The following is a 451268-nucleotide window of genomic DNA, read 5'->3' on the forward strand; positions in this document are numbered from 1 at the left end:
GCCATGGCGAACGGCTACTACCACACGGGCGACATCGGCTCCCGCGACGCGGACGGCTACATCACCTACGTCGGCCGCACCGATGACGTGTTCAAGGCGTCGGACTACCGCATCTCGCCGTTCGAGCTGGAGAGTGTGCTGATCGAGCACGAGGCGGTCGTGGAGGCCGCCATCGTGCCGTCACCGGACGCACTGCGACTCAACGTGCCGAAGGCCTATGTGGTCCTGGCCGAGGGATGGCCGGCCAACGACGAGACCGCCCAGGCGATCTTCGCGCACTGCCGCGCGAACCTGTCGCCCTACCAGCGGGTGCGACGGATGGAGTTCACCGAGCTGCCGAAGACGATCTCCGGCAAGATCCGACGGGTCCAGCTCCGCGAGGCCGAACGCACCAAGCATGCGTCCGCAGACGCGACGCCCGACGGCGAATACCTGGACCGCGGCTGACTCTGTGGCCACGGACACAATGCGGGGGACGACGGGAAACGGAATGAAGTTCGAGTGGAGTCAAGCGTTGCGGATGCCGGCGGCGTCATGGAGGTCGAGGATCTCCACTGCCTGCTCTCGCATCTCCACCTTTCGCACTTTCCCGGTCACCGTCATGGGGAAGCCGTCCACCACATGCACATACCGCGGGACTTTGTAATGCGCGAGCTTTCCCTTGCAGAAGTCACGGACCGCTTCAGTGGTCAGCGGCGTCGCTCCCGGGCGCATCACCACCCAGGCCATCAGTTCCTCGCCGTACCTCTGGTCCGGGACGCCGATCACCTGGACGTCCGACACGTCCGGGTGGGAGTAGAGGAACTCCTCCACCTCCCTCGGGTACACGTTCTCGCCGCCACGGATCACCAGGTCCTTGATCCGGCCGACGATGTTCACGTAGCCGTGCTCGTCCATCGTGGCCAGGTCGCCCGTGTGCATCCAGCGGGCCTCGTCGATCGCTTCCGCGGTCGCCTCCGCCTGGTCCCAGTAGCCGAGCATCACCGAGTAGCCGCGAGTGCACAGCTCCCCCGCCTCGCCGCGTGGCATCGGCAGGCCCGTCGCCGGGTCGACCACCTTCGACTCCAGGTGCGGCATCACGCGGCCCACCGTTTCCGTACGGCGGTCCAAGCCATCGTCGCGGCGGGTCATCGTCGAGACCGGCGAGGTTTCCGTCATGCCGTAACAGATTGCCACCTCGGTCATGTGCATCTCGGCCACCACCCGCTTCATCACCTCCACGGGGCACGGCGAGCCCGCCATGATCCCGGTACGCAGCGACGACAGGTCGTACGCGGTGAAGTCGGGCAGGCCCAGTTCGGCGATGAACATGGTCGGTACGCCGTACAGGGAGGTGCATTTCTCCTGGGTGACCGCTCGCAGAGAGGCCGCGGGCTCGAAGCCCCGAGCCGGCAGCACCATGCACGCACCGTGCGAGGTCGCCGCCAGGTTGCCCATCACCATCCCGAAGCAGTGGTAGAGCGGCACCGGGATACAGATCCGGTCCTGCTCGGTGTAGCCGACCAGCTCGCCGACGAAGAAGCCGTTGTTGAGAATGTTGTGGTGCGACAGCGTCGCGCCCTTCGGAAAGCCCGTCGTGCCGGACGTGTACTGGATGTTGATCGGGTCGTCGAAGGCCAGCGACGCGGCGCGTTCCTCCAGCGAGCGGCCCTGGCCGGCGGCGATCAGGTCGTCCCAGTCCGGGGTGCCGATGAAGATCGTCTCGGTGAAGCCGATCTCGGCGATCATGCCGCGGTAGTCGCTCGTCTTGAACGCGACCGCGCTGACCAGCAGGCGCACGCCGGCCTGCCGGATCACATAGGCCAGTTCGTGCGTGCGGTACGCCGGGTTGATGTTCACCAGGATCGCGCCGATCTTCGCGGTCGCGTACTGCGTGATGACCCATTCCGCGCAGTTCGGCGCCCAGATCCCCACCCGGTCGCCCTTGTTGATGCCGCGGGCCAGCAGGCCACGGGCGACCTCGTTCACCGCGGCGTCGAACTCGGTATAGGTCCAGCGGCGGCCGGCGGCCACATCCACCAGCGCCTCGCGGTCGCCGTGGGTCGTGACCGTGCGTTCGAGGTTCGCGCCGATCGTCTCGCCGAGCAGCGGCACGTCGGAGGTCCCGGAAGCGTAGGAGAGCATTTCTGCAGCATGAGCCGGTCCACGTGGCGGCGCCACCCCCGTTCAGGGGTGGACCGGGAACCCGGTCCGCGACATGCTGGTGACGTGCTCGAAACAGCCGATCTGTCCGCCGCGCTGGGCCGGGTCCGGCGGGTGACCGGGCTGCCGGTCGCGTTCGGCGGGGCGGTGGCCGCCGACGGCCGGGGCATGCGGCTGACCGACTTCGCGGGCACGGTGACCGGCGCGCTGCACGGGCTGGTGGTCAGCGCCGGAAACGGTCTCGGCGGGCGGGTCGTCCGCACGGCACGGCCGGGCCGGGTAGAGGACTACGCCACCGACCCGCGGATCAGCCACGAGTACGACAAACCGGTCACCGCCGAGGGGTTGCGGGCGATCGCCGCGGTGCCGGTCGTGATGGGCGGTTCTGTCCTGGCGGTGCTGTATGCCGGCACGCGGGAGCCGCTGTCTGTGGGGACCCGCGCGCTCGACGCGATGAGCCAGGTGGCGGTGCGCATCGGCACCGAGGTGACCGTACGCCGGGAAGTGCAGCGCCGGATCGCCGAGCTGGAGACGACCGCGGCCCTGACCCGGGCGGCGCCGACGGCCCCGGAGTGGGAAGACGTCCGGCAGGCGCACGCGGACCTCCGCACGATCGCCCAAGAGGTCGACGACCCTGCGCTGCGGTCCCGGCTGCAGGACGTGTGCGCGCTGCTCGCCCAGTCCGGCGGCTCGGAGCGGTCGCCCAATCCGTTGTCGCCGCGGGAGCTCGACGTGCTGGCCATGGTTGCGGTGGGCTGCGGCAACGCGGAGGCTGCCCGGCGGCTCGGGCTCCTGCCGGAGACGGTCAAGAGCTATCTGCGCAACGCGATGCGCAAGCTGGGCACACACGGCCGGATGGAGACCGTCGTGACGGCCCGGCGGCTCGGCTTCCTGCCTTGAACGGCAGCAACAGGACGGCCATGGCGGCCACAGGACTGGCTGGGGAGGCCTAGGGTCAGGAGAGTGAAGAGACCGACGATCGCCGATATCGCCCGCGAGGCCGGGGTCTCCAAGGGCGCCGTCTCCTACGCGTTGAACGACCGGCCCGGCGTCTCCGAGGACACCCGCGCGCGCATCCTCGCGATCGCCGACCGTCTGGGTTTCCGGGCCAGCGCCGCCGCCCGGGCGCTCGCCGGGGCGCCCGCCAAGGTCGTCGGGCTCGCGCTGCGGCGGCCGGCCAGCACGCTGGGTGTCGAGCCGTTCTTCATGGAACTGGTCAGCGGGCTTGAGGCCGAGTTGTCCACCCGCTCGTACGCGTTGCTTCTGCAGATGGTCCCCGATGACGACCCGGCGGCCGAGATCGAGGTCTACCGGCAGTGGTGGATCGAGGGCCGGGTCGACGGGGTGCTGCTCTGTGACGTCCGCGCGGACGATCCACGGGTGCCGGCTGTGGCGGAGATGGGGCTGCCCGCCGTCGTCGTGGGGCCGCCTACCGAGGGTGAGCTGCTGCCGAGTCTCTGGTCCGACGACGCGGTCTCGGTGACCGAGGCGGTCGAGCACCTGGCCGGGCTCGGTCACCGCCGGATCGCCCGGGTCGCCGGGATCCCCGAGCTTGCCCACACCGGCGCCCGCAGCCGCGCCTTCGCCGAGAACTGCGAACGGCTGGGGATCAACGAGGCGCCCCCGGTCTGGACCGACTACACCGGCGAGGCCGGCGCCCAGGCCACCCGTGACCTGCTGCACACCCGGCCGCGGCCAACGGCGATCGTGTACGACAACGACATCATGGCGATCGCGGGGCTCGCCACCGCGCAGGAACTGGGGTTCGCCGTGCCGGCCGAGTTGTCCATCGTCGCCTGGGACGATTCGCCGGTCTGTGGGCTCGTGCATCCGCCGCTGACCGCGCTCACCCGCGACATCGTCGCCTACGGCGAGAACGCGGCCCGGCTGCTGCTGGCGGTCATCGCGGGCGACGAGGTCGCCAGCCGGCTCGACGAGCCCGCCCACCTGGTCGCCCGCGCCAGCACGGCACCGCCGCCACCGGTCACGGACAACAAAGACTAGACGAGTAAGTCCTAACTGAGTCAGTGGTCGTAAGCGATCAAGGACCTGGTCAAGGGTTGGCCGGTGGCGCGGTTGTGCCAGATCGCGGCGGTCATGGCGAGGAGGCGTTGCGCGATGCGGGCACCGACGCCTTCGATGCTGCGGCCGCCGTGCAGCTCCAGGTCGAGCTGGCCTTTCAACGTGTCGTTGACCGATTCGATCAACTGCCGGACGGGTTTGAGTAGGTGCTCGCCAGGGTGTGCAGTCCGGTTGCGGTAGGAAGGGCGCAGTAGCCGGGCTCCGCGATCAGCGAGCCAACGGTCAAGTTCGGCGGAGACATAGCCTTTGTCCGCGATGATCAGCTGTCCCGGCCGGGCCTCGAGCAGGCTGGGGTCGTCTTCCAGGGCAGCGGTTAAGACCTGGCGTTCGTCGGTCTTCGCGGTCGCCAGGGACCAGGCGATCGGCAGGCCCGAGGGTGTGCAGATCAGATGTAGGCGCAGCCCCCAGAAGAACCGGGAGTGTGAGGCGCAGTAGCCGTAGCCGGCCCAGCCGGCCAGCTCGGAGCGTTTCGCCGTGGGCCGGGACCGGCCGCACTCGACCGGGGTGGAGTCGGTGACCCATACGTCGTCGTGCCACAGGTCAGTGTCCGAAGCGACCAGCCGGATAGCCTTCTTGAGTAGCGGCAGCGCGGCCCGCAGGCGCTTGTTGTAGCCGGACTGACCGGGCAGATACGGGAACGCGCCGGGCAGATGCTTGGGCAAAAACCGCAGCCACCGGGCCTCGGAACGAATCCCGAGCAGGGCCTGAGCCACCGCGATGGTCAATAGTTCGGCGTCGGACAGCTTCGGAGGACGCCCGGTCCGACGACGCTTCCCGAGCCAGTCGTCGATCTTCACGTAGAGTGCGATGAGAAGGGTGTTGATGTCTGTCGTCACAAACAGATCATCGACACCCTTCACCTTTACGCGGGCCAAGCGTCCAACCGCTCAGTGCACGTGCTCAGTGCACGTGCTCAGTAGTCACGCGTACAGACCCCACCGCAGCTCACTTGCTCAACGAGTAAGGACTTACTCGTCTAGAGGAGTACGGCCGCCGCTGATTGAGTCTGGCGAAGCGGAAAGCGCAGGGCGGAACGCGGGAGGCCGGACGCGGAGGCGGAACGGGCAGCGCGGAAGGCGGGGCGCGAACGCGAGATGAGGAACGCGCAAGGCGCACGGCGCACGTGCAAGGCGTAGCGCGAAACCGCGCGGCGGGAAACGCGCAAGGCGCAGGACGAACGCGCAGCGCGGAGCACGCAAGGCAGAACCCGGAACGCGCAAAGGCGGAATGCGGGACACGCGCAAGGCGCAAGGCGAACGCGCCAGGTGTAAGGCCCAAGGTGACCGCGCCTACAGGTGAGGCAAGGCGCGAAACGCGCAAGGCGCAGCATGGAACGCGCAAGGCGGAACTTGGACGACCGAAGGCGCGAAGGCGCGAAGGCGCGAAGGCGCGAAGGCGCGAAGGCGCGAAGGCGCGAAGGCGGATCAAAGCCCCTCAAGCAGGCCCAGTACTCCGCCGCACCTCAAGACGCCCACCCTCAGCCTGCACCGGCGCCCGCACATCCCCATCCAACGCCGCAAACAGCTGAGCCACAGCCAACCCCCCATAAGCCGCAATATCCCGCCGAACAACAGTCAACGGCGGCCCCACCACCTGACAAAGCGGCGAATCCTCACAAGCCACAACCGACAGATCCCCCGGCACTGCCACCCCCAACTCCCCCGCAACCCCCAGCCCAGCCACCGCCATAACGTCGTTGTCGTAAACAATCGCCGTCGGCCGCTCCGACCCACTCAACAACAGCTCCCGGGTCCTTTCGGCCCCAGCCCGGCCCGTGTAATCAGCCCGCACGATCGTCAGCGCCATCCCCCGCTCAGCGCACGCCCGGGCCATCGCCTCGTCCCGGATCGCCGTGTGCACCATCCCCGCCGGCCCGCTCACCCGGGCCACCCGCACGTGGCCCAGCTCAGCCAGGTGCTGCACCAGCTCCAGCGTCCATCCCCGGTCGTCGCACCACGCCCCGGGCATGCCGTCGTCCGGTGTGCTCGCGATCAGCGCCGCCGGCAGGCCCAGCCGGCGGACCGCCGCCAACCTCGGATCGTCCACCCGGGGGTCGCAGATCAGCACGCCGTCGACCCGGCGTTCGGCGCTCCATCGGCGGTGGACCTGCGCTTCCTCCTCCAGGTCCGCCACCAGTTGCAACGCCAGACCGAAGCCGCGGACGGCCAGCTCTTCCTGGATGCCGGCGATCAGCTGGCGGCGGAAGACCTCCACGGTCAGCGCCGCCGACGAGCGCAGCAGCACCAGCCCGATCGCGTGGGCCGCCGCGCCGTGCAGTGCCAGCGCCGGGCCGTTCGCGCGGTAGCCGAGTTCGCGGGCGATGCCCAGGATGCGCTGGCGCAGGTCCGCGGAGACGCCGGGACGGCCGTTCAGCGCGTACGAGACGGCGATCCGGGACACGCCGGCACGCCGGGCGATGTCGGCCATCGTCGCTGCTCGCACGGCTTAGCGTAAACCCAGGTCCTATGCTCCAGCCATGATGCGTGTCGTGGTGCTGCCGGACGGGGTTCAGGTCGTCGAGGCGGCCGTTCCGGAACCGGGACCGGGTGAGGCACAGCTACGGATGGTGGTGGCGGGCGTCTGCGGCTCCGACACGCACGCCCTGCGGGGCCGGCATCCCAATGTTCATCCGCCGTACGCGCCCGGGCATGAGGTGGTCGGGGTGGTCACCGCGGTCGCCGCGGATGTGACCTCGGTCCGGGTCGGGCAGCGGGCCACCGTCGAGCCGGACCTGCCCTGCTGGGAGTGCAAGCAGTGCCGGGCCGGGCGGCAGAACCTGTGCGAGCGGCTCGGGTTCTTCGGCTGCGGGTCCGAGCAGGGCGGGATGGCCGACGTGTTCACCATCGACGCGCGGCGCCTGCATGGTGTGCCCGACGACTTCGACGATGCCACCGCGGCCCTGATCGAGCCGGTTTCCACTCCCGTGCACGCGATCCGGCTGGCCGGTGGGGTTCGCGATCGGGCGGTGGCGATTCTCGGGGTGGGAACCATCGGCCTGCTGACTTTGAAAGTGGCGCGGGCGCAGGGCGCCCGGCGGATCGTCGTGACGGCGCGCTCGGCTGCCAGCCGCAAGCGGGCGCTGGCTTTCGGTGCGGACGCCGCCGTGGACGCGACGGCTGCGGACGCTGCCGATCAGGTACGGGCAGCGCTCGGCGAGAGCGCCGACGTGGTGTTCGACTGCGTCGCCGAGCAGTCGACGGTGACGCAGTCGCTGGCGATCGCCGACAAGGGTGGCACTGTCGTGGTGGTCGGCGTGCCGGCCGGCGAAGTGACGATTCCGCTCGCGTTGCTGCAGGACAGCCAGCTGCGGATCCAGGGCAGTGCGACGTACCTGCCGGAGGACTACGCCGATGCGATGGTGCTGCTGCGCGACGGCGTGGTGACGGCGGCCGATTTCGTGACGGCGGTCCGGCCGTTGAGTCAGGCCGCGGCGGCCTTCGCCGATGCCGAGAGCGGGGAGCACATCAAGGTGCTCGTCAAGTCTGGTTCGATCGGCGTCGACGTGGTGAGCTGAGCGGCATGACGGACTACGACATCGTCGTCGTGGGCAGTGGGTTCGGCGGGAGTGTCACCGCGTTGCGGCTGACCGAGAAGGGTTACCGGGTCGGTGTGCTCGAGGCCGGCCGGCGCTTCACCCCCGAGACGCTGCCCAGGACGTCCTGGGATCTGCGGGCCTTCCTCTGGGCGCCCGCGCTGGGCCTGCGCGGCATCCAGCGGATCACCCTGCTCAAGGACATCGTCGTGCTCTCCGCGGCGGGCGTCGGCGGCGGATCGCTGGTCTACGCGAACACGCTCTACCAGCCGCCGGCCGCGTTCTTCGCCGATCCGCGCTGGGCCGGCATCACCGACTGGGCCCGCGAGCTGGAGCAGCACTACGCGCAGGCTTCCCGGATGCTCGGCGTCACCGTGCAGCCGTCGATGACACCCTCCGACGAGGTCATCCAGGCCGTCGCGCAGGACATGGGAGTCGGCGGCACTTTCCGGCGTACCCCGGTCGGGGTTTTCTTCGGTGAGCCCGGCAAAACCGTGCCGGATCCCTATTTCGGCGGGGCCGGGCCCGCCCGGACCGGGTGCACCGAGTGCGGTGACTGCATGATCGGGTGCCGGCTCGGGGCCAAGAACCGGCTCGACCTCAACTACCTCTATCTCGCCGAGCGGGCCGGTGCGGTCGTGCACCCGGACACCACCGTCTCGGCGTTGCGGCCCGTCGGCGACGGCTGGGAGCTGACCACCTCGCAGGGCACGTTCACCGCGCGGGAGGTGGTGCTGTCGGCCGGGGCGCTCGGCACGCAGCGGCTGCTGCACGCCATGCGGGACACCGGGGTGCTGCCCGCGCTCTCCGACCGGCTCGGTGCGTTGACCCGCACCAACTCCGAGGCGCTGCTCGGCGCGCAGTCTGTGTCCGTACCGGAAAAGCCGTTCTCCCGCGGGGTCGCGATCACCTCGAGCTTCCACCCGGACGCCGAGACCCACATCGAGCCGGTCCGCTACGGGCCCGGCAGCAACGCGATGGGCCTGCTCACCACCCTGCTGGTGGACGGCGGCGGCCGCGTGCCGCGGCCGGTCCGCTTCCTCGGCCAGGCGCTGCGGCACCCGGTCACGCTGCTGCGGTCGCTGTCGAAGCGACGTTGGAGCGACCGGACCATCATCGCGCTGGTCATGCAGACCGTGGACAACTCTTTGACGGTACGGCGCACCAAGCGCGGCCGGCTCACCACCGGGCCCGGCCACGGCCCGGTCAACCCGACCTGGATCCCGGTCGGTCATGAGGCGGTACGCCGGATGGCCGCCAAGATCGGTGGTCATCCCGGCGGCTCGGTGGGTGACGTCTTCGACATCCCGATGACCGCGCACATCCTCGGCGGCGTGACCATCGGCGACTCTCCCGCGACCGGCGTGGTCGACCCCTACCAGCGGGTGTACGGCTATCCCGGCCTGCACGTGGTGGACGGTTCGGTGATCCCGGCCAACCTCGGGGTGAACCCGTCGCTGACCATCACCGCACTGGCCGAGCGGGCCCTGTCCCTGTGGCCCAACAAGGGTGAGGCGGATCCGCGGCCCGCGCTCGGTGCACCCTACGAACGCGTCGAGCCGGTGGCACCCCGTTCTCCAGCGGTCCCGGCCCACGCCCCCGCGGCCTTGCGGATAACGCCGGCCGCCCCGCCGCCGGGTTGATCGGCGACGGGGCGGGGCTGCTGTGATGCTGGTGGAGGTCAGGCCCGGGTGCAGGCCGATCCGTTGAGGGTGAACGCGGACGGGCTGGCGAAGGTGCCGCTGTAGGTGCCCTGGAAGCCGAACGAGGTGCTGCCGCCGGCCGGGATGCTGCCGTTGTGGGCCGAGTTGCGGGCGGTCAGTGCGCCGCTGGTGCCCGACAGCGTGGCGTTCCACGAGTTGGTCACCGCCTGGCCGCTCGGGAGGGTGAAGCCGAGGGTCCAGCCGTTGAGCGCGCTGTTGCCGGTGTTGGCCACGGTCACGTTGGCGACGAAGCCGTTGCCCCACGAGTCGGCCGAGTAGGTGACCCGGCAGCCGGCGGTGCCGCCGGGCGGCGGGGTGGTGGGCTGCGTGGTCGGGGTCCCCGGGTTGCTGCCCCCGCCGTTGACCGCGGCCGAGAAGTTCGTGACGGCCAGGCCGGTGCCGCCGATCCACGGCTCGAAGCCCGCCTGGATGCTGGTCAGGTACCACGAGCTGGTGATCGCGCCGCGGTTCTTCACGTCGTTGATGAAGTCCAGGACGCTGAAGTTCCAGCTGGAGATCGCCGACGGGGCCACGTACGAGATGACGTTGTTGGAGCCGTTGCTGCCCTGCCAGACCTGCCAGGTGCGCCCGCCGATGGTGGTGGTGCCCACGACCGAGCCGATCGGCTGGATCGAGCCCTGGCGGTTGAACCAGATCATGATCTCCATGGCGTTGACACCGTCGCGCTTGGGCGTCGGGTCGAGCCAGATGTCGTACGCCGCGTCGTAGGTGGCGCCGGAGACGTAGTTGTAGCTGATGCTGCTGGTCGCGCTGCTGATCGAGCTGACCTGCATCGGCAGGTTGGTGCCGGGCGAGCAGTTCGTGTAGTGGCAGCCGACGAAGATGGCCGGGTAGGACACCGGCGCGCCGCTGGTGCTGCCGACGCCCTGCTGACTGGTGATGGCGAAGCCCGTGCTGGTGACGTTGATGCACTGCTGGGCGGAGGTGCCCCAGCGGTTGTTCATCACGACGTAGCGGCCGCCGATGGTGGTGGAACCGTACTGCTCGCAGATCTGCGTGTCGGCACTCGCGGGACCGGCGACCACGAATGTCGTGATCGCGCCCGCGGCGAGCAGAGCGGCGGCCGTGACGGCCCGGATGACACGTCTCATGACTGCTCCTGGTGGTGGGGATGCCCCGGGGAAGGGGCGGCGTGGGAGCGCTCCCACGCAACGTACAACACATTGACAGGCGTGAGAAGTGTTGCGGAGAAGTTTCGTAAAGTTCTCCGCCCCGGCGGCCTGCCCAACCCGGGTACGGCGGCCAATCGCCGGCGGCGTAGTGCGCCCGGACCGGGAGAATGGGACGGATGATCTGCGCGACATGCAGGGCGGACAATTTGCACACGTCGGCACGGCCGGACAGAATGAATACGCAGGAATTCTCATAGACAATGGCGCCGTCCCGGGAGCAACCACATCATGGCCAAGCAGGTAATTACCCTTCTGACCGATGACCTCGACGGCGGCGAGGCCGACCGCACCGTCGAGTTCGGACTCGACGGCGTGAACTACACGATCGACCTGTCGGAGAAGAACGCCGGCAAGCTGCGTAAGGCGTTGGACCCCTACCTCGCGGTGGCGACGCGGGTCGGCCGGTCCGGTGTCGAGTCTCGTTCCGCCCGCCGCGGTGGCGCCCCGGCGAGCACCGGCCGCGCCAGCCGCGACCAGAATCAGGCCATTCGGGAGTGGGCCGGCAAGAACGGCTACGAGGTCTCCGAGCGGGGCCGCATCCCGAGCTCGATCGTCGAGGCGTACCACAGCAAGCGATAGCTCCCGCACCGGCAAATCGGCGCCGCCCGGTGGGCGGCGCCGATTTGTGCTTAAGGATGGTTAAGGCGTTCTCAGCCCAGGTACGGCAACAGCTTGTCCAGCCGCACCGGCAGGTCCCGCACCCGGATGCCGGTGGCGTGCCGGACCGCGTTCACGATCGCCGCGGGCGAGCCCACGATGCCGATCTCGCCGATGCCCTTGCTGCCCATCGGGTTGACCGCCCGGTCGTCCTCGGAGAGCCAGGCCGCCTCGATGGACTCGATGTCCGCGTGCACCGGTACGTGGTATTCGGCCAGGTCGTGGTTGACCCAGTCGCCCATCGCCGGGTCGAGCACGCCCTCCTCGTGCAGCGCCATGCCCAGGCCCATCGTCATGCCACCGATGAACTGGCTGCGGGCGGTCCGCGGGTTCAGGACCCGGCCGACCGCGTACATGCCGAACAGGCGCGACACCCGGACCTCGCCGGTGTCCGCGTCCACCCGGACCTCCGCGAAGTGCGCGCCGTACGCGTGCTTGCCGTCCTTCTCCTGCCGCTGCACCTCCTCGGTGCTGTCGTAGACCGCCTCCTCGTTGCCGGAGCGGCGCAGCTCGCGGCAGGCTCCAGTCACCGCCCAGCCCCACGAGGCGCTGCCGGACGATCCGCCCGCCACCGACGCCTTGGGCAGCGTGCTGTCCCCGATCCGGACGCGGACCCGGTCGACCGGCACGCCGAGCTCGTCCGCCGCGATCTGGGTGAGGATCGTCCGGGCGCCGGTGCCGATGTCAGTGGCGGCCACCGCCACGTCGTAGCGGCCGTCGGGCAGGGCGCGGACCCGGGCGGTCGAGGGCTGCGCCATCGTCGGGTAGGTCGCGCCGGCGACGCCCAGGCCGACCCACCAGTTGCCCTCGCGGCGGCTGCGTGGCCGGGGATCACGGTCGGCCCAGCCGAAACGCTCGGCTCCCTCGCGCAGGCACTGAAGGTATTGCCGGCTGCTGAACGGGACGCCGGACTCGGGCTCCACCCGCGGCTCGTTGCGGACCCGCAGCTCGATCGGGTCCATGCCGAGCTCTTCGGCCAGCTCGTCCATCGCGCACTCGAGGCCGACCATGCCGGGCGCCTCACCGGGGGCCCGCATCCAGCGAGGGGTCGGCATGTCGAGGCGAACCAGGCGGTGGCCGGTGTGCCGGTTCGCGGCGGCGTACATGTGCCGGGTCGCGACCGTGGTCTGCTCGGCGAACTCGTACAGCCGGGAGGTGTGCTCGACGGCCTCGTGGTCGATGGCGGTCAGCGTGCCGTCGCGCTCGGCGGCCAGCCGGATCCGCTGGATGGTCGGCGTGCGGTGGCCGACCATGCTGAACAGGGCCTGACGGGGCAGGGCCAGCTTCACCGGCCGGCCCACCACCCGGGCACCCAGCGCGGCCAGCACGGCGTTGGGGCGGGCCGAGCCCTTGGAACCGAAGCCGCCGCCGACGTGCTCGGTGATCACATGGACCCGCTCGGCGGGCAGGCCGAAGACCGCGCCGACGGCACCGGCCACGCCCGGCGGGTGCTGGTTCGAGTCGTACAGGACCAAGTCGTCGCCCTGCCACAGGGCGATGGTGGCGTGCGGTTCCATCGGGTTGTTGTGCAGCGCCGGGGTCCGGTAGGTCACGTCCACCCGTACCGGTGCGGCGGCGAAGGCCTGCTCCACGTCGCCGGAGCGGGTGTCGGCCGGGAACGCCGGATTCACCTGCTCCGGGGAGTAGATCTCCGGGTGGTCGGCGGTCAGCAGCGTGTCGTGCGGCTCCTCGGTGATCTCCAGCCCGATGACCTGCGCGGCGCGCCGGGCGGCCTCCAGGGTGCGGGCGACGACCAGCGCGACCGCCTGACCGCGGTAGCTGATCCGCTCGGACTGCAGGACGGCCAGCTCCGGATCGTCGGGCTGCTCCAGCCGCGGGGCGTTGCCGTGCCAGAGGACGGCGAGCACGTCGTCGTCCTCGGTGGTCGGATCGACGATGACGGCGTCGAGGGTGCCGCGGGCCACGGGCGACTGGACCACCCAGGCGTGGGCGACGTCCTCCACCGGATACTCGGCGGCGTACCGGGCCGCGCCGGTGACCTTGGCCGGGCCCTCGATCCGGCCGAGCGGGCTGCCGACGGCGGGGGCGGTGGTGGCGGTCATCGGGCGGCTCCCGTCAGGCCGGTCAGCGTCGCGGCGACCAGGTTGCGGATCAGCGTGACCTTGAAGGCGTTGTCGCGCAGCGGTTCGGCGGCGGCGAGTTCGGCGTCCGCCGCGGCCAGGAAGGACTCGCGGGTGGCGGGGCGGCCGAGCAGGGCCTGCTCCGCCGCGTACGCCCGCCAGGGTTTGTGGGCCACGGCGCCGAAGGCCAGCCGTACGTCGTGCACCACGCCGTCCTCGGCGTGCACCGCCGCGGCCACCGACCCCACCGCGAAGGCGTAGGAGGCCCGGTCCCGGGCCTTGCGGTACGCGGACACCCGGGCCGCCTCCAGCACGGGCAGGTCCACCGCCGTGATCAGCTCCCCGTGCCGCAGCACGGTGTCGACGTGCGGGGTGTCGCCGGGCAGCCGGTGCAGTTCGTTGAGCGGGATGCCGCGCTCGCCGTCCGGTCCGGTCACCCGCACGGTCGCGTCCAGGGCGGCCAGCGCAACGGCCATGTCGGACGGATGGGTGGCGACGCAGTGCTCGGAGGCGCCGAGGATCGCCAGATTGCGGTGGTCACCGTCGCGGGCCGGGCAGCCGGTGCCCGGCGCGTGCTTGTTGCACGGCTTGGTGGCATCCATGAAATACCGGCAGCGGGTGCGCTGCAACAGGTTGCCGCCGGTGGTGGCCATGTTGCGCAGCTGCCCGGAGGCGCCGGCGAGCAGGGCCTGGCTCAGCACCGGGTACGACCGGCGGACCTCCGGGTGCGCGGCCAGGTCGCTGTTGCGGACTCCGGCGCCGATCCGCAGGCCGCCGTCGGGCAGTGTGGTCACCTCGTGCAGCGGCAGCCGGTTGATGTCGACCAGCACGTCCGGGGTGGCCACACCGAGCTTCATCAGGTCGACGAGATTGGTGCCACCGGCCAGGAAGGTGCCGCTGGGCGCGCCGGCCAGCAGGGCGACGGCCGAGGCGACGTCGTCGGCGGGTGCGTACTCGAATGTCCTCATCGGCCGGACGCCTGCGCGATGGCCGGGACGATGTTGGCGTACGCGCCGCAGCGGCACAGGTTGCCGCTCATCCGCTCGCGGATCTCGGCATCCTCGAGGCGCACGTCGTCGCCGCGGGTGACCGCGCTGGGCCAGCCGCGGGCAACCTCGTCGAGCATGCCCACCGCGGAGCAGATCTGCCCGGGCGTGCAGTAACCGCACTGGAAGCCGTCGTGGTCGAGGAAGCCCTGCTGCACCGGATGCGGCTCCTCCTCGGTGCCGAGGCCTTCCACGGTGGTGATCCGGGCGTCCTGCTGGCTGATCGCCAGGATCAGGCAGCTGTTCACCCGGCGGCCGTCGAGCAGCACTGTGCAGGCGCCGCACTGGCCGTGGTCACAGCCCTTCTTGGCCCCGGTGAGGTGCAGGTGCTCGCGCAGAGCGTCCAGCAGGGTGGTGCGCGGGTCGAGGTCGAGCGTGTGCTCGACGCCGTTCACGACGAGATCCATGGACGGCTCCTACCCGGGCCCCGGTGGTTCAACCGCGGCCCGCCGGGTACCAGCACACGATGCGAGTGGTGATCGTCGGAGCGACCGGGAACTCAGGCACGGCCCTGCTGCGCCGGCTGCGGAACGAGCCGGGCGTCGATCTCGCCGGGGTGGTCCGCCGGCTGCCGCCCCGGGTCGAGCCGTACGACGCGGTGGAGTGGCACTCCTGCGACATCGGGGCCCTGGGCGCCGCGCAGCAGCTGACCGAGATCTTCCGGGGCGCCGACGCGGTCGTGCACCTCGCCTGGCAGATCCAGCCCAGCCACGACCAGCGGCTGCTGTTCCGCACCAACGTGCTGGGCAGCCGGACGGTGGTCGAGGCCGTGCTACGCGCCGGGGTGCCGACGCTGGCGTACGCCTCCTCGGTCGGGACCTACGCGCCCGGCCCGAAGCACGCCTTCGTCACCGAGGCGTGGCCCCGCACAGGTGTGCTCGGTTCTTCCTACAGCCGGCACAAGGCGCTGGTCGAGGGTCTGCTGGACCGGGTGGAGTCGGATCACCCGATGCTGCGGATCGTCCGGCTGCGGCCGGGGCTGATCTTCCAGCGGGACATCGGTACGGAGATCGGCCGGTACTTCGCCGGTCCGCTGCTGCCCGCGCGGCTGTTGAAGTTCGGGCGCATCCCGGTGATCCCCTCGCATCCGGGACTGCGGGTGCAGGCGGTGCACGCGGACGATGTGGCTGATGCGTACGCCCGGGCTCTGCTGGCCGATGTGCGGGGCGCTTTCAACGTGGCCGCGGGTCCGGTGCTGGATCCCTCGGTCGCGGCGGCCGCGTTCCAGGGCCGGGAGGTGCCGGTGCCGGGCTTCGTTCTGCGCGGCGCGGCCGATCTGAGCTGGCGGTTGCGGTTGCAGCCGGTCGACGTGGGCTGGGTCCGGCTGGGGCTCAAGGCGCCGCTGATGTCGTGCGACCGGATCAAGGCGGAGCTGGGCTGGCGGCCGCTGGTGGACGCGGTGCACACCCTCAAGGAGCTGGTGGCCGGCCTGGCCGACCGGGCCCACACGGACAGCCCGCCGCTGTCCGGTGATCCCGCGCTACCGGGCCGTCTGGGCGGGGTGCTGCGGGGCCGGCTGCCCGGCTCCGGCAACCCTTACTGATCCACAGCGGCAGGCCCGGCTGCCGAAGCGTCCGGGCCTGCTCGAACACCGTATGGCGGGTCAGCGTCGGCCACCCCCGGTGCTGATGATGACCACGCCACCGCCACCGCTACCTCCGCGGTAGCGGTAGCAGTGCCGGCGGCGGTCGTCGCGGCTCGGGGTGCGAGCGCTCCAGTCGTCGCCGTCGCCCCAGTCGTCGTACCAGTCGTGGTGCCAGGGGAACCAATGGCCGTGCGATTGGTACCAGCAATGCCGCCGATGATCGGGGGCGGAGCCGGTGGCCGAGGCGGGGGCCGCGATAGCGAGACTGGAGCCGGTCGCCAGCAGCACACCGGCGAGGAGCAGGCCCGGACGTCGCATGGTTTGTCCTTTCAGGGTCGGTTGGTGAACACCCGAAAGTCTTTCGCGTTCGCCCGGGGCCCGAGGGCGCTTCCGGATAAAAATCAAATGCAGTGGAAAAGTCAGGCCACAGCGAGCGGCAGCGGGTTGCGCAGCCAGGCCAGCGCCTCGGTCGCGTCCAGCGGCGCCGAGTAGTAGTAGCCCTGCCCCAGCGGACAGCCCAGCTGGGCCAGGATGAGCCGGTGGGTGGCGTCCTCGATGCCCTCGGCGACCACGGTCAGATTGAGCGTGCGGGCCAGGCTCACGATGCCCGCCACCAGTGCGAGCTGCTGCTCGCTGCCGACCATGTCGTCGATGAAGGTCTTGTCGATCTTCAGCACGTCGATCGGGCGCTGCCGCAGGTAACCCAGCGACGAGTAGCCGGTGCCGAAGTCGTCGATCGCGATCCGCACGCCGAGCTCCTGCAGCACGGCCAGATCAGCCCAGATCTGCTCGTCGTCACCCATCAGCAGGGTCTCGGTGATCTCCAGCATCAGCGCCCGGGCCGGCACCCCGGCGTACTCCAGCGACGCCTTGACCTGCTCGACGAAGCCGGACTGGCGGAACTGGCGGACCGAGACGTTGACCGACACGTACGGCTGGCGGGCGCGCGGCAGGATGCGCCGCCACTGCGCGACCGTGTGCAGGGCCTGGTCGAGGACCCAGCGGCCCATCGGGACGATCAGCCCGCTCTCCTCGGCCACCTCGATGAACTCGTCCGGCGCGATGATCCCGCGCTGCGGATGGTGCCAGCGGACCAGCGCCTCGAAGCCGACCGCCTCGTCCGTGGCGAGGTCGACGATGGGCTGGAACTGGAGCAGGAAGTGGCCCTCGTTGACCGCGTGGTCCAGCGCCGAGCGCAGTTCCAGCCGCTCCACCATCGCGCTGTGCAGGTGGGACTGGTAACGCCGCCACTGGTTCTTGCCGGCGCCCTTCGCCACGTAGAGGGCCAGGTCGGCCTGGCGCAGCAGGGCGTCGGCGGTGTCCGCTTCCGGCGTGGTGGTGATGCCGATGCTGGCCACGGCCTGCAACGACCCGCCGTCGACGATGATCGGCTCGGACAGCGCGGCCAGGATCCGGGTCGCCGTCTCCTCGACCGCCCCCGGGTCCTGCACGTTCTCCACCAGCGCGGCGAACTCGTCGCCGCCGAGCCGGGCGGCCGTGTCGTCGGCCCGCAGCGCGCCGGCGATCCGCCCGGCCACCGCGATGAGCAGCTGGTCGCCGGTCGCGTGGCCCAGGGTGTCGTTGACGACCTTGAAATCGTCCAGGTCGATGAAGAGCACGCCGACCACCGAGCCGTCCCGGGCGCCGCGGGCCAGCGCGTGCTGGAGCCGGTCGGCGAAGAGCACCCGGTTGGCCAGCCCGGTCAGCGAGTCGTGGAACGCCTGGTGGGTGAGCTCGCGTTCGAGCTGGCGGCGCTCGGTGACGTCACGCAGGGTGACGACCAGGCCGGCGACGGTCTGGTCCGCGCGCAGGTCCCGGCAGTGCATCTCGAGCATCACTTCGGTACGGCGCCGCCCGACAGCCCGGAAGTCCAGCCCCTCCTGCGTCCCCTCGCCACCACGGACGGCGGCGAGCACGTCGGCCAGTCGCAGCCGGTCGCCGGGGTGGATCAGGTCGGGCAGGGACACGCCCACCGGGTCGGCGCCCAGCACGTGACCGGCGGACGGGCTCGCGTACCGGACCCGGTCCTCCTCGTCGATGATCAGGATGACGTCGGAGGTGTTCTGCACCAGCGTGCGGAAGTAGGCCTCGCTGTTGCGCCGGGTCACCTCGCGGCTCAGCGCGATCCGCTCCAGAGCCAGCGCGACCTGGGTGGCCAGCACCTCCAGCGCCCGCTGCAGGCCGAGCAGGGCCCAGGTGGGGCCGCCGACGTGCAGCACGCCGACGAGCGGGTCGCCGGTCGGGCGGTCCTGCAGCACCAGCGGGCAGCGCAGCACCATGTTGAACTGGGTGAGCCGGACCGCCACGGCCCAGTCGACGTCGCGGGTGGCGACCAGGCGGGCAGCCGTACCGGTGCTGCGGTCGTGGTCGGACTGGGCCGCGGCCTCGGGTGAGACGGGCTCCTCCGGCTCGGTGATGGCCATGGCCAGCACCACCCGGTGCGGCACGTCGGCCGGCAGCAGCTGGGCCACGGCCGTCCGGACCGCTTCGCCGACCTCGTCGGCGTCGGCCGCGGAGACCAGCGCCGCCGAGGCCTCGCGGAGCCCCCGCTCGCGGGCCAGGGCCAGCCGGTGGCTGGCCATGATGCCCGCCATCCGGGCCAGGACCAGCAGGAACGTGCAGGCGCTGAGGCCGGCGACCACGTCCAGGTCGGGCACCTCGCCGTCGACGCCCATCTGGAGGATCAGCACGGCCGGGGCGACCAGCGAGGCCAGGGCGAGCAGGGCGAGGCGGACCCGGCCCAGCTCGGCCAGCGGGGTGGCGACCGGCCGGGTCAGCGCGGCCATCGAGGGGCTCAGCGCGGCCAGGCCGACGGCGGCGTACAGCGGGACCCGGCCGAAGACGGCCAGGAAGGCGATGTCGTCGCGCAGGGTGACAAGATTGCCGCCGACATCGGCGAGCAGCAGGGCCAGGACACCGGCGGCGAGCCAGCCGCCCGCAGGCAGCCGCCGTCCGGAAGCGGTCAGCAGCCGGGTCAGCAGGGCCAGGCAGAGCAGGTCCCCGACCGGGAACGCGACCGCGATCCACTGCCCGACCGTCGACAGCTCGGTGTCACGCAGGTGCGGGCCGATCACGAAGGTCCAGGCCAGCAGGGCCACACCGGAGGTCAGGGTGAGGGCGTCGAGCAGTCCGCCCCGATCGCGGCGGCCACCCGTGCGGAGCCGGACGAACCAGTAGAGCACCAGGGCCAGCGCCGGGTAGGCGGCGAGCAGCATGCCCGTACCGATCGAATGCAGGCTGGGACCGGCCAGCAGGGCGTCCGGGCCGGCGCTGTAGGCGGCCGTGCCGAGCACCGAGAGCACGACGGAGACGGCCAGCAGGTGCCACGGCCCGCGCCGGACCGGGTCGTGCCGGCGCAGGCCGAAGACCACGGCCAGCACGGCGGAGACCCCGGCGACCAGGTGTACGGGCAGCTGCCAGGCCGGCTCCAGCGCGAAGACGGCGCCGAGCGCCACCATCCAGGTGGCGAAGAGGGCAGCCGTCACTCTGGTCGGCATGCTGCTCCTCTCCGCGTCGTCAAAGCTGGACGCTGCCCTGATCGGTCCCGCACCGGAGCAACTGAGCAGAATCAGTACGTGTCCACCGACTTCGTCCGCGCCAACACACGGCTCGCGCCCGTGCCCTTCCTCCCCGAACTGGTGCTGTACCAGGCCGAGGAGCCGATCGAGCTCTGGGAGCGCACCGAGGCGGCCGGCGCCGAGCAGCCGCCGCCGTTCTGGGCGTTCGCCTGGGCCGGTGGCCAGGCCCTGGCGCGGCACGTGCTCGACGAACCCGACCTGGTCAGCGGGCGGGCGGTGCTGGACCTGGCGACCGGCTCGGGCCTGGTCGCGGTGGCGGCGGCCCGCGCCGGGGCCCGCATCGTCACGGCCAACGACATCGACCCGCTCTCACTGGCCGCCGCCGAGGCCAACGCGGAGGCCAACGGTGTGCCGATCCGGCTGGTGGAGGGTGATCTGCTCGCGAGCGGGTATCCGGACGCCGATGTGATCCTGGCCGGGGACGTGTTCTACAGCCGGGAGATGGCCGGGCAGGTGCTGCCGTTCCTGCGGCGCGCGGCCGGGCGCGGCGCGTTGGTGCTGGTCGGGGATCCGGGGCGGGCCTACCTGCCGGTCGACGGGATGATCCGGCGGGCGACGTACGAGGTGCCGGTGCTGGAGGCGCTGGAGTCGGTGCCGGTACGGCGGACCAGCGTCTGGCAGGTGGATTTCACGAGCCGGTAACCGCGGATTGTTCAACAACTCTTGTGGGATCGTTGAACAATCCCTACCGTCAGGGGTGCCTCCATCGAACTACCCCGATCCGAGGAGCGCCCATGACCACGCAGACGCCCACTCCCGCCCGCACCCGCCGGACCGCCCTGATCGGCGCCATCTTCCTGATGGCGACCAGCGCGATCGGGCCCGGATTCATCACCCAGACCACCACTTTCACGGCGGCCCTGGGCGCCGCGTTCGCGTTCGGCATCCTGATGTCGATCCTGGTGGACTTCGTCGTCCAGATGAACATCTGGCGGATCATCTCGGTCAGCGGCAAGCGGGCGCACGAGCTCGCCAACGCCGTCGTGCCGGGCGCCGGCCATCTGCTCGCGGCGCTGGTCATCCTCGGCGGACTTGTCTTCAACATCGGCAACGTGGCCGGCTCGGGACTCGGCCTTAACGCCGCCCTGGGCCTGGACCCGAAGCTCGGCGGCCTGATCAGTGCGCTGATCGCGATCTCCATCTTCCTGGTCAAGCGGGCCGGGATGGCGATGGACCGGCTGCTCATCGGGCTCGGCGTCCTGATGATCGTGCTGACCGTGTACGTCGCGATCGTCTCGGACCCACCGGTCGGCGAGGCGTTGCGCCAGACGGTCCTGCCCGAGGAGATCGACTTCGCCGCGATCACCACGATCATCGGCGGTACGGTCGGCGGCTACATCACCTACTCCGGCGCGCACCGGCTGCTGGACAGCGGCACCACCGGCCCCGAGCACGCCCGCGAGGTCACCCGGGGCGCCCTGACCGGCATCGCCGTCACCGGCCTCATGCGCTTCGTGCTCTTCCTGGCAATCCTCGGCGTGGTCAGCAGTGGCGTCGTGCTCAACACCAAGGGCAACGCGACCGCGCAGGCCTTCGAGTCGGCGGCCGGCGAGTTCGGGCTGCGGGCGTTCGGCGTGATCCTCTGGGCGGCGGCCATCACCTCGGTGGTCGGCGCGGCGTTCACCTCGGTGTCGTTCTTCGACGCCTTCTCCAAGCGCTTCAGCGAGCCGCGCCCCCGGTCCTGGGCGACGGTCGCGTTCATCGCCGTCACCACGACCATCTTCCTGCTGATCGGTACGGCGCCGTCGGCCCTGCTGGTCTTCGCCGGCGGGTTCAACGGGCTGATCCTGCCGATCGGGTTCACCATCCTGCTGTACGCCGCCTGGCGCCGGCGCGAACTGCTGCGGGGGTACGCGTACCCGATGTGGCTGCTCGTCCTCGGCGCGGTGGTCGCGGCACTGACCTGGTACATGGGCATCACCTCGGCCCGCTCGATCTTCGAATACCTCGCCGGCTGACCTGGAGGAGAAACAATGGATCTCAACAGCGACCTCGGCGAGGGCTTCGGCACCTGGCAGCTCGGCGACGACAACGCCATGCTCGACGTGGTCAGCAGCGCCAACATCGCCTGCGGCTTCCACGCCGGCGACCCGCGGACCCTGATGGCCACCTGCGAACGGGCCGTCTCCAAGGGCGTCGTGATCGGCGCCCAGGTCGGCTACCGGGACCTCGCGGGCTTCGGCCGGCGCTTCATCGACTACGACAGCGCCGACCTGACCGCGGACGTGATCTACCAGCTCGGCGCGCTGGACGGGCTGGCCCGGGCGGCCGGCGACCGGGTGCTCTACGTCAAGCCGCACGGCGCGCTCTACAACTCGATCGTGCACCACGAGCAGCAGGCCGCCGCCGTGGTCGAGGCCGTCCGCCGGTACGACCCGGACCTGCCCGTGCTCGGCCTGCCCGGCTCGGTCTTCCTGCACCGGGCCGAGGAGGCCGGGCTGACCACCGTCCGCGAGGCCTTCGCCGACCGCGGGTACAACCCCGACGGAACGCTGGTCCCGCGGCGCGAGCCCGGCGCGTTGCTGCACGACCCGGCCGAGGTCGCCGAACGGATGCTGCGGCTGGTCACGGACCGGACCCTGGTCGCGGTGGACGGCTCGGTGGTCAAGGTGGAGGCCGACTCGATCTGCGTACACGGTGACTCCCCGGGCGCGGTGGCGATGGCCCGGGCGGTCCACGACGCCCTCTCCGACGCCGGAGTGACGATCACCGCGTTCGCCGGGACCGGCTCGTGAAGCCGGCCGCCGACCTGCGGGCCACGTTCCGGGCCGGGCTGATCCGCCCGACCGCCGGACTGGCCCCCGGCGTGGCCCAGGCCAACCTGATCGCCGTGCCCCGCGACTGGGCCTGGGACATGCTGCTGTACGCCCAGCGCAACCCCAAGCCGTGCCCGGTGCTGGACGTCAGCGACCCGGGCTCACCGGCCACCGTGCTGGCCGAGGGCGCCGACCTGCGCACCGACCTGCCGCTGTACCGGATCTGGCGGGACGGCCGGCTCGTCGAGGAGGTGCCGGACGCCACCGCCGCGTGGCGCGACGACCTGGTGGCGTTCCTGATCGGGTGCAGCTTCAGCTTCGAGGCGTCACTGATCGCCGCCGGCATCGACGTGCGGCACATCTCCACGGGCCGCAACGTGCCGATGTTCCGTACCTCCCGGAACTGCCGACCGGCCGGGCGGATGCGCGGTGAGCTCGTCGTCTCGATGCGGCCCATCCCCGCGGAGCGGGTGGCCGAGGCCGTCACGATCAGCGCGCGCTTCCCGGCCGTGCACGGCGCCCCGGTGCACATCGGTGACCCGGCCGGGCTCGGTATCACCGACCTGGACCGGCCCGACTTCGGCGAGCCGGTGGAGATCCGCCCGGGCGAGGTCCCGGTGTTCTGGGCCTGCGGCGTGACCCCGCAGGCAGCCGTGATGGCATCCCAGGTGCCGTACGCGATCACCCACGCGCCCGGCCACATGTTCGTGACCGACGTCCCCGACACGGAATATGAGCGATGACGAGTTTTCTCCGCTGCGGCCGCGAGGCGCTGCTGGCCGAGGTCGACGACCTCGACGCGGCCCTGGCCCTCTACGCCGCGCTGCGGTCGGCCGCCCTGCCCGGGGTGGTCGATCTGGTGCCCGCCGCCCGCACAGTGCTGATCAAGATCGATCCGGCGGTCACCTCGCCGGCGGCCGTGCAGGAGGCCACCGCCGGCCTGCGCATCGACGCCCAGCGCGAGGCCGGGAGCGGCACTGTGGAGATTCCGGTGCGCTACGACGGCCCCGACCTCGCCGAGGTGGCCGAACGCACCGGTCTCAGCCCCGACGAGGTGGTCGAGCTGCACACCGGTTCGCGGTGGACGGTGGCCTTCGCCGGCTTCGTCCCCGGCTTCGGCTACCTCACCGGCGGCGACCCCCGGCTCGACGTACCCCGGCGCGACTCGCCCCGCACCCGGATCCCGGCCGGCTCGGTCGGGCTGGCGGGCCGCTTCTCGGGCGTCTACCCCAGCGACAGCCCGGGCGGCTGGCAACTGATCGGCAGCACCACGGAACGCATGTGGGACCTGGACCGGCCCGAGCCGGCCCTGCTGGTCCCCGGCGTCGAAGTGATCTTCAAGGCGGTGGACCGATGACCATGACCATCCTGCGCACCGGACCGCTGACGGTGATCAAGGACGAGGGCCGGCCCGGGCACGCCGGGCAGGGGGTGGCGCCCTCCGGGGCGGTGGACCGCGGCGCGTACGCCCGGGCGAACGCGCTGGTCGGCAACCCGCGCGGGGCTGCGGTGCTGGAGTGCACTCTGGGCGGCCTGCGGGTCCGCTTCGACGAACCGGCGACGGTCGCGCTGACAGGTACGGACGCGGTGCTCACTGTGGACGGTACGCGGACGGCGGTCGAGGAGGTCGTCAGCGTCCCGGCCGGGGCCGAGGTGGCGGTGACCATGCCGCGGCGGGGGCTGCGTAGCTATCTTGCCGTTCGCGGTGGTCTGGCCGTGCCTGCGGTGCTGGGCTCGCGCTCCACCGACCGGCTCGCGGGGATCGGCCCCGCCAAACCGGCAGTCGGCGACACCCTGCCCATCGGCCCAGCTCCCACGGCACCGTCATCCGTCGACGTGCCACCCCAAGCGGGAGACCCGGACGCACCGCTTGAGGTTGACCTCGGGCCGCGGGACGACTGGTTCACCGCCGCGGCGATCGAGACTCTGCTCAGCGCGGAGTTCACCGTCTCCCCCAGCAGCGACTCCGTCGGCCTCCGCCTGGACGGACCCGTGCTGGCCCGCGCCCGCACCGACGAGCTACCCAGCGAAGGCGTGGTCCGCGGCTCGGTTCAGGTGCCACCGGACGGGCACCCGATCGTCTTCCAGGCCGACCACCCGGTGACCGGCGGCTATCCGGTCATCGCCGTGCTCACCCCGGCCGCCGCCGACCGCGCCGCGCAGGCCCGCCCGGGCGCCCGGCTGCGGTTCGTGGTCGCGCCCGCGTGACGGGCCGGCTCCGGCGGCTGGTTGACTGACCCGGTGACGACGGTGGAGAAGCCCGGCTCCGCGGCCAGGGCGGTGGAGCAGCTGCGCAGTTCGATGATCAACGGCGAGCTGGCGCCGGGCACCCGGCTCTCCGAGTCCTCGCTGACCGGTCCGCTGGGCGTCTCCCGCAACACGCTGCGGGAGGCTTTCTCGACGCTGGTCGAGGAGGGGCTGCTGGTCCGCCGGCCGCACCGGGGTGTCTTCGTGGCCACCCTGAGCTCGGCGCAGATCGCGGACATCTACCGGGTGCGGGTCCTGCTGGAATGCTCGGCGCTGGAGCAGGCCCCGACCGATCCGCCCCGCGCCGCCGGGATGCGGGCCGCGGTCGACGAGGCCCAGCGCGGGGTCGCGGCCGGTGACTGGCGCGCGGTCGGCACGGCGAACATGCACTTCCACGAGCAGATCGTGGCGCTGACCGGCAGCCCGCGGCTCGATGGCTGGATGCGCCAGCTGACCGCCGAGCTGCGGCTGGCCTTCGCCGCGGCGCCGAACATCGAGGCGCTGCACCGGCCGTTCGTCGCGATGAACGACGAGATCGCCGCCCGCTACGAGGCCGGCCAGGCCCGCGAGGCGGCGGCGATGCTCCGCGACTACCTGCTCACCTCGGAACGCGTGGTCCTGGGCCACTTGCCCTGAGCCGGCCGGCTGTCTCAGCGCACCGGCAGCAGGTCACGCAGGCCGAAGCCGTCCTCGACCACGGCGTCCGGCTCCGGGAAGGCAGCCGGGTCCTCACGGTCGGTGCGTGACGACCGCATCAGGATGGCCGCCGCGACGTCGGCCCGCCGGGCGCACACGACGTCACGCTGGCGGCTGTCCCCGACGAACCAGCACTTCTCCGCGCGTACCCCGAGGTCGCGCGCGGCGCGCCAGATCATCTCCGGGTTCGGCTTACGGACGCCGGCCTCGTCGCTGTAGATCTGCACGCCGAAGAGACCGCCGATGCCGGCCTTGGTGAGGAAGTCACGGTGCGCGGCCCCGCACAGTGTGTTGCTGACGACGGCCATCGGCAGCTCCGCGGCGCGGGCCGCCCGCAACGCCTCCGGGATGCCGGGGCGCAGGGCCCACGTCGAACGCCAGGCCCAGTCGTAGCTGAGCTTCGTGGCGTGCAGGCGTACGGCGTCCTGAGCCCGCCGCGGCCACTCCCCGGTGACAAAGCGCTGCCAGACCTCGGCGTGCCCGAGCTCATCGGGATGGTCCTCGTCCCGCCACCGCGCGTACGCGTGATGCCCGGCGGTCAGCGACCGGTTGATCTCCCCGGGTGTCAGCGTCCCGTCGGTCACGTTGTAGAGCCGCAGCACCAGCTCGGGTGGCGCCGGATCCTGTGGCGGGGCGTCGGCGAGCACACCACCGAAGTCGAGAAGCAGGGCGGCCGGGACGCTCAGCATGCCTCCAACCTATCGAGGCGAACCTATCGGCCGCCGTCCGCCCGCAGCGTCCACGCGCGGACCCCGCCGACGATGCCGGCGGTGTTGGGCACCACCACGACGTCGTCGCCCATCCGGGCCAGCTGGGTCGGCGTGATCAGCCGCGAGTTGCCGCCGCCCAGGTAGATGCGGTCCCAGAGGAAGACCGGGCGCAGCCCCTCGACCACGTTGCGGACCCGCCGCGACCAGAGCGCGTCACCGAGCCGGCGCCGCTCGTGTTCCCCGATGTATGTGTCGTAACTCATCCCCCACCGCACCGGCGCCTGCGACATCTCCAGGTGCGGGGCGAGCTGGCCGCCGTCGAACAGCGCGCAGCCCAGCCCGGTGCCCAGGGTCAGGATCAGCTCGCAGCCGGTGCCGGCGACCACCCCGGCGCCGTGCACCTCGGCGTCGTTGAGCACCAAGGTGGGCAGCCCGAACGCCTCGGCCAGCGCGGTCCGCGCGTCGAAGCCGTACCAGGCGTCGACCAGCTCCGGGTCCACCTTCGTCCGGGGGCCGCTGCGGGTCACGTAGTGCGGCGTCGCGACCACCACCCCGTGGCGCAGCATGCCCGGCATCCCGACGGTCACCCGGTCCGCGGTCGGCAGCCGTTCGCCGAGCTCGACCAGCGTCTTGACGAACAGGTCGGGGGGCAGCGGATACGGCGTCGGGACACGCAACGGCTGGGCGCGCATCGTGCCGGCCTCGTCGAGCACCGACCCCTTGATGCCACCGCCGCCGCAGTCGATCGTCAACGTGAAAGCCACGCCCCAGTGTGCAACGTGCGTCCGGCGGATGACAGTCAGAACCTCGCGAACGATCGGATGGGCATCCGCGGGCCGAATTTGGGGGCACTGATCCCGCCGGCGGCCAGCAGGTCGCACACCCGCCCGCGGTGCCCGGCGTACGGCTCCAGCAGCTCCAGCATCCGGGCGTCGGTGCCGCGGGCCTCGCCGGCCAGCGCCCAGGCGACCGTGTTGGGGATGTGGAAGTCGCCGACGCTCACCGCGTCCGCGTCGCCGTACGTGGTGCGGACCACCTCGGCGGCTGTCCACGGGCCGATGCCCGGGATCGCGGTGAGCCGGCGGGTGGCCTCGGCGCTGTCGGCGCACTGCTCCAGCCGGGCGGCGACCACGGCCGCCCGCTGCAGGGCCTGGGTGCGGCGCTGCTCGACGCCGAAGGGATGGAAGACCCAGTACGGCGTAGTGGCGACGGCCTGCGGGTCGGGCGGCAGCAGCAGGCCGGCCGGTCCCGGCGCCGGCTCGCCGAAGTGCTTCACGATCGCCCGGTACGCCCGGTGCGCCTCGATGCCGGTCACCTTCTGCTCCAGAATCGCCCGGAGCAGCCGGTGGAAGACCTGGCCGGTGGCGGGGAAGCGTACCCCGGAAAAGGTCTTGGCCAGCCGCGCGACCACCGGGTGCGCGACCGCCCGGGCCGCGAAGTCGCCGAGGTCGTCGCGCAGGCCGGCGATCGCGTCCGCGCGATCGACCAGCCAGGCCGCGCCGGGCCCGTGCCCGGTCGCGGTGAGCTCCGCGCCGGCGCGGGCGAGATGCAGAGAGCCAGGACCCTCGGGGGTACGCGCGGAGAGCCAGAAATCGCGGTCGTCGAACGTGCCGCACGGGTCGTAGCGGACGACGAGCAGGGATCGCACCGTACGGGTGAAGTGGTAGCCGTCCGGCAGCTGCAGCCGGCGCGTCGTCGTCACCCGGGACACTGTGCCACCATCTGGCCGCCCGGGCCACCTTCCGGGCACCGGGTCACTTCCTGCCGCCCGGCCGGCCCGTTCCCGGCTGCGGACATGCCGATGGCCCTGACCGCGCTCCTGGTCAGGGCCATCGGTGCGGGTTGGCGGACACCCGAGTCGGTCCGCGTCACCCGGTAGCGGAGCTGCGTAGCTCGGCTCGAGCGGTCCCGCGCCTCCTTTCGTCAGCCGATTCCTTACCCGAACCGCCTGCCGCAGGTCTTGCCGTCCTCAGGGGGGTGGACGGCGGCCGGTCCCGACGGGGGGTCCCTCGCGGGGCGGCGACACCTGAAGGTGGCGCGCCCCGCGGGGTTCGGTCCCGGTGCGGCAGGGCTCCGTACTCAGTTCTGGTTCTGGCCGTTCTGGTTCTGGTCGTTGTTGTTGCCACCCTGCTGGCCACCCTGGTCCTGCTGACCGCCCTGCTGACCGCCCTGCTGGCCACCCTGGTTCTGGTCGCCGCCCTGGTTCTGGTCACCCTGGCCCTGGTCGCCCTGGTCCTGGTTACCGCCGCCGCCGACCCGGATGCGCACCGCGTCGAAGGCGGGGGTCTGGTTGGCGCGCTGCATCATCGGGATGCGGTGCGAACCGTCACCGGCCCACGAGGCGCACTGTGCATCGCCCTCGGCAGGCAGCCCGGCGACCTGGATGGTCACGGTGTCGGGGGCGCGGCCACCCTGCTTGTCCTCGGTCGCCACGAAGAACGCGGGGACCGGCGCCGGGTCGGGAGCCTCGTTGGTGCTGGCCAGCATGCGGCAGGCGGTGTGGAAGTGACCCCGGACGATGCCGTCCTGCAGGACCGAGCTCTCCACGTAGTAACCACCCTGGCCGGCCGCGAGGAAGCGGTCCCGGATCAGGTTGCGGGTGCTCACCTTGAGGGTGAACGGCGTGTTCGGGGCGACCTCGGTGGGCGCCTCGGTGATCAGCAGCGACGGGTTGTTCTCCTGCGCGCCGACCTCACCGAACTCGGTGGAGACACAACGGTTGCCGTTCTGGAAGCCGTCGTGCGCGGTCAGCTGGCTGCCGTCGCAGCTGTTGGCCAGAATGCCCAGACCAGCGCCCGGAGGCGGGGTCGCGGCGCCGCCGCCGTTGTTGCCACCGTTGTTGTTGCCACCGTTGTTACCGCCGGTGTTGCCACCGTTGTTGCCGCCACCGGTGTTGCCGCCCTCGCCGGCGTTGGTGCCGTTGCTGGCCGAGGGGGCCGGGGACGCGGCGCCACCGTTGTTGTTGCCGCCGTTGTTGTTGCCGCCGCCGCTGTTGTTGCCGGCGTTCTGCATGACCCACTGCCGGCAGCGGGCGCGCATCTGCGCGGTCGTCGGCACGTCGCCGGCGCCGTCGTCCGCGTGCTGGGTCACCTTGCCACCGTTGGTGGTGTAGGTGCCCTTCTTGGTCTTGGTCGACAACTTCGACGACTTCGGGGCCTGGATGTTGTTACAGGCGGCCAGAGCACGCTGGGTGGAACGCTTCGTGCTCGCGTCCGAGACCTGCGTGACGGTGACAATGCCGCCGAAGGCAACCAGGGTGGCTACCGCGGCGATGATCCGGCGCCGACCGGTGAACCACTTTGATTTCGAGGATTCGCGCCGGTACTGCGACCTTCGCATGGTGACACCTTTCTCTGTCGCACACGTGGCGGGCGGTGGAGCAGCCGCCTGGGGGTGATGCCGTACGGCCTGGTCGGCTGGCCAGGTCGGACCGTCCGCGGGCTATCGCGTCCGGAAGATGCGCATGGTGGTGATCACACCGGCCACGAGGGCACCGGCGAGAACGAGGAGGATGACCGAGGTGTTCACGCCCGGTACACCGCCGGCGCCCGCCGCGGCGAGCATCTGGTTGTCGACCGGCACCGGGCCACCACCGGCCGCGGCCGGGGCCGGGGCGGTCGGCAGCGAGCCGTAATCGACGATGCCGCTGCTTTCCAGCAGGGTCATGTGGGTCATCACGAACTGGTTCGCCTGCTGCGCGAGCTTGCGCACCGAGTCGTTGCGGGTGCTGGCCCGGATCGTCGCGATGGCCGGGAAGATCTTGCCGTGCGCGGCCCGCAGCCGGTCGATGTAGATCTGGTCGAAGGTCGCGGCCGACGATGCGTTCTTCATCTCGTTCAGCCAGCCCTGCTGGTCACTGTTCGGCTGGTTCGGCAGCGCGATGCCCAGCTTCTTGGCGACCGCGATGTCGAGCTTGTCCAGCACCACGTGCTGCTGCGAGATCGACTTGCCGATGTTGACGACGCGGGGGTCCTCGGACTTCTCCACGGCCATGTTGCCGGCCGGGATCTCCCACAGGCCGGCGAGCCGGACCTTGATGACGAAGTCCCGATCGGCGGCAGTGACGGCGCCGGCGCCCTTGTCGGTCAGGCCGGTGTTCGGCGGGACCGGCACGGGGCCGGGTTCCGCGGCGCGGGCCATCCCGGCCGGCGCCAGCAGGACCGTCAGGACCATTGCCAGGACGCCCACCAGCCAGCGGTGCAGCCGGCGCGAGGAGCGGGCGGCAATCATCTTTCACACCTCCGACAACGATTCGGGTAAACAATTCCGGTGGCCTGTCGGCCGATCGAGCGAAACGCTACGAGAAGCGTTTCCTGACGGGCCCGTCAATGCGATGTATTTAGGCCCGATTTAACGAAGACTTATAGCGGTTCCGGTCTTTCGTGGTGGTAGCCGGCCGACGCCGTGGACGTCGACCGGCCGCCACCCGTACAGGTCGATCAGTAGCTGTAGTCGGAGCCTGACTCGGCGCTACCGGCGTCACCGGACGAGTCGCTGCCGCCCTCTTCCTCTTCGTCCGCGGGCGGTGCGACAGCCTTGGACGGGGCCGGGAGACAGGTCAGGTTCTTCTTGCCGTCGGGAGTGATGACGAACCACTTCTTGCCGACGTTCTGGCCCTTCCACTGACCGGCCTTCTTGTCACCGATGTAGGTGTACACCGGCCACTTCTCGATGGTCAGCTGGAGCGTGCCGTCCTCGCGGGTGACGGTGCCGACCTTGTCCGCGTCGACGCCCTTCAGCTTGGGCTTCTCACCCTTGTTGATGACCGCGGGCGGCCACACCTTGGCGCAGTCACCGTTGCACTCGGAGACGACCTCGGGCTTCACCTTGTCGTCGTCGAAGCGGTACAGCACGAAGCCGTCCTCGTTCTGGACCGTCTCGCCCATCCGCTTGACCTTGGCCGCGTTCAGCTCGGAGGTGACCTCGTCCTCGCTGAGCTCCGGGGCGTCGGCCTCGTCACCCTCGGGGGCGTCACCGTCCGGCTCCGCGGTGGGATTCGGGGTGGCGGTCGCGTCGACCGCGTTCGCCGCCGGCTCCGCGCCGTAGTCGCTGGCGTTGTCCAGTCCCGCCGGGGCGCAACCGGTCAGCACGAACGCCGCCGCGATAGAGGCGCCGACGACCTTCAACTTCCGCTTCTCCGGTACCACTGGTGCCCTCCAACTGGGATCGTCGATCTCCGTGTTCGGGCTGTAGTACGCGCCGGCGCCGCCGGCGGTTGAAGAATCGGGCCAATCAATTTCTCTGAATTTGGATTGAACCGAACGCCGGCGCGGTACGTGATTGAGTGGCCCATCTGCGCCTTTGTCGCACAGCGTGCCGGGCCGATTAGCAATCAGTAATTGCCCATTCATTTGCGCTGGGCCTTCGCCGGCGCAGAAACAGCGAAGCCCGGCCGCTGACGCGGCCGGGCTTCGTAGTTCTGTCTCAGATCAGGGAACGCGAACCAGCGTCTCGGTGCCGCCCTTGTCGTCCACCGACTGGATCTGCAGGAAGGCGATGTCCGCCCGCGGCAGCGCCGTGACGGCCTGCAGCAGCAGCGGCTCGGGCTGCGCGGCCGTGCCCCAGCCCTTGTCGCCGACCTTCCAGGACGACAGGACCTCCGAGGCGCCGTCCCGGCGGACCACGACGAGCCGGCAGGTCAGCGGACCCTTGATGTTGGAGACCGCGAACGACACCTGGGTGCCCCAGTCCTTGGCCTCCAGGCCCACGTCGGCGCTGACGCCGCTGCGCGGATCCGTGCCGCCGATCCGCTCGCCCACCAGGTCCGGCCCGCCGATACCGGTGCCGCCCTCGGCGGCCGGCAGCGGATCGAGCTGCTTGCTCGACCGGGCCTGCTGCGGGTTCTGCGGGTCGGAGTTGCCGAGCCACTGACCACCGGCGAAGAGCGCGCCGATGGAGAGCATCGCGAAGACCACGACCGCCGCGGCCAGCGAGTAGAGCCGCCGGCTGTTGGCCCGGCGACGTTCCCGCTTCACCTCACCGATCATCGTCTTGAGCATCAGGCCGTCCCGGCGCGACTGCTCGGTCGCCACCAGGGCGTCCGCGTCCACGTCCGAGAGGATGTCCACGACCGGCAGCAGCGACTCGAGCTCGATGGCGCAGGCCGGGCAGTCGATCAGGTGATCCTCGAAGCGGGAGGCGTCACGCTCGTCGAGCACGCCCAGCGCGTACGACGCGACGTCGAAGTGTTGTTCCTGTGTCATTCCGTCACCCCCCGCTGCTGCAAGGCCGTACGCAGGGCCCGCAGGGCGTAGTACACACGAGACTTGGCAGTGCCCAGCGGCAGGCCGAGAACCTCGGCCGCCTCCGGAACAGTCTTGCCGCGGAAGTACGTCTCGACCAGGATCTCACGGTGCGACTGGCTGAGCGTACGGAGCGCGTCGGTCACGGTCATGAGCTGCAACACGCGGTCGGTGTCGTCGGCGGTGCTGGGAAAACTCTCCAGCTCCCGGTCGTACGTCTCCGGTGGCCGGGCGCTCACGCTGCGGTGATCGTCGATGGCGATGCGCCGGGCGACGGTGACCAGCCACGGACGCAACGACTGCTGACCCTGGGCACCGAGCCGGTGCGCGTTGCGCCAGGCCCGCAGGAGCGTCTCCTGCACGATGTCCTCGGCCCGCTGCCGGTCGCCGCCGGTGAGCCGCAGCACGAACATCAGCAGGGGACCCGCGTGCTCCTCGTAGAGCATGCGGACAAGCGTGTCCTCGTGGCTCGCCGTCTCCGACGCAGCCCCGTGCCGGGCCTGTCGTGGAATCACGGCATCATCATTGTCCGCACCACGGCCTCCGTCGAGAGCCTGCCACCTACCACCGGACCGCTGCTGCGTCATCGCGCACACCCTGTCCGGCGTGAGCCGCTCCATGACCAACGCATGCATCGAATCCTCCAGCCGGTGCTTTCCCCGTCGCCTGTCATACGGCTCGGAACACCGGCCGGGATCAAAGCGAACGGGAAAATTTCCGGAAGCCCGAGGGGCCGGCCGGCAGCGAGGCGCAGTTGCAAGAGATTCCTCCGGGTCCAAGCCGCGAGGGGGCGCGACTTTCATGCATAGACACCGATATGTACTCGGGGGCACGCGAATAATACTCAGCAAGCCGGTGGGGACGACAGACGCGGAGTCCGCTATCGCCTTGCCGGGAGTGGTCTTGGTCGCGGCGGGTGCGGTTGCCCTCACCGACTGTTGGCATTTGGCCAAGAGGGTGGGCGGGGGTGGGGTCTGGTGCGGACGGCGCGGGGCCGCGTGGCCAGCGGAAACCGACCGGTCCGCCACGGTGGGGGCGCGAACGGTCAGCGGTCTATGCGTCCCGGAAAACTCACAAAGATTCCGAATCGCCCACCGGACTGGTCCGCGGCGTTCCCGAGCCTGGCCTACAGCCTGCCCGCAGCGGAGTGAGCGGCCTCGGCCATCCCGCCAGACCGGGCACTAACCGGCCCGCCGCCGGCCTGGGTAGCGAAGTGGGTGGTCCCGGCCATCCCGCCCGGTATGGCCCAACCGGCCCAGCGCCAGCCCCGGCAGCGAAGTGAGCGGTCCGGGCTGTCCCGCCCGGCCTGCCCCAGCCCCAGGCGACGGAAGTGGGCGGTTCTAACCATCCCGTCGGGCTCGGCCCCAACTGATCCACCGCCAGCCGGGCGGTCCGGCCATCCCGCCAGGCCCCGCCCAACCAGCCCAGCGCCAGCCCCGGGCAGCGGAGTGGGCGGCCTCGGCCATCCCGCCCGGCCGGGCCGGTGGGTCGGTGCCGCCGGCGTGCCGGGTGGCCAGGCTGAAGCGGTCCCCGACCACCTGGCCGTTCGGGTGGCTGTCGTTTCCGTCCAAGACGGCGGCCGTGGCCGCGTTCTAGCGTGGATCCGACCGCTCCCCCGAGCATGAGGAGACAGCACCATGCGTGACCTGGTCTACACCGGTTTCATGTCGCTGGACGGCGTCGTGGACTCGCCCGGCGGCGGGCCGGGCGAGGAGCATCGCAGCGGCGGCTGGGTGGTCAAGGACCTCGAGTTCGTCCCGGAGGCCTGGTCGCTGAAGGGTGAGGAACTCGCCGACACGACGGCGCTGATGTTCGGCCGCCGCAGCTATCAGGCGTTCGCGTCGATCTGGCCCGGTTCCGAGGACCACGCCGACTACAAGGACCTGCCCAAGTACGTCGTGTCGAGCACGCTGACCGACGACGCCCTGGTCGACGGGTGGGGTCCGACGACGATCCTGCGCTCGACCGAGGACGTCGTCGCGCTCAAGCAGGGTGAGGGCGGCGCGATCTTCATCCACGGGAGCGCCGAGCTGGCTCGGCGGTTGTCGGACGCGGGCCTGATCGACCGGTACCACCTGCTCGTCTTCCCCGTGCTGCTCGGTGCCGGGAAGAGCTTGTTCGACCGGGCCGACCGGGACAAGCACATGCTCACGCTGCGGGAGTCGGAGAGCTACTCGAACGGGATCCTGAAGCTGGTCTACGACGTCAAGCGCTGATCCAGATCGAGGGCGATCGCGCCGCCGTCGCCCTCGCGCAACTGCCTCGCGGTGCGCCCGACGTAGCAGCGCAGGGCCCGGGCCAGGTGCGGCTCGTCGAAGTAGTCGAGCTTGGCGACGACGTCGGCGGCCGGGTCGCCGCCCGCCAGCAGCTCCGCCGCTGCGCGGGCCCGCTCGATCTGCCGGACCGCGCCCCGGGTCATTCCGGTCGCGGCGCGGAACCGGCGTTCGACCGTACGCTCAGAGACGTCTGGGCGGTGACCCCGCAGCACGTCGGCGACAAGCGGGTCCCGGACCACGATCCCGCCCTGGACAAGACGTGCGACGAGGGCCTCCGCGTCATCTGGGCCGGGAGTCTCCCAGCGCGCACCGTCCAGCCGGAATGTCCGGCGCGTGGTGTCGGGAAGCCCGATACCGCCGTCGACCAGCGCCGGGGTGGGCACGGCTCGCAACGAGGTGCCCACGGCGAACTCGATGCCCATGAAGGTCGCGCCCTCCGGCACGGGCGCCGTTCCGGTCCGGGTCTCCGGACCGGTGACGCCCGCGTACGCCTGGCCGGCCTGCGTCCAGAACACCAGGCCCCAGCGCACCCCGGCGACGGACGTCATCGCGGTGACCTGCTCACTCACGCAGGTCCACACGGCGTCGACCCACGGCGAGTCGGACCGGCGCGTCTCGAACCGCAGTCCCACGGGCAGAAAGATACGCCGGAGGACGGCGCGGCGGAGGGCGGCGGGGTCAGCGGCTCCGGGCGGTGGCCAGGGTCAGGGCGCGGTGCAGCACCCGCGCGTCGCCCAGCATCCCGCGCAAGCGCCGCTCAAGACCCGCGATCGGCACGAGGTTCTGCGGCGCGCGGGGGTCCTTGTAGGACGACGAGGCGAACCTCGGCAAAGTCGCGGACGACAGATCCGCCAGCTCGATCGCCTCGGCCGGGGTCAGGTCCGGGGAGCACTCGATCCGGACGATGCCCGACCACGGCGCTCCCGAGGCGCCCGGCAACCTGAGATACCAGGACCAGCCGCCCCAGACCGTGCCCATCTGGAAGACCGGTGTGCGCTGGGTCGGCCGCAGTGAGGTCACCACGGCGGTCAGCGCCGCGGGCAGATACTGCTTCTGCTGCGTCTTCACATAGCCGATCGTGCGGGGCAGCTGCCTCCTGTTACGCAACGGGCCGTCCACCACCAGCAGGTCGGCGCCGTCCGAGCCGCCGTCGCGGGCCGCGCCTGAGATGTCGATCTCCAGGGCGGTCAGGGGCGCCTGGACCGCGGCCGGCAGCTTGCTTGCCTCGCCGGTGCCGCTGACCCGGTGCACCTCGTAGCGCACCGAGCCGGCCTGGAGGTCTTCCGCGCTCGGCGAGGCAGTGAACAGACCCCGGGCCACGCGCGCTCCGGCTAGCTCCGCGATGCCGTTGCGCAGGTCGCAGCGCACCACGCCGGCGGCGTACGAGGCGGCCAGGCCGGCGTACGACAGGCCGTCCTCCTCGGCTGTCCACAGGCCGGCGTCGTTGCGGCGGACGCCGTCGACCAGGAACACCACGTCGGGGCAGCGGACCCGGGACGAGACGTCGATCGGGGCCCACTGGTCGGCGGGCACCTCGACGTCCGTGTCGACCTGCGCGCTGCTGGGCGACGCCGGGCCGTCCGACGAGTCGCCCTCGAACGACGCCCCGTACGACGGATCCCAGGCGTCGACGAACATCCGCGTCACAGACCAACCCTTTCCACATAAGCCGTACGGGCGTCCTTGTGCACCTCGAACCGCACCGGTACGCGTTCCGCCAATGCGTTGACGTGGGTGACCACCCCGACCATCCGGTCCCCGCGGGCAGCCAGGTTTTCCAGGGTCGCCGCCACCACGTCCAGCGTCGCCGCGTCCAGGGTGCCGAAGCCCTCGTCGAGCACGATCGACTCCAGGCTGGCCGCTGTCGTCGACATGCCGGCCAGCTGCTCGGACAGGGCGAGCGCCAGCGCGAGGGACGCCTGGAAGGTCTCGCCACCGGACAGTGTGCGTACCCCGCGCCGCAGGCCCGCGTCGTGGTGGTCGATGACGAAGAACTCACCCTTGTCGTGCATCAGGTCGTACTGTCCCCCGGTCAGCTCGCGCAGGATCCGCGACGCGCCGTCGACGAGCAGATCCAGCGCCTCCTCGAGCAGCCAGCGCTCGAAGTTGTTGGCCCGCAGGTGACCGGCCAGGGCCTTGGCCACCCGGCCGTCGCGCAGCAGGGTGGCGCGCTGCTCGGCGAGCTCCCGGGCCTGCTCGCGGCGGTCGACCAGCCGCTGCCACGCCGCCTCGGCCCGTTCGGCGGCCACCGCGGCGGCCCGGATGAGGTCTGCGTCGGCGCCGCCGGACGGCGCATTGAGCCCGGCGTCGGTGAACAGGGTCAGCACGGCCGCGCGGGCCTGCTGGGTCTCCGCGTGCGCGGCCTCGACCGCCGCCGCGGCCTCGGCGCGGGCTGCCTCCCGCTCCCGGGCGGACGTCCGCGCCCACTCGACCAGCGTGGACCAGGCCGCGGCGAGGTCGTCACGGTCGGCCGGCGGGGGCGAGAACCGGGCCACCGCGTCGCGGACCGTGTCGAACGAACGCCAGGCCGTACGCTGCTGCTCGTCGGCCGCCGTGACCGCCGCGTGCGCCCGCCGCTGGGTGTCGCGGGCCTCGCGGACTGCCGCACCGGCGTGGTCGAGCTTCTTCTGCAGCTTGGTGAGCTCCTCCAGCTGCCGGCGCAGGGCGTCGACGCCGGGCGAGTCGGCCAGTGCGGCGCGCACCTCGGTGAGCCGGGACCGGTGCTGCTCCAGCTGGGCACGCTTGCGGTCGAGGCCGCGCTCGAGCTCCCGCGCCACGGCATCGCGCTGCTTGAACGCTGTCGACGCCACGTCCGCCGCCGCCCGGGCCGCCTTGCCCGTGCGCTCGGCTGCCTGGACCGCCGAGCCCTCCGGCATCGGTGGCACCTCGGTCACCGGCTGGGCGCACACCGGGCAGTCATGACCGGCCGTCAGGTGCGCCCGCAGGGCAGCCGCGCGGTCCAGGGTCTGGGCCTCGGCGTACTCCAGGCGGGCCTGCTCCAGCAGCTGCTCGGCACCGGTGTGCGCGGCCCGGGCCAGGTCGGCGGCCGCCACGGCGTCCTTGTATTCCACCTCGGCCACGGAGACCTCGCCCGCGAACCACTCCGCCTGGCCGGTCAGCCTGTCCAGTTCGAGGTGGCGGTCCAGCAGCAACCCGAGCGAACCCGCGTCACCGGCGGCGGCCAGCTCACCCCGTACCTTTTCCTCGCGCTCCTCGGCCGCGCGCACGCCCGCCGCCGCCTCCTCGGCACCGGCCCGGGCGGCGGCCGCGGCCTCGGCGACCTTGGCGCTGCCGGCCGGCATCTTGACCCGGGCGAGCACGGCCAGCTCGCCGGCGATCGCGTCGCGGGCTGCGGCCAGCTCCGTCTCGCGGACCCGGACCACGCTGAGCTGCGGCACCGCCTGCTCGACGGCCCGGGTCAGCTCGCGCATCGCGGTCAGGCGGGTCTCGGCGGCGTCGACCGCCTCGTCGTCGGCGTCGGTCAGCCCGGCCAGCAGCTGGTCGAGGGTGGCCAGCTGGGCCTCCGCCTTCGTCGCGCGGGTCGAGGCCTTGGCCTGGACCTCCTCGTAGACGTGCAGGCCGAGCAGGTTGACCAGGATCTGCTGGCGGGTGGCCGGCTTGGCGTGCAGGAAGTCGGCGAACTGGCCCTGCGGCAGGATCACGCAGCTGGTGAACTGCTCGTACGGCAGCCCGACCGCCTCGACGATCGCACTGTCCATCTCGGCCGGGGTCCCGGCGAGCACGTCACCGAGGTCCTCCAGGCTCATCCCGGTGTCGAGCCGGGTCACGTCGAAGCCCGGCGGCATGAGCTGCAGGCCCGCGCCGGCCGTCTTGACGTTGCCCCGGCCGTCGCGGCGCACCACCCGGGTCGCCACGTAGCGGGAGCCGGCGGACTCGAAGACGAGCCGCACCCGGGCCTCGGTGGCCGAGGGCGCCAGCGCGTTGCCGATGCCGCGGCTGCCGCCCCAGCGGGGCACACTGCCGTAGAGGGCGAAGCAGATGCCGTCGAGCACCGTCGACTTCCCCGAGCCGGTCGGCCCCACCAGCGCGAAATAGTCCGCGTCGGTGAAGTCGACCGTGGTCTCCTCCCGGAAGACCGTGAAACCGGCCATGTCGAGCCGTAGCGGCCTCATGAGTGGGTGCTCACCTCGTCGTAGAGCTCGTCGAAGAGTTCCCGGACGCCTTCCTCGGCGTTGCCGCGACTGTCCAGATAGTCGCCGAAGAGCTGGCGGGGGCTGCGCCCGGCGCGCTGCGCCATCCGCTCCCCGGCCCGGTCGGGGACCATGTCCGGATCGATGCGCACCTCCAGGGCGTTGGGCAGGAGCTCCTGGACGTCCTCGCGCAGCCCGACCCGTGGCGTCTCACGGACGAATACACGCAGCCAGGCATCCGGAAGGTTCACCGTGGCGAGCTGATCGAGCGAGCCGCGCACGGTGCGCAGCGTCTTGGCCGAGGTCACGGGCACATCGCGGACTTTCGCCGCCTTCTCGGCCGCGACGTCCACGATCGCGACGGAGCTGATGTTCTCCTCCTCGCCGAAGTCGACGGCGAGCGGGCTGCCGCTGTAACGCACCGGGCAGGGGCCGATGACCGCCTGCGAACGGTGCAGGTGGCCCAGGGCGACATAGTGCGTGCCGGGCGGGAAGACGGTTGCCGGGACCGCGTACCCCATGATGGTGTGGGCCTCGCGCTCGCCACCGCCGGCGCTGGCGCCGACCACGGTCAGGTGGGCGGTGAGCAGGTTGACCACGCCGGGCTCGCCGAAGTCCTCCGCGAGCCGGGCGATCAGCCGCGCGATGTGGTCGGCGTACGTCTGGCTGGCCTCGGCCGCGGTCAGCTCGTACATCTCCACGGCGCGGATCGCGTAGCGCTGGGAGAGGAAGGGCAGCGCGGCCAGCCGCCAGCGCTCACCGCCGGCGGTCGTCCCGGTCAGGATCAGGTCGTCGGGCTTGTCGCGCACGGACCCGCGCAGCGTGATCCCGGCCGCCTCGGCCCACGGGCGCAGCGCGTCCAGCGCCTGGCCGTTGTCGTGGTTGCCGCCGATCGCGATCACCGTGGCGCCGGTCTGCCGCAGGGCGGACAGCGCCCGGGTCACCACGCGGACGGCGTCCGGTGAGGGCGCGGCCGTGTCGTAGAGGTCACCGGCGATGATCACGAGGTCGGGCTGCTCGGCCCGGGCGATCTCCACGACCTGGCCGAGCACCTTGATGTGTTCCTCGTGCCGGTTCCGGCCCTTCAGAACCTTCCCGACGTGCCAGTCGGACGTGTGCAGGATGCGCATCGCTCTATCTTTCGCCGTTTGGTGTTGACGTGCGCCGGAGGCGCCCTGGAAGGCTAGAACGGGATGTCGTCGTCGGACGAACCGCCGCGGCCGCCGACCACCGCGAACGGGTCTACCCCCTGCACGATCGAGCGCATCGTGGCTGCCGGGGGCGGTCCCGACTCGGACTTGCGGGTGGCCCAGGCCGGGAACGGGAACTCGACACACAGTGGGACGGGGATGTCCGGCTGGTTGACGAACATCGTGCCGGGCCGGGCCAGCAGGGCCCGCTGACGCATCGCCGGGGGCAGGAAGCCGTATTCCGGGCGGGACGCCTCGGCCGGGTCGAGGCGGCCGACCACCCGGATCGCCGAGTTGGTGACGATCCGGCGCTCCACCTCGCTGGCCGTCTGCTGCGCGCCGATCAGGATCACGCCCAGTGAGCGGCCGCGCTCGGCGATGTCGAGCAGCACCTCCTTGATCGGGGACGAGCCCTCGCGGGGAGCGTATTTGTTGAGCTCGTCGAGCACGACGAACAGCAGCGGGCGGCCGGTGCCCGACTTCTCCTTGTCGTCGAACTCCGTCTTGAGGGTCACGCCGACCACGAAGCGCTGCGCGCGGTCCGGCAGGTTGTGCAGGTCGACGACGGTGACCTGGGCGCTCTCGGCGGTCTTGATCTGGTGCGGGCGGCGGGCGGCGAGGTCGCCGCGGATGAGCCGGGCCAGGTCGCGCTTGCTGCCGATCAGCCGGCGGGCGAACGCGTTGACGGTGCCCATGTTGACCGCGCTGCCGGCCCAGGTCGAGCGGGTCTCGTCGTCGGTGAGCTGGTCGACGACGTGGTCCACGAGGTCGCCGTACGAGGACAGCCGCCGGCCGTCGATGCTGATGCCACCCTCGGCGGGCACCGCGTGCCGGGCCAGGTGCGCGGTCACCGAGTGGACGACCATCGTGTACTGCTGGCGTTCGTCGTCGGCGTCGGCGAAGACGTACGGCAGCAGCCGCTTCTCGCAGAACTCCTCGAGCGTCCAGTAGAAGCTGTCGACCCCGGTGAGCCGGCTCTGCACGTCGGGCGCCCCGGAGGAGTCACCGGCCCGCGGCGGCGCGTAGACCCGCACGTCGGGGAACGGGGTGGCGGGCAGGCCGAGCCGCGCGTACGCCGCCTCGGTGGCCTCGTCGAGCTTGGTGTTGGGGTGGTCGAGGAAGAGCAGGTCCTCGCCCTTGACGTTGAAGATCAGGGCGCGGGCGTTGACCGCGTCGCCGCCGAGCTGCCCGGACCGGAACACCGAATAGAGCAGGAAGGTGGCGAAGCTGGTCTTGGTGGCCACGCCCGAGATGCCGGAGATGGACACGTGCGCGCCGCGGGTGCCGTCGAGGAAGTCGGCGTTGAGGAAGACCGGCACGCCGTCGCGGCCGGTGCCCATCGGGACCCGCCGCTCCATCCGGTCGAAGTGCAGGGCCGCGTCGCGCGCGGCGCCGGAGGCCCGGTGCACGACGGCGCCGGGTGCGGGCGGCACGTAGAGCTCCGGGTCGACCCGGGTGGTGGTGATCTCGGCCGCCTCCTGCACCAGGGCCGGCAGGGTGCCCTCGGCGATGGCGAAGACGTCGGAGTCGAACTGGGCGCCCTCGTGCCGGGCGCGGACCTGGGTCACCACGCCGGCGATCGTCACCGGCTCGCGGCCGGGCAGCTCGCGCTTGGTCACGACGACGTCGTCGAGCTGCAGGTAGCTGCCCGGCGTGACCGCCGTCCAGAACTGCAACGGGGTGGCGTCGGCAGTGCCGAGGACACGCCCGACCGGTTCGCTTACTTCGACCACTTCGTCAGACACGCCGATCATGTTGCACCAGACGTATGACAAACGACGGACGGCACGTCGGTTGGCACGCGTTGTCCACAACTTCTAGGGGTCATCCACAGGTTTGTCCACAACTTCTAGCGGCTGCGGGCGTACCGGAGAAAAAGCATGTCCCCGTCGGCCAGGATGCCGGCCAGCGACATCTCCCGCGGCGGGCCGTCGGGCCCGGCCGCGATCCGGCCGGCACCGCCGGCGACCAGCCGGGGCGAGATCGTCAGGCACAGCTCGTCGACCAGATCGGCGGCGATCATCGCGCCTAACAGGTGCGGGCCGCCCTCGCAGAGCAGCTGGGTCGCGCCCCGCGCGTGCAGCTCGCGGACCGCCGCGGCGAGGTCGACCGATTCCTCACCTACCGTGACGATCTCGGCCACTTCAGCCAGGGCCGCCCGGCGATCGACGGGCGCTCCGGCGTGGGTGACGATCAGCGGCCGGATCGGCGCGTCCGAGAAGACGAGCTGCTCGGGATCCAGATCAAGAGAGCCCGAGACGACCACCATCAGTGGGAACTCGCTCAGGCCGTGGGCCCGGCGCCACTCCCGCGCCGGCCCGGTCAGCCGTAACGCGTCGTAGTTCTCGGTGCGGACTGTGCCCGCCGCGACCACCAGCGCGTCGCAGAGCATCCGCAGTGTGTCGAAGATCATTTTGTCGCCCGGGCCACCGAGGCCGGCGGACTTGCCGTTCACCGTCACGGCGCCGTCGATGCTGGCCACGAAATTCACCCGCAGGGTGGGCTCCGGGCGACGCGGATAGCAGGCGACCAGGTCGGCATCCTGGACGTCGATCACGGTGAAGCCGGGCCCGTGACCGGCGGGGTCGGCTCGACGGGACGGTGCTGGCAGTCGCACCACGACCCGCCCCGGCAGTCCTCGTGACGGCGCTCGCGGCAAGCGTGACAGATCATTCCTGAACCCTAGGCGCCCGGCGTCGCCCGGGCAGCCCGGAACCAGGCAAGGTCAAATCTGACAGCGTACGGGCGAGACATCGGCGGTCCTGAGGGCGATAATGCCCGGATGACCAGGCAACCCGTCCGTGCACCGGGGCGACCGACGCTCGACGCCGTCGCGGCGCGCGCCGGCGTCGGCCGCGGCACCGCATCGCGCGTCCTGAACGGGTCGTCGCAGGTCAGCGCGCAGGCCAAGGCCGCCGTCGAGGCCGCCATCCAGGAGCTGGGCTACGTCCCCAACCGGGCGGCGCGCTCCCTGGTGACCCAGCGGACGGACTCGGTGGCGCTGGTCGTCTCCGAGTCGCAGGAGCGCGTCTTCGGCGAGCCGTTCTTCGCCGGCGTGTTGCGCGGCATCAATGCGGCCCTGCTCGAGACGCCGCTGCAGCTGTGGCTGGCGATGGCCGCGTCCCCTGAGCAGCGCGAGCGGGTCGAGCACCACCTGACCGGCCAGCACGTCGACGGGGTCCTGCTGCTCTCCCTGCACGACGACGATCCGCTGCCGGCCGTGCTGCGCGAGCGCGGCATGCCGTTCGTGTTCGGCGGCCGCTCCGCGCGCGCCGCCGAGAGCGACTTCCTGGTCGACGTCGACAATTCCGCGGGCGCCCGCAAAGCGGTCGAATACCTGATCGGCAACGGCGCCCGGCGGGTCGCCACGATCGCCGGACCGCAGGACATGGAGGTCGGCCGGGCCCGGCTGGCCGGCTACCGCGCGGCGGTGAGCGGGCCGGAGCTGGTGGCGTACGGCGACTTCAGCGAGGCCGGCGGGGCCAAGGCGATGCGCGCCCTGCTCAACCGGGAGCCCGACCTCGACGCCGTCTTCGTCGCCTCCGACCTGATGGCCAGCGGGGCGTTGCGCGCTCTGCGTGACGCGGGCCTGCGCGTGCCGCAGGACGTGGCGGTCATCGGCTTCGAGGACGCACCGGTGGCCCGCCAGTGCGAGCCCCCGCTGACCACGGTCCACCAGCCCGTCGAGGAGATGGGCCGGCGCATGGCCGAGCTGCTGGTGTGCCGGATCCGCCGCGAGCCGGTCGAGATTTCCCACGTTCTGCTCGACACCCATCTGGTCCGTCGCGCCTCCGCCTGACCCGTCCTACCCTGAAGTGTGATTCCGGGCATATCTCTGTCCCTTGACGGCCGGGACACGGCGCCGCAACGGGTGCGAAACGCCGGTTGGGCAATCTGGGCGCTTGGGACGGCACTGCCGTGCCGTTCTCCAGACGGGAGGAGTTGCATGTTGCTGCGGGTACGGGTCACTCTGCCGGACCGCCCTGGAGCCCTCGGTCAGGTCGCGCGCACGCTCGGCGTCGCCGGGGCCGACATCGTCCAGGTCGTCGTGCTGGAGCGGCTCGGCGGGCGGGCCGTGGACGACTTCACCGTCGTCTGGCCGGGTGCCTCCCGCGTCGAACGACTCCTCGCCGGCCTCGCCGCCATCCCCGGAGTGCAGGTCGACGGCGTCTGGCGGGCGATCGGCGCACCGGTCTCCGGCGGTCACGACGCCGAGCTGCTGGCCCAGGTCGCGGCCAATCCGGCGGACGGGCTGGCCACGCTGGTCGACGCCGTACCCGGGCTGCTGGCCGCCGACTGGGCCGCCGCCGCGATCGTGCCGGCCGACTGGGCCGCGCGCACTGCCGCGCCCCGGCCGGTCCCGGTCGACGAGCCGTCTCTGCGCCTGCCGACCGGCAGCGAGCCCACGGTGACGTACGCGAGCTGGCGCGCCCCGTCCCCGCTGCTCCTGCCCGAGGTGACCCCGCTGCGCGCCCGGCCGATGACCGGATCCGACGGCACCCGGTACGCGGTGGCCCCGTTCGGCCGCGCTGGTCTGGTCCTGGTGATCGCCCGGAGCGACGACGACGATCTGCCCGCCGCCGCCTTCCACATCACCGAGGTCGACCGGATCGCCCAGCTGGTCCGCGCGGCCGCCGTGATCCTCGGTGACCGCCTCGACCGGGCCGGTGTGCCGTCCGTCGCCACGGCTGTGACTGACCCCTCATAGCCGTTCCAGCGGAAGCAATGCGCAGGTAACACCGGCGAGGCACGCTTAGGTTCGGTTCAGTGAGTCGATCCGGGAGAGGGAGTGCCGAGCATGGCGCTGTGGCGCATCAGGGCAACCGTCGAGGACAAGCCGGGCTACCTCTCCGTGCTGACCGCCAGCCTCGCGCTGCGGTCCGTCAACATTCTCGCCGTCCAGGTGCACACCACCGAGGGCGGCGCGGTCGACGACTTCCTGGTCGACGCGCCCGACACCATGTCGGAGCAGGAGCTGCAGGCCGCGATCGCCCGTGGCCGGGGTCGCGACGCCTTCGTCACGCGGGCCGAGGCCCAGGGCCTGGCCGACCAGCCGACCCGGGCCCTCGCGCTGGCCGGCCGGCTGGTGCACGACCCCGACTCGCTGGGCGAGGCCCTGGTCACCCTGCTCGACGCGGCCGAGGTGCGCTGGCGGCCCGAGGGCACGGTGGTGCTGCACGGCTTCGACGAGGAGCGGATGACGCTCATCGACCCGGCCGGCGGCAGCTACGAGGTGCTGCGGCCGGCGCCGGCCTTCACCCCGGCCGAGTACGCCCGGGCCCAGGCGCTGGTCGAGGTCAGCGGCGCCCTGGTGCGCCGCACCACCGACCAGACCACGCTGCTGCTGCCGGACGGCGCCGAGCTGCTGATCCGCGCCGCGACCGGCGATGACGTCGAAGGCGTACGGCGTATGCACGCCCACAGCTCCATGCTGTCGCGCCGGCGCCGCTATCTCGGTGGCGGGCAGATGCCCTCGGAGGCCCGCCTGCGCCGGATGCTCGAGCCGGCGAACGGCCTGACGCTGCTCGCCCTGCACGTCGACCCGGCGAGCGGCGAGGAACGGGTCGTCGCGATGGCCAACCTGCTCACCGAGGGCGACCTCGGCGAGGTGGCCCTGCTGGTGCAGGACGCCTGGCAGCGCCGGGGCATCGGCACGGTGCTGCTGCGCCGGCTGACCGCCTGGGCGGCCCGGACGAACTTCTCGGCCCTGGTGGCGCACACCGGTGCCGACAACGTCGCGATGCTCCGCACGCTGCGCCGCTTCGGCGTCGCGGACGGCGACCGCGACGGGGCTCTGCTGACCCTGACCCTGCCTGTCGCGGGTCACCGGTCGGCGAGCGACGAGACTCCTGCCACCTCCGGGTGACGGGTGAGAGCGGCGACGGCGGGCCTCCCACGAGGTCCGTCGTCGCCGATGGGTCGCTCTAGGAGTGGCGCACGCCGTGCTCGACGCAGGTCGCCGTCCAGCCGGTCGGCACGACCTGCACCTTCATCCGGCGCCGGCAGTCCGGGCAGAAACGGGGCGGCTCCAGCTCCCGGGCCGCCGCGCACGCCGAGTGGTCACCCTCCGCGGCCGCCTGACCGCACCGGTCGCAATACACCAGGACCGTCACAGCGTCGCCGAGAGCGCCTTGACCGGCATCTTCAGCTCCTGCAGCAGCTCCAGGTCGGAGGTGGCCGGGCGACCCAGCGTTGTCAGATAGTTGCCGACGATCACCGCGTTGATGCCGCCGAGCAGGCCGTCGCGGGTGCCGAGGTCGCCCAGGGTGATCTCGCGGCCGCCCGCGTACCGCAGGATGGTCCTGGGCATCGCCAGCCGGAAGGCGGCGATCGCGCGCAGCGCGTCCTTGCCCTCCACCACCGGGCGGTCGCCCAGCGGGGTGCCCGGGCGCGGGTTGAGGAAGTTCAGCGGGACCTCGTGCGGGTCCAGCTCGGCGAGCTGCGCGGCGAACTCGGCCCGCTGCTCGACGGACTCGCCCAGGCCGAGGATGCCGCCGCAGCAGACCTCCATGCCGGAGTCGCGCACCATCTTGAGCGTGCCCCAGCGCTCCTCCCACGAGTGGGTGGTCACCACGTTCGGGAAGTAGGACTGGCAGGTCTCGAGATTGTGGTTGTAGCGGTGCACGCCCATCTCGACGAGCTCGTCGACCTGCTCCTGGGTGAGCATGCCCAGACTGGCCGCGACCTGGATGTCGACGGCCTCCTTGATCGCCTTGACGCCCTCGCGCATCTGCGCCATGAGCCGCTGGTCGGGCCCGCGCACGGCGGCCACGATGCAGAACTCCGTCGCCCCGGTCGCCGCGGTCTGCTTGGCCGCCTCGACCAGCGAGGGGATGTCGAGCCAGACCGCGCGCACCGGCGAGGTGAACAGGCCGGACTGCGAGCAGAAATGGCAGTCCTCGGGGCAGCCGCCGGTCTTGAGCGACACGATGCCCTCGACCTCGACCTCCGGGCCGCACCACTTCATCCGGACGTCGTGCGCCACCTGGAGCAGCTCCGGCAGATCCTCGTCGGGCAGCCGCAGCACCTCGAGGATCCCCGCCTCGTCGAGCCCGGCACCGTCGGCAAGAACCTGGGCCCGGGCCCGGTCGAGGATCTCTGGCATGCCCGTACCCTACAAGGCGTTCCGCCCGGCCGGGATGTCGGAGCCGGGTGATAGTTTGCCCGGCGGACGGGGTTCCGGCGATGAGGGTGAGGGTGCTTTGGCGGGCTGGCAGGAGGCGCTCGAGCGCCAGGCCCGCACGCGGGCCAAGGCCGGGCTGACCAGGACCTTGCGGCCGCGACCGGCCGACGACCGGGTGGTCGACCTGGCCGGCAACGACTACCTCGGCCTGGCCGTGCACCCCGAGGTGATCGCGGCGTCGGTCCGGGCCCTGCAGGAGTACGGCCTGGGCGCCACCGGTTCGCGTCTGGTCCGCGGCTCGACCCGGGCTCACGCCGCCCTGGAGACCGACCTGGCCGACTGGCTCGGCGCGGAGCAGGCGCTGGTGTACTCCTCGGGCTACCTGGCCAATCTGGGTGCGGTCCGCGCGCTGGCCGGCCCCGAGACCCTGCTCGTGTCGGACCGCTACAACCACGCGTCGCTGATCGACGGCTGCAAGAGCTCGGGCGCCGAGGTGGTCGTCGCCCCGCACGCCGACCCGGCCGCCCTCGCGGCGATCCTCGACGCCCACCCCGGCCGGCCCGCTGTGTTCGTCACCGAGTCGGTCTTCTCCGTGGACGGCGACCTCGCGCCGCTGGCCGAGCTGCACGCGGTGACCTCCGCCCGCGACGCTCTGCTGCTGGTCGACGACGCCCACGCGGTAGGTGTGCTCGGCGCCGAGGGCGCGGGCGGTGTCGCGGCGGCGGGCCTGGCCGGCCGGCCGGACGTCGTCGTGACGGCGACCCTGTCGAAGTCATTGGGCGGCGCGGGTGGCGTGGTCGCCGGTCCGGCCGCGCTGATCCGGCATTTGATCGACACGGGCCGCACGTTCATTTACGACACGGCGCCGCCGCCGGCTGTGGTGGCCGGTGTGCACGCGGCGTTGCGGGTGGCCCGGGCCGCGGACGACCTCCGGGCCGTGCTCGCCGCGCGGGGTGAGCTGACCGCGCGCCGGCTCGGTGCGGCCGGGTTCGAGGTGTCGCGGCCGGCGGCTGGGGTGTTGTCCGTGCCCGCGCCGGGTCCGGAGGCGGCGGTGGCCTGGGCGGCTGACTGCGCCGACCGGGGCATCGCGGTGGGCTGCTTCCGTCCCCCGTCGACGCCGGACGGCTCGTCCCGGCTGCGCCTGACCCTGAACGCCGGTGTCACGGCGGCGGACTTCGCCCGAGCCTTGGACGTGATCGTGGAGTGCGCACCGTGACGTGGGACCAGACCGCCCCGCCCCGCTCCCCGGAGGAAGATCCCCGCCCGGTCTCCCCCGCAGTGCCCGCGCCTGTCTCCCCGGCGATCCCAGGCCCCGGCTTCCCCGGCGCCCCGCGGCCAGGCCATCAGCCGGACGAACCCCGGCCGGGCGAACCCCGGCCAGGTCACCAGCCGGGCGAACCCCGGCCGGGTCACCAGCCGGGCGAACCCCGGCCAGGTCACCAGCCGGGCGAACCCCGGCCGGGCCATCAGCCGGGCGAACCCCGGCCAGGTCACCAGCCGGGCGAACCCCGGCCGGGCCATCAGCCGGGCGAACCCCGGCCAGGTCACCAGCCGGGCGAACCCCGGCCGGGCCATCAGCCGGAGAGCCCTCAGCCAGGCGAGCCCCAACCCGACCCCGAGCCGGACCGCCCGAACGAACCGGCCATGCCGGTGCCGGTCTCGCCCGGAGTAGGCCCCGCCTCCCCCGCGGACGCCGATCTCTCCCCCGAGACGATCCGGGCCACCGTCGCTGCCGAGCCCGAGCCGGCCACCCGCTCCGCCGCCCGCCCCGCCGAAGCCGGCGAGTGGCGCGGCATCGTCCTGGTCACCGGCACAGACACCGACGTGGGCAAGACCATCGTCACCTCGGCCATCGCGGCCGCCGCCCAGGCCGCCGGCCTGCGGGTGGCCGTGGTCAAGCCGGGCCAGACCGGCACCGCCGGCGGCGGCCCCACCGACATCGACCTGATCACCCGGCTCGCGCATCCGCACACCGCGCGCACCCTGGCGTCCTATCCCGAGCCGCTGGCTCCGCTCGCCGCCGCGAAGGTCGCCGGGATGGAGCCGCTGGAGCTCTACGAGGTCGTGGACGCGATCCGGGCCGAGGCGGACAAGCACGATCTGGTGCTCGTCGAGGGCGCCGGTGGCCTGCTGGTGCCGATGGGCGTCCGTCCTTCGGGTGAGGCCTGGACCGTCGCCGATCTCGCCACCACGCTCGGGGGCCGGACGATTGTGGTGTCCCGGGCCGGGCTGGGCACGCTCAACCACACCGCTCTGACGTTGGAGGCGCTGGATCGCCGGGGGGTGCCGGCCAAGGTGGTGCTGGGTGCGTGGCCGGCGGAGCCGGAGCTGGTGCACTGGGCCAACCTGACCGAGCTGGTTCCGCACCTGGTCGGCGCGTTGCCGGACGGTGCCGGCGGGATGGAGCCGGGTGTCTTCCAGCGGTCCGCTCCGGGCTGGTTGACGCCCGCGTTGTTCGGCGTGCTGGACGACTGGCGCGTCTGGGCCGACGAGGTCAGCTGATGGAGATCACCATCGCGGCGGCCGATCCGGCCGACGCCGGTGAGGTGCTCACCGTGCAGCGGGCCGCTTTCCTGGCCGAGGGCGCGCTGAACAACTCGTTCACGCTGCCGCCGCTGACCGAGACCCTGGACGAGGTGCGGGCCGTGCTGGCCGACCCGGACACGGTGGTGCTCGTGGCCCGGCTGGGGCACCGGCTGGTCGGCTCGGTACGCGCCCGGGTGGCCGGCCGCACCGGGCACATCGGCCGCCTCGCGGTGGCTCCCGACCTGCAGGGACAGGGGCTCGGACGGCGGCTGACGACTGCCGTCGAGGAGGCGCTGGCCGGCCGGGTCGACCGCTTCGAGCTGTTCACCGGCGCCACCAGTGCGGCCAACCTCCGGCTGTACCGCGGTCTCGGGTACGTCGAGTCCGGCTGGGGGCCGGGGGCGGCGCCGGTCGGGATCACGTACCTGGAAAAGCGGGTTTGAACTGTTTTTCCTGCCTGCCGCCGCGCGGCGGTAACCGAGTGTCTATAGCCTGTGGGGCTCGTGATCCGAACGCCTGAGGGGCTGAAACTGTCGTGGATGGCATAGGCGGGCAGGTCTTGCTCGTGCTGGTGCTGGTGCTGGTCAACGCGGCCTTCTCCGGTAGCGAGATGGCGCTGGTGTCGTTGCGTGACAGCCAGGTGCACAAGCTGGAACGAGCTTCCCGGCGCGGGCGGGTGCTGGGCCGGCTGACCCGGGATCCGAACAGGTTCCTGGCCACCATTCAGATCGGTATCACGCTGGCCGGCTTCCTGGCCTCGGCGGCCGCCGCGGTCTCGTTGTCCCGGCCGCTCGTCGAACCGCTGGGTTTTCTCGGTTCGGCCGCCGAGCCGGCCGCCATCGTGATCGTCACCATCGTGCTGACGTTCGTCACGCTGGTGATCGGTGAGCTGGCGCCGAAGCGGATCGCCATGCAGCGCACCGAGGGCTGGGCGTTGCTGGTGGCGCGCCCGCTGGACATCCTGTCGACCATCTCCCGGCCCGCGGTCTGGCTGCTCAGCGTCGCGACCAACCTGCTGGTCCGGCTGGCCGGCGGTGACCCGTCCGCACAGCGCGAGGAGGTCAGCACCGAGGAGATCCGCGACATGGTCGCGGCGCAGCAGGACTTCTCGATCGAGCAGCGGACCATCATCAGCGGTGCGTTCGAGATCGCCGACCGGATCCTGCGGGAGATCCTGGTGCCGCGCCGCGACGTGCTGACCCTCGCGACCGGGCTGGCCGCCCCGGAGGCGTTGAGCCAGCTCATCGCCGGCGGGCACTCCCGCGCGCCGGTCGTCGGGCCGGCCGGGCTGGACGACGTCTTCGGCGTCGTCCACCTGCGGGACCTGGTGGGCGCGCAGGGCCCGGTCGACGCGGTGGCCCGGCCGGGGCTGTTCCTGCCGGAGACGCTGCGGGTCTCCGACGCGCTGCGCCAGATGCGTCTGGAGCGTCAGCAGATCGCCCTCGTGGTCGACGAGCGCGGCGCCATCGACGGCATCATCACCATGGAGGACCTGGTCGAGGAGATCGTCGGGGAGATCTACGACGAGACCGACCGGGACGTGCAGTCGGTGGTCAAGGAGGCGGACGGCGCGCTGCTGATGCCGGGGTCGTTCCCGATCCACGACCTGCCCGACATCGGCTTCGACAACGCGGGCGACGAGGGCGACTACACGACCGTCGCCGGCATGGTGCTCGCGGTGCTCGGGCACATCCCGACCGAGCCGGGTGAGGTGGTGACCCTGCCGCAGTTCACCGCCGAGGTGGTCGAGGTGACCGGCCGGGCGATCACCCGGGTCCGGTTGCGCGCGCTGCCCCGCACCGAAGAGGACGACGAGGACTGACCGCGCCTGACAATTTGTGCGACATTCGCGCTCGCCGCGATCATCGTGGCCATTTTGGCGGCTGCGCCCATTGCGAATGACCTGCCTGCTTTCACTAGGCTCTCAGTGACCGCGAGCGATCATTGCGTGAGGTGGGTCCCATGACGAACAGCAGCCCCGTATCGGGCAACGCCTATGAATACCTGGACAGCGTCGACCCCGAGGAGCAGCGCCGGCTCGAGGCGGTGCGCCGCTATCGGCTGGTCGACCAGCCGGTGGAGGACGCGTACGACCGGATCGCCTTCGTGGCCGGCGCCATCTTCGACGCTCCGATCGCGACGGTGTCCCTGGTGGAGCAGGACCGGGTCTGGCTGGCCGCCTGCCAGGGCCTGACCGGCGTCCGGGAGGTCGGCAAGGAGCCGGGCCTGTGCGCCTCGGTCATCGCCCAGGACGACGTCTACGTGATCAACAATGCCGCGGTCGACCCGCGCACGCTGGAGCACCCGCTGGTACGCGGCGAGCTGGGTCTGCGCTTCTACGCCGCGGCCCCGATCCGCACCCACGACGGCTACCGGCTGGGCACCGTCAACGTGATCGACAACCGCCCCCGCGAGGTGACGCAGCGGCAGCTGACCGCCCTGGAGCACCTGGCGTCGATGGTGTCGGACGAGCTGGAGCTGCGGCTGATGGTGATCCGCAGCGCGGCCGCCGAGCAGCGCATGCGCGAGAGCGTGCACTGAGGATCCGCAGCGTGGGAGCAGGGGCGGCCACCGCGGCCGCCCCTCCCTCTTGAGGTGCCAGGTAGCAGGTTGCGAATTAGCTATCATCCATATGTCTTGTGCTGCCGCCCGCCATGCCTCATCCTGATATAGCGGCCAGACGTAGCTAAAAAGGGCATCGTCGTGCCGCTCGTTCGGGAGGGAGCGGCCCGATGACACGACGGAATCGACCCCGGCCCCGCAGCGTCGAGCACCGGCTCGCGCGCCGCGAGGCGCACCGCCTGACGCCCCATCGCCGAGGCGTCACCCGCACAATGATCGCGACGAAGCGGACCCGACCCGGGTCCGTTCTTCGTCTGCTCTCCGCCATCGGATCAGTCCTGGCATCGGTGGTGGCCATCGTCCACCACGTGATCCAGATGATCCGCGGGAGCTGAGGGCCAGTTCGGAGCCGCGCCCACCGCCATGGGCGTAGGAATGTGTGGCATCGGGTAAACGCCGGTGCCATGCGGAATCCCCGGAAAGTCGCCGTGGTCGCCCACCGGCGCAAGACTCTCGGCGGCGGGCTCGACGAGCTGCGCCGGCTCATCACCGACGAGGGTGTCGACGAGCTCGACTGGCACGAGGTGCCCAAGAGTCGCAAGGCGCCCAAGCAGGTCCGCAAGGCCCTCGCCCAGGAACCGGACCTGCTGCTGGTGTGGGGCGGGGACGGCATGGTGCAGCGCAGCCTGGACACCGTCGCCCGCACCAAGGGCGGCGCCAAGGTCCCGGTCGGCATCATCCCGGCCGGCACGGCGAACCTGCTGGCCACCAACCTCGGTGTGCCGCACGACCTGGCCGAGGCGGTCCGGATCGCGTTCCACGGCCGGCGGCACAAGCTGGACCTGGGCGTGCTCAACGGCGAGCACTTCGCGGTGATGGCCGGCATCGGCTTCGACGGCGCCATGATCCAGGACGCGGACGGCAAGCTGAAGGACCGGCTGGGCAAGCTCTCGTACGTCTACACCGGCCTGCGCCACCTCAACGGCGAGGCTCCCAAGGCGACGATCAAGGTGGACGGCACCCCGTGGTTCGCCGAAGACGCCAGCTGCGTACTGGTCGGCAACGTCAGCACGGTGACCGGCGGCATCAAGGCCTTCGACGACGCGAAGCCGGACGACGGCTGGCTGGACGTCGGCGTCGCGACGGCCCGCGGCGTGACGCAGTGGGCGCGCACAATGGGCCGGATGGCCGTGGGCCGTTCCGAGGACTCGCCGTTCGTGCACATGACCCGGGCCCGGCGCATCGACGTCAAGCTGAAGAAGCCGCTGATGTACGAGCTGGACGGTGGCGCCCGGGAAGCGGTCAAGAAGATCCGCGTGCAGGTCGCCCCGGCCGCCGTCAAGGTCTGCGTACCGGAACAAGGGATCGGATAAGCGACAGAAAACGTATGTCGCCCTCCGTACCGTTAATTCGGATTCATCGCTCTTAAGACCGATTAATCCTCTGGTCCGTGGCGGTGCCGCGACCCACACTGAGTGGCGTCGGGCACCGCTACGCATCTCCAGGGGGACGGCAATGCCTTACCACCAGAGTTCCGCAGTGAGCGTCGCAACGGTCATGACCGCCGCCACCGTCATCATCATCGGCTACCGCATCGGCCGGGCCCACGCCGCCTGGCGTGACGTCCGGTCGGTCAAGCGCGACCTGCCGGCCAAGCGCAAGATCGCCTGGGGACACACCAGGCCGCTGGTCTTCGGCGCACTCTTCCTGATCCTGACGTTCGCCGCCGCGGCCTACGACGCCGGCCATTGACAACGACGGACGCCCCGAGCCAGAGCGAAGATCAAGGCGATGTCGTGCCTGGTTGCATGGCACCAGCCGTCGCTCCCGCCGACACCGGGCGAGGGTGACCAATCGCCTGGCGGCTCATGAACGGCCACCCTCACCCTGCCAGGTCCGTGCGTGGGGAAAACCCGGGGCATGTCGGGTATGCGGATCTGTGGTCCGGTGCTGCCGGACCTGGCAGAGTGCCCCCATGATGTGGACCGGGCGGGCCGATGAGGCCGGCGCTCTCGGCTTGCTGCTGGATCGCACGTACGCCGACGTGGCTGCGGCGGCCGAGCGTCCCCGGTCGCTCGATCGGGAGTTCCTCATCGGTCAGTTCGACCTGTGGGACAACCATCTGCTGCCTGCCGTGGCCGCGGGGACCGCTCCCCCGTGGACCCGGCGTTCCGCGGCGCGCGCTGTATGGCGCCGGCTCGGGTTCGCGGCCGGGGACGAGCACCGGCAGTGGATGGCCGGTCATCTCGACGGGCTCGGGCACGATCCGGTCGCGTTGCTCGGTCCGGAGCGGGACCGCCGCCCGTCCCGGACTCAGGACGGCAGGCTCATCCCGGTGCCGCAGCCGTTGACGGCCGAGGCCGCCGAGCTGATCCGCGCGGATTACGACCTGACTGGCGGCACTCTCGCCGGCGCCCGGATCGACGTGCGCGGCGGCGATCCGCAGCGGATCAGCGGGGCATTCAAACTCACCGCGAGCAGCCGGCGATATCCCACGGACAGCCCGGTCCCACCCACGCTGTCCGCGGACAGCCGGCCACACACCGCGGACAGCCCGGCCCCGCCGGCCCTGTACTTCCACGTCGGCGAGCTGACGTCCGCGGTCTTCCCACACGCAGAGCACGGCTCGGTGCGGCTGAAGGGAGAGCCGACCGTCGTCGTGACCGCGCCGGACGAGGTCAGTCTCGAAAGCTCAGCACTGCGATTCGCGGGCCGGGATTTCCTCTGGTATCCCGACGACATGGACTGGTCCGGGTCGGCGGCGGCTCAAGCCTCAGAGGAAGGCATCCGCGAGAACGCCCCCGAACTGCCCGAGCTCGCCGCGCGCGGTGCCGACGTGCTGGGCGTCCTGCAGCTCACGATCATGTGGCAGTTACGCCGGATGCGCTACGCCGGCTTGCTGCGGCGCTGGGAGCTGGCCGCGGCCGCCACCCTCTGCGGCGGACTGAACGCCCAGCTCTTCCGCGTGACCCCCACAGCGCTGCGGGCCCGCTGGGCGGCGCGCCGGGTCCGCACGATGCTGGAGACCGAGGACAGCCAGGCCCGGGCCCTGCTGCGGATCGTCGGCCGGCATCTGCCGCTCGAGGTGCCCGAGCTGCCCGGCGCCGCCGTACCACCGGCCCCGAGCCGGATCACGGTCAGCACCGCCGGGCGGTTGCCGGCCGAGCTGGACTTCACCGGCGGCCGGCTGCGTTTCGTGGATGTCGCCGCCGGCGAGACCGTCATCCACCTGGACGCCCGGCGCGGTGACCGGGACACGATCGTCGTGATCCTGCTGAGCGAACCGCTGGGCTGCGCTCCCCTGACCGTCATTCCGGACGGCCTGACTCTCGCCGGCCGACCGGGCTTGGACGTCACCGCCGACGACGTGACCCTGACGGTTCCCCTGCCCGGCGGCGACTGGACGGTCCGGGCCGCCGCCGGTTCCTGGTACGCCGACTGAGACTCAGCCCTTCAGGCCCGTGTGGGCGAGTCCCTCGATGAACTGGCGCTGGGCGATCACGAAGACGATCAGCACCGGGATCGCCGTCATCGAGGCCGCCGACAGCTGCACGTTCCACAGTGGCCCCTGGTAGACGTCGGTGAACTGGGTCAGCGCCTGCGGCAGGGTGAACTTCTGCTTGCTGGAGAGGTACACGATCGGCTCCAGGTACAGGTTCCAGCTGTGCAGGAAGGTGAAGATGGCGACCGCGCCCAGGGCCGGTTTGGCCAGCGGCAGCGCGATGCGGCGGAAGATCGCCGGGCGGCCCAGGCCGTCCATCCGGGCCGCCTCCTCCAGCTCGGCCGGCAGCGTGATGAAGAACTGCCGCATGATGAACGTCGCCAGCACGCACGGCGCCCCGAAGATCGGTACGAGGATCAGCGGCCAGTGAGTGTCGATCATCCCGAGCCCGTTGAACATCCGGAACAGCGGGACGATCGTCACCTCGCTGGGGATGAGCAGGCCGGTCAGTACCACCAGGAACAGGGCGTTCTGGCCGGGGAAACGGATCCGGGCGAACGCGTAGCCGGCCATCGACGCGACCACCAGCGTGCCCACCGTGACCACGACCGCGATGTACGCGCTGTTCCAGTACTGCTGGGCGAACGGCTGCATGGTGAACACGTCGCCCCACGCCTTGAGGGACGGGTCACCGGGCCACAGCCGCGGCGGGAAGGCGAAGATCTCCGCGTTCGGCTTCAGCGACGACGTGACCATCCACCAGGTCGGGAACACGAACGGGACGCAGAGCACCAGCAGGACGGCGTACAGCGCGACCTTGGCCCTATTGCTCATGGAAGACCCACCTCTTGCGCAGGTGCCACTGCACGACGGTGAGCAGCAGGACGATGAGGAAGAGCAGCACCGACAGCGTCGCGCCGTAGCCGAAGGTGTGGAACTGGAACGCCTGCTGATACAGGTAGTAGACGAGCACCGTGGTGGACGTGCCCGGCCCGCCCTGGGTGAGCACGGCGATCTGGGCGAAGACCTGCAACGACCCGACCACCGTGATGATCGAGGTGAGCAGAATCGTGGGGCTGATCAGCGGCAGGGTGATCCGCCGGAACGCCGTCCACCGGCTGGCCCCGTCGACCCGGGCGGCCTCATAGAGGTCCTGCGGCACCCCTTGCAGCGCGGCCAGGAACAGCACCATGTTGAGGCCGACGTTCTTGAAGACCTGCACCACGACCACCGCCGCCATCGCCGTGCCGCCGGAACGCAGCCAGTTCGGGCCCTGGACGCCGATGGTGTCGAGCAGCCCGTTGATGCCGCCGTTGGACTGGAGCATGAAGTGCCACACGATGGTCCAGGCGACCAGCGACACCACCACCGGGGAGAAGAACAGCACCCGGAAGACAGTGGTGCCGCGCAGTTTCTGGTTCAGCAGGACCGCGAGCAGCAACGCCAGCGCGAGGTTGAGCAGCACCAGGCCGGCCGAGAAGAGCAGCGTGGCCCGCAGCACCGACGGCAGCTTCGGGTCGTCGAGCAGCCGCTGGTAGTTGTCCGTGCCGACGAAGTCGAAGGTGTCGGCCAGCACGTTCCACTCGTGCAGGCTGTACCAGCCGACCAGCACCAGCGGGACCAGCACGAAGACGACCGTGCCGAGCAGCTGCGGCGCGATGAACAGGTAGCCGGTGAGCCGGTCACGCCGCCGGGTCGTCCAGTACGCGGGCCTCGGCCGGGTCTCCTCGGCCGGGGACCGCACCGCGGTGAGGGTGCTCATTTCGCCAGGAGGGGCTGGATCGCCGCGCAGACCCCGTCCAGCACCGGCTTGACCTGGGCGTCGGCCTTCCACAGCGGGTCCAGCGCGGAGCGGACCGCCTGGCCGATCTCGGCGCTGTCGCGGTGGCTGGGCTTGACCACGCCGGTGGAGATGCCGTCGATGACGACGTCCTGGAGCTGTTCGGGCTTGAGCAGCGGGTTGGACTTGGCCAGGGTGGCCGCGGTGAGCTGCGAGCGGCGCGGCGGCGGGAAGAACTGGGCGAGTTTGGCCGAGTTGGCCTCGTTGGTGAAGAACGCCAGGAAGTCGGCGGCGGCGTCGGCGTTCTTGCCCTTCTTCAGCACTCCGAGCCCGCCCTGGCCGATGACGGCGTACTCGCCCTTGGGGCCGGCCGGCAGTGGCACCAGGGTCCACTTGAACTTCGCCTCCTTGAGCAAAGAGGCCCGGGAGATCTGGGTGATCGTCATCGCCGACTCACCGGCGAAGAAGTCCGCGGCGACGCCGGGGCCGGGCATCGCCTTGTCGGTGAAGATCGCCTTGTGGATGAAGGTCATCGCGTCGACCATCGGCTGCTGGTTGAAGCCGCAGGTCTTGCCGTCGGCGCTCCACGCCTCGGCGCCCCAGCCGTTGAAGATGCTGGCCAGGTTGTCCCAGGCCTTGTAGTCGAAGTCGCGGACGACGAGTCCCTGCTTGCCGCTGGCCTTCGCCGCGCCGGCGGCGGCCGCCATCGCGTTCTCCCACGTCCACTTGTCCCCGGCCGGCAGGTCCTTGACCAGGTCGGTGTTGACGAAGACCCCGAACGGCGAGGTCGAGAACGGGTACGCGGCGAGCTTGCCGTCCGCCTGCCACAGCTTGGTGGCCGCCGGGACCAGGTCGGACTCCTTCTCGACCTTTCCGTCCAGCGGCGCGAGGGCGCCCGAGGAGACGAAGTCGGGTGCCGACCCCTCCAGGATCCAGGCCAGGTCGGGCGCGTTGCCGCCGGCGATCTGGGTGGTCAGCGTGGTCGTGTAGTTCTCGAACGGCAACGCGTCGAACTGCACGGTGACGTCGGGATGGGTGGTCTTGTACTCCGCGGCGAAATCGGTGAAGAGCTTGACGTGTGCCTCGTTGGCGGACCAGGTGGTCATCCGCAGGGTGAGCGGGCCGTCCGAGGTGGAGTCGCTGCCACACGCCGCGAGTCCGCCGAGCAGAACCGTTGCCGCTATGAGTGCCCTTGCTTTCATCGGTGGGGTCCTTCCTCAGTAACCGCTGATGTCGGGCCAGCGCAGCTCGACGCCGTCGGCGGTCAGGCGTTGACGAAAGTCGGCCAGCAGGGCCGGGGTGTTGCGGACCGCGCGCGGGGTGACCGCGCGGGCCAGGCAGAAGTCGGCGAGGATGCCGGCGACCTCGCCGACGTTCCACTCGACGGGGTGCAGGCGGTGGGATCCGTTGGTGATGTGGGTGGTGCCGATGTTCTTGCCGGCGGGCAGCAGGTTCTCCACGCGCCGCGGGATGAGCGCGCCGAGCGGGATCTCGAACGGGCACGAGCCCACGTCGATGTACGTGTCACCGCCGGTGGACGGGTGCAGGTCGATGCGGTACATGCCGACGCCGATCGAGTCCGGGTGCGAGACCGCGCCCTTGTCGCCGCGTACAGCCAGCGACAGGTCCTGCTCGACGATCGTGTACTCGGCGCGGATACGACGGGACTCGCGGATGTACGGCGCCTGAGCCAGCCCGTCGGCGCTGCCGGTCACGTCGCCGCGCAGCCGCAGCCCGGGCCAGCCGGTGCCGCCGTCCGGGCGCGGCGCCTCGGTCTGCAGCCAGTAGAGGACGCTGTAGGACAGCTCCCGCGCCCGCTGCACGTGGTGGGCGGCGTCCGGCACGTCGATGATCGGCGCCTCGAAGTAGTCGATCATCGGCCAGTTCACCAGGCAGATGTCGCTGGGGTAGGAACCGTCGGTGAAGGTGCGCCGGGCGGCGATGCGCCGGAACGTCCACAGGTTGCCGTCGCCGGGGTTGACCCGCTGATCGGCCTGGACCAGCCACGGGTCGTCGTCCGGGTTCGGGGTGAACGACCGGGTGGAGGTGGCCAGCGTGCGCGGGTTCGGCGTCTGCCAGGAAAGCATCCTCGCGCCCCAGAACGGCGGCTGGTAGTCGCGCCAGAAGTCGTACGCCGCGGGCCGGTCGATGGTGTGGTCGCCGTCCACGTGGTCGATCGCGAAGCAGACCGAGAACGCCTGCATGTTGCCCGGGTCGGCGACGTCGGGCGCGTTCGGCTCCCCGGTCTCGGCCTGCGACTCGAACCCGGTGACGTACTCGGTGCCGGTCAGCGGCAGCAGCTCGCCGGTCTCGGTCGCGTCCAGAATGTACGGACCGCTGAGCATCAGCTCCTCGCCCGGCCCGCGGACCGTGACCGCGGTGACCCGATCACCGTCGGTCTCCGCCGCGACGGGCACAAAACCCATCAGAACCCGGAGCAGACCCGACCCACGGTACGGCGCCAGCATCGCCTCGATGACCGCGACGGCGACCCGCGGCTCGTGACACAGCCGGCTCACGTGCCCGGCGCCGGGATTGAGGTCCGGGATACGCCGCGCCCGCTCGGTCAGCGGGTAGTGCCGCCGGTAGTACTCCCGGATGCCGTCCCGCAGTGCCCGGTAACTCGCCGTCACACCGAACTGCTCGACCCAGCTGTGCTCGTCGGGCGGCACGGCCTGGCTGGTCAGCTGGCCGCCGAGCCACTCGTACTCCTCGGTCAGCAGCACCGACCGCCCGGCCCGCAGAGCGCCGAGCGCGGCCGCCACCCCGCCGAGCCCGCCGCCGATGACGACGACGTCCGCGCGCAGTTCACGCATGCGCCACCGCCGCCAGGGTCGCGCCGGCCACCGGCTCGCAGGGCAGGATCCGCTGGGTCACCGCGGTGGTCCCCTCGAGCATGGCGGCCAGCACCTCCACCGCCTGCCAGCCCATCTCCCGGCGCGGGATCCGGTAGCCGGTGAAGTCGATGTCGGTCGCCGCCGGCCGGGTCGGGTCGCCGAGAGCCACGAACGACAGCTCCTCGGGTACGCGCAGACCGCGCTCGGCGGCGAGTTGGGCGAGCACCACCCCGTCGGCGAACTCCTCGACGAACACACAGGTACGCCCGTCGGCGAGGATCGCGTCCAGCACCGCCGCGGCCGAGAACCCGGCGACGGCCTGACGCCGGCCGTCCGCGTCGGCCTGGGCGACCGCGGGCGGAGACCCGGCGATGGCCGGGTGCCGCCCGTCCACATCTGACTGGGCGACCGCGGGCGAGGACCCGGCGATGGCCAGGTGCCGCCCGTCCACATCGGCCTCCGCGACCGCGGCCGCGAAACCGCGCAGCCGGTCGGCGTGCGATTCCGGGCCGGCGCCCTCGCCCACGTAGGCGAGCCGCCGGTGCCCGAGCGCGACAGCAGCGCGCACCTGGGCCGCGGTGGCGCCCGGGTAATCCGCACCCACGTAGGGCACCGGACCACCGGCGTCGTCGCGGCGCCCGACGCTGACGAAGGGCTGCCCCTCGGCGAGCAGCCGGGCCAGCTCCGCCGGATCGAGCGAGCGACCCAGCAGCACGCACCCGTCCGCGAGCCGCAGCCGGTTGTCCTGGTGGAAGATCCGGCGCCGCCCGTCGATCACCGGCGCGCTGGTGAGCAGCAGCAGGTCGCAGCCGACCCGCTCCGCGCACTCCTCTATCCCGGCCAGGAACGGGTGGTAGAAGTCGCCGAGCCCGGCCGGGAACACCGACTCGTAGGTGAAGACGCCGAGGATCCGGTTGTGCCGCGCGGCGAGGCGGCGGGCGATCGGGTCGGCGACATAGCCGGTGCTGCGAATGGCCTGCAGCACCCGTTCCCGGGTCTCAGGGGCGATCCGGACGTCGGCGTCGTCCCGCCCGTTGAGTACCAGCGAGACGGTGGCCTGGCTGACCCCGGTCATCCTGGCGATGTCCTGCTGCGTCACGCGCCTCCGCGTCACAGTCACGATCTGTTCCCCTCGGTTACGAAGGTAATACGCATTAGTTGCGGCTGAGTGACATCGTCAGCCGGTCCGAGCCCGCCGGTCAAGACGCTAATACCTATTACCTAAGGCAAGGCGCCAAAAAGGAACCCGCCGCCCTCGAGGGCGGCGGGTTCTCACCATGCAATCAGTCGGCAATCGGCGGGAGCGACGGTCTGCACCACGCACGGACCTACGACATGAGGTTCAAGATCTTGATCTTGATCCTCAGGCGATAGCTTGCCACCAGCCGTCGACGGCCGGCGGGTTGTCGACGTCCACCCGCTCGCCCGGCCGCGGGACCGCCAGCCGCACGTCGCGCGCCTTGGCCTCGCGCCAGGTGCGGTCGGCCGGCTCCGGCCAGTCGTGCAGCGCCAGGTTGAACGTGCCCCAGTGCACCGGGATCATGAGACCGCCCTGCACGTCCACGTGGGTCGCGACGCCGTCCTCGGGCACCATGTGGATGTCCGGCCAGGCGTCGCCGTAAGCGCCGATCTGCACGAGCGTCACGTCGAACGGGCCGTGCTCCTCGCCGATCTGCGCGAAGCCCGGGAAGTAGCCGGTGTCGCCGGAGTAGAACGCCTTGCGGGTGGGCCCGGCGATCACCCAGGACGACCACAGGGTCTCGTCGCGGGTGAAGCCGCGGCCGGAGAAGTGCCGGGCGGCGGTCGCGACGAACTCGATGCCCGCCACGGTCGCCCGCTCGTCCCAGTCCAGCTCGATGATCCGGGTGGCCGGCACACCCCAGCGCTCCAGGTGCGCGCCGACGCCCAGCGGCACCAGGAACGGCGCCGCCTGCAGGTCCACCAGGTTGCGGATGGAGTCCATGTCGAGGTGGTCGTAGTGGTCGTGGGAGATCAGCACCGCGTCGATCGGCGGCAGCTCGCGCAGCGCCAGCGGGGGCTCGTGCAGCCGCTTCGGGCCGGTCAGCCGGGACGGGGAGCAGCGCTCGCTCCACACCGGGTCGAGCAGGACCCGGCGGCCCTCGATCTCGACCAGCGCCGACGAGTGGCCGAACCAGGTGACGTGCAGCCCGCCCGGGTCGCCGCCGAACTCGGGGCGCAGCACCGGGATCGGCTGGTTCGGGTGCCGGCGGTCGCGGTCGGTCAGCGTCGCGGCCAGGATCCGGGGCATCGAGCCCGCGGTCACCATTGTCGCCGGCACCGTGTTGCGGAACTTGCCGTCGGAGAACTGCGGGGAACGGGTGTACCGCTCGCCGCGCTCGCCGTCGGCGCGGGCCCCGATCTTGCGGCCGCCGATCTGCGCGGGGATGTCACGAGCGGCCCAGGCCGCAGCGGCCCCCAGTGCCAGGGCCACCAATGCCCCGGTGCGCCCTCGACGGCCGTCTGCCTGTTTCGCCATGCGAGATCCTCCGTGTCAGTTCTGTCCGGCTGCAAGTCTGACCGCCCACCGGCACCCGGCGCCACCGTCGTGCTGAGGATCTCCTCAGCAAAGCGCTGGTATGTCACACTGCCGCCGTGACTGTCGACACCCTTCAGACCCAGCAGCAGCTCATCGTGCGTCAGCGCGTCCGCTTGATGGTCAACCAGTACGAGGTCCACGCCGTCGCCCCGGACGGCTCGGAGGCCGGCGTGCTCGCGTTCGCCCAGCAGAAGCGGATGGCGTTCAAGGAGCAGGTGACTCTCTACACCGACGACACCAAGACCACTCCCGTCCTCGGTTTCAAGGCCCGTCAGGTCCTCGACCTCGGCGCGACCTACGACATCACGGACGCCTCCGGTAGTCCTATCGGCCTGTTCCGGAAGAACTTCAAGGAATCCCTGCTGCGCTCGACGTGGCACCTGGAGCAGCCCGGCTACGGCGAGATGATCGGCCGGGAGACGAACCTGACCGTCGCGATCCTGCGCCGCTTCGTCGACTCGCTGTCCTGGCTGCCGTACCACTTCGAGTTCCTGCTGAACGGCCGCCCGGCGTTCTCCGTGGTCAAGAAGTGGGGCCTGCGCGACAAGTATGTCGTGACGATCCACGACCCGCAGCTGGACCGCCGGCTGGTCGCCGCGATGTCGGTAGCCCTGGACGCGCTCCAGTCCCGGTAATCCGGTGCGTTAGCGTCGGGCGCATGGACGATCCACGCGCCCGGCGCCTCTTCGGCGACAGCCTCGTCGCCCCCGGCGACCTCGCCACCAGCCCCTTTCGCGTCGACCGGGACCGGATCGTCAGCTCGCCGTTCTTCGCCCGCCTCGGCGGCGTGACCCAGGTGATCAGCCCCGGCGGCGCCGGCCTGCTGGTGCACAACCGGCTCACGCACAGCCTGAAGGTGGCCCAGGTGGGCCGGGCGATCGCGGAACGCCTGGCCGCGAACCCCCGCTACGCCGACGTGCTGGACAAGCTCGGCGGCTGCGACCCCGACGTGGTCGAGGCCGCGGCGCTCGCGCACGACCTCGGGCACCCGCCGTTCGGCCACCTCGGCGAGCGGGTGCTGGACCAGCTCGCCCGGCAGCGGCTGGGGCTGCGCGACGGCTTCGAGGGCAACGCCCAGTCGTACCGGATCGTCACCAGCACCGAGATCCGGGGCCAGGCCACCATCGGGCTGAACCTCACGGCCGCCACCCGCGCGGCCATCCTGAAGTACCCGTGGACCCGCCGGACCCACCCGGCGCCGCATCCCCGGTTCATGGAACCGCCGCCGCGCGGTGCGGCGGCGCCACCGGACGACCCGGACGGCGGTTCGCTGAAGTTCGGCGCGTACACCACCGAGGTCGAGGACATGGTGCAGGCCCGGCTGCCGTTCGCCGGACGGGTCGCCGACTGGCAGCAGACCGCCGAGGCCTCGGTCATGGACACGGCCGACGACATCGCGTACGCGATCCACGACCTCGAGGACGTGCACCGGGTCGGGGTGCTGCAGCAGGGCTCGGTGGCGGCGGAGCTGATGGCGTGGCAGCGCTCGTCGTTCCGGGAGGTCCCGGACGAGGACCTGACCCTCGCCCAGCGCCGCCCGGGCAGCTCGATCGAGGCGCTGCGCCGCCAGCTGCACCGCAAGGACAGCTGGATCAGTGACGACGAGGCGTTCGCCGCAGCGGTGGAGCACGTCCGCGCCGAGCTGGTGGACGGCCTGCTGGCCGAGGCCTTCGACGGCTCGCTGGACGCGGAGGCGCAGGTGGCCGCGTTCTCGGCGAACTGGACCCGGCGCCTGGTCGAGTCGATCGAGGTGACCGACACGCCGGCGGTGCGCTCGGGGCACGTCCTGCTGGCTCCGGCCCAGTGGCACGAGGTGCAGGTGCTCAAGTTCGTGCAGAACAGGTTCGTGCTGGCCCGCCCGGATCTGGCGCTGCACCAGCGGGGCCAGGCGCGGCTGCTGGGCTCGCTGGTGGAGGCCCTGCTGGCCTGGCTGGCCGACCCGGACGAGACCGAGCGTCTCCCCCGGCGGATCCGGGACCTGGTGGAGCTGGCCGAGGCGGAGCTGCCGGAGGGGACCCCGGACCGGATCTACCGGGCGCGCGGCCGCGCGGTGATCGACTTCGTGGCCGCCCTGACCGACAGCCAGGCCGTGGCGCTGATGGACGCCCTGTCCGGGCGCTCTCGCCAGCTGTGGACCGATGCCTTTGTCCTCTGAGAGCTGAACGCGTTTCCTGGCGCAAGCGGAGCAACGGTGTAAGCATGTAATCATCGCTTCGCTTGGAGGTTCCCATGCGTTTCCGTCCACCCTCCGGGGCCCGCACCGAGCCACCCGCCGCCGATGACGCCGCCGCCTGGATCACCGGGGCGACGCCCGACGGCTGGTTCACCGAGCCACCCCAGGTCGTCGTCGACCGCGACGAGATCATCATCTGGGGCCGGGTGCCCACGCCCGACCTGGGCGCCGACGCCACCGACGCCGACCGTTCCGCCGCGCAGTCCGGGCGGATCCACCAGTTCCGCGAGGACACCCGCGACGGCCGGATCAAGGTCGCCCTCCAGGTCGAGCACCGCTACCAGCGCAAGGTGAGCTGGGGTGTGCGCTGCGGCGACACCGAGGAGCTGTTCACCCACCTCTCCGCCCCGGTGATGACCCGGCTGCGCCAGCCCGAGCGGCAGGTGCTCGACACCCTGGTCGACGCCGGCGTGGCCCGCAGCCGCTCCGAGGCGCTGGCCTGGTGCGTCAAGCTGGTCGGCGAGCACACCGAGGAGTGGCTCACCGAGCTGCGCGACGCCATGACCAAGGTCGAGGACCTGCGCCGCCGCGGCCCGGACGCCGCCTGACCCGAGGCCGGCACGCCGCCCGCTAGGGTGAGCGGCGTGCTGTCCGAGGTCATCGCCACCCGTTACGTCACCCCGCTGCGGGAGGGCGGCTCGCTGCCCGGCATCGTCGAGGCCGACAACCTCGGCACGTACGTGGTCAAGTTCCGCGGCGCCGGCCAGGGCCCCAAGGCGCTGGTCGCCGAGGTCATCTCCGGTGAGCTGGCCCGCCGGCTGGGCCTGCCCGTGCCGGAGCTCGTCGTCACCCAGCTCGACCCGGTCGTCGCGCGGGCCGAGCCCGACGAGGAGGTGCAGGAGCTGATCAAGGCCAGCGCCGGCGCCAACCTGGGGATGGACTACCTGCCGGGGGCGCTGGGCTACGACCCGGTGGCCCACCCGGTCGACGCCGAGCTGGCCTCGCGCACGCTGGCCTTCGACGCGTTCGTGGAGAACGTGGACCGCAGCTGGCGCAACCCCAACCTGCTGATCTGGCACGGCGGGCTTTGGCTCATCGACCACGGCGCGACGCTGTACTTCCACCACAACTGGCCGCGTGCGGCGAACGTGGTGCACCGGGCGTACAAGTGGGACGACCACGTGCTGAAGCCGTACGCGACCGCCCTGGCGACCGCCGGCCCGGAGCTGGCCGCCCAGCTCACGCCCGCGCTGCTGGCCGAGGTCATCGACCTGGTCCCGGACGAGTGGCTGGCCGAGTTCGACTTCGCCTCGTCCGGCGAGGCCCGCCACGCCTACCTCGACCACCTGGTGGCCCGGGCCGCCGAGCCCGCCGCCTGGCTGCCGGGGATCGCGGCATGAGGGTCCCCTACGAGTACGCGATCGTCCGCGCGGTCCCCCGGGTCGAGCGCGGCGAGTTCATCAACGTCGGCGTGGTCCTCTACTGCCAGCGCCTCGACTTCCTCGCTGCCCGCACCCACCTGCACGAGCCGCGGCTGCTCGCCCTGGATCCCAACGCCGACCTGGACGGCATCCGGGCGTCGCTGCAGTCCTGGGAGATCACCTGTGCCGGGGGCGCGGACGGCGGCGCGGCCCGCGAGATGAAGCTGGGCGAGCGCTTCCGCTGGATGGTCGCCCCGCGCAGCACGATCCTGCAGGCCGGTCCGGTGCACATGGGCCTGGCGGTGAACCCGTCGGCGGAGCTGGACCGGCTGGTCGAGCTACTCGTCCGGTAGGGCGCCGCGGTCAGGGACCCACGGGCTGGGCGACATGCACGAACGGGTCGGTGCCGGCGATCCTGTGCCAGTCGGCCAGGTAGATCTCGCGTACGGGCGCATTGAGGACCAGGCCCTCGGCGTCGACGTGCCGGGCCAGGGTGTCGTAGGCCTGCATGATCCGCGGATAGAAACAGTCGTCGCGGGCGACCGTGGTGTAGAGCTCGGTGTGCGCGGGCTCCAGCCGGATCACCATCGTGCCCGCCGGCTCGGCCGGCCCGGTGAACGGCACGCAGACCTCGACCGTGGCCTCGCTGTCCGGGGTCACGAAACCGTAGTAGATCACCCAGTGCTCGGCGGTGGTGGTGGCGCCGGCCAGCTGGTCGCGTACCCGCCACTGGAGCTCGTGGATCGTGCCGGCGAGTCCCTGCTGGTCGGTGGCCCGCCGGATGGACGCGACCTTGGTGTCCGGCACTGCCCGCCGGTGCACCTCGTACGTCATGGCGGGCTGGGTGGCCGCGGCGAGCTGGACGCGGAGCCAGCCGATGCTGCCCCGTTTCGCCGCCGTGGCCTGCTCCTGCGCCGCCCACCAGCGGTCGAGCCGTACCACCGCCTCCTCGTCGGTGCCGGCCAGCACCTCGGCGACGACGGCCAGCGGCATGTCGAGTCGGCGCAGCAGACTGATCCGGCGGGCCCGGTCGAGCTGGCTGACGGCGTACCGGCGGTAGCCGCTGACCGGGTCCACCTCGGCCGGTGGCAGCAGACCGGACAGGTCGTAGAGGCGCAACGCCTTGACGGACAGGCCGGACCGCCGGCCGAACTCGCCGATCGTCAGGCCCCGCAGCTCCCGCACGGTCATGCGTACGAGTGTGCACCCCGCCCCTGGGGACGACTCAAGCCCCGCGGCGCAGCCGGCGCACGCCGACCGCCACCGTGGTCGAGGCCAGCGCCGTCGCGGTGGCGGCGAGCGCCGCGACCGGCAGCCGGCCCCAGCGCGCCGGTCCACCCTCGACCCGGCCGGCGGCCCGGAAGACGTTGCCGGCGTCCGGCGCGACCCGGCGCCGGCTCAGGCCCAGCCGGCCCATCATCGGCCCGACCAGCGCGTCGTACACCGGCGGCATGGCCTTGAAACCCAGCTCGGTGAACCGGTTGGCCGCGCCGACCGACAGCTCCCGGCGAGGGCGGTCGGCGAGCCGCAGGATTCCCGCGCCCATCCGCTCGGCGGAGTCCACCGGCGGCGGCGGACGGCCCACGAAACCGGCGTAGTTGGCCGCGCTCGTGTAGATCGGCGTGTCCACGCTGCCCGGCACGAGCTGGCAGACGTTGATGTCCGGCGCGTCGCGGGTCTCCTGCCGCAGGGTCCGGGCCAGGCCGCGCAGACCCCACTTCGAGGTCACGTACGCCGACATGTACGGCGCGGTGATGTGCCCGAGCAGCGAGCCGCACAGGATCACCGTCCCGTGGCCCTGACTCCGGAACACCCGCAACGCCGCCCGGGCGACGTTCGCGGAACCGAGCAGATCCGTCCGGACCACCTGGTCGAAGACCTCCGCGGGCACGTCCTCGAACTTGCCGTACGCCATCACCGCCGCGCTGTCGGCCCACACGTCGATGCGGCCGAACCGGTCGACGGCGGCGTCCGCGAGCTCCTCCACCTGCGCCCGTACGCTGATGTCGGTCGGCACCACCAGCGGGCTCCCGCCGCAGCTCGCGGCCACCTTCTCCAGATCGGCCAGGCCCCGGGCGGCGAGCACCAGCCGGTCCCCTCGCGCGGCGAAGGCCAGCGCGGCGGCCCGGCCGATCCCGCTGGACGCACCGGTCAGTACCACCACACGTGAGCTCATGGCCCACCCATACCCGGCGATCGGCCCGGCGAACTTGACGGACCGGTGCGTCCGGGCTTCCTTTCCGGGCGCGAACGGGGAGACTGGGCCGATGGACCTGCCGATCAACCCGCCCGTGAAGCCGATGCTGGCCAAGCCCGTCGCGGACATCCCCGCCGGGCAGCTCTACGAGCCCAAGTGGGACGGCTTCCGGTCGATCATCTTCCGCGACGGCGACGAGGTGGAGATCGGCAGCCGCAACGAGAAGCCGATGACCCGCTACTTCCCCGAGGTGGTCGAGGCGGTGCTGGCCAACTTCCCGGCCCGGGCGGTGATCGACGGCGAGATCATCGTGGCCGACACCGAACGCAACACCCTCGACTTCGAGGCCCTCCAGCAGCGCATCCACCCGGCGGCGAGCCGGGTCAAGCTGCTCTCCGAGCAGACCCCGGCCGGCTTCGTGGCCTTCGACCTGCTGGCGCTGGGCGACGAGGACCTGACCACGCGGCCCTTCGCCGAGCGGCGGGCCCGGCTGGAGCAGTGCCTGGCCGAGGCGAAACCCCCGGTGTACGTGACCCCGGCGACCGACGACCTGGAGACCGCGCGACGGTGGTTCGGCGAGTTCGAGGGCGCCGGGCTCGACGGGCTGATCGCCAAGGGCAAGGACCTGGGCTACGAGCCGGACAAGCGGGTCATGACCAAGATCAAACACAAGCGTACGGCGGACTGCGTCGTGGCCGGTTACCGCGTGCACAAGTCCGGCGAGAACCGGATCGGCTCGCTGCTGCTCGGCCTCTACGACGAGCGCGACGTGCTGGTCTCGGTCGGGGTCATCGGCTCGTTCCCGATGGCCGTCCGCGAGGAGCTCTTCACCGAGATGCAGCACCTGGTCACCACCTTCGAGGGGCACCCGTGGAACTGGGCCGCCCACGAGCAGGGCGAGCGCACCCCGCGCAAGAACGAGGTCAGCCGCTGGAACAACGGCAAGGACCTGTCTTTCGTGCCGCTGCGCCCCGAACGGGTGGTCGAGGTCCGCTACGACTACATGGAGGGTCTGCGCTTCCGGCACACCGCCCAGTTCGAGCGCTGGCGCCCGGACCGCGAGCCCCGTACGTGCACCTACGAGCAGCTGGAGCGGCCGGTCCGGTTCCAGCTCGCCGATGTGCTGACGAGCCGCTGAGCGAGGTTGTCAGACTTCTCGGCTAGCCTCGTGCGAGCAAGAGCCGATCGAGAAAGGCCGCGCACTGTGCCGCGTACCCCCCGCCTGGTCCTGGCCGCACTGGTCGCCGCGGTCATCGCGACCGCCGGTTGCACGCTGCCGGTCTTCGCCCCCGACGACCCCGACGGCGCCGCGCCGGTGACCACCGGCAGCAAGGCGCCGCCCGCGGTGCCCGGCACCCAGGCCCAGTGGACGCCCTGCCCGGACGTGCCGGAGAAGCTGGTCGGCCGGGCCGCGTCCGGCATGACCTACGACTGCGCGTCGGTGGCCGTGCCCCGCAACTGGGCGGCCCCGCAGTCCGGTGAGACCTACAAGGTCGCGATGATCCGGATCCGCTCGGCCACGCAGCACGACCGGATCGGCTCGTTGCTGGTCAACCCCGGTGGCCCCGGCGGCTCGGGCATCGACTACTCGGTCTACGTCTCCTTCGGCCAGGCGCTGGGCGGGCTGCCCACCGAGGTGACCGACCGGTTCGACATCGTCGGTTTCGACCCGCGCGGCGTCGGGCGCTCCGACCCGATCAAGTGCATCAGCAACAAGGACCAGGACGCCACCTTCGCGGCGGCACCGGATCCCGAGACCGAGGCCGAGTTCCAGGAGGTCGTCGCGCTCAACAAGCGCGTGGCCGAGGGCTGCGGCCAGAAGTACGGCCCCCAGCTCCCGTTCTTCTCCACCGAGCAGGCCGCCCGCGACATGGACGCGATCCGCGCGGCTGTCGGCGACCAGAAGACGACCTACCTGGGCCTGTCCTACGGCACCCTGCTCGGCGCCACGTACGCCCAGCTCTTCCCGGACAAGGTGCGGGCGCTGGTGCTCGACGGCGCGATCAACCCGAAGCAGGACTTCATCGCCGGCTCCGAGTCGCAGGCCAAGGGCTTCGAGCGGGCGTTCACCAACTTCACCACCTGGTGCAAGGCCAACGCGGCCAAGTGCCCGATCGCCCCGGACGCCCGCGGCGCGGTCACCGACGCCCTGGCCAAGGCCGAGGCGTCCCCGGTCGAGGGGCCCGACGGCCGCGAGGCCACCCCCGGCTGGATCTTCGTGGCGGTGATCTCGTCGCTCTACACCGAGTCCGGCTGGCAGCAGCTCGCCAAGGCGGTCGACGGCCTGCAGACCGGCGACGCCAGCGACATCTTCGACCTCGCCGACCAGTACGCCGACCGCAAGCCGGACGGCAGCTACTCCAACCTGTTCGACGCCAACCTCGCGGTGAACTGCGCGGACACCGCCGGCGCCCCCACGGTGGAGAAGATCCGCCAGCTGCAGGGCGAGTGGCGCAAGAAGTACCCGCTGTTCGGTGCGGCGCTGGCGATGGGCATGCTGCCGTGCACCTTCTGGCCGGGCGCCCGGGACCCGTACCCGGCCGGTGCGGCCACCGGCGCGCCGCCGATCGTGGTCGTCGGCACCACCGGTGACCCCGCCACGCCGTACGAGAACACCGCCGAGCTGGCCAAGATGCTCGGCACCGGGCAGGTCCTCACCTGGGAGGGCGAGGGACACACGGCGTATCCCAGCACCAAGTGCATCGTCGAGGCGGTCGACGGCTACCTCATCGGTCTGGAGCTGCCGAAGGAGGGGCTGCGCTGTCCGGCGCGGTGATCCCCTCCCGGGCGGCCAGCTCTGAGAGCAGCTGACGCACCTCCCGCAGGTTGTTCTTCAGCTCCTCCTGCTCGTCGTGCTGGAACGCGTCGTGATCGACGATGAGCTTGCTGGCGAACTGGGCCGTGATCAGCGGGACGACGATCAGCACCATGAGCGAGATGAGCAGGCCGGCCATCACCCGGCCCACGCCCGTCTTGGGGGAGATGTCGCCGTAGCCGACCGTCGAGGCGGTGACCACGGCCCACCACAGGGCGTCGCCGTAGGTCACCTTCTCGACGAAGTGGTAGATCACGCTGCACATCGCGATGAGCAGCGAATAGGACAGGATCAACGTGGGCGGCGAGTTGGCGAGCCAGACCAGCCCGCGGTAGATCCCCCGCACCGGGACCAACAGCAGTCGCATGCGGTCATCGTGCCCGTCCGGGGCCAGTCGGCGGCTCAGCCCGTCGGGCGTGTCAGGATGGCCGCGTGGCCCCCGTGATCTTCCGCAGCGCGAACCGAGCCGATGTCCCGGCGATCCTCGAGCTGCTCACCGACGACGAAATCGCCCGGTCCCGCGAGGCCGGCGTCGCGCCGTCGCCGGCCGGCGGGGCCGGTGGGCTCACTCCCGAGGCGGTGGACGCGGCCGCCTGGGCGGCGTTCGAGGCTATAGACGCGGACCCTCGTAACGAGCTGATCGTGGCGGACGAGGACGGCACGGTGGTCGGCACCTGCCAGCTCACCTTCACCCCGTCGCTGAGCCGGCGCGGCGCCGAGCGGATGACCATCGAGGCGGTCCGGGTGCGCGGCGACCTGCGCGGCCGCGGCATCGGCCGGGCGATGATGGTCTGGTCGCTGGAGCGGGCCCGGGAACGCGGCTGCGGCCTGGCCCAGCTGACCACGGACAAGCGCCGTACGGACGCCCACCGCTTCTACGCGTCGCTCGGCTTCGAGCCCTCACACCTGGGCTTCAAGCTCGCGCTTTAGCGGATCACCAGTTGGCCTCGTTCTTGCGGCTGGGCTGCACCCGCGGCGGCTCGCCGGGCATCTTGGGGTGGTCCGGCGGATACGGCAGGTCGCCGAGCCCGGCCTGCTCGTCCCGCGCCGACCACTCCAGCAGCGGCGCGATGTCGTGGGCGACCTCGTCGATCCCGGCGTGCGGGTCACCGATCTTGGCGAACCGCTCGGGCACGGTCCGCAGGTCGAAGTCGTCCGGCTCGACGTCGGGCAGCTCGGCCCAGGTCACCGGCGCGGAGACGGTCGCCCGGCCGTTGGCGCGCAGCGAATACGCACAGGCGATCGTCCTGTCCCGGGCCGTCTGGTTGTAGTCCAGGAAGACCCGCTCGCCGCGCTCCTCCTTCCACCACGCCGTGGTGATCCGGTCCGGGCTGCGGCGTTCCACCTCGCGGGCCAGCGCGATCGCCGCCCGGCGCACGTCCACGAAGGAGTGGGTGGGAGCGATCCGCACGTACACGTGCACGCCGCGCCCGCCGGAGGTCTTCGGGTAGCCGGTCCAGCCCAGTTCGTCCAGGACCTCGTGCACCACCCCGGCGGTTGTGATCACGTCGCGGAAGTCCGTGCCCGGCTGCGGGTCGAGGTCGATGCGCAGCTCGTCCGGCTGGTCCGGGGACGCGGCCCGCACCGGCCAGGGGTGGAACACGATGGTGCCCATCTGCGCGGCCCAGGCGACGTGCGCGAGGTCGGCGGGGCAGAGCTCGTCGGCGGTACGCCCGCTCGGGAAGGTGATCGTGGCGCTCTCGACCCAGGCCGGCACGCCCCGGGTGGAGATCCGCTTCTGGAAGAACATCTCCCCCTCGATGCCGTCGGGGAAGCGTTGCAGCGTCGTCGGGCGGTGGTCGAGCGCGCGCATGATGCCGTCGCCGACCGCCAGGTAGTACTCGAAGACGTCCCGCTTGGTGTAACCCCGCTGCGGGAAGACGACCTTGTCGGGGCTGCTCAGCCGTACCGGCCGGCCGGCGACCTCGACCTCGACGGCGGGTGACTTCGACGATGCCATGCCAAGACCTTAAGCCCGCAACGGCGAAGGCCGCCCCCGGATGTTCCCGGGGACGGCCTTACGAGGCAGTTGCCGCTGCTCAGGCGCTACGACGACGCCGGCCGTAGTACACGGCGGCCGCGCCGCCCGCGACCATCAGGCCGCCGAGCGCGATGGTGAGACCCATCGGCGCGCCGGTCAGCGGAAGCGTGCCGCCCGCGCTGACGCCGCCCGGGGTGCTCTGGCTCGGCGCCGGCGAGGTGGCCGGGCTCTCGCCGCCCGGCGGGACGGTGTCGACGCTGGCGGTCGGCGTCGACGGGCTCGGCGACGGCGTCGGGCTCTCGCCACCGTAGCCACCGCTGCCACGGGTGGGTCCGGTGCCGTTGTCGTCCGGCGTCGCACCGTTGTCGCCCGGCTTGTTGTCGCCCGGCTTCTCATCGTCGGTGTAGCCGTAGTCGCACTTGTCGCCACGCTGCACCTCGGAACACGGCGTGGTCATCACGGCGGGCTGCTTGGCGCGAGCGGCGGACTCGTCGCCCGTCGCGGCGGCCGGGGCCCCGGTGAGGGCCAGAGCGGCGAGGACGGTGACGCCGGCCGCGGGCAGTCCAGCGGCCAACCGGCGCGTCAAACTCATGAAGGGAATCCGTTCTGTTGCGGTAAGTCCGTCTTGGTCCGGTGGGAGCTTAGCGGCTAATGCCGGATTTGGTGGCATTGCCCCTCCGGCGAGTCCCCACCGAATAGGTGAACGGGCTCAGCTCGGCAGGCCGCCGAAGCGGTGACTGCGCCACAGGTGGGACAGCGCGAAGACCTTGAGCTCGAACTGCGGATCGGCGGCGAACAGCTCACCGCTGTACGGCGCCTGCAACTGCACGCTCGCGCCCGACTCCAGGTAGACGGAGACGACCGTGCGGGCGCCGCGGCGCTCGGCCCGCAGGTCCACGACCCGGCTCCACGGCTGCACCCCCGCGCCGAACGGGGTCACGGTCCGGATGCCGCCGGCGTCGATCTCGGTGCCCAGCCGCGGCCGCAACAGCACCCCGGCCAGCGCACCGACCAGCGGCGGACCGAACGCCAGCACCGCCCACACCCAGGCCGGTGGCGCTGTGGCCGCCGCCCAGGAGATGGCCACCATGGTGGCGAGCAGACCGGCCGACACTCCCACCACCGCACCGAGAACGCCGAGGTACATGCCACGGGCGAGGGCCTGCTGCCAGGTGGGGCTGAAACGCGTCGCATCCATGACCGTTCAACGGCTGCGGCCCGGCCCGTCGGCGCACTGGCGGTGCGCCACAGCCGTGCCGACGTACCTTTGGAGCATGGCAACTGACAAGACCACCCTGCCCACCACCGAAGAAGAGTGGCGGGTCCGCCTGAGCCCCGACGAGTTCCGGGTGCTGCGCCAGGGCGCCACCGAGCCGGCCTGGCGCGGCGAGTACGTCGACACCAAGACCGAGGGCACCTACGAGTGCCGGGCCTGCGGCGCCGCCCTGTACCCGAGTGACACCAAGTTCGACTCGCACTGCGGCTGGCCGTCGTTCGACGACGCCATCCCGGGCGCGATCAAGGAGATCGAGGACCGCAGCCTCGGCATGGTCCGCACCGAGATCCAGTGCGCCCGTTGCGGCAGCCACCTGGGCCACGTGTTCAAGGGCGAGATGATGACGGCGAAGAACACCCGGCACTGCGTGAACAGCCTGTCCATCAAGCTCGACCCGAAGTGAGCTCCTCCACGGTGTAACGCACGCCGGTGTCCGACGTCCTGGTGTCGGCACCGGCGGTGAGCTGCCATTCCGGCCCGAGCCGAGGGGCGAAGGTGTCCCCCTCGACGGCGAGGTCGATGCGGGTCCGCACGATGTGCCCGGCGTACGGCAGCAGCGCGGTGTAGACCGCCGCCCCGCCCATCACCCAGAAGTCGTCGTGGACCCGCAGCAGCTCGCCGACCGAACCGAAGGTCTCGGCCCCGGCGGCGGCCCAGCCCGGTTGCCGGGTCAGCACCACGTTGCGCCGGCCGGGCAGTGGTCGGAAGCGCTCGGGCAGCGAATCCCAGGTCGTCCGGCCCATCACCACGGTCGCGCCCATCGTGCGCTCCCGGAAGATCTTCTGCTCGCCGGGCACGTGCCAGGGGATTGCCCCCTTGGCGCCGATGACACCACCACGCGCCTCGGCCCAGATCATATGGATCGTCATACTGCGACCGGCGCACGCAGAGCCGGGTGATGCTGATAGTCGACCACCGAGAAGTGCTCGTAGGTGTAGTCGAAGAGCGACTCCGCCGGCGCGATCTCCAGCTTGGGGAACGGGTACGCGGGCCGGCTGAGCTGCTCGCGCACCTGCTCGACGTGGTTGGCGTAGATGTGGCAGTCGCCGCCCACCCAGATGAAGTCGCCGGGGATCAGCCCGGTCTGCGCCGCGATCATCTGCGTCAGCAGCGCGTAGCTGGCGATGTTGAACGGCACGCCCAGGAACATGTCGGCGCTGCGCTGGTAGAGCTGGCAGGAGAGCCGGCCGTCGGCGACGTAGAACTGGAACAGCGCGTGGCACGGCGCGAGGGCCATCTCGGGCAGCTCGGAGACGTTCCAGGCCGAGACGATCATGCGGCGCGAGTCGGGGTCGCGGCGCAGCGTGGCGAGCAGCTCGCTGATCTGGTCGACGTGGCCGCCGTCCGGGGTCGGCCAGGACCGCCACTGCTTGCCGTAGACCGGGCCCAGCTCGCCGTTCTCGTCGGCCCACTCGTCCCAGATGGTCACGCCGCGCTCGCGCAGCCACCGGGTGTTGCTGTCGCCGCGCAGGAACCAGAGCAGCTCGACCGCGACCGACTTGAAATGCACCCGCTTGGTGGTGATCAGCGGGAAGCCCTGGGACAGGTCGTAGCGCAGTCGCTCACCGAAGAGGCTGACCGTGCCGGTGCCGGTGCGGTCCGCCTTCGGGATGCCGGTCTCGAGGACCCGGCGCAGCAGCTCTTCGTACTGGGTGTCGACCATGGCGCCACGCTAGCGCCTCCGCCGCCCCGGAGCCGAGAGGGACCCGGGCGGCGGAGGTCACATCGCCACCACTAGTGAGCCCAGGACTCACTCATGGCCGAGATCTGCTGGTTGAGCTGCTGGAGGTCACGGTTCGGCTCCTCGCGCTGCTTGGCCGGGTCGACCGCGGCGAAACCGAGCTGAGTGCCGAGCTGCTGCCAGCGGGCGAACAGGATGGACTCCATGAGCACGTCCTTGACGTCCTCGTGGGCTGCCTCGAGCTCATGCACGGCGGCCTCGTACCGCTCCACCTTTTTGAGCAGGTCAGAACTCTCGTGAATGGTCATACCGGCAGGTTACCCAGAAATGAACCTTTTTCAGGTTGATATCCGGATACCGAGGAATGTCCGCCCAGGCCACGCTACAGGTCGAACTCGCCGTCCTTGGCGCCGCCGACGAAAGCGTCCCATTCGTCCGGCGTGAAGAAGAGCACGTCGCCGTCGGGCTTGCGGGAGTCACGGACAGCGACCCCGCCGTCCAGCAGGGCGACCTCGACGGCGGCGGCACCCGGCTGCGCGGTACCGCCGCTGCGGCGCCATACGGCGTTGGTCAGATCAGCCTCGAACTTTTTCACGCCGCACAGTGTGCCAAGTCACGGCCGCGGACGTAAGGGCTGTAACCGGTACGAGTGTCGTCAGTCCTTGAGCTTGCCGGCGACCTTGACGATGCGCTGGGCCAGGTGGTCGAGCGCGGCGTTCTCCGTGTCACCCAACGGGTTGTCGTTGTTGCCGCCGGTGACGTGCGAGACGCCGTACGGGTTGCCGTCGGCGAACTTCAGCGGGTCGGTGTACCCGGGAGCGACGACCACGCCACCGAAGTGGTAGATCGTGTTGTACAGCGCGAGCAGCGTCGACTCCTGACCGCCGTGCGCGGTCATCGAGGCGGTGAAGCCGGCGTACGCCTTGTCGGCGAGCAGGCCCTGCCCCCACTGCGGGCCCAGCGTGTCCAGGAACTGCTTGAGCTGGCTGGCCACGTTGCCGTACCGGGTGGGGGTGCCGAAGAGCACGGCGTCCGCCCACACGATGTCGTCGGCGGTCGCCTTGGGCTCGTTCTTGGTGCGGTCGAAGTGCTGGCTCCATGCCGCGTTCGAGGCGATGGCCTCCTGCGGCGCGAGCTCCGCCACCTGACGGAGGCGCACCTCGGCGCCGGCCTTCTCCCCCGCCTGGGCGATCCGCTCCGCCATGGCGTGGATCGTGCCGGTCGAGGAGTAGTACACGACTGCGAGCTTCACGTTAGCCACAAGGGCCCCTTCCGTAGTTGCTTGTAGCGTCAACTATTCCGGAAAGGCTTTCCCGGGCGCAGCGGAACGAAACGTCAGAGCACAAGTTCACTGCCGTGCGGCCCGACCGCGTCGGCGTGCTCGTCGTCCAGCCACACGCCGTCGCTGGCGAGATACCGGAAGCGGTAGTGACCCGGCTCCAGCCGCACGGTGACCGTCCGGGTGCCGTCCCGCCGGTCCTTGAGCTCGTGCAGCCCCGGTTCCCAGTCGTTGAACGTGCCGACCACGCTCACCGGCCCGGCCGGGGCGTCCTTGGGCAGGCAGAACGTCACCCGGGTCTTGTCGCCGAAGAGCTTGCTTCGCTTGATCATTCTCGCCTCCAGAGTGCGCGGCTCCTCCTGCACCAACGGGCGAGGGTGCGTTTCGGTGACGCCTAAAATCCGACTCATGCATCCGGAGCCCCGAGACGAGATCCGGGTGGCGTCGTTCCGCGACCTCGACGCCACCACCCTGTACGCGATCCTGAAGCTGCGCGTCGACGTGTTCGTCGTGGAGCAGAAATGCCCGTACCCGGAGCTGGACGGACGCGACGACGAACCCGGCACCCGCCACGTGTGGCTGGCCCGGGGCGACGAGATCCTCGCCTATCTGCGGATCCTCGACGACGGCGGCACCGAGCGGATCGGCCGCGTGGTGACCGCCGCGAACGCGCGCCAGGGTGGCTTCGCGAGCAGGCTGATGACCCACGCGCTCGAGGTGATCGGCAACCGGCCGAGCAAGCTGGAGGCGCAGGCGTATCTCACCGGCTTCTACAGCCGCTTCGGCTTCGTGCCGACCGGACCCGAGTATCTGGAGGACGGCATCCCCCACGTACCCATGAAGAGGTCCTAGGGCAGGGCAGCCACGAGCTCGGTGACCGAACGGCGGCGACCGGTGTAGAACGGCACTTCCTCGCGGACGTGCCGGCGGGCGGTGGACGCGCGCAGGTCACGCATCAGGTCGACGATGCGGTGCAGCTCGTCGGCCTCGAACGCCAGCATCCACTCGTAGTCACCGAGCGCGAACGAGGCGACCGTGTTGGCCCGCACGTCCGGGTAGCCGCGGGCCATCTTGCCGTGCTCGGCCAGCATGAAACGCCGCTCCTCGTCGGGCAGCAGATACCACTCGTAGGACCGGACGAAGGGGTACACGCAGATGTACGGGCGGGCCTCCTCGCCGGCCAGGAACGCCGGCAGGTGGCTCTTGTTGAACTCGGCCGGGCGGTGCAGCGCCATCTGGGACCAGACCGGGGCCAGGTGGCGGCCCAGCGCCGTCCGGCGGAAGAGCCCGTACGCCTCCTGCAGCGCGTCCGGCGACTCCGAGTGCCACCACACCATGATGTCGGCGTCGGCGCGCAGGCCGGCCACGTCGTACGTGCCGCGCACCACCACGTCCTTGCCGAGCAGCTGCTCGAACAGCGCGTCGACCTCGCTCGCCAGGTCCTCGCGCAGGGCCGGCAGCGGCGACGCGACCTTGAAGACCGACCACATGGTGTAACGGATCGTCGCGTTCAGTTCCTTGACCCGCGCGGCGTTGGTCTGCGGCTGATCGGTCATCGCTCCTCCAGGTGTTTCAGGACGTCGTCCGCGGCGCTCTCGCCGCTGGCCACACAGGCCGGAATGCCCACCCCGTCGTACGCGGCGCCGGCCAGCACCAGGCCGGGCCGGTCGCTGAGCGCCGCCCGGGCCAGGGCCACCCGGTCGAGGTGCCCCGGGGCGTACTGCGGCAGGCCGCCACCCCAGCGTTGCACCCAGGTCTCCACCGGCGGCGGCAGCTCGCCGCCGAGCAGCCGGCCCAGCTCGGCGTGGGCGGTCGTGGCCAGCACGGGATCGGGCGGTTGCAGCCGCTGCTCCTCGCCGGCCCGGCCCAGCGAGGCCCGGATGATCACCGGACCACCCTCGCGACGCAGGTGCGCCCACTTGTGGGTGAAGAACGTGGCCGCCTTGACCAGGGTGCCCTCGGTCGGCGGCACGAGGAAGCCGGACAGGTCGGGCAGCGGAGTGCCGGGCGGCAGCGCCATGGCGATCAGCGCGACGCTGGCGTAGTCGAGCGCCTCGATCTCGGCGGCGGCGGACAGGTCCACCCCGGCGAGCATCCGGGCGGCGGGTCTGGCCGGCACGGCGAGCACGACAGCGTCGACATCGTCGGTCTGCGGCGCCGGGACCGGGCCCAGCAGCAGCCGCCAGCCGTGCGGGGTGCGGGCGATCTCGCGGACCGGCAGGCCCAGGCTGATCCGCGCGCCGGTGGCAGCCGCCGCAGCGGCAACCAGCTGGGTCATCCCACCGTCGACCGCGCCGAAGACCGGGCGGCCGGGCACGCGGGCGGCGGCGGCCTGAGCGGCGCGCACGGCGGCGGTCAGGGTGTGCTCGGTGCGGGCGGCGCGGGCCAGGGCGGGCATGGTGGTGGCCAGGGAGAGGCGGTCGGCGCGGCCCGCGTACACGCCGCCCAGCATCGGGTCGACCAGCCGGTCGGCGACCTCGTCACCGAAACGGGCCCGGACCAACGCACCCACGGCGACATCAGCGCCGGGATCAAGCAGCGGACGGCCTTCGTCGCGGTCCAGGCCGGCGGCCGGCCGCGCGACCGCGCCGAGCAAACTCAGATCCCCGGGTACGCCGACCAGCGTCCCCTTCGGCACCGGCTGCAACACGCCACCGATCGCCAGGGCAGCCGGAACGGCGGACGGGTGCACGATGCGGTCACCCAGCCCGAGCCGCCGCACGAACCGCACGGCCGCGGACTCGCCACCGTCGGGCCCACCGATCAGGAAGGACTCGGCCCCCCGCTCGACGGTGCTGCCGGCCAGCTCCCCGGTGCGCAACTTGCCACCGAGCCGCCCGGACTGCTCGTAAATGATGATCTCGGTGTCGGCGGGCGCCCGGTCCCGGATCCGCACGGCAGCAGCCAGCCCGGCGATCCCGCCGCCGACGACCGCAACCCGCTTCCGCACAGACCAACATTGTCAGGTCGCGATGCTCCACGGCCACCGGGGTACTTCGATGTGACAGGCACAGCACGCACCTTCGCCGAGGCTCAGTCCCTATGGATCAGCTCCACGAGGCGGGTGAGGACGTCGGGGTCGGTTTCCGGCATCACGCCGTGGCCGAGGTTGAAGATGTGGCCCGGCGCCGCCTTGCCCTCGGCCAGCACCCGGCGGGCCTCCCGCTCCACGACCTCCCACGGCGCGAACAGGATCGCCGGGTCCAGGTTGCCCTGGACCGCCTTGTCCGCCCCGATCAGCGTCGTCGCCTCGTCCAGCGGGGTCCGCCAGTCCACCCCGACCACGTCGGCGCCGGCCTCACCCATCGCCCGCAGCAGCACCGCCGTGCCCACCCCGAAGTGGATCCGCGGCACTCCGGCGTCGGCCAGCCCACCCAGCACCTTGGCCGAGTGCGGCAGCACGTACCGGCGGTAGTCGGCCTCGGACAGCGCGCCCGCCCACGAGTCGAAGAGCTGGACCGCGCTCACCCCGGCCCCGGCCTGGACCCGCAGGAACGCCAGCGTGATGTCGGCCAGCTTCCCCAGCAGGGCGTGCCAGAGGTCCGGCTCGCCGTACATCATCGCCTTGGTCTTCAGGTAGGTCCGGGACGGTCCGCCCTCGATCAGGTAGCTGGCCAGGGTGAACGGCGCCCCGGCGAAGCCGATCAGCGGGATCGGGCCGAGCTCGGGCACCAGCAGCCGCACGGCCTCGTCGACGTAGCCGACATCGGCCGGCTCCAGCGGGCGCAGCCGGGCCACGTCCGCGGCCGTACGGATCGGCTCGGCCACCACCGGGCCGGTACCGGCCACGATGTCCAGGTCGACGCCGGCCGCGGCCAGCGGCACCACGATGTCGCTGAACAGGATCGCGGCGTCGACGCCGTGCCGGCGTACCGGTTGCAGGGTGATCTCGGTGACCAGGTCCGGCCGGCGGCAGGATTCCAGCATCCCGACCCCCGCGCGGATCTTGCGGTATTCGGGCAGCGACCGGCCCGCTTGTCGCATGAACCAGACGGGCGTGTGCGGCACCGGCAGGCCGCGGCAGGCCCGGACGAACGCCGAATCTTCGAGGATCGTGGTCACCCGCGACATCGTGCCACGTGAGTGAACGGCGTCGTGCGGCGCGCCGCGCGGGCCGGTACCGCGGTGATCGGCATAGGCTTCGAGGCATGGGTCCCACGTCCGCCGCACCCGAGGCGTTCACCCGCGCCGTCACCGGGCTGCGGGCTGCCGCGCCCCGCGAGGAGATCCTGCTCGAGGAGATCGCGGCGCCGCAGCGGCTGGCCCCGTACGGCTTCGCGCTGAGCGCCACCGTCCTGCGCGACGGTGACGAGGTGGCCAGCGGCCGGCTGATCCTGCTGCACGACCCGGCCGGTCACGACGCCTGGCAGGGCAATTTGCGGCTGGTCACGCTGATCACGGCGGAGCTGGAGTCGGACATGGCCGGCGACCCGCTGCTGCCGGCAGTGGCGTGGACCTGGCTCACCGACGGCCTGGAGCAGCACGCGGCGGCCTACACGGCGATCGGCGGCACGATCACCCAGACGACGTCGACCCGCTTCGGCGAGCTGGCCGGCCCGGCCCCGACCGCCGACCTGGAAATCCGCGCCTCCTGGACCCCGACCTCGGACGACCTGGGCGCCCACCTCCAGGGCTGGTGCACCATGCTCGCCTCGACCGCCGGCCTGCCCCCACCCGGCGTAACCGCCCTCGGCAACCGCCAACGAGCCTCATCCCCCGGCTGACCCACCCGCCGGCTTCCCGGCCCTTCGCTCCTTCCGGCCGCAACCAGAGTCGCACTGCGCCCGTCGGTGTCGAGGACGCCGAAAATGACTAGGCGCCCTTTGCCGTGGTCATTTTCGGTGGCCTCGGCACCGACCTCGTGGGGCGCAGTGCCCGCCGAAGCGGAGCGAGGCCATTCAACTCAGCCTCGGCACCGACCTCGTGGGGCGCAGTGCCCGCCGAAGCGGAGCGGAGGCCATTTAACAGACTTTGAAGGTGTCGCAGGCGGTCTTGATCGGGACGGCCAGGCCGATGCCTTCCGCGTCCCGGGCCTTGGCCGTGGCCAGCCCGATCACCTCGTCCGCGCTGTTCACCACCGGCCCGCCGGAGTTGCCCGGGTTGATCGGGGCGTCGAACTGGATCGTCGGGCCTTCCGAGTCGTCCGGCCGGTACGCGCTCACCACCCCGGTCGTCACCGTGTCCTCCAGGCCCAGCGGTGCGCCGACCACCACCACCTGCTGACCCGGCTTGACCGTGGCCGGCGCGGTGTCCAGGCCGGCGATCTTGCGGTTGGCGCGCAGCAGGGCCAGGTCGTTGCCCTTGCTGACCTTGACGATGGTCGCGGTCACCTCGTCCTTGCCGCGTTCCAGGAAGACCTTGCGGGCGCCGGAGTTCCAGACCGACTCGACCACGTGGAAGTTCGTCAGCAGGTTGGCCTGGCCTTCCGCCGCCTTGTCGCCGACCGAGAACGCCGTACCGGTGAAGTTGCCGGCCCGGACCCGGAAGACGCTCGGCAGCACCGACGACGAGATCGCCTCGGGGTCGAAGACCGCCGCGAGCTTCTGCTCGAGCTTGTCCGCCCGCTCGGTGAGCTGGTCCTGACGTTGCAGCGCGCCGGCCAGCTGGTCCGCGCTGGCGCCGAGCCGGCTGTCCACCCGGTCGAGCCGCCAGGCCTGCCAGCCGGCCACCAGGAGCAGCACCAGGACCAGGAGCATCGTCATCAGCCGGCTGCGGCCGCGGCCGTTGAGCACGGCCGGCTCGGTCGCCGGGTCGGCCACCACGGGGTACGCGGCCGCGCCGTCCGGCGACGGCAGGTACGGCGCACCGAACCGGCTCGCCGGGCGCGGATGACCGAACCGGGGCTCGGGCCGGTGCGCGGTAGCCCATTCGCCCGAGGGGTGGTCGGGCAGGCTGAGCAGCGGATCCTGCGGTGGCCGGCGCGGGCCCGGCACCCCGAAGGGGTCGTAGGCGGTCGTCATGCGGCGCGGGCCTCCCGAGTATCGACGCTCCGGTGTCTAGTACGGACGGGAAGGGGTCCGCGGACGGGCGTGCGCGGGCTTTCTTGAAACAGGCCGGAGTGGATCGAGGCCCGACGCGCCGGGACCCGGCTGCGCACACCGGGGGCGGTACCCCCGTACGGTTACGGAGTGACCGACGAAGCACCCCTGCGCCGTCGGGACGCGCCGGACCAAGCAGGGGACGGACCGCACGCCGTGCCGCCCGACCCGATGTCTGGCGGTCCCGAGAGCGAACCTGCCCGCACCTCCGTTCCCCTCACCGCACCCCGCGACGGCACGCCCCGGCCGGTCGAGACCGCCGATGAGCTGGCCGAAGTGGTCGCGCGGATGACCGCGGGCTCCGGCCCGGTGGCGGTCGACGCCGAGCGCGCGTCCGGCTACCGCTACACCCAGAAGGCCTACCTGGTGCAGCTGCGCCGGGCCGGGGCCGGCACGGTGCTGATCGATCCGATGCCGCTGGACGACCTGCGCACCCTGGACGAGGCCCTGGCCGAGACCGAGTGGGTGCTGCACGCGGCCAGCCAGGATCTGGCCTGCCTGGCCGAGGTGGGGATGAAGCCGCGCCGGCTGTTCGACACCGAGCTGGCCGCCCGGCTGGCCGGTTTCGAGCGGGTCGGGCTGGCCGCGCTCACCGAGCAGCTGCTGGGCTACTCGCTGGAGAAGCACCATTCGGCGGCGGACTGGTCGACCCGGCCGCTGCCGGAGTCCTGGCTGACGTACGCCGCCCTGGACGTCGAGCTGCTCACCGACCTGCGCGATCTGCTGGCCGCCGAGCTGGAGCGGCAGGGCAAGTCGGCGTGGGCCGCCGAGGAGTTCGCGGCCCTGGTGGCCAGCGCCGACCGGCCGCCACGCAGCCGGCCGGACCCGTGGCGGCGCACCTCCGGCATCCACCGGGTCCGCGGCGCCCGCGCCCAGTCCCGGGTCCGCGCCCTCTGGTACGCCCGCGACGGTGTGGCGGCCCGCCGTGACTCGGCACCGGGCCGGGTGCTGCCCGACTCGGCGATCATCGCCGCGGCCGAGCTGGACCCGAAGGACGAACGCGCGCTGCTGGCCCTGCCGGGCTTCGGCGGCCGGTCGGTGCGCCGGTTGGCCCGGGTGTGGCTGGACGCCCTGGACGCGGCCCGCGCGCTGCCCGACGACGAGCTGCCGGTCAACGTGCCGGTCGACGGCCCGCCCCCGCCGCACCGCTGGGCCGAGCGGGACCCGGTCGCGGCGGCCCGGTTGCAGCGCTGCCGGCAGGTCGTGATCGGTACGGCCGAAGCACACACCCTGCCCCCGGAGAACCTGATCAGCCCGGACTTCATCCGCCGGCTGGCGTGGTCACCGCCGGAGGACGTGACACCGCAGACCGTGGCGGACACGCTGCGCGGCTTCGGCGCCCGGAACTGGCAGGTGGGCCTGATCGCCGACGGCATCGCCAAGGTTCTCCCGGAGCCGCCCCCGGTCGTTCCACCGCCGCCGGCCGACTGATCCGCACATCGCCTGCCGCGACCGCTTGCCGGTCGCGGCAGGCGCCTTTTGGCCATGCAACCAGCCGGCAATCGGCGGGAGCGACGGTCAGCGCCAGGCAACCAGGCACGACCGGAAATTGATCTTGCTCTTTGTTCCTGGTCCCGGGCGACCGCGTGAAATTGATTTGTCTCTCACATAGCTTCAAAGCAGGAGCCGGGTAGGCAACAATGTTACCGGCGAGTAGCATGGAGTCCCCGCCTGCAAGGAGGCTTGTTGTGCCCCGAGTAAGCCGTGAGGTCGTCTTCGTCGACGGCGTCCGCACCCCGTTCGGCAAAGCGGGCGGCATGTATGCCGAGACCCGCGCCGACGATCTGGTGATCCGCTGCATCCGCGAGCTGATGCGGCGCAATCCGCAACTGCCGCCCGAGCGGGTGGACGAGGTGGCCATCGCCGCCACCACGCAGATCGGCGACCAGGGCCTGACCATCGGCCGCACCGCCGCCCTGCTGTCCGGGCTGCCCAAGACCGTGCCCGGCTACGCCATCGACCGGATGTGCGCCGGCGCCATGACCGCGGTGACCAACGTCGCCGGCGGCATCGCCATGGGCGCCTACGACGTCGCCATCGCCGGCGGCGTCGAGCACATGGGCCGGCACCCGATGGGCGAGGGCGTCGACCCCAACCCGCGGATCCTGGCCGAGAAGCTGGTCGACCCGTCCGCCCTGGTCATGGGGGCCACGGCGGAAAACCTGCACGACCGGCTGCCGGGCATCACCAAGGAGCGGGCCGACGCGTTCGGCCTGGCCTCGCAGGAGAAGACCGCCAAGGCGTACGCGAACGGCAAGCTCCAGCCCGACCTGGTCCCGGTGGCCGTGCGCGACGCCGAGCAGGGCTGGGGCCTGGCCACCGCCGACGAGGCGCCGCGGGAGACCTCGATGGCCAAGCTCGCCGGCCTCAAGACCCCGTTCCGCCCGCACGGCAAGGTCACCGCGGGCAACGCGGCCGGCCTCAACGACGGCGCCACCGCGGCCCTGCTGGCCAGCGAGGACACCGCCCGCGAGCTGGGCCTGCCGGTCGCCATGCGGCTGGTCAGCTACGGCTTCGTCGGCGTCGAGCCCGAGGTCATGGGGTACGGCCCGATCCCGTCGACGGAGAAGGCGCTGCGCCTGGCCGGCCTGACCATCGACGACATCGGCCTGTTCGAGCTCAACGAGGCGTTCGCCGTGCAGGTCCTGGCGTTCCTCGACCACTTCGGCATCGCCGACGACGACCCGCGGGTCAACCCGTGGGGCGGCGCGATCGCCATCGGCCACCCGCTGGCCAGCTCCGGCGTGCGGCTGATGACCCAGCTGGCCCGGCACTTCGAGGAGCACCCCGAGGTGCGGTACGGCATCAACGCCATGTGCATCGGCATCGGCATGGGCGGCACTGTGATCTGGGAGAACCCGAACTGGGAGGGAAACAAGTGACGGCGCTTCCGGACTACCCGAACGAGGTCGTGACCAAGGCGCTGCTGCGTCTGGTGAAGGTGCCGGGGCTGGACAAGCCCGCCGCGCTGATCACCCTCGACAACGGCCTGGACTACAAGAAGCCGAACAGCTTCGGCCCGGCCGGGCTGCGCTCGCTCGACGAGGCGATCACCAAGGCCACCGAGGCCGAGCCGGCGTTCATCGCGCTGACCGGCAAGCCGTACATCTTCTGCGTCGGCGCCGACATCACCGGCATGCCGTTCATCACGCAGCGGGAGCAGGCTGTCGCCCTCGGCGAGCTGGGGCACGCGGTCTTCGCCCGGCTCAAGAACAGCAGCATCCCGACGTTCGCGTTCATCAACGGCGCGGCGCTCGGCGGTGGCCTCGAGGTCTCGCTGCACTGCCACTACCGCACGGTGTCGACCGGTGCCGCGGCGCTGGGCCTGCCCGAGGTCGCGATCGGCCTGATCCCCGGCTGGGGCGGCAGCCAGCTACTGCCCAACCTGATCGGCGTTCCGGGCGCGGCCCAGGTGATCCTGCAGAACCCGCTGACCCAGAAGGTGCTCCGGCCCAAGCAGGCCCGCGAGCTGGGCATCGCCGACGAGCTCTTCGAGGCGGCCGACTTCCTCGAGCGCTCGCTGGAGTGGGCCACCGGCGTCGTCAAGGGCGAGGTCACGGTGGAGCGCCCCGAGGTCGACAAGGACATGTGGGACGGCGTGCTCTTCTTCGCCAAGCAGCAGCTCGACGAGCGCCTGCACGGCGCGGTCCCGTCGGCCAACAAGGCCCTCGAGCTGCTCGCGCTGGCCAAGGACGCCTCCTTCGAAGACGGCACCGCCGCCGAGACCCAGGCGCTCGCCGACCTGATCATGGGCGACGAGTCCCGCGCCAGCCTGTACGCGTTCGACCTGGTGCAGCGCCGCGCGAAGCGCCCGGTGGGCGTGCCGGACAAGTCGCTGGCCCGCAAGGTCACCAAGGTCGGCATCGTCGGCGCCGGCCTGATGGCCTCGCAGCTGGCCCTGCTCTTCGCCCGCCGCCTGCAGGTGCCGGTGGTGATGACCGACCTGGACCAGACCCGGGTGGACAAGGGCGTCGACTACGTCCGCGGCCAGATCGACAAGATGGTCGGCAAGGGCCGGATGGACGAGGGCACCGCGGCCAAGCTGCGCGGCCTGGTCAGCGGCTCGGTCGACAAGTCGGTCTTCGCCGACGCCGACTTCGTGATCGAGGCCGTCTTCGAGAACCTCGACCTGAAGAAGCAGATCTGGGCCGAGCTGGAGAAGATCGTCACGCCCGAGGCGATCCTGGCCACCAACACGTCCTCGCTGTCGGTGACCGAGATGGCCGCCGACCTCGAGCACCCCGAGCGGGTCGTCGGCTTCCACTTCTTCAACCCGGTCGCGGTGCTGCCGCTGCTCGAGATCATCAAGGGCGAGCGCACCGACGACGCGACGCTGGCCACGGCGTTCGCGGTCGGCAAGGAGCTGCGCAAGTCGTCGGTGCTGGTCAAGGACGCCCCGGCGTTCGTGGTCAACCGGCTGCTGACCCGCTTCACCAGCGAGGTCTTCAGCGCGATCGACGCCGGCACCCCGCTGGACGTGGTCGACACGGCACTGGACCCGCTGGGCCTGCCGATGCGCCCGATCGCGCTGCTGCAGCTCGTCGGCCCGGCGGTCGGGCTGCACGTGGGCGAGACGCTGCACCGGGCGTTCCCGGACCGCTTCGGCGACAGCCCCAACCTCCGCAAGATCGTCGACGCCGGCCTGCCGCTGATGGTCGACGACGAGATCAACCCCGAGGTGGTCAAGCTGGTCGAGGGCGGTTCCGCCCCGCTGACCGGCGACGAGGTACGCCGCCAGGCGCTGGACGCGCTGGCGCAGGAGATCCGGCTGATGCTGGACGAGGGCGTCGTGGCCGAGGCACAGGACATCGACCTGTGCATGCTGCTGGGCGCCGGCTGGCCGTTCCACCTGGGCGGCGTCACGCCGTACCTGGACCGCAGCGGCACCTCGGAACGCGTGACCGGCAAGCGTTTCCTGCCGCCGGGCGTGGCAAGCGTGCCCGCCTGACGCGCTGTTTGTGAACGGACCGACGTCCCCGTGCCTGTCCCTTGGCCCGGGGACGTCTTCCGTACCAGCGGCAACCAGCCGGTACGCCGATGACCACCGCCCCCGGCCGACGACTAGGCTCCGACGTGCTGTAGCCCGATCGATGGAGCGTTGATGTCGCAGCCGCCGAACCAGCCCTACTCGGGCCAGCCCCACCCCGGCCAGTCCCAGCCCGGGCCGCCCTACCCGGGCCAGCCCCAGCCTGGGCAGGGTTATCCTGGCCAGCCGCAGTCCGGGCAGCCGTACTCCGGGCAGGCCTATCCCGGGCAGCCGCCGGGTGGTGAGCAGCCCTGGTCGAGTCCGCCGGGATCGGGTCAGCCGTACCCGGGCCAGCCGGGGTATCCCGGCCAGCCGTACCCGGGCCAGCCGAACCCCGACGTACCCGCCTCCGTGCCCCCGCAGCCGGGCTATCCCCCGCAGCCGGCCTACGGGCCGCCGTCGTACCCCCCGCCGGATTACACCCAGGTCGACTACAACCAGCCGGAGTACGCCCAGTCCGGCTACCAGCAGCCGGGTTACCCCCAGCCGGGCTACCCGCAGCCCGGGCCGATGCCGGGCTTCCCGCCGCCGAAGAAGAAGTCGCGGGCGCTGCCGATCACCCTGGTGTCGATCGCGCTGGTGCTGGTCCTCTGCGTCGGCGGCGGCACCGCCGTCTACCTGGCCGGCCGCAACACCGCCGAGGGCATCGCCGACGTCATCTCGTCGGCTGCTCCGACAACCCAGCCGCCCCGGCCGACCGAGCCGGCGACGCCCACGGCCACCATCAGCATCGTCGAGCCGAAGACGCTCGGTGGCCGGCCCAAGGTGACCGACCCGGCCTTCGCGGACCGGGTCGAGCAGCTCGAGAGCAGTCTCGCGCTGGTGCCCGGCGCCACCCAGACCGTCGGTGCGCTCTACGGCACGCCGGCGAAGCAGGACATCGTCGTGGTGGTGGCGGCCAAGACGCTGGTGCCCAACCCGAAGAAGGAGCTGGACAGCGCCTTCACCGGGCGGGGGGTTTCCGAGCTGAAACTGACCGGTGTGGCCAGCATCCCGGCCGGACCGCTCGGTGGCGTGGCGAAGTGCGCCAAGGGCAACGCCGGTGGGGCACCCCTGGCGATGTGCGGCTGGGCGGACGAGGGCAGCTCCGGCCTGGTGTTCTGGTACTTCACCTCGCTGAGCGACGCCAAGAAGGAGTTCATCAAGCTGCGGGGACAGGTCGAGAAGAAGTCAAACTGACACGCCGGTAGGCCGCGTCACACGTTCGCATCGCTCCTGACACGAACGTGACGCGGTCTATCGGGTTGCGCTCATCGATGCCGTACCGAAACATCGACGCGACAGGATGATCGGCCGGGTCCCGCACGGGTCCCGGTTTTTCGTTTCGAGATGGCAAGGAGCGTCCGGTGGTACTCCCGCAACTTCGCCGTGTCCGCTGGGCCGTGCGAGCGACCCTGGTCCTGGGCGTCGCGGCCTCCGTGGTCGCGAACGTTCTGCACGCCCTGGACAACCCGATCAGCCAGGCGATCGCCGCCTGGCCGCCGCTCGCCCTGCTGCTGACGGTCGAGCTGATCTCGCGGGTCCCGGTCCACCGCCGCTCCCTGGCCTTCGCCCGCCTGATCGCCACGGCAACCATCGCGGGCATCGCGGCCTGGGTCTCCTACTGGCACATGGCGGGCGTAGCAGCCCGCTACGGCGAAACAGGCGCCTCCCCCTACCTCCTCCCCCTGTCAGTAGACGGCCTGATCGTCGTAGCCAGCATCTGCCTCGTCGAACTAGCCGGCCGCATAACCACCCTGGAGACCGAGGCCCGAGCCACAACCACCAGGCCATCAACTCCCCCGGCCGACATCCAAGTGGCCGACACTCCCGTGGCCCCAAATGATGGCCGCGAGGACAGCCTGACCGTGCCCGGCCTCATCCCCATGCCCTCGGCCGCCAACACCCGCCGCGGCCCCACAACAACGGCAGCCCTGGCAGAAGTAGCCGCAGCACTGCCGCGAAAGACCCTGCCGAAACCCCGCGGCGCCGAAGTTTCCGCCTTCGCACCAACCCGCAAAAACAGAGTCACGGCATCAACTTCCGCGCCGGCCACCAAGGCCACGAACGCCGCAAAGCCGCCGGCCAAGTCCCGCCGAACCCCGGCCCAGACCCTGGAAGCAGCCGCGAAGATCAAGGCCGCCGATCCGGACATCACCGAGACCGACCTGGCGGCGCAACTGGGAATCAGCGCATCCCGCTGGCGCACAATCCGCCGCCAAGCAGACCAGGCCGACCTACGCCTCGCAGCCTGAAGCGAATCCCCCAGCAAGACCAGCACAGGTTTTGGGGGCGGGGATGGCCCACGCAGATATCAAGCCTGACGAGCTGCGTGGGCCATCCCCGCCCCCAAAACCTCACCCAGGCGCAACCCCAAGCCCCTTGGCCCGAGGAACGGTAGCGGAAGCGGCAACAACAGGAGTGGTGTCAGCAGCAGGCAACCGAACGGTGACCTCAAGCCCCCCACCAGCCTGAGCAACAGCCGAAACAGTCCCGCCATGAGCGTCACAAACCGCCCGGACAATCGACAACCCCAACCCGGAACCCCGGGACCCGGTCCGCTCCCATCCACCCCGGCGGAACGGCTCGAACAACCCAGGAACATCCCCCGGATCCACCTCATACCCGGTGTTCCCCACCACCAGCCGGGCGTGCCCGTCCGCGTTCTCGGTGCGCAGCCACAGCTTGCCCATCAGATGGTTGTAGCGGATCGCGTTCTCGATCAGATTGCCGGCGAGCCGGTCCAGCAGGCTCGGGTCGCCGACCACCGGCGCCGCCTGGAGGTCGGTCGTCACGTCGAGTTTCATCCGTTCCGCCTCGGCCTTGACCGCTGACAGCGCGTTGTAGACGCTGGTGGCCAGGTCGGCCGGCACCTTGCGGACCAGCCGCCGCCCGGACTGGGCCTCGCTGCGGGCCAGCACCAGCAGCGCGTCGACCAGGCCGTTCGCGCGTTCGGAGGCGTTGCGGACGACCTTGGCCATCCGGCGGTATTCGGCCACGTCGGCCTCGTCGTCGCTGAGCGTCACGTCGATCTCGGTGCGCATGACCGCCAGCGGGGTGCGCAGCTCGTGGGACGCGTTGGCGACGAAGCGTTTCTGGGATTCGAACGCTCCGGCCAGCCGGTCGAGCATGGCGTCGAAGGTGCGGGCCAGCTCGGCCACCTCGTCGTCCGCCCCGGAGTAGCGGATGCGCTGGTCCATCGTCTCCTCGCCGAGGCGTTGCGCGGTCGCCGTCACGAAGTGCAGTGGGCGCAGTGCGCGGCCGGCCACCGCGTACGCGCCCGCGATGCCGATGATGCCGATGGCGAAGAGCGCGATCAGGCCTTTGATCAGCAGTTCCTGGGACGCCCGGTCGACCAGCTGGGTCTGCCAGGTGAGCGCGTCGAGGCGGTTGCCGTTGTCGAGCACCACCTGCGTGCCGGGTTGCAGCTGGTCCGACGGGTGCAGGGCGTCGCCGACGAGCAGCCAGGCCAGCAGCACCAGGATGGCGCCGGCACCGACCAGCAGGATGCCGTTGAGCAGGGTGAGCCGCAGGCGCAAGGTGGGCCGCAGCCGCATCTTCTCGCGCCGGCTGGCGTAGACCGTCATACCGGGCCGCCGGCGGGCAGCACCACGACCGGTTCGGGCACTCGGTAGCCGGCGCCGACCACCGTCTCGATCAGCGGCGGGTCGCCGACCTTCTTGCGCAGGGTCATCACCGTGACGCGGACCGTCGTGGTGAACGGGTCGGTGTTGGCGTCCCAGACGCGTTCGAGCAACTCCTCGCTGGAGACCACCCCGCCGCGCGCCTTGAGCAGCTCCTCGAGGACGCCGAACTCCTTGTTGGTCAGGTCGATCGGGGCGCCGCCGCGGGTGACCACCCGGCGGGCCTGGTCGAGGATCAGGTCGCCGACGGTCAGCACCGGCGGCGCGGCCGGGGTGGCCCGCCGGCCGAGAGCCTGGACTCGGGCCACGAGCTCCTCGAACGCGAACGGCTTGGGCAGGTAGTCGTCGGCGCCGAGCTGCAGTCCCTCGACCCGGTCGGCCACGGTGACGCTGGCCGTGAGCATCAGCACCCGGGTCAGCGCCCCGGAGGCGACCAGGGCGGCGCAGATCTCGTCGCCGTGCATGCCGGGCAGGTCCCGGTCCAGCACGACGACGTCGTAGCGCGTCACGTACGCCATCTCGTGCCCGGTCAGTCCGTCGTACGCGACGTCGACCGCCATCCCCTTGCGGCGCAGCCCCCGGGCGATCGCGTCACAGAGGTTCCGCTCGTCTTCCACCACCAGCACGCGCACCCGGGGCCCTCCGCGTTCGAAAAATGTGGATCCACCGCACAGCCTTGCCGCCGGCCCGTAAAGAGGCCGTGAGTGCAGGCTACCGGGCAGTTACTACTCGGTCAGGGGCCAGATTGCGACGGCGGCGTCGATGCGGCGGCAGACGAGCACGTCGGTCGTGGCCTGGCAGTCGCCGGAGACGGTGGTGGCCGTGCCGAGCACCCGTACGGTGAGCCGCGCCGGGTCGAGCAGCGCGTAGAAGACGATGTCGTCGCCGATGCGCTGCCGCAGCCCCACCACGGTCCCGTCGGCCCGGGGTGGCCCGGCGGCCCGCCAGGCGCCGAAGTCGCCGTGCACGGCGCCGGTGCCCGGCTCGACCACCGCCAGCGGGTAGCTGCCTTCCAGCCCTTCGTTGCCGCTGACCAGCAGATACGTCCCGGCTTCGGCGGCGGTCGTCCAGCGCTTCTCGGTCCAGCGCAGCCGGCCGGTGCCGGGGTCGAGGGCCTGCACCCCGCCGCGGTATCCGAAGACGCAGATGGCGTCGAGGCAGTCCTGCACCCAGCGCCCGGACAGCTCGACGGTGCTGTGCCAACGCGGCACGAGCCCGGCCAGTGTGTACGCGGTGATCCCGCCGAGCCCGCCGATGAGGACCAGGTCGCCGGTGGGCCACACGGTGATGCCGCGCCGGGACCAGCCGGACGGCGCGTCGGCGTCGCCTTCGGTGACCAGGGTGCCGGTCGCGGTGTCGCGGACCTCGATGTGCCCGTCCGTGGTCGCCGTGATGAGCCGGTGCGGGAAGCCGTCGGTGAGGGCGGCCGGAGTCGTGTATCCCTGGGACGGCTGCTCGAAGGACCAGCGGGTGCGTCCGGTGGCCAGGTCGAGGCCGAACCAGTGCAGGTCGCCGTACTGGGGGCTGTTCTCCCGCAGCAGCACCAGGTCGTCCGGCACCGAGACGCTCAGCAGCCGGGCCGGGGCCCGCCAGAGCGCCCGATCCGTGCCGGCCGTCAGCGCCACCGTCGCCTCGGCGCCGACGGTGTCGACCTGGTACGACACCAGCACCGTCGACCCCACCGAGGTGACCTGGAAGATCGCCCCCGTGACGGCGACCGTGGTACGCGACTGCAACTCCCCGGCCGGCAGCGCGTACGTGCTGACGATCTTGTGCTGGATCGCGGGGTCGTTGGTCTCGGGGCCGGCGCTGACGACGTAGAGGCGGTCCTGCTCGACGAACATGTTGTCGCCGAGGCGGGCCGGCACGATGACCGGTCCGACGGGGGCCGCACGGGCCGCCGCGCCGCCCAGGACGACCAGCAGGACGGTGGACAGGGCGGCCAGCGCGGCCCGGAAGCGGTGCGGCCGGTTGCGGGACGCCACGGTCTCGCTCGGCAGCGTGCCGTGCTGCTCACCGAGGTCGATCAGGACGTCGCCCACGCCGTCATTGTGCGCCCGGCAACCGGTTTCCGCGTGGGTCAGGCGCGGAAGGCCCACACCTCGACACGGTCCCCCACCCGGCAGGCGACCACTCCGGGGACGGCCTGACACTGCACGGTCATGTCGGGCAGGCGGCCCAGCAGCTGGACCTCGGTCGCGCCCGGCCGGAGCAGACCGAAGACGGTGGTCCGGTCCTTGTTCAGGTGGCTCAGCAGGAAGGCGCCCCCGGCCTGCACCGGGAATTGGTACTGCCACGGGGAGAGGTCGATCAGCGGCCGGCCGGTGCCGGCGTCGGCGGTCCGCACCGGAGTGGTCATCCCCTGCAGTTCGAGCACCGCGTCGGGGCCGAACGCGATCAGGTCCGTGTCGGCGATCCGCCAGCGGTCGGCACCGGTACGCGGATCCAGCACGACCATTTCGTCGACCTTGCTGACGCAGAGCAGCCCGGAGCAGACGCTGGAGTTGCCGGCCGGGTCCGGCCTGTTCTGCCGCCAGAGCTCGCCCAGGGTGTCCAGCGCGTACGCGATCACCGGCCCGCCCGTGCCGAAGGAGCCGTAGTGCACCAGCACCGTGTTCCCGATGACCTCGCCCGCCTCGGCCCGTACGCCGTCGAGCAGGGGTATGGCCCGCTCCCGCAGCACCTCACCGGTCGCCGGGGAGATCAGGCTCAGCTTGTCGGAGGAGAGCACCACGACGCCGTTGCCCGGGTCGGCCGTCCAGGCGGTGAAGACCGAGCCGGGGAAACTGAGCGTCCACCGCCGGGCCCCGGTGCTGAGGTCGAGGCCGCGCAGCTCCGTACGCCGCGCCGGCTCGGTGTGCAGGGACCCGCTGTTGGTGCCGTAGAGCTGGCCGGGGTCGCCGGACGCCGGGTCGTACTCGGTGCCGGGGCGGAAGATCTCCTCCTCCACGTACGCGACCGTGTCGCTGACCGGCTGCACGGCCACCGGCGACGTCCACCGCACGGCTCCGGTGCGGGCGTCGAGCACGGTGACGCTGCGCTCGGCTCGCACCACGGTGATGTCGGGCGTCGCCTCGGCCACGAAGAACGGGTCCTCGTTCGTGCTGCTCCGGTAGCTCCAGAGCCGTCGCAAGGGCTGGGCCTGCCAGGCAGTGAGCGTCCGCGGCTGGGCGTCGAGATCCATCGCGTACAGGATGCCGCCGATCAGCTGGAAGTCGCCGCTGGCCGGGACCGGCACCGCGCCGACGCGCTGCCAGATCGTGGCGGCCGGCGGAGCCGCACCGCCGAGCGCGAGCAGGAGCAGGGCAGCCAGGGCGAGACCGGCCCGGCGGTAGAAGTACGCGGGCGGTGGCGTGGCCGGAGCGGGCGGAGCCGGGGTCTCGGGGCTCAGCTCGATCAGCGCCACGCTCATTCCTTCCGCCGGTAGGCCCACACCACCAGTTCACCGGTCGACTCCCGGCAGACCAGCCGGTCGGGCACGGACTGGCAGTCGCCGGTGCCGGCCGGCAGATCGGCCAGCAGCTCCGGTCGCGCGCCACCGGGGGCGGCGGCCGCGACCATGGTACGGCTTCCCGAGTCGACCAGCCTGGTCACGAGCAGGTGGTCGCCGCCGCCGGGGCCGGAGACCAGCCGCCAGCCGTGCAGGTCGACCAGCACCTGCCCGGTCGCCGGATCGATCATGCCGACCGGGTCCGTCTCCCCGGCCGGCGTCCCGTACGCGATGACCGTCGCGCCCCGCTGCTCGATGCTGCGCCAGCCGGGCTGGAACCAGCGCTGGAGGCCGCCGCCGGGTTCGACGGCGCGGACCCCGTCCGGCCCGGTGAGGCAGATGAGCGTTCCGCAGGGGCTGACCCCGAACGCGTACCCGGCGGGCCGGCTCCAGCGCTGCTGCAGCGTCACCGGGTCGAAGGCGGTGACCATCCGGCCGGTGGGTGTGGGGTGCCGCAGCACCAGCAGCCCGCCCGCGACGCTGGGGTTGTCGGGGCCGTAGTCGGCGGGCGGCAGCTCGGCGCTGGTGAGCAGGCGGCCGGTGTCGAGGTCGTGCACGGCGGCGGTGCGGTTGTCGTGCATGAGCAGCATCCGTGGTCCGCTGTCGTCCGGCCCCGGCACGCCCATCAGCACGGCTGTCGAGGGGACGGTCACCTGCCAGCGAGTGGTGCCGGTAGCGGGCCCGACCGCGTCGACCGGACCCTGCACCCGGCGCCCGGAGCCGGAGCTGCGTACGCCGGAGACCGCGAGCAGGGCGCTGGAGCCGGGGATGGTGACGACGTTGCCGGAGCGCCGCCACTGGGCAGCGCCGGTCCGCAGCGAGACTGCCGTGGTGCCCGGGTCACCTTGGTTGCCCGACCAGGGCCGCATCAGCACCAGATCGGCGCCGGTGCGCAGCCGGTACGTCGGCGACGCGGAGCCGGCCTGCCAGTTGAGCCGCCCGTCACCCAGGTCGTACGAGCTGAGCGTCCCGTAGGTCTGCGCGAGCAGGTCCCCCCGGTCGGTCAGTGTGTACGGGTCCGCCGGGCCGAACGGCAGCGTCAGCACGGCTGTCAACGCGGGTGGTGGCGGTGCCGCCGAGGCCGCTGACGACAGCAGCACGATGACCGCCAGCAGCACCGGGGCGAACCAGTCCGGCGTGGTGGAGCGAGCCGGCCGGGCGTACTCCTCCGGCTCGCCCCGGGCCAGGCCGAGATCGATGATTACCGTATTGCCGCCGAATGTCTCCGCCGCCATGCCCCAAAGGTAACGGGCAGATAACGAAACGGCTCGTTGACCTTCAGCGGCCGGGCGCTCAGCGCTGCGGCTGGTGCTCCGCGGCCGGGTCCTCCAGCTGCGAGACCCACTCGGTCACGTCGCGGGCGATGTCCTGCGCCGTGAGACCCAGTGAGGCGAGGATCTCGGCGCGGCTGCCGTGCGGGTGGAAGCCGGCCGGCACCCCGAGATCACGCAGCGGCACGTCGACGCCGGCGTCGCGCAGGGTGCTCGCGACAGCCTCGCCCACGCCACCGGCCCGGATGCCGTCCTCCAGGGTCACCACGAGGCGATGCCCCCGGCTCAGCCCGGCCAGCTCGATCGGCACCGGGCGGACCCAGCGCGGGTCGACGACCGTGACGCCGTACCCCTGCTCGGCGACCCGCTCGGCGACCTCCATGCCCAGCTTGGCGAACGCGCCCACCGCGACCAGCAGGATGTCCTTGCGCTCGTCCTCGCGCAGCACGTCGATCGGGCCGACCCGGCGCAGCGCCGGCAGGTCGGCGGCGACCGAGCCGCTCGGGAAGCGCACGATGGTCGGGCCGTCGTCGACGGCGACCGCCTCGCGCAGCTCTTCGCGGAGGGTGGCGGCGTCGCGCGGGGCGGCGATCCGCAGGCCCGGCACGGCGCCGAAGACGCTCATGTCCCAGATGCCGTAGTGGCTCGGGCCGTCCGGGCCGGTGATGCCGGCGCGGTCCAGGACGATGGTCACCGGCAGCTCGTGCATCGCCACGTCCAGCAGGACCTGGTCGAAAGCGCGGTTGAGGAACGTCGCGTAGACGGCGACCACCGGGTGCAGGCCGCCCATGGCGAGACCGGCCGCGGAGGTGACCGCGTGCTGCTCGGCGATGCCCACGTCGTAGGTGCGCTCGGGATACTTCTTCTGCAGGGCGGCGATGCCGGTCGGCTCGGCCATCGCGGCGGTGATGCCCACGATGTCGGGCCGCTCGTCGGCGATCGCGACCAGCTCGTCGGCGAAGACGTTGGTCCACTTCACCGAGGGCTTCGCGGTGAGCACGCCGGTCTGCGGGTCGAACGCGCCCGGGCCGTGCAGGCAGTCGGCCTCGTCGTCCTCGGCCGGGCGGTAGCCGTAGCCCTTGCGGGTCACCGCGTGCACGATGACCGGGGCGTTGAAACCCTTGGCCCGGCGCAGCGCCGACTCCATGGCCTGCACGTCGTGCCCGTCGACCGGCCCGATGTACTTGATGCCGAGGTCCTCGAACATCGGCTGCGGGCTGACCGCGTCCTTGATGCCCTTCTTGACCGCGTGCAGCACCTCGTAGACCGGCTTGCCGACCACCGGGGTCGAGCCCAGCGCGTCCTTGACCAGGTCGAGCACCCGCTCGTAGCCGGGGTTGAGGCGCAGCGTGGAGAGGTGGTCAGCGAACCCGCCGATGGTCGGCGCGTACGAGCGGCCGTTGTCGTTGACGATGATGACCACGCGGTTCTTGGCCGCGGCGATGTTGTTGAGCGCTTCCCAGCACATGCCACCGGTGAGCGCGCCGTCCCCGACCAGGGCCACCACGTGCCGGTCCTCGCCGCGCAGGGTGAAGGCCTTGGAGAGGCCGTCCGCGTACGACAGGGCGGTGGAGGCGTGCGAGTTCTCGATCATGTCGTGCTCGCTCTCGGCCCGGCTCGGGTAGCCGGAGAGGCCACCGCGCTGCTTCAGCCGGTCGAAGCCGTCCTGGCGGCCGGTCACCATCTTGTGCACGTAGGCCTGGTGGCCGGTGTCGAACAGCACCCGGTCGCGCGGGGAGTCGAAGACCCGGTGCAGGGCGAGCGTGGTCTCCACGACGCCGAGGTTGGGGCCGAGGTGGCCGCCGGTGCGGGAGACCTTGACGACCAGGAAGTCGCGGATCTCCGCGGCGAGCAGGGTCAGCTGATCGGGATCGAGGCGCTTGAGATCGCCGGGGGTCTTGATGCCCGGGAGGATGCCGGCCGTCGTCTGATCACTGCGCTCGCTCATGAGGAGTCAGTCTATCGGCGGATCGCCCGCGCGCATCCGGCGCAAACGGTCACAGAGACGTCCTCCACAAAACCTGCACAAGCGGCTCGTGGTGACTCAGATCACGATCTCCGGTAGGAAGGAGCCATGACCGTCGATGCAGCCAGCCCTCCGCGGCGTCGCGACCGCAGCCACATCCTCTACATCTCCGTGCTGGTGGCGATGGCCCTGGGCATCGCGGTCGGCTTCCTCTTCCCCGAGCTCGGCAAGGACCTGCGCCCGCTGGGCACCGGCTTCGTCGCGCTGATCCAGATGATGATCGCGCCGGTGATCTTCTGCACGATCGTGCTGGGGGTCGGCTCGATCCGCAAGGCGGCCCAGGTCGGCAAGGTCGGCGGGCTGGCCCTGGGGTACTTCCTGATCATGTCCACGGTGGCGCTGGCCATCGGCCTGGTGGTGGGCAACATCCTGCACCCCGGCGCCGGGCTGCACCTCAGTCAGGAGCTCGCCGAGACCGGTGCCGCCCAGGTCAGCGGCGAGGCCGAGTCCGGCGTCGAGTTCGTGCTCGGCATCATCCCGCCCTCGCTGCTGAACGCCATCGCCACCCGGGAGATCCTGCAGACGCTGCTGGTCGCCCTGCTGGTGGGCTTCGCCGTGCAGTCCATGGGCGCGCGCGGCGAGCCGGTCATCCGGGCCGTCTCGGTCTTCCAGCGGCTGGTCTTCAAGATCCTGGCCATGGTGATGTGGCTGGCCCCGATCGGGGCGTTCGGCGCGATGGCCGCCGTGGTCGGGGCGACCGGCGTCGACGCCCTCAAGAGCCTGGCCGGCATCATGATCGGCTTCTACGTGACCTGCGCGCTGTTCATCTTCGTGATCCTGGGACTGCTGCTCCGGCTGGTCGCCCACATGTCGATCTTCAAGTTGCTGCGCTACCTGGCCCGCGAGTTCCTGCTCATCCTGTCCACCTCGTCGTCGGAGTCGGCGCTGCCCCGGCTGATCGCCAAGATGGGCCACCTGGGCGTGAGCCGCCCGGTGGTCGGCATCGTGGTGCCGACCGGCTACTCGTTCAACCTGGACGGCACCGCGATCTACCTGACCATGGCCTCGCTGTTCATCGCCGACGCGCTGGACAACCCGCTGTCGGTCGGCGAGCAGATCTCCCTGCTGCTGTTCATGATCCTGGCCTCCAAAGGCGCCGCCGGGGTCACCGGCGCGGGCCTGGCCACCCTGGCCGGCGGCCTGCAGAGCCACCGCCCGGACCTGGTGCCCGGCGTGGGCCTGATCGTCGGCATCGACCGGCTGATGTCCGAGGCCCGCGCGCTGACCAACTTCGCCGGCAACGCGGTCGCCACCGTGCTGGTCGGCACCTGGACCAAGGAGATCGACCAGGAGCAGGCCCGGGCGGTGCTGTCCGGCGAGGCGCCGTTCGACGAGACCACCTACGACGACGATCCGCACGACACCCACGAGCCCCGCGACGACGAGCGCGCGGCCGAGCCGGCCGCGGAGCGGCCCTAGGACGCTGCGGGCACCAGCAGGGCGACACACTCGATGTGCTGGGTCATCGGGAAGCAGTCGTACGCCCGCAGCTCCGCCAACTGCCATCCCTCGGCGGCGAAGGTCTGCACGTCCCGGGACAGCGCGGCCGGGTCGCACGCCACATAGGCCACCGCGCGCGGGCCGGCTGCCGTGATCGCCCGGACCACCTTCGCACCTGCGCCGGTCCGGGGCGGGTCCAGCACCACAAGGTCGACCGGACCGGTGACCCGGCGCCGGGCCAGGGCCACGTCCACCTTGGCCGACACCACCTCGACGCCGGTGAGGTCGGCCAGGTTGGTGCGGGCCGCCGTCACTCCCACCGCGGCCGACTCGACGACCGTGGTGCGGGCCCGGGTGCGCTCGGCCAGTGCGGCGGCGAACAGGCCGGCACCGCCGTACAGATCCCAGGAGATCTCGCCCGCGGCCGGCTGGAGCATCTCCAGCACCGCGCCCACCAGGGTGTCCGCGGCCGCGGGATGCACCTGCCAGAAGCCCTCCGGCGGCACCCGCCACTCCCGGCCGGCGGCCAGCTCACGCACCTCGGCCGGGCCCTCGATCAGCACCGGGGCGCTGCCGATGTGTTCGTCGAGCAGTGAGTCGCCGACCGGCACGGGCTCCGGCGCGGCGACCGTGCCGTTGCCGCCCGGCGTGCGGGCGCCGGGCTGCACAGCCCCGGCGGCCTCGAGCAGCGGGGCGGCGGCCGGCCGGGCCAGCACGCTGACGTCCCCGCCGGTCGACGCGACCACCTCGACGGCGGCCGCCTCCGGCCACAGCCGGCCGGTCACGTCGAGCTTCTGCAGGTCGGGGTGGGCGATGAGGCAACGATCGATGGGTACGACCTCGTGCGACCGGTGCTGCAGCAGCCCGGGCCGGCCGGCGGCGTCCACCGCGTACCGGACCCGCGACCGCCAGCCCAGCGGGCCGCCCGGCAGCGGCCGGACCCGGACGTCCAGCTCGGTGATCCGTTCCCCGCTCAGGCCGCCCATCCGGCCGAGCAGCTCCTTGACGACGGCGGTCTTCCACTCAAGCTGCGCCTCGGGCGCCACGTGCTGCAGGTCGCAGCCACCGCAGCCACCGGGATGCGCGAACGCGCACGGCGGCGTCACCCGCTCCGGCGCGGCTTCGTGGATCTCCACCGCGTCCCCGCGCAGGTAGCCCTTGTGCAGCTCGGTCAGCTCGACCGTGACCCGCTCCCCCGGCAGCGCGTGCCGGACGAACACCACCCGGCCGTGCGGGCCGCCGATCCGGGCCACGCAGTGCCCGCCGTGCGCAGGCGCACCGACGGTGACCTCGACGCGGTCGCCCTCGAACAGTTCGTCGCTCACTTCGGCTCTTCCGGGGGGTCGGCGGGAGGCGTGGCGGCCACCCCGGCCGGCACGCCGCTGGGACGGGTACGCGGACCGCGGGCCGGCGCGCGGCTCAGGCCCCGGTCCAGCCGGTCGAGGTCGCGGTCCTGGCTCGACTGCAGCTGCCACGGGACGCTGGTCACCATCACCCCGGGCTCGAACAGCAGCCGGGTCTTGATCCGCAGCGCGCTCTGGTTGTGCAGCAGGTTCTCCCACCAGCGGCCGACCACGTACTCGGGGATGAAGACGGTGACCACGTCGCGCGGCGAGCCGCGGCGCACGCTCTTGACGAAGTCGATGATCGGCCGGGTGATCTCCCGGTACGGCGAGTCCACCACGGTCAGCGACACCGGGATCTGCCGGCGTTCCCACTCGGTCTGGATCGTCCGGGTGTCCTTGTCGTCCACGTTGACCGTGACCGCGGTCAGCGTGTCCGGCCGGGTCGCCTGGGCGTACGCCACCGCCCGCAGGGTGGGCTTGTGCACCTTGCTGACCAGCACGACGGCGTGGTTGCGCGACGGCAGCACCGGTCGCTCGTCGCTGGGCTCGAGCTCCTGCGCCACCCGTACGTAGTGCTTGCGGATGCCCAGCATGCCCAGATAGATGACGATCATGAAAACGATCGCGATCCAGGCGCCGAGCAGGAACTTGGTGATCAGCACGACGATCAGCACGGCGCCGGTGAGCGCCATGCCGAAGGAGTTGATCGCGCGCGAGCGCACCATCCGGCGTCGCACGCTCTGATCCCGCTGGGTGCGCAGCAGGCGGTTCCAGTGCCGGATCATGCCGCCCTGCGACAGCGTGAAGGACACGAAGACACCCACGATGTAGAGCTGGATCAGCCGGGTGACCTCGGCGTCGAAGGCCACGATCAGCAGCATGGCGGCGACGGCCAGGAAGAGGATGCCGTTGCTGAACGCCAGCCGGTCGCCCCGGGTGTGCAGCTGCCGGGGCAGGTAACGGTCCTGGGCCAGGATCGAACCGAGCACCGGGAAGCCGTTGAAGGCCGTGTTCGCGGCCAGGAAGAGGATCAGCGCGGTGACCGCACCGACCACGTACAGCAGGATCGAGCCGCTGCCGAACACCGTCTCGCCGAGCTGGGTGGTGACCGTCTTCTGCACGTAGTCGGCCGGTCCGCCGATGATCTGCGCCGGGTCCTCGACGAACTGCAGGTGGGTGGCCCGGGCCAGCATGATCATGCCGACCAGCATGGTGACCGCGATGCTGCCCAGCAGCATCAGCGTGGTCGCGGCGTTGCGGCTCTTCGGCGGCTTGAACGCGGGCACGCCGTTGGAGATGGCCTCGACCCCGGTCAGCGCGGCACAGCCGGAGGAGAACGTCCGCAACAGCAGGAAGACGAAAGCGAAGCTGGTGAGGTGATGCTCCTCGGCGTCGATGACGATGCCCGCGCTCGGCGCACGCAGGTCCTCACCGAGCAGATAGACGCGCACCAGGCCGGTGAGCAACATGCCGAGGATGACCACGATGAACGCGTAGGTCGGGATGGCGAAGGCGGTGCCCGACTCCCGCAGGCCGCGCAGGTTGAGCGCGGTGAGCACGGCGATGGCGGCCAGCGCGACACCGATCTTGTGCTCGGCCACGAAGGGCACCACCGAGCCCAGGTTCGCCAGCCCGGCGCTGATCGAGACCGCGACCGTGAGGATGTAGTCGACCAGCAGCGCGCTCGCCACCGCCACTCCGAAGCGCGGGCCCAGATTGACCGTCGCGACCTCGTAGTCCCCGCCGCCGGACGGGTACGCGTGCACGTTCTGGCGGTAACTCGCCACCACCGTGGCCATCACGACCGCGACCGCGAGCGTGATCCACGGTGAGTACATGAAGGCGCCGGCGCCGGCGATGGACAGCGTCAGCAGGATCTCGTCGGGCGCGTACGCGACGCTGGACAGTGCGTCCGAGGCGAAGACGGGCAGCGCGATCCGCTTGGGCAGCAACGTGTGCTGCAACCGGTCGGAACGGAACGGCCGGCCGAGCAGGAGCCGCTTCGCTAAGGACGTCGAACTTGCCACAAGCGCCAAGCGTACGGCTGTGCACGCCACGCCGTCGGCCGCCCCGGCCAACGGCCGTCGCCGCCGCATGGCACGCTCTGCCTAGGTACGCATCCAGCGGGAAGGCGCAAAACCTTGCACGTGGTGATCATGGGCTGTGGCCGGCTCGGCTCCACCCTGGCGAACAAGCTCGACGCGCGCGGCCACTCGGTCGCCGTGATCGACCAGAACGCCGACGCCTTCCGCAGGCTGGGGGCCGAGTTCGGCGGCATCACGGTGACCGGGATCGGCTTCGACCGCGAGGTGCTGCGCTCGGCCGGCATCGAGCGGGCCGACGCCTTCGCCGCGGTGTCCAGCGGCGACAACTCCAACATCATCTCGGCCCGGCTGGCCCGCGAGACGTTCGGCGTGTCGCGGGTCGTCGCCCGCATCTACGATGCCAAGCGGGCCCAGGTCTACGAGCGGCTGGGCATCCCGACCGTGGCGACCATCCGCTGGGCCGCCGACCGGATGGTGCGCCACCTGGTCCCGGAGGGCACCGTGGAGGTGTTCCGCGACCCGACGAGCTCGGTGTCGATCGTCGAGGCGCCGCTGCACCGCGACTGGGTCGGGCAGACGCTCGCCTCGCTGGAGGAGGCCACCGGTGCCCGGGTGGCGTACCTGATGCGGTTCGGGATCGGCTCGCTGGCCACCCCGTCCACCGTGCTGCAGGACGGTGACCAGGTCTTCATGCTGGTCACCGACGATATCGTCGCCGACGTGCTCGCGAGCGCCGCGGGCTCCGGGCTGGGGGGTCACTGACCATGCGGATCGCCATCGCGGGCGCGGGCAACGTGGGCCGCTCGATCGCCCAGGAACTCATCGGCAACGGCCACCAGGTGATGCTCATCGAGCGTCAGCCCCGCCAGCTGCGGCCCGAGCGGGTGCCCGAGGCCGAGTGGGTGCTGGCCGACGCGTGCGAGGTCAGCAGCCTGGAGGAGGCCGACGTGGCCAACTGCGACGTGGTCGTGGCCGCCACCGGCGACGACAAGGCCAACCTGGTCTGCTCGCTGCTGGCCAAGACCGAGTTCGCCGTCAACCGGGTGGTCGCCCGGGTCAACCGGGCCGAGAACGAGTGGCTGTTCACCGAGCAGTGGGGCGTCGACGTCGCGGTCAGCAAGCCGCGGCTGATGGCGGCGCTGGTCGAGGAGGCGGTCACCGTCGGCGACCTGGTCCGGATCATGACCTTCCGGCAGGGCGAGGCCAACCTGGTGGAGATCACCCTGCCGCCCACCGCCCCGTACGTCGGTGAGCCGGTGCGCTCGGTGCCGATGCCGCGCGACTCGGCCCTGGTGGCCATCCTGCGCGGCAAGCGCGTGCTGGTCCCCACGCCGGACGACCCGCTGGAGGCCGGCGACGAGCTGATCTTCGTCTGCACCTCGGAGGTCGAGGACGCGGTCCGCGCGGTGGTGCTCGGCAACACCCGCGAGCTGGGTTAGGAGGCCTCCGCCGCCTCGGCCTCCGCCGCCTGGGCGGAGGTCACCCGGTGCACCGCCCAGGCGGTGAAGGCGAAGGTGGCGGCGTAGATCGGCCAGCTGATCAGGATCCGGACCACGCCGATCGCGTTGGCCTGGTCGGCCAGGTAGAGCCAGCCCTGCACGCCCGCGCGGATGAACAGCGACGCCGCCCAGACCAGGGTCAGCCACTGGAAGGTGCGGAACAGGCGGGGGTTGTCGAACCAGTCGTGCTTGCCGCCGTTGGCCAGCACGCCCCAGACGTAGCCGATGATCGGCCGGCGGACCGCCACCGAGGCGATCAGGACGACCACCTGGCCCAGGGTCAGCAGGATGCCCGGCAGGTAGAAGTTCTTGGCGTCACCGGTGCGCCAGGCCAGGAAGGCACCGATCGCGATGCCGAACAGCCCGTTGACCGCGTGCCGGATCGGCTGCTTGCGGGTCAGCCGGTAGATCCCGATGGCCAGGGCCGAGCCGACGCTGCCGGCGATCGCCCAGTACAGCGCGGTCTTCTTGGCCAGATCCAGCCCGGCCTCGCCCAGCAGCACGTTGAGCACCACGAACGCGAGCACCGGCACGCTGGACTCGATGAGCCCGCGGACCCCGCCCAGCTGCTCGGAGATCTGCTCGCTCATCGACGGGAAGGGCTCCTCGGCCTCCTCCGGCCGGCCGGCCGACGGCAACACCGGCGGCGGATCGAGGTCGTCGGCGAACTCCCCGACGAGCTCCTCGACGACCTCCTCGGCGACCCGTTCCTCCACTGACTCGTGCGCGGCGTGACGGGGTTCGCTGCCGGGTGTCACCGGGGCGCCTCCAGCTCGTAGTACGGGTTGTAGATGACCTTGCGGTCGTCGCGCAGGGCGATCCGGCCGCGGGCGGTGAGCTGACGACCCGGTTCGATGCCGACGATGGAACGGCGGCCCAGGAAGACGAGCGTGACCACGTCGCTGCCGTCGTAGAGGTCGGCCTCGAGCGTCGGCAGGTTGGTGCGGGGAGTGTACGCCACCGTGCGCAGCCGGCCGGACACCGAGACGACCTGTCCCCGATGGCACTGACCGGCGGGCATGGCACCGCACTTGGCACTGTCGCGCTGCAACTCCTGCGCGTCCAGCTCCGCCTCGGACGCGGTCAGCCGTTCGAAGAACCGGCGCAGCCCGGTGCGCTCATCGGTCGACATGACCTCGTGCCACCCTCTCCTCGGCGAACCGTGGAAACGCGCCGGCGGGGGTACCGGCGGACGGCACACAGTGTGGGCAGGTGCCGCAAGCCCACGGTACGCCGGAAGCGGCCCCGGTGACGTACCTCACCGGGAGCCGTTCCGATCAATGCGCGTGGCGGCCGTTCGTGCCGGGGAACTGCTCGTTCACGGCCACGTCGGGCGGAGTCGGGTCCTCGCCGTCGGCGGCGTGCTCCTCCGCGTGCTCGGCCATCTCGCGCGGCAGCCGCAGCGGCAGCGCCTCACGCACCGGCCGCGCCTCGTCGTCGCGGACCACGACCAGGCCGCGCAGGCAATCGCCGAGCACGCCCTCCTGCCCCGGATCGGCGGCGGCCAGCCCCTGGAACAGCGCGCGGACCATCCAGCGCGGGCCGTCCACCCCGACGAACCGGACATCCGCCGGCCCCTCGGGCGTGTTGACCCGGGCGGCCAGCTCGACGCCGTACGGCCCGTCGAACTCCTGCGGCGCGGCGCCGTCGGACTTCATCGCCGCGGCGATCTCGGCGCGCACCTCGTCCCAGATGCCCTCGCTGCGCGGCGCGGCGAAGACGCCGAGCTGCAACGCGCTGTTGCCGTGCACGAGCACGATCTGCTCGACGCCGCCGTCCGGGTTGGCCTGCACCCGCACCTCGACGCCCTCGATCGCCGGGATGAGCAGGCTGCCGAGATCCAGCCGCTGCACACCCTCGGGCGCCTGCCTGCTGTCGTACGGGCCGAACTCGGGCGCCGGAGCGTCGCCCATGCTCTTGGCGAGCGCCGCCGACTGGGGAGCGTCGTCCGGGCGCACGTGCTTCGGACCGCCGCGCTTGCGGGAGAACATCTGCGTTGCCACCTTCTTCGTCCTAGAACTGCTGCTGCGCGGGCTTCATCGCCGGCCCGGCCCGGTCGGCAGAGCCACGTGCCCGCCGGTCGAGCCGTGCCCGCCCGCACCCCGGGAGGTGTCGGCGAGCTCGTCGACCACGTGGAACACTGCCCGTTCGACCCGCTGCACGACCAGCTGGGCGATCCGGTCGCCCCGGGAGATCTTCGCGGTCGCGGCCGGGTCATGGTTGACCAGGTTCACCAGAATCTCGCCCCGGTAACCGGCGTCGACCGTACCGGGCGCGTTGAGCACCGTCACGCCGAGGCGCACCGCGAGACCGGAGCGGGGATGCACCAGGCCCACGTAGCCCGCCGGGAGCGCGATCGCCAGCCCCGTCCGCACCAGCCGGCGCGCGCCGGGGGCGAGCTCCACGTCCTCGGCGGCGTACAGGTCGGCGCCCGCGTCGCCCGGGTGGGCGTAGGCCGGCAGCGGCAGGTCGGGGTCGAGCCGGCGGACCTGGATGTCCACGGGTTCGGTCACGGTAGCGGTCCTCACGATCGGCGTCGGTCCTGCGGGCGGGCGAGCGGCACCCACCCTGCCATCCTGCCGTCGCCGCGGACGGAGGCGCGCCGTACCCTCACCAGGGTGACATCCGAGGCCTCCGCACGCACGGCGGCGCCGCGTCCGGCGTACGCCGAGCGCCTGCACATCCCGTGGCTCGCGTGGCCGGGCTGGCTGCTGGTGGCGGCCCTGCTCGCCGCCGAGGTCTGGATGGGCAGCACCGGCCTGCGCGCCTGGGTGCCGTTCGCCGTGCTGCTGCCGCTGACCGTCCTCCTGCTGTGGCGCGCCGACCGGATCCGGGTCGCGGTCACCGCCACGGAGTTCCAGGTCGACGACGCCCGGCTGCCGCTGAGCGTGATCGCCGACGTGATCCCGCTGGACGCGGCCGGCAAGCGGGAGGTGCTCGGCGTGGGCTCGCACCCGCTGGCCTTCGTGGTGCAGCGGCCCTGGATCAAGGGCGCGGTGCAGGTGCTGCTGGACGACCCGGCCGACCCGACACCGTTCTGGGTGGTCAGCTCCCGGCACCCGGTCGAGCTGGCCACGGCACTGCTGCGCGCTAGGAGCTGATCTCCCGGCGTTCGCCCTCGATGACGGCGGGCCCCTGCCGGCGCAGGTCCTTGACCAGCTTGTCGCCGAGTGAACGGGTCGCCCGCCGGTTCAGGTAGCTCGCCACAGCCGCGCCGGTGAGCAGCGGGCCGAGCGTGGTCAGATTGCGCCCGAAGCGGCGCAGCAGGGTGCCCTGCAACTCCTTGCGGGCCGCGGTGCCGAGCACGGTGGCGACTCCGACGCCGGGCACCAGCGGGTTGACGCCGCGCTGGCCGGACCAGGCCTGGATCAGGGCGGTCGCGCGCTCGACGGCGCTGCCGGTGACCGGCCGGCCGTACACCTCGTGCAGCTCGCCGAGCAGCTTGAGCTCGATGGCCACGACGGCGACCGTCTCGGCGGCCAGCAGGACGGGGGCCGAGAGCAGGGTCGGTGTGGCAGCCCATTCGAGAGAAGCGACACCGCCACCGGCGGCGCCCACCCCGGCGGTCGCCCGGGCGGCGTTGCGGATCAGCCGTTCGGCGAGCTCGTCGCCGTCCAGCCCGTCATAGTGGCGGCGCAGAGTGGCCCGGTCGCGGACCGGCACGTGCGGCGCCACGTCGGCGACCACGTCGGCCATCCAGCGCAGGGCGGCCTGCGGCCGGAACAGCTGGCCGAGACCGCGCCGGCGGACATCGCCGACGAGCCGGCCGAGCAGGCGCCGGCGACCGGCCGGTTCCAGGTCGTCGGCGGTCAGAGCGGCCACGGTCGCGCCGATCCCGGCGTCCCCCGGGTCGGTTGGCCCGTGGCCGGCAGGCTCGGCGGGGTCGACCTTGATGAGCTCACGCCCCGGTTCCGCGGACTGTGCCGTGTTGTCGTCTGGGCGGCTCATCGTCGACCTCCCCGTGTCTGCCGTTGGCTTCGATACGGTCAGCCTGATACCCGGTGGAGCGGCCGGGGCAAACCGGCTACCGGGGCGTCAGGGGTCGGTACGTGACCCGGCCGTCGGACGACGACCGGGGATTGCCCTGCTCGCGGGCGCGCCGGTCAGGCGCACTCGCGGCAGATCAGTTCCCCGTTGCGTTCCACCGCGAGCTGGCTGCGGTGATGCACGAGGAAACAACGGGCGCAGCGGAACTCGTCGGTCTGCATCGGCAGCACCTTGACGGTCAGTTCCTCGTCGGCCAGGTCAGCACCGGGGAGCTCGAAGCTCTCCGCCACCTCGACCTCGTCGACGTCCACTGCGCCCGACTGCGAGTCGGCGCGGCGGGCCTTGAGCTCCTCGAGGCTGTCCTCGCCGAGGTCGACCTCGTCGCGACGCGGGGCGTCGTAGTCGGTGGCCATCGGTTTTCACTCTCCTGTATCGATGTGTCACTTGGCGTTAGTAACGCCAGCGACGGCGTTTCGGTTCCCGGGTGCGACGGACTTTTTTCCCCGATCTGAAACAGGGATCGCCCGTCCGCCGGGGCGCCCCCACCCCCTCGTGAAACTGCCCCGGCAAACGCGGCACCTTACCGCCCTCGCGCGTGGCTTGTACGCGCGCGGGCGGCCAATTGTTCCCGATGTGACCGAGGCGACATCAAGGTAGGGGTCGCAGCCCGTGGATCATCGTCGCCGCGCCGGGAACATTCCCTCTTTCCGCAGGCTTGGCGTGCAGACGCTAACCTCACCGCATACTCCGTCCGGCACCGGACGGTGGTCGATCGAGCTGACCCCGGGAGCCAGTTCCATGAGCTTTGCCCGCGTCCGAGCGCTCGTCGTGGTCGGCGTGCTCGCCGTGGCCGCGGTGGTCTTCGTCGTCGTGGCGTTGGTCCGCGACACGCAGGGCGACGCGGTCGCCGGCGGCTGCCCCGACGGCTCGGTGATGGCGAACCTGACCCTGCCCGACGACCCCGAGCAGGTCACCGTGCGGGTCTTCAACGGCACCAAGACCCCCGGGCTGGCCGACAGCGTGACCAGCGAGTTCAAGAACCGGCGCTTCAAGACCCAGAAGCCGGCGGAGAACAAGAAGAAGGTCGAGGACGTCGCGGTCATGCGGTACGGCCCCGAGGCGGTCGGCTCGGCCTGGCTGCTGCGGGCGTATTTCCTGAACCAGGCCGAGCCGCAGTACGACCCCAAGCGCAAGGGCGCGGTGGTCGACGTGGTCGTCGGCAAGGGCTTCCAGCAGCTCGCCACCACCACCGAGGTCAACCAGTCGCTGGTCGAGCTCGGCGAGCCCGAGCTGCCGCCGGGCGCCTGCGTGGCCCCCAAGAAGGACTCCTGACCCCAGCCTTTCCAGCCGGCTCAGGGACCACCCGCGGCGTCCAGCTCCACCAGGGCGTCGTGCAGCGCGCCGAAGATGGCCGGCGGGGCCGCGACGACCATGTCCGGCCCGGCCGGCGCTCCGTCGAGTCCGGACACCAGCAGGCCCGCCTCGGTGGCGACCAGGCCACCGGCGGCGTGGTCCCACGGGTTGAGCCCCTTCTCGAAGTAGGCGTCGACATTGCCCTCGGCGGCCAGGCACAGGTCGATCGAGGCGGCACCGAAGCGCCGGATGTCGCGCACCCGGGTCAGCAGCTCGGCCACCACCGCACCCTGGTGGGCCCGGCGCGCCCGGTCGTAGCCGAAACCGGTGGCGAGCAGGGTCTGGTCCAGGGTGGTCCGCAGCGAGCCGGTCAGCCGCCGCCCGCCGCGCCAGGCGCCCCCGCCGAGCGTCGCCGTCCACTCGTCGCCGGTGACCGGATTGAGCACCACGCCGGCCACCACGACGCCGTCGACCTCCGCGGCGAGCGAGACCGCGTACTGCGGGAGGCCGTAGAGGTAGTTCACGGTGCCGTCGATGGGGTCCAGGATCCACCGTACGGCTCCAGCGGACGTTTCCGCGGAATCCCCGTACTCCTCGCCCAGCACGCCGTCTGCGGGCCGCTCAGCGGCCAGCGCGGCGACCACCTGTCGCTCGACGGCCCGGTCGGCCGCCGTCACCACGTCGGTGTCGGTGCTCTTGGTCTGCACGTCGGTGATCGCCTCGGCCCGGGTCCGCCGGGCGGTCGCCGCGGCCTCCCGGGCGATCCGTACGGCAATCTCGAGTAAGGTGTCCGGCGTCGATGTCCCCGGTTCAACAGCCACTGGTGACCGTCCTTTCAGCCGTCGTCATTGTCCCGGCAAACGCCTCCCGAGGGCCCGGTACCCCCCTCGAGACCCCCCGCGGCGTGCCGGTGGCGTGCTGCGGCGGGAGGATCTAGCCGGACGGCGCTACAATTCACCCCTGCCCACGCTTCACGGACAGCCGCCAGCGGGCCCGTCCGCGTCCCGAGGGCTCCCACACCACACCGGCCAGCCTCGTTCCGCCGCGCGCTGCGCTGGGTTCATGGCCGTGTTACATCGCCCTCCGGAAGGTCATTCGTGACAGAAGCCCACCAGACCGGTGCCGACGTTCGCTCTCTCACCGAGGCCCTGATCGCCCATGCTCAGGGTGCGGGCGGGCAGATCACGTCAGCCGAGGTCGTGCAGACGGTCGAGTCGGCCGACGTCACACCGGCCCAGGCCAAGAAGATCCTCCGCGCCCTCGTGGACGCGGGAGTCACGGTCGTCGTCGACGGCTCGGCGAGCACCCGCCGCCGGGTCGCCGCCGCCCGCGCCGCCACCCCCGCCTCCAAGGCCACCACCGCCAAGGCGACCCGCGCCCCGGCGAAGAAGGCCGCACCCGAGCAGAAGCAGCCCGGCACGGAGGACGACGCAGCCGCGCCGTCACCCGCCGCCGTCGCCAAGAAGGCAGCTCCCGCCAAGAAGGCCGCCGCCGCGGCGCGCAAGGCCGCCCCGGGTGCCAAGGCGGCCCCCGGGAAGGCCGCCAAGCCCGGCGAGACCCCGGCCGAGGGCGAGGAGATCGATCCCGAGGAGCTCGCCGCCGCGATCGAGGACGTCGTCGTGGAGGAGCCGGCCGCCCTGGTCCAGGCCGCCGCCACCGACGCGGCCGCGACAGCGACCGACGGCGACTTCGAGTGGGACGACGAGGAGTCCGAGGCGCTCAAGCAGGCGCGCCGCGACGCCGAGCTGACCGCCTCGGCCGACTCCGTCCGGGCCTACCTGAAGCAGATCGGCAAGGTCCCCCTGCTGAACGCGGAGCAGGAGGTCGAGCTGGCCAAGCGCATCGAGGCGGGCCTGTACGCCGCCGAGCGGCTGCGTGCCTGCGACGAGGGCGAGGAGAAGCTCGAGCGCAACTTCGAGCGGGACCTGCGCTGGATCGGCCGCGACGGCGAGCGGGCCAAGAACCACCTGCTCGAGGCCAACCTGCGACTCGTGGTCTCGCTGGCCAAGCGCTACACCGGCCGTGGCATGGCGTTCCTGGACCTGATCCAGGAAGGCAACCTGGGCCTGATCCGCGCAGTCGAGAAGTTCGACTACACCAAGGGCTACAAGTTCTCCACGTACGCCACCTGGTGGATCCGCCAGGCCATCACCCGCGCCATGGCCGACCAGGCCCGCACCATCCGCATCCCGGTGCACATGGTGGAGGTCATCAACAAGCTCGGCCGCATACAGCGTGAGCTGCTCCAGGACCTGGGCCGCGAGCCCACGCCGGAGGAACTGGCCAAGGAAATGGACATCACCCCGGAGAAGGTGCTGGAGATCCAGCAGTACGCCCGGGAGCCGATCTCGCTCGACCAGACCATCGGCGACGAGGGCGACAGCCAGCTCGGCGACTTCATCGAGGACTCCGAGGCGGTCGTCGCGGTCGACGCGGTGTCGTTCTCGCTGCTCCAGGACCAGCTGCAGCAGGTGCTGCAGACGCTGTCCGAGCGCGAGGCGGGCGTGGTGCGGCTGCGGTTCGGCCTGACCGACGGCCAGCCGCGTACCCTGGACGAGATCGGCCAGGTCTACGGGGTCACCCGGGAGCGGATCCGGCAGATCGAGTCGAAGACGATGTCGAAGTTGCGACACCCGTCCCGCTCCCAGGTCCTGCGCGACTACCTGGACTGAGTCTGACCACGGCAGGCACGGACATCTTGATCAATACGGGATTACCCCCGTTCAGTCAACAGTCCGTGCCTGTTTGGTCACCACCCGTACATCGTTCGGTGGTGATCAGACCGTTGTGCAGAAGTGATCGTTGACGTGGCACCCTTGGAGCACGGCACACTAGCCGGACCACATGTGACTTGGGTCCCCCCGGGGCACAGTGGGAAGGCTGTTAGGGCCAAGGGTGTTGCACCATGGGTGAGCAGTAGCCGAGGAACATGTTCATCGGTGACGACCAGAGGAGGAAGGCGATGACCCCGACTCTCACGCCGCCGGCGGGAACGGTGGCCGGACCAGCAGCCGATGAACGGTGCGACCGCTGCAATGCAGCCGGAAAGCTCCGTTTGACCCTGGCTGGTGGCAGCGAGCTGGTGTTCTGCGGACACCACGCCAACAGGTACGCCGAGGACCTGGTGAAGATCACGGTCCAGTACAAGGCGGACCCGGAGTTCTCTTGGCGTGGCGCAGACATGATGTCTAACTCCAACTAACCCCCGACAGACGATCTGAGGGGCGCCCGGTGTGGGCGCCCCTTATTTTTTGTTTTTGCTGGGTGCGTGGTGGGGCTTGGGGGCGGGGATGACCCACGCAGCCCGTCAGGCTTGATGTCTGCGTGGGTCATCCCCGCCCCCAAGCCCGCTGTGGTCCAGCTGGGTGATCCTCCGCGGCCTTTCCTAACCCACTACGCTTTTCGTGCCTCGCGCAGTTGCCGGGCCGCCCTTTACCTGGACCCGGGGCAGTCGCCAGCCGTGCCATGCAGGGATTGGCAGCGCGCCGCGGATTCTTCTGGTTCCGGCTGGCCGGCCACCTCGGCCTGCACAGCGCCACGCAGTCACGCCGGGCCTGGGTCGCCCGGTCACGGCCTGACTCAGCTCCCAGCTCCCAGCTCCCAGCTCCCAGCTCCCAGCTCCCAGCTCCCAGCTCCCAGCTCCCAGCTCCCAGCTCCCAGCTCCCAGCTCCCAGCTCCCAGCTCCCAGCTCCCAGCTCCCAGCTCCCAGCTCCCAGCTCCCAGCTCCCAGCTCCCAGCTCCCAGCTCCCAGCTCCCAGCTCCCAGCTCCCAGCTCCCAGCTCCCAGCTCCCAGCTCCCAGCTCCCAGCTCCCAGCTCCCAGCTCCCAGCGAGTCTGAACCCCCGCCTTCCAGCGCGCGCAGCGTCGTGAGCGCGGCATTTTGCGCGGTTGTTGAGCTATTGCATGGGGCTGACAGCGGATGCCCTGGAGTTCAGGCAGACTCCTGCGGGCGAATCGCCAGCTGCGAGCGCGAAGGCCGGCAGCCCACGTTCCCGCTCGCCAAAGACCAGCGCGCCGGCCTGCTGCCGGCGACCCCATTCCGATCTCGATCGCGACCGTCTCGGCGCGGGCCCGGAGACCATGGCCGAAAGCCATGGCCGGATGGTTCGCCAACCACTGCGCCATGCCGATGCCGGCGGAGCCAACCGCGTCGGCAAAGCCTCTGGACGGGCCGCTCAGCCGTGCCCGGCCGCGTATCGCAGGGGAACAGAAACGGCTACATCGTTTGGATTGTGGCGATTCGTTCTTCTAGTTGTTCGATTGTTGCCTGGGCGCTCGGCGGGCCCCCGCACAGACGCCGGAGCTCAGCGTGGATCTTGCCGTGGGGCAGGTTTGTGCGGTGGTGGTGAGCCGCCACCAGAGTGTTCAGCTGGCGGCGCAGGCTGTTTCGGCGTTCGCCCGCGCTCAGCGTCACCACCGGCTCCCGCTGGGCCGGGACCGGCTCAGCCGCCTTCTGCCGCTTCTGGGCCGCCAGTTGCTCACTCTGCCGCCGTTCGAGCAGCACGCTCACCTGGTCGGGCGTCAGGAGGCCCGGCAGCCCCAGGTATTCCTCTTCCTCGGGCGTTCCCGTACGGGCCCCGGTGCCGAACGAGGCGCCGTCGTAGATCACCTGGTCGAGCTCGGCCGTCGCTGACAGGGCTTCGAAGCGCTTTTCCAGGTCGCCCTCGGCGTCTTCGGCTCGCTGGGCGCGTTCCAGCAGGGCGTCGTCCAGGCCGTCGGGGTCTTTCGGGGCGCCCAGGATGTGGTCGCGTTCGGCTTCCATCTCGCTGGCCAGGCCCAGCAGGTGCGGGACGCTCGGCAGGAAGACCGTCGCTGTCTCGCCGGTGCGGCGGGCCCGGACGAACCGGCCGATCGCCTGGGCGAAGTACAGCGGGGTCGAGGCGCTGGTCGCGTACACGCCGACGGCCAGGCGGGGGATGTCGACGCCTTCCGACACCATGCGGACCGCGACCATCCAGCGTTCGTCGGAGACCGCGAACGAGGCGATCCGGGCCGAGGCGCCCTGGTCGTCGGAGAGGACGACCACCGCCGGCTGGCCGGTGATCTCGCCGAGGAGCTTCGCGTACGCCCGGGCGGTCTGCTGGTCGCTGGCGATGACCAGGCCGCCCGCGTCCGTCATGCCGTGCTCGCGGAGCCGGGACAGCCGTGCGTCCGCCGCGCGCAGCACCTGGGGCATCCAGTCGCCGCGGTGGTCCAGGGCCGTGCGCCAGGCCTGGGCCACCAGGTCCTTGGTCATCGGCTCGCCCAGGCGGGCCGCCAGTTCGTCGCCGGCGCTGGTCCGCCACCGGGTCTCGCCGGAGTACGCCATGAACAGCACCGGCCGGACGACGCCGTCGCGCAGCGCGTCCGAGTAGCCGTAGACCGAGTCCGAGCGGGACCGCTGGAGGCCGTTCTCGCCGCGTTCGTAGACGACGAACGGGATCGGGTTGTCGTCCGAGCGGAACGGCGTGCCGGTGAGCATCAGCCGGCGTTCGGCTTCCTCGAAGGCCGACTTCACGCCGTCGCCCCAGGTGCGGGAGTCGCCGGCGTGGTGGATCTCGTCCAGGATGACCATCGTCGGGCGGGTCATCGTGCGCCGCCGGTGCACCGCCGGTGCCATGCCGACCTGCGCGTACGTCAGCACGGCCCCGTGGAAGTCGCGGGACGAGTGCACGTCGGCGTTGCGGAACGACGGGTCGAGCTGGATGCCGACGCGGGCCGCCGCGTTCGCCCACTGGGTCTTCAGGTGCTCGGTCGGGCAGACCACGGTGACCGCCTCGACGGTGCCGTCGGCGAGCAGCTCGGCGGCGATCCGCAGGGCGAAGGTGGTCTTGCCCGCGCCCGGGGTCGCGACGGCCATGAAGTCGGGGCTGCGCCTTCGCAGATACTCCACCAGGGCTTTGCGCTGCCAGGCGCGCAGCGGCGGGAAGGTCTCCAGATTCGGCAGGGGCGGACTCAAGCTCGACGATCCTCTCGACTCACACCACACAGCAAAATGCCCCCGCGCAACGGCCGCAGAGGCGAACCCAGCATAGCGGCGGCGGGCCGCCACCGTGGTCACGGCACAGCGACGGGTGCCGACCAGCGCCGGTACAGCGCCAGCAGCCGTACCCCGGTCATCGCGGCCGCAGCCGACGCCAGCGGGACCGGTCCGGCCAGGTCGAGCCTGTTCAGCAGCGTCACCGTCGCCGCGCCGCCCAGCGCGACCACCGCGTAGATGTCGCGTTGCAGCACCACCGGGATCTCCCCGGTGAGCAGGTCGCGGGCCAGGCCGCCGCCGATGCCGGTGAGCATGCCGATCAGGCAGGCGCCGACCGCCGGCAGGCCGGCATCCAGAGCTTTGATCGTGCCCAGGACGGTGAACAGGCCCAGGCCGGCGGCGTCCAGCAGCAGCACGGTACGCCGCAGCCGGTTGAGCTGCGGGTGCAGGTAGAACACCGCCACTGAGGCGCTCACCGCCGTGACGGCGTACCGCCAGTCGGAGAAGGCGAGCGGCGGCACCGCGCCGATCACGAGATCGCGCAGAATGCCGCCGCCGAGGGCTGCGACGAAGCCGACGAAGCCGACGCCGAACAGGTCGAGCCGCTTCGCGACGGCGGCACTGGCGCCGGAGGCCGCGAAGACGGCCACGCCGATCAGGTCCGCGACCAGCAGGCTGTAGCTGCCCGTCACGAGAACCGGCCGGGGGTCAGTGCTTCATCGACTCGTAGATCTCCTTGCACTGCGGGCACACCGGCGAGCCCGGCTTCGGTGACTTGGTGACCGGGAACTTCTCCCCACAGAGAGCCGTCACGAAGCTGCCCATCACGGCACTCTCCGCGATCTTCTCTTTGCGCACATAGTGGAACATCTCGGGACCGGTGTCGGCGTCCTTGGTCTCCGGACGCTCCAGGATCTGCGTGCTCACGGCATCTGCCCTTCATGAGTCTCATGACTGTGCGCTCAACGGCACAGCACCGGTGAATCGGCGCTGTTGCCGGGCCCGCGTGCCCCCCGGTCACCGCGGAAGAAGCTCCAACCCACAAGTCTGACACCTCACGCCTGGTCGGTCCAACAACAACGGAGCCGCAGGGCACCGTACCGTTGCCATCGTGACCGATTCCACGCGGCAGATGGGCCGCTATGCCATCCGTTACGGCGACCATGTGTCCCGGGCGCGCCGCGACGGCCGCCCGGTGGTGGCACTGGAGAGCACGATCGTCTCGCACGGCCTGCCCCGGCCCGACAACCTGCGGGTCGCCCGGGAGATCGAGCAGACCGTCCGTGACAACGGTGCCGTCCCCGCGACCATCGGGATGATCGGCGGTGAGCTCGTCGTCGGCCTCGAGGACCACCAGATCGAGCACCTGGCCGGCGCCGACGGGGTGGCCAAGCTCTCCGTCCGCGACCTGGCCGTCGCCGCCGCCACCGGTGCCGACGGGGCCACCACGGTCGCCGCGACCAGCGCGATCGCCGCGGCGGCCGAGATCGGCGTCTTCGCCACCGGCGGGCTCGGCGGCGTGCACCGCGAGGCCAACAGCACCTTCGACGAGTCCAACGACCTGACCACGCTGGCCCGTACGCCGATCGTCGTGGTCTGTGCCGGGGTCAAGTCGATCCTCGACGTCGGCGCCACCCTGGAGCGCCTGGAGACCCTCGGGGTCTCCGTCGCCGGGTACGGCACCCACCGCTTCCCCGGCTTCTTCGTCACCGACGGCGGTTTCGACGTCGACTGGCGGCTGGACTCCCCGAAGCAGGTCGCCGACGTCATCGCGGCCCGGGCTGACCAGGGCGTCGGAGCCGGCGCGCTGGTGCTGGGCAACCCGCTGCCGGCCGACGAGCAGCTCGACCCGGCCCTGCACGACCGCACCCTGGCCGAGGGGCTGGAGCTGCTGGCCCGGGACGAGGTCACCGGCAAGGCCGTGACGCCGTTCCTGCTGGCGCACTTCCACAGCAGCACCGAGGGCAAGAGCCTGGCGGTCAACGTGCGGATCATCCTGCGCAACGCGGCCCTGGCGGCCCAGATCGCGGCCGCGGCCACCCCGGCCCCGGCAACCCTCGGCTTCGCGCTGCCGTGAGCGTGCTGGTTGTCGGTGATCTGGTGACCGACGTGCTGGTCACGCACGCCGGGCCGCTCGCCGTGGGCTCCGACACCGAGGCGCGGATCCTGGTCGGCGGGGGCGGGCAGGCGGCCAACACGGCTGCCTGGCTGGCCTATGCCGGGGCGGGGGCCACCCTGATCGCCGCGGTCGGTGACGATCATGCCGGCCGGGAACGGATCGCCGAGCTGGTCGCGGCCGGGGTGCGGTGCACGGTGCGGGCCCATCCCGGGGTACCGACGGGCAGTGTGGTGGTGCTCAGTTCGGCTGACGAGCGCACGATGATCACCGACCGGGGGGCCGCGCTGCTGCTGGACCCGGCGGATGTCACAGCTGCCGTCAAGGCCGCGCAGGGCGTCACCCACCTGCATCTGTCCGGCTATCCGCTGCTGCACGCGGGGTCGCGGCCGGGTGGGCTGGCCGCGCTGGCGGCGGCCCGGGAGCGGGGGCTGACCACGAGTGTCGACGCGGCGTCGGCCGAGCCGCTGCGGCAGCTCGGTGCTGAGGCGTTCCTCGACCTGCTGCACGGCGTCGACCTGCTGCTGTGCAACGCCGACGAGGCCGCCGTGCTGGGCGGGACGGGCCCGGCGGAGGAACAGGCAGCCGCGTTGACCGCGGTGGCGGTCAACGTGGTGGTCAAACTTGGGGAAGATGGTGCCGTCTGGGCATCCCGGGACGGGGTGTTGCGGTCGGTTGCGGGTGTGCGCGTACCGGCGCTTGATCCGACCGGGGCGGGTGACGCTTTTGCCGCCGGCCTGCTCACCGCGTGGTGTGCCGGTGCGGAGCCGGCAGCTGCGCTCTCGGCCGGCGCCGCACTCGGCGCGGCGGCCGTGCAGACGGCCGGCGCGCGACCGCTGCCTTAGGGCCTGTCCTAGGGCTCGATGTCGATGGTGCGCTGCTTGATGACCTCGGCCGCCTCCGGCTCGAGGATCCGCTGCTGGTTGACCGCCGGGCTCGCCGCCGGGTTGGCCCGGCTCTTGGGCGGGCGGTCGTTGGCGATCAGCACCGCGGCCCACGGCAGGAAGACCATGCCGATGGCGCAGAGGACCAGCCAGACCGGCAGCAGGGGCGGGCGGACGCTGACCAGGACAGCGCCGATGATCAGGCAGGCGGCCCGGCCACCCATCATGGTCACGTAACGGATCTGGCGGCTGCGGAGCTGTTCGCTCGGGCTGCGAGCGGCGTTGGTGATCAACACCGGCTGCTTCTTCACCTTGGATCTCCGATCGACAACCCATCCTCGCACCGCGACCGGGCAGGTGCCCACAATCGACGCAGTCCTCCGCTCGCATCCGGGGCCGGTAGCGACCCGGAACCGTTCACAAAGCCCGCGGTCCTACCGATCAGGGAAGATGTGCGGTGGCTGCCCTGTGGGCTGAACCGGCGGCGCTGGTCGGGCGTCGCCCTCGTCGTCGTGGTCGCGCTGCTGGGCTGCACGACCTCCTGGTTCGCCGCGCGTAACGCGCGCACCGCCGAGCAGCGCTACGCCGCGCAGCTCATGGACCGCTACACCAGCGACCTCACGCGGGCGATCACCACCCAGATCCAGCGGTACGGCGACACCCTCGCCGACGTCGCCATCGCCCTGGGCTCGCAGACGGACCTGACCGCCGGCGACTTCACCTGGATCACCAACAAGATCAGTAACCGCCACCTGCCCGGCGCCACGTCGCTCGGCTTCGTGGTCTCCACCCCGCCCGGCGGCGTCGCGGCGACACAGTCCTACTGGCGTAGCCGTGGCGCCACCGACCTGACCCTGCGGCCGGCCGCGACCGAGGGCGAGCATGCGTTCGCGGTGTTCGCCCGCTCGTTCGACGACGTGCCCGCGCGGCCCGGCACCGACGTGTCCGCCTCGCCCGAGGCCGCCAAGGCGCTGAAGGACGCGTACACGGTCGGCGGTTTCGCCGTCAGCCGGGCGTACGTGCTGCTCAAGGACCAGGCAATCCCGGTGGCCGAGCGTCAGCTGTCGTTCCTGTTCGCGGTGCCGGTCGCCCGCATCGGCGGCGCCTTCCGCGGCTGGCTGACCATGGGGGTGCACGGGCGTGACCTGCTGGCGGAGACGCTGCGGACGCAGGCCCACGGCGCGGTGGCCGCCGACCTGGACGACCCGACCGACGCCGTCGAACGGGCCATCGCCACCGCGGGGATCGCCGCGCCGGACCACTCCCCCGCGCTCGACCGGGTCGCCACCGTCTCGGTCGGGCTGCGCACCTGGCAGCTGAAGGTGCATCCCACCGAGCAGCTGTTGCGGGAGACCGACCGCGGCATCGTGAAGACCACCTTCGCCGTGGCCCTGACCATCGCGTTCCTGCTCACCACGCTCGTCGCCATGCTCACCGGCGCCCGCAACCGGGCGATGGGCAAGGTCGACGCGGCCACGGCGGCGCTGCGCGGTGACATCGAACGCCGGCAGCAGGTCGAGAACCGGCTGCGCGAACGCGAGCTCGAACTCGAACAGATGGCCCTGCACGACCCGCTGACCGGGCTGGCCAACCGGGCCGGCCTGGACGCCCGGCTGGCCGAGGTGGTGGGCCGGCGTACCGACATCGCCCTGCTGCTCATCGATCTCGACGACTTCAAGCTGGTCAACGACGTGCACGGGCACGCCGCCGGCGACGCCATGCTGACCGAGTTCGCGCAGGTCCTGCTGGCCGGGGTGCGGACCGGCGACGTGGCCGCCCGGATCGGCGGCGACGAGTTCGTGGTGCTGGTCACCGGCGTGACCAGCCCGGACCAGGCGGTCGCGGCGGCGCAGCGGGTGCTGGCCATGGCGGCCGCGGCGCCGGTCCATCTGGGTGACGACCTGCTACCGGTACGGGCCAGCGTCGGCGTGGCGACCAGCCGGCCCGACGACACCCCGAAGGAACTGCTGCGCCGCGCCGACATCGCCATGTACCAGGCCAAGCACCTGGGCAACCACGGCGTCCAGCTGCACGACCCGTCGATGAGCGACCACCGCGCGGCCGACGCCCAGCTCGGCGAGGACCTGGCCGGCGCCCTGGAACGCGGCGAGCTGCACGTGCTCTACCAGCCGCTGGTCGACCTCGCCGACGCCCGTCCGGTCGGGGTCGAGGCGCTGCTCCGCTGGCATCATCCGCGGCTGGGCGTGGTGCCACCGACGCAGTTCATCCCGATCGCCGAGCGCAGCGGCACGATCGCCGACATCGGCCTGTGGGTGCTGGAGACGGCCTGCCGCCAGGTCGTCGAGTGGGGCGACCTCTACGTCAGCGTCAACCTGTCCCCGCGGCAGCTGCAGGAGGAGTCGCTGGTGGCGGACGTGCTGGGGGTGCTGACGCGTACCGGACTGGCGCCGGACCGGCTGTGCCTGGAGATCACCGAGTCGGCCCTGGTGGACGAGAGCGCCGGCATCGCCAAGCTGCGGGCGCTGCGCGACCACGGCATCCACGTGGCGATCGACGACTTCGGCACCGGCTACTCGTCGCTGCACTACCTGACCCGGCTCCCGGTCGACATCCTCAAGATCGACCGCAGCTTCGTGGCCCAGCTCGACGGCACCCCGGAGGGCTCGGGCATCACCGAGGCGATCCTGCGGCTGAGCCAGGTGCTGCACCTCAAGACGGTGGCCGAGGGCATCGAGAACGCGGAGCAGGCGGCGGAATTGCAGATGCTGGGCTGCGGCATCGGGCAGGGCTACCTCTTCGCCCGGCCGCTGCCGCCGGCGGACCTCTTCGAGCTGCTGGTCAGCCCTTCGCGGCAGCCTTCATCTCCTTTTTGAACGCCCGCACCTTGCCCAGCGACTCGGCGTCGACGATGTCGGCCACCGAGCGGTGCGAGCCCTCCTCGCCGTACGCGCCGGCGGCCTCGCGCCAGCCGGGCGGCTGAACGCCGTACTGCTTGCCGAGCAGGGCGGTGAAGATCTGCGACTTCTGCTGGCCGAAGCCGGGCAGGGCGGCGATCCGCTTGACCAGCTCCTTGCCGTCCGCGGCGTCGCGCCAGAGGTTGGCGGCGTCCCCGTCGTACGTGCCGACCAGGGCCCGGCACACCTCCTGTACGCGGGCGGCCATGGCCTTGGGGAAGCGGTGCAGGGCGGGCGGCGTGGCGAAGATCGTGACGAGCTGCTCGGGATCGAACTCGGCGAGCTCGGTGGCGGTGGGGGCATGACCGAGCCGCTGCGCGAGCACGTACGGCGAGCTGAACGCCTTCTCCAGCGGGATCTGCTGGTCCAGCACCATGCCGATGAGCAGGGCCAGCGGGTCGTTCGCCAGCAGCTCATTGGCCTCGGCGTCGATGGGCAGCGAAAGCGTCATGGCCCACATCCTATGGACTTCCCCCAGGCCAGGACCGCGGTGACCGCGGGTTCCGGCTGAGCCCGGTTTGCTGCGGTGCGGTTCGGGCAAAACCCTGACCATGAGTGACAACAGCGAGATCGGCAACGGCGACTACGCTCCCGAGGCAGTCGAGGAGCCGAGCACGTACCGCCCCGAGAAGGGTGACGACGACCCGGGCCTGTCGAGCACCATCGCCGCCGGCACCGACACCGAGCAGCTCGTCAACGGCGGTCCGCCGCCCGCGGGTGGCGGCATCATGACCACCACCGGCGGCACCGCGGGGCCCAACAGCTTCAAGACTCCCCCGCGTTCGGGCCCCGGCGTCGCGCCGACCACCACCGGTGACGCCACCACCGGCGCGATGACGACCCCGGTCGACAGCTACACCAGCGACGCGTCCAGCAACGCGGTCGACTGACCGGATATCTTCGGCGGGTGACGGGACCGTTGCTCGCCGCCGGCCGGGAGGCCGACGTGTACGCGCTGGACGACCAGCGCGTGTTGCGCCGCTACCGGCGGGACGCCGACGTGACCGGCGAGGCCGACGCCATGCGTCACCTCGCCGGTCTCGGCTATCCGGTCCCGGCCGTGTACGAGGCCACCGGCCGCGACATGGTCTTGGAACGCCTCGACGGCCCGACGATGGCCCACGCCCTGACGACCGGCGAGCTCGGTCTGGAGGAGGCCGCCACGCACCTGGCCGACCTGCTGCGCCGGCTGCACGAGCTGCTACCGTGGCCCGGCGCTCCGGCCGGCTCCTCTGTCGTCCACCTGGACCTGCACCCGGAGAACGTGCTGATGACCGCCCGGGGTCCGGTGGTGATCGACTGGTGCAACGCCCGCCCCGGCGAGCCGGATCTGGACACCGGCCTGACCGCGCTGATCGTGGCCCAGGTCGCCGTCGAGCACGGCCATGAGTGGTCCGCGGCCGCCGACCGGTTGCTGGTGGCGTTCCTGCGGGTGGCCCCCGGCGACCCGGTCCGGCTGCTCGACGAGGTCGTGCGCTTCCGCCGGTGGCAGCTCGACACGCTCACGCCGGCCGAGATCGCGCTGATCGACACGGCGGCGGAGAGGATGCGGGCATGCGTGCGTTGATCCAGACCGTCAGCCGGGCCAGTGTCACGGTGGACGACGAGGTCGTCGGCAAGATCGAGGACGGGCTGCTGGTGCTGGTCGGCGTCACCCACGACGACACCGCCGCGACCGCCGCCGCCCTGGCCCGCAAGGTGCACGAGCTGCGCATCCTCGACGGTGACGCCTCCGCCGCGGACACCGGCGCCCCGCTGCTGGTGGTCAGCCAGTTCACCCTCTACGGCGACGCCCGCAAGGGCCGCCGGCCCACCTGGTCCGCCGCCGCGCCCGCCGAGGTGGCCGAGCCGTTGGTCACCGCCTTCGTCGAGGCGCTGCGCGAGCGGGGCGCACCGGTGCAGACCGGCCGGTTCCGGGCCCACATGCTCGTGGAGAGCGTGAACGTGGGCCCGAGAACCGTCTGGCTCGAGCTCTAAAAGAAGCCGCGGCGCTGGGCCGACTGCTGCAGCCAGCCGTTGAGCTGCGCCGTCCAGTCGACCTGGTCCACCGAGCGGTAGTCGACGTCGAAGCGGCCGAACGCGTCGTGCCCCTCGGTGAACAGGCCGCCGCGCTTGTCGATCTCCAGCACCACCTGCAGGTTGTGCGGAGTCGGGATGAACGTGACCTCGAGCTGGGTGATCCGGCCCGCGTACTGCGACGGCGGGTAGAACTCGATCTCCTGGTAGAACGGCAGCGTCTGCTGCACGCCGTAGACCCGGCCGCGCTCCACGTCGGCGCGGCTGAACCGGAAGCCCAGCCGCAGGAAGGCGTCCAGGATGCGTTCCTGGGCCGGCAGCGGGTGCACAGCCACCGCGTCCAGGTCACCCTTGTCGACCGCCCGGGCCACTTCGAGCTCGGTACGCAGGCCCATCGTCATGCCGTGCAGGTGCTGGCCGTACACCTCGGTGATCGGGGTCTCCCACGGCACGTCGAAGCGGAACGGGATGTCGTGCCGGGCGCCGGCGTCCAGCTTGAACGAGCCGGTCAGCCGCTGCCGGTGGAACTCCTGGTCGGTGTTGTACTCGCTGTCGCCGCTCTCCACCTCGACCCGGGTCATCAGCCCGACCGCCACGTACTCGATGTCGACGGCGTGGTCGCCGCCCATGACGTGTACCTGCCCCTCGAGGAAGCCCCCGGGGCGGCAGTTGGGGTTGGCGAGCACCGTTTCCACTGACGGGCCCCCGACACCCATCGCCTGCATCATGCGCTTGAAGACCACGAATCCTCCTTGTAACGAACCGTGCCGCCGATTATGGAGCGCCCCCGCCCCGTACGGAATTGCGTCACTGTACGTACATGTCCCACCAAGCCGGGCAGGTTGTCGGGTAAGCGACCTCAGGGTTCTCCCCGATTCATGCCACCTGGACGCTTGCCTCACCTCCGCTTAACGCGCCTGCCGCCAAGCTAGTGATCACCGGCACGAATGCGGCTGGGAATGCACGACTCGGTGAACGCGGGGAGGGGACTGAAAGGTGGTCCTGCAGATGAAGGCGACGGAGTCCACGGCGGCGGTTGCTGCCGAGACCATCATGACTGACGGTGTCGAGCCCTTGGCGGACTTGGACGCGATCGACGAGCGCGGCGTCTCGGCCGACCTGGTCCGGGCGTACCTGAACGGCATCGGCCGCACCCGCCTGCTGACCGCGGTCGAGGAGGTGACGCTCTCCAAGCGGATCGAGGCCGGCCTCTACGCGGAGGAGAAGCTCCCCGCGGCGGGCGACGATCTGGCGCCGCTGCTGCGGATCATCATCACCGAGGGCCGGGCCGCCAAGAACCACCTGCTCGAGGCCAACCTGCGGCTCGTGGTGAGCATCGCGAAGCGCTACACCGGCCGCGGCATGGCGTTCCTGGACCTGATCCAGGAAGGCAACCTGGGCCTGATCCGCGCAGTCGAGAAGTTCGACTACACCAAGGGCTACAAGTTCTCCACGTACGCCACCTGGTGGATCCGCCAGGCCATCACCCGCGCCATGGCCGACCAGGCCCGCACCATCCGCATCCCGGTGCACATGGTCGAGCAGGTCAACCGCATGGTCCGGGCCCGCCGCGACCTCGCCACGACGCTGGGCCGCGAGCCCGTCGTCGCCGAGATCGCCAAGGCCATGGGCGTGCCGGAGTTCCAGGTCATCGAGCTCATCTCGTACGACCGGGAGCCGGTCAGCCTGGACCAGGCCGTCGGTGAGGACGGCGAGAGCGCCCTCGGTGACTTCGTCGCGGCGGTCGACCCGCGCGGCGAGCCCGGCGACAGCGTCGGCCGCAGCGAGCTCCGCGGCGAGGTCGAGATCGTGCTCTCCACGCTGTCCGAGCGGGAGTCCGCGGTGATCCGGCTGCGCTTCGGCCTGGACGACGGCCGGCAGCGCACCCTCGACGAGGTCGGCCGCGAGTTCGGGCTGAGCCGGGAGCGGATCCGCCAGATCGAGAAGGTGACGATGTCCAAGCTGCGCGACCCGCAGCGGGCGTCGCGCCTGGAGGCCTACGCCAGCTGACACCCGCACCAACTACGAGGCCGGTCGCGATGCGCGACCGGCCTCCGCCGTCTCCGGGAGCGGGTCGGGCGAATTCCCGACTGACGCGGCGGGCATCCTCGGCGACAATCAACGCGGGCGCCGCAACGATCGTCGTCGGGAGGTGGGGCCGGGTGCGAGGCTTCCAGCTGCTGCTGCGGTTCGTGCTGGAGTTGTGTGCGCTGGCGGCGCTGGCCTATGCGGGCTGGCAGACGTCGGCCGCCTTCTGGGTGCGGATGCTGATCGCCATCGCGTTGCCGCTGCTCGCGGCCGTCGTGTGGGGACAGTGGGTGGCACCGAAAGCGCGCCGGCCGCTTCCGGATCCGCTGCGGCTCGTGCCGGAATGGATCGTTTTCGGCGGCGCGACTATAGCTCTGGCCGTTACCGGCCATCCGATCCTCGCCGTAGCACTGGCCGTCCTCGCCGCCGCGAATCGCCTCGCCCTGCACCTGCTGCACGTCACCACCGGCGGCCGCACCGAGCAGCACCCCGACCCCCGGATCCCGCGCTGAGGTGACGGCCTGAGCGCGGCGCCGGGCTGAGAGTCAGGCGCTGTGCAGGCGGCGGGGGCCGGTGTCCGGGCGGGTGCCGGCCTCGCCGATCTCCACCGACGCGTGCAGCACCGTGATGCCGTCCGGGCGGGCCAGCACCGGGTTCAGGGACAGGGCGCGGACCCGGGGATGCTCGTCCGCCAGCCGGCCGACGCGCAGCAGCAGATCGACCAGCGCCTCCCGGTCGACCGGCGCCGAGCCGCGATAGCCGTGCAGCAGCGGCGCCGCGCGGGGCTCGTCGACCAGCGCGGCGGCGGCCCGGTCGGTCAGCGGCGCCGCCCGCCAGGCCAGGTCGCCCAGCAGCTCACTGGCCACCCCGCCGAGGCCGAAGCCGACCACCGGGCCGAACGCCGGATCCTCGACGACCTCGATCGTGCACGCCACCCCGGGCGGGACCATCGACTGCACCAGCACGTGCGGGCCGAACGCCGACTCCAGCTCGCGGTAGGCGGCACGGACGTCGTCCTCGTCGGCCAGGGCCAGCCGGACCGCGCCCAGGTCGATGCGGTGCCGCAGGGCGCCTCCGGCCGCCTTCAGCGCGACCGGGTAACCCAGCGCGTCCGCGGCGGCCAGGGCCTCGTCGATCGAGGTGGCGGAGGTGGACGGCTCGACGTTGATGCCGTACGCGGCGAGCAGCTCGGCGGGCGGGCCCTCGACCTCGGCGGCTGACGGGTCCACGCCGGACAGTGCCGGCAGCACGCCCGGTGCGAGGCGGAGCCAGTCGGCGTACCCGGCGACGCGGCCCAGGGCGCGGACGGCCTCCTCCACCGACGGGTACGCCGGCACCCGGTCGGGCATCGTGCCCAGCAGGAATGTCGCCACGGTCGGCTTCTCCCCCGCCATGGCCACGCTGCCCAGGGCCGCGGTGAAGTCGGCGTCCTCGTCGGGGAGCTGACCGGGCAGCGGCGGCGCGAAGACCACCACGAGGGCGTCCACCCGCTCGTCGACGGCGGCGTCGGCCAGCGCGTCGGCGAAGTCGTGCGCGCCCGCCTGCGGGCTGATGTCGCAGGGATAGCCCTCGGCCACCGTCAGGCCGTTGGCCCGGCACGCGGCCACGGCCAGGCTGGACAGCGCCGACGAGTTGCCCACGATCGCGACCCGGCGCCCGGCCGGCAGCGGCTGGTGGGCGAGCAGCAGGCCGACGTCGAACATCTCGGCGACGGTGTCCACCCGGATCACGCCGGAGCGGGCGAACAGGGCGGTGACCGCGCGGGTGTCCGGGCCGGGCAGGTCCCCGGCGAGCCCGGCCGGGCGGGTCGCCGACGCCACCGCGACGACCGGCTTGACCCGGCTCATCCGGCGGGCCAGCCGGGCGAACTTGCGCGGGTTGCCGAACGTCTCCAGATAGAGCAGGACGGCGTCGGTGCCAGGGTCGTCCTGCCAGTACTGCAGCAGGTCGTTGCCGGAGACGTCCGCGCGGTTGCCGGCCGACACGAAGCTGGACAGGCCCAGCCCGCGCCGGTCCGCCTCGGCCAGCAGCGCCACCCCGAGCGCGCCGGACTGGCTGAAGAAGCCGACCCGCCCGGCGGCCGGCAGTCGCGGCGCGAGCGTGGCGTTGAGGCGTACCGCGGGGTCGGTGTTGGCGATCCCCAGGCAGTTCGGGCCGACCACGCGCAGGCCCGCCGCGTGGGCCGCGTCGATCAGTGCGCGCTGCGCGAGCGCACCCTCCACCCCGGACTCGGCGAAGCCGGCGGAGACGACCACGAGACCACCCGCGCCGGCCGCGGCCGCGTCGGCCACGGCGTCCGCGACCCCTTCCGGCGGTACGGCGATCAGCGCCAGATCAACCTCAGCCCGGGCTTCCACCGCCGACCTGTACGCGGGCAGCCCGGCCACCCGTTCCGCGCTGCGATGCACGGGCACGATCGTTCCGGTGTAACCGCCGTCCCGGATGTGACCCAGGATCGCCGCGCCGATGCCCTGGCCGCTGGCGCTGGCGCCGTACACGGCAACGGCACGCGGATGCAGCAGCCGCGCGATCGAGCGCGACTCGGTGCGCTGCTCGCGGCTCTCCTGCACCTCGCGGGACTTCTCCGTGGGGGCGATCGGGAAGCCCAGGTGCACGACGCCGTCGGCGTACTTGCGCTGGACCTGGTAGCCGAAGTCGCTGAAGACCCGCAGCATGCCGCCGTTCTGTGGGAGGACCTCGGCGACGAAGCGGGTGATGCCGTTCTCCCGGGCCGCGTCGGCCAGATGCTCCAGCAGCACCGAGCCGATCCCCCGGCCCTGATGCGCGTCCTCGACGACGAAGGCCACCTCGGCCTCGGGCGACTCCGGGCCCAGCCGCTCGTAGCGGCCGACCGCCATGATCCGCGGGCCGCTGACGATGACGAAGGCCTCGCGGTCGTGATGGTCGACGTTGACGAACCGGGCCAGGTCGCGTTCCGGAATGCGCGGATAGGGAGAGAAGTAGCGCAGGTAGCGGGTGCGGTCGCTCATCCGGGAGTGGAACTCCACGATGGCCGGTGCATCCTCGGGGCTGATCGGGCGCAGATGAACGGCGCTGCCGTCGGAGAGCAGCACGTCCGCCTCTCTGGTCACCGCATTCCCCTCTCAGTCCCGGATGTCCTGCGGGTCCAGCCCGTGCAGCGGGAAGACCACCCGCCGGGTCGCCATGATGGCCTTGTCGACCGGGTCCGGCGTGGTGCCCGGCTCCCAGCGTTCGACCGGCGGGGTGGTGCCGTCGGTCAGCGTGACCGGCACTTCCTCACCGGGACGGCGGTCGGCGGCGAGCTTGCGCCAGGCCTGCGGGATGGCTGTGCCCGGATCCAGCGCCTCGCCGGTGGCCACCGCCAGCAGGTGGGTCCAGGCCCGCGGCACGACCTCGACCAGGGCGTACCCGCCGCCGCCGGTCGCCACCCAGCGGCCGTCGCAGAGCTCGTCGGCCAGGCCCCGCAGCGCGATGTAGGCGGCGCGCTGGCCGTCGACCGACAACCGCAGGTCGGCGAGGGGGTCGAGCCGGTGGGCGTCGGCGCCGCACTGGGTGACGAGGATCTGCGGCGCGAACGCACGCAGCACCGACGGTACGACGGCGTGGAAGGCCCGCAACCAGCCCGCGTCGCCGGTGCCGGGCGGCAGGGCCAGATTCACCGACATGCCCTCGGCGCCCGGGCCGCCCGATTCCTCCGGATAGCCGGTGGTGAAGGGGAACAGCGCCAGCGGCGTCTCGTGCAGGCTCACGGTGAGAACCCGGGGATCGTCGTAGAAGGCCGCCTGCACCCCGTCGCCGTGGTGCACGTCGACATCCACGTACGCGATGCGCTCCGCACCCAGGTCGAGCAGCCGCGCGATGGCGACCGCCGGGTCGTTGTAGACGCAGAAGCCGGCGGCCCGCGCCGCCATGGCGTGGTGCAGCCCGCCGGAGACGTTGACCGCCCGGGTGGCCGCGCCGCTCCACACGGCCTCGGCCGCGGCCAGGGTGGCGCCGCAGATCCGCGCGCTGGCCTCGTGCATGCCCTCGAAGACCGGATTGTCCGGGGTGTTGAGGCCCCAGCCGCGGAAGAAGGGATCGTGCGGGGCCATCCGCACCGCTTCCAGATAGTCCGGCCGGTGCACCCGGAGCAACGCCGCGTCGTCGGCCGGCTCCGGCACGACCAGGCGCACCCCGGGACGGTCGAGCACGCCCAGCTCCCGGGCGAGCGCCATGGTGAGCTCGACCCGCACCGGATTCATCGGGTGGTGCCCCATGTCGTACGCGAGCAGCGCCTCGTCCCAGACCACCGCCGTCGACTCCGCCATGAGCCTCATGCTGCCACGCCGGCGGGAACAATCGGGGGCTGCACCGACGCTGCAAGCATGGCGCCGGTTCGCGGGCGGCCCGGTTGGATAGAGTGCGGGCACTGATGTCGTTGCCGACCATCCGCCCGACCTCGATGCCCGGCCGCCCGACTCGCTGGCCGGCTCGTCGCCGGCGTCAGGCAGCCAGCCCGCTGGGTGCCGGCGCCGCGCTCCGCGCCCGGGAGATTCGGCAGGAGATCCCGGCTCGACTACCCTTGACAGGCACGCTTACTCCGGGAGGTCAGTACCGATGGCGCGGACTCACAACACGTCAACCAAGAAGTCCGACACGAAGGTACATCACGTAGACCTCGTCGACACCACGGAGATGTACCTGCGCACCATCCTCGAACTGGAGGAGGAGGGCGTACCGCCGCTGCGGGCCCGCATCGCCGAGCGCCTGCACCAGAGCGGCCCCACCGTCAGCCAGACCGTGGCCCGGATGGAGCGCGACGGGCTGCTGACCGTCGAGAACGACCGGCACCTGCTGCTCACCGAGGAGGGCCGGGTGGCTGCCGTGGCGGTCATGCGCAAGCACCGCCTCGCCGAGCTGCTGCTGGTCAACGTCATCGGGATGCCCTACGAGGAGGCCCACGAGGAGGCCTGCCGGTGGGAGCACGTGATGAGCGACTCCGTCGAGCGCAAGGTCTACGAGCTGCTCAACAAGCCGACCCGGTCGCCGTACGGCAACCCGATCCCCGGCCTCGAGGTGCTCGGTCTGCCGGCCGAGGAGCCGCTGGAGAGCAGCTCGACCGTGATCAATGCGGGCGAGCGCAACCTGGCGTTCCCGGGGCTGACCGGCAGTGTCGTGGTGCGCCGGATCTGCGAGAGCGTGCAGACCAACGCCGGGGTGCTGCGCCAGCTGCACGCGGCCGGCATCGACCCGGGTGCGACCGTGACGGTGGCGCAGGAGCGCGACGGTGTGACGATCGACCGCTCCGGGGACAAGATCCGGCTGCCGCGTGAGGTCGCGTCGCGGGTGTTCGTCGACGCCCGCTGAGCCGTCTCGCGTCAGCCGTCGGTGGTGTCCATCGCCTTGGCCAGGTCGAGCAGCTTGGGCGCGAGGTCGTCGACGGCGTCGCGCTGCGCGTCCTTCGGGAAGGTGAAGCGCAACGTCTGGAGCTGCTCGGCCTCGCTGAGCCAGCCGATCTCGACCGTGGGGCCGTGCCCGCCGGTGGCCTTGGTCACCAGCCGGTAGCCGGCCTTGCCGAGGCCCTTGAGCTTGGTCGCCTTGGCCGGCATGAGCTCCTCGGTGAACAGCTCGGCGTCGGCCTTGGTGCTCTCCACCACGGAGAGCGCGAGGTCCGGCCAGGCGGCGGTCTCGGTCTGCACCACGCAGGTGGACGTGTCGTCGATCTGGTCGGAGGCGGCGATGCTGAAGGCGACGCCCAGCTTCTGCTCGATGAAGGCGTAGTCCCAGAGGATGCAGGCGCCACCGGCCGAGGCGGCGGGCTGCTGCACGACCTGCACCGGAGGCATACCCGCGGTCTCGTCCTTCTTGTCCGTGCAGCCGGCAAGGGACAGCAGCGCGGCTGCCGCGCCGAGGGCGATGAGACGCGAACGCACGAGGGGTCCTCCCGACTTTCGGGGCACACCGTACTGTGCGCGAGGCTGGGGACGAAAGCCCCAACTCAGGAACGATCAGCGTACGGACAGTGACGACAGCCCCGGGTGCAGCAGGTGCCCCGCTTGGCCAGGAAGGCCGCGGTGAGCACGAAGAGCCCGGTGTCCGGATCGAGATAACCGGCCTGACCGGCGGCGACCGCGGCGGCGTGCGCGGCCTCGATCCGCGGATCCTTGTCCACCGCCCCACCCTAGCCAGCCGGCGATCACTTGACACCAGGTGTCAAGTAGCGATTGCATACCTGCATGCCGTCGAGGACCGCGCTGATCGAGCAGATCGTCCGGCTGCTCGACATCCGCCTGCTGGACCCGCTGGAGGTCCTGCTCGAAGGCGACGACGCGGTGGAAGCACTACGCCGGCTCGTATGGCGTCGCGCGGGGCAGTGGGCGACGCAGATGCTGGACGGCGACGACACCACCGCGGTGCGAGCGGCCGTACGGCTCATCGCGACGCTGTATCCGGGCGACGGTCCCTTCGACCCGCCGGTCGAGTGGTGGCGCACGCCGCTCGGCGGGGTGGTCGCCCGGCGGGTCGGGCATCCGGCCGCGGAGTCGGTCTCCTACGCCACGGCCGGAGCCATGCTCGGTATCACCCGCCAAGGAGTGCACGACCTGGTCCGGCGGGGACGGCTGCCGCGCCATCCGGATGGTGGACTCCCTTCCGCGGCCGTGCGGGACCGGCTGCAAAGCGAGTCTTGAGGAGAGATGTTGTGATCAACGATCGACTTGTCGATGCCGGTGAGCTGCCTGTCGCCGTCCGGGACTTCGGTGGGGAGCAGCCGCCGTTGCTGCTCCTGCACGGCGCCGGCGGCAACCTGGCCATGCTGACCACGCTCGCCCGGGCCCTGCGCCCCCGGCACCGGGTCATCACGCTGGACCTGCGCGGGCACGGGCGCTCCGGCGACGGTCCGTGGTCCTGGGACGCGGCCCTCGGTGACATCGCCGCGGTGACCGTGCAGCTGGAGCTCAACCGGCCCGCGGTGGTCGGGCACTCGCTCGGCGGGATGCTGGCCGTGCTGTGGGGGCAGCGGCACCCGGAGACGCCCGGCGTGGTGAGCCTGGACGGCAACCCGCCGCCCACCCGGCCCGGCCAGCTGCCCGGCCTCGACCCGGAGAAGGCGGCGGCAGAGCTGGCCCGGCTGACGACGATCTTCGACACCATGCACGCCGGGATGGGCCGGACGATCCCGTCGGAAGAGCTGCCGGACCTGGTGGAACGCCAGCAGATGGCGGCCCGGGACATGGGCGCCAACGAGAAGGTGTGGATCGAGGGCTTCCGGCGCAACCTGGTGCACAAGAACGGCGAGACGACCATGCGGCCGTCCGCCGAGACATCCGCGCAACTGCGGGCGCTGATGAACGGCCTGGAGCTCGGCCCGGTGTACGCGACCACGCCGGCTCCGACGCTGGCCGTGCTGGCCACGCGTGACCTGCCGGAGCAGGAGCCCTTCGCTGATCTGTACGCGGCGCACCGGCGGTATCTCGTGGAGCAGGCCGCGGCGGGTGCCCGGGCCAATCCGCGGATGCGGTACCTGCAGCTCGAGGACTCCTCGCACGCGATGATCATTGAGCAGCCGGAGGTGCTGGCTTCGCTGATCGGCGACTTCCTCAGCGGCGGCCACTGAGGCTTTTGTGGATCAGGGGTTGGGGGCGGTTTCGGGCGTCGGGACTTCGGCCGGTTTGAGGGGGCGGGCCGCGCCCGAGGCGGCCAGGCCCAGGCAGATGGCCGCCACGACCACCAGGAGGGCGCGCAGCACCCCGAAGTGTTCGGCCAGGAAGCCGATCAGCGGCGGTCCGGCCAGGAACGAGCCGTACCCGATCGAGCCCGCCACCGACACCCGGATCGCCGCCCGCACTGGGTCGTCGGCCGCCGCGCTCATGCCGATCGGGAAGCCCAAAGACGCACCCGCACCCCACAGCAGGGCTCCCAGCAGGACCAGCGGCACGCCGACGCCGGACACCACCAGCAGCAGGCCGATCAGGGCCGACAGGGCCGTGCCGCGCAGGACCCGCACCCGGCCCCAGCGTTCGATCGCGTTGCCGCCGAAGAGGCGGGCCAGGGTCATCGCCGAGACGAAGCAGCCGAAGCCGATCGCGCCGACCGTTTCCGTCGCGTGGTAGCCGTCGACCAGGCTGATCGCCAGCCAGTCGTTGGCCGCGCCCTCGGTGAAGCCGAAGCCCAGCATGATCAGGCCGATCAGCAGGGTGCGGGGCTCGCGCCAGGCGTCCCGGACCCGGCCGGCCGAGCGTTGCTCCGCCGTGGTCGCGATGTGCGGCAGGAAGCGGCGCACGGTCACGATCATCACGACCGTGCCGACGAGCGCAGTGCAGAGCAGCTGCGTGGTGACGCTGACGCCGGCCGCCGCCGCGGCCGCGCTGAGCCCGGCGCCGCCCACGGTGCCCAGGCTGAAGCCGGCGTGGAAGCGGGGCATCAGGGTGCGGCCGAGGCGGCGTTCGACGTCCGCGCCCTCGACGTTCATGGCCACGTCCCAGGTGCTGTTGCCGCCGCCGAGCAGCACGAGGCCGACGCCGGCCAGGGGCACCGAGCCGAGGTAGGTGCCCGCGGCCATGCCGACCAGGCCCAGCATCACGGCCATGCTGCCGAGCAGCACCGACCGGGCCGGACCGAAGCGCTGCACGAGCGGGCCGGCCAGCGGGATCGCGGCGATGGCCGCCCCGGAGAGGCAGAGCAGCAGCAGGCCCAATCCGGCGGAACTCAGGCCCAGGTCTTCCCGTACGGCGGGGGCGCGGGCCAGCCAGCCGGCGAAGGCCAGGCCGTTCGTGCCGAAGGTGACGCCGACTGCGACCTTCGCGGACTCGAGGCGGGGACGGTCGGGGGCGGCTGTGGTCACGCCCTCGAACTTAACCGTTAAAGTGGCGAACCGTAAGGCAGTTGATCAGTGATGACGGTCCCGTTGACTGTGCTGATCGTGCGGTCGTAGTCGGGGCCGGGCCGGCGCAGGCGGTAGTGCTCGGTCGAGGTGCCGGTGGCGTGGCGCTGGTCGCGGGGCACGTTCAGGGTCCACGACGCCTGGCCCGTCCACGTGTCCAGCAGCTCGCGGCCCGGCGTGGTGGCCGCGTCCTCCAGCTTCATGGTGGTGGTGAGGCGGTCCGCTTCGTCGATCGTGATCGCGCCCGTCAGGCCGTACCGGCGGCTCGTGGTCGTGATGGACGGCCGGGACCGGCCGCTGCGGACCGTGACCCGCGCCTTGTCGGTCCAGACAGCGCGCAGCGCGTCGTTGGTCTCGTCGGCGTTCCACCTGTGCGTGGAGGTGGTGGTCACCGTGCGGGCGACGGTCGTGGTGACGCGGCCGTGCGAGGTGTCGACGTAGCCGGTGACCGTGAGGCCGTGACCGCCGGTGGTCTTGAGAGTGGGAGCCGTGTACGTGGAGTTGTTGACCAGCGGCTGCTCGTCGGTCGTCACCAGACGCCCGGTGACCTGCCTGCTGCCGTGATCGCGCCAGGCCAGCAGGGTCGTCGGCACATCCCAGCCGCTCTGGCCGGCGGGTACGCCCAGCACATTCACCGTGATGGCATGCGCCTTACCGTCGGTGAGCAGGCCGGCGAACGGGGTCAGGTCGTACCGGATCGGCTGGATGTCAAAAGCGCGCGGCGCCGGCAGGACGTACCAGAGGTACGGGTTGGACCAGCCGCCCGTGTAGACGTGCGGGTAGGGCGCCGCTACGCCGGCCAGCGTGCCGTCGATGCGGACCTGAACCTCCCGGTACGGCCCGTTGTCAGCCGGGCAGGAGTACGGGACACCGGTGGGCGTGGTCAGATACCAGAACTCCTCGCAGCCACCGCCGGAGCCGGTGGCGTACACGTCCGCGAAGAGCCGCTCGGTGTTACGCGGCAGGGCCTGGTCGACCGCCAGCACTTCCGGTCGCGGCGCGGCCCGGCCGCGGTAGAACGTCAGCTTGACGGTCACGTCCAGGACGCCCGTGTAGGTGTCATCCACCACGTTGCCGATCAGCATCTCGACCGGCTGCGGGCGGGTGAGCAGCGCGGCGTACCCGGTGAGGTCCTTCTCCACCGACCAGCGGATGCCGGCCACCGACGGCTCCGGCGTCGAGGTCTTGAAAACCGTCACCCCGCCGATCCTGAGGTAGCCGAGCCGGTCGAACTGCCGGCCCGCAACCGCGCCTTCCAGGCGCAGCACGACCTTTTCCCACGGCCCGCGGCAGGACGGCGCATAGGTCGACGTGTACGGCGTGAAGTCCCGGAACTCGGTGTCCACAATGGTCTCGGCGCAGGCGGCACCGGCCGGCACCGCCACGGGTGGCGCGGCGGTCCGCGGATCGTCCCAGTCGGCGCCGAATTCGGCGGGCGGAACGGGCTGCCGCGCTCCGTGCAGCTCCGCCGCGACGGCCGGCGAGCCGGTCAGGATGGTCAGCACCGCTACCGCGGCCGCGAAGATCTTCACGACCCTATCCGACCGGAGACATCGGTGGCTGTCAACGCCTGCCTGGCCGGCGTCAGCGGGCCGGGGTCAGCGGCCCGGGTCAGCGGCCCGGGTCAGCGGCCCGGTCAGCGGGCCGGCGTCAGCGGGCCGTGGCCAGCGGCCGGGGTCAGCGGCCGGCGTCAGCGGCCGGGTAGCGCTCGGCGTAGCGGGTGGGCGGCTCGCCGACCATGGCCGTGAAATCCCGGACGAAGTGCGCCTGGTCGGCGTAGCCCAGTTCGACGGCGAGCCGCACCCAGTCGATGTCCACCCCGGACGCGAGCCGCTCCCCGACCTCGTGCAGCCGGTAGCGGCGGATCACCCACTTCGGGCCGAGGCCGACATACTCGGCGAACAGCCGCTGCAGCCGGCGCACCCCGATCCCGGCCCGGGCCGCGAGCGCGTCGACCCGGGTGAGCTGCGGCTCGGCCTGCACCAGGGCCACGATGGCCGCGGCCTGCTCGGCCAACGGATCCGGCGCCGGCAGCCGCGCCCGCAAGAACTCCTCGACCTCCTGCTGCAGGTCAGGGCCGGACACGGCCTCCGCGTGCCGGCCCGGCGGCAGGTCAGAGCCGAACACGGCCTCCTTCTGCTGGCCCAGCTGCAGGTCAGGGCCGGACACGGCCTCCGTCTGCCAGCCCCTCGGCAGGTCAGGGCCGAACACGGCCGCGGCCGGGAGTGTGCGGCCGGTGATCGTGGCGACACTCGCGCCCAGGAACGGGCGGAAGCAGCCCGGGCGGAAGGTCACCCCGAAGACCCGGCCGCGGCCTTCGAGCACCCGGACGACATGCCCGCGCTCCGGGCCGCGGACGACCGCGTCACCGTCGCGGAAGGTCAACTGCACGTTCGGGTACGGGACGATCTTCTGCTGGTACGGCTGCTGCCCGCACAGGTCCCACTCCGCGGCCCAGTAGCCGGCGACGAAAGGGGACAGATCCGCGGCCGGGACGCCGTACCAGTGGCGTTGGAAGGTGGCCCACGCGCCGCGCAGCTCGCGCGCATCCCGGACCATGACCGCAGCCTAGCGTCGCGTTTTTTCAAGACGGCGGCGCGCGCGGCGCCTATCGTCGGCGCTCATGCGGGAACACGAACTCATCGCCCTGGCGGCTCCCCCGACGGTGGCCGTCCTGCGGGGCATCCGGCCCGACCAGCTCACCGCCCCGACACCGTGTACGGAGTACGACGTCCGGGGCCTGATCGACCATTTGGTGCACTGGGGGCCGAGCCTGGCCCGGGCCAGCCGGCAATCCGACGGCGAGCCACGACCGGGCGGCGACCCGGTGGAACGGCAGCTCGAGATGCTCGTGGAGGCCTGGTCGGTGCCGGACGCGTGGCAGGGCATGACCACGATGGGCGGCCCGCACGAACTGCCGGCCCGGATGATCGGCGCGATGGCGATCGGCGAGGTCGTCGTGCACGGCTGGGACCTGGCCCGGGCCACCGGCCAGCCGGTCAGCTGGGACGAGACGCTGCTGGACTTCCTGTACGAGGAGGTGGCGAAGACGGCGGAGCTGGGGCGGGAGATGCAGGCGTACGGGGAGGAGGTGCCGGTGCCGCGGACGGCGCCGGTGCTGGACCGGATGCTGGGGCTGACCGGCCGCGACCCGCACTGGACACCCAGACAGTAGCTGCGCCACAGCGGAAGGGAGCCGGACCGCGAGGTCCGGCTCCCTTCTGCCTAACTCATTGCCTCGAGATCAGCTGCAGCCCGAGGTCGAGCCGCAGCCCTCGCAGACGTAGCAGCTGCCGGCCGGGCGCATCTTTGTGCCGCAGGTGAAGCACAGCGGTGCGTCGGCCGACGTGCCCAGGACCACCTCGAGCAGCTCCGTCGAGGAGCCCACCGGGGACGGCGCGCTCTTCTCGGCGTCGGCCGCGGGGACCGTCGCTGTCGGGGACGATGCGGCACCGACCGGGGCGGAGACCGGCGCGGACGCCGCCATGCCCGCCAGGTCGACGCCCGAGGCCTCGGCCGCGGCTTCGGCCTGGATCTGCGCCGCGCGCTCCTTGGCGGTGAAGATGCCCAGCTCGGCGCGGGCGTCGTAGGACAGGAAGTCCAGGGCCAGGCGACGGAAGATGTAGTCCATCACCGAGGCGGCCATGCGGACGTCCGGGTCGTCGGTCATGCCGGCCGGCTCGAAGCGCATATTCGTGAACTTGCTGACGAACGTCTCGAGCGGGACGCCGTACTGCAGCCCTATCGAGATCGCCACCGAGAAGGCGTCCATGACGCCGGCCAGGGTCGAGCCCTGCTTCGACATCTTCAGGAAGACCTCGCCGAGGCCGTCGTCCGGGTAGGACGACGCGGTGAGGTAGCCCTCGGCGCCGCCGACCGAGAAGGAGACCGTCTCCGACGGGCGCTTCTTCGGCAGGCGCTTGCGGACCGGGCGGTACTCGACGACCTTCTCCACGACCGGCTCCACCTCGGCGGCCGGCGTCTCGGCGGTCACCTTCGGCTTGGCCGCCGACAGCGGCTGGCCCACCTTGCAGTTGTCGCGGTAGATCGCCAGCGCCTTGAGGCCGAGCTTCCAGCCCTGGTAGTGGACGTTCTCGATGTCCTCGACGGTCGCCGACTCCGGCATGTTGATCGTCTTGGAGATCGCGCCGGAGATGAACGGCTGCACCGCGGCCATCATCCGCACGTGGCCCATCGGGGCGATGGACCGCTCGCCCATCGCGCAGTCGAAGACCGCGTAGTGCTCCGGCTTGAGGCCGGGGGCGTCGACCACGATGCCGTGGTCGGCGATGTGCTCGACGATCGCCTCGACCTGCTCCTCGGGGTAGCCGAGGCTGCGCAGCGCGCGCGGGACCGTCTGGTTGACGATCTGCATCGAGCCGCCGCCGACGAGCTTCTTGAACTTGACCAGGGCCAGGTCGGGCTCGACGCCGGTGGTGTCGCAGTCCATCATCAGGCCGATGGTGCCGGTCGGCGCGAGCACGGAGGCCTGGGCGTTGCGCCAGCCGTTCTTGTCACCGATCTTGTTGCCGGCCTGCCACTGCTTGGTGGCCTCCCGGACGATCGCGGTGGCGACGGTGCCCGAGGGACGGATCTCGTCGTTGGCCGCGGCGTGCTTGCGCATGACGCGCTTGTGGGCGTCGGCGTTGCGGGCGTACCCGTCGTACGCGCCGACGACGCCGGCGACCTCGGCCGAGCGGCGGTACGCCGTGCCGGTCATCAGCGAGGTGATGGCGGCGGCGACACTGCGGCCCGACTCCGAGTCGTACGGGTGGCCGGTCGCCATCAGCAGGGCGCCCAGGTTCGCGTACCCGATGCCGAGCTGGCGGTAGGCCCGCGTGGTCTCGCCGATCTTCTGGGTCGGGAAGTCTGCGAAGCAGATCGAGATGTCCATCGCGGTGATAACGAACTCGACGCTCTTGACGAACTTCTCGATCTCGAAGCCGCCGTCGGCCTTGAGGAACTTCATCAGGTTGAGCGAGGCCAGGTTGCAGGACGAGTCGTCCAGCGACATGTACTCCGAACACGGGTTGGACGCGGTGATGCGGCCGGTCTCCGGGTTGGTGTGCCAGTCGTTGATCGTGTCGTCGTACTGCAGGCCGGGGTCGGCGCACTCCCAGGCGGCCTTGGCGATCTCGGTGAACAGCTTCTTGGCGTCGATGCTCTCGATCGTCTCGCCGTTCATCCGCCCGCGGAGGTCGAAGGTCGTGCCCTCCTCGACCGCGCGCATGAACTCGTCGCTGACCCGGACCGAGTTGTTGGCGTTCTGGTACTGCACCGAGACGATGTCGCTGCCGCCGAGGTCCATGTCGAACCCGGCGTCGCGCAGGGCCCGGATCTTGTCCTCCTCGCGGGCCTTGGTGGTGACGAACTCCTCGATGTCGGGGTGGTCGACGTCCAGGATCACCATCTTGGCCGCGCGGCGGGTGGCGCCGCCGGACTTGATCGTGCCGGCGCTGGCGTCGGCGCCGCGCATGAAGCTGACCGGGCCGCTGGCCGTGCCGCCGGAGGAGAGCAGCTCCTTGGAGGAGCGGATGCGGGAGAGGTTGACGCCGGAGCCGGAGCCGCCCTTGAAGATCAGCCCCTCCTCCTTGTACCAGTCCAGGATCGAGTCCATCGAGTCGTCCACGGACAGGATGAAGCAGGCGCTGACCTGCTGCGGCGAGGCGGTGCCGACGTTGAACCAGACCGGCGAGTTGAAGCTGAACACCTGGTGCAGCAGCATCCAGGTCAGCTCGTGCTCGAAGATCTCCGCGTCGCCCGGGTCGGCGAAGTAGCCGTGGTCCTCGCCCGCCTTGCGGTAGGTCTTGACGACCCGGTCGATCAGCTGCTTGAGCGACCACTCGCGGGTTTCCGTGCCGACCGCACCCCGGAAGTACTTGGTGGTGACGATGTTGGCCGCGTTGACGCTCCAGGTGGTGGGGTACTCGACCCCGCGCTGCTCGAAGTTGATCGAGCCGTCCCGCCAGTTCGTCATGACGACGTCGCGGCGCTCCCACTCCACCTCGTCGTACGGGTGGACGCCCTCGGTCGTCCAGACGCGCTCGATCCGCAGCCCCCCGACCGCGGCGCCCCCGTTGCTCGCGCGACTGCGCTGCCTGCCTGCTGTCATACCGTCACCGGCCATTTCGTGCTCCCCCTCGATAGATCGCAGCTTCCCCACCGCGATCCGCTTGCCGACATTCGGGCACGGCTGTCGCCATGCCTTGGATAAAAGGCTTATTTGGTACGGGTTTCCGTCCATTTGGCCGGACGTCCACCACTGGGCCGGGCGGGCACCGTGTGCCGGGCTCCCGCCGCCGCCTCGCGCAGATCGGCGAGCTCACGTTCGAAGTCCTCGAGCGAGTCGAAGGACTTGTAGACGCTCGCGAAGCGCAGATAGGCGACCTGGTCGAGCTCCCGCAGCGGCGACAGGATCGCCAGACCCACGTCGTGGCTGGGCACCTCGGCCGCACCCTTGGCCCGGACGGTCTCCTCGACCTTCTGCGCGAGCAGCGCGATCGAGTCCTCATCGACGGGCCGGCCCTGACAGGCCTTGCGGACACCGCTCATGATCTTGGTCCGGCTGAAGGGCTCGGTGACGCCGTTGCGCTTCACGATCGCGAGCACGGCCTCCTCGACCGTGGTGAAGCGCTTGCCGCACTCCGGGCACGACCGGCGACGACGAATCAGCTGACCGTCGTCGGCCTCACGCGAGTCGACCACACGTGAGTCGGCGTGCCGGCAATACGGACACCGCACCGAGATCCCCCTGTCGCCGGGCGCTGCCACCCAGGTCGCCGGAGCCGTCGCGGAACCGTCGTCCAGGCACGCCGAATGACAGCCGCGAAAGCGGTGAGACCCGCTTCGTAGCTGTGGACGAACCTGTGGATGACGGGGTTGCCCGACCCCAACCTGTGGATGACTTACACCCTTGTAACTACTAGATGTTGGGGTTGACGTTATGCCGCTGCGGACGTCGATGCAAGTTCACCGGCGCGTCGGCGCGCCGCTTTTTCTACCTCAACACGAGGGGTGCCGCACCGGTCACGGCCAGCACCGGAACAACATGATCAACGCTGTGGATCAACGCGTCCGGGGAACCACCAGAGTGTCACCGGCGTGGATGGCGATCTCCTCGTCACCCAGACCGTTGAGCCGGCGGATCTCGGCCACCACGGCATGCGGGCTACGGACCGGGTCGGTGCGGGCGGCGATGTCCCACAGCGTGTCGTCGGACTGGACCACGACGGTGGGCGCCGGACCGGACGGGGGATTCTCGGCCCGGGAAGCTGTGGTCCACAACACGGCGCTCGCGAGAGACGCGAGAAGAATGAAGAAGGCCAGCACGACGACGCGACCCCGCCGGGTCAACCGCAACGGGGCCGGCTCATCGACCCGCCGCATACCAGTGACCACCACGGCATATTCCTTTCTCCGCATACGTCCCTCGGACAAGCGTTCGATCGAACGCCCGTACGACGGTCTATCAGAACAGACGTACGGAAGTCGAGCACTTCCGAGCGACACGCCGCGAGAAAGTCGTACAGATGTTTGAATATGTCGTACCCCGCAGTTACGGTTCTCGGTCAAGAGGGGTCAGCCGGGCACAAGTCCATCCCCACGGGCGAATGTCCGGCTCCGCGAGCGCACCACGTGCCGATGAGGCACTGGCCGACAGGGAGGGCCAACGTGTCGACCGACGACCGGACGAGCCGGCAACACCAGAACGACTCGAAGCCAGAGGCCGCCAATACGAAGGCGGCGATGCGCCGGCGCACGCCGTCCCGGGCCCGCAGCGGTGACGCGCCGCAGCTGCGCAGCGTGACGCCGGTGGTCAGCCAGTTCCCCGATCTGGTCACCGCGGACCTGACCGCACGCCAGCGCCGGATCCTCGAGTTCATCCGCGACTGGGTGGAACGCTACGGATACCCGCCGAGCGTCCGCGAGATCGGCGAGGCTGTGGGTCTGGTGTCGCCGTCGAGCGTGGCCTACCAGCTGAAGGAGCTGGAAAAGAAAGGCTTCCTGCGCCGCGACCCGAACAGGCCGCGCGCGGTGGACGTGCGCGCGCCCAGCGAGATGGTCGACGACGAGGCGCTGCGGTCCGCGCGGCCGACCCCGGCGTACGTGCCGCTGCTGGGCCGGATCGCGGCCGGTGGACCGATCCTGGCCGAGCAGGCGGTGGAGGAGTTCTTCCCGCTCCCCCGCGAACTGGTCGGCGAAGGCGACGTCTTCATGCTCGAGGTCAAGGGCGACTCGATGATCGACGCGGCCATCTGCAACGGGGACTGGGTGGTGGTCCGCCAGCAACCGACAGCGAACGTGGGTGACATCGTGGCGGCGATGATCGACGGCGAGGCGACGGTCAAGAGCTACCGGCAGCGGGACGGGCATGTGTGGTTGATGCCGGCTAATCCGGCGTTCGACCCGATTCCGGGGGATGACGCTACGGTGATGGGTCGCGTGGTCGCTGTTCTCCGGCGAGTCTGACGGTTCGCCGAGGGGCGGCCGGGTGCACCGGGCCGGCGCCGGGCGGGCCGGGCTGGGCGGGCCGGGGCCGGGCGGGCCGGGGCCGGGCGGGCCGGGGCCGGGCGGGCCGGGGCCGGGCGGGCCGGCCGGGCGGATTGGCGCCGGGCGAGCCGGCCGGGCGGATTGGCGCCGGGCGAGCCGGCCCTGCGGATTGGCGCCGGGCGAGCCGGCCGGGCGGATTGGCCAGAGTCGGCGGGCCCGCGAGTGGGCGGGCGTTTCGACAAGGCCGGCTGAGCCGCCGGGCCGGCTAAGGCCGCCGAATGCCCATGCGCGGCGTCAACGCCTACACCGCCGGCCCGGCGCTGGCGAGGAGAAATCAACGAAGCGGTGCGGCGGTCCGCTCGGCCGCAGTGTCTGCTGGGCCGTCGAATCGGCTGCGCCGTCGAATCGGCTGGGCCGCCGAATCGGCTGGGCAAACGGATTAAAGCCCAGCCGCTGCTGGCGCCAAGTCCTTCGCCGTGGAAAGCGACAGGCCGATGCCGCCCACCCGAAGGCGGCAACATCGGCCTGACAGAGCTGAGGGCGAACCGACCGCGACGTCAGTAGCCGCGCGGGCTGCGGCCGTACCCCGGATTGTCGAACCGGCCTTCCGGCCGCCGCTGGGTCCCGTTCAGGTTCGCGTAGTTGTTCATCCCGTTGGCCTGCCGACCGTCGTCCGGCCGACCCGGGCGCCGGCCACCCTGTGGGTTGCCGCCCTGTCCTTGAGACCCAGAAGGCCGCTGCGGTCCCCCACCCTGAGGCCGGCCACCGGTCGACGGCGGAGGCGGGGGTGGAGGCGGCGCGCCGTAGACCCCACCACCAGGTCTGCCACCCCCTTGGCCCGGGCGACCGCCGGGCTGCTGGGCCGGGCGTGCGGGCGGCTGACCGGGACGCACCGCCGGCTGACCACCCTGCCCCGGGCGAGGCCCGGGCTGGGCGGGCCGGGCACCGGGCTGAGCAGGCCGACCACCAGGCTGAGCCGGGCGACCACCGGGCTGAGCCGGGCGACCGCCAGGCTGAGCAGGCCGTGCACCAGGCTGAGCCGGGCGACCACCGGGCTGAGCGGGACGACCGCCAGGCTGAGCCGGCCGAGCACCAGGCTGCCCCGGACCAGCCGGCGGCACACCGGGACGACCAGCAGCAGGACGACCCCCGGGCTGACCGCCCTGACCGGGACGACCAGCAGGCTGACCACCCTGCGGCGGCCGACCGCCGCCATAAACGCCGTTGCTCTTCGCCGGGGCAGCCGCGGGAGGCTTGGCGCCGTATACGCCAGGACCCGACGGTGCTCCGGCCGGTGGGCGGTTTCCGCCGTACACGCCCGGGCGCTGGGCCGGACCGCCGACCGAGAGCAGTTCCGTTTTTGCGTCCAACGGATCGGGGTCGGCGTTCGGGTCCGGGTTTTTCATCGCCGGTTCGAGCTTGCGCTTCTTGCGGGATTGCATGATGCCGATGACGCCCGCGCCGACCAGGAGGGCGCCGAGGACGCCTACGCCGCCGATCAGGTAGGTGATGTCGGTCAGGCTGAGGTCGGCGAACCAGGATGCGCCGTCGTTCTTTTCTGCCGCTGCCGCGTCGGTTTTCGCTTCCACGATTTTTGTCGCGGGTGTGTAGCCCAGGATGTAGTTGGCCGCTTCCGGGTCGGCGCCCGAGCCCATGTCCGACACCGTGTAGAACGTTTTGCCGTCGGCGCTGTACGTAATCGCTTCGCCGAAGGGTTCGTTCGGTAGGGGCGTCTTGCGGGGCTTGTTCTTCAGCGATCCGAGCACGTCGCCGTCGGCGACATCCCACTCGTACGCGTCCAGGTAGGTCCGCAAGGTGACCTTGCCGCCGCCCGGCGCCACCGCACCACCCGTGACCGTGGTCTGGGCCAGCCGGGCGATCGGGATGCCGGGGGTGTCGCTGCTCGGCAGCTCGATCTCGCCCGCCTTCTTCAGCGGTACGCCCTCTTCGTTGTTCACCTTCAGTGCGGCCGTCGGCGTGTAGAGCTGCGTCTTGCCGGAGACTTCCTTGGTCACGATGATCGGCGTGCCGTCACCGTTGAACAGCAGGGCCTCGGCGTCGTGCTTGTCGCCGTTCGGGTAGGCCAGGCGGTGGATCTTCGGCTCTTTCTTGCCGCTCACCGGCATCGACCAGAGACCGATCGTGCGGCGGGTGTCGCCCTTGCCGTCGCGGGCGCTGTTGTCGCCGATGTCCGCGATCCACAGCGTGTCGCCGTCCGGGGACAGGGTCAGGTCCTCGGTGTCGAGCGGGCGTGACGGGAAGTCGACCCTGTCGGTGATCTTGCAGTCGTCGTCGAGGAAGAAGACCTTGCGCTTGGCGGCCTCGTCGACGCCGTCGTTTACCACGACGAAGCCGTTCTTGGTGGCCACGATCCCCGAGAGCTCCGACAAAGCGGGATCGGTGATCTTACAGATCTTCTTGCCGGCCGCTGCCTTGGCCGAGGTCACCGTCGGAGCGGGCTCGGCTGAGGCGGGCACGGCCCCCATCATCACCAGCCCCGAGGCGAGGATGGCCGGGAACACGAGACGCCGCATCCGATCAGTGTCGCATGCGGCGTCTCGTGCCGGTGTTACGCGTGGATCAACCCTGCTCAGCGGGGGTGCCGCTTAAGCCGGAGCTAAGGTGCGACGAAGTTCTCCAGCTCGGCGGCGAGCTGCTCGCCGACCCGTACCTTCAGCTCCGTGCCCTGCTCGGTGTGCCGGGTGTCGAGCACCTGCCCGCCGCGGTGGATCCGGGCGACCAGGTCACCCCGGTCGTACGGCAGCAGCACCCGCATGTCCTTCGCCGGGCGCGGCAGCCGCTGGGCGATCGCCGAGTGCAGCTCGTCGATGCCCAGCCCCGAGCGCGCCGACACGAACACGGCGTCCGGCCAGGCCCGCTTGAGCCGCAGGATCGTCTCCTCGTCGGCCGCGTCCATCTTGTTGACGACCAGCAGCTCGGGGATGCGGTCCGCACCCACCTCGCCGAGGACCTCGCGGACCGCCGACACCTGACCCTCGGGGTCCGGGTGCGCGCCGTCCACCACGTGCACGATCAGGTCCGAGTACGCCACTTCCTCCAGCGTCGAGCGGAACGCCTCGACGATGTGGTGCGGCAGGTGCCGGACGAAGCCGACCGTGTCGGAGATGGTGAACACGCGCCCGTCCTCGGCCGCGGTCCGGCGGGTGGTCGGGTCGAGCGTCGCGAACAGCGCGTCCTCGACCAGCACGCCCGCCGAGGTGAGGCGGTTGAGCAGGCTGGACTTGCCGGCGTTGGTGTAGCCGGCGATCGCCACCGCGGGCACGCCGCTGTTGGTGCGCTTGGCGCGCTTCGTCTGGCGTACCGTCCGCAGGCCCTTGATCTCGCGCTTGAGCTTCGAGATGCGGGTGTTGATCCGCCGCCGGTCCGTCTCGATCTTGGTTTCACCGGGACCACGGGTGCCGACGCCGCCGCCGGAACCACCGCCCGCGCCGCCGCCCTGACGGGACAGCGAGTCACCCCAGCCGCGCAGGCGGGGCAGCAGGTACTGCAGCTGGGCCAGCTCGACCTGCGCCTTGCCTTCCTTGCTCTTCGCGTGCTGGGCGAAGATGTCCAGGATCAGCATGGTGCGGTCGACGACCTTGACCTTGACCTGCTCCTCGAGCTTGCGCAGCTGCGAGGGCGAGAGCTCGCCGTCGCAGATGACCGTGTCCGCGCCGGTGGCGATGACCACGTCGCGCAGCTCGTCGACCTTGCCGCGGCCGATGAAGGTGGCCGAGTCGGGCTGGCTGCGGCGCTGGATCAGCCCCTCGAGCACCTCGGAGCCGGCCGTCTCGGCCAGCGCGGCGAGCTCGATGAGCGAGTTCTCCGCGTCGTCGCTGCTGCCGCCGGTCCAGACGCCGACCAGGACGACCCGTTCGAGTCGCAGCTGGCGGTACTCGACCTCGGTGATGTCGGTGAGTTCGGTGGAGAGACCGGCGACCCGGCGCAGCGAACGGCGCTCCTCGAGCTCCAGCTCACCGGTGGTGACGTCGGGTTCGAATACCTCAGTACGCAAAAGGTGACCTCCTCCGCCGATGGTGGCACGGCGGACGGGTCCGCGCATCCACTTAACCCGGCGGGGCGTTGTCGCAGGAGTGTCTGACTCTTCAGTAACCACCGGATTGGTGGCCGGTATTCCCGAAGCGCAAGAATGCGGGTACGCACCCGCCAACGACGGAGGGAACACCGTGGTGACCACCCGCCTGCCCAGCGCAGGATTCTCGATCACGATCCGAATCGCCGTGACCGCCGATGCCTCGTCCATCGGCCGGCTCACCACCTGCGTCGGCGAGGCCGGCGCGATCGTGACGGCCCTCGACGTGGTGGACTCCGACCCCACCCGGGTGCTCGTCGACCTCACCTGCGACACCGCCGACTCCAGCCACGCCGACCAGGTCGTCAAGAACCTCGAGGAGCAGGACGGCGTCGACGTCCGCAAGGTCTCCGACCGCACCTTCCTGCTGCATCTCGGCGGCAAGATCGAGGTCAACTCCAAGGTCGCGCTGCGCAACCGGGACGAGCTGTCGCGGGCGTACACGCCGGGTGTGGCGCGGGTGTGCATGGCCATCGCGGAGAACCCGGCCGACGCGCGCCGGCTCACCATCAAGCGCAACACGGTCGCCGTGGTCAGCGACGGCTCGGCGGTGCTGGGCCTGGGCAACATCGGCCCGGCCGCCGCGATGCCCGTGATGGAGGGCAAGGCCGCTCTGTTCAAGCGGTTCGGCGGCGTGGACGCGTGGCCGGTCGTGCTCGACACCCAGGACACCGACGAGATCGTGGCCATCGTCAAGGCGATCGCCCCGGCGTACGGCGGGATCAACCTGGAGGACATCGCGGCGCCGCGGTGCTTCGAGATCGAGACGCGGCTGCGCGAGCTGCTGGACATCCCGGTCTTCCACGACGATCAGCACGGCACCGCGATCTGCGTGCTGGCCGCGCTCACCAACGCGCTGCGGGTGGTCGGCAAGAACCTGGCCGACGTCAAGGTCGTCGTCTCCGGGGCCGGGGCGGCGGGCACGGCGATCATGAAGCTGCTGCTGCGCCAGGGCGTGGGCGACATCATCGCGTACGACCGCCGGGGCGCCCTGCACCGCGGCATGGACGACCTGAACCCGACCTGGCAGTGGCTGACCGAGCACACCAACAAGGACAACTACAGCGGGGACCTGAAGGGCGCGATCGTCGGCGCCGACGTGTTCATCGGGGTCAGCGCGCCGAACCTGCTGACCGGGGACGACATCGCCAAGATGGCGGAGAAATCGATCGTCTTCGCGCTGGCCAACCCGGATCCCGAGGTGGACCCGCGGGAGGCCCGCCAGCACGCCGCGGTGGTCGCGACCGGCCGCTCGGACCAGCCGAACCAGATCAACAACGTGCTGGCGTTCCCGGGCGTGTTCCGCGGCATGCTCGACGTCAGCGCCGAGGCGTTCACCGAGGAGATGGCGCTGGCCGCGGCGATGGCCATCGCCAACGTGGTCGGCGAGGACAAACTCAACCCGACGGTGATCGTGCCGAGCGTCTTCGACGCGCGGGTGACCCCGGCGGTGGCCGCGGCGATCCGCGCGGTGGTCAAGGGCTCCCCCGCCCCGGTCAACCCGGCGGCGGTGCCCGAGGTCGAGCTGGAGCAGGCCCCCGAAGAAACCTTCTGACAGCACCGGCGGACAGGCGCGGCCCGGAAGAAGCCGGGCCGCGCGGTCAGGCCAGGCCGCGGGCGACCATCCAGCCGGTCAGCTCGCCGGTGCGGTCGTTGATCAGGCCGGCGACCCCGGCCTCGATCAGGGCGGGCCAGAGCGACATGTCGTTCGGCGTCCAGGGCATGACCCCGACGCCCGCCTCGGCGAGCGCGGCGACCGTCGGCGGGGCGGCCAGCACCGCGCGCAGATTCGGGTTCACGTAACTGAGCCGGAGCTCTTGGGCGAACCGCACCTGCTCGTCGTCGAAGCCGTGCCGCAGCAGCCCGAGGCGTACGTCGGGGGCGACCTCGCCGGCCAGCCGGACGACATCCGGGTCGAAGCTCTGCACCACCGTGCGGTCCAGCAGGCCGGCCTCCGTGACCTGGCCCAGGATGACCTTCACCTGCTCCGGGGTGGCCGGCGGCTTGATCTCCAGCAGCAGCTCGATCGGCGGCGCGGCGTCCGGCGTGACACCCACTGCGTGCGGGCGCAGCAGGTCGATGACCTCACGCAGCAGCGGGATCCGGATCCCCGCGTACGCCGGGGAGAACCAGGATCCCGCGTCCAGCGCCGAGATCTCGTCGAGGGTCAACTCCCAGACGTGGCCGGTGCCGCCCGTGGTGCGGTCCACCGTACGGTCGTGGATCACCACGGGCACGCCGTCGGCCGTGGTCCGCACGTCGAACTCGATCAGCGTCGCGCCGGCCCGGACCCCGGCGGCCAGGGCGGGCAGGGTGTTCTCGGGCGCGACGGCCGAATAGCCCCGGTGCGCCACCCGGTGCAGCCCCGCCATCAGACGAGGGCCGCCGGGTCCACCTCGCCCGTGGCGACCAGCACGGCCGGACCCGCCAGCCACCAGGAGTCACCGCGACGGGTGACGGTCAGCCGGCCACCCGGCAGATCCACCGCAACGACGCCCTCGCTCAGCCCGGCGTCGCGCAGTGCCACCGCGCCGACCGCGAGGGCCCCGGAACCGCAGGACAGCGTCTCGGCCGAGCCGCGTTCGTAGACCCGCATGTGCACGTGCAGGTCGGCACCCTCCACCGGCGTGCCCGGGGTGGTGAACTCCACGTTCACCCCGGACGGGAAAAGCGCCGGGTCGAAGCCGGGCGGCACGTGCAGGTCCAGCGAGGAGAGCGGCAGGCTGTCGTGCAGGCCGCAGACCAGGTGCGGGTTGCCGCAGTTCACGGCGATACCGGGGAAGGTCAGCGGGCCGACGGTGGCCGTGCTGGCCGCGTACACCTTGGGGGCGCCCATGTGGACGGAGATGATGTCCGCCTCGACCGCCGCGCGCACGACGCCGGCCCGCGTCGCCACCGGCAGGCCCTCGGGGCCGGGGGTGGCCAGGCCGTTGGCCAGCAGGTAGCGGGAGAAGACGCGGACGCCGTTGCCGCACATCTCGGCCAGCGAGCCGTCGGCGTTCCAGTAGTCCATGAACCACTCGGCGTCGGCGGCGAAACCCGCGCCGTCCGGGTGCTTGGCGCTGCGCACGACGCGCAGCACGCCGTCGGCGCCGATGCCGCGGTGCCGGTCGCACAGCGCCGCGACCAGCGCAGGTGTCAGCTCCAGCGCCCCGTCCGGGTCGCCGAGGATGACGAAGTCGTTGCCGGTGCCATGGCCCTTGGTGAACAACACGCGGTCCATCATCGCGCAGCCGCCGCGCAGGCCGCCAACGCGTCCTCCGTCAGGGTCGGTGACGCGCCGTCGAGCCAGGTGATCCGCGGGTCGCGGCGGAACCACGAGCGCTGGCGGCGCACGAAGCGCCGGGTGGCCCGGACGGTCTCCTCGACCGCCTGCTCCTGGGTGAACTCGCCGTCGAGCTGGGCCAGCGCCTGCTGGTAGCCCAGGGCCCGGCTCGCCGTGCGGCCCTCGCGCAGCCCGTCGAGGCCGCGTACCTCGTCGAGCAGGCCGGCCGCCCACATCAGGTCGACCCGGTCGGCGATCCGCTGGTCGAGGACCTCGGCCTCGCGGTCGACACCGAGCTGCACCGACGGGTAGTGCGGCGTCGGCGCCGGCAGCGAGGCGGTGAAGGGTGCACCGGTCAGCTCGATCACTTCAAGGGCCCGGACGATGCGCCGCCCGTTGGACGGAAGGATCTTGGTGGCGGCCGGCTCGTCGAGCGTCCGCAGCCGCTCGTGCAGCGGCGCCGGTCCCACCGCGGCGAGCTCCCGCTCCAGCCGCTCCCGAATGGCGGGATCCGTGCCGGGAAATTCGAACTCTTCCAAAACAGCCCGGACATACAGCCCGGAGCCGCCCACAAGCAGCGGCACTCTGCCCCGGGCGAGGATGTCGTCGACGGCCGCGCGCGCCAGCTCCTGGTAGGCCGCGACACTCGCCGGCTCCCGCACGTCCCAGACGTCCAGCACGTGGTGCGGGACGCCTTCCCGCTCGTCAACGGTCAGTTTGGCGGTGCCGATGTCCATCCCGCGGTAGAGCTGCATCGAGTCGGCGTTGACCACCTCGCCGCCGAGGGCGTGGGCGAGCGCGATGCTGAGGGCGGATTTCCCGGCCGCGGTGGGCCCGACGACCGCGATCACCGGCGAACCTGGGAGCAATGGCACGGAGCCACCGTAACGGGCTGGTCACGGTCGTTCGCGGGCGCTTCCCCGGAACCGGGTTGGACCTGTGACAATGCGCGAGAAAGAATGCCGATGGAATGATGGCATTCGACTGCGCTATGGCGGCGGTCGCGGGCAGCGAGGCCCGTGCAGCCGGGAGAACGAGGGTGGGCTCATGAACGACTGGACGGCCTTCGGGCGCGTGGATGCCGACGGCACCGTGTATGTGAAGACGGCCGAGGGCGACCGCGTGGTCGGCTCGTGGCAGGCGGGCACACCCGAGGAGGGCCTGGCCCACTTCGCCCGGCGGTTCGCGGATCTGGTGACCGAGGTCGACCTCATCGAGGCCCGGCTCAAGTCCGGCGCCGCGGACGCCGCACACTCGCTGACCAGCGTGAAGCGGATCCGTGCGAGCCTCGGTGAGGCACACGTGGTCGGCGACATCGACGGGCTCGCCGCCCGCCTCGACCGGCTGACCGCGGTCGCCGAGGAGAAGGCCGGCGAGGCCAAGGCCGCCCGCGAGGTGGCCCGGGGCGAGGCCCTGGCGCGCAAGACCGCCCTGGTCGAGGAGGCGGAGACGATCGCCGCCGAGTCGACCGGGTGGAAGAGCGCGGGCGACCGGCTCAAGGAGATCCTCGACGAGTGGAAGACCATCCGCGGCGTCGACAAGAAGACCGACGGCGAGCTGTGGAAGCGCTTCGCGGCCGCCCGGGACGGCTTCACCCGCCGCCGCGGCGCGCACTTCGCCACCCTGGACGGTCAGCGCAAGCAGGCCCAGACAGCGAAGGAAGAGCTGGTCAAGGAGGCCGAGACCCTGGCCGACTCGACCGAGTGGTCGACCACGGCCAACCGGCTCAAGGACCTGATGAACGAGTGGAAGGCCGCTCCCCGCGCCGCCAAGGAGGCCGAGCAGCGCCTCTGGGAACGCTTCCGGGCCGCCCAGGACGCCTTCTTCACCCGGCGCAGCGAGGTCTTCTCGGCCCGCGACGCCGAATACCAGGGCAACCTGGAGAAGAAGCAGGCCATCCTGGCCGAGATCGAGGCGCTGGACGTCGACGCGGACCCGCGCGGCGCCCAGAACAAGCTCCGGGACGCCCAGGCGGCCTGGCACGACGCCGGCCGGGTGCCCCGCGAGTCGACCGCGTCGCTGGACCGCCGCTGGCGGACCGCCGAGGAGCGCATCCGGGTCGCGATGGACTCGGCGTGGCGCAAGACCACGCCGCAGGACAACCCGCTGCTCCAGCAGATGCGTGAGCAGGTCGCCGAGGCCGAGCAGCGGCTGGCCCGGGCCCAGGCCGCGGGCGACGCCAAGCGGATCAAGGAGGCCGAGCAGGCCCTGGCGTCCAAGCGCCAGTTCCTCTCCCTCGCCGAACAAGCCGGATAGAACCTTTCCGGTACGCGCACAGAGTCCCGCCGCCAGCAGATCACTGTGATCCGGGCTGACCGGCGGGACTCTTGCTGTGTGCTCTTGTTGCGCTCAGCCCAGCATCGCCAGCTCGGCCTCGTCGGCGTTGCCGCCGGTGCAGACGATTGCCACGCGGTTGCCGGCGAACAGCTCCGGGCGGCTCAGCAGGCCGGCCAGGGCAGCCGCGCCCGCGCCCTCGGCGACGGTGTCTGCCGTCGTGGCCAGCAGGCGCTGGGCTGCGGCGATCTCGTCGTCGGTGACCAGCAGGAAGTCGGCCAGGCCGGCCCGCATGACACTCTGCGGCAGGGCGTAGCCGCGACCCGTGGCCAGCCCGGCGACCCGGGTACGGTTCGGGCGCTTCTCCAGCTCACCGGACCGCCACGAGTCGTACGCGGCCCGCGACTCGGTTGACTGCACGCCGATGACGCGGCAGCCGGGGGCCAGTTCGCGGGCGACCACCGTGGCGGCGCTCGCACCCGTCCCGCTGCCGACCGGGACCAGGATCGCGTCCAGGTCCGGATGGGCCTCGAAGATCTCCAGGTAGAGCGTGCCCACCCCGGCGAGCAGCTCCGGCGTGTCGCCCGGGCTGACCAGCCGCGCGCCGGACTGACCGGCCAGCTTCTCGGCGTGGTGCTGCGCCGCCTCGAGGTCGTCGCCGTGCAGCACGACCTGCGCGTCCAGCTCCTCGATGGCCTTCGCCTTGGCCGGAGCGGCCGTCGCCGGCATCACCACGGTGCACGGCGCGCCGTAGGCCCGGCTGGCGTACGCCAGGGACCGCGCGTGGTTGCCGGTGGAGTAGCTGACCGTGCCGCGGGCCCGGTCCTGCTCCGACATGGCGGCGAGCAGCGTCAGGCCACCGCGTACCTTGAACGCCCCGACCGGTTGCAGATTCTCGTGCTTGACCAGGACGGAAGCACCGACCGCCGCGTCGAGCGCGGGATAGGAACGCGCCGGCGTGGGCGGCAGGTGCTGGTGGACCACGGACCGGGCTCTGGTGACATCGGCGAAGCTGAACACCCGACCATCATCGCGGCCGCGGCAACCGGATATCGCTCAGCCCGGCAGGTACGGCGGCGCCACTCCCCAGCCCCAGTGCGGCACCGGCGCCTGCTGCACGACGTCGGCCCCGGGCTGGGAATTCTGCTTGGCCAGCCGGGTCCCCCACTCCAGGTAGCCCAGGAACGCCGCCCGGAACTCCGGGTCGTCGGGCAGCCCGGCCTCGTCGGCGGCGTCCTGGATCAGCTCGATCCAGCGGCGCCGCTGCGGTTCGGTGATCGCCATGCCGAGGTGCTGACTCACCATGTGCGAGTAGCCGCCGTGCTCCTCGGTGTAGACGGCCGGCCCGCCGAAGACCTCGGCCAGCCACAGGGCGACGTACCGGAAGTGCTCGGGGTCCATCCGGGCGAAGAGCGGCCCGAGCAGTTCGTCGTCGGTGACCCGGGCGTAGAAAGCCGTGGTCAGCCGGACGAACGCGTCGGTGCCGCCGGCCCACTCGTAGAGCGTCGGTGTCTCAGCCATGGCGCCCAGCCCACCACGGGCCCGCAACCGGCCACAAGAACGCACATAATGGTGCGTGCCCAAGCGCTACTCCTGCCCGGTCGAGCTGACCGTCGACGTGATCGGCGGCCGCTGGCGCACGGTGCTGCTCTCCCATCTCAAGGAGGGTGTGCACCGCTACGGTGAGCTGCGCCGCCGCACGCCGGGCATCAGCGAGAAGATGCTCAGCCAGCGGCTGCGCGAGCTGGAGGCCGACGGCCTGATCACCCGGCGTGACCTGGGCACCGTGCCGCCGCACGTGGAATACGACCTGACCGACGAGGGCCGCACTCTCGCGCCGGTGCTGCAGGCGCTCTACGACTGGGGTGTGGACCGGGCCGGGCGCACCGGCGCGAAGGTGGACTCGCTCTGACGGTGCTTGGCGGCGATGTCGGCCGCCACCCGGACGAACGCGGCCAGCGACCGTGATGTGCTGCGCTCGGGCCAGGCCAGCATCGACACGATCGGGACGGCGTCGCTGACCGGCACGCAGACGAGCTCGCTGCGCAGCTCGTCACCGGCCGACTCGGGCAGCACGGCGATCGTCTGCCCGAGGGCGATGAGCTGGAGCAGCTGGGCGGCCTCGTGCACCACCGGGCCGGTCGCGGCGTCCGCGGGCATGCCGGGCCAGCGGGGCAGCACCTCCCCGGCCAGGTCGGCGAGCCGGATGCTGCCGCGCCCGGCCAGCCGGTGCCCGCGGGGCACGACCGCCACCTGACCCTCGACCCGCAGCTCCTCGACGTCGAAGCCGCTGGTGTCGTCGAACGGGTGATGCAGCAGCGCGGCGTCGGCCTGTCCCTCGCGCAGCAGCCGCGCCTGCTCGCCGATCCCGCACATCAGCACCTCGACACCGACCGATTCCGGCTCGGACGCGTAGGCAGCCAGGATGTCGCCCAGCAGACCGCCGTCGGTGTTCGGCTTCATCACCAGCACCAGCTTGCGGACCGGCTGACCGGCCCGCTGGGTGCGGCGCACCGAGGCCGCGACCGCGTCCAGCGCCTTGCGGCCCTCGTGCAGGAACACCGCGCCGGCCTCGGTGAGCGTCACCTGACGGCTGTCGCGCTCGAAGAGCACCACGCCCAGCCGGCGCTCGAGCTGCTTGATCGCCCGGGACAGCGGGGGCTGGGCGATGCCCAGGCGCTGCGCCGCCCGGCCGAAGTGCAGCTCCTCGGCCACCGCGACGAAATAGGACAGCTCACGCGTCTCCAGCCGCTCCATACCGCCACGGTATCGCCCGAGACCCCATCGGTCATTCCCGCGCACCGGGCCGCGATGGTGCGCTGGAGGCATGACGGAACAGACCATCGCCCTGGTGACCGGGGCGAACAAAGGCATCGGCTACGAGATCGTCGCGCAGCTCGCGGAGCGCGGCATGACGGTGTTCCTGGGCGCCCGCGACGAGCAGCGCCGGGAGCGAGCCGTCGCGGCGCTGCGGGACGCGGGCCATGTCGATGTGCACCCGATCGCTCTCGACGTGACCGACCCGGCGACGGCCCGGGCGGCGGCCGCGACCGTCGAGGAGCGGTTCGGCCGGCTCGACGTGCTGGTGAACAACGCGGGCATCAGCGGCGGCCTCACGCAGGCGCCGAGCAGCGTCGACCCGGCGGTGTTCCGCGCGGTGTTCGACGTCAACGTCATCGGCGTACTGACCGTGACGAACGCGATGCTGCCGCTGCTGCGCCGGTCCGGCGCTCCCCGCATCGTCAACATGTCCAGCGGCGTCGGCTCGCTGGCCGCGATGAGCGACCCGGACGGGTTCCTGGCGCAGATGCCGCCGAGTGCCGCGTACGTGCCGTCCAAGACCGCCCTCAACTCGCTGACCGTGCAGTACGCGAAGGAGCTGCGCAAGGAGGGGGTGCTGGTGAACGCGGCAGATCCCGGCTGGGTCGCCACCGACTTCACCGACCACCGGGCGCCCCGTACGCCGCAGCAGGGAGCGGCGATCGTGGTCCGGCTCGCGACGCTGGGCTCGGACGGACCGACCGGCGGCTTCTTCAACGACGAGGGGCCGGTGCCCTGGTGATCAGGCCAGCACGAGGCTGAGGGTGCCGATCGACTTGGACTGCTTGGCGGCGTACATGGCGAGGTCGGCCCGGCCGATCAGGTCGTCGGTGGTGGCGGCCGGGCCGGCGAAGGCCACGCCGACGCTGAGGCCGATCCGGACGGACTCGCCGCCCACGGTCAGCGGCTGCTCGACCATCTCGCGGATCCGGACGCAGATCGCGTCCACGGCGGCCCGGGGATCGGTGTCGCGGCACACCACCACGAACTCGTCCCCGCCGAACCGGCTGACCAGGTCGTGCTCGCGTACGCAGCCGCGCAGCCGGCCGGCCACCGCGATCAGCAGCTCGTCGCCGGCCGCGTGGCCGAGCCGGTCGTTGACCGGTTTGAAGCCGTCGAGGTCGGTGAAGAGCACGGCCAGCCCGGCCGGGTGGTCGGGGCGCGGGTCGGCCAGCTCGGTCTCGAGCCGTTCCAGGCAGGCCGCCCGGTTCGGCAGGCCGGTCAGGGCGTCGTGAGTGGCCATCCGGCGCAGCGCCTGCTCCGCGCGGCGGCGCTGACCGGCCAGCCGCGCGATCCGGATCATGACCAGCGGGATCACCGCGGCCGACCCGACCGCGATGAGCAGCCCGTCGCTCTCCAGGCCGAACACCACCCGGCCGCCCCCGACCACGGGGATCAGGGCCGTCATGACCCCCAGAAAGGCCAGCCGGGTCGCCGACAGGTCGTCGTCCGGCGGCCGGCCCGGCTGCAGGGTCAGCGCCGACGAGGGGTGCAGGGCCGCGCAGCCGAGCAGGGCGTACGCCACCAGGAACGGCATGTTGGTCCAGTCGGCCCGGACGCCGCTGACCGGATCGATGGTCATAGCCGCGGCGACGTTGCCGACCAGCCCCGCCGCCATACCCGCGGCCAGCATCCACAGGGCGGGCAGCCGGCCGCCGGCCACCAGTGAGACCCGTAGCAGCGCGCCGAGCGTGCCGGCCATCACCAGCACGTTGACGAACAGCGCGCCCTGCCGGCCCATCGGCACGTCGGTGGCGGTCAGCTGCGGCAGCAGTACGGTGTCCCAGAGCAGGCCGCCGAGGGCCAGCGCGGTGATGGCCGAGTCGATGACACCGCCGATGTCCCGCCGGCCGCGCCGCAACACCACGACCATCGCCCCGGCGAACATCAGCAGGTTGGCCAGGCTGAACAACACGTCCGCCAGGGAGCCGTCACCGCTGATCCGTCCCTGCGCGTAGACCACCCAGAGCCAGGCGCAGTTGCCGAGGTTGAACACCACCAGGCCGGCCAGCAGCAGCCACCAGGGCAGCCGGGCGGTGCGCGGGCTGCGCCGGACCCCGACCAGCACCGCCGGGATGGCCCCCAGGGTGACCAGCAGGAACGGGACCGTGCGGGCGTCGTACGACAGCACCGGATACCCCGCCACCAGGGCGAAGGAGATCACGGCGTACCAGCGCAGAACCACGGCTCCCGGATCGGCCGGAGGCGGTGCTTCTTGAGGCTTTAGAGCGCGCAGCCACCGGTGGTCGCCGGCAGCGGCGCCGGGATGCCCACGGTCGGCAGGCCCAGCGTCACCCCGGCGGTGCGCGGGGCCCGGCCGGCCTCGTGCGCGTCGCCGGCGCGGGTGCGGCGGTGACTCAGCGGCGCGCCGTCGGCGTTCAGGTGGTGCGGGGCCGCGTACGTGATCTCGGTGCTGACGATGTCGCCGGGCCGGATGCCGGTCAGCTCGCCGGTGGCGAAGTGCACCAGCCGGCCGTCCCGGGCCCGGCCGCTCATCCGGCCGGTGCGCTCGTCCTTGCGGCCCTCGCCGGTCGCGACCAGGACCTCGACCTCGCGACCGACCTGCTTCTTGTTCTCCGCCCAGGTGATGTCCTCGAGCGTGGTGATCAGCCGCTCGTAGCGCTGCTGGACGACCTGCTTGGGCAGCTGGTCGGCCATCGTCGCGGCCGGGGTGCCCGGGCGCTTCGAATACTGGAAGGTGAAGGCGCTGGAGAAGCGGGCCTGACAGACCACGTCGAGGGTGCGCTCGAAGTCGTCCTCGGTCTCGCCGGGGAAGCCGACGATGATGTCGGTGGTGATCGCGGCGTCCGGCATCGCGGCGCGGACCTTGTCGATGATGCCGAGGTACTTCTCCGAGCGGTAGCTGCGGCGCATCGCCTTGAGCACGTCGTCGGAGCCGGACTGCAGCGGCATGTGCAGCGAGTGGCAGACGTTCGGCGTCTCGGCCATCGCGGCGATCACGTCGTCGGTGAAGTCCTTCGGGTGCGGGCTGGTGAAGCGGACCCGCTCCAGGCCCTCGACCCCGCCGCAGGCGCGCAGCAGCTTGCCGAACGCGAGCCGGTCACCGAACTCCACCCCGTACGAGTTCACGTTCTGGCCCAGCAGGGTGACCTCGAGCACGCCCTCGGCGACCAGGGCCTCGACCTCGGCCAGCACGTCGCCGGGGCGGCGGTCCTTCTCCTTGCCGCGCAGCGACGGCACGATGCAGAAGGTGCAGGTGTTGTTGCAGCCCACCGAGATCGACACCCAGCCGGCGTAGGTCGACTCGCGGCGTGTCGGCAGCGTCGACGGGAAGACCTCGAGCGACTCGAGGATCTCGACCTCGGCGTCCTGGTTGTGCCGGGCGCGTTCCAGCAGCACCGGCAGCGAGCCGATGTTGTGCGTGCCGAAGACCACGTCCACCCAGGGCGCGCGCTTGACGATGTCGCCGCGGTCCTTCTGGGCCAGGCAGCCGCCGACGGCGATCTGCATGTCGGGGTTCTTCAGCTTGGTCGGGCGCAGGTGGCCGAGGTTGCCGTAGAGGCGGTTGTCGGCGTTCTCCCGTACCGCGCAGGTGTTGAAGACGACCACGTCAGCCGCGTCGGCGTCCGCGGCCCGCACGTAGCCGGCGCCCTCCAGCAGACCGGAGATGCGCTCGCTGTCGTGCACGTTCATCTGGCAGCCGTAGGTGCGCACGTCATAGGTGCGGGCGGCGGCGGGAGAAGTCTCGGTAGTCATGGCAATTGACCAGGGTAGTCCCTAGGCCGCCGCGGGTCGCTCCGGCGTCGGGACCGGCTTGTACCGCGAACGGCTGCACCCGGGGCCGCGGGCACAGGCCGGGTCGGAGCCCGTGCAGGGGCGGACGTGCCGGCGCTCCGTACCGTCGTCCGTCTCGACCTCGTCGACGTGCACGGCCCGTAGCGTGCCGTCCGGCTCGGCCAGCACGTACCTGGTGGGGTTGAGGGTGTCGTCGGGCAGCAGCAGGTCGGCGCCGAGCCGGACCGCGACGGCGCTGGCGATGGTCGCCTCGGTGAGCTCGCCCGGGGCCAGGAAGCACTCGATCGCCGTCGGGAAGTCGCCGCCGACGTGCCAGACGTCGCACAGCACCGCGCCGTCGACCGGAACGTCCAAGGTCGTCACCGGCCGTTGCAACGCCCCTGACAGAGCGTCCCGGACCAATGCCGCATCCAGGCGTTCCGCGACACACCAGCTCCACAGACCGTCTGTCGGATCGGCGTCAGCCATACCGCTCATCGTGGACATCCCTTCGGCCGTACACCTGCACAGTTACCGCTCCGTGACCAATCTCGGCGTGAACCGATACAACCGCGCCCATAGAGTGACCCCATCCGAGTGAACCCAACGACGGGACGGTGGTCCGACGGTGCCGACAAGCGAGCCTCTCATCGTTCTCGACGGCGTCAACAAGTACTTCGGCCCCTTGCACGTCCTGCAGGATGTCAGCCTGTCGGTCGACCGTGGCGAGGTGGTCGTCGTGATCGGACCGTCCGGGTCCGGTAAGTCGACGCTGTGCCGGGCGATCAACCGGCTCGAGCCGATCAACTCCGGCACGATCACCTTCGACGGGCAGACGCTGCCGGCCGAGGGCAAGGCGCTGGCCCGGCTGCGCAGCGAGGTCGGCATGGTCTTCCAGTCGTTCAACCTCTTCGCGCACAAGACCATCCTGCAGAACGTCATGCTGGGCCCGGTCAAGGTCCGCGGCGAGAAGCCGGCGGTGGTCCGCGAGCGCGCCATGGCCCTGCTCGACCGGGTCGGCATCGCCAGCCAGGCGGAGAAGTACCCGGCGCAGCTCTCCGGCGGTCAGCAGCAGCGCGTCGCCATCGCGCGGGCGCTGGCCATGCAGCCCAAGGCCCTGCTCTTCGACGAGCCGACCAGCGCGCTCGACCCCGAGATGGTCGGCGAGGTGCTCGACGTGATGACCTCGCTCGCCCGGGACGGCATGACGATGGTCGTGGTCACCCACGAGATGGGTTTCGCGCGACACGCCGCCAACCGGGTGGTCTTCATGGCCGACGGTCAGCTCGTCGAGTCGGCGCCCCCGGCCGAGTTCTTCGACAACCCGAAGAGCGAGCGCGCCCGGGACTTCCTCTCGAAGATCCTCACCCACTGAATGTCCACAGCGGATACCCCCTCTGCGTTGTGTGTGCAGGTTCGACAATGTTCTCCAGTTTCCAGCAATTCGCAGTTCTAAGTCAGAGGAGCGGGACGATGCGCATCACCCGAATGACGGCAGTGGTCGGGGCGTTCGCCCTGGCGATGGCCGCCGCGGCATGTGGCGGCGACGACAGCGGGTCGGGTTCCGACGCCAAGGCCAGCGGCATCATCGGCAAGGCGGCCGGCGGCAAGCTCGTGTTCGGCGTCAAGGCCGACCAGCCCGGCCTGGGCCTGCAGACCGGTGGCACGTACACCGGCTTCGACGTCGAGATCGCGAAGATCATCGCGAAGGGCCTCGGCGTGCCGGAGACCGGCATCGAGTACAAGACCACGGTGTCGTCCAACCGTGAGCCCTTCCTCCAGCAGGGCCAGGTCGACATGGTCGTGGCGACGTACACGATCAACGACGAGCGCAAGAAGGTCGTCAACTTCGGCGGCCCGTACTACATCGCCGGTCAGGACCTGCTCGTGCCGACCGCGTCGACGATCACCGGCCCGGAGTCGCTGGCCGGCAAGAAGGTCTGCTCCGTCTCCGGCTCCACGCCGGCCAAGCGGATCCAGACCGAGTACAAGGACGCCAAGCTCCAGCAGTTCGACGCGTACTCCAAGTGCGTGACGGCGCTGGCCGGCGGTCAGGTCGACGCGGTCACCACCGACGACATCATCCTGGCGGGCTACGCCTCCCAGGACCAGTACGCCGGCAAGTTCAAGGTCGTCGGCAAGAAGTTCAGCGAGGAGCCGTACGGCGTCGGCCTCAAGAAGGACGACACCGCGGGCTGTAACAAGATCAACGACATCCTGAAGGCGGCCGCGGCCGACGGCTCGTACAAGGCGGCGTGGGACAACACGCTGGGCAAGAGCGGCCAGGCGGCCCCGACTCTCGATGTCGCCAAGCTGACCAACTGCAGCTGATCTTCTGACGGACGGGCGGGGCCGGCGGCGCCGGCCCCGCCCGGTTGTTCCCTGCCGCGGCGTGAGGAAGTGAGGACGATGGACGTCTTCTCCGATCCGAGCAACTTCGACGTGTACGTCACGGGTTTCCTCTGGATCCTGAAACTGACCGCCGCCGGCACCGTGGGCGCGCTCGTGCTCGGCGTGGTGCTCGCCGCGATGCGCGTCTCGCCGGTGCCGGTCCTGCGCGGCTTCGGCACCCTGTGGGTCAACACGTTCCGGAACACGCCGCTGACGCTGATCGTGTTCTTCTGCTACTTCGGTCTGTTCTCGACCCTGGGCCTGTCCCTGGCCGACGACATCGACCTCAACAACTACTGGCTCGGCGTGATCGGGCTGTCGGTCTACACCGCCGCGTTCGTGTGCGAAGCGATCCGCTCCGGCATCAACACGGTCCCCGCCGGGCAGGCCGAGGCCGCCCGGGCGATCGGCATGTCGTTCTTCCAGACCCTGACGATGGTGATCCTGCCGCAGGCCGGCCGCGCGGTGGTCGCGCCGCTGGGCAGCATCTTCATCGCCCTGGCCAAGAACTCGACCATCGTCGGCACGATCGGCCTGGCCGAGTCCTCGAACGCGATGAAGGAACTGATCAACGCCAACGGCGACGCGGTCATCGCGATCTTCCTGGTCTTCGCCGGCACCTTCGCCCTGGTCCTGATCCCCACCGGCTACGCCTTCGGCTGGCTGGCCAACCGGCTGGCGGTGAAGCGATGAGTGCTGACGCTGTTCTCTACGACCACCCGGGGCCCAGGGCCAAGGTCCGTAACGCCGTCCTGACCGGGATCTTCGCTCTCGCCGGGCTGGCCCTGCTGTACTGGATCTACCGCAAGTTCGACGAGAAGGGCCAGTGGGCGGCGGCGCTGTGGGAGCCGTTCACCGAGTCGTCGACCTGGACCGACTACATTCTGCCGGGCCTGTGGGCGACGCTGAGCGCAGCCGCCGTGGCGATGGTGCTGTCCCTGATCTTCGGCATCGTCTTCTCGGTCGGGCGGCTCTCCGACCACTGGTGGCTCAGCGTGCCGTCCGGCGTGGTCGTGGAGTTCTTCCGCGCCGTACCGCTGCTGCTGCTGATGTTCTTCATCTTCTACGGCGTCCCGTTCATCACCGAGGCACCGATGGACCCGTTCTGGGCCGTGGTCATCGGCCTTACGCTCTACAACGGCTCGGTGCTGGCCGAGGCATTCCGCGCCGGCATCAAGTCGGTGCCCCGCGGGCAGAGCGAGGCCGGCTACGCGATCGGCATGCGCAAGAGCCAGGTGATGCGCGAGATCCTGGTGCCGCAGGCGGCCCGGGCGATGCTCCCGGTGATCGTCAGCCAGCTCGTGGTCCTGGTCAAGGACACGGCGCTGGGCTACATCATCGGCTACTCCGAGCTGCTGCAGGACGGCGTCAACACGCTGGCGGCCAACTTCGGCAACATCGTGGCGGCGGCGATCGTCGCGGCGATCATCTACATCGCGGTGAACGCGTCCCTGACCGCCTTCGCGGGCTGGCTGGAACGCCGGACCCGGCGCCAGGGCAAGGCCCCGAAGGTGACCATCGGGCCGGTGCCGGCCGCGGCGGTGCAGGCCGGCGACGCGGGCGGAGCCTGAGAGCGGTGATCCGGCGCCCGGGCAACCCCGGGCGCCGGCAACCGTTCAGCCGCCCTGCTGCAGCTTGGCCAGGGTGAGGACCTCACCCCGGATGCCCCAGCCGCCGTCGGCGACCTCGTCGACGAGCACCATGGTGTTGTCCCGTACGGCGTCGCCGAACGTCTCGGCGTACAGGTCGGTGACCCGGTGCACGAGGACCTCCTTCTGCTCGTTCGAGAGCAGCCCGGCGGGCACCTTCAGATTCGCGAACGGCATGTCGTCTCCGCATCGTGGTGATGATCGGGCCGGCGTCCGCTGACCCGGCACCAGCGTGGCGCCCGGCCGGGCGGTCAGCCAGGGGACGTCAACCCCTGGATGCGCCGGCCCGCACCGGCGACACTGGCCGGGTGAACCTCTCTGAGCTGGGCGTCTTCCTGCGATCACGGCGGGCCCGGATCACCCCCGCGGAGGCGGGCCTGCCGTCCGGGCCGCGCCGCCGGGTGCCGGGCCTGCGCCGCGACGAGGTCGCCCAGCTGGCCGGAGCGTCGGTGGAGTACTACACCGAGCTGGAACGCGGCCGCGGCGCCCAGCCGTCGGCGCAGATGCTGGCGGCTCTGGCCCGGGCGCTGCGCCTGGACGCCGACGAACGCGACCACCTGTTCCTGCTCGCCGGGCGTGCGCTCCCGGTGGCCCCCGGCACGGCCGCGCACGTGCCGCCGGCGCTGCTGACCCTGCTGGACCAGCTCGGCAGCACGCCCGCCCGGATCATGACCGACCTGCACGAGACGGTGGTGCAGAACAGGCCGGCCGAGGCACTGCTGGGTCCACCGGTGCGCGACTACCTGCACCGCTGGTTCGCCTCGCCGGCCAGCAGGTCGATCTATCCGGCGGCCGACCACCCGCATCACTCGAAGGTGCTGGTCAGCGACCTGCGCGCGGCAGTCGCCCGGCGCGGGCCTGACCCCGAGGCCCGGGACCTGGTCACCCGCCTGCACCGGACCGGCCCGGAGTTCGTCGCCCTCTGGGAGACAGGCGATGTCGCGGTACGGCGTGGCGAGCGCAAACGCATCAACCACGCGGAGCTGGGTGTGCTGGACATCAACTGCCAGAACCTGTTCAGCGAGGACGGGCGCCAACGCCTCCAGTTCTTCACCGCGCCACCGGGCAGTCCGGCCGTGGACCAGTTGCGGCTACTCGCTGTGATCGGCCAGCAGACCCTGAGCCCGTCGAGGTTCGGCCACGCAACCAGCCCTTGAGCCCATCGGGTTTCGGCCATGCAATCAGCTGGCAGGGTGAGGATGGCCGCTCATGAGCCGCCAGGCGAATGGTCAGCCTCGCCCGGACTCGGCGGGAGCGACGTCCAGTGCCATGCAACCAGGCACGACATGACCTTGATCTTGTTCTTGGACCTGGCCTTTAGCGGGCAAGCTCCGTAACCCTCGACTCGCGGACGACCGTCACCCGGATCTGGCCGGGGTAGGTGAGCTCTTCCTCGATCTGCTTGGCGACGTCGCGGGCCAGGACCGCCGCGCCGATGTCGTCCACGTCCTCGGGCCGGACCATGACGCGGATCTCGCGGCCCGCCTGCATCGCGAAGACCTTGTCGACGCCGACCTTGCCGGCCGCGATCTCCTCGATCCGCTCCAGCCGCTTGACGTAGGCCTCGAGGCTCTCCCGGCGCGCGCCCGGCCGGCCGCCGGAGCAGGCGTCCGCGGCCTGGGTCAGCACGGCCTCGATGGTCTGCGGCTGGACCTCGTTGTGGTGGGCCTCGATGGCGTGCACGACGTCCTCGGACTCGCCGTACTTGCGGGCCAGGTCCGCGCCGATCAGCGCGTGGCTGCCCTCCACCTCGTGGGTCAGGGCCTTGCCGATGTCGTGCAGGAACGCCGACCGTTTGATCGTGGGAACGTCCAGGCCCAGCTCGGCGGCCATGATGCCGGCGATGTGCGCGGTCTCGACCAAGTGCTTGAGCACATTCTGGCCGTAGCTGGTGCGGTAGCGCAGCCGGCCCAGCAGCGTCGCGAGCTCGGGGTGCAGGTCGGTGATGCCGACGTCGACCAGGGCTTCCTCGGCCGCGCGCTCGCAGAGCCGGTCGACCTCGTTCTTGGCGCTGTCGAAGACCTCCTCGATGCGGTGCGGGTGGATCCGCCCGTCGAGGACCAGCTTCTCCAGCGTGAGCCGGCCGACCTCGCGGCGCACCGGGTCGAAGCAGGAGAGCAGCACCGCCTCCGGGGTGTCGTCGATGATCAGGTTGACGCCCGTCGTCGACTCGAAGGCCCGGATGTTGCGGCCCTCGCGGCCGATGATCCGGCCCTTCATCTCGTCGCTGGGCAGGTGCAGGACGCTGACCACGCTCTCCGCGGTCTGCTCGCTGGCGATCCGCTGGATGGCGTCGACCACGATGTGCCGGGCCCGGGTGTCGGCGGTGTGCTTCGCCTCACTCTCGATGTCCCGGATCAGGATCGCGGCCTCGCGCTTGGCCTGGCCTTCGAGGGTGTCGATCAGTTCGGCGCGGGCGGCGTCGGCGGTCAGGCCCGCGACCCGCTCGAGCTCCTTGCGGCGGCCCTCCTCGGCGATGGTCAGCTCGGCCTCGCGGGCGGACAGCGCGGCCTCGCGGGCGGACAGGTCGGCGTCCATCGCGGCGAGCCGGCGCTCCCGCTCGACCAGGCGTTCCACCTCTTCGGCGTGCAGCCGCTCGCGCTCGTCGATCCGGGCCGCGCGGCGCTCGACCTCGGCGGCGTGCTCCTTGGCGGTCGCGTTGAGCAGGGCGACCTCGCGTTCGCCGCTGCGCCGGGCCGCCGTGCGGACCTGCTCCGCGTCGGACTCGGCCTGGCGGTGCGCGTGCTCGAGGATCGTGTCGGCTTCCTCGTGGGCGGCCTCGAGGACCCGGCGGGCCTCGGCCCGCGCGGAGGTGGCTTCGGCTTTGGCGGCGGCGGCTTCCGCCCGTACGGACGCAGCCTTGGCGTTCGCGTCGTCGACCTTGGCTTTGGCGGCGTCGAGGGTCTGCTCGCGGCTCTCCCGGTCGGCGGTCTTGCTCTCCTGCAGCTGACGCAGCGCCCTGGCGCCCAGGACCAGGCCGACCACCACGAAGGCGGCGAGAACGACGATCGCCACTACGAGTACCCACTCCAGGGCGGTCATCTCGCCGAGTCTCCCTTCGCCGCGCCGCATCACTGCGTCGGCTGCCTGAGGGAATGCCCGACCAAGGCGACTGACCGCAGGCGTGGCCAGCCGACGGCGCCACACGTTGGCGTCGAGGACCGACCGCGGGTATGACTGGCCCCCGCCCGCGCGGTCTGCGGGCGGCGGAGGCATCGACGGCGCCCTGCGCCTCAAGTGATGCCGTAATGTAATGCGATCTATGTTGTGCGCTTAGCCTGCGATGGTCGAGCAAACCTTGTGTAACGCGAGGCTAGGTCGCGAGTGCCGCTTCGGTCAAGGACTCATGATTCGGCAGCGGATGGGACGTACGGCACAGACCCGCTCACGCCCTGCTCAAGTACGTTGGGGGGCAATTCAGGCGTAGCGGGCCCAGACGTCGCGCATCGGCTCCCACTTCTCGCCGGTCCCTTCCTTCCAGTAAGCAAGCAGGTAGGCAGCCACCGGAGTGGCGGAGTCGTCCCACCAGATGCCGGCGACGGTCTTGCCCGAGGCCTGGTACGCGTACTCCACGTAGTTGCCGTTGCTACGACCGGACGGAGTGGCCCGCTCAACCGCGGCGCCGCCGGCACCGGGCGTGAGGGTTCGCGCATCGACGTTCTGCCCGAGGGTCTTGACCCGGGCCTTGTCCCGGTCGGCGATGGTGGCGTACTCCACGAAGATCACACTCATGGCGTCCATCTCGCAGCGGACCCGGGCCTTCTCCCCCTTGTTGAGCACGGGGCCGTCCTTCTCCCCGTTGCGCTGGCAGCCGGAGAGGTGAGGAAGCCAGCCCTGAGCGACGGGGGCGAGCGGGCCGGCGAACTTCGGCTGGTTGATCGTCACCTGGTTCTGCTCGTACGGCGGCAGGACTGCTGCGGGTCCGGTCTGAGCTGGTGTGGATTGGGTGGGAGCTGGGGTGGCGGGGTCGGCGGTGGACCGGCCCAGGAACCAGCCGCCGGTGCCGAAGATCACCAGGCCGGTCAGGAGGCCGGCCAGGGCTGGGAGGAGGAGGCGGCTTTTGGGTTGCTTGGGGGTTGGTTCGATGCGGGGGCCGGGGTTGTAAGAGGGAGAGACCGAGAAGCCGTACGGGTCCGGGGTGGGGCCAGAGGTGGGGTCGGTGGCGGACCAGCTTGGGGGGCTGGAGGTTGGGCCTGGGCCTGGGCCTCCGGAGGTTGGTGTCAGGCCGTAGGCCGGGGTTGGTCCTGCGCCTGATGTTGGGGTGGCGCCGTAGGGGTGGCTTGGGGCTGCGCCTGAGGTGGGGGCGGCGCCGTAGGCCGGGTCGGCGGCCGAGATTGGGACGGCACCTGAGATCGGCGCGGCGCCATAGGGCTGGTCCTGGCTCGACGTCGGGCCGGCTCCTGAGGTCGGCATCGCGCTGTAGGTCTGGCCCGGGACTGCGCCTGAGGTGGGGGCGGTGCCGTAGGCGGGGTCGGTGGCTGAGATCGGGCCGGCTCTTGAGATCGGCGCAGCGCCATAGGCGGGGTCGGCACCCGAGATTGGGGTGGCTCCTGAAATCGGCGCGGTGCCGTAGGTTTGGTCTTGGCCCGACGTTGGGCCGGCCCCTGAGGTCGGCATCGCGCTGTAGATCTGGCCCGGGGCAGCGCCTGAGGTGGGCGCGGCGCCGTAGGGCTGGTCTTCGCCTGGGGCGCTCGGTGTCGCGGCGAAGGGGGGCGTTCCCGCTACGAAGGCCGGGTTACTGACGGCGGCCGGATTGGCCCTCGGGTCCCCGTAGACAGGATCCGCTCCGAAACCCTGCTGGCCGTAGGCACCGCTCACCGGCTCGGTGCCGCCGTGAAATGGGCCATAGCCCCCCGCTCCGCCGCTCTGAATGGGCGATGCGCCGCTTGTGACCCCATTTGCAGGCGTGGGCATCGCGGCTCCACCGGTGGAGCTCGAAGCGACCGGGTGAGTGATCGGAGTCTGGTCTCCGCCGGGGTGGGCGCCTTGCGGAGAGGTCGGCGGCGTCGCGGACTGGTGAGCCTGCGCCGGACTGTGCTGGTGCACCGGGCCAGCGGGCTGAGCAGGGATTTCCGTGCCGGCGGGCGACCCGGGAACGAATGGCTTCGCGGAGTCGGCGGGGCCGGAGTGCTGGACGACCTGAGCCGTCGCGTCGGCGTCCTCGCGAAGCGGGCCGCCACCGCGCCGAGCAGGGTGGGAGTCGTCTGTCACGACGCAGCAGATTACCAGTCCGCGGCCATCGCCGACGCCCCGGAAGATCCATCTACAACGATGGACCCGCAGCCTGGCTGGGCTGCGGGTCCATCGTCTTACAGATGCTGGGTACCGCGGCGGTCCTGCGATCAGCGCGACACCTTCACGAAGCTGCCGCGAGTGCCGAGCCTCAATCGCCTGCGCGGCCCAAGCCTCTCCGATCAGTGCGACTCGTTGACGAAGGTCCGCCAGTGCCCGGCTTCTTATCGCCGGACCAACGCAGGCCTCTTCGATCAGCGCGACACGTTGACGGCGCGGCCACCACGACGATGCCGTTGGCCCCGCTGACCTCGGCGACTCCCACTGCCGGGCGTCGATCGAAGGTGGCGCGAGTGCCCGGCCGGTCAGGACCGGGCACTCGGATGCCGGCTGGATCAGGCGTCCGCGCCTTCGGGGCGCCGGCGCCGCGTCACGAGGACGAGGCCGACACCGCCGGCGGCGATCGCGGCGCCGAGGCCCGCGATGCCGATGACGTTGATACCGGTCACCGGGAGGCCACCGCCGCCGGAGTTGGAGCCGCCTCCGCCACCCGCGGTGTTGGAGTCGCCGTTGTTGCCACCGTTGCCGGAACCGCCGTTGCCGGAGCCGCCGTCGGATTCGTCGTCGTCGGAGCCTGAGCCGCCACCGGTGCCAGAGTCGGGCGGAGTGGTCGGGTCGGTAGGACCGGAGCCACCGCCACCAGGCTGCTCGCCACCGGGATCTTCACCGCCCGGGTCCTCGCCACCCGGGTCTTCACCGCCTGGATCTTCGCCACCTGGGTCCTCGCCACCCGGATCTTCACCGCCCGGGTCCTCGCCACCTGGGTCCTCGCCACCCGGATCTTCACCGCCCGGGTCCTCACCGCCGGGCTCGCCACCCGGGTCTTCGCCACCGGGCTCGCCACCCGGCTCCTCGCCGCCACCGCCGCCGCCCGGCGGGTCCTCTTCCGCCTTGGTGGCCTTGTCATCGTCCCCCGCGGCGGCCGGCTCGGTGAGCACGACGACGCCCCGCATGGAGTCCGTGATGGTCGAGGCATTGGCAGCGTTGGCGCCCGCGAGGGCGGCCACACCAACGGCGCCGATGATGACGCCCAGTCGAGCCGCAGCACGCACGCCGCGATGGCGTGCGAGTCGATTCGTCTTCATTTTCCTCCCCGTACTGTGGAGGACCACCATCCGCAATGGACACCGGTCCCCGTAGTCCGGGCTGTAACTTACCGGCGATCATGGCCCGACTTCTATCCACGGTTGACAATATGACAGAAGTCGGACACCTCGCCGATCGGGTATTCCCCTGAGCGCCGAGAGAGCTGCCCAATTCGCTGGCCACCGTGCGCATCAAGCAAGCACCACCAATGTGATCGGTCACCATACGAGTGCCCACCTGACCGGCACGGCGAATTGACGCGTCGATGCTGATCACGTGCTTGACGAGCCGAAATCCTGGCGCGCTCGACTCCTCCAGCGCCTAGCCCGCCTCGCCGCCGAAACCTGACAGGCACAGCAAGGTGGCGACTCCGACGAAGGATCGCGTGAACAGCACACGGTTACTACACGATTACTTTCGTGACTAGCGCGGCGACCCAGCCACCATTACTTGCGTTTAGCGCGACGCTTGGCCCACGGTTGACAAGTCCCGGGTGGTCTCATCGCGATAACAATTGAGCGTGCCTTTAGTAAGGACTCAGGACAGAGTGTCGGTGGCTTCGTCCGCGAGAGCGTCCGCGTCGATCTGGTCGGCGAATTCAGCGGCTTCCTCGTCACGCGCGGCAAGTGCTTCCTTGACCGCCTGGATGGCTACGCCGGCCGGATAACCTTTGCGGGCCAGCATGCCCACGAGCCGGCGGAACACCTGATCAGGCGTGCCCCTCGCCGAACGCAGCTTGCGGTCGACCAGGGCGCGCGCTGTGGTCGCCTCGGCCTCGTCGTCCAGCGTTTCAAGGGCTTCGGTGGCCACTTCGGACTCGACGCCGTGCTGGCGCAGTTCGTTGGCCAACGCCCGGCGGGCCAGGCCCCGACCCTGGTGCCGGGTCGACACCCACATCCGCGCGAACGCGGCGTCGTCGATGATCCCGACCTCGTCGTAACGGTCGAGGACCTCGGCGATCACCTCTTCGGAGATCTCCTTGCGGGCCAGCGTCTTCGCCAGCTCGGCCCGCGTGCGCGGCCGCACTGCGAGTTGCCGGAGACAGATGTCGCGGGCCACCTCGGACTCGCTCCGCGGAGGCTCAGGAGGACGCTCGGAAGCGTCCTTCCCGGCACGGCCACCGTCACCACTTCCGGAACGCCCGCCGCCGGCCCCGGAGCGATTACCGCTGCCGAACGCACGACTCCCGGAGGAACCGAAAGCGCCGGACGAAGAACCACCGGACGAGCCGCGGCGGCGCCGATTCCCGGCTGTGCCGCGTTCCGGATCCTCAGACCCGAGCTCGCCGCCGGACGAATCGTCCTGCGCGGGCCGCGGCGGGATCGCGTCCCAACCGCGCCCGGACCTCGCACCACGTCGACCGGCCATACCTCAGCTCCGCTCCGCCACAAACTTGGTATCCGGCTCGCGCGCAGACGACCACACGCGGCCAGGAACTCGCCCTGACATCGGACGCGGCATCCGTGAGGACATCGTCACGGACGTCGACCTGCTGCTCGCTTGGCATCGGCCGACGCACCAGCGCGAACGCTGGAAGCCAGACCAGCATCCATCTGTGGCGAGGTCATCATCGCGCGATGATCCGGGCTGTCCGCCCGGTCAGCCGCTGCTCTTCGGCCCGCTTGAGATTTACCGCCCACGAGCAACCCGCCGTCCTTGGCCAGGTCCGGCGTCAGGTCGGCCAGCCTCAAGTCGCCGGGCCGCACCCACGCCAGGTCCGCCAGCCTCAAGTCGCCGGGCCGCACCCACGCCAGGTCGGCCTGCATCGAGTCGACGGCCTACACCCCGCGTCAGGTCCGCCCGCGACAAGCCCACGGACCGCACCGGCATCCGATCCGCCAGCATCAGAAACCGGGCACCACCGGCCAGACCTGCGACCGCCTCAGCCTCAACGACCAGCCGACCGGCCATGCCTGCGCCGCGTCCGCCAGCGTCAAGTCGACCGCCTGCATCCGGTCCGCCGGCCCCACCTGCATTCGGTCCGCCGGCCGCGACTGCATCCGGTCCGCCGGCGTTCGGCCCACCGGCGGCGACTGCATCCAGCTCATCTGCCGCGGCGGTGTTCGGGTTGAGGGGTGAACCCGGCCCTCGCGGGCCGGGTTCGGCGAACTGTGGCGGCGTTCGCATCGGTCAGAAGTCGACCGGGGGCAGCTCCGGGCCGCCGGCGGCGTCGCCGGTGGTCTGGCCGACGCCGAGCTTCTCCAGAATCTTCTTCTCGATCTCGGCCGCGACGTCCGGGTTCTCCTTCAGGAACTCGCGCGCCTTCTCCTTGCCCTGGCCCAGCTGGTCACCGTCGTACGTGTACCAGGCGCCAGACTTTCGCACGATGCTCTGCTCGACGCCGACGTCGATCAGCGAGCCCTCGCGGGAGATGCCCTTGCCGTACATGATGTCGAACTCGGCCTGCTTGAACGGCGCGGCGACCTTGTTCTTCACGACCTTGACGCGGGTGCGGTTGCCCACCACGTCCGTGCCGTCCTTGAGGCTCTCGATGCGGCGCACGTCGAGGCGCACCGACGAGTAGAACTTCAGGGCCCGGCCACCGGTCGTGGTCTCGGGCGAGCCGAACATGACGCCGATCTTCTCGCGGAGCTGGTTGATGAAGATCGCGGTCGTGCCGGAGTTGTTGAGGATACCGGTGATCTTGCGGAGCGCCTGGCTCATCAGGCGGGCCTGCAGACCCACGTGGCTGTCGCCCATCTCGCCCTCGATCTCGGCGCGCGGCACGAGCGCGGCCACCGAGTCGATGACGATGATGTCGAGCGCGCCGGAGCGGATCAGCATGTCCGCGATCTCGAGCGCCTGCTCACCGGTGTCGGGCTGGGACACCAGCAGCGCGTCGGTGTCGACGCCGAGGTTGCGGGCGTATTCCGGGTCGAGCGCGTGCTCCGCGTCGATGAATGCCGCGATGCCGCCGCCGCGCTGGGCGTTGGCCACCGCGTGCAGAGCCACCGTCGTCTTACCGCTGGACTCCGGTCCGTAGACCTCGACGACGCGGCCGCGCGGCAGACCGCCGACGCCGAGCGCGATGTCGAGCGCGATGGAGCCGGTGGGGATGACGGCCATCTGGACGACCGGCCGCTCCCCGAGGCGCATCACCGAGCCCTTGCCGAACTGCTTGTCGATCTGCGCGAGAGCAAGATCGAGCGCCTTGTCCCGATCAGGTCCTGCCACCATGTCCGCCACCCCTGTATTCGACTTTCCGGGCGCCTTCGCCGAAGAGCTTCTGTTCATCACGCGGGTCACGCTAGACCTAGGGTCTGACAAAAACCGGTGCCCGGCCGTGTCCTGTGGATGACCACGCCGCTGAGGACAATAGCCGAACAGGTGTACGACTACGAGCGACACGCCAGAACAAGCGTACTAAAAAAGGGGTCAGCGCAGCCTGGCAGGCACCCGATCGGGGTACGCGGAAACCACCGCACGCCAGATAGTAACCGTCTCAACACCCTGAGCTATGGATTCGTTAATGGTGCGCCCGTCGAGCGCCGCAAAACTCTGATCCGCGGCGAGACTCCGCGCGTAAGCCGAGCCGAAGGCCTGTTCGAGGCGCCCCCAGAATTCTGTCAACCGCACGGGAAAAGCGTACCTGCGGGGTCTCGGCGGTCCCGCTCGACGGCACGCTGAGACACACATCACTATGTGCTGGTGACAGTGGACGTTCTCGACCGGCCGAGCTGGGCCGCACTCACCGGCCCGCACGCGCGGTTCGCCGGCATCGTCGGCCGGGCCGCTCGCTACCACCCCGACGTGGCGCCGTTCTTCGCTCTCGAGGACCCCGCCGATCCTCGATGCTGGAACGACCTGGCAGTGCTGGCCGGCCCCGGCACCGAGTTGTCGATCACAGCGAATCCGCCGCGCGACCTGGGCTGGGAGGTCCGAGGCACCAGCGCCACGCGGCAACTGGTAGATGCAACCGTGCGGGCCGTAACGGATCCGGAGGCCGTCGCGCTGACCGCGACCGACGTCCCCGAGATGATCGATCTTGTGCGCCGGACCGGACCGGGCCCGTTCCGGCCGCGCACGATTGAGCTGGGCACTTACCTCGGCATCCGACACGGCGGCGCGCTGTTGGCGATGGCCGGCGAGCGGATCCGGCCGCCGGGCTGGAGTGAGATCAGCGCGGTCTGCACCGATCCCGGCTATCGCGGTCGCGGCCTCGCGGCACGACTGGTGCTCGCCGTCGCAGCCGAAATCTATGAGCGGGGCGACCGACCGTTCCTGCACACCATGGCAGCCAACACTGCAGCGAACCACTTGTTCGCGGCGATCGGCTTCGTGCGGCGCAAGGAGAACGTGAACGTGTCGTTGCGCGTACCGGTCAGCCCAGGACTGTCGCCGCGACCTTGAGGTCGTCGACCAGGCCGTTGTAGGCGGCGTCCCGGTCGTCGGCCCGCAGCACCGCAGACGGGTGGATCGTGGCCAGGGCACGCGACTCGGCGACCGGGAAGTCCTGCGGGCGCTGCGCCGACGCCGGCCAGGGCAGCAGCTCGCCGCGTGACCTGGTGACCCGGAACGACGGTCCGAACAGGGCCTTGGCCGCGGTGGCCCCGAGCGCCACCACCAGATCCGGCTTCAGCTGCGAGAACTCGGCGACCAGCCACGGCCGGCAGGCCGTGATGTGCGCCGGGCCCGGAGTCTGGTGGATGCGCCGCTTGCCTCGCAGCTCGAAGCGGAAGTGCTTCACGGTGTTGGTCAGGTAGATGATCGACGGGTCGATGCCCGCGTCGCCCACCGCGTCGCGGAGGAGCCGGCCGGCCGGGCCCACGAAGGGCAGGCCCTGCTGGTCCTCGATGTCGCCAGGCTGCTCCCCCACCAGCACCAGCCGGGCATGTTCGGCGCCGCGGCCGAAGACCACCTGGGTGGCGTTCTCGTAGAGCTCGCATCCGCGGCAGCCGGGCGCCGCCGCTTTGAGTTCGTCGAGGCTCTTCGCGTCGGCGGGGATGAATTCCTGCGCACCGGGCGGGGCTTGCGTCGTAGCCATGCACACGTTCTACCCCGTCGCGTCCGGTCCACGCGCGCAGGCCCACCTGATCGGGCATGATCCGACACGCCGACACGACATATGGTGTTGTACATCGGCTGTCGCACCTAGATATGGTGTTGCCCGCAGCTGGTTCGCCCGTCCCTCCAGGACGGCGCGAGGCAAGAGGGAACCCGGTGGAAGACCGGGACTGCCCCCGCAGCGGTGAGCGGGAACGACCGCCGTCATCAAGCACTGGGCCCGGGCCCGGGAAGCGACGGCCATTAGGCGACCGGCAACGGTCAGGCCCGCGAGTCCGAAGACCTGCCAGCGCGCCGCACGCTTTCGCGTGCGGCGGTCCGAGGCCGCGTGGGACGGCCGACGCCACTTCAGGTGTACGCGCACAGCCGCGTCCACCGGCGTCCTCCTGCGCGCCCGAAGACCGTTCCGCCAACGGGCTCGCGAGGAGAGAGAGTTCATGACGGTCACGCAGGACAAGACTGCGTACGATCCGGCCGTGCCGGAGCAACGCCGGCACGCGATGCAGGTGCGCAAGCGCAATGGTGAGACCGAGTCGGTCGACGTCAACAAGATCGTGCGGGCGGTCGAGCGCTGGGTCGCCGACCTGGACGAAGTGGATCCGCTGCGGGTGGCGACCAAGACCATCAGCGGGCTCTACGACGGCGCGACCACCGCGGAACTGGACAAGCTGTCGATCCAGACGGCCGCAGAGCTGATCGGCGAGGAGCCGCAATACTCGCGACTGGCGGCCCGGCTGCTGGCGGCCTTCATCGACAAGGAGGTGCGCGGGCAGGGCATCGCGAGCTTCAGCCAGGCCATCGCGCACGGCCACGCGGAGGGGCTGATCGGCGACGCGACGGCTGCCTTCGTGGCCAAGAACGCCCGCAAGCTCGACGATGCCGTGGACCCGGCCGGCGATCTGCGCTTCGAGTACTTCGGGTTGCGGACCGTCGCCGACCGTTACCTGCTGCGTCATCCGCAGTCGCGGCTGGTCATGGAGACGCCGCAGTACTGGCTGCTGCGGGTCGCCTGCGGCCTGTCGACCAACGCCGGTGAGGCGATCGGGTTCTACCGGCTGATGTCGTCGCTGGCCTACCTGCCGAGCTCGCCGACGCTCTTCAACTCCGGCACCCGGCACACCCAGATGTCGTCGTGCTTCCTGGTCGACTCGCCGAAGGACGAGCTGGACTCGATCTACGAGCGGTATCAGCAGGTGGCGCGGCTCTCGAAGTTCGCCGGCGGCATCGGCATCTCCTGGTCGCGGATCCGCGGGCGCGGCGCGCTGATCCGCGGCACGAACGGACAGTCCAACGGCATCGTGCCGTTCCTGCGCACGCTCGACGCCAGCGTGGCCGCCGTCAATCAGGGCGGCCGGCGCAAGGGCGCAGCCTGTGTCTACCTCGAGCCGTGGCACCCGGACATCGAGGAATTCCTGGAGCTGCGCGACAACACCGGCGAGGACGCCCGCCGGACGCACAACCTGAACCTGGCCAACTGGATCCCCGACGAGTTCATGCGCCGGGTCGAGGCCGACGAGATGTGGTCGCTGATCGATCCGTCGGCCGTACCGTCGCTGCCTGATCTCTGGGGTGCCGACTTTGACGCGACCTATCGGGCCGCGGAGGCCGCCGGGTCCGTCGTGCGTCAGGTCAAGGCGCGCGATCTGTACGGCCGGATGATGCGCACCTTGGCGCAGACCGGCAACGGCTGGATGACCTTCAAGGATCCGTCGAACCGGCTGAGCAATCAGACCGGCGTCCCGGGCAACACGATTCACCTGTCGAATCTGTGCACGGAGATCCTGGAAGTCAGCTCGGACGACGAGACGGCCGTCTGCAATCTCGGCTCGATCAACCTCGCCGGGCATCTGAGCGGCGACGACGTGGACTGGGAGAAGCTGCGGGCGACGGTGCGGACGGCGGTCGTCTTCCTGGACCGCGTCATCGACATCAACTACTACCCGAGCGCCGAGGCCGCGGCCAGTAACCCTCGGTGGCGTCCGGTCGGGCTCGGGCTGATGGGCTTGCAGGACGCGTTCTTCGCGCTGAGGCTGCCCTTCGACTCTGCTGCGGCGCAGGAGCTGAGCACGCGGGTCGCCGAGGAGATCTACCTGACCGCGCTGGAGAGCTCGGCCGAACTTGCTGAACAGTCGGGCGCCCACCCCGCGTACCCGCAGACCAGAGCGGCCAAAGGTGACCTGCAGCCAGATCTCTGGGGTGTGACGCCGATGCAGACCGCCCGGTGGGCGGCGGTGCGGCAGCGGATCGCGGTCACCGGGCTGCGGAACTCGCTGCTGATCGCGATCGCGCCGACGGCGACGATCGCCTCCATTGCCGGCTGCTATGAGTGCATCGAGCCGCAGGTCAGCAACCTCTTCAAACGCGAGACGCTGAGCGGCGAGTTCCTGCAGATCAACACCTATCTGGTACGGGAGCTGAAGGCGCGCAACCTCTGGACCGCAGCCGTCCGCGAGCAGATCAAGCGCGCCGAGGGCTCGGTGCAGGGCATCTCCGCCCTGCCTGCCGACGTCCGGGAGCTCTTTCGCACGGCGTGGGAACTGCCGCAGAAGGCGCTCATCGATGTGGCCGCGGCCCGGGCGCCGTACGTGGACCAGTCGCAGTCGCTGAACCTCTTCTTGAGCGCGCCGACCATCGGCAAGGTGTCGTCGATGTACCTCTACGCGTGGAAGGCCGGCTTGAAGACCACGTACTACCTGCGTTCGCGGCCTGCGACGCGCATCCAGCAGGCGACCGTGGCCGTCGCGCCGACCACGCCGTCGCCGGTCGGCGATGACGAGGCCGTGGCCTGCTCCCTGGAGAACCCCGAGTCGTGTGAGGCGTGTCAGTAGATGTTGCTGGATCCCGGAATGGACCTGACCCTGCGGCCGATGAAGTACCCGCATTTCTTCGACCGTTTCAAGGACGCGATCAAGAACACCTGGACCGTCGAGGAGGTCGACCTGCACACCGACCTCGCCGACCTGGCCAAGCTGTCGCCCGCGGAGCAGCACCTGGTCAGCCGCCTGGTCGCCTTCTTCGCCACGGGCGACACGATCGTCGCGAACAACCTGGTGCTGAACCTCTACCAGCACGTCAACTCGCCGGAAGGACGGCTCTATCTGTCGCGGCAGCTCTTCGAGGAGGCCGTGCATGTGCAGTTCTATCTGAACCTGCTGGACACCTACGTGCCCGACGACGCGGAGCGGGCGGCGGCCTTCGACGCGGTGGAGAAGATCCCGTCGATCGCCCGCAAGGCCGAATTCTGCTTCCGGTGGATCGACTCGGTCTTCGAACTGCGGGAGCTGCGGACCAAGGACGACCGGCGGGCGTTCCTGCTCAACGTCATCTGCTTCGCCGCGTGCATCGAGGGCCTGTTCTTCTACGGCGCTTTCGCCTACGTCTACTACCTGCGGTCGCGCGGGCTGCTGCACGGCCTCGCTTCGGGTACGAACTGGGTCTTCCGCGACGAGTCGATGCACATGGCCTTCGCCTTCGACGTGGTCGAGCAGGTGCGCGCGGAGGAGCCGGATCTCTTCGACGAGAAGATGGAGCAACAGGTTCGCGACATGCTGGCGGAGGCCGTCGAGTGTGAGGTGCAGTTTGCGGCGGATCTGCTGGAACAGGGTGTCTCCGGCATGTCGCTTGCCGACATGCGCGAATACCTGCAGCACGTGGCGGACCGTCGGCTGGCGCAGCTCGGCATCGCCGCGGTCTACGGCTCGCAGAACCCGTTCGCCTTCATGGAACTGCAGGACGTGCAGGAGCTGTCGAACTTCTTCGAGCGCCGGGTGTCGGCTTATCAGGTCGGCATCAGCGGGTCCGTGAGCTTCGACGACGACTTCTGATCGCCGGCGCCGGGCACTGCCGTTCGCCGCATCGCGGACGGCAGTGCCGGCGCGTTCCAGCCGCTGTCCCGGCCGGCTACTCGCCGGTGGCCGCCTGCACTCGTCGACACCTGTCGGAGCCACCTCCGGCGAATCAGCTGAGTCGCCGATCCGATAGGCGCACCGATCAGTCGTGCGACCTTCGCAGATGGAGTTGGCAGTCATCGTGAAGGGGTGGGCACGGCGGCGGGATGGGCTGCGGCGGCGACCTTGTCGGCCAGGGCTTCGATGGCGTCGTCGTCGATGGGGCTGACCGTCATCCGGACGCCGGGCGGTGCCTCCATGCGGAAGAGGGAACCCGGGGCGACCGCATAGCCCGCATCGCGCAGGGTTGTCACCATGCGGGTCTCGTCGTCGACGTTGACCCAGATGTTGATGCCGGTGACACCTCGCGCCCGCACTCCGCGCACCGCCAGCGCCTCGCGCAGCGACCGGCGGCGGCGGTCGTAGTCCGCACCTGCTGCGGCGATCTGGGCCTCGGTTTCCTCGTCGTGCCACAGCCTCAGCAGCAGACGTTGCAGCACTGTGGACACCCAGCCGGCTCCGATACGCATGCGCCCGACCACGCGCGCGATGGTCGCCTCGTCCCCGGCCATGACGGCGATGCGCAGGTCGGGGCCGTAGGGCTTCGAGGCCGATCGGACGAATGCCCACGATTGCGTCGCGCCGCCGAGGCAGTGCAAGGGCACGCCGGCCAGCTCGGCGGCGTGGTCGTCCTCGATCAGGAGCACCTCGGGGTTGCTGCTCAGGACCGCACGCAGCTCTGTCGCGCGGCCGGCGGTGACCGCGGCGCCGGTGGGATTCTGCGCGCGAGCCGTGATCACGGCGGCGCGCGCCCCTCCTCTCAACGCGGCAGCGAGCCGGTCAGGCAGCGGGCCTTCGTCGTCCACCGCGACCGGCACGGCAGTCAGGCCCAGTGCGCCCAGGAGGTCGAGCAGATTGGCCCAGCCGGGATCCTCGACAGCCACCGAGTCGCCCGGGCGCAGATGTGCCGTCAGCAGTCGCTCGATGGCATCAAGGGTGCCGTTGGTGACAGTGATGGCGGCATCGTCAACGGGCACTCCGTCAGCGGCGAGGCGGGGCCGGGCTGCGTCGATGAGCTCGGGCATTGCGCCGGCTGCCGCGTACCCCATGGGTGGACCGACCTCATCGGACACTGAGCGAAGGTGCCGGCCCAGGGACGGCAGCAGCCGGGTGTCGGGGTCGCCGGCCGACAGGTCGAGCGCGCCCGCCGGCACCGGCAGCCGCAGCGCGGAGCGCGGGCTGGCCACAGCCGGCCGGGCCCGGATGCGGGTGCCCTGGCGGCCCACGGACTCGACGATGCCGCGCTGACGCAGCTCCTGGTAGGCCTTGGACACGGTGGCCGGGCTCACGTGCAGGCTGTCGGCGAGAACCCGGATGGGCGGGAGGCGATCACCCCAGGCCCAGTCGCCGAGGCGAACCCCCGCCTCGATGCTCGCGGAAATCGAGGCGGCGCTGGATCCGGTGACCTGATACTGTGCTGACACAAGACAGATTCTGTACTAGTACAGGCCCGTTGGCAAGGAGGGTTCCGTGACCGACCTCTATCAGCCCACCGCTCGGACCACGGCCACCCGCAATCGCGCCCGGATGCACTACGAACGCGAGAAGGCACACGCCATCCTGGACGAGGCGTATGACTGTTCCGTCGCCTTCGTGGTCGACGGTGAGCCACGGGTGCTGCCCACGCTGCACGTCCGCGTCGAGGACACGTTGTATCTGCACGCTTCCACGGGCGGCCGGCTGGGCATGCAGGCGCGAGGCGACGGCGTTCCGGTTGCCGTGTCGGTGACACTGCTCGACGGCATCGTCTATGCGCGCTCCCAGTTCCATCACAGCGCGAACTACCGATCGGTCGTGGTGCACGGCAATGCCAGGCCAGTCACTGATATGTCGGAGAAGCGCGCGGCGATGGACGCCCTGGTGGAGCGGATAGGCCACGGCCGCAGCGGGGCGAGCAGGCCGCCGACGGCACGTGAGCTGGCGACGACCACCGTCCTGGCGCTGCCTCTCGTCGAAGTGTCCGTGCGAGCGCGCACCGGCGGCGTCGTGGACGACCCGGAGGATCTGTCGCTGCCGCACTGGGCCGGCGTGCTGCCGCTGCGGCGGGTCGCCGGCCCGCCGGAGCCGGATGCCGGAGTCAGTGGTCCCCCGCCCGCCTATCTGCCGGGACCGACCTCGCCGTGGCACATCGCGGCGCCGATGCGCGGCCGACATGTCGCGTTGGAGCCGCTGGCCCCGGGTCACGCGGACGGCCTGCTGGCGGCGATCAGCGATGACGAGGTGTGGCAGCACCTGCCGAGCGAGCGGCCGCGGAGCAGCGCGGAGATGGCCGAGCTCATTGCTGTCGCCGCCCGCGAGCAGTGGGAAGGTAAGAGGGTGTCGTGGGCTCAGGTCGACCCGCAGACCGGCGAGGTGATGGGCATGACGAGCTATCACGACATCGACCCGGAACGGCAGGCAGTCGGCATCGGCCACACCGTCCTCGGCCGTCGGTGGTGGCGCACCGGGGTGAACACGGAGGCGAAGCTGCTGCTGATGGAACGGGCCTTCGAGGTGCTCGGCGCGGAGCGGGTGTTCTGGTACACCGACATTCGCAACGAGAGGTCGCAGCAGGCGATCGCTCGGCTGGGCGCGACGCGGGACGGGATGATCCGGCGGCACCGTCTGCGCCCGGACGGGACCTGGCGGGACACGGTGCTGTTCGCGATGACGGTGGAGGAATGGCCCGCGGCCGCGAAGCGCCTTCGTGCCCGCCCGGAGACCAGCGCCTCACCGGCTGAGCTTAATTAGGGTGTTGGGATGGCATGCCGCATAACCGAGCTCGTGCTGGACGCGCTCGATCCTGACCTGCTCGCCCGGTTCTGGTGTGAGGTGCTCGGCTATGTCGAGCTGGAGCGTGACGCCAACGGCGACATCGAGATCGGGCCGGCCGATGGTGGGTTCGGCGGGCCGCAACCGACCATCGTCTTCAACAGGACCACGGAGCCGAAGACGGGTCAGCTGCGCCTGCACATCGACGTCAATGCGACCGATCGCGACCAGGACGCGGAGTTGGAGCGGCTGCTCGCGATCGGTGCCCGGCCGGCCGACGTGGGCCAGACGGGGGACGAGAGCTGGCACGTGCTCGCCGATCCCGAGGGCAACGAGTTCTGCCTGCTGCGACGGCGGGTGGACCCGGTGTAGGGCTCTCGACCCAGGGCGCTCGACGGCGTGGGGAAAGCCACAAGGATCTGGCTCTACGGGTACTGCCGGCGCCTCGTCGGGGCGCTGAGGATGGAGGCGTGCTGGGGATCACTGACTTCTGGACGTACGTGCTGGGCACGGTCGCGATCGTGTTGCTGCCTGGGCCCAACTCCATCTTTGTGCTGACGGTTGGCGCGCAGCGCGGGGTGCGAGCGGGATATCGGGCTGCCGCCGGGGTGTTCGTCGGCGACACGGTGCTCATGGTGCTGGCTGCTGCCGGGGTCGCTTCGTTGCTGCGGACGTATCCGCCGGCCTTCATGGTTATCAAGTACGCGGGGGCGGCCTACCTTGCCTGGGTGGGCTTCGGCATCATCCGTGGCGCCTGGCAGAAGTGGCGTGGTCGCAGTGCTTCGGCGGCAGTCGCTCGGCCGAGTGCCGATGCGGGGGCGGCCGGGAACGCAGCGGTTGCCGTGGATCGGGCGAGGCCTACCGGGCTCAGTGCGGGGATGCAGCGGCCGTTCCGGCGGGCGCTGGTTGTCAGCCTGCTCAATCCGAAGGCGATCCTGTTCGTGGTTTCGTTCTTCATCCAGTTCGTCGAGCCGGGGTATGCCCATCCTGCGCTGTCGTTCCTGATCCTCGGGGCGGTGCTGCAGGTGTTCAGCGCGCTTTATCTCACCGGGCTGATCTTCGGCGGGCGGTTCCTGGCCGGCCAGTTCCGGCGTCGTCAGCGACTGTCCGCGGCCGTGGCGACCGGGGTCGGCGCTGTGTTCGTCGGCTTCGGGATCAAACTCGCCACCGCCACCACGGGTTGACCGCCGAACGGCAACGGCCGACGCGGCAAGCGACGGACACGGGCGGCGGCGAACGCCGGCCCGAACGGCCAGCGCCAACGGGAACGGCTGCGCGACAAAGGGCAATGCAGCAAACATGCAGACGGAACAAGGACTAACAAGAAGCCAGCCTCACCCCGGCAAAGACCCCTTACCAACCACCTCGTGCACCCACCCCTCCACCACCGAAACCCAATCCACCCCCGACACCTGGTCATGCGAGACCCGGTAGCGGGCGTAAGTATCCCGCCCCTCCCGCAACAACCCCCCACGCTTGTCGAACTCCAGGATCACCTCGATCCCCGCCGGGTCCGCCACGAAGGTCACTTCCACCTCGTCCATCGACTTCGCGTACTCCGCCGGCGCCGCGTACTCGATCTCCTGGTAGAACGGCAGCTCCTGCCGTATCCCATAGATCCCGCCTCTTTCCACGTCCGCGTGCCGCAGCCGGAAGCCCAGGCGGTCGAAGGCCGCCAAAATGCTTTCCTGGGCCGGCAGCGGATGGATCTCCACCCCGTCCAGGTCCCCCTGGTCCACCGATTTGGCCACCGACAGCTCGGTCCGCACGCCCATCGTCATCCCGGCCAGCGGCTTGCCCGCCAGGTGCGTCACCGGCGTCTCCCACGGCACTGTCAGCGTGAACGGGATGTCCTCGCGCACCCCCGCCCTCAGCGTGAAGTTCCCCGCCACCGAGGCGCGGTGGAATTCCAGCAGTGCTTCGCCGTCTTCCGCTTCCGCTCGGGTCACCAGGGCCAGCACGATGTTGTCGATCAGCACGTCGTATTCACCGCCGGCCACTCTGACCTCGCCGTGCAGGGTGCCGCCGGGGTGGGTGGCCGGGTCGGTCAGGACCGTGTCGACGCTCGGTCCGCCTACCCCGAACGCCCGCAGCACTCTCGCGAAGACCATCCGGCCATCCTCTCAGCGCATGCGCCGGCCCACCGGCACCGGGTCCGTCTCGTCGTCGAATTCGCCGATGACCTGCTCCAGCAGGTCCTCCAGGGCGACGAAGCCGACCCGGCCCTGGCCTCGGCGGGTCACCAGCGCGAACTGGGCCCGGGCCGCCCGCATCCGGGTCACCGCGTCCGTCACCGTGACCGCCGCTTCCAGCGTGAACGGCGGGTCCATCAGCTCGGCCGCCGTCGCCGTCCCGCCCGGGGTGGTGACCCGGATCGCGTCGCGGACGTGGACCACGCCCAGCGCCTCGCCCGTCGGGGAGACCACCACCAGCCGGGACCGGCCGCAGCGCAGCGACGACGCCTCGATGTCCAGGGCCGAGGCGTCCGGCGGGATTGTCACCAGTTGGGCGTCCGGGGTCATCACGTCGGCGACCTTGGTGTCCTGCAGCTTCAGCATGCTCGTCAGCAGCTCGGTCTGTTCCGCGCCGATCAGGCCTTCCGCGCGGGAGCGTTCCAGCAGGATGTGCATCTCCTGCGGGCCGTGCGCCTGGGCCAGCTGGTCCTGCGGGTGCACCCCGAACGGGCGCAGCGCCACGTTGGCCAGGGCGTTCAGCGCCACCAGGGCCGGGCGGACCATCCGGACGAAGCCGCGGAACGGCAGTGCCAGCAGGGTCGCTGAGCGTTCCGGGTCGGTGATCGCCCAGGACTTCGGCATCATCTCGCCGACCACCAGGTGCAGGAACGTGACGACGACCAGCGCCAGCAGGAACGCGATGATGCCGCTGGGCATGTCCGGCAGGCCGATGCCGTGCAGCAGCGGGTGGACCAGGTGCTCGATGGCCGGCTCGGCCAGCGCGCCCAGGCCCAGCGAGCACAGCGTGATGCCGAGCTGGGCGGCGGCCAGCATGAGGGACAGCTCGCGGCTGCCGTCGAGGGCGGCGCGGGCGGCCCGGCTGCCCCCCGCGGCGGCGTGCTCCAGGCGGTAGCGCTTGCTGGCCACCAGGGCGAACTCGGCGGCGACGAAGAACGCGTTCCCGGCGAGCAGCAGCACCGAACAAATCACGGCCCAGGTCGTGCTCATCGGGGATCCTCCTCGGCGTCGGGAGCGGTGGCGAGAGCGGTGGCGGAGACGGCGGCGGGCCCGGGCGGGGCCGACAGGCGTACGGCGTCAGGCACGTGCCGATCCACCGAGAGCACCGCGAGCGCTGTGCCGGAGGCGAGCGACACCGCGTCACCGACCTGTGGCACCCGGCCGAGCTCGGACATCACCAGGCCGGACACCGTGTCGTATTCGTCGCTCTCCGGCAGGTCCACGCCGGTCGCGTCGATGACCTCGTCGATGCGCCAGCGGGCCGGGACGATCCACGAGCCGTCCTGCTGGCGGGCCGGGGCCGGCTCGGGCAGGTCGTCCTCGTCGCGGATCGGGCCGACCAGTTCCTCGGCGATGTCCTCGAGGGTGATGATGCCGGCGAAGCCGCCGTACTCATCGACCACGCAGGCGAGCTGGCGGTGGTCGCCGCGCAGCCGGTCCAGCACCGCGGGCAGGCGCAACGAGGCCGGCACGAAGAGCGGTGGCACGGCCAGCGACTCGACCGGGACCGTGGCGCGGTCGGCCGCGGGCACGGTCAGGACGTCCGCGATGCCGACCACTCCGATGATCTCGTCGACGCCGGTGCCGGCGCGGACCGGGAAACGGGACCGGCCGGTGTCCAGCAGCTTCACCACCTGGGAGGCCGGGTCGCTGCCGCGAACCGTGTGCACGTCCACCCGGGGGATCATCACCTCGGACGCGACCCGGCGGCGGAAGTCGAGGCCGCGGTCGAGCAGCGCCGAGAGCTCCGGATCGAGGTGACCCTCGGCGCGGGACTCGGCGATGATGTGCTCGAGGTCCTCCTCCGTGGCGCCCTCGGGCAGCTCCTCGATCGGCTCGATGCCGACCCGGCGCAGCAGCCGGGCCGCGGCCTTGTCGAAGAGCTTGATGATCGGCCCGAAGACGGTCAGGTAGATCAGCGTCGAGCGGCTGAGCGCCTTGGCCAGGGTCTCGGCCCGGGCGATCGCGAAGTTCTTGGGAGCGAGCTCGCCCAGGACCATCTGCACGACGGTGGCGATGAGCAGGGCCAGCACGATCGAGATGGGCAGGCTCACCGCGGTGGGCACCCCGGCCACGCCGAGCAGGTCGGCGAAGCCCTCACCGAGGAACGGCTCGGCGACGTAGCCGACGATCAGGGCGGTGACGGTGATGCCGAGCTGCGCGCCGGACAGCACGAACGAGAGCCGTTCGGTGACCTTGAGCGCGCGTTCCGCGGCCTTGTCGCCCTGCTCGGCCTCCTGGCGCAGGCGGCTGCGGTCGACCGCGACATACCCGAACTCCTGGGCGACGAAGTAGCCCGTCACGGCCGTCACCAGGATGACTAGCAGAAAACCGACCAGGATCAACATGGCCGGGCCGGAGAGACGAGAAGCCGGGCCGAGCCCGGCTGCATACTGCCGATCATCCGAAAAAGATAGCAGCGGCGGCTGCAAGTCCGCTGTGAGAAACCCGAGCGGGGGTACGGCCGCAGCCGCACCCCCGCACACCCCCGTCCGTCAGGCGCGGGTGATGGTGACGTTGTCCACAGCCGCCTCCACCAGGCTCGCCGTGCCGGTGTCGGCCGCCTCCACCTGCAGCCGGATGGACTGCCCGGCGTACGCGGAGAGGTTGACCGTCGCGGCCTGCCACGCGGCGGCGCGGTTGCTGGCCGCCCCGGCCTGGGTGAAGAGCGTGGTCGTGGTGCTGCCGGAGATGACCCGGACCCGGAAGTAGTCGCCGCTGGTCGCGTTGTTCAGGTGCGCGAGGTACCAGGAGAACGACAGGGTCAGCGTGCCGGTGGGCAGCGTGATCGCCGGCGACCGGATCGTCGTGGTGCCGCCGTCCACGTCGTTGGCGCCGGCGCTGGCCCCGGCGGCCGCGCCGGTGACCAGGTCGTTGGTGCCGCTGACCGTGGTGCCGAGCTGGGTGGCCACGCCCGAGGTGGTGGCGGCGGGGTCACCGCGTTCGAAGGCGCCGGCGGTCGCGGTGTCGGTGGCCCCGGCGTTGGTGGTCCAGCCGGTGGCGGTCTCGAACGTGTCCGAGTAGACCGTCTCGCCGGGCGGAGGCTCCGTGCCGCCGCCGTCGGCCAGCGCCCAGACCGCGGAGGCGATCGCGTCGGAGTTGCGGTTCAGCGCCGTGTCGTTGATGTTCGCGGTGGTGTCACAGGAGGCGTGGTAGCAGGGGTCGAAGGCGCCGGTCGTACCGCCCCAGAGGGTCACCTGGGCCGCGGTCTTGCGGCCCTCCGCCCCGGTGAAGATGCCCCCGGCGGGGATCCCCGCCGCGATGAACGGGCCGTAGTCGCTGCGCCCGTCGAAGTCGGTGCCGCGGGTCGGCACACCGATCGACGCGTAGTACGCCTCCAGCGTGTCCTCGATCTCGGCGGAGCCCGCGGGGCCGGGGCCCGAGCCGGTGCCGTCGGAGTTGTCGCCGTCGTAGAGGAAGTAGCCGGGGTTCGGCGAGCCCACCATGTCGAAGTTCAGGTAACCGCCGATGGCCGCCTTCTGCGCCGAGCTCAGCGAGTTCACGTACGCGGTGGAGCCGCGCAGGCCCAGCTCCTCGGCGCCCCACCAGCCGAAGCGCAGGTGCCGGGCGGGCTGGAAGCCGGTCCGGGCGACGGCCAGCGCGACCTCGAGGTTGGCGGCCGAGCCGGAGCCGTTGTCGTTGATGCCGGGGCCGGCCGTGACGCTGTCCAGGTGCGCGCCGACCATGAGGGTGTCGGAGGTGTCGCCGCCGGGCCAGTCCGCGATGAGGTTGTAGCCGGTCGCGCCGTTGTAGGTGAACGACTGCTGCTGGGTGGTGAAGCCGGCCGCGTCGAGCAGACCCTTCACGTAGGTGACCGAGGCCAGGTAGCCGGGCCGGCCGTGCGCGCGGTTGCCGCCGTTCGCCGTGGCGATCGACTGGAGCTGGGTTAGGTGCGCCTTGACGTTCGCGACGGCGATGTCGGGCGGTGCCACAGCGGCCGCAGCGACGGGAGCGGCCTGGACGGGGGCGGCGAAGAGGGCGGCGAGCAAGGCCGACGCGCCGATCAATGGAACTGCTCTCACGGGGTGTCCTCCGCGGGGCTCGGGGGGTGCCGTCGCCCAGGGTGTGGCGGCGGCCACGCCGAGCATCGCAGAGACGCAGTTCTATGCACTCATATCGAATGAGCCATATCTCAGCTGTCCGTGAAGAAGGTGCTCTGGATCATGCCCCATTTCTCGAAGTTGCCGGGCCAGTCCAGATCCAGGGTCATCAGGCCGATCGCGTACGCCCGGCCGTCGTTGGCCGCGCGCCACCGGGTCATCGCGTGCATCCGGTCACCGTCGCGCCCGTCGTACGTGTATTCCCAGTCCGCCGCCCGGGCCAGACCGGGCACCCGGTCGATCCGCAGCTGGGTGTAGTTGCGCAGGTCACCGGCGGCCCGCAGCCGGGTCACTTCCTTGCGGCACGCCTGCACCGGGTCACCCTGCGGGCTGCGGTCGGGGTCGATGCTGAGGATCCTGAGGTTGCCCGGGTCGCGGAAACAGATCGTGGTGCCGATGGTCTGATAGGTCCAGCCGTCCGGGACCGCGATGTGGAAGCCGGCGTCACTGAAATAGGACCAGCCCGGATACAACGCCCAGCCGTCGCGCAGCTTCTCCGCCCCCGCGACCGGCGTGCGGGGCAGTCCGGGCGGTGCCGCACTGGCGCAGTTCACCGGGCTGAAGCCGCCGGAGCTGCCGCCGCTGCCCGAGGAGGTGACGACGCTGGGGGTGGCTCCGATCGCCGTGGGCTGGGCCCGGTCGTCGTCATCGCGCAGCGTCAGCCCGGCGGCGACGCCACCACCGGCGAGCACGGCCAGCACCACACCCGCGACGAGGAGCCGCCGGCGCGACCTCGGCGGCGCGACCTCGGCCGGGGCAGGGCGCTGGGCCGGGATGACCGGCTCACTCGGGCGCTCCCCCTGCTCAGCGGCCGGTCCAGGCGGATAGACGACACCGGGCAGGGCCGCGGCCAGGGCGGCACCGAGACCGCCACCGGCCGGCTCGGCTTTCGCCTCGACGGGCTCCGGCTGCGGCTGCGGGCGGGCGTCCCGACCGGGCTGATCGTCGGGGGCCTTTCTGGGGCCGGGTACGACCGCACGGCCGAACGTCGTCCCGGCCGTCCTCGACGGCGCCGGGAGCAGACCGGCCTCCGCCACGATCAGGCGCAGCCGTTCGGCCACCTCGGCGCCGGTGAGCCGTTCCACCGGCTCGCGGCGCAGCAGCCCGGTCAGCACGGGAGCCAGCGGCCCGGCCCGCACCGGCGGATCGGCCTCGTCCGTGGCCAGCGCCATCAGCGTCGCCATGGCACTGTCGCGGGCGAACGGGGAGCGCCCCTCGACGGCGGCGTACAGGGTCGCGCCGAAGGACCAGAGGTCGGACTCCACGGTGGACGCCCCGTCGCGGGCGCGCTCCGGGGAGACGTACTGCGGGGAGCCGACCACCATGCCAGGGCCGGTGACCGAGCCGTCGTCGACGAAGGTGGCCAGGCCGAAGTCGGTGAGCACGACCCGGCCGTCATGACCGATCAGCACGTTGTGCGGCTTGACATCGCGGTGCAGCACGCCGGCCCGGTGCGCGGCGGTGATCGCCTCGAGCACGTCCAGGCCGATCCGGGCCGCCTCGGCCGGCGCGAACGCGCCGTCCTCGCCGATGACCTGGTGCAGCGAGCGGGACGGGACGTACTCCATCACGATCCAGGGCAGATCGTCGGCGTGCACGACGTCGTAGATGCGCACCACGTGCGGGTGGTTGAGCCGGGCGGCGCTGCGCGCCTCGCGCAGGGTGCGGGTGCGCAGCCGGGCCTGCTCCTCGTCGGTCATCCACTCCGGCGGGACGAACTCCTTGACGGCGACGTCCCGGTCGAGCATCTCGTCACGGGCCAGCCAGACCCGGCCCATACCGCCGGAGCCGACCGGCTCCAGGAGCCTGTACCGACCGGCGATGAGCATGCGCCTGACCGCCATCAGCCCCCATCCGTAGCTTCTTCGACCAGGATAGTCACCGGCGGCTGACCTGCGGAATCCTGATCACCCGGCCACCGCGTAGATCACCAGGTTGTCCGTGTACGACCGCAAGGTCCGGTCGAAGACCCCACCACAGGTGATCAATCGCAGCTGCCGGTCCGGGGTCGGCCCGTAGACCTCTTCCGTCGGAAATGCCTTCTTCGGATACCAGGCCGTGGCGGTCACCGTGAATGTGACCGTACGGTCGCCGCGGGTCACTTCGATCTTGTCGCCCGTGGTGATCTCGCGCAGCCGGTAGAAGACCGCCGGACCCTGCTTCGAGTCGACGTGACCGGCCAGGACGGCCGGGCCCACGTCGCCCGGGGCGGTGCCGTCCGCGTACCAGCCGGCGTGCTCGTTGGTCTTCGGCGGCTGCAACTCACCGTCCGCGCCCAGCTTCAGCGTCTCCAGCGACGTGTCCACCCCGATGGCCTTGACCCGCAGGCGGGTCGGCGGGCCGCTGAGATCCGATGGCACGGTACGGAACGGGTTCGGCGCACCCTCCATGTCCTCGGACGGCTGGACGGGCACCGAGGCGGCGCTCGGGGTGCCGGCCCAGCGGCCGAGCTTGTCGGTGCCGGCCGGCTCGCGGAGCATCAGGTAGCCGGTGGCCACGGCGAACGCCACCAGCACCGACACCGCCACTGGCAGCAGGATGCGCGCTTTACGGCGTACCTCCGGCTTGTCCGGGGCCGCGGCCCGGCCGGCCCCGGCTGCGGGACCGGCCTCGGGCGTCGGCGTCACGACTTTCATCCGGTACGCCTTCAAGCAGAGCGGGAGCGGCGCCTGAGCCCGACGAGCAGACCACCTGTCGCCACCGCTGCCACCCCGGCCAGCAGCAGAGCCATCGGCATCGGGGACTGCGGCTGTGTGCCGCCCTCGCCCGTGGCCACCCCGCCTTGAGGCACGCCGCCCTGGCGGGCCGCGTCGATGTGCAGCTCCGGCTTCAGACCGCCCTTCTTGTCGTCGAGCACCAGCAGCGAGTACACGTTGCCGGCACCCAGCGTGCAGGGCAGGTCACTGGTCGCACCGCCGCCGGTCGGCTTCACCCGGACCGTCCACTTGCCCGGGTTGACCTGGCGATAGGCGGTCGTGGTGGCGAACTGGACGCCGTCGGCGATGGTCTTGCCGTTGGCCCCGCCGACGTCGAGCACCGGCGCGCGCACCGAGGCCTGGATGATCCGGATCTTGGACTCCCCGGCCCCCGGCAGCTTCAGGTCGTCCTTGAGCACGCGCAGGCCGAGGTCGGCGTAGCGACCCACCCCGGCCACCGTGTACGCCGCGCCGTCGTCCACCGTGACCTGCGTGGTCAGCACCGGCGGGGTGCTCGCGGCGGCACCGGCCTTGCGCATCGCCACGGAATACGTGCCGGTGGGCAGGCGCAGGTAGTCGGACATGGCGCCGTACGCGACGCCGTCGAACTTCTGGTCCTTGACCGTGCCCGAGTCGGACTTCAGATAGACGTCCACGGCCGGAGTGTCGGGCGAAAGGTGGGCGAGCCGGACGTAGCCGTCACCGGCCGCCCGGGCCGGGGTCGCGGAAAGGGTGATGGTCGCCAGCGCGGCAACGGCGGCCGCCGCGCTACCGAGGCGCCGTAAGGCGGATACGCGATGGGTCACGGTGCCTCCTGTTCGTGAAGCCTCTGCGGCATCGTCGGTGGCGGCCATCGATGCATACGCTCTGCGTTCATCAATGTGCCGCACGTCACCGGTCCGCACCATGGTCCTTCCGGTTGCGCGCGAGCGCTGGTCGAGTGCCCATCCTGTGCTCCAACGTCTGATTGATGCCCATCGGCTCGTAGCCCTGCACTCCTGGTTCGGAGCCGTCACCCGGATGGATGTTTTCGCCGGTCCCCGATTTCTGTCAGACCCCGGGGGCACCATGGACATGTGTCAGACGTCCTCGAGCAGTTCGGCCTCGCCACCAGGGAGTGGTTCCGGGCCGCGTTCGCCGCGCCCACGGCCGCCCAGGCCGGCGCCTGGCGATCCATCGGCGCCGGCCGCAACGCGCTGGTGGTCGCGCCGACCGGCTCGGGCAAGACGCTGGCCGCCTTCCTCTGGTCGCTCGACCGGCTGGCCCACGAGCCCGTCCCGGCCGAGCCCAAGCACCGCTGCCGGGTGCTCTACGTCAGCCCGCTCAAGGCGCTGGCCGTCGACGTCGAGCGCAACCTGCGGGCGCCGCTGACCGGCATCCGGCAGGCGTCCGGGCGGCTCGGGCTGCCACCACCGGACATCACCGTCGGCATGCGCACCGGGGACACCCCGGCTGACGAACGGCGGGCCTTCGCGCGTACGCCGCCGGACATCCTGATCACCACGCCGGAGTCGCTGTTCCTGCTGCTCACCTCGGCTGCCCGGGAGTCGCTCAAGGGCGTCGAGACGGTGATCATCGACGAGGTGCACGCGGTCGCGGCCACCAAGCGCGGCGCCCACCTCGCCCTCTCGCTCGAACGCCTCGACGCGATGCTGGGTCGCCCGGCGCAACGGGTCGGGCTGTCCGCGACCGTGCGCCCGATCGACGAGACAGCGCGGTTCCTGGGCGGCGCCGGCGCCGTCGAGATCGTCCAGCCGCGCAGCAGCAAGACCATCGAGGTCTCGGTGCAAGTCCCGGTGGAGGACATGACCCGCCTCGACGAGGTGCCCGAGGTCGACGCGGACGACCCGGGCACGTCCCGGCGCACGCCGTCCATCTGGCCCGCCGTCGAGGAACGCGTGCTGGAGCTGATCCAGCAGCACCGCTCCACGATCGTGTTCACCAATTCGCGGCGCGGCGCCGAGCGCCTGTGCGCCCGGATCAACGAGCTGGCCGCCGAGGCCGTGGTCGAGCAGGCCGACCGCGCGCCCGCCGCGCTGATGGCCCAGTCCCCGATAGCCACGGGAGCGGCACCGGTCGTCGCCCGCGCCCACCACGGCAGCGTCTCCCGCGAGGAGCGCAAGCAGATCGAGGAGGCGCTCAAGTCCGGGCAGCTCCCGGCCGTGGTTGCCACCTCCAGCCTGGAGCTGGGCATCGACATGGGCGCGGTCGATCTGGTGGTGCAGATCGAGGCGCCGCCGTCGGTCGCCGCCGGGCTCCAGCGCATCGGCCGGGCCGGGCACCAGGTCGGGGCCGTCTCGCGCGGTGTCGTCTTCCCCAAGCATCGCGGTGACCTGCTCAGCTGCGCGGTTGTCGCCGAGCGGATGGGTGAGGGCGCGATCGAGGAGCTGCGCTACCCCCGAAACCCGTTGGACGTGCTGGCCCAGCAGATCGTGGCGATGGTCGCCCTGGACGCGTGGCAGGTCGACGAGCTGGCCGCGCTGGTGCGCCGGGCCGCGCCGTACGCGGAGCTGCCCGACTCCGCCCTGCACGCCGTGCTCGACATGCTCTCCGGGCGCTATCCGTCGACCGCGTTCGCCGAGCTGCGGCCCCGCCTGGTCTGGGACCGCACCACCGACGAGCTCACCGGGCGTCCCGGTGCCCAGCGGCTCGCCGTCACCAGCGGCGGCACGATCCCCGACCGCGGCATGTTCGGCGTCTTCCTGGCCGGCTCGGAGAAGGCGTCCCGGGTGGGCGAGCTCGACGAGGAGATGGTCTACGAGTCCCGGGTGGGCGACGTCTTCCTGCTCGGCTCGACCTCCTGGCGCATCGAGGACATCACCCCCGACCGGGTGCTGGTCTCCCCCGCCCCGGGCGCGCCGGCCCGGATGCCGTTCTGGAAGGGCGACGCGCTCGGCCGCCCGATCGAGCTGGGCCGGGCCATCGGCGCCCGGCTGCGCACCCTGACCCGCGCGGAGGACAGCAAGGCGATCGCCTCGCTGCGCGATTCCGGGCTCGACGAGTGGGCGGCCGACAACCTGATGGCCTACCTGCGCGAGCAGCGCGAGTCCACCCGCAATCTGCCCGACGACCGGACCATCGTGGTCGAGCGCTTCCGCGACGAGCTGGGCGACTGGCGCATGACCGTGCACTGTGTCCTCGGTGCCCGGGTCAACGCACCCTGGGCGCTGGCCATCGCCCGCCGGCTCTCCGAGCGGTACGGCGTCGACGGCCAGGTCATGCCCTCCGACGACGGCATCGTCATCCGCCTGCCGGACACCGCCGAGGAGCCGCCCGGTGCCGACCTGGTCGCCTTCGACCCGGAGGAGATCTCCCAGCTGGTCGAGGAGTCGGTCGGCACGTCGGCGCTGTTCGCCTCCCGGTTCCGCGAGTGCGCCGCCCGCTCGCTGCTGCTGCCCCGCCGCGACCCGCGCCGCCGTCAGCCGCTCTGGCAGCAGCGCCAGCGCTCGGCCCAGCTGCTCGACGTGGCCCGCGAGTTCGCCGACTTCCCGGTCACCCTGGAAGCGGCCCGCGAGTGCCTGCAGGACGTCTTCGACGTGCCCGGGCTGGTCGGGCTGATGCGCGAGATCGCGGGACGCAAGGTCCGGCTGGTCGAGGCCGAGACCCCACGGCCGTCGCCGTTCGCCCGCTCCTTGCTCTTCGGGTACGTGGGCGCGTTCCTCTACGAGGGCGACGCACCGCTGGCCGAGCGTCGCGCCGCCGCCCTGGCTCTGGACTCCACCCTGCTGGGTGAGCTGCTCGGCCGCGTCGACCTGCGGGAGCTGCTCGACCCGACGGTGGTGACCGAGAGCGAAGCCCAGCTGCAGTGGCTCACCGCAGCTCGCAGCCCGCGCGACGCCGAGGACGCGGCCGAGCTGTTGCGCCTGCTCGGCGACCTGTCCGCCGCGGATCTCACCGCCCGCGGTGTCGAGCTCGACTGGCTGACGACCCTGCAGGCGAGCCGGCGCGCCATCCAGGTCCGGATTGCCAGCGAGGAACGCTGGATCGGCGTCGAGGACGCCGGCCGCTACCGCGACGCACTCGGCGTGGCCCTGCCGGTCGGCGTCGCGGAGGCCTACCTCGAGCCGGTGGCCGACCCGCTCGGCGACCTCGTCGCCCGGTACGCCCGCACCCACGGCCCGTTCGCGGCGGCCACCTGCGCAGCCAGGTTCGGCCTCGGCGTCTTCGTCGTCGAGCAGGCCCTCAAGCGGCTCAGCGCCACCGGCCGGGTCGTCTCCGGCGAGTTCTCCCCCGGCGGGGCCGGCACCGAGTGGTGCGACGCGGAGGTGCTGCGGCTGCTGCGACGCCGCTCCCTGGCCGCGCTGCGCCGCGAGATCGAGCCGGTGCCACCGCGGGTGCTGGCCGCGTTCCTGCCCCGCTGGCACCAGATCGGCGGCAACTCTCGCGGCGTCGATGCCCTGGCGGCCACCATCGAGCAGCTGCAAGGCGTGGCCGCACCGGCCTCGGCCTGGGAACGCCTGATCCTGCCGGCCCGGGTCGCCGACTACGCCCCGCCCCAGCTCGACGAGCTGTGCGCCAGCGGCGAGGTGCTGTGGGCCGGCTCGGGCTCCATCCCGGGCGGCGACGGCTGGGTGACCCTCGCGTACGCCGACAGTGCCCCGCTGCTGCTGCCACCGCCGGACGACGAGTTCGCGCTGACCCCGCAACACCAGTCGGTGCTGGACGCGCTGGCGGACGGCCAGGCGCTGTTCTTCCGCAGCCTGTCCGACAAGATCGGCGCCACCGACGACACCGCCCTGGCCGAAACGGTCTGGGACCTGGTCTGGGCCGGCCACCTGACCAACGACACGCTGGCGCCACTGCGCGCCCTGCTCGGCAGCAGCGGCGCCCACCGCGCGAAGGCAGCGCCCGCCCGCACCCGCTTCCGCCGTCCCGGCCGCCCGACAATGCCGGCCCGATCCGGACCGCTGATGATGGTGGGCCGCTGGTCCCGCCTGCCGGAACGCGACCTCGACCCGACCCGCCGCGCGGCCGCCCTGGCCGACCTCCTGCTCGAACGACACGGAGTGGTGACCCGCGGCGCGGTGATGGCCGAGGGCGTGACCGGCGGCTTCGCGGCGGTGTATCCGGTGCTGGCAGCGCTGGAGGAGCGGGGCGCGGCCCGCCGCGGCTACTTCGTGGAAGGCCTGGGGGCGGCACAGTTCGCGGTGCCGGGCGCGGTGGACCGGCTGCGCGCATTGGCCGAGCCCGCCGAGCTGGCCAAACGCACGGGCGCAACCGCGGTGGTGCTGGCGGCGACCGACCCGGCCAACCCGTACGGGGCGGCACTGCCATGGCCGGAACGAGTGGTGGACAGCGGCAACGGCGAGACAACGCCGGCGACGGGCCACCGGGCGGGCCGCAAGGCAGGAGCCCTGGTGGTCCTGGTCGGCGGCGACCTGATCCTGTACGTCGAACGCGGCGGCCGGACGCTGCTGTCCTACCTGGACGATACGGAGGCGTTGACGGCGGCTGGGCAGGCGCTGGCGGGATCGGTGCGGTCGGGGGCGCTGGGGCCGATGTCCGTGGAACGGGCGGATGGGGAGTCGGTGCATTCGTCGCCGTTGCGGGACGCGTTGACCGGGGCGGGGTTCCGGGCGACGCCTCGCGGGCTGCGCCTACGCGGCTGACCGGCGAAGCAGGCCGGCAGCGGGCTCGCGGCCGGCAGCGGGGTCAGCGCGGTCTGCGTCGGCAAGGCGGCAGCGGTCAGGGCGGGCTTTGGTCGTCTGCGGGCCAGCGGGTGACGAAGAGCCAGTCCAGGCCGTCCTCGCCCAGATCGTCCAGGTGTTCGGCGCGGGTGAGGCCCGCCCGCTGGGCCACCTTCTGCGACGCCACGTTGTCCGGGCGGACCCGAGCGAGGATCGGCCACTCCGGAAGGTGGCGGCCGGCCCACTGCACCACGGCTGTCGCTGCTTCCGTCGCCACGCCGTTGCCCCAGGCCGCCGGATCGAGGCGGTAGAAGAGGTTCAGGACTTCGATCTCGCGGAAGCGGACCACCTTGAGGCCCGCAAAGCCGAGGATCTTGCGGGACTCGCGTTCTTCGACAACCCAGTAGCCGAAGCTGTGCCGGCGCCAATGGTCGTCCCACCGGCTGTAGAGGTGTTCGGCTTGGGCCCGCGTTGCGAGCAGGTCCGAAGGGTTGTGCCGGCACGCCTCGGGGTCGCGGTGGATCGCGAAAATCGTTTCGAGGTCGGCAGGCCCGGGCCGACGCAAAGCCAGTCGCGCGGTGACAATCTCCACGCAACAGACTTTAGGCCCCGAGCCCGGACACCTCATTCCCGCCACCACCAAGACCGTCCCCACCAGGGCCAAACCACCGCAACGACCCCGCAGCCGCCCATCCCGGCCACCCACCGACTCCACCCGCGAGCCTTCATGGACTCACAAAATGGCCACGAGAAGGGCGCGCCGCAACGCCGGGCCTGAGCCGACCGGCCACACCGATCCGCCGCGTGGGACACCAGGCGGGCCGGAGTCCAAGCCGGCCATCGCACCGAGCCGCCGCGTAAGACGCCACGCGCCGGGCCCGGGCCGACCGCCACCATCGATCCTCTGCGCAATAGACCGGGCGGTGAACCCGGGCCGATCGCGCAGGAAACCAGGCGGTGCGTTGAACAGCACCGGGCCGGTGATCTCGGCGCCGAGAATCGCGACGTCGGGGATCACCGGCCCGGACAGACGTCAGGACAGCTGCGGCGCCACCGCTGCGGCGACCAGCTCGATGTGGTCGAGGTCGGTCAGGTCCAGCACTTGCAGGTACACCCGGGACGCTCCCGTCTCCGCGTACCGGCCGAGGATCTCCACCGCCTGGTCCGGCGTGCCCACCACCCCGCCGTTCCCGCGCATCTCTTCCACGTCGCGGCCGATTGCCGCCGCTCGGCGCTTCACCTCCGCCTCGTCGCGGCCCACGCACAGCACCGCCGCCGCCGACAGGGCCGGCGGCTGGGCCCGGCCGATCTCTTCGCTTGCCGCCCGGACCCGGTCGAACATCGCCGGCAGGTCCGTCACCTTCGCGAACGGGGCGTTGAACTCGTCGGCGTACCGGGCCGCCAGCGCCGGGGTGCGCTTCTTGCCCGCGCCGCCCACGATGATCGGCGGGCGGGGTGACTGGACCGGTTTCGGCAGGGCAGGCGAGTTCGTCACCTGGTAGTGCTTTCCCTCGAAGGTGTACTGCTCGCCCACCGGGGTCGTCCACAGGCCCTCGACGATCTCGAGTTGCTCCTCGAGGCGGTCGAAACGCTCGCCCACCGGCGGGAACGGGATGCCGTACGCGGTGTGTTCCTGCTCGAACCAGCCGCCGCCCAGGCCCAGTTCCACCCGGCCGCCGCTCATCGCGTCGACCTGGGCCACCCCGATCGCCAGCGGGCCCGGCAGCCGGAACGTCGCCGACGTGACCAGCGTGCCAAGCCGGATCCGGGAGGTCTGCACCGCCAGTGCGGCCAGGGTCAGCCAGGCGTCGGTCGGGCCGGGCAGGCCGTCCCCGCCCATCGCGACATAGTGGTCGGAGCGGAAGAAGCCGTCGTACCCGGTCTGCTCCGCGAGCTGGGCCACCCGCCGCAGGTCGTCGTACGACGCACCCTGCTGAGGTTCGGTGAAGATGACAAGACGCATAGATCAACAGTGCCAGAAGAACCGCGACGCGTCCGGCCAGCCGCCACGCACGGAGTGTGCCGGGGCAGTAACGTGAACCACCATGGGCGGCTATGGATGGATCAGCCTCACCACCGACTACGGCACGTTCGACGGTTTCGCCGCCGCGTGCCGCGGGGTGATCGCGCGCATCGCTCCCGATGTGCGAGTCAACGACATCACCCACCACGTGCCGCCCGCTGACGTGGCGCGCGGCGCCGCGGTGCTGGCACAGACGGCGCCGCACCTGCCGCCGTCGGTGCATGTCGCCGTGGTCGACCCCGGGGTCGGCTCCGAGCGGCGCGGCATCACGATCGGCACCCCCGGCGGCCTCCTGGTCGGTCCGGACAACGGGCTGCTGATCTGGGCGGCCGAGGCGCTGGGCGGCATCGACGACGTGTTCGAGCTCACCAACAAAGACTGGCTGCTCGGCGACGTCTCGCGCACGTTCCACGGCCGGGACGTGTTCTCCCCCGCCGCGGCGCGGCTCGCGCTCGGCGCGCCGCTGAGCGACGCGGGGCCGGCCGTCGCCCCGGAGACCCTGGTGCGGCTCCCCGATCCGGTCGTCGCGGTCGGCGACGGCTGGCTCGAGGCCGAGGTGCTCACCGTCGACCGCTTCGGCAACGTGCAGCTCGCCGCCGGCGGCGCGACGCTGTCCGGGCTGAGCCCGGACCTGGTCATCGGCGGGGTCAAGGCCCGGCGCGCCCAGACCTTCGCCGATGCCCAGCAGGGCGAGATGATCGTGTACGAGGACTCGGCCGGCCGCGTGGCGATAGCGGTGAACGGCGGCCGTGCAGTCGTCCTGCTCTCGGTCCGCCCCGGCGACATAGTCCGCGTCGCCGAACGCTGACCTCCGAGCAGCCGCGGGGCGGAGGCCGGTTCAGCCCCGCCGAATGCTGTCCCGGGACTTGGCATAAATGCGTGGCCCGAAGAGGCGCCAGAGCAGCCGGGCCGGCCCGGGCAGCTGGGCGAGAAACATCTTCCGCTCCCGCGGGCTCGCCTCCTCGAGGATCGCACCGACGAAGACCAGGGCCAGTTTGTTCTTCGGGATCGCCTCGCGGCCCCGCTCGTTGAGCGCGTTCCACTCGGCCGGGGTCACGTGCTCCGACACCAGCGGGAGCAGTTCGCGTTCCTCGTCGCCCAGGTGTTCGTCGAGGGCGCCGGATGCCTGGGCCAGCACGTCCGCGAGCTCGTCGCGGACGTCGGCGGCGGCGTGGGCGCGCCAGCGGGCGGTCAGGTCGTCGATGCGGGTGAGCAGGCCGGCCAGGCGTTCGTGCTGCGCCTCCATCCGGTGCACGAGGTCGGCGCGCAGCCCGACCCGGTCGAGCATGACCGGCCAGAGCAGTTCGTCCTCGGCCTCGTGGTGGTGGTGCAGCGCCCCGGCCACGTTGGCCAGGTGGGAACCGATGGTCTCGGCGCGGGCGGTGTCGCCGGGCGGCACTGCGCGGATCAGGGCGGGCAGGATGCGGAACTCGCGCCGGAACACCCGGTGCACCAGCACCATCTCCCAGGTGTCGACGCGTGCTGTTGTGGTCGTCATGGGCTCAGAGTGCTCGGGTCGGCTTGCAGACTGCCTGCAAGCGGCGTGCGTTTGTATGCTCCACCCGTGCTGAGCTGCCGCGTTCTCGGGCCGACCGAGCTCGGCGCGGGCCGCGGCGTCCTCGATCTGGGCGGTCCGTTGCCGCGCCGGCTCGTCACCGCGCTCATCGCGGCCGGCGGCCGGCCGGTCAGCGGGGACGCGCTGACGGCGGCGGTGTGGGGTGACGATCCGCCGGCCAGCCCGGAGGTGTCGCTGCAGGCGTACGTGTCGCGGTTGCGGCGAGCGCTGGGCGCCGAGCATCGGGAGGCGCTGCAGCGGGTCGGCGACGGATACCGGCTGACCGGCGCGGAGACGGACGTGGCGGCGTTCGAGGCGGGCGTCGCCCGCGGGCGGGAGCTGCTGGACGAGCAGCGGCCGGCCGAGGCCGTCCGCGCCTTCGACGCGGCGCTACGGCTGTGGCGCGGGGAGGCGTTCGCGGATCTGGACGGGGCCGTCGAGGTCGAGGCCGCCCGGGCCCGGCTGGGAGAGCTGCGCCTGGTCGCGGTCGAGGAGAGGCTGGCGGCGCGCCTGGCCGTGGGCGACGCACCCGGCGCGGTGGCCGAGCTGACCCCAGCCGTACGCGCAGAGCCCTATCGGGAACGCCGCTGGGAACTGCTCATCCTCGGTCTCTACCGCAGTGCTCGCCAGGCCGAGGCGCTGTCGGCTCTGCGCAGGATCCGCGCACTGCTCGCCGATGACCTCGGCGTCGATCCCGGTCCCGCCCTGCAGTCCCTGGAGCGGCGCCTGCTGGCCCAGGATCCCGGCCTGCTGTTGCCCGCCCGGGCCGGCCCGGCACCACGCCCGGTCACCAAGGCCCCGGCGGTGACCCGGCCGCTGTCCGCTTTCGTCGGCCGGGAGGCGGAGCTGGCCGCACTCGAAGCCACCATGCCGGCCACGCGCCTGCTCTCCCTCGTCGGTCCGGGCGGCGCGGGCAAGACCCGGCTGGCGGTGGAGTACGCGGCGACCCGCCCGGACGCTGACGGCCCGTGGCTGGCCCGGCTGGCCGACGTCACGGAACCGGACCTGCTCGTCTCCACGATCGCCGCGGCCGCCGGCGTGCACCAGCCGGCCGAGCCCGGCCCGGCCGGCCTGAGCTCAGCGTTGAGCGGCCGGGAAGCGCTGCTCATCCTCGACAACTGCGAGCATCTTGTCGCTGCCGTGGCCGACCTGGTCGTCGAGCTGCTGGCCCGCTGCCCGCAGCTGCGGATCCTGGCGACGAGCCGCGAGCCGCTCGGTGTCGACGGCGAACGGCTGCTGCCGGTCACGCCCCTGCCTTCGGGCGACGCCGTGGCGCTGCTGGTCGACCGGATCGGCGCGGTACGCCCGGGCTGGAGTCCGGACCCCGACGACGAGGCCCAGCTGGCGCGGCTGGCGGAGGTGCTGGACGGGATCCCGCTGGCGCTGGAGCTGGCCGCCGCCCGGGCCCGGGTGCTGGGTCTCGGCGAGCTGGTGTCGTTGCTCGGCGAACGGTTCCCCGCGCTGGGCCGGGTGCCGCGCGGCGCACTGGCCCCACACGCCACCCTGGAGGCGGCCGTGGCCTGGAGCGTCGACCTGCTGCCGGCCGCCGACCGGGCGCTGCTGCTGCGGCTGTGGCCGTTCGCGGGCGGCTTCACCGTGGAGGCCGCCGCGGCGGTCGGCTCCGATCTGGAAGCGCTGTCCTCGCTGGTCACCCGCTCGGTGGTCAGCGCCGACACGACCGTGACGCCGACCCGCTACCGGCTGCTGGGCATCATCCGGGCGTTTTGCCAGGAACACGACCCCGATCCGGCGGCGAGCCGGGCCGCGCAGGCCGCCTGGGTTCGCGCGCTGGTCGAACGGACCGCGCCCGAGCTGCGCGGGGAGCGCTCGGCGCACGCCATCCGGGTCCTCAACCGTGAAGTGCCCAACCTGCGCGCCGCGCTCGCCCACGACCTCGTCGCGGATCCGGGAGCGGCGCTGCGGACGGCGGGCCTGCTGGAGTGGTTCTGGTTCCGGGGCGGACACGTGGCCGAAGGGCTGCGGCTGCTGACCACGGCCCTGGCCGGGGCTCCGGACGCGCCCGCGGTCGACCGGGCGCTCGCGCTGGCCACCTGCGGGACCCTGCGGTTCATCGGCGGGGACGTCGACGGTGCCGCCGAGTGCCTGTGGCAGGCGAAGGCCCTGCTCGCGGAGCCGGACAGCCAGGACGGGTGGCGCCTGGTCAGTCAGCTCCGCTACTACGAGTCGCTGCTGTGGTCGGCGCGCGGCGACTACGACACCGCCGCGGTCCGGGCCCGGGAGTCGATCGCGGTGAGTGTGCGGATCGGCGAGCAGTGGGCCACGCCGGCCGGTGAGATGGCGCTCGGCGGGGCCCTGACCGGGCTCGGTGAGCTGCTGGAGAGCCGCCGGGTGCTCACGGGCGCGGCCAGGCACGCCGGCGAGCTGCGGCAGAACTGGATCGCCGCGATGAGTGAGCTGCTGCTGGCCCGGGCCTGGCTGGTCCCGGCCGACCCCGACCCGGCCGCGGCGCTGCGCGAGCTCGGTGCCGCCCTGGGCCGGTTCCGGGAGGAGGACGACGTCGGCAACGTGCTCTCCTGCCTGCACACCGGCGCGTACGCCCTCACGCTGAGCGGCCGGCCCGAGCTGGGTGCGACGCTGCTGGCCGCCGTACGCCACCAGGGCGCCCGCCGCGGACTACGGCCCGAAGCCACCGACCCGACGACCTCGGCCGCCCTGAACAACGCCCTCGACGAGGCCCTCGATCCGGTGACCCGGGCCGCCGCTGACGCCCGTGGCGCCACGCTGGAACCGGCCGCGATGATTGCGATGCTGTCGGCTGGGCAGGAGCAGAGCCATGCCCGAAGGTGACACCGTATGGAACACCGCGCGCGTCCTCGAACGCGCGCTGCAGGGCGACGTGCTCACCGGCTCGGACTTCCGGGTGCCGCAGCTCGCGACGACCGACCTGACCGGCTGGACGGTGGCCGAGTCGGCGAGCCGGGGTAAACACCTGCTGCTGCGGCTGACGAGCGGCGAACGGGCCATGACCCTGCACTCGCACCTGCGCATGGACGGCGCCTGGCGGGCGTACGCGCCGGGTGAGCGCTGGACCGGCCGCCCCGCGCACCTGATCCGGGTGGTGCTGCGGACGAAACGCTCGGTGGCGGTCGGCTACCACCTGCACGAGGTGGCGCTGCTGCCCACGGCCGAGGAGGAGAAGCTGCTTGGCCACCTGGGACCGGACCTGCTCGGCGCCGACTGGGACCCCGACGAGGCGGTCCGCCGGATCGCGGCCAAGCCGGACGTCCCGATCGGTGAGGCGCTGCTGGACCAGCGCAACCTCGCCGGGGTCGGCAACCTCTACAAGGCCGAGACGCTCTTCCTGCGCGGCCTGTGGCCGTGGACGCCGGTCTCCGCGGTGGCGGACCTGGCCGGCACGGTGAAGCTGGCGCAGAAGCTGGTGGCCTCCAACCGCGGACGCTGGACGCAGACCACCACCGGATCCCTGCGCCGGGGACAGACCAGCTATGTCTACGGGCGGCGGGCGCAGCCCTGCCGGCGCTGCGGCTCGGCGATCCAGAAAGAGGACCAGGAGGAGCGGATCACCTACTGGTGCCCGCGCTGCCAGCCGAAGCCGGGCTCTTCCTAGGCGGCGGGGGTGGCGGGCCGCCGCAGCTCGGACAGCCCCTCGGCGATGCCGCGCAGGCGGTCGGTCGCCTCGATCAGGCCACCGAGCGCCGGGTGCTGGGTGGAGGCCGGGTGGCCCTCCTCGGCGACATAGCTCGCCGCGGCCGCGACCAGCCGTTCGTACGCGGCCACGCCCTCGGTGAACTGCTTGGCCAGGCTCTCGTGCGCCTGCTCGATCCCGGCGCGCTGATCCGGCGGGCTGAGCGGGATCGCCCGTTCGACGCTGGCCACCCGCTGGCCGAGGTCCCGCAGCCACTGCTCGGCCACCGCGGCCTCCAGCATCGCGGCCTCGCCGGGCCCGGTCAGTCGGCCGGCCAGCCCGGTCAGCGTCATGGCCGCCCGGTCCAGCCTGTCCCAGGCCTGGGCGACGGCGGAACCGCGCAGCGCGTAACGCTCCTTGTGCCGGCGGACCTCCTGCAGCACCTGCCGGCCCGCCGGGAACCGCTCGACGGCCGCCACCAGCCGCTGGCCGGGGATGGCCGGCGGGGCGGGCGGCGGCGCCGGGATCGCGGCCAGCGCCCGGTGGTCACTCCAGCGCCACCAGGCCAGCGCCACGGACGCACCCGCCGACGCGGCCCAGGCCGCGTCGGCGAGCCCGATGCCCGCGTACGGGGTGAGCACGGCAGCGGCAGCGGTCAGCCCTCCGCCGACGACGCTCCAGCGCCGCGCGGACCCCCGCAGCTTCCTGAGCTGCCGGAAGTACCTGCTCCGCTCGTCCACCGTTCACTCCTCCCCGGGTTGGGGTGCTCAGCCAGTGGCCGAGGTGTCCCCACGCTTGGCGTTCATGCTTGCCCTGATCTCGTCGAGACGGGCCACGCTGGCCGGGTCGGCCGCCGGGGCGGCGTTGTTGCCCGCCTCCACAGCCGGCTTGGCCGCGGTGCCGCCGAGCTGCTCGCCGGCCATGCTGGCCCGGATCTGCTCCAGCCGCGAGGTGCCGGCCATGTCGAGGCTCGACTTCTGCACCTCGAGCATGCGGCCCTCGACGGAGTTCGACGCCAGTTCGGCGCGGCCCATCGCGTTCGCGTACCGCTGCTCGATCTTGTCGCGGACCTCGTCCAGGGACGGGGTGTTGCCCGGCGCGGAGAGCGACGACATCGACTCCAGCGACTTGGCCACCGTCTCCTGCATCTTGGCCTGCTCGAGCTGGCTGAGCAGACGGGAGCGCTCGGCGATGCGCTGCTGGAGCACCATCGCGTTGTTCTCCACCGCCTTGCGGGCCTGGCCGGCCGCCGACAGCGCCTGGTCGTGCAGCGTCTTCAGGTCTTCCATCGACTGCTCGCCGGAGACCAGCTGGGTGGCGAGCGTCGTGGCGGTGGACTCGTACTTCTGCGCCTCGGCCTCGTCGCCGCCAGCCCGGGCCCGGTCGGCCAGCACCAGGGCCTGGCGGGCCATGCCCTGCAGCTTCTCGACCTCGGACATCTGCCGGGACAGCTTCATCTCCAGCTGCCGCTGGTTGCCGATCACGGCGGCGGCCTGCTGCACGAGTGCCTGGTGCTGGCGCTGGGCATCCTCGATGGCCTGCTGGATCTGCACCTTGGGGTCGGCGTACTCATCGATCTTGGCGCCGAAGAGCGCCATCATGTAGCGCCAGCCCTTGACGAACGGGTTCGCCATATCCGCGGTATCCCCTCAATGTCGCTCAGTCGGACGCGCCACCGACGCGGGACCGAGGGGTCTTCACGATGGCGCGAAGTCCATCGTGTCAGCTCCACGCCACCGGCGTCACGTGACCTACGGGGGATCTCAGGGTCGGACGAGGGTTCCCCCGACATCGAGGCTACGCGCCGATACGCGTTCCGGCGACGCCGGAACGCGTAGGGGCGGTGCTGAGGATCAGGCTGCGTAGACGATGTCGCGCCCGCGCTTGCGGGTCGCGTGCAGAGTCGCCTTGAGCGGAGACTCACTCCGGACGGATACAGAGACCGTCCCGTCGGAGGTCACCTGGCGCACGGCCGGGGCCTCGCCCTTCTTGACCGGAGCCGCCTTGATCGGGGAGCCGGTGAGCGGAACGGGGTTGGCGCCCGCACCACTGGTCTCGACGGTAGTGGGCTCGAGCGGGGCGAGAACACCGTCCATCCCCTCGGCGAGCGCGAGCGTGCCGCTCACTTCACCCAGGACCTCGGACAGGCGCGCGCCCAGAGCCTCGCAGATCGCGGCGAGCAGCTCGCTGGACGCTTCCTTCTGGCCACGTTCGATCTCGGAGAGATACCCCAGGCTGACGTTGGCGGCGGTCGACACCTCACGCAGCGTGCGATGCTGACCCTGCCTGCGCGCCCGAAGTGCGTCACCGATAACCCGGCGTAGCAGGACCATGGCACCTCCTCCTGCGGCGGGCCCGCCGGCAACCGCCGGAGGCTTCCCGCAACCGTACCCGCTACGGGCTACACCGACATCCCGCCCCGCCGAAATGCGGGACGGGCGGGGACACGCGGGTGCCCGCGGGGCTGCTGAGACGGGCGGCGGGCAGGTTCCACCCACTCACCCGATCGAGACAACGCGGCAGGTCAGCCCGCGATTCCCGCGGTCGAGCCGCGCAGCTCGGCGACGAGCAGCGACAGGGCGGACGTCACACTCGCGATGCGGATGTCCTGCCGGGAACCCGGCAGGCTCAGCTCCTGAACGGTGGCTCCGCCCGGCCCGGCCGCCGCGACGAAGACCATCCCGACCGGCTTGCCGTCCTGCGGCTCCGGCCCGGCGACCCCGGTCGTGGCCAGGCCCCAATCGGAACCGCAACGCTCCCGCACCCCCTCGGCCAGGGCCAACGCGACGTCCGGATCGACCGGCCCGCGCTCGTCCAGCAGCTGCCGGGGCACGCCGGCCAGGGTGTGCTTCAGCTCGGTGGCGTAGACCACCATGCCGCCCTTGAACACCGCGCTGACCCCGGCGATCTCGACGATCGTGGCGGCGAGCAGGCCACCGGTCAGCGACTCCGCGACCGACAGCGTCTGGTGCCGGTCGACCAGGGCGTGCACCACCGCGGCGGCCGCCACCCCGGGATCATCGATCCTGCCTTCGCTCATGTCCCGATTCTGCCAAGTCCGGGCGGGGCGCGTCCTCAGACCCGCTGGGCCCGCCGGCGCAGGCGCAACGCCTGCAACACGTAATCCACACCCGTCACCACGGTCACAATCAGCGCCGCGACCATCAGCACCGTGCCGACCAGGTCGAACGGCTCCGGAACGGGCCACAGGAACCACGCGATCGCGGCGATCTGCAGCGCCGTCTTGAGCTTGCCGCCGCGGCTGGCCGGGATGACGCCGTACCGGATCACCCAGAAACGCAGCGCCGTGACGCCCCACTCCCGGACCAGGATCAGGCCCGTCACCCACCACGACAGCCGGTCGTACGCCGACAGCAGCACCAGCGCACTGCCGGTCAGCGCCTTGTCCGCGATCGGATCCGCCACCTTGCCGAAGGACGTCACCAGCTCGTAGCGCCGGGCGATCCAGCCGTCCGCGAAATCCGTGGCGGACGCCACACAGAAGGTCAGGCAGGCGGCGATCCGCCAGCCGGAGTCGACCATGCCGGAGACGACGACGAAGGCCACGAACACGGGGACGAGCACGATGCGGGCGGCCGTCAGGACGTTGGCCGGGTTGTAGAGCGAGACCGGCCGCGGCACGGCCACCGGCACCGGCTCGTCGGTCACGACGCTGCCGCTGCCGGTGCCGCGGAGATCATTTCGACGGGTACGGCCACCAGGTCGACGCCCTCGGTGCCGGTGACCCGGGCCCGGACGAAGTCGCCGGGGCGCAGCGCAGCCAGGTCGACCCCCTGCTCGCCGGCGACCAGCAGGGTGGAACCGTCGACCTCGGGCGCCTGGTGCTCGGCGCGACCCTCGATCTCGCCATCGGTGATCGTGTCGACCAGCACCTCGACGACCGAGCCGAGCCGGTCCTCGGCCCGCTGGGCGCACAGTTCGTCGGCCAGTTCGCTGATCTCGGCGTACCGGAGCTTGATCTCGTCCTCGTCCACCTTGCCGGACAGGCCGACGGCCTCGGTGCCGTCCTCGTCGCTGTAGTCGAAGACGCCGATGGCGTCCAGCCGGGCCTCGGTCAGGAACCGGACCAGTTCGTCCACGTCCTCCCGGGTCTCGCCGGGGAAGCCGACGATGAAATTGCTGCGCGCGCCGGCCTCGGGGGCCAGCGCGCGGGCCGAGGCGAGCAGGTCCAGGAACCGGTCGGTGGAGCCGAACCGGCGCATCCGGCGCAGCACCGGCTCGCTGGAGTGCTGGAAGGACAGGTCGTAGTACGCCGCGACGCCCGGCGTGGTGGCGATGGTCTCGACCAGGCCGGGACGGGTCTCGGCGGGCTGCAGGTAGCTGGCCCGGACCCGGACGATCCCCGGTACGGCGGCGAGCTGTGGCAGCAGCTTCTCCAGGGCGCGCGGGTCGCCGAGGTCCTTGCCGTACGAGGTGCTGTTCTCACTCACCAGGACCAGCTCGCGGACGCCGGTGCCGGCCAGCCACTCGGCCTCGGCCAGCAGCTCCTGCGGATCACGGGAGACGAACGCGCCCCGGAAGGCCGGGATGGCGCAGAAGGAGCACCGCCGGTCACAGCCGCTGGCCAGCTTGAGGCTCGCGACCGGGCCGTTGTCGAGGCGGCGGCGCAGCACCTGGCGCAGGTGGGCGGGGGTGTGCTCGTCGACGGTGGCGTGCCCGGGGACGACGACCTTGGCCGCCTGCCGGGCGACCGGGGTCAGCGGCAGCAGCTCCCGGCGGTCCCGCGGGGTGTGCGCGTCGAACCGCTCACCGGCGAGCACGCCGTCGAGCCGGGCGGCGATGTCGGTGTAGTCGTCGAAGCCGAGCACGGCCTGCGCCTCGGGGAGGCTCTCGGCGAGCTCCTTGCCGTACCGCTCGGCCATGCAGCCGGCGGCGACCACCTTGGCGCCGGTGTCGGCCGCCGCGAGCAGGGTCTCGATGGAGTCCTGCTTGGCCTTCTCGACGAAGCCGCAGGTGTTGACGAGGACCACGTCGGCGCCGTCGGCGTCCGTGCTGACCTGCCAGCCACCGGCGTCGAGACGGGCGGCCAACTCCTCGGAGTCGACCTCGTTACGGGCACAGCCCAGGGTGAGCAGGGCGACACGGCGGGGGGCAGGGGTTACCGACACTCCGACAAGGCTACCGGGCGCCGGTTGCGCTGCCTTCGCCCGTCTAGTCGACCCTGAGCGTGGCGAGGGTCTCTTCCAGCTCATCGGGCTTGATCAACACTTCCCGGGCCTTGGAGCCCTCGGACGGGCCCACGATGCCGCGGGTCTCCATCAGGTCCATCAGCCGGCCCGCCTTGGCGAAGCCGACCCGCAGCTTGCGCTGCAGCATCGAGGTCGAGCCGAACTGCGAGGTGACCACCAGCTCGATCGCCTGGATCAGCACCTCGAGGTCGTCGCCGACCTCCTCGTCGATCTGCTTCTTCTTGCTCTCCGGCGGCGCCGTCACGTCCGGGCGGAACTCCGGCTCGCGCTGGTCCTTGCAGAACTTGACGACGTCGGCGATTTCCTTCTCGTCGACCCAGGCACCCTGGAAGCGGGCCGGCTTGGACGCGCCCATCGGCAGGAACAGGCCGTCACCGCGGCCCAGCAGCTTCTCCGCGCCGGGCTGGTCGAGGATGACCCGGGAGTCGGCCAGCGAGCTGGTGGCGAAGGCCAGCCGGGACGGGACGTTGGCCTTGATCAGGCCGGTGACCACGTCGACCGAGGGGCGCTGGGTGGCCAGCACCAGGTGGATGCCGGCGGCCCGGGCCAGCTGGGTGATCCGGACCACCGAGTCCTCGACGTCGCGCGGCGCGACCATCATCAGGTCGGCCAGCTCGTCGACGATCACCAGCAGGTACGGATACGGCTTCATCACCCGGTCGACGCCCGGCGGGGCCGTGATCTCGCCGCTGCGCACCTTGCGGTTGAAGTCGTCGACGTGGCGTACCCCGTTGGCGGCGAGGTCGTCGTAGCGCATGTCCATCTCGCGGACGACCCATTCCAGGGCGTCGGCGGCCTTCTTGGCGTTGGTGACGATCGGCGTGACCAGGTGCGGGATGCCCTCGTACCCGGTCATCTCGACCCGCTTCGGGTCGATCAGCAGCAGCCGCACCTCGTCCGGGGTGGCCCGGGTCAGGATCGAGACCAGCAGCGAGTTGAGGCAGGAGCTCTTGCCGGCGCCGGTCGCGCCCGCGATCAGGATGTGCGGCATCTTGGCCAGGTTGGCCACCACGAAGCGGCCCTCGATGTCCTTGCCCAGCGCCACCAGCATCGGGTGGTGGTCGGCGGTGGCCGCGTGCGAGCGCAGCACGTCACCGAGCGAGACGTTCTCCGGGTCGGTGTTCGGGATCTCCACGCCGACCGCGCTCTTGCCCGGGATCGGGCTCAGGATGCGCACGTCGGGCGACTTGACCGCGTAGGCGATGTTGCGGGAGAGCTGAGTGATCCGCTCGACCTTGACGCCCGGGCCGACCTCGACCTCGTAGCGGGTGACCGTCGGGCCCCGGGTGAAGCCGGTGACCTGCGCGTCCAGGTTGAACTGGTCGAAGACCCCGGTCAGCGCGGTCATGATCTCGTCGTTGGCCTTGCTGCGGGACTTCGGCGCCGCACCCTTGCCCAGCAGGTTCGGCGGCGGCAGCCGGTAGTCGCCCTCGACGGCCGAGATGTCGAGCTGCTCGGCGCGGGTGGGCAGCGGCGAGTGCTCCGGCGGCTCGGGCGCCTTGCGGCTGGCCGGCACCTTCTTGCCGCGGGGCACCAGCACGGTGTCGTGCACGATCGGGTCGTCGTCCACGTCGAGGTCGTCGGGGTCCGGGGCGAGCCCGATGTCGGCCAGCGAGCCCTGCCGACGGCGGGCCGGGGCACGACGCTTGGGCTCCTCGTCGCCGGGCTCGTCGAGGTCCGGCAGGTCCGGGTCGGGCAGCGGCGCCCGGGCCGACGAGCGGCCCAGCAGCACGTCGGTGAGCAGCATCAGCCGCTCGGGGATCTTGTTGATCGGGGTCGCGGTGATGACCAGCAGACCGAAGATCAACAACAGCACGAGCAGGGGTACGGCCACCCAGGCCGTCACCGCGTTCTCCAGCAGGGAGCCGACGCCGTAGCCGATGAGCCCGCCGGAGCTGGTCATCTCGACGTCGTCGGCGGGGCGCTGGGACACGTGCAGCAGGCTGGCGGTGGAGACGACCAGGGCGCTCCAGCCGACGACGGACCGGCCGCGGTGCTCGGGGTCGGCGGGCTTGCGCATGAAGCGGACCGCGCCGTAGAGCAGCAGCAGTGGCAGGAGCACCGCCAGGCCGCCGAAGAACAGCCGCATGGCGTCGTTGAGCCGGGCGCCGACCGGGCCGGCGGAACCCGCCCAGACCGCCACCCCGACCAGGATGGCCAGGCCGAGCATGAGCAGGCCGGCACCGTCGCGGCGGTGCTCGGGATCGATCTCCTTGGCGGTCGCGGCCTGCCGGCCGACGCCACGGGCGACCCAGCCGACGCTGTGCGCGACGCCCATCCAGAGGGCGCCGACGCCGCGGCCGACGCCGGTCGCCAGCACCGATCCGACTCCGGGCCGGGCCCGGGTGGCGCTCCTCGCCCGGGCGCGCGGGACCGCCTTCTTGGCCGCGGCCTTGCGTGCGGGGGTCTTGCGAGCTGCTGGTTGCCGGGCGCGCGACGTCGCGGCACCGCGCGTGGTGGACGCGGCGCGGCCCCGGCTCGCCGGAGGAGTACGGCCCGCCATGGCCCTACCGTAACGGGATCACTCTCGCGAGTACGCGCGCCGCACCGTGACCGGGTTTCGCTTTTTCCCCCGTTTAGGATCAACAGCATGTCCGCGCCGCAACCGCTCAGCCACGACATGATCATCGACGCGCTGAACGCCCGCACGTTCGCCCACTTCGTCGACGACGACGGTGACATCGGCGGCAACTGGCAGGGTTGCCTGATCTACTTCTTCCGGCTCGGCAAGGACGAGGAGGTCCTGCAGGTGCGCACGCTGACCCGGACGGTCTTCAGCACCGACGACGTCCCCCGCCTGTACGCCTTCTGCAACGCCTGGAACCACGACCGGCTCTGGCCCAAGGCGTACGTGCACACAGCCGACGACGGCGCGGTGCGGGTGGTCGGTGAGGTCGTGGGCGACTGGGAGCGCGGCGTCACCCCGGAGCAGCTCGACCAGGTGATGATCTGCGGGATCGCGACCGGCTGCGAGCTAGCCGACGCGGTCGCGGAGCTTTGAGCGCACCGCGAAGCCGATCCACGAGGTGAGGATGAGCGCGGCGACCGTGATCCGCGCCGCCCACTCGTAGCCGTGCGGGTAGAAGACGCCCGCCACGTGGTTGTCCAGGAAGCCACCCTCGCGCAGCGGCAGTCCCGCGCCGGCCCGGCCGCGGTCCTCCAGCCAGGTCAGCGGGCAGGACAGCCCCGCGACCACGATGATCAGGAGCCAGGCGGCGCTGACGATCTGCAGCCAGATGAGCCGGCGCCAGCGCCAGGCGAGAAAGCCGCCGAAGATGCCGAAGGCCAAAAACGCGAAGTGCGCGCCCACGGCCGCGGCGATCAGGATCCGGTAGCCCATCCCGCCAACGGTAGGCGACGCAGCGCTGCCCGCGCAGGACGGAGGATGGCCTGCGCGGGCAGCACGTCTACGGGTGGTGCGTCAGTTGCGGTGACCCCGGCGGTGGTGACCGTTGCCGTTGCCGTTGTTACCGGCCGGCGCCTCGGTCGACTCGACCGGCGGAGCCGTGGTCCCCTCGGCGGCCGGAGCGCCCGCGTCCGTGCCGCCACCGGCGCCGCCGGTGGTGAGCAGGGTGAGGTTGTTCTCCTCGAGGATCTCGGTGATCGGCTGGAAGAACGTCTCGCCGCCGACCGTGCAGTCGCCCGAGCCGCCGGAGGTCACGCCCTGGGCCTGGTCACCCGAGAGCCACGGGCCGCCGGAGTCACCGCCCTCGGCGCAGACATCCGTCCGGGTCAGGCCGGTGACCGCGCCCTCCGGGTAGTTGACCGTCTGGTTCTTGGCCAGGATGGTGCCGCAGAACGTGCCGGTGGTGGAACCGGACCGGCAGACCGCGGCGCCGACCGGAGCCTCGGTGCTGCCGCCGACCGGCAGCGCGTTGCCGTCGAAGTCGTTGACGAACGGCTGCAGCGTCACGTCGGCGTTGGTCTGCACCACACCCATGTCCGCGGTGCCGGGGAAGACCGACGCCACGACGACGCCCTGGTCCAGGTTCTCCCGGTCGGTGGTCTGGGTGCCCTCGGCGCCGCAGTGCCCGGCGGTGACGAACCCGCCCTCGACCGCGAAGCCGATCGAGCAGCGGGCCTGGCCGCCGCCGATGTTGACGAAGTACGGCTCGGCGCCGATGACGTCGGCCAGCGGCTTCGGGGCGGCCTTGGTGACGACCACCTTCACCGCCTCGTCGGGGAGGCCGGCGTCCTCGGCCAGCTCCTCGGCGTGCTCGGTGTCACCGGGCAGCGCCTGGATCACGACCTGGTTCGCCGCGACGTCGACGTACCAGCCGGGCAGGTCCCGGTCGGCCTTGGTGGCCTCGGCGTCCAGCGCCTTCTTGGCCCCGTCCAGCTGGGCCACGCTGCGTTCGACGAGCTTCGGGGTGGCCCCGGCCGCGCGCACCTCGTCGGCCAGGCCGGCGTCGGTGATCGCGATGTTCAGCGTCGTGCCGTCCTTGCCGAGCCACGAGCCCGCGTACGAGTCACCGGAGGCACTGCGCAACTGCGCCGCCACCCCGCTGGCCCACGCGGCCCGCTTCACCCGGGCCGCGGCCTGGTCGGCGCTCACACCGAGGTCCCGTTGCATCGCGGCGAGCAGCTGTGGGGCCACTCCGCCGGTCGACTGAGACGCAGGGCGGCGGTTGGCGTTCGTGCCCGCCATGGACGGCAGCGTGAACGCCACCGCCGCTCCCGCTGCCGTCACCGTCGCCGCAAGCGCGACGACCGTTCTCCGCTGCATCCGTAACTCCCCTCGCATCGAGTGCCGTGGGGGCGGCACCGTGCCCTCAGATACGCAAGGGGGTCGCGGCCGGATCAATAAATCCGGTATTCACAGAAAACTATGGCTGTCGATCACACTTCCACGACGGTCGGCACGATCATCGGCCGGCGCCGGTAGGCGTCGTTCACCCAGCGTCCGACGGTGCGCCGGACCACCTGCTGGAGCTGGTGGGTGTCGGTGATGCCGTCCTCCGCCGAGCGGTGCAGGGCGGCGGTCAGCAGCGGGATGACCGGGTTGAAGGCCTGCGGGTCCTCGGAGAAGCCCTTGGCCGAGATGCTCGGCTCGCCGACCACCTTGCCGGTCACCGAGTCGATCACCACGGTGGCCGAGATGAAGCCGCCGTCACCGAGGATGCGCCGCTCGGTCAGCAGCGACTCACTGACGTCGCCCACGGCGAGGCCGTCGACGTACACGTAGCGGTTCTTGACCCGGCCCACGTGCCGGGCGTGCCCCTCGACCAGGTCGACCACGTCGCCGTCCTCGCAGAGCACGACCCGGTCCGGGGCGACCCCGGACTCGATGCCGAGCCGGGCGTGGGCACGCAGGTGCCGCCACTCGCCGTGCACGGGCATCAGGTTGCTCGGGCGTACGACGTTGAGCAGGTAGAGCAGCTCGCCGGCCGGGGCGTGCCCGGAGACGTGCACCTTGGCGGTGTCCTTGTGCACGACCGTGGCGCCGGCCCGGGCCAGCTGGTTGATCACCCGGTAGACCGAGGTCTCGTTGCCCGGCACCAGCGAGCTGGCCAGCACGACGGTGTCGCCGGACTCGATGGTGATGTGCCGGTGGTCGCCGGTGGACATCCGGCCCAGCGCGCTCATCGGCTCACCCTGCGAACCGGTGGACATGAACACGATCTCGTCGTGCGGCATCTGGGCCGCCTCGTCCAGGCTGACCAGCAGGCCGTCCGGGATGCGCAGCAGGCCCAGGTCCCGGGCGATGCCCATGTTGCGGACCATCGAGCGGCCGATCAGGGCGACCTTGCGCTCGTACTCGTAGGCGGCGTCCATCACCTGCTGGACGCGGTGCACGTGGGAGGCGAAGCTGGCCACGATGATCCGGCCGCGGGCCTTGGCGAAGATGGCGCCGAGCACCGGGCCGATGTCGCGTTCCGGGGTGACGAAGCCGGGGATCTCGGCGTTGGTCGAGTCGGACAGCAGCAGGTCGACACCCTCGGCGCCGAGCCGGGCGAACCCGGCCAGGTCGGTGATCCGCCCGTCCAGCGGGACCTGGTCCATCTTGAAGTCGCCGGTGTGCAGGACCAGGCCGGCCGGCGTGCGGACGGCCACCGCCAGCGCGTCCGGGATCGAGTGGTTGACCGCGAAGAACTCGCACTCGAACGGGCCCAGCCGCTCGGTCTGCCCCTCGCGCACGGTCAGCGTGTACGGGTCGAGCCGGCGCTCGGCCAGCTTGGCCTCGACCAGCGCCAGGGTGAACTCGGAGCCGACCAGCGGGATGTCCGGCTTGAGGGCCAGCAGGTACGGCACCGCCCCGATGTGGTCCTCGTGCCCGTGGGTCAGCACGATCGCCTGGACGTCCTCCAGCCGGTCCCGGATCGGGTCGAAGTCGGGCAGGATGAGGTCGACGCCGGGTTGCTCGACGTCCGGGAAGAGCACGCCGCAGTCGACGACCAGCAGCTTGCCGTCGAACTCGAAAATCGTCATGTTGCGGCCGATGGCCCCGAGACCTCCGAGCGGGATGACGCGCAATGCGCCCTCCGGCAGCGGGGGTGGTGGTTCCAGCTCGACGTGTGCCTGGCTCAAGTGCGAGGCCTCTCTAATTGGTGCCGAGGTGCAGTCCCGCCGCGGCGGCGTCCTCGAGCAGTTGGTTCGTTTCGGCCTCGGTGGCGTCGACCAGCGGTGAGCGCACGGGTCCGGCGGGCAGCCCGAGGGCGCGCAGGCCGGCCTTGACGAGGATGGTGCCCTGGGTCCGGAAGATGCCGGTGAACAGCGGCAGCAGCTGCCTGTGCAGCGCCAGCGCCCCGGCGGTGTCGCCACGCTCGTACGCCTCGATCATGGCCTTGGTCTGCGGGCCGATGAAGTGCGTGGAGGTGCCGACCACACCGACCGCGCCGATCGACAGCAACGGCAGGATGGCGGCGTCCTCGCCGGAGTAGTAGGCGAGGTCCGTGCGGCGCAGCACGTCGGCGCTGCCGGCGAGGTCGCCCTTGGCGTCCTTGACGGCCACGATGTTGGGGTGCTCGGCCAGCCGGACCAGCGTCTCGGTGGCGATCGGCACGCCGGAGCGGTGCGGGATGTCGTAGAGCATCACCGGCAGGCCGACGGCGTCGGCGACGGTGGTGAAATGCCTGATCAGACCGGCCTGCGGGGGCTTGTTGTAGTACGGCGTGACGACCAGCAGGCCGTGCGCGCCCGCCTTCTCGGCCGCCCGGGACAGCTCGACCGTGTGGGCCGTGTTGTTGGTGCCGACGCCCGCCACGATCCGGGCCCGGTCGCCCACCGCCTCGACGACGACGCGCAGCAGGGTCTCCTTCTCGGCGTCGGTGGTCGTCGGCGACTCACCGCCGGTGCCGCTGATCACCAGGGCGTCGTGTCCCTGGGAGTCCACCAGCCACGTGGCCAGCCTGGCCGCGCCGTCGACATCGAGCGAGCCGTCCGCCGTGAACGGGGTCACCATGGCCGAGAGCAGCCGGCCGAAGGGCCGCGGATGGTCGTGCGTCATACCGACAACTTATCGGACGGCCGGAGGGGTTTCCCCGTCGCCGGTGGGCCCGGGCCCCGGGCCCTAGACGTAGAAGGCGGTGAACGGCGCCCACGGCAGGTTGCGCAGGACGCTCCAGACACCCCAGACGGCGATGAAGCCACCGATCACGCCCGGGCTGAGGTTGAGCTGCGGGAGCTGCCAGCCGAAGAGCCGGCGGCCGGCCCAGGCGACGTACATGTAGAGCAGGAACGGGACGACGAAGACGAACAGCGCGTGGTGCCGGGCCGCCGCCGGGATGTCGCCGTGCAGCAGATACCAGGCCGCGCGGGTGCCGCCGCAGCCCGGGCAGATGAAGCCGGTCGTGTATTTGAGCAGGCAGCTCGGGGCCGCACCGGCGTTCGCCTCGGTGGGGTGGGTGGCCAGGGTGTAGCCCACCGCGCCGGCCATGCAGACCAGCATCGCGGCCGGGGCCACCCAGATCGGCGACTCGCGCCACTTGCGCTGCACGAACCGCGTGACCCGGTCGGGCTGGGCCGGCTCGAAGTACGGCGGCGGCGGGTACGGGCCGTGCACCGGCCCGTCGACCTGCGGCTGGACTGCGACGGGGTCGGTCGCACTGCTCATGGGCGTCACGGTACACCCGCGGAGGCAAGCTTCAGCGCGGCCGTGAGCGGGCCGGCCAGGTCTCCGCGCTGCGGTGCCGCGACCGTGTGCAGGCCCAGCCAGCCGGCCAGCCGGTGCAGCTCGGGCACCAGCGCGGCGGCGGTCTCCTCCTGGTCGGCGGCCGGCTCGATCCAGGCGGCCGGGATCTGCAGCACACCGCTCTTACGGTCGGCCTTGAGGTCGAGGCGGGCGGCGAACTCCTCGCCGAGCAGGAACGGCAGCACGTAGTAGCCGTACAGCCGCTGGGCGGCGGGGACGTAGATCTCGATGCGGTAGTTGAGGTCGAAGAGCCGCTCGGTGCGCCCGCGCTCCCAGATCAGCGGGTCGAACGGGCTGACCAGCGTCGCCGCCCGCACCCGGCGCGGCAGCCGGGCCTCGTGGTGCAGATAGGCCGGGCCTTTCCAGCCGCGCACGGAGACCGGGAGCAGCACCTTGTCCTCGATCAGCTCGGCCAGGGCCTGCTTGAAGCCGGCCACCGGCAGCCGGAAGTAGTCGCGCAGCTCCGGCTCGGCGGCCACGCCCATAGTGCGGGCGGACAGCTCGACCAGGGCCCGGAACGAATCCTCCGGCGACGGGGTCGGCGCCTCCAGCACGTGCCGGGGCAGGACCCGCTCGGGCAGGTCGTAACGCCGGGCGAACGAGGTGGTGCGCTCGGCGGCGGTCACCTCGCCGCTGTAGAACAGCCACTCCAGGGCCTGCTTGACGACCGACCAGTTCCAGCCCCAGTGGTCCTTGCTGCGCGGGGCGTCGTGCTCGATCTCGGCGGCGGTCAGCGGGCCGCGCTGCCGGACCTCGTCGAGCACCCAGGCGACCAGCTCGGGCTGCTCGGCCACGATGCGCCGCATGTTGCCCCAGGCGTAGTCCTGCGCGCGGGCCATCCGCCAGCGGAACAGCGGCTGGAGCTCGACGTCGATCAGCGACGCCTCATGCCCCCAGAACTCGAACAGCAGCCGGGGACTGCGGTAGGCGGCCCGGTCGAGCAGCGCCGTGGGGTAGGGCCCGAGGCGGCTGTAGAGCGGCATGAAGTGGGCCCGCTGCAGGACGTTGACCGAGTCCATCTGGATCAGGTGCAGGCGGCGCAGCACCCGGCGCAGGTGCCGCATGTCGGTGGCGCCGCCCGGCCGGGGGTCGGTGAAACCCTGCGCGGCCAGCGTGATGCGCCGGGCCTGGGCGACGGAGAGAGATTCGGGTACGGCCACAGACCAGGACGCTAGCCGAGGGGTACGACAAAGCCGTCTGTAGGCTGCCGGGCATGGCACTCGGCTTCGTCCGTCCCGCCCGTCCCACCGACGCCGGCGAGATCGCCCGCATCCAGCTGACGACCTGGCGGACCGCATACCGGCGGATGTTCCCGGCGCACGTCCTGGCCAACCTGGACGAGGCCTACCTGGCCCGGGGCTGGGCCGAGGCGATCGAGGCCCCGCCCTCGCCGCGGCACCGGGTGCTGATCGCGGTCGAGCAGGGCGAGGCGGCATCGCACGTGGTGGGCTTCGCGGCCTCCGGACCCGCCGACGAGCAGGCCCTCGTCCCCGAGGAGCCGCCGCTGCCGGACGACGTGGCGGCGATCACCGACCTGCTGGTCGAGCCCCGCTGGGGCCGCCGCGGGCACGGCAGCCGGCTGCTCGCGGCCACCGTCGACCTGTGGCGCGAGGACGCGTTCAAAGCGGCCGTGGCCTGGGCTTACGACGCGGACGAGGCGATGAAGAAGTTCCTCGTCTCCACCGGCTGGGAGCCCGACGGCGCCGGCCGCGCGCTGGACGTGGACGACATGCTGGTCCCCCAGCTGCGGCTGCACGTCGCCGTCGACCCGCAGCCGCCCGAGGCCTCCTGACCGGGCCATGCCGCGACTCCAGCCGCTCCTGCACGAGCTCGTCACCACCGTGGCGGCGCCGACCATGGCGCTGGCCGGGCCGGACGGGCAGATCCGCGCGGCCGGGGTGCAGGGTGTGTTCCACGCGGACGTCCGCGTGCTCTCCGCGGCCGTTCTGCTGCTCGACGACCACGAGCCCGAGCCGATCGGCCACGCCGAAGCGGGGGCCGGCACGGTCCACTTCGTCGCGCTGGCCCGCCGGCTCGACCCGCGGCTGCGCATCGACCGGACCCGCAGTGTCACCCCGGGGCGGGTCGACGAGCAGATCCGGTTGAGCTCGGCCGCGCCGGAGCCGGTCAGCACGGTGGTCACGGTCGAACTGGCGGCCGACCTCGCGCCGATCGAGGTCGTCAGGTCCGGCGGCCCGACCACCCCGGTGGCCGCCGGCCGGTCCGCCGGGGGCGGCCTGATCTGGGCCCAGGACGGCGTCACCGTCACGGTCGGCGCGCAGCGGGCCGAGATCGACGACCGCGGGCGGCTGCGCTGGGCGGTCACGCTCGCACCGGGCACGGACACGACCCTGACCTTCACCGTACGGGTGGACGACCCGTCCGCGGCGGTGCACGCCCCCACCCGCTCCCGCGACTGGAACCCGGCCCGGGTCCACTCCGGCGACCAGCGCCTGGGCCGGTTGGTGGCCCGCTCGCTCGACGACCTGCACGGCCTGCGGCTGGCCGACGGCGACGACGTCTACCTCGCGGCCGGGGTGCCGTGGTTCCTGACGCTGTTCGGCCGGGACAGCATCTGGGCGGCCCGGATGCTGCTCCCGGTGGGCACCGGCCCCGCCGCCGGAACGCTCCGCGTGCTGGCCCGCCGCCAGGGCACCCGGGTCGACGCAGCCGCGGCCGAGGCACCCGGCAAGATCCTGCACGAGCTGCGCCGGCAGGAGTTCGTGCTGGCGGACGGCCTGCGCCTGCCCGCCGCCTACTACGGGACCATCGACGCCACACCGCTGTGGATCAGCCTGCTGCACGACGCCTGGCGCTGGGGGCTGCCGGAGGCGCAGGTCGGCGAGCTGCTGCCGCACCTGGAGGCGGCGCTGGGCTGGCTGGCCGGGCACGGCGACGACTTCCTGGCGTACCGCGACACCACCGGGCACGGCCTGGCCAACCAGGGCTGGAAGGACTCCGGGGACGCGGTGCGCTTCCACGACGGGCGGCCGGCCGAACCACCCATCGCCTTGGCCGAGGTGCAGGGCTACGCCCACCGGGCCGCGCTGGACGGCGCGGCGCTGCTGGACGCGTTCGGCCGGCCCGGCGGCGACCGGTGGCGGCAGTACGCGGCCAAGCTGGCCGAGCGCTTCCGGGCGGCGCTCTGGCTCGACGCCGGCTACCCGGCGCTGGCCCTGGACCGCGACGGGCGCCCGGTCGACTCGCTGACCAGCAACATCGGCCACCTGCTGGGCACCGGCCTGCTCGACGCGGCCGAGGAACGGGCGGTCGCGACGGCCCTGGGCGGCGAGGCGATGTCCGGCGCGTACGGGCTGCGCACGATGTCCGCCCTCGACGGCGGGTACACGCCGTTGTCGTACCACTGCGGCTCGGTGTGGACGCACGACACCGCGATCGTGGCGGCCGGGCTGGCCCGGGCCGGGTTCGGGGCCGAGGCGGCCGTGCTGATCGACGGGTTGCTGACGGCGGCGGAGGCGTTCGGCTACCGGCTGCCCGAGCTGCACGCCGGGGACGCCCGCACGGCGTTGAGCCGGCCGATGCCGTACCCGGCGGCTTGCCGCCCGCAGGCCTGGTCAGCGGCCGCCGCAGTGCTGATGACGCAGGCCGTGATCGGGCTGGAGCCGGACGTGCCCGGCGGCCGGGTACGCCTCCGGCCACTCGCCGGCGCACCCTTCGGCCCGGTCGAGGTGCGCGGGCTGAGCATCGCCGGTGCGCCGGTCGACGTCCGGGTCGACGCCACCGGCTCGGCGACCGTCAGTGGCCTGCCGACCGGCCTTGCGCTCGGCTGACCCGGCGCCGCGCGAAGTCAGCCCTCGATGTGAGTCCTCGCCCGGCTGACCCCGGCATGACGGTGGTCAGTCGAGGAGAGCGTCGAGGCCGATCGTCAGGCCCGGGCGGGTCACGATCGAGCGGATCCCCAGCAGCACACCCGGCATGAAGGAGGCCCGGTCCAGGCTGTCGTGCCTGATCGTCAGCGTCTCGCCGTGCGTACCGAAAAGGACCTCCTGGTGGGCGACCAGGCCCGCCGCCCGCACCGCGTGCACCCGCACGCCGTCGATGTCCGCGCCGCGGGCGCCGGACACCTCCTCCTTGGTCGCGTCCGGCATCGCGCCCAGGCCGGCCTCGGCCCGGGCCGCCGCGATCAGCTTGGCCGTATGGGTGGCCGTGCCGCTCGGGGCGTCCAGCTTGCGCGGGTGGTGCTGCTCGATGATCTCGGCGGACTCGAAGTAGCGGGCCGCGCGGGCGGCGAACTGCATCATCAGCACCGCGCCGATGCCGAAGTTGGGCGCGATCAGCACGCCAACCTCGGGCTTGTGCGACAGCCAGGAACGCACCCGGTCCAGGCGCTGCTCGGTGAAGCCGGTCGTGCCGACGACCATGCTGATGCCCTGGTCGACGGCCCAGTGCAGGTTGTCCATGACCACGTCGGGGGTGGTGAAGTCGACGAGCACCTGGGCGCCGGCGTCCGAGGCGTTGAACAGCCAGTCGCCCTGGTCGACCATCGCCACCAGCTCGAGGTCGGCGGCGGCGTCGACCGCCTTGCACACTTCGAGGCCCATGCGGCCCCGGGCACCGAGGACGCCGACGCGGATCGGTTGCTGCTCGTCTGTCACCCGGTCAATTTAACGCCGGTCGCCGGCTGGTCCGGCGCCGGGTGCCGGTTGCGCCACCAGCGCTCGGCCAGCCCCACGACCAGGAACACGCCGGCGACGTAGGCCCAGCCGACCAGCACGTCGATGACGTAGTGCTCCCCGGTGTAGACCAGGGTGAACGTCATCGCCAGCGGGTACGCGAGCAGCAGCGGCCACCAGCGCCGGCGCACCACCGGCAGGAAGAAGGCGACGGCCATCATGGCCCAGGCGGTGTGCAGCGACGGCATCGCGGCCACCGGGTTGGACGCCTCCACCTGCAACGCGTTCAGAGTGTTGCCGGCACCGTGCAGGCCGATCGCATCCCACCCGTTCGTGGAGATCCGCTCGACGTGCTCGGGCAGGTAGCCCTCTTTGTAGGCCCACCAGGGCGGCGCCGCCGGATAGACGAAGTAGGTGATCAGGCCGAAGACGCAGAGGGTGAACCAGCGGCGGACGAAGCGGGCCCACTGCGCGCGGGACCGCACCCAGAGGATCACCGCGACCGTCGGCACGGTCAGGAAGTGCGAGACGTAGATCAGGGTGACCACGACCTCCCACCACTGCACCACGCCGGGCTGGTAGAGGTGCTGCTGCAGCCAGGTGGTCGGGACCTGGCCGCCGGTGAGCCAGCCGAACATCGCCTCGTCGGCGTCGATCAGCTCGGTGACGTGCGGCTGGAACAGGTCGTCGGCGTACCCGCGGGAGATGTTGTAGACCACCAGCAGCAGCGCGATGGGCAGCCAGTCCCGCAGGAACAGCAGATGCTGCCGCCACGGCAGGTCGCTGCGCCACGCGATGGTGGCCAGCCACAGCCAGCCGAAGGCGATCAGCGGGTCGCTGGTCGGCACGCCGATGAAGTACGTGCCGACCGCGAACAGGACCGCCCAGATCAGCATGCCGATGATCCGGCGTCGGCGCCGGTCCGGCGTCGCTTCTTCTTGTACGGGCGGAGGGCTGAGGATGGTCACGGCGTCCCAGGTTAGCGGGCGTTCGAAAACGCGTTCTCGTCGAAGGGCCCGACGACGGCCAGCGACATGGGCTTCGACAGCAGCTCGGCGGCCAGCCCGTTGACCTCGTCGAGGGTGACGGCGTCGACCCGGGCCAGCATCTCGTCGACGGCCATCAGGTCGCCGTGCAGCAGCTCCGACTTGGCCAGCCGGCTCATCCGCGAGCCGGTGTCCTCCAGGCCGAGCACGTACGAGCCCTTGACCATGCCCTTGCCGCGGGCCAGCTCGCCGGCGCTGATGCCGTCGGCCGCGACCGTGGCGAGCTCCGCGCGGATCAGCGAGAGCACCTCCTCGGCCTTGCCCGGGGCGCAGCCGGCGTAGACCGCGAAGAGGCCCGCGTCGGCGTACTGGCTGCCGTACGAGTAGACCGAGTAGGCCAGCCCGCGCTTCTCCCGGATCTCCTGGAAGAGCCGGCTGGACATGCCGCCACCGAGCACGTTGTTGAGCACGCCGAGCGCGAACCGGCGCTCGTCGGCCCGGTTGATGGCGGCGCAGCCGAGCACGATGTGCGCCTGCTCGGTGTCGCGGTGCCGGACCAGGGTGACCGGCTTGCGCGCGCGGGCGGCACCGGACGAGCCACGCTTGGGCGCGGGCTCCGCGGTGTCGCTGTCCAGCGGGCTGCCGGCCAGGGCGGCCCGGACCAGCTTGACCACCTTGGCGTGCTCGAGGTTGCCCGCCGCGGTGATCACTATCTGCGGCGCCTGGTAGCGGGCCCGGTAGAAGCGGTTGATCTGGGCCCGGGTCATCGGCGAGATGGTCTGCTCGGTGCCGGAGATCAGCCGGCCCAGCGGCGTGTCGGCGCCGAAGATCGCCTCGGTGAAGACGTCGTGCACCTCGTCGCCGGGCTCGTCGTCGTGCATGGCGATCTCCTCGAGGATCACGCCCCGCTCGGTCTCCACGTCCGCCGGGTCGAGGATCGAGCCCGCGACCGCGTCACAGAGCACGTCCACGGCGAGCGGCAGATCGGCGTCCAGCACCCGCGCGTAGTAGCAGGTGTACTCCTTCGTGGTGAAGGCGTTAGTCTCGCCGCCGACCGCCTCGATCTCCGCGGAGATCTCCAGCGCGGTGCGCTTCTCGGTGCCCTTGAACAGCAGGTGCTCGAGGAAGTGCGAGGCACCCGACATCGCCGGGGTCTCGTCACGGGAGCCGACCCCGACCCAGACGCCGAGAGCGGCGCTGCGGGTGGTGGGGATCGCCTCGGTGATGATGCGCAGACCAGAGGGCAGGACGGTGCGCTTGACGCCGTCCTGCAGGGTCCGGGTAGAAACGCGGGCCGGCCTTTCGGCCGGCCCGCGGTTGCTGTCTGTCATGCGTGGATCAGTTACGGTCGCCGCTGGGACGCTGACGACGGCGACGGGGCTCGCCGCCACCCTCGCCACGGGGACCGCGGTCCTCGCGCTCGCGCGGCGGGCGGCCGCCACCCTCGGAGCCCTCGCCACCGGCGGCGGCGGGCGCGTCCGCGGGCGCCTCGGCACCCTCGGGACGGACCTTGTCCAGGTAGATCTTGCCGCGGTTGTCGATGTCCGCGATCGAGACCTCGACCTTGTCGCCGACGTTGAGGAAGTCCTCGACCTTGTCGACCCGCTTGCCGTCGCCCACCTTGGAGATGTGCAGCAGGCCGTCGCGGCCGGGCAGCAGCGAGATGAACGCGCCGAACGCGGCCGTCTTCACCACCGTGCCGAGGAACTTGTCCCCCGCCTTGGGCATCGTCGGGTTGGCGATGGCGTTGATCCGCTCCACCGCGGCCTCGGCCGCCGGGCCGTTGGTCGCGCCGACGTAGATCGTGCCGTCGTCCTCGATCGAGATGTCCGCGCCGGTCTCGTCCTGGATCGCGTTGATCGTCTGGCCCTTCGGGCCGATGACCATGCCGATCTTGTCGACCGGGATCTTGACGCTGGTGACCCGCGGGGCGTACTCGCTCATCTCGGCCGGGCTGTTGATGGCCTGGTCCATGACGCCGAGGATCGTGGTGCGGGCGTCGTGGGCCTGCTGCAGAGCGGCGGCCAGCACGTCCGACGGGATGCCGTCGAGCTTGGTGTCGAGCTGCAGCGCGGTGACGAACTCCGGGGTGCCGGCGACCTTGAAGTCCATGTCGCCGAACGCGTCCTCGGCGCCCAGGATGTCGGTCAGCGTGACGTACTGCGTCTTGCCGTCGACCTCGTCGGAGATGAGGCCCATGGCGATGCCGGCGACCGGCGCCTTCAGCGGCACACCGGCGCTGAGCAGGGCCAGCGTCGAGGCGCAGACCGAACCCATCGAGGTGGAGCCGTTCGAGCCCAGGGCCTCGGAGACCTGGCGGATCGCGTACGGGAACTCCTCGCGCGTCGGCAGCACCGGCACCAGGGCCCGCTCGGCGAGCGCGCCGTGGCCGATCTCGCGCCGCTTCGGCGAGCCGACCCGGCCGGTCTCACCGGTCGAGTACGGCGGGAAGTTGTAGTTGTGCATGTAGCGCTTGGACTTGTCCGGGGACAGCGTGTCCAGGGACTGCTCCAGCCGCAGCATGTTCAGCGTGGTGACACCCAGGATCTGGGTCTCGCCCCGCTCGAAGAGCGCCGAGCCGTGCACGCGCGGCAGCACGCCGACCTCGGCGGTCAGCGGGCGGATGTCCCGCGGGCCGCGGCCGTCCATGCGGACCTGCTCGCGGAGCACGCGGTTGCGCACCTCGGACTTGGTGACCGAGCGGAACGCCGCGCTGATCTCCTTCTCGCGACCCTCGAACTGCGGGCCGACGAGCTCGACCGTCTTGGCCTTGACCCGGTCGAGGGCTTCCTCGCGGTCGGCCTTGCCGGCGATCTTCAGCGCCTCGGCGAGCTCGCCCTTGGCGGCGTCCGAGACGGCGGTGTACACGTCGTCCTGGTAGTCCAGGAAGACCGGGTATTCCAGCACCGGCTTGGCGGCGACGTCGGCCAGCTCGCTCTGCGCGCGGCACAGCTCGCGGATGGCCGGCTTGGCGGCCTCGAGGCCGCTGGCCACGACCTCCTCGGTCGGCTTCGGCGCGCCCGCGGCGATCAGGCTCAGCGCCTGCGGGGTGGCCTCGGCCTCGACCATCATGATCGCGACCTCACCGTCCGGCAGCGTCCGGCCGGCGACGATCATGTCGAAGGTGGCCCGGGCCAGCTCCTCCAGCGTGGGGAAGTTGACCCACTGGCCGTCGATGTGCGCGACCCGGGTGGAGCCGACCGGGCCGCTGAAGGGCAGGCCGGAGAGCTTGGTCGACATCGAGGCGCCGTTCATGGCGACGACGTCGTACGGGTGCTGCGGGTCGAGCGCGAGGACGGTCTCGACGACCTGGACCTCGTTGCGCAGGCCCTTGGTGAACGACGGGCGCAGCGGCCGGTCGATCAGGCGGCAGGTGAGGATGGCGTCCTCGCTGGGACGGCCCTCACGCCGGAAGAACGAGCCGGGGATGCGGCCCACGGCGTACATGCGCTCCTCGACGTCGACCGTCAGCGGGAAGAAGTCGAAGTGCTCCTTCGGCGTCTTGCCGGCCGTGGTCGCGGAGAGCACGGTGGTCTCGCCCAGCTGGACGATGACCGAACCGGCGGCCTGGCGGGCCAGCCGGCCGGTGGAGAAAGTGATCTCGCGGGTGCCGAACGACCCGTTGTCGATGACGGCGGTGCGAGTCTCGGTGCCGAGAGCTTTCTGCTCTGTCATGTGGTGCGGTACTCCTTCGTCGAGGACCCGGCGGTTCACACAGCGCGGAAGAGGCTGGCCGGTCTTCGATCGAAGTACCCGAGATTGACGTGCTCGGGAACCACTACCGAGGACCGGGGCCGGTGGCCTGGTGCCGCGCGGGTCCGTGGGTAGAGCTCGGGGGAAGCGGCCAGGTGGCCACTCCCCCCGTCGAATCAGCGGCGCAGGCCGAGGCGCTCGATGAGCACCCGGTAGCGCGCGACGTCCTTCTTCTGGACGTAGTTCAGCAGGCGGCGGCGACGGCCGACCAGCAGCAGCAGACCACGACGGCTGTGGTGGTCGTGCTTGTGCACCTTGAGGTGCTCGGTCAGGTCGGCGATCCGCTTGGTGAGCATCGCGACCTGCACCTCGGGCGACCCGGTGTCGCCCTCGAGGGTCGCGTACTCGGTCATGATCTTGGTCTTGGTCTCTTGGTCGAGCGCCATGTTCTCCGTGATTCTGTGTTGCCGATTCATACGGTGTCCCGCCCCTGCTGGGGCGGGCTCGCGGCCCGCGGCGTCGGGCAGGCAGGCGAGTCCGGTCGTCGGAATAGCCGACGTCACGGAAAGCTTATCAGCCGCTCAGATCTGCGGCCGGGCGAGCAGCCGCCGGGTCTCCTCGACATCCTCGCGGATCTGCGCGACGAGCGGCTCGATGCCGGTGTAGACCCGCTGTTCGCGCAGGTGGGCGACGAAGTCGAGGCTGACCCGCTCGCCGTACAGGTCGCCGGCGAAGTCCAGCACGTAGGCCTCGACCCGGCGCTCGCGGCCGGAGAAGGTGGGGTTGGTGCCGACCGAGACCGAGGCCGGCCGCGGACCGCCGTGTTTGCCGCCGCGGATGAGCCAGGCGGCGTAGACCCCGTCGGCCGGGATGGCCGCATAGCGGTGACACATCAGGTTGGCGGTCGGGAAGCCGAGCTCCCGGCCGCGCTGGTCACCGCGGACGACCACGCCGGCCAGGCGGTGCGGGCGGCCGAGCGCGGCGGCGGCGGCCGAGACGTCCCCGGCGTCGACACAACTACGGATGTACGTGGACGAGAAGACCAGATCCTGCTCCGCGACCAGCGGCGCCTCCTCGACCGTGAAGCCGAAGGTGCGCCCGAGCCGCGTGAGCATGGCCAGATCCCCGGCCGCCTTGTGGCCGAAGCGGAAGTTGTCCCCCTCCACCACGACCGCGGCGTGCAGCGCGTCGACCAGCACGTCGTGCACGAAGGCCTCGGCGCTGAGCTGGGAGAACGCCGGGGTGAAGGGCACCACGCAGAGGGCGTCGACGCCGAGCTGCTCGATCAGCTCGGCCTTGCGCACCGGCTCGGTGAGCACCGCCGGGTGCGAGCCGGGGCGGACCACCTCGGCGGGGTGCGGGTCGAACGTCACGACGACCGACTGGAGGCCGAGATCGCGGGCGCGCTTCACGGTGTGCCCGATGATCGCCTGATGGCCGCGGTGCACGCCGTCGAAGACGCCGATGGTCACCACCGATCGGCCGAACCCGCCCGGTACGGCCTCGTACCCGCGCCACCGCTGCATTTCCACTTACCTTCCTGGAGTGTCCGCGGGGGTAAGCGTATCGGTCTCCACGACTGCCTGAAACGCTACAGTTAGTCCTGATATGCGCGCTGACTGGAGTCCCCTCGTCCTGCTCGCGGCAGAGTTCACCTTCGCCGTGCTCTTCCTGCGCGCCCTGGTCGGCTATCTGCGCGGGCGCGACCCGTTGCAGCGCGACGTCACGCTGGTCTTCGCACCCTGCACGGTGCTGTTCTGCGTCGACATCGCCCGCCGGATCAACGGCGAGGCCCTGCCCGTGTGGGTCAACGCCGTCTCGCTGACCGCGCTGCTGGCCCAGCCGTACCTCACCGTCCGGCTCGCTGCCCGGCTGCGGTCGGTGCCGGTCTGGCTCCAGCGGACCGTTCTGATCGTGCAGGCCGGGGTCGCCGCCTGGCTGGCGTTCGCGCCGCGCCCGCTGCGCCCGGCCGAGTTGTTCGCCGCGGTCACGTCGTTTCTGGTCGCCGAGCTCATCGCGGCGGCGCTGCTGTTCGGCAAGGCCCGGACCCGGACCGGCGCGAACCGGGCCCGGCTGATGATCGCGGCCGGCGCGACCGCCGCCTTCGGGCTGATGATCGTGCTGATCGGCATCGCCGCGGTGCCCGGCACCAGCCCGGTGTTCGACACCGCCAACCGGGTCCTGGCGCTGGTCTGCGGCTTCGGCTACCTGATCGCCTTCGTGCCGCCGCACTGGCTGCGCCGGTCCTTCTCCGCCACGGCCGCCCAGTCGGTCACCGAGCAGCTGCTGCGGGCGCCCGCCGAGTCCGCCGAGCAGGTCTGGCAGATCTACGCCGACATCATGCGGGCGCAGACCGGCGCCGACGCGGTGGCCGTCCTGATGCCGCGCACCGACGGCATGCTGGTCCCGGCCGCATACGCCGGTCCCCAGACGGCCGCGCCGGCCGGCCTCGGCTTCGCCGACATCACCGCGCTGATCCGGGCCGGCCAGCCGGCCCGGCTGCGCGACAGCGACGCGGCCCTGGTCGCCCACTTCGGCGACGACCTCGGCGACGACTTCGTGACCGTGCTGAGCATGCCGGTGCCGCCGGACGCCGAGGGGGCGGTGCTGCTGTTCAACCGCCACCGCGGCCTGTTCAGCGACGACGACCTGCGGCTGCTCGCGGCGCTCGGCGGCCAGGCGGGCGTGCTGGCCGAACGCCAGGCGGTCACCGCGGCGCACCGCCGGCTGGCCGCCGAGCTCAGCACCTCCGTCGAGGCGCTGACCCGGGCCAGCCAGGCGAAGAGCTCGTTCCTGGCCAACATGAGCCACGAGCTGCGGACCCCGCTGAACGCGATCATCGGCTTCAGCGACCTGATGCGGCTCGAGGAGCCCGACGGCGACCGGCGCCGGGTGCCCGCCGACTGGGTGGACCACATCCACACCAGCGGGCGGCACCTGCTCGGCCTGATCAACGACATCCTGGACCTGGCCAAGGTCGAGGCCGGCCGGCTGGAGCTGCGGCTGGCCCCGCTGCGGGTCGACACGGCGGTGAGCGAGCTGCTGACCGGGCTGGCCCCGCTGCTGTCGGCCAAGAACCTCACCGTCACCACGACACTGCCGGAGGCCACCGCGCTGGTGGACCGGGTCCGGTTCCGGCAGATCGTGGAGAACCTGCTGTCCAACGCGATCAAGTTCACCCCGGACGACGGCGCGATCTCCGTCACGGTCGCGCAGTCCGGCGACCTGGTGGAGGTGACCGTCGCGGACACCGGGGTGGGCATCGCCGAGGACGACCGGGAACGGGTCTTCGAGGAGTTTCAGCAGGTCGGTGACCCGGACCGGCAGCGGGCGGGCACCGGCCTGGGGCTCGCGCTGACCAAGCGGCTGGTCGAGGCGCACGACGGCGAGATCAGCCTGATCTCCACGCCGGGGCAGGGCAGTGCGTTCACCGTACGGCTGCCGGCCGCGCCGGTCCTGCAGCTCGACCAGGGTCCGGACGCCGGCGCCCGGGTGCTCTTGATCGAGGACGACCCGCAGTCGGCGGAGCTGCTCAGCACCCAGCTCGTCAGCGCGGGCTACCACGTCGAGGTGGCCGGCACCGGCGAGGCGGGCCTGACCGCCGCCGGGGCCCACCCGCCCGACGCGATCGTGCTCGACGTCGCCCTGCCCGGCATCGACGGCTTCGAGGTCATCCGCCGGCTCAAGGCCGACCCGCGGCTCGCCGAGATCCCGGTCTTCTTCGCCACCATCATCGACGAACGGCAGGCCGGGCTGTCGCTGGGCGCCGACGACTACTTCGTCAAGCCGGTCGACCAGGCGGCCCTGCTCGGCGCGCTGGCCCGCAAGATCGCGCACCGGCCGGTGCCGCGGGTGCTGGTCGTCGACCACGACGACGAGATCCGCAAGGCGATCGAGGACGGCCTGCGCGCCGGCGGCGCCGACGTGGTGGCCTGCGCCGACGGGCGCGACGGCCTGGCGCTGAGCCGGGAGAGCCACTTCGACCTGATCGTCTGCGACATGCAGTCGCCGGAGGTGGACGGGTTCAGCATGCTGGCCGCGATCGAGCAGGACCCGGCCACCCGGCACACCCCGGTGCTGGGGCTCACCGCCGCGGCGGGCCAGCTGCGGGAGCCCGGCGACGCGGCCCCGCTGGTGGCCACGGCGATGGCCGGCGGCGTGGTGGCGACCGCGATGGCCGGGGGCGCCGGCTGGGAGGCCCTGGCCCCGCTGCTCGGCGGATCCGGAACCGCCACGAAGGCCGACACCGGTACCGGCACTGCCGCGAAGGACACGAAGGAGATTCCGTGACGGCCGAGAACCCCCGGATCCTGCTGGTCGAGGATGAAGAGCTGAACCGGACCCTGGTCAAGGCGGTGCTGGCCCGTGCCCAGATCACCGCCGTCCGCGACGCCGAGGTGCTGGACGCGTCGACGCTGGCGAGTGCGCGCACCTGGCTCGGCACCGAGGACATCGACCTGATCCTGCTCGACATGAACCTGCCCGACGGCAGCGGCCTCACCCTGGCGAGCGAACTGGCGGCGGGCACGGTCGCCGCGGGCCGCCCCCGGCCGACTGTCGTCGCGGTCACCGCGAGCGTGCTACCCCAGGACCGGGAGGCCGCACTGCAGGCGGGCTGCGACGGCTTCCTGGACAAGCCGTACGCGGCAGCGGACCTGGTCGCGACGGTGGCCGAGCACCTCTCCCGGCGGGGCAGCTAGTAGGGCTTTGTCATGGTCCGGGTCCCGCGCGTCGTAGGCGTTGCGGGAACTGGGTTCGGCAGGTCGGGCAGGTGCCGATGAGGCGGGCGAGTAATGCTTGGAGGCGTCGGAGTACGGCGTAGAGAGTCATTCCGGCGCACGGGTTTTTGGGTCCAGGCGTTGCAGGGTCAGGAACGCGTGGGCGGCGGAGACCAGGGTGGTGTGGTGGTGCCAGCCTTGCCAGGTGCGGCCTTCGTAGTGGTCCAGGCCGAGCCCGGTCTTGACCTCCCGGTAGTCATGCTCGATGCGCCAGCGTAGTTTTGCCAGCCGGATCAGGGTGCGTTTCGGTGTGGTCGCGGGCAGGTTCGACAGCCAGTACTTGACCGGTTCGGGCTCACCGGTCGGCCATTCAGCGATCAGCCAGGCCTCGGGCAGGTCTTGGCCAAGGTGCGCCGATCGGATGGCTGGGCCGGCCGGTCGGACGCGCTGGAACACGAACTTTGAGCTCATCGCCACCGGCTGGCCGGTCCGTCGGCGGGAGCTGTTGCGCCAGGTCACCCGCCTGGCCGCGCCTGGTCCTGCCGCTAAGAGCAAGTCGCGGACCGGGCGGGCGGGTTGCCGGTAGATCTTCTTCGGGTAGGGGCCGTCGCCGCAGTAGGGCACCCTCGTGCGACCGATGCTCAGCGGGTAGGCCGTGACTGTGTGCGCGACCTGCACCGCATAGTCGATGTCTCGCTCGGCGAGGGCTTGGCGGAATTTGCCGGCGTCGCCGTAACCGGCGTCGGCGACCAGGACACGGGGACGCAGGCCCCAGCCGAGCAGTTCGTCGATCATCGCCAGGGCGAGCCGCCACTTCGGGGTGTGTCCGACCTGATCGGGAATCTGCGCCCGCCGTCGCCGCGTCACCACGTCCGCGGTGGCCTTCGATGATGCCGGATCCCAGGCCTCGGGCAGGAACAGCCGCCAGTCGACCGGGCAGGACGCGGTGTCGGTCACCAGGCTCACCGACACCGCGACCTGACAGTTCGTAATCTTCCCGGCGGTGCCGGTGTACTGGCGGGCCACGCACGGCGATGCTGTGCCGTATTTGAGCAGGCCGGTGTCATCGATCGCCCACGCCGGGCCGTGCAACGCCTCGCTCATGCGTTCGGCGAGCCGCCGACGCACCGGTGTCACATCCCACGGGCTGTTCGTGACGAAGTGGTTCAACGCCTGCTCATGGGGTCCATGCAACCTCGCGGCCATCGGCTGGATCGACTTACGCCGCCCGTCGAGCATCAGACCACGCAGATATTGCCCGGCCCGGTCCTGCCAACCCGAATACCTCAGCGAGGCGAACACGTCTTCGACGTACTCGCTCAAATCATCGCTCAGCTGCCGCACCGCAACGGTATCCACCACTCAACGACACCAACATCACCGCGTACCTGTCACCGTCACCCACCCGAAGGGTGACAAAGCCCTACTAGGGCCTGTCCTGCCGGTCATGGCGACGCCGAGCCGAGGTCCAGGTTTCGCGTCGCAAGTGGGCCGGGCGGTCGAATACCGGTGTTGTATTCGGCCGTTCGGACCGCGCCGCGAGGCGGAAGCTGGGCCCGGCGCAGGCCGTCATGATCGGCGGGACAGGCCCTAAGCCGGGGCCAGCACGATCTCGGCGCGCGCTTTGCCGTCGCGCTCGGAGACGATGGCGAGCACGTCGCCGGCGGTGTTGAAGACCGCGTACGGGCCCTCGATGCCGACCGGCTGCAGCGGACCGCCGTGGCTGAGCACCCGGGTCTCCTCGGCGTCGGCCTCCCGCTGCGGGAAGGCCCGCCGGGCCGCCTCGGCCAGCGGCAGCGAGATCACGTCGGGCGCGCGTTCCTCCAGCTCGGCGAGGGTGGCGGCGGACGCGAGCGTGAGATCACCGACGGCCGTGCGGCGCAGCGCGGTCAGATGCCCGCCGACCTCGAGGGTACGGCCGAGGTCCCGCGCGATGGCCCGGATGTAGGTGCCGCTGGAACAGGTGACGTCGATGTCCACGTCGACGAAGTCACCCTCGTCCGGACGCCGTACGGCAAGCACCTCAAGCCGGGAGACAGTGACCTTACGGGCGGCCAGCTCGACCTCCTCCCCGTCACGAACCCGCTTGTACGCGCGTTGCCCGTTGACCTTGATGGCACTGACCGCGCTGGGCACCTGCTCGATCTCACCGGTCTGCGCGGCGAGGACGGCCCGGATCGCCGCCTCGGTGACCCCGGCGGTGGAGACGGTGGCGGTGACATCACCCTCGGCGTCGTCGGTGATCGTGGTCTGCCCGAGCCGGATGGTGGCGGTGTAGCTCTTGCCGGCGCCGATGACGTACGTGAGCAGCCGGGTGGCCCGGTTGACCCCGATGATCAGCACGCCGGTGGCCATCGGGTCGAGGGTGCCGCCGTGCCCCACCCGCCGGGTCCGAGCCAGCCTTCTGATCCGGGCGACCACGTCGTGGGAGGTCATCCCGGCCGGCTTGTCCACAACGATGAGCCCGTCCACGTTCACGGCTCCACCCAACCAGACCGCTACGGTCGCGGGTCAGGCCGGGGTGAGGTTGCCGGCGACGCGCTCGAGCAGGGTGACCAGGGTGGCGTACTCCTGCTCGGACAGGCCGTCGGTGACACGGGCCCGGAACGTGCGCACCCGCTCGGCGACCCGGTCGTGTGCTGCCCGCCCGGCGGCGGTCAAACGAAGGACCGGCCCGGTCTCCGCCTCGGTCGCCCAGCCGCGGCGGATCAGGTCGTCGACCTGCGCGCGCACGGTCGGGGCGAATGCTGCGAGGGCGGCGTCGAGCTCGGCCCGGGAGGTCTCGCCCTGCGCGAGGGTGGTCAGGATCTGCCAGTGCCGCCGGGTCAGCTCCTCGTCGGCCATCAGCCGGGCGAAGCCGGCCTCGATGCGGCGGTCGATCTCTTTGACCCAGTACCCCAGGGGACGCATGAATGTGATGTTACATGTACTTGTACGATGACATCCATGACGGATCTGGCGGCGATCGAGCGGGCGATGATCACGATCCGGCGGAGCCAGAGCCGGCGAGCACTGAGCCGGCTCGCTCCGGAGGGTGATCAGACGGTCTTCGGAGTGCTCGACGCACTGGAGGAGCTGGGCCGGCCGGCAACGGTCGGTGAGGTGGGCGCCGCGCTCGGCGTCGATCAGCCACGGGCCAGCCGGCTGGTGGCCCGGGCGGTGGAGCAGGGTCTCGTGATCCGCCAGGCCGATCAGCGGGACGGCCGGCGGACGTTGCTGGCCCTGACCGGGCCCGGACGGTCCCTGTTGGCGGATGCTCACCGGTCACGGCAGGAGATGTTCTCGCGGGCGATGAGCGACTGGCCGGAGGCGGACCGGGAGACGTTCGCCCGGCTGCTGACTTCGTTCACCGCAGCGCTCGGGGCCCTCACCGACCGGCCGCCGGCCAGGTGAGGTCAGCGGGTGGCGCCGAGCACGGCCCACCGCGCCCCACGCCAGCGGACCAGCAGGAACACCAGCCGGATCAGGGTGAACAGCGCCAGCCCGAACCACACCCCGGACAGCCCCCAGTCCAGCGCGTACGCCAGCCAGATCGCCGGCAGGAAGCCGACCAGGGCCGCCGCCAGCGTCATCGTGCGCAGGTAGCCGACGTCGCCCGCGCCGATCAGGACGCCGTCCAGGGCGTAGACCACGCCGGCGAAGGGCAGCATGCCCACGAACCACGGCCACACGATCGCCGCCTGCTCGTGAACCGCCTGGTCGCCGGTGAACCAGCCGGGCACCACCCCGGCGCCCGCCGCCGCCAGGGCCGCGAAGCCCACCCCGGCCACCGCACCCACCGCGGTGACCCGCCGGGCCACCTCCCGGGCCGCGCTTCCGTCGCCCGCGCCCAGCGCCGCGCCGACCAGGGACTGGGCGGCGATCGCCACCGCGTCCAGGGCCAGGGCGCAGAAGAACCAGAGTTGCAGGCCGATCTGGTGGGCGCCGACGGCCGCGACGCCGAACCGGGCCGCCACGGCGGTCGCTGACAACCAGCAGGCCTGGAACGCGGCGCCGCGGATCAGCAGGTCGCGGCCGAGCACCAGTTGCCGGACGATGACCGCCGGGCTGGGCCGCAGCGGCGCGCGTTCGCGGATGATCGCCCAGAGGAAGAGTCCGCCGGTCAGCGACTGGGCCACCACGTTGGCGACCGCTGAGCCGATCAGTCCCCAGCCGGCCGGGTAGACGAGCAGCGGGCAGAGCACCGCCGAGAGCACGTTGGCGCCGAGGACGAAGTAGAGCGGGCGGCGGGTGTCCTGCACCCCGCGCATCCAGCCGTTGCCGGCCGCCGCGAGCAGGAGGCCGGGGATGCCGAGGGCGGCGATGCGCAACCACTGCGCAGCAGCCTCGGCGGCGGCCGGGTCGGCGGCCAGGACCCGGGTGACCGGCGTGGCGAAGAGCTGGGCCAGCAGGACCAGCAGCGCGCCGGTGGCCAGGGCGAGCCAGGAGGCCTGGACGCCTTCGGCGACGGCGGCGGTGCGGTCACCCGCGCCGAAGCGGCGGGCGGCGCGGCCGGTCGTGCCGTACGCCATCAGCGTCCCGAACCAGACGGCCACCGACATCACGGTGCCGCCGACAGCGACCGCCGCGAGCGGGATCCGGCCCAGGTGGCCCACCACGGCGGTGTCCACCAGCACGTACAGCGGCTCGGCGGCCAGCACGACCAGGGCCGGCAGGGCCAGGGCGGCGATGCGCCGGTTGAGGGTGCCTCGGTCGACGGCGGCGGGCGGGCTCATGGACAGTCATGATGCCCGCCGAGCCGTAAGGGGCGCAATGCGCCGGACTGCTTACTGGCGGGTGTCCATCGACGTCTGCAGCGCGCGGCGGGCCTGCTCGCGGGCTTCGTCGGACTGGGGCTTGGGCTTCGGCATGGCAGCCATGATCGTGGTCCTTCCACGGCGGAACGGGTGCACGGCACCCACTGATCGATCGAGCGGCGCGTCGCGAGGGCCGGTCCGGGATCACCGGACGGGTGGCGGGGCGACACAGCCCGGGATGGTGGACCCGGGTGGCTCGAGGCTGCTGCGGCGGCCGGTGGTAGCGACCGTGCAGAAACCAAATCACCGTTAACTCAAACTATCGTTCAGTCTCGCGGGTTGCTCGTCGTGTCCCGCACTTCGGGAAACGGATCAACGACAAAAGGCCGGCCCGAAGGCCGGCCCTGGTCGAGCAGACGCTACGGAATGAGGTGCTTGCCGAGCTCGTCGCGGACCGCGGTGACGACGTCCCCCGGGGTGCCGTAACCGGTGAAACCCGCGGCCAGCCGGTGCCCGCCGCCGCCCAGCGCCACCGCGACGGCACTGACGTCGACCGCGCCCTTGCTGCGCAGCGACACCGCCCACTCGCGCTCGGCGAGCTGCTTGACCACCACGGACACGTCCACCTCGGCCACGCACCGGACCGGATCGATCAGCGCGTCCAGCACGTACGGCCGCTGCCCGTGCCGCTCGAGGTCCTCGAGGGTCGCGTACGTCCACACCATGCCGCGCCCGTCCGCCGCCGTGGGATCGAGCTGCGCGCGGCTGAGCACGTCGGCGGAGAGCTTCATCGCGCCGAACGGGCGGCTGTCGAACACCCGGCGGGAGATCTCGCCCGGGCGCAGGCCGGTGGCGATCAGCCGGGCGGCCATCTCGTGCACCCGCGGCGTGGTCATGTCGAAGCGGAACGAGCCGGTGTCGGTGGCCAGGGCCACGTACAGGCATTCGGCGATCTCCGCGTCCAGCGGCACGTCGAGGCGGCGCAGCAGCTCCTCGGCGACCACCGAGGTGGCGGCGGCACCCGCGTCGACCAGGTTGACCCCCGCGAAGCCCGTGTTGGACGCGTGGTGGTCCAGGGCCACGGTGGCGCGGGCGCGGGGCAGCCGGTCAGCCAGGGCCCCGAGCCGGGACACCGCGGCCACGTCGAAGACGATCACCAGATCCGGCTCCGGCTCCGCCTGCTCCTCGCTGACCAGCAGGTCCAGGCCGGGCAGCGCGGCGAACGGGTCCGGGATCTCGAACGTGCCGGGGAAGGTGGCCTGCAGCCGGGGCACGCCGAGCCGGCGCAGCCCCAGGCCGAAGCCGAGCATGCTGCCCAGCGCGTCGCCGTCCGGGTTGACGTGACAGATCAGCAGCACCCGGCCGGTCGGCGCCAGCTCACGGATCGCCGCCACCGCGGCCGAGAACTCGGCCGCGGTGGGCGCACCCTCCGAGACGGTGACCGCCTCGGTCACCCCTGGTCCTCGCGGGCACCGACCCGCTCGTCGGCGTCCTCGTCGTCCTCGTCCTCGTCGGCCTTGTACGGGTCCGGGTCGCCGGCGTACTGCTTGCCGGCGGCCAGCCGCTGCACCTCGGCGTCGCGGTGCCGGGCCGCGGCCAGCAGCTCGTCGATCTCCTTGACGTTGTCCTGGACGTTGTCCAGCACGAACGTGAGGCTCGGCGAGTGCCGCAGGCCCAGGGCGTGACCGACGCGGGTACGCAGCATGCCCTTGGCGCTGTCCAGCGCCGCCGCGGTCGCGGCCTGCTCGGTCTGGTCCCCGAGCACGGTGTAGTAGACGTGGGCGTCGCGGAGATCACCCGTGATCCGGGCGTCCGTGACCGTCACCATGCCGAGACGAGGGTCCTTGATCTCTCGCACCAGCGATGCCACCAGCTCGCGGATGCGCTCCGCGTGCCGACGCGTCTTGGCCGGGTCCGACATATCGCCCACCTCCGACAACCGTGCCTCCGGGACGAAACCGCCCCGCCCAACGCCTGAAGCCTACCCATGACCGCTGGGGCCCGAACGCCGCGTCGGTGCGTCGCTTGCGGGGGTCACCAGCGGGACCGCTCATGTAACGAACTTGCATGGGTTTTCCGCCGCGGGTGGGCTCAGTCGTCGTCAGTGTGCAGCCGACGCCGGACCGACAGCAGCTCGATCTCGGGCCGGCCGGCCATCTGGTGCTCGCACGTGTCGATCACCGCGCGCGCCTGGGACGGCTCGGCGGCGACCACGGCGACCCCGATCTGGGCCCGCCCGTGCACGTCGTGGTCGCCGACCTCCGCGACGCTGACCTCGTACTTGCGCAGCATCGCGATGATCGGGCGGACGTAGGAACGCTTCTGCTTGAGCGAACGGGAGTCGCCGGGCAGCAGCAGGTCGAAAAGTGCGGTCTCGATATACATCAGCGAGCGAGAGTACCCGGATACCCCGTGCCATTCAGCTGGATTTCCGGGCCACCACCACGTCACGCTCGATGCCCTGGTCGACCCGGTGGCTCAGCTCCTCGTACGGCACCAGCGCCAGCCCGTTGGCGACCAGGATGTCCTCGGCCAGCTCCCGCCGGGCCACCTTGGTGTTCCAGGACAGCCCGATGGCCCCGCCGGGACGCAGCAGGTGCACCCACTGCGGCACGGCCCGCTCCAGCAGGTCCAGCGGGCGCCGGGACATGCCGCCCTCGTCCTCGTAGCTGCCGTGCGCGACGCCGTACGGCAGATCGACGACCAGCACGTCCACGCAGTTGGCCCGGAGCAGGCCGTCGAGCTGGGTGGTGTCCGCGTTGAGCATGATCACCTTCTGCACCGCGCCGGCCTTGTGGTCCTCCTTGCTCGCCGCCATGGTGATCTCCATCCGGCGGGCGGCCTTGCGACCCTGCCGGCGGACCGGGTTGAGCTCGGCGGTGTGCTTGAGGCGCTTGCGCTTGAGCCAGGTCTGCAGGAACAACTTGTACGCCTCGACGTCCTTGCCGTCGAGCTCCACTCCGATGGCGTCGTAGCCGTACATGAGCGCCTGGTTGAGCGTGGTGCCGCGGCCGGCCAGGAAGTCACCGACGACCACGGGACCGTCGAGCATCCGGCGGGCCGAGGCGGAGGCCAGCAGGGTCAGGTTGAGCAGCAGCTTGGTGAACTGCTCGTTGGTCTTGCCGGCGTACTTGGGGATGGTGATCAGGTCGCTGTCGTAGCGGGCCAGCGGGGTCAGCTCCAGCGGCCGCAGCAGGTCGTCACCGGCCTGCTCGAACAGGGCGTAGGCCGCCGACATGTTCGACAGGTAGGCGATGTCACGGGGCTGCAGGTCCCCGGTGAACGTCAGGTACTCCACGCCGCCGATCCGGGTGGCGTCGACCTCCGCCACCTCCGAGGAGAGCACGGGCCGGAACGCGGCCAGCTCCGCCCGCGACAGTCGACCTGCCTGGTCGGCGTAGACGCGGTTGGCGGAGGGCGCGAGGAGGAGGGCGTAGCGAGACATTCCAGTAGTAAAGACAACGGCCCCCGGCGCTTTCGCGCCGGGGGCCGTCAACCGAGGGCCTTACGCCCGCGGCTTCTCACGCATCTCGAAGGTCTCGATCACGTCGCCGGTCTGCGGCGTGCCGAAACCGGACAGGGTCAGACCACACTCGAAGCCCTCGCGGACCTCGGTGGCGTCGTCCTTGAACCGCTTCAGCGAGCTGATCGTGACGTTGTCCGCCACCACGGTGCCGTCGCGCAGGATGCGCGCCTTGGCGTTGCGGCGGATGAGACCCGAGCGGACCATACAGCCGGCGATGAGACCGATCTTGGACGAGCGGAAGACCTCGCGGATCTCCGCCGTGCCCAGCTCGACCTCTTCGTACTCCGGCTTGAGCAGGCCCTTGAGCGCTGCTTCGATCTCCTCGATGGCCTGGTAGATGACGCTGTAGTAGCGGATCTCCACGCCGGCGCGGTCGGCCATCTCCTTGACCTTGTTCGAGGCCCGGACATTGAAGCCGATGATCGTGGCGATGGCCTCGGAGGAGGCGCTCGCCAGGTTGACGTCGCTCTCGGTGATCGCACCGACGCCGCGGTGGATGACCTTGAGCTGGATCTCGTCCGGGATCTCGATCTTGAACAGCGCGTCCTCGAGAGCCTCGACCGAGCCCGAGCCGTCGCCCTTGAGCACCAGGGTGAGCGAGGTCTTCTCGCCCTCCTTGAGCTGCTCCATGAGCGTCTCGAGCGTGGCCTTGCCCTTCGAGTTCGCGAAGCTCGCCGCACGACGGCGGGCCTGTCGCTGCTCGGCGATCTGCCGGACCGTGCGGTCGTCCTCGGCGGCGAGGAACGTGTCACCGGCGCCAGGCACCGACGTCAGACCCAGGACGAGGACCGGACGCGCCGGACCTGCCTCAGCCACCTGGTTGCCGTTCTCGTCGAGCATGGCGCGGACGCGACCGTGCGCGCCGCCCGCCACGATCGAGTCGCCGGCCCGCAGCGTGCCCTTCTGGACCAGGACGGTCGCGACAGCGCCGCGGCCCTTGTCGAGGTGAGCTTCCACCGCGACACCCTGTGCCGGCCCGTCGATCGGAGCGGTGAGCTCCAGCGACGCGTCGGCGGTCAGCAGGACGGCCTCGAGCAGGTCGTCGATGCCGAGACCCGGCTTGGCGGCCACGTTGACGAACATCGTGTCGCCGCCGTACTCCTCGGCGAGCAGGCCGTAGTCCGTCAGCTGCTGGCGGACCTTGTCCGGGTTGGCGTCCGGCTTGTCGACCTTGTTGACCGCGACCACGATCGGCACCTCGGCCGCCTTGGCGTGGTTCAACGCCTCGACCGTCTGCGGCATGACGCCGTCGTCGGCCGCGACCACCAGGATCACGATGTCGGTCACCTGGGCACCACGGGCACGCATGGCGGTGAACGCCTCGTGGCCCGGGGTGTCGATGAAGGTGATCGCGCGGTCTTCGCCCTGGTGCGGGACGACGACCTGGTAGGCACCGATGTGCTGGGTGATGCCACCCGCCTCACCGGCGACCACGTTGGTCTTGCGGATCGCGTCGAGCAGCTTCGTCTTACCGTGGTCGACGTGACCCATGACGGTCACGACCGGCGGCCGGGTGACGAGGCGGTCCTCGGCGATCTCGGCGTCGAGGTCGATGTTGAACCGCGACAGCAGCTCGCGGTCCTCGTCCTCGGGGCTGACGATCTGCACGTCGAAGCCCAGGTGCTCGCCCAGCAGCAGCAACGTGTCGTCGGAGCACGACTGCGTCGCCGTCACCATCTCGCCCAGGTTGAACATCTCCTGGACCAGCGAGCCCGGGTTGGCGTTGATCTTGTCGGCGAAGTCGGAGAGCGACGCACCACGCGAGAGCCGGACCTCCTGGCCCGAGCCGCGGGGCGCACCCGACGACATCTGCGGAGCCGACAGGTTGTCGAACTCCTGACGCCGCTGCTTCTTCGACTTGCGGCCACGCGTGGGCCGGCCACCGGGACGCCCGAAGGCACCCGCGGCACCGCCGCCACGACCGCGACCGCCACCACCGGGACGACCGGGGGCACCGCCGACGGGACCGCCGCCACCGGGGCGGAAACCGCCACCGGCACCAGCACCGCCGCCGCCACCGGGGCCACCGCGGTAGCCACCGCCGCCACCGGCACCGGCACCACCGCCGCGGTAACCGCCGCCACCGGCTCCGGCACCGCCACCGGGGCGGAAACCGCCACCGGCGCCGCCACCCGGGCCGCCACGACCGCCACCGGGACCGCCGGGACGGCCGGCGCCACCGCCGGGACCGCCACGACCGCCGCCGGGACCGGCGGGACGCTGCGAGGGCATGGACGCGGGACTGGGCCGCGGCGGCATCGAGGCCGGGCTCGGCCGCGGGGGCATGCCCGGCTGGTTGGGCCGGGGCATCGCCGACGGGGTCGGCCGCTGGCCGCCACCGGAGACGCCGAACGGGTTGTTACCGGGACCGCGGGCCGGCGGGCGCGGCGAGCCGCCCGGGCCGGGACGGCCGGTAGTGGGCGCGCCCGGGGCTCCGGGACGCGTTGCGGCGGGAGAGCCGGGACGCGGCGGCACCGTGCCGGGACCCGGGGGCCGCGGACGGGTGGTGCCGTCGGCCGGAGGCTGCTGCGCCCGGCGCTCGGCGTCCCGCGTGCGGGCCGCCTGGGCAGCCTTGACGGAGGCCTCCTGCTCGGCCTTCAGCGCCGAGGCGCGGGCCTCGGCGGCCGCCACCTCGATGTCGTGGGCACTCGCCGGCTTGGCGACCGGACCGGGCACCGGGCCCGGACGGCCGGGAGCCGGCGGCTTGGGCCGCACCATCGAGCCGGGCGACGGCGCCGAGGACGTGGGGGCGCCGGTGGGCGCTCCGGTCGTCGGCGCAGTGGGCCGGCGCGGCGGCTGCGGCCGCATGGCCGATGGGTTGGCCCGGGGGGCGCTGGGCGCACTCGTGGCGTCCGACGCGGCGGGCGCGGGCGCCGCCGGAGCAGCACCGCCCGGGGCGTCGAGGGCACCACGAAGTCGCCGGGCCACCGGGGCCTCGACCGTGCTGGATGCGGATTTGACGAACTCGCCCATCTCCTTGAGCTTGGCGAGAACGGTCTTGCTGTCGACCCCGAGCTCTTTGGCGAGCTCGTGAACGCGGGCCTTGCCTGGCACTGCACTCCTCATCTCGAGGTCGTACGAGCAGCGCCCGCCGACCTCACTCGTGCACTAGAAGCCTGGTCATTTCAGGGACTTCATCGTGTGCTCATCTGGGTCGTCCTACCTTGCTGGACATGGATGGGGCACCTACGCCACATCATCGGTGGTTCCGGACGGCACGGTGACCGCTCGGATGTGCTCGGCAAGCAATCCGGTGTCAGCAACACCGGTGAGTCGCAGCGCACGCCCGAAGGCGCGACGCCGCTCCGCCTGCGCGAAGCAGGCCGGATCAGGATGCACATGTGCTCCCCGGCCCGGCAGCCGGCGGCCCGGATCGGGCTGGAGCCGGAGGTGACCTCCTGCTCCGACCGCGACGAACCGCAGTAACTCGGAGGCCGGCACGCGTGAACGACAGCCAACACAGGTGCGTGTCGGACCGGCCACCCGCAAGTCTACCCCGTGTGCCTCGTGCTCGGGTATCCGGTCAGCTCCCGGTCTCGGCGGCATCGCGCTCGGAGGCCGGATCCGGCTGCTCGTTGTCCGGACGGATGTCGATGCGCCAGCCGGTCAGCCGGGCGGCCAGCCGGGCGTTCTGCCCCTCGCGACCGATCGCCAGCGACAGCTGGAAGTCGGGCACCGTGACCCGGGCGGTGCGGGTGGCCGCGTCGACCACCTCGACCCGCAGGGCCTTGGCCGGGGAGAGCGCGTTGCCGACGAACTGCGCCGGGTCGTCCGAGTAGTCGATGATGTCGATCTTCTCGCCGTGCAGCTCGCTCATCACCGCCCGGACCCGCTGACCCATCGGGCCGATGCAGGCGCCCTTGGCGTTGACCCCGGCCACCCGCGAGTGCACCGCGATCTTCGAACGGTGACCTGCCTCACGTGCGATGGCGGCGATCTCCACCGTGCCGTCGGCGATCTCCGGCACCTCGAGCGCGAACAGCTTCTTGACCAGCGCCGGATGGGTGCGCGACAGGGTGATCTGCGGGCCGCGGAAGCCCTTGGCCACGTGCACCACGACGCAGCGGATCCGCGAGCCGTGCTCGTACGTCTCCCCCGGCACCTGCTCGGCCTGCGGCAGGACCGCCTCGAGCTTGCCCAGGTCGACGATGACGATGCCCTTCTCGGCGCGCGCCGCGTCGGCCTGCACGATGCCGGTGACCAGGTCACCGTCGCGGCCGGCGTACTCGCCGAAGTGCACCTCGTCGGTGGCCTCGCGCAGCCGCTGCAGGATGACCTGCTTGGCGGTCATCGCGGCGATCCGGCCGAAGTCGTGCGGCGTGTCGTCCCACTCCCGGACCAGGGTGCCGTCGGCGTCCAGCTCCTGGGCGAAGACCTGGGCCGCGCCGTTCTTGCGGTCGATCTGCACCCGGGCGTGGCTCTCGGCCCCGTCGGTGTGCCGGTACGCGGTCAGCAGTGCCGTCTCGATCGCCGCGAGGATCGTGTCGAACGGGATCTCCCGCTCGCGCTCCAGGGCGCGCAGCGCCGCGAGGTCGATGTTCACTTGTCCTCGCCCTCCCCATCCTCGTCGTCATCTTCATCGTCCTCGTCCTCGTCGCCCTCGTCGGGCTCGTCGGGGAAGACGGCTTCGTCCAGCCGCTTGAACTCGATCTGGACCTTGCCCGGCCCCAGATCGGCGTACGGGATCTCCGTGCTCTTGCCGTCGACATCGAGCACGACGCCGGTCTCGTCGGCCGCCGTGATCCGGCCGGCCAGCGACCGGCCCGCGACGGTGACGGCGACCAGCCGGCTGACGTTGCGCCGCCAGTGCCGGGGCAGGGTCAGCGGCCGGTCCACGCCGGGCGAGCCGACCTCGAGCTGGTATTCACCCGCCAGGACCTCGCCCTGGGTCTCCTCGGCCGTGTCGAGTGCCTGGGAGATCTCCCGGGAGACGACCGCGACGTCGTCGAGGCTGATGCCCCCGTCGGCGTCGACCAGGACCCGGAGCACGTGCCGGCGGCCCGCGCGGGAGAGGTTGACGTCCTCGAGGTCGAACCCCGCGGCGACCACGACCGGCTCGATCACCGCGCGCACGCGGGCCTTCGCGGCCACCAGGTCGATGCGCGGAGCAGTGGGCTGACGCGTCTCCTCGGCTGCCTCTCGGCTCCGGCCCCCGCCGGAGCGGCGGCTCGCCGGCCGGGCACCGCCGCGACCACGCTGCGTCATCGGGCCCAACCCTTCTGCTCGAATGCGGCGCGCGGCAAACGCTCCGTGCGCCGTTCGCCGGCAACACCGGCATGCCACCGGGGCTGGAAATCCCCGGCGGCTGACGCAGAGCGTAACGCGCCGGCGGCGCGGGCCGGCCGCCGCCGCTCCGATTCGGCGCCCGGTGCAGGTCAGCGACGCCTGGTGCGGATGGTGTTGACTGACCGGGTGAAAAGACGTCACCTGATCGGCGTGGCTGCCGGTGGGGCGCTGAGCGCGACGGCACTGGGCGGCTGCGGGCTCTTCTCCGATGATCCAGAGCCCGCTCCGGCGCCGGACGCCCTGCAGCCCGTGCTCGACGAGGCCCTGGCCCTGGCGGCGGCTTACGACCGGGCCGTGCTGGCCGAGCCCGGCCTCGCGAAGAGGCTGACCCCGCTCGCCGCCGACCACCGCACGCACGCGGCCGAGCTGTCCCGCGTCATCGGCAGGGCGGTCCCGTCGGGGGCGCCCGCGTCCAGCGCTCCGAGTGGCGACGCGGCCGACTCGGTGGCGGCGTTGCGCAAGGCGGAGCAGGCCGCGCAGAAGACCGCGGTCGCCGCCTGCCGCACGGCCCCGGCCGACCGGGCCGGGCTGGCCGGCTCGATCGCCGCCGCCCGGGCCGCCCACGCGGAGGCCCTGCGATGAGCGCGCCGTCCACGCCGCGCCCGACGACGGTCGTCGCGGAGCCGAAGGTCGTCGCGGAGGCGACGGTCGTCGTGGCGGTAACGGCGTGAGCGCCCAGCTGGCGGCCGCGCTGGCCGCGGAGGAGGCGGCGATCTACGCGTACGGGGTCCTCGGGGTGAAGCTGACCGGTGAGGGTGACCGCACCGAGGCCCGCGCCGCCGAGGCGATCCACCGCGGTCGCCGGGACGTGCTGGTCAGCCGGTTGTCGGCGTTGCAGGCGAGCACCGCCCCGGCGCCGGCGGGCTACGACCTGCCGTTCGACGTCACCGACCGGGCCAGTGCGCTGAAGCTGGCCATCCAGGTCGAGGACGGGGTCGCGCAGGCCTGGCGGGCGGTGTTGCCGGTGACCACCGGGGCGGATCGGGCCACCGGGCTGAACGCGCTGGTCGACGCGGCGGTCCGGGCGACCCGCTGGCGCCGGCTGGGCGAGGTCACCCCGGTGACGATGGCCTGGCCCGGGCGCGCCTGAGGACCTTTCCCGGCGCGGGTCCATGCCCGACAATGACGCAGTGTCGCAGGACGAGTACGACCTGGCCAATCCGCGCTGGCACCTGGCCACCCGGCTCCGTGACGTGATCCTGCGGCGCTGGTCGGCCGAGGTGCGCGCGATCGGCGTGCACGGCTCCCTGGCGCACGGCGACGACACCGACAGCAGCGATCTCAACCTGCACGTGGTCACGTACCGTCCGAACGCCGGGCCCCGCGCCGCCCTGTGCCGGGTCGACGGCATCCTGGTCGATCTCGGTGTCGGCACCGCCGACGACGGGCTGCGCCGGGCCCGGGAGCTGACCCCGCGCTGGCCGCTGGAGGCCGACCGCTACCTGAGCACCCGGGATCTCTTCGATCCGGGCGGCTGGTTCGCCGGCCAGCGCGACGCCCACCTGGGCAAGCTCGCCGAGACCCGGCCGGGCGAGTTCAACGGGCTGGCCCGGCGTAACTGGTGTGTGGCCTCAGCAGCGCACGCCCGGGCGGTCCGGCTGGCCGAGTGGTACGAGACCGACGCGGCCCTGGTCCTGCTGTCCGAGGCGAGGCTGCACGCCGCGATGGTCACCGGCCTGCTCAGCCGCACCTACTTCCGCAACCGGGCCGACGCGGTGAAGCGCACCGGCCTGGCCGGGGCGGACATGACCGAGCTGGCCACGGTGCTGAAGACGCAGGCCGACGACCTCACCGCCCGGGGCCGCCCGGTCGACGGCCCGCTGAGCGCCCTCTTCGAGTGAGGCCGGTCAGGAGACGCCGACGCCGATCAGCGTGCCGATGAGGTAGGTCGCCCCGGCCGCCGCCGCGCCGAGCAGGAGCTGCCAGAGGCCGCTGCGCCACCACGGGCGGGCGGTGAAGCGGGCGATGACCGCGCCGGCCACGAACAGCCCGGCGCCGCCGACGACGAGCGCCGCGAGCAGGCTGTCGAAGCCCAGCAGATAGGTCAGCAGCGGCACGACCGCCCCGATCGCGAAGCACACGAACGAGGACACCGCCGCCGTCCACGGGCTGGGCAGCTCGTCCGGGACGACCCCCAGCTCCTCCTGGGCGTGCACCCGTAGCGCCTGCTCCGGGTGGGCCTTGAGCACGTCGGCCACCTGACGGGCGAGCGGGACGGGCAGGCCTCGCGCGGTCCACATGGCGACCAGCTCGTCGGCCTCCCCCTCGGGGTTGAGCTGCAGCTCGCGCAGCTCCTTGGCCAGTTCGGCGGCGACCTGGTCGTTCTGGGTGCGGACGCTGGTGAACTCGCCGAGGCCCATGGAGATGGCCCCGGCGACCAGGCCGGCCACCCCGGTGAGGATCAGGGTGTGCCGGCTGACCCCGCCACCGCCGACCCCGGCGATCAGGGCGATGTTGGTGACCAGGCCGTCCATCGCGCCGAAGGTGGCCGCGCGCAGCCAGCCGCCCGAGACGTCCGCGTGGTGCTCGGGGACCGTCACGGCAGCGTCAGGATCTCGTACCCGTCCTCGGTCACCACCAGCGTGTGCTCGAACTGGGCGGTCCACCTGCGGTCCTTGGTCACGACCGTCCAGCCGTCGTCCCACATCTCGTACTCGTGGGTGCCCAGGGTGATCATCGGCTCGATGGTGAAGGTCATGCCGGGCTCCATCACCGTGTCGAGCCGCGGGTTGTCGTAGTGCGGGATGTAGAGCCCGCTGTGGAACGTCTCGCCGATGCCGTGGCCGGTGAAGTCGCGCACCACGCCGTAGCCGAAGCGGCGGGCGTACGCCTCGATCACCCGGCCGATCGCGTTGATCGGCCGGCCCGGGGCGACGGCGCGGATGCCGCGCATCATCGCCTCGTGGGTGCGCTCGACCAGCAGCCGGGCCTCGTCGCTGACGTCGCCGACGCAGAACGTCGCGTCGGTGTCACCGTGCACACCGTCGAGGTACGCGGTCACGTCGACGTTGACGATGTCGCCGTCGGCCAGCACGGTCGTGTCCGGGATGCCGTGGCAGATGACCTCGTTGAGCGAGGTGCAGCAGGACTTCGGGAAGCCCTTGTAGCCCAGCGTCGACGGGTACGCCCCGTTGTCGATCAGGAACTCGTGCACCACCCGGTCGATCTCGTCGGTGCTGACGCCCGGCTTGCAGTGCTCCCCGGCGAGCTGGGTGGCCTGGGCCGCGATCCGCCCGGCGACCCGCATCCTGTCGATGGTCTCGGGGGTCTGCACGTGCGACCCGCGCCACTCTTTCGGGCGCTTCTTGCCGACGTATTCAGGACGGATGATCTGCGGCGGCACCGCCCGCCAGGGGGAGAGCTTTCCCGGAACGAGAGGGGCACGAACGCTCATCGACCCAGCTTATCGCCGAGCCCGGCGGCCGCCCCGCGGACCGTGACCGTAGATAACAGCTCGGTTGACCCTTACCGGCCCTTTGTTGCCGCCCCCGGGCGCCTGTGTAATCGTGTCAGCGTGGATCAAGACGGCGCCGGGACGGACTTCTCGGCCAGTTCCTCGGTGGCGGGCGACCGCGCCACCGTGGTGGTACGCGGCGAGGTGGACATGTCCACCGCCGACGCGATGTACCGGGCAGCCACCGGTGACGGTGCCCGTAGCGCGACCCTGGACCTGCGCGGCGTGACGTTCTTCGACTCAGCCGCCATCCATGCGCTGATCCGGCTCGCGGAGCGCTTCCCGGACGGCTTCGAGGTGATCCCGTCGGCCCCGGTCCGCCGGGTCCTCGACATCTCCGGCCTGAGCAGCCAGCCCTGGCTGGTCCAGGGCGAGCCCGGCTGAGCCTCGGCGGCAGCCTGGCCGCTCAGGACGAGCTGAGCGCCCGCCGCAGCGTCACGGCGGTGCCGGAGCCGGTCCTGGCCACCGACAGCTCCGACAGCGCACCGATCAGCGCCAGGCCCCGCCCGCGGAAGCCGGCGTCACCGGCCGGGCGCCAGTTCCCGGTGTCGCGGACGGTCGCCAGCACCGAGCCCTCGTCCACCGACACCTCGACGGTGATCACCGGCTCGGCCGGCTCGACGGGATGCTCGATCGCGTTCGCGGCGGCCTCGGAGATCGCCACGGTCAGGTCGAAGACGTCGTTGTCCGGCACGGCGTGGGCCGTCAGGAAGTCCTCGAGCCGCCGGCGCAGCACACTCAGCCGGGTCGGGTCGGCGGGCAGCCGCAGCTCGAACTTGCGCGGCTCGGTGGCCTGCAGCGCGAGCAGCGCGATGTCGTCGCGGCGGGTCTGCCGGGCCGCCTTGTCGAGCAGCCTGTCCAGCAGGTCCTCGACGTGCTCGGCCGGCTCGGCGAGCTCCGCGCTGACCTCTTCCAGACCGCGATCGATGCCCACCCGGCGGTCCTCGACCAGGCCGTCGGTGTAGAGCAGCAGCCGGTGGCCGGGCTCGAGGGCCGCGGTCAGCGTCGGGTACGTCACGTCCTTGAGCGCGCCGATCGGCGGCCCGAGCGCGCTGGAGTAGAGCAGTTCGCCCTTCTCCCCCGGCGCGGCGAGCATCGGGGACGGGTGCCCGGCCGACGAGTAGTGCAGCTCCCGGTTGCGGGTGTCGAAGCGGACGCAGACCACGGTGGCGAACTGGCGCCGGCCCAGGTTGTCGACCAGCCGGTTCAGCCGGGTCAGCGCCTCACCGCAGTCGAAGCCCTCCAGGATGTACGCCCGCAGCGCGTTACGCAGCTGCCCCATCCCCGCCGCGGCCTGCACCCCCTTGCCGACCACGTCCCCGATGACCAGGAAGAGCTGGTTGTCCGGGGCGAGGATGACGTCGTACCAGTCGCCGCCGACCTCGGCCTCGGTGCTGCCCGGCAGGTAGCGGCTCGCCACGATGGCACCGGGCACCCGGGGCAGCGACTGCGGCAGCAGGCTGTGCTGCAGCGTGCTGGCGATGCGGTGCTCGGCCTCGTAGAGCCGGGCGTTGCCCAGCCGCAGCCCGACCAGGCGGGCCAGCTGGGTGAGCAGCACCGGCTCGGGTGGACCGTCCGGTCCGGGCCAGACGCTCAGCTCACCGAGGGGCGCGCCGGAGGTGTCCGGCAGCGGCAGCACGACGTCCGGGACAGCCGAGCCGCCGGCGCCGCCGTCCACCTCGGCCCGGGCGCCGGGGGCGGTCAGCACGACCCGGCCGGCCGACGTCATCGCCTGGACGTGCCGGGCGGCGACAGCGAGCACCTCGGCGGTGGTGCTGACCGCGTTGACCGCCGCGGCCGCGTCGACCAGGCCACGCAGCCGGCTGATGATCTGCCGGCGGGTCTGCCCGAGCTCCAGGTTGGACCGGACCCGGGCGGTCAGGTCGCGGACCGAGAACGGCTTGACCAGGTAGTCGTCGGCGCCCGCGGCCAGGCCCTCGACCGAGGCCTCTTCACCGGCGCGGGCGGATAGGACCACGATCGGCACGTCCCGGGTGCGCTCGTCCGCGCGCAGCGCCCTGATCAGGCCGAAGCCGTCCATCCGGGGCATCATCATGTCGGTCAGGACGAGGTCGAACTGCTCGGTGCGGGCCAGCTCCAGCGCCTCCAGCCCGTCCGCCACGCTGGTGACGTCGAAGGACGGCCGCAGCAGCCGGGAGACGTGGTCGCGCAGGTCGGCGTTGTCGTCGGCGAGCAGCACCCGGCCCCGCCGGCCGTCCTGCACCTCGCCCGGCGCGATCGGGGCCGGCGCGGTGTCACCCATCCACCAGTGCGCTTCCTCGACGTAGAGCCGGGACTGCTCCTCGGGCAGGTCGGCCGGTCCTTCGTCGATGATCCGGTCGGCGGGCAGGTGGGCCGTGCCGAGCGGGACGGTCACCGAGAACGTGCTGCCCACGCCGAGCTCGCTGCGCGCGGTCGCCGTGCCGCCGTGCAGCTCGGCCAGCTCCCGGACCAGGGCCAGGCCGATGCCGGTGCCCTCGTGGCTGCGCGCCCAGGCGCCGGTGACCCGGTGGAAACGGTCGAAGAGCAGCTGCTGCTCCTCCTCCGACACACCGACGCCGGTGTCGGTGACCTCCAGCACAGCGGCCCGGTCGCGTTCCCGGATCCGCACGGTGATCCCGCCGGTGGGCGTGTACTTCACCGCGTTGGAGAGCAGGTTGAAGACGATCTTCTCCCACATCTCACGGTCCACGTGGACCGGCGCCGGCAGCGGCGGGCACTGGATGCCGAGCCCCAACCCGGCCCGTTCGGCCGCCGAGCGGAAGGTGCTGGCCAGCCGGGCGGTGTAGTCGGCCAGATCGGTCGGCCGGTAGGCGGCGCGCAGCCGGCCCGACTCCAGCCGGGAGAAGTCCAGCACCGTGTTGACCAGCTTCAGCAGCCGCACGCCGTTGCGCTGCATCGGCACGAGCCGCTCGCGCAGGTCGTCGCCGAGCCCGTCGTCGCCGAGCAGCTCCTCCAGCGGACCGAGGATCAAGGTCAACGGGGTACGGAACTCGTGGCTCACGTTCGAGAAGAAGTTGGTCTTGGCGGTGTCGAGCGCGGCCAGCTCGGCCGCCCGGCGTCGTTCCTGCTGGTAGGCCCGCACGTTCGCGACCGCCCGGGAGATCTGGGCCGTGGCGAGCTCGAGGAAGTCGCGGTAGCCGCGGTCCTGCGCGAGGAACCGGCTGACCCCCACCACCAGCGCCCCGGCGCTGCTGGTGCCGGCGCCGATGGGCAGCACCAGGGCCTGGTCGGCGGCCGACGAGGGCGGCGGATGGGCCACCTCCGTCGCGGCGATGGTCTGCTCGTGGTCGGACCGCATGACGGCCGCGACGACCTCGCGGACCCCCGGGTCGAGCGGCCGGCAGGCGGTCGGCTCGAGCCCGCACACCCCGGCCACGGCCGGCTCGCCACCGCCGGCCGGGTCGTCCAGGTAGAGGACGGCGAACGGCACGTCGGCGGCGTTCTCGCCGAGGACCTGCGCGACCTGGGTGCCGAGCACGGCCTGGTCCGGCGAGTCGGCCAGCCGGGAGCCGAGGGCGCTGAGGGTACGGACACGACGGTCGGCCAGCACGCGTCGGGTGGTGTCGCTGACGATGCAGAAGACCCCGCCGACGGCCCCTTCGGGCGAGCGGATCGGGTCGTACGAGATGTCGAAGTAGGTCTCCTCGAGGAAACCGAACCGCTCGATCATGAACAGGTAGTCGGCGGCCCAGAAGGACTCGTCCCGCTCCTTCACCCCGTCGAACAGCGTCTGGAGCACCGCCCAGGTCTCGGGCCACATCTCCCGGCCCGGCCGGCCCAGATGCCCGGGGTGCTTGCTGCCCATCGTCGGGATGTACGCGTCGTTGTAGAGCGCGCAGTAGTCGTCTCCCCAGAAGAGGACGATCTGGGCCTTGGAGGCGAGCATCGTGGCGACGACGTCGGCGAGTTCTGTGGGCCAGCCGGCCGGTGCGCCGAGCGGGGTGGCCGCCCAGTCGAGCTCGAGCATCCGCCGGCCCATCTCACCACCGCGCTCGAACGCCGTCCGCAACCGCTGCGGCAGAGCATCGTCCGCGCTGGCCCCCATGCGTCCTCCCGCGGATGTCTTCGCCCGACAGGGCTGCACCGTAACACCGACGGCGACGGCTTTCAGCCGTGGCTAACCTTGCCCGCGTGACGTCGGCTGCCTTGCATCGAGCGTTGACCGAATCGAGCCTGCGGCCGTTGCCCGGTCCGGCCGCTGAGCTGCTGCGGGCGCTGGACGCGCCGCCGCGGCTCGGTGCGCATCTGCGGGCCGTGCACGACGTCGCCTGGTCGCTGACCGACGTGCTGGGGCGACGCCGGCCGGATCTGGAGTTCGACACCACCGCGGTGCTCTTCGGCGCCGCGACCCACGACATCGGCAAGGTCCTGCACGTGGCCGAGCTCTCCGCGCCCGGTCACCTGCATGAGGAGGCCGGCCGGGACCTGCTGCTGCGCTACGGCGTGCCCGCGCACCTGGCCCGTTTCGCCGGCAACCACGGCAGCTGGGACGCGCCCGAGGTGACGCTGGACGACCTGCTGGTCAGCCTGGCGGACAAGGTGTGGAAGGGCGCCCGAGTCACCGGGCTGGAGGATCGGGTGGGCGCTCACCTGGGAGGCGCGCCCTGGGAGGCGTTCCTGGTGCTGGACGACGTGCTGCAGGGCCTGGCCGCCGGGGCGGACGAGCGGCTGGCGTTCCAGGCGGCGCATCCGGTCGCGGTCTGAGCCTCAGGCGGCCAGGGCCGTCCGGCCCAGCCCGGAGGCGCCCGCGGCGGCCTCCACCAGCGCGGCGAAGACCCGCAGGTCACCGGTGCGCTCGGGGTGCCACTGCACGCCCAGCGCGAACGGCCGGTCGGGGTCCTCGATGATCTCGATGACCCGGTCGTCGGGGCACCGGCCGACCACCGTGAAGCTGCCCGGGTCGTCGATCGCCTGGTGGTGGAACGAGTTGACGGTGAGCCGGGCGCCGAGCAGCGACCGCGCCGCCGAGCCGGAGGTGAGCACCACGTCGTGCCGGCCGAACGCCGACGAGTCCACCGCCAGCGGATCCGTGCCGGCCGCGGCCCGGTGCCGGTCGTGGCCGACCAGGTCGGGCAGGTGCTGGTGCAGGGAACCGCCGGTGGCCACGGCCATCACCTGCAGGCCCCGGCAGACGCCCAGCACGGGCAGGTCGGCGTCGAGGGCGGCGCGCATGAGGAGCAGCTCGGAGGCGTCGCGGACCGGGTCGGAGTCGGTGGCCGGATGCGGCTCGGCACCCCAGTTGGCCGGGTCGACGTCCCCGCCACCGGCGAAGACGATGCCGTCGAGCGACTCGAGCACGTCGGTGCCGGGATCGTCCGGGGTGATCAGGACCGCCCGTCCCCCGGTGGCGTGGACCGCCCGGACGTAGGACATCGGCAGCATGCCGACGACCTGTTCGTTGCTGCCGTACTGGACCTGTTGCGCGTACGCCGTCAGTCCGATCAAGGGTCTGCGCATGCTGGTGCGATCCTCCGTCCGTAGAACCTGCGTATCGGCGGGTGCGCCGGATGTCTTAGGCCGCCGCCGCGACCAGCGCCCCGAACAGCCGTTTGTCCCTGGTCACCTCGGGGTGCCACTGCACGCCCAGCACGAACCGGTGCGCCGGGTCCTCGACCGCCTCGACGGTCCCGTCCTCGGCCCGGCCCGTGACCGTCAGCGTGCCCGGGTCGTCGACGCCCTGGTGGTGGAAGCAGTGCACCCGGGTGTCCTCGCCCATCAGGCCGGCGATCCGGCTGCCGGGGGTGAAGCCGGCCTCGTGCTCGCCGTAGACGCCGGGGGCCGGGCGGTGCCGGTCGTGCCCGAGCACCTCGGGCAGGTGCTGGTGCAGGGTGCCGCCGGCGGCGACGGTGAGCAGCTGCATGCCCCGGCAGACCCCGAGCACCGGCAGGTCCCGGGTGAGGGCCGTGCGGGCGAGCAGCATCTCGGCGGCGTCGCGCTCGGGCCGGGTGACCGTCTGCGGGGCGGGCTCGGCGCCGTACAGCTCCGGGCCGAGGTCGGCGCCGCCGCTGAGCACCAGCCCGTCCAGGATGCGCAGCACGTCGGTGTCGAGATCGTCGGGCGGCAGCAGCACGGCCCGGCCACCGGCCCCGGTGACCGCGGCGACGTAGTCGTGCGGCACCAGCGTGGTGGGCAGGTTGTGCCAGACACCCCAGGTGGCGGGCTCCACATAGGTGGTGATGCCGATGACGGGTCGCATCTTGACCACGGTATCCACGTCCTGTTCGGATGACGTCGACCGAGTGGGTGATCCGCTCGCCGTACCGGACGAGCGCCGCGAATTAGTGAGCGGCGCCGACTCACTGAGTCGGCGCCGCGCCCGGGCCCTTCGAACCACCCGTGCAGCGATCGCAGCGTGCGCGGGCGGAGATTCGACCCCTGCGTCCGGCGTGAACTGGACGTACTTGTCTTCTCTCCGCTGCACAGCGGTGCTAAACCGCTACAGCGGAGTTACATACGCACCGGTGATGCCACCGTCGACGACGAACTGGGACGCGGTCATGAACGACGCGTCGTCGCTGGCCAGGAACGCGACCGCGGCGGCGATCTCGGCCGGCTCGGCGAAGCGGCCCATCGGGACGTGCACCAGCCGGCGCGCGGCCCGCTCCGGATCCTTGGCGAAAAGGTCCATGAGCAGCGGCGTCGCGACCGGTCCGGGGCACAGGGCGTTGATCCGGATGCCCTCGCGGGCGAACTGCACGCCCAGCTCGCGGGTCATCGCCAGCACCCCGCCCTTGCTCGCGGTGTACGCGATCTGCGAGGTCGCCGCGCCCAGCAGCGCCACGAACGACGCGGTGTTGATGATCGACCCCTTGCCCTGGCGCTGCATGTGCGGGATCGCGTACTTGCAGCAGAAGAACACGCTGGTGGTGTTCACCCGCAGCACCCGTTCCCAGGCGTCCAGGCCGGTGACCAGGATCGAGTCGTCGTCGGGGGGCGAGATCCCGGCGTTGTTGAACGCGATGTCGACCCGGCCGTACCGCTCGGCCACCCCGTCGAACAGCGCCTTGACCGCCTCCTCGTCGGTGACGTCACAAGCGACGAACTCGCCCCCGACCTCGTCGGCGGCAGCCTTGCCCGCATCCGTCGAGATGTCGACGCAGACGACCTTGGCCCCCTCGGCCGCGAACCGCCGGGCGGTGGCCAGCCCGATACCGCTGCCGGCACCGGTGATGACGGCGACCCGATCCTGCAAACGCTCCACAGCTGACCTCTCAGGCTTCCGTCGAGATGAACACGTTCTTGACGTCGGTGAACGACAGCAGCGCGTCGGGACCGAGCTCCCGGCCCAGGCCGGACTGCTTCATCCCGCCGAACGGCGTCCAGTAGCGCACCGACGAGTGCGAGTTGACACTCAGGTTGCCGGTCTCGACCCCGCGCGAGACCCGCAGCGCCCGGCCCAGGTCGCGGGTCCAGATCGAGCCGGAGAGGCCGTACTCGGTGTCGTTGGCCAGCCGGACCGCTTCCTCCTCGTCGCGGAAGGGCAGTACCGACAGGACCGGCCCGAAGACCTCCTCGCGCCAGTGCGGGTCGCCGGTCGAGTGGGCGAGCAGCACGGTCGGCGGGAACCACCAGCCGTCACCGGCGGGTGCCTCACCGGCGAACGCGACGTCGGCGTCCGCGGTGTACGACGCCACCTTGTCCCGGTGCCCGGCGGAGATCAGCGGGCCCATCTCGGCGGTCTCCAGGGCCGGGTCCTGGACCCGGAACGCCTTGACCGCCGGTTCCAGCAGGGCGAGGAACCGGTCGTACACCGACTCCTGGACCAGCAGCCGGGATCGGGAGCAGCAGTCCTGGCCGGCGTTGTCGAAGACCCCGCCGGGGGCCGCCGCGGCGGCGCGTTCCAGGTCGGCGTCGGCGAAGACGATGTTGGCGCTCTTGCCGCCGAGCTCGAGGGTCACCCGTTTCACCTGGTCGGCGCAGCCCGCCATGATCGACTTCCCGACCCCGGTGGAGCCGGTGAAGCAGACCTTGCGGACCGCCGGATGGGTGACGAAGCGCTGCCCGACCACGCTGCCCTTGCCCGGCAGCACGGTGAACACCCCCTCCGGCAGGCCGGCCTCCAGCGCCAGCTCACCGAGCCGGATGGCGGTCAGCGGGGTGAGCTCGGCCGGCTTGAGCACGACCGTGTTGCCGGCCGCGAGGGCCGGGGCGAAGCCCCAGCCGGCGATCGGCATCGGGAAGTTCCACGGCACGATGATGCCGACCACGCCGAGCGGCTCGTGGAACGTCACGTCGAGCCCGCCGGCCACCGGGATCTGCCGGCCGGACAGGCGCTCCGGCGCCCCCGCGTAGTAGTTGAGGACGTCCCGGACGTTGCCCGCCTCCCAGCGGGCGTTGCCGATCGTGTGCCCGGCGTTGCCGACCTCCAGCGCCGCGAGCTCCTCGAGGTGGTCGTCGACGAGCGCGGCGAAGCGCCGCAGCAGCCGCGCCCGGTCCCCGGGCGCCACCTCGCGCCAAGATCCAAAAGCCTGGTGGGCCCGCTCGATCGCGGCGTCGGTCTCGGCCAGACCAAGCGACGGTACGGAGGTGAGCACAGTCCCCGTAGCGGGGTTGATTACATCTGTCACAGGCGTTCGAACCCTCGCTTAAGCTCCCAGTCGGTGACCGCGGCGTCGAAGGCGGCCAGCTCAATCTTGCCCATGTTGGCGTAGTGGGCGACCACCTCGGGCCCGAATGCCTCCGCCGCCACCGGACTGAGCTCCCACAACTCCACCGCGTCACGCAGATGCCCGGGCACCCGCGGGGCGGTGGCGTCCTCGTACGCGTTGCCCCGGAACTCGTCCTCCAGCTCCAGCTCGTTCTCCAGCCCGTGCAGCGCGCCCGCGATCAGCGCCGCGATGGCCAGGTACGGGTTCACGTCCCCGCCCGGCACCCTGTTCTCCACGCGCATGCCCTGGCCGTGCCCCGCCATCCGCAGCGAGCAGGTGCGGTTGTCGACGCCCCAGCGCAGGGCGGTCGGCGCGAACGAGCCGGGCTGGTAGCGCTTGTAGGAGTTGATGTTCGGCGCGAAGAGCAGGCTGAACTCGCGCATGGTGGCGAGCAGGCCGGCCAGCACCCGCTGCCCGGTCACGCTCAGGTGGGCCGGGCCGTCGCCGAGCATCGCCGACCGGCCGTCCTCGCCGCGCAGCGAGAAGTGGATGTGGCAGGAGTTGCCCTCGCGCTCGTTCGGCTTGGCCATGAAGGTCAGCGCCAGGCCCTCCTGAGCGGCGATCTCCTTGGCCCCGTTCTTGTAGATCACGTGGTTGTCGGCGCAGGTCAACGCGTCGGCGTAGCGGAAGGCGATCTCGTGCTGGCCGAGGTTGCACTCGCCCTTGGCGCTCTCCGGGACCAAGCCGGCGCCGTACATCTCGTTGCGGATGCGGCGCAGCAGCGGCTCGACCCGGGCGGTGCCCAGCAGCGAATAGTCCACGTTGTACTGGTTCGCCGGGGTCAGGTCCCGGTAGCTCTTGCTGAACGCCTGCTCGTAGGTGTCCTTGTAGAGCACGAACTCCAGCTCGGTGCCGGCGAACGCGGTCAGGCCGTGCCCGGCGAGCCGGTCGAGCTGGCGGCGCAGGATCTGCCGGGGCGAGGCGTAGACCGGTCCGCCCTCGGTGGTCTCCAGGTCGGCGAGGACCATGGCCGTGCCGGGCAACCACGGTACGGGCCGCAGCGTGCTGAAGTCGGGACGCATGACGAAGTCGCCGTAGCCGCTGTTCCACGACGACATCTCGTACCCGTCGACGGTGTTCATGTCGACGTCGACCGCGAGCAGATAGTTGCAGCCCTCGCTCGCCCCGGAGGCGACCTCGTCCATGAAGAACCGGCCGTGCAGCCGTTTGCCCTGGAGCCGTCCCTGCATGTCGGTCAGCGCCAGCAGGACGGTGTCGATGCTGCCGTTCGCGACGGCGACGTCGAGGTCTTCGAGGTCCATCCGGTTCCCTTCGGAGGGTGTGGGGGCCGGGCGGGTGCCCGGCCCCGTATCTAGCAGATCACTCCCCGGCCGGCATCGTCTGCTCTCCGTGCGCGGCTTTCTCGATCAGATTCTGCTTCGGCCCGGTGAACCACTTGCGGGCGCTGGCGAACCACCACAGGGTGGCGCCGCCGACGACCACCACGACAGCGACGATCGTGTAGTTGAAGTTCGCCGCGGAGATCGGACCGGCCACCGGCAGCACGAACAGCACGCAGATGAGCACCACCCAGACGATCGCGATCCAGCCGACCGCCGCACTCCACCGGCCGAGATTCCACGGCCCTGGCTGGAAGTCCGGGTTGAGCCGGCGCAACAGCACCGGGCCGACGTAGGCGATGTAGAGCCCGATGACGGCGATCGAGGTCGCGGCCGCGTACGCGGTGGTGTTCCACAGCGACGGCAGTACCAGCAGGGTGGACAGGGTGACGCAGAGCCAGATGGAGTTGGTCGGCGTACCTGTGCGGGGGTTGACCTTCTTCCACAGCCGGGAGCCGGGCAGCGCGCCGTCCCGGGCGAAGGCGTAGGACATCCGGGAGTTGGCCGTCACCGACGCCATGCCGCAGAAGAACTGGGCGACCACGCAGATGAACAGCAGGAACGTGCCCAGGTTGTGCCCGACCGCGTCGATGAAGATCTGCGCGGGCGGCAGCGCCAGCTCGGTGGTCCGTTGCGCGTCGTAGTCCTGGATCGACCAGGTGATCGCCACCAGCAGGATGAAGCCGGCGATGACCGAGACCACGACCGAGAGCACGATGCCGCGCGGCGCGGCCCGGGCGGCATCGTGGGTCTCCTCGGCCACGTGGGCCGAGGCGTCATAACCGGTGTACGTGTACTGCGCCATCAGCAGACCGATCAGCACCGCATAGATCGCAGCACCCTGGAAGGTGAAGCCCGTCTCGTTCCTGACCTCGAAGAACACCTCGGAGATCGGCTTGTGCTGGTCCGGTACGACGGCCAGGACCACCACGATCACCGCGACGCCGACCAGGTGCCACCAGGCGCTGACGTCGGAGAGCAGCCGGACCAGGCTGACCCCGAAGGTGTTGAGCAGGCCGTGCGCGACGATCAGGATCAGGAAGATCAGGAACGTACGGCCCTTGGTGACCTCCATGTCGAAGGTCAGGCTGAGGAACGCCGACGTGGTGATGGCCGCGCCGAAGTCGATCGCCGCGGTGACGGCCACCTCACCGAGGAAGTTGAACCAGCCGATGAACCAGGCCCACGCGGCCTTGTTGCGTTTGGCGAGCGCGGCGGCCCACCAGTAGAGGGCACCGGCGGTCGGATAGGCCGAGCAGACCTCGGCCATCGCCAGCGCCACGAAGGTGACCATGATGCCGACGAAGAGCCAGCCGAGCGTGATGGCCAGCGGGCCACCGGCGTTCATGGCGATCCCGTACGAGGTGATCGCGCCGGCCAGGATGGAGATGATCGAGAAGGAGACCGCGAAGTTCGAGAAGCCGGACAGTCGGCGGTGTAGTTCTTGCTGGTAGCCGAGCTGGGCGAGGCGTTCTTCGTCGGTGCTGGGAGGCTCAACGCTCATAACGACTCCCTGGATCCGAGGGGCAGATGTGACCTGGGCCACCGCTGTTCGGTGATGATCTCGCCCCGGTGTTACGCCCGTCAATGAACGGCGTTAATTGCGTTGCCGGGCGCCGGAAGCAACCCGCACACTCGTAGACATGTCAGGGCAACTTCCCTGACGACGCCACTCGGCGCGCGAGCCCTCGGCAGGCTTCGCGGAAGACCCGGGGCTGCCTCCGGCTCCCCACCCGCGGCGGCGCGGGGCGTGGTCACCTCTCTCTCGACGCAGCATCGCGCTGTGCCACGCGCCCGTCCCGTGCCGCCGCCCCTTTCGCCCTAAAAATCTACAGCGGCGAGACTAGAAATCTGCCTGTGGCAGGCATAACATCACAGAGGTCGGCCACGCACAGCCGGCACGCAACTGGCAATGACTCTGAGTTGGTAAGGAGGACGAGATACCGCAGCAACGCGAACTCGCTAAGTCCCCGACCCGACAAGAGGTGATCGCAGCCGATGCCCATCACACAGGCCATCCGCTAGCGGCACGCAAGCAGATGAGCCTCGCCGACGACGGTCGGCCACAGAATTGAACAGCCAGGGCCCCGGTAACCCGCCGGGGCCTTGGACTGTGTCCAGCCCCGCACAGTCCAGGCCAGCACGGAAGGCACCATGAGCACCGCGTTCGACGACGCCGACTTCCCGGCGTACACCATGGGCCGGGCCGCCGACATGATCGGCGTGACGCCGGCCTTCCTGCGCAGCCTGGGCACCGCCGGCCTGATCGAGCCGGAACGCTCGCTGGGCGGGCACCGCCGCTACTCGCGGCACCAGTTGCAGCTCGCGGTCCGGGTCCGGCAGCTGCTGGACGAGGGCATGCTGCTCAGCGCGGCCTGCCGGATCGTGACGCTGGAGGACCGGCTCGCGGCGGCGCACCGGCGCATCGTCGAGCTGGGCGGCACGCTGACCGCCGACGACGATGCGGACCTGCCCACCCCGACCCGGCCGGACATCGCGACCACGCACTACTACGGCTCACCGCGCGGCGACCGCTCCCCCTCCTCGCCGTAGACGGCGGTCAGGCTGGCCTCCCAGAGCTGCCGCGCCCGGGCCGGATCGACGGAACGCCCGGTGGCGCCGAACGGCCGGCGCCACGCGAAGTAGCCGCCCGGCACCGCGGCGGCCGGATCGTCGGCCAGCCACAGCAGCGTGTCCGCGCCCTGCTCCGGGCTACGGAACACCAGCTTGCCGAGGGAGAAGAGCGGACTCTGCCGGCCGAAGCGGCTGCGGATCAGGCCGGGGAAGAAACAGGTCGGCACGATCCCGTACGGACCCCAGCGGCGGGCCGCCTCGATCGTGAAGAGCAGGTTGGCCTGTTTGCTGGCGCCGTACGCGGTCCACCGGCTCAGCTGACGCCGCCCGGGACGCCGCACGTCCAGCGTGCCCCACGCCTCGGCCGCGGAGCCGGTCGTGACGATCCGCGCGGGCGCCGCCGCCCGCAGCCGGTCCAGCAGCAGGTGGGCGAGCAGGAAACCGCCGAAGTGGTTGATCTGGGCGCACGGGTCGAACCCGTCGGCGGTCAGCCGCCGGGCCGGCGCGAGCTGCCCGGCGTTGTTGACCAGCACGTCGACCCGTTCGTGGGTCGCCGCCAACGCGGCCCCGGCCGAGCGCACCTCGTCCAGCACCGCGAAGTCGGCCCGGTACGCCGCCGGCGTGCGCCCGCCGGCCTCCCGCACCACCTCGACCGCGTGCCGCAGCCGGCCCGGATCGCGGCCCAGCAGCACCACCTCGTCGCCACCGCGGGCGAACGCGGCCGCCGCGGCCAGCCCGATGCCCGAGCTACCACCGGTGACCACGATCGTGCGCCGCTCTCCCACACCCACCATTGGATCAGTCCGGGCGCGCGGCCGGGCTACGGTGGAGATCATGGTTGCGCTCGGGTACCGCCACGACCGGGTCGCCGCCCTGGCCGGCGTGGCAGTCCTGGTGGGCGCGCTCACCATGCTCGCCGGGCTGGTCGCCGCGCCGGGCCCCTGGACCGAGGGCTACGTCAGCGAGGCCGGCACGACCGGCATGCCGCTGGCTGTCGCGTACCGCTGCGGGCTCGTCGGGCTGGCCGTGGGGGTGGCGCTGCTGGGCCGGGTTTTGGGACGCGACTCGCGGCCGGTGGCGACATTGCTCGGCATCGCGGCGCTGCTGGCCGGCACGTCGGGCGTGGTGCCGTGCACCAGCGGCTGCCCGCTCCCGCCGTACGAGCCGACGACCGTGGCCGACGTCAGCCACACCGCGGCCAGTGTCATCGGCATGGTGCTGCTGGCCGGGGCCATGGCGCTGGTGGCCCTGTCGGCACCCTTCGGGCCGGTGCTGCGCCGCCTGTCCACCGCCGCTGTCGCGATCATCGTGCCGCTCGGTGCCGTCCTCGGGCTGACCATGCTGCTGTCCGGGCGCGGGCCGGTGAGCGCCACTCTCGAACGGGCGGCGCTGGTGGTGGCGGTGAGCTGGCTGGTCGGCACGTCGATCGTGGCTGCCACGGTCCGCCGTACCCGCCCGGAGCCCCGACCCGGCAGCCGTGCGATCGTCGGTGGATGACGTCCCCGACCGTCGACGACGGGCCGCGGCCCGGACCGACACCCCGCCAGCGCCGCATCGACCTCGGCATCGCCCTGGCCATCGCCACGGTCGCGGTGCTCAACGTCTTCCTGGCCCGCAGTGTCGGTCTGTTCGCCTCCGGCTCGGCACCCTCGGTGGCCGAGCAGCTCGGCTGGTCGCTGGCGGTGACGCTGCCGCTGATCTGGCGACGCAGCCATCCGGATGTCGTCGCGGTGCTGGTCGCGATCTTCTTCATCGCGGCTCAGGTCCGCGGTTCGCAGGAGCAGCAGCTGGCCTCCGGGGCCCTCTTCGTCGCGATCTACACCCTCGGCGCCTGGGGCCGCAACCGGCGCCGGAGCCGCCGGCTGCGCCTGATGATCATCGCCGCGATGTTCAGCTGGCTGGCCGTCGCCTGGTTGCTGGCCCATGACGAGGTCTTCGCGGACGGACCGCCCGGCGCCTCCGGCGAGCTGCCGCCGCTGCTGGCGGCCCTGCTCAACAGCGCCATCATCAACGTGGCGTTCTTCGGCTTCGCGTACGCCCTGGGCGAGGCGGCCCGGCGGCAGTGGCAGCTCGAACGGCGGACGACCGAGCTGCGGGCGGCGCAGGCGGTGGCCGGTGAGCGGGCGGTCATCGGCGAGCGGGTCCGGATCGCCCGGGAGCTGCACGACGTGGTCGCCCACCACGTGTCGGTGATGGGTATCCAGGCCTCGGCCTGCCGCCGGATGCTGGACAAGGATCCCGAGCGGGCCCGTACGGCCCTGACGGCCGTCGAGGACAGCGCCCGGACCGCCGTGGACGAGCTGCGGCGGATGCTGGGCGCGCTGCGCGACACCGGCGGCGCCGGCGAGCAGCCGCCGGCCGAGGCCACCCTGGAACGGGTCGACGAGCTGGTGGCCCGCGCCCGGGAGGCGGGCCTCACCGCGACCTGCAATGTGTACGGCGACCCGGTGCCGCTGCCCGGTTCCGTGTCGCAGGCGGCGTACCGGATCATCCAGGAGGCCGTGACGAACACCCTGAAGCACGCCCACGCGTCCACGTTGGACATCCGGATCCGGTACCTGGCCGGCGAGCTGGAGGTCGACGTGGCCGACGACGGCCGCGGCGCCGTCCCCGCTCCGGCCGGCGGGCTCGGCCTGATCGGCATGCGGGAACGGGTCGCGGTGCACGACGGCGTGCTGGAGAACGGACCGCGCACCGGCGGCGGCTACCGCGTCCGCGCGCGGCTGCCCCTGTCCCGGGCCCTGACCACCGCCGGGGAGCAGCGATGATCCGGGTGCTGCTGGCCGACGACCACCAGCTGGTGCGGACCGGCTTCCGGGCCATCCTGGAGAGCGAGGACGACATCGAGGTGGTCGGTGAGGCCGCCGACGGCATCCAGGCGGTCGCCCTGGCCGGCCGGCTGCGACCCGACGTGATCCTGATGGACGTCGAGATGCCCGGCATGGACGGGCTGGAGGCCACCCGGCGGGTCACCGCCCACGACGGCCCGTCGGTGCTGATCCTCACCACCTTCGACCGCGACGACTACCTGTTCGCCGCACTCCAGGCCGGGGCCAGCGGCTTCCTGCTCAAGAACGGCACCCCGGAGGCGCTGACCGAGGCGATCCGGGTGCTGGCGGCCGGGGACGCGTTGCTGGCGCCCGCGATCACCCGCCGGGTCATCGAGACCTTCGCCAACCCGGCCCTGCGGCAGCCCGGCGCCGGGACCCGGCTGGCCGAGCTGACCCCGCGTGAGCACGAGGTGCTGGTGCTGATGGCCGGTGGGGCCACCAACGCCGAGATCGCCGGGCGGCTGCGGCTGGGCGAGACCACCGTCAAGACGCACGTGAGCCGGGTGCTCATGAAGATCGGGGCTCGGGACCGGACGCAGGCGGTCGTGCTCGCGTACGAGCTGGGCGTGGTGCGGCCCGGCTCCGGCTGAGCCGGGGTCCTCCTGGCGGAGGACCCCGGTGATCATCCTCGGGCCTGACTCGCGGGCGGCGGAAGCGCCCTAGCGTGGTCACCATGACCAACGTGCTGAAAGTCGAGGCCGTCAGTCGCAGCTTCGGGGACCGGCGGGTGCTCGAGGACGTCTCGTTCACCGTGGAGGCCGGGCGGATGACCGGCTTCGTCGGCGCGAACGGCGCCGGCAAGACCACGACGATGCGGATCATGCTCGGCGTGCTCGCGCCGGACGCCGGCGAGGTGACCTGGCAGGGCGTCCCGCTCACCCGGGAGCTGCGGCACCGCTTCGGCTACATGCCGGAGGAACGCGGCCTCTATCCCAAGATGACCATCAGTGACCAGATCGTCTATCTGGGCCGGCTGCACGGACTGAGCGCCGAGGCGGCCCGCCGCAACACCGCCGCCCTGCTGGAGCGCCTCGGGCTGAGCGACCGCGCCGGCGAGCAGGTGGAGAAGCTGTCGCTCGGCAACCAGCAGCGGGTGCAGATCGCCGCCGCGCTGGTGCACGACCCCGAGGTGCTGGTGCTGGACGAGCCGTTCTCCGGGCTCGACCCGCTGGCCGTCGACGTGGTCGTCGGCGTGCTGCGGGAGCGGGCGGCCGCGGGCGCCCCGGTGCTCTTCTCCAGCCACCAGCTCGACGTGGTCGAGCGGCTCTGCGACGACCTGGTGATCATCGCGGGCGGCCGGATCCGGGCCTCGGGCAGCCGGGCCGAGCTGCGGGCCGGCTATGCGCTCCCCCGCTTCGCCGTCGAGGTCGACACCGACGCCGGCTGGCTGCGCGACCACCCGGGAGTGACGCTGATCGACCTGGACGGCGCCCGCGCGGTCTTCGACCTCGCCCCCGGCGCCGACGACCAGGAGGTGCTGCGCGCCGCGCTGGCCCGGGGCCCGGTCCGTTCCTTCGGTCCCGTCACGCCGTCGCTCGCCGAGATCTTCCGAGAGGTGAACCAGTGACGACCCTTGCCGCCGCCCGGCTCGTCGCCGCCCGCGAGATCCGGGTCAAGCTCCGGGACAAGACCTTCCTGATCAGTACGGCCTTCTTCCTGCTGATCGCCATCGCCAGCACCGTGCTGCCGGGGCTGCTCGACGGCGGCCCGGCCAAGGTCGCCACGACCGACCGTACGGTGGCCACGGCGCTGCAGCGGGCCGGCCTGGAGGTGCGTACGGTCACCACCGACGCCGAGGCGGAACGGCTCGTGCGCGACGGCGACGTGGAGGCGGCCGTGGTCGCCGGCCCGACCGTGCTCGCCCTGGAGGAAGCGCCGGGCGAGGTGGTCGAGGCGCTCAGCACCGCGCCGCCGGTGCGGTTGCTCGACCCGGATGCCACCGACCCGTTCCTGGCCTTCGTCGTGCCGTTCGCCCTGGCCTTCCTGTTCTTCATGACCTCGTTCACCTTCGGGCTGCAGATCGCGATGAGCGTGACCGAGGAGAAGCAGACCCGGATCGTCGAGATCCTCGTGGCCAGCGTGCCGGTACGGGCGCTGCTGGCCGGCAAGGTGGCGGCGATGACGTTGCTGGCGTTCGGGCAGATCGCCCTGATCGCGGTGGTCGCGCTGGTCGGGATGCAGATCGCCGGGGTGGACGCGGACGTGACCGCCCTGGTCGGGCCGACGATCGCCTGGTTCCTGCCGTTCTTCCTGATCGGCTTCGTCATGCTGGCCACACTGTGGGCCGGGGTGGGTGCCCTCGCGGCGCGGCAGGAGGACATCAACGGCGCCTCGGCACCCTTGCAGCTCGCGGTCATGGGCCCGTTCTTCGCGGTGCTGTTCCTGCGGGAGAACGCCGCGGCGATGACGGCGCTGTCCTACATCCCGTTCTCCGCGCCGATCGCGATGCCGGTGCGGTTGTTCACCGGGGACGCGGCGGGCTGGGAGCCGGTGGTGTCTCTGCTCGTGCTGGCGGTCTCCACGGTGGTGTTCCTCGCCGTCGGCGCCCGCGTCTACGAGGGTTCGCTGCTGCGCACCAACGGGCGGACGTCCTTCGCGACCGCCTGGCGCAGCCGCTCCACGGTCGGCTGACGCCTCGGCCTGTGCCGCCGGGTCGCTCAGGCGACCCGGCGGACGATCGACAGCAGGGACTGCTCGACGTCCTCGATGGACCGTTCCGGCTGGAACACCAGCCAGTCGACCGCCACGACCAGGCCCACCCCGAACAGCGCCGACGAGGCCACCCGCACGTCCAGGTCCCCGGGCAGATCCCCGGAGTCGACCCCGGCCTGGACGGTCTCGGCGATCACGCCGATCGCCTGCTCCCGCAGCAGCACCAGCGTCTGCTGCCACTCCCGGTTGGTGCGCCACATCTCCGAGAGCAGCAGCTGGGCGAAGGCCCGGTACCGGCGGATGTACTCCAGCTGGGCCCGGATCAGAGCGTCGACCGCCTCCCGGGGTGGCAGGCCGGCGACCGCCGCCCGGAACTCGTCGGTGAGCAGGCCGATCCCGTGCCGCAGCAGCTCCTCGAAGAGAGCCGTCTTGGAGGCGAAGTTGTAGTAGACGGTGCCCTTGGCGACCTTGGCCCGCAGCGCGATGTCGTCGACCGTGGTCGCCGAGAAGCCCTGCTCGGCGATGAGCTCCACCGCCGCCTCGAACAGGCGCTGCCGGGTGTCCTCGCGCCTGCGGGTCCGTCCGTCCACGATTGTCAGATCACCAGCTCCGGATGCAGGTCGGACGGGGTCAGCCGCCGCGACCGGTGGGCCACCGCCACGGTCAGGGCCAGCGCCGTGAGCCCGTAGCCGAGCAGCGCCAGTGCGCCGGTGACCACCGTACCGGCCGGGCCGCCGTCGATCGCGTGGCGCAGGGCGTCCACGACGTAGGTCATCGGCAGCAGCGGGTGCACGGCCTGGAAGAAGTCCGGCGAGGTCTGCACCGGGTAGGTGCCACCCGACGACGTCAGCTGGAGCATCAGCAGGGCCAGCGCGGCGATCCGGCCGGCCGGGCCGAGCGCGGCCCCCAGCAACTGCATGATCGCCGCGAAGGTGGTGGCCGTGAGCATCAGCAGGCCCAGGGTGAGCAGCGGGTTCACCGGATTGAGGCCGAGGCCGAAGACCACCACCGCGAACAGCAGCGACGCCTGGGTCAGCCCGATCGCCACCGCCGGCAACAGCCCGGCCAGCGCCACCCGGTACGCGGGCGCCCCGGACACCACATACCGGCGGTTCAGCGGGCGCAGCACCATGTAAGTGATCATGGCACCCACCCAGAGCGCCAGGGCCAGGAAGTACGGGGCGAAACCCACGCCGTACGTGGCGGCCGGGTGGCGCACCGTACGGTTCAGGGCGACCGGGTCGCTGAGCACGTCCGCGCGCTGGGACGGGTCGTCGCCGTACCCCGGCAGTTGCTCCGCCCCGTCGGCCAGCCCGAACGCCAGCTTGGCGGTACCGCTGCGCAGGTCACCGAGGCCGGAGGCGAGCTGATGGCCGCCGACCGTCAGGGAGTCGAGGCCACCGTCCAGCTCGCGCGCGCCGGACGCCAGCCGGAAGATCCCCCCGCGCAGGTCGTCGGCACCGGCCGCGGCATCGGCGGCACCGCTGTTGAGCCGCTGGGCACCGGTGGCGAGCTCGCCGAGGCCGGCGGCGAGCCGGTCGACGCTGCTGCGGGCGGCGGCGACATCGTCGGCCAGGTGCGGCGCGGCCTCGGCGACCTGACGGGCGGTCGCGGCGACCTCGTGCAGCCGGGCGCTCAGCGCGTCCAGGTCGGCGGAATGGACCGTGGACTGCACCCGCTCGGCCGCGGCGACCAGCTGCCGCGCGAGGTCCTTCATCTCGGCCAGCTGCGGGGTGTCCTCGGGCAGCGCGTTGATGTACTTCTGCAACTCCCGGGCCCGCTGCACGGCGTCCCCGGCCGCGTCGTCCAGCTTGTCGACGTTGCGGGCGAGCAGTTCGGCGCCGTCGGCCACCTGGTCGGCGGCGTCGGCGATCAGCTTGGCGTTCTGCCGCAGCAACGGCTCGACCTTGTCGGCAGCGGTGTCGACCGCGGTCGCGAGCTGCCGGCCGCCGGCCGCCGCCTGCTGCGTACCGGTGGCGAGCTGGGCCGCCCCGGCCTGCAACGTGGCCAGGCCGTCGGCGAGGTCGTCGGCGCCCTGCGCGGCACTGCCGAGACCGTTCGAGAGCTGCCCGGCGCCGCGGTCGGCGTCGGTAAGGCCGCCGGCCAGCCGGTCGGCGCCGCTGCTCGCGTCGCTCACCCCGTCCTCCAGCTTCGCGGCGCCGTCGGCGGCCCGCTCCGATTCCTTCTTGGCGTCGGTGAAACCGATCAGCATCTTGTCGAAGTAGCCGGCCTGGGCCCGCTGCGCGGCGGCGGCCTGCACCTCCTGGAACGCGGTACGGGAGAAGACCCCGGAGAGGTAGTTGGTGGCGTCGTCGTTGATGACCACGAGCCGGGAGGACGTCGGGGTGGCGTCCGGGTCCGGGCCGGTGGTCAGGTCCTGGGAGAAGTCCCGCGGGATGCGCAGGGCGAGCTGGTAGCTGCCGTCGGCGAGCCCGGCCTCGGCGCCGCGCTCGTCGGTGACGTGCCAGTCGAAGACCTCACGCTTGATCAGCTCGTCGGCGAGATCCTGGCCGGCGTGGACCTTGGTGCCGTCACTGGCGGTGGCGGTGACGTCCTCGACGACGAGGGCGGCGGGGATGTGGTTGAGCCGGCCGTAGGGGTCCCAGAAGGCGTAGAGGTAGAGAGCGCCGTAGAGGAGGGGGACCACGCAGAGGACTACGAGGGCGGCTGCGGGGAGACGGCCACGCAGGAAGCGGCGCAGCTCGAACCCGGCGAGCCGGACGCTGGACAAACCGGTCATGACTTCTCCTCCTGCGCGTCGCCGTCGGGCTGGGGGTCGCTCTCCCCCGCCACCGGGTCACCGGCGGCCCGCGTCTCCGCCTGGGCCTCCACCTCGGTCTCGGCCGCTTGCTCGGCCGCCGCCTCCGAATCGGGCCCAGCCGCCTCGGCGGGCTCAGCAGCCTCCGCGGTTCCGGCCGCCGGATCGGCCAGGGCCTTCGAATCGGCTTCGGCTGCAACGCCGTGATCAAGTTCTGCTTCGTGCTCCTCGGCCGGCGCCTGCACCGCACCCAGCCGTACCACTGTGGACACCCGTCCCGGGTCGACCTCGCGCGCCGTCACCAGCACGGCCACGCCGTCCTCCGCGATCGACTCCAGCTGCGTCCACAACTCCCGCGTCTCGCCCGCGTCCAGCCCCTCGTCCACCGCATCCAGCGCGATCACCCGAGGCCGTTCCAGCCGAGCCAGTACGAGCCCGAGCAACTGCCGCTGGAACGGGCTCAGCTCGTACCCCTTCATCTGCGGGTCAAGGCCGAGCAGTGGCACCTGCCCGGCCTCCCGCGGGTTTCGACCGGTCAGCAGCAACCGCTCCCGGACGTGTTCGATCACCGTGAGCACCGGTTCGGGTGACGTCACGTCAGGCACCCAGCCCAGCGCGGCCGACCCGGCGACCCGGCCGGCCGTGAGCTTGAAGCGGTGCGACAACGCGAGCAGCACCGTCGTGCGCCCGCTGCCGGGCGGGCCGACGATCGCCACGATCTCTCCCGGCTCGACGCTCACGTCGAGGTCTTGGAAGTGCCACCGGCGGCGGTGGCGTACGCCCGCCCCGGTAGCGGTCAGAACCGGCATCTCGACACCCACTTTTCAAACTGACTGGTCAGTTCAAATAGTTGCTCGTGATGCCCGTCGATGGAAGTGACAGTGGTGGACCTCACCTCGCTCACAGGGCAGGATCGGGACATGCCGACGCGATGGGGAATGACCGTACCGCTGGGCGGGATGCCGCTGGCCGAGCACGCCGCGGTGTTCGCGGCCCTGGCCGACGCGGGTTTCACCGACTTCTGGTCGTCCGAGGTGGCCGGCACCGACGCCTTCACCCCGCTGACGCTGGCCGCCGCCTGGCAGCCGCAGGCCCGGCTCGGCACGGCGATCACCCCGGTCTTCACCCGCGGCCCGGCCCTGCTCGCGATGACGGCCGCCGCGCTGGCCGAGGCCGCGCCGGGCCGGTTCCAGCTCGGCATCGGCGCCTCGTCCCCCGTTGTCGTCGGCGACTGGAACGCGGCCGACTTCACCAAGCCGTTCGCCCGCAGCCGGGACATGCTGGAGTTCCTGCGCGCGGCGCTGGCCGGCGAGGTGGTCGACCGCGAGTTCGAGACCTTCCGGGTACGCCGTTTCAAGCTCGAGCGCCCGCCCGCGACCCCGCCGGCGGTGCTGCTCGCCGCCCTGCGTCCCGGCATGCTCCGGCTGGCCGCGTCCGCCGCCGACGGCGTGATCCTCAACTGGCTGGCGGCCACCGACGTGCCGCGGGCGCTGGCCGAGGCCAAGTCCGACCGGCCGGACTTCGACGTGGTGGCGCGCATCTTCGTGTGTCCGACCGAGGACGCGACCTACGCCCGTACGGTCGGCCGCCGGATGATCGCGGCCTACCTGACCGTCCCGGCGTACGCGGAGTTCCACCGCTGGCTCGGCCGCGAGCCCGCCCTGGCTCCGATGTGGACGGCGTGGGCGGCGGGCGACCGCAAGGGCGCGCTGGCAGCGATCCCGGACGAGGTGGTGGACGAGCTGATCGTGCACGGCTCACCGGCGCAGTGCCGCGAGCACGTGGCGCGTTACGCGGCGGCCGGCGTCGACGTCCCGGTGATGGCCCTGGTGCCCACGCCGGAGCTGCAGCAGGGCGGCGCGGCGGCCCTGGGCGAGCTCATCGCGGGGCTGGGCCGGCCTTAGAAACGGGGCTGGGCCGGCCTTAGAAGAGGACGGTGGCGAAGCTGCCGTTCGGCACGAAGCCGCAGCGCGCGTAGACCCGGCGGGCGGGCGCGTTGTAGTCGTTGACATACAGGCTCACGGTGGGCGCCACCCGGCGCAGCGCGTCGCGTAGCACCGCCGCCATGGCTCCCGCGGCCATGCCGTGCCCCCGGAACTCCGGGTCGACCCAGACTCCCTGCACCTGTGTGGTGCGCCGGGTGACGATGGCCAGCTCGGCCTTGAACACGACCCGGTCGCCGACGAACCGCGCGTAGGCCCGCTTCGAGCGCACCAGCTCGGAGATCCGCCGCTTGTAGCCGCGCCCGCCGTCGTCGACCAGCGGCGAGACACCGACCTCCTCGGTGTACATCGCCACCGCGGCCGGGAAGAGCTGGTCCACTTCGCCGGGCTGCACCAGGCGCACCTCGGGGTCGGGTGCGATCGGCGCCTCCCGGTCGGCGACCAGCAGCGGCTGGTGCGGCCGCACGTCGCGGGCCGGACCCCAGTGCCCGCCGAGGCGTTCCCAGAGGTCGAGCACGGCGTCGGCCCGCCCGATGATCGACGAGCAGATGCGCGGCTCGGCGCCGAGCAGGTCGGCGTAGGCGGCCACGGCGGCCGGCGTCGTGCACACCGGCACGAGGTGGGCCCCGGACCAGCAGAGCGATTCGATGCGGCGGCCCGTGCCGTACCCGTAGACCCGGCCGTCGGAGCGCCACCAGTTGAGCCCATGCGCCGCCACACGCTCGGCGATCTGGGCGCCGGCGTACGGGTCTTGGTCGAGGATCCGCTCGACCGTCGCCCGCTCGGACTCGCCGAGCTGGCGGATGGGCACCGTCAACACAGCTACCAGATTGCCAGATGGCCGGCCGGATACACCCGCGCCGCCCCCTCCGATCGGAGAAACCCTTGCGTCTGACATGTTGCCGATATATCGTCTAACTATCGACAACAGATCGGAGAAGGTCATGCGACACCACCACATGCACGAGGGACACGGCCACCCCGGCAGCCTGCGCGAGGGCCTCATGCGCGGCTTCGGCTTCCCGCCCGGATTCCCGTTCGGCCAGGGCGGCCCGGGCTTCGGCGGCCCCGGCGGCGGCTTCGGCCCCGGCGGACCAGGCGGACGCGGCCATCGCCGCGGCGGCCGCGGCAGCCGGCCCAACGTGCGACCGGCCCTGCTGGCGCTGCTGCTCGAACGGCCCATGCACGGCTACGAGATGATCCAGGAGCTGGAGAGCCGCACCGGCGGCATCTGGCGCCCGAGCCCCGGCTCGGTCTACCCGACCCTGCAGCTGCTCGAGGACGAAGGCCTCATCGAGGCCGAGGCAGCCGGCGGCCGCAAGCGCTTCACCCTGACGGATGCGGGCCGCGAAGAGGCCACCGTCGCGGCGGAGAACCCGCCGTGGGCCCAGTTCAGCAACGACACCATGTCGCAGGTCCAGGACTTCCGCGACGCGGCGATCGGCATCATGGACGCGCTGCGCCAGGTGGGCTTCAACGGCACCCCGGAACAGCGCGACAAGGCCCTGGAAGTCCTGAACGAAACCAAGCGCAAGCTCTACGCGATCCTCGCCGACGAGTGAGCAGCCGGGGCGCATCCACTTTGGTGGGTGCGCCCCGTTCACTTTTTCCGCTACGGCCACTTCTTTTCCGCTACGGCGCGTAGCAGCCCACAACCGCAACACCGTCGTCCACCCGCACACAAGGGAGCCAGGGAAATCTCCGGCTGATCACCCGCCGCCGGGCTGAGAGCGGTGGTCATCCCGGCGCCGGCCCGGGCGCGATGGGTCGACGCCGGCTGTGACTGACGGCCCTCGCGGCTGCAAGCCCTCGAGACTGCCGGCCGTCACGGCTGCCAAGCCGGGACTGCCGGGCGGGACTGCCAGCCGTCGCGGCTGCCAAGCCGGGACTGCCGGGCGGCTGGCTCCCGTCTGCTGGCCGGCCGGACGACCGGTCGGCTGCCGTTCTATTTTTCGGCGCGGTAGAAGGCGTAGGCGCCGAAGCGGGCTTTGTCCCGGCCGTTCTCCGTGACACCCGTCAGGCCTGCCTCTTCCATTGCGGCCAGCACGCGTTCGGGAACGCTCGTCGCTACCAGTGGGTGGCGGTGGGTTCTTCCGCTGCGGCCCGTCCGCCCTGTTGGTGTGCCGTCGATGTCGATCACGTGGAACTCGCCGCCCGGGCGCAGGACGCGCCGAACTTCGCCCAGTGCCCGCCCGCGTTCCTCGTCGTCGAGGTGGTGCAGCATGAACGAGGACAGGACGCGGTCGAAGCTCGCGTCGGGCAGGGGCAGATTGCCGGCGAACGCTTGCTCGTACCGGATCGGCAGTTTGCGCCGCGCTGCCTTGCGCCGGGCCCGGCGCAGTGCGGCCGGGTCCGGGTCGATGCCCACGGCCTCGATGTCGGGCGCCCGCCGCCCGAGGGCCGTCAGCAGGTTGCCCGTGCCGCAGCCGATCTCCAGCACCCGCTGGCCGGGCCGGAGGTCCGCGCGGTCGAGCAGCTGTCCGTGGATGCGGCCGACCCGGGCCAGCCGGGTGAACGGGTCGTAGAGGGGCAGCAGCCAGTGTTTGCCCATGGCGGGCAGATAGTGCTGGTCGGTCATGTCGCGCTCCTGTCGAGTCCGACGAAGTTAGGTCGTACTCTCAGCCTCATGCGGGGTACAGAAAGGGACAACGGCCGATCCGTGGCCGCGATGCGACGATCTTCGGTGCCGCTGCGGGGGCGGGCCCGGCGGGTGGGCGCGACCGGGCAGGGTGTTCCGGTCATCGCCTTCGGCCACGTTCCCGGGGTCGCCCCGATCGCGATCACCCGTCTCCCCGAGGATCCGGCGGCCGGCAACCCACCCGCGGGCGCGCACACCCACGACTTCCTGGTGCTCTTCTACGCGCACCGGGCCGCCGGGACGATCGTGATCGACGAACGGGCGTGGCCGGTGACCGACGGCGACCTGTTCTTCGTCGCTCCCGGGCAGGTCGTTTCCTTCACCGGCCCGCACGAGGAGGTCGCCAGCGACGGCTGGGTGGTCTGGTTTCCCGCCGACGTGATCCGTCCCGGTACGCCCGGCGCCTACTCATCGTGGCGGTCGCACCCACTGCTGTTCCCGTTCGCCCGCGGGATCGACCGCGCGCAGCGCCTCCAGGTTGCCGCCGCCGACCGGGACGGCTGGATGTCCCGTTTCGCCGTGCTCGAAGTCGAGCTGCGGGCCCGGCGCGACGGCTACCAGGAAGCCGCGCTCGCCCACCTGACGTTGATGCTGGTCGCCGCGTCCCGGTTGTCCACCGACGTCGCCGGACAGCTGCGTTCGTCCGACGAGCCACTGCTCGCGGCCGTCTTCGAGGTCATCGAGCGGCGTTTCCACGAGCCCATCTCGCTGACCGATGTCGCCGCCGAACTGGCCCTGACCACCGGTCATCTCACCACGGTGGTACGCCGCAAGACCGGCCGTACGGTGCAGCAGTGGATCGCGCAGCGGCGGATGCAGCAAGCCCGCGTATTGCTGAGCGGGACCGATCTGACGGTGGCGGCGATCAGCCACCGGGTCGGGTATCCCGATGTCAGTTACTTCATCAAGCGGTTCCGCGCCGAGCACCAGGTGACGCCGGCGCAGTGGCGGCACGCCGACCGGCCCGGCCCACGCTGAGGTGGCCCGGGCCGGACGACGGAATGCTCAGTGGACGGTGACGGTGGGGCCGGGCAGCAGCTCGCGGAGCTCGTCCGGGAGCTCGGCGCCCATCTGGTCGGCCAGCCGCAGGGCCTCCTCGACCAGCGTCTCCACGATGATCGACTCGGGCACCGTCTTGACGACCTGGCCCTTGACGAAGATCTGGCCCTTGCCGTTGCCCGACGCGACCCCGAGGTCGGCCTCGCGGGCCTCACCGGGACCGTTCACGACGCAGCCCATGACCGCCACCCGCAGCGGCACCGGGAAGCCCTCGAGCGCCGCGGTCACCTGCTCGGCCAGCGTGTAGACGTCCACCTGGGCGCGGCCGCAGGACGGGCAGGAGACGATCTCCAGGCCGCGCTCGCGCAGGCCCAGCGCCTCCAGGATGCCCTGGCCGACCTTGATCTCCTCGACCGGCGGGGCCGACAGCGACACCCGGATGGTGTCGCCGATGCCCTCGGCCAGCAGTGCGCCGAACGCCACGGCGCTCTTGATCGTGCCCTGGAACGCCGGGCCGGCCTCGGTGACACCGAGGTGCAGCGGGTAGTCGCACTGCTCCGCGAGCTGGCGGTACGCGCGGATCATCACCACCGGGTCGTTGTGCTTGACCGAGATCTTGATGTCGCGGAAGCCGTGCTCCTCGAACAACGAGCATTCCCACAGCGCCGACTCGACCAGCGCCTCGGCGGTGGCCTTGCCGTACTTCTGCATGATCCGCTTGTCCAGCGAGCCCGCGTTCACGCCGATCCGGATCGGCACCCGGGCGTCGCCCGCGGCCTTGGCGATCTCCTTGACCTTGTCGTCGAACTGGCGGATGTTGCCGGGGTTGACCCGGACCGCGGCGCAGCCGGCGTCGATCGCGGCGAAGACGTACCGCGGCTGGAAGTGGATGTCGGCGATGACCGGGATCTGCGACTTCTTGGCGATGGCCGGCAGCGCCTCGACGTCGTCCTGCGACGGCACGGCGACCCGGACGATCTGGCAGCCCGAGGCGGTGAGCTCGGCGATCTGCTGCAGGGTCGCGTTGACGTCGGCGGTCAGCGTGGTCGTCATCGACTGCACGCTCACCGGCGCGCCCCCGCCGACCGGCACGTTGCCGACCATGATCTGGCGGCTCTGCCGGCGGGGGGCCAGCGGCGGCGGCGGTACGGCCGGCATACCGAGACTGACAGCGGTCATGTGCGCACTCTCACTTAGAGAAGATGGTAATCGGGTTGATCACGTCGGCCGTGGCGGTGAGCAGCGTGAACGCCCCACCGATCAGGATGACGGCATAGGTCAGCGGCATCAGCTTGAAGTAGTCGACGCGGCCTGGGTCGGGCTTGTGCAGCTTGCCGTAGACCCATGAGCGGGCCCGCTCGTACCAGGCGATGGCGATGTGGCCACCGTCGAGGGGCAGCAGTGGCAGCAGGTTGAAGATGCCGATGAAGACGTTCAGCGAGATGAAGATCAGCAGGAAGATCTCGGGCACGCCGCGCTCGATCGCCTCGCCGCCCAGCCGGCTGGCGCCGATGACGCTGATCGGGGTGTTCGGGTCCCGTTCGTCGCCGGTGATCGAGTTCCACAGCGCCGGGATCTTCTCGGGGATCCGCTTCATCGCCACGAACGAGCCCTCGACCAGGCTCCAGTCGTAACGCAGGCTGGCCGGGACGGCGTCGAGCGGGCCGTAGGTGATCGTGCCGGGGATGTTGATGCTCTGGCCGATGCCGACCACCGAGACCTCGGTGACCTTGCCCTCCGGGTCGTCCAGCGGCGGGCGCTGCGCGGCGATCATGGTGACCGTGGCCGTGCCGGGCCGGCCGTCGCGGGTGTATTCGAAGACCGTGGGGCCGGGCTTGCTGCTGCGGATGGCGTCCGTGAGCTGGCCGTAGCTGGTGATCGGGGTGTTGCCGACCTTGGTGATGACGTCGCCCGTCTTGAGCCCGGCAGCGGCGGCCGGGCCGGCAACATCAGTGCCCGCGCCGACCTTGCACTCGTTCGCGCTGAGCACGATCGGCACGCAGTCGGCCACCGTGATCTGGGCCGGCAGGGCGACCTGCTGCTGGACGGTCTGCGGCACGTCGGGGTTGGGCAGGCCGACGAAGACGGCGGCGCACCAGGCGGCGACGATCGCGAGGGCGAAATGGGTGAGGGAGCCGGCCGACATGACGACCGTGCGCTTCCACACCGGGAAGCGCCACATGGCCCGCGGCTGGTCCTGCTCCGAGACGTCGTCGTCCTGCGGCGTCATCCCGACGATCTTGCAGAAGCCGCCGAGCGGGATGGCCTTGAGGCCGTACTCCGTCTCGCCGCGGCGGAACGAGAAGATGGTCGGGCCGAAGCCGACGAAGTACTGGGTGACCTTCATCCCGTAGCGCTTCGCCGTGATCATGTGGCCCAGCTCGTGCAGGCTCACCGAGATCAAAATAGCCAGCGCGAAGGCCGCCGTCCCCAACCAGTACAGCATCAGGCTCCTTCAGCCGCCGTAGCGATCATCCGCTGGGCCTGGGCACGCGCCCAGGCCTCCGCGGTCAGCACGTCCTCGACGGTACCCGGCTCGTCGAAATCGGGTGCCGCCGCGAGCACCGCCTCGAGGGTGTCGACGATGCCCAGAAAAGGTAGCCGACCGGACACGAACGCGGCCACACACTCCTCGTTCGCAGCGTTGTAGATGGCCGGCCGGCACCGGCCCGCCGTACCGGCGGCCTTGGCCAGCCGGACGGCCGGGAACGCCTCGTCGTCCAGCGGGCGCAGCTCCCAGTTGTGCGCCAGCGTCCAGTCGACGGCCGCCGCGGCGTCCGGCACCCGTTCCGGCCAGGCCAGCGCGAGCGCGATCGGCAGCCGCATGTCCGGCGGGCTGGCCTGGGCCAGCGTGGAGCCGTCGCCGAACTCCACCAGCGAGTGCAGCACCGACTGCGGGTGCACCATCACCTCGATGGCGTCGTACGGCACGTCGAACAGCTCGTGCGCCTCGATCACCTCGAGGCCCTTGTTGACCATGGTCGCGGAGTTGATCGTCACGACCGGGCCCATGTCCCACGTCGGATGCTTGAGCGCTTCCTCGGGTGTGACATTCGTCAGCTCCGCACGCCGTCGGTCCCGGAACGCGCCCCCGCTGGCGGTCAGGATCAGCCGCCGGACCTCGGCGGCCGATCCGCCGCGCAGGCACTGGGCCAGCGCGGAGTGCTCCGAGTCGACCGGCACGATCTGCCCCGGCCGCGTCACCGCGGCCTTGACCAGCGGGCCGCCGGCGACGAGCGACTCCTTGTTGGCGAGCGCGAGGGTACGGCCACAGCGCAGCGCGGCCAGCGTCGGCGGCAGCCCGAGACTGCCCACGACCCCGTTGAGCACCACGTCACAGGGCCACTGGGCCAGCTCGGCCATCGCGTCCGGCCCGGCGACGATCTTCGGCAGTTTGAAGTCGCCGGTGGCCCAGCCGCGCTTCTGAGCCTCGGCGTAGAAGGCGAGCTGGAGGTCCTGCACGACGCTGGAGCGGGCCACGCCCACCACGTCGACGGCGAGCTCCAGGGCCTGCGCGGCCAGCACCTCGACGTTGCCACCGCCGGCGCCGAGCGCGACCACCCGGAACCGGTCCGGGTTGCGCCGGACGATGTCGATGGCCTGAGTGCCGATGGATCCGGTCGAGCCGAGCAGTACCAACTCACGCATGAGGTTCATCTTCCCCTGCCGGGTCCAGGCGCCGGCGGGTGGATCGTAGCGCCGCACTGGGTATGGGTGAGCCATGAGATCCCGGGTGGCGGACGTGCGCCGAAAACTGTCGGCGCCGTTCCGGCTGCTCCGTGGGCGTGACCTCGCCCTGTACTCGGCTGCGGTGACTTTCTACGCCGGGATCGCCGTGGTGCCGGTGGCGCTGCTGGCGATCTGGATCACCGGTCTGATCGCCGGCGCCGACCGGGTCCGCCGGCTCACCGGGCACACGATCGAAGCGCTGCCCGATGCCATCGGGGCGCCCCGCGCGCTCGCCGCGCTGATCGAGGCCGGTCTGCACCTGACACCGATGCTCGCCGTGGCCAGCCTGCTGCCCGCCACCCTGTACGGCGAGGGCCTGCGCCGCGCCTTCGTGTCCCTGCGCGAGCCGGGCGAGGCCCTGGTCGGCTGGCGCGGCCGGATCCTGTGGCTGCCGCTGCTGGCCGCCTCCCCCGCCCTGCTGCTGGCGCTGTTCCTGGCCCTGCCGGTGACCAGCGGTCTCTGGGTCCGCGGCGGCTGGTACGCGGTCGCCGGCGTGGTCCTGTCTTTCTTCGCCGCCTGGCTGGTCCTGACCCCGGTGGTGATCTGGGTCTACCGCGGGGTGGCCCCGGGCCGCCCGGAGTGGCTGGCCACGACGCTGGTCGGCTCCTTCACCGCGGCCAACCTGTCCGGCTTCCTGCACGGCTTCGTGCTCTTCTGCTCGCTGCCGCTGGACCTGGGGGTGCCGTTCGGCGGCTTCACCGAGATCGGTGGCGTGGTCGCCGTCGGGCTCTGGCTCTACCTCTTCCACGTCATCCTGCTGGCCGGCTTCGCCGCGACCCAGAGCGCCAGCGCCTTCCAGCGGGCTAGACGGGTGCGGGCCGGCGATCCGGCTCCGGCGCAGCCGGCGGGTTCGGCGGAGCCGGGGTCTCGTGGATCCCGTAGCGGCCGTAGAAGCGGCTCAGCGGACCCGGTGCCCACCAGTTCCAGCGGCCCAGCAGCCGCATCGTCGCCGGGACCAGCAGCGCCCGGACCAGTGTCGCGTCCACGATGATGGCCACGATCATGCCGATGCCGATGGTCTTGATGACGGTCACCCCGCCGGTGGCGAAGCCGGCCACCACGGTGATCAGCAGCACCGCGGCGGCCGTGATGATGCCGCCGGTGTGCTGGAGCCCGGAGGCGACGGCCGTGGTGTTGTCGCCGCTCGCGTCCCACTCCTCGCGCACCCGGGAGAGCAGGAACACCTCGTAGTCGGTGGCCAGGCCGAAGAGCACGGCGAGCACCAGGATCATGTTGCTGGGCTCGATGAAGCCGGTGGACTCGAAGCGCAGCAGCCCCTCGAGGTGCCCGTCCTGGAAGATCCAGACGACCACGCCGAAGGACGCGCCGATCGAGACCAGGTTCATCAGCACCGCCTTGATCGGCAGCAGCACCGAGCCGAAGGCCAGGAAGAGCAGCAGCATCGTGGCCACCGCCATGATCAGGGCCATCCACGGCAGCCCGGCGGCGAGGCTCTCCAGCAGGTCGAGGTCGATCGCGGGCCGGCCGCCGACGAGCACCTCGGCGCCGGCGGGCGCGGGCAGCTCCCGGATCCCCGAGACGATCTCGCGGGACCCGGCGCGGGGCAGCTCACCCCGGTAGGTCACTGTGATCAGGGACGAGGCGCCGCGCTCGGCGGTGACGGTGGCGGCGGTGACGTCGGGCAGCGCGGCGATCCGCTCGGCCAGCTCGGTGGCGGGTGCTCCGCTCACCAGTACGGTGATCGGATCCTCGCCGCCGCCCGGGAAGCCACTGTCGAGCCGTTCGCCGACGATCCGGGCCGAGGTGCCAGGAGGCAGCACGCGCTCGTCGAAGCCGCCGAACTCCACCCGCAGGAACGGTGCCGCGAAGGCGGTCAGCACGACCAGGACGCCGACGACGTACAGCACCGGGCGGCGCATCACGCTGTGCGCGATGCGGGCCCAGCCGGCACCCGGGTGGGCGCTGCGCGGCAGCGGGATGCGCAACTTGTCGATGCGGTGGCCGAGCAGGGCCAGCGCCGCGGGCAGCACGGTCAGCGCGGCGAGCATCGCGATCAGCACGGCGGCCATGCCGCCGATGGCCAGGCCGCCCAGGAAGGGCTGCGGGAAGATCAGCAAGCTGGACAGCGCCAGCACGATCGTGAGGCCCGAGACCGCGACGGTACGGCCGGCAGTCGCCACAGTCGTCCGGATGGCGGCACTGACGTCCTGCCCGTTCGCCAGCTCCTCGCGGAAGCGGCTCACCACGAACAGCGAGTAGTCCACGGCCATGCCCAGCCCGAGCAGCGTGATGACGTTGATCGCGAAGACCGAGATGTCGGTCAGGTAGGTCAGCAGCCGCACCGCGACGAACGCCCCGAGAATCGCGATACCCCCGATGACCAGCGGTGACAGCGCCGCGATCAACCCTCGGAAGATCAGGACGAGCAGGATGAACAGGATCGGCAGCGAGAAGATCTCGGCCCGGGTGATGTCCTCCTTGGTCTGCGTGTTGGCCTGGTCGGTGAAGGCGACCACCCCGCCCACCTGCGTGGTCAGGCCGGGCGCGGCGAAGGCCGGCTCGATCCGGTGGTACGCGTCAGCCTGGCCGTCCTCGTCGGTGGCCCGCAGGTAGACCGCCGCGTAGGTGGATCGCCGGTCGGTGCTGACCAGAGCCGGTGGCGCGTTCTCGTCGGTGTACGCAGCCACCTGGGCGACGTCCGCTTCGGCCCGGATCCTCCCGACCGCCTCGCTCACCGCCGTCCGGAAGGCCGGGTCGCTGACGGTGCCGGTGGGGCTGGACCAGAGCACGAGCAGGTCGGGATCACGCTGCCCGAGCTGCTCGGCGATGCCCGCGGCTGCCCTGTTCGACTGACTGTTCGGGTCGTCGTAGCCACCGCCGGTGAGCGACCCGAAGACGCCGGCACCCCAGGTCGCACCCACCACGACCAGCGCGAACGCGGCGGCGATGACCCACCAGCGCAGCCGGACGACCGCCCTGCCCCACCAGCCGAACATGTGTCTGCCTCCCGCACGGCCCGTTAGAGTCGCTTCAGATCTTGGCCATTCCAGTGAACGCCGTTTACCCTCGCAAACACCGTTCAGCCTCGTCAACGGAGCACCCTATGACGACCACCACGCCCGGCCGCCGCGAACGGCTGCGCGCGGAAACCGTCACCGAGATCAAGCACGCCGCCCGCCGACTGCTCGTCGCCGGTGGCCCGTCCGCCATCTCGCTGCGCGCCATCGCCCGCGACCTCGGCATGACCGCCCCCGCCCTGTACCGGTACTTCGCCAGCCTTGATGCCCTGATTCTGGCCATCGTCACCGATCTGTTCGAGGACCTCCGAGCCGCGGTCGCCGACGCCGCCCTGGCCCACAGCGACGAGGAGCCACTGGTCCGCGTCGGGCACATGGCCCGGGCCTTCCGCCGCTGGTCCCTCGACCGGCCGGCCGAGTTCGCGCTGATGTTCGGCAGCCCGATCAACGACGCCGGGGCCCGGTTCGGGGAGACGTTCTTCACGGTGCTGGGTGAGCACTACGCCCGGCACCCGTTCGGCGGCGAGGCGCCCGACCTGCCCGACCCGGCGTTGCGCGAGCTGTTCAAGCCGTACCTGGACACCTTCGGTGACCGTTTCCCGCTGCCCGTGATCTACCTCTTCGTGGCCGCCTGGACCCGGTTGTACGGCATCGTCGCGATGGAGGTTTTCGGCCATCTCAGGTGGGCCATGACGGACGTGGAGCCACTTTTCGAGGTCGAGTTGGCCCGGACCGTCAGCCGATTGGCGCGCTAGGCTCCGCTGCCATGAGCTCTCTGCCCGAACGCGCGGACGTGGTGATCATCGGGGCCGGCCACAACGGCCTGGTCTCCGCCGTGCTGCTGGCCCGCGCCGGACTGGACGTCGTGGTGCTCGAGGCCGCCGACGTGCTCGGCGGGGCCACCCGCACCGAACGGCCGTTCCCGCGGGTGCCCGGCCTGGGCCAGTCCACCGGCTCGTACCTGCTCGGGCTGATGCCGCCGGAGCTGCTGCGCACGCTCGACGTGGACATCCCGGTGCTGCGCCGCGACCCGCACTACTTCCTGCCCACCCCGGGCGGCCCCGGCTCGCCGTACCTGTTGTTCGGCACGGACCGCGAGGCGACCCGGGCGCAGATGCAACGGTTCTTCTCGCCCCGCGACGTGGCCGCCGACGAGGCGATGCAGGTGGAGATCGCCGCCCTGCGGGCCGACCTGGCGCCGGCCTGGCTGCGCGAGCCCGGCACCGTCGAGGAGGTCGCCGACCGGCACATCCGCCCCCAGCTGCAGAGCACGTTCATCGACCTGGTCCGCGGCTCGGTCGTCGACTACCTGTCCCGGTTCGGCTTCAAGAGCGAACTGCTGATGAGCATGTACGCGGTGACCGACGGCCTGTCCGGGCTGAACGCCGGCCCCGACGACCCGGGCACCGGCCACAACTTCCTGGTGCACAACATGTGCCGGCTGCCGGGCTCGGACGGCACGTGGATGATCGCGGCGGGCGGGATGGGCACGGTCTCGCGCACGTTCGCCGACGCCGCCCGCGCCGCCGGTGCGTCGATCTTCACGAGCACCCCGGTCGCCGAGGTGACGGTCTCCCAGGGCGCCGCCGCGGGCGTGGTCCTGGCCGACGGTCGGGCGATCTCGTCCCGGGTGGTGCTGGGCTCCTGTGACCCGTACAGGTTGATGAGCCTGGTCCCGGAGGGTGCGCTGCCCACCGCCCTGACCGACCGGATGGCGGCGGTCCGCCGCCCCGGCACGACCCTGAAGGTCAACCTCGCGCTCAGCGGGCTGCCGCGCTTCTCCTGCCTGCCCGAGGACGCGGCGTCGCCGTTCGGCTCGACGATCCACCTGCTGCCGGGCTCGGCGGGCCTGGCCGGCCTGGCCGAGACGGACTCGCCGATGGCCGCGCTGCGCGCGATGTGGGCGGACGTGCAGGCCGGCCGGCTGCCGGCGGAACCGACCATCGAGTGGTACCTGCACACGACCGTCGACCCGTCGCTGCAGGACGAGGCGGGCCACCACTCGTCGGCCCTGTTCGTCCAGTCGGTGCCGTACGAGCTGGCGTCGTCCTCGTGGGACGCGGAGCTGCCCGGCTACGTCGAGCGCCTGCTGGCCATCGTCGACCGCTACGCACCGGGCACGTCGGAACTGGTGGCGGACACGATGCCGCTGACCCCGCCGGGCATCGAGAAGCACTTCGGCATCACCGGCGGGCACATCCACCACGTCGACAACACGGTGGCCTTCGACGAGCGCATGCCGTACGCCACCGGGCTGGACGGCCTCTACGCCGGCTCAGCGGGCGCGCACCCGGCCGGCAGTGTGATCGGCGCCGCCGGTCACAACGCCGCCCGGCGCATCCTCACTGACCTGGGTCGCTGACCGCCGCACCGCCGCCGGGGGCGAGCAGCGGCATGAGCCCGGTCATCTCCAGCACCTTCAGCGGCGTCTGGTGGGCCCGGACGAGATGGAGCTCCCGGCCGGCCTCGCGGGCGGCGTTGAAGACCCGGACCAGGACGTTGATCGCGGACGAGTCCAGGAACTCCACCGCGTCGAGATCGATCTGCACGCACGAGATGCCGGGACGCGCCACTTCGGCCAGCAGGATCTCGGCCAGCTCGTCCTCCGCGCTCATGTCGACTTCGCCGGACAGGGTGACGAGGGACATTTCGCCCTGCCGGCTGACACGGTAAGCCCAGATGTCGTCCATGGGTCCCTCCCGGAGCGCTCTGACGATCAATGCCAGAGATAAGAGCGCTCCGGGACGGCCCGGCGTTACTCCGCTCGCGCGGCCGGCTCGGCAGCCGTCTTCTCAGCGCGGATCTTGTGGCCGACGCTGGTGAGGCACTTGCCCGTCGGCAGGTCGAACTTCCAGCCGTGCAACTGGCAGGTCAGCACGTTGCCGTCGACGATGCCGAAGCGGCTCAGGTCCGCCTTCAGGTGCGGGCAACGGCGCTGCACCGTCCAGCCGCCCAGCTCGGTGTCCTCGGCGTCGACCGACTTCTCGTGCTCGTCGTACCAGCCCTCGGCGTACTGCAGGCGCTCCTCGGACAGGCACTTGAAGAACGCGTAGACGAACTCGTTGTACTGGCCGATCCGGGCCGCCGAGAAGCGGCAGGACAGGAACAGCGAGTTCACCCAGTCGCCCTCGTCGATGAAGATCAGGTGCTCGATCAGCTCGCGCTGGGTCTTGAACCGGTAGCGGACCTTCTCGTCGGCGTACGGCCGGACCTGCTTGCCCGGGAAGTCGACCACGATCGACTCGATCGACTCGCCGTCGTAGTCGAGCAGGTCGAAGCGGACCGGGCCGCCGACGCCCTTGGCCAGGTAGATCGACTCCTCGAGCAGCGGCTCGATGCGCTTCTTGAGCTCGCCCAGCACGTCGATCTCGGGGTGCCGCCAGGACGCCTTCTCCGCGGCGATGATCGGCGCCTTACGCTCGCGCATCTCCTCGAGGTGGGCCTTCTTGTTGGCGAAGAACTCGTCCACGTCGGTGGGGTGCGTGGTCTCGATCGAGCTGGTGGTGAGCTCGGACACGCTGCCCGGCAGCAGCACGACGCCGTTGGTGCCGCCGACCTTGGCGTACTCGCTCATGAAGACCGACTGGTCCGGGAAGATGTTGCCTTCGTCACCGTGGATGTCGTTGAACTGCCACAGCTCGTCGTCCAGGAAGCACGGCGGGCCGGCGATCGGGAAGACGTGGTCGGCCTTCAGGTCGTCGATGTAGCGCCAGGTGCGGTCGAACTGCCGGTCACGCTTCTGCTTGCCGAACGCCGTCTTGGCCGCCTGCGGCAGCTCGTAGACCATCGGATACCAGATCGCGCCGGAGAACTGCAGCATGTGCGCGTGCACGTGGCCCAGCTCGGCGAAGGTGGACAGGTCCGTCGGGCGGGCGTCGTTCTGGTTGAGCACCCGGACGCCGTCGTGCTCGAGCCACAGCGACGAGTCGCCGATCGGGCCGTCGGTGGGGCTGATCAGCGCCTGGATCATGACCTTGAGGCCGCCGTCGAGCTCGTGCACCTCGTTGCTCTTGGTCTTGAAGAAGCTGGTGAAGCCGAGCGCACGCAGCTCGTCCTCGAGCTGGCTGGTCGGATACTCCGGCAGCAGCACCGTGGCCTTCTTGCTGATGAAGCGCTTCAGGTGCTCGGCGTCGAAGTGGTCGCGGTGCAGGTGCGAGACGTACAGGTAGTCGACGTCGCCGAGGCTCTCCCAGTCGAGCTGGGAGTTGTCCGGGAACGGGAACCACGACGCGAAATACGCCGGGTTGACCCACGGGTCGCACAGAATGCTGCCCGCGGCCGTGTCGATCCGCATGCTCGCGTGGCCAGTGCCCGTGATCCGCACCGTTCAGCTCCCTCGGTTCACCCATGTCCGACGGCATCGAAGGTACCGCCGGGTTGCCCGGATGCCCGCATCGGCCCCGTGTCAGACTGGACGGCAGATGTGTCCGTGCCTGAGGAGGAACCGAAAGTGGCAGCCGAGAACGAGCCGGTTTACGCGCCCGACCAGCTCAAGCCGGGCAATCGCAAGGGCGCTCAGCGCGGCGCGATCGGCGCGGCCGCCGTCCTGCTGCTCTACCTGTGGGGCAACCACGAGGGCAACACCGAGAACATCTGGATCATCGGCACCGCGGTCGGGCTGATCGCCATCGTGGTCATCGACATCGTGCTGCGCCGCAACGGCCTGCGGCCGAACGACCAGTAACCCCCCGCAAACAGCAAGGCCCGCGTCCCCGGCCGGGGAGCGGGCCTTTGCCGTACGTGCTCAGCGGTGGCGCAGCAGGATGTCCTTGACCTCGCGCAGGGCCGCGTCGACCTCGGCCTCGAAGTAGCCACCCGGAACCAGCCCGAACTGCAGCGTGTCGAGCTCGTTCTCGGGGACAGGCATCGGGCCGCGGCCGGTCATGGCCTGCAGGATGCTCTCGAACAGCCGGTCCACCTGCACCGGGTCGTAACCGCTGCCGAACCGGCGCGGCTGGAACGTGCGGCGCAGCTGGTCCACCCGGTAGAGCTCGGGGCTGCCACCGGGGCCGCCGCCCGTCGGCGGGCCACCCATCGGCGGGCCACCCATGGGCGGGCCGCTCATCGGGGGCGCGCTCATCGGCGACGGGCCGCCGAAGCCGCCACGGTCCCGGTCGGGCATGCGGATCTCGGCCGTCATGTCGGTCTTGCCGTGCCGGCCCGGCTCGAAGCCGTCGTAGCTGCCCGTGTCGTAGCCGGCCGGAGCCGGGGGGCGCTGCTGTTGCTGCGGCTGACCGTACCCGGGCTCCTCGTAGCGGCCGTACGGGTCCGGAGCGGGCATCTGGGGGCGCTGCGGGAGCTGCTGCGGCTGCATCCGGTCCTCGCGGCCGTACGGGTCCTCGCGGGCGTACTGGTTCTCGCGGGCGTACTGGTCGTCGCGGCTGAACTGGTCCTCGCGCGCGTACTGGCGGTCGTCGCGTACCGGTGCGGGCAGCCGCTCGGTCGGCGGGGCCGACCGGCCCAGCGCCTGGCTCATCCGGTCGCCCGGCATGCCGCCGCGCATCGGCTCCGGCTGCATCCGGTCCGGGGTCATCCGGGGGTCGGCGGAACGCCCGCCGCGGTCCTCGAACTCGGCGAGCTGCCGCTCCACCCGGTCCAGGTGCAGGTCCACCTGCCACTCGTCGTAGCCGCCGAAGCGCACGCGGAAGACGACGTCGTGCACCTCCTGGGCACCGACGGGCGCGCCGGACTGCTCACCGGCCAGGGTCGCCTCGACCCGGTCCAGGAAAGCGTCGACCTCGTCGACCTTGTAACCGCGGCGCAGAGCGCGCCGCCGGAAACGCTGTCCCTGACTCGTCACAACGTCTCCCAAATCAGCGTCCGCAGGGAACTGAGCCCCGTCATCGTGCCACCTCCGCGTCGGCGACGGCGCCCCCAGCGTCCACCACCGTCAGCTCACTTGCGGCCAATTGGCCGCATGCACCGTCGATCTCCCGCCCCCGGGTGTCTCGGACCGTGGTCGCCACGCCCGCGTCGCGCAGCCGGCGGACGAACTCCCGCTCGACCGGCTTGGGGCTGGCGTCCCACTTGCTGCCCGGCGTCGGGTTGAGCGGGATGAGATTCACATGCGCCAGCTTGCCGTGCAGCAGCCGGCCAAGCAGGTCGGCACGCCAGGGTTGATCGTTTACGTCCCTGATCAGGGCGTATTCGATGGAGATCCGACGACCGGTCTGCGCCGCGTAGTCGAACGCGGCATCGAGCACCTCGGCCACCTTCCAACGCTGGTTGACGGGCACAAGCTCATCGCGCAGATCATCATCGGGGGCGTGCAGGGACAGCGCAAGAGTCACGGACAACCCTTCGGCGATGAATCGCCGCATTGCGGGCACGAGGCCCACGGTGGAGACGGTGATGTGCCGTTGTGAGAGACCCAGGCCCTCCGGGGCCGGAGCCACCAGCCGGCGCACGGCCTCGATCACCCGCGGGTAGTTGGCCAGCGGCTCACCCATGCCCATGAACACGACCCGGGACAGCCGCGGCGGCGACCCGGTGACCGCGCCGGAGGCGGCGACGCCGGCGAGATAGACGACCTGGTCGACGATCTCCGCGACGGAGAGGTTGCGGGTCAAGCCGGCCTGGCCGGTGGCGCAGAACGGGCAGGCCATGCCGCAACCGGCCTGGCTGGACACGCACGCGGTGATCCGGTCGGGATAGCCCATCAGGACGCTCTCGACCATCGCGTTGTCGTGCAGCTTCCACAGCGTCTTGCGAGTGGCGCCGTCGTCGCAGGCCAGCTCGCGCTGCGGGGTGAGCAGCATCGGCAGCAGGTCTTCGGTGAGCTTGGCGCGCGACGCGGCGGGCAGGTCGGTCATCGCGGCGGGGTCACGCACCAGCCGCCCGAAGTAGTGGGTGGAGAGCTGCTGGGCACGGAACGCGGGCTCGCCGAGCTCGGTGACGGCGGCGCGACGGCCGGCCAGGTCAAGGTCGGCGAGGTGGCGCGGCGGCATCGCGGGGCGACGGCGGGTGACCACCGCGTCGGGGGTGTCGGGGCTGGTCGGGATGACCGGAAGAATCGTCATGGCGTATCCAGTCTCCCACGTCGGGCGCACATGCCTACCCCGGCGGCGCGATGAGCCAGAGCAGCAGGAAAGCCGTCGGCACCGCGAAGAGGATCGAGTCGAGCCGGTCCATCAGGCCGCCGTGACCCGGCAGCAGGTTGCTCATGTCCTTGATGCCGATGTCGCGCTTGAGCATCGACTCCGCCAGATCGCCCAGCACGGCGACCACCGAGAGCACGGCACCGAACAGCAGACCCCAGTAGAAGGGGACATCGAGCAGGAAGTACGCCAGCGCGGAGCTGCCGACAGCCGACGCGACGACCGAGCCGGCGAAGCCCTCCCAGGACTTCTTGGGGCTGATCGTGGGGGCCATCGGGCGCTTGCCGAAGAAGACGCCGGCCGCGTAACCGCCGGTGTCCGACAGCACCACCGCGAGCAGGGTGATGAGCACCCGGTAGTCGCCGTCGTCGGGCTTGGCGAGCAGCACGCCGAAGCTGAGCAGGAACGGCACGTAGACGGCGATCAGCGCGGTGGCGGCGAAATCCTTGCCGAGACCCTTGGGGCCGTCGGCCAGCCGCCACAGCAGTGTGGCCAGGACGGTGACCACCAGGCCGAGGATCAGCGCGTCCGTGCTGCCGTACCAGGCCAGGCCGGTCATCAGCACGCCACCGGTGACCAGCGGGATCAGCGGCGGCCGGGCGCCGGTGACCTTGAGCGCCCGGACCATCTCCCAGATGCCCAGGCCGGCGGCCAGCGCGATGACCCCGAGGAAGGCCTGCTTCCAGACGAACAGGGAGGCCAGGACGACCAGGATCATGCTGATCCCGACCGCTATGGCGGCGGGCAGGTTGCGGCCCGCGCGGCCGGCCGGCTTCACCGGTGGCTTGCCGGCACGCCCGGCCCGGCGCCGGCCCGGTCCACGGGATCCCTCCGCTTCGGTCGCGGTCAGCTCCCACTCGGCCTGGGACGTCGAGGTGGCGGCCACCGGCGGATCCCAGTGCGGGGCGACCGGCTCGGGGCCGGGCGTGAAGGCGTTCCACACCGGGCCGGTCTCGGCCGCCTCCTGGGCGGCCTGGCGGCGATGCGCGGCGTACGGGTCGGGCTCCTCCGCGGGCACGTCGAGGCCGTACGGGGCCGGGACGTCGGGTTGCCCGGACGCCCGGCCACCGGAAGGGGTCTGCCCACCGCGGGGCTCGAGGTACGACATCAGACCTCGAGCAGCTCTGCTTCCTTGTTCTTGACCAGCTCGTCGACCACCGCGACATAGCGGTGCGTGACGTCGTCGAGCTCCTTCTCGGCGCGGCGGCCGTCGTCCTCGCCGGCCTCGCCGTCCTTGACCAGGCGGTCGAGCTGCTCCTTGGCCTTGCGGCGCACGTTGCGGATCGCCACGCGCCCCTCCTCGGCCTTGGTGCGCGCCACCTTGATCATCTCGCGGCGGCGTTCCTCGGTCATCTGCGGCAGGTTGATCCGCAGCTGCGTACCCTCGTTGTTGGGGTTGACCCCCAGGTCCGAGTCGCGGATCGCGCGCTCGATCGGGCCCAGCTGGGACGCGTCGTACGGCTTGACGATCACCATGCGCGGCTCCGGCACACCGACCGACGCCATCTGGGTGATCGGGGTGAGGGCGCCGTAGTAGTCGACGACGATCTTGGAGAACATCGCCGGCGTGGCACGGCCCGTACGGATCGCGGCGAACTCCTCCTTGGCGTGCTCGACCGCGCTCTCCATCTTCTCTTCGGCCTCGAAGAGGGTCTCGTCGATCACCGCTCCGTCGCCTCCTTGTTCCTCGTGGTCGTTCCTCGTGGTCGTTGCGAAAGTGTGCGGTACGCGCGGATCACGTGGTGATCAGGGTGCCGATCTTCTCGCCGCTCACAGCCCGGACGATAGTGTCGTCGCCCTGGGCGCCGAAGACGAGCATCGGCAGGCCGTTCTCCTCGCACAGGCTGAACGCGGCCTGGTCGGCGACGCGCAGGCCCTGCTGGAGCACGCTGGCGAAGGTGATGTGGTCGATCTTGCGGGCGTCCGGGTCGGTCCGCGGGTCGGCGGTGTAGACCCCGTCGACGCCGTTCTTGCTCATCAGCACGAGGTCGGCGTGGATCTCCAGCGCGCGCTGGGCGGTGACCGTGTCCGTGGAGAAGTACGGCATGCCGGCGCCGGCGCCGAAGATGACGACGCGGCCCTTCTCGAGGTGCCGGATGGCGCGCAGCGGGATGTACGGCTCCGCGACCTGGGCCATCGTGATCGCGGTCTGCACCCGCGTCTCGATGCCCTCCTTCTCGAGGAAGTCCTGCAGGGCCAGGCAGTTCATGACCGTGCCGAGCATGCCCATGTAGTCGGCCCGGTTGCGGTCCATGCCGCGCTTCTGCAGCTCGGCGCCGCGGAAGAAGTTGCCGCCACCGACGACGACCGCGATCTGCACGCCGCGGCGGGTGGCCGTGGCGATCTGCCGGGCGATGCCCTGCACGACGTCGGGGTCGACACCCACCGCGCCGCCGCCGAAGACCTCACCGGAGAGCTTCAGCACGACCCGCCGGGGCCGCTCGGCCCGGGGCGCCGTGACCTCGTCCATCACGACAGCCTGCTCGGTCACCATCGTCATGCCGGTCCGCCCTTTCCTTCGCTGACTCCGAGACCCTATGTGACGGGGAGGCCGGGCGCTTGTCTCGCGTCCCGGCCTCCCGCGCAGTGCGCTGGTGCCTGGATTACTCCTGGCCGACCTCGAACCGGACGAAGCGGGTGACTTCGATCCCGGAATCGGCGGTGACCTGCTTGACGGTCTTCTTGTTGTCGGTGACCGACGGCTGCTCCAGCAGGACGAAGTCCTTGAAGAACGAGTTCACCCGGCCCTCGACGATCTTGGGCAGCGCCTGCTCGGGCTTGCCCTCCTCGCGCGCGGTCTGCTCGGCGATGCGACGCTCCGACTCGACGGTCTCGGCGGGCACCTCCTCGCGGGTGAGGAACTTCGGCCGCATGGCGGCGATCTGCATGCCGACCGCGCGGGCGTCGTCGACGCCGGCCTCGTCGGACTTGCCGGTGTACTCCACCAGCACGCCGACCTGCGGCGGCAGGTCCTGCGCCTTGCGGTGCAGGTAGACCGCGACGTTGCCGTCGAGGACGGCGAAGCGGTTGAGCACGATCTTCTCGCCGATCTTGGCGGAGAAGTCCTGGATCACGTCGGCCACGGCGCGGCCGTCGGCCAGCGTGGAGGCCAGCAGCGCGGCGGCGTCGGCCAGCTTGGCCTGCTCGCCGTGCTCGACCAGGGTCTGACCCAGCGCGACGAAGTCGGCGGTCTTGGCGACGAAGTCGGTCTCGCAGTTGAGCTCGAGCAGCGCCTTGCCGGAGTGCGCCACGATGCCGTTGGCGGCGGTCCGGCCGGCCCGCTTGCCGACGTCCTTGGCACCCTTGATGCGCAGGAACTCGACGGCCTGGTCGAAGTCACCGTCCGACTCGTCGAGCGCCTTCTTGCAGTCCATCATGCCGGCGCCGGTGAGGTCGCGGAGCTTCTTCACGTCCGCGGCGGTGTAGTTGGCCATGACTCTCTCTCGATGCTTGAGGTCCGGGATCTTCCGGGGGCCGGCCGCCGCGGGGCGGCGGCCGGCTTCCTTGAAGTTTGTTACTCCGCGGTGGCGGCGACCTTCTGAGGGGCGTCCGGTACGGCGTCGACGGCCGGGGTGGCGTCGTTGCCCGCAACGGCGGGGGCAGCCTCGCCGGCGGCCGGCGCAGCTTCTCCGGTGACCGGCGCAGCTTCTCCGGTGACCGGGGCGGCTTCTCCGGCGGCCGGCGCAGCGGCGGTCTCGGTGTCAGCGGCCTTCTTGTCGGCGCCCTCGTAGAGGTCACGCTCCCACTCGGGCAGCGGCTCACCGGCGGCGACGGTGCCCGGCTCGGGCTTGTCGTCGGCGTTGCCGCGGTTGCGGCCGGAGCGCTTGATCAGACCGTCCGCGACGGCGGCGGCGATGACCTTGGTCAGCAGCTCGGCCGAGCGGATCGCGTCGTCGTTGCCCGGGATCGGGAAGTCGACCTCGTCCGGGTCGCAGTTGGTGTCCAGCACCGCGATGACCGGGATGCCCAGCTTGCGGGCCTCGTCGACGGCGATGTGCTCCTTCTTGGTGTCGACGACCCAGATCGCCGACGGCACCTTCGTCATGTCCCGCAGACCACCGAGGGTCTTGGTGAGCTTGGTCTGCTCACGGAACAGCTGAAGGGTCTCCTTCTTGGTGTAGCCGGCGGCGGTACCGGTGAGGTCGCCGATCGCCTCGAGCTCCTTCATGCGCTGGAGCCGCTTGTACACCGTCTGGAAGTTGGTCAGCATGCCACCGAGCCAGCGGTGGTTGACGTACGGCTGGCCCACGCGGGTCGCGTGCTCCGCGATCGCCTCCTGGGCCTGCTTCTTGGTGCCGACGAAGAGGATGTGGCCACCCTCGGCAACGGTGTCCCGGACGTACGCGTAGGCCTTCTCGATGTAGTCGAGGGTCTGGCGCAGGTCGATGATGTAGATGCCGTTGCGCTCCGTCATGATGAATCGCTTCATCTTCGGATTCCAGCGCCGGGTCTGGTGCCCGAAGTGGACACCGCTCTCCAGCAGCTGACGCATGGTCACGACGGCCATGGTGAATTGCTCCCTGCTATTCCCTGGTTGTCACGCTCACCGGCGGTGTGCGTCCTGGCGCCCGGTCGCCGGCCCAGGCGGGCCCGAAAGGAATCGGGACCAGGGAGGACCGTCGCTGACGGCTCATGACCCCTCGCCGGAAGGTGCAGCCGGTGAGTGATCAATCGTGGCTCGTGCAGAAGGCGCGCGAAGTCGACCGCACGGGGCGGTCGCCGTGGACAAGCATACGCCGTGGGCGACGCGGCCCGCTTCCGGGCGGACACCGCCCGAGTTCCAGACCTTTTGTCGGATTAAGCGACGGCGAGCGCGGCGGCCAGCAGCAGGACCAGACCGATGGGGAGGTACGCGAGCGGCGGCCGCAGCCAGGCGTCCCGGGCACTCGTCCGGCCGCCACCGGCCAGCGAGTACAACCCGAAGCCGGTCAGCGGGAGCCCGAGGGTCAGCAGGACCGCGGGCACGACGCCCCGGGCGGTGGCGTCGTCGACGAACGCGGCCCGGATCAGCAGCAGGAGCGCCGGGATCAACAGGACGACGGTGACGCCGGCGAACACGATGGCCGAAACCGGACGGCGGGAGCGGTACACCGGGTCGGGGGCACCGGCTCGGACACCGCCGCCCGTCATCGGGACCATGCTGGTCGGCTCGTTGTAGGGGGACGCCGCCGGCGGCGGGGGCTCCGGCGCGGCGCCGTACGTGGTGGTCGTGGTGACCGTGGAGACGGCCGGGGCGTCGGCGAGCGACGTGGCACCGCTGCTCGGCCGGACCGCCGGATACTCGGGCCCGCGCACCGGGATCCGGATCGAGCCGGAATCGGCGGACGACAACGCGTGGCTGCCGGAGGTCGTCACCGGATCAGGTGACGCATAACCGGCCGGTGGCGCCGAGTACGGGTCGGCGGAGCGCTGGTCCGGCAACCGGAACGCGCCGCTGGGACGCTCGTGCACAGCCGAGTCGTAAGGGTTCGTCTCGGGCGCCTGAGCTGCGTACGGGCTCGGGACCTCGGTTGCCCGCTGCCCGGTGTACCAGCTGGGTTCCGGCTCTTCGGCGTACCGGCGATGTCCTTCCACGATTTCGCACCGTAGGTGACGCGGGGTCCCGATGCCACCGCTGGGGACCTATCAGATGCCGACGATGACGCTGCGGTTATCCACAATCGCACTCTGTCCACAACTGGTCCCGCGCGAGGACCCCCGGATGCGCGACGGTCGCCGCCATGACAACGGAGAGAAGGGCGGTCGGCGCGTACGGCGAGCGACTGGCCGAACGGCACCTGCGCGAACAGGGCCTGGTGGTGCTCGCCCGCAACTGGCGCTGCGCCGAGGGCGAGGTCGACCTGATCCTGCGCGACGGCGACGACGTCGTCTTCTGCGAGGTCAAGACCCGCCGCGGCGCCACCTTCGGCACGCCGGCCGAAGCGATCCGCCCGGTCAAGGTCCGCCGCCTGCGCCGGCTGGCGGCCCGCTGGCTCGAGCAGGCGGGGGTGCATCCCCGAGAGGTCCGCTTCGACGTCGTGGCGGTGCTTCCCCAGCCGCGCGGAGCGACCGTGGTCGAGCACGTCCGAGCGGCGTTCTAGGTGAGCTACGCCCGGGTGCTGTGCGTCGGTCTCGTCGGCGTCGAGGGGCACCTCGTCGAGGTGGAGGCGGACCTGTCGCCCGGCCTGCCGGCGGTGGTCCTCACCGGCCTGCCGGACACAGCACTGCACGAGGCCCGCGACCGGGTGCGGGCCGCAGTGGTGAACTCGGGTCAGAGTTGGCCCAACAGGCGCATCACGGTGAACCTGCTGCCGGCCACAGTGCCCAAGCACGGCAGCGCGTTCGACGTGGCGATCGCGTGCGCGCTGCTAGCCGGGGCGGGCGAGCTGCCGCCGGCGCCGCTGGAGGGCGTGGTGGTGCTGGGCGAGCTCGGCCTGGATGGGGCGGTACGGCCGATCCGCGGGGTGCTGCCGATGGTGGCGGCGGCCGCGCGAGCAGGGATCAGCCGGGTGATCGTGCCACTGGGCAACGCCCGCGAGGCGACGGTGGTGCCCGGGATGACGGTCCGTGGGGTCGACTCGCTGCACCGGCTGGTCGCGTACGTCCGAGGCGAGGACCGCCTGCTGGAGCCGCCGCCCGCGCAGCCACCGCAGGCAGCCGGCGGACCGGACCTGGCCGACGTGGCCGGTCAGGAGCTGGGTCGATACGCGCTCGAGGTGGCGGCCGCCGGCGGGCACCACCTCGCGTTGATCGGCCCGCCCGGCGCGGGAAAGACGATGCTGGCCGAGCGCCTGCCGTCTCTGCTGCCCGAGCTGGACGACACGTCGGCCCTGGAAGTGACGGCTCTGCAGTCGATCGCAGGCGTGCTCCCACCGGACGGCGGCCTCGTACGCCGCCCGCCGTTCCAGGCACCCCACCACAGCGCGAGCCTGGCGGCACTGGTCGGCGGAGGTTCGGGCCTGGCCCGGCCGGGCGCGCTGTCGCTGGCGCACCGCGGCGTCCTGTTCCTGGACGAAGCACCGGAGTTCGCCAACGCGACCCTGCAGGCGCTGCGGCAGCCGCTGGAGAGCGGGCGGGTGCGGCTGGCCCGGGCCCGGGGCAGCACCGAATATCCGGCCCGGGTGCAGGTGGTGCTGGCGGCGAACCCGTGCCCGTGCGCGAACCCGGCGGGAGACCAGTTCTGCGTGTGCTCGGCGACGGCCCGGCGCCGGTACATGGCCAAGCTGTCCGGTCCCCTGCTGGACCGGATCGACATCCAGATCCGGATCCAGCCGCTGAGCGCCGCCCAGCTGATGACGACCGCCGGGCCCGCCGAGTCGTCCGCCGTGGTGGCTGCGCGGGTGGCTGAGGCGCGGGCGGCGGCAGGTGAGCGGTGGTCGGAGGCGGGGTGGCGGGTGAACGCGGACGTGCCGGGGTCGCACCTGCGGCGGCCGCCGTGGCGACTGGCGGCTCGGGACACGGCGGCGTTGCGGGCCGGGCTGGACCGGGGGTCGCTGTCGGCGCGGGGGTTCGACCGGATCTTGCGGTTGGCGTGGTCGATAGCGGATCTGGACGGGCGGGAGCGGCCGACGGGCTCGGATGTCCATGAGGCGGCACAACTTCGAATGGGAGAGGCCCATGACCAAAGAGACCAGACCTGACCAGCAGCTGTCGCTGCAGGTTGCCCCGTCCCCGCCACGGGATGCCCTGCGATCCGCGGCGCTGGCCTCGCCACGGGTTGTTGTGGAGTCTTTTGCGGCGCCGGATTCGGCTGCGGTGGGCGCGGAGCTGGCGAAGGTTGTCCCGCTGAGGCCGGATGGCGGCTCGGAGGCCGTGATCAGATGGCCGCTCGGCGGGCGGCATCGCCGCAGACGCCGGCCCTGGCTGACTCTCATCTCGCCGATCCCGTCCGGGGACGACGACGACGGCGGGAGGGCGGCATGAGCGGGTCGCGGCCCGGTGACGACGCCGACCGGATGGCGCGGGTCGCCCTCACCTGGCTGGCCGAGCCCGGCAACCGGGCCGTGTGGCAGCTCGTACAGGCGGGAGGCGCCGAGGCCACCCTCAACCGGCTGCTCGACGGGGACGTCCCGGAGTCGACATTGCGCGCCGCGGTCATCTCCCGGTCGAGCGTCGGCGACCCGCGCAGGCTGGCCGAAGCGGCGCTGCGCCGGGCCGACCGGCTGGGCGCTCGCGTGGTGGTCCCCGCCGATCCGGAGTGGCCGGCTGGAGTGGACACGCTCAGCACCCTCGAACTCGACGGCGGTGATCGGATCAACCGTGACGTCCGCCCGCCGCTGTGCCTGTGGGTCCGGGGTGCGCGGCGGCTCGATGAGGCGTTCGCTCGATCGGTCGCGGTGGTGGGCGCCCGGGCGGCGACCAGCTACGGCATCCACGTGACGAACGAGCTCGCGTACGGGCTGGCGGAACACGGATGGACGGTGGTGTCCGGCGGCGCGTTCGGCATCGACGCGGCGGCGCACCGGGCGGCGCTGACGGCGGACGGGCTGACCGTTGCTGTGCTGGCGTGCGGGGTCGACCGGCCGTACCCGGTGGGGAACTCCGCCATGTTCGAGCAGATAGCGGAAAGCGGTCTGCTGATGAGCGAGTGGCCGCCGGGCTCGGACCCGCTGCGGCACCGGTTCCTGATCCGCAACCGGGTCATCGCGGCGGCGACAGCGGGAACGGTCATCGTCGAGGCGGCCGCCCGCAGCGGCGCGGTGCAGACGTTGAGCAGGACGGTTGCGCTGGGGCGGCGGGCCATGGTCGTACCGGGCCCGGTGACGTCAGCGATGTCGGTGGGCTGTCATGAGCTGCTGCGCCGGCATCCGGAGACGGTCGTCGTGACCGGGACGGCCCAGGTGCTCGAAGAGGTCGGCCGGATCGGTGAATATCTGGCTGAGATACCGCGGGGCCGGGATCACGCCCGGGACGACCTGGACGAGGATTCCGCGCTGGTGCTGGAGGCGATCCCCCGCCGCGGAACGGTCGGCCCGGAGGAACTGGCGGCAAGGGCAGGGCTGGGCGTACGCACGGTGCTGCGCCGGCTCTCGCTGCTGGAGATGGCCGGCCTGGTGGTACGCCGGAGCGACGGCGTGGCACTGGCCCGCCCGACCAGGCGAGCGCCGCCGGGTCCGGTGTAGACGGCGGCGTCAGGCCTCGACGTCGTCGACGTCCCGCCGGTGCGCCTTCATCCAGGCCTCGACGTCCTCGGTCGCCCACACCTTGCCCTGGGCCAGATCGGCGACAGGCGCGGGAAAGTCCGCCCTGCTGGTGATCTGGTACGCGCGCTGACGACTGACCCCACCCAGGCGAAGGCGGATCTCGTGCGCGCCCATCAATCGAATCGGCTTGCTTCCCACATGATCGACCGTAGACGTATGACTATTAGTCATGGGTCAAGTTCGCAAACGACAGCTAGTCGCTGGTCAACTACGGTGGCCGCATGACTCCCCACGCCGACCGGTCACCGGGTGCCCGGCCGCACGACTCCCCGGCCCCGCCCGAGTTCCCGGCCTCGCACGACTACCCGGCCCCGCGCGACTTTCCGGCCCCGCGCGGGTTCCCGGACTGGCGCGGAATCCCGGCCCTGCGCGGCATCCCGGCCCTGCGCGGCATCCCGGCCCTGCGCGGCATCCCGGCCATTTCGCACGGGCGCAGCCTCGAGGGCCAGTAGCCGGATGACCATTCCTGACAAGCGGTCCTCGGAAAGGCGGCCGGATGAGTATTCGTCGCAGGCGGCGTCTTGACCCGGTCCCGCACGAGCCGTCCCACAGACGCCTCTGGCAGTCGTGGTGGCGACGGTGCTCGTGCGGACTCCGAGCCCCGTGCGTGGACCGCCTGGTCCCCGCACCGCGACTACCGTTCCCTCCGGCCCGGATCGGCCAAAGTGCACCGGTCACCGACCCGCAGCCGGGCGGCGACACCGGAGACATCGGCACGCCGAACGTCGCAAGTTCCCGCCGCCATCAGGCGAGCCGGCCAGCAGGCGTATCGACCGCGCACGACATCGCTCGCAAGTTCATCCGCCGCGCGCTGGCGCACCAGGACGCCAGGCACAAGATCGCCCAGGCGGCGCGCCTGGGGCACCAGGACGCCAGGCACGAGATCGCCGAGGCGGCGCGCGGGACGAATGTCAACGCGCCCGCCCCCGGCAGTTACACGGCCCTCCCGCATGTCAGCGGTGACAGCCGACCAGAAGCAATCGGCGACGTCGCCGCGGATTCCGCAGGCCTGGGTGCCACCACGCCGCTGTTTCCCCACCCCGCCGCGCAGATCGGCGGGTTGTTCGACGGGCTGGTGCTGGTCGACCCCGGGCCGGTGTCCCCGACGTGGTGGCGACCAGAACCGGACCTCGACCCCGGCGTGGACACCCGGCGGATGTGCGCCGGCGTCGCCCGCTGAGCACTCGGCCCGGCGCCGGCGCAGCCGGCACCGGTCACGACTCCGCTACCGCGAACACCTCACGGAGGAAGGAACATCGTCATGCCGTCAGCGGAGCCGACGCGGCTCACCGACGACCTGTGGCTCGCCGCGCACGACGGCGTCAAAGGCGCTCGTTTGATCGGTGACTGGCCGCTCGGGGTCGGGCTGGCCACCGGGCTGCTCGCCGAGCTGATCCACGGCGGGTTTCTGGAGCTGCGCGAGGGCGAACTGTTCCGCGCCCAGGACACGGCGGCCGCCCTGCCGAGTGATCCTGCGCTGCGCCCGGTGCTGGTCACGATGCAGGCCGAAGAGCAGACCTGGCCTGCCCCGCCGGCCCCGGTGCAGGTACGGGCGACAGTGCACGAGGAGCAGTGGGGGCCACGAGCCTGGGAGCGCGGCGCCTGGCCACCGCCGGTGCAGCAGGAGACCCGGCACCGCCGGCCCGGCCACCCGCTCAACGCGTGGATCTCGTACCTGGCTTACGACAGCCGCGCGGAGGCTCGAGTTCTCGACCGGCTGTCCCGCACCGGCCTGGTTCAGCGCGAGGAGCACCGCCGGCTGTTCGGCGGCACCACGGTGCGATACGTGCCCTTTGACTCCTACGCCTCCGGGACACCGGCGAACACCATCACCCACGCCGTGCAGACCGGCCGAGCCCTGCCCTGGGCCGACGTCATTCTCGCGGGTCTGTTCCTGGCCACCGGGCTGCATCACCACGCGCTGGCCACGCTGTCGCCGTACGAGCGGTCCTTGCTCACCCAGCAGATCAAGACCGGCCTGACCGACCCGGTCGGGTCCGGCATCAAGGCGATGTTGCGAGAACTGCTGCACGCGGCGGACGCCGCGATCGGCGAGGCCGCCATGCGCTGACCAACCCCATGCCTTCCCTACCCCTCAACCCCTTTTGCAGGAGGAACCCCCGGTGTCCGCACCTCCCTCTGTCGTCCAGACCGGCATCTCGTACGCACTCGCGCGTAACCGGCTCGGCCCGTTCGCGATCGGCTCGGCCATCGCCTCCAGCGTGGCGCCGCTGACCGTCATCACCCTGGTCGTGCCCCTCGCGTTGGCGGCGACCGGCCTGCTCGGTTTCCCGATCGCGATCATCGCCGTCGCCGCCATCCTGATGATCTACGCCGTCGGCTACCTGGCGATGGCCCGGCACATCCCCAACGCCGGCGCGTTCTACGCCTACGTCGCCCACGGCATCGGCCGCCCGTTCGGCGTCGGCACCTCCTGGTTCGCCCTGGCCACCTACACCAGCTTCCAACTGTGCTGCTACGGCGCGTTCGGCGCCGCGATCGGCGCCCCCCTGCTCAGCGACTGGCTCGGCTTCGACGTGCACTGGTTCATCCCCGCCGTCCTCGCCTGGGCCCTGGTCGCCCTGCTCGGCGCCAACGAGGTCAAACTCTCCGGCTACGTCCTCGTGTTTTTGGTCGTCGCCGAAACCGTCCTGGTCGTGCTCTACAGCCTGGCCATCATGCTCACCTCCGGCTTCGCGTTCTCCGGCGCCGCGATGAACATCAGCGACCTGTCCGGACCCAGCCTCGGCGTGCTGATCGTGCTCGGCGCCACCTCCTTCGCCGGCGTCGAACAATCGGTGGTCTACATCGAGGAAAGCAAAGACCCCCGACGCACCATCCCGACCGCCACCTACGTCACCATCGCCGTCATCGGCGCCGCCTACGCCCTCGCATCCTGGGTCCAGATCTCCGCCGCCGGACCCAAGCCCATCGACCGCGCCACCGCCGAAGGCGCCGATCTGTTCTTCAACGAAGCCACCGTCATGCTCGGCCACGCCGCCGTCACCGTCGGGAAAATCCTGCTCGGCACCGGCCTGATCGCCGCACTACTGGCCTTCCACAACGCCATCGCCCGCTACACCTTCGCCCTCGGCCGCGAAGGCGTCCTCCCCCGGCTGTTCGGCCGCACCACCATCAAAGGCGCACCCCGCAACGCCTCCCTCGCCCAGACCACCCTCGCCCTGGCCGTGCTGATCCTCTACGCCATCGCCGGCTGGGACCCGCTGGTCCAGTTGTTCTACTGGGGCTCCACCACCGGTGGCCTGGGCATCCTGCTGCTCTACACGCTGACCAGCATCGCCGTCATCGGCTTCTTCACCGGCAACACCCACGGCGAAAACCTGTGGCAACGCCGCATCGCACCCCTGCTCGCCACCGCCATCCTGCTGGCCGTCGCCTACCTCGCGATCGACAACCTCGCCGGCCTCTACGGTGTCACCCCCGGCACCGGCCCCGCCCGCATCGTGCCCATCGCCCTGCTGCTGATCTTCGCCGCCGGCACCGCCTGGGGACTGATCCTGCGACGCACCCGACCCGACGTCTACGAAGGCATCGGTCGCGGTGCCCGCAGCGCCACCGCCTCCACCTCCGGCCTGTCCGCCATCCTCTGACCGAAAGGGCCCACCCGCATGACCAGCACCGACACCACCCCGACGCTGCGCCTCGCCGGCCCCGACGACACAGACACCGTGGCCGACATCGTCGCCGACTCGTTCGATCACCTGAAGGTCATCCACTACCTCGTCCCCGACCCGTCCCGCCGCCGGACGATCACCCGCGACTGGTACCGGCTCTACATCGCCCACGCCATCAGCGGCGCGGGACAGGTCGTCGTGACCACAGACGCCGGCGCCGCCGCCGTCTGGTTCGACCGCACCCACGAGGCGCGCGAGCCCGAGGCGTACGAGAAACACCTCGCAGATCTCGCCGGTGAGCACCTACCCCGGTTCCAGCACCTCGATCTGCAGATGGAAGCCCACCACCCCACCGACCCGCACTGGCACCTGCTGTTCCTCGCCGTACGCCCCGACCGGTGGAACCAAGGACTGGGCAGCCGACTGATGGACCACACCCACAGCCGGCTCGACGCCGACGGCACCCCCGCCTACCTGGAAGCCACCGGCCTGCAGAACCGGGCCCTGTACCGGCGGCACGGCTACCAGGACATGAACCCGCCCACCATCACGGTCACCGGCGACACGGTGCTGTACCGCATGTGGAGGCCTGCGCAGAACGGCTGACGACCCCGGCCCCAGACCCGCAACCCACGTTCGATCAAGGACCCCTATCGCCATGACAAAACCCTCACCCGACTCACGCGACCCCGACGCCCTGATGGCGGAGCGGCGACGTGACCTCGAACGCCACGTCGCCACTTACGGCGAGAATCCGATCGACGTATCCCGCCCGGCACCGTCCCGCCGCTACAACGACCTGCAGGGCGGCAAGGACAACTTCCAGGCCGACCGTGACTCCGCCGCGAAGTTGCAGAAAGCCCTGCCCAGCATCCGCCTGGCCGCCAAGGAACTTCGCCGTTGCCTGGAGCGTCAGGTCGCCTACCTCGCCGAGCGAGGCGTGCGGCAGTTCCTCGACATCGGATGCGGGTTGCCGCACGAGCCGAACGTGCACGAGATCGCCCAGGCCGTCGACCCCAGCAGCCGCATCCTGTACGTCGACTGCGACGAGCTGGTCGGCTCCCACTGCCGCGCGCTGCTCATCGGCACGCCGGAAGGCACGATCCAGTTCCTGGACGGCGACCTGACCGACATCGGTACGGTCCTGAGCCACGAGACCACCCGCGAGGTGCTCGACTTCAAGCAGCCGATCGCGGTGCTGCTCCTGGCCGTGCTGCACTTCATCGTTGATGACGAGCAGGCGTACGCGGCCGTCGACCAGATCAGAGCCGCCCTGGCCCCCGGCTCGTACGTGGCCCTGACTCATGTCACTTACGACCCGCTCGACCCCGGGACAGCCACGCATCTCGCCGAGCTGGCGGCGAGCATGGAGCACGGACCGTTCAAGGCACGTACTCGCCCGGAGGTCGCAGCGTTCCTCAGCGGATTGGAGCTCGTCGAGCCGGGCCTGGTGTCGACCGTCGAATGGCTCCCGGAACGCGATCCGCAGCCTGAGGCGGCCCCGAACCAGGCCGTCGCGTATGCCGGAATCGGCCGCCTGCCGTCATCATCACCCCGCACCGCCGATACCGGCCCCGCGGCGGCATAGCCTGCAACGCAGCCAAGATTTGACCAGCCCTCAAGCCACATAGTCGCTCAAAGCGGGCCAAGACGCCGCCCCCGGCATGTTGCTTGCATTTGCACGTGCATGCACGCGTGCAGATGGCATTGCATGGATGCCTTGGGGGCGGCACGATATCCGGCGTGGTCATGCCAGAAAACCGTTGTCGTCACCAGCCGGAGCGCCGACGCCGACTCATCACAAGGCGTCGCTCCGGCCGGAGCCTTGCCGTTCCGCTGCTCGTCAACCTTCTGCTGCTGGGCTTCTCGATCGTCGCCGCACTCCTCGGAGAGTCCGCGCTCGCGCTGGTCGCCGGAACCGGCGGCGTCGGCCTGTCCCGCGAGATCGCCCGGCGCATCCTGTCCACATAGGCCTGCGGGCGTCCACGAAGTCACTCGTCCAGGTGACAAGAGCTGTGCCGGTCATGCCCGGCTCCGGCCACCAACCGGCCGGCCCATCACCTCGAACCCGGAGAATCGAATGTCCACGATCCTGACGTCGCAACCCAGCGCCAAAGGACGTCCCGACGATGCACGCGAGGTGCTGGGCCGCCGGTTGCGGTCCCTGCGCGAGGCCAAGTGCCTGACCCCGATCGAGGCGGGCCGGCACATCGGCGGCTCAGGATCGAAGATCAGCCGTATCGAATGGGGCCGGATCAAGGCCAAAGCCGACGACGTCTACCAACTGCTGATCCTGTACGGCGTCACCGACCCCCACGAACGCAAGGCCCTCCTCGAACTCGCCCGCCGGCTGGAGACCCGCCAGTGGTGGGACGCCTACGGCGATCTCCTCGACGGGTGGTTCTGCTCCTACCTCGTGCTGGAGTCCATCGCCCAGCACATCCGCACCTACGAAGTGCGCTTCATCCCCGGTCTCCTGCAAACACCCGCGTACGCGGAAGCGGTCATCCGCCTCCACCACACCGACCCGGACCAGGTCCGCCGACGCGTCGACGTCCGCATGCAACGACAGCACGCCCTGCTCAACAACAAGACCCCGCAGCTGTGGGCGGTGATCGACCAAGCCGCCCTGGACGAAGCGGCCCTGCCGGACGGCATCGCCGGCCCGGAGGTCATGCGCGACCAGATCGCCTTTCTGCAAAAAGCGATCCAGCACCGCAACGTGAACATCCAGATCCTGCGGCCCGGCGCCGGAGGACGCGTCGGCGTGGCGACCTCGTTCTCCCTGCTACGGAACAAGGGCCTACCGGACGTCGCCTATCTGGAGCACATCGGCAGCGCCTTCTTCCTCGACGACCCGACCGTTTCCGAACCCTACGAGATCACCATGAGCAGACTGGCCGTCGCGGCCAGCCGCCCTGAGGACACCCCGCAAATCCTCACCGAGGCGCTGAAGGCCATCGGCGGAGACTGACGCAGCGACATCACCGCGCGACCGCGGTGCGCAGGTGGCACTTCACATCTACCGGTGCAGTCCGGCCTGCGCGACGAGCGTCTTGGCCGAGCATCTGTCATCCGCTCGTCTCAGGCCGCCCGCCGTCCCGCGCCGAACCCGCTCCCTGATCACGTCGATAGTTGTAAACGATGAATCCGCTGTAGTCCGCCACGGTGTCGTACAACGCCCGTCCGTCACCATTGTCCAACGTGGTGTTCCAGTACAACCGGGGCGCGTCGTGCTCTTGCGCGTCTCGCGCAACCCAGTGCAGCATGGCCGTCGCGACGCCCCGCCGCCGAGCCTCCGGAGCCACGAACAGGTCGGCCAGATAACACCGGCCAGCTCCCCAAAGGCTGGTGTGAAAGTAGTAGTGCGCCAGCCCCACCATCGCCCCGTCAAGCCGGGCAGCAGCCCCGCGGATCTCCTCCCGGGCGACCAGCCGGCGCCAGGTCCGGTCGTAGAGCGCAGCACTGATCTCAGTGCCGAAGTGCTCGTTGTAGCGCCGGGTCAGAGCCTCCCACTCACTGTGATCCTCTTCGCCCAAGAGGCTGATCTCCACCATCCCGCCCGTCCTCACCGCAGCCCACCGTCTGAACGTAAATACAATGACGTACCGTGAATGTCATGATCGACCCCTCGGCCGACCGCGCGGTTTTCCGCCAGCTCGCCGATCTCCTGCGCGACCAGATCCAGTCGGGCGCGCTCGCACCCGGCGAGCCGCTGCCCAGCGAGCTCCGGCTGGCCCAGGAGTACGGCATCAGCCGCACCACCGTGCGCCAGGCGATCGGCCAGCTCCGCACCGAGGGCCTGGTCACCGTCGACCGGCCACGAGGGACATTCGTCCGCGTCCCGGAGCCGACCGAGCTCATCACCTTGCGCCGCGGTGAGAAGGCCGGCGCCCGCATGCCGACCGATGCGGAGCGCCGCACCTACCGCCTCGCCGAAGGCGTCCCGGTCCTGGTGATCACGGCACCCGACGGCACCACAACCGTGCACCCGGCAGACCGGGTCCAGCTGACCCGTCCCTGAGCCCGGCGCAGCCCTACTTCCGGGTCCGGCGGCGATATCCGTGGGCCGTGTCCCACGACTCGATGACCAGGTGATCCGCGGGCACCCCGAGATACATGAGGGACACCTCCGTCACGTCGATGCGGAAGTAGCCCGCCCCCGGCACCGGCTCCTCCCCCGGCGCCGGTATCTCCACCGCCTTACCGGCCAACTTCGCGTCGCCGGGCCACTGATCCGGTGCGTCCGCCGGCGGCTCCAGGGTCGGGCTGTGCACCGCTATCCGTGGATCGCGCCGGACGTCGAGCAGCTTCATCGAGCCGCCCATCATCCCGAACGTCACTTCGCCGTCGAACTTCAGCTCTGTCGCACTGATCCGCGGCGCACCGTCCCGGCGCAACGTCGCGATCGTCTTGTTGGTCCCCGCGTCGAAGCGGGCCCGCACCTTCGCCGCGAACTCGGCGAACTCGTCTTCGATCTCCTGCCACCTCGCCATGCACCGACCCTATGAGCCGGGTCTGACAAAACTCAGAACAGGTTGTACTGCTCGATCGCCACCGTGAAACCGTGACCGGACTCGGTGTTCTCGCAGCGCATCGCCTTGCTGTCGCTGCTGCACAGGAAGTCCCCGGCCCGCAGCGACTTGCCGTAGGCGAGCATCTCTTTCCCGCCCAGCACAGTGTCACCAGCACACGTGAATGTCGCCTCTTCCGTCTGGTGCACGGCGATGCCCGACCCCCAGTCGAGGTCGCAGTCGGCCGGCGCCGGCGGGGGCTGCCAGTTCTTGCGGACGATGTCGCAGCGGGCCCCCGACTTGTCCAGGTAGCAGCCGATGTTCCCGGACGGCGACACGAAGTTCGCCTCGCTGACCTTCTCCGGCGGCTCCGGGGACGGCGACGCGGCTCCGGGCGGCGGCGCGTCACCCAGTCCCGCGTTCGTGGCCAACGCCTGCGTGGTCGGCCGCGGCTCCACCGGATCCGGCGACGCCGAACATGCCGTCAGGGCCACCACCAGCGTGATCACCCCGCCCAGCCCGGCCCATCCGCGCGCTGCTGACACGTCACCTCCCAAAGGCGGAATGATAAGGGCGTGGAGCAAGAACAGTGAGCACCCGCGACGTACACGAATCGCTGCCGCCCGCGATGCGTTCCGCGGTCGACGACTTCGCCGTGCACCTGGCCCGCGTCGACAACCGCTCCGCGCACACTGTGCGGGCTTATGTCGGAGATGTCGTCTCGTTGCTCGACCATGCGGCGGCTGCCGGCTGTGCCGCCCCGGCCGATCTACACATCACGGTGCTGCGGGGCTGGCTCGCGCAGCGAATGACCGACGGCGCCGCGCGTACCTCTCAGGCTCGTCGGGCCGCCGCCGCCCGGACCTTCACCGCCTGGGCGCACCGGTCCGGGCTCTGCCCGGCCGACGCCGGCGCGCAGCTGGCCAGCCCGAGGGCCCACCGCGACCTGCCGTCGGTGTTGCGCGCCGACCAGGCGGCGGACCTGGTCGTCACCACGGCCGACCCCCATGCGGTACGCGACCGAGCGGTCCTGGAACTGCTCTACGCAACCGGCGTACGGGTCAGCGAGCTCTGCGGCCTCGACACAGCTGACATCGACGAGGGGCGCCGGGTGATCCGGGTCTTCGGCAAGGGCGCCAAGGAACGCATGGTCCCGTACGGCATCCCGGCCGAGAAGGCCCTCGACGACTGGCTGCGTCACGGCCGCCCGACCCTGGTCCGTCCCGGCAGCGGCGACGCCCTCTTCCTGGGCGCACGCGGCGGCCGACTCCAGCAGACAGTGGTCCGCCGGATCGTGGCCGCAGCGGCTCAGGCTGCGGGCCTGCCCCACACCAGCCCGCACGACCTGCGGCACTCAGCGGCCACCCACCTGCTGGACGGAGGCGCAGACCTACGCGCGGTCCAGGACCTCCTCGGCCACTCCTCACTGTCGAGCACCCAGATCTACACCCACGTCTCCACCGAACGCCTCCGCGCCGCCTTCAAACAAGCCCACCCCCGAGCCTGACCACGACCGCCGCCACGACCGGGCGTCGGCCGTCTGAGGAACGGCCGCGACGGACCCGCCGGCACCACGTACGATCAGGGCGTGAGCGTCGGAGATCCGCCCCCGCCCATCCCGGGAGCGCGGCTCCTCTTCTCGCTCGACCCGGCCACCGCCTACCTCAACCACGGTTCCTTCGGTGCCGTCCCGATCGGCGTGCAGCGCGCCCAGCAGCGGTTGCGGGACGAGGTCGAGCGCAATCCGATGTCGTTCTTCGCTTCGCCGGGGCTGACCGACCGGATCGTCCATACCCGACGGCATCTGGCCGATTTCCTCGGCGCCGACCCGGACGGCAGCGCTCTGGTGCCGAACGCCACCGCCGCCGTTTCGCTGGTGCTGCAGTCGATCCGGCTGACCTCCGGTGACGAGGTGCTGCTCACCGACCACGGCTACGGCGCCAACGCGATCGCTGTGCGGCGGCAGTGCCGGCGGGACGGGGCCAGTGCGCGGACCGTCGCGCTGCCGCTGGATGCTTCCGACGCCGAGGTGGTGTCGCGGATCCGGGGGGCGTTGCGGCCCGGCAAGACCAAGCTGCTGATCATCGACCAGCTCACCTCGCCGACCGCCAAGGTGCTGCCGGTGCGCGCGATCGCCGCTGCCGCCCGCGAGCATGAGATCCCGGTGCTGGTCGACGCCGCGCACGTGCCCGGCATGCTGCCCGTCCGGGTTGACCGGCTCGGCGCCGACTTCTGGGTCGGCAACCTGCACAAGTGGGCCTTCGCCCCGCGGGGCACCGCCCTGCTCGCCGTGGCCCCGGGCTGGCGCCGGCGGGTCGAGCCGCTGGTCGTGTCCTGGGAGCATGACTCCGGCTTCCCGCTGTCGGTGGAGTCGCAGGGCACCATGGACTACTCGCCCTGGCTGGCCGCGCCGGCCGGGCTCTTCACCCTGCGCACCCTGGGCGTCGAGGCCGTGCGGCGGCACAACGCGGCGCTCGCGGCGTACGGTCAGCGGCTTGTCGGGGCGAGTCTCGGCCTGGCGCCCTCCGACCTGCCGGAACCCGGCGCGGCCGAGGCGGCCATGCGGATCCTGCCGCTGCCGTCGGGGGTCGCCACGACGCAGCCGGAGGCGCATGCCCTGCGCCAGCAGATCGCCGACAAGCTGGCGACCGAGGTCGCGGTGAACGCGTGGGGCGGCCGCGGCTGGCTGCGGCTGAGCGCCCAGATCTACAACCGCCCGGAGGAGTACGAGAACCTGGCGGAACGCCTGCCACCCCTGCTGGCGTCCCTGCGCTGAAATCACAGCGGCAGCAGCCGGACGCGCCCGAGACCGAGCAGTGTCAGCGGGTCCAGGTAGTCCGCGCCGCGGCGCAACCCCCAGTGCAGACAGGCCGCCGACGGGCAGCCGGGATGACCAGCCGCCAGCGTGCCGAGCGCATCCCCGGCCGCGACGGCGTCACCGGGCCGGCGCGTCTGGACGTCCACCGGCTCATAGGTGGTCCGCAGGCCGCCGGGATGCGCCACGCTGACGACCCCGCGCCCCGCGACCTGCCCGGCGAACACGATCGTGCCCGCTCCTGCGGCCCGCACCACGGAGCCGGGAGCGGCAGCCAGATCCGTTCCGCGATGGCCGGGCAGCCAGGGGCGCGGCGGCGGATCAAAACGCCGCACGACCCGGGCTCCGTCGACCGGCCAGCCGGCCCGCTCAGGAGCAGCAACCGGGAGACCGGCCAGGACCATGAGGGCCGAAAGCAAGAGCACCATGCCAGGCATGGTGCTCTTTTCCGAGATGGGCCGCGACCTGCCCTGTGGACAACCGCGGCCGCCCGGTCAGCTCCCGCCGAAACCGGCCTCGTCCGGCAGTGAGATGTCCGGCTTCTCCAGCTCTTCCACGTTGACGTCCTTGAACGTCATCACGCGGACGTTCTTGACGAAGCGGGCCGGCCGGTACATGTCCCAGACCCACGCGTCGTGCATCTCGACCTCGAAGTAGACCTCGCCGTCGGAGTTGCGGACGTGCAGGTCCACCTGGTTCGCCAGGTAGAACCGGCGTTCCGTCTCCACCACGTACGAGAACTGTCGGACGATGTCGCGGTACTCCCGGTAGAGCTGCAGCTCCATCTCGGTCTCGTACTTCTCGAGATCCTCTGCGCTCATCGCTTCTCGCCCTCCATGGCCTCATCTTCCCCCACCGGCACCGGCGGCCGAGGCTGCTCGCCCGACGCCACGCCGACGGTACCCTCCACTGCTGGCCAGAGCATCAGCGGCTCGGCGTTGACCGGGGGCAGAACCGCGGGGCGGCGGGCCCGGGGAGGCCGGTTGCCGCGCCCGGAGACGGCCGCCACGTTCACGTACGAGAAGCGGTGCTCCGCGCAGGGACCGTGCCTGGTCAGCGCCGCGCTGTGCTCGTCGGTGATGTAGCCCTTGTGCACCGCGAAACCGTAGTCCGGGAACCTGCCGTCCAGCTCCACCATCAGCCGGTCCCGGGTGACCTTGGCGAGCACGCTGGCCGCCGCCACACAGGCCGCCACCCGGTCGCCTTTCCACACCGCGAGGCCCGGTGCGCCCAGCCCGTCGACCGGGAAACCGTCGGTCAGGACGTACTCGGGGCGGGTCGTGAGCGACGCGAGCGCGCGGCGCATCGCGGCCAGGTTGCAGACGTGCAGGCCGCGGCCGTCCACCTCGGCCGGCGGGACGATCACCACCGACCAGGCCAGCGCCCGCGTGACCACCTCGGCGTAGACGCGTTCGCGGGCGGCCGCGGTGAGCAGCTTGGAGTCGGCCAGCTCGTCGATCTCGCCGCGCTTGCCCTCGGGCAGGATCGCCGCGGCGGCGACCAGCGGGCCCGCACAGGCGCCGCGGCCGGCCTCGTCGGCCCCGGCGACGTGCCGGAAGCCACGGCGCTGCAGCGCCCGCTCAAGGGCGTAGAGGCCGCCTTCGCGGCGCACCACCGTCCGGGGCGGACTCAGCATCAGAGGACCTTACGCAGCAGGTCGGCGAGCCCGATCGGGAAGATCTGCTCGGTCGAGGTGTCGAGCTCGGCCACGGACCACCAGCGGTGCGCGGTGATCGTGCGCTGCTCCTCGAGGTCGAAGCCGGTGGTGTCGACCTGCCACGAGTCGATCCGCAGCAGAAAGAAGTCCTGGTCCTGGCGGTACTGGCGGTTGTCGTAGCTGAACTCGGTGGTCTCGTGGTGCACCGGCTCGCCCAGCTCGGCGGGATCGACCCGCAGGCCGGTCTCCTCCAGCAGCTCGCGGGCCGCGCCCAGGACGGGCGTCTCGCCCTCGTTCAGCCCACCGCCGGGTGTGAACCACCAGTGCTGGTCCGCGCGTGCCGGGTCACCGCCGTGCAGCAGCAGAACGCGCTCCGCGGCATCGATGAGAAGCACCCGGGCGGCCCGGCGGTCGATGAACGTCACGCCCCCAGCCTATTGCGCCGATGGTCGATCTTGACGCCGGGTCAGTCGCCCGGCGCCGCGTCAGTTGGCCGGTGCCGCGTTCGGGACGTCGTCGAACTCCTTGGGCACGGAGAGCAAGGTCGCCCGGGACACCGGCCAGAAGATCGTGAACGCCCGGCCGACGATCGAGTCGGTCCGGATCGTGGCGGCCTGGATGTCCTTGGTCTGCTCCCAGTGCTCCAGGGAGTCGCCGGACGCGGAACGGTGGTCACCCATGACCCACAGCCGGCCGGCCGGCACGGTGATGTCGAACTTCTCGTCCGCCGCCGGGTCCTGCTGGCCGTCCGCGTCGGTGTAGATGAACGGCTCGTCCAGCGAGTGACCGTTGATCATCAGGCGTTCCTGGTCGTCGCAGCAGACCACGTGGTCGCCACTGACGCCGATGATGCGCTTGATGAAGTCCTCGCCCTCGGTGCCGCTCTGCCAGTCGGTCGGGGCCTTGAAGACCACGATCTCGCCCCGGCGCGGCTCGCGGAAGTCGTACACGAGCTTGTTGACCAGCACCCTGTCCCAGACGTTGAGCGTGTGCTCCATCGACGGCGACGGGATGTAGAAGGTCTGCAGCACGAAGAAGCGCACCAGGACGGCGACGAGGATCGCCACTCCCAGCAAGATCGGTAGCTCGCGCCAGAACGAACCGCTGCGCTTCGAGGACTCGGTGTGCTCGTCAATCACGATCGGAGCCTACGTCCCCGGAGCCGCAACCACAGTCCGGAACGCGCGGATACGCCGACACTTAAGAGGAACGGCAGCATAACGGCAGCGGTGGCGGGATCGGGGGCATGCCGGGGAGATTCACCGGTCGGAGCGGCCGCGATCGGATGCGCCGCCGCGTACGACTTCCAGTTGTCCGGCACGGAAAGGCTGGTGAAGTGGCTGGTGGGCCACACCACCACGAAGGCCCGGCCGATGATGTTGTCGATGGGTACCGGCCCCTGGCAGCGCGCGTCCTGCGACACCAGGCGGTGGTCGCCCATGACGAACATCTCACCCGCGGGGACGGTCACCTCGGCGAACCGGCGGCTGGTGCACTGCCGCGGATTCGGCGGCGCGTCCAGCGGCGAGTTCTCGAAGATGTACGGCTCGTCGATCGGCTCGCCGTTGACGGTGATCCGGCCCTGGTCGTCACAGCAGGCGATCTTGTCGCCGGGCAGGCCGATCACCCGTTTGATGAAGTCGCGTTCGCCCGGACGGCTGACCCCGACGAGGTCGCCGACGGTGCGGCCGAGCTTGGCGCCGAAGGTGTTGCTGATCGGCTCGGCCGGCTGCTCGGGCGCCCAGTTGTCGGTGCCGCGGAAGACCACGATCTCGCCGCGCAGCGGGTCCCGCATGTCGTAGACGACCTTGTTGACCAGGACGCGGTCCTTGATCGCGAGGGTGTTCTCCATCGAGCCGGACGGGATGTAGAACGCCTGCACCAGGAAGGTGCGGATCAGCACGGCCAGGCAGAAGGCCACCACCAGCAGCAGCGGCAACTCCTGCCAGAGGGGCATCTCCTTGCGCCGGATCACCCGCCCGCGGCGACGTCCGGAGGAGGAGGGTCGATACCCCTGCATCGGTTCCACGCTACGCATCTCCCGCCGCCGTCCGGTCGAACCGCCCCGGATACAGCACTACCGCCCGAGTTCCCCCGGTGGGGACATGACGGGCGGTAGTGCGAATGGTCCTGCTGAGTTCCCATCCGTCACTGACGCAAGCGTAGTGCGCCCGCGCAGTAAACGTCAGTCCGAGTGAATACGGCCCGGACCGGTGGGGGGTTCAGCTGACCGTCTGCTTCTCGCGCAGCTCCTTGATCTTGGCCTTCTTGCCCCGGAGCTCACGCAGGTAGTAGAGCTTGGCGCGACGCACGTCACCGCGGGTCACGACCTCGATGCGGTCGAGCTGCGGGCTGTTGACCGGGTAGGTCCGCTCGACGCCGACGCCGAAGCTGATCTTCCGGACCTTGAAGGTCTCGCGGAGCCCGCCGCCCTGGCGGCTGATCACGACGCCCTGGAAGATCTGGACGCGGGAACGGTTGCCCTCGACGACCCGGACGTGCACCTTGACGGTGTCACCGGCCCGGAAGTCGGGGATGTCGGTGCGCCGCGACTGGGCGTCGAGCTGGTCCAGCGTGTTCATCGCTGCATCCTCGTCGTACTCAAAGCGCACCGGGAGTTCGATGCGCGATTGGGTGATTCTGACCCGCTGACATCGGTGCAGGGGGTCCTCGTCCGGCCGGCCACGGCGTGGGGCGCGAACGGCAACCTCACTACTTTGCCACACCCGGGGGCGGGATCTGAAATCCGGCCTCGTCCAGGGCGGCCCGGTCCTTCTTGTCCAGAAGATCAACCGGATACGCGGCCAGCATGTCCGGCCGCCGGGCCGCGGTGCGCAGCAACGATTCGGTACGCCGCCAGCGCGCGATCCGGCCATGATCACCGGACCGGAGCACCTCGGGCACCGCCCTGTCCCGCCAGACGGCCGGCTTCGTGTAGACCGGCGCCTCCAGCAGGCCGGCCGCGTGCGACTCCTCGGTCAGCGACTCCGCGTTGCCCAGCACCCCGGGCAACAGCCGGGTGATCGCCTCCATGATCACAATGACCGCGACCTCACCACCGAAGAGCACATAGTCGCCGAGCGAGACCTCACGAACCGGCATCCGCGCAGCCGCGTCGTCGAGGACCCGCTGGTCGATGCCCTCGTACCGGCCGCAGGCGAAAATCAGGTGGTCCAGAGCGGCGAGCTCGTGCGCGTCCGCCTGGGTGAACGGCGTACCCACCGGCGACGGCACCACGAGAACGGACGAAGGACCGGCGACCGCATCCAACGCGGCCGCCCACGGCTCCGGCCGCATGACCATGCCAGGGCCACCGCCGTACGGGGAGTCGTCCACCGTGCGATGCACATCCGAGGTCCAGGTGCGCAGATCATGCACAGCCAGCTCGAGGATGCCGGCGCCGCGGGCCTTACCGATCAGCGACAGCTCCAGCGGAGCGAAATACTCGGGGAAGATGGAAACGACATCAACGCGCATCAGAGGTCGAGCAGACCCTCGGGCAGGTCGACGACGATCCGACCGCCGGCCAGATCGACCGTCGGCACCATCTGGCTGACGAACGGGATGAGCGCCGTGCCCCCGGCCGCCCTCTTCAAGACGATGAGATCCGAAGCAGGCGCGTGATCGATCCGGTCGACCGTGCCCAGCACAGTGCCATCGACCGACTCCACGGACAGGCCGGCGAGCTGATGATCGTTGAACTCGTCCGGATCGTCCGGCTCGGTGACCTCCGAGCTGTCGACCTGCAACAACACGCCACGCAAAGCCTCAGCGGTGTTGCGGTCGAGGACGCCCTCGAACTGGGCGATGCCCTTGCCCTGATGCCAGCGGATCGCCTCGAGGACAAGCTTCGCGGGCACCTGATAAGGCACCCCCGGGACGGCGGCAGCCGCCGGGCCGGCACTCACCCGGCGGTCCCGAGGGACCTCCGTGGTGAACGCCGACCCGGCGGCGAATCTCGCCTCTGGATCATCGGTCCGCACCGTCACCAGCACTTCCCCACGGATCCCATGGGGCTTCCCGATCTGACCGACGACCAGCAACATCAGGCAGCAGCTCAGTACGCGTCGACGATGTCGACGCGGATGCCGCGCCCACCGATCGAACCGATGACCTGACGCAGCGCCTTGGCCGTACGCCCGCCGCGCCCGATGACCGTACCCAGGTCCTCAGGGTGCACGCGCACCTCGAGCCGCTTACCGCGGCGCGAGTCGACCAGCCGGACCCGGACATCGTCCGGGTTGTCGACGATGCCCTTGACGAGGTGCTCCAGCGCAGGCCGGAGCGCCCCGTCAGTTGCCGTCGGCGCCGGCACCGGCCGGGTCCTTCGCGTCCGCGGCAACAGCCTCACGGTTCGGCTCGGCCGGGTCGACAGCCTTGGTGTCACTCGGCCGCGTCTCGGCAACCTCCGGCGCAGCCGGGGTCTTGTCGACAGCCTTGTCAGCGGGCTTGTCGGCAGCCTTGTCAGCGGGCTTGTCGGCCGCCTTCTCGGTCGCGCGAGCCTTCTTGGCCGGCTTGGCAGCCGGAGCCTCGGCGACACCGGCGGCAGCCTTCGCCTCAGCCTCGTAGGTCGCCAGGCGGCTGACCTTCTCGGCCTTCATCAGCAGCGGCGGCGGGGCCGGCAGGCCCTTGAACTGCTGCCAGTCGCCGGTCTTCTCGAGCAGACGCTGCACGGCCTCGCTCGGCTGCGCGCCGACCGAGAGCCAGTACTGCACCCGCTCCGACTTGACCTCGATGATCGAGGGGTCTTCCTTGGGCTGGTAGATACCGACGTACTCGATGGCGCGGCCGTCACGCTTGGTGCGCGAGTCGGCGACGACGATGCGGTACTGCGGGTTGCGGATCTTGCCCATCCGCAGGAGCCGGATCTTTACGGCCACGGTCTTGTTCGCTCCTGTTGCGATGACGACCGGCCCGCCTGGGAGCCGGTACGTGGGTGAGAGAACGGAACCCACGTGGGGATATGGGACCGATGCCTCGAGGACTGGCGGTGCGTGGAGGAGTTAGAGGGCACCTCTGCGCACGCCGGACCCGTCCATTCTGCCAGAGCTCCTCGGCTCGTCCCAATCGGGTCCGGTATCCCTTGTTCTTGGAGATCTTTCCTGTCGTGCCTGGTTGCATGGCACTGACCGTCGCTCCCGCCGATTGCCGGGTGGTTGCATGGTTTTGTTCGGCTTCTTGTGGGTGCATGGTGGGTCTTTGGGGGCGGGGATGGCCCACGCAGCCCGTCAAGCTTGATATCTGCGTGGACCATCCCCGCCCCCAAAGCCCGTTGTGGTTCCGCTGAGGGATGTTCCGCATGCTCCTGCCGAGCTCGGTCGTCCCTGGCGATCCCGGTAAGCCCCCGGACGGCGGGCCCTTCGGAGAAGCCGGGCGGGGCCGCTGCCCGCGATCCGCTCGCCCAGCAGAATCAGCCCGTATCGCACCTCGTGCGTCATTCGCCCCACCCTCGGACCGCTGCGGGAAACGTCGAGGCACCGATCTGAAGCGGCTCCACAGTTGCGTCACACGGGCAAAGCCACCGACGACCTGGGACGGCCACGCAGCTCGGCGGCCCGGCCGGGCTCGCGGCTCAACTACTTGGCGGCCCAGCACCGTCGCCGACTCACGCCTCTGCAAGCAAACAGCTTGGCGGCTCGCCGGCTCAACAGCTTGGCGACCCGGACCAGGCCCCCAGCTTCGTGGGCCGGCAGCTCAGCGGACTAGCAGCTCAACGAACTAGCAGCTCGATGGCTCGGCGCCGGCTCGCAAGCTTCGCGGACCAACAGCTCGGCGAGCCAACAAACTTGGCCACTCAGTGCCGGCTCAGCACCTTCGCGGGCCAGGAGCTCGGCGGCCTCACGACTTGGCGGCCAGCAGCTTCACGGGCCAGCAGCTCGGCGGGCGTGCAGCTTGACCGGGTTCGGCTGGCCGAGGGTTACCGAGTTCGCCAACCCGCGAGTCGCGGATGGGCGCGGGCGCGGATTCGCGAGGCCGCGGGGCGCAGGCCGCCGACTGGCGAGGTCGCGGGCCGCCGACTCGCGCGGCCGCAGGGCGCGGGCCGCCGACTCGCGCGGTCGCGGGCGCGGGGCGCCGATTCGTGAGGTTGCGGATCACGGATTCGGGGTCGTGGGTTTGGTGGGTGGGAGGTGGCGGGGTGGCAGGTGGGTGAGTTGCACGGGCTTGGGGGCGGGGATGGTCCACGCAGATATCAAGCTTGACGGGCTGCGTGGGCCATCCCCGCCCCCAAGCCCCACCACGCAACCAGCGAAACCCAGCCGACCGAGGCGGGCCAGAAGGGCTCAGGGCCGAGGAGCAGCGGCCCGATCCCAACCGGAAGGCAAGGAGGTGGGGACGGGCCAGGACGGATCGGGCTGGTAGGTGGTCCAGGTGCCGTCGAAGGGAAAGTCCCCAGCTTCGATGGACTTGATCACGCGGAGGCCTTCGGCGCGGACCGCCGCGGAGTCGTGGACCCAGTAGTGGTCCGGGAAGGCGAGACGCTCGGAGAACTCGTCTTCGTCTTTCCACTGCCACGTCCGGTCCGGGGCTACCACGATGTCCAGGTCCTGGTCGATCACGTCCACGCCCGCCACGTCGCCGTCGTCCCAGCGGATTGCTCGTTCTTCCAGGTTCACGTACCAGCCGGTGAAGGTGCCGGCGTCGTCGCGGAAGAACCAGATCGAGTGGTCGGCGTCCGGGGGGATGAATTTGAGCAGGCCTGGGCCCTGCCAGGTGTCGGGGACCAGCCGGGTGCGCAGGCCGGTCCATTCGGCGAACGGCATGTCGCGGATGCCTCGGCCGTCCTCCGCCACCTCGATCACCACCGCCGAGCCGCGGGCCAGCCAGAGCAGCAGCCCGCGGTCGTCGTCGGAGACCACGCGGCACGGGCGTACGGAGGCCAGCCGCGGCCCGTCGATGTTGCGGTAGAGGACCTCGCGGCCGGGTGTGAAACGGGCGGGCGTGAAACGGGCGGGCACGGTCAGTACGACCGGGCCAGGATCGCGATCAGGTCGGGCTCGTCGTCGGAGTCGGGCATCGAGCCGTCCTCGCGGAACAGGCAGCGCACGGTCACCGCCTTGCCGTTCGCTTCGGCCTCGCCCTCGGTGCCGACCGCCGACCACGGCACCCGCGCCCAGCCGGTCTGCGCTGCTTCGATCGCGTCGCCCAGCGTCTTCACGTCGACCGTGTTGGTCTCGCGGAACGCCAGCGCGTCGTCGTACATCCGCTGCTGGTCCGCCTTGAGCGCGGCCGTCACGGTCGCGGCCACCTCGGCCAGGGCCACCGGCGTCTTGGTGCCGTCGATGCGGCGGGCCACCACGGCGTTGCCCGCGCCCAGGTCGCGGGGGCCGACCTCGATGCGTACCGGAATGCCCTGGAGCTCGGCGTCGACGGCCCGGCGGCCGAACGGGATGTCGGCCCGGGCGTCGAGCTTGACGCGTACGCCGGCCGCCTTGAGCTCGTCGGTCAGCTTGGTGGCCGCTTCCAGGACGCCTTCGCCCGCCTTGACCACCATGACCTGGGCCTGGATCGGCGCGATCCGCGGCGGCAGGCGCAGGCCGTTGTCGTCGCCGTGCACCATGATCAGGCCGCCCATCATCCGGGTGGAGGTGCCCCAGGACGTGGTCCAGGCGTGCTCGACCTTGCCGGCCGCCGACGAGTAGGTGATGTCGAAGGCCTTGGCGAAGTTCTGCCCGAGCTCGTGCGACGTGCCCATCTGCAGGGCCTTCATGTCGCCCATCATGGCCTCGACGGTCATCGTGTTGGTCGCGCCGGCGAACCGCTCGCCCTTGGTCTTGCGGCCGGGTACGACCGGGATGGCCAGCATGGTGACCATGAAGTCCTCGTACACGTTCTTGTGGATCTCCCGCGCGTGCTCGCGGGCGTCCTCCTCGGTCGCGTGCGCGGTGTGGCCCTCCTGCCAGAGGAACTCGGTGGTGCGCAGGAACGTGCGCGGGCGCAGCTCCCAGCGCACGACGTTGGCCCACTGGTTGAGCAGCAGCGGCAGGTCCCGGTAGGAGTCGACCCACTTGGCCATGAACTCGCCGATGACGGTCTCGCTGGTCGGCCGGACGACCAGCGGCTCGGCGAGCTCCTTGCCGCCGGCGTGGGTGACCACGGCCAGTTCGGGCGAGAAGCCCTCGACGTGGTTGGCCTCGCGGCGCAGGTAGCTCTCCGGGATGAACAGCGGGAAGTACGCGTTCTGCACGCCCGCTTCCTTGATCCGGCGGTCCATGTCCGCCTGCATGTGCTCCCAGATGGCGTAGCCGGCCGGCCGGATCACCATCGTCCCGCGCACCGGGCCGTTGTCGGCGAGTTGCGCCTTGGCGATGAGGTCCTGGTACCAGCGGGGGAAGTCCTCCGCACGGGGAGTGAGCACGCGAGCCATGAGGCAGCATCCTAGCGAGACCCGTGCGCAACCGACCGGGCGGCCGTCCCGTGTCCTTCTGCGAGGGGCGGTGGAGATGACCGACGACTTCGACGCGTTCTACCGGGACACGTCCCGCAGGCTGGTCCGCTACGCCTACGGGCTCACCGGCGACCCGGTCGAGGCGCAGGACCTGGTGCAGGAGGCGTACGCCCGGGCGTGGCAGCGGTGGAGGCGGTTGTCCGGCTACGAGGAGCCCGAAGCGTGGTTGCGCCTGGTGGTCAGCCGGCTCTCCGCGGACCGCTGGCGCCGTCTGGGCGTACGCCGGTCCCGGGCAGCGGCCGATCCCCCGCCCGCACCTGCGGCACCTCCGTCGGAGGACACGGTCCTGCTGGTCCGCGCGATGCGGACGCTGCCGGCGGCGCATCGCCGGGCGCTGACCCTGTACTACCTGCTCGACCGGTCCGTCGGCGAGATCGCCGCCGAGACCGGGGCGTCCACCGGCACGGTGAAGTCCTGGCTGTCGCGGGGCCGGGCCGGTCTGGCCGCCACGCTCGGCACCCTGGAGGCCGCCGCCGACCCGGCGTCGGCCGCGGGAGCCCGGAAAGGAGCCGGCCATGCCCACTGATCTCGACGACCTGTTCACCTCGCTGGGCCGGCACGCGGACAGCATTCCGCTGGCCCCGGCGGAGCAGGCCCGGCACCGCGGGCGGCAGCGCACCCAGAACCGGGCCATGGTCGCCGCGGCTGCCGCGGTGTGCCTGATCGCCGCCGGCCTGGGCGTTGTCCTGGTGCGGCACGACCGGCAGTCCGCGCCGGTGACGTCGAAGCGCACGCTGCCCACGGTGGGCGCGCCGGTCGAGTTCGGAGACCAGGCCCGGGCCGCGACCGTGGCGGGCACCGACGGCCGGCTCTACACCGTCTGGCAGACCCTCAACGGCCAGATCAGCATGAACGCGGTGGAGCTGCGCACCGGCGCGGTCGCCTGGCCGGCCCGGCCGCTGGGCAGCCGCACCGATGAACTGCTCGCCGTCGACGTGCTGCCGCGGGCGCTGGTGGTAACCCTGCGCCACGGATCCGCCAACACGATGCACATCTTCGATCCGGCCGACGGCCGACCGCGGTGGGCATTGCCCTTCGAGGCCGGGGATGAGGTCGTCCGGCACGAGTCCGTGCTGGTCCGGGCGTCGGCGAACGGCCGTACGGAGGCGTTCGACTGGGTGAGCGGGGCGCGCCGCTGGCAGCAGCCGGCCCCGGCCGACCGGCCGGTGTACACGATGGGCACCTATCTGGACCGCAACGAGGAGCTGTGGCTGGGCCGGCCGTTCTTCTTCACCGACGACCGGCTGGTGCAGGTCACCCGGGCGGGCAAGGTCCAGGTGCGTGACATCACGACCGGCGAGCTGCAGCGTACGGTCACAGCCGCGCCGCCGGACACCGATCCCCGCACGTATTTCGCGTACGACGGGTGGCTCTACAACGACGAGCACGAGTGCTGCGAGCAGAACGGCTTCCGGGTGCGCGCGACGGACTTGCGCTCCGCTCAGGGCAGTTCCAAGGTGGTGTTCACCCGGGGTCCCGGACACCAGCTCGACATGCTGCAGATGTGCGGTGAGCTGCGGGTCTGTGTGAGCGACCAGGACCGGAACGCCACGGGTACGGTCTCGGTGCTGGACGGGGCGACCGGCCGACAGCTGTGGCAGGTGCCCGGGGCGAAGAACGGCACTTCGGTCTCCACCGTGCACGGCCACACGCTGGTCGGCGGGCCCGGCGGTGAGCAGCTGGTCTACGACCGGGACGGCAAGCGGGTCTTGTCGACGCCGGAAGGCTCGGTGTCCTGGCTCGACACGGACACACTGCTGCTGCTGCCGAGTCTCGTCGCCGGTCCGGCCAGCAAGGTCACGCTGCCGGACGGGAAGGTGACGGTGCTGGGCGAGGTGCCGCCGGCGTCCGACGCGTGCGCCTGGACACCGGAGCGGCTGGCCTGCCCGGTCGGCACCAGCCTGCGGATCTGGAACCTCAGCGGATGACCGCCCCGCGCAGCACGATCCGGCTCGGGGCGCGGACCACCCGCAGGTCCCGGCGGGGGTCGGCCTCGTAGACGACCAGGTCGGCCAGGCCACCCTCGACCAGCCCAGGGAAGCCGAGCCAGGCGCGGGCCCGCCAGGAGGCGGCGGCCAGCACATCGGCGGCGGGGATGCCGGCCTCGTGCAGCAACAGCATCTCCTCGGCGGCGAGGCCGTGCCGGATGCTGCCGCCAGCGTCGGTGCCCACATAGATCGGCACGCCGGCCTCGTGCGCGGACGCCACCACCTCGGGGAAGCCGTCCCGCAGGGCGAGCATGTGGTCGGCGTACCCGGGGAACTTGGCCCGGGCCTGGTCGGCGATGCCACCGAAAGTCCGAATGTTGATCATCGTGGGGACCAGGGCGGTGCCGCGCCGGGCCATCTCGTCGATCAGCTCCAGCGACAGGCCGGTGCCGTGCTCGACCGAGTCGACGCCGGCCCGGACCATCTGCGCGACGCCCTCCTCGGAGAACGTGTGCACGGCGGCCCGGACGCCGGCGGCGTGGGCGGCCTCGACGGCGGCGGCCATGGTGGCGGGATCCCAGGAGGGGGCGAGGTCGCCGACGGACCGGTCGATCCAGTCGCCGACCAGCTTCACCCAGCCGGTGCCGGCCTTGGCCTGGGCGGTGACGGTCGCGACCACGTCGGCCGCGTCGACCTCGACGCCGATGTCGCGCAGATAGCGCCGGGTGGGCGCGACATGCCGGCCGGCGCGGACCAGGCGGGGAATGCCGGGCTCGTCGTCGAGCTCGGGATACGGGTACGGCGATCCGGCGTCCCGCAACGCGAGCACGCCGGCGTCACGGTCGGTGTGGGCGAGCTCGCGGGCCTGGTCGAGGCTCTCGATGGGCTTGGCGCCGTACTGGATGCCGAGATGACAGTGCGCGTCGACCAGCCCGGGAACGACGTAGCCACCGTCACTGATGGTCTCGGCGTCGGCGACGGGCTCGAGGGTGATGCGGTCCCCCACCAGCCAGAGATCGCGGACCTCGTCATCGGGCAGCAGAACCCCACGCACATGCAACGCCATGCGTATGTCCTACCCGATCAACACCTCACCTGTCCGGCCGGGCGGTCTCGCGGAGCCGGTCCCGGCGCCGGGTCCAGCCTGGCAGGTCCAAGGTGACCTCCCAGGGATGCTCGATAGTGACCAGCCCGTCGGTCACCATCTGCTGGTTATAGGCCCCGCCGGAACTCAAGCGGAACTGAGTGAAGGTGATGCGCTCGCCGAGCGGGTCGATGATCCAGTAGGCCGGGATACCCGTATAGGCATAGAGCTTCATCTTGTCCTCGCGGTCGCTGACCTTGGAAGACGGCGAGATGATCTCAGCGACCAACAGCACATCGGCCGCAAGCACCGGGGTTCGATCCGCGCCTTCCTGACGGATCAGGACAACGTCGGGACGCGGCTCGTTCCGGCTGTCGACCAGGACGGATTGATCGACGCTGACAAACACGTCATCGGGGCACCGGGCCTCCAACGCAGTCGCGATCCGGATGCCGATCGATTGATGAATGGGCAGAGGGGCCGGCGTCAAGACGAGCCTTCCGTTGATCAACTCATAGTGAAGATCCTCGGGAAGGCTTGCCACGTCGTCGACGGTCCAGTCTCGCTTGTCCGACAGATGCACGGCAGCGGTCATCGGCTCCTCCTCAAGGGGATCACCGATGACCATACTAGCTCCATGCCTAGTTGTCGTATGCCAATATCAGCGCTTGTCGTCGCCGGGCTTCTTGGGGTTGTTCAGCTTGTTGAAGTCGATCTTCGGGAGCTTGAAACCCGGGGGCAGGCCCTGCGCCCCACCCAGGGCGTTCGGGTCCAGGCCCGGGGGCAGCTGCGGCATTCCGCCCGGGAAGCCGCCCGGCATCCCGCCGCCCACGCGCGGCCGGTTGCCGCCCTTGGTGCCCTTGCGCTTGTTCTTCGGGCTCTTGGTGGCCTTGCGGCGCCCGCCGCCCGGCAGGCCCATCATGCCGCCCATCTGCTTCATCATCTTCTGCGCGTCGGTGAAGCGGTTGAGCAGCTGGTTGACGTCCATCACCGTCACGCCGGAGCCGTTGGCGATGCGGACGCGGCGGGAGCCGTTGATGATCTTCGGGTTGGTGCGCTCGCCCGGGGTCATCGAGCGGATGATCGCCGCGACCCGGTCGAAGTGGCTGTCGTCGAGCTCGGCGATCTGGTCCTTCATCTGGCCCATGCCGGGCATCATGGCCAGCACGTTGGCGATCGGGCCCATCCGGCGCACCGCGATCAGCTGGTCGAGGAAGTCCTCCAGGGTGAACTGCTCGCCACCGAGCAGCTTGGAGGTCATCTTCTCCTTCTGATCCTCGTCGAAGGCCTGCTCGGCCTGCTCGATGAGGGTCAGCACGTCGCCCATGCCGAGGATGCGGCTGGCCATCCGGTCGGGGTGGAAGACGTCGAAGTCCTCGAGCTTCTCGCCCGTGGACGCGAACAGGATCGGCTCGCCGGTGACGTGCCGCACCGACAGCGCGGCGCCGCCGCGGGCGTCGCCGTCGAGCTTGGAGAGGACCACGCCGGTGATGCCCACGCCGTCGCGGAAGGCCTCGGCCGTGGTGACCGCGTCCTGGCCGACCATCGCGTCGATGACGAAGATGACCTCGTCCGGGTCGACGGCGTCGCGGATGTCGCGGGCCTGCTGCATCATCTCGGTGTCGATGCCGAGGCGGCCGGCGGTGTCGACGATGACGATGTCCTTCGCCGTCCGCTTGGCGTGCTCGATCGAGTCCTTGGCCACCTGGACCGGGTTGCCGACGCCGTTGCCGGGCTCGGGGGCGTACACGTCGACGCCGGCCCGGCCGCCGAGGACCTGGAGCTGGTTGACCGCGTTGGGGCGCTGCAGGTCACACGCCACCAGCAGGACCTGGTGGTTCTGCCCCTTGAGCCAGCGGGACAGCTTGCCGGCCAGCGTGGTCTTACCGGAGCCCTGCAGACCGGCCAGCATGATCACCGTGGGCGGCTGCTTGGCGAACTGCAGGCGCCGGCCCTCGCCGCCGAGGACGGTGATGAGCTCCTCGTGGACGATCTTGATGATCTGCTGGGCCGGGTTGAGCGCCTGGGACACCTCGGCGCCGCGGGCCCGTTCCTTCAGATTGGCGATGAACGACTTGACCACCGGCAGCGCGACGTCCGCCTCGAGCAGCGCGAGACGGATCTCGCGCGCGGTGGCGTCGATGTCGGCGTCGGTGAGCTTGCCCTTGCCGCGGAGCTTGGTGAAGATCCCGGAGAGGCGGTCGCTCAAGGTGTCAAACACGGCGCAACTTCCCGTTGGTCAGAGGTGAGGAGATGACCGCAAGCCTAGCCGCCCGCTCGCACGCTCACCGGTTGCGCATCCGGTACGTCTTCGCCGCCGCCTCGATCCGCCGCTGGTTGCGGGTGCCCGGGGCCAGCGAGCGCTTCGCCCGGCCGTACAGGTAGACCCCGCCGCCGACCACGACCGCGCCGACGATCAGGTAGGCCAGCGCACCGACCAGCACCTGCAGCAGCTGGATCGCGATCCAGCCCACCACGATCACGCCGGCGATCGTCGCCACCAGGTACGCGATTGCTTTGCCCATCTCAGCCTCCCGAAGTGATACCCACCCGTTGTCCACCATGCCTCGCCCACGCAAGCGGGCGCATCGGGGCGGACCCGTAGGGGTGGCCGGGCGGCGTTCGGCCCCGCCACCTGCATAAATCACGTATACCGCAGGTAACAGGCGCAACTTCTGACATAGCACAGATGTCCGAAAAGCCGACATCGACCGCAACCTTCTGATGAATCGGGCCGTTGAGGCACGAGGAACCGGGCGGCTGATCGATCGGCCCCGACGAACATCCGGCGGAAGGACTACGGCGTGCCCCTGCGGCGGATCCTGCGACTGGCGCCCTGGGGAGTCCGGGCGCGCATCCTCAGCACGGTCCAGCACCGGGTCCTGCCCCACGTCGCGCCCGAGCAGCGCCTCGGGATGGCCCGCCGGATCGTGCACCTGTCCGCGCCGCCCCGGCTGCCGCTGATGCGGACCGCGACGGACGCCCCGACGATGCGGGTCCGGGCCGGCCGCGGCTGGGTCACCGCACGCCGGGACCCGGCGGCCAGCCCGGCCGAGGTACGGCGGCAGAACCTGGACCGCGTCATCGCCGCCCTGGAAGCGGCCGGCGTCGACTGGTTCCGGGTGCCCACCCGCGCGCTGCTGCACACCGCTGTGGCCGTACCGGTGCAGCACCGGGCCCTGGTGGTCCGGACGCTGGAGGAACTCACCGGGGCCGGCACCGGGATCCTGCAGGTCGTGCGGCCGCGCGGGCACCGGGGCCGCCGGGCCCGGCGCACCGCGGAGATCCTGCGGGTGTGCTGGCCGGTCACCGATCCGGGCGGCAGCCTGCTGCTCGGCCTCGACGTGGGCTGCGACATCGAGTTCTGGCGCCAGCAGGACGGCGTGCTGTCCGGGCCGCGGGCGAACCCGATCGCCGACGTCATCCCGGCCGACGAGCCGGTGGTCCGCGCCGGCGAGCCCGCGTTCGGCGCGTTCAGCGCACCCGACGATCCCGCCCGCTACCGGACCCGGGAGATCTTCACGACGCCGAGCCTGGACCGGATCAGCTTCCCGATCGACGCCGTCTACACCTGGGTCGACGGCGGCGACCCGGCCTGGCAGTCCCGCAAGGCCGCCGCGCTGGCCACCAACACCTGGCTGAAGGACGCCAGCAAGCTTGCCAACAACGACTCCCGGTACGCCTCCCGCGACGAGCTGCGCTACTCGCTGCGCGCGCTGCACTGCTTCGCCCCCTGGATCCGGCACGTCTTCCTGGTCACCGACGACCAGGTGCCGGCCTGGCTGGACACCACCCATCCGCGGATCACCGTGGTCAGCCACAAGGAGATCTTCGGCGAGACCGGCACCCTGCCGACGTTCAACTCGCAGGCCATCGAATCCCGGCTGCACCGCATCCCCGGGCTCAGCGAGCACTTCCTCTACCTCAACGACGACGTGTTCCTGGGCCGGCCGGTCGGGCCCGAGCTGTTCTTCACCCCCGGCGGGCTGACCCGCTTCTTCCCGTCCACCGCGCTGGTCGACGCGGCGCCGCGCAGCCCGACCGACCCGCCGGCCGACTCGGCCGGCAAGAACAACCGGGAGCTGATCCGGGCCGCCTTCGGCCGGGTGCTGACCCGCAAGATGAAGCACACCCCGCACCCGTCGCGGCGCAGCGTCATCGCCGAGATCGAGGAACGCTTCGCCGAGTACGTCGAGGCCACCGCCAACCACCAGTTCCGGCACCCGGACGACATCTCCCTGCTGTCGTCGCTGCAGCAGTACTACGCCTACCTCACCGGGCGGGCGGTGCCGGGCACGATCCGGTTCCGCTACACCGACCTGGCCGCGCCGGTGACCCCGTTCAAGCTCGCCGACCTGCTGCGGCACCGCAACCTGGACGCGTTCTGCCTCAACGACATCGACTCCGACCCGGCCGTGGCGGCCGACCAGGAGGCGATGCTGGCCGACTTCCTGCCCGCGTACCTGCCGTTCGTCTCGCCGTACGAGCTGAGCTCACCGCGGCCCGCCACCACCGCGCCGCCGGCCCCGCCCGCACTGCCGGGCCGCCAGGTCGGCCGCGCCACCACGGCGGTCCCCGGTCCCCTGCCCGCGCAGCACGACCGCAACCGCGGCACCGGAGAACAGAGCTCCACCAACACGCCCGTCGCCTGACCGGCGCTCGATCAAGGAGATGCATCCCGTGAGGTACGACGCCGTCATCCTCGGTCTCGGTTACGTCGGCCTGCCGCTGGCGCAGCAGGCCATCCGGTCCGGCCTGTCCGTGCTCGGCTTCGACGTCAACGCGGCGGTGGTCGACGCGCTCGGCGCGGGCCGCTCGCACGTCGACGACCTGTCCGAGGCGGACGTGGCCGAGATGCTCGCCGGCGGCTTCAGGACCACTGTGGACGAGGGCCTGATCGCCACCGCGGACGTCGCCGTGATCTGCGTGCCGACGCCGCTGTCCGACGGCGACGGGCCGGACCTGCGCGCGGTCACCGGCGCGACCGAGGCCATCGGGCGCAACCTGCGCCCGGGCATGCTGGTGGTGCTGGAGTCCACGACCTACCCCGGCACCACCGACGACGTGGTCCGACCACTGCTGGAACGGCTCTCCGGCCTGGTCGCCGGGCGCGACTTCCACCTGGCGTTCTCGCCCGAGCGGATCGACCCGGGCAACGAGCAGTTCGGCCCGCGCAACACCCCGAAGGTGGTCGGTGGCTACACCGCCGGCTGCACCGAGCGGGTGGCGCAGTTCTACGGGCGGTTCATCGACACGGTGGTGCGCACCCGGGGCACCCGTGAGGCCGAGACGGCGAAGCTGCTGGAGAACACGTACCGGCACGTCAACATCGCGCTGGTCAACGAGATGGCGCGGTTCTGCCACGAGCTGGACATCGACCTGTGGGACGTCATCCACGCCGCGTCGACCAAGCCGTTCGGCTTCCAGGCGTTCTACCCCGGGCCGGGCGTCGGCGGGCACTGCATCCCGATCGACCCGAACTACCTGAGCCACAACGTGCGCAGCAAGCTGGGTTATCCGTTCCGGTTCGTGGAGCTGGCCCAGGAGATCAACGCGACGATGCCGGCGTACGTGGCCCGGCGGGCGCAGAACCTGCTCAACGCCGACGGGCAGGCGGTGCACGGGGCGCGGGTGCTGCTGCTCGGGGTCACGTACAAGGCGAACATCGCCGACCAGCGCGAGTCGCCCGCCACCCCGCTGGCCCGGCAGCTCGGCGCGCTCGGCGCGAAGCTCAGCTACCACGACCCGCACGTGCTGCGGTGGAGCGTCGGCGACGTGGAGGTGCCCCGCACGGACGACCTCGAGGGCGCCGCAGCGGCCGCCGACCTGGTGATCCTCGTGCAGCACCACCGCGAGTACGACGCCGATCACCTGGCCGGCATCGCCAAGCGCTTCTTCGACACCCGGGGCGTGACCCACGGCGCGGAGGCGCACCGACTGTGACCGAGATGAGCACCGCGCCGGTCACGCCCGCGCCCCGGCGGCCCCGGCCCACCGGCTCCGGACCGGGCGTCACGCCGGCCCCGGAACCGGCCCGGCACCGGCGGGACATCGAGGGACTGCGGGCGGTCGCGGTGCTGCTCGTGGTCGCGTACCACTGCGGGCTGCCGTTCATCGGCGGCGGTTACGTCGGCGTCGACGTCTTCTTCGTCATCTCCGGCTTCCTGATCACCGGATTGTTGCTACGCGAGGCGCAGCGCACCGGCCGGGTCTCGATCCCGCGGTTCTACGCCCGGCGGGCGCTGCGGCTGCTGCCGGCCTCGACCGTGGTGGTCGTCGCGACGGTGGCCGCGTCGGCGCTGTGGCTGCCGCCGCTGCGGTTGTCGGAGATCGTCTCGGACGCGCTGCACACCTCGATCTACGCGATGAACTGGCGGCTGGCCGCGATCGGCACCGACTACCTGAGCGCGGAGTCGGCCCCGTCGCCGTTGCAGCACTTCTGGTCGCTCGCCGTGGAGGAGCAGTTCTACCTGGTCTGGCCGTTGCTGCTGCTGCTCGTGGTGCGGCGCGGCGGACGCGGGCTGACCACGGTGCTGGCCGTGCTGACCGCCGGTTCGCTGGCGGTGTCGGTCTGGCAGACGCAGCACAACGCCGGGTGGGCGTACTTCGGGGCGCACACCCGGGCCTGGGAGCTCGGCGCCGGTGCGCTGCTCGCGGTCGGGGCCGACCGGCTGCGGCGGCTTCCGCCGCTGCCCGCGAAGCTGCTGATCGGCAGCGGGCTGGGCGCGGTGGTGGTCGCGGCCCTGAGCTTCACCGCCGCGACCCCGTTCCCCGGGTACGCCGCCCTGCTGCCCGTGCTCGGCACCGCGGCCGTCATCGCCGGTGGTTGCGCCCGCCCGGCCGGCCCGCTCGGCGCACCGGTGCTCCAGGTCATCGGCCGGCTCTCCTACTCGTGGTACCTGTGGCACTGGCCGGTGCTACTCATCGCCCCGTTCGCCCTCGGCCGCCAGCTCACCGCCGCGGAGAACGTGCTGGTCGCCCTCGGCGCCCTGGTGCTGGCCGCGCTGACGTACGCGCTGGTGGAGAACCCGGTGCGGCACCTCGCCGCCCTGCGCGACCGGCCGTGGCGTGGCCTGACCGCCGGCGCGGTCGTCTCGCTGCTCGCCGCGGGGCTGTGTGTGCTGATCACCGTGCTGGTGGGCGGCACCGGCGGCACGGGTTACCGCGCGCCGGCCCTGACCGGCGTGGCCAAGCTCCAGCAGAACCTCGCGCTGGCCGCCGGGATGCCGGCTGTGCCGGCCAACCTCACCCCGGCGCTGGCCGCCGCGGCCAAGGACAAGCCCCGCCTGTACGCGGACAAGTGCTCCCCGGCGTTCGCGGACCCCGAGGTGAAGACCCCGTGCGCCTACGGTGACCTGTCCTCGCCCACCACGGTCGTGCTGTTCGGCGACTCGCACGCCGGCCACTGGTTCCCGGCGCTGGAGGCGATCGCCCGGCAGCGGCACTGGAAGCTCGTCGTGGTCACCAAGAGCGCCTGCTCGGCCGCGGACGTGGTCATCTACGAGGACGCACTCAAGCGGCGCTTCACCGAGTGCGTGCAGTGGCGCCGGGCGGCCTGGCGCCACATCCGGTCGCTGCGCCCGGCGAAGGTCATCATGGCCTCGACCCTGCCCAACGCCCCGCTGCTGGACGTGACCGGCTCGCTGGACGACGCCTGGTCGGCGGCGTGGCGGCGCTCGTTCGACGCGGTCAAGGGCCCGGGCACCGAGGTGTACTACGTCAACGACACCCCGTGGCAGGCCCGCAACGTGCCCGACTGCCTGTCGGCGCATCTGGACAATCCCGCGGCGTGCGCCCGCAGCCGGGCCGACGCGGTCCAGTTCCGCAAGCGCCGGGCGCTGGTGGCCGGAGTGGCCCGGGCCGAGGGCGCGACTGTCATCGACCCGCTGCCGTGGTTCTGCACCGCGACGACGTGTCCGGTCATCGTGGGCAACCTGCTGGTCTACAAGGACCAGCACCACATCACCACGGCGTACAGCCGGTTGCTCGTACCGCTGCTCGCGGAGGCATTGCGCCGATAAGGCTCCCGTTCCGCAACCGGCCGGCGCCGCGCGCGCAACCGCGGTACGGCAGGCAACTCGGCGGCAACTGAGCACTCACACCAAGGCACCTGAAGAGGCATCAGCGAACCCTGCGGGACATCCGAAGGGAATGGCGTACCTGGCGAACAAGACGTCCAGGCGGTGTTCCTCGAAAGGTTGACCCGTGCAGAAGACCCTGGTCCGTCGCCTCGCCACCCTCGCGATGATCCCCGCCGCACTGCTCGGCATGGTCGCGATCGCCACCCCGGCCGAGGCCGCCACCGTCTCCTTCACCACGCTGCAGACCCAGGTCGTCAGCCTGTCGAACAAGGAGCGGGTAAAGGCCGGCTGCAAGGGCCTGCGGGTCAACGCGGAGCTGCTCTGGGCGGCCCGCGGCCACAGCAAGTACATGGCCACGACCGGCAAGTTCAGCCACACCGGCTCGGCGAGCTCCACGTTCGTCGCCCGGGCCAAGGCCGCCGGCTACACCGCCGCCCGCAGCGAGAACATCGCGTGGGGCTACCGCAGCGCCGCCGAGGTCGTCAACGCGTGGATGAAGAGCCCGGGCCACCGCCGCAACCTGCTGGACTGTGGCGCCAAGACGTTCGCCGTCGGCGTCGTGTACTCCGCCAACGGCACGCCGTACTACACCCAGGACTTCGGCAGCCGCTGACCGCGGCGCCGCCCAAGGCTTCACCCACCCCCCGAAAAGACCGGCCGGCATGCCCCCGCATGCCGGCCGGTCCCATCTTCAGACAGTGACGGGTGCCCCGGTACGCGAGTACGCCAGCACCGCGTGCCGTCCGAGCAGCACCCGCTCCTCGGTCAGCCCCGGCACTTCCTCGGTCCAGCGCCGTACGGCGTCCCGCTCGTCCTCGCGGTTGGCGTCGTCCAGCACCACGGTGGCCGTACCCGCGAGCCGCCCGGCGAGCACCGACAGCGCCGGGTAGCGCGCGTCCGGGCCGGTGGCCGCTGGCGGGCCGTCGACCAGCAACAGGTCGATGCCGGTGAGGTCGGTCAGCTTGTCCGCGTCGTACCACTGGTAGGTCTTGCCGTTGACCGTGAGCTCGCGCAGCGGGGCGTCGCGGACCTCGGCGACGGCGTTGAGGCCGTGGGCGGCGAGCATCGTGCGGGTCTGCCGAGCGTAGTCGGGGTCGTGGTCGAGGGAGACGAGCTTGCCGCCGTACTCTTCCAGGGCGTAGGCCAGCCACACCGACGAGGTGCCGCTGCCCAGCTCGACCACCAGCCGGGGCTGGCGCAGCCGGACCAGGTGCAGCAGTTCCAGCAGGTCGGTCGGGTTGAGCGCGAAGTCACCCGAGGACGGCATCGGCGCCCGCGGGGTGAACTGCTGGAACAGCTGGACCAGCGCCTCGATCTCCCGGCTCTGCGCGCGCAGCAGCAGGTCGGTGCCGTGCCCGCTCTGCCGCAGGCCGCGGGTGACGGTCCGGGTCAGCTCCTGGTGGCGGTCGCCGGCGGTGAGCCGTTCCTTTTCCACCGTCGCGACGACCCGGCGCTGCAACTGCTCCACGACCGTGCGCAGCTCGCGGTGCGCGTTCTGGTTGGCCCGGTAGACCCCGCCGATCCAGCGGGACAGGTGCAGGATCCCGAGCAGGACGGCCAGCAGCAGACCGGCCACCAGCGACAGCGCGAGACCCTGATTGCCCGACCCGGCCGACCACCAGACCCCGGCGCAGAGCGCCAGGATCACCATGAGGACCACTGCCTGGGGGCGTGTCAGGCTGCGCAGCCGCACCGCCAGCCGACCGCCGAACCGGACCAGGCTGCTCATCGAAGGACCTCCAGAGTCATGCGCGCCGGGCCCGGCGCGGGTCAACACGATCGCCTAACGCCCGCGGCGACACCGCCGTTACGGTCGGGCCATCAACGCGCCGCGTTGGGCCGGGGCGACCGGGTGCGGCGCGGTGACGATTCCAGCGATGCGGTCGACGAAGAGCTGCGGGTCGTGCGCCTTGGCGACGACGGCCCGGGCCCGGCGGCTCTGCTCGGCGTAGAGCTCACGGTCCGCGTGGTACCGCTGGATCATCGCCTCGGCCTCGCCCGGTCCGCAGTAGACAGCGGCGTCGCCGAACACCGCCGCGTGCCGCTCGGGCATCACCACGACGCAGCCCAGGGCCGCTGCTTCCAGGGCCGGGCGGGAGAACGTCTCGATCCGGTCCGCGCTCGGGAAGTGCAGGTAGAAGTCGAGCTGATGGACGAAGGTCCGCAGATCCAGATCACCGGCGTCGTAGACCAGCCGGGACCGCGGGCCGCCGGGGTGATATCCGGTACGCGGCCAGTCCGGCAGCCGCAACCGCACGTCCCACTCGCCGACCTCGTCGTAGACGGTCAGCGCCGCCCGCACGTCCCCGGGCCAGACCCCCTCGTCGCTGAGGTCGGTGCCGACCACGGCCGGCCACTTGCCGGCCCCGTCCCGCCCGGCCGACCACCGCTCCCCGTCCACCACAGCCGGCAGGTCGTACGGCGTCAGCTCGACGGTCTCACTGCGCAGCACGGCCCGTACCTGTGGGTCCTGCGGGCACCAGAGCGGCTCGGTGCCGAACATCCGCAGCGCGGCCCGGGAGCAGTCGGCGGGCACGTACCGGCGGTCGGCGTCGGCCAGCCGTCCGGGTGCCTCGTCGGCGACGATCAGCACCTGCCGGCCGCGCAGCAGGCACGGGTCGTCGGGCGGGAACTGCAGCACCGCGGCGTGCCGCACGATGATCAGCTCGGCGCGGTTCTCGTCACCGGGCAGCAGCTGGTCCACCCGGCCGTCGTTGACCAGCTGCTGCAGCGGCGCGCAGAGCGGCCAGCGGCGCCGGGCCGGCGGGCGCAGCGACTCGATCTGCATCACGGCGACCCGCAGGCCGCGCGCGATCAGCGCCCGGATCTCCTGGAGTCCCGACTGCTGCGCGCCCTGCAGGAAACGCCAGTCGGCGACCAGCACGACGTCGTACTCGGGCCGCCCGGCCGCCTCACCGCGGGCCAGCCGCAGATGGTCGGGGGCGGCGAAGGGCCGGCGGCTGCCGTCGCGCGGGCGCAGCGGATCGGCGGCCCGGGCAGCGATCCGCGAGTGCCAGCGCTGGTACGCCGACATGTACGCGGTCCGCGCCGGGTGCATCCAGTACGGCCGGATCTCCGCCCGCGACAGCGAACCCAGCGCCAGCCGGATCAACGCGAGCGGCCGCGAGTCGAGGTGCCGTACGGCGGCCGCACCGAAGACCGCCACCATCCGCCCGATGTACTCGGAGTCGGCGGCCTTGCGCACCGGATCGAAGTAGCCCAGCCGGTCCGTCACCTGGCCGCGGCGGAACAGCAACGACGACGGGTTGAACCGGCTGCGGCGCACCCCGGGCCGGGTGACCAGCAGCTCCTCGGAGACGCCGAGGCCGTCGGAGGTGGTGGCGACCAGCCGGCGGTCCTCCAGCAGCGGCCTGACCTGCAACTCCAGCCGGCGCGGATGGGACCAGTCGTCGGAGTCCTGGAACGCCACGAACTCGCCCTCGGCGGCGTCCAGGCCGGCGTTGCGGGCCGCGTAGGTGCCCCTGTTCTCCGGCTGCTTGACGAGCCGGATCCGCCCGCCCAGCGCAACCGCCCGGGCCAGCACGGCGTCGTACTCCGGCGGCGAGGCGTCATCGACGATGATCACCTCGACGTTGCGCCAGGACTGGTCCAGGATCGAGCGTACGGCGGTGATCAGGCCCTCGTCGGGGTGGAACGCGGTGACGATGACCGAGATCCGCTGCGGCTCGTCGATGCCGGCGACCGAGGTGGCCACGGTCAGCCGGTCGAACGGCGGCACCCCGGCCTTGTGCTCCAGCGCCAGCGGCGGCTCCGGCAGCAGCTTGCGGAAGGCGGTCAGCCAGCCGATCACCGGTCCGGTGCCGGCGAACGGATTGGCCAGGTCGAGTTCGAGATCCGCGCGCACGCTGTCGGTGATCCGCCGGTACGCCGCGAGCAACGGCCGGGCCCGGTTCGCCCCCTGCCAGGCCAGGGCGAGCTGGACGTGCAGGCCCTGGTGCGCGGCGGGCAGCGCGTCGGCACCCAGCGCGGTGCGGATCAGCTCGTACAGGGCCAGTGCGTCGGTGCGGTCCTCCGGCAGCATGTCCTGCTGGGCCAAAGTCTGCGCCAGTCCGGCCAGGACGGCCGGCTTGACCGCGCGCCGGCGCTGCTTGAGCCAGCGGGTGTCCCCGGTGCGGGCCGCGGCGAGCAGGTCGGCGTAGGACGCGTCGGACTCACCGAGCCCGGAGCGGGCGAGCAGCTGCCGCGCCCCGAGCGAACGGATCCGGACCGCGGTCGGCGGGACAGCCATCCGGACGTGGTAGCGGGCGACTCGCAGGTAGTCGTCGAGCAGACCGGGTGTCTCCCCCATGCGGCAACAGACCTCTTCACGTACGCCCTGGATGTCGCTAGGCGCAACGTCGGCAAGCCGATCGAGGTGACGGCCTCAGACCGCGGCGGCACATACGCCCTGGATGCCAGGCGCAACGTCAGCAAGCCGATCGAGGTGACGGGTTGGTCAGACCGCCGCGAGGACGGCGGCTTCCACGCGTTCCCGCTCGGATGCCTCGGCCCAGGCGCCGACCAGGTAGAACGCGTCCACCACGTCGCTGCCCAGGGTGGAGATGCGGGCCGCGCGCACCTCGGCGCCGGCGTCGTCGAGTGCGCTGGCGACTCGGAAGAGCAGACCCGCGGAGTCAGCTGCGCGCAGCTCCAGCACGACCGCGTCGGTGGCCGCCGCGCGGTGCCAGACCACCCGGGGAGCCGCACCGCCGCGGGCCGACATCGCCCGGGCCCGCAGCCGCTGGGTCACCGACACGTCCCCGGCGGCGACCCGGCGCAGGTCGGCGGCGAGCGCCACCGGATCCGCCGGGGAGCCGTAACGCGGCTGGGTGCGGAACTCGACGATCGCCCGGCCGTCCACCGTGCTGGCGTCGGCCCCGATCACGTCGAGGCGGTGCATGGCCAGGCACGCGGCCACCGAGCCGAGCAGGCCCCGGCGGTCGGCCGTGGCCACCGCGACCACATCCCCGTCCAGGTGTACGGCGGGCAGCTCGCCCACGAGCAACTCCGGGTCCGGCTCGGGCGGCCCGGGTAGCGCCCCCGTGTCCAGCGCGGTGTGCACCCGGCGGACCAGCTCGGCGATCAGCCGGCCCTTCCAGTCCGACCAGGCGGCCGGTCCGGTGGCGTGCGAGTCGGCCCGGGCCAGGGCGTGCAGCAGGTCCAGGGTGGCCGGGTCGCCGACCGCCTCCGCGACGGTGGTGATGGTGACCGGGTCGCTGAGATCCCGGCGGGTGGCCACGTCGGGCAGCAGCAGGTGCAGCCGGACCAGCTTCTCCACCGTGGCGACATCCGCCGGCGGCAGCCCGATCCGGGTGGCGATCTCGGCGGCGATCGGGGCCCCGACGACACTGTGGTCGCCCGGCAGGCCCTTGCCGACGTCGTGCAGGAAGGCGCCGATCAGCAGCAGGTCGGGGCGGTCCACCTCGCGGGTGTAGGCGCTGGCCTCGTACGCCGCCTGGACGAGGTGCCGGTCCAGGGTGAAGCGGTGGATCGGGTGGTGCTGCGGGAGGCTGCGCAGCCGGGCCCACTCCGGCAGCCAGGCGTCGATCAGGCCGTACCGGTCGCAGGCCTCCCAGGTCGGCAGCAGCCCCGGGCCGGAACCGAGCAGCGAGACCAGCGCGGCGCGGGCCGCGGGCGGCCACGGCGTCGGCAGCGGCGGGCAGAAGGCGGCGAGCCATTCGCAGGTCGCGCGGGCGATGGGCAGCCGCACGGTCGCGGCCGCGGCGGCGACCCGCAACGACAGGCTGGGATCGGGCACCGGGCCGATCGCCGTACGGGCCAGCACCAGCTCGCCGTCCTGCTCCACCACGTCCCGGGCCACCGGGCGGCGGACGGCCGCACCGGCCGGGGCGCCGCGGCGGCGGCCGTTGCGCAGCCGGTCGGCGGCGCGCCAGGCGTCGTCCAGAGCGTGCGCGATGGTCCGGGCGTCGCCGGCCACCCGGCGCAGCAGGGCATCCCCGTCGTCGACCTCCAGCAGCTCGGCGACCGCGGCCCGTTCCTGGGCGACCAGCCGGTCCACGCGGCGGCCGACGGCGAGGTGCAGGGCGTCGCGGGTGTCGAGCAGCCGCAGGTTGGCGGCGCGGACGGCGGGACGCATGGTGTCGGCGACCCCGGCCCGGCCGATGCCGCGCAGGATGGTCAGGTCACGCAGGCCGCCGGCGGCCTCCTTGAGGTCACCCTCGAGCAGGAAGGCCAGCTCACCGTGGGTGGCCCAGCGGCTCGCGGTGAGCTCTTTGAGCTGGGGCAGCAGCCGTACGGCGGTGCGCCGCCACTGGTCCGAGGTGGCGGCGATCAGCTCGGCGGAGAGGGCGGCGTCACCGGCGATGTGCCGGGCGTCCAGCAGGCCGAGCGAGACTTTGACGTCGTCATGGGCGACGGAGAGCGCCTCGGGCAGGGTGCGCACGGAGTGGTCCAGGCCCAGCCGCGCGTCCCAGATGGGATACCAGAGGGCCGAGGCGATCCGGTCGATGCCGGCCGTCCCGTTGTGCAGCAGCACCAGGTCGAGGTCGCTGTAGGGGGCGCAGTCCCGGCGGCCCAGGCCACCCACGGCGACCAGGCTGACGCCGGGCAGGTGGGCGGGGAACATCGAGGCCAGCCACGCATCGAGCGCCGCGGCCCGGTCGGCCCGGGCGGCAGCGCCGATGTGTTCACGAAGGGTGTCCAGCGAGCCGCCGGACGGCACCTGAGGTGGCGCCGACGGCTCGCTGACCACGTAAGACATGTAGTTGTCGATGGTCAGAGCGCGTCGAGGCCGCGCTCGCCGGTGCGGACCCGGACGACGTCCTCGACGGACGTCACCCAGACCTTGCCGTCACCGATCTTGCCGGTCCGGGCCGAGGTGACCACCGCGTCGACGACCTTCTCGACGTCGATCTCGTCGGTCAGCACCTCAACCTTGATCTTGGGCAGGAACTCCACCGTGTACTCGGCACCCCGGTACACCTCGGTGTGGCCCTTCTGCCGTCCGTACCCCTGTACCTCGCTCACGGTCAGACCCGCCACGCCGAGCGCGTGCAGAGCCTCCTTCACCGCGTCGAGCTGGTACGGCTTGATGACCGCGGTCACCAGCTTCATGCTCAGTCCCTCCATCGCAGCCATGGGGTGAAATTAACCGGCAACCTTTTCGCTGACGGAAGACTTCCCGTCAGTGCTACCCGCCGGCGGCGTGATCCCGGCCATCGCGAAGGCGCCGCCCGAGCCCGTGGTGGGCGAGAAGTCGTACGCGCTCTCCGCGTGCTCGCCGACGTCGATACCGGACACCTCGGTGTCGCTGTCGACCCGGAGCAGCTTGACGGCCTTGAGGATCAGGGCGATCACGACCGCGATCACGAGCGAGTAGACCGTGACGGCGAGGCTGCCGACGAACTGGCGCCACAGCTGGTCGACGCCGCCGCCGTAGAACAGGCTCTCCCGGGCAGCCACGGCGTTGACCTGGCTGGTGGCGAAGAAGCCGATACCCAGCGAACCGATCCAGCCACCGACGAAGTGCACGCCGACCACGTCGAGCGAGTCGTCGTAGCCGAGCTTGTACTTCAGGCCGACCGCCAGCGCGCAGACGGCACCGGCGATGATGCCGAGCACGGCCGCGGGCAGCGGGGCGATGAAGCCACAGGCGGGGGTGATGGCGACCAGGCCGGCCACCGCGCCGGAGGAGGCACCGACCAGCGTCGGCTTGCCGTCGCGGAGCCACTCCACGACGATCCAGCCGAGCAGGGCGGCCGCCGTGGCGACCTGGGTGTTGACGAAGGCGACCGCGGTGATGCTGTCGACGGTCAGCTCCGAGCCGGCGTTGAAGCCGAACCAGCCGAACCAGAGCAGGCCGGCGCCGAGCGCGACGAACGGCACGTTGTGCGGCTTCATGACCTCGCGGGGCCAGCCGACGCGCTTGCCGAGGACCAGGATCAGGCCGAGCGCCGCGGCGCCGGCGTTGATGTGCACCGCGGTGCCACCGGCGAAGTCGAGGGCGCCGAGGTTGACGCCGATCCAGCCGCCGCCCCAGACCCAGTGCGCGACCGGGACGTAGACCAGGGTGAACCAGCCGAGGGCGAACAGCACCCAGCCGCCGAACTTGAGGCGGTCCGAGACCGCGCCGCTGATCAGGGCGACGGTGATGATGGCGAACATCATCTGGAAGACCATGAAGACGTAGGTCGGGATGCCGGTGCCGGCCCCCGCGACCATCCACTCCTCGCCGATCCAGCTGGTGCCGGTGCCGAAGTACTGGCTGAAGCTGCCGATGACGTGGTTGGTGCCGGAACTGTCGTTGGTGCCGAAAGCCAGGGTGAAGCCGTAAAGGACCCACAGGATGGAGATGAGCCCGATGCTCGAGAAGCTCATCATCATCATGTTCAGGGCGCCCTTGGACCGGTTGAGGCCACCGTAGAACAGCGCCAGGCCCGGAGTCATAAGCAGAACGAGCGCAGACGACAGGAGCAACCAGGCGGTATTGCCGGTGTTGATCTCCACGCTGCCTCCTCTCGGATAAAGGTGTCCTCCCACACGGCCCAGAGAGCAACGTCGCCCTGCTGGCCGGTTCGGGCGGAAGCCTTTCGCTCCGCTGTTTCGCGCATGGTGTACGCGCGGTTTCCGACGAGTGACGGCTTGTTTCGTACGTGTGAAGAAACTCTCACAGCACCGGGTCAGCGGAGGGCGTACTCCAGGGTGTGCCGCTCGTAGTCGAGCAGCCGGAGGTCACGCATCGGGCGGCGCAGGTGGCCCTTGTGCACGATCCGGACAAACGCCGGGTCACCGGCGGCGGCCATCCGGCGGATGCCCTCCACGTGGTCCACGATCCGCTTGCGGATGGTGCGGACCAGGCGGTGCCGGTCGCGCGGGATCAACCCGTACGCGTCCGCGAACAACCGCAGCCGGCGCGGCCTGTTCGGCCTCTTCCAGCCCAGCGTGTACGAGTCCCGGTCGCTGAACAGGGGCACCCAGGTCCAGGCCGCGTAGGCGACGTCGTAGATCCGGGCGCCGGGCGAGGCCAGATCGAAGTCGATCAGGGCCAGCGTGCCGTCCGGGCGCCAGACCACGTTGTGCGGGGCGGCGTCGTGGTGGCAGATCACCTCGGTGTCCGGCGGCGGCGGGCCGAACGAGCGCCAGACCGCCCCGGGCGGGGGCTGGAAGCCGTACTGCGCGTCGTGGAACATGCGCAGCATCGTGGCCACCGTGACCAGCGCTTCCTCGGTCGTCCAGTGCGGGGCCAGCGGATACTCGCCGCACTCGCCGTCGAGGTACGACAGGACCTCACGGCCGCGGTCGTCCATCCCCAGGGCGTGCGGCGAGCCGGTGAAGCCCACCCGCTGGAGATGGTTGAGCAGCGAGTGCACGGCCGGGGTCCACGGGCCGGCGTTGCGGCGGACCGTGTCGCCCACCTTCGACACCGTGCTGACGTTGCCGCCGTGGAGCGGGATCTCGCGAAGGTCGCGTTCCTGCGTCACCCACGACCTCCCCTAGAAGTGCCCCGCGGTGCGGGCCTGCCGCCCCCGAGACTACGCGTCGGTGCCAAGCAGGGCCTCGACGAAGGCAGCGGGCTCGAACGGCGCCAGATCGTCCGGGCCCTCGCCCAGACCGACCAGCTTGACGGGAATTCCCAGCTTGTTCTGCACGGCGATGACGATGCCGCCCTTGGCCGTGCCGTCCAGCTTGGTGAGCACCACGCCCGTGACGTCCACCACGTCGGTGAACACCCGGGCCTGCTCGAGACCGTTCTGACCGGTGGTGGCGTCCAGGATGAGCAGCGTCTCGTCGACCGGCCCGTGCTTCTCCACGACCCGCTTGACCTTGCCCAGCTCGTCCATCAGGCCGACCTTGTTCTGCAGGCGGCCGGCGGTGTCGATCAGCACGGTGTCGATGCCGGTGTCGATGCCGCGCTTGACCGCGTCGAACGCCACGCTGGCCGGGTCGCCGCCCTCGGGACCGCGGACGGTCTCGGCGCCGACCCGCTCACCCCAGGTGGCGAGCTGCTCGGCGGCCGCGGCGCGGAAGGTGTCGGCCGCGCCGAGCAGCACCGTACGGCCGTCGGCGATCAGCACCCGGGCCACCTTGCCGCAGGTGGTGGTCTTGCCGGCGCCGTTGACCCCGACGACCAGCACGACCGCGGGCCGGCCGTCGTGCGGGGCGGTGCGCAGACTGCGGTCCATGCCCGGCTCGAGAGCGGCGGTGAGCTCCTCGGCGAGCTGCTCGCGTACCTCGGCGACGGTCCGGGTGCCCAGCACCCGGACCCGCTCCCGCAGCCGCTCGACCAGCGCCTGGGTGGCCTCGACGCCGACGTCGGCGGAGATCAGGCTGTCCTCGATCTCCTCCCAGGCGTCCTCGTCGAGATGATCGCGGGAGAGCACGCTGAGCAGGCTCTTGCCGAAGACGTTCTGCGACCGGCTGAGCCGGGCCCGCAGCCGCACCAGGCGGCCGGCGGTCGGCTCCGGCTTCTCGATCGTCGGTGCCTGCACCAGCGGCGGCAGCTCGTCCGGCAGCGGCGGGAGCGTCGGCTCCTCGACCGGGGCTGTCGGCGGGCGCTCGAGCGTGGTGGTGGCGGAGCCACCGGTCGGCGGCAACTCGCGCCTGCGGCGCCGGGGCACGACCAGACCGATGGCCCCGACCACCAGCACCGCCAGCAGGATGAGGGAGGCGACCACGTATTCCATTCCGAAATCCTGACAGATGTCCGCGGGGCCCGTGGCGCCACCCGTCCGTGTCCCCCGCCACGCCCTGTGACCTCCCGCTGTCCGAACGCACGCTGGCGGAAGCCGGGACCACTCGGGGAGGATGGCTGCATGTCGCGCCACCCGGTGAACCGTTGACCGCCCACCTGCTGATCGGGCCCGTGCTGCGCCGCGTGGTCGGCGACCAGGCGACGATCTGGGTCGAGACCACCGCCCCGGCCGAGGTCCGCGTCGAGGTCGCGACCGGCGGCGCCGGCACCGCGCCGACCTTCTCCTGTTACGGCCACCACTACGCGATCGTGATCGTGGAAGGGCTGGTCCCGGGCACCGCCGGCGAATACCAGGTGTGGCTGGGTGACCGGCAGGTGTGGCCGCAGCCGGAGTCGCCGTACCCGCCGAGCGTGATCGTCACCCGCGAGGCCGAGGACGCGGGTCAGCCGGTCAGCATGATCTTCGGCTCCTGCCGCGAGGCCACCCCGCACGCCACCGGGCGCAAGCTGCCACCGGACGCCCTGGACGCGTACGCCCGGCGGTTGATGACCGACCCCCGCTCGCCGGAGCTGCGGGCCGACCTGATCGTGCTGCTCGGTGACCAGGTCTACGCCGACAAGACCTCGGCCAAGGTGCGCCGCTTCCTGCGTCGCCGCCGTTCGGCCGGCCACCACGGCCCGGCCGACGAAGTGGTCTCCTTCGACGAGTACACGAAGCTCTACCTGGAGTCCTGGCGTGATCCGGAGGTGCGCTGGCTGCTGGCCACCGTGCCCTGCGTGATGATCTTCGACGACCACGAGATCATCGACGACTGGAACACCTCGGCGTCCTGGCGGGCGGACATGTCGTCGCAGCAGTGGTGGTCCGAGCGGATCGCCGGCGGGCTGGCCTCGTACTGGGTCTACCAGCATTTGGGCAACATGAGCCCGGACGAGCTGCGCGCCGACCCGCTGCTGGCCAAGATCACCGCGGCCGAGGACGCCACGTCGCTGCTGCACGACTTCGGCATCTCGGTCGACAAGCCGTCCTCGGCGGAGAACACCGACCGGCCGTACCAGTGGAGTTTCGCCCTGGATGTGGGCCGGACCCGGCTGATCATGCTGGACAACCGCTGCAACCGGGTGCTCACCCCGGGCCGCCGGGAGATACTGCCCGCGGCCGAGTGGGGCTGGTTCGTCGACCAGGCCCACGGCGACTACGACCACCTGGTGGTCGGCTCCTCCCTGCCGTGGCTGATGCCCCCGGCGATCCACCACCTGGAAGCCTGGAACGAACGGCTCGCGGACTCGTCCGGGGCCCGGCGCGCGGCCCTGGCCGAACGCGTCCGCCGGGCCTTCGACCTGGAGCACTGGGCGGCGTTCACCCGCTCGTTCGACGCGCTGACCGAGTTGTTCCGCCGCCTCGGTGAAGGCGGCCCGGACGCCCCGGGGCACCGCGTCGGCGCCGGCGGGGCGTACGCGGCACCGGCCTCGATCAGCGTGCTGTCCGGCGACGTGCACCACTCGTACGTCGCCCGCGCCGACCTCGGACCGGCCGTGACGACGCCCGTGCACCAGCTCACGTGCTCCCCGATCCACAACCAGGTGCCGACGGTCATGCGGCCGTTGATGCGCTTCAGCTGGTCACGGCTGGCGGCCAAGGGCGTCCGTGGGGTGGCCCGCAGCGCCGGGGTACGCCGCCCGTCGGTGCGCTGGCGGCGGCTGGCCGGGCCGTACTTCGGCAACGCGGTGAGCACATTGCGGCACTCCGGCGCCCGGGCCGACGTACGGGTCGAGGGAACGACCAGGGACGGCCACCTTTATGCGGTGGCGGATGTCCACCTGCACGGTCCAGGATGACCTTGTGACTTCCTGGACCGCGCCCCCGGCGCACCGTGTCAAAGAGCCCTTCACCGGCGACGAGCGAGCCATGCTCGAGGGCTGGCTCAACCTGCACCGGCAGACCCTGCTCACCAAATGCGCCGGGCTGACCGCCGAGCAGCTCAAGCTGCGCTCGGTCGAGCCCTCGAAGCTGTCGCTGCTCGGCCTGCTCCGCCACCTGGCCGAGGTCGAACGCGGCTGGTTCCGGATCAACGCGGCCGGCGAGAAGGTCTCGGACATCTACTGCTCGGACACCAACGAGGACGGCGACTTCGACGACATCGAGCAGGCGGACGCGGCGGCCGACCACGCCACGCTCCTCGCCGAGATCGAGGCGGCCGATGCGGCGGTCGCCGACCTTCCGCTGGAGCACGAGTTCTCGACCGAGCGGCGGCCGGTGGTGAGTCTCCGCTGGGTCTACCTGCACATGATCGAGGAGTACGCCCGCCACAACGGCCACGCGGACCTGCTCCGCGAACGCATCGACGGCGTCACCGGCGACTGAGCGGGCTCAGTTGCCCTTCGGCAACGCGGCGGCGCCCTGGTCCTGCAGGGAGAAGGTCGTCTCCATCTGGCTGTCGTCGACCTTCTCGGCGACCAGCCCGGCCGCGCCCAGCGGATGCCACTGCAGGAAGGCGTCCCGGTTGCGCACCGCGTAGGTGGTGCGGCCCTCGTCGTCCTGGCCGGCCGGCTCGAAGGTGAAGAGCTGCTTCGGCTCGCCGGCGTCGCACGCCGCCGTGACGACGGTGAGCGGGCCGGACCCGCTGCCTTGCACCTGCAGGCAGAAGGGCTCGCCGCCGGCCCGCAGTGTGCCAGTCTTGATCAGGCGTTCCTTGGCTCCGCGGGCTTTGGGCACCGGCACGAAGAGCGCCCGGTCGGCGTAGTCGTCGGTCACCTGGATGCGGCCGGCGGCGGTCACGGCCAGCACCGAGTCCGGCAGTTCGTTGTCGTCGAGCCGGGGCAGGAAGAAGACCTGCCGCTTGCCGTCCAGCGCGCCGGCCGGTGGGGGCGCGCTGCCGATGCCCGAGCTGGCGCTCGGCTGAGCGGAAGGAGCGGCGCTTGACGGGGCCGGCGCCGCCGGGGTGCCGCCGTCCGCGGAGCAGCCCGGCAGGGCGAGCACGAGAACAACCGCCCCGAGCAGCGTCTTACGCATCGACATCCTCTCAGCCGCGGCCAGCCTACGTCGCCACGGAAAGATCAGACTGGCGCGGCGGTCAGGCGGGCAGACCGAGCGCCTTACGTAGATAAGGAAGGTCCTGCGGCCCGGTCCAGCGCAACGCGGGCATCTTCGCCGCGCGGGCACCGCGTACCGCCCGGTCGTCGTCGTCCACGAACAGCACCCACGGCGGTTCGACGTTCAGGGCCGCGCAGGCCTGGGTGAAGAACTCCGGCGCCGGCTTGTGCACCTTCAGCTCCCACGAGCTGATCACCGTGTCGAATTCCTCGGCCAGGCCGAGCTCGGCCAGGTCGCCCCGGAGCAGGTCGGTCGCGTTCGTCGCCAGACCCACCGGGCGTCCCGCCGCCCGCACCGAGCGGACGAAGTCGAGCACTTCCTGGTCGATCGTGCCCCGGTGCTCCTGCCACTGCGCGACCGCCGCCTTGGCGTCGGCCTCCGGCAACGGCAGGCGCGTCGCCACGAGGCGCATCCACTCGGCGTCCGTGATCTCGCCGGCCACCGCGGGACGCAGCAGTTCCCAGCTCATCGCCGTCTCGATCAGGGTGCCCGGCGCGAGCCCGTACGACTTCTCCACCGCCGCCGGCACCGCGGGGTCCCAGCGGCGCAGTACGCCGTCCAGGTCGATGAGCATGGCCTGGGCCGGTTGGCGGAGCATGAAGGGTTAATCCTCCGGTTCTCGGTTCAGCCGCTGGCTGATGACCTGGGTGACGCCGGCACGCATCGTGACGCCGTAGAGGGCGTCGGCGACCTCCATCGTGCGCTTCTGATGCGTGATGATGAGCAGCTGGCTCTTTTCCCGCAGCTGCGCGAAGAGCGTAATCAACCGGCCCAGGTTGACGTCGTCGAGGGCGGCCTCGACCTCGTCCATGATGTAGAACGGGCTGGGCCGGGCCCGGAAGATCGCGACGAGCATGGCGACCGAGGTCAGCGAGCGCTCGCCGCCGGACAGCAGCGACAGCCGCTTGATCTTCTTGCCCGGCGGGCGGGCCTCGACCTCGACGCCGGTGGTCAGCATGTCCTCGGGGTCGGTGAGCACCAGCCGGCCCTCGCCGCCCGGGAAGAGCACCTGGAACACCGACTGGAACTCGCGCGCGGTGTCCTCAAAGGCCGAGGTGAAGACCTCCAGGATCCGGTCGTCGACGTCCTTGACCACGGTGAGCAGGTCCTTGCGGGTGGCCTTCAGGTCCTCGAGCTGGTCGGAGAGGAACTTGAAGCGTTCCTCCAGCGCGGCGAACTCCTCCAGGGCCAGCGGGTTGACCTTGCCCAGCAGGGCCAGGTCGCGTTCGGCCTTGTTGGCCCGCTTCTCCTGGGTCGGCCGGTGGAACGGCACCGGCTCGGGGAGCTCCTTGCCGTCCTTCTCCGCCTGCGCGGCCTCGGCCTGGGTGGGCGGGACGAGCTGGTCGGGGCCGTACTCGGCGACCAGGGTGTCGACGTCGAGGGAGAAGTCCTCGGCCGCCTTGGCTTCGAGCTGCTCGATGCGCAGCCGCTGCTCGGCCCGGGCCACCTCGTCGCGGTGCACCTCGTTGGTGAGCCGTTCCAGCTCGGCGACCAGACGCTTGGCGCTGGCGCGTACCTCTTGGAGCTCGGCCTCGCGGGCGGTCCGCGCGCGGGCCAGCTCGTCACGCGCCTCCACCGCGGTGGCCAGCGAGACCGCGACCCGCGACATCGCCGCAGCCGCGCCCAGGGCGACGGCCTTGGCGATCTCCGCCCCGCGGGCCCGGGCGGCCCGGCGGGCGGCCGCGCGCTCGCGGGCCTGGCGTTCCTGCGTGGCCTGGCGCAGCAGGGAGTCGGCCCGGCCGGCGATCGAGGAGACCCGCTCCTCGGCGGTCCGGACGGCCAGCCGGACCTCCATCTCGTTCTGCCGGGCCTGCGGCACCAGCGCCGAGAGGGTGTCGCGTTCCTCGGTGGACGGTTCCTCGTCGATCGGGGTGGCCTCGGCCAGCCGCAGCCGCTCCTCCAGCTCGGCCAGCCCGGCCAGGTCGCGGTCGCGGTTGGCCTCGGCCTTCTGCCGGGAGGCGCCCAGGCGCTCCGACTCGGCCTTGGCGGACCGGGCGGCGGCGCCGAGCTCGGCGAGGCGGCGGGCGGCGGCGTTGCGTTCGCCCTCCGCGGCGCGCTTGGCGGCGGCCGCGACGGCCACGGCCTCCTTGAGCTCGGCGACCTCGGCGCGGGCGTCGGCGAGCTGGCCCTTCAGGACGCCGATGGACTCCTCGGCGGTCTCCCGGTTGGCCCGGGCCTCGTCGACCGCGGCCTGGACTTCGATGTAGCTGGTGGCCTTGCCGGAACCGCCGGCGGCCGCGTGGGCTCCCAGCACGTCGCCGTCGGGGGTGACCGCGCGCAGCTCGGCGTTCTGCGCGACCAGGCGGGTCGCGGCGGCCAGGTCGGGGACCAGCACGACGTCGCGCAGCGCCTTGTTCAGAGCCGGGCGGATGGTGTCGGGGCAGTCGATGACGTCGGGCGCCCACACGGCGCCTTCCGGCAGAGCCGGGCGCAGGCTGTCGAGCGAACCCTGCATGCCCGGCGCGGCCGGGGCGGCGACCACGAGCGCGGCCCGGCCGGCGTCCGCGATCTTCAGGGTGCGCATGGCCTCGACGGCCTCGTCGATGCCGGTCAGCGCGACCGCGTCGGCCAGCACGCCCAGGGCCGCGGCCAGCGCGGCCTCGTGACCGGGCCGGACGGTGAGCATCGAGGCGAGGCTGCCGAGCAGGCCGGGGATCTGGTCGGCCTTGCCGAGCAGCGCGCCGGCGCCGTCCTTGCGGCGCAGGCCGAGGGCGAGCGCCTCCTCGCGGGCCTTCCAGCTGGCGGCGTCCTTCTCGGCCGCCCGCTCGGCGTCGGAGAGCTCCTTGACGACCGCGGCCGCGCGGTCGTGCGCGGCGACGGCCTCGGCGTGCCGCTCGTCGAGCTCGGCGTTGTCGCGATCGGCCTCGGTGGACTCCGCGGACACCGCGTCGACCTCGGCCTGGGCGGCCTCGACCCGCATGAGCGCGTCGTTGTGGGCGACCGCGAGCCGCTCGATCTCCTCGGCGGCACTTCCGGTACGGGCCCGGGCCGCGTTCACGTTGCCGGTGAGCTTGGCCAGTCCCTCGCGGCGGTCGGCGATCGCCTTCGCGGCGGCCCGCAGCGCACCCTCGGCCTGCAGCAGTTGCCGTTCCAGCTCCTGGCGGTGCTCGACCGCCTCGGCCAGGCGCATCTGGTCGTCGGTGAGGGCCTCGCGCAGCTCCTCCTCCTGCTCCCGGACCCGTTCCGCCTCGGCCTCGAGCTGATCCGGGTCGCGGCCCGTACGCTCGTCGTCCGGCGCCGCGGCGAGGTGCCGCAACCGCTCGGAGGCGAGCTGCTCGGTGGAGCGGAAGCGTTCCTGCAGGGCGGAGAGCTTGTACCAGGTGTCCTGGGCGGCGGCCAGCAGCGGCGCGTCCTCGGCGTGCGCGGCCTCGAGGTCGGCGAGCCAGCGCTGGATCTCGCGGTTCTCCTCCTCGACCTGCTGGCGGCGGTCGCGCATCGCCGACTCGTCGGCGATCTCCTTGTCCAGCGTGGTGCGCAGGGTGTGCAGGTCGTCGGCGAGCAGCCGCAGCCGGGCGTCACGCAGGTCGGCCTGGATGCCGGCCGCGCGGCGGGCCACCTCGGCCTGCTTGCCCAGCGGCTTGAGCTGGCGGCGCAGCTCGGCGGTGAGGTCGTTGAGCCGGTTGAGGTTGGTCTGCATCGCATCGAGCTTGCGGATCGCCTTCTCTTTGCGCTTGCGATGCTTGAGGACGCCGGCCGCCTCCTCGATGAAGGAGCGGCGGTCCTCGGGCTTGGCGTGCAGCATCGCGTCGAGCCGGCCCTGGCCGACGATGATGTGCATCTCGCGGCCGATGCCGGAGTCGCTGAGCAGCTCCTGGATGTCGAGCAGGCGGCAGGAGCTGCCGTTGATCTCGTACTCACTCTCGCCGGAGCGGAACATCCGGCGGGTGATGGAGACCTCGGTGTAGTCGATGGGCAGGGCGCCGTCGCCGTTGTCGATGGTCAGGGTCACCTCGGCGCGGCCGAGCGGGGCCCGCCCGGCGGTGCCCGCGAAGATGACGTCCTCCATCTTGCCGCCGCGCAGCGCCTTGGCGCCCTGCTCACCCAGGACCCACGCGATGGCGTCGACGACGTTGGACTTGCCGGAGCCGTTGGGGCCCACCACACAGGTGATGCCCGGCTCCAGCCGCAGCGTCGTAGCGGAGGCGAAGGATTTGAAACCCTTCACCGTCAGGCTCTTGAGGTGCACGGATCTCCGGGGGTCGGCGGTGGTCTGCTGGTCAGCAGGTTACCCGCAGGCGCACGCCATGTCCGTGCACGCCGCGCGTCCCGGATCGTGCCGGTCTCGACCCGACCCGGCACGTTTGTCGGAATTGGCGCTACGGGCGCGGCGCAGAAGGAGCAAAAAGATGCGCGCCGCCACTTGGTGCTGTGGAGGCGCGCTTTGCGGGGTGCGTCACGTGGTGCGAGGGGATGTGGGCGCCGGGTCACGGCGCCCGGTGAAGCTCAGGTCAGCGCCGGCTCGGTCAGCCGCAGAAGATCGTCTGCCTCCGCGGCGGCGGCCGCGAGACGATCGTTCTCCGCCCGGAGGCGGGTGATCTCGAACTCCAGAGCCTGCACCCTGGAACGCAGTCGGGTGACCTCGTCGAGCAGGCGCCGGTCGGGCGCCGCACCTACGTGGCCGTAGAGGGCCTTCGCCATTTCGTCTCCTTGTAAAGCGCTGCCGGAAAGGCCGGCCAAACGCGCGCCCAGTGGTACCGCACACAGTTATGCCCACGGACACGCGTGAGCACAAACTCCTGCACCCGGGGACGTGCTGTGGATGCAGATTTTCCATGTCCAGGACTCGACTGGACACAGATGGGCGCGACTGGCGACACCTCCATGGTGCGCTGATACCCACAGTCCGTCAAGCCGTGTGAACCGCGTGGCACCCGCCTGACCAGTGAATCACGCCACCCCGCGGGCCTTATCCAGGACTTATTTCTTTCTTAGCCGGTTTGCCCGGGCCGCGCGCGGCTGCTTACCGTTCCCCGGGTCGAAACCTCTCGATCCCTCGAGGACCACGGAGGCACGACGTGCAGGGGCCAGCCGACCAGAGACCGACCGGGCGACACCGCGACCGGCAGGCGATGCCGTCGCCCGTGACCTTCGGCCTCTCCGTGACCGCCCTGCTCGCCGTGGTCGGCGCCGGCGCCGCGCTGCTGCCCTCGAGTTTCACCGGCTCGGGCACCGCGGCCGAGCACCCCGAAGCTGCCGTCGCCGCCCTGGTGCCGGGTGCCGGTGGCGGGGCACCCGGCACCGGGGTGGCACGGCCGTCGGCCCCACCACCCTCGTCGCCGGCGGCGAGCCCGTCCACCGCGGCGCCCAGGCCGAGCAGGACCGCCACGAAGAAGCCCGCCACCAAGAAGCCGGTGGTCAAGAAGACGCCGACGCGCAGGCCGACCACCAGCGCCCCGAAGGTCGGTGCCGGGCTGGCCGCCCAGGAGTCCGAGGTCATCCGGCTGGTCAACGTCGAGCGGGACCAGGCCGGCTGCAGCTCGGTGCAGCTCAACACCAAGCTCCGGGCGGCCATCCGGTTGCACGTCCAGGAGCTCGGCACCCACGGTGACCTGTACATCAGCCACGTCAGCGACGACGGCCGGGACTTCGTCACCCGGGCCAAGGAGCAGGGCTACAACGACCCCGGCGGCGAGAACGTGGCCCGGGGCCAGCGCGACGCCGCCGACGTCATGACGAGCTGGATGAACAGCGACGGGCACCGTGCCAACATCCTGAACTGCGACTTCAAGGCGCTTGGGGTGGGTGCGGTCAAGGGCGTGGACGGCACGATCGTCTGGGGCCAGCTTTTCGGACGTTCCTGAGCAAATAACTCCGAAAAACAGACAAATAGTGCGACCGACTGTCGCCTAGGTGACACGCTCCCGTTACTTTTCGCTGCTGCGTCGTTGCAGCCATCGTGATAACACCCCCGTCGCGCCCGTGGTGCTGACCGCATGCGCATCTGTCTGCTCACCGGGGGCGGCTACCCGTTCCGCCGGGACGCCCTCGGCGGCTGGTGCCGCACGCTCGTCGACGGCCTCGGCCGGTACACCTTCGACCTGCTGACCGTCACCGACCGCGAACCACCCGGCGGGCCGGCGTACCCGCTGCCCCGCCATGTCGCGTCCGCCCGGGCCGTGCCGCTGAGCCGCGAGATCCGGCGGCCGGCGGGCAGCGACGACAACGCCACCGCCGCGGCCGTCCTGCTGTGCCGGGGACTGCTCAGTGAGGCCGAGCCCCAGGCGGCGGACGACCTGTTCGCCAAGGGGCTGCTCGGGCTCTCGGTGCTGGCCGAGTCGGCCGACCACCCGCTGAACTCGGTGCCGCTGACCGACGTGCTGCTCGACACGTGGCGTACCGGGCGGACGTCGGCGGGTGAGGACCGGCTGCCGCGGCTCAGCCTGCGTGACGCCCGGACCGCCGCCACGCTGCTGCGCCACGCGGCCCGGGCGTTGTCCGTACCGGTGCCTGCCGTTGACCTGGTGCACTGCGTCGGCGGCACGACGCCGCTGCTGGCCGCCCTGGCCGGGCGCTGGCGGACCGGGATGCCGCTGCTGCTGACCGAGGCGCGGGCCCCGGTGGCCCGGCCGCGGGCCGGTGAGGAACGGCTCTCCCCCGCGGTGCGCACGGTGCTGCGCCGGTTCCGCCGGTCGGTCGCCCGCACCGGGTACGCCGAAGCCGGCCTCATCGCCCCGTTGAGCGCCTACCACCACTCGTGGGCGCTGGGGCATGGTGCCGAACCCAGCCGGCTCGTCCCGGTGCCCGCCGGGGTGGACCCGGTCGACTTCCCGTCCGCGCCCGAGGCGAGGACCCAGCCGGCCATCGTCTGGGCCGGTAACGGCGGCCCGGACAGCGGTCTGCACGGGCTGCTGGAGGCGTTCGCGATCGTGGCCACCGCGGTGCCCGGGACCGTCCTGCACCTCGTCGGCGTCACCGCTGCGCACGAGGACCACTGCGCCGAGCAGGTCGAACGTACCGGGCTGGGGCGGGCGATCCGGCTGCACCCGCTGCCCGCCGACCCGCGCGACCGGTACGCCACCGGCCATCTCGTCGTGCACGTCCCGGGACCGGCCGACCCGCCGTACCGGTTGATCGAGGCCATGATGTCCGGCCGCGCCGTGATCGGGATCGACGTGGGCCCGGTCGCCGAGACCCTCGGCGACGCGGGCACGCTCGTCCCCGAGAACGATCCCGCGGCCCTCGCCGACGCCTGCATCAGCCTGCTGCGGGCCCCGGCCCGCCGCCGGGCGCTGGGTGACGCCGCCCGCCGCCGGGCGCTCGCCTGCTTCACCGCCGACCGGGTGGTCCGCGTCTACGGCGCCCTCTACACCGATCTGGCCGGACCGCCGCCGGCCCCTTCCTACGAGCTCGCGCTGGCCGTGCCCGCCCCGCGTGAAGCCCGGCCGGCCACCGTGCGCTGGCTCGCCGAGGCCGGTGAGGACCGATGACCGGCCTGGCGCTGGAACCCGGCCTGCGGCGGGCGCCCGCCCTGGGCGTCACGCTGCTGCTGCGTTGCGCCCTCTACCTCGGGCCACTCAGCGTCGCCATCGCCGCGGCCGGCCTGCTCGGCAGCCTGCCCTGGCCGGTGCCCGCCGGCACGCTGGTGCTCGGCTGGAGCGTCACGCAGATCCTCACCGGCACGGGCGCTGTCGTCGCCCGGCGCGGCGGTTCGGGCGCCGGGGCGCGCTTCGTCGGGCTCGGCTTCCTGACGGCCGCCGCGCTGTGGTGCGCGTTCGTGCTGCTCGCGCCGGCCTCCGTGGCCGGCGCCGAGCCCGGCCGGGCGATCGCCGTCGGCGTCTGCGGACTCGCGAGCCTGGCCTCGGTCACCGCGGCCCTGGTGAGCCGCAACGAGGCGGCGGTCGTGCGCTGGAGCCTGCCGTGCTGGCTGCTCGCCGCGGTCGCCGTCGCCGGGGCGATCGGTGACACCTGGGCCGCCCGGGTGCCGGTCACGCTGCTGCTGCCGATCGCCGTCGCCGTCGCTGCCCTGCGTGCTTTCCGGCCCGCGTTCCGGCGTACGGCCACGCTCGTGTTACGGGGTGACGACCTGCGCGGCGCGGTCGGGCGGGCGGTGCTCGGGGCGGGTCAGGCGGCTTCGGCCGTGCTGCTCTGGCGGGCCGGGCCACCTGCGGCGACGTCGCCGGCCGTACTGCCGTTGCTGGCCGCCGGGCCCGTCCTGGAAGCGCTGATCGGCTGGCACCGGCGGCAGGTCGAGAGCAGCCTCGACGTGGCGGAGAGCGACGAGGAGCACCGCGAGCACGTCGGTGGCGTGACCGTGGTGACCGTCGCCGCGCTGCTGCCACCGCTGGCCGCCGGGATCGCTCTCGCGCTGGCCGCGTACCGGTTGCCGGGCGAGGTGGTGGGGGCGCGGGAGGGAGTGCTCGCGGTGGCCAGCGGGATCCTGCTCAGCGGCGTACTGGCCATCACCCTGCTGCTCGCCGCCCAGGGCCGGACCTTCGTCGCCGCCCTGCTCGCCGTCGCGCCGCCGCTCGCGGCGGTCGCGGCACCGCTGGTCCCGGCGCTGCCGCCGGACCCGCTCCGCACCGTCGTCGCCATCCTGGCGGCGACCCACCTCGTCGGACTGCTGACCGTCGCACACACCGCCGCAGACCCCCGGAGGACGTCGTGAAGACCCTTTTCCCCCCGTACGCCCAGCCCTCGCCCGACCTGGCACCCGACCAGGACACCTGGGTCGTGCAGGAACGGCCCGGCGCCCGCCGCTCGGCGCACCGGATCCTCGGCCGCATCGACCTGGACTGGGGCGGACGCTCGCTGGCCGACGTGCTCGCCGACGTGGACGAGTGGCGCGCGGACGGCGCGGAGGGGCTCTTCCTGGACCGGGCACCGGCCGGCTCGGGCGGCGTCGGGCCGGTGGCGCTGACCGTACGGCTCGCCGCCCGGCGCGGGCTGCACCGGATCGTGCTCAACCCGGGCGTGCCCACCCACCCGCTCTACCGCGACCTAGGCGTCCGGATCTGCACCTTCGACGGGCCCTGGTCGGCCTACCAGGGCTGGGCCGGCGACGGCGTGCTGCCCGGCGACGGTCACCTGGTGCACGGGGTGCCGACGCCGCTGCTGACCGCCGCCCGCCGGCTGATGGGCCGCCGTGGCGCGGGCTTCGGGCTGGCCACCGACACCAGCCCCTACGTCAGCGCAGCGGCAGGCGGGGGCGCGGCTGGCAACGCGGACAGCTGTAGGACGAGCGGTTCATGAACTGCTCGCGGCGCATGATCGAGCCGCACCGGTGGCAGGGCTGCCCCTCCCGCCCGTACGCGTTCAGCGACCGGTCGAAGTAGCCGCTCTCCCCGTTGACGTTGACGTACAGCGCGTCGAAGGTGGTGCCGCCCGCGACGATCGCTTCGCTGAGCACGTCGCGGACGTGGGCGAGCAGCCGGCGTACGGCGGGACGGGTGAGCGCGTCGGTGGGGCGGGCGCCGTGCAGCTGAGCCCGCCACAGCGCCTCGTCGGCGTAGATGTTGCCGACGCCGGAGATCAGCGTCTGGTCCAGCAGGGCCCGCTTGATCTCGGTGTGCTTGCCACGCAGCCGCGCCACGAACAGCTCGTCCTGGAACAGCGGGTCCAGCGGGTCGCGGGCGATGTGCGCGATCTCGTCGGGCAGCTCGGCGCCGCCCTCGGAGACCGACAGGCCGCCGAACGTGCGCTGGTCGACGAAGCGCAGCTGCGGGCCGTCGTCGGCGAAGGTCACCCGGACCCGCAGGTGCACCTCGTCCTCGGCCCCGGCCGGCTGCATCAGCAGCTGCCCGCTCATGCCCAGGTGCGCGATGATCGCGTCGCCCGAGTCCAGCGGGAGCCACAGGTATTTACCGCGCCGGGCGACGTCGGTGACGGTCCGCCCCTTGAGGACGGCGGCGAAGTGCACGTCGCCGGGCACGTGGCGGCGGATCGCCCGGGGGTGGCGCACCTCGACGGTGTCGATGCGCCGGCCGGTCACCCACTTGGCCAGTCCCTGGCGGACGGTCTCGACCTCGGGAAGCTCAGGCACGGGGGTCCTTCGGGGGTGGGGTCAGATCGTGTAGGGCCAGACGGCGACCAGGTAGGCGCCGTACCAGAGGCCGAACGCCGCCCAGGCGGCGATCGCGAGGACCGCGACCCGGGGGCGGGCGCGGGCGGCGGCGACGACCGAAGGCAGCAACGTCAAGAGTACGGGCAGCAGCAGGCGCGGCTTGGAGTGGTAGAAACCCGCCTGCCCGTAGGCCAGCACCATCGCGACGAGCCCGTAGACGGTCAGCGGCAGCCAGGGCCGGCCGGCCAGCGCGACCCCGGCCGCGGCCAGGGCGGCGAGCAGGATCAGGGCGACGCTCATCGGCACCCAGCCCTCGCCGACGGTCAGCGTGCTGCCCAGGAAGTCGATCGTGCTGGCCCCGAAGTCGAACGACGTGCCCCAGCCCGCGGTCTGGATCTTGAACCAGGCGTCCAGGTCACCGACCCGCCACGCGACCCAGCCGAGATAGGCGGGCACCCCGGCGAGGGCGACTGCGGCCGCGGCCAGCGGTGGCCACTTGCGGTCGGGATCACGGCGCACCGCGATGACCGCGGCGACGGCTAGGGCGACCGCGGCGGCCGCGCCGGTCGGCCGGGTCAGGGCGGCGCCGAGGCCGAGCAGCCCGGCGGCCCACCAGACGCGGCGGTGCGCGGCGACGAACATGCTGGCCACCAGGGCCAGGAACAAACTCTCCGAGTACGCCATCGACAGCACCACCGACATAGGGGCGCTGCAGCAGATGGCGACCAGGGCCCAGCCGGCCCGGCGACCGTAGAGCGAGGTGCCGAGCAGGTGCAGGGCGACCGCCGCGCCGATCGAGGCGAGCCAGCTCACCGTGAGCGCCGCGGAGCCGGAGTCGAGACCGAGCCCGGACAGCAACCGGATCAGCATCGGGTAGAGCGGGAAGAACGCCAGCTCGTTGCCCTGCAGCGCGCCGTCGGCGCCGTACGTGTAGCCGCTCGGATAGCCCTCGGCGACCCGCTGGAACCAGCCGCCGTCCCAGATCAGCAGGTTGCTGCGCAGCCCGGCCGGCTCGGCGGTGGCGTGGTCGAGCACGACCAGGAACAGCAGCTGCACCAGCCGGGTCAGGGCCAGGATGCCGACCGCGATCCCGGCGCCACGCCACCGGCCGGCCTTGTCCCAGAGCCGCTCCGCGACGCCGGCCACCTCCGGGCCGGACTCCCGCACCGTCACGCTCACCGCTAGGAGGCCTCGGGCAGCTCGGTGTGCCCGCCGCTCTCCGCCTCGGGCAGCTCGGTGTGGCCGCCAGTCTCCGCCTCAGGCAGCTCAGTGTGGCCGCCGCCGGCCACGGCGGGGGGCGGGGTCTGGGCCTCGGTCCGCTCGGTCAGGGTGCGCCAGGCGGCCGCTGCGGCGCGCTGCTCGGCCTGCTTCTTGCTGCGGCCGTCCGAGCCGCCGTAGCGCTCGCCGGCCACCACGACCCAGGCCGTGAACGTCTTCGCGTGGTCCGGGCCGGCGTCGTCGATCACGTAGTCCGGCACGCCCAGGCCCAGCGCCGCCGTCAGCTCCTGCAGGCTGGTCTTCCAGTCCAGCGCCGCGCCCCGCCCGGCCGACTCGGCCATCAGCGGGTCGAACAGCCGGTGGATCACGTCGCCGGCCACGCTCAAGCCGTGCTCCAGGTAGATCGCGCCGAGCAGCGCCTCCAGCGTGTCGGCCAGGATGCTGGCCTTGTCGCGGCCACCGGTGGTCTCCTCGCCCTTGCCGAGCAGCAGGTGCGGGCCGAGACCCTGCGGGCCGAGGGTACGGGCCACGTCGGCGAGCGCGTGCATGTTGACCACGCTGGCGCGCAGCTTGGCCAGCTGACCCTCGGGCAGGTCCGGGTGGTTGTGGAAGAGCGCCGAGGTGATCACCACCCCCAGCACCGAGTCGCCGAGGAACTCCAGGCGCTCGTTGGTCGGCAGACCGCCGTTCTCGTACGCGTACGAGCGGTGGGTCAGCGCGCGTTCGAGCAGGCCCGGCTCGATGGGGATGCCGAACGCCTCCTCCAGTGGCTCGGTGGAGGGCCGCCGGCGCTTGTCGTTACTGCTCATGAACCACCTCTGGAGTCTTCGTGCGCCGCGGGGCTCGGATGCCCCGCCGGGAACTGGATCAGGTCGGCGATGACCGGCACCGCGGCCCGCCGGTGCAGGTCGGCGGCGAGGGCGATGCCCGCGGCGATGTCGTCGGCGCTCGCGGCGCCGTGACAGACGACGACTGTGCCGCCGACGCCGAGCAGGATGGCCGCCCGGGGCGGAACGTCGTCGGTGCCGGGGGGCCGGATCAGCGCGTACGCCGTCTCGAGGCCCTTGAGCAGCACGTTGCCGGTGAAGCCGTCGGTCACCACCACGTCGGCGGCGGTCCCGGTCACCACGTCGTTGCCCTCGACCAGCCCGGTGTAGTGCCCGCCGGCGGGCAGATCGAGCGCGGCCAGCACGGCGGGGGCGGCCCGGCGCAGACGATCGCCCTTGCCGCGCTCGGTGCCGATAGTGAGCAGCCCGACCCGGGGGGCGGCGACGCCGTGCACGACGGCGGCGTACGCGGCGCCGAGCCGGGCGTGCATGGCGAGAGTGTGTTCGTCCGGGTCGACGGAGGAACCCACGTCGAGCAGGACCAGCCGGCCGGCGACCGTGGGCAGCACGGCGGCCAGGGCGGGACGGCGCACGCCGGGCCAGCGGCCGAGACCGAGGGCGGCGGAGGTGACGGTGGCACCGGTGTTGCCGGCGGAGACGACCGCGTCGGCGTGACCTTGGGCGACGGCCAGTATGGCGGTGCGGACGCCCGATTCGACCCGGCTGAGTGCCTGGTCGGGGGCGGCGGCACGAATCATGGCCCGGTCCGGCCTGATGGGCGGGCCGGCGTCGCGGTCTGAACCGGCCGGCGGCCGGGGTTCGCGGTCTGGGCCGGCGGAGCGGCCGGCGGCTTCGTGGTCGGCCGGGCCGGCGCGGCCGACGGCAGCTTCGTGGTCGGCCGGGCCGGCGGGGTGGCCGGCCCGGCGGCCGGCAGCTTCGTGGTCGGCCGGGCCGGCGCGGCGTGCGGCGGCTTCCTGGTCGGCTGGGCCAGCGGGGGCGGTGATGCTGGTCACCCGGTCGCGGTCGGCCGGTGCCAGGGCACGCCGAAGGGCGTCGGCAGCCTCAGGGGGGCCGACGAGAAGCAGCTGGAGGGACGGATCGGCCTGGCAGGCGCGCAGAGCGCCGTCAACCACGACGGCGGGAGCATGGTCCCCGCCGAGGAGGTCGACGGCGATCCGCGCGGTGCCCGGCTCCGGTGCAGTCGTGGCCGAGATGACTCGGCCCGACTGTCCCGGAGCCTGAGCACCGGACGTTCGCCGCTCAGGTGCGACCCGCCCGGAAGTCGGGCTAGTCACTCCGTGGTGCTCAGACCTCGAGGACCTGACGGCCGTTGTAGGTGCCGCAGACCCCGCACGCAGTGTGCGGCAGGTGCGGCGACTTGCACTGGGGGCACGCCACGGTCTGGACCGCGGTCGCTTTCCAGTTCGCCCGGCGGGACCGGGTGTTGCTGCGCGACATCTTGCGCTTGGGGACGGCCACGGTACCTACTCCTCGATCAGATCTTCGGGGTCTTGCTCAGTTCAGGTTCTTCAGTTCTTCGGGTCTTGCGGTGACGTCACCGTCGGCAGGGCGCGCAGGGCGGCCCAGCGGGGATCGACCTCGTCATGGCTGTGGTCAGCCGGGACGTCGTCGAGATGCACCCCGCACTCCGGGCACAACCCCGGGCAGTCCGGCCGGCAGACCGGGTTGGTCGGCAGCGTGAGCACCACCGCGTCCCGTACCGCCGGCTCCAGGTCGAGCAGGTCGCCGTGCATCCGGCCCACCTCGTCCTCGTCCGTCGTCTCCTCCGTGGTGCTGTCCGCGTAGGCGTACAGCTCCGCGATGTGGACGTCGAACGGCTCCGAGATGTCGTTGAGGCAGCGACCGCACTCGCCGGAGAGCGAGCCACGGACGTTGCCGCTGACGTAGACGCCCTCGGAGACCGACGTCATGCTCAGATCGAGCTCGAGGTCGGAACCCGTGGGCACCGAGATCAGTTCCACACCGAGGTCCGGCGGTGCCGCCACCACCCGTTTCAGGGCGCGCGTCGCCCCGGGCTGGCGCGGGAGCTTCGTCGTGTCGACGACCAGCGGCTGCCTGGGATCGAGGTGGTTCTGCGTGTGCTTGGGCATCATGATTCCTCAGCCTGTGGGTAGGCCGACAGGAAAGGTTACCTGAGCAGCGGGCCCATCGTCGAATCGGGTCGGCGGGCCCGGGCCGGCTCAGAACGGCAGCGGCCGCTCGTTCTCCTCGCCCTGGAAGGTGCCGATCTCGCGGAGCGCGTGCATCTTGTCGCGGCCCCGCTCTATCGACGACAACGCCCTGGTCAGGAACTGTTCGAAGTTAGCCAGCGCGGTGTCGACGTAGTCGTCGACCTCCTCGCGCAGCCGCTGCGCCTCGGACCGGGCCTCCGCGACGATCCGGGCACCCTCGTGCTCGGCCGACACGGTGATCTCGTTGACCGAGACCAGCCGGGCGTGCTCGGTCTCACCCTCACCGATGATCCGGTCCGCTTCCCGCTTGCCCGCGTCGATGATCTTGTCGCGTTCCTCGAGCAGCGCCACCGCCCGGCGCAGGTCGCTCGGCAGCTCAGCGCGCAGCTCTTCCAGCAGCGCGATCATCTCGCCGCGGTCGAACATGAAGTTGGTCCGGGACATCGGCACCGAGCGTGCCGCCTCCACCATGGAGATGATCTCGTCGATGCGGTCGAGCGGATCCACCGGGCCTCACTCCTGTCATCTCACACTCACGCTGAGTGGGTGCGATCACGTTACTGCCGTACCCGATGATGCATCCGCGAAGGGCACGCCGTCAGTTTTGCCGCAGTCTGGTCACGAGCCGCTCGCCGACGAAGTCCGGGACGTAGGACGAGGCGTCCCCACCCCACTTGACCACGTCCTTGACCAGACTGGAGGACAGGAACGAGTACAGCGGATTGGTCGGCATGAACAACGTCTCCACGCCGGAGAGACCGATGTTCATCTGCGCCATCTGCAACTCGTAGTCGAAGTCGCTGACCGCGCGCAGGCCCTTGATGACCACCGCCGCGCCCTGGGCCTTGCAGAAGTCGACCAGCAGACCGTGGAAGGACTCGACCCGTACGTTGTCGTACGCGGCCGTGGCCTGCCGCAGCATGCCGATGCGTTCCTCGACGGCGAACAGCCCGGTCTTCGAGTGGTTGATCAGGACGCCCACGATGACCTCGTCGAAGAGCCGGCTGGCCCGTCCGATGATGTCGAGGTGGCCGTTGGTGACCGGATCGAAGGACCCGGGACAGACCGCGCGTCTCATGATCGGCGACCGTACCAAAGAGTGGTCTCGCCGTAGCGCCGGCTGCGCTCCTCGGTGATGCCGTCCACCCAGCTCAACGGCTCGCCCCGGACCGCCGTACGGCTGGAGCGCTCGAAGGTCACCACGGCGTCGTCCGCGAGCCAGCCGTGCTCGACCAGCGCCTGCTGCACCTCGGCCACCTCGTCGTCGCTCACCGCGTACGGGGGATCGGCGAAGACGACGTCGAACGGACCGCCCTCGGGCGGGCCGGCGAGCACCTGGCCGACCTTGCCGGTGATCAGCCGGGCGGCGCTGCCGACGCGGAGCGTGACGATGTTGTCGCGGATGGCCCGCGACGCCTTGGCGTCGGCCTCCACTAGCAGGGCGTAGGCGGCGCCCCGGGACAGGGCCTCCAGGCCGACAGCTCCCGAACCGGCGTAAAGGTCCGCGAACCGGGCTCCCGCCAGGTCCGTCATGGTGCCGAGGGCGCTGAAGTAGGCCTCCCGCACCCGATCGGCGGTGGGCCGGGTCTGCGCGCCGACCGGCGCGGCCAGCCGGCGGCCGCCGTGTGCACCGGCGATGATCCTGGTCATACGGCCTCGCGAGGGTCTGCAGATAGCACGATGTGACGCTACGCCACCACCGGTGACCGGCCACTCCGGAGTGAACTTTTACCCATCGGTACCGGTCCCGCGATCACGTACCGCATCGATGCGACAGCTGACGGTTCAACGAAGATCTCGAATAGATATCAACCCGGTTAGCGGAGCTTTCGGTGTTACTCAGATTCGCCGACTTGGCTATGGTCGGTCGGCCGCCGACGAAACGCTGTCGGCTCGACGATGCGGGGAGGCGTCGTCGCTGGCTCTCGCCGCACCCATTGCCTGGCGATTGCCGCCCTTGCTTTCCCGCGCCGTACCCCTCGATCTCTGTACAGGAGTAGGCGTGAATCTGAAGTCCCCCCTGCGCCGCACCGCGGTTCTGGCCGCCGGCGCGCTCATCGGCCTGAGCGGTGCGTTCGCGCTCGCCGGCCCGGCCAGCGCCCACCACAACATCGTCAAGGGCGAGTCCAGCTGCGACAAGGTCGCCGGCGAGTGGGTCGTGGACTGGAAGGTCCAGGCCGTCGGCAACGCTCCGACCTACAAGTGGACCGAGGTCACGCTCACGCCCGCGGGCACCACGATCAGCAACCCCGACCTCAAGGTCAACGGCAAGGACCTGGACAACAACAAGCCGCTGACCGGCGAGCAGCGCGTGCCGGGCAGCGAGAGCAGCTCCTCGCTGACCGTCAAGGCCGAGTGGACCACCGGCAAGGCGTCGGAGACCGGCACGGTCACCTTCGAGGGCAAGTGCGAGAAGACCCCGTCCGAGGAGCCGTCGACCCCCACCGAGGAGCCGTCGACCCCGACCGAGGAGCCCTCGACCCCGCCGGTCATCCCGTCGGACCTGCCGGGCGAGCCCGAGCCGATCTTCGAGGCCGACTGCGACACGATGACGATCGGCCTGGACAACCCGGCCGACGGCATCGAGTTCACGCTCAAGTTCAAGACCAGCAAGGGCGAGACCCGCACGCTGGTCATCAAGCCGGGCGAGAAGAAGACCGAGACCTTCAGCGCCACGACGGGCTTCAAGATCGACCTGACCATCTCGGCCACGGTCGACGGCAAGGCCTTCTCGGAGACCATCCCGGTCGAGTACGAGCAGCCCGAGGACTGTGACAACAGCGGCAGCGGTGGTGGCCTGCCGCTGACCGGTGCCGCCGCGGGCAGCATCGCGGGTGGCGCGGGTGCCCTCCTGGCCGTCGGTGCCGGCCTGTTCTTCATGGCCCGCCGTCGCAAGGTGAAGTTCACCGCCTGATCCACCGCTAGCAGCTCCACGCGAGGGGCGCGTCGACCGTCACGGTCGGCGCGCCCTTTCGCTGTCCACTTGCGACAGAAAGTCCCCATTGATCAACACTTACCGCATTGATGAAGTGCCGCTCTGTAGATCGTTTGTCTCGGCTGGGCGTCAACAGTCTTAAGCCGTCCTGAGCTGTTTCCCAGGAACCGTCCAGTGGCTATCGTCAGGCCGCATCACCGACGAAACGCTGTCGGTTCGACGGCGCGGGGAGGCGCTGTCGCAAGCCCCGCTGTCCCCCGGCGGTGGCGCGCTGTCTCCCTGTGTCGTGCCCCTCGTTCCGCCGTCACATGGAGTACGCGTGAAGTTGAACTCCCCGCTCCGGCGCGCCGCGACCGTCCTCGCCGGTGCCGTCCTCGGCCTGACCGGACTCACGGTCGCCGCGTCCCCCGCCAGCGCCCACGACACCGGCATCAACGGTGTCGCGAAGTGCGACACCGCTACCGGCACCCGGATCGTCACCTGGACCCTCACCAACGACTGGCCCGCCAACGCCACGGTCGGCGAGCTCACCACGACGCCCACCGCTGTCGAGGGGCTGCAGAACGGCACGGTCATCCCGGCCAAGAGCCACGGCAAAGACGGCGAACTGGTCGTGACCCAGCAGGTGACCGGCGACGCGGTCAAGGAGGCCACCGTCTCCTTCAAGTCGCGCTGGTCCGACGACGGCTACGAGAACGAGGTCAAGAAGGGCTCGGTCAAGCTGACCGAGCCGTGCGTGAAGGACGAGGCCCCCTGCGTCACCGCGGACAAGGCCAGCTTCCACCACACCTTCGGCGTCAAGGAGGACGGCTCGACCGCGACCGTCTCCCTCGACGACGGCATCACCCTCTGCGAGGGCGAGCCGGTCACGCTGGTCTCCTACTTCGCGCCGAAGCCGCAGTTCTCGGTGCCGCAGTACAAGTTCGACTCCGACACGGGCACGATCACCAACGAGAAGCGCTCGATCGACCTGAACGTCGACGTGCCGAAGTGCAACACCCAGGTCGACCTGTTCTTCGGCGGCGAGGACGACATCATCGGTGAGATCACCGAGGGTGGGAAGCGCTACGACAACCTCAAGCTGGGCAGCAGCAACGGCCTCGGCGGCCGCTCGAAGGGCCCGCAGGGCTGGTTCAACGGCGGCTCCAAGGGCTGCCAGACCCCCGCGGTCGAGCCGCTGTCGCAGTGTGACGGCACCGTGGCGATCAACCTGAGCAACGACGGCCTGACCGACAAGTACCCGATCGAGTTCACGGTCAAGGCGGGCGAGTTCACCAAGAAGGTCACCGTGACCAAGGGCAAGGGCGAGACCGTCGTGGTCCCGGCCGGCTCCGGCTCGATCACGGTCTCGGCACCGGACATGAAGGACGTCGTCTACGACTGGACGCCGCCGGCCGACTGCGAGCTGCCGAGCGTCGTCGTCGAGAACGACTGCAAGACCGTCACGATCACCGTCGAGAACCCCAAGGGCGTCCAGCCGGCGACCGCGCGGGTCACCTACGGCAACGACGTCAAGGACGTCACCGTGGCGGCCGGCAAGACCGAGAAGATCACCTTCAAGCGCGGCGACGACACGTACGCCACGGTCGAGTTCCCCGACCTGGGCGTGGAGCCGATCAAGGCCACGCTCGGCGAGGTCGACTGTGAGAACGGCGGCGGTGCCGGCGGCGGCAACGGTGGCGGCGACGACACCGACGAGCCCGGCCTGCCCGTCACCGGCCCGGTGGCCGGCGGCATCGCGGGTGTCGCGGTCCTGCTGCTCGTCGCGGGCGGCGTGTTCTTCTTCATCGCCCGGCGGCGCAAGGTGACCTTCACCGCCTGATCCACCAGCAAGGCATCACAGGGGGTGCGCCGGCCGGAAAGGGCCGGCGCACCCCGCTTCTCTCTCCCGAAGTGAGCGGACGTGCTGAAGAACCTGCTCCCCCGCGCCGCGGCGATCACCGCCGGCGCGCTCCTCGGCCTCACCACCCTGATGGCCGCCACCCCGACCCAGGCCGCCCCGACCCAGGCCGTCTCCGCCGCGGCCCGCGCTCAGGCCTCGGCCCGCACCCAGGCCGCAGCGCGCATCCAGGCCGTGGCTCCCGCCCGGGCGGCGGCCGCCCAGGCCGGGGCTCCCGTCCAGGCGCCCGTCCCGCCTCGGACCGATGGGCCTACGACTCAGACCGACATCACGGGGACCGCCAAGTGCGACACCGCCGCCGGCGAGTGGACCGTCACCTGGACGATCACCAACAACTGGACCGAAATTGCCAAGGTGGACAAACTGACCACCGCGCCGGCTCCGGTCCCCGGCCTGGCCGACGGCGGTTTCCTCAACCGCCGCCAGGAGAGCGGCACCATCGGCAAGACGATCTTCACCCAGGTGCTGCGGAACAGCCCCGCCGAAGCCTCGGTCTCGTTCGTGGCCGTCTGGGCGAAGACCAAGGACGCCGACAACAAGGCCACCGTCCAGCTCGGTGCGTGCGAGAAGCCCGAGCCGCCGTGCGTGGAGCAGGCCCAGGCGCGCTTCCACCACGAGTTCGCCATCAAGGACGGCCAGGCCACGGCGTCGGTGACGCTGGACGACGACGTCGAGCTCTGCACCGCTGAGCCGGTGACGCTGGTGACCTACTTCGCGCCGAAGCCGCAGTTCTCGGTGCCGCAGTACGTCTTCGCACACCAGACCGCGACGATCAGCAACGAGCAGCGCACGGTCACCCTGGCCGCGCAGCTGCCGGCCTGCAACACCCAGGCCGACCTGTTCTTCGGCGGCGAGGACGATATCATCGGTGAGATCACCGAGGGTGGTAAGCGCTACGACAACCTCAAGCTGGGCAGCAGCAACGGCCTCGGCGGCCGCTCGAAGGGCCCGCAGGGCTGGTACAACGGCGGCACGAAGGGCTGCCACCAGCCGGCCGTGCAGCCAGTGTCCCAGTGCGACGGCACGGTCGACGTGAACCTGAGCAACACGGGCGAGCAGACGAAGTACCCGGTCGACTTCACGGTCCGGGCCGGCGACTTCACCACGACGGTGACCGTCGCACCCGGCAAGGGCGAGACGGTACGGGTGCCGGCCGGCAGCGGCCCGATCACGGTGACCGCGGACGGCATGCAGGACGTCGTCTACGAATGGAAGCGCCCGGAGAACTGCCCGCCCCCGGGTGACGGCGGCGGCGACGGCGGCAACCCGGGCGGCGGCGGCCCGGGCGACGGATCCGGTAACGGCGACGGATCCGGTAGTGGAGGCGGCGACGGCGAGGACGACGGTGGCCTCCCGGTAACCGGTGCGGCGGCCGGCACGATCGCGGCCGGCGCGGCAGTCCTGCTGATCGGCGGCGGAGTGCTCTTCGTGGTGGCCCGGCGTCGCCGCGTCACCTTCACTCCGTGATCTGAGCCGCGACGCGATGGGGCGCGCCGACCACCCGGTCGGTGCGCCCTTGCTGTGTTCGCCCGAGCCCGACCCCAGCGGCCGGCGGGCCGCAGGAAAGGCCGGGCGGGCTAGAGGTTCACGGGCCCCCGGAGGCCCAACAGGCTAAAAGCCGGCGGGCCGCCGAAAGGTGCCGTCCGCCTCGGGCAGGTACTCATGCACCCCGACAACCGCCGCAACCGGGATCGGCTCGTACACGTGCGGAAAGAGCATTCCCCCCGGATCCGGCGGATCACCCTGCTCCCAGACCACCGGCCGGCCCAGCCTGCTCTCGTCGATCTCCAGCAGCACGATGTCCTGCCGCCCCCGGGCCAGCGCCGTCGCCGGCACCGCCACCTGCTCCGGCGTCGAGCAGTGGATGAAGCCCTGGCTTTCCAGCGTGTCCGCCGCATACCTGCCGGCCGGCACCGCCGCTTCCCACTCTGCGCGGGGACAGAAGTGCAGGATCATCCCTTCTCCAAATACTCGGCGCGTTCCTCGTCCACCAGGGCTGCGACCGAGGCCAGCAGCGCCGGGTGCTTGGCCAGGGTGGGGTCTTCGGCCACGAGTTGCTGGGCCTCCGCCCGGGCGTCGGTGATCAGCTTGCTGTCCCGCAGCAGGGAGAGCAGCCGCAGGTGGCTGTGCTTGCCGGACTGCGACGCGCCCAGCACGTCCCCTTCGCGGCGTTGTTCCAGGTCCAGCTCCGCCAGCCGGAATCCGTCCGTTGTGGACGCGACCGCGTCGAGGCGTTCGCGGGCCGGGGTGCCCTCTGCCGCCTCGGTCACCAGCAGGCAGATGCCCGGTGCCGAGCCTCGGCCGACCCGGCCCCGGAGCTGGTGCAGCTGGGAGACGCCGAAGCGGTCGGCGTCCATGATGATCATGACCGTCGAGTTGGGCACGTCGACGCCCACCTCGATCACCGTGGTGGCGATCAGCACGTCCAGGTCACCGGCCGCGAACCGGCGCATGACCGCGTCCTTCTCCTCCGCCGGCAGCTTGCCGTGCAGGATGCCGAGGCGCAGCCCGTGCAGCGGACCTTCCTCGAGGATCGGCGCGACCTCCATCACAGCCAGGGGCGGCCGGCGGGCGGGTTCGTTGTCGCTGGGCGGTTCCTCGTCCTCCTCGGCTTCCGACGAGCCGATCCGCGGGCACACCACGTACGCCTGGTGGCCGGCCTGGACCTCCTCGCGCACCCGCCGCCAGGCCCGGTCCAGGAAGGCCGGACGCTCCGGCGGCACGACGTGCGACGCGATCGGGGAACGGCCCCGCGGCAACTGCGACAAAGTGGACGTTTCCAGGTCGCCGTACACGGTCATCGCGACCGTTCGCGGGATCGGCGTCGCCGTCATCACCAGCACGTGCGGCGGCTGCGCGGCCTTGGCCCGCAGCGCGTCGCGTTGCTCCACGCCGAAGCGGTGCTGCTCGTCCACGACCACCAGGCCGAGATCGTGGAAGTCGACCCCTTCGTACAGCAGGGCATGGGTGCCCACGACGATGCCGGCGGTCCCGTCGGCGACCTTGGCCAGCGCGGCCCGCCGGGCCGCCGCGCCGAGCGAACCGGTGACCAGGGTGAGCTGCGTGCCGTTCGGATCACCGTCGAGCTCCCCGGCCCGGCCGAGCGCGCCCAGCTGCGCGCCGATGCTGCGGTGATGCTGGGTGGCGAGCACCTCCGTCGGCGCGAGCAGCGCGGCCTGCCCGCCCGCGTCGACGACCTGCAGCATCGCCCGGACCGCGACCAGCGTCTTGCCGGAACCGACCTCACCCTGCAACAACCGGTGCATCGGATGGGCGCGGGCCAGATCCGCCGCGATCTCCTCACCGACCCGGGCCTGCCCCTCCGTCAGCTCGTAGGGCAGCGCCGCGTCGAAAGCGGCGAGCAACCCGGCCTCGGTGCGCGGCCGCGACCTGCCGGGTGCGGCGGCCGCCCGCGCCTTGCGCTGCACAAGCGTCAGCTGTACGGCGAAAGCCTCGTCCCACTTCAACCTGTACCGGGCCAGTTGCAGATCCTTGTCGGAGCTGGGCCGGTGGATCTCCCGCAGGGCCTTGCCGATACCGATCAGGTTGCGGCTGGCGCGGACCGTGCCCGGCAACGGATCATCTGGCGGCTGGAAGGTCTCCAGCACCTCCCGCACGTACCGGGCGATGGTCCATGTCGGCACGGCGGCCGCGGCGGGATAGACCGGGATCAGCGCCCCGGCGAACTCCTCGATCTCCTCGGCCGCCTCGTCCTGCGTCGCATCGGCCTTGAGCAGCTGGTACGCCGGCCCGTTGAGCTGGCGTTTGCCGCGGAAGTCGGTCACCTTGCCGGCGAACAGCCCCCACCGGCCGGTGCGCAACTCCCGCTCCCGCCACGCCTGATTGAAGAACGTGCACGTCAGCGTGGCCCCGGAACCGTCCCCGATGGTGATCTCCAGCATGTTGCCGCGGCGCTGGCGCATCGGCCGTACCGTCGTGCTCTTGACCTGGGCCAGCAGGGTGACCTGCTCGCCGACCTCGAGCTTGCGCATGTCGGTGTGCTCCCCCCGCTCGTCGTAACGACGCGGGAAGTGATAGATCAGGTCACCGGCGGTGTGCAGGTCAAGATGGGTCGCGAGCGCCTTGGCCTTGGCGGCCCCCAGCACCTTCTCCAACGGGGTGTCGGTGGTGGTGACGATCTTGGTGTCGGTCATTCCACTCCTACCAACAGGTGGTAGCGGGGCTGGCCGCCCGCGTAGCTGTTCAGCTCGACGAAGCGCCACTCGCTGGTGACGTGGGCCCGCAACCGCTCCTCGAGCTCGGGCGGGGCGTCCGCGCCGAGCACCAGGGTGACGAGCTCGCCGCCGCCGCCGAGCAGCCGGTCGAGCAGGCGCAGGCAGACCTGTTCGAGATCGTCCCCGATGACGTGCACCTCGCCGTCGACGAGCCCGAGCAGGTCGCCGGGATGACAGCGGCCGGCGACGGTCAGGGCTTCGCGGCTGGCGGTGCAGACCTCGCCGTACCGGCAGGCACCGGCGGCCTCGGCCATCGCGATGACATCGTCATCGAACGGCCGCCCCGGATCACGGACGGCGAGGGCGGCGAGGGCCTGCACCGGCGAGCGGGTGGGGACGACACTTACCCGTACGCCGTCAGCGGCGGCTTCCTGCGCGGCGGAGCGGGCGACGGCGTGGGTGTTGGCGTCGTTGGGCAGGAGCACGATGTGGCCGGCGCCGGTGGAAGCGATGGCGGCGAGCATCTCGGCGGTGGAGGGATTGCGGCCGACGACGGTGGCCCCCTCGGCGGCGAAGATGGCGGTGAGCCCGTCCCCGGCCGCGACGACAACTGTGGCCCGGGCGTCGGGATCCGACGCATCGGGCCCGAGCGGCTGCTCCTTAGACGAGTCCTCTGGCCGGCCGATCGTGAGCCAGTTGCTCTCGTGCCGGTCTTGAGCACGTCGATCTTCGTTGCGCCGGTTGTGGTCGGGTCCGGCGTTTCCGTGCTGGCTGATCTTGGACCGGTCGCTGGTCGCCTGGTCGCTCGCGGGCCGGCCGCCCTCGGGCCGGGTGTGCGAGGGCTGGGTGTGCGGGGACTGGGCGTTCGGGGGGTGGGTGCTCTCGTGCCGGTGGTCTTCGAGGTGGGTGACGGTGATGCGGTAAGGCCGGCCAGCGACGACGCCGGCTTCGATCGCGGCGCCGACGTCGGCGACCGCTACGTGGACGTGGACGTTCCAGGTGGGCGGGTCACCGTCGCCGGTCCCGACGATCACCAGCGAGTCGCCCATCTCCCCCAGCGCCCCGCGCAGCGACTCGACACTCTCGGGCGCCGCGTCCAGCAGGTACTGCACCTCATATCCGAGGTCTTCATGGCCGCCGGGGTCCGAATCGGATGAACCGATCTCGTCGAGGCCGACCACGGCGCCGTCGGTGCGCAGTGGGGGATCCTTCGGAGCCGGAAGGCCGGCAATCGATCCCGCAGGCATTGGAGAAGGCGAAGGGCCGGTGTTGTTCAGGGCTTCGACGAGTGCTTCCAGGAGGAGGACCAGCCCGCGACCCCCGGCGTCGACCACGCCGGCGCGGGCCAGGATCGGGAGTTGCTGGGGCGTCCGCGCCAAGGCTTCTGCCGCCGCTCGGGCCGCCGCCCGGGCCACCGCCACCAGATCGTCCGACGCGGTCTTGCGCGCTCCCTCGGCCGCCGCTGCCACCACTGACAGCACCGTGCCCTCGACCGGCTTGGCCACCGCCGCGTAGGCCGCCTCGCTCGCCGTGCGCAGCGCCCGGGTGAGCTCGCCGCCTCGCACAGCCACCGCCGTGGCGAAGGTGTCGGCCATGCCGCGCAGGATCTGCGACACGATCACGCCGGAGTTGCCCCGGGCGCCCAGCAGCGCGCCCCGGGCCATCAGGCGCATCGTGCCGCCCAGCGCGGTCGAACCCGCAGTGGGCTGCTGGTCGGGGGCGTCGTCCAGGGCCTGCTGGGCCGATGTGAGAGTGAGCACCAGGTTGGTGCCGGTGTCGCCGTCCGGCACCGGGTAGACGTTCAGCTCGTCGATCTCGTGCTGATGCGCCCGGAGCGCGGCCAGCCCACCACCGCACCAGCGGCGGACCGCGGCGGCGTCCAGGGAGTCCAGCACGCGAAAAGCGTACTAACCAGCACCGACAATTGCCGGGTGCCGGGCTTCACCGCGGGTACGGCCAGGGGCGATTGGCTGTCCCGGCCGACCATCGGGTAATCTGGCCAGGTTGCCCGGATGTCCGCTGTCCGGGGCACCCTCAGTTGCTTTCAATCCCAGGAGTACCCCGTGGCTAGCGTGTGCGACGTCTGTGGCAAGGGACCGGGCTTCGGCCACAACGTGTCCCACTCGCACCGGCGGACCAACCGCCGCTGGAACCCGAACATCCAGTCGGTGCGCACCCCTGCCGGTGGTGGCAACACCAAGAAGCTCAAGGTCTGCACCTCGTGCATCAAGGCCGGCAAGGTCGTCCGCGCCTGACCTCAGCAGTGCGACAGCCCGCCAGGTCCTCACGACCGGGCGGGCTTTTCGCGTGGCCGCAGGTCAGAGGACCCGGGCGAAGGACAGCACGCCCTCCTCGCCCGCGTAGTAGCCGAAGTCCTCGATGCGCTCGTAGCCGCACTTCAGGTACAACGCGATCGCTTCGGGCTGCTTGTCGCCGGTCTCCAGGATGACCCTCTTGCAGCCTCGGTCGCGGGCTGATTCCTCGATCGCCGTCAGGACCCGGCGGGCCACTCCGCGTCCTCGGGCCGCCGGCACCGTGAACATCCGCTTGAGTTCCGCGTCCTCGCCGTGCGCCCGCCAGCCGGCACACCCGAGCAGCACTTCGGCGGCCTGCGAGCCGGCCGCCGATTCGGCGCCCGAGCCAGCACCCGGGGCGGCAGCGGAGCCGGAACCGTCGGTGTAGGCGACGAAGAACGCCCCCGTCGGCGGCGCGAAGTCCATCGCTGCCACGGGCGTGTCGTCGCCCGTTCCGCCGTACCGCCGGCTCAGCTCGGCCATTGCCTCGGCTATCAGTCGCTGCACCGCGGGCTCGTCGAATCGGGCCTCGCGGATCTTGATCTCGTCCACGCCGACCAACATTAACCATCGTCAGCGGAAGTGGTCCCAGCCCGTGCCGCCCTGCCACGGCCGGCGGTCGACCGTGACGCCGGTGCCTTCGTGCACGCTGCCGACCGCGCGCCAGCCCGGCGGCAGCTGCGTCCCGGCCGGGAAGGTCGCCGCCAGGGCGTGGTCGTCGCCGCCGGCGAGCAGCCACACGTACGGGTCCACGCCGAGCGCCGAGGCCGCGTCGCGCATCTGGTCGGGCACTTCGAAGGCCGCCCGGTCGATGTCGATGCCGACCACGCTGGCCGCCGCCACGTGACCGAGGTCCTGCAGCAAGCCGTCGGAGATGTCGATCATCGAGGTGGCTCCCAGCCGGGCCGCGGTCGGACCGGCGGCGTACTCGACCTCGGGGCGCCGGTAGGCCTCGACCAGCAGTTTCGGTGTCCGGAAGCCGCGGGAGAGCACGGTGTAGCCGGCCGCCGCGTGCCCGGTGCGGCCGGCGAGCGCGACCACATCCCCCGGCTGGGCTCCGCTTCTCAGGACCGGCTCGCGGCCTTCCAGGTCGCCCAGCGCGGTGACGGCGATGGTCAGGGTGGGGCTGGACGACATGTCGCCGCCGACCACCGCCGCACCGACCCGGGCCGCCTCGGTGGAGAGGCCGCCGGCCAGTTCCTCGGCCCATTCCACCGGCAGGTCCGTCGGCACGCAGAGGGCCACCAGCAGGGCCGTCGGGTTCGCGCCCATGGCCGCGATGTCGGCCAGGTTCGCCGCTGCCGCGCGGTGCCCGACGTCGGCCGCGCTGGACCAGTCGCGCCGGAAGTGCCGGCCCTCGACCAGGACGTCCGTGCTGGCCACGACCCGCCTGTCCGGTGCCGCGACGACCGCGGCGTCGTCGCCCGGACCGAGCAGACTCGCGGCGCCGGTCTCGAGCCGCGCGACGATCCGGGTGATGAGCCCGAACTCCCCCGTCTCCGCGATGCTCAACGTCCCACCGTTCCTCTCGAGTTCGGTCTGCCCCGCAAGTGCGCTGCCGACCGGTTTCGTACTGTAGTTTCACGTTCGGGTCGCCGGCGGCGGCGGATAGGAGTCTGATCGTGGTCCAGGCGTACATCCTCATCCAGACGGAGGTCGGAAAGGCCCGTGACGTGGCCGCCGCGATCGACAAAATCAATGGAGTGGTACGTGTCGACGCGGTCACGGGGCCCTACGACGTCGTGGTACTGGGCGAGGCGCACAGTGTCGACGAGCTCGGCCGGATGATTGTGAGCAAAATCCAGTACGTGCCGGGCATCACCCGGACCGTGACGTGCTCCGTGGTAAATCTCTGACCATGGTCGACGTGCGCACCCGCCCCGAATCCCAGCCCCCCGCACCGGACCGCACAATGCGCAGCGCCGCCCTGTGGGCGACCGTGATCGCCGTGCCGGTCGCGGTGCTGGCCGGCCTGCTGATCTTCACCAAGATCGTCCCGGATACCGGCAGCGCGGCGCCCAACCCGTCGGCCACCCAGCCGGCGGTCGTCCCGGCGACCCCCGTGCAGATGGCTGCGCCCAAGCTGGCAGCCCGCCCGGCCGAGGTCTGCCTCGCGGTGACGTCGCAGTTGCCCGTCAAGGTGCGTGACCTGGCCGCCCGCAAGGTCAGCGCCGGCCCGGAGCAGAACGCGGCCTACGGCGAGCCGCCGCTGACGGTGGCCTGCGGGGTGACCCAGCCGAAGATGTGCGCGTCGCTGGACGACACCGGCACGGGTTGTGTGCCGCTCGACACCGAACTGCTCAACATGAACAAGGTCTGCTGGTACGCCTCCCAGCAGGGCGACTCGGCCGTCTTCACGACCATGGACCGCGAGGTTCCCGTCCAGGTCACCGTCCCGAAGCCGTACGCGCAGCCGGCCCAGTGGGCCAACGAGTTCTCCGACATCGTGGTGAAGACCGACAAGTCGATCACCGCCGGGGTCCCCAGCGGCTGCGTTTAGCACTCGGCCGCGGAGACCGCGCCGAGGGAAGTCGAGCGCCGAGGAAACTAGCGGACGCTCAGTGCAGGCCGGTGCCGCGGCGTAGCGCGGTGCGGATCAGGCGGTCGACGACCTTGGGGTATTCCAGGCCGGTGGCCGCCCACATCAGCGGGAACATCGACGTCGGGGTGAAGCCCGGCATCGTGTTGATCTCGTTGAGGAAGATCTCGTTGTCGGCGGTCACGAAGAAGTCGACCCGGCCCAGGCCGGCGCAGTCCAGCGCGGTGAAGGTGCGGCAGGCGTACTCCTGGACCTGGCGGGCGACCTCCGGCTCCAGACCCGCGGGGATCTGGTACGGCGTGCCGTCGCCCAGATACTTGGCGTCGAAGTCGTAGAAGTCGCCGCCCTCGGTGGAGACGAGGATCTCGGCCAGCAGCGACGCCTCGGGCACCCCGCCGGCCTCACCCTCGAGCACGCCGCACTCGATCTCGCGGCCCACGATCCCGGCCTCGACAAGGACCTTGGGGTCGATCTGACGGGCCTTGGCGACGGCCGCGTCCAGCTGCGCCCAGTCGGTGACCTTGCTGATGCCGTGCGACGAGCCGGCCCGTGACGGCTTGACGAAGACTGGCAGGCCCAGACGCTCCTTGTCGGCCTCCGACAGGGAGCTGCCGGCGCGCAGGACCGCGTACGGCCCGACCGGGATGCCCTCGGCGGCGGCGAGCTTCTTGGTGAACTCCTTGTCCATGCCGGCCGCGGAGGCGAAGACGTTGGCGCCCACGTAAGGGATGCCGGCCATCTCGAGCATGCCCTGGATGGTGCCGTCCTCGCCGTACGCGCCGTGCAGGGCCGGGAAGACGACGTCGACGTTCGCGAGCACGGCCACGCCGTCCGCCGGGTCGAGCACCATCAGGCCGGACGAGGTCGGGTCGGCCGGCAGCACCACGGCCTGGCCCGAGTCGGCGGTGATCTCCGGCAGGGTCTGGCCGCTGATGGCCAGCGCTGCGGGGTCGCCGCTGCTGAGCACCCAGGCGCCCTCGCGGGTGATCCCGACCGGGACGACCTCGTACTCGTCGGGGTCCAGGGCGCCGAGGATGCTGCCCGCGCTGACGCAGGAGATGGCGTGCTCGGTGCTGCGCCCGCCGAACACTATCGCCACGCGGGTTTTGCGAGGGGTCGTCATGGAAATGGCCTCTCGTTGCCGGACATAGCTAGGCTGCCTGCGCGCGGGAGGATGGCGGCGGGCACGCCGGGGGTGACCCTACTCTGCGTACACCACTTTCTGATGACGGCGGGCGCTGGCACGGCAGACGGGGACGGGGAGTCGATGAGACCAGCACTGCACGTGATCGCCTGGCACGGTCCGGGGCGGTTGGCGACGATGGCGCATCCGCGCGGCGGCGACTGGCTGGCCGATGAGATGGCCGGTCTGGCCAGGGCCGGCGTCGATGTCTTCGTCTCCGCGCTGACCTGGGAGGAGGACCGCCGGCTGGGCCTGACCGAGGCAGCCGCGGCCGCCGCTGCGGTGGGCATCGACTTCCTCTCCTTTCCGATCGCGGACCGGGGCATCCCCCGCGCGCGGGACATGGCCGACAGTGACGTGGTGGCTCTCGGCGTACGACTGGCCGCGCACGTGCGGGCCGGCCGTTTCGTGGTGACACAGTGTTTCGCCGGCATCGGCCGTTCGACGCTGCTGGCCTGCGCGACGCTGGTGATGCTGGGTGTCGGCCCGGAGCGGGCGCTGGAAATGGTGGCGCAGGCCCGGGGTCTGCCGGTGCCCGACACCGAGGCCCAGCGCGACTGGCTCTACGAGTTCGCGCTGAACCACGGCGGTTGAGCGGACGGCCGCGCCCCCGTGACCGGCCGGCCGCTCGTCCGGGGCCCGCTCAGCCGGCGGGCCGGATGGTGACGTCGCGCAGCACCCGCTGGTAGAGCAGAACGCCGAGAGCCGTCACCGCCAGGGTGATGAGCACCGCCGCCGCGTACGGCACGAACCGCACAGCGAAGCCGAGGCTCGCGTCGAGGCCGAACAAGGTCTCGGCCGCCGCCAGCGGGAGCACCGCTGCCGGCAGCAGGGCCAGTCCACCCCAGGCACCGAACCGGTAGAAGCCCGCGGTGACCGCGGCTCCGGCGACCAGGAAGGCCAGCGCGGACGGCAGGATCTGACCGAACTCGCGCAGCGCCGTCCCGGGCGTCATCGTCGGATAGCCCGCGGGCAGCGGCCCGTCGAGGCCCAGCAGCAGTTGCTCGACGCCGTGCCCGGCCACCACGGCGACGGCGAAGACCACTGTGGCCGACAGCCCGAAGATCGCCGCACCGGCCAGGAACTCGCGCCGGGTGATGCCGTTGGCGACGAACTGCCGCAGGTTGAGGCTGACCAGCGTGGCGCCGACGACGCCGAGCCAGTATTTCGCGGCCGAACCGGCCATCAGCAGCCAGAGACTGAACGTCGGCTCGCCGGACAGGGCGATCGCCGTCATCCCGACCACCGCGCAGACGGTCATCGTGGTCCAGAACCACAGCACGACGGGACGGTAGATGCCGAGCAGGGTCGCGGCCACAAGCCGGCTGGTGGTCATCGCAGGGCCTCCGTTCGGTGGGTGCCGTCGGCGGCGCCCGAAGTCAGGTGGACGAACAGGTCCTGGACCCCGACCGGGGCCAGGGACAGCCCTTCCGCGCCGGCCCGCTCGACGTCGCGGGGGTCCAGCTCGCCGTAGAGGGTGGCCTGCCGGACGCCGCCCAGGCTCCGCTCGCTGAGCACCGTGCGCCCGGAGACGAACGCGTCGACCGCCGCGGCCGGGCCGGTGACGGCGACGCCGCGGGCCTTGAAGGTGTCGGTGTCCTCGTGCACGAGCAGCCGGCCCCGGTCGATGACGATCACCTGCTCGAACAGGTCGGCGACCTCCTCGATGAGGTGCGTGGACAGGATGATCGTGCGCGGGTGGGCCAGGTAGTCGGCGAGCAGCTCGCGGTAGAACGCCGTCCGGGCGGCGGCGTCCATGCCGAGGTAGACCTCGTCGAGGATGGTCAGCGGGGCGCGGGCGGCCAGGCCGAGCACGACGCCGAGGCTCGAACGCTGCCCCCGCGACAGTGCCGAGACGCGCTTGCGCCGGTCGAGCTCGAAGACGTCGGTCAGGTGCTCGGCGTAACCGGCGTCCCAGGTCGGGCGCAGCCGGCCGGCGAACTCCAGGACCCGGTCGACCCGGTCCTGCGTGGTGACGTCCAGCTGGTCGCGGATGAACGCGGTGCCGCGCATGAGGGCCGGGTTCTCGAAGGGGTCGACCCCGTCCACGGTGACCGTGCCGGCCGAGGCCCGCCGGTACGACGCGAGCACGCTGAGCAGGCTCGTCTTGCCCGAACCGTTGCGCCCGAGCAGCCCGTAGATCTTGTCCGGGGCCAGGTCGAGGGTGATGCCGTCGACGGCGACCGTGGCGCCGTACCGGACGGTGAGCTCGCGCAGGGAGATCATCGCGGACCCTCCTTGAGGTAGGCCACGATCTCGTCGACGTCGACGCCGAGCATCCTGGCCTCGGCGAGCATCGGGTCGACGACGTCGGTGAAGAACCGCTCGCGGCGCTGACCGCGGAGCCGGGCCCGGGCGTCCGGGCTGACGAACATGCCGATGCCGCGTTTCTTGTAGAGCACGCCCTCGTCGACCAGCTGGGCGAAGCCCTTGGCCGCCGTGGCCGGGTTGATCTGGTAGAACGCCGCGTACTGGTTGGTGGACATGACCTGTTCGTCCTCCTTGAGGGTCCCGCTCAGGACGTCGTCCTTGATGCCGTTGGCGATCTGCTGATAGATGGGGCTGCGGTCGTCGAACACGACAGCCTCCCTACTTCTGCGGTTCATTACTCATGCAACGAACCATAGAGCCAGATCGGCCGGGACGCAACGTCGGATCGGCGTCAGGCCGTGGTGAAGGTCTGCGGCAACGTCCCGGCGTCCCACAGCTCGTCGAGGTGCGCGAGGAAGCCGACCAGGCTGCGCTCCAGCTCACGCCGCTCGGCGGGCGACAGCGTGGCCAGCGGGTCGGAGAAGACCAGGCCCTCCGGGTGCTTCGCCCGGGTGCCGACGAACTTGCGGCAGGCGGTGCACCAGACGTAGCTGACCAGGGTCGGGCGCCGGACGTTCTCGGGCGCGTTCACGTACGCCCGGACGCTGCGCCGGCCACAGGCCGGACACTCCCGCTCACCCGGCTGGGCGAACAAGCTCTCGCCCTGCGCCAGCGCCGCCACCTGATCGCCGGTGAAGCTGCTCCACGACATGGGACTCAGGCGGCGTCGAGCGCGGCCGTCAGATCCCTGACGAGATCCGGCGCGTCCTCGATGCCGCAGGAGAGCCGGACGAAGCCGGGCGCGGTGTCGTCGCCCCACTGCGCCCGCCGGTCGGCGGTCGTGTGCAGACCGCCGAACGAGGTGGCCGCGAAGACCAGCTCCGAGGCGGCCAGGAACCGCGCCACCCGCTCGGCGCTGCCCAGATCGAACGAGATGATGCCCGGGATGCGGCGCATCTGCGCCTGGGCGATCTCGTACGACGGGTCGCCGGCGAGCCCCGGGAAACGCACTCCCCGCACGTCGTCCCGGCCGGCCAGGAACTCGGCCAGCACCACGGCGTTCTCGCTCTGCCGGGCCAGCCGCAGGTCCAGGGTGGCCAGCGACCGGTGGGCCAGCCAGGCGTCGAACGCGCCCGGCACCGCGCCGGTCTGCGCCCGCCAGACGGTCACCTTGGCCAGCAGCTCCTCGTTGTTGGTGGCCACGTAGCCCAGCAGCACGTCGGAGTGCCCGGTCAGGGCCTTCGTGCCGGACGCGACCACCAGGTCGGCGCCGAGCTCCAGGGGGCGCTGGCCGAGCGGCGTCGGCGTGGTGTTGTCCACTGCCACGAGCGCGCCCGCGGCGTGCGCGGCGGCGGCGACCGTACGGATGTCACAGACGTCCAGGCCGGGATTGGCCGGCGTCTCCAGCAGCACCAGCCGGACGCCCTCGAACGACGGGTACGGCCCCGCGGTCGGCACCTGCACCGTCTGCACGCCGAGGTCGCACAGGGTCCCCTCGGCGAACGCCCGCACGGTGAAGTAGCCGTCCGAGGGCAGCGCCACCGTGTCGCCACTGCGCAGGGTCGAGAGCAGCAGCGCGGTGATCGCCGCCTGCCCGCTCGCGAAGGCCAGCACGGCACCACCCTCGAGCTCACCGATCGCGCCCTCGAGCGCCCGGCGGGTCGGGTTGTCCGGGCGCCCGTACCCGTTGGCGCCGGGACCCTCGACCGGGTCCAGGTGGTACGGCGCCGCGAACACCGGGCCCGGCAGGAAAGGCTGTCCCGGCACCGGCTCGGGCAGCCCGGCGTGCACGACCCGGGTGCCATCTCCCTCGAAGCTCATTCCGGCTTCATCTCCCGTCCCATGAGCAGCTTGACGGCCACCCGCGGGTCCACACCCTCGTGGCACACCCGCTCGACCTGCTCGGTGATCGGCATCTCGACGTGGTGGGCGCGGGCCAGGTCCCGGATGGCCAGGCAGCTCTTGACCCCCTCGGCGGTCTGCCGGGCGGCCCGCTGGGCCTCCTCCAGCGACTCGCCCCGGCCCAGGTGCTCGCCGAAGGTGCGGTTGCGCGACAGCGGCGACGAGCAGGTGGCGACCAGGTCACCGAGCCCGGCCAGCCCGGCGAAGGTCATCGGGTCGGCGCCCAGCGCCACCCCGAGCCGGGCCGTCTCGGCCAGCCCGCGGGTGATCAGCGAGGCCTTGGTGTTGTCACCCATGCCCATGGCGGAGGCCATCCCGTACGCGAGCGCGATGACGTTCTTCACCGCCCCGCCCAGCTCGCACCCGATCACGTCGTCACTCGTGTACGGCCGCAGGTACGGCAGCGCGATGGCCTGCTGCACGAGCTGCGCGCGAGCGGGGTCCGTCCCGGCCACCACGGTCGCGGCCGGTTGCTCGGCGGCGATCTCGGGGGCCAGGTTGGGCCCGGAGACCACCACCACCCGGTCCATGTCGACCCGGGCCGTCTCGACGATGACCTGGCTCATCCGCTTGGTCGTGCCGAGCTCGATGCCCTTCATCAGCGAGACCAGCGTCGAGTCGGCCGGCAGGTGCCCGGCCCAGTCGGCGAGGTTGCCGCGCAGCGTCTGGGACGGGACCGCCAGGAAGACCAGGCCGGCACCGGACAGGGCGGCGGCGAGGTCGCTGGTGGCGGTGACCCGCTCGGGCAGCTTGACGCCGGGCAGGGAGGCCTCGTTGACCCGGTCCGCCCGGATGGCCGCGGCCACCGACTCGCGGCGGGCCCACATGGTCACCTCCGACCCCGCCTCGGCGAGGATCTTCGCGAACGCCGTACCCCAGGCGCCTGCGCCCAGCACCGCCGCTCGCCTCATGCTCCACCGCCCCGCATGTCGTCCTGCCCCTCGCTCTGGTTGCCCTGCTCGCCCGCGTCGTCGGCGCCGGGCCGCCAGGCCCGCCGCGACACCTCATAGAGCGGGGGTGGTGCTTCGTCGCGCAGCTCGGCCAGCAGGTCCCGGGTGGCCAGCTGGATCGACTCGGTCATCTGCTCCAGCACCGCACGGGTGGGCGCTTCGCCCTGCCAGCGGCTCAGGTCCACCGGCTTGCCGACGGTCACCTGCACCGGCACCCGCCGGCCCACCCGGACCCGGCCGGTCCGCACGTCGTGCACCGCCTGGGCGCCCCACGTCGCCATCGGCACCACCGGGGCGCCGGTGACCAGCGCCAGCCGGGCCGCGCCGGTCTTGCCCCGCATCGGCCACAGGTCCGGCTCGCGGGTGGTTGTGCCCTCGGGATAGATCACCACGACACCGCCCTCGTGCAGGGCCTCGATGAGCGAGTCGAGGGACTTCACCGCCTCCACACTGCCGCGTTCGACCGGGATCTGCTGGGTCTTGCGCAGCATGAAGCCGACGAACGGGACCCGCCAGATGCTGGCCTTGGCCAGGAACCGCGGCCACCGCCCCGACTCGTAGATGTAGTGCGCGACCACCAGCGGGTCGAACTGCGACATGTGGTTGGGCGTGATGATGAAGCCCCCGCCGGGCGGCAGGTTCTCCATGCCGGTCCAGGTGCGCTTCGTCCAGAGGCTCATCGCGGGCAGGACGAGCAGGACCGCCAACCGTCGCCAGAATCCGAGCTTGCGCCCCGCCACGGTGCCTCCCTGCTCCCCGCGGCGGGCCCCCGCGCCGCCGTCGCCCACACCTGGGACGAAATCATGCCTGCTCCTGCTCGGCGTAGCCAGGCCGGGGGCCAGCGGTGGGACGGTGGCAGGATTGGCGGCGTGTCAGGAGCGGACTGGACGGTGGTCATCCCCGTCAAGAGCCTCAGCGCGGCCAAGAGCCGGCTGCGCGGAGCTGTCGCCGATTCCCGGCACGAGGAGCTGGCGCTCGCGATGGTCCGGGACACGGTCGCCGCGGTCCGGGCCTGCGCGGCGGTGGACGATGTGCTGATCGTCACCGACGACCCGGCCGCGGTCGCCGCGGTGACGGCCCTGGGTGCCCGGGCGGTGCCGGACCCACCCGCGGCAGGCCTGAACGCGGCCATGCGCTTCGGCGCCGACGTGGTGGCCGGCCTCGGGCACCACCGGGCCGTGCTCACCGGCGACCTGCCTGCGCTGCGTCCCGCCGAGCTGGGCGAGGCCCTCGCCGCCGCCGGGCCCGGGCGCAGCTTCGTGGCCGACGCCGCCGGCACCGGCACGGTCCTGCTGGCCGCGGCGGCCGGCACTGCGCTCGATCCGCACTTCGGGTTGGGTTCGGCCGCGGCGCACGCCGCCACGCTGGCTCAGCCGCTGCTCGGGGCGTGGCCCGGACTGCGGCAGGACGTGGACACCGCCGACGACCTGCGGACGGTCCTGGCCCTCGGCGCAGGCGAGCACACCTGCGCGCTGCTGCGTGATCTCGGACTCATCGCCGAGTGCGGCACCTCTGGTGTGGCCGGGCGCTCACACCGGTAGCGTCTGGGGCATGCAGGGGACCGTTGCGACGTTCGACGCTCAGAGCCGGAGCGGCACGCTGCTGCTGGACGACGGCAGTGAGCTGTCCTTCCCGGCCGCGGCGTTCGAGGCCTCGGGGTTGCGGCTGCTGCGCCTCGGGCAGCGCCTGACGATCTCCGCCGGGCCGGACGGCACCGTCACCAAGGTCGAACTTCCCGGAATCAGGTGAGCTTCGTTCATTTCCCGTTCACCCTGGACGGGCAATGATGGAGCCATGACCACCCCGCCCCGGACACCCGACACGACCGTGCCCCTCGCGGCTCGCCGCCGCGGCTCCGACGGGCGGTTCCTCCCCCGCGCCGAGCAGACCGACGCCGGACAGACCGACGCCGAGCAGACCGACATCGAGCCGACGGAGCCCGCTGTGACCACCGCCGACACCGCGCCGGACCCCACCGAGACCGATCCCGGCCTCCCCGAGCTGCCGGAGGACCGCTTCCTCAACCGGGAGCTGTCCTGGCTCGACTTCAACGCCCGGGTGCTGGCCCTGGCCGAGGATCCCGGCACCCCGTTGCTCGAACGCGCGAAGTTCCTGGCCATCTTCGCCGGCAATCTGGACGAGTTCTACATGGTCCGGGTGGCCGGGCTCAAGCGCCGGCTCAAGGCCGGGTTGCCGATGCGCGGCGGCGACCGTTCATCCCTGCGCCACCAGCTCGAAATGATCACCGAGCGGGCCGCCGACCTGGTCACCCGGCACGCCGCCTGCTTCGGCGAGGAGGTCCGCCCCAAGCTGTCGGCCGAGGGCATCGAGCTGGTCAGCTGGAGCGAGCTGGACGCGCCGGAACGCGAGCGGCTGCGGACCTACTTCCGTGAGCAGGTCTTCCCGGTGCTGACCCCGCTCGCGGTCGACCCGGCGCACCCGTTCCCGTACATCTCCAGCCGTTCGCTCAATCTCGCCGTCGCCCTGCGCGACCCGGCCGGCAGCGGCAACGAGCTGTTCGCCCGGATCAAGGTGCCCAACAACGTGCCGCGCTTCGTCACGGTGCAGAACGACAGCCGCGGGGCGCGCTTCCTGCCCGTCGAGGAGCTCATCGCCGCGCACCTGGACCAGCTCTTCTCCGGCATGCGGATCCTGGAGTGGCACCTGTTCCGGGTCACCCGCAACGCCGAGCTGGAGGTCGACGAGGACCGCGACGAGGACCTGTTGCAGGCCCTCGAGCGCGAGCTGGCCCAGCGCCGCTTCGGCCCGCCGGTGCGCCTCGAGGTGGCCGCCTCCATCAGCGACCACGTGCTCGACCTGCTCACCCGCGAGATGGAGATGGACAGCCAGGACGTGCTGCGGGTGCCCGGCCTGCTCGACCTGTCCGGGCTGTGGCAGGTCTTCGGCGAGTGCGACCGCGACGACCTCAAGGACCGGCCGTTCGTCCCGTCGACCCATCCGCAGCTGGCCGACGGCGAGGTGCCGCGCAGCGTCTTCAACCGGCTGCGCGAGTGCGACATCCTGGTGCACCACCCGTACCACTCGTTCTCGACCAGCGTGCAGCGCTTCATCGAGCAGGCCGCCGCCGATCCCAACGTGCTGGCCATCAAGCAGACGCTGTACCGCACCAGCGGTGACTCGCCGATAGTGGACGCCCTGGTCGACGCCGCGGCCGCCGGCAAGCAGGTGGTGGTGCTGGTCGAGGTGAAGGCCCGCTTCGACGAGGTGGCCAACATCGCCTGGGCGCGCACCCTGGAGCGGGCCGGTTGCCACGTGGTCTACGGCCTGGTCGGTCTCAAGACGCACTGCAAGACCTCCCTGGTGGTACGCCAGGAGGGCAACCAGATCCGCCGCTACTGCCACATCGGCACCGGCAACTACCACCCGAAGACGGCCCGGCTCTACGAGGACTTCGGCATGCTCACCGCCGACCCGGAGATCGGCGCGGACGTCACGGACCTGTTCAACGTGCTCACCGGCTACAGCCGGCAGACCGCGTTCCGGCGGCTGCTGGTGGCCCCGCACGGGGTCCGGGCCGGCCTCATCGAGCGGATCGAGCAGCAGGCCGAGATTGCCCGCGCGGGCGGCGACGCCCTGGTCCAGTTCAAGGTGAACTCACTGGTCGACGAGGAGACCTGCGACGCGCTCTACCGTGCCTCGCAGGCCGGCGTCCGCATCGACCTGGTCATCCGGGGCATGTGCGCGCTGCGCCCGGGTGTGGCGGGGCTGTCGGACAACATCCGGGTCCGCTCGATCGTCGGCCGGTTCCTGGAGCACTCCCGGGTCTTCCGGTTCGGCGTGGGCGACGACGCGGAGTACTGGATCGGCTCGGCCGACCTCATGCACCGCAACCTGGACCGCCGGGTCGAGGCGCTGGTCCGGGTGACCCTGCCCTCCGCGCAGGAGGATCTGCGCAATGTGCTGGAGTTGTCCATGAGCGACGAGAGCGAGGGCTGGGACCTGGCCGGTGACGGCACCTGGCACCGCCGCACGTTCTCGCCGTCGGAGCACCACATCCACCTGCAGGAGGCGTTGTTGCGCCGGGTCATCGGCAAGGCGGGCTGAATTGACGACCGAACCGGTCCGGGCCGCCGGCGGCGTCCTCTGGCGACCGGCCGGGGACGGCATCGAGATCTGTGTCGTGCACCGGCCGTACCGCGCCGACTGGAGCCTGCCCAAGGGCAAGCTCGACGGCGACGAGCACCCGCTGGCGGCGGCGGTGCGCGAGGTGCAGGAGGAGACCGGCGTGCACGGGGAGCCGCAGCTGCGGTTGCCCGAGGTGAGCTACACGCTGCCCGACGGCGGGCCCAAGACGGTCGAGTTCTGGCTGATGCGCGCCGCGGAGGGCCCGGCCGACGACCCGATGGACCCCACCGAGGTGGACACCGTGGTGTGGCTGTCGCCGGCCGACGCGCTGGCCAAGCTGACCTATCCGGACGACCGCCGGCTGGTCGAGCACGTCGCCGCGCTGCCACCGGTCACCGCCGTGACGGCGCTGGTCCGGCACGCGCACGCCGGAAAGCGCAGCGAGTTCGACGGCAACGACGCGTTGCGGCCGATCGACGAGCAGGGCCGGGGTGAGGCGCGGACGCTGGGTCTGGTGGTGTCGCTGGTCGCCCCGCGCCGGCTCTTCGCGGCCACCCCGTTGCGCTGCAAGCAGACCCTCGAGCCGCTGGCCGAACGGCTGGGCCTGCCGATCGTGGTGGACGCGTCGTTCGCCGAGCCCGCCGACGTACAGGACGTGCCGGCCCGGGCCAAGGTGGCCGCGGCCCGGCTGACCGAGCTGCGCGACGGCCCCCGGGTGGCGGTGTGCAGCCAGGGCAAGGTGATCCCGTCGATCCTGGCGTTGCTGGACGGTGCCGAGGACCGCGAGCCCTACAAGACGCCGAAGGGCACCGGCTGGATCCTCACCTGGTCCGGCGAGCGGCTCCTGGCACTGAGCCGGATCTAGGCCGGCCGGGTTCGGGCCGGTCTGATTCAGGCCGGCCGGTGGCGCGCGGGCGGCGTCCGGTGTCGTCCGGCAGCGGGTCCGTGCGCCAGTAGCCGACCTGGTCGCCGGTGAGCCAGCGGGCCCGCCACAGTTCGTCGGCGCGGGGCTCCCAGTCGCGCAGCGGCAGCAACGCGACCCGCCAGGACAGGACGCTGGCGACGTACCAGCCGTAGAGCGGCAGGATCCCGAGCAGCACGTCGCGGCGGCGGTAGGAGCCGTACGGGCCGAGCACGAAGACGGCCAGGCCGCACCAGCCACAGGTGATGAGCCAGTCCAGCAGCCCCCAGCCGGTCCAGTGCTCAGCCAGGTCGCCGAGGGTCCAGCCGGGAACGACAGCGCCGGCGAAGACGGTCGCGGCGATCAGTGACCTGCTCACGAGTCCACGGGGGCTGACAAGTCTGCGCTCCATGGAGCGGACCGTAGGCCGCGAGGCCGCTGTGGCGCCGGAACACGCGAAGGGCGTCCACCGTACGGGTGGACGCCCTTCGTACCTCAGCGTGCCGCTGAGCGGGCCGGAACGGCCCGTTGGATCAGCGGGTCTTACGAGCCGAGCTGGTGCGCGCGGTCGTGGCCTTGCTGGCCGGGGTGGCCTGGACGGCTGCCGTCGTCTTCTTGGCGGCGGTCGTCTTCTTGGCCGCCGTCGACTTGGTGGCCGCGGCCTTGGTCGGCGCCGTCTTGGTCGCCGCCTTCTTGGCCGGTGCCGCCTTGGCGGTGGTGGCGGCCGACTTCGTGGCCGTCGCCGCCTTGGTGGCGGTCGACTTGGTGGCCGACTTGGCCGGAGCCGACTTGGTGGCGGTCGCCGACTTGGTGGCGGCCGTCTTGCGGGCTGGCGTGGCCTTCGCCGTGGTCGCCGACTTGGTCGCCGCCGACTTGGCCGGCGTGGTCTTGGCCGGGGTGCTCTTGGCGGCGGCCGACTTGGTCGCCGTTGCCTTGGTGGCCGTCGCCTTGCTGGCGGTCGACTTCGCTGCCGTCGCCTTGGTGGCGGTGGCCTTCGTGGCCGTGGCCGCCTTGGTGGCGGTCTTGGCCGGGGTGGCCTTGGAGGCGGTCGTCTTCTTGGCGGCCGCCGTCTTGGTTGCCGCCGCCGTCTTCGTGGCGGTCGACTTGGCCGGAGCGGCCTTGGTGGCGGTGGACTTCACTGCCGCCGTGGTCTTCTTCGCGGTGGTCGCCTTGGCCACCTTGCCGCTCGCGACCATCTCCCGGAATCCCGTTCCGGGCTTGAAAGCGGGGACGGACGTCTTCTTCACCTTCACCGGTTCACCGGTGCGCGGATTGCGCGCGGTACGGGCATTGCGCGCCCGCTTCTCGAAGACTCCGAAACCGGTAATGGCAACGCGATCGCCCTTGGTAACGGCGTTCTGCACCTCGCTGATGACCGCATCCAGCGCCGCTGTCGCCGTCTTCCGGTCCCCCAGTCGGGCGGCGAGCGCCTCGACGAGCTCTGCCTTGTTCACTGGTTTCCTCCCGAACGTGAGAACTGGCCCAATGCGAGCCATTCTGCGCGCACCGTATGCCCTCTGACCAGCAGACACAAACATCTGCATAAAAAAAAACCGTTGTGTCGCAACGATTTTGCCCCCGCCGGGAACCCGGCGGGGGCAAAAAAGCCTGCAAGAGCAAGGAAATCGGCCTCAGACGACCACCGGCTTGAAGCCGGGGCGATCCTTCTCGTACGAGGTAATCATCTGCTCGTGGCGCAGCGTCAGTCCGATGTCGTCGAGGCCCTCCATGAGCCGCCACCGGCTGAAATCGTCGATCGGGAAGGTCCAGACGGCGTCGTCCACGCGCACCTGGCGCTCGGCGAGGTCCACGGTGATCCGCTTGTCCGGTTCACTGTCGGCCATGTCCCAGAGCGCCTCGACGGCTTTCTGGTCGAGCTGGACCGGCAGCAGACCCTCCTTGAGGGCGTTGCCGCGGAAGATGTCGCCGAAGCGGGCCGCGATGACGACCTTGAAGCCGAAGTCGCGCAGCGCCCAGACGGCGTGCTGGCGGGAGGAGCCGGTGCCGAAGTTGGGTCCGGCGACCAGGATCGTCGCGCCCGCGTGCGCGGGGTTGTTGAGCACGAAGGCCGGGTCGTCGCGCCAGGCGCTGAACAGCCCGTCCTCGAAGCCGGTCCGGGTGACCCGCTTGAGGTAGACGGCCGGGATGATCTGGTCGGTGTCCACATCGGAGCGGCGCAGCGGCATCACGGTGCCGGCGTGGGTGGTGAACTTGTCCATGGTTGCTGCTCCCCCTCAGAGGTCGGCCGGGGCGGCCAGCTTGCCGACCACGGCGGTGGCGGCGGCGACCTGCGGCGAGACCAGATGGGTACGCCCACCGCGGCCCTGCCGGCCCTCGAAGTTGCGGTTGGACGTGGAGGCGGCGCGCTCACCGGGGCTCAGGGTGTCCGGGTTCATGCCCAGGCACATCGAGCACCCGGCGAAGCGCCACTCGGCGCCCGCGTCGGTGAAGACCTTGTCCAGCCCCTCGGCCTCGGCGGCGGCGCGCACCTGGAAGGAACCGGGCACGATCATCATCCGTACGCCGTCGGCCACCCGGTGCCCGCGCAGCACGTCGGCGGCGGCCCGCAGGTCCTCCAGGCGCCCGTTGGTACAGGAACCCACGAAGACCACGTCCACCGCGACGTCCTTGAGCGGGGTGCCGGCGGCCAGGTCCATGTATTCCAGGGCGCGGCGGGCGGCGTTGCGGTCGGACTCCTCGACGAACTCCTCGGGATCCGGCACGACGCCGTCGAGCGCGGCGCCCTGGCCCGGGTTGGTGCCCCAGGTGACGAACGGGCTGATCGTGGAGGCGTCGATGTGGATCTCGGTGTCGTACTCGGCGCCCTCGTCGCTGGGCAGGGTCCTCCAGTACTCGACCGCGGCGTCCCAGTCGGCGCCCTGCGGCGCGTGCTCGCGCCCCTTCAGGTACGCGAACGTGGTCTCGTCCGGCGCGATCATGCCGGCCTTGGCGCCCCACTCGATACTCATGTTGCAGATGGTCATCCGGCCCTCCATGGAGAGCTTGCGGATGGCCTCGCCGCGGTACTCCACGATGTGGCCGTTGCCGCCGCCGGTGCCGGTCTGCGTGATCAGCGCGAGGATCAGGTCCTTGGCCGAGACGCCGGGACGCAGCTCGCCGCTGACCACGACCGCCATCGTCTTGGGCTTGGCCTGCGGCAGCGTCTGGGTGGCCAGCACGTGCTCGACCTCGCTGGTGCCGATGCCGAAGGCCAGCGCGCCGAACGCGCCGTGGGTCGCGGTGTGCGAGTCACCGCAGACGATCGTGGTGCCCGGCTGGGTGAGCCCCAGCTGTGGGCCGATCACGTGCACGATGCCCTGGTCCTGGTCGCCGAGCGAGCGGATCTGCACGCCGAACTCGGCGCAGTTCTTGCGCAGCGTCTCGATCTGGGTGCGCGAGACGGTGTCGAGGATGGTCATCAGGTCGCCGCGGCGGGTGTTGAAGGCCGGATCGGCATAGCCCGTCGGGGTGTTGTGGTCCTCGGTCGCCAGCGTGAGATCGGTGCGGCGGACCTTGCGCCCGGCCAGGCGCAGGCCGTCGAAGGCCTGCGGGCTGGTCACCTCGTGCAGCAGGTGCAGGTCGATGTAGAGCAGATCAGGCTCACCGTCGGCGGACCGCACCACATGGTCGTCCCAGACCTTTTCGGCCAGGGTCCTGGGTTTCCCCTGTTCGGGAGTGACTCCCACCATCTGGACATCCTAAATTCTGGGAGGTATGTTTCGGCTTGTGGGACACAGTATGAGCGGTGTCGGCGTTCTCGACAAGGCGGTGGTCATCCTCGCCGCCTGTGTCGACGGCGCCAGCCTGGCTGAATTAGTCGACCGGACCAAGCTGCCCCGGGCGACCGCGCACCGGCTGGCCCAGGCCCTGGAGATCCACCGGATGCTGGTCCGGGACACCCAGGGCCGGTGGCGGCCCGGGCCGCGCCTCGGCGAGCTGGCCAACGCGGCCCCGGACGTGCTGCTGACCGCGGCCGAGCCGCTGCTGTCGGCGTTGCGCGACGCGACCGGGGAGAGCGCCCAACTCTACTTGCGCCGGGCGGACGAGCGGATCTGCGTCGCCGCCGCCGAACGCGCGAGCGGGTTGCGCGACACGGTGCCGGTCGGGTCGGTGCTGCCGATGGTGGCCGGATCCGCGGCCCAGATCCTGCTCGCCTGGGAGCCGCCCGAGGCGGTCATGCCGCTGCTGCCGCGATGCAAGTTCACCGGGCGCACGCTGGCCGAGGTGCGCCGGCGCGGCTGGGCGCAGAGCGTCGCGGAACGCGAGCCCGGTGTGGCCAGCGTCTCCGCGCCGATCCGGGACCGGACGGGCCGGGTCATCGCGTCCATCTCAATAAGCGGTCCGATCGAACGACTCGGCCGCCGCCCCGGCGAACGCCACGCGATGGCGGTCGTCCGCGCGGGACAACGCCTCAGCGGTCTCTGACCCCCCACCAGATCCGCGGCCTGATGGCCGGCGGTAAGGCGGCCGGCGGTAAGGCGGCCGGCGCCTCAACGGCCGCCAGCCCGGCCACGACGGTTCGGCCAAGGCGCGATCCGGGGCGGGGCAACGATCAGCCGGCCGAGAGCACCGCGTGCCAGACCGGCCCAGCGACCACCCCGCACCGGATCAGGGCGTCCACACGGCGTTGTCGTGGGCGAAGACCACGCGGGCCGGGTCGAAGCTCAGCAGCCGTTCGATCCAGGCCGGCGGGAACGGCAGCGGCGCCTCGGCACCGTCCTGTCCGGCCCGCCGGGCGAGCACGTCCGCGGTGAAGCCGACCGCGTGGTCGTGGCTCTGCCCCGCCACGATGACCGTGCCGTCGCCGCGGCGGACAACCAGGGACTGGTGGCCGGCGGTGTGCCCGGGCGTGGGCACGATCACCACCCCGGGCAGAATCTCGGCTTCGCCGTCGAGCTCGACGTAGACCGCGCCCGGGTGGTCGATGAGCCAGGGCAGCGTGTGGTCCTCGACGGTACGGGCGATGTCGAGCTCGAGCCGCTGGGTGTAGACGGGCCGGCCGGGCAGCGCCGGGTTGCCGCCGCTGTGGTCGAAGTGCAGGTGGCAGTTGACGATGTGCCGGATGTCCTCGGGCCGGGCATCGACGGCGGCGAGCGCCTCGGGCAGGGGCACGCGGTGGGGCCGGTAGTGCGCGTCCACGTCCGGATCCCCGCCCATGCCGGTGTCGACCAGCAGCAGGCCGTCGGGATGCTCGACGAGGTAACCGAGGCACGGCTCGACCCGGGGTGAGCCCGTGCCCGTCTCCTCGGCGGGCCGGATGAAGTAGCCGAAGTCGACGCGTCGCACGTTGATGTCCGTCACAGAAGCAGTCTGCCGTCTCAGCCGCCCCGAAAACGGCCCGTGGAGTACGCCCAGAGCAGACAAAAGCGGCTCGTGTCGAAAGACACGAGCCGCTCGCTGCTTGTAGCCCCGAAGGGATTCGAACCCTCGCTACCGCCTTGAGAGGGCGGCGTCCTAGGCCGCTAGACGACGGGGCCAGAACACGCTGTACTGCAGAAACGCTGCACTTCTGTGGTGCCTTACCTGCTGCTTCCGGCTCTTTGGCGTGAGCAACGGTGCGGAACTCTATCAGAAGTCCAGCACCACCGCCCTTGCGGGAGTCGGTCGCGCTGGGGTACCAGGACTCGAACCTAGACTAACTGAACCAGAATCAGTCGGGCTGCCAATTACCCCATACCCCATTGGTACGGCTTGCCGTACCGAGTGGAAACTCTACCCGAGCCCATGGTGGCGAACAAATCGGGTTACCACCCGGCGTTTCCGTGACCGCGTGACTACTGGAACATGTCCGTGTTGTCCCGCGCCCACGCGGCGAAGGTGATCCCCGGACGGCCGGTCAGTTCGGCCACCGTCTGCACCGCCACCTGCGGATGTCCGACCATCTGGCGCAGGCCGTCGGCGTACCAGCCGCCGTACTCGCCCATGACCGCCGTCAGCTGCTCGACCAGTTCGTCGTGCGGGAGCTCGACGTAGGTGAGCTCGCGGCCCAGCGCCGCGCCGATCTGAAGGACCCGTTCGCGGCGGGTCAGGGACTGCGGACCGGTCAGCTCGTACGAGTGGCCCTCGTGACCCTCCTCCAGCAGGCACCGGGCCGCGACGGCAGCGATGTCCTCCAGGGCGATGGGCGCATTGGCGACGTCGCCGTAGCCGTCGCGGACCACGTCACCCGCGGCGATCTGGGCCGACCAGATCCCCGAGTTGGTCATGAACTCCCCCGGCTCCAGGTGCACGAACGGCACCCCGCACGCCTCGACGCCGTCCTCGATGACCTGCCAGTGGTCACCCTTGGCGCCGGCCATGTCGACGATCCGGCGTACCCCCGCGGCCGCGGCCAGCCGGCACACCTGCTCGTTGGTCTCCACCAGCGGGGCCAGATACATCCGGTCGACGCCCGCCAGGGCGGCCGGCAGCGTCTCGGGCCGGCCCAGATAGCCCCGGACGGCCTCGACCTGCGGCGGCAGGCCGGCCCTGGCCGGGTTGACGGTCAGCGCCCGCACGTCGGTCGCGCCCAGCGCCAGCAGCTCGTCCACCACGAGCCGGCCCACGCCGCCCGTCGCACCGGTTACGAGGATCTTCATGTGCCCTCCTCAGTTCTCGTAGACCCTACGGAAACTCTTCTCGTAGGGTATACGAGATGACCGAGTACAGCGGGGCCACCGATCCCGACCGGATCCTGCCGCTGCTGTGGCGGCACAAGAACGTGCGCAAAGCGACCACCGGGCGCCCGCCCCGGCTCACCGTGGACCAGGTGGTGGCGGCCGGCATCACCGTGGCCGACGAGGACGGCCTGGCCGCGGCCTCGATGGCCCAGGTGGCCACCCGGCTCGGGGTGGCGACGATGACGCTCTACACCTACGTGCCGTCGCGGGCCGAGCTGGTGGAGCTGATGGTCGACGAGGTCCTCGGCAGCCGCCGGCTGCCGGGACCCGGGGAGGAAAGGCCGGCGCACTGGCGCGAGCAGATCCACCTGTACGCCGACCGCACGATCGCGATGTACCGGGAGCATCCGTGGCTCTGCCAGGTCTCCCGGATCCGCCCGCCGCTGGGCCCCGGAACGCTGCGCGAGAGCGAGTACGTGCTGTCCACGCTGGGTGGCCTGCCGGTGTCGAGCCGCAACACGGCCGCCGTGACGATCACCATGTTCGTGACCGCCGCGGCCCGGCAGGAGGGCGAGAACGCCCAGCTGCGCCGGACCAGCGGCGAGTCGAACGACAGCTGGTGGAGCCGGCGGGGCCGGCTGTGGGAGGACTGGTTCGACGTCGAGCAGCATCCCGCGATGACGGACCTGTGGAACGCCGGCGGCTTCGACAAGGGGCCCGACGAGCAGGCCGTGGACGCCTTCGCCTACGGCCTGGGGCTGCTGCTCGACGGGATCGAGCGGCAGGCTCAGTCCAGCGAGACGACCGGGTTGCGCAGCTCGCCGATGCCCTGAACGCTGACCATCACGGTCTCGCCGGAGACGATCTGGCTCACCCCGGCCGGGGTGCCGGTCAGGATGATGTCGCCGGGCAGCAGGGTCATGACGTGCGAGACGTAGGACACCAGGGTCGGCACGTCGAAGACCATGTCCTTGGTCCGGCCGAGCTGGCGCACCTCCATCTCGTCCGGGTTGCGGCCCACCTCGCAGCGCACCTCGAGGTCGCTGACGTCGAGGTCGGTCTCGATCCAGGGCCCGATCGGGCAGAACGAGTCGAAGCCCTTGGCCCGGGTCCACTGCGGGTCGGTGCGCTGCAGGTCGCGGGCGGTCACGTCGTTGCCGACCGTGTAACCGAAGATGGCCCGCTGGGCACCGGCCCGGTCCACCCGGCGGGCGCCGGTCGCGCCGATCACCACGGCCAGCTCGGCCTCGTGCTCGACCTGCTGGGACTGCGGCGGGATCCGGATCGCGTCGTTCGGGCCGATCACCGAGGTGGACGGCTTGATGAAGATCAGCGGCTCCTTGGGCACCTCGTTGCCGAGCTCGGCCGCGTGGTCGGCGTAGTTACGGCCGACCCCGATCACCTTGCTGGAGAAGATCGGCGCGAGCAGCCGGACGTCGGCCAGGGCCCAGCGCTGCCCGGTGAAGCGCACCTGCTCGAACGGGAGGCTGCCGATCTCGGCGATCGTCAGGCCCTTGGCCCCGGCCCCGGACTCACCCTCGACAACCCCGAAGGACACGCCACCGGCATGAACAAAACGAGCGAAACGCACGGATAACCCCATCCATTGAGCGATGAAAACGCAGGATCGAGGCTACGCCGTACGCGGCACCGGCTCGGTGCCCAGCCTCGGGAACGGGCTGAGCGAGAAGACCACCTCGACGGGCACCTCGAAGTAGTCGCAGATCCGCAGGGCCAGGTGCAGGGACGGGCTGAACTCACCCCGTTCGAGATAGCCCACGGTCTGGTAGTGCACGCCGAGGGCGTCGGCGAGCTGGCGCCGCGAGATGCCGCGTTCGGCGCGCAGCATCGCGATGCGGTTGTACGTGATCTCACTGCTCATGCGTCGTCCGTCACCCGATCCGCGTCATGGCCTTCTCGCGCCGGGCGGCGACAGCCGAGCCCGACTCCCGGCGGGCCATCCGGCGCAGCACGACCGGCGCGAGCATCAGGCCGAGAACCGTCCACAGACCCAGCACGCCGAACGTCTCAGCGTGCCGCCAGGAATGACCCAGCTCGACCGAGGCCAGCGCGTCGGGCAGGAACACGGAGCGCATGCCCAACCCTAGCCAGTAGACCGGGAAGGCCTGCGCGACCCCGTGCAGCCAGCCCGGCATGGCGCTGATCGGATAGAAGATGCCGGAGATGGTCACCAGGCCACCCAGCGGCAGCAGGAGCAGGCCGATGTTGCGAGGGTTCTCCAGCAATGAGCCGAAGACCGCGCCCAGCGGGATGGTGGCGGCGAAGCCGAGCGGCAGCAGCCAGCACAGGGTGAGCCACCCGTTCGCGTCGATCTCCAGCCCGTCGACGATGAACAGGCTCGGCACGATCTGCAGCACGAGGCTGATCGCCGCCATGCCGCCGACCAGGACCAGCTTGCCGACCAGGTAGCCGGCCATCCCGTTCGGCGTGGCCTTGGCCCGCAGCAGGGTGCCGTCCTCGCGGTCGGTCACCAGCAGCGTGGCCACCGTGAGCAGTCCCGCGAAGGCCAGGCCCATGCCCAGCGTGCTCGGCAGCGTGCGGGCGCCCAGCGACAGGTCGGTGCCCGGCACGGTGGCGTTGCGCATGAAGTAGACGGTGCCGACGAGCAGGGCCGCCGGGAAGAAGTAGGTCCACAGGTCCAGCACGTTGGTCAGGGTCTGCCGCAGCTCGATGCCGCCGCGGGCCAGCCCGGTGCGGGCGGCGGTGGAGACGGCACTCATCGGACCACCTCGAAGGCGGAAGCGGCGGCGGTGTCCCGGCCGGCCTCGGAGTCGCGGACCAGCGTCATGTAGGTGTCCTCCAGACTGGCGCGGCGCACTTCCAGGTCGGCGATGTCGTCGCCGTACTGCCGGAAGAGCTCCCGGACGAAGCGGGTGGCGTCGGCGGCACTGTGCACGTAGCGAGAGCCGGCGCGGGTCCAGCGGACCTCGGACTCCCCCGCGACCCGGCGGGAGAGCTGGTCGGCCGAGCCGTCCGCGATGATCCGGCCGCCGGCCAGGATGACGATCCGGTCGGCCAGCTTCTCCGCCTCGTCCAGGTCGTGGGTGGTGAGCAGGACGGTGGTGTCGTCCACATCGGTCAGCCGGTGCACCAGGTCGTGGAACTCGCGGCGGGCCGCGGGGTCGAAGCCGACCGTCGGCTCGTCGAGGAAGAGCACCTCCGGCCGGCCCACGATGCCGATCGCCACGTCCAGCCGGCGGCGCTGGCCACCGGAGAGCCGGTTGATCCGGGTGCCGCCCTGCGCGCCCAGGCCGACGAGCTCGATCAGCTCGTCGGCCGGCCACGGGCGGCTGACGGCGGGCGTGGAGTAGTCGGCGTAGTAGCTGCCGAGGTGGTGCAGCAGCTCGCGGACGCGCCACTTGCCGTGGTCGCGCCAGGACTGGAGCACCACGCCGAGGCGGGCCCGCCACTGCTCACCGCCGGTGGCCGGGTCGACGCCGAGCACCCGGACCGTGCCGGCCGAGCGCATCCGGAAACCCTCGAGGATCTCGATGGTGGTGGTCTTGCCGGCGCCGTTCGGCCCGAGCAAGGCGAGCACCTCGCCGCGCCGGGCGGTGAACGACACCCCGTGCAGGACGTCCGTGCTGCCGTATCGCATGCGCAGGTCGCGGACGTCGAGCACGGTCTCGTCCGGCACCGTGTCCACTCCCGTCACCTCCGCCCCCGTCATGGTCTTCATGTCGAGCACACTATCAAGGATGTAGTAGATGTACTACATTCGTTCGCATGCCAACTATTACCAGTGCCGATGGCACCCGGCTCGACGTGACCAGCACCGGATCGGGCCCCGGCCTGGTCGTCATCCCCGGTGGTCTGCGCCGCTCGCACCACTACCGCCGGCTGGCCGAGTCCCTCGCGGACTCCCGCACCGTGCACGTCATCGAACGTCGCGGCCGCGGCGACAGCGGGCCACCGGGGCCGGGCTACTCGATCGAGCGGGAGGTCGAGGACGCGCTCGCGGTGCTGACCGCCACCGGCTCCGGCGAGTTGTTCGGGCACAGCTACGGCGGCCTGGCCGCGCTGCACGTCGCGCTCCGCCGCGACTTGACCAGGCTGGTGGTCTACGAGCCCGCGGTCAGCCTCAACGGCTCGATCGACACGACGTTCCTGCCCGAGTTCGAGCGCCGGCTGGCGCGCGGGCGGTCCGCCGGGGCGATGGCCACCTTCCTCACCGGGCTGGGCTTCGCCCCGGTCGGCGTCGTGCCGATGCCCGTCTACACCGCCTTCGCCTGGTTCCTGTTGCAGACGCCCGAGGGCCGGGAGAACCGTGAGCTGCTGCCGACGCTGCCGGCCGAGTGCCGGGTCACCGCCGGCCTGGACTCCGACGGCAGCCGGTACGCCGCCATCGGCTCACCGACCCTGATCATCGCGGGCGGCCGCAGCCCGGAATGGCTGCGCCGGGTCCAGCCACGGCTCGCGGAGCTCGTCCCGCACGCCCGCTACGCCCTGCTGCCGGAACTCGATCACAACGCTCCCGACCAGAGCGCACCCGCGGCGGTGGCGGACCTCGTTCGGGCGTTCCTCACCACAGACGACGCCGAGGCTCGATAGGAGTGGACTTGCTGGATACGCTGGTGCGATGCGGATCAGCGAAACCCACGCGCTGACCACTGTGCTGCCCTCGGTCAGCTGGATCCCGCTGGCCCGCGCCCACGCCGAGCGGGCCGACGAGATGACGGCCGGGCACCGCGCGCGCAAGGCGGCGGGCGAGAAGCACGCCATAGAGGATTTCCTGTACGACTACTACGGCACCCGCCCGGCCCAGCTCCGCCGCTGGCACCCCGGGGTGGGCACCGGGCTGGCCGCGGCACCGACCGGGCTGGCCGAGCACGCCGCCTGGAAGTGGTACAAGGCGCATCCGGACGGCGTCGTGACCCTCGACACAGAGGCGTACATGCACGCCCGCGGCGAGAGCGTCCGCTACATCCACGGCCTGCTCACGGCCACGGCATCGCGACCCGCGTTCTCCGGCTGCTTCGGCCTGCACGAGTGGGCGATGGTCTACCGCCAGCCGGAGCACCGGCACTCCCTGCCGCTGCGGCTGGGCCAGGCCGAGACGGACAAGGTGGTCGAGGAGCACCCGATCCGCTGCACCCACTTCGACGCCTTCCGCTTCTTCACCCCCGAGGCGGTGGGGCTCAACCGCCTCCAGCCGACCCGGGCCACCCAGGTCGACCTGGACCAGCCGGGCTGCCTGCACGCGGCGATGGACTGCCACAAGTGGGCCGGCAAGCTCGGCCCCGCGGTGCCCGGCGCGCTGGCGCTGGACTGCTTCGCCCTGGCCGGCGACATCCGCCTGCTGGACATGCAGGCCAGCCCGTACGACCTGACGTCGTACGGGCAGGAGCCGGTGAAGATCGAGACAGCCGAGGGCAAGGCGGAGTACGTGACCCGGCAGCGCGAGTTCGCCCGCCGCGCGTCGGCGTTGCGGGCCCGGCTGATCCGGGTCTGCGAGGAGCTGCTGGGGCCGGCGCTGGCGGCGGAGAACCGCGAAGCCGTGGCCCCGCACAACAGCTGAGCCGTCAGTCGGTGTCGGCCCGCCGGTTGCGCTTGGTCTGACTGCGCCGCTTCTTCTCGCCGATGCGGCGCTCGACCGAGCCGCGGGTCGGTTTGGTGGCCCGCCGGGCCCGCGGCGGCGGCGCGATGGCCCCGGCGACGAGGGCGGCCAGCCGGGCGGCGGCGGCCTCGCGGTTACGCAGCTGCGAGCGGTGCTCCGAGGCGGTGATCGTCAGCACGCCGTTGACCAGACGGCCGCCGAGCTGCTCGAGGGCGCGCTCACGCAACGTGGGCGGCAGCAGCTCGGAGCCGGCCAGATCCCAGGACAGCTCCACCCGGGAGTCGGTGGTGTTGACGCCCTGGCCGCCGGGCCCGCTGGAGCGGGAGAACCGCCAGGAGAGCTCAGCGGCCGGGATCGTCAACCGGTCACTGACCCGTACGTCGTCCGCCACGCGCCCAGCATGGCACCGCGCGCACCCGGCCCGCCATCGCGGGTCTCACTTGCCGGCGAGGGTGAATTCCCGGGTCACGTTGTAGACGTGCAGAGCATCACTGGCCTTGTACACGCGGTAGCGGTACGTGCCCTTGCCGGGCGGCTGCACGGCCAGGGTGAACCGTCCCGAGCTGCGGATCTTCGCGCTGCTCACGATCTTCCAGGCGCCGCCGCTGTAGCGCTGGAGGTACGCGTTCTGCCCGGCGTGCGTGGCCGGGACGACGTTGCCCTCGACGTAGCCGACGGTTCCGGCGGGCAGGCTCGACGGTTTGGACCTGATGCCGAGGCCCACCTTGACGTCGACCCGCCCCGTCCAGGAGATGCCGTCCATGTACCGGAAGCCGTCGGTGGTCGTGCCCTGGTCGATCACCAGGTACAGCCGGAAGGCCTTGCGATCCGGCTTGACGGTGACGGCGAGCGTCCCGTCCGCCGCGGTGGTCACGGTGGTCAGCAACCGCTCGTCACCGTCGATGACCGGCTCGGTCTGGTCCTCCTGCATGATCCGGACCTGCCGGTTGCCGATCGGGTGCCGCTTGACGAGCTCGTCGATCCAGTACGCGCGGGAGCGCAGGGTCACGGTGCCGCCGTACGTGATGGTGGTGTTCTCGTTGCTCAGCGGCGACTGGCGGTCGAAGAACGTGCCGAAGCGGCCGATCGTGTGGAAGGTCCGGTTGACCGGCAACGGCCTCAGGTCGATCCGCTGGCGGGTGCCGTCGAGCCGCAGGACCTGCAGGGCCCAGACCTCCCAGCCGCCGTGGGCCCGCTGCCCGCGGAACGGGTCGAAGTCCCATTCCCCGTCCTGGGCGGTGCCGCTGATCCGGCGGCCCTGGATGACGCCACAGCTGTTGTATTTCGGGGGGTTCGCCTCCGTGGAGCAGAGGTACGTGGCGGCGTCGTAATCATCGCTGTCGCCGCCGGCGATCACCCCGACCGAGTCGACGATGTGGGCCCGGATGATCACACCGGGCGAGGCTTCCAGGTCGACCGGTTCGGACGGCACGGTCAAGGAGGTGATGGTCGTGGTTGCCGCAGCCAGGCCGGCGGAAGGACTTACGGTACCGGCGAGGAGCAGACCCGCTGAGCAGGCAGCGAGCACCTTCCAAGTACGCATGGTCGTGAGTATGCGCGGCGCTCGGCGTACAGCAGGCGGTTACGGCCAGGGACTGACCGCGGGCGGTGCTTCGTTGTCCGTTCGGTCGGCCGCCGGCAGCCACAGCACGAAGGTGCTGCCCTGGCCGAGCTCGGAGAACGCCGCGACCTGACCGCCGTGCGACTCCACGATCTGCCGGACGATCGCCAGGCCCAGCCCGGTGCGGCGCTGCCGGGAGCGTTCCGCGCCGGATTCCGGTCTCCCGCGCCAGAAGCGGTCGAAGACCCGGGGCAGATCATCCGGGGCGATCCCCGGACCCTCGTCGGCCACGGCCAGCCACAACCATGATCCGGTACGGCCGGTCGCGACCGTCACGGTGGAGGACCCCGGGGCCAGCCGTACGGCGTTGGACAGCAGGTTGCCGACGGCCCGGCGCAGCCCGTCGGCGTCCCCGATCAGGTGCAGCTCCCCGGGCAGGTGGTAGCGCAGTCGCAGGCCGCGGTCGGTGATGAAGGACTCCTCGCCGGCCTCCCGGGCGATCGTGGTGAGCTCCACGTCGGCGTCCGACAGCCCGTGCGCGTCCCGGCGGGCGGTGGCCAGCAGGTCCTCCACCAGCCGCGACATCCGCGTCGTGGCCCGGTCGACCACGGCCACCGCCCGTTCGCGTTCCTCCGGGGTCGCTTCCGCCGGGGTGAGCGAGGCGTCGAGGTTCGTCCGGATGATGGCCAGCGGGCTGCGCAGTTCGTGCGAGGCGTCGTCGATCAGCTGGCGTTGCGACTGGAAGGCCTCGTCCAGTCTGTCCAACATGGAGTCGATGGTGTCGGCGAGGTCCCGCAGTTCGTCGCGGGGACCGCCGAGCTTGATGCGCCGGGACAGGTCGGTGGCCTGGATCTCGCGCGCCGTACGCGCCATCGCTCCCACCGGGCGCAGCACCCGGCCGGAGAGCACCCAGCCGATGCCGAGGCTGGCGACGAAGAGCACGCCCAGCGCGATCAGCGAGTAGGTGCGCAGGTTCTGCAGAGTGTTGTAATTGACCGCGGCCTCGATATCCGCGATGTCCGCGTAGGGAACCTGCCCCTGATACACCCGGTTCTCGAACAGCTTCGCCTGAGTGGTGGTCAGCGGGGCCGCGTCCGTGGTCATCGCCACCGCGGAGTAGGTGATCGCCAGGGCCGCCCCGGCCAGCGCGAAGAGCAGCGTGGAGTAGATCACCGTGAGCCGGAACCGGATGGACCGGAACAGCTCCGGGCGCTTCACGCCGCCCCGTCCCGCAGCCGGTAGCCCCGCCCGACCACCGTCTCGATCGAGCCCTCGCCGAGCTTGCGCCGCAACGTGCCCACCGTGACCCGTACGGTCTGGGTGAACGGGTCGGCGTTGGCGTCCCACACGTGCTCAAGCAGCTCCTCGCTCGACACCACGTGCCCGGGCCGGGTCATCAGATATTCCAGGACGCCGAACTCCTTGGGGGTCAACGTCAGCCGCTCACCGCGCAGCGTCGCGACGTGCCGGGCCACGTCCAGCACCACGTCCCCGACGGTCAGCACCGCCGACGTGCCGGCCGTGTCCCGGCGCAGCAGGGCGCGGACCCGGGCCAGCAGCTCGGCCAGGGCGAACGGCTTCACCAGGTAGTCGTCCGCGCCCTCGTCCAGCCCGCGGACCCGGTCCTCGAGGCCGCCGCGGGCGGTGAGCATGAGCACCCGCAGGTCGGTTTCGCCCGGGGTGTCCACCTCGCCGTTGCGCAGCGAGCGGCACAGGGTGAACCCGTCACCGTCGGGCAGGTTCACGTCGAGCAGCATCAGGTCGTACTCGTTCACGGTCAGCCGGTCGTACGCCTCGGCCGCGTCGAGCGCGACGTCGACCGCGTACCCCGTCCGGGCGAGACCGACCCGCAGGCCCTCCGCCAGGTCTTCCTCGTCCTCCACCACCAGCAGCCGCATCTGTCGACTATCCACGGCCGATGAGGGTCGTGGCCACCTGAGCGGCCCGGTCGATCGGCACGGCGAAGCCGATCCCGATGGAACCGCCGCCCTCCAGGGTGGCGATCGCGGTGTTCACGCCGACCACCTCGCCGCGCGCGTTAACCAGCGGCCCACCCGAATTGCCGGGGTTGATGGACGCGTCGGTCTGCACCGCGGTCTGCCGCACGGTCCCGCCCAGCCGCACCGGCCGGTCCAGCGCGCTGATGATGCCGGCGGTGACCGTGCCGGAGAGACCGAGCGGTGAGCCGACCGCCAGCACCGGCTCGCCGACCCGGGTGGCCCTGAGGTCGGCGCGGTCCAGCGGGCGCAGCGCGGCCGACGGGGTGACCCGTAGCACCGCGATGTCGCTGCTCGGGTCGGTGCCGACGACCTCGGCGGTGAGCCGGCGCCCGTCCGAGCCGACCACGCTGACCGCTCCCCCGCCCCGGGCCGCGACCACGTGGTTGTTGGTGACGATGTGACCGCGGTCGTCGAAGACGAACCCGGAGCCGGACGCGCCGCCCGAGCCGGTGCGCACCTGCACGGACACCACGCCCGGCAGGGCCCGGGCGGCAGCGCCGACGAGATCGGACGGCACGCCGGGAGCGGCCGGCGGCGGCGCGGCGGCCGGGTCGGTGGGAGTGGCTTCCGGCGCGGCCAGGTAGCCGGCCGCTCCGCCGGTGCCGGCGGAGATCGCCACCACGGTCAGCCCGGCCGCGGCGACCAGCGGCCAGCGTCGGGCAGCGCGCGCCGGTGCCCCACCAGCTGTGGCCGGCGGTACGCCCGCAGCCCGCTCGTCGATGCCGGGTGACAGGAACTCGGGTCCCCGGGGCGACCCGCCCAGCCCAGTGGTCATTGTCATCAGAGAACTCCTCTACGGGAGGCGGGCGAACCAGAACATGGAGGCCAGTGCGGCCAGCGCCGCGAACAGCAGGCCGATACCGATGAAGCGCGCCGACACGTCCTGCGTCTCGGTCTCGTAGCCGACCGAGCTGCCGATGTCGGCGTACGCGGACCGCAGCTCCTCGGCGCTGCCGGCCTCGAAGTAGTTGCCGCCGGTGGCGTCCGCGACCGCCTGCAACGTCTGCCCGTCGACCGGCACGGGCTGGTTGCCGCCACCGCCACCACCGCCGAGGGCGCTGCCGCCGATGGTCCCGTTCTCGGTGCCGAAGGAGATGGCGTCGACCGGCACGCCGAGCTCGGTGGCCTGCGTCGCCGCCTCGGCCGGGTCCTGCCCGGCGGTGTTGGCGCCGTCGGAGAGCACGACGACCCGGGCCGGCGGCACGTCCTCACCGGCGGTGGCGTCCAGCGTGCGGATCGCCTCCAGCGAGGTGGCGATGGCGTCACCGATGGCGGTCCCGGCCCGGCCGGCCGTGCCCTCGGCGAGCCGGTCGATGCCAACGTCGACGGCGGCCCGGTCGGTCACCGGCGGCACGAACACCGAGGCGGTGCCGGCGAAACCGACCAGGCCGACGTTGAACTGCTCGGGCAGGTCGGCCACGAACTCGCGGGCCGCGGCCTTGGCCGCGGTGAGCCGGTCCGGGTCCACGTCGGTGGCCAGCATCGATCGGGACACGTCCACCGCGACCAGAACGGTGGCCCGCTCCCGGGGCACCTGCACCTCGGACTGCGGCCGGGCGAACCCGACCACGAGCAGGGCCAGCATCGCCAGGAACAGCCCGGCGGGGACGTGCCGGCGCCACTGTGGCCGGGCCGGTGCGACCCGGTCGAGCAGCTTGAGATTGGTGAAGCGGACGGCGTACCGGCTGCGGCGGCGTTGCAGCACGACGTACGCGACGGCCAGCGCCGCGACGGCGGCCAGCAGCCACAGCCGTTCCGGGGAAAGCCACGTCATGGTCTTGCTCCTGTTCGCGAGGCTCGGCCCAGGCGGCGCTGGGCGTACACGTGCCGGACGATGTCCGCGACCCAGTCGCGGTCGGTGCGCAGGCCGAGGTGGGCCGCACCGGCCCGTTTCAGGCCGTTCTCGATGGACGCCTGCTGCCGGCGGGCCGCTTCGGCGTACCGCTCGCGCAGCTTGCGGCTGGCGGTGGGCACCTCGCGCCGGCGACCGGTTTCCGGGTCCACCAGGGTCAGCAGTCCCACGTCCGGCAGTTCCTGCTCGCGCGGATCACGGATCTGCACCGCGAGGACCTGGTGCCGGGCGGCGAGCCGGCGCAGCGGCAGTTCCCAGGCGGGTGCGCCGGGCCCGAGGCCGTCCTCGTCGAGACCGTCGAGGAAGTCCGAGACCACCACGGCCAGCCCGCGGCGGTTGACCGCGCGGTGCATGCCGTCAATGGCCTCCGCCAGCGGCACGTGCTCGGTTGTCGGCGCGGAACGGGGCACGGCCAGCAAGGTGCGCAACATGCCGAGCAGGTGGGTGCGGCCGCCCCGGGCCGGGAACCGGCGTACCCCGTCGGGGCCGAGCAGGTGAGCACCCAGCCGGTTGCCGGCGCCGGTGGTGAGGAAGCCGACCGCGGCGACGGATGCGACAGCCAGCTCCCGCTTCTCGAACTCGGCGGTGCCGAAGTCCATGCTCGCGGTGGCGTCGACCAGCACCCAGGTGGCCAGCTCCCGGTCCGCGTCGACCTGGCGGACGTGGGCGACCGCGGTCCGCGCGGTGACCGCCCAGTCCATCCGGCGGACCTCGTCCTCGCCGGGCCGGTACTCCCGGCTGCCGGCCGGCTCGCTGCCGATGCCGGGCAGCAACCCGAGGTACGAGCCGTGCAGCATCCCGTCGAGCCGGCGCGTGACCATGAGCTCGAGCCGCCGCAGCCGCCGTTCCGGTGCCAGTTCGTTGCTCGAAGCGCCCTCGTTCACGCCGCCACACCCAGCCCCGGACCGTGTTGCTCCTGCGCGGGAGCGATCACCGGCAGCGGTACGGACTCCACGATGCGCTGGACGATCGACTCAGGTGCGACACCGTCGGCGACCGCGTCGAAGGAGAGCACCAGCCGGTGGGCGAGCACGTCGGGCGCGATGTCGAGCAGGTCGCCCGGCAGCACGTAGTCGCGTCCACGCAACAGCGCCAGCGCCCGCCCGGCGGCAACGAGGCCCAAAGTGGCGCGCGGGCTGGCCCCGTACGCGAGCTGCCCGGCCACCTCCGGCAGGCCGAACCGGGCCGGGTCGCGGGTGGCGAGCACCAGCCGGACCACGTACTCGGCCAGGGCGTGGTGCACGAACACCTCGCGGGCCCGGGCCTGCAACGCCAGCAGCTTGCCGGTGTCCAGCACCGGCCGGGCGACCGGGCGCACGCCGCCCATCCGGTAGAGGATGCCGAGCTCGTCCTGGTCGCTGGGGTAGCCGACGACCACCCGCATCAGGAACCGGTCCCGCTGCGCCTCGGGGAGCTGGTAGACGCCCTCGCTCTCGATCGGGTTCTGGGTCGCCAGCACCAGGAACGGCCGCGGCATCGGATGGGTCCGGCCGCCGATCGACACGTGTCCCTCGGCCATCACCTCCAGCAGCGCCGACTGCACCTTGGCGGGCGCCCGGTTGATCTCGTCGGCCAGCACCAGGTTCGCCATCACCGGGCCCAGCTCGACGTCGAAGTCCTCCCGCGACGCCCGGTAGATGCGGGTGCCGATGATGTCGGAGGGCACCAGGTCCGGCGTGAACTGGATGCGGTGGAAGCTGCCACCGACCGCCACGGCGAGCGTCTCCGCGGCCAGCGTCTTGGCCACCCCCGGCACGCCTTCGAGCAGGCAGTGCCCACCGGCCAGCAGCGCGGTCAGCAGCCGCTCGATGAGCCGGTCCTGCCCCACGATCACCTTCTTGACCTCGAACAGCGTCTGCTCCAGCAGCCGCGCGTCGGTGTCGGATGCGATGTCTGTCATAGGTCCCCTTCTCGGCAACGGTGCGGGGGGCGGGCGCCGCGGACCTGGGGGTTACGCCGGACGCCCGCCCTTGGTATCGATGACACCAAGCGGGGCCGAAAGCGAAGCGAAGGAGCGCGCCGGCCTGCTCAGCCGGGATACTGGTGACGGCGCCGACGGAAGCCGGCCGCCGCTACAGGGAGGTTGCGTGTCTGCTCAGCCCGCGCCGGTCGCCCAGACCGGCTATCCGTGGCCCATCGAAACCGCGCGCCTGGACAACGGGTTGCGCGTGGTCGTCAGCGAGGATCACACCGCGCCGGTGGTGTGCGTGAACCTCTGGTACGACGTCGGCTCGAGGCATGAGCCGGCCGGCCAGACCGGCTTCGCGCATCTCTTCGAGCACCTGATGTTCGAGGGGTCGGTGCACGTCGCCAAGACCGAGCACATGCGCCTGATCCAGGGCTCCGGTGGCTCGCTCAACGCGACCACCAACCCGGACCGGACCAACTACTTCGAGACGCTGCCGGTCGAGCATCTGGAGCTGGGGCTCTGGCTGGAGGCGGACCGGATGGGCGGTCTGGTCCCGGCCCTGACCCAGGAGACGCTCGACAACCAGCGCGAGGTCGTCAAGAACGAACGGCGCCAGCGGTACGACAACGTCCCGTACGGCGACGCGTGGTTGCGCCTGTTGCCGCTGCTGTATCCGCCGGGGCACCCGTACCACCACGCGACGATCGGGTCGATGGAGGACCTGAACGCCGCCGGTCTGGACACGTTCAAGGCGTTCCACCAGCAGTACTACGCGCCGAACAACGCGGTGCTGACCGTCGCCGGTGACGTCACCCCGGCCGAGGTCTTCGCCCTGGCGGAGAAGTACTTCGGCGCGCTGGAGTCGGTCTCCGACATCCCGCCGGCGCCGCGCGGGCACATCACCGGCGCGGCCTCCGAGCCGGTCCGCGAGACGGTGACCGGCAAGGTCCCGGCTCCCCGGGTCTATCTGTCGCACCGGACCCATCCGTTCGGCACGGCCGGCTACGACGCCATCACCGTCCTGGCGACAGTGCTGGGCAGCGGCCGGGGCAGCCGGCTCTACCAGCGGCTCGCCGACGGCGCCCGGATCGCCCAGCCGGACTACATCGGCGCGTACGGCGTCGACCTGGCCCACGCCCCGGCCCCGCTGATCGTCACGGCCACGGCCAAGGACGGCGTCGACGCGGAACGGCTGGCCGCCGGTGTCGCCGAGGTGCTGGACAGCATGGCCACCGAGCCGGTGACCGAGGCCGAGCTGGAACGGGCCAAGGCCCTGCTGACCACCTCGTGGTGGCGGCAGATGTCCACAGTCGGCGGTCGCGCCGACACCCTGAGCCGGTACGCGACCCAGTTCGGCGACGCCACCAGCGCGGCCTACCGGTTGCCGCAGTGGCAGTCGGTCACGGCCGGCGACATCCTCGACGCCGCCCGCACGCTGAACCCGGAGTCCCGCGTCACCCTCACCTACCTGCCCGACGAAGGGACCGACCAGTGAGTCTCGTTGCCACCCGGCCCGGCCCCGGCGACTCCCGGCCGTACACGTTCCCGGACATCCAGCGGGTCTCGGTGGCCGGTGGTGAGGTCGTCGCCGCCCACATGCCGGGTCAGCTACTGGCCACCGCCGCGCTGCTGCTCGACGCCGGTGGCGCGCGGGAGTCCGCGGGCCGAGAGGGCACGGCCACCGTGCTCGCCAAGTGCTTGGAGGAGGGCACCACGACCCGGGACTCCGCGGCGTACGCGCTGGCGCTGGAGGGTCTCGGGGCCGAGTTGTCCACCTCGGTGGACTGGGACTCGTTCCGGGTCGGTGTGTCCGTACCGGTGGCGCTGCTGCCCCGGGCCGTGACCCTGCTCGCCGAGGCCGCCCGCACCCCGCGCCTGGATCCGGCCGATGTCGCGCGGGTGCGCGACGACGAGGTGACCGCGCTGCGGATGGACTGGGCGCAGCCCGGCCCGCGGGCGGACGCGGCCCTGCGGATGGATCTCTTCGGGGCGGCCGAGCGGTACGGCCGGCCGCTGCACGGTGATCCCACGTCGGTCGCGGCTGTCACCGTCGAGGACGTGACCGCGTTCCATGAGTCCTGGCTGAAGCGGCCGGGCGTGCTGCTCGTCGCCGGTGATCTGGACCAGCTGGATCTGGCCGAGCTCGGGGCCGCCGCATTCGCGGGGGCGACCGGGGAGCCGATCGCACCGGCCGGGCCGCTGGGGGTGCCGATCGCCGCCGGCCGCCGGGTGCTGCTGGTGGACCGGCCGGGCTCGGTGCAGTCGACGCTGCGGCTCGGGCACCGCGCGCCGGAACGCGCCAACCCGGACTACGTGGCGATGACGCTGGTAGCGACGGTGCTGGGCGGGGCGTTCACGTCCCGGCTCAACCACCTGATCCGCGAGGTGAAGGGCTACACGTACGGCATCCGCTCCGATTTCGCGATGACCCGCCGGTTCGGCCGCTTCGGCATCAGCACCTCGGTGCAGACCGCGGTGACCGCGCCGGCGCTGACCGACACCATCGGCGAGGTGACCCGCACCCGGCTGGACGGCGTCACCGAGGAGGAGCTGGAGGTGGCCCGCACGTGGCGGGCCGGCCAGCTCACGGTCGACATGCAGACGTCGGGTTCGATCGCCGGCGCGCTGGCCACGCTGGTGGTGCACGGGCTGCCCGACGACTACTACGCGACCCTGCGGCGCAGCCTGCTCGACGCGACGGTGGCCGAGGTGTCCGCCGCCGCGGCGAAGCATCTGCACCCCGACGGGCTGACCGTCGTCGTCGAGGGTGACGCCGCGGTGATCCGCGACGAGCTGGTGGCCGGCGGGCTGGGCGAGGTCGTCGACGCCGAGGTCTGAGGTGTTCCGCGGGCCGCCGGCGACCTTGCCGGCGGCCCGCGGCTTGCCAGGCGGGGCGCGACAGGTTTCAATGGCGCCCAGCGCTCGTCGTGAGAGCGCTCTCACACCTGTTGGAGTTCCGCGACATGCCCACCAACCTCAGCTCCACCTCGGGAGCGTTCTCCCGCCGGCGCCTGCTCACCCTGCCCGCCGCGGCGGCCGCCGCCACCGTGGCCGCCCCGCTGCTCGCCCCGGACTCCGCCGCCGCCGGCACCTGCGCGCCGCGGCACCTGGTGGACCGGACGCTGGCTGAGCCGGTGAGCCGCGCCTACCACTACCTCGACGTGGTGCAGGACGCCTACGTCAAGGGCGGCGAGCCGCGGCTGCTGCAGAGCTACAACAACGAGAGCGAGCTGATGACGACCGCGTTCGTCTACGACAACGCGCTCGCGGCGCTGGCCTACCTGGCCAACCCGACTGTGGCCAACGTGCGGCGGGCCCGGCTCATCGGCGACGCCCTGCTGTGGATCCAGGCCAACGACGAGAAGTACACCGACGGGCGGGTCCGGCAGGCGTACGCGGCCGGGCCGATGCTCTTCTACGGCGGCGGCCCGTACTTCCCCGGACTCAAGCGCGAGGACGGCAAGGCGGCGTTCCTGTGGCCGTACGGCTTCGGTGGCTCCTCGACCGGCGACATGGCCTGGGTGGCGCTCGCCCTGGCCCAGCTCTACGTCGACACCCGGATCACCAAGTACCTCGACGGCGCGGTGGCGCTGGGCCAGTGGATCGCGGACAAAGAGTCGCCGTACCGTTTCGGCGGCTACCACGGCGGTCTGCAGGGCGACGGTGAGACGCCGCAGCCGTGGGCCTCGACCGAGCACAACATCGACGCGTACGGGCTGTTCACGCTGCTGGCCAAGTTGACCAGGGATCGGCGCTGGACGGCCCGCGCCGACGTGGCCGAGGACTTCGTACGGGCCATGTGGAACCGCTCCGAGCGCTTCCTGTGGACCGGCACGCTCGGCGGCGTACCGGGTGAGGACCCGAACCAGATCAACATCGGCAACATCCCCGAGGACGTGCAGACCTGGGCGCTGCTGAGCCTCGACAACCGGCGCTACGACGACGCCATCGACTGGGTCACCGAGAACCTGGAGAACACCGACGGTGCGATCTCCGGCGTGACGTACAGCAGCCAGGCCAAGATCCGTACCGGGCCGGTCTCCGGCAGCACCGTGGAGAACAACCGCGACGCCGTCTGGCTGGAGGGCAACGGGCACACGGCCCTGGCCCTGCTCAAGCGCGACGACCGCGGCGACACGGCCCTGGCCAAGCGGCTGCTGCGGCAGACCGTCGTGGCCCAGCGGACCCTCGGCGCCGGGCAGACCGTGGGCCTGACCGCCGACGCGGACCACGGCAAGCTGTCCAACCCCGGCGAGGGCGGCACGTGGACCGGCACCCCACTGCCCGCCGCGGCCGGCATCGTGGCCGCCACCAGCGCGTTCGACACCGGCTTCGCGTTCGGCTACTTCCCGCGCCAGCACGTCGGCGCGACCGCCTGGTTCCTGATGGCGGGGCAGAACTTCAACCCCTACCGATGATGTGACGTGCCCCGGCATCGCTCGGTGATGGTGGCCCCGGCCGGATACCGTCGCCGCCATGACGATCACCAGCTCGGCGCCCGTGGCGAAACCGGTCCGGGTCCGGCGGGTGGTCTGGCACGTCCTGTTGTGGCTGCTCGTGCTGCCGGGCGCGGCCTGGGCGCTGCTCCGGCTCAGCGGCTGGGAGCGGGGCGCGCTGGTGCAGTTCCTCGCCTTCACCCCGTACGTCGCGGCGTGGTCGGTGGTGCCGCTGATCGCGGCGCTGGCGACCCGGCGCTGGCTGGCCGCGACGGTCGCGACGGTCACCTTCGCGCTGTTCGCGGTGGCGGTGCTGCCGCGCGCTTTCGCCGACAGTGACCGGGGTCCGCAGGGTGGCGTGGCGCTGCACGTGATGACGTCGAACATGCTCTTCGGCAACGCCGACGCGGCCACGATCGTCAAGCTGGTCCGGGACAACGACGTGGCGGTGCTGGCCGTGCAGGAGTTCAGCCCGAACGGCCAGCGCAATCTCGCCGCGGCCGGGCTGGCTGGGCTGCTGCCGTACTCGTCGCTGGGCGGGGAGTTCGGGGCGAGCGGCTCGGGGCTCTACTCCCGCTACCCGATCACCGACCCGGGCGTACGGCGCAACGGCGGCGGCTTCAACCAGGCGTACGGGACGGTCCAGCCCCCGGGCGCGGTCGCCGTCACGGTCGAGTCGGCCCATCCGCTCGCGCCGGCCGCGCTGGAGATGCTCGACGGCTGGCGCGACGACCTGGACGCCGAGCCGCGCCCGGACCCGAACGGCGCGCCCCGGATCCTGCTCGGCGACTTCAACGCGACGCTGGACCACAAGGCGATGCGGGACCTGATCAGCGATGGCTACCGGGACGCCGCCGACGCCGCGGGACAGGGGCTGGTCGGCACGTGGGGCCCGTACGACGGCGACCCGCTGCCGCCGGTGACCATCGACCACGTGCTGGCCGACCGCCGCCTGGGGGTGGGCGCGGTCAGCGTGCACGGCATCCCGGACAGCGACCACCGCGCGATCATCGCGACTCTGCGTCTCCCGGCGGCCTGAGCTCCCGGCCGAAGACGGCCCGCAGCCCGGCCCGGTAGGTGTCCGCCGGCACCGCCTCCGGGTCCAGCCAGTGCTGCAGCCCGACCCCGATGTCCAGGGCGAGCACCAGGGCGGCCAGCTGGTCGGCGGGCATCGGCAGATCGTCACCGGCGAGCTCGGCGAGCTCTTCCGCGCTCGATGCGCGCACCGTCCGCAGCCACTGGCCGACCGGCTCCCGGCCGGACTCCTCGCGCATGCCGTAGAGCCACAGCTCGACGAAGGCCATCGCGAAACGCTGGATCTCCGGGCGGCCGACGTTCCGCTCGTAACTGGCGCCGAGCACGTCCGCCCACGCCGGCAGCGTCTCCCCGGGCGGCCGGTCGCCGGCGCCGTCGTCGGCGGCCAGCTTGCGCTCCAGGATCGCGGTGATCAGGTCCTTCTTGCTGCCGAAGTTGGCGTAGATGGCGCCCTTGGTCAGACCGGCGGCCCGGGCGATCTCGTCCAGCGAGGTCTGGTGGATGCCGCGGTCGCCGAAGAGCGTCTCGGCCGCGTCGAGCAGCCGCGCACGGGTCACCTCCTGCTGCTGGGCCCGGGTCAGTCGCTGCGTCATGGTCGCCAAGCTACCCGATTGACATTCCGACCGGTATCCAGATACTGAGTGGTATCCGAATACCGATTGGTATGTGAGGCGACCGTGCTGCACATCGACACCCTGACCAAGGTCTACCGCCGCGGCGTACGGGCCAACGACGGCATCAGCCTCGACGTGGCCCCGGGCGAGGTGCTCGGCCTGCTCGGGCACAACGGCGCCGGCAAGACCACCCTGCTCAGCCAGATCGTCGGGCTGGTCCGGCCGACCTCCGGCCGGATCACCCTGCTCGGCCGCGACCCGGTCGCCGAGCCGGCCTGGGCCCGCACAGCCTGCTCGTTCCAGCCGCAGGCGCAGGCGCCACTCACCGGCGTCACCACCCGGCAGGCGATCGAGATCGTCGGCCGGCTCCGCGGCGGCGGCCGCCGGGCGGTCCGCCGGCGCACCGATGAGCTACTGGCCGCGCTGGACCTCGGCGAATGGGCCGACCAGGCCGGCGAACGGTTGTCGGGCGGCGTGCGCCGGCTCACCGCGTTCTGCATGGCGGTCGTCGAGCCCGGCCGCCTGGTGATGCTCGACGAGCCGACCAACGACGTCGACCCGGTGCGCCGCCGGCTGCTCTGGGAACAGGTGCGCGCGCTGGCCGCCGACGGGCACGGCGTCGTGCTGGTCACCCACAACATCACCGAGGCGGAACGCGCGATCGACCGCGTCGTGGTGCTGGACCACGGCCGGGTCGCCGCCGCGGGCACCCCGGCCACCCTCGCCGCCGGCCGCGAGATGCGGCTGGAGCTCACCGGCGCGGACGACCACCCCGCACCGAGCTGGTCACTGGCCGAGCACCGGGAGGGCGGCCGGCGCACGTTCACGGTCGCCGCGGCGGACGCGCACCTCGCCGTCGCCTGGGCGCAGAGCCGGACGACACGCTTCTCCCTCAACCCCGTCAGCCTCGAGGACGTCTACGTCCGCCTGACCGAGGAGGTCACCGGCGATGCGGCACTGGCTGCGTAGTTACCTGCTCCTGCTGCGCTGGTCGGCGATCCGGCTGCGCTACCTGCTGCCGATGATCCTGGTCATCCAGACCATGATGTCGATCGGCATCGTCATCGGCTTCGCGTTCCTGCTGCCGTCGGTCGACCCGGCGACCGCGCTGCACCTCACCACCGGTGCACCCACGCTGGCCCTCATCACCATCGGCATGGTGCTGGCACCGCAGCTGGTGGCCGAGGCCAAGACCGCGGGCACGTTCGCCTACAACCGCACACTTCCGGTGCCGCGCACCGCGGTGCTCGGCGCCGACATCACCACCTGGCTGGTGGCCGGCACTCCGGGACTGCTGCTGGGACTGCTGGTCGCGGTGCTGCGCTTCGACCTCACCCTGCGGGTGAGCTGGCTGGTCGTCCCGGCGGTGCTGCTGGTCGCGCTCACCGCGACCACGGTGGGCTTCGCGATCGCGTACGCGGCCGCGCCGCCGGTGACCAACATGGTCAGCCAGCTCATCGTCTTCATCGCGCTGATGTTCTCGCCGATCAACTTCCCGGCCGACCGGCTCCCGCAGTGGCTGCAGGACGTCCACCGGGTGCTGCCGTTCGAGTCCATGGCCCGGGCCATCCGGGAAACGCTCGCCACGCCACCGGAAGGCGTGTCGATGCTGCCGTTCCTGGTGCTGGCGGCGTGGGGCGCGGCCGGCCTGGCCATCACGTTGCGGGTGATGGCCAGGCGCGACTGAGCCGGATCAGGCCGCGGTGCTGGTGCTCGTGCTGGCCGCGGCGGCCCGGGCCAGACCGAAGGTGAGCGCGTCGGTGAGGGCCTTCCAGCTCGCCTCGACCACGTTCTCGTGCACGCCCACCGTGGTCCAGTCGCGGGCGCCGTCGCTGGTCTCCACCAGGACCCGGGTGATCGCGTTCGAGCCGTGCGAGCCCTCCAGGATGCGGACCTTGAAGTCGGCCAGCTCGAAGGACTTCAGCTCCGGGTAGTGCTTGGACAGTGCCACGCGCAGCGCCTCGTCGAGGGCGTTGACCGGGCCGTTGCCCTCGGCGGTGGCGATGACGCGCTCACCGCGTACGCGGACCTTGACGGTGGCCTCGGAGACCACCGAGCCGTCCTCGCGGTGCTCGACCTGCACCCGGTACGACTCCAGCGCGAACGGCCGCACGAAGTCCGCACCGGGCAGCTCACCGCGTACGAGAAGCTCGAAGGACGCGTCCGCGGCCTCGAAGGACCAGCCACCCGCCTCCAGTTCCTTGACCTTGCGGGTGACCGCCGTGAGGGTGTCGGGGTGGCCGGCCAGGTCCAGCCCGAGCTCGCGACTCTTGAGCTCGATGCTGGCCCGGCCGGCCATCTCGGTCACCAGGATCCGCATGTCGTTGCCCACCACCGACGGGTCGACGTGGTTGTAGAGCAGCGGATCCACCTTGATCGCGCTCGCGTGCAGCCCCGCCTTGTGAGCGAATGCCGCGGCCCCGACGTAGGCCTGGTGGGTGTCGGGGGCGATGTTGGCGATCTCGGCGAGCGCGGTGGACACCCGCGTCGCCTTCTCGAGGCATCCGTCCGGTAGGACCTTCAGCCCGAGCTTGAGTTGCAGGTTGCTGACGACGGCGAACAGGTCGGCGTTGCCGGGCCGCTCGCCGTAGCCGTTGGCCGTGCACTGGAAGTGTTCGACGCCCGCCTCGACGGCGGCGACGGTGTTGGCGACCGCGCAGGACGTGTCGTTCTGGCAGTGGATGCCGAGCTGGTCCGGGGCGACCCCGGTGCGCGCCACCACGTCGTTGATCGCGGCGGTGATCATCGACGGGAGCATGCCGCCGTTGGTGTCACACATGACGACGCGCTCGGCGCCGGCCTCGAACGCGGCCTGGACCACGGAGGCGGTGTAATCGGGGTCGTAGCGGAAGCCGTCGAAGAAGTGCTCGCAGTCCACGAACGCGCGGCGGCCGTTGGCGACCAGGTGCGCGACGGTGTCGCGGACCATCGCCAGGTTCTCCTCGCCGGTGGTACGCAGGGCCCGCTCGACGTGCCGGATGTCCGACTTGGCGACCACGCACACGACCGGCGTCTCGGCGTCCAGCAGCGCCTGCACCTGCGGATCCTGCGCCACGTCGACGTTGGCCTTGCGGGTCGCCCCGAACGCGACGAGCACCGCGTTCTTCAGCTGGAGCTCGGTGCGCGCCCGGGCGAAGAACTCGGTGTCCTTGGGCATGGCACCGGGCCAGCCGCCCTCGATGAAGCCGACGCCGAACTCGTCCAGCAACCGCGCGACTGCGAGTTTGTCGACGACCGAGTAGCTGATGCCCTCGCGCTGCCCGCCGTCGCGCAGCGTCGTGTCGAACACCTGGTAGGTCATGGGGGTTCCTTTCCGAGACTGACGACCCAACAAAAAGACCCCCCGCGGATGCGGGAGGTCTGCACGTCGGCGGAGATTCAGCCGGCGCGCTAGGTGCGAATAATCAGCACGGAGTGGGTCACGCCCCGAAGCATGCCACGCGCCGCCACGATGAGACCCCAGAATCCACAAGCTGAGACACCCGATCCCGTACGGGTGAGTAATTCGACACGGCTGCAACGTGACGGTGGCGGTTAGGTTGGACGGGTGGCCGTCGACAATCATCCCCGCAGCCTGACCTTCTCCACCAGCTACAACTTCCGCGACGTCGGCGGCTATCCCGGCCTCGACGGGCGCACGGTGAGCTGGCGGCGGTTGTTCCGCGCCGACTCCCTGCACCGGCTCAAGGGCACCGACCTCGAGACCTTCCAGGCGCTGGGCGTGCGCACCGTCATCGACCTGCGCCGGCCGTTCGAGGTGGAGCAGCACGGGCGGGTGCCGCACTCCGAAGGGCTGGACTACCGCAACCTGGTGCTGGAACACGTCGACTGGGAGTCGGTCGAGCACTCCGGAGACATCCCGCACGAGCGCTGGCTGGCCGACCGCTACCTCAACTTCGCCGAGGACGGGCAGGCCGGACTGGCCGCGGCGCTGGGCGTTATCGCGGATCCGGCGGCGGCCCCGGTGGTCGTGCACTGCATGGCCGGCAAGGACCGCACCGGCGTGGTGTGCGCGCTGACGCTGTCCCTGCTCGGAGTGTCCGATACGGACATCGCGCAGGACTATGCGCTGACCGAGGCCGCGATGGAGTCGCTGACGGCGTACCTGTTGCGGACCAAGCCGGAGCTGGTGCACGACAAGTACCACATGTTCGACTGCCCGCAGGACGCCATGCTGCTGTTCCTGCGGGACCTGCGCGAACGCCACGGCTCGGTGGAGAAGTACGTCCGCGACATCGGCCTCAGCACCGCGCAGCTGGCGAGCATGCGCGAGCACCTGCTGACGCCCGCCTGACAGACACGGCGGCGCGGCGGGTGTCTACTTGCCGTCCATGCGAGTCCTCGTCAGCACCTGGCCGGCCCATGGGCATCTACTCCCCCTGCTCCCGCTGATCCGGGCGGCCCAGCAGGCGGGCCACGACGTCGTCGTCGCCTCCGGCGCCGAGGGCGTCACCGAGGCGCGCCGGCGCGGGCTGACGACCTGGGACATCGGCCCGAGCCGTACGGAATCCGACGCGGCCTTCCGCTCCCGGGTACCGGACCTGGGCGCGGTCCCGCCGGAACGCCGGATGGCCACGGTGATCGGCGGCATGTTCGGCGCGGCGGCGTTCGAACGGGCCGCCAGTCTGGTGCCCCGCGCCGAGGAGTGGAAGCCCGACCTGGTGGTGCACCCGATCACCGAACTCGCCGGCGCGGTGGCCGCGGCCCGCACCGGCGCCCGGCACGCGGTGCACGGCCTCGGTCCGCTGCCGGCCGAGGCCTGGGACTGGTTCGGGGCCCGGCTCGGCGACCTGAGCAGCCAATGGGAGGTGCCGGACCTGCCGGTGACCATCCTCGACATTCCGTACCTGGACAACTGCCCGCCGGCCCTGCAGGCGGACGCCGTCCGCGCCTTCCGCAACCGCCGGCCGCTACGCCCGACCTCGGGCGAAGTCCTGCCCGGCGAACGCCTGCCGTGGAACGTGGACGAACTGCCCTACGACCGCAGCCTGCACCTGACCCTGGGCACACTGTTCTTCGGCGCGACCGACGTCTTCCAGACGGCGCTGGCCGGCCTCCGCGACCTGCCGGTCAACGTGCTGGTCACGGCCGGCCCCGGCAGCGACCCGGACCGCTTCGGCCCGCAGCCGTCGAACGTCCGCATCGCCGACTTCGCACCGCACGCCCTGCTGCTGCCGCAATGCGCGGGCCTGGTCACCCAGGGCGGCGCGAGCACAATCGTCGCCGCGCTCTGCCATGGCCTGCCACACCTGATCCTGCCGCAGGGGGCGGACCAGTTCGCCAACAGCGCGACAGCGGTGGAGGCCGGCGTGGCCCTGGTGGTGCCGCCGGCGGACCTGTCGGTGGAAACGGTTGCGCACACCGCGACCGAGCTGCTGGAGGACACGGCCCTGACCCGGCGGGCCCGGGTCGTTCAGGCCGAGATCAACGGCATGCCGGCTGCAGAGGACGTCCTCCAGACGCTCCTGGACACGCCACGCTGAGCGCGGCCGTCGCCCCGCTGAGCGCGGCCGTCGCCCCGCTGAGCGCGGCCGTCACCCCGCTGAGCGCGGCCGTCGCCCCGCTGAGCGCGGCCGTCACCCCGCGCTGAGCGCGGCCGTCACCCCGCGATGTGTGCTGCCGCGGCGTGTACGACGGGGGCGAGATCGGCGCCGTCGATCGCCGCGTCGGGGCGGAACGGAAGCCGGGCGAGCCGTTCGACCCCGCCGGCCCAGATGGTGCGCTCATCAGGCGCCGGCGTGTGCAGCTGCGTCTCCTCACCGCAGCAGGGGCACCGGAAGTACGCCATGTTCTCCACTCCGCCCAGCACCGGCGTCCGTACCTCGCGCAGTGTCGCGAGAGTCCGGCCGGTGTCCAGATGGGAGACCTCGGCCGGCGTGACCACCAGGATCGTCGCCACCCGGCCGGCCCCGGAAAGCACGCCCTGCTGGGTGAAGCTGATGCCGGGCGGCAGATCAACCAGGAGAACCTCGACGTCACCCCAGGCCGTTTCCCCGATGAGCCGGCCGAGCATGAGGTCGGCCAGGTCGGAACCGAGCGCGAGACCCTGGCCGCCGGCCATCAGGAACCCCGCCGACGCGACCTTGAGGCCGTCGACCTCCATCGCTTCCAGCCCGGAACCGCCGCCGGTCCACCGCGCGAGGGTGACCGACCGGGCCGGCACGTCACGGCGCAGGCCGAGCATCCGCGGCACGTCGGGACCGGCGATGTCGGCGTCGACCAGCCCCGTCCGATAACCGGCCCGGACCAGCTCACGCCCGAGCTCGACGGCGATGCTCGACTTGCCCACTCCACCTTTGCCACTGGCGACGGCAATGATCGGCAGCTGCGTCCGGCCCGGTATGTCCATGCGGCAACGGTACTGACGCCCGGGCGGGGACCGCCTCGCGATCCCCGCCACCAGCAACTCAGAGAACTCGGTGCACCCAGCCGAACGGATCCTCGGCCCGGCCCCGCTGGATGTCCACGAGCTGCTGACGCAGCCCCATGGTGACCTCACCCGAGCCGCCGTCGGCCACGGTGAACTCGTCCTCCGGCGACCGCACAGTGCCGATCGGGGTGATGACAGCCGCGGTGCCACACGCGAAAGCCTCGCGGATCCGGCCCGAGGCCGCCCCGGAGCGCCATTCCTCGAAGCTGACCGGCCGCTCCTCGACCCGGCGCCCGTCCCGCTCCGCCAGCTTGATGACCGAGTCGCGGGTGATGCCGGGCAGGATCGTGCCGGTCAGCGGCGGCGTCGCCAGCGAGCCGTCGTCCAGCACGAAGAAGACGTTCATGCCGCCGAGCTCGTCGACGTACTTGCGCTCGACGGCGTCCAGGTAGACCACCTGGTCGCAGCCGTGCTCGATCGCCTCGGCCTGGGCGGACAGGCCGGCCGCATAATTACCGCCGCACTTCGCCGCGCCCGTGCCGCCGGGCGCCGCCCGGGTGTAGTCGGGCGTGATCCAGACCGTCACCGGCTTGACCCCGCCGCTGAAGTAGGCGCCCACCGGCGAGGCGATCACCAGGTAGAGGTATTCCATCGACGGGCGCACACCGAGGAAGACCTCGCTGGCGTACGCGAACGGGCGCAGGTAGAGGCTGCCCTCGTCGCTCTCCGGGATCCAGCCCCGGTCGATCCTGATCAGCTGGCGCAGGGACTCCAGGAACATCGACTGCGGCAGCACCGGCATGGCCATCCGCTGGGCGGACTGCCCGAAGCGGGCGGCGTTGGCGTCCGGGCGGAACATCGTCACGCCGCCGTCCGCAGTCGTGTAGGCCTTCAGGCCCTCGAAGATCTCCTGTGCGTAGTGCAGCACCGCTGACGCGGGGTCCATCGGGATGGGGGCGCGGGCTTCGACCCGGGGCTCGTACCAGCCTTTGCCCTCCGCATACCGGACGGTGACCATGTGATCGGTGAAGATCCGGCCGAAGCCCGGGTTGGCCAGCAGTGTGGTCCTGTCCGCGTCGCTTACGGGCGCCGGGTTCGGACGGATCTCGAAGTCGAGGTTGTCACCACCACTCATGGCAGTTGACCTGCTTTCTGTCACAAAGAATGAAGAGGTAGCACCCGTAGTGCTCCATGAACTTACCCCGAACGGTCGTTCAAAGCCGACAGCCGGGCATGCGTCATCGACCGCCGGCAGACCGGCGGGATGACGGGGAGAGGGTGAGGTCAGGCGGCCGCGGTGGCGGCGACCCGGTCTCCTACTTCGGCGGTACGCAGCGGCGCGCCCGGTGTGCGGGACGCGACCTCGGCGGCGACCGCCTCGGATACTCGGCGGGCCTCGTCGGGGTGCCCGAGATGCTCGAGCAGCAGCGACGCGGAGAGGATGGCGGCCGCCGGGTCGGCGATGCCCTGGCCGGCGATGTCCGGCGCGGAGCCGTGCACCGGCTCGAAGGTCGAGGGGTACTTGCGCTCCGGGTTGACGGAGCCGCTGGCTGCCATGCCGATGCCGCCGGTCACGGCAGCGGCGATGTCGGTGAGGATGTCACCGAAGAGGTTGTCGGTCACCACCACGTCGTAGCGCTGCGGGTTGCTCACCATGAACATGCTCGCGGCGTCGATGTGCTGGTATTCCGTGGTGACGTCGGGGAACTCGGCGGCGACGGCGGCGAAGGTGCGCGCCCAGAGCCCGCCCGCGTGGGTGAGCACGTTCGTCTTGTGCACGAGGGTCAGGTGGCGCCGCTCGCGGCGCTGCGCCCGGCCGAACGCGTCGCGTACGACCCGCTCGACGCCGTGCCGGGTGTTCAGGCTCTCCTCGGTGGCGATCTCGGCGGGGGTGTCCTTGTGCAGGACGCCGCCGGCGCCGACGTAGAGACCCTCGGTGCCCTCGCGGACCACGACCATGTCGATCTCGCCGGGCTTGAGGCCGGCGAGCGGGCTGACCGTGCCGGGCCAGAGCCGGGACGGGCGCAGGTTGACGTACTGGTCGAAGTCGAAGCGGAGCTTGAGCAGCAGGCCACGCTCGAGGACGCCGGGCGGGACGCTGGGGTCACCGATGGCGCCGAGCAGGATGGCGTCGTGCGCGGCCAGCTCGTCCTGGATGGCCTGCGGCAGAACCTCTTTGGTGCGGTTGTAGAAGCGCGCGCCCAGGTCGTAGTCGTCGAACTCCGCATCCGGGAGGACGGCCTCGATCACCTTGCGCGCCTGCGCGGTCACCTCGGTCCCGATGCCGTCGCCGGCCACCACCGCGATCCGCGCCACCGTCACGTCCACTCCCTCAGTCGGTCCGACCGCTCGACCTTAGTCCGCTGTCCCGATCACTGACACGGCGGTCCCAGAGTATGGGTGAAGATTCGTTAAGGACCCGGACGCGAACAACCCCCGTCGATCGCGGCAACGATCGCGGGGGCTGTCACGACAGGTACGCGTGGCTCGCGCCCGCCGGGGGTGCATCCTCCACGCGGAGCGACCACGACAGCATCACCCGAAGACACGGCCATGGAGCCCGCGCGGCAGGACCAACGCTAGCGATGCGGACTAATGTCGCGCAAGACGCATCCCCCGCGTGTCGGGGCGACAACCGACTTCACCGCCCGGCGGTATGGCACCATGCGCCGGTGAGTTTCGACCTCGTGGTGTGGGCCATGGACAACTCGGCCATGCCGGATGACGTGCGTGCCGCGAACGCCCGGTGCGCCCGCGGCGAGCACCCACAGCGCCCCGCCGATCCGCGCGTCGTCGCCTTCTATGACGCCCTGACCAGCAACTACCCCGACCGCGGGCCGCGCGCGACGCTGCCCGGCACGCCCTGGGCGAGCGCCCCGCTGCACGCCGCGGCGGACCACATCCAGATGCGGCTGGACGAGCAGTGCCCCGATGCGGTGCTCGAGACGATCGAGAAACTGGCCGGCGAGCTCAATCTCGACCTGCTCGACCTGCAGGACGGCACGGTTTATCCGCCCCCGGTAAAAACTCGTTGATCCGCGTGGCCCGGCCAACCCGCATGGCCCGGCCAACCCGCATGGCCCGGCCAACCCGCATGGCCCGGCCAACCCGCATGGCCCGGCCAACCCGCATGGCCCGGCCAACCCACGTGGCCCGGCCAACCCGCGCCGGCTTCGGGCAGTCCGCGTCGGACCTCGCCGGTCCGGTCAGTCCTCGTCGCGCAGGTCGACGATGCTGCCCTTGGCGGAGCCGATCGAGGCCGCGACCGCGGAGAGCAGCTCGGCATCCACCGAGGAGTCGACGGTCAGCGCCATCAGCGCTTCGCCACCCAGCTGACGCCGGGCCACCTGCATCGCCGCGATGTTGACGCCGGCCTCGCCGAGGATCGAGCCGATTGCGCCGACCACGCCGGGGCGGTCCGCGTATCGGAAGAACAGCAGCACGCCGCCCGCGCCGAGCTCCAGGTCGAACTCGTCGACCTGGGTGAGCTTGCGAGCCTCGCGGGTGCCCGTACCGGTGACTGTCCCGGCCACGCTCACCGTGCGCCCGTCCGGCAGCGCGCCGCGTACCGTGACCAGGTTCTGGTGGTCGGAGACCTCGCGGTCGACGACCAGCTCGACCTCGACGCCGCGGTCCGCCGCGAGCTGCGGGGCATTGACGTAGGTGACCTGCTCCTCGACCACCGAGGCGAAGAGGCCCTTGGTCGCGGCCAGCTTGAGCACCGCCACGTCGTGCGACACGATCTCGCCGCGGACCTCCACGGTCACGCTGGCCGCGATGCCGCCCGCGACCGCGGTGAAGACCTTGCCGAGCCGCTCGGCGAGCCCGAGCAGCGGGCGGACGTCCTCGTCGACCACGCCGCCGGCCTGCACGTTCACCGCGTCCGGCACGAACTCGCCCTGCAACGCCAGCTTGACGCTGCGGGCCACCGACAGCCCGGCCTTGTCCTGCGCCTCGGCGGTGGACGCGCCCAGGTGCGGGGTGACCACGACGTTGTCGAAGGCGAACAGCGGGGAATCGGTGGTCGGCTCGGTGACGAAGACGTCGATGCCGGCGCCGCCGACGCGGCCTTCGGCGAGCGCGTCGGCCAGCGCGCGCTCGTCGACCAGGCCGCCGCGGGCGGCATTGATGATGCGCACCCCCGGCTTGACCGTGGCCAGCTCCTTCTCACCGATCAGGCCCAACGTCTCCGGGGTACGCGGCAAGTGGATCGAGATGAAGTCGCTCTCCCGCAGCAACTCGTCCAACCCGACCAGGCGCACGCCCAGCTGCGCGGCCCGGGCCGGCTGGATGTACGGGTCATACGCGATCAGCCGCGTTCCGAACGCGGCCATGCGCTGCGCGAACAGCACCCCGATGCGCCCGAGCCCGACCACCCCGACGGTCTTGCCCTGCACCTCGACACCGGTGTACTTCGCGCGCTTCCACTCGCCCCGTTTGAGCGCGGCGCTGGCAGCGGCGGTGTTCCGGGCCACGGACAGCAGCAGGGCGATCGCCTGCTCGGCGGCGGAGACGATGTTGGAGGTCGGGGCGTTGACCACCATGACGCCCCGCGCGGTGGCGGCGGGCACGTCGACGTTGTCGAGACCCACACCGGCCCGGGCGACGACCTTGAGCCGCGGCGCGGCGGCGACCGCCTCCGCGTCGACCTTGGTGGCACTGCGCACAATGATCGCGTCGGCCTCGGCCAGCGCGGCGAGCAGGGCGACCCGGTCGGTGCCGTCCACGTGGCGGACGTCGAAGTCGTAGGCCAGCACGTCGATGGCGGCGGGGGCCAGTTCCTCAGCGATCAGTACCACGGGAGTCATACGTCTCCACCTGTTTGTCTCGCAGGCGGCCGGCCGCCGACCTTTCCGCGATCGTAGGGTGTGCCGGGACCATTACGGCATGTCATCTCATGGTGACCGGCCTCACACGTACGAAATACCCGGAGCACTTTCTGTCGCACCGGACCGCTAGCCTCCTCGGCATGTCCCAAGCACCGGCCGACGCCGAGGAAATCGACGAGGATCACGGCTCCGCGATCCCCGAGCCGCCCCGGCGGGTGCCGTTCGCGGTGACTGTCACCGCAGCGCTGCTCGGCCTGCTGTCACTGCTGCTGCTGGTCACGGCCGTGGTGGCGTTGTCAGCCGGCTCGTTCCGGCAGAGTGTCGGCGAGGCCACCGCCCAAGGGCTGGCTGCCGCGCTCGTCGCCGTCTGCGCAGCGCTCGTGGCCGCGGTCGCGTGGTCCTTCGTCCGCGACGGCATCACTGTCGGCCCGATGATCGTCGGCGGCCTGACGCTGGTGGCCGGACTGATCATGCTGGTCGCCGGGGTGGCCGGGAGCGACCCCGAGACCGAGGTGCTGCGGCTGGGCGTGGTGGCCCTGGTGATCGGCCTGGGGGTGCTGCTGGTGCCGCTGCTCGGTCAGGCCCCGGCCTACCTGGCGGCCCGCCGGGTGTGGTCGCGCGCTGAGCGGGACTGGCTGCACGAGCTGACGACGCCGGAAGCCCCGCCGCAGCCGCAGTGGGGGCCCGGGCACTACCCGCCGCCTCAGCAGCCGCAGTGGGGCGGGGTGCCGCAGCCGCACTATGTTCCGCCGCCCGGCTATCCGGGGCAGGCCGGGTTCGCGGCACAGCCGGGTTACCCGCCGCAGTACCAATATCCGCCGCAGCAGGCGCAGGGCTGGGGCGCGCAGCAGCATCAAGCTTGGCCGGAGGCAGTGGTGCCGCCGTGGTCCGGTCAGCAGCAGCCGGTGCAGCCCGCCTCGGGCCCACCGGCGCCGGGTGTGACGGCGCAGCCTGAGACCGGCAGCGTTTCTGGGCAGACGGCTTCAGGGGACACGGGCCAGCCGCAGCCGCAGCCGATACCGCTGGCCGCGGCTCAGCAGGCGCCGACTGAGCAGATCAGGCCAGCCGATCCGACCGCACCGCAGCACCCGGCTGCGCCGCAGCAGTAGGCCGCACCGCAGCGGCAGGCCCGGCCCGCGGCCCGGCGGCGCGGCCACTCCGGCCCACAGCCCGGCCCCCAGCGGGACCGGCAGGCCGAGCATGGCTCAGACCGTAGGGCGCGGAATGCAGTGCCGCTCAATCGGCGGAGCCGCCGCATATCCCGCCGACGCCCGCCCATCAAACTGCCGGAAGGTCAACGCCTCCGCATCCAGCCCGTCATACAACAGCTCCAGATCCAAACTCCCCACCGGCGGATAAACCCGCTCCCGCGGCGGCTCCTGACCCACCTCGAGAGCCCCCTGCGCCACCATGAAGTCGATGATCGCCTGGCGGACCGACGGCAGCGTCACCGGCGAGTGGTAGACCACGTTCAGGGCCTGCATCCGCATCCCCTGCACGTGCTCCTCGCCCTTGTTGTCGTGGAAGTGCGGGTTGCGGGTCTCGATCTGCAGCACCGGCACCGAGCTCGCCATCACGTCCGGGCTGGCGCTCTCCAGGATTCCGCCGAACTGCTCGAACAGGTCCATGTACTCGTACGGTTCGACGGCGAAGCCGCCCGCCAGCCGCAGCTTCAGGCCGAGGTCCAGGGTCATCGCGTGCTCGCCCGCGTTGCCGGTGGCGATCACCTCGGTGCCGAAGCCCGAGTATTCGGCGAGGAAGCGGTTGAGCCACTCGTTGGTGATCTCGGAGCTGCGGCCGCGCCGGCTGAAGAACAGTCTTCCCTCGCGCAGCTTCGGCTTTGAATGCCAGGAAATGCGGACCATCGAGTACGGGCTGTCGGCCAGGTGCAGTCCGGCCGCGTAGGCCTTGCAGTATTCGTGGACCGCGCCGGGGACGTAGTTGTCGGCGTCGACGTAGCCGAGGTAGCGGCGGCCCGTCATCGCGGCCAGCGCCATCCCGATCAGCATGGCCTCGCCCTTGCCGGCCCGGACCAGACCGTCCTCGCCGATCAGTTGCTCCATCCCGGCCGCCTTGAATGCGGCGGCCAGTCCGGGGTCTTTCTGGTGCACGCTGATCGCCGAGCGGCCGGCCAGCCGGCAGAACTGCTCGAGGGTCTGCGCCTCGATCTCGTATCGGTCCACCGGCAGCTTGTCGCTGTTGGAGACCAGCACAATGAGGCAGTCATGCGGAATTCCGGACAGCACGCCCTCGATGACGCTTCGTGATTCGTTCATGCAGGGCACGACGATTACCATTTGCGACTCGACCGCGCGTAAAGCTTCGAAGGACACGACTCGGCTGCCCGCCGAAAAGGCATCATCCAGGGCGCCCGAGTCCAGCTCGATGACCCTCTGAAGCTCGTGGATCCGGACTGCGCCGAAGCGCTCGCTCCGAAAAGAATCAGCCAGTCGCATGCGGCGAATCTACCCGCTGCTGTCTAGTCCGCCGCGCCCGAACAGTACACAATTCGATGACGACGCCGCTTTGGTAAGCGGGACGTAACGCCCATGTTTCAGGTAGTCGAATGGTTACGCAAAAACGCCGGATCGCGGCCCTTGCGGCGCTGCGATCCGGCGTTTGCCGGGCGTGAAAGGTCAGGCTGTTTCGGTGATCGGCCGGTCGACCCAGCTCATCATGTCGCGCAGCTTCTTGCCGGTGACCTCGATCGGGTGCTCGGCGCCTTCCTTGCGGTACTGCTGCAGGCGGGTGCCGCCGGCCTCGTCGTCGGCGATGAGCGCCTTGGTGAACTCGCCGGACTGGATCTCGGCGAGGATCTTCTTCATCTCCTGCTTCACCCCGGCGTTGATGACGCGCGGGCCGCTGACGTAGTCACCGAACTCGGCGGTGTCCGAGACGCTGTAGCGCATCCGGGAGATGCCGCCCTCGTACATGAGGTCGACGATCAGCTTGAGCTCGTGCAGGCACTCGAAGTAGGCGATCTCCGGGGCGTAGCCGGCCTCGGTGAGCACCTCGAAGCCCGTCTGCACGAGCGCGGCCGTACCGCCGCAAAGGACCGCCTGCTCGCCGAAGAGGTCGGTCTCCGTCTCCTCCTTGAAGGTGGTCTTGATGACGCCGGCCCGGGTGCCGCCGATCGCCTTCGCGTACGACAGGGCGAGCGCCTGGGCGCCACCGCTGGCGTCCTGCTCCACCGCGATGAGCGCGGGCACGCCCTTGCCGTCCACGTACTGGCGGCGGACCAGGTGGCCGGGGCCCTTGGGGGCGACCATCGCCACGTCCACGTTGGCCGGCGGCTTGATCAGCTCGAACCGGATGTTGAGGCCGTGGCCGAAGAAGAGCGCCTTGCCGGCGGTCAGGTTCGGCTCGATCGACTCGGCGTAGATCTTCCGCTGGGCGGTGTCCGGCGCCAGCACCATGATCACGTCGGCCCAGGCGGACGCCTCGGCCGGCGTGAGCACCTTGAGGCCCTGCTCCTCGGCCTTGGCGCGGCTCTTCGAGCCCTCCTTCAGGCCGACCACCACGTCGACGCCCGAGTCGCGCAGCGACAGCGAGTGCGCGTGGCCCTGGCTGCCGTACCCGATAACGGCGACCTTGCGTCCCTGGATGATGGACAGGTCGGCGTCGTCGTCGTAGAACACTTCCGCGGTCATTGATAAATCCTCTGTCGAATCAGGCGGCGCGGAGCGCCGGGCCGGTGGTGATGGAACGGGATCCGCGGCCGATCGCGACCAGGCCGGACTGGACCATTTCCTTGATGCCGTACGGCTCGAGGTCGCGCAGCAACGCATCGAGTTTGTCGGGGTTGCCGGTCGCCTCGATCGTGAGGGTGTCCGGTGCGACGTCGATCACCTTTGCCCTAAACAGCTCGACCGTCTCGAGCACCTGGCCGCGCACGGTGCGGTCGGCCCGCACCTTGACCAGCAGGAGCTCGCGCTGGACCGACTGCTGCGGGTCCAGCTCGACGATCTTCAGGACGTTCACCAGCTTGTTGAGCTGCTTGGTCACCTGCTCCAGGGGTGAGGAGTCGGCGTTGACCACGATCGTGATGCGGGAGACGTCCGGGTTCTCCGTCTCGCCCACCGCCAGCGAATCGATGTTGAAGCTGCGCCGCGAGAACAGTCCGGACACCCGGGCCAGCACACCGGGCTTGTTCTCCACGAGCACGGACAGGGTGTGCTTGTTCATACTGGTCACAGGTCGTCCTCGTCGAAGGCCGGGCGCACGTCCCGGGCGAACATGATCTCGTCGTTGCTGGTGCCGGCCGCGACCATCGGCCAGACCATGGCGTCCTTGCCGACGGTGAAGTCGATGACCACCGGGCGGTCGTTGATCTCCATGGCCGCCTTGATGGTGGCGTCCACGTCGGCCTTCGACTCGCAGCGCAGGCCCACGCAGCCCAGCGCCTCGGCCAGCTTCACGAAGTCGGGGATGCGGTGCTTGTGGGTGCCCAGCTCGGTGTTGGAGTAGCGGCCCTCGTAGAACAGGGTCTGCCACTGCCGGACCATGCCCAGGTTGCCGTTGTTGATGACGGCGATCTTGACCGGGATGCCCTCCAGGGCGCAGGTGGCCAGCTCCTGATTGGTCATCTGGAAGCAGCCGTCGCCGTCGATCGCCCACACCGCGGTGTCGGGGCGGCCGACCTTGGCGCCCATCGCGGCCGGCACCGCGTAGCCCATCGTGCCGGCGCCGCCCGAGTTGAGCCAGGTGCCCGGCTTCTCGTAGCTGATGAACTGCGAGGCCCACATCTGGTGCTGGCCGACCCCGGCCACGTAGATCGCCTCCGGGCCGACCAGCTCGCCGATCCGCTGGATCACGTACTGCGGGGCCAGGGTGCCGTCGGTGGGCTCGTCGTAGCCCAGCGGGTAACGCTCGCGCAGGTCGTTGAGCTGCGCCCACCACGGCTCGTACGCCGCGGTGCCGCCCGCCGTGGCGGAGACCGCCGCGATCAGCTCATCGATGACGTGCCGGGCGTCGCCCACGATCGGGACGTCGGCATGCCGGTTCTTGCCGATCTCGGCCGGGTCGATGTCGGCGTGCACGACCTTGGCGTCCGGGGCGAACGAGTCCAGCTTGCCGGTGACCCGGTCGTCGAAGCGGGCGCCGAGGGTGACCAGCAGGTCGGCCTTCTGCAGCGCGTACACCGCCGGGACCGTGCCGTGCATGCCGGGCATGCCCAGGTGCTGCGGGTGCGAGTCGGGGAACGCGCCCAGGGCCATCAGCGTGGTGACCACCGGGATGCCGGTCAGCTCGGCGAGCTTGCGCAGCCCGTCGGTGGCGCCGGCCTTGAGCACGCCGCCGCCGACGTACAGGACCGGGCGCTTGGCCTGGGCGATCAGCCGGGCCGCCTCGCGGATCTGCTTGCCGTGCGGGTGCAGTGTGGGCCGGTAGCCGGGCAGGTCCAGGGTGGGCGGCCAGGCGAAGGTGGTCGCCGCCTGCAGCACGTCCTTGGGCACGTCGACGAGCACCGGGCCCGGGCGGCCGGTCAGGGCGAGGTGGAACGCCTCGGCCATGATCCGCGGGATCTCCTCGGGCGTCTGGATCAGGAAGTTGTGCTTCGTGATCGGCAGCGTGATGCCCTGGATGTCCGCCTCCTGGAAGGCGTCCGTGCCGATCGCGGGCCGGGCCACCTGGCCGGTGATCGCGACGATCGGCACCGAGTCCATGTAGGCGTCGGCGATCGGGGTGACCAGGTTGGTCGCGCCCGGGCCGGAGGTGGCGATGCAGACGCCGACCTTGCCGGTGGCCTGCGCGTAGCCGGTCGCGGCGTGACCCGCGCCCTGCTCGTGGCGGACCAGGATGTGCCGGACCTTGGAGTCGTACAGCGGGTCGTAGGCGGGCAGGATCGCCCCGCCGGGGATCCCGAACGCCACCTCGACGCCGAGCGCCTCGAGCGACCGCACGAGCGAGCCGGCCCCGCTGACGGGGGTCGGGGACACCGTGACTACGGCCGGGGTGCCGGCTGCCGCGGCGACGGTGGCCGGGGTGGCGCGGTGGGCGAGGGTCTCGGGTGTGGGTCTTGTCATGGCGATTCAGACCTTCGTTCGGGATGGGTGAGCCTGGACGGTCCCGGAGCAACAAAAAAGGTCCTCGTGCCGAAGCACGGGACCTAGCGCACTGTCATTCCTCTTGCGGGAGGGACAGTGCGCTCACATAAGTACTCGGGACGACAAGCACATGCGGCTAAGACTGCCCCATCTCACGGGGTGCGTCAACTGATCTCACATCTTGGTCACCCGTTCGCGAGCCGTCCTCCGTCACGAAGGCCGGGTCGGTGGGCAGGAGCGCCCTGACCTGCCGCATTCCCGGGCCCAGCATGATCACCTGACTGCGTGCGGGTGCGCTGGGCGGCACCGGCGGACGCGCCCGCTGGACCGGGACCGGGCGGGCACCGGAGGACCGTACGGTCTCGAGCTGGGCCTCCAGGTGCTCGGCGGGCACGCCCCAGCCGAACAGCGACCCCTGGCCCAGCCGGCAGCCGGCCTCCTCGACGATCGCCCGCTGCGCCGGGGTGCCGATGCCCTCGGCCAGCACTTCCAGGCCGAGCCGGTGGCCCAGCCGGACGACCACGTCGACCAGCGGCGCCGCCGTGCCGGTGCGCGACTCCGGCTCGGCGACCAGCGCGTGGTCGATCTTCAGGATGTCCACCGGGAGGTTGCGCAGCTGCCCGAGAGAGGAGTAGCCCGCGCCGAAGTCGTCGAGCGCGATCCGTACGCCGGTGGACCGCAGCTCGCACAGCCGGCGGATCAGCTCGTCCATGTCGGTGGCCACCGCGTGCTCGGTCACCTCGAGGACCAGGCGCTGCGGTGGCACGTGGTAGCGCTCCAGCACCTCGGCGACCTGCGCGGCGTAGTCGGCGGCGTGCAGCTCCTTGGGTGACATGTTGACCGACACCCAGACGTCGTGGCCGCCGGCCAGCCACTGGGCGAGCTGCCGGCAGGCCTGGTCCAGCACCCAGGAGCCGATCATGCTGATCAGCCCGGACTCCTCGGCCACCGGGATGAATTCGTCGGGCCGTACCGCGCCCAGCTCCGGGTGGTGCCAGCGGAGCAGGGCCTCGGCGCCGACCGGCCGCATCGACGGCAGCGCGACGACCGGCTGGAAGACCAGGCGCAGCTGCTCGCGTTCGATGGCGTGACGTAGTTCGTTCTCCAGGACGCTGTGCCGGCGCAGCAGTTCGTCGTAGCGCTTCTGGTAGCGCTCGACGCGGTTCTTGCCGCGCTGTTTCGCGTACCGCAGGGCCAGGTCGGCGTCGCGCATCAGCTCGCCGGTGTCGCCCGGCGCGGGCGAGTCGGCGACGCCGACGCTCGCGGAGAGGAAGACCGAACCGTCCTCGGTCTCGTAGGGCTCGCTGAGCACCGCCAGCAGCCGCTTGCCGGCGACCATCGCCTCCTCGGGCCTGGCCCACATCAGCACCGCGAACTCGTCGCCGCCGAGGCGGGCGGCGACGTCGCCGTCGCGCAGGTTGGCCCCGAGCCGCCGGCCCACCTCGGTGAGCACGGCGTCACCGATGTCGTGCCCGCGCATGTCGTTGACGTTCTTGAAGCCGTCCAGGTCGAGGCCGACCAGGACCCGGGCGCGCTCGGGGACCGGCGGCTCGCGCAGCGCCCGGACCAGGCCGCGCCGGTTGGCCAGCCCGGTCAGCGGGTCGGTGTGGGCGAGCTCGCGGAAGTGCGTCTCCCGCTGGCGCAGCCGCAGGGTGTGCCGCTTGACGTCGGCCAGGGCCAGATACTGGCGGGCGACCAGCGCGAAGCCCTCGATGCTCACGCCGAGGAAGCCGAAGACGTCGAGGCGGCCGCCGACGGCCAGGTGGTAGCCGAACGCGGCGACCAGGGCGGACATCGGCACGAAGGCGTACCCGGTGTTGCGCTGGGTGACGTCGCCGACCACCTCGACCGGCCGGTCGGCGATCTTGACGGCGCGGGCCACCACGACCAGCCCGCCGGGCAGCAGCACGGCGCCGAGCAGCACGACCCCGGCCCAGCTGCGGCAGATGCCCGCGGACAGCGCGGTGGCGGCCAGGGCCACCAGGCTGACTCCGGCGGCCACCCGGACCGTGACGTGCCGCGGCCGGTGGGCGTGCATGGCGAGCACCGCGGTCAGACCGAGAGCGATCACCGCAACGCCCGCGGGCAGCAGCATCGACAGGCACCGCGCGGGGGTCTGATCGCCGAGCAGCCGGGTGGGCTGGGAGACCAGCACCCAGCCAACGAACCACAGCGCGGCCGCGACGACGAAGCCGTCGAGCAGGTGCCGGACCGCCGCGCCCGGGCTCTCCGCCGCGCCCGGCAACATCAGCGTGCCGACCAGCAGGGTCAGGGTGCCCAGGGCCATCGCCACGGCGACGGCCGAGGCGAGCCGTACCGGGGCATGCACCAGGAACAGGCTGCTGAGCAACCCGGCGAGCGCGGCGGCGGTGGCTATCGCGGCACCCGCGGCGAGCAGCAGATGGGCCCGGCGGGCAGCACCGGTGTGCTTACGGCCGGAGTTGGCCAGGAGGGCGACAGCCGGGACCGCGACCACGAGGCTCGCCAGCCCGGCCAGCTCCACGCCGGACGGTGAGTGCACGGGAACACTCTGCCGTACCGGAGCACATTTCGGGAGCCGACCGATCGACCGGTTTCGAACCGCAACACATGATCGCGTCCCGCGCAGTGGACTGGGTGTCGCCCGGCACAGGCGCGGTCCTTACCCGCGGTGGCAGTATGTAGTAATGCCTGAGCTGCGCTCCCGGACCTCGACCCACGGTCGGACGATGGCCGGCGCGCGCGCCCTGTGGCGCGCCACCGGCATGACCGACGACGATTTCGGCAAGCCGATCGTCGCCATTGCCAACAGCTTCACCCAGTTCGTGCCCGGTCACGTCCATCTCAAGGACATGGGCGGTCTGGTCGCCGACGCGGTGTTCGAGGCCGGCGGTATCGGGCGCGAGTTCAACACCATCGCGGTGGACGACGGCATCGCCATGGGCCACGGCGGCATGCTCTACTCGCTGCCCAGCCGCGAGCTGATCGCCGACGCGGTGGAGTACATGGTGAACGCGCACTGCGCCGACGCCCTGGTCTGCATCTCGAACTGCGACAAGATCACCCCGGGCATGCTGATCGCCGCCCTGCGGCTCAACATCCCGACGGTCTTCGTCTCCGGTGGCCCGATGGAGGCCGGCAAGACCGTCGCCATCGAGGGCGTGGTGCACGAGAAGCTCGACCTGGTCGACGCGATGAGCGCCAGCGCCAACGAGAACGTCACCGACGCCCAGCTCGACACCATCGAGCGCTCGGCCTGCCCGACCTGCGGCTCCTGTTCCGGCATGTTCACCGCCAACTCGATGAACTGCCTGACCGAGGCGATCGGCCTGGCCCTGCCGGGCAACGGCTCGACGCTGGCCACGCACGCCGCCCGCAAGGCCCTGTTCGAGCGGGCCGGTTCGCTGATCGTCGACATCGCGAAGCAGTACTACGAGAACGACGACGAGAGCGTGCTGCCGCGGGCCATCGCCAGCCGTGACGCCTTCGAGAACGCGGTCGCCCTGGACGTGGCGATGGGCGGCTCGACCAACACGGTGCTGCACCTGCTGGCCGCGGCCCGCGAGGCCGAGCTGGACTTCAGCGTGGCCGACATCGACGCGGTGTCGCGCCGGGTGCCATGCCTGTCCAAGGTCGCGCCGAACAGCCCGAAGTACCACATGGAGGACGTGCACCGCGCCGGTGGCATTCCGGCCCTGCTCGGCGAGCTGAACCGCGGCGGCGCCCTGCGGCAGAACGTCCGCTCGGTGCACTCCCCCGACCTGACCAGCTGGCTGGAGTCCTGGGACATCCGCAGCGGCAAGGCGAGCGAGGAGGCGCTGGAGCTCTTCCACGCCGCGCCGGGCGGGGTCCGCACCACCCAGCCGTTCTCGACGACGAACCGCTGGGCGACGCTCGACACGGACGCGGCCGGGGGCTGCATCCGCTCGGTCGAGCACGCGTACACGGTCGACGGCGGCCTGGCGATCCTCTTCGGCAACCTGGCGCCCGACGGCTGCGTCGTCAAGACCGCCGGCGTGGCCGAGGAGCTGTGGAAGTTCAGCGGCCCGGCGCGCGTCTTCGAGAGCCAGGACACGGCGGTCGACGGCATCCTCGCCAAGCAGGTCCTGGCCGGCGACGTCGTGGTGATCCGCTACGAGGGACCCCGCGGCGGGCCGGGCATGCAGGAGATGCTCTACCCGACCTCGTTCCTGAAGGGCCGCGGCCTGGGCAAGGCGTGCGCACTGATCACGGACGGCCGGTTCTCCGGCGGCACCTCGGGCCTGTCCATCGGGCACGTCTCCCCGGAGGCGGCGTCCGGCGGCCTGATCGCCCTGGTCGAGACCGGCGACGAGATCACCATCGACATCCCCGGCCGCACGATCACCCTCAACGTCTCGGACGAGGAGCTGGCCCAGCGCCGGCACGCCCAGGAACGCCGGCCGAAGCCGTACACCCCGGCCGACCGGCAGCGCCCGGTCTCGGCGGCGCTGCGCGCCTACGCCTCGATGGCGACCAGCGCGAGCGACGGCGCCTACCGCAAGGTCCCCGAATAATCCCGTACGGGGTCAGCAAAGAGCAGAAGCAGCACCGGCCGACCGGCCGCCACACACGGAGCTTCGTGTGGCGGCCGGTCGACCGGCTTCCGGGCTGAACGTCATTGCAGGGTGCCGATCGAGGCGACGACGTCCTCGTCACCGGCGTAGTCCCAGAAGACCGGCCCGTCGTTGTAGGCCAGCCGGGCCTCGGCCCACTGCGGTACGCCTGAGACCACGAACCAGTCGTGCTGCTCGGACAACAGATACACGCCTGCGTCGTCGGCCAGCTCCAGCCCGTGCGCCGCGCCGAGGCGTTCCTGCTCGGCGGCCGTCGCCGCTCGCAGCGTGAGCCCCCGGATGACGAACGGCAGGCAGACGTACTGCACCGAGTCGAAGTGCACTTCGATGCGCAGCGGGATGCCCGAGGACGGCGACGCATCGGACTGCAGCCAGAGCTGCGTGCGCGTCCGCGACGTGCGCATGACTTGGAACAGCCGGTCCGGCGCCGCGAACACCGCCGCCGCGTACCGGTCGATCATTCCGACTGAGCCGGCTTGATACCGAGAGCCGCGAGCAGCTCGTAGAAGGTTTCTTCGGCGAAGACGTTCGCGGCGTCCAGAGCCGTCCGCACCGCCTCGCCGTCCGCGGTGAGACCGGCCTCGGCGGCCCAGGCCAGCGCCAGTTCCGTCACCTCGGCCGCCGTCTGCCCGAGCTCAGGAGCGCCGTAATCGGCGGCCTTCTCCGGATGCAGGTAGACGTGCCAGTAGCCGCCGGCCGGCGTCGCCGCTTCGACATCGGCGACGTCGCTGTCGAGGATGAAGGCCGTGATCGCCGGTGCTCCGGTCTCCGCCACGAGCATCCGCAGGGCGTCGCGCAGATCGCCGTCCAGCTGCGCGGCGCGCCACCCGCCCGCATAGGACGACTCGTTGAGCACATCGGCGCCGGCCAGCGCGGTGAGCGGCTCCGCCGATCGCACGATCACGATCCGGCCGGTGTAGCCCATCAGTAGGAGCCGGTGCTCTCGGAGCGGGACCAGGCGCCGCACGGCGTCTTGTACCGGCCCTTGATGTAGCCGAGACCCCACTTGATCTGCGTAGCCGGGTTGTTCTGCCAGTCCGAGCCGGCCGAGCTCATCTTGTTGCCCGGGTAGGCCTGCGGGATGCCGTACGCACCGGAGCTGGGATTCTTCGCCCGGTGGTTCCAGCCGCTCTCCTTGTTCCACAGCTTGTTGAGGCAGCCGAACTGGCTGATCGGGAAGCCGGCGTCGATCATCAACGCGCACCCGATGGCCCGGTTGCCCTTGAACTCGTTGCACGACGAGGGAATCGGCCCGTCGAAGCCCACGGTCCCGTTCTTCTTGGCCTCGGCCCGGCGCTTCTCGTCGGCCTTCTTCTCGATGGCCCGGCGGTCCAGCATGCGCGCCTTGCCGGCAGCAGCCTTGGCCGCCGTGCCGGCTTTGGCCGCGGCCTCCTCCTCGGCCTGCCGCCGCTGCGCCCGAGCCGCCGCGTGCTCACCGTGCCGCTCCTTGAGCAGCCGCAGATCCGCGGCGTCGGCCTGCACGACGAGCCCGGCCTGAGCGCCGGCGAGCTGGTCGGTCTGATGCTCTCCGAGATACACACCGCCGACGAGGCCGCCCACGAGCAGACCCACCGAGCCCACCCGGATGCCGATCCGGCTCCAGAGCCGATCCACCTGAATCCTCCGTCGCTTCGATGACGCGACGACCACCTTGGCCCAACCAACGACGGAAGGGAATAGCGATCACCGGCGATGACCGGAATCACATACGTTGTCGCCCGATCGCCGCCTCCGTCACGATGCTCACCGTGAGGAATTGGTGGCCCTGAGTCCTACGACGCCGCGCTGGTCGCCGGTAAACCGTTGGCTGCGGGCGTGGCGCGCTGCCAGCATGAATTCATGCAGCTGCCACGTCCGTCGATGATGCGCCCCCTCGCGGGGCCGTTCGGCGTGCGGTAGTCAGCACCGGACAAGTCCTCGCCTCCGGCGGGGACTGCATGCTCGGGGCGGGGCGGAAGAGGGAGCATGACCTTCTACATCACCACCGCCATCCCGTACGTGAATGCGCCGCCGCATCTCGGGCACGCGCTTGAGCTTGTGCAGGCCGATGCGCTGGCCCGGCATCGCCGGCAGCGCGGTGAGCGCGTCCGGTTCCTCACCGGGACCGACGACAATGCGCTCAAGAACGTCGCCGCCGCCCGGGCTGCCGGGGTCGAGGTCGGCGCGTTCGTCCGCACCAACGCCGACCGGTTCGCCGCCTTGCGGGAGCCGCTGGAGTTGTCGTTCGACGACTTCATCCGGACCGGGTCCGACCCACGGCATGCGCCCGGCGTGGCCGCGCTGTGGCGGCGGTCCGCAGCCGACTTCTACCGGCACAGCTACACCGGTCTGTACTGCGCCGGTTGTGAGCAGTTCCTGGACGACTCCGGCTGTGCGGAGCATCCGGCCGTCCCGGAACGGGTCGAGGAGACGAACTGGTTCTTCCGGTTGTCCCGCTATCAGAAGCAGATCCTGGAGTTGCTGGAGTCCGGGCAGGTGCGCGTCGAGCCCACGGCCCGGCGTAACGAGGCGTTGGCGTTCGTCCGGGCCGGGCTACGCGACATCAGCGTCTCGCGGCCCGCCGCGCGCGCCGGCGGCTGGGGCATCCCGGTGCCCGACGATCCCGGCCAGACCGTCTACGTCTGGTGGGACGCGCTGGCGAACTACGTCACCGCCCTCGGCGACGGGGATGAGTTGCGCACCTGGTGGCTTGGTTCGGATGAACGCGTCCACGTCATCGGCAAGGGCATCGTGCGCTTCCACGCCGTGTACTGGCTGGCGTTGCTGCTGTCGGCCGGATTGCCTTTGCCCACCACGATCCTGGTGCACGACTACCTGACCGTGGACGGCGCGAAGCTGGCCAAGAGCGCCGGCAACGCCGTGGATCCGGTCGCGCTGGTCGGCCGCTTCGGTGTGGATGCGGTGCGGTGGTGGCTGCTCAGCGAGGTCACGCCGGTCGGGGACACGGACTTCACCGTCGAGCGGCTGGTCGCGCGGGCCGATCGGGATCTCGCCAACGGCCTCGGGAATCTGGTCAACCGGACGCTGACCCTGGCTCGCCGGCACGGGCGGATTCGGCCGGCCGCCGTGGAATCGGAACTGCCGGGACGCGTTGATGCCGCACTGCGCGTCGGTGACTTCCGGGCGGCCACCTGTGCGCTGTGGTCCGAGGTCGACCGCGGCAACCGGCTCATCGAGGCCACGCAGCCCTGGAAGCTGGCCGATCCCGGGCCGGTGCTGGCCGAGGTGCTCGGCCTCTGCCAGCTGCTGACCGGCGAGCTACAGCCGTTCCTGCCCTCCGGCGCCGATCGGCTGGCCGGACAACTGCGCTGCGACGGGCCGCCGCGCCCGGTGTTTCCGAGGCTGGGCGCGGCGGCGCCGACGGTCAGGCCAGATCGTTGACGCAGCGCAGCACCGGGCGGGTGGACAGGGCCGTCGGTTCCAGCCCCGCACCGCCGCGGATGATGAACGTCGCCGACTCGCCCGGCAGCAACGTCACGCCCGCCTCGTCCACCTCGGCCGCCGGGTCGAGTCGGTCCGGCGACAGGGTCAGGTCCCGCAGGATGTGATGCGCGGTGATCTTGACGCGCGCATCCGGGCCCACCGCCTCGAAAACGGCGTCGAACTTCGCCGGTGGCCAGGCGATGTCCTTGTCCTCGGCGAAGAACCACCAGGCCCGGTGCTCCTCGGCCACGGCGACCAGCACCTCACCCCTGGCGTCGGCGGCTGCGCCGACCTCCGCGGGCAACGGCAACGTCGTGGCCGCGCCGGGTGCGACGGTCACGTCGATCGTCACCTCGGCCAGCACGAGCCCATCGAGGGTACGGCGGGAGACAACCGCCGACACCGTCCACGGCTCGACCGAGTCGTTGACCGCCACCAGGGCTAGACCACCGTCGCGAGGCTGCACGGTCAGCAGACGCGGGGCGAAGGAGCGGCGCAGGGCGTACCAGAGGGGCTTCTTGCGGCCGTCGCCGTCCACGGCCGCCCAGGAGGTGACCGGCCAGCAGTCGTTGAGCTGCCACATGATCGTGCCCATGCAGTGCGGGCGCAACGACCGGAAGTGCTCGATCCCCAGCGACAGTGCCCGGGCCTGGTTCAGCTGGGTCAGGTAGTGCCAGTCGTCGAAATCCCGGGGCACGGGCAGGTGGGCGTCGAGGCCGCGCTGCAGTTTGGCGTCGCCGTCCGCTGCCTTCTGGTGCGCCCGCATGCCCGGTGAGTCGTGGGTCAGCGGCTCGTCGGCGATGGCCCGGCGCAGGGTCGCGTACGCCGGGGGTGCCTGGTAACCGAACTCGGCGACGAACCGCGGCCGGTACTCGCGGTACTTGGTGTAGTCGTCGGTGTTCCACACGTCCCAGATGTGCATGGTGCCGTACGCGGGATCGTTGGGGTGCTTGTCGTCGCGGCCCGAGTACGGGCTGCCCGGCCAGTACGGCCGGCTCGGGTCCTCGGCGGCGACGACGCCCGGGAGCACGTCGAAGTAGTAGCCGGCACCCCACGTCTTGTCGCCCAGCGCCGGCTTCCAGTCCCAGTCCTCGTGGCCCCAGATGTTCTCGTTGTTGCCGGTCCACATCATCAGGCTGGGATGCGACGCCAGCCGCACCACCTGCTCGCGGGCCTCCGCCGCCAGCTCCGAGGCGAAAGGCTCCTCCTCCGGGTACGCCGCGCAGGCGAACAGGAAGTCCTGCCCCACCATCAGCCCGAACTCGTCGGCGAGGTCGTAGAAGTCCTCGGACTCGTACCGGCCGCCGCCCCAGATCCGCAGGTAGTTGACGTTCGCGTCGATCGCCTGGGTGAAGCGGGCGGCGAGGCGCTCGCGGGTGACCCGGTTGGCGAAGACGTCGTCGGGGATCCAGTTGACGCCGCGTACGAAAACGGGGACGTCGTTGACGATCAGGGTGAACGCGCTGCCGTCGGCGTCCGGTGCGGTGTCGATGCGCACGTCACGGAAGCCGACCTTGCGGGACCAGCTGTCCAGGTCGCCGTCCGGCCCCGACGCCGTCACCTCGAGGTCGTAACGCGGCTGGTCCCCGTACCCGATGGGCCACCAGAGCTCGGGATCGCGCACGGTGAGCGAAAGGACGGCCTCGTCGCCCTCGGTCGTGGTCTCCACGCGCTCGCCGGCGACGGTCGCGGTGAGCGTGACCGGTCCGGGGGTCTCCCGTTCGAGGCGCACGCGCACCTCGACCGTGCCCACCCCGCCGGCCACGGTGACCTGCGGGCGGACCTCGGCCAGCCGGGCCCGCGACCAGCTCTGCAGGCCGATCTCCTGCCAGATGCCGGCGGTGACCAGCGTCGGACCCCAGTCCCAGCCGAAGTTGCAGGCCGTCTTGCGGATGAAGTTGAACGGCTCGGGATAGGCGTTGGGCCGGTCGCCGAGCCGGTCCCGCTGCGCCTCGGCATAGCTGTACGCCGAGGTGAAGTGGATCCGCAGCTGGTTCTCACCGTCGCGCAGCGCGTCCCGGACGTCGAAGCGGTAGCCGCGGTGCTGGTTGGCGGTGCGGCCCAGCTCGACGCCGTTGAGCACGACGGTGGCGACGGTGTCGAGCCCGGCACAGACCAGGTCCGTGCGGCCGGGGCCGGGCTCGTGCTGGAACACGGTGTCGTAGACCCAGTCGGTGCGCCCGATCCAGGCGAGCTTCTTCTCGTTCTCGTCCAGGTACGGGTCGTCGATCAGGCCCGCGGCGAGCAGGTCGGTGTGCACACAGCCGGGCACGGTGGCGGCGACGCTGTCCACGTCGCCGCCGCTGAGCGCCCAACCCTCGTGCAGAGGTCGGTACGAGGTCACGCTTCTCCTTATACGTCCTGTGGTCAGGACTTGACGGCGCCTTCCATGATCCCTCGCACGATCTGCCGCCCACCCAGTACCAGCAGCACGAGCAGCGGAACCGTGGCCGCGAACGCGCCCGCGAGCACCCGGCGGTAGATGACGTAGTTACCGCTGGCGAGGTCGGACAGGGCCACCATCGAGGTGGGGAACTCGGTGCCGTTGAGCTGGATCAGCGGCCACTGGAACTCGTTCCAGGTGGCCACGAAGGTCAGCAGGCCGAGCACCGCCAGCGCGGGCCGGATGGCCGGCAGCACGATGCTCCAGTACACCCGCATGGTCAGCGCGCCGTCCATGCGCGCCGACTCAATCAGCTCGTCCGGCACCGCGTGCATGATGAACTGCCGCATGTAGAACACGCCGAACGCGCTGACCAGGAACGGCGCGATGACCGACAGCAGGGTCCCGTTCCAGCCGAGCTTGCCCATCAGGATGTACAGCGCCACGATGCCGAGCTGGTTGGGCACGGTCAGGGTCAGGATCACCACGATCATGAGCCTGTCCCGGCCCGGGAACCGCAGCTTGGCGAACGCGAAGCCGGCCAGCGAGCAGAAGAACAGCGTGGACGCCGTCACCACGAAGGCGACGATGAAGCTGTTGATCAGCGAGGCGGCGAAGTACACCTGCTGCAGGGTGAAGACCTCGCGCAGGTTGTTGACGAACTCGCCGCCGGGGACCACCGACGGCGGGATCTGCGCGACCGCCTCGTCGGTGCTGGTGGCGATGACGAACATCCAGTACAGCGGGAACGCCGACAGCGCGAGCACCGCCACCAGGGCGATGTACGTGCGCCAGTTCCCGCCGGTGTCCTGCGGTGCGCGGCCGATCTCGGCCCGGCGGCGTGGCTTCAACCGCGGTGCGGTGGCGGTCATCGGCGTCCTCCTCCGAGGCGGTTCGTCGCCAGGGCGTTCAGGGCGGCGACGATGAGGATGATCACGAACAGCGCCCACGACATGGCGGCCGCGTATCCGAGGTTGAGGTCCTTCCAGCCGACCTTGTAGATCAGCTGGGCGATGGTCTGCCACTGTCCGTTCGAGCCGCCGGACGCGGCCGCGGGGTTCTCCTCGAAGAGCATGGGCTCGTTGAAGAGCTGCAGGCCGCCGATGGTCGACAGGACCACCGTGAAGATCAGCACCGGCTGGATCATCGGCACGGTGATGCGCCACAACTGCCGCCACGGCCCGGCGCCGTCGACGGCCGCCGCCTCGTAGACGTCCTTCGGGATGGACTGCATCGCCGACAGGTACAGCAGGGCGTTGTAACCGATCCACTTCCAGTTGACCATCGTGGCGATGGCGATCCAGGAGCTCCACTTGTACGCCCGCCAGTCCAGCGGCGTGTCCTGGCCGAAGCCGACGAGCGACAGCAGCCAGTTGGCCATGCCGTTGTCACGGGAGAAGAACACGGCGAAGACCAGCGTCGAGGCGGCCACCGGGGTCACGTACGGCAGCAGCACGCCGACCCGCCACCAGGTGTTGCCGCGCAGCTTGCGGTTGAGCAGGTTGGCCACCATCAGCGCGATCAGCAGCTGCGGCACGGTGGCCAGGATGAAGATGCCGAACGTGTTGCCCAGCGCGTTCCAGAAGGCCTCGTCGTGGATGAGCTTCTCGAAGTTGGCCAGGCCGGCCCAGCCGGTCAGGGTCGGGTCGTCGAGCCGCCAGTTGCGCAGCGCGACGATGCCGTTGAAGACGATCGGGAACAACCCGAAAATCGCGAAGAGCAGGAAGAACGGCGAGATCAACAGGTACGGGACGCGCTTGTTGTCGAAGCGGTGGAGCCAGTTGCGTTGCTTGGGCGCGGACTCGGAGGCGCGGCGGTGCGCCGGTTCGGGATTCGCGGTCGGCGGCGCGCTACGGGTGAGGGACACGGCCACTCCTTCCAGGGAGCAGCGGGGCGGCCACCCGGGCCGCCCCGCCGTCGTTTCGCTTTAAGAAGTGGCTGCCTTCTGGGCCGCCTTGACCGCCTCGGGCCAGGCCGCGTTCGACTTGAGCGAGCCCTGCTGGACGCGGGTGATCACGTTCTCCACCGCGACCCGGGTCGGGCCGTTCTTCTTGCCCAGGTACTGCGGCTTCAGGCCCTCCGCGGTGGACGCGAAGATCTGCCCGGTGGGCGCGTTGCTCATGAACTCCTTCTTGTAGTCCAGCACCGCGGGGTCCTTGTAGAGCGCGGGCTGCGACGGCAGGTTGCCGACGGTCTTGAAGACCTCGATCTGCTGCGCCGGCTGGACCATCCACTCGACGAACTTGTAGGCCTCGTCGGCGTTCTTGCCCTGCTTCGGGATGGTCCACCAGGAACCGCCCCAGTTACCGCCGCCGCCGGGGATCGTGGCGATGTCCCACTTGCCCTTCTGGTCGGGCGCGGTGTCCTGGATGTGGCCGAGCATCCACGCCGGGCAGGCCAGCACGGCGAACTGGTCCTTCTTGAAACCCTGGTCCCAGTTGGGCTGGAAGCTGGCGAGGTTGGCCGAGAGCCCGGCGTCGATCGTCTTCATGGCGACGTCGAACGCGACCTTGGGGCCGCCCTCCATCTGCAGCTGCTCGGACTCGTCGTAGAAGCCCTGGGGCTGCTGCGCGAGCACCGGGTTGAACATGTTGGTGCCGGAGTCCACGAACTTCTTGCCGGTGGCCTTGGTGTACTTCTGGCCGGTGGCGATGAAGTCGTCCCAGGTCGCCCACAGCTTCGAGACCGACTCGCGGTCGGTCGGCAGGCCGGCCTTCTTGAACAGGTCGGAGCGGTAGCACATGGCCAGGCCGCCGACGTCGGTGCCGAGACCGATCTGGGTCTTCTTGTCGGTGGACATCGACTGCTGCCACTTCCACGGCAGGTACTTCGACTCGTAGCTCGCCGCACCCTTGTCGAGCAGGTTGACGAACTTGTCGCTCTGTCCGCGGAACTGGACGATGAAGCCCTCGTCGACCGCGGAGATGTCCGGCGCGCCGCTACCGGCGACCAGCTTCTTCTGCAGGTCCTCGTGCTGGGCGTTGTACTCGCCCGAGTTCAGCACGATCTTGACGTTCGGGTGGTCCTTCTCGTACGCGGCCTTGAGCTTGTCAAGACCCATGTCACCCCAGAAGTTGACCTTCAGGGTGACCTGCCCTTCGGCGGCCTTGTCGCTGCCGCCCTCCAGGTCCTGGCCACTGCAGCCCGCAAGAACCAGGCTTCCGGCAAGGCCGGCGGCGATCAGCGCCACGCCCCGCTTGGCGAACCGTTCCATTACTCCTCCACCCAGGGAAAGTGCTGTGAGAATTTACTGAACCGGATAAGTGACGCGACCGTATGACGCGGCTCACGTGGTGTCAAGAGCGTGTTTCATATTGATGTCTCCGCCCGTTACCAACCGCTGTAAGCACCCGTAAAGTTGGTCAAAACCACCACTATGCTTCCGCGGGGTTACGCGATCGGTTGTGGTCTGCAACACTTAACCGATCAAGTTCCCAGCCCCCACCAGGGGCATGGTGGAGCGAGGTAGCGTGAGAGCGCTCCACTGGCGATGTTCCTGGAAGAGAGAGGCGACCCGAGTGAAGCGGCCGACGATCGCCGACATCGCGCGCCGAGCCGGCGTGTCCAAAGGGGCGGTGTCGTACGCGCTGAACGGGCAACCGGGCGTCTCCGACGCGACCCGGCAGCGGATCGTGGCCATCGCCCAGGAGATCGGCTTCAACCCCAACAGCGCGGCCCGCGCCCTCTCCGGGGCCAGCGCCCGCGCGGTCGGCCTCACCCTGTGCCGGCCCGCCCGCATACTGAGCATCGAGCCGTTCTTCATGGGCCTGATCAGCGGTTTCGAGCAGGAGCTGGCCGCCCGGTCGTACGCGCTGACGCTGCAGGTGGTGGCCACCCCGCAGACCGAGACCGAGGTCTACCGCCGCTGGTGGGGTGAACGCCGGGTCGACGGCGTGTTCGTGACCGACCTGCGGGAGAACGACATCCGCATCCCGGTGCTGAACGAACTCCAGCTACCGGCGGTGGTGATCGGCGGCCCCGGCGACACGGGGAAGCTGGCCCAGCTCTGGTCCGACGACGCCGGCGCGATCACCGAGGCGGTCGGCTACCTGATGGCGCTCGGCCACCGGCGCATCGCCCGGGTCGGCGGCCTGCCGGACCTGCTGCACACGCAGACCCGTACGCGCGCGTTCACCGAGGTCTGCGCAAAACTGGGCCTGAGCGAGGCGATCACGGTCCCGTCGGACTACACCGGTGAGGAGGGCGGCCGGGCGACCCGCCGCCTGCTGATCAACGCGGAACGCCCGACGGCGATCATCTACGACAACGACGTGATGGCCGTGGCGGGCCTGTCGGTGGCGCAGGAGATGGGCCTGTCTGTGCCGGGCGACCTGTCGATCGTGGCCTGGGACGACTCCCCGCTGTGTTCCCTGGTCCACCCACCGCTGACCGCCCTGAGCCGGGACATCGCGGCGTACGGGGCGCACGCGGCCCGCCAGCTCCTGGCCGCGATAGCCGGCGAACCGGTGGGCGACGTGGAAGAGGGAACGGCCCACCTGACTCCCCGCGGCAGCACCGCCCCGCCCCGGGAGAATTGATTTCAGGACGCTCGGTGCGTGTCCAGATACGCTTCCATGCGCTCCGCCGGTGCCGGCCTGGCCAGCGCGAATCCCTGCCCGTAGAGGCAACCCGCACGCCGGGCCCGCTCGATCTGCTCCGGCGTCTCCAGGCCCTTGGCCACCGTCTCCAGGCCCAGCCGGCGACCCAGGCTGACCACCACGTCGATCACCGCCGGGCCGACCGCCGGCTCCGGCGGGGTGTTCACCAGGACCTGGTCCAGTTTGAGCATGTCGACCGGCAGCCTGCGCAGGTGTGACAGCGCCGCCTGGCCCGCGCCGAAGTCGTCCAGCGCCGCCCGGACGCCCAGCTTGCGCAGGCTGGTCAGCGACGCCACCACCGCCGGCAGGTCCTCCGCGACCCAGGTCTCCTGAACCTCCACAACCAGGCGTTCCGGTTCCAGGTCGTGGCGGTCGAGGATCTCCGCCACCCGTTCCGGGAAGCGGGCCGTCAGCAGTTCGCGGGGTGACACGTTCACCGACAGCCAGAAGTCGCTGCCGCCGGCGCTCCAGCCGGCCAGGTGGCGGCAGGCCGCGTCGAGGACCCACTCGTCCATTTCGGCGGCGCAGCCGACCGCACGAGCGATCGGCAGCAGCTCGGCCGGCATGATCGTGCCCAGCTTCGGATGCCGCCAGCGCAGCAGCGCCTCGACGCCGACCGGCTGCTCGTCCCGCAGCGAGACGACCGGCTGGAAGACCAGGTCGAGCTCGCCGCGCTCGACCGCGCCGAGCAGCTCACGTTCCAGGTCCATCCGGCGGTGCAGCTGCATCTCGATGTCGGTGTCGTACCACTCGACGCGGTCGTGGCCGAGCTGCCGGGCCCGGCTGCGGGCCAGGTCGGCGTGGCGCAGCACCTCCTCGGAGTCGCTGCCGCCGGTCAGCTCGGCCAGACCGACGCTGGTGTGCAGCTCGACGATCGTGCCGGGCAGCTGATACGGCTCCATCAGCAGCGTCACGATGCGGGTGGCCAGCGCGTAGGCGAGCACCGCACCATCGGTGGTCAGCACCGCGAACTCGTCACCGCCGAGGCGGGCCGCCACGTCGTCCTCGGCGAGCAGACTGCGGATCCGCCGGCCCACCTGGATCAGGACGCCGTCGCCGATCTCACGGCCCTTGCTGTCGTTGATCTCCGCGAGCCCGTGCAGGTCGATCACCAGCAGGGTGCCGTGCTGCCCGGCGCGGCGCCGGTGCTCGAGCACGTCCCGCATCAGCGCCCGCCGGTTGGCCAGGCCGGTGAGCTGGTCGGTGTACGACAGCTTGTGCAGGGTGCGTTCCAGGTGCCGGCGCTCGCCGACGTCACGGACGTGCACGACCAGGGCGGCGACCTCGGGCACCGACCGCTGGTCGGCCACGGTGGACTCGGTGTCGCGCCACATCCCGTGCCCGTCCCGGATCCGGGCGTTCAGCAGCGCGGGCGGGCCGTCGTCGTGCTCGCCGGAAAGCAGCGTCTCCAGGCCGGCCTGCGCGCCGGGAACGTCCTCCGGGTGGATGAGCTGCAGGAACGTGCGGCCGATGACCTCGGAATCGGAGAGACCGAAGAGCCGCGCCGCGGCCGGTGACTGCCAGCGGACGGTCAGCTTGTCGTCGAGCACCAGCGTCAGATCGGTGGCGCCGGCGACCAGCGAACGGAAGTGCGCCTCCTTGGTGCGCAGCTGCCCGGTGTAGCGGCGGATGTCGCTGACGACCAGCAGCTCCCGCATGGTCAGCACGGCGACCATCGAGATGCCGAGCAGCACGGCGGTCTTGTCGAACGGCCCGAGGAAAGCGAGGTGGTACAGCGCGGCGACGACCCCGATGCCGGCGGGCACCGCGAGCAGCGGATAACCGGAGAGGTACTGGTCCTGCTCACGGGGCGCGGTGGCTTCGGGCAGGTTGCGCCGCGAGCCGCCCTCGGCGGTGAGACCCAGGCCGGCCACGATGGGCAGGCCGAAGATCGTCACGACCCATCCGGCGCGGTCCGAAAGAATCAGGTTGGCCGCGGCACAGAGCGAGAGCAGCACGAGGATGGCGCCGCCGCCGCATCGCAGGGCGGCCGGTCGATGCAACCGGGCCCGCAGCACTATCACGGTGACAATCGAGATCCCCGCCGCGGCGAGCAGCACACAGATCAGCGCCGCGGCTGGAGTGTCCTTCATCGGCGTGACCAGGTACGCCGCGAAGCCCAGGGCGACACCGAGCCCCAGCCCGTCGAACGCGCGCCGCAGCCGGACCGCGACCGTCGAGGCCGCGCCGGGCAGCAGCATGGTGCCGAGAATGTAGAGAACCGCGGTCGCGCCCACCCCGGCGGCGGCGTAGATGCCCCGGCCGGGCGGGTCAGCGACGAGCACGGCGGTGGTCGCACCGGTGGCCAGGGCGCCCATCCCGATGTAGCCGGCGCCGCGACAGGCCGCGAACGTGCCGTCCCGGTGGTGGATCGCCAGGGCGGTGTGCACGAGGACCACGGTGGCCCAGATGGCGACGCCACCGACGCCGACGGCCAGCGCGGCCGGGTCGGAGATCAGGCCGATCAGGCCCGCGACCAGCACAAGGGCGCCCGCCACCGGGGCGGCCAGGAAGGCCACCCGGTGGCGCCAGGTGCCTATACGCGCGGTGGGCTGCACTGCCACGTGGGGGGTGATCCTCTGCGGACGGTGAGGGCTGGGCGGAACAGGCGGCGGCGACCAGGGGAAGTCACTGCACCCACACCGGGTAACGAGTGTCCCCCGGACAGGTTACGTGCGCGCGGTATCGCTTCGCACGTCGAGATCGTCGGGTATGGACAGCCGCAAGGCAATCCAGCCGAAAGATTCCGCGAGCGTTTCCGCCGGCCGTGCCTTTCCTGTCAGCCGCCCGGCCGCGCGGATCACCTGCGCGCGCGGCCGACCCCGTGCCGTCAGCCGCCGGCGACCGACGGAAGCACCTGGATCTCCGCGCCGGCCGGCACCGGGGTATCCAGGCCGCCGGAGCGGCGGCAGTCCTCCCCGTCCACATAGACGTTCACATACCGCCGCAGCACACCGCTCTCGTCGCGGATCCTCCGTTCCAAACGAGGCCACCGCTCCTGGATCTCGTCCAGGATCGCGCCCAGCGTCCCGCCGTCTCCAACCTCAAGACGCGCCGCGCCGCCGGCCTCGGCACGCAGCACTCCCGGGACCAGCACTGTCGGCATCAGAGGCTCGCCGCCCGCACGCACAGCACGTCAGGCAGGTGCGCCGCCACCGACGTCCAGCTCTCGCCCTCGTCCCGGCTCGCGAACACCTCGCCCGAGCGGGTGCCGAAGTAGACACCGGCCGGCTCCGCGTCGTCCGCACACATCGCGTCGCGCAGCACCACCTGGTAGAACGGCTCCTCAGGCAGACCAGCCTGCTGCGGCTCCCAGTGCTCGCCCGCGTCAGTGGACCGGAACACCCGGCAGCGCAGATCAACCGGCTCCCGCTGCCCGTCGCTGACCAGCGGGAAGCTCCAGATCGTGCCGCCGCGCCGGGGATGCGCGACGATCGGGAAGCCGAAGTCGGCCGGCAGCGTCCCGGCGATGGACTGCCAGGTGTCGCCCCCGTCCACCGTGCGGTAGACGCCGTGGTGATTCTGCGCGTAGTAGCGCTCCGGGTCGGCGCCGTCGCGGGCCACCTTGTGCACGCATTGGCCGAACTCGGGCCACGGGTCAGGCAGGAAGTAGGCCTTGATGCCGGTGTTGGCCGGCGCCCAGGACGCGCCGCCGTCGGTGGTGCGATAGACGCCGCCGGTGGACATCGCGACCAGCACGCGGTCGGGGTCGTCGGGGTGCGGCAGCACCGTGTGCACCGCCTGCCCGCCGAAGCCGGCGCCCCACTCGGGCCGGTGCGGGTGGTCCCACAGGGCGCGGACCAGCTCGTACGTCCGGCCGCCGTCCTCGGAGCGGAACAGCGCCGACGGCTGGACCCCGGCGTAGACGACGCCGGAGGCGGCCGGCGTGATCTGCCAGACCCGCTCGACCGCCACGCCGGCGTCGGCCGGGAAGGCCAGCGGGGCGACGTCGGGCTCCTCCCAGGTGGCACCCAGGTCGTCGCTGATGGCGACGCTGGGGCCGAAGTGGGAGCTGTCCACGCCGGCCAGCAGGCGGGGCTGCGGTCCGCGGTTGTCGATGGCGACGGCATAGATGGACATGCCGGGGAAGTGCGCGGAACTCAGCTGCCAGCTCCGCCGGTCGTCCTCACTCGTGGCCAGGAAGAGGCCTTTCTTGGTGCCGATGGCTATCAGCTCGGTCATGGCCAGCAGTATCCCCGCCCGGTCCGACAAAAACGCCGCATCCGGCGGGTGCGAGGATGAGAACGTGAGTCGACCCGCCCTGCGCGTCCGCAAGTCCGGCGCCCTCGTCGTCGCCGCGCTGATCGCGTTCGTGGGCACCGCCCCGTTCGCCGGAGCGGCCTGGCAGCTGGCCCCGTTGCTGCTGATCCCGCTGGCCGTGCTGATCTGGGCGGTGCGGGCCGGCACCGACGTGGGTCCCGCCGGCCTGCGGGTGCGGGCGCTCTTCGGCAGCGTCGACATCCCGTGGTCCCGGGTCGACCAGCTCGGGCCGGACGACCGCGGCCGGGTGTCCGCCCTGCTCACCGACGGCACGGTGATCCGGCTGACCGGGGTCACCACCGCCAATCTGCCCGCGGTCATCGCGGCCGGCGGGCAGGAGCTACGGGACGACTCAGTAGCCGTCGACGACCCGGTTGACGAGCGGCTCCCCGGCGGCGAACCGACGTAGCTGCTCCCCCGCCAGGCGGTAGGCCCGGGGCAGCAGACCCACGACGGCCCCGCCGACGTGCGGGGTGATGAAGACGTTGGGCAGCTCCCACAGCGGGTGCCCCACGGGCAGGGGCTCCGGATCGGTCACGTCGAGCGCCGCGCCGATCCGCCCGGAGGCCGCCTCGGTGAGCAGCGCCGCCGTGTCGACGACCGGCCCGCGTGCCGCGTTGACCAGCAGTGCCCCGTCGGGCAGCGCCGCCAGGAAGGAACCGTCGACCAGCCCGCGGGTCTGCTCGGTCAGCGGCACGAGCAGGACCACGACCTCGGCCTGCGGCAGCAGGCCGGGCAACTCGTCAACCCCGTGCACGTCCTGCTCCGGACGCGCGGTGCGGGCCACCCGGGTCACGGTGACCTCGAACGGGGCCAGCCGCTGCTCGACGGCCCGGCCGATCGAACCGGCTCCCACGATGAGCACCCGCTTGCCGGTCAGCTCCTCGGTGGGCGTGAACGCCCCCGGGGCCCACTCGCGCCGCTGCTGGGCGCGGGCGAAGGCGGGGAACTGCCGCAGCGAGCCGATCGTGGCACCCAGGACCCATTCCGCGACCGCCGCGTCGTGCACGCCGGCCGCGTCGCACAGCTGCACGCCGGCGGGCACGTGACCGACCCAGTTGTCCGCGCCGGCCGAGAGCAGCTGCACGACCCGCAGACCGGTGAGCTTCGGCAGCAGGTCGGAGGCGCGCACGGTGGAGCTGAACGGCGGCACCCAGAACCGGATGTCTGCGGGGTCCGACGGCAGCGTGGCCGCGTCGGCGCAGACCTCGACCTCGACGCCGGCCGGCACGCCGCCGAGCAGCTCGCGGCCCTTCTCATGGGCGATCCAGACCTTCACGGTGCCAACCTAGCCGCGCCGGGCGCCGGCTGCCCGGCCGGAGATCCAGGTGTGCCGGACGTCCCAGCCGGCCCCGCTACCCTGGACCGGGGAAACGAGGAGGTCGTGTGATCGAGCGCAGTCGCCGGTTCCGAGCGGGCGCCGTGACACTTGGTGCCGTGCTGGCTCTGACCACCGCGTGCAGCTTCGGCCCGCCGGAGCCCGACGTGGCCGGGGAACCGCCGAACCTGCCGGCTCCGTCCGTCTCCGCCGACCCGGACAGCAGCAGTGCCGGCGAGGCCACGGCAGCGGCCACGGTCCTGGCCAAGGACCTCGAGGTGCCGTGGGGCCTGGCCTTTTTGCCCGACGGCGCTGCCCTGGTGACGGAGCGTGACACCGCCCGCATCCTGCAGGTCGGCCCGGAGTCGGACGCCGAGGGGCTCAAGGTGACCGAGGTGCAGCGGCTCACCGAGCCGGAGCCGGGCGGCGACGGCGGCCTGCTGGGCATCGCCGTCTCCCCGAAATACGAGACCGACGCGACCGTCTTCGTCTACTACTCGACGGCGAAGGACAACCGCGTCGCCAAGCTCAAGCTCAAGGGCAAGCCGGAGCCGATCCTCACCGGCATCCCGCACTCGGCGAACGACAACGGCGGTCAGCTCGCGTTCGGCCCGGACGGCATGCTTTACGTCACCACGGGCGACGGCTCGTCGACCGGCAACCAGGCGCCGAACCCGAAGAGCCTCGGCGGCAAGATCCTGCGGATCACCACCGCCGGCAGACCCGCACCGGGGAATCCGGTCAAGAACTCGCCGGTCTGGTCGTCCGGTCACCGTAACGTGCAGGGCATAGCCTGGGACTCGGCCAAGAAGATGTACGCCAGTGAGTCGGATCAGAAGAAATCCGGCGAGCTGAACGTGATCGAGAAGGGCAAGAACTACGGGTGGCCGAAGGCGGACGGCGCCAGCTCGGACGCCAAGCTCACCGCTCCGGTGGTGAGCTGGCCGATCGGCGACTCGTCCTGCGCGGGTGTGGCGGTGCTGGAGCGCATGGTCGCGACGGCCTGCCTGCTGGGGCAGCGGGTGTGGATGGTCGACATGACCGAGAACGGCACCTTGCTGGGTCAGCCCAAGTCGGTGCTGGCCGGTGAGTACGGCCGGCTGCGCGGACTGGTAGCCGCCCCCGACGGCTCGTTCTGGGTCACCACGTCCAACCGGGAGAAAGGCGCCGAGCCGGGACCGGACGACGACCAGATCATCCGGCTGGTGTTCTCCGACGGCGGAGCCGGCCGGAGCTGACCGTCGTCACTGTTTGACGACCAGCGCACGGGGGCAGGTGAGCCGGCGACCATGAACGAGAAGATCTTGCGGGCCCGCGACGCGGTGAAACGTACCTGGCAGCGGCCGTGGGCCCGGCGCCTGAGCGTCTGGGCGGCGGTCGTGGCCGTCAGCCTGACCGGCGTCGTCGTCGGCACGATGCTGTTCGCCCAGGCGGAGATCGCGGTGGGCCCGTTCCGGGCCGACATGTCGATCAGCCCGTCGGTCGAGGGCGGCACCGAGGTGCAGATCCCGCCGCTGGGTTCGCTGCACCTGGACAGCCACGACGGCCCGATCCATCTGAAGGTGAACCTGGGCTCGCTGGACCAGGGACGCACCGAGGCGCTGATCGATGACCCGACGGCGATCAGCGCGGCCGGGCAGTCGGCGGTGGACGACGTGACCAAGGGCGTGCTGCAGCTGGGCCTGCGGGCGCTGGGCGCGGCGATCGTGTGCGCGCTGATCCTGTCGGCGCTGATCTTCCGCAACGTCCGGCGGGTGGCGGCGGCCGGGGTGCTGGCGCTGGTGGTGACCGGCGGCAGCCTGGGGCTGGCCGCGGGCACGATCCGGCCGGACTCGATCAGCGAGCCGAGGTACGAGGGCCTGCTGGTCAACGCGCCCGCGGTGGTCGGTGACGCACGGCGCATCGCGGACAACTACGGCCGGTACGCCGACCAGCTCCAGCAGCTGGTCAGCAACGTCAGCCGGATCTACACGACGGTGTCGACGTTGCCGGTGTTCGAGCCGTCCGGCAACAGCACCCGCATCCTGCACGTGTCCGACCTGCACCTGAACCCGACGTCGTGGGGCGTGATCCGGACGGTCGTGAAGCAGTGGGACATCGACGCCGTGGTCGACACCGGCGACATCGTGGACTGGGGCAGCAACGCCGAGACCTCGTACGTGAGCAACATCGGCCAGCTCGGGGTGCCGTACGTGTACGTGCGCGGCAACCACGACTCGCTGGCGATCCAGGAGGCCGTGGCCCGGCAGAAGAACGCGGTCGTGCTCGACGACACCACGGTGACGATCGACGGCCTGACGTTCGCGGGCATCGGCGACCCGGAGTTCACACCGGACAAGAGCGAAACCCCGCCGGCCGACGCGGACGAGCCGGTCACGTCGCCGCTGCTGACCAGCGGCGAACGCCTGGCGACAACGATCCGCGCGGCGCAGACGAAGGTGGACGTGGCGCTGGTGCACGACCCGGCGATGGCGCCGCCACTGTCCGGGCTGGTCCCGGTCGTGCTGGCCGGCCACACCCACAAGCGCGAGGTGAGCGTGCTGGCGGCGCCGTCCCCGGCACCCTCGTCGTCGGTGGCCCCGAGTGTGCCGGCGCCGAGCGCTTCGGCCGGGGTGACGGCGCCGCCGCAGGAGACACGGCTGCTGGTGGAGGGTTCGAGCGGCGGCGCGGGCCTCCGCGGGCTGGAGAAGGAGGAGCCGACGCCGCTGATGATGTCGGTGCTGTACTTCGACGAGACGCACGCGCTGAAGGCCTACGACGACATCCAGCTGGGCGGCACGGGCGAGCAGAACGTGACGATGCAGCGCAAGGTCGTCGGCAAGGACGAACCGGAACCGACCACGGACCCGTCGGTGATCAGCGGCGTGACCCCGGAGATCCGCCCCAACGGCAGCGTGCCCCCCGGCCGCTGACCCGCCCGGCGCAGGGCCAAGCGGAGCTCAACCACCGCTCTCAGCCCGGATGGCGGCGTCACCAGGCCGGGACGGCAGCGCCCGGCCCTGTGTGTCACAGGACCGGGCGCCGGCCGTAAGAAATATCGCGAGGCTCAGGAAAGCCGGGAGAGGATCAGCTCCCGGACGGTCTTGGCGTCCGCCTGGCCGCGGGTCGTCTTCATGACCGCGCCGACCAGCGCGCCCGCCGCTGCCACCTTGCCGTCGCGGATCTTGGCCGCGATGTCCGGGTTGGCGGCGATGGCCTCGTCGACCGCCGCCGTGAGCGCGCCCGTGTCGGAGACGACGCCCAGGCCGCGGGCCTCGATCACCGCTGCCGGGTCGCCCTCGCCGGCCACGACGCCCTCGAGCACCTGGCGGGCCAGCTTGTCGTTGAGCTTGCCCTCGTCGACCAGGCCCTGCAGCTGCGCAACCTGGGCCGGCGTCACGCCGACCGCGGCGAGCTCGACGCCCGTCTCGTTGGCGCGGCGGGCCAGCTCGCCCATCCACCACTTGCGGGCGCCGGCCGGGGTGGTGCCCGCGGCGATGGTCTCCTCGATCAGCTCGATCGCGCCGGCGTTGGCCGCCGACTGCATGTCGAGCGTGGAGATGCCCCACTCCTCGGCGAGCCGGGCGCGCTTGACGCTGGGCAGCTCGGGCAGGGCCGCCTTGAGCTCAGCCACCCACGCCGTGTCGGGCGCGATCGGCACGAGGTCGGGCTCGGGGAAGTAGCGGTAGTCGGTCGCGGTCTCCTTGGAGCGGCCCGGCCGGGTGTCGCCGGTGGTCTCCTGGAAGTGCCGGGTCTCCTGGAAGATCCGGGTGCCCTGGCTGAGCAGGCTCGCCTGGCGGATGATCTCGGAGCGGACCGCCCGCTCGACCGAACGCAGCGAGTTGACGTTCTTCGTCTCCGTCCGGGTGCCCCACTCCTCGCCCGGCAGGTTCAGCGAGGTGTTCACGTCGCAGCGCATCGAGCCCTGCTCCATGCGCACGTCGGAGACGTTGAGCGAGCGGATGATGTCGCGCAGCTCCGTCACGTACGCCTTGGCGACCTCGGGGGCCCGGGCGCCGATGCCGGGGACGGGCTTGGTGACGATCTCGACCAGCGGGATGCCGGCCCGGTTGTAGTCCACCAGCGACTCGGTCGCGCCGTGGATGCGCCCGGTGGCCCCGCCGACGTGCAGCGACTTGCCGGTGTCCTCCTCGAGGTGGACCCGCTCGATCTCGATGCGCACGGTCTCGCCGTCGACCAGCACGTCGACGTAGCCGTCCACGCAGAGTGGCTCGTCGTACTGGCTGGTCTGGAAGTTCTTCGGCATGTCCGGGTAGAAGTAGTTCTTCCGGGCCATCCGGCACCACGACGCGATGTCGCAGTTGAGGGCGAGCCCGATCCGGATGGTGGCCTCGATCGCGGCGCGGTTGGCCACCGGCAGCGCGCCGGGCAGGCCGAGGCAGACCGGGCAGACCTGGGTGTTGGGCTCCGCGCCGAACTCGGTCGGGCAGCCGCAGAACATCTTGGTGTTCGTGCCCAGCTCGACGTGCGTCTCCAGGCCGATGACCGGCTCGTAGCGGGCGATCGCGTCCTCGTAGGAGGGCAACGCGGTGGTGGTCATGCTCACGCCTCCAGCGTCGGTGGGGTCAGGGTGCCGACCGCGGACTCGAGAGCGGCGGCGACCCTGTACATCCGGTCGTCGGCCATCGTCGGCGCCATCACCTGGAAACCGACCGGCAGTCCCTCGGAGAGCCCGCACGGCACCGAGATCGCCGGGCCGCCGTAGAGGTTGGTCGGGATGGTGTAGAGGTCGGCCAGATACATCTGGTAGGGATCGCTGGTGCGCGAGCCGAACGGGAACGCCACGAACGGCGTGGTCGGCGAGA

The 451268-nt window shown here is 71.5% G+C and carries 424 protein-coding genes, 2 tRNA genes, 3 pseudogenes and 1 riboswitch (2 of these 430 only partly in view); of the genes and pseudogenes, 162 read left to right on the forward strand and 267 right to left on the reverse strand.

Annotated features, from left to right (window positions below):
* On the forward strand, positions 1-447 hold the final stretch of the coding sequence (locus ACQP2Y_RS38320) for an AMP-binding protein (RefSeq protein ID WP_433721215.1). 1242 nt of this gene lie to the left of the window's left edge; only the last 447 of its 1689 coding nucleotides appear in the window; its start codon lies beyond the left edge, outside the window; its stop codon occupies positions 445-447.
* A 60-nt stretch (positions 448-507) separates the two neighbouring features.
* On the opposite strand, the gene ACQP2Y_RS38325 is transcribed toward ACQP2Y_RS38320, so the two are convergent.
* The gene (locus ACQP2Y_RS38325; RefSeq protein ID WP_433721216.1) at positions 508-2124 is read right to left on the reverse strand and encodes an AMP-binding protein; all 1617 of its coding nucleotides are present in this window, start codon (positions 2122-2124) and stop codon (positions 508-510) included.
* A gap of 84 nt (positions 2125-2208) precedes the next feature.
* Here ACQP2Y_RS38325 and ACQP2Y_RS38330 point away from each other — a divergent pair, with 84 nt between their 5' ends.
* Together ACQP2Y_RS38330 and ACQP2Y_RS38335 are read left to right on the forward strand one after the other, a co-directional pair.
* Positions 2209-3042, forward strand: coding sequence for a LuxR C-terminal-related transcriptional regulator (locus ACQP2Y_RS38330; RefSeq protein WP_433721217.1), 834 nt, complete (start codon positions 2209-2211; stop codon positions 3040-3042).
* Between the two features lie 63 nt (positions 3043-3105).
* Positions 3106-4146: a LacI family DNA-binding transcriptional regulator gene (locus ACQP2Y_RS38335; RefSeq protein ID WP_433721219.1), complete on the forward strand. Its 1041-nt coding sequence runs from the start codon at positions 3106-3108 to the stop codon at positions 4144-4146.
* 20 nt (positions 4147-4166) lie between these two features.
* Here ACQP2Y_RS38335 and ACQP2Y_RS38340 read toward each other — a convergent pair whose 3' ends face one another.
* The gene (locus tag ACQP2Y_RS38340; protein WP_433721220.1) at positions 4167-5060 is read right to left on the reverse strand and encodes an IS982 family transposase; all 894 of its coding nucleotides are present in this window, start codon (positions 5058-5060) and stop codon (positions 4167-4169) included.
* Between the two features lie 598 nt (positions 5061-5658).
* Positions 5659-6651, reverse strand: coding sequence for a LacI family DNA-binding transcriptional regulator (locus ACQP2Y_RS38345; RefSeq protein WP_433721222.1), 993 nt, complete (start codon positions 6649-6651; stop codon positions 5659-5661).
* 49 nt (positions 6652-6700) lie between these two features.
* Here ACQP2Y_RS38345 and ACQP2Y_RS38350 point away from each other — a divergent pair, with 49 nt between their 5' ends.
* Entirely contained in the window at positions 6701-7738 is a 1038-nt protein-coding gene (locus tag ACQP2Y_RS38350; protein WP_433721223.1) for a zinc-dependent alcohol dehydrogenase, read from the forward strand.
* 5 nt (positions 7739-7743) lie between these two features.
* Positions 7744-9399, forward strand: a complete 1656-nt coding sequence (locus ACQP2Y_RS38355) for a GMC oxidoreductase (protein ID WP_433721225.1) — start codon at positions 7744-7746, stop codon at positions 9397-9399.
* A 38-nt stretch (positions 9400-9437) separates the two neighbouring features.
* On the opposite strand, the gene ACQP2Y_RS38360 is transcribed toward ACQP2Y_RS38355, so the two are convergent.
* A complete protein-coding gene (locus tag ACQP2Y_RS38360) occupies positions 9438-10571 on the reverse strand; it encodes a GH12 family glycosyl hydrolase domain-containing protein (RefSeq protein WP_433721227.1) in 1134 nt (377 codons plus the stop codon).
* Positions 10572-10880: 309 nt separating this feature from the next.
* Here ACQP2Y_RS38360 and ACQP2Y_RS38365 point away from each other — a divergent pair, with 309 nt between their 5' ends.
* Entirely contained in the window at positions 10881-11231 is a 351-nt protein-coding gene (locus tag ACQP2Y_RS38365) for a histone-like nucleoid-structuring protein Lsr2 (RefSeq protein ID WP_360549429.1), read from the forward strand.
* A 71-nt stretch (positions 11232-11302) separates the two neighbouring features.
* On the opposite strand, the gene ACQP2Y_RS38370 is transcribed toward ACQP2Y_RS38365, so the two are convergent.
* From ACQP2Y_RS38370 to ACQP2Y_RS38380, 3 genes are read right to left on the reverse strand one after another with little or no spacing between them, the layout of a single operon-like run.
* Positions 11303-13372 carry a molybdopterin cofactor-binding domain-containing protein gene (locus ACQP2Y_RS38370; protein ID WP_433721228.1) on the reverse strand — a complete coding sequence of 690 codons (2070 nt, stop codon included), beginning with the start codon at positions 13370-13372 and terminating at the stop codon, positions 11303-11305.
* Positions 13369-14358, reverse strand: a complete 990-nt coding sequence (locus ACQP2Y_RS38375) for an FAD binding domain-containing protein (RefSeq protein ID WP_433721230.1) — start codon at positions 14356-14358, stop codon at positions 13369-13371. The genes ACQP2Y_RS38370 and ACQP2Y_RS38375 overlap by 4 nt, the downstream gene beginning before the upstream one ends.
* Positions 14355-14843 carry a 2Fe-2S iron-sulfur cluster-binding protein gene (locus tag ACQP2Y_RS38380; protein WP_360549435.1) on the reverse strand — a complete coding sequence of 163 codons (489 nt, stop codon included), beginning with the start codon at positions 14841-14843 and terminating at the stop codon, positions 14355-14357. Before ACQP2Y_RS38380 ends, ACQP2Y_RS38375 begins: the two co-directional genes overlap by 4 nt.
* Positions 14844-14902: 59 nt before the next feature.
* Between ACQP2Y_RS38380 and ACQP2Y_RS38385 the strand changes: the two genes are divergently transcribed.
* On the forward strand, positions 14903-15979 hold the full coding sequence (locus ACQP2Y_RS38385) for an NAD-dependent epimerase/dehydratase family protein (protein ID WP_433721231.1): 1077 nt from the start codon (positions 14903-14905) through the stop codon (positions 15977-15979).
* 60 nt (positions 15980-16039) lie between these two features.
* Here ACQP2Y_RS38385 and ACQP2Y_RS38390 read toward each other — a convergent pair whose 3' ends face one another.
* Positions 16040-16339, reverse strand: a complete 300-nt coding sequence (locus tag ACQP2Y_RS38390; protein ID WP_433721233.1) for a hypothetical protein — start codon at positions 16337-16339, stop codon at positions 16040-16042.
* 101 nt (positions 16340-16440) lie between these two features.
* Entirely contained in the window at positions 16441-19518 is a 3078-nt protein-coding gene (locus ACQP2Y_RS38395; protein WP_433721235.1) for a putative bifunctional diguanylate cyclase/phosphodiesterase, read from the reverse strand.
* Positions 19519-19596: 78 nt separating this feature from the next.
* Between ACQP2Y_RS38395 and ACQP2Y_RS38400 the strand changes: the two genes are divergently transcribed.
* The 7 genes from ACQP2Y_RS38400 to ACQP2Y_RS38430 all read left to right on the forward strand — a co-directional run bounded on the left by ACQP2Y_RS38400 (position 19597) and on the right by ACQP2Y_RS38430 (position 25238).
* Positions 19597-20241, forward strand: a complete 645-nt coding sequence (locus tag ACQP2Y_RS38400) for a class I SAM-dependent methyltransferase (RefSeq protein ID WP_433721237.1) — start codon at positions 19597-19599, stop codon at positions 20239-20241.
* Between the two features lie 92 nt (positions 20242-20333).
* Entirely contained in the window at positions 20334-21557 is a 1224-nt protein-coding gene (locus tag ACQP2Y_RS38405) for an NRAMP family divalent metal transporter (protein WP_433721239.1), read from the forward strand.
* 15 nt (positions 21558-21572) lie between these two features.
* Positions 21573-22334 (forward strand): LamB/YcsF family protein, encoded by a 762-nt coding sequence (locus ACQP2Y_RS38410; RefSeq protein WP_433721240.1) that lies wholly within the window; start codon positions 21573-21575, stop codon positions 22332-22334.
* Positions 22331-23098, forward strand: a complete 768-nt coding sequence (locus ACQP2Y_RS38415; RefSeq protein WP_433721242.1) for a putative hydro-lyase — start codon at positions 22331-22333, stop codon at positions 23096-23098. The genes ACQP2Y_RS38410 and ACQP2Y_RS38415 overlap by 4 nt, the downstream gene beginning before the upstream one ends.
* Complete coding sequence (locus tag ACQP2Y_RS38420) at positions 23095-23712, forward strand: 5-oxoprolinase subunit B family protein (RefSeq protein WP_433721244.1); 618 nt, start codon at positions 23095-23097, stop codon at positions 23710-23712. Before ACQP2Y_RS38415 ends, ACQP2Y_RS38420 begins: the two co-directional genes overlap by 4 nt.
* Positions 23709-24563 carry a biotin-dependent carboxyltransferase family protein gene (locus ACQP2Y_RS38425; RefSeq protein WP_433721246.1) on the forward strand — a complete coding sequence of 285 codons (855 nt, stop codon included), beginning with the start codon at positions 23709-23711 and terminating at the stop codon, positions 24561-24563. The genes ACQP2Y_RS38420 and ACQP2Y_RS38425 overlap by 4 nt, the downstream gene beginning before the upstream one ends.
* 33 nt (positions 24564-24596) lie before the next feature.
* Entirely contained in the window at positions 24597-25238 is a 642-nt protein-coding gene (locus ACQP2Y_RS38430) for a GntR family transcriptional regulator (RefSeq protein ID WP_433721248.1), read from the forward strand.
* A gap of 14 nt (positions 25239-25252) precedes the next feature.
* Here the strand turns inward: ACQP2Y_RS38430 and ACQP2Y_RS38435 are convergent, their stop codons facing one another.
* From ACQP2Y_RS38435 to ACQP2Y_RS38470, 8 genes are all read right to left on the reverse strand, one after another.
* Entirely contained in the window at positions 25253-25987 is a 735-nt protein-coding gene (locus tag ACQP2Y_RS38435; RefSeq protein ID WP_433721250.1) for an HAD family hydrolase, read from the reverse strand.
* Between the two features lie 23 nt (positions 25988-26010).
* Complete coding sequence (locus ACQP2Y_RS38440) at positions 26011-26772, reverse strand: ROK family protein (protein WP_433721252.1); 762 nt, start codon at positions 26770-26772, stop codon at positions 26011-26013.
* A gap of 35 nt (positions 26773-26807) precedes the next feature.
* Positions 26808-27719, reverse strand: a complete 912-nt coding sequence (locus ACQP2Y_RS38445; protein WP_433721254.1) for a DNA-3-methyladenine glycosylase family protein — start codon at positions 27717-27719, stop codon at positions 26808-26810.
* A gap of 368 nt (positions 27720-28087) precedes the next feature.
* Positions 28088-29347, reverse strand: a complete 1260-nt coding sequence (locus tag ACQP2Y_RS38450; RefSeq protein ID WP_433721256.1) for a Pecanex-like protein 1 — start codon at positions 29345-29347, stop codon at positions 28088-28090.
* Positions 29348-29449: 102 nt separating this feature from the next.
* On the reverse strand, positions 29450-30238 hold the full coding sequence (locus ACQP2Y_RS38455) for a DUF4142 domain-containing protein (RefSeq protein WP_433721258.1): 789 nt from the start codon (positions 30236-30238) through the stop codon (positions 29450-29452).
* Between the two features lie 209 nt (positions 30239-30447).
* The gene (locus ACQP2Y_RS38460) at positions 30448-31134 is read right to left on the reverse strand and encodes a COG4315 family predicted lipoprotein (protein WP_433721260.1); all 687 of its coding nucleotides are present in this window, start codon (positions 31132-31134) and stop codon (positions 30448-30450) included.
* 303 nt (positions 31135-31437) lie between these two features.
* Positions 31438-32211 (reverse strand): anti-sigma factor family protein, encoded by a 774-nt coding sequence (locus ACQP2Y_RS38465; protein ID WP_433721262.1) that lies wholly within the window; start codon positions 32209-32211, stop codon positions 31438-31440.
* Positions 32208-32885 (reverse strand): sigma-70 family RNA polymerase sigma factor, encoded by a 678-nt coding sequence (locus ACQP2Y_RS38470; RefSeq protein ID WP_212987627.1) that lies wholly within the window; start codon positions 32883-32885, stop codon positions 32208-32210. The genes ACQP2Y_RS38465 and ACQP2Y_RS38470 overlap by 4 nt, the downstream gene beginning before the upstream one ends.
* A gap of 1002 nt (positions 32886-33887) precedes the next feature.
* On the opposite strand from ACQP2Y_RS38470, the gene ACQP2Y_RS38475 reads away from it, so the two are divergent.
* Complete coding sequence (locus ACQP2Y_RS38475) at positions 33888-34466, forward strand: dihydrofolate reductase family protein (RefSeq protein WP_433721263.1); 579 nt, start codon at positions 33888-33890, stop codon at positions 34464-34466.
* On the opposite strand, the gene ACQP2Y_RS38480 is transcribed toward ACQP2Y_RS38475, so the two are convergent.
* From ACQP2Y_RS38480 to ACQP2Y_RS38505, 6 genes are all read right to left on the reverse strand, one after another.
* Positions 34448-35158, reverse strand: a complete 711-nt coding sequence (locus ACQP2Y_RS38480) for a helix-turn-helix domain-containing protein (RefSeq protein ID WP_433721265.1) — start codon at positions 35156-35158, stop codon at positions 34448-34450. The two genes, ACQP2Y_RS38475 and ACQP2Y_RS38480, sit on opposite strands and share 19 nt — an antisense overlap.
* Positions 35159-35204: 46 nt before the next feature.
* Positions 35205-36173, reverse strand: coding sequence for a hypothetical protein (locus ACQP2Y_RS38485; protein WP_360831902.1), 969 nt, complete (start codon positions 36171-36173; stop codon positions 35205-35207).
* Positions 36170-38659, reverse strand: a complete 2490-nt coding sequence (locus tag ACQP2Y_RS38490) for an AAA family ATPase (protein WP_433721267.1) — start codon at positions 38657-38659, stop codon at positions 36170-36172. The genes ACQP2Y_RS38485 and ACQP2Y_RS38490 overlap by 4 nt, the downstream gene beginning before the upstream one ends.
* Positions 38656-39807: an exonuclease SbcCD subunit D gene (locus ACQP2Y_RS38495; RefSeq protein WP_433721268.1), complete on the reverse strand. Its 1152-nt coding sequence runs from the start codon at positions 39805-39807 to the stop codon at positions 38656-38658. The genes ACQP2Y_RS38490 and ACQP2Y_RS38495 overlap by 4 nt, the downstream gene beginning before the upstream one ends.
* Before the next feature lie 53 nt (positions 39808-39860).
* Positions 39861-41621: an ATP-binding protein gene (locus ACQP2Y_RS38500; protein ID WP_433721270.1), complete on the reverse strand. Its 1761-nt coding sequence runs from the start codon at positions 41619-41621 to the stop codon at positions 39861-39863.
* A gap of 95 nt (positions 41622-41716) precedes the next feature.
* Complete coding sequence (locus tag ACQP2Y_RS38505) at positions 41717-42424, reverse strand: pyrimidine reductase family protein (RefSeq protein ID WP_433721271.1); 708 nt, start codon at positions 42422-42424, stop codon at positions 41717-41719.
* A 225-nt stretch (positions 42425-42649) separates the two neighbouring features.
* Between ACQP2Y_RS38505 and ACQP2Y_RS38510 the strand changes: the two genes are divergently transcribed.
* The 3 genes from ACQP2Y_RS38510 (at position 42650) to ACQP2Y_RS38520 (ending at position 45733) form a co-directional block, all read left to right on the forward strand.
* Positions 42650-43666: a LacI family DNA-binding transcriptional regulator gene (locus ACQP2Y_RS38510; protein WP_433721272.1), complete on the forward strand. Its 1017-nt coding sequence runs from the start codon at positions 42650-42652 to the stop codon at positions 43664-43666.
* A gap of 147 nt (positions 43667-43813) precedes the next feature.
* A complete protein-coding gene (locus ACQP2Y_RS38515; RefSeq protein ID WP_433721274.1) occupies positions 43814-44575 on the forward strand; it encodes an amino acid-binding protein in 762 nt (253 codons plus the stop codon).
* Between the two features lie 90 nt (positions 44576-44665).
* Complete coding sequence (locus tag ACQP2Y_RS38520) at positions 44666-45733, forward strand: GNAT family N-acetyltransferase (protein ID WP_433721276.1); 1068 nt, start codon at positions 44666-44668, stop codon at positions 45731-45733.
* Positions 45734-45791: 58 nt separating this feature from the next.
* On the opposite strand, the gene ACQP2Y_RS38525 is transcribed toward ACQP2Y_RS38520, so the two are convergent.
* On the reverse strand, positions 45792-45980 hold the full coding sequence (locus ACQP2Y_RS38525) for a hypothetical protein (RefSeq protein WP_433721278.1): 189 nt from the start codon (positions 45978-45980) through the stop codon (positions 45792-45794).
* Positions 45977-46972, reverse strand: a complete 996-nt coding sequence (bioB, locus tag ACQP2Y_RS38530) for a biotin synthase BioB (RefSeq protein ID WP_433721280.1) — start codon at positions 46970-46972, stop codon at positions 45977-45979. Before bioB ends, ACQP2Y_RS38525 begins: the two co-directional genes overlap by 4 nt.
* Positions 46973-47069: 97 nt before the next feature.
* On the opposite strand from bioB, the gene ACQP2Y_RS38535 reads away from it, so the two are divergent.
* The 8 genes from ACQP2Y_RS38535 (at position 47070) to ACQP2Y_RS38570 (ending at position 55520) form a co-directional block, all read left to right on the forward strand.
* Positions 47070-48206 carry an 8-amino-7-oxononanoate synthase gene (locus tag ACQP2Y_RS38535; protein WP_433732211.1) on the forward strand — a complete coding sequence of 379 codons (1137 nt, stop codon included), beginning with the start codon at positions 47070-47072 and terminating at the stop codon, positions 48204-48206.
* Between the two features lie 428 nt (positions 48207-48634).
* On the forward strand, positions 48635-49492 hold the full coding sequence (gene bioD, locus ACQP2Y_RS38540; protein WP_433721281.1) for a dethiobiotin synthase: 858 nt from the start codon (positions 48635-48637) through the stop codon (positions 49490-49492).
* Entirely contained in the window at positions 49492-49959 is a 468-nt protein-coding gene (locus ACQP2Y_RS38545) for a GNAT family N-acetyltransferase (RefSeq protein WP_433721283.1), read from the forward strand. The genes bioD and ACQP2Y_RS38545 overlap by 1 nt, the downstream gene beginning before the upstream one ends.
* A 92-nt stretch (positions 49960-50051) precedes the next feature.
* On the forward strand, positions 50052-51338 hold the full coding sequence (locus tag ACQP2Y_RS38550; protein ID WP_433721285.1) for a hemolysin family protein: 1287 nt from the start codon (positions 50052-50054) through the stop codon (positions 51336-51338).
* Between the two features lie 140 nt (positions 51339-51478).
* Positions 51479-52057 carry a GAF domain-containing protein gene (locus ACQP2Y_RS38555; RefSeq protein WP_433721287.1) on the forward strand — a complete coding sequence of 193 codons (579 nt, stop codon included), beginning with the start codon at positions 51479-51481 and terminating at the stop codon, positions 52055-52057.
* A 485-nt stretch (positions 52058-52542) separates the two neighbouring features.
* Complete coding sequence (locus ACQP2Y_RS38560) at positions 52543-53451, forward strand: diacylglycerol/lipid kinase family protein (RefSeq protein WP_433721289.1); 909 nt, start codon at positions 52543-52545, stop codon at positions 53449-53451.
* 166 nt (positions 53452-53617) lie between these two features.
* A complete protein-coding gene (locus ACQP2Y_RS38565) occupies positions 53618-53830 on the forward strand; it encodes a hypothetical protein (protein ID WP_360549498.1) in 213 nt (70 codons plus the stop codon).
* 223 nt (positions 53831-54053) lie between these two features.
* Positions 54054-55520, forward strand: a complete 1467-nt coding sequence (locus ACQP2Y_RS38570; RefSeq protein WP_433721291.1) for a hypothetical protein — start codon at positions 54054-54056, stop codon at positions 55518-55520.
* Positions 55521-55523: 3 nt separating this feature from the next.
* On the opposite strand, the gene ACQP2Y_RS38575 is transcribed toward ACQP2Y_RS38570, so the two are convergent.
* The 6 genes from ACQP2Y_RS38575 to ACQP2Y_RS38600 all read right to left on the reverse strand — a co-directional run bounded on the left by ACQP2Y_RS38575 (position 55524) and on the right by ACQP2Y_RS38600 (position 62634).
* On the reverse strand, positions 55524-56354 hold the full coding sequence (locus tag ACQP2Y_RS38575) for a carbohydrate ABC transporter permease (RefSeq protein WP_433721292.1): 831 nt from the start codon (positions 56352-56354) through the stop codon (positions 55524-55526).
* Positions 56344-57282: a carbohydrate ABC transporter permease gene (locus ACQP2Y_RS38580; protein ID WP_433721294.1), complete on the reverse strand. Its 939-nt coding sequence runs from the start codon at positions 57280-57282 to the stop codon at positions 56344-56346. The genes ACQP2Y_RS38575 and ACQP2Y_RS38580 overlap by 11 nt, the downstream gene beginning before the upstream one ends.
* A complete protein-coding gene (locus tag ACQP2Y_RS38585; RefSeq protein ID WP_433721296.1) occupies positions 57279-58502 on the reverse strand; it encodes an ABC transporter substrate-binding protein in 1224 nt (407 codons plus the stop codon). The genes ACQP2Y_RS38580 and ACQP2Y_RS38585 overlap by 4 nt, the downstream gene beginning before the upstream one ends.
* 15 nt (positions 58503-58517) lie before the next feature.
* Positions 58518-60116, reverse strand: coding sequence for an FAD-dependent oxidoreductase (locus ACQP2Y_RS38590; RefSeq protein WP_433721298.1), 1599 nt, complete (start codon positions 60114-60116; stop codon positions 58518-58520).
* On the reverse strand, positions 60109-61236 hold the full coding sequence (locus tag ACQP2Y_RS38595; protein WP_433721299.1) for a LacI family DNA-binding transcriptional regulator: 1128 nt from the start codon (positions 61234-61236) through the stop codon (positions 60109-60111). Before ACQP2Y_RS38595 ends, ACQP2Y_RS38590 begins: the two co-directional genes overlap by 8 nt.
* 264 nt (positions 61237-61500) lie before the next feature.
* Positions 61501-62634, reverse strand: a complete 1134-nt coding sequence (locus tag ACQP2Y_RS38600; RefSeq protein WP_433721301.1) for an MBL fold metallo-hydrolase — start codon at positions 62632-62634, stop codon at positions 61501-61503.
* Positions 62635-62750: 116 nt separating this feature from the next.
* Here ACQP2Y_RS38600 and ACQP2Y_RS38605 point away from each other — a divergent pair, with 116 nt between their 5' ends.
* The 5 genes from ACQP2Y_RS38605 to ACQP2Y_RS38625 all read left to right on the forward strand — a co-directional run bounded on the left by ACQP2Y_RS38605 (position 62751) and on the right by ACQP2Y_RS38625 (position 66641).
* Entirely contained in the window at positions 62751-63329 is a 579-nt protein-coding gene (locus ACQP2Y_RS38605; protein ID WP_360833944.1) for a hypothetical protein, read from the forward strand.
* Between the two features lie 23 nt (positions 63330-63352).
* Positions 63353-64849: a deoxyguanosinetriphosphate triphosphohydrolase family protein gene (locus ACQP2Y_RS38610; RefSeq protein WP_433721302.1), complete on the forward strand. Its 1497-nt coding sequence runs from the start codon at positions 63353-63355 to the stop codon at positions 64847-64849.
* A 74-nt stretch (positions 64850-64923) separates the two neighbouring features.
* A complete protein-coding gene (locus ACQP2Y_RS38615; protein ID WP_433721303.1) occupies positions 64924-65475 on the forward strand; it encodes a hypothetical protein in 552 nt (183 codons plus the stop codon).
* 36 nt (positions 65476-65511) lie between these two features.
* Entirely contained in the window at positions 65512-66267 is a 756-nt protein-coding gene (locus tag ACQP2Y_RS38620; RefSeq protein WP_433721304.1) for a HipA family kinase, read from the forward strand.
* Positions 66264-66641, forward strand: a complete 378-nt coding sequence (locus ACQP2Y_RS38625) for a DUF3037 domain-containing protein (RefSeq protein WP_433721305.1) — start codon at positions 66264-66266, stop codon at positions 66639-66641. The genes ACQP2Y_RS38620 and ACQP2Y_RS38625 overlap by 4 nt, the downstream gene beginning before the upstream one ends.
* 10 nt (positions 66642-66651) lie before the next feature.
* Here ACQP2Y_RS38625 and ACQP2Y_RS38630 read toward each other — a convergent pair whose 3' ends face one another.
* Positions 66652-67479, reverse strand: a complete 828-nt coding sequence (locus ACQP2Y_RS38630; RefSeq protein WP_433721306.1) for a MerR family transcriptional regulator — start codon at positions 67477-67479, stop codon at positions 66652-66654.
* A 34-nt stretch (positions 67480-67513) separates the two neighbouring features.
* Positions 67514-68464, reverse strand: coding sequence for an SDR family NAD(P)-dependent oxidoreductase (locus tag ACQP2Y_RS38635; RefSeq protein WP_433721308.1), 951 nt, complete (start codon positions 68462-68464; stop codon positions 67514-67516).
* Between the two features lie 91 nt (positions 68465-68555).
* On the opposite strand from ACQP2Y_RS38635, the gene ACQP2Y_RS38640 reads away from it, so the two are divergent.
* Together ACQP2Y_RS38640 and ACQP2Y_RS38645 are read left to right on the forward strand one after the other, a co-directional pair.
* Positions 68556-69623, forward strand: a complete 1068-nt coding sequence (locus ACQP2Y_RS38640; RefSeq protein WP_360549532.1) for an ATP-dependent DNA ligase — start codon at positions 68556-68558, stop codon at positions 69621-69623.
* 66 nt (positions 69624-69689) lie between these two features.
* On the forward strand, positions 69690-71261 hold the full coding sequence (locus ACQP2Y_RS38645; RefSeq protein ID WP_433721310.1) for an alpha/beta hydrolase: 1572 nt from the start codon (positions 69690-69692) through the stop codon (positions 71259-71261).
* Here the strand turns inward: ACQP2Y_RS38645 and ACQP2Y_RS38650 are convergent.
* Positions 71212-71667 carry a potassium channel family protein gene (locus ACQP2Y_RS38650; protein ID WP_433721311.1) on the reverse strand — a complete coding sequence of 152 codons (456 nt, stop codon included), beginning with the start codon at positions 71665-71667 and terminating at the stop codon, positions 71212-71214. The two genes, ACQP2Y_RS38645 and ACQP2Y_RS38650, sit on opposite strands and share 50 nt — an antisense overlap.
* Positions 71668-71732: 65 nt before the next feature.
* Here ACQP2Y_RS38650 and ACQP2Y_RS38655 point away from each other — a divergent pair, with 65 nt between their 5' ends.
* Positions 71733-72230, forward strand: coding sequence for a GNAT family N-acetyltransferase (locus tag ACQP2Y_RS38655; protein ID WP_433721313.1), 498 nt, complete (start codon positions 71733-71735; stop codon positions 72228-72230).
* A gap of 4 nt (positions 72231-72234) precedes the next feature.
* Here the strand turns inward: ACQP2Y_RS38655 and ligD are convergent, their stop codons facing one another.
* From ligD to ACQP2Y_RS38670, 3 genes are all read right to left on the reverse strand, one after another.
* Positions 72235-73260, reverse strand: coding sequence for a non-homologous end-joining DNA ligase (gene ligD / locus ACQP2Y_RS38660; RefSeq protein WP_433721315.1), 1026 nt, complete (start codon positions 73258-73260; stop codon positions 72235-72237).
* Positions 73261-73339: 79 nt separating this feature from the next.
* Positions 73340-73873 carry an LPXTG cell wall anchor domain-containing protein gene (locus ACQP2Y_RS38665; RefSeq protein WP_433721317.1) on the reverse strand — a complete coding sequence of 178 codons (534 nt, stop codon included), beginning with the start codon at positions 73871-73873 and terminating at the stop codon, positions 73340-73342.
* A 117-nt stretch (positions 73874-73990) separates the two neighbouring features.
* Positions 73991-74479 (reverse strand): PH domain-containing protein, encoded by a 489-nt coding sequence (locus ACQP2Y_RS38670; protein ID WP_433721319.1) that lies wholly within the window; start codon positions 74477-74479, stop codon positions 73991-73993.
* 76 nt (positions 74480-74555) lie between these two features.
* On the opposite strand from ACQP2Y_RS38670, the gene msrB reads away from it, so the two are divergent.
* Complete coding sequence (gene msrB / locus ACQP2Y_RS38675; protein ID WP_023561617.1) at positions 74556-74960, forward strand: peptide-methionine (R)-S-oxide reductase MsrB; 405 nt, start codon at positions 74556-74558, stop codon at positions 74958-74960.
* On the opposite strand, the gene ACQP2Y_RS38680 is transcribed toward msrB, so the two are convergent.
* From ACQP2Y_RS38680 to ACQP2Y_RS38705, 6 genes are all read right to left on the reverse strand, one after another.
* Positions 74941-75426: a dihydrofolate reductase gene (locus tag ACQP2Y_RS38680; RefSeq protein WP_433721321.1), complete on the reverse strand. Its 486-nt coding sequence runs from the start codon at positions 75424-75426 to the stop codon at positions 74941-74943. The two genes, msrB and ACQP2Y_RS38680, sit on opposite strands and share 20 nt — an antisense overlap.
* Entirely contained in the window at positions 75423-76220 is a 798-nt protein-coding gene (locus ACQP2Y_RS38685; RefSeq protein WP_360549550.1) for a thymidylate synthase, read from the reverse strand. The genes ACQP2Y_RS38680 and ACQP2Y_RS38685 overlap by 4 nt, the downstream gene beginning before the upstream one ends.
* A 71-nt stretch (positions 76221-76291) precedes the next feature.
* Positions 76292-76546, reverse strand: a complete 255-nt coding sequence (locus tag ACQP2Y_RS38690) for a hypothetical protein (RefSeq protein ID WP_360549552.1) — start codon at positions 76544-76546, stop codon at positions 76292-76294.
* Positions 76547-76620: 74 nt separating this feature from the next.
* Positions 76621-76833, reverse strand: a complete 213-nt coding sequence (locus ACQP2Y_RS38695) for a DUF397 domain-containing protein (RefSeq protein WP_360549554.1) — start codon at positions 76831-76833, stop codon at positions 76621-76623.
* 60 nt (positions 76834-76893) lie between these two features.
* Positions 76894-77499: an NAD(P)H:quinone oxidoreductase gene (gene wrbA / locus ACQP2Y_RS38700; protein ID WP_360826699.1), complete on the reverse strand. Its 606-nt coding sequence runs from the start codon at positions 77497-77499 to the stop codon at positions 76894-76896.
* Positions 77500-77573: 74 nt separating this feature from the next.
* Positions 77574-77849 carry an isoamylase early set domain-containing protein gene (locus ACQP2Y_RS38705; RefSeq protein WP_360826702.1) on the reverse strand — a complete coding sequence of 92 codons (276 nt, stop codon included), beginning with the start codon at positions 77847-77849 and terminating at the stop codon, positions 77574-77576.
* Positions 77850-77925: 76 nt separating this feature from the next.
* Here ACQP2Y_RS38705 and ACQP2Y_RS38710 point away from each other — a divergent pair, with 76 nt between their 5' ends.
* Positions 77926-78369, forward strand: a complete 444-nt coding sequence (locus ACQP2Y_RS38710) for a GNAT family N-acetyltransferase (RefSeq protein ID WP_433721323.1) — start codon at positions 77926-77928, stop codon at positions 78367-78369.
* On the opposite strand, the gene hemQ is transcribed toward ACQP2Y_RS38710, so the two are convergent.
* From hemQ to hemE, 3 genes are all read right to left on the reverse strand, one after another.
* On the reverse strand, positions 78366-79073 hold the full coding sequence (hemQ, locus tag ACQP2Y_RS38715; protein ID WP_433721324.1) for a hydrogen peroxide-dependent heme synthase: 708 nt from the start codon (positions 79071-79073) through the stop codon (positions 78366-78368). The genes ACQP2Y_RS38710 and hemQ overlap by 4 nt on opposite strands.
* Positions 79070-80467, reverse strand: a complete 1398-nt coding sequence (hemG, locus tag ACQP2Y_RS38720; protein ID WP_433721326.1) for a protoporphyrinogen oxidase — start codon at positions 80465-80467, stop codon at positions 79070-79072. The genes hemQ and hemG overlap by 4 nt, the downstream gene beginning before the upstream one ends.
* Before the next feature lie 83 nt (positions 80468-80550).
* Entirely contained in the window at positions 80551-81579 is a 1029-nt protein-coding gene (hemE, locus tag ACQP2Y_RS38725; protein ID WP_433721328.1) for a uroporphyrinogen decarboxylase, read from the reverse strand.
* Between the two features lie 86 nt (positions 81580-81665).
* Between hemE and ACQP2Y_RS38730 the strand changes: the two genes are divergently transcribed.
* Positions 81666-82241 carry a DUF3000 domain-containing protein gene (locus ACQP2Y_RS38730; protein WP_433721329.1) on the forward strand — a complete coding sequence of 192 codons (576 nt, stop codon included), beginning with the start codon at positions 81666-81668 and terminating at the stop codon, positions 82239-82241.
* Positions 82242-82478: 237 nt separating this feature from the next.
* Here the strand turns inward: ACQP2Y_RS38730 and ACQP2Y_RS38735 are convergent, their stop codons facing one another.
* A complete protein-coding gene (locus ACQP2Y_RS38735; RefSeq protein WP_433721330.1) occupies positions 82479-83477 on the reverse strand; it encodes a S1C family serine protease in 999 nt (332 codons plus the stop codon).
* A 168-nt stretch (positions 83478-83645) separates the two neighbouring features.
* Here ACQP2Y_RS38735 and ACQP2Y_RS38740 point away from each other — a divergent pair, with 168 nt between their 5' ends.
* From ACQP2Y_RS38740 to ACQP2Y_RS38760, 5 genes are all read left to right on the forward strand, one after another.
* Positions 83646-84986: a ribonuclease D gene (locus ACQP2Y_RS38740; RefSeq protein WP_433721331.1), complete on the forward strand. Its 1341-nt coding sequence runs from the start codon at positions 83646-83648 to the stop codon at positions 84984-84986.
* A 257-nt stretch (positions 84987-85243) separates the two neighbouring features.
* Positions 85244-86437 carry a thiolase family protein gene (locus ACQP2Y_RS38745; RefSeq protein WP_433721333.1) on the forward strand — a complete coding sequence of 398 codons (1194 nt, stop codon included), beginning with the start codon at positions 85244-85246 and terminating at the stop codon, positions 86435-86437.
* On the forward strand, positions 86434-88503 hold the full coding sequence (locus ACQP2Y_RS38750; RefSeq protein ID WP_433721334.1) for a 3-hydroxyacyl-CoA dehydrogenase NAD-binding domain-containing protein: 2070 nt from the start codon (positions 86434-86436) through the stop codon (positions 88501-88503). Before ACQP2Y_RS38745 ends, ACQP2Y_RS38750 begins: the two co-directional genes overlap by 4 nt.
* Before the next feature lie 153 nt (positions 88504-88656).
* Positions 88657-89760 (forward strand): hypothetical protein, encoded by a 1104-nt coding sequence (locus ACQP2Y_RS38755; RefSeq protein ID WP_433721335.1) that lies wholly within the window; start codon positions 88657-88659, stop codon positions 89758-89760.
* Between the two features lie 167 nt (positions 89761-89927).
* Positions 89928-90815, forward strand: a complete 888-nt coding sequence (locus ACQP2Y_RS38760; protein ID WP_433721336.1) for a DUF2637 domain-containing protein — start codon at positions 89928-89930, stop codon at positions 90813-90815.
* A gap of 102 nt (positions 90816-90917) precedes the next feature.
* Here the strand turns inward: ACQP2Y_RS38760 and ACQP2Y_RS38765 are convergent, their stop codons facing one another.
* The 6 genes from ACQP2Y_RS38765 to dxs form a co-directional block, all read right to left on the reverse strand.
* Positions 90918-92147: a sensor histidine kinase gene (locus ACQP2Y_RS38765; RefSeq protein WP_433721338.1), complete on the reverse strand. Its 1230-nt coding sequence runs from the start codon at positions 92145-92147 to the stop codon at positions 90918-90920.
* A complete protein-coding gene (locus tag ACQP2Y_RS38770; RefSeq protein WP_433721340.1) occupies positions 92144-92836 on the reverse strand; it encodes a response regulator transcription factor in 693 nt (230 codons plus the stop codon). The genes ACQP2Y_RS38765 and ACQP2Y_RS38770 overlap by 4 nt, the downstream gene beginning before the upstream one ends.
* Positions 92837-92929: 93 nt before the next feature.
* A complete protein-coding gene (locus tag ACQP2Y_RS38775) occupies positions 92930-94246 on the reverse strand; it encodes a hypothetical protein (protein WP_433721342.1) in 1317 nt (438 codons plus the stop codon).
* Positions 94247-94284: 38 nt separating this feature from the next.
* On the reverse strand, positions 94285-95610 hold the full coding sequence (locus ACQP2Y_RS38780) for a PQQ-binding-like beta-propeller repeat protein (RefSeq protein WP_433721343.1): 1326 nt from the start codon (positions 95608-95610) through the stop codon (positions 94285-94287).
* Positions 95611-95612: 2 nt separating this feature from the next.
* Positions 95613-96929, reverse strand: a complete 1317-nt coding sequence (locus tag ACQP2Y_RS38785) for a PQQ-binding-like beta-propeller repeat protein (RefSeq protein ID WP_433721344.1) — start codon at positions 96927-96929, stop codon at positions 95613-95615.
* Positions 96930-96987: 58 nt separating this feature from the next.
* Positions 96988-98913: a 1-deoxy-D-xylulose-5-phosphate synthase gene (gene dxs, locus ACQP2Y_RS38790; RefSeq protein ID WP_433721345.1), complete on the reverse strand. Its 1926-nt coding sequence runs from the start codon at positions 98911-98913 to the stop codon at positions 96988-96990.
* A gap of 126 nt (positions 98914-99039) precedes the next feature.
* Here dxs and ACQP2Y_RS38795 point away from each other — a divergent pair, with 126 nt between their 5' ends.
* Complete coding sequence (locus tag ACQP2Y_RS38795) at positions 99040-100410, forward strand: cation:dicarboxylate symporter family transporter (protein WP_433721347.1); 1371 nt, start codon at positions 99040-99042, stop codon at positions 100408-100410.
* Here the strand turns inward: ACQP2Y_RS38795 and ACQP2Y_RS38800 are convergent.
* Both ACQP2Y_RS38800 and ACQP2Y_RS38805 read right to left on the reverse strand, forming a co-directional pair.
* Positions 100407-101756: a class I SAM-dependent RNA methyltransferase gene (locus tag ACQP2Y_RS38800; RefSeq protein WP_433721349.1), complete on the reverse strand. Its 1350-nt coding sequence runs from the start codon at positions 101754-101756 to the stop codon at positions 100407-100409. The two genes, ACQP2Y_RS38795 and ACQP2Y_RS38800, sit on opposite strands and share 4 nt — an antisense overlap.
* A complete protein-coding gene (locus ACQP2Y_RS38805; RefSeq protein ID WP_433721351.1) occupies positions 101753-103804 on the reverse strand; it encodes an APC family permease in 2052 nt (683 codons plus the stop codon). Before ACQP2Y_RS38805 ends, ACQP2Y_RS38800 begins: the two co-directional genes overlap by 4 nt.
* Positions 103805-103918: 114 nt before the next feature.
* Here ACQP2Y_RS38805 and ACQP2Y_RS38810 point away from each other — a divergent pair, with 114 nt between their 5' ends.
* On the forward strand, positions 103919-104584 hold the full coding sequence (locus ACQP2Y_RS38810; RefSeq protein WP_360819751.1) for a potassium channel family protein: 666 nt from the start codon (positions 103919-103921) through the stop codon (positions 104582-104584).
* Positions 104581-105261, forward strand: a complete 681-nt coding sequence (locus tag ACQP2Y_RS38815) for a potassium channel family protein (protein WP_360550527.1) — start codon at positions 104581-104583, stop codon at positions 105259-105261. Before ACQP2Y_RS38810 ends, ACQP2Y_RS38815 begins: the two co-directional genes overlap by 4 nt.
* Here the strand turns inward: ACQP2Y_RS38815 and ACQP2Y_RS38820 are convergent.
* From ACQP2Y_RS38820 to dut, 4 genes are all read right to left on the reverse strand, one after another.
* Positions 105258-106079 (reverse strand): DUF3159 domain-containing protein, encoded by an 822-nt coding sequence (locus ACQP2Y_RS38820; protein WP_433721352.1) that lies wholly within the window; start codon positions 106077-106079, stop codon positions 105258-105260. The two genes, ACQP2Y_RS38815 and ACQP2Y_RS38820, sit on opposite strands and share 4 nt — an antisense overlap.
* Positions 106076-106453 carry an OB-fold nucleic acid binding domain-containing protein gene (locus ACQP2Y_RS38825; protein WP_360549604.1) on the reverse strand — a complete coding sequence of 126 codons (378 nt, stop codon included), beginning with the start codon at positions 106451-106453 and terminating at the stop codon, positions 106076-106078. The genes ACQP2Y_RS38820 and ACQP2Y_RS38825 overlap by 4 nt, the downstream gene beginning before the upstream one ends.
* A gap of 145 nt (positions 106454-106598) precedes the next feature.
* Positions 106599-107312, reverse strand: a complete 714-nt coding sequence (locus ACQP2Y_RS38830; RefSeq protein WP_433721355.1) for a DUF3710 domain-containing protein — start codon at positions 107310-107312, stop codon at positions 106599-106601.
* A 45-nt stretch (positions 107313-107357) separates the two neighbouring features.
* Positions 107358-107849: a dUTP diphosphatase gene (dut, locus tag ACQP2Y_RS38835; protein WP_433721356.1), complete on the reverse strand. Its 492-nt coding sequence runs from the start codon at positions 107847-107849 to the stop codon at positions 107358-107360.
* Between the two features lie 90 nt (positions 107850-107939).
* On the opposite strand from dut, the gene ACQP2Y_RS38840 reads away from it, so the two are divergent.
* Complete coding sequence (locus ACQP2Y_RS38840) at positions 107940-108422, forward strand: DUF3093 domain-containing protein (protein WP_433721358.1); 483 nt, start codon at positions 107940-107942, stop codon at positions 108420-108422.
* Here ACQP2Y_RS38840 and ACQP2Y_RS38845 read toward each other — a convergent pair.
* Both ACQP2Y_RS38845 and ACQP2Y_RS38850 read right to left on the reverse strand, forming a co-directional pair.
* Entirely contained in the window at positions 108412-109269 is an 858-nt protein-coding gene (locus ACQP2Y_RS38845) for a hypothetical protein (RefSeq protein WP_433721359.1), read from the reverse strand. The genes ACQP2Y_RS38840 and ACQP2Y_RS38845 overlap by 11 nt on opposite strands.
* A gap of 155 nt (positions 109270-109424) precedes the next feature.
* Complete coding sequence (locus ACQP2Y_RS38850) at positions 109425-109721, reverse strand: DUF4193 domain-containing protein (RefSeq protein ID WP_023561654.1); 297 nt, start codon at positions 109719-109721, stop codon at positions 109425-109427.
* A gap of 385 nt (positions 109722-110106) precedes the next feature.
* On the opposite strand from ACQP2Y_RS38850, the gene ACQP2Y_RS38855 reads away from it, so the two are divergent.
* The gene (locus ACQP2Y_RS38855; protein WP_433721361.1) at positions 110107-110640 is read left to right on the forward strand and encodes a LytR C-terminal domain-containing protein; all 534 of its coding nucleotides are present in this window, start codon (positions 110107-110109) and stop codon (positions 110638-110640) included.
* A gap of 20 nt (positions 110641-110660) precedes the next feature.
* Here the strand turns inward: ACQP2Y_RS38855 and ACQP2Y_RS38860 are convergent, their stop codons facing one another.
* On the reverse strand, positions 110661-111482 hold the full coding sequence (locus ACQP2Y_RS38860; RefSeq protein WP_433721363.1) for an inositol monophosphatase family protein: 822 nt from the start codon (positions 111480-111482) through the stop codon (positions 110661-110663).
* A gap of 276 nt (positions 111483-111758) precedes the next feature.
* On the opposite strand from ACQP2Y_RS38860, the gene ACQP2Y_RS38865 reads away from it, so the two are divergent.
* Entirely contained in the window at positions 111759-113333 is a 1575-nt protein-coding gene (locus tag ACQP2Y_RS38865; protein ID WP_433721365.1) for an RNA polymerase sigma factor, read from the forward strand.
* Between the two features lie 290 nt (positions 113334-113623).
* Positions 113624-113863: a DUF7455 domain-containing protein gene (locus ACQP2Y_RS38870; protein ID WP_125803548.1), complete on the forward strand. Its 240-nt coding sequence runs from the start codon at positions 113624-113626 to the stop codon at positions 113861-113863.
* A gap of 1013 nt (positions 113864-114876) precedes the next feature.
* Here ACQP2Y_RS38870 and ACQP2Y_RS38875 read toward each other — a convergent pair.
* The 3 genes from ACQP2Y_RS38875 to ACQP2Y_RS38885 all read right to left on the reverse strand — a co-directional run bounded on the left by ACQP2Y_RS38875 (position 114877) and on the right by ACQP2Y_RS38885 (position 117546).
* Positions 114877-116598, reverse strand: coding sequence for a DEAD/DEAH box helicase (locus ACQP2Y_RS38875; protein ID WP_433721366.1), 1722 nt, complete (start codon positions 116596-116598; stop codon positions 114877-114879).
* Positions 116599-116696: 98 nt separating this feature from the next.
* Positions 116697-117311, reverse strand: coding sequence for a trimeric intracellular cation channel family protein (locus ACQP2Y_RS38880; RefSeq protein WP_360831228.1), 615 nt, complete (start codon positions 117309-117311; stop codon positions 116697-116699).
* Between the two features lie 16 nt (positions 117312-117327).
* Positions 117328-117546, reverse strand: a complete 219-nt coding sequence (locus ACQP2Y_RS38885) for a DUF3039 domain-containing protein (protein WP_433721368.1) — start codon at positions 117544-117546, stop codon at positions 117328-117330.
* Between the two features lie 205 nt (positions 117547-117751).
* Here ACQP2Y_RS38885 and ACQP2Y_RS38890 point away from each other — a divergent pair, with 205 nt between their 5' ends.
* Both ACQP2Y_RS38890 and ACQP2Y_RS38895 read left to right on the forward strand, forming a co-directional pair.
* On the forward strand, positions 117752-118696 hold the full coding sequence (locus ACQP2Y_RS38890) for a pseudouridine-5'-phosphate glycosidase (protein WP_433732214.1): 945 nt from the start codon (positions 117752-117754) through the stop codon (positions 118694-118696).
* 2 nt (positions 118697-118698) lie between these two features.
* Positions 118699-119580, forward strand: coding sequence for a carbohydrate kinase family protein (locus tag ACQP2Y_RS38895; protein WP_433732217.1), 882 nt, complete (start codon positions 118699-118701; stop codon positions 119578-119580).
* Positions 119581-119588: 8 nt separating this feature from the next.
* Here ACQP2Y_RS38895 and ACQP2Y_RS38900 read toward each other — a convergent pair whose 3' ends face one another.
* Positions 119589-119915, reverse strand: coding sequence for a DUF3099 domain-containing protein (locus ACQP2Y_RS38900; RefSeq protein ID WP_433721369.1), 327 nt, complete (start codon positions 119913-119915; stop codon positions 119589-119591).
* 156 nt (positions 119916-120071) lie between these two features.
* Between ACQP2Y_RS38900 and ACQP2Y_RS38905 the strand changes: the two genes are divergently transcribed.
* Positions 120072-122453 carry a putative bifunctional diguanylate cyclase/phosphodiesterase gene (locus ACQP2Y_RS38905; RefSeq protein WP_433721370.1) on the forward strand — a complete coding sequence of 794 codons (2382 nt, stop codon included), beginning with the start codon at positions 120072-120074 and terminating at the stop codon, positions 122451-122453.
* On the opposite strand, the gene ACQP2Y_RS38910 is transcribed toward ACQP2Y_RS38905, so the two are convergent.
* The gene (locus tag ACQP2Y_RS38910) at positions 122419-122985 is read right to left on the reverse strand and encodes an HhH-GPD-type base excision DNA repair protein (protein WP_433721371.1); all 567 of its coding nucleotides are present in this window, start codon (positions 122983-122985) and stop codon (positions 122419-122421) included. The two genes, ACQP2Y_RS38905 and ACQP2Y_RS38910, sit on opposite strands and share 35 nt — an antisense overlap.
* 100 nt (positions 122986-123085) lie before the next feature.
* Here ACQP2Y_RS38910 and ACQP2Y_RS38915 point away from each other — a divergent pair, with 100 nt between their 5' ends.
* Genes ACQP2Y_RS38915 through dtd form a run of 3 tightly spaced genes read left to right on the forward strand, consistent with a single transcriptional unit; the run spans position 123086 to position 124511 of the window.
* Positions 123086-123424: a hypothetical protein gene (locus tag ACQP2Y_RS38915; RefSeq protein ID WP_433721372.1), complete on the forward strand. Its 339-nt coding sequence runs from the start codon at positions 123086-123088 to the stop codon at positions 123422-123424.
* A 17-nt stretch (positions 123425-123441) separates the two neighbouring features.
* Positions 123442-124101, forward strand: coding sequence for a phosphotransferase (locus tag ACQP2Y_RS38920; protein ID WP_433721373.1), 660 nt, complete (start codon positions 123442-123444; stop codon positions 124099-124101).
* Positions 124089-124511 (forward strand): D-aminoacyl-tRNA deacylase, encoded by a 423-nt coding sequence (dtd, locus tag ACQP2Y_RS38925; protein ID WP_433721374.1) that lies wholly within the window; start codon positions 124089-124091, stop codon positions 124509-124511. Before ACQP2Y_RS38920 ends, dtd begins: the two co-directional genes overlap by 13 nt.
* Here the strand turns inward: dtd and ACQP2Y_RS38930 are convergent.
* On the reverse strand, positions 124508-125293 hold the full coding sequence (locus tag ACQP2Y_RS38930; protein ID WP_433721375.1) for a sporulation protein: 786 nt from the start codon (positions 125291-125293) through the stop codon (positions 124508-124510). The two genes, dtd and ACQP2Y_RS38930, sit on opposite strands and share 4 nt — an antisense overlap.
* A 310-nt stretch (positions 125294-125603) precedes the next feature.
* Between ACQP2Y_RS38930 and sigB the strand changes: the two genes are divergently transcribed.
* Together sigB and ACQP2Y_RS38940 are read left to right on the forward strand one after the other, a co-directional pair.
* Positions 125604-126560, forward strand: a complete 957-nt coding sequence (sigB, locus tag ACQP2Y_RS38935) for an RNA polymerase sigma factor SigB (RefSeq protein WP_360822226.1) — start codon at positions 125604-125606, stop codon at positions 126558-126560.
* Between the two features lie 152 nt (positions 126561-126712).
* Positions 126713-127090 (forward strand): YrdB family protein, encoded by a 378-nt coding sequence (locus ACQP2Y_RS38940; RefSeq protein WP_433721376.1) that lies wholly within the window; start codon positions 126713-126715, stop codon positions 127088-127090.
* A gap of 33 nt (positions 127091-127123) precedes the next feature.
* Here ACQP2Y_RS38940 and ACQP2Y_RS38945 read toward each other — a convergent pair whose 3' ends face one another.
* Both ACQP2Y_RS38945 and ACQP2Y_RS38950 read right to left on the reverse strand, forming a co-directional pair.
* Positions 127124-129670 carry a GNAT family N-acetyltransferase gene (locus ACQP2Y_RS38945; protein ID WP_433721377.1) on the reverse strand — a complete coding sequence of 849 codons (2547 nt, stop codon included), beginning with the start codon at positions 129668-129670 and terminating at the stop codon, positions 127124-127126.
* 12 nt (positions 129671-129682) lie between these two features.
* Entirely contained in the window at positions 129683-130867 is a 1185-nt protein-coding gene (locus ACQP2Y_RS38950) for an acetoin utilization protein AcuC (RefSeq protein WP_433721378.1), read from the reverse strand.
* A 289-nt stretch (positions 130868-131156) separates the two neighbouring features.
* Between ACQP2Y_RS38950 and ACQP2Y_RS38955 the strand changes: the two genes are divergently transcribed.
* Positions 131157-131906, forward strand: coding sequence for a metal-dependent transcriptional regulator (locus ACQP2Y_RS38955; protein WP_360815778.1), 750 nt, complete (start codon positions 131157-131159; stop codon positions 131904-131906).
* An 11-nt stretch (positions 131907-131917) separates the two neighbouring features.
* Here the strand turns inward: ACQP2Y_RS38955 and ACQP2Y_RS38960 are convergent, their stop codons facing one another.
* Together ACQP2Y_RS38960 and ACQP2Y_RS38965 are read right to left on the reverse strand one after the other, a co-directional pair.
* The gene (locus tag ACQP2Y_RS38960; protein WP_433721379.1) at positions 131918-132472 is read right to left on the reverse strand and encodes a hypothetical protein; all 555 of its coding nucleotides are present in this window, start codon (positions 132470-132472) and stop codon (positions 131918-131920) included.
* A gap of 65 nt (positions 132473-132537) precedes the next feature.
* A complete protein-coding gene (locus tag ACQP2Y_RS38965; RefSeq protein ID WP_360815783.1) occupies positions 132538-132711 on the reverse strand; it encodes a DUF5522 domain-containing protein in 174 nt (57 codons plus the stop codon).
* Positions 132712-132775: 64 nt separating this feature from the next.
* On the opposite strand from ACQP2Y_RS38965, the gene ACQP2Y_RS38970 reads away from it, so the two are divergent.
* The gene (locus ACQP2Y_RS38970) at positions 132776-133228 is read left to right on the forward strand and encodes a hypothetical protein (RefSeq protein ID WP_433721380.1); all 453 of its coding nucleotides are present in this window, start codon (positions 132776-132778) and stop codon (positions 133226-133228) included.
* A gap of 11 nt (positions 133229-133239) precedes the next feature.
* Positions 133240-134154, forward strand: coding sequence for an alpha/beta fold hydrolase (locus ACQP2Y_RS38975; RefSeq protein WP_433721381.1), 915 nt, complete (start codon positions 133240-133242; stop codon positions 134152-134154).
* A 12-nt stretch (positions 134155-134166) separates the two neighbouring features.
* Here ACQP2Y_RS38975 and ACQP2Y_RS38980 read toward each other — a convergent pair whose 3' ends face one another.
* The 3 genes from ACQP2Y_RS38980 to ACQP2Y_RS38990 form a co-directional block, all read right to left on the reverse strand.
* Positions 134167-135381 carry an MFS transporter gene (locus ACQP2Y_RS38980; RefSeq protein ID WP_433721382.1) on the reverse strand — a complete coding sequence of 405 codons (1215 nt, stop codon included), beginning with the start codon at positions 135379-135381 and terminating at the stop codon, positions 134167-134169.
* Between the two features lie 17 nt (positions 135382-135398).
* Entirely contained in the window at positions 135399-136952 is a 1554-nt protein-coding gene (locus ACQP2Y_RS38985; protein ID WP_433721383.1) for a peptide-N4-asparagine amidase, read from the reverse strand.
* A gap of 145 nt (positions 136953-137097) precedes the next feature.
* Entirely contained in the window at positions 137098-137979 is an 882-nt protein-coding gene (locus ACQP2Y_RS38990) for a helix-turn-helix domain-containing protein (protein ID WP_433721384.1), read from the reverse strand.
* Between the two features lie 64 nt (positions 137980-138043).
* Here ACQP2Y_RS38990 and ACQP2Y_RS38995 point away from each other — a divergent pair, with 64 nt between their 5' ends.
* Positions 138044-138595 carry a TIGR03086 family metal-binding protein gene (locus ACQP2Y_RS38995; RefSeq protein ID WP_433721385.1) on the forward strand — a complete coding sequence of 184 codons (552 nt, stop codon included), beginning with the start codon at positions 138044-138046 and terminating at the stop codon, positions 138593-138595.
* A 69-nt stretch (positions 138596-138664) separates the two neighbouring features.
* Here the strand turns inward: ACQP2Y_RS38995 and ACQP2Y_RS39000 are convergent, their stop codons facing one another.
* The 3 genes from ACQP2Y_RS39000 to ACQP2Y_RS39010 form a co-directional block, all read right to left on the reverse strand.
* Positions 138665-141547, reverse strand: coding sequence for a vitamin B12-dependent ribonucleotide reductase (locus ACQP2Y_RS39000; protein ID WP_433721386.1), 2883 nt, complete (start codon positions 141545-141547; stop codon positions 138665-138667).
* 92 nt (positions 141548-141639) lie between these two features.
* Positions 141640-142161, reverse strand: coding sequence for a transcriptional regulator NrdR (nrdR, locus tag ACQP2Y_RS39005; protein ID WP_360549662.1), 522 nt, complete (start codon positions 142159-142161; stop codon positions 141640-141642).
* Positions 142162-142485: 324 nt separating this feature from the next.
* Positions 142486-142821: a LysM peptidoglycan-binding domain-containing protein gene (locus ACQP2Y_RS39010; RefSeq protein ID WP_433721387.1), complete on the reverse strand. Its 336-nt coding sequence runs from the start codon at positions 142819-142821 to the stop codon at positions 142486-142488.
* 240 nt (positions 142822-143061) lie between these two features.
* Here ACQP2Y_RS39010 and lexA point away from each other — a divergent pair, with 240 nt between their 5' ends.
* Positions 143062-143889 carry a transcriptional repressor LexA gene (gene lexA, locus ACQP2Y_RS39015; RefSeq protein WP_433721388.1) on the forward strand — a complete coding sequence of 276 codons (828 nt, stop codon included), beginning with the start codon at positions 143062-143064 and terminating at the stop codon, positions 143887-143889.
* Between the two features lie 578 nt (positions 143890-144467).
* Here lexA and ACQP2Y_RS39020 read toward each other — a convergent pair.
* Positions 144468-146444 (reverse strand): hypothetical protein, encoded by a 1977-nt coding sequence (locus ACQP2Y_RS39020; protein ID WP_433721389.1) that lies wholly within the window; start codon positions 146442-146444, stop codon positions 144468-144470.
* 83 nt (positions 146445-146527) lie between these two features.
* Positions 146528-147925, reverse strand: a complete 1398-nt coding sequence (hflX, locus tag ACQP2Y_RS39025) for a GTPase HflX (RefSeq protein ID WP_433721390.1) — start codon at positions 147923-147925, stop codon at positions 146528-146530.
* A gap of 172 nt (positions 147926-148097) precedes the next feature.
* Between hflX and ACQP2Y_RS39030 the strand changes: the two genes are divergently transcribed.
* A complete protein-coding gene (locus ACQP2Y_RS39030) occupies positions 148098-149558 on the forward strand; it encodes an NAD-dependent malic enzyme (protein WP_433721391.1) in 1461 nt (486 codons plus the stop codon).
* Between the two features lie 46 nt (positions 149559-149604).
* Here the strand turns inward: ACQP2Y_RS39030 and ACQP2Y_RS39035 are convergent, their stop codons facing one another.
* From ACQP2Y_RS39035 to miaA, 3 genes are read right to left on the reverse strand one after another with little or no spacing between them, the layout of a single operon-like run.
* Positions 149605-150375 carry a glycerophosphodiester phosphodiesterase gene (locus ACQP2Y_RS39035; RefSeq protein ID WP_433721392.1) on the reverse strand — a complete coding sequence of 257 codons (771 nt, stop codon included), beginning with the start codon at positions 150373-150375 and terminating at the stop codon, positions 149605-149607.
* Positions 150375-151217 (reverse strand): diaminopimelate epimerase, encoded by an 843-nt coding sequence (gene dapF / locus ACQP2Y_RS39040; protein ID WP_433721393.1) that lies wholly within the window; start codon positions 151215-151217, stop codon positions 150375-150377. The genes ACQP2Y_RS39035 and dapF overlap by 1 nt, the downstream gene beginning before the upstream one ends.
* Positions 151218-151225: 8 nt before the next feature.
* On the reverse strand, positions 151226-152137 hold the full coding sequence (gene miaA / locus ACQP2Y_RS39045) for a tRNA (adenosine(37)-N6)-dimethylallyltransferase MiaA (protein WP_433732220.1): 912 nt from the start codon (positions 152135-152137) through the stop codon (positions 151226-151228).
* 178 nt (positions 152138-152315) lie between these two features.
* Here miaA and ACQP2Y_RS39050 point away from each other — a divergent pair, with 178 nt between their 5' ends.
* The gene (locus ACQP2Y_RS39050) at positions 152316-153524 is read left to right on the forward strand and encodes a DUF349 domain-containing protein (protein ID WP_433721394.1); all 1209 of its coding nucleotides are present in this window, start codon (positions 152316-152318) and stop codon (positions 153522-153524) included.
* 93 nt (positions 153525-153617) lie between these two features.
* Here ACQP2Y_RS39050 and ACQP2Y_RS39055 read toward each other — a convergent pair whose 3' ends face one another.
* A complete protein-coding gene (locus tag ACQP2Y_RS39055) occupies positions 153618-154562 on the reverse strand; it encodes a threonine ammonia-lyase (RefSeq protein ID WP_433721395.1) in 945 nt (314 codons plus the stop codon).
* Positions 154563-154598: 36 nt separating this feature from the next.
* Entirely contained in the window at positions 154599-155063 is a 465-nt protein-coding gene (locus ACQP2Y_RS39060) for a group II truncated hemoglobin (protein ID WP_433721396.1), read from the reverse strand.
* Positions 155064-155118: 55 nt separating this feature from the next.
* On the opposite strand from ACQP2Y_RS39060, the gene ACQP2Y_RS39065 reads away from it, so the two are divergent.
* Positions 155119-155454 (forward strand): winged helix-turn-helix transcriptional regulator, encoded by a 336-nt coding sequence (locus ACQP2Y_RS39065; RefSeq protein ID WP_360822524.1) that lies wholly within the window; start codon positions 155119-155121, stop codon positions 155452-155454.
* On the opposite strand, the gene ACQP2Y_RS39070 is transcribed toward ACQP2Y_RS39065, so the two are convergent.
* On the reverse strand, positions 155397-156290 hold the full coding sequence (locus ACQP2Y_RS39070; RefSeq protein ID WP_433732222.1) for a LysR family transcriptional regulator: 894 nt from the start codon (positions 156288-156290) through the stop codon (positions 155397-155399). The two genes, ACQP2Y_RS39065 and ACQP2Y_RS39070, sit on opposite strands and share 58 nt — an antisense overlap.
* 79 nt (positions 156291-156369) lie before the next feature.
* On the opposite strand from ACQP2Y_RS39070, the gene ACQP2Y_RS39075 reads away from it, so the two are divergent.
* A complete protein-coding gene (locus tag ACQP2Y_RS39075; protein ID WP_433721397.1) occupies positions 156370-157104 on the forward strand; it encodes an SDR family oxidoreductase in 735 nt (244 codons plus the stop codon).
* Here ACQP2Y_RS39075 and ACQP2Y_RS39080 read toward each other — a convergent pair whose 3' ends face one another.
* The 3 genes from ACQP2Y_RS39080 to ACQP2Y_RS39090 are packed head-to-tail and all read right to left on the reverse strand — an operon-like array spanning position 157105 to position 160586.
* Positions 157105-158547, reverse strand: coding sequence for a diguanylate cyclase domain-containing protein (locus ACQP2Y_RS39080; RefSeq protein WP_433721398.1), 1443 nt, complete (start codon positions 158545-158547; stop codon positions 157105-157107). It lies immediately after the preceding gene.
* Between the two features lie 38 nt (positions 158548-158585).
* Positions 158586-160079, reverse strand: a complete 1494-nt coding sequence (miaB, locus tag ACQP2Y_RS39085; protein WP_433721399.1) for a tRNA (N6-isopentenyl adenosine(37)-C2)-methylthiotransferase MiaB — start codon at positions 160077-160079, stop codon at positions 158586-158588.
* A gap of 21 nt (positions 160080-160100) precedes the next feature.
* Positions 160101-160586, reverse strand: coding sequence for a hypothetical protein (locus tag ACQP2Y_RS39090; protein ID WP_433721400.1), 486 nt, complete (start codon positions 160584-160586; stop codon positions 160101-160103).
* A gap of 139 nt (positions 160587-160725) precedes the next feature.
* Here ACQP2Y_RS39090 and ACQP2Y_RS39095 point away from each other — a divergent pair, with 139 nt between their 5' ends.
* From ACQP2Y_RS39095 to ACQP2Y_RS39110, 4 genes are all read left to right on the forward strand, one after another.
* Positions 160726-161472: an amino acid ABC transporter ATP-binding protein gene (locus ACQP2Y_RS39095; protein WP_360549691.1), complete on the forward strand. Its 747-nt coding sequence runs from the start codon at positions 160726-160728 to the stop codon at positions 161470-161472.
* Between the two features lie 98 nt (positions 161473-161570).
* Entirely contained in the window at positions 161571-162428 is an 858-nt protein-coding gene (locus tag ACQP2Y_RS39100; protein ID WP_433721401.1) for a glutamate ABC transporter substrate-binding protein, read from the forward strand.
* A 78-nt stretch (positions 162429-162506) separates the two neighbouring features.
* Positions 162507-163181 carry an amino acid ABC transporter permease gene (locus ACQP2Y_RS39105; RefSeq protein WP_360549695.1) on the forward strand — a complete coding sequence of 225 codons (675 nt, stop codon included), beginning with the start codon at positions 162507-162509 and terminating at the stop codon, positions 163179-163181.
* Positions 163178-164059: an amino acid ABC transporter permease gene (locus ACQP2Y_RS39110; protein WP_433721402.1), complete on the forward strand. Its 882-nt coding sequence runs from the start codon at positions 163178-163180 to the stop codon at positions 164057-164059. The genes ACQP2Y_RS39105 and ACQP2Y_RS39110 overlap by 4 nt, the downstream gene beginning before the upstream one ends.
* A gap of 45 nt (positions 164060-164104) precedes the next feature.
* Here ACQP2Y_RS39110 and ACQP2Y_RS39115 read toward each other — a convergent pair whose 3' ends face one another.
* Complete coding sequence (locus tag ACQP2Y_RS39115; protein WP_360549699.1) at positions 164105-164314, reverse strand: tautomerase family protein; 210 nt, start codon at positions 164312-164314, stop codon at positions 164105-164107.
* Positions 164315-164445: 131 nt separating this feature from the next.
* Here ACQP2Y_RS39115 and ACQP2Y_RS39120 point away from each other — a divergent pair, with 131 nt between their 5' ends.
* Positions 164446-165294 carry a helix-turn-helix domain-containing protein gene (locus ACQP2Y_RS39120; RefSeq protein ID WP_433721403.1) on the forward strand — a complete coding sequence of 283 codons (849 nt, stop codon included), beginning with the start codon at positions 164446-164448 and terminating at the stop codon, positions 165292-165294.
* Positions 165295-165454: 160 nt separating this feature from the next.
* Here the strand turns inward: ACQP2Y_RS39120 and rny are convergent, their stop codons facing one another.
* The 6 genes from rny to ACQP2Y_RS39150 form a co-directional block, all read right to left on the reverse strand.
* Positions 165455-167179 carry a ribonuclease Y gene (gene rny / locus ACQP2Y_RS39125; protein WP_433721404.1) on the reverse strand — a complete coding sequence of 575 codons (1725 nt, stop codon included), beginning with the start codon at positions 167177-167179 and terminating at the stop codon, positions 165455-165457.
* Positions 167180-167554: 375 nt separating this feature from the next.
* Positions 167555-168151: a hypothetical protein gene (locus tag ACQP2Y_RS39130; protein WP_433721405.1), complete on the reverse strand. Its 597-nt coding sequence runs from the start codon at positions 168149-168151 to the stop codon at positions 167555-167557.
* A gap of 1613 nt (positions 168152-169764) precedes the next feature.
* Positions 169765-170544: a hypothetical protein gene (locus tag ACQP2Y_RS39135; RefSeq protein ID WP_433721406.1), complete on the reverse strand. Its 780-nt coding sequence runs from the start codon at positions 170542-170544 to the stop codon at positions 169765-169767.
* 508 nt (positions 170545-171052) lie between these two features.
* Positions 171053-171883: a regulatory protein RecX gene (locus ACQP2Y_RS39140; protein WP_433721407.1), complete on the reverse strand. Its 831-nt coding sequence runs from the start codon at positions 171881-171883 to the stop codon at positions 171053-171055.
* A gap of 762 nt (positions 171884-172645) precedes the next feature.
* A complete protein-coding gene (gene recA, locus ACQP2Y_RS39145; protein WP_433721408.1) occupies positions 172646-173692 on the reverse strand; it encodes a recombinase RecA in 1047 nt (348 codons plus the stop codon).
* Between the two features lie 198 nt (positions 173693-173890).
* The gene (locus ACQP2Y_RS39150; protein ID WP_433721409.1) at positions 173891-174091 is read right to left on the reverse strand and encodes a DUF3046 domain-containing protein; all 201 of its coding nucleotides are present in this window, start codon (positions 174089-174091) and stop codon (positions 173891-173893) included.
* 78 nt (positions 174092-174169) lie between these two features.
* Here ACQP2Y_RS39150 and ACQP2Y_RS39155 point away from each other — a divergent pair, with 78 nt between their 5' ends.
* On the forward strand, positions 174170-174865 hold the full coding sequence (locus tag ACQP2Y_RS39155; RefSeq protein WP_433721410.1) for a GNAT family N-acetyltransferase: 696 nt from the start codon (positions 174170-174172) through the stop codon (positions 174863-174865).
* On the opposite strand, the gene ACQP2Y_RS39160 is transcribed toward ACQP2Y_RS39155, so the two are convergent.
* Positions 174837-175499, reverse strand: a complete 663-nt coding sequence (locus tag ACQP2Y_RS39160) for a UdgX family uracil-DNA binding protein (protein ID WP_433721411.1) — start codon at positions 175497-175499, stop codon at positions 174837-174839. The genes ACQP2Y_RS39155 and ACQP2Y_RS39160 overlap by 29 nt on opposite strands.
* Before the next feature lie 113 nt (positions 175500-175612).
* Positions 175613-175824: riboswitch (cobalamin riboswitch) on the forward strand.
* A 132-nt stretch (positions 175825-175956) separates the two neighbouring features.
* On the opposite strand from ACQP2Y_RS39160, the gene ACQP2Y_RS39165 reads away from it, so the two are divergent.
* Entirely contained in the window at positions 175957-178347 is a 2391-nt protein-coding gene (locus ACQP2Y_RS39165; protein ID WP_433721412.1) for a ribonucleoside-diphosphate reductase subunit alpha, read from the forward strand.
* Positions 178348-179343 (forward strand): ribonucleotide-diphosphate reductase subunit beta, encoded by a 996-nt coding sequence (locus ACQP2Y_RS39170; RefSeq protein ID WP_433721413.1) that lies wholly within the window; start codon positions 178348-178350, stop codon positions 179341-179343.
* A gap of 200 nt (positions 179344-179543) precedes the next feature.
* Here ACQP2Y_RS39170 and ACQP2Y_RS39175 read toward each other — a convergent pair whose 3' ends face one another.
* Complete coding sequence (locus ACQP2Y_RS39175) at positions 179544-180890, reverse strand: aminotransferase class I/II-fold pyridoxal phosphate-dependent enzyme (protein ID WP_433721414.1); 1347 nt, start codon at positions 180888-180890, stop codon at positions 179544-179546.
* 46 nt (positions 180891-180936) lie between these two features.
* Between ACQP2Y_RS39175 and ACQP2Y_RS39180 the strand changes: the two genes are divergently transcribed.
* The 3 genes from ACQP2Y_RS39180 (at position 180937) to leuE (ending at position 183401) form a co-directional block, all read left to right on the forward strand.
* A complete protein-coding gene (locus ACQP2Y_RS39180) occupies positions 180937-182196 on the forward strand; it encodes a bifunctional pyridoxamine 5'-phosphate oxidase family protein/GNAT family N-acetyltransferase (protein ID WP_433721415.1) in 1260 nt (419 codons plus the stop codon).
* Positions 182197-182205: 9 nt separating this feature from the next.
* The gene (locus tag ACQP2Y_RS39185) at positions 182206-182589 is read left to right on the forward strand and encodes a VOC family protein (protein ID WP_433721416.1); all 384 of its coding nucleotides are present in this window, start codon (positions 182206-182208) and stop codon (positions 182587-182589) included.
* Positions 182590-182651: 62 nt separating this feature from the next.
* Positions 182652-183401 (forward strand): leucine efflux protein LeuE, encoded by a 750-nt coding sequence (gene leuE, locus ACQP2Y_RS39190; protein ID WP_433732224.1) that lies wholly within the window; start codon positions 182652-182654, stop codon positions 183399-183401.
* Positions 183402-183551: 150 nt separating this feature from the next.
* On the opposite strand, the gene ACQP2Y_RS39195 is transcribed toward leuE, so the two are convergent.
* From ACQP2Y_RS39195 to ACQP2Y_RS39225, 7 genes are all read right to left on the reverse strand, one after another.
* Positions 183552-184328, reverse strand: a complete 777-nt coding sequence (locus ACQP2Y_RS39195) for a sporulation protein (RefSeq protein WP_433721417.1) — start codon at positions 184326-184328, stop codon at positions 183552-183554.
* A 12-nt stretch (positions 184329-184340) separates the two neighbouring features.
* A complete protein-coding gene (locus tag ACQP2Y_RS39200; protein ID WP_433721418.1) occupies positions 184341-185399 on the reverse strand; it encodes a hemolysin family protein in 1059 nt (352 codons plus the stop codon).
* Complete coding sequence (locus ACQP2Y_RS39205; RefSeq protein WP_433721419.1) at positions 185396-186757, reverse strand: hemolysin family protein; 1362 nt, start codon at positions 186755-186757, stop codon at positions 185396-185398. Before ACQP2Y_RS39205 ends, ACQP2Y_RS39200 begins: the two co-directional genes overlap by 4 nt.
* Before the next feature lie 147 nt (positions 186758-186904).
* Complete coding sequence (locus ACQP2Y_RS39210) at positions 186905-188497, reverse strand: M28 family peptidase (protein ID WP_433721420.1); 1593 nt, start codon at positions 188495-188497, stop codon at positions 186905-186907.
* 44 nt (positions 188498-188541) lie between these two features.
* Positions 188542-190353, reverse strand: coding sequence for a protein kinase domain-containing protein (locus ACQP2Y_RS39215; RefSeq protein WP_433721421.1), 1812 nt, complete (start codon positions 190351-190353; stop codon positions 188542-188544).
* 63 nt (positions 190354-190416) lie between these two features.
* The gene (locus ACQP2Y_RS39220) at positions 190417-191145 is read right to left on the reverse strand and encodes a class F sortase (RefSeq protein ID WP_433721422.1); all 729 of its coding nucleotides are present in this window, start codon (positions 191143-191145) and stop codon (positions 190417-190419) included.
* A gap of 11 nt (positions 191146-191156) precedes the next feature.
* Positions 191157-192011: a DUF4397 domain-containing protein gene (locus ACQP2Y_RS39225; protein ID WP_360814272.1), complete on the reverse strand. Its 855-nt coding sequence runs from the start codon at positions 192009-192011 to the stop codon at positions 191157-191159.
* A gap of 270 nt (positions 192012-192281) precedes the next feature.
* Here ACQP2Y_RS39225 and ACQP2Y_RS39230 point away from each other — a divergent pair, with 270 nt between their 5' ends.
* Complete coding sequence (locus ACQP2Y_RS39230; RefSeq protein ID WP_433721423.1) at positions 192282-196814, forward strand: ATP-dependent helicase; 4533 nt, start codon at positions 192282-192284, stop codon at positions 196812-196814.
* Positions 196815-196890: 76 nt separating this feature from the next.
* Here the strand turns inward: ACQP2Y_RS39230 and ACQP2Y_RS39235 are convergent, their stop codons facing one another.
* Complete coding sequence (locus ACQP2Y_RS39235; protein ID WP_433721424.1) at positions 196891-197424, reverse strand: GNAT family N-acetyltransferase; 534 nt, start codon at positions 197422-197424, stop codon at positions 196891-196893.
* Between the two features lie 441 nt (positions 197425-197865).
* Positions 197866-198795: an LLM class F420-dependent oxidoreductase gene (locus ACQP2Y_RS39240; protein ID WP_433721425.1), complete on the reverse strand. Its 930-nt coding sequence runs from the start codon at positions 198793-198795 to the stop codon at positions 197866-197868.
* An 82-nt stretch (positions 198796-198877) separates the two neighbouring features.
* On the opposite strand from ACQP2Y_RS39240, the gene ACQP2Y_RS39245 reads away from it, so the two are divergent.
* The gene (locus ACQP2Y_RS39245; RefSeq protein WP_433721426.1) at positions 198878-199663 is read left to right on the forward strand and encodes an SAM hydrolase/SAM-dependent halogenase family protein; all 786 of its coding nucleotides are present in this window, start codon (positions 198878-198880) and stop codon (positions 199661-199663) included.
* 30 nt (positions 199664-199693) lie between these two features.
* Here the strand turns inward: ACQP2Y_RS39245 and ACQP2Y_RS39250 are convergent, their stop codons facing one another.
* Entirely contained in the window at positions 199694-200353 is a 660-nt protein-coding gene (locus ACQP2Y_RS39250) for a hemerythrin domain-containing protein (RefSeq protein WP_433721427.1), read from the reverse strand.
* Positions 200354-200419: 66 nt separating this feature from the next.
* Here ACQP2Y_RS39250 and ACQP2Y_RS39255 point away from each other — a divergent pair, with 66 nt between their 5' ends.
* Both ACQP2Y_RS39255 and ACQP2Y_RS39260 read left to right on the forward strand, forming a co-directional pair.
* The gene (locus ACQP2Y_RS39255; protein ID WP_433721428.1) at positions 200420-203218 is read left to right on the forward strand and encodes a BTAD domain-containing putative transcriptional regulator; all 2799 of its coding nucleotides are present in this window, start codon (positions 200420-200422) and stop codon (positions 203216-203218) included.
* The gene (locus tag ACQP2Y_RS39260) at positions 203205-203999 is read left to right on the forward strand and encodes a DNA-formamidopyrimidine glycosylase family protein (protein WP_433721429.1); all 795 of its coding nucleotides are present in this window, start codon (positions 203205-203207) and stop codon (positions 203997-203999) included. The genes ACQP2Y_RS39255 and ACQP2Y_RS39260 overlap by 14 nt, the downstream gene beginning before the upstream one ends.
* On the opposite strand, the gene pspM is transcribed toward ACQP2Y_RS39260, so the two are convergent.
* The 7 genes from pspM to ACQP2Y_RS39295 all read right to left on the reverse strand — a co-directional run bounded on the left by pspM (position 203996) and on the right by ACQP2Y_RS39295 (position 211730).
* Entirely contained in the window at positions 203996-204757 is a 762-nt protein-coding gene (pspM, locus tag ACQP2Y_RS39265) for a phage shock envelope stress response protein PspM (protein WP_433721430.1), read from the reverse strand. The two genes, ACQP2Y_RS39260 and pspM, sit on opposite strands and share 4 nt — an antisense overlap.
* Positions 204758-204784: 27 nt before the next feature.
* Complete coding sequence (locus ACQP2Y_RS39270; RefSeq protein ID WP_360825043.1) at positions 204785-205651, reverse strand: PspA/IM30 family protein; 867 nt, start codon at positions 205649-205651, stop codon at positions 204785-204787.
* A gap of 219 nt (positions 205652-205870) precedes the next feature.
* A complete protein-coding gene (locus ACQP2Y_RS39275) occupies positions 205871-206350 on the reverse strand; it encodes a helix-turn-helix domain-containing protein (protein WP_433721431.1) in 480 nt (159 codons plus the stop codon).
* Positions 206351-206541: 191 nt separating this feature from the next.
* Positions 206542-207057, reverse strand: coding sequence for a CinA family protein (locus ACQP2Y_RS39280; protein WP_433721432.1), 516 nt, complete (start codon positions 207055-207057; stop codon positions 206542-206544).
* Positions 207058-207092: 35 nt separating this feature from the next.
* Positions 207093-207686, reverse strand: coding sequence for a CDP-diacylglycerol--glycerol-3-phosphate 3-phosphatidyltransferase (gene pgsA / locus ACQP2Y_RS39285; RefSeq protein WP_433721433.1), 594 nt, complete (start codon positions 207684-207686; stop codon positions 207093-207095).
* Positions 207683-209146 carry a 30S ribosomal protein S12 methylthiotransferase RimO gene (rimO, locus tag ACQP2Y_RS39290; RefSeq protein ID WP_433721434.1) on the reverse strand — a complete coding sequence of 488 codons (1464 nt, stop codon included), beginning with the start codon at positions 209144-209146 and terminating at the stop codon, positions 207683-207685. Before rimO ends, pgsA begins: the two co-directional genes overlap by 4 nt.
* Before the next feature lie 43 nt (positions 209147-209189).
* The gene (locus tag ACQP2Y_RS39295) at positions 209190-211730 is read right to left on the reverse strand and encodes a DNA translocase FtsK 4TM domain-containing protein (RefSeq protein ID WP_433721435.1); all 2541 of its coding nucleotides are present in this window, start codon (positions 211728-211730) and stop codon (positions 209190-209192) included.
* An 87-nt stretch (positions 211731-211817) separates the two neighbouring features.
* Here ACQP2Y_RS39295 and ACQP2Y_RS39300 point away from each other — a divergent pair, with 87 nt between their 5' ends.
* Positions 211818-212228, forward strand: a complete 411-nt coding sequence (locus ACQP2Y_RS39300) for a YbjN domain-containing protein (protein WP_433721436.1) — start codon at positions 211818-211820, stop codon at positions 212226-212228.
* Here the strand turns inward: ACQP2Y_RS39300 and ACQP2Y_RS39305 are convergent.
* The 6 genes from ACQP2Y_RS39305 to ACQP2Y_RS39330 form a co-directional block, all read right to left on the reverse strand.
* Positions 212202-212567, reverse strand: coding sequence for a DUF2784 domain-containing protein (locus ACQP2Y_RS39305; RefSeq protein ID WP_433721437.1), 366 nt, complete (start codon positions 212565-212567; stop codon positions 212202-212204). The genes ACQP2Y_RS39300 and ACQP2Y_RS39305 overlap by 27 nt on opposite strands.
* An 81-nt stretch (positions 212568-212648) precedes the next feature.
* Complete coding sequence (locus tag ACQP2Y_RS39310) at positions 212649-213953, reverse strand: S1 family peptidase (RefSeq protein WP_433721438.1); 1305 nt, start codon at positions 213951-213953, stop codon at positions 212649-212651.
* 113 nt (positions 213954-214066) lie between these two features.
* Positions 214067-215755 (reverse strand): ribonuclease J, encoded by a 1689-nt coding sequence (locus tag ACQP2Y_RS39315; protein WP_433721439.1) that lies wholly within the window; start codon positions 215753-215755, stop codon positions 214067-214069.
* Between the two features lie 13 nt (positions 215756-215768).
* The gene (dapA, locus tag ACQP2Y_RS39320; protein WP_433721440.1) at positions 215769-216674 is read right to left on the reverse strand and encodes a 4-hydroxy-tetrahydrodipicolinate synthase; all 906 of its coding nucleotides are present in this window, start codon (positions 216672-216674) and stop codon (positions 215769-215771) included.
* Between the two features lie 63 nt (positions 216675-216737).
* Positions 216738-217280 (reverse strand): DUF2752 domain-containing protein, encoded by a 543-nt coding sequence (locus ACQP2Y_RS39325; RefSeq protein ID WP_433721441.1) that lies wholly within the window; start codon positions 217278-217280, stop codon positions 216738-216740.
* 5 nt (positions 217281-217285) lie between these two features.
* Entirely contained in the window at positions 217286-218518 is a 1233-nt protein-coding gene (locus ACQP2Y_RS39330; RefSeq protein WP_433721442.1) for a winged helix-turn-helix domain-containing protein, read from the reverse strand.
* A gap of 53 nt (positions 218519-218571) precedes the next feature.
* Between ACQP2Y_RS39330 and ACQP2Y_RS39335 the strand changes: the two genes are divergently transcribed.
* Both ACQP2Y_RS39335 and ACQP2Y_RS39340 read left to right on the forward strand, forming a co-directional pair.
* Positions 218572-219150: a GNAT family N-acetyltransferase gene (locus ACQP2Y_RS39335; RefSeq protein ID WP_360549781.1), complete on the forward strand. Its 579-nt coding sequence runs from the start codon at positions 218572-218574 to the stop codon at positions 219148-219150.
* 7 nt (positions 219151-219157) lie between these two features.
* Positions 219158-221149: an amylo-alpha-1,6-glucosidase gene (locus ACQP2Y_RS39340; RefSeq protein WP_433721443.1), complete on the forward strand. Its 1992-nt coding sequence runs from the start codon at positions 219158-219160 to the stop codon at positions 221147-221149.
* A gap of 66 nt (positions 221150-221215) precedes the next feature.
* Here the strand turns inward: ACQP2Y_RS39340 and dapB are convergent, their stop codons facing one another.
* From dapB to ACQP2Y_RS39370, 6 genes are all read right to left on the reverse strand, one after another.
* Positions 221216-221974 (reverse strand): 4-hydroxy-tetrahydrodipicolinate reductase, encoded by a 759-nt coding sequence (gene dapB / locus ACQP2Y_RS39345; RefSeq protein ID WP_433721444.1) that lies wholly within the window; start codon positions 221972-221974, stop codon positions 221216-221218.
* Positions 221971-222888 (reverse strand): phosphatase PAP2 family protein, encoded by a 918-nt coding sequence (locus tag ACQP2Y_RS39350; RefSeq protein ID WP_433732226.1) that lies wholly within the window; start codon positions 222886-222888, stop codon positions 221971-221973. Before ACQP2Y_RS39350 ends, dapB begins: the two co-directional genes overlap by 4 nt.
* An 83-nt stretch (positions 222889-222971) precedes the next feature.
* Complete coding sequence (locus ACQP2Y_RS39355; protein ID WP_433721445.1) at positions 222972-224309, reverse strand: M16 family metallopeptidase; 1338 nt, start codon at positions 224307-224309, stop codon at positions 222972-222974.
* 7 nt (positions 224310-224316) lie between these two features.
* The gene (locus ACQP2Y_RS39360; RefSeq protein ID WP_433721446.1) at positions 224317-226653 is read right to left on the reverse strand and encodes a polyribonucleotide nucleotidyltransferase; all 2337 of its coding nucleotides are present in this window, start codon (positions 226651-226653) and stop codon (positions 224317-224319) included.
* Positions 226654-226847: 194 nt separating this feature from the next.
* Complete coding sequence (gene rpsO / locus ACQP2Y_RS39365) at positions 226848-227117, reverse strand: 30S ribosomal protein S15 (protein WP_433721447.1); 270 nt, start codon at positions 227115-227117, stop codon at positions 226848-226850.
* Between the two features lie 135 nt (positions 227118-227252).
* The gene (locus ACQP2Y_RS39370) at positions 227253-228197 is read right to left on the reverse strand and encodes a bifunctional riboflavin kinase/FAD synthetase (RefSeq protein WP_433732228.1); all 945 of its coding nucleotides are present in this window, start codon (positions 228195-228197) and stop codon (positions 227253-227255) included.
* An 82-nt stretch (positions 228198-228279) separates the two neighbouring features.
* Here ACQP2Y_RS39370 and ACQP2Y_RS39375 point away from each other — a divergent pair, with 82 nt between their 5' ends.
* Together ACQP2Y_RS39375 and ACQP2Y_RS39380 are read left to right on the forward strand one after the other, a co-directional pair.
* On the forward strand, positions 228280-230961 hold the full coding sequence (locus tag ACQP2Y_RS39375; RefSeq protein WP_433721448.1) for a response regulator: 2682 nt from the start codon (positions 228280-228282) through the stop codon (positions 230959-230961).
* Complete coding sequence (locus tag ACQP2Y_RS39380; protein ID WP_433721449.1) at positions 230958-231371, forward strand: response regulator; 414 nt, start codon at positions 230958-230960, stop codon at positions 231369-231371. Before ACQP2Y_RS39375 ends, ACQP2Y_RS39380 begins: the two co-directional genes overlap by 4 nt.
* 126 nt (positions 231372-231497) lie before the next feature.
* Here ACQP2Y_RS39380 and ACQP2Y_RS39385 read toward each other — a convergent pair whose 3' ends face one another.
* From ACQP2Y_RS39385 to ACQP2Y_RS39395, 3 genes are all read right to left on the reverse strand, one after another.
* Entirely contained in the window at positions 231498-232748 is a 1251-nt protein-coding gene (locus ACQP2Y_RS39385) for an IS701 family transposase (protein WP_433721105.1), read from the reverse strand.
* A gap of 231 nt (positions 232749-232979) precedes the next feature.
* The gene (truB, locus tag ACQP2Y_RS39390; RefSeq protein ID WP_433732230.1) at positions 232980-233825 is read right to left on the reverse strand and encodes a tRNA pseudouridine(55) synthase TruB; all 846 of its coding nucleotides are present in this window, start codon (positions 233823-233825) and stop codon (positions 232980-232982) included.
* Between the two features lie 75 nt (positions 233826-233900).
* A complete protein-coding gene (locus ACQP2Y_RS39395; protein ID WP_433721450.1) occupies positions 233901-234299 on the reverse strand; it encodes a MarR family winged helix-turn-helix transcriptional regulator in 399 nt (132 codons plus the stop codon).
* Between the two features lie 36 nt (positions 234300-234335).
* On the opposite strand from ACQP2Y_RS39395, the gene ACQP2Y_RS39400 reads away from it, so the two are divergent.
* Positions 234336-234782 carry a MarR family winged helix-turn-helix transcriptional regulator gene (locus ACQP2Y_RS39400; protein WP_433721451.1) on the forward strand — a complete coding sequence of 149 codons (447 nt, stop codon included), beginning with the start codon at positions 234336-234338 and terminating at the stop codon, positions 234780-234782.
* Positions 234783-234784: 2 nt separating this feature from the next.
* On the opposite strand, the gene ACQP2Y_RS39405 is transcribed toward ACQP2Y_RS39400, so the two are convergent.
* From ACQP2Y_RS39405 to rimP, 9 genes are all read right to left on the reverse strand, one after another.
* Positions 234785-236104, reverse strand: a complete 1320-nt coding sequence (locus ACQP2Y_RS39405; RefSeq protein WP_433721452.1) for an MATE family efflux transporter — start codon at positions 236102-236104, stop codon at positions 234785-234787.
* 440 nt (positions 236105-236544) lie between these two features.
* On the reverse strand, positions 236545-237579 hold the full coding sequence (locus ACQP2Y_RS39410) for a DHH family phosphoesterase (RefSeq protein WP_433721453.1): 1035 nt from the start codon (positions 237577-237579) through the stop codon (positions 236545-236547).
* The gene (rbfA, locus tag ACQP2Y_RS39415) at positions 237576-238046 is read right to left on the reverse strand and encodes a 30S ribosome-binding factor RbfA (protein ID WP_433721454.1); all 471 of its coding nucleotides are present in this window, start codon (positions 238044-238046) and stop codon (positions 237576-237578) included. The genes ACQP2Y_RS39410 and rbfA overlap by 4 nt, the downstream gene beginning before the upstream one ends.
* Before the next feature lie 170 nt (positions 238047-238216).
* Positions 238217-238510, reverse strand: a complete 294-nt coding sequence (locus ACQP2Y_RS39420; RefSeq protein WP_433721455.1) for a DUF503 domain-containing protein — start codon at positions 238508-238510, stop codon at positions 238217-238219.
* A 34-nt stretch (positions 238511-238544) separates the two neighbouring features.
* The gene (locus ACQP2Y_RS39425) at positions 238545-239570 is read right to left on the reverse strand and encodes an SAM-dependent methyltransferase (protein ID WP_433721456.1); all 1026 of its coding nucleotides are present in this window, start codon (positions 239568-239570) and stop codon (positions 238545-238547) included.
* A 60-nt stretch (positions 239571-239630) separates the two neighbouring features.
* Positions 239631-242705 carry a translation initiation factor IF-2 gene (infB, locus tag ACQP2Y_RS39430; protein WP_433732232.1) on the reverse strand — a complete coding sequence of 1025 codons (3075 nt, stop codon included), beginning with the start codon at positions 242703-242705 and terminating at the stop codon, positions 239631-239633.
* Between the two features lie 132 nt (positions 242706-242837).
* Positions 242838-243197: a YlxR family protein gene (locus ACQP2Y_RS39435; RefSeq protein WP_433721457.1), complete on the reverse strand. Its 360-nt coding sequence runs from the start codon at positions 243195-243197 to the stop codon at positions 242838-242840.
* A complete protein-coding gene (gene nusA, locus ACQP2Y_RS39440; protein ID WP_433721458.1) occupies positions 243175-244194 on the reverse strand; it encodes a transcription termination factor NusA in 1020 nt (339 codons plus the stop codon). Before nusA ends, ACQP2Y_RS39435 begins: the two co-directional genes overlap by 23 nt.
* The gene (rimP, locus tag ACQP2Y_RS39445; protein ID WP_433721459.1) at positions 244191-244856 is read right to left on the reverse strand and encodes a ribosome maturation factor RimP; all 666 of its coding nucleotides are present in this window, start codon (positions 244854-244856) and stop codon (positions 244191-244193) included. Before rimP ends, nusA begins: the two co-directional genes overlap by 4 nt.
* 207 nt (positions 244857-245063) lie before the next feature.
* On the opposite strand from rimP, the gene ACQP2Y_RS39450 reads away from it, so the two are divergent.
* From ACQP2Y_RS39450 to ACQP2Y_RS39460, 3 genes are all read left to right on the forward strand, one after another.
* A complete protein-coding gene (locus ACQP2Y_RS39450; protein WP_433721460.1) occupies positions 245064-245519 on the forward strand; it encodes a hypothetical protein in 456 nt (151 codons plus the stop codon).
* An 85-nt stretch (positions 245520-245604) separates the two neighbouring features.
* Entirely contained in the window at positions 245605-246027 is a 423-nt protein-coding gene (locus ACQP2Y_RS39455) for a ferritin-like domain-containing protein (protein ID WP_433721461.1), read from the forward strand.
* Positions 246028-246049: 22 nt separating this feature from the next.
* Complete coding sequence (locus ACQP2Y_RS39460) at positions 246050-246778, forward strand: nucleotidyltransferase domain-containing protein (protein ID WP_433721462.1); 729 nt, start codon at positions 246050-246052, stop codon at positions 246776-246778.
* Positions 246779-246784: 6 nt separating this feature from the next.
* Here ACQP2Y_RS39460 and ACQP2Y_RS39465 read toward each other — a convergent pair whose 3' ends face one another.
* Together ACQP2Y_RS39465 and map are read right to left on the reverse strand one after the other, a co-directional pair.
* Complete coding sequence (locus ACQP2Y_RS39465) at positions 246785-247411, reverse strand: VIT1/CCC1 transporter family protein (protein ID WP_433732234.1); 627 nt, start codon at positions 247409-247411, stop codon at positions 246785-246787.
* A 62-nt stretch (positions 247412-247473) separates the two neighbouring features.
* Positions 247474-248331 (reverse strand): type I methionyl aminopeptidase, encoded by an 858-nt coding sequence (gene map / locus ACQP2Y_RS39470; RefSeq protein WP_433721463.1) that lies wholly within the window; start codon positions 248329-248331, stop codon positions 247474-247476.
* Positions 248332-248451: 120 nt separating this feature from the next.
* Here map and ACQP2Y_RS39475 point away from each other — a divergent pair, with 120 nt between their 5' ends.
* On the forward strand, positions 248452-248775 hold the full coding sequence (locus ACQP2Y_RS39475; protein WP_433721464.1) for an STAS domain-containing protein: 324 nt from the start codon (positions 248452-248454) through the stop codon (positions 248773-248775).
* 22 nt (positions 248776-248797) lie between these two features.
* Here ACQP2Y_RS39475 and ACQP2Y_RS39480 read toward each other — a convergent pair whose 3' ends face one another.
* Entirely contained in the window at positions 248798-252439 is a 3642-nt protein-coding gene (locus tag ACQP2Y_RS39480) for a SpoIIE family protein phosphatase (RefSeq protein WP_433721465.1), read from the reverse strand.
* Between the two features lie 113 nt (positions 252440-252552).
* On the opposite strand from ACQP2Y_RS39480, the gene ACQP2Y_RS39485 reads away from it, so the two are divergent.
* A complete protein-coding gene (locus tag ACQP2Y_RS39485; RefSeq protein WP_433721466.1) occupies positions 252553-253098 on the forward strand; it encodes an HD domain-containing protein in 546 nt (181 codons plus the stop codon).
* A 3-nt stretch (positions 253099-253101) separates the two neighbouring features.
* Here the strand turns inward: ACQP2Y_RS39485 and ACQP2Y_RS39490 are convergent, their stop codons facing one another.
* The 6 genes from ACQP2Y_RS39490 to ACQP2Y_RS39515 all read right to left on the reverse strand — a co-directional run bounded on the left by ACQP2Y_RS39490 (position 253102) and on the right by ACQP2Y_RS39515 (position 259886).
* The gene (locus ACQP2Y_RS39490; protein ID WP_433721467.1) at positions 253102-253851 is read right to left on the reverse strand and encodes a gamma-glutamyl-gamma-aminobutyrate hydrolase family protein; all 750 of its coding nucleotides are present in this window, start codon (positions 253849-253851) and stop codon (positions 253102-253104) included.
* A gap of 55 nt (positions 253852-253906) precedes the next feature.
* On the reverse strand, positions 253907-254590 hold the full coding sequence (locus ACQP2Y_RS39495) for a gamma-glutamyl-gamma-aminobutyrate hydrolase family protein (RefSeq protein WP_433721468.1): 684 nt from the start codon (positions 254588-254590) through the stop codon (positions 253907-253909).
* Between the two features lie 240 nt (positions 254591-254830).
* Entirely contained in the window at positions 254831-255595 is a 765-nt protein-coding gene (locus ACQP2Y_RS39500; protein ID WP_360549836.1) for a 3-oxoacyl-ACP reductase, read from the reverse strand.
* 10 nt (positions 255596-255605) lie between these two features.
* The gene (locus tag ACQP2Y_RS39505; protein ID WP_433721469.1) at positions 255606-256961 is read right to left on the reverse strand and encodes an aldehyde dehydrogenase family protein; all 1356 of its coding nucleotides are present in this window, start codon (positions 256959-256961) and stop codon (positions 255606-255608) included.
* Positions 256958-258304, reverse strand: a complete 1347-nt coding sequence (locus ACQP2Y_RS39510; RefSeq protein ID WP_433721470.1) for a glutamine synthetase family protein — start codon at positions 258302-258304, stop codon at positions 256958-256960. The genes ACQP2Y_RS39505 and ACQP2Y_RS39510 overlap by 4 nt, the downstream gene beginning before the upstream one ends.
* Before the next feature lie 58 nt (positions 258305-258362).
* Positions 258363-259886 carry an amino acid permease gene (locus tag ACQP2Y_RS39515; RefSeq protein WP_433721471.1) on the reverse strand — a complete coding sequence of 508 codons (1524 nt, stop codon included), beginning with the start codon at positions 259884-259886 and terminating at the stop codon, positions 258363-258365.
* Positions 259887-260536: 650 nt separating this feature from the next.
* Between ACQP2Y_RS39515 and ACQP2Y_RS39520 the strand changes: the two genes are divergently transcribed.
* Entirely contained in the window at positions 260537-260935 is a 399-nt protein-coding gene (locus tag ACQP2Y_RS39520) for a MerR family transcriptional regulator (protein WP_433721472.1), read from the forward strand.
* Here the strand turns inward: ACQP2Y_RS39520 and ACQP2Y_RS39525 are convergent.
* Entirely contained in the window at positions 260893-261723 is an 831-nt protein-coding gene (locus tag ACQP2Y_RS39525; protein WP_433732236.1) for an SDR family NAD(P)-dependent oxidoreductase, read from the reverse strand. The two genes, ACQP2Y_RS39520 and ACQP2Y_RS39525, sit on opposite strands and share 43 nt — an antisense overlap.
* Before the next feature lie 67 nt (positions 261724-261790).
* Here ACQP2Y_RS39525 and ACQP2Y_RS39530 point away from each other — a divergent pair, with 67 nt between their 5' ends.
* The 5 genes from ACQP2Y_RS39530 to ACQP2Y_RS39550 all read left to right on the forward strand — a co-directional run bounded on the left by ACQP2Y_RS39530 (position 261791) and on the right by ACQP2Y_RS39550 (position 266418).
* Positions 261791-262453, forward strand: a complete 663-nt coding sequence (locus ACQP2Y_RS39530; protein WP_433721473.1) for a DUF998 domain-containing protein — start codon at positions 261791-261793, stop codon at positions 262451-262453.
* Complete coding sequence (locus tag ACQP2Y_RS39535; RefSeq protein WP_433721474.1) at positions 262450-263724, forward strand: sensor histidine kinase; 1275 nt, start codon at positions 262450-262452, stop codon at positions 263722-263724. Before ACQP2Y_RS39530 ends, ACQP2Y_RS39535 begins: the two co-directional genes overlap by 4 nt.
* Positions 263721-264377, forward strand: a complete 657-nt coding sequence (locus tag ACQP2Y_RS39540; RefSeq protein ID WP_433721475.1) for a response regulator — start codon at positions 263721-263723, stop codon at positions 264375-264377. Before ACQP2Y_RS39535 ends, ACQP2Y_RS39540 begins: the two co-directional genes overlap by 4 nt.
* 83 nt (positions 264378-264460) lie before the next feature.
* Positions 264461-265354, forward strand: a complete 894-nt coding sequence (locus ACQP2Y_RS39545; protein WP_433721476.1) for an ABC transporter ATP-binding protein — start codon at positions 264461-264463, stop codon at positions 265352-265354.
* Positions 265351-266418: an ABC transporter permease gene (locus ACQP2Y_RS39550; RefSeq protein WP_433721477.1), complete on the forward strand. Its 1068-nt coding sequence runs from the start codon at positions 265351-265353 to the stop codon at positions 266416-266418. Before ACQP2Y_RS39545 ends, ACQP2Y_RS39550 begins: the two co-directional genes overlap by 4 nt.
* Before the next feature lie 26 nt (positions 266419-266444).
* Here ACQP2Y_RS39550 and ACQP2Y_RS39555 read toward each other — a convergent pair whose 3' ends face one another.
* Genes ACQP2Y_RS39555 through ACQP2Y_RS39565 form a run of 3 tightly spaced genes read right to left on the reverse strand, consistent with a single transcriptional unit; the run spans position 266445 to position 270006 of the window.
* Positions 266445-267032 carry a TetR/AcrR family transcriptional regulator gene (locus ACQP2Y_RS39555; protein ID WP_433732238.1) on the reverse strand — a complete coding sequence of 196 codons (588 nt, stop codon included), beginning with the start codon at positions 267030-267032 and terminating at the stop codon, positions 266445-266447.
* A 2-nt stretch (positions 267033-267034) separates the two neighbouring features.
* Positions 267035-269179: a YhgE/Pip family protein gene (locus ACQP2Y_RS39560; protein WP_433721478.1), complete on the reverse strand. Its 2145-nt coding sequence runs from the start codon at positions 269177-269179 to the stop codon at positions 267035-267037.
* On the reverse strand, positions 269176-270006 hold the full coding sequence (locus tag ACQP2Y_RS39565) for an ATP-binding cassette domain-containing protein (protein WP_433721479.1): 831 nt from the start codon (positions 270004-270006) through the stop codon (positions 269176-269178). Before ACQP2Y_RS39565 ends, ACQP2Y_RS39560 begins: the two co-directional genes overlap by 4 nt.
* Before the next feature lie 111 nt (positions 270007-270117).
* Between ACQP2Y_RS39565 and ACQP2Y_RS39570 the strand changes: the two genes are divergently transcribed.
* Positions 270118-271101 carry an LLM class F420-dependent oxidoreductase gene (locus tag ACQP2Y_RS39570; protein WP_433721480.1) on the forward strand — a complete coding sequence of 328 codons (984 nt, stop codon included), beginning with the start codon at positions 270118-270120 and terminating at the stop codon, positions 271099-271101.
* Between the two features lie 19 nt (positions 271102-271120).
* Here ACQP2Y_RS39570 and ACQP2Y_RS39575 read toward each other — a convergent pair whose 3' ends face one another.
* Positions 271121-271960, reverse strand: coding sequence for a GNAT family N-acetyltransferase (locus tag ACQP2Y_RS39575; protein ID WP_433721481.1), 840 nt, complete (start codon positions 271958-271960; stop codon positions 271121-271123).
* A 124-nt stretch (positions 271961-272084) separates the two neighbouring features.
* Between ACQP2Y_RS39575 and ACQP2Y_RS39580 the strand changes: the two genes are divergently transcribed.
* The gene (locus tag ACQP2Y_RS39580) at positions 272085-272702 is read left to right on the forward strand and encodes a PadR family transcriptional regulator (RefSeq protein ID WP_433721482.1); all 618 of its coding nucleotides are present in this window, start codon (positions 272085-272087) and stop codon (positions 272700-272702) included.
* 383 nt (positions 272703-273085) lie between these two features.
* Here the strand turns inward: ACQP2Y_RS39580 and ACQP2Y_RS39585 are convergent, their stop codons facing one another.
* Positions 273086-273718, reverse strand: a complete 633-nt coding sequence (locus ACQP2Y_RS39585; protein ID WP_433721483.1) for a class I SAM-dependent methyltransferase — start codon at positions 273716-273718, stop codon at positions 273086-273088.
* Between the two features lie 48 nt (positions 273719-273766).
* Here ACQP2Y_RS39585 and ACQP2Y_RS39590 point away from each other — a divergent pair, with 48 nt between their 5' ends.
* Positions 273767-274756: a helix-turn-helix domain-containing protein gene (locus ACQP2Y_RS39590; protein WP_433721484.1), complete on the forward strand. Its 990-nt coding sequence runs from the start codon at positions 273767-273769 to the stop codon at positions 274754-274756.
* Between the two features lie 27 nt (positions 274757-274783).
* On the opposite strand, the gene ispG is transcribed toward ACQP2Y_RS39590, so the two are convergent.
* The 3 genes from ispG to dxr are packed head-to-tail and all read right to left on the reverse strand — an operon-like array spanning position 274784 to position 278434.
* A complete protein-coding gene (ispG, locus tag ACQP2Y_RS39595) occupies positions 274784-275956 on the reverse strand; it encodes a flavodoxin-dependent (E)-4-hydroxy-3-methylbut-2-enyl-diphosphate synthase (RefSeq protein ID WP_433721485.1) in 1173 nt (390 codons plus the stop codon).
* Between the two features lie 10 nt (positions 275957-275966).
* A complete protein-coding gene (locus tag ACQP2Y_RS39600; protein ID WP_433721486.1) occupies positions 275967-277223 on the reverse strand; it encodes a M50 family metallopeptidase in 1257 nt (418 codons plus the stop codon).
* A complete protein-coding gene (gene dxr / locus ACQP2Y_RS39605; protein ID WP_433721487.1) occupies positions 277223-278434 on the reverse strand; it encodes a 1-deoxy-D-xylulose-5-phosphate reductoisomerase in 1212 nt (403 codons plus the stop codon). Before dxr ends, ACQP2Y_RS39600 begins: the two co-directional genes overlap by 1 nt.
* Before the next feature lie 64 nt (positions 278435-278498).
* On the opposite strand from dxr, the pseudogene ACQP2Y_RS39610 reads away from it, so the two are divergent.
* A pseudogene (locus ACQP2Y_RS39610) lies at positions 278499-279314 on the forward strand (YhjD/YihY/BrkB family envelope integrity protein); the annotation flags it as partial.
* Here the strand turns inward: ACQP2Y_RS39610 and ACQP2Y_RS39615 are convergent.
* A complete protein-coding gene (locus ACQP2Y_RS39615; protein WP_433721488.1) occupies positions 279310-281463 on the reverse strand; it encodes an MMPL family transporter in 2154 nt (717 codons plus the stop codon). The pseudogene ACQP2Y_RS39610 and the gene ACQP2Y_RS39615 overlap by 5 nt on opposite strands.
* Before the next feature lie 107 nt (positions 281464-281570).
* On the opposite strand from ACQP2Y_RS39615, the gene ACQP2Y_RS39620 reads away from it, so the two are divergent.
* Together ACQP2Y_RS39620 and ACQP2Y_RS39625 are read left to right on the forward strand one after the other, a co-directional pair.
* On the forward strand, positions 281571-282239 hold the full coding sequence (locus ACQP2Y_RS39620) for a TetR/AcrR family transcriptional regulator (RefSeq protein ID WP_433721489.1): 669 nt from the start codon (positions 281571-281573) through the stop codon (positions 282237-282239).
* A gap of 11 nt (positions 282240-282250) precedes the next feature.
* Positions 282251-283846 (forward strand): phytoene desaturase family protein, encoded by a 1596-nt coding sequence (locus ACQP2Y_RS39625; protein WP_433721490.1) that lies wholly within the window; start codon positions 282251-282253, stop codon positions 283844-283846.
* Here ACQP2Y_RS39625 and ACQP2Y_RS39630 read toward each other — a convergent pair.
* The gene (locus tag ACQP2Y_RS39630) at positions 283827-284132 is read right to left on the reverse strand and encodes an STAS domain-containing protein (RefSeq protein WP_433721491.1); all 306 of its coding nucleotides are present in this window, start codon (positions 284130-284132) and stop codon (positions 283827-283829) included. The genes ACQP2Y_RS39625 and ACQP2Y_RS39630 overlap by 20 nt on opposite strands.
* A gap of 107 nt (positions 284133-284239) precedes the next feature.
* Positions 284240-285802 carry a Rieske 2Fe-2S domain-containing protein gene (locus tag ACQP2Y_RS39635; protein ID WP_433732240.1) on the reverse strand — a complete coding sequence of 521 codons (1563 nt, stop codon included), beginning with the start codon at positions 285800-285802 and terminating at the stop codon, positions 284240-284242.
* 132 nt (positions 285803-285934) lie between these two features.
* Between ACQP2Y_RS39635 and ACQP2Y_RS39640 the strand changes: the two genes are divergently transcribed.
* Complete coding sequence (locus ACQP2Y_RS39640; RefSeq protein WP_433721492.1) at positions 285935-286168, forward strand: DUF2631 domain-containing protein; 234 nt, start codon at positions 285935-285937, stop codon at positions 286166-286168.
* A 60-nt stretch (positions 286169-286228) separates the two neighbouring features.
* Here the strand turns inward: ACQP2Y_RS39640 and ACQP2Y_RS39645 are convergent, their stop codons facing one another.
* From ACQP2Y_RS39645 to ACQP2Y_RS39680, 8 genes are all read right to left on the reverse strand, one after another.
* On the reverse strand, positions 286229-287284 hold the full coding sequence (locus ACQP2Y_RS39645; protein ID WP_433721493.1) for a DivIVA domain-containing protein: 1056 nt from the start codon (positions 287282-287284) through the stop codon (positions 286229-286231).
* Positions 287285-287324: 40 nt separating this feature from the next.
* Positions 287325-288503: a 23S rRNA (adenine(2503)-C(2))-methyltransferase RlmN gene (rlmN, locus tag ACQP2Y_RS39650; RefSeq protein ID WP_433721494.1), complete on the reverse strand. Its 1179-nt coding sequence runs from the start codon at positions 288501-288503 to the stop codon at positions 287325-287327.
* Positions 288504-288537: 34 nt separating this feature from the next.
* Positions 288538-289689 (reverse strand): phosphatidate cytidylyltransferase, encoded by a 1152-nt coding sequence (locus ACQP2Y_RS39655; protein WP_433721495.1) that lies wholly within the window; start codon positions 289687-289689, stop codon positions 288538-288540.
* Positions 289689-290246: a ribosome recycling factor gene (gene frr / locus ACQP2Y_RS39660; protein ID WP_360549888.1), complete on the reverse strand. Its 558-nt coding sequence runs from the start codon at positions 290244-290246 to the stop codon at positions 289689-289691. Before frr ends, ACQP2Y_RS39655 begins: the two co-directional genes overlap by 1 nt.
* A 70-nt stretch (positions 290247-290316) precedes the next feature.
* Complete coding sequence (pyrH, locus tag ACQP2Y_RS39665; RefSeq protein ID WP_433732242.1) at positions 290317-291051, reverse strand: UMP kinase; 735 nt, start codon at positions 291049-291051, stop codon at positions 290317-290319.
* Between the two features lie 133 nt (positions 291052-291184).
* Positions 291185-292015, reverse strand: a complete 831-nt coding sequence (gene tsf, locus ACQP2Y_RS39670) for a translation elongation factor Ts (protein WP_433721496.1) — start codon at positions 292013-292015, stop codon at positions 291185-291187.
* 80 nt (positions 292016-292095) lie between these two features.
* The gene (gene rpsB, locus ACQP2Y_RS39675; protein ID WP_433721497.1) at positions 292096-293088 is read right to left on the reverse strand and encodes a 30S ribosomal protein S2; all 993 of its coding nucleotides are present in this window, start codon (positions 293086-293088) and stop codon (positions 292096-292098) included.
* A gap of 290 nt (positions 293089-293378) precedes the next feature.
* A complete protein-coding gene (locus ACQP2Y_RS39680; protein WP_433721498.1) occupies positions 293379-294155 on the reverse strand; it encodes a hypothetical protein in 777 nt (258 codons plus the stop codon).
* A gap of 146 nt (positions 294156-294301) precedes the next feature.
* Between ACQP2Y_RS39680 and ACQP2Y_RS39685 the strand changes: the two genes are divergently transcribed.
* From ACQP2Y_RS39685 to dprA, 3 genes are all read left to right on the forward strand, one after another.
* Positions 294302-294661, forward strand: coding sequence for a YraN family protein (locus ACQP2Y_RS39685; protein ID WP_433721499.1), 360 nt, complete (start codon positions 294302-294304; stop codon positions 294659-294661).
* Entirely contained in the window at positions 294662-296200 is a 1539-nt protein-coding gene (locus tag ACQP2Y_RS39690; protein WP_433721500.1) for a YifB family Mg chelatase-like AAA ATPase, read from the forward strand.
* Positions 296201-296479: 279 nt separating this feature from the next.
* Positions 296480-297682: a DNA-processing protein DprA gene (gene dprA, locus ACQP2Y_RS39695; protein ID WP_433721501.1), complete on the forward strand. Its 1203-nt coding sequence runs from the start codon at positions 296480-296482 to the stop codon at positions 297680-297682.
* Positions 297683-297691: 9 nt separating this feature from the next.
* Here dprA and ACQP2Y_RS39700 read toward each other — a convergent pair whose 3' ends face one another.
* Positions 297692-297877 (reverse strand): DNA-binding protein, encoded by a 186-nt coding sequence (locus ACQP2Y_RS39700; protein WP_360550559.1) that lies wholly within the window; start codon positions 297875-297877, stop codon positions 297692-297694.
* 107 nt (positions 297878-297984) lie between these two features.
* Here ACQP2Y_RS39700 and ACQP2Y_RS39705 point away from each other — a divergent pair, with 107 nt between their 5' ends.
* From ACQP2Y_RS39705 to ACQP2Y_RS39740, 8 genes are all read left to right on the forward strand, one after another.
* Positions 297985-298215 carry a hypothetical protein gene (locus tag ACQP2Y_RS39705; RefSeq protein WP_433721502.1) on the forward strand — a complete coding sequence of 77 codons (231 nt, stop codon included), beginning with the start codon at positions 297985-297987 and terminating at the stop codon, positions 298213-298215.
* Positions 298216-298370: 155 nt separating this feature from the next.
* Entirely contained in the window at positions 298371-298943 is a 573-nt protein-coding gene (locus ACQP2Y_RS39710; RefSeq protein WP_433721503.1) for an SAM-dependent methyltransferase, read from the forward strand.
* 81 nt (positions 298944-299024) lie between these two features.
* Positions 299025-299834 carry a GOLPH3/VPS74 family protein gene (locus tag ACQP2Y_RS39715; protein WP_433721504.1) on the forward strand — a complete coding sequence of 270 codons (810 nt, stop codon included), beginning with the start codon at positions 299025-299027 and terminating at the stop codon, positions 299832-299834.
* Between the two features lie 52 nt (positions 299835-299886).
* Entirely contained in the window at positions 299887-301374 is a 1488-nt protein-coding gene (locus ACQP2Y_RS39720; protein WP_433721505.1) for an APC family permease, read from the forward strand.
* A gap of 18 nt (positions 301375-301392) precedes the next feature.
* Positions 301393-302004, forward strand: a complete 612-nt coding sequence (locus ACQP2Y_RS39725) for a GNAT family N-acetyltransferase (RefSeq protein ID WP_433721506.1) — start codon at positions 301393-301395, stop codon at positions 302002-302004.
* A 52-nt stretch (positions 302005-302056) separates the two neighbouring features.
* The gene (locus tag ACQP2Y_RS39730) at positions 302057-302986 is read left to right on the forward strand and encodes an SAM-dependent methyltransferase (protein ID WP_433721507.1); all 930 of its coding nucleotides are present in this window, start codon (positions 302057-302059) and stop codon (positions 302984-302986) included.
* Positions 302987-303141: 155 nt separating this feature from the next.
* Positions 303142-303369, forward strand: coding sequence for a hypothetical protein (locus tag ACQP2Y_RS39735; protein ID WP_433721508.1), 228 nt, complete (start codon positions 303142-303144; stop codon positions 303367-303369).
* Positions 303370-303478: 109 nt separating this feature from the next.
* Positions 303479-304372, forward strand: coding sequence for a helix-turn-helix domain-containing protein (locus ACQP2Y_RS39740; protein WP_433721509.1), 894 nt, complete (start codon positions 303479-303481; stop codon positions 304370-304372).
* 97 nt (positions 304373-304469) lie between these two features.
* Here the strand turns inward: ACQP2Y_RS39740 and ACQP2Y_RS39745 are convergent, their stop codons facing one another.
* Complete coding sequence (locus tag ACQP2Y_RS39745) at positions 304470-304955, reverse strand: N-acetyltransferase family protein (RefSeq protein ID WP_433721510.1); 486 nt, start codon at positions 304953-304955, stop codon at positions 304470-304472.
* Positions 304956-305017: 62 nt separating this feature from the next.
* On the opposite strand from ACQP2Y_RS39745, the gene ACQP2Y_RS39750 reads away from it, so the two are divergent.
* Entirely contained in the window at positions 305018-305422 is a 405-nt protein-coding gene (locus ACQP2Y_RS39750; protein WP_433721511.1) for a winged helix-turn-helix domain-containing protein, read from the forward strand.
* 13 nt (positions 305423-305435) lie between these two features.
* On the opposite strand, the gene ACQP2Y_RS39755 is transcribed toward ACQP2Y_RS39750, so the two are convergent.
* Positions 305436-305894: a pyridoxamine 5'-phosphate oxidase family protein gene (locus tag ACQP2Y_RS39755; RefSeq protein WP_433721512.1), complete on the reverse strand. Its 459-nt coding sequence runs from the start codon at positions 305892-305894 to the stop codon at positions 305436-305438.
* 32 nt (positions 305895-305926) lie between these two features.
* On the reverse strand, positions 305927-306457 hold the full coding sequence (locus ACQP2Y_RS39760; RefSeq protein WP_433721513.1) for a DUF6636 domain-containing protein: 531 nt from the start codon (positions 306455-306457) through the stop codon (positions 305927-305929).
* Between the two features lie 83 nt (positions 306458-306540).
* Here ACQP2Y_RS39760 and ACQP2Y_RS39765 point away from each other — a divergent pair, with 83 nt between their 5' ends.
* Entirely contained in the window at positions 306541-307419 is an 879-nt protein-coding gene (locus ACQP2Y_RS39765; RefSeq protein ID WP_433732244.1) for a tyrosine recombinase XerC, read from the forward strand.
* 81 nt (positions 307420-307500) lie between these two features.
* Positions 307501-308688: an aminotransferase class V-fold PLP-dependent enzyme gene (locus ACQP2Y_RS39770; RefSeq protein ID WP_433721514.1), complete on the forward strand. Its 1188-nt coding sequence runs from the start codon at positions 307501-307503 to the stop codon at positions 308686-308688.
* Between the two features lie 2 nt (positions 308689-308690).
* Here the strand turns inward: ACQP2Y_RS39770 and ACQP2Y_RS39775 are convergent, their stop codons facing one another.
* The 13 genes and pseudogenes from ACQP2Y_RS39775 to proS form a co-directional block, all read right to left on the reverse strand.
* Entirely contained in the window at positions 308691-309155 is a 465-nt protein-coding gene (locus ACQP2Y_RS39775) for a murein hydrolase activator EnvC family protein (protein ID WP_433721515.1), read from the reverse strand.
* Between the two features lie 66 nt (positions 309156-309221).
* On the reverse strand, positions 309222-309548 hold the full coding sequence (locus tag ACQP2Y_RS39780) for a DUF2469 domain-containing protein (RefSeq protein WP_023561849.1): 327 nt from the start codon (positions 309546-309548) through the stop codon (positions 309222-309224).
* Positions 309545-310363, reverse strand: a complete 819-nt coding sequence (locus ACQP2Y_RS39785; RefSeq protein WP_433721516.1) for a ribonuclease HII — start codon at positions 310361-310363, stop codon at positions 309545-309547. Before ACQP2Y_RS39785 ends, ACQP2Y_RS39780 begins: the two co-directional genes overlap by 4 nt.
* A complete protein-coding gene (locus tag ACQP2Y_RS39790; RefSeq protein WP_433721517.1) occupies positions 310363-310809 on the reverse strand; it encodes an NUDIX hydrolase in 447 nt (148 codons plus the stop codon). Before ACQP2Y_RS39790 ends, ACQP2Y_RS39785 begins: the two co-directional genes overlap by 1 nt.
* A 60-nt stretch (positions 310810-310869) precedes the next feature.
* Positions 310870-311523, reverse strand: a complete 654-nt coding sequence (gene lepB, locus ACQP2Y_RS39795) for a signal peptidase I (RefSeq protein ID WP_433721518.1) — start codon at positions 311521-311523, stop codon at positions 310870-310872.
* Positions 311520-312404 carry a signal peptidase I gene (gene lepB / locus ACQP2Y_RS39800; RefSeq protein ID WP_433721519.1) on the reverse strand — a complete coding sequence of 295 codons (885 nt, stop codon included), beginning with the start codon at positions 312402-312404 and terminating at the stop codon, positions 311520-311522. The genes lepB (ACQP2Y_RS39795) and lepB (ACQP2Y_RS39800) overlap by 4 nt, the downstream gene beginning before the upstream one ends.
* Positions 312405-312606: 202 nt before the next feature.
* Positions 312607-312966 (reverse strand): 50S ribosomal protein L19, encoded by a 360-nt coding sequence (gene rplS / locus ACQP2Y_RS39805; protein ID WP_360549929.1) that lies wholly within the window; start codon positions 312964-312966, stop codon positions 312607-312609.
* A 130-nt stretch (positions 312967-313096) separates the two neighbouring features.
* The gene (trmD, locus tag ACQP2Y_RS39810; RefSeq protein ID WP_433721520.1) at positions 313097-313861 is read right to left on the reverse strand and encodes a tRNA (guanosine(37)-N1)-methyltransferase TrmD; all 765 of its coding nucleotides are present in this window, start codon (positions 313859-313861) and stop codon (positions 313097-313099) included.
* Entirely contained in the window at positions 313861-314427 is a 567-nt protein-coding gene (gene rimM, locus ACQP2Y_RS39815; protein ID WP_433732246.1) for a ribosome maturation factor RimM, read from the reverse strand. The genes trmD and rimM overlap by 1 nt, the downstream gene beginning before the upstream one ends.
* Before the next feature lie 14 nt (positions 314428-314441).
* Complete coding sequence (locus ACQP2Y_RS39820; protein WP_360216835.1) at positions 314442-314699, reverse strand: RNA-binding protein; 258 nt, start codon at positions 314697-314699, stop codon at positions 314442-314444.
* Between the two features lie 130 nt (positions 314700-314829).
* A pseudogene (rpsP, locus tag ACQP2Y_RS39825) lies at positions 314830-315264 on the reverse strand (30S ribosomal protein S16); the annotation flags it as partial.
* 1401 nt (positions 315265-316665) lie between these two features.
* Entirely contained in the window at positions 316666-317340 is a 675-nt protein-coding gene (locus ACQP2Y_RS39830; protein WP_433721521.1) for a DUF402 domain-containing protein, read from the reverse strand.
* Between the two features lie 2 nt (positions 317341-317342).
* Positions 317343-318749 (reverse strand): proline--tRNA ligase, encoded by a 1407-nt coding sequence (gene proS, locus ACQP2Y_RS39835; RefSeq protein WP_433721522.1) that lies wholly within the window; start codon positions 318747-318749, stop codon positions 317343-317345.
* 76 nt (positions 318750-318825) lie between these two features.
* Between proS and ACQP2Y_RS39840 the strand changes: the two genes are divergently transcribed.
* On the forward strand, positions 318826-319356 hold the full coding sequence (locus ACQP2Y_RS39840; protein WP_433721523.1) for a SigE family RNA polymerase sigma factor: 531 nt from the start codon (positions 318826-318828) through the stop codon (positions 319354-319356).
* The gene (locus tag ACQP2Y_RS39845; RefSeq protein ID WP_433721524.1) at positions 319346-320758 is read left to right on the forward strand and encodes a PQQ-binding-like beta-propeller repeat protein; all 1413 of its coding nucleotides are present in this window, start codon (positions 319346-319348) and stop codon (positions 320756-320758) included. Before ACQP2Y_RS39840 ends, ACQP2Y_RS39845 begins: the two co-directional genes overlap by 11 nt.
* Here the strand turns inward: ACQP2Y_RS39845 and ACQP2Y_RS39850 are convergent.
* The 4 genes from ACQP2Y_RS39850 to ACQP2Y_RS39865 form a co-directional block, all read right to left on the reverse strand.
* Positions 320748-321824: an amidohydrolase family protein gene (locus ACQP2Y_RS39850; protein WP_433721525.1), complete on the reverse strand. Its 1077-nt coding sequence runs from the start codon at positions 321822-321824 to the stop codon at positions 320748-320750. The two genes, ACQP2Y_RS39845 and ACQP2Y_RS39850, sit on opposite strands and share 11 nt — an antisense overlap.
* A gap of 25 nt (positions 321825-321849) precedes the next feature.
* Entirely contained in the window at positions 321850-322470 is a 621-nt protein-coding gene (locus tag ACQP2Y_RS39855; RefSeq protein ID WP_433721526.1) for a Uma2 family endonuclease, read from the reverse strand.
* A 33-nt stretch (positions 322471-322503) separates the two neighbouring features.
* Positions 322504-324063 carry a signal recognition particle protein gene (ffh, locus tag ACQP2Y_RS39860; RefSeq protein ID WP_433721527.1) on the reverse strand — a complete coding sequence of 520 codons (1560 nt, stop codon included), beginning with the start codon at positions 324061-324063 and terminating at the stop codon, positions 322504-322506.
* Between the two features lie 64 nt (positions 324064-324127).
* A complete protein-coding gene (locus ACQP2Y_RS39865; protein WP_360549946.1) occupies positions 324128-324367 on the reverse strand; it encodes a hypothetical protein in 240 nt (79 codons plus the stop codon).
* A gap of 279 nt (positions 324368-324646) precedes the next feature.
* Between ACQP2Y_RS39865 and ACQP2Y_RS39870 the strand changes: the two genes are divergently transcribed.
* From ACQP2Y_RS39870 to ACQP2Y_RS39885, 4 genes are all read left to right on the forward strand, one after another.
* Positions 324647-326494 carry a stealth family protein gene (locus ACQP2Y_RS39870; RefSeq protein ID WP_433721528.1) on the forward strand — a complete coding sequence of 616 codons (1848 nt, stop codon included), beginning with the start codon at positions 324647-324649 and terminating at the stop codon, positions 326492-326494.
* A gap of 19 nt (positions 326495-326513) precedes the next feature.
* Positions 326514-327785 carry a nucleotide sugar dehydrogenase gene (locus ACQP2Y_RS39875; RefSeq protein ID WP_433721529.1) on the forward strand — a complete coding sequence of 424 codons (1272 nt, stop codon included), beginning with the start codon at positions 326514-326516 and terminating at the stop codon, positions 327783-327785.
* Between the two features lie 5 nt (positions 327786-327790).
* A complete protein-coding gene (locus ACQP2Y_RS39880; protein WP_433721530.1) occupies positions 327791-329863 on the forward strand; it encodes an acyltransferase family protein in 2073 nt (690 codons plus the stop codon).
* A gap of 184 nt (positions 329864-330047) precedes the next feature.
* Positions 330048-330536 (forward strand): CAP domain-containing protein, encoded by a 489-nt coding sequence (locus tag ACQP2Y_RS39885; RefSeq protein WP_360549954.1) that lies wholly within the window; start codon positions 330048-330050, stop codon positions 330534-330536.
* 78 nt (positions 330537-330614) lie between these two features.
* Here ACQP2Y_RS39885 and ACQP2Y_RS39890 read toward each other — a convergent pair whose 3' ends face one another.
* The 7 genes from ACQP2Y_RS39890 to ftsY form a co-directional block, all read right to left on the reverse strand.
* On the reverse strand, positions 330615-331652 hold the full coding sequence (locus ACQP2Y_RS39890; RefSeq protein WP_433721531.1) for a class I SAM-dependent methyltransferase: 1038 nt from the start codon (positions 331650-331652) through the stop codon (positions 330615-330617).
* A 78-nt stretch (positions 331653-331730) separates the two neighbouring features.
* A complete protein-coding gene (locus ACQP2Y_RS39895) occupies positions 331731-334232 on the reverse strand; it encodes a glycosyltransferase (protein ID WP_433721532.1) in 2502 nt (833 codons plus the stop codon).
* A gap of 147 nt (positions 334233-334379) precedes the next feature.
* Complete coding sequence (locus ACQP2Y_RS39900; protein WP_433721533.1) at positions 334380-336644, reverse strand: [protein-PII] uridylyltransferase; 2265 nt, start codon at positions 336642-336644, stop codon at positions 334380-334382.
* 14 nt (positions 336645-336658) lie between these two features.
* Positions 336659-336997 (reverse strand): P-II family nitrogen regulator, encoded by a 339-nt coding sequence (locus ACQP2Y_RS39905; protein ID WP_199752384.1) that lies wholly within the window; start codon positions 336995-336997, stop codon positions 336659-336661.
* Between the two features lie 33 nt (positions 336998-337030).
* Positions 337031-338389, reverse strand: a complete 1359-nt coding sequence (locus ACQP2Y_RS39910; protein ID WP_433721534.1) for an ammonium transporter — start codon at positions 338387-338389, stop codon at positions 337031-337033.
* 173 nt (positions 338390-338562) lie between these two features.
* Positions 338563-339363 carry a phosphotransferase gene (locus ACQP2Y_RS39915; RefSeq protein WP_212992098.1) on the reverse strand — a complete coding sequence of 267 codons (801 nt, stop codon included), beginning with the start codon at positions 339361-339363 and terminating at the stop codon, positions 338563-338565.
* Between the two features lie 51 nt (positions 339364-339414).
* Positions 339415-340566 (reverse strand): signal recognition particle-docking protein FtsY, encoded by a 1152-nt coding sequence (gene ftsY, locus ACQP2Y_RS39920; protein ID WP_433721535.1) that lies wholly within the window; start codon positions 340564-340566, stop codon positions 339415-339417.
* A gap of 152 nt (positions 340567-340718) precedes the next feature.
* Between ftsY and ACQP2Y_RS39925 the strand changes: the two genes are divergently transcribed.
* Both ACQP2Y_RS39925 and ACQP2Y_RS39930 read left to right on the forward strand, forming a co-directional pair.
* Positions 340719-342413, forward strand: coding sequence for an alkaline phosphatase D family protein (locus ACQP2Y_RS39925; protein WP_433721536.1), 1695 nt, complete (start codon positions 340719-340721; stop codon positions 342411-342413).
* On the forward strand, positions 342388-342939 hold the full coding sequence (locus ACQP2Y_RS39930) for a DinB family protein (protein WP_433721537.1): 552 nt from the start codon (positions 342388-342390) through the stop codon (positions 342937-342939). Before ACQP2Y_RS39925 ends, ACQP2Y_RS39930 begins: the two co-directional genes overlap by 26 nt.
* A 6-nt stretch (positions 342940-342945) precedes the next feature.
* On the opposite strand, the gene ACQP2Y_RS39935 is transcribed toward ACQP2Y_RS39930, so the two are convergent.
* The 4 genes from ACQP2Y_RS39935 to ACQP2Y_RS39950 all read right to left on the reverse strand — a co-directional run bounded on the left by ACQP2Y_RS39935 (position 342946) and on the right by ACQP2Y_RS39950 (position 348306).
* Positions 342946-343587, reverse strand: a complete 642-nt coding sequence (locus ACQP2Y_RS39935) for a hypothetical protein (RefSeq protein WP_433721538.1) — start codon at positions 343585-343587, stop codon at positions 342946-342948.
* Between the two features lie 61 nt (positions 343588-343648).
* Positions 343649-344266, reverse strand: a complete 618-nt coding sequence (locus ACQP2Y_RS39940; protein WP_433721539.1) for an HAD family hydrolase — start codon at positions 344264-344266, stop codon at positions 343649-343651.
* A gap of 6 nt (positions 344267-344272) precedes the next feature.
* Entirely contained in the window at positions 344273-347854 is a 3582-nt protein-coding gene (gene smc / locus ACQP2Y_RS39945) for a chromosome segregation protein SMC (protein ID WP_433721540.1), read from the reverse strand.
* A 257-nt stretch (positions 347855-348111) separates the two neighbouring features.
* Positions 348112-348306 (reverse strand): hypothetical protein, encoded by a 195-nt coding sequence (locus ACQP2Y_RS39950; RefSeq protein ID WP_125804837.1) that lies wholly within the window; start codon positions 348304-348306, stop codon positions 348112-348114.
* A gap of 431 nt (positions 348307-348737) precedes the next feature.
* Here ACQP2Y_RS39950 and ACQP2Y_RS39955 point away from each other — a divergent pair, with 431 nt between their 5' ends.
* The 4 genes from ACQP2Y_RS39955 to ACQP2Y_RS39970 all read left to right on the forward strand — a co-directional run bounded on the left by ACQP2Y_RS39955 (position 348738) and on the right by ACQP2Y_RS39970 (position 352857).
* Positions 348738-349469, forward strand: coding sequence for a CAP domain-containing protein (locus tag ACQP2Y_RS39955; protein WP_433721541.1), 732 nt, complete (start codon positions 348738-348740; stop codon positions 349467-349469).
* 132 nt (positions 349470-349601) lie between these two features.
* A complete protein-coding gene (locus ACQP2Y_RS39960) occupies positions 349602-351095 on the forward strand; it encodes a DUF3492 domain-containing protein (protein ID WP_433721542.1) in 1494 nt (497 codons plus the stop codon).
* Positions 351092-352273: a hypothetical protein gene (locus tag ACQP2Y_RS39965; protein ID WP_433721543.1), complete on the forward strand. Its 1182-nt coding sequence runs from the start codon at positions 351092-351094 to the stop codon at positions 352271-352273. Before ACQP2Y_RS39960 ends, ACQP2Y_RS39965 begins: the two co-directional genes overlap by 4 nt.
* A complete protein-coding gene (locus tag ACQP2Y_RS39970) occupies positions 352270-352857 on the forward strand; it encodes a spherulation-specific family 4 protein (protein WP_433721544.1) in 588 nt (195 codons plus the stop codon). Before ACQP2Y_RS39965 ends, ACQP2Y_RS39970 begins: the two co-directional genes overlap by 4 nt.
* Here the strand turns inward: ACQP2Y_RS39970 and mutM are convergent.
* From mutM to rsmD, 10 genes and pseudogenes are all read right to left on the reverse strand, one after another.
* Positions 352793-353647, reverse strand: coding sequence for a bifunctional DNA-formamidopyrimidine glycosylase/DNA-(apurinic or apyrimidinic site) lyase (gene mutM / locus ACQP2Y_RS39975; protein ID WP_433721545.1), 855 nt, complete (start codon positions 353645-353647; stop codon positions 352793-352795). The genes ACQP2Y_RS39970 and mutM overlap by 65 nt on opposite strands.
* A gap of 21 nt (positions 353648-353668) precedes the next feature.
* The gene (locus ACQP2Y_RS39980) at positions 353669-354847 is read right to left on the reverse strand and encodes a hypothetical protein (RefSeq protein WP_433721546.1); all 1179 of its coding nucleotides are present in this window, start codon (positions 354845-354847) and stop codon (positions 353669-353671) included.
* A 2-nt stretch (positions 354848-354849) separates the two neighbouring features.
* Positions 354850-355695, reverse strand: coding sequence for a ribonuclease III (gene rnc, locus ACQP2Y_RS39985; RefSeq protein ID WP_433721547.1), 846 nt, complete (start codon positions 355693-355695; stop codon positions 354850-354852).
* Positions 355692-356471 carry a phosphate acyltransferase PlsX gene (locus ACQP2Y_RS39990; RefSeq protein WP_433732249.1) on the reverse strand — a complete coding sequence of 260 codons (780 nt, stop codon included), beginning with the start codon at positions 356469-356471 and terminating at the stop codon, positions 355692-355694. Before ACQP2Y_RS39990 ends, rnc begins: the two co-directional genes overlap by 4 nt.
* A 123-nt stretch (positions 356472-356594) precedes the next feature.
* Positions 356595-356927: pseudogene (locus ACQP2Y_RS39995) on the reverse strand (hypothetical protein); the annotation flags it as partial.
* Between the two features lie 91 nt (positions 356928-357018).
* On the reverse strand, positions 357019-357192 hold the full coding sequence (rpmF, locus tag ACQP2Y_RS40000) for a 50S ribosomal protein L32 (RefSeq protein WP_097318372.1): 174 nt from the start codon (positions 357190-357192) through the stop codon (positions 357019-357021).
* 50 nt (positions 357193-357242) lie between these two features.
* Complete coding sequence (locus ACQP2Y_RS40005; protein ID WP_433721548.1) at positions 357243-357824, reverse strand: YceD family protein; 582 nt, start codon at positions 357822-357824, stop codon at positions 357243-357245.
* 90 nt (positions 357825-357914) lie between these two features.
* Positions 357915-358412, reverse strand: a complete 498-nt coding sequence (locus ACQP2Y_RS40010) for a hypothetical protein (protein ID WP_212992111.1) — start codon at positions 358410-358412, stop codon at positions 357915-357917.
* A 91-nt stretch (positions 358413-358503) separates the two neighbouring features.
* The gene (gene coaD, locus ACQP2Y_RS40015) at positions 358504-358983 is read right to left on the reverse strand and encodes a pantetheine-phosphate adenylyltransferase (protein WP_212992112.1); all 480 of its coding nucleotides are present in this window, start codon (positions 358981-358983) and stop codon (positions 358504-358506) included.
* Positions 358980-359555 (reverse strand): 16S rRNA (guanine(966)-N(2))-methyltransferase RsmD, encoded by a 576-nt coding sequence (gene rsmD / locus ACQP2Y_RS40020; RefSeq protein WP_433721549.1) that lies wholly within the window; start codon positions 359553-359555, stop codon positions 358980-358982. The genes coaD and rsmD overlap by 4 nt, the downstream gene beginning before the upstream one ends.
* A 352-nt stretch (positions 359556-359907) precedes the next feature.
* On the opposite strand from rsmD, the gene ACQP2Y_RS40025 reads away from it, so the two are divergent.
* The 3 genes from ACQP2Y_RS40025 to ACQP2Y_RS40035 all read left to right on the forward strand — a co-directional run bounded on the left by ACQP2Y_RS40025 (position 359908) and on the right by ACQP2Y_RS40035 (position 364207).
* Positions 359908-360819, forward strand: coding sequence for an LPXTG cell wall anchor domain-containing protein (locus tag ACQP2Y_RS40025; RefSeq protein WP_433721550.1), 912 nt, complete (start codon positions 359908-359910; stop codon positions 360817-360819).
* Between the two features lie 340 nt (positions 360820-361159).
* On the forward strand, positions 361160-362662 hold the full coding sequence (locus tag ACQP2Y_RS40030; RefSeq protein WP_433721551.1) for a cell wall anchor protein: 1503 nt from the start codon (positions 361160-361162) through the stop codon (positions 362660-362662).
* A gap of 81 nt (positions 362663-362743) precedes the next feature.
* Positions 362744-364207: a hypothetical protein gene (locus ACQP2Y_RS40035; protein ID WP_433721552.1), complete on the forward strand. Its 1464-nt coding sequence runs from the start codon at positions 362744-362746 to the stop codon at positions 364205-364207.
* Positions 364208-364351: 144 nt separating this feature from the next.
* Here ACQP2Y_RS40035 and ACQP2Y_RS40040 read toward each other — a convergent pair whose 3' ends face one another.
* From ACQP2Y_RS40040 to ACQP2Y_RS40050, 3 genes are read right to left on the reverse strand one after another with little or no spacing between them, the layout of a single operon-like run.
* Positions 364352-364696: a DUF952 domain-containing protein gene (locus ACQP2Y_RS40040; protein WP_360818144.1), complete on the reverse strand. Its 345-nt coding sequence runs from the start codon at positions 364694-364696 to the stop codon at positions 364352-364354.
* Positions 364693-366894, reverse strand: coding sequence for an ATP-dependent DNA helicase RecG (recG, locus tag ACQP2Y_RS40045; RefSeq protein ID WP_433721553.1), 2202 nt, complete (start codon positions 366892-366894; stop codon positions 364693-364695). Before recG ends, ACQP2Y_RS40040 begins: the two co-directional genes overlap by 4 nt.
* Complete coding sequence (locus ACQP2Y_RS40050) at positions 366891-368810, reverse strand: DAK2 domain-containing protein (protein ID WP_433721554.1); 1920 nt, start codon at positions 368808-368810, stop codon at positions 366891-366893. The genes recG and ACQP2Y_RS40050 overlap by 4 nt, the downstream gene beginning before the upstream one ends.
* Before the next feature lie 168 nt (positions 368811-368978).
* On the opposite strand from ACQP2Y_RS40050, the gene rpmB reads away from it, so the two are divergent.
* Positions 368979-369170, forward strand: a complete 192-nt coding sequence (rpmB, locus tag ACQP2Y_RS40055) for a 50S ribosomal protein L28 (RefSeq protein WP_023561910.1) — start codon at positions 368979-368981, stop codon at positions 369168-369170.
* 63 nt (positions 369171-369233) lie between these two features.
* On the opposite strand, the gene ACQP2Y_RS40060 is transcribed toward rpmB, so the two are convergent.
* Both ACQP2Y_RS40060 and ACQP2Y_RS40065 read right to left on the reverse strand, forming a co-directional pair.
* Entirely contained in the window at positions 369234-369761 is a 528-nt protein-coding gene (locus tag ACQP2Y_RS40060) for a GNAT family N-acetyltransferase (protein WP_433721555.1), read from the reverse strand.
* 21 nt (positions 369762-369782) lie between these two features.
* Positions 369783-370721: a thiamine-phosphate kinase gene (locus ACQP2Y_RS40065; RefSeq protein WP_433721556.1), complete on the reverse strand. Its 939-nt coding sequence runs from the start codon at positions 370719-370721 to the stop codon at positions 369783-369785.
* Positions 370722-370831: 110 nt separating this feature from the next.
* Between ACQP2Y_RS40065 and ACQP2Y_RS40070 the strand changes: the two genes are divergently transcribed.
* Positions 370832-371065: an Lrp/AsnC ligand binding domain-containing protein gene (locus ACQP2Y_RS40070; RefSeq protein WP_125810437.1), complete on the forward strand. Its 234-nt coding sequence runs from the start codon at positions 370832-370834 to the stop codon at positions 371063-371065.
* A 2-nt stretch (positions 371066-371067) separates the two neighbouring features.
* Positions 371068-371709, forward strand: a complete 642-nt coding sequence (locus tag ACQP2Y_RS40075) for a DUF3515 family protein (RefSeq protein ID WP_433721557.1) — start codon at positions 371068-371070, stop codon at positions 371707-371709.
* Between the two features lie 58 nt (positions 371710-371767).
* Here the strand turns inward: ACQP2Y_RS40075 and ACQP2Y_RS40080 are convergent, their stop codons facing one another.
* Positions 371768-372871 carry a D-alanine--D-alanine ligase family protein gene (locus ACQP2Y_RS40080; protein ID WP_433721558.1) on the reverse strand — a complete coding sequence of 368 codons (1104 nt, stop codon included), beginning with the start codon at positions 372869-372871 and terminating at the stop codon, positions 371768-371770.
* Positions 372872-373015: 144 nt separating this feature from the next.
* Between ACQP2Y_RS40080 and ACQP2Y_RS40085 the strand changes: the two genes are divergently transcribed.
* Positions 373016-373525, forward strand: a complete 510-nt coding sequence (locus ACQP2Y_RS40085; RefSeq protein ID WP_360550009.1) for a protein-tyrosine phosphatase family protein — start codon at positions 373016-373018, stop codon at positions 373523-373525.
* A gap of 49 nt (positions 373526-373574) precedes the next feature.
* Here ACQP2Y_RS40085 and ACQP2Y_RS40090 read toward each other — a convergent pair whose 3' ends face one another.
* The 7 genes from ACQP2Y_RS40090 to ACQP2Y_RS40120 all read right to left on the reverse strand — a co-directional run bounded on the left by ACQP2Y_RS40090 (position 373575) and on the right by ACQP2Y_RS40120 (position 378833).
* The gene (locus tag ACQP2Y_RS40090) at positions 373575-374267 is read right to left on the reverse strand and encodes a hypothetical protein (protein ID WP_433721559.1); all 693 of its coding nucleotides are present in this window, start codon (positions 374265-374267) and stop codon (positions 373575-373577) included.
* A complete protein-coding gene (locus ACQP2Y_RS40095; RefSeq protein WP_433721560.1) occupies positions 374264-375157 on the reverse strand; it encodes an ATP-binding cassette domain-containing protein in 894 nt (297 codons plus the stop codon). Before ACQP2Y_RS40095 ends, ACQP2Y_RS40090 begins: the two co-directional genes overlap by 4 nt.
* Complete coding sequence (locus ACQP2Y_RS40100; protein ID WP_360550015.1) at positions 375154-375510, reverse strand: GntR family transcriptional regulator; 357 nt, start codon at positions 375508-375510, stop codon at positions 375154-375156. The genes ACQP2Y_RS40095 and ACQP2Y_RS40100 overlap by 4 nt, the downstream gene beginning before the upstream one ends.
* Positions 375511-375593: 83 nt before the next feature.
* Complete coding sequence (locus ACQP2Y_RS40105) at positions 375594-375953, reverse strand: hypothetical protein (protein WP_433721561.1); 360 nt, start codon at positions 375951-375953, stop codon at positions 375594-375596.
* Between the two features lie 5 nt (positions 375954-375958).
* On the reverse strand, positions 375959-377062 hold the full coding sequence (locus ACQP2Y_RS40110) for a cystathionine gamma-lyase (protein WP_433721562.1): 1104 nt from the start codon (positions 377060-377062) through the stop codon (positions 375959-375961).
* Positions 377059-378054 carry an NAD(P)H-dependent glycerol-3-phosphate dehydrogenase gene (locus ACQP2Y_RS40115; protein ID WP_360550021.1) on the reverse strand — a complete coding sequence of 332 codons (996 nt, stop codon included), beginning with the start codon at positions 378052-378054 and terminating at the stop codon, positions 377059-377061. The genes ACQP2Y_RS40110 and ACQP2Y_RS40115 overlap by 4 nt, the downstream gene beginning before the upstream one ends.
* Positions 378051-378833 carry a lysophospholipid acyltransferase family protein gene (locus ACQP2Y_RS40120; RefSeq protein WP_433721563.1) on the reverse strand — a complete coding sequence of 261 codons (783 nt, stop codon included), beginning with the start codon at positions 378831-378833 and terminating at the stop codon, positions 378051-378053. The genes ACQP2Y_RS40115 and ACQP2Y_RS40120 overlap by 4 nt, the downstream gene beginning before the upstream one ends.
* A 129-nt stretch (positions 378834-378962) precedes the next feature.
* On the opposite strand from ACQP2Y_RS40120, the gene cofC reads away from it, so the two are divergent.
* From cofC to ACQP2Y_RS40140, 4 genes are read left to right on the forward strand one after another with little or no spacing between them, the layout of a single operon-like run.
* Positions 378963-379634 carry a 2-phospho-L-lactate guanylyltransferase gene (gene cofC / locus ACQP2Y_RS40125; protein WP_433721564.1) on the forward strand — a complete coding sequence of 224 codons (672 nt, stop codon included), beginning with the start codon at positions 378963-378965 and terminating at the stop codon, positions 379632-379634.
* Between the two features lie 10 nt (positions 379635-379644).
* Positions 379645-379842 carry a cold-shock protein gene (locus ACQP2Y_RS40130; RefSeq protein WP_360823390.1) on the forward strand — a complete coding sequence of 66 codons (198 nt, stop codon included), beginning with the start codon at positions 379645-379647 and terminating at the stop codon, positions 379840-379842.
* Positions 379843-379887: 45 nt separating this feature from the next.
* Entirely contained in the window at positions 379888-382158 is a 2271-nt protein-coding gene (locus tag ACQP2Y_RS40135) for an RNA degradosome polyphosphate kinase (protein ID WP_433721565.1), read from the forward strand.
* Between the two features lies 1 nt (position 382159).
* Entirely contained in the window at positions 382160-383044 is an 885-nt protein-coding gene (locus ACQP2Y_RS40140; RefSeq protein WP_433721566.1) for an NUDIX hydrolase, read from the forward strand.
* Here the strand turns inward: ACQP2Y_RS40140 and ACQP2Y_RS40145 are convergent.
* The 4 genes from ACQP2Y_RS40145 to leuC form a co-directional block, all read right to left on the reverse strand.
* Complete coding sequence (locus ACQP2Y_RS40145) at positions 383001-383492, reverse strand: hypothetical protein (RefSeq protein WP_433721567.1); 492 nt, start codon at positions 383490-383492, stop codon at positions 383001-383003. The genes ACQP2Y_RS40140 and ACQP2Y_RS40145 overlap by 44 nt on opposite strands.
* Before the next feature lie 121 nt (positions 383493-383613).
* Complete coding sequence (locus ACQP2Y_RS40150) at positions 383614-384534, reverse strand: HU family DNA-binding protein (RefSeq protein ID WP_433721568.1); 921 nt, start codon at positions 384532-384534, stop codon at positions 383614-383616.
* A 177-nt stretch (positions 384535-384711) separates the two neighbouring features.
* Positions 384712-385299 carry a 3-isopropylmalate dehydratase small subunit gene (leuD, locus tag ACQP2Y_RS40155; protein ID WP_212992132.1) on the reverse strand — a complete coding sequence of 196 codons (588 nt, stop codon included), beginning with the start codon at positions 385297-385299 and terminating at the stop codon, positions 384712-384714.
* A 15-nt stretch (positions 385300-385314) separates the two neighbouring features.
* Positions 385315-386769 carry a 3-isopropylmalate dehydratase large subunit gene (leuC, locus tag ACQP2Y_RS40160; RefSeq protein WP_433721569.1) on the reverse strand — a complete coding sequence of 485 codons (1455 nt, stop codon included), beginning with the start codon at positions 386767-386769 and terminating at the stop codon, positions 385315-385317.
* A 49-nt stretch (positions 386770-386818) separates the two neighbouring features.
* Between leuC and ACQP2Y_RS40165 the strand changes: the two genes are divergently transcribed.
* The gene (locus ACQP2Y_RS40165) at positions 386819-387505 is read left to right on the forward strand and encodes an IclR family transcriptional regulator (RefSeq protein ID WP_023561932.1); all 687 of its coding nucleotides are present in this window, start codon (positions 386819-386821) and stop codon (positions 387503-387505) included.
* Between the two features lie 183 nt (positions 387506-387688).
* On the opposite strand, the gene ACQP2Y_RS40170 is transcribed toward ACQP2Y_RS40165, so the two are convergent.
* The 4 genes from ACQP2Y_RS40170 to ACQP2Y_RS40185 form a co-directional block, all read right to left on the reverse strand.
* Complete coding sequence (locus tag ACQP2Y_RS40170; protein ID WP_433721570.1) at positions 387689-388381, reverse strand: N-acyl homoserine lactonase family protein; 693 nt, start codon at positions 388379-388381, stop codon at positions 387689-387691.
* A gap of 103 nt (positions 388382-388484) precedes the next feature.
* Positions 388485-388557: transfer RNA gene (locus ACQP2Y_RS40175), tRNA-Glu, on the reverse strand.
* A 132-nt stretch (positions 388558-388689) separates the two neighbouring features.
* A tRNA-Gln gene (locus ACQP2Y_RS40180) sits at positions 388690-388761 on the reverse strand.
* Between the two features lie 93 nt (positions 388762-388854).
* The gene (locus tag ACQP2Y_RS40185) at positions 388855-389658 is read right to left on the reverse strand and encodes an SDR family oxidoreductase (RefSeq protein ID WP_433721571.1); all 804 of its coding nucleotides are present in this window, start codon (positions 389656-389658) and stop codon (positions 388855-388857) included.
* A 56-nt stretch (positions 389659-389714) separates the two neighbouring features.
* Here ACQP2Y_RS40185 and ACQP2Y_RS40190 point away from each other — a divergent pair, with 56 nt between their 5' ends.
* Entirely contained in the window at positions 389715-390512 is a 798-nt protein-coding gene (locus tag ACQP2Y_RS40190; protein WP_433721572.1) for a TetR/AcrR family transcriptional regulator, read from the forward strand.
* On the opposite strand, the gene ACQP2Y_RS40195 is transcribed toward ACQP2Y_RS40190, so the two are convergent.
* From ACQP2Y_RS40195 to ACQP2Y_RS40210, 4 genes are read right to left on the reverse strand one after another with little or no spacing between them, the layout of a single operon-like run.
* On the reverse strand, positions 390467-391270 hold the full coding sequence (locus ACQP2Y_RS40195) for a fumarylacetoacetate hydrolase family protein (protein WP_433721573.1): 804 nt from the start codon (positions 391268-391270) through the stop codon (positions 390467-390469). The two genes, ACQP2Y_RS40190 and ACQP2Y_RS40195, sit on opposite strands and share 46 nt — an antisense overlap.
* Before the next feature lie 42 nt (positions 391271-391312).
* Entirely contained in the window at positions 391313-391561 is a 249-nt protein-coding gene (locus tag ACQP2Y_RS40200; RefSeq protein WP_360550047.1) for a helix-turn-helix transcriptional regulator, read from the reverse strand.
* A 10-nt stretch (positions 391562-391571) separates the two neighbouring features.
* Positions 391572-392420 (reverse strand): ABC transporter permease, encoded by an 849-nt coding sequence (locus ACQP2Y_RS40205; protein ID WP_433721574.1) that lies wholly within the window; start codon positions 392418-392420, stop codon positions 391572-391574.
* Positions 392417-393370, reverse strand: coding sequence for an ABC transporter ATP-binding protein (locus ACQP2Y_RS40210; protein WP_433732251.1), 954 nt, complete (start codon positions 393368-393370; stop codon positions 392417-392419). Before ACQP2Y_RS40210 ends, ACQP2Y_RS40205 begins: the two co-directional genes overlap by 4 nt.
* A 56-nt stretch (positions 393371-393426) precedes the next feature.
* Between ACQP2Y_RS40210 and ACQP2Y_RS40215 the strand changes: the two genes are divergently transcribed.
* Positions 393427-394251 (forward strand): alpha/beta fold hydrolase, encoded by an 825-nt coding sequence (locus tag ACQP2Y_RS40215; protein WP_433721575.1) that lies wholly within the window; start codon positions 393427-393429, stop codon positions 394249-394251.
* Between the two features lie 28 nt (positions 394252-394279).
* On the forward strand, positions 394280-395218 hold the full coding sequence (locus ACQP2Y_RS40220) for a 3-methyladenine DNA glycosylase (protein WP_433721576.1): 939 nt from the start codon (positions 394280-394282) through the stop codon (positions 395216-395218).
* 4 nt (positions 395219-395222) lie between these two features.
* Here the strand turns inward: ACQP2Y_RS40220 and arfB are convergent, their stop codons facing one another.
* From arfB to ACQP2Y_RS40260, 8 genes are all read right to left on the reverse strand, one after another.
* Entirely contained in the window at positions 395223-395648 is a 426-nt protein-coding gene (gene arfB, locus ACQP2Y_RS40225) for an alternative ribosome rescue aminoacyl-tRNA hydrolase ArfB (protein WP_433721577.1), read from the reverse strand.
* 45 nt (positions 395649-395693) lie between these two features.
* Positions 395694-396695 (reverse strand): hypothetical protein, encoded by a 1002-nt coding sequence (locus ACQP2Y_RS40230; RefSeq protein WP_433721578.1) that lies wholly within the window; start codon positions 396693-396695, stop codon positions 395694-395696.
* Positions 396696-396839: 144 nt separating this feature from the next.
* On the reverse strand, positions 396840-398036 hold the full coding sequence (locus ACQP2Y_RS40235) for a sensor histidine kinase (protein ID WP_433721579.1): 1197 nt from the start codon (positions 398034-398036) through the stop codon (positions 396840-396842).
* On the reverse strand, positions 398033-398716 hold the full coding sequence (locus ACQP2Y_RS40240; RefSeq protein WP_433721580.1) for a response regulator transcription factor: 684 nt from the start codon (positions 398714-398716) through the stop codon (positions 398033-398035). Before ACQP2Y_RS40240 ends, ACQP2Y_RS40235 begins: the two co-directional genes overlap by 4 nt.
* A 7-nt stretch (positions 398717-398723) precedes the next feature.
* Positions 398724-399599, reverse strand: a complete 876-nt coding sequence (locus ACQP2Y_RS40245; protein ID WP_433721581.1) for a S1C family serine protease — start codon at positions 399597-399599, stop codon at positions 398724-398726.
* Between the two features lie 12 nt (positions 399600-399611).
* Positions 399612-400592 (reverse strand): VWA domain-containing protein, encoded by a 981-nt coding sequence (locus ACQP2Y_RS40250; protein WP_433721582.1) that lies wholly within the window; start codon positions 400590-400592, stop codon positions 399612-399614.
* Entirely contained in the window at positions 400589-401554 is a 966-nt protein-coding gene (locus tag ACQP2Y_RS40255; RefSeq protein WP_433721583.1) for a DUF58 domain-containing protein, read from the reverse strand. The genes ACQP2Y_RS40250 and ACQP2Y_RS40255 overlap by 4 nt, the downstream gene beginning before the upstream one ends.
* Positions 401551-402570: an AAA family ATPase gene (locus ACQP2Y_RS40260; protein ID WP_433721584.1), complete on the reverse strand. Its 1020-nt coding sequence runs from the start codon at positions 402568-402570 to the stop codon at positions 401551-401553. Before ACQP2Y_RS40260 ends, ACQP2Y_RS40255 begins: the two co-directional genes overlap by 4 nt.
* Positions 402571-402757: 187 nt before the next feature.
* On the opposite strand from ACQP2Y_RS40260, the gene ACQP2Y_RS40265 reads away from it, so the two are divergent.
* The 4 genes from ACQP2Y_RS40265 to ACQP2Y_RS40280 all read left to right on the forward strand — a co-directional run bounded on the left by ACQP2Y_RS40265 (position 402758) and on the right by ACQP2Y_RS40280 (position 408054).
* Entirely contained in the window at positions 402758-404074 is a 1317-nt protein-coding gene (locus ACQP2Y_RS40265; RefSeq protein ID WP_433721585.1) for a M16 family metallopeptidase, read from the forward strand.
* A complete protein-coding gene (locus ACQP2Y_RS40270; protein WP_433721586.1) occupies positions 404071-405417 on the forward strand; it encodes a M16 family metallopeptidase in 1347 nt (448 codons plus the stop codon). The genes ACQP2Y_RS40265 and ACQP2Y_RS40270 overlap by 4 nt, the downstream gene beginning before the upstream one ends.
* Before the next feature lie 125 nt (positions 405418-405542).
* A complete protein-coding gene (locus tag ACQP2Y_RS40275) occupies positions 405543-406997 on the forward strand; it encodes a hypothetical protein (RefSeq protein ID WP_433721587.1) in 1455 nt (484 codons plus the stop codon).
* A 58-nt stretch (positions 406998-407055) separates the two neighbouring features.
* The gene (locus ACQP2Y_RS40280) at positions 407056-408054 is read left to right on the forward strand and encodes an endonuclease/exonuclease/phosphatase family protein (RefSeq protein WP_433721588.1); all 999 of its coding nucleotides are present in this window, start codon (positions 407056-407058) and stop codon (positions 408052-408054) included.
* On the opposite strand, the gene ACQP2Y_RS40285 is transcribed toward ACQP2Y_RS40280, so the two are convergent.
* Entirely contained in the window at positions 408023-408643 is a 621-nt protein-coding gene (locus tag ACQP2Y_RS40285; protein WP_433721589.1) for a TetR/AcrR family transcriptional regulator, read from the reverse strand. The genes ACQP2Y_RS40280 and ACQP2Y_RS40285 overlap by 32 nt on opposite strands.
* A gap of 84 nt (positions 408644-408727) precedes the next feature.
* On the opposite strand from ACQP2Y_RS40285, the gene ACQP2Y_RS40290 reads away from it, so the two are divergent.
* Both ACQP2Y_RS40290 and ACQP2Y_RS40295 read left to right on the forward strand, forming a co-directional pair.
* Entirely contained in the window at positions 408728-409633 is a 906-nt protein-coding gene (locus ACQP2Y_RS40290; RefSeq protein WP_433721590.1) for an ABC transporter ATP-binding protein, read from the forward strand.
* Positions 409614-410351 (forward strand): ABC transporter permease, encoded by a 738-nt coding sequence (locus ACQP2Y_RS40295; RefSeq protein ID WP_433721591.1) that lies wholly within the window; start codon positions 409614-409616, stop codon positions 410349-410351. Before ACQP2Y_RS40290 ends, ACQP2Y_RS40295 begins: the two co-directional genes overlap by 20 nt.
* A gap of 6 nt (positions 410352-410357) precedes the next feature.
* Here ACQP2Y_RS40295 and cimA read toward each other — a convergent pair whose 3' ends face one another.
* Complete coding sequence (gene cimA / locus ACQP2Y_RS40300; RefSeq protein ID WP_433721592.1) at positions 410358-411965, reverse strand: citramalate synthase; 1608 nt, start codon at positions 411963-411965, stop codon at positions 410358-410360.
* A gap of 246 nt (positions 411966-412211) precedes the next feature.
* Between cimA and ACQP2Y_RS40305 the strand changes: the two genes are divergently transcribed.
* The gene (locus tag ACQP2Y_RS40305) at positions 412212-412958 is read left to right on the forward strand and encodes a tyrosine-protein phosphatase (RefSeq protein ID WP_433721593.1); all 747 of its coding nucleotides are present in this window, start codon (positions 412212-412214) and stop codon (positions 412956-412958) included.
* A 37-nt stretch (positions 412959-412995) separates the two neighbouring features.
* Positions 412996-414147 carry a glycosyltransferase gene (locus tag ACQP2Y_RS40310; RefSeq protein ID WP_433721594.1) on the forward strand — a complete coding sequence of 384 codons (1152 nt, stop codon included), beginning with the start codon at positions 412996-412998 and terminating at the stop codon, positions 414145-414147.
* Positions 414148-414263: 116 nt separating this feature from the next.
* Here ACQP2Y_RS40310 and ACQP2Y_RS40315 read toward each other — a convergent pair whose 3' ends face one another.
* The 3 genes from ACQP2Y_RS40315 to ACQP2Y_RS40325 form a co-directional block, all read right to left on the reverse strand.
* Entirely contained in the window at positions 414264-415013 is a 750-nt protein-coding gene (locus tag ACQP2Y_RS40315; protein ID WP_433721595.1) for a P-loop NTPase, read from the reverse strand.
* 58 nt (positions 415014-415071) lie between these two features.
* A complete protein-coding gene (locus tag ACQP2Y_RS40320; protein ID WP_433721596.1) occupies positions 415072-416169 on the reverse strand; it encodes a branched-chain amino acid aminotransferase in 1098 nt (365 codons plus the stop codon).
* A 149-nt stretch (positions 416170-416318) separates the two neighbouring features.
* A complete protein-coding gene (locus ACQP2Y_RS40325) occupies positions 416319-417350 on the reverse strand; it encodes a 3-isopropylmalate dehydrogenase (RefSeq protein WP_360829338.1) in 1032 nt (343 codons plus the stop codon).
* Positions 417351-417733: 383 nt separating this feature from the next.
* Here ACQP2Y_RS40325 and ACQP2Y_RS40330 point away from each other — a divergent pair, with 383 nt between their 5' ends.
* Positions 417734-418069: a hypothetical protein gene (locus tag ACQP2Y_RS40330; RefSeq protein ID WP_433732253.1), complete on the forward strand. Its 336-nt coding sequence runs from the start codon at positions 417734-417736 to the stop codon at positions 418067-418069.
* Positions 418070-418240: 171 nt separating this feature from the next.
* Here ACQP2Y_RS40330 and serA read toward each other — a convergent pair whose 3' ends face one another.
* Positions 418241-419842, reverse strand: coding sequence for a phosphoglycerate dehydrogenase (gene serA / locus ACQP2Y_RS40335; RefSeq protein ID WP_433721597.1), 1602 nt, complete (start codon positions 419840-419842; stop codon positions 418241-418243).
* 161 nt (positions 419843-420003) lie between these two features.
* On the opposite strand from serA, the gene ACQP2Y_RS40340 reads away from it, so the two are divergent.
* On the forward strand, positions 420004-420972 hold the full coding sequence (locus ACQP2Y_RS40340; RefSeq protein ID WP_433721598.1) for a hypothetical protein: 969 nt from the start codon (positions 420004-420006) through the stop codon (positions 420970-420972).
* A gap of 96 nt (positions 420973-421068) precedes the next feature.
* Here ACQP2Y_RS40340 and mpgS read toward each other — a convergent pair whose 3' ends face one another.
* The 5 genes from mpgS to ACQP2Y_RS40365 form a co-directional block, all read right to left on the reverse strand.
* Entirely contained in the window at positions 421069-422319 is a 1251-nt protein-coding gene (mpgS, locus tag ACQP2Y_RS40345) for a mannosyl-3-phosphoglycerate synthase (RefSeq protein WP_433721599.1), read from the reverse strand.
* A gap of 180 nt (positions 422320-422499) precedes the next feature.
* Complete coding sequence (ilvC, locus tag ACQP2Y_RS40350) at positions 422500-423513, reverse strand: ketol-acid reductoisomerase (RefSeq protein WP_433721600.1); 1014 nt, start codon at positions 423511-423513, stop codon at positions 422500-422502.
* A gap of 19 nt (positions 423514-423532) precedes the next feature.
* Positions 423533-424048: an acetolactate synthase small subunit gene (ilvN, locus tag ACQP2Y_RS40355; RefSeq protein WP_023561968.1), complete on the reverse strand. Its 516-nt coding sequence runs from the start codon at positions 424046-424048 to the stop codon at positions 423533-423535.
* A 5-nt stretch (positions 424049-424053) separates the two neighbouring features.
* A complete protein-coding gene (locus tag ACQP2Y_RS40360) occupies positions 424054-425886 on the reverse strand; it encodes an acetolactate synthase large subunit (protein ID WP_433721601.1) in 1833 nt (610 codons plus the stop codon).
* A gap of 157 nt (positions 425887-426043) precedes the next feature.
* The gene (locus ACQP2Y_RS40365; protein ID WP_433721602.1) at positions 426044-428428 is read right to left on the reverse strand and encodes a putative bifunctional diguanylate cyclase/phosphodiesterase; all 2385 of its coding nucleotides are present in this window, start codon (positions 428426-428428) and stop codon (positions 426044-426046) included.
* A 145-nt stretch (positions 428429-428573) separates the two neighbouring features.
* Between ACQP2Y_RS40365 and ilvD the strand changes: the two genes are divergently transcribed.
* Positions 428574-430421, forward strand: coding sequence for a dihydroxy-acid dehydratase (ilvD, locus tag ACQP2Y_RS40370; protein ID WP_433721603.1), 1848 nt, complete (start codon positions 428574-428576; stop codon positions 430419-430421).
* Positions 430422-430522: 101 nt separating this feature from the next.
* Here the strand turns inward: ilvD and ACQP2Y_RS40375 are convergent, their stop codons facing one another.
* From ACQP2Y_RS40375 to ACQP2Y_RS40385, 3 genes are read right to left on the reverse strand one after another with little or no spacing between them, the layout of a single operon-like run.
* Positions 430523-430942 carry a hypothetical protein gene (locus ACQP2Y_RS40375; RefSeq protein ID WP_433721604.1) on the reverse strand — a complete coding sequence of 140 codons (420 nt, stop codon included), beginning with the start codon at positions 430940-430942 and terminating at the stop codon, positions 430523-430525.
* On the reverse strand, positions 430939-431406 hold the full coding sequence (locus ACQP2Y_RS40380; RefSeq protein ID WP_433721605.1) for a hypothetical protein: 468 nt from the start codon (positions 431404-431406) through the stop codon (positions 430939-430941). Before ACQP2Y_RS40380 ends, ACQP2Y_RS40375 begins: the two co-directional genes overlap by 4 nt.
* Positions 431406-432095: a lytic transglycosylase domain-containing protein gene (locus ACQP2Y_RS40385; RefSeq protein ID WP_433721606.1), complete on the reverse strand. Its 690-nt coding sequence runs from the start codon at positions 432093-432095 to the stop codon at positions 431406-431408. The genes ACQP2Y_RS40380 and ACQP2Y_RS40385 overlap by 1 nt, the downstream gene beginning before the upstream one ends.
* A 351-nt stretch (positions 432096-432446) precedes the next feature.
* Between ACQP2Y_RS40385 and ACQP2Y_RS40390 the strand changes: the two genes are divergently transcribed.
* Entirely contained in the window at positions 432447-433862 is a 1416-nt protein-coding gene (locus ACQP2Y_RS40390; RefSeq protein ID WP_433721607.1) for a methionine--tRNA ligase, read from the forward strand.
* Here ACQP2Y_RS40390 and ACQP2Y_RS40395 read toward each other — a convergent pair.
* Genes ACQP2Y_RS40395 through ACQP2Y_RS40410 form a run of 4 tightly spaced genes read right to left on the reverse strand, consistent with a single transcriptional unit; the run spans position 433846 to position 439501 of the window.
* On the reverse strand, positions 433846-436248 hold the full coding sequence (locus ACQP2Y_RS40395; RefSeq protein WP_433721608.1) for a glycosyl hydrolase 2 galactose-binding domain-containing protein: 2403 nt from the start codon (positions 436246-436248) through the stop codon (positions 433846-433848). The two genes, ACQP2Y_RS40390 and ACQP2Y_RS40395, sit on opposite strands and share 17 nt — an antisense overlap.
* A gap of 23 nt (positions 436249-436271) precedes the next feature.
* Positions 436272-437159 carry a carbohydrate ABC transporter permease gene (locus ACQP2Y_RS40400; protein WP_360814568.1) on the reverse strand — a complete coding sequence of 296 codons (888 nt, stop codon included), beginning with the start codon at positions 437157-437159 and terminating at the stop codon, positions 436272-436274.
* On the reverse strand, positions 437156-438154 hold the full coding sequence (locus ACQP2Y_RS40405) for a carbohydrate ABC transporter permease (protein ID WP_433721609.1): 999 nt from the start codon (positions 438152-438154) through the stop codon (positions 437156-437158). Before ACQP2Y_RS40405 ends, ACQP2Y_RS40400 begins: the two co-directional genes overlap by 4 nt.
* Positions 438155-438214: 60 nt before the next feature.
* Positions 438215-439501: an ABC transporter substrate-binding protein gene (locus ACQP2Y_RS40410; RefSeq protein WP_360550126.1), complete on the reverse strand. Its 1287-nt coding sequence runs from the start codon at positions 439499-439501 to the stop codon at positions 438215-438217.
* 304 nt (positions 439502-439805) lie between these two features.
* Here ACQP2Y_RS40410 and ACQP2Y_RS40415 point away from each other — a divergent pair, with 304 nt between their 5' ends.
* Positions 439806-440825: a LacI family DNA-binding transcriptional regulator gene (locus ACQP2Y_RS40415; protein ID WP_433721610.1), complete on the forward strand. Its 1020-nt coding sequence runs from the start codon at positions 439806-439808 to the stop codon at positions 440823-440825.
* A 2-nt stretch (positions 440826-440827) separates the two neighbouring features.
* Here the strand turns inward: ACQP2Y_RS40415 and ACQP2Y_RS40420 are convergent, their stop codons facing one another.
* The 3 genes from ACQP2Y_RS40420 to ACQP2Y_RS40430 form a co-directional block, all read right to left on the reverse strand.
* Positions 440828-443449 carry a putative bifunctional diguanylate cyclase/phosphodiesterase gene (locus ACQP2Y_RS40420; RefSeq protein ID WP_433721611.1) on the reverse strand — a complete coding sequence of 874 codons (2622 nt, stop codon included), beginning with the start codon at positions 443447-443449 and terminating at the stop codon, positions 440828-440830.
* Positions 443450-443715: 266 nt separating this feature from the next.
* Positions 443716-443991: a ubiquitin-like small modifier protein 1 gene (locus tag ACQP2Y_RS40425; RefSeq protein ID WP_433721612.1), complete on the reverse strand. Its 276-nt coding sequence runs from the start codon at positions 443989-443991 to the stop codon at positions 443716-443718.
* The gene (locus ACQP2Y_RS40430; protein ID WP_433721613.1) at positions 443991-445067 is read right to left on the reverse strand and encodes a WD40/YVTN/BNR-like repeat-containing protein; all 1077 of its coding nucleotides are present in this window, start codon (positions 445065-445067) and stop codon (positions 443991-443993) included. The genes ACQP2Y_RS40425 and ACQP2Y_RS40430 overlap by 1 nt, the downstream gene beginning before the upstream one ends.
* Before the next feature lie 64 nt (positions 445068-445131).
* On the opposite strand from ACQP2Y_RS40430, the gene ACQP2Y_RS40435 reads away from it, so the two are divergent.
* A complete protein-coding gene (locus ACQP2Y_RS40435; RefSeq protein WP_433721614.1) occupies positions 445132-445554 on the forward strand; it encodes a PH domain-containing protein in 423 nt (140 codons plus the stop codon).
* Here ACQP2Y_RS40435 and ACQP2Y_RS40440 read toward each other — a convergent pair.
* Positions 445498-446424 (reverse strand): 2-hydroxyacid dehydrogenase, encoded by a 927-nt coding sequence (locus ACQP2Y_RS40440; RefSeq protein WP_433721615.1) that lies wholly within the window; start codon positions 446422-446424, stop codon positions 445498-445500. The two genes, ACQP2Y_RS40435 and ACQP2Y_RS40440, sit on opposite strands and share 57 nt — an antisense overlap.
* Before the next feature lie 107 nt (positions 446425-446531).
* On the opposite strand from ACQP2Y_RS40440, the gene ACQP2Y_RS40445 reads away from it, so the two are divergent.
* Positions 446532-447701: a PQQ-dependent sugar dehydrogenase gene (locus tag ACQP2Y_RS40445; protein WP_433721616.1), complete on the forward strand. Its 1170-nt coding sequence runs from the start codon at positions 446532-446534 to the stop codon at positions 447699-447701.
* A gap of 51 nt (positions 447702-447752) precedes the next feature.
* The gene (locus ACQP2Y_RS40450; RefSeq protein ID WP_433721617.1) at positions 447753-449375 is read left to right on the forward strand and encodes a metallophosphoesterase family protein; all 1623 of its coding nucleotides are present in this window, start codon (positions 447753-447755) and stop codon (positions 449373-449375) included.
* A 134-nt stretch (positions 449376-449509) separates the two neighbouring features.
* Here ACQP2Y_RS40450 and gatB read toward each other — a convergent pair whose 3' ends face one another.
* Positions 449510-451003, reverse strand: coding sequence for an Asp-tRNA(Asn)/Glu-tRNA(Gln) amidotransferase subunit GatB (gatB, locus tag ACQP2Y_RS40455; protein ID WP_433732256.1), 1494 nt, complete (start codon positions 451001-451003; stop codon positions 449510-449512).
* Between the two features lie 2 nt (positions 451004-451005).
* Positions 451006-451268, reverse strand: partial view of an Asp-tRNA(Asn)/Glu-tRNA(Gln) amidotransferase subunit GatA gene (gatA, locus tag ACQP2Y_RS40460; protein WP_433721618.1) — the 3' portion only. It continues 1219 nt past the right edge of the window; 263 of the gene's 1482 nt are visible here — the last part of the coding sequence; its start codon lies beyond the right edge, outside the window; it ends in the stop codon at positions 451006-451008.

Source organism: Actinoplanes sp. CA-051413, from assembly GCF_050955795.1.
Taxonomy (GTDB): Bacteria; Actinomycetota; Actinomycetes; order Mycobacteriales; family Micromonosporaceae; genus Actinoplanes.

What these genes read in the sequence shown, in the direction of transcription:
- ACQP2Y_RS38670 (WP_433721319.1), bottom strand. Translation starts at nt 74,479, where the DNA reads ATGGATGCGACGCGTTTCAGCCCCACCTGGCAGCAGGCCCTCGCCCGT.
- ACQP2Y_RS38500 (WP_433721270.1), bottom strand. Translation starts at nt 41,621, where the DNA reads ATGATCGGCGTGTCTGACGAAGTGGTCGAAGTAAGCGAACCGGTCGGG.
- ACQP2Y_RS38785 (WP_433721344.1), bottom strand. Translation starts at nt 96,929, where the DNA reads ATGGCGGCGGAGACATTCGGCGGCAATACGGTAATCATCGATCTCGGC.
- ACQP2Y_RS40380 (WP_433721605.1), bottom strand. Translation starts at nt 431,406, where the DNA reads ATGGGCTACACCGGCCGGATCGTGATCGTGCGATCGGCGGAGCCGCTC.
- ACQP2Y_RS38370 (WP_433721228.1), bottom strand. Translation starts at nt 13,372, where the DNA reads ATGACCGCCACCACCGCCCCCGCCGTCGGCAGCCCGCTCGGCCGGATC.
- trmD (WP_433721520.1), bottom strand. Translation starts at nt 313,861, where the DNA reads ATGCGCGTTGATGTCGTTTCCATCTTCCCCGAGTATTTCGCTCCGCTG.
- ACQP2Y_RS39535 (WP_433721474.1), top strand. Translation starts at nt 262,450, where the DNA reads ATGACGTCCCCGACCGTCGACGACGGGCCGCGGCCCGGACCGACACCC.
- ACQP2Y_RS40080 (WP_433721558.1), bottom strand. Translation starts at nt 372,871, where the DNA reads ATGACGACCCCTCGCAAAACCCGCGTGGCGATAGTGTTCGGCGGGCGC.
- mpgS (WP_433721599.1), bottom strand. Translation starts at nt 422,319, where the DNA reads ATGCGACTGGCTGATTCTTTTCGGAGCGAGCGCTTCGGCGCAGTCCGG.
- ACQP2Y_RS38795 (WP_433721347.1), top strand. Translation starts at nt 99,040, where the DNA reads ATGACCGTCGATGCAGCCAGCCCTCCGCGGCGTCGCGACCGCAGCCAC.
- ACQP2Y_RS40285 (WP_433721589.1), bottom strand. Translation starts at nt 408,643, where the DNA reads ATGACGCAGCGACTGACCCGGGCCCAGCAGCAGGAGGTGACCCGTGCG.
- ACQP2Y_RS38830 (WP_433721355.1), bottom strand. Translation starts at nt 107,312, where the DNA reads ATGTTCTCCCGCAAGCGCGGCGGTCCGAAGCACGTGCGCCCGGACGAC.
- ACQP2Y_RS39570 (WP_433721480.1), top strand. Translation starts at nt 270,118, where the DNA reads ATGCCGACGCGATGGGGAATGACCGTACCGCTGGGCGGGATGCCGCTG.
- ACQP2Y_RS39100 (WP_433721401.1), top strand. Translation starts at nt 161,571, where the DNA reads ATGCGCATCACCCGAATGACGGCAGTGGTCGGGGCGTTCGCCCTGGCG.
- ACQP2Y_RS39375 (WP_433721448.1), top strand. Translation starts at nt 228,280, where the DNA reads ATGCGCGCTGACTGGAGTCCCCTCGTCCTGCTCGCGGCAGAGTTCACC.
- ACQP2Y_RS38915 (WP_433721372.1), top strand. Translation starts at nt 123,086, where the DNA reads ATGAGTGACAACAGCGAGATCGGCAACGGCGACTACGCTCCCGAGGCA.
- ACQP2Y_RS38600 (WP_433721301.1), bottom strand. Translation starts at nt 62,634, where the DNA reads ATGGCGAAACAGGCAGACGGCCGTCGAGGGCGCACCGGGGCATTGGTG.
- ACQP2Y_RS39495 (WP_433721468.1), bottom strand. Translation starts at nt 254,590, where the DNA reads ATGCGACCCGTCATCGGCATCACCACCTATGTGGAGCCCGCCACCTGG.
- ACQP2Y_RS39935 (WP_433721538.1), bottom strand. Translation starts at nt 343,587, where the DNA reads ATGCGTAAGACGCTGCTCGGGGCGGTTGTTCTCGTGCTCGCCCTGCCG.
- ACQP2Y_RS39865 (WP_360549946.1), bottom strand. Translation starts at nt 324,367, where the DNA reads ATGGGCAAAGCAATCGCGTACCTGGTGGCGACGATCGCCGGCGTGATC.
- ACQP2Y_RS40215 (WP_433721575.1), top strand. Translation starts at nt 393,427, where the DNA reads ATGCCAACTATTACCAGTGCCGATGGCACCCGGCTCGACGTGACCAGC.
- ACQP2Y_RS40280 (WP_433721588.1), top strand. Translation starts at nt 407,056, where the DNA reads ATGACGATCACCAGCTCGGCGCCCGTGGCGAAACCGGTCCGGGTCCGG.
- ACQP2Y_RS39560 (WP_433721478.1), bottom strand. Translation starts at nt 269,179, where the DNA reads ATGACCGGTTTGTCCAGCGTCCGGCTCGCCGGGTTCGAGCTGCGCCGC.
- ACQP2Y_RS39260 (WP_433721429.1), top strand. Translation starts at nt 203,205, where the DNA reads ATGCCCGAAGGTGACACCGTATGGAACACCGCGCGCGTCCTCGAACGC.
- ACQP2Y_RS38870 (WP_125803548.1), top strand. Translation starts at nt 113,624, where the DNA reads ATGACCCCGACTCTCACGCCGCCGGCGGGAACGGTGGCCGGACCAGCA.
- ACQP2Y_RS39340 (WP_433721443.1), top strand. Translation starts at nt 219,158, where the DNA reads ATGCCGCGACTCCAGCCGCTCCTGCACGAGCTCGTCACCACCGTGGCG.
- ACQP2Y_RS39110 (WP_433721402.1), top strand. Translation starts at nt 163,178, where the DNA reads ATGAGTGCTGACGCTGTTCTCTACGACCACCCGGGGCCCAGGGCCAAG.
- ACQP2Y_RS38390 (WP_433721233.1), bottom strand. Translation starts at nt 16,339, where the DNA reads ATGCGACGTCCGGGCCTGCTCCTCGCCGGTGTGCTGCTGGCGACCGGC.
- ACQP2Y_RS40340 (WP_433721598.1), top strand. Translation starts at nt 420,004, where the DNA reads ATGTCCCAAGCACCGGCCGACGCCGAGGAAATCGACGAGGATCACGGC.
- ACQP2Y_RS39435 (WP_433721457.1), bottom strand. Translation starts at nt 243,197, where the DNA reads ATGCCGCCGAGACCGGGAGCTGACCGGATACCCGAGCACGAGGCACAC.
- ACQP2Y_RS38425 (WP_433721246.1), top strand. Translation starts at nt 23,709, where the DNA reads ATGACCATGACCATCCTGCGCACCGGACCGCTGACGGTGATCAAGGAC.
- ACQP2Y_RS38575 (WP_433721292.1), bottom strand. Translation starts at nt 56,354, where the DNA reads ATGAGCAATAGGGCCAAGGTCGCGCTGTACGCCGTCCTGCTGGTGCTC.
- ACQP2Y_RS38435 (WP_433721250.1), bottom strand. Translation starts at nt 25,987, where the DNA reads ATGCTGAGCGTCCCGGCCGCCCTGCTTCTCGACTTCGGTGGTGTGCTC.
- ACQP2Y_RS39520 (WP_433721472.1), top strand. Translation starts at nt 260,537, where the DNA reads ATGAGCACCGCGTTCGACGACGCCGACTTCCCGGCGTACACCATGGGC.
- leuD (WP_212992132.1), bottom strand. Translation starts at nt 385,299, where the DNA reads ATGGACAAGTTCACCACCCACGCCGGCACCGTGATGCCGCTGCGCCGC.
- dxr (WP_433721487.1), bottom strand. Translation starts at nt 278,434, where the DNA reads ATGAACCTCATGCGTGAGTTGGTACTGCTCGGCTCGACCGGATCCATC.
- ACQP2Y_RS39880 (WP_433721530.1), top strand. Translation starts at nt 327,791, where the DNA reads ATGAGCACCGCGCCGGTCACGCCCGCGCCCCGGCGGCCCCGGCCCACC.
- ACQP2Y_RS39480 (WP_433721465.1), bottom strand. Translation starts at nt 252,439, where the DNA reads ATGGGGGCCAGCGCGGACGATGCTCTGCCGCAGCGGTTGCGGACGGCG.
- ACQP2Y_RS39745 (WP_433721510.1), bottom strand. Translation starts at nt 304,955, where the DNA reads ATGGTGGAGATCAGCCTCTTGGGCGAAGAGGATCACAGTGAGTGGGAG.
- ACQP2Y_RS38380 (WP_360549435.1), bottom strand. Translation starts at nt 14,843, where the DNA reads ATGGATCTCGTCGTGAACGGCGTCGAGCACACGCTCGACCTCGACCCG.
- bioD (WP_433721281.1), top strand. Translation starts at nt 48,635, where the DNA reads ATGCCGGTGCCGGTCTCGCCCGGAGTAGGCCCCGCCTCCCCCGCGGAC.
- ilvN (WP_023561968.1), bottom strand. Translation starts at nt 424,048, where the DNA reads ATGAACAAGCACACCCTGTCCGTGCTCGTGGAGAACAAGCCCGGTGTG.
- ACQP2Y_RS39160 (WP_433721411.1), bottom strand. Translation starts at nt 175,499, where the DNA reads ATGGCTACGACGCAAGCCCCGCCCGGTGCGCAGGAATTCATCCCCGCC.
- ACQP2Y_RS39305 (WP_433721437.1), bottom strand. Translation starts at nt 212,567, where the DNA reads ATGGGCTACCGGATCCTGATCGCCGCGGCCGTGGGCGCGCACTTCGCG.
- ACQP2Y_RS39845 (WP_433721524.1), top strand. Translation starts at nt 319,346, where the DNA reads ATGCCCACTGATCTCGACGACCTGTTCACCTCGCTGGGCCGGCACGCG.
- ACQP2Y_RS38970 (WP_433721380.1), top strand. Translation starts at nt 132,776, where the DNA reads ATGCCGTCGAGGACCGCGCTGATCGAGCAGATCGTCCGGCTGCTCGAC.
- ACQP2Y_RS38475 (WP_433721263.1), top strand. Translation starts at nt 33,888, where the DNA reads ATGCGTGACCTGGTCTACACCGGTTTCATGTCGCTGGACGGCGTCGTG.
- ACQP2Y_RS39655 (WP_433721495.1), bottom strand. Translation starts at nt 289,689, where the DNA reads ATGTCGTACCTCGAGCCCCGCGGTGGGCAGACCCCTTCCGGTGGCCGG.
- ACQP2Y_RS39165 (WP_433721412.1), top strand. Translation starts at nt 175,957, where the DNA reads ATGACGGTCACGCAGGACAAGACTGCGTACGATCCGGCCGTGCCGGAG.
- ACQP2Y_RS39565 (WP_433721479.1), bottom strand. Translation starts at nt 270,006, where the DNA reads ATGCCGGTTCTGACCGCTACCGGGGCGGGCGTACGCCACCGCCGCCGG.
- ACQP2Y_RS40375 (WP_433721604.1), bottom strand. Translation starts at nt 430,942, where the DNA reads ATGATCGACCGGTACGCGGCGGCGGTGTTCGCGGCGCCGGACCGGCTG.
- ACQP2Y_RS40330 (WP_433732253.1), top strand. Translation starts at nt 417,734, where the DNA reads ATGGACAACTCGGCCATGCCGGATGACGTGCGTGCCGCGAACGCCCGG.
- ACQP2Y_RS39400 (WP_433721451.1), top strand. Translation starts at nt 234,336, where the DNA reads ATGACGGATCTGGCGGCGATCGAGCGGGCGATGATCACGATCCGGCGG.
- ACQP2Y_RS38635 (WP_433721308.1), bottom strand. Translation starts at nt 68,464, where the DNA reads ATGAGCTCACGTGTGGTGGTACTGACCGGTGCGTCCAGCGGGATCGGC.
- ACQP2Y_RS39930 (WP_433721537.1), top strand. Translation starts at nt 342,388, where the DNA reads ATGTCCACCTGCACGGTCCAGGATGACCTTGTGACTTCCTGGACCGCG.
- ACQP2Y_RS40135 (WP_433721565.1), top strand. Translation starts at nt 379,888, where the DNA reads ATGACCACCCCGCCCCGGACACCCGACACGACCGTGCCCCTCGCGGCT.
- ftsY (WP_433721535.1), bottom strand. Translation starts at nt 340,566, where the DNA reads ATGGAATACGTGGTCGCCTCCCTCATCCTGCTGGCGGTGCTGGTGGTC.
- ACQP2Y_RS40250 (WP_433721582.1), bottom strand. Translation starts at nt 400,592, where the DNA reads ATGACGTGGCTTTCCCCGGAACGGCTGTGGCTGCTGGCCGCCGTCGCG.
- ACQP2Y_RS38685 (WP_360549550.1), bottom strand. Translation starts at nt 76,220, where the DNA reads ATGGTCGACACCCAGTACGAAGAGCTGCTGCGCCGGGTCCTCGAGACC.
- ACQP2Y_RS38735 (WP_433721330.1), bottom strand. Translation starts at nt 83,477, where the DNA reads ATGACGACCGCCTACGACCCCTTCGGGGTGCCGGGCCCGCGCCGGCCA.
- ACQP2Y_RS39275 (WP_433721431.1), bottom strand. Translation starts at nt 206,350, where the DNA reads ATGGTCCTGCTACGCCGGGTTATCGGTGACGCACTTCGGGCGCGCAGG.
- ACQP2Y_RS38365 (WP_360549429.1), top strand. Translation starts at nt 10,881, where the DNA reads ATGGCCAAGCAGGTAATTACCCTTCTGACCGATGACCTCGACGGCGGC.
- ACQP2Y_RS39780 (WP_023561849.1), bottom strand. Translation starts at nt 309,548, where the DNA reads ATGAGCGCAGAGGATCTCGAGAAGTACGAGACCGAGATGGAGCTGCAG.
- ACQP2Y_RS39250 (WP_433721427.1), bottom strand. Translation starts at nt 200,353, where the DNA reads ATGACGACCACAACAGCACGCGTCGACACCTGGGAGATGGTGCTGGTG.
- ACQP2Y_RS38625 (WP_433721305.1), top strand. Translation starts at nt 66,264, where the DNA reads ATGAGGGTCCCCTACGAGTACGCGATCGTCCGCGCGGTCCCCCGGGTC.
- truB (WP_433732230.1), bottom strand. Translation starts at nt 233,825, where the DNA reads ATGACCTCCCACGACGTGGTCGCCCGGATCAGAAGGCTGGCTCGGACC.
- ACQP2Y_RS39210 (WP_433721420.1), bottom strand. Translation starts at nt 188,497, where the DNA reads ATGCTCGGCGTGGCCGCCGCCACACCCTGGGCGACGGCACCCCCCGAG.
- ACQP2Y_RS39755 (WP_433721512.1), bottom strand. Translation starts at nt 305,894, where the DNA reads ATGGCGAGGTGGCAGGAGATCGAAGACGAGTTCGCCGAGTTCGCGGCG.
- ACQP2Y_RS39245 (WP_433721426.1), top strand. Translation starts at nt 198,878, where the DNA reads ATGGGCGGCTATGGATGGATCAGCCTCACCACCGACTACGGCACGTTC.
- rnc (WP_433721547.1), bottom strand. Translation starts at nt 355,695, where the DNA reads ATGAGCAGTAACGACAAGCGCCGGCGGCCCTCCACCGAGCCACTGGAG.
- ACQP2Y_RS39090 (WP_433721400.1), bottom strand. Translation starts at nt 160,586, where the DNA reads ATGGCTGACGCCGATCCGACAGACGGTCTGTGGAGCTGGTGTGTCGCG.
- ACQP2Y_RS40165 (WP_023561932.1), top strand. Translation starts at nt 386,819, where the DNA reads ATGAGCGGTGTCGGCGTTCTCGACAAGGCGGTGGTCATCCTCGCCGCC.
- ACQP2Y_RS39335 (WP_360549781.1), top strand. Translation starts at nt 218,572, where the DNA reads ATGGCACTCGGCTTCGTCCGTCCCGCCCGTCCCACCGACGCCGGCGAG.
- ACQP2Y_RS39035 (WP_433721392.1), bottom strand. Translation starts at nt 150,375, where the DNA reads ATGGCGGGGCTGCACCGGGTGGCGCACCGGGGCTATTCGGCCGTCGCG.
- ACQP2Y_RS39905 (WP_199752384.1), bottom strand. Translation starts at nt 336,997, where the DNA reads ATGAAGCTGGTGACCGCGGTCATCAAGCCGTACCAGCTCGACGCGGTG.
- rplS (WP_360549929.1), bottom strand. Translation starts at nt 312,966, where the DNA reads ATGAACACGCTGGACCAGCTCGACGCCCAGTCGCGGCGCACCGACATC.
- ilvC (WP_433721600.1), bottom strand. Translation starts at nt 423,513, where the DNA reads ATGACCGCGGAAGTGTTCTACGACGACGACGCCGACCTGTCCATCATC.
- ACQP2Y_RS38825 (WP_360549604.1), bottom strand. Translation starts at nt 106,453, where the DNA reads ATGTCGACCGATGAGCGCACCGGGCTGCGCCGGTTCTTCGAACGGCTG.
- rbfA (WP_433721454.1), bottom strand. Translation starts at nt 238,046, where the DNA reads ATGTCGGACCCGGCCAAGACGCGTCGGCACGCGGAGCGCATCCGCGAG.
- ACQP2Y_RS39185 (WP_433721416.1), top strand. Translation starts at nt 182,206, where the DNA reads ATGGCATGCCGCATAACCGAGCTCGTGCTGGACGCGCTCGATCCTGAC.
- ACQP2Y_RS39765 (WP_433732244.1), top strand. Translation starts at nt 306,541, where the DNA reads ATGCGTTCCGCGGTCGACGACTTCGCCGTGCACCTGGCCCGCGTCGAC.
- ACQP2Y_RS39600 (WP_433721486.1), bottom strand. Translation starts at nt 277,223, where the DNA reads ATGCTGTACTGGTTGGGGACGGCGGCCTTCGCGCTGGCTATTTTGATC.
- ACQP2Y_RS39580 (WP_433721482.1), top strand. Translation starts at nt 272,085, where the DNA reads ATGCGACACCACCACATGCACGAGGGACACGGCCACCCCGGCAGCCTG.
- ACQP2Y_RS38710 (WP_433721323.1), top strand. Translation starts at nt 77,926, where the DNA reads ATGCATCCGGAGCCCCGAGACGAGATCCGGGTGGCGTCGTTCCGCGAC.
- ACQP2Y_RS40320 (WP_433721596.1), bottom strand. Translation starts at nt 416,169, where the DNA reads ATGAGTGGTGGTGACAACCTCGACTTCGAGATCCGTCCGAACCCGGCG.
- ACQP2Y_RS39050 (WP_433721394.1), top strand. Translation starts at nt 152,316, where the DNA reads ATGAACGACTGGACGGCCTTCGGGCGCGTGGATGCCGACGGCACCGTG.
- ACQP2Y_RS40220 (WP_433721576.1), top strand. Translation starts at nt 394,280, where the DNA reads ATGCGGATCAGCGAAACCCACGCGCTGACCACTGTGCTGCCCTCGGTC.
- serA (WP_433721597.1), bottom strand. Translation starts at nt 419,842, where the DNA reads ATGACTCCCGTGGTACTGATCGCTGAGGAACTGGCCCCCGCCGCCATC.
- ACQP2Y_RS38515 (WP_433721274.1), top strand. Translation starts at nt 43,814, where the DNA reads ATGTTGCTGCGGGTACGGGTCACTCTGCCGGACCGCCCTGGAGCCCTC.
- ACQP2Y_RS39395 (WP_433721450.1), bottom strand. Translation starts at nt 234,299, where the DNA reads ATGCGTCCCCTGGGGTACTGGGTCAAAGAGATCGACCGCCGCATCGAG.
- ACQP2Y_RS38855 (WP_433721361.1), top strand. Translation starts at nt 110,107, where the DNA reads ATGAGCTTTGCCCGCGTCCGAGCGCTCGTCGTGGTCGGCGTGCTCGCC.
- rpsO (WP_433721447.1), bottom strand. Translation starts at nt 227,117, where the DNA reads ATGGCGCTCGACCAAGAGACCAAGACCAAGATCATGACCGAGTACGCG.
- ACQP2Y_RS39405 (WP_433721452.1), bottom strand. Translation starts at nt 236,104, where the DNA reads ATGAGCCCGCCCGCCGCCGTCGACCGAGGCACCCTCAACCGGCGCATC.
- ACQP2Y_RS39270 (WP_360825043.1), bottom strand. Translation starts at nt 205,651, where the DNA reads ATGGCGAACCCGTTCGTCAAGGGCTGGCGCTACATGATGGCGCTCTTC.
- ACQP2Y_RS38350 (WP_433721223.1), top strand. Translation starts at nt 6,701, where the DNA reads ATGATGCGTGTCGTGGTGCTGCCGGACGGGGTTCAGGTCGTCGAGGCG.
- recG (WP_433721553.1), bottom strand. Translation starts at nt 366,894, where the DNA reads ATGACCGACACCAAGATCGTCACCACCACCGACACCCCGTTGGAGAAG.
- ACQP2Y_RS38360 (WP_433721227.1), bottom strand. Translation starts at nt 10,571, where the DNA reads ATGAGACGTGTCATCCGGGCCGTCACGGCCGCCGCTCTGCTCGCCGCG.
- ACQP2Y_RS39585 (WP_433721483.1), bottom strand. Translation starts at nt 273,718, where the DNA reads ATGACCGACCAGCACTATCTGCCCGCCATGGGCAAACACTGGCTGCTG.
- ACQP2Y_RS40360 (WP_433721601.1), bottom strand. Translation starts at nt 425,886, where the DNA reads ATGACAAGACCCACACCCGAGACCCTCGCCCACCGCGCCACCCCGGCC.
- ACQP2Y_RS38495 (WP_433721268.1), bottom strand. Translation starts at nt 39,807, where the DNA reads ATGCGCATCCTGCACACGTCCGACTGGCACGTCGGGAAGGTTCTGAAG.
- lexA (WP_433721388.1), top strand. Translation starts at nt 143,062, where the DNA reads ATGAGGCACTGGCCGACAGGGAGGGCCAACGTGTCGACCGACGACCGG.
- ACQP2Y_RS39195 (WP_433721417.1), bottom strand. Translation starts at nt 184,328, where the DNA reads ATGGTCTTCGCGAGAGTGCTGCGGGCGTTCGGGGTAGGCGGACCGAGC.
- ACQP2Y_RS39515 (WP_433721471.1), bottom strand. Translation starts at nt 259,886, where the DNA reads ATGAGCGTTGAGCCTCCCAGCACCGACGAAGAACGCCTCGCCCAGCTC.
- ACQP2Y_RS40185 (WP_433721571.1), bottom strand. Translation starts at nt 389,658, where the DNA reads ATGAAGATCCTCGTAACCGGTGCGACGGGCGGCGTGGGCCGGCTCGTG.
- ACQP2Y_RS39240 (WP_433721425.1), bottom strand. Translation starts at nt 198,795, where the DNA reads ATGCGTCTTGTCATCTTCACCGAACCTCAGCAGGGTGCGTCGTACGAC.
- ACQP2Y_RS39350 (WP_433732226.1), bottom strand. Translation starts at nt 222,888, where the DNA reads ATGCTGATCTGGGCGGTCCTGTTCGCGGTCGGCACGTACTTCATCGGC.
- rimP (WP_433721459.1), bottom strand. Translation starts at nt 244,856, where the DNA reads ATGACGCAGCGTGGTCGCGGCGGTGCCCGGCCGGCGAGCCGCCGCTCC.
- ACQP2Y_RS39895 (WP_433721532.1), bottom strand. Translation starts at nt 334,232, where the DNA reads ATGGGGGAGACACCCGGTCTGCTCGACGACTACCTGCGAGTCGCCCGC.
- ACQP2Y_RS39170 (WP_433721413.1), top strand. Translation starts at nt 178,348, where the DNA reads ATGTTGCTGGATCCCGGAATGGACCTGACCCTGCGGCCGATGAAGTAC.
- ACQP2Y_RS38395 (WP_433721235.1), bottom strand. Translation starts at nt 19,518, where the DNA reads ATGCCGACCAGAGTGACGGCTGCCCTCTTCGCCACCTGGATGGTGGCG.
- ACQP2Y_RS40110 (WP_433721562.1), bottom strand. Translation starts at nt 377,062, where the DNA reads ATGAGCTTCGAGGGAGATGGCACCCGGGTCGTGCACGCCGGGCTGCCC.
- ACQP2Y_RS38730 (WP_433721329.1), top strand. Translation starts at nt 81,666, where the DNA reads ATGGGTCCCACGTCCGCCGCACCCGAGGCGTTCACCCGCGCCGTCACC.
- ACQP2Y_RS40200 (WP_360550047.1), bottom strand. Translation starts at nt 391,561, where the DNA reads ATGAGCAGTGAGATCACGTACAACCGCATCGCGATGCTGCGCGCCGAA.
- ACQP2Y_RS39425 (WP_433721456.1), bottom strand. Translation starts at nt 239,570, where the DNA reads ATGTCTCGCTACGCCCTCCTCCTCGCGCCCTCCGCCAACCGCGTCTAC.
- ACQP2Y_RS38910 (WP_433721371.1), bottom strand. Translation starts at nt 122,985, where the DNA reads ATGACGCTTTCGCTGCCCATCGACGCCGAGGCCAATGAGCTGCTGGCG.
- ACQP2Y_RS39850 (WP_433721525.1), bottom strand. Translation starts at nt 321,824, where the DNA reads ATGGCGTTGCATGTGCGTGGGGTTCTGCTGCCCGATGACGAGGTCCGC.
- ACQP2Y_RS38615 (WP_433721303.1), top strand. Translation starts at nt 64,924, where the DNA reads ATGCGTTTCCGTCCACCCTCCGGGGCCCGCACCGAGCCACCCGCCGCC.
- ACQP2Y_RS40315 (WP_433721595.1), bottom strand. Translation starts at nt 415,013, where the DNA reads ATGGACATACCGGGCCGGACGCAGCTGCCGATCATTGCCGTCGCCAGT.
- ACQP2Y_RS38490 (WP_433721267.1), bottom strand. Translation starts at nt 38,659, where the DNA reads ATGAGGCCGCTACGGCTCGACATGGCCGGTTTCACGGTCTTCCGGGAG.
- ACQP2Y_RS39960 (WP_433721542.1), top strand. Translation starts at nt 349,602, where the DNA reads ATGCGCATCTGTCTGCTCACCGGGGGCGGCTACCCGTTCCGCCGGGAC.
- ACQP2Y_RS38995 (WP_433721385.1), top strand. Translation starts at nt 138,044, where the DNA reads ATGCGGGAACACGAACTCATCGCCCTGGCGGCTCCCCCGACGGTGGCC.
- dprA (WP_433721501.1), top strand. Translation starts at nt 296,480, where the DNA reads ATGAGCGGGTCGCGGCCCGGTGACGACGCCGACCGGATGGCGCGGGTC.
- ACQP2Y_RS40130 (WP_360823390.1), top strand. Translation starts at nt 379,645, where the DNA reads ATGCAGGGGACCGTTGCGACGTTCGACGCTCAGAGCCGGAGCGGCACG.
- ACQP2Y_RS39540 (WP_433721475.1), top strand. Translation starts at nt 263,721, where the DNA reads ATGATCCGGGTGCTGCTGGCCGACGACCACCAGCTGGTGCGGACCGGC.
- ACQP2Y_RS39215 (WP_433721421.1), bottom strand. Translation starts at nt 190,353, where the DNA reads ATGGCGGTCAGGCGCATGCTCATCGCCGGTCGGTACAGGCTCCTGGAG.
- ACQP2Y_RS38955 (WP_360815778.1), top strand. Translation starts at nt 131,157, where the DNA reads ATGGCGCGGACTCACAACACGTCAACCAAGAAGTCCGACACGAAGGTA.
- ACQP2Y_RS38470 (WP_212987627.1), bottom strand. Translation starts at nt 32,885, where the DNA reads ATGCATGCGTTGGTCATGGAGCGGCTCACGCCGGACAGGGTGTGCGCG.
- ACQP2Y_RS39115 (WP_360549699.1), bottom strand. Translation starts at nt 164,314, where the DNA reads ATGCCGTTCGCGAATCTGAAGGTGCCCGCCGGGCTGCTCTCGAACGAG.
- ACQP2Y_RS39890 (WP_433721531.1), bottom strand. Translation starts at nt 331,652, where the DNA reads ATGAGCAGCCTGGTCCGGTTCGGCGGTCGGCTGGCGGTGCGGCTGCGC.
- ACQP2Y_RS39620 (WP_433721489.1), top strand. Translation starts at nt 281,571, where the DNA reads ATGACGACCACCACGCCCGGCCGCCGCGAACGGCTGCGCGCGGAAACC.
- rny (WP_433721404.1), bottom strand. Translation starts at nt 167,179, where the DNA reads ATGACCGCCCTGGAGTGGGTACTCGTAGTGGCGATCGTCGTTCTCGCC.
- ACQP2Y_RS38690 (WP_360549552.1), bottom strand. Translation starts at nt 76,546, where the DNA reads ATGACCATTCACGAGAGTTCTGACCTGCTCAAAAAGGTGGAGCGGTAC.
- leuC (WP_433721569.1), bottom strand. Translation starts at nt 386,769, where the DNA reads ATGGTGGGAGTCACTCCCGAACAGGGGAAACCCAGGACCCTGGCCGAA.
- ACQP2Y_RS40260 (WP_433721584.1), bottom strand. Translation starts at nt 402,570, where the DNA reads ATGACAGACATCGCATCCGACACCGACGCGCGGCTGCTGGAGCAGACG.
- ACQP2Y_RS39530 (WP_433721473.1), top strand. Translation starts at nt 261,791, where the DNA reads ATGGTTGCGCTCGGGTACCGCCACGACCGGGTCGCCGCCCTGGCCGGC.
- ACQP2Y_RS39545 (WP_433721476.1), top strand. Translation starts at nt 264,461, where the DNA reads ATGACCAACGTGCTGAAAGTCGAGGCCGTCAGTCGCAGCTTCGGGGAC.
- ACQP2Y_RS40115 (WP_360550021.1), bottom strand. Translation starts at nt 378,054, where the DNA reads ATGAGGCGAGCGGCGGTGCTGGGCGCAGGCGCCTGGGGTACGGCGTTC.
- ACQP2Y_RS39740 (WP_433721509.1), top strand. Translation starts at nt 303,479, where the DNA reads ATGTCCACGATCCTGACGTCGCAACCCAGCGCCAAAGGACGTCCCGAC.
- ACQP2Y_RS39700 (WP_360550559.1), bottom strand. Translation starts at nt 297,877, where the DNA reads ATGGGCGCGCACGAGATCCGCCTTCGCCTGGGTGGGGTCAGTCGTCAG.
- ACQP2Y_RS39785 (WP_433721516.1), bottom strand. Translation starts at nt 310,363, where the DNA reads ATGCTGAGTCCGCCCCGGACGGTGGTGCGCCGCGAAGGCGGCCTCTAC.
- ACQP2Y_RS40310 (WP_433721594.1), top strand. Translation starts at nt 412,996, where the DNA reads ATGCGAGTCCTCGTCAGCACCTGGCCGGCCCATGGGCATCTACTCCCC.
- ACQP2Y_RS39750 (WP_433721511.1), top strand. Translation starts at nt 305,018, where the DNA reads ATGATCGACCCCTCGGCCGACCGCGCGGTTTTCCGCCAGCTCGCCGAT.
- coaD (WP_212992112.1), bottom strand. Translation starts at nt 358,983, where the DNA reads ATGAGACGCGCGGTCTGTCCCGGGTCCTTCGATCCGGTCACCAACGGC.
- ACQP2Y_RS39295 (WP_433721435.1), bottom strand. Translation starts at nt 211,730, where the DNA reads ATGGCGGGCCGTACTCCTCCGGCGAGCCGGGGCCGCGCCGCGTCCACC.
- sigB (WP_360822226.1), top strand. Translation starts at nt 125,604, where the DNA reads ATGACTGACGGTGTCGAGCCCTTGGCGGACTTGGACGCGATCGACGAG.
- gatB (WP_433732256.1), bottom strand. Translation starts at nt 451,003, where the DNA reads ATGACCACCACCGCGTTGCCCTCCTACGAGGACGCGATCGCCCGCTAC.
- ACQP2Y_RS40005 (WP_433721548.1), bottom strand. Translation starts at nt 357,824, where the DNA reads ATGCCCAAGCACACGCAGAACCACCTCGATCCCAGGCAGCCGCTGGTC.
- ACQP2Y_RS40390 (WP_433721607.1), top strand. Translation starts at nt 432,447, where the DNA reads ATGACCTTCTACATCACCACCGCCATCCCGTACGTGAATGCGCCGCCG.
- ACQP2Y_RS40425 (WP_433721612.1), bottom strand. Translation starts at nt 443,991, where the DNA reads ATGCCGACAGTGCTGGTCCCGGGAGTGCTGCGTGCCGAGGCCGGCGGC.
- ACQP2Y_RS39140 (WP_433721407.1), bottom strand. Translation starts at nt 171,883, where the DNA reads ATGGCCGGTCGACGTGGTGCGAGGTCCGGGCGCGGTTGGGACGCGATC.
- ACQP2Y_RS40085 (WP_360550009.1), top strand. Translation starts at nt 373,016, where the DNA reads ATGAGACCAGCACTGCACGTGATCGCCTGGCACGGTCCGGGGCGGTTG.
- ACQP2Y_RS39220 (WP_433721422.1), bottom strand. Translation starts at nt 191,145, where the DNA reads ATGAAAGTCGTGACGCCGACGCCCGAGGCCGGTCCCGCAGCCGGGGCC.
- rpsB (WP_433721497.1), bottom strand. Translation starts at nt 293,088, where the DNA reads ATGGCCGTCGTGACCATGCGTCAGCTGCTGGAGAGCGGTGTCCACTTC.
- ispG (WP_433721485.1), bottom strand. Translation starts at nt 275,956, where the DNA reads ATGACCGCTGTCAGTCTCGGTATGCCGGCCGTACCGCCGCCGCCGCTG.
- ACQP2Y_RS40040 (WP_360818144.1), bottom strand. Translation starts at nt 364,696, where the DNA reads ATGATCCTGCACTTCTGTCCCCGCGCAGAGTGGGAAGCGGCGGTGCCG.
- ACQP2Y_RS38850 (WP_023561654.1), bottom strand. Translation starts at nt 109,721, where the DNA reads ATGGCCACCGACTACGACGCCCCGCGTCGCGACGAGGTCGACCTCGGC.
- recA (WP_433721408.1), bottom strand. Translation starts at nt 173,692, where the DNA reads ATGGTGGCAGGACCTGATCGGGACAAGGCGCTCGATCTTGCTCTCGCG.
- ACQP2Y_RS39060 (WP_433721396.1), bottom strand. Translation starts at nt 155,063, where the DNA reads ATGGCTGAGACACCGACGCTCTACGAGTGGGCCGGCGGCACCGACGCG.
- map (WP_433721463.1), bottom strand. Translation starts at nt 248,331, where the DNA reads ATGAGCGTTCGTGCCCCTCTCGTTCCGGGAAAGCTCTCCCCCTGGCGG.
- ACQP2Y_RS40450 (WP_433721617.1), top strand. Translation starts at nt 447,753, where the DNA reads ATGAACGAGAAGATCTTGCGGGCCCGCGACGCGGTGAAACGTACCTGG.
- dxs (WP_433721345.1), bottom strand. Translation starts at nt 98,913, where the DNA reads ATGAGCGAGCGCAGTGATCAGACGACGGCCGGCATCCTCCCGGGCATC.
- ACQP2Y_RS39955 (WP_433721541.1), top strand. Translation starts at nt 348,738, where the DNA reads ATGCCGTCGCCCGTGACCTTCGGCCTCTCCGTGACCGCCCTGCTCGCC.
- ACQP2Y_RS38325 (WP_433721216.1), bottom strand. Translation starts at nt 2,124, where the DNA reads ATGCTCTCCTACGCTTCCGGGACCTCCGACGTGCCGCTGCTCGGCGAG.
- ACQP2Y_RS39205 (WP_433721419.1), bottom strand. Translation starts at nt 186,757, where the DNA reads ATGTTGATCCTGGTCGGTTTTCTGCTAGTCATCCTGGTGACGGCCGTG.
- ACQP2Y_RS38890 (WP_433732214.1), top strand. Translation starts at nt 117,752, where the DNA reads ATGGGCCGCTATGCCATCCGTTACGGCGACCATGTGTCCCGGGCGCGC.
- ACQP2Y_RS40190 (WP_433721572.1), top strand. Translation starts at nt 389,715, where the DNA reads ATGACCGAGTACAGCGGGGCCACCGATCCCGACCGGATCCTGCCGCTG.
- ACQP2Y_RS38510 (WP_433721272.1), top strand. Translation starts at nt 42,650, where the DNA reads ATGACCAGGCAACCCGTCCGTGCACCGGGGCGACCGACGCTCGACGCC.
- ACQP2Y_RS40240 (WP_433721580.1), bottom strand. Translation starts at nt 398,716, where the DNA reads ATGCGGCTGCTGGTGGTGGAGGACGAGGAAGACCTGGCGGAGGGCCTG.
- ACQP2Y_RS38630 (WP_433721306.1), bottom strand. Translation starts at nt 67,479, where the DNA reads ATGACCGTGCGGGAGCTGCGGGGCCTGACGATCGGCGAGTTCGGCCGG.
- ACQP2Y_RS39325 (WP_433721441.1), bottom strand. Translation starts at nt 217,280, where the DNA reads ATGAGCAGTGCGACCGACCCCGTCGCAGTCCAGCCGCAGGTCGACGGG.
- rlmN (WP_433721494.1), bottom strand. Translation starts at nt 288,503, where the DNA reads ATGACGATTCTTCCGGTCATCCCGACCAGCCCCGACACCCCCGACGCG.
- ACQP2Y_RS39460 (WP_433721462.1), top strand. Translation starts at nt 246,050, where the DNA reads ATGCCCGACAATGACGCAGTGTCGCAGGACGAGTACGACCTGGCCAAT.
- ACQP2Y_RS38590 (WP_433721298.1), bottom strand. Translation starts at nt 60,116, where the DNA reads ATGCGTGAACTGCGCGCGGACGTCGTCGTCATCGGCGGCGGGCTCGGC.
- ACQP2Y_RS38450 (WP_433721256.1), bottom strand. Translation starts at nt 29,347, where the DNA reads ATGCGAAGGTCGCAGTACCGGCGCGAATCCTCGAAATCAAAGTGGTTC.
- ACQP2Y_RS39300 (WP_433721436.1), top strand. Translation starts at nt 211,818, where the DNA reads ATGTCCGCGCCGCAACCGCTCAGCCACGACATGATCATCGACGCGCTG.
- bioB (WP_433721280.1), bottom strand. Translation starts at nt 46,972, where the DNA reads ATGCCAGAGATCCTCGACCGGGCCCGGGCCCAGGTTCTTGCCGACGGT.
- ACQP2Y_RS38755 (WP_433721335.1), top strand. Translation starts at nt 88,657, where the DNA reads ATGTCGCAGCCGCCGAACCAGCCCTACTCGGGCCAGCCCCACCCCGGC.
- ACQP2Y_RS39360 (WP_433721446.1), bottom strand. Translation starts at nt 226,653, where the DNA reads ATGACAGAGCAGAAAGCTCTCGGCACCGAGACTCGCACCGCCGTCATC.
- ACQP2Y_RS39855 (WP_433721526.1), bottom strand. Translation starts at nt 322,470, where the DNA reads ATGGTCATCGGTGATCCCCTTGAGGAGGAGCCGATGACCGCTGCCGTG.
- ACQP2Y_RS38355 (WP_433721225.1), top strand. Translation starts at nt 7,744, where the DNA reads ATGACGGACTACGACATCGTCGTCGTGGGCAGTGGGTTCGGCGGGAGT.
- ACQP2Y_RS38405 (WP_433721239.1), top strand. Translation starts at nt 20,334, where the DNA reads ATGACCACGCAGACGCCCACTCCCGCCCGCACCCGCCGGACCGCCCTG.
- ACQP2Y_RS39000 (WP_433721386.1), bottom strand. Translation starts at nt 141,547, where the DNA reads ATGGCCGGTGACGGTATGACAGCAGGCAGGCAGCGCAGTCGCGCGAGC.
- ACQP2Y_RS39630 (WP_433721491.1), bottom strand. Translation starts at nt 284,132, where the DNA reads ATGTCCCTCGTCACCCTGTCCGGCGAAGTCGACATGAGCGCGGAGGAC.
- ACQP2Y_RS38345 (WP_433721222.1), bottom strand. Translation starts at nt 6,651, where the DNA reads ATGGCCGACATCGCCCGGCGTGCCGGCGTGTCCCGGATCGCCGTCTCG.
- ACQP2Y_RS39280 (WP_433721432.1), bottom strand. Translation starts at nt 207,057, where the DNA reads ATGAGCGAAGGCAGGATCGATGATCCCGGGGTGGCGGCCGCCGCGGTG.
- ACQP2Y_RS38990 (WP_433721384.1), bottom strand. Translation starts at nt 137,979, where the DNA reads ATGGTCCGGGATGCGCGCGAGCTGCGCGGCGCGTGGGCCACCTTCCAA.
- ACQP2Y_RS38420 (WP_433721244.1), top strand. Translation starts at nt 23,095, where the DNA reads ATGACGAGTTTTCTCCGCTGCGGCCGCGAGGCGCTGCTGGCCGAGGTC.
- ACQP2Y_RS38650 (WP_433721311.1), bottom strand. Translation starts at nt 71,667, where the DNA reads ATGCGACTGCTGTTGGTCCCGGTGCGGGGGATCTACCGCGGGCTGGTC.
- ACQP2Y_RS39420 (WP_433721455.1), bottom strand. Translation starts at nt 238,510, where the DNA reads ATGTATATCGAGACCGCACTTTTCGACCTGCTGCTGCCCGGCGACTCC.
- ACQP2Y_RS40105 (WP_433721561.1), bottom strand. Translation starts at nt 375,953, where the DNA reads ATGTCGTGGAGCAGCTTCACCGGCGATCAGGTGGCGGCGCTGGCGCAG.
- ACQP2Y_RS39900 (WP_433721533.1), bottom strand. Translation starts at nt 336,644, where the DNA reads ATGTCTTACGTGGTCAGCGAGCCGTCGGCGCCACCTCAGGTGCCGTCC.
- ACQP2Y_RS39950 (WP_125804837.1), bottom strand. Translation starts at nt 348,306, where the DNA reads ATGGCGAAGGCCCTCTACGGCCACGTAGGTGCGGCGCCCGACCGGCGC.
- ACQP2Y_RS39490 (WP_433721467.1), bottom strand. Translation starts at nt 253,851, where the DNA reads ATGCGCAGACCCTTGATCGGACTGACGGCGTACGCGCAACAGGTCCAG.
- ACQP2Y_RS38665 (WP_433721317.1), bottom strand. Translation starts at nt 73,873, where the DNA reads ATGAGTTTGACGCGCCGGTTGGCCGCTGGACTGCCCGCGGCCGGCGTC.
- ACQP2Y_RS39685 (WP_433721499.1), top strand. Translation starts at nt 294,302, where the DNA reads ATGACAACGGAGAGAAGGGCGGTCGGCGCGTACGGCGAGCGACTGGCC.
- ACQP2Y_RS38705 (WP_360826702.1), bottom strand. Translation starts at nt 77,849, where the DNA reads ATGATCAAGCGAAGCAAGCTCTTCGGCGACAAGACCCGGGTGACGTTC.
- dapA (WP_433721440.1), bottom strand. Translation starts at nt 216,674, where the DNA reads ATGACGCACGACCATCCGCGGCCCTTCGGCCGGCTGCTCTCGGCCATG.
- ACQP2Y_RS40075 (WP_433721557.1), top strand. Translation starts at nt 371,068, where the DNA reads ATGGTCGACGTGCGCACCCGCCCCGAATCCCAGCCCCCCGCACCGGAC.
- ACQP2Y_RS39775 (WP_433721515.1), bottom strand. Translation starts at nt 309,155, where the DNA reads ATGGTGCTCTTGCTTTCGGCCCTCATGGTCCTGGCCGGTCTCCCGGTT.
- miaB (WP_433721399.1), bottom strand. Translation starts at nt 160,079, where the DNA reads ATGACTACCGAGACTTCTCCCGCCGCCGCCCGCACCTATGACGTGCGC.
- ACQP2Y_RS40275 (WP_433721587.1), top strand. Translation starts at nt 405,543, where the DNA reads ATGCCCACCAACCTCAGCTCCACCTCGGGAGCGTTCTCCCGCCGGCGC.
- ACQP2Y_RS39715 (WP_433721504.1), top strand. Translation starts at nt 299,025, where the DNA reads ATGCCGTCAGCGGAGCCGACGCGGCTCACCGACGACCTGTGGCTCGCC.
- ACQP2Y_RS38385 (WP_433721231.1), top strand. Translation starts at nt 14,903, where the DNA reads ATGCGAGTGGTGATCGTCGGAGCGACCGGGAACTCAGGCACGGCCCTG.
- ACQP2Y_RS39730 (WP_433721507.1), top strand. Translation starts at nt 302,057, where the DNA reads ATGACAAAACCCTCACCCGACTCACGCGACCCCGACGCCCTGATGGCG.
- ACQP2Y_RS39135 (WP_433721406.1), bottom strand. Translation starts at nt 170,544, where the DNA reads ATGGTGGTCCTCCACAGTACGGGGAGGAAAATGAAGACGAATCGACTC.
- ACQP2Y_RS38555 (WP_433721287.1), top strand. Translation starts at nt 51,479, where the DNA reads ATGACGAACAGCAGCCCCGTATCGGGCAACGCCTATGAATACCTGGAC.
- tsf (WP_433721496.1), bottom strand. Translation starts at nt 292,015, where the DNA reads ATGGCCAACTACACCGCCGCGGACGTGAAGAAGCTCCGCGACCTCACC.
- ACQP2Y_RS39105 (WP_360549695.1), top strand. Translation starts at nt 162,507, where the DNA reads ATGGACGTCTTCTCCGATCCGAGCAACTTCGACGTGTACGTCACGGGT.
- proS (WP_433721522.1), bottom strand. Translation starts at nt 318,749, where the DNA reads ATGGCTCGCGTGCTCACTCCCCGTGCGGAGGACTTCCCCCGCTGGTAC.
- dtd (WP_433721374.1), top strand. Translation starts at nt 124,089, where the DNA reads ATGCGTGCGTTGATCCAGACCGTCAGCCGGGCCAGTGTCACGGTGGAC.
- ACQP2Y_RS38520 (WP_433721276.1), top strand. Translation starts at nt 44,666, where the DNA reads ATGGCGCTGTGGCGCATCAGGGCAACCGTCGAGGACAAGCCGGGCTAC.
- ACQP2Y_RS38585 (WP_433721296.1), bottom strand. Translation starts at nt 58,502, where the DNA reads ATGAAAGCAAGGGCACTCATAGCGGCAACGGTTCTGCTCGGCGGACTC.
- rsmD (WP_433721549.1), bottom strand. Translation starts at nt 359,555, where the DNA reads ATGACCAGGATCATCGCCGGTGCACACGGCGGCCGCCGGCTGGCCGCG.
- ACQP2Y_RS39310 (WP_433721438.1), bottom strand. Translation starts at nt 213,953, where the DNA reads ATGCAGCGGAGAACGGTCGTCGCGCTTGCGGCGACGGTGACGGCAGCG.
- msrB (WP_023561617.1), top strand. Translation starts at nt 74,556, where the DNA reads ATGGCAACTGACAAGACCACCCTGCCCACCACCGAAGAAGAGTGGCGG.
- ACQP2Y_RS40205 (WP_433721574.1), bottom strand. Translation starts at nt 392,420, where the DNA reads ATGAGTGCCGTCTCCACCGCCGCCCGCACCGGGCTGGCCCGCGGCGGC.
- hemQ (WP_433721324.1), bottom strand. Translation starts at nt 79,073, where the DNA reads ATGACCGATCAGCCGCAGACCAACGCCGCGCGGGTCAAGGAACTGAAC.
- ACQP2Y_RS39725 (WP_433721506.1), top strand. Translation starts at nt 301,393, where the DNA reads ATGACCAGCACCGACACCACCCCGACGCTGCGCCTCGCCGGCCCCGAC.
- ACQP2Y_RS40145 (WP_433721567.1), bottom strand. Translation starts at nt 383,492, where the DNA reads ATGGAGCGCAGACTTGTCAGCCCCCGTGGACTCGTGAGCAGGTCACTG.
- ACQP2Y_RS38640 (WP_360549532.1), top strand. Translation starts at nt 68,556, where the DNA reads ATGGACCTGCCGATCAACCCGCCCGTGAAGCCGATGCTGGCCAAGCCC.
- ACQP2Y_RS39840 (WP_433721523.1), top strand. Translation starts at nt 318,826, where the DNA reads ATGACCGACGACTTCGACGCGTTCTACCGGGACACGTCCCGCAGGCTG.
- ACQP2Y_RS38560 (WP_433721289.1), top strand. Translation starts at nt 52,543, where the DNA reads ATGCGGAATCCCCGGAAAGTCGCCGTGGTCGCCCACCGGCGCAAGACT.
- ACQP2Y_RS39625 (WP_433721490.1), top strand. Translation starts at nt 282,251, where the DNA reads ATGAGCTCTCTGCCCGAACGCGCGGACGTGGTGATCATCGGGGCCGGC.
- pyrH (WP_433732242.1), bottom strand. Translation starts at nt 291,051, where the DNA reads ATGGACGAGGTCACGGCGCCCCGGGCCGAGCGGCCCCGGCGGGTCGTG.
- ACQP2Y_RS39615 (WP_433721488.1), bottom strand. Translation starts at nt 281,463, where the DNA reads ATGTTCGGCTGGTGGGGCAGGGCGGTCGTCCGGCTGCGCTGGTGGGTC.
- ACQP2Y_RS38845 (WP_433721359.1), bottom strand. Translation starts at nt 109,269, where the DNA reads ATGAGCCGCCCAGACGACAACACGGCACAGTCCGCGGAACCGGGGCGT.
- ACQP2Y_RS39875 (WP_433721529.1), top strand. Translation starts at nt 326,514, where the DNA reads ATGCATCCCGTGAGGTACGACGCCGTCATCCTCGGTCTCGGTTACGTC.
- ACQP2Y_RS38765 (WP_433721338.1), bottom strand. Translation starts at nt 92,147, where the DNA reads ATGACGGTCTACGCCAGCCGGCGCGAGAAGATGCGGCTGCGGCCCACC.
- ACQP2Y_RS38375 (WP_433721230.1), bottom strand. Translation starts at nt 14,358, where the DNA reads ATGAGGACATTCGAGTACGCACCCGCCGACGACGTCGCCTCGGCCGTC.
- ilvD (WP_433721603.1), top strand. Translation starts at nt 428,574, where the DNA reads ATGCCTGAGCTGCGCTCCCGGACCTCGACCCACGGTCGGACGATGGCC.
- ACQP2Y_RS38410 (WP_433721240.1), top strand. Translation starts at nt 21,573, where the DNA reads ATGGATCTCAACAGCGACCTCGGCGAGGGCTTCGGCACCTGGCAGCTC.
- ACQP2Y_RS40095 (WP_433721560.1), bottom strand. Translation starts at nt 375,157, where the DNA reads ATGATCTCCCTGCGCGAGCTCACCGTCCGGTACGGCGCCACGGTCGCC.
- ACQP2Y_RS39965 (WP_433721543.1), top strand. Translation starts at nt 351,092, where the DNA reads ATGACCGGCCTGGCGCTGGAACCCGGCCTGCGGCGGGCGCCCGCCCTG.
- ACQP2Y_RS40400 (WP_360814568.1), bottom strand. Translation starts at nt 437,159, where the DNA reads ATGACCGCCACCGCACCGCGGTTGAAGCCACGCCGCCGGGCCGAGATC.
- ACQP2Y_RS39020 (WP_433721389.1), bottom strand. Translation starts at nt 146,444, where the DNA reads ATGCGGCGTCTCGTGTTCCCGGCCATCCTCGCCTCGGGGCTGGTGATG.
- ACQP2Y_RS39990 (WP_433732249.1), bottom strand. Translation starts at nt 356,471, where the DNA reads ATGATTCGTGCCGCCGCCCCCGACCAGGCACTCAGCCGGGTCGAATCG.
- cimA (WP_433721592.1), bottom strand. Translation starts at nt 411,965, where the DNA reads ATGACCTACCAGGTGTTCGACACGACGCTGCGCGACGGCGGGCAGCGC.
- ACQP2Y_RS38580 (WP_433721294.1), bottom strand. Translation starts at nt 57,282, where the DNA reads ATGAGCACCCTCACCGCGGTGCGGTCCCCGGCCGAGGAGACCCGGCCG.
- ACQP2Y_RS40210 (WP_433732251.1), bottom strand. Translation starts at nt 393,370, where the DNA reads ATGACGGGGGCGGAGGTGACGGGAGTGGACACGGTGCCGGACGAGACC.
- ACQP2Y_RS38570 (WP_433721291.1), top strand. Translation starts at nt 54,054, where the DNA reads ATGATGTGGACCGGGCGGGCCGATGAGGCCGGCGCTCTCGGCTTGCTG.
- ACQP2Y_RS40430 (WP_433721613.1), bottom strand. Translation starts at nt 445,067, where the DNA reads ATGACCGAGCTGATAGCCATCGGCACCAAGAAAGGCCTCTTCCTGGCC.
- ACQP2Y_RS39465 (WP_433732234.1), bottom strand. Translation starts at nt 247,411, where the DNA reads ATGGACGGCCTGGTCACCAACATCGCCCTGATCGCCGGGGTCGGCGGT.
- ACQP2Y_RS39075 (WP_433721397.1), top strand. Translation starts at nt 156,370, where the DNA reads ATGACGGAACAGACCATCGCCCTGGTGACCGGGGCGAACAAAGGCATC.
- ACQP2Y_RS39510 (WP_433721470.1), bottom strand. Translation starts at nt 258,304, where the DNA reads ATGGACCTCGAAGACCTCGACGTCGCCGTCGCGAACGGCAGCATCGAC.
- ACQP2Y_RS38950 (WP_433721378.1), bottom strand. Translation starts at nt 130,867, where the DNA reads ATGGCGGAGTCGACGGCGGTGGTCTGGGACGAGGCGCTGCTCGCGTAC.
- ACQP2Y_RS40295 (WP_433721591.1), top strand. Translation starts at nt 409,614, where the DNA reads ATGCGGCACTGGCTGCGTAGTTACCTGCTCCTGCTGCGCTGGTCGGCG.
- ACQP2Y_RS40090 (WP_433721559.1), bottom strand. Translation starts at nt 374,267, where the DNA reads ATGACCACCAGCCGGCTTGTGGCCGCGACCCTGCTCGGCATCTACCGT.
- ACQP2Y_RS39355 (WP_433721445.1), bottom strand. Translation starts at nt 224,309, where the DNA reads ATGACAGACAGCAACCGCGGGCCGGCCGAAAGGCCGGCCCGCGTTTCT.
- ACQP2Y_RS39200 (WP_433721418.1), bottom strand. Translation starts at nt 185,399, where the DNA reads ATGAGCACGACCTGGGCCGTGATTTGTTCGGTGCTGCTGCTCGCCGGG.
- ACQP2Y_RS40245 (WP_433721581.1), bottom strand. Translation starts at nt 399,599, where the DNA reads ATGACAATGACCACTGGGCTGGGCGGGTCGCCCCGGGGACCCGAGTTC.
- ACQP2Y_RS39370 (WP_433732228.1), bottom strand. Translation starts at nt 228,197, where the DNA reads ATGCAGCGGTGGCGCGGGTACGAGGCCGTACCGGGCGGGTTCGGCCGA.
- ACQP2Y_RS38680 (WP_433721321.1), bottom strand. Translation starts at nt 75,426, where the DNA reads ATGACGATCCATATGATCTGGGCCGAGGCGCGTGGTGGTGTCATCGGC.
- ACQP2Y_RS38610 (WP_433721302.1), top strand. Translation starts at nt 63,353, where the DNA reads ATGGACGATCCACGCGCCCGGCGCCTCTTCGGCGACAGCCTCGTCGCC.
- ACQP2Y_RS40410 (WP_360550126.1), bottom strand. Translation starts at nt 439,501, where the DNA reads ATGGAACGGTTCGCCAAGCGGGGCGTGGCGCTGATCGCCGCCGGCCTT.
- ACQP2Y_RS38545 (WP_433721283.1), top strand. Translation starts at nt 49,492, where the DNA reads ATGGAGATCACCATCGCGGCGGCCGATCCGGCCGACGCCGGTGAGGTG.
- ACQP2Y_RS39705 (WP_433721502.1), top strand. Translation starts at nt 297,985, where the DNA reads ATGACTCCCCACGCCGACCGGTCACCGGGTGCCCGGCCGCACGACTCC.
- ACQP2Y_RS38455 (WP_433721258.1), bottom strand. Translation starts at nt 30,238, where the DNA reads ATGATTGCCGCCCGCTCCTCGCGCCGGCTGCACCGCTGGCTGGTGGGC.
- ACQP2Y_RS39940 (WP_433721539.1), bottom strand. Translation starts at nt 344,266, where the DNA reads ATGCTCCGCCAACCGGCCCAGGCCATGCTCATCGACCTGGACGGCGTA.
- ACQP2Y_RS38465 (WP_433721262.1), bottom strand. Translation starts at nt 32,211, where the DNA reads ATGACACAGGAACAACACTTCGACGTCGCGTCGTACGCGCTGGGCGTG.
- lepB (WP_433721519.1), bottom strand. Translation starts at nt 312,404, where the DNA reads ATGCAGGGGTATCGACCCTCCTCCTCCGGACGTCGCCGCGGGCGGGTG.
- ligD (WP_433721315.1), bottom strand. Translation starts at nt 73,260, where the DNA reads ATGGCATCGTCGAAGTCACCCGCCGTCGAGGTCGAGGTCGCCGGCCGG.
- ACQP2Y_RS39590 (WP_433721484.1), top strand. Translation starts at nt 273,767, where the DNA reads ATGCGGGGTACAGAAAGGGACAACGGCCGATCCGTGGCCGCGATGCGA.